The 456442-nt window shown below is 70.8% G+C and carries 408 protein-coding genes, 3 rRNA genes, 13 pseudogenes and 1 riboswitch (2 of these 425 only partly in view); of the genes and pseudogenes, 248 read left to right on the top strand and 176 right to left on the bottom strand.

Features of this window, described 5'->3' with window-relative positions; genetic code table 11:
• Positions 1–1458 carry the 3' portion of a DNA polymerase I gene (polA, locus tag D1369_RS30655; RefSeq protein WP_118082720.1) on the top strand. It extends 1272 nt beyond the left edge of the window, so the window shows 1458 of its 2730 coding nt (coding positions 1273–2730); its start codon lies off the left edge, out of view; it ends in the stop codon at positions 1456–1458.
• Between the two features lie 593 nt (positions 1459–2051).
• Positions 2052–2498, top strand: a complete 447-nt coding sequence (locus D1369_RS30660) for a hypothetical protein (RefSeq protein WP_007381321.1) — start codon at positions 2052–2054, stop codon at positions 2496–2498.
• Here D1369_RS30660 and D1369_RS30665 read toward each other — a convergent pair.
• Positions 2431–3276 (bottom strand): DUF4184 family protein, encoded by an 846-nt coding sequence (locus D1369_RS30665; protein WP_037899609.1) that lies wholly within the window; start codon positions 3274–3276, stop codon positions 2431–2433. The genes D1369_RS30660 and D1369_RS30665 overlap by 68 nt on opposite strands.
• Before the next feature lie 308 nt (positions 3277–3584).
• Between D1369_RS30665 and D1369_RS30670 the strand changes: the two genes are divergently transcribed.
• From D1369_RS30670 to D1369_RS44115, 5 genes and pseudogenes are all read left to right on the top strand, one after another.
• Entirely contained in the window at positions 3585–5324 is a 1740-nt protein-coding gene (locus tag D1369_RS30670) for a lytic murein transglycosylase (RefSeq protein WP_118082721.1), read from the top strand.
• Between the two features lie 156 nt (positions 5325–5480).
• Entirely contained in the window at positions 5481–5615 is a 135-nt protein-coding gene (locus tag D1369_RS30675) for an SPW_0924 family protein (RefSeq protein ID WP_106433589.1), read from the top strand.
• Positions 5616–5631: 16 nt separating this feature from the next.
• On the top strand, positions 5632–6627 hold the full coding sequence (locus D1369_RS30680) for a DUF3068 domain-containing protein (RefSeq protein ID WP_037899607.1): 996 nt from the start codon (positions 5632–5634) through the stop codon (positions 6625–6627).
• 51 nt (positions 6628–6678) lie between these two features.
• Entirely contained in the window at positions 6679–7569 is an 891-nt protein-coding gene (locus D1369_RS30685; protein WP_037899605.1) for a hypothetical protein, read from the top strand.
• Positions 7570–7664: 95 nt separating this feature from the next.
• Positions 7665–8276: pseudogene (locus D1369_RS44115) on the top strand (caspase family protein); the annotation flags it as partial.
• Between the two features lie 3643 nt (positions 8277–11919).
• Here the strand turns inward: D1369_RS44115 and hrpB are convergent.
• Both hrpB and D1369_RS30700 read right to left on the bottom strand, forming a co-directional pair.
• Positions 11920–14397: an ATP-dependent helicase HrpB gene (gene hrpB / locus D1369_RS30695; RefSeq protein WP_118082722.1), complete on the bottom strand. Its 2478-nt coding sequence runs from the start codon at positions 14395–14397 to the stop codon at positions 11920–11922.
• Positions 14398–14428: 31 nt separating this feature from the next.
• Positions 14429–15265: a class I SAM-dependent methyltransferase gene (locus D1369_RS30700; protein ID WP_050789687.1), complete on the bottom strand. Its 837-nt coding sequence runs from the start codon at positions 15263–15265 to the stop codon at positions 14429–14431.
• Positions 15266–15639: 374 nt separating this feature from the next.
• Between D1369_RS30700 and rpsA the strand changes: the two genes are divergently transcribed.
• The 4 genes from rpsA to D1369_RS30720 all read left to right on the top strand — a co-directional run bounded on the left by rpsA (position 15640) and on the right by D1369_RS30720 (position 19402).
• The gene (rpsA, locus tag D1369_RS30705; protein ID WP_007381311.1) at positions 15640–17151 is read left to right on the top strand and encodes a 30S ribosomal protein S1; all 1512 of its coding nucleotides are present in this window, start codon (positions 15640–15642) and stop codon (positions 17149–17151) included.
• A gap of 235 nt (positions 17152–17386) precedes the next feature.
• Positions 17387–18325 (top strand): PAC2 family protein, encoded by a 939-nt coding sequence (locus D1369_RS30710; RefSeq protein ID WP_007381310.1) that lies wholly within the window; start codon positions 17387–17389, stop codon positions 18323–18325.
• 28 nt (positions 18326–18353) lie between these two features.
• Positions 18354–18971 (top strand): dephospho-CoA kinase, encoded by a 618-nt coding sequence (gene coaE, locus D1369_RS30715; RefSeq protein WP_007381309.1) that lies wholly within the window; start codon positions 18354–18356, stop codon positions 18969–18971.
• 50 nt (positions 18972–19021) lie between these two features.
• The gene (locus D1369_RS30720; protein ID WP_007381308.1) at positions 19022–19402 is read left to right on the top strand and encodes a tetratricopeptide repeat protein; all 381 of its coding nucleotides are present in this window, start codon (positions 19022–19024) and stop codon (positions 19400–19402) included.
• A gap of 16 nt (positions 19403–19418) precedes the next feature.
• Here D1369_RS30720 and D1369_RS30725 read toward each other — a convergent pair whose 3' ends face one another.
• Positions 19419–19685 (bottom strand): DUF6343 family protein, encoded by a 267-nt coding sequence (locus tag D1369_RS30725; protein ID WP_202476968.1) that lies wholly within the window; start codon positions 19683–19685, stop codon positions 19419–19421.
• Between the two features lie 76 nt (positions 19686–19761).
• Here D1369_RS30725 and D1369_RS30730 point away from each other — a divergent pair, with 76 nt between their 5' ends.
• Together D1369_RS30730 and D1369_RS30735 are read left to right on the top strand one after the other, a co-directional pair.
• Positions 19762–20661 carry an acyltransferase domain-containing protein gene (locus D1369_RS30730; protein ID WP_007381306.1) on the top strand — a complete coding sequence of 300 codons (900 nt, stop codon included), beginning with the start codon at positions 19762–19764 and terminating at the stop codon, positions 20659–20661.
• 94 nt (positions 20662–20755) lie between these two features.
• Positions 20756–21220, top strand: a complete 465-nt coding sequence (locus D1369_RS30735; protein ID WP_202476967.1) for a DoxX family protein — start codon at positions 20756–20758, stop codon at positions 21218–21220.
• Positions 21221–21324: 104 nt separating this feature from the next.
• Here the strand turns inward: D1369_RS30735 and D1369_RS30740 are convergent, their stop codons facing one another.
• Complete coding sequence (locus D1369_RS30740; RefSeq protein WP_037899601.1) at positions 21325–22053, bottom strand: RNA-binding S4 domain-containing protein; 729 nt, start codon at positions 22051–22053, stop codon at positions 21325–21327.
• 112 nt (positions 22054–22165) lie between these two features.
• Between D1369_RS30740 and D1369_RS30745 the strand changes: the two genes are divergently transcribed.
• On the top strand, positions 22166–22897 hold the full coding sequence (locus D1369_RS30745; RefSeq protein ID WP_007381303.1) for a uracil-DNA glycosylase: 732 nt from the start codon (positions 22166–22168) through the stop codon (positions 22895–22897).
• Between the two features lie 9 nt (positions 22898–22906).
• A pseudogene (locus D1369_RS30750) lies at positions 22907–23807 on the top strand (alpha/beta fold hydrolase).
• Here the strand turns inward: D1369_RS30750 and D1369_RS30755 are convergent.
• Entirely contained in the window at positions 23804–24472 is a 669-nt protein-coding gene (locus D1369_RS30755) for a GntR family transcriptional regulator (RefSeq protein ID WP_007381302.1), read from the bottom strand. The pseudogene D1369_RS30750 and the gene D1369_RS30755 sit on opposite strands and share 4 nt — an antisense overlap.
• Before the next feature lie 174 nt (positions 24473–24646).
• Between D1369_RS30755 and D1369_RS30760 the strand changes: the two genes are divergently transcribed.
• Positions 24647–26113, top strand: a complete 1467-nt coding sequence (locus tag D1369_RS30760) for an NCS1 family nucleobase:cation symporter-1 (RefSeq protein ID WP_007381301.1) — start codon at positions 24647–24649, stop codon at positions 26111–26113.
• A gap of 5 nt (positions 26114–26118) precedes the next feature.
• On the top strand, positions 26119–26838 hold the full coding sequence (locus D1369_RS30765; protein ID WP_037899598.1) for an aspartate/glutamate racemase family protein: 720 nt from the start codon (positions 26119–26121) through the stop codon (positions 26836–26838).
• Positions 26839–26847: 9 nt separating this feature from the next.
• On the opposite strand, the gene D1369_RS30770 is transcribed toward D1369_RS30765, so the two are convergent.
• Together D1369_RS30770 and D1369_RS30775 are read right to left on the bottom strand one after the other, a co-directional pair.
• Positions 26848–27297, bottom strand: coding sequence for a GNAT family N-acetyltransferase (locus D1369_RS30770; RefSeq protein WP_037899596.1), 450 nt, complete (start codon positions 27295–27297; stop codon positions 26848–26850).
• On the bottom strand, positions 27294–27707 hold the full coding sequence (locus tag D1369_RS30775) for a Rid family hydrolase (RefSeq protein ID WP_037899594.1): 414 nt from the start codon (positions 27705–27707) through the stop codon (positions 27294–27296). The genes D1369_RS30770 and D1369_RS30775 overlap by 4 nt, the downstream gene beginning before the upstream one ends.
• A 202-nt stretch (positions 27708–27909) precedes the next feature.
• On the opposite strand from D1369_RS30775, the gene D1369_RS30780 reads away from it, so the two are divergent.
• The 4 genes from D1369_RS30780 to D1369_RS30800 all read left to right on the top strand — a co-directional run bounded on the left by D1369_RS30780 (position 27910) and on the right by D1369_RS30800 (position 32395).
• On the top strand, positions 27910–28674 hold the full coding sequence (locus D1369_RS30780) for a nucleotidyltransferase domain-containing protein (protein WP_037899593.1): 765 nt from the start codon (positions 27910–27912) through the stop codon (positions 28672–28674).
• Positions 28675–28893: 219 nt separating this feature from the next.
• The gene (locus D1369_RS30785; RefSeq protein WP_118082723.1) at positions 28894–30849 is read left to right on the top strand and encodes an FUSC family protein; all 1956 of its coding nucleotides are present in this window, start codon (positions 28894–28896) and stop codon (positions 30847–30849) included.
• 498 nt (positions 30850–31347) lie between these two features.
• Positions 31348–32037 (top strand): DUF899 domain-containing protein, encoded by a 690-nt coding sequence (locus tag D1369_RS30795; protein WP_007381296.1) that lies wholly within the window; start codon positions 31348–31350, stop codon positions 32035–32037.
• Positions 32038–32209: 172 nt separating this feature from the next.
• On the top strand, positions 32210–32395 hold the full coding sequence (locus D1369_RS30800; protein ID WP_082319552.1) for a hypothetical protein: 186 nt from the start codon (positions 32210–32212) through the stop codon (positions 32393–32395).
• A 2-nt stretch (positions 32396–32397) separates the two neighbouring features.
• Here D1369_RS30800 and D1369_RS30805 read toward each other — a convergent pair whose 3' ends face one another.
• The 3 genes from D1369_RS30805 to D1369_RS30815 form a co-directional block, all read right to left on the bottom strand.
• Entirely contained in the window at positions 32398–34341 is a 1944-nt protein-coding gene (locus D1369_RS30805; RefSeq protein WP_037899589.1) for an ABC transporter ATP-binding protein, read from the bottom strand.
• 219 nt (positions 34342–34560) lie between these two features.
• A complete protein-coding gene (locus tag D1369_RS30810; RefSeq protein ID WP_007381293.1) occupies positions 34561–35007 on the bottom strand; it encodes a hypothetical protein in 447 nt (148 codons plus the stop codon).
• Positions 34998–35660 carry an ATP-binding protein gene (locus D1369_RS30815; RefSeq protein ID WP_050789686.1) on the bottom strand — a complete coding sequence of 221 codons (663 nt, stop codon included), beginning with the start codon at positions 35658–35660 and terminating at the stop codon, positions 34998–35000. Before D1369_RS30815 ends, D1369_RS30810 begins: the two co-directional genes overlap by 10 nt.
• Before the next feature lie 281 nt (positions 35661–35941).
• Here D1369_RS30815 and D1369_RS30820 point away from each other — a divergent pair, with 281 nt between their 5' ends.
• Both D1369_RS30820 and D1369_RS30825 read left to right on the top strand, forming a co-directional pair.
• Positions 35942–36802: a helix-turn-helix transcriptional regulator gene (locus D1369_RS30820; RefSeq protein WP_007381291.1), complete on the top strand. Its 861-nt coding sequence runs from the start codon at positions 35942–35944 to the stop codon at positions 36800–36802.
• Positions 36803–37057, top strand: coding sequence for a DUF397 domain-containing protein (locus D1369_RS30825; RefSeq protein WP_007381290.1), 255 nt, complete (start codon positions 36803–36805; stop codon positions 37055–37057).
• 136 nt (positions 37058–37193) lie between these two features.
• Here D1369_RS30825 and D1369_RS30830 read toward each other — a convergent pair whose 3' ends face one another.
• Positions 37194–38684: a PLP-dependent aminotransferase family protein gene (locus D1369_RS30830; RefSeq protein WP_118082724.1), complete on the bottom strand. Its 1491-nt coding sequence runs from the start codon at positions 38682–38684 to the stop codon at positions 37194–37196.
• 46 nt (positions 38685–38730) lie between these two features.
• On the opposite strand from D1369_RS30830, the gene D1369_RS30835 reads away from it, so the two are divergent.
• A complete protein-coding gene (locus D1369_RS30835; RefSeq protein WP_007381287.1) occupies positions 38731–39210 on the top strand; it encodes a carboxymuconolactone decarboxylase family protein in 480 nt (159 codons plus the stop codon).
• Between the two features lie 66 nt (positions 39211–39276).
• On the opposite strand, the gene D1369_RS30840 is transcribed toward D1369_RS30835, so the two are convergent.
• From D1369_RS30840 to D1369_RS30850, 3 genes are all read right to left on the bottom strand, one after another.
• A complete protein-coding gene (locus D1369_RS30840; protein ID WP_007381286.1) occupies positions 39277–40764 on the bottom strand; it encodes a glutamate synthase subunit beta in 1488 nt (495 codons plus the stop codon).
• A gap of 232 nt (positions 40765–40996) precedes the next feature.
• On the bottom strand, positions 40997–41476 hold the full coding sequence (locus tag D1369_RS30845) for an anthrone oxygenase family protein (protein WP_118082725.1): 480 nt from the start codon (positions 41474–41476) through the stop codon (positions 40997–40999).
• A gap of 561 nt (positions 41477–42037) precedes the next feature.
• Entirely contained in the window at positions 42038–42745 is a 708-nt protein-coding gene (locus tag D1369_RS30850; RefSeq protein ID WP_082319378.1) for a DUF2293 domain-containing protein, read from the bottom strand.
• Positions 42746–42990: 245 nt separating this feature from the next.
• Here D1369_RS30850 and D1369_RS30855 point away from each other — a divergent pair, with 245 nt between their 5' ends.
• On the top strand, positions 42991–43623 hold the full coding sequence (locus tag D1369_RS30855; protein WP_007381283.1) for a hypothetical protein: 633 nt from the start codon (positions 42991–42993) through the stop codon (positions 43621–43623).
• 160 nt (positions 43624–43783) lie between these two features.
• The gene (locus D1369_RS30860; RefSeq protein ID WP_118082726.1) at positions 43784–44215 is read left to right on the top strand and encodes a CBS domain-containing protein; all 432 of its coding nucleotides are present in this window, start codon (positions 43784–43786) and stop codon (positions 44213–44215) included.
• 22 nt (positions 44216–44237) lie between these two features.
• Here D1369_RS30860 and D1369_RS30865 read toward each other — a convergent pair whose 3' ends face one another.
• Positions 44238–45365 carry a magnesium and cobalt transport protein CorA gene (locus tag D1369_RS30865; protein WP_037899584.1) on the bottom strand — a complete coding sequence of 376 codons (1128 nt, stop codon included), beginning with the start codon at positions 45363–45365 and terminating at the stop codon, positions 44238–44240.
• Positions 45366–45584: 219 nt separating this feature from the next.
• Between D1369_RS30865 and D1369_RS30870 the strand changes: the two genes are divergently transcribed.
• On the top strand, positions 45585–46379 hold the full coding sequence (locus tag D1369_RS30870; RefSeq protein ID WP_007381280.1) for a methyltransferase domain-containing protein: 795 nt from the start codon (positions 45585–45587) through the stop codon (positions 46377–46379).
• A 259-nt stretch (positions 46380–46638) separates the two neighbouring features.
• On the opposite strand, the gene D1369_RS30875 is transcribed toward D1369_RS30870, so the two are convergent.
• Entirely contained in the window at positions 46639–47580 is a 942-nt protein-coding gene (locus D1369_RS30875; protein ID WP_007381279.1) for a sugar kinase, read from the bottom strand.
• Positions 47577–48485: a pseudouridine-5'-phosphate glycosidase gene (locus tag D1369_RS30880; RefSeq protein WP_037899581.1), complete on the bottom strand. Its 909-nt coding sequence runs from the start codon at positions 48483–48485 to the stop codon at positions 47577–47579. Before D1369_RS30880 ends, D1369_RS30875 begins: the two co-directional genes overlap by 4 nt.
• A 99-nt stretch (positions 48486–48584) precedes the next feature.
• On the opposite strand from D1369_RS30880, the gene D1369_RS30885 reads away from it, so the two are divergent.
• The gene (locus D1369_RS30885) at positions 48585–49013 is read left to right on the top strand and encodes a VOC family protein (RefSeq protein ID WP_037903204.1); all 429 of its coding nucleotides are present in this window, start codon (positions 48585–48587) and stop codon (positions 49011–49013) included.
• Between the two features lie 209 nt (positions 49014–49222).
• Here the strand turns inward: D1369_RS30885 and D1369_RS30890 are convergent, their stop codons facing one another.
• Both D1369_RS30890 and D1369_RS30895 read right to left on the bottom strand, forming a co-directional pair.
• The gene (locus tag D1369_RS30890) at positions 49223–49777 is read right to left on the bottom strand and encodes a methylated-DNA--[protein]-cysteine S-methyltransferase (protein ID WP_007381276.1); all 555 of its coding nucleotides are present in this window, start codon (positions 49775–49777) and stop codon (positions 49223–49225) included.
• A gap of 56 nt (positions 49778–49833) precedes the next feature.
• Positions 49834–50703: a glycerophosphodiester phosphodiesterase family protein gene (locus D1369_RS30895; protein WP_007381275.1), complete on the bottom strand. Its 870-nt coding sequence runs from the start codon at positions 50701–50703 to the stop codon at positions 49834–49836.
• A 280-nt stretch (positions 50704–50983) separates the two neighbouring features.
• Here D1369_RS30895 and D1369_RS30900 point away from each other — a divergent pair, with 280 nt between their 5' ends.
• The 7 genes from D1369_RS30900 (at position 50984) to D1369_RS30930 (ending at position 60359) form a co-directional block, all read left to right on the top strand.
• Complete coding sequence (locus D1369_RS30900) at positions 50984–51853, top strand: MHYT domain-containing protein (protein ID WP_007381274.1); 870 nt, start codon at positions 50984–50986, stop codon at positions 51851–51853.
• A gap of 685 nt (positions 51854–52538) precedes the next feature.
• Positions 52539–54674 (top strand): excinuclease ABC subunit UvrB, encoded by a 2136-nt coding sequence (uvrB, locus tag D1369_RS30905; RefSeq protein ID WP_007381273.1) that lies wholly within the window; start codon positions 52539–52541, stop codon positions 54672–54674.
• Between the two features lie 133 nt (positions 54675–54807).
• Positions 54808–55386 (top strand): TerD family protein, encoded by a 579-nt coding sequence (locus D1369_RS30910; protein ID WP_007381272.1) that lies wholly within the window; start codon positions 54808–54810, stop codon positions 55384–55386.
• Between the two features lie 51 nt (positions 55387–55437).
• A complete protein-coding gene (locus D1369_RS30915; protein WP_118082727.1) occupies positions 55438–57552 on the top strand; it encodes a TerD family protein in 2115 nt (704 codons plus the stop codon).
• A gap of 226 nt (positions 57553–57778) precedes the next feature.
• Positions 57779–58780, top strand: coding sequence for a TerC family protein (locus D1369_RS30920; RefSeq protein ID WP_007381269.1), 1002 nt, complete (start codon positions 57779–57781; stop codon positions 58778–58780).
• A gap of 130 nt (positions 58781–58910) precedes the next feature.
• On the top strand, positions 58911–59213 hold the full coding sequence (locus D1369_RS30925) for a hypothetical protein (RefSeq protein WP_037899576.1): 303 nt from the start codon (positions 58911–58913) through the stop codon (positions 59211–59213).
• A 45-nt stretch (positions 59214–59258) separates the two neighbouring features.
• Positions 59259–60359, top strand: coding sequence for an ionic transporter y4hA (locus D1369_RS30930; protein ID WP_007381267.1), 1101 nt, complete (start codon positions 59259–59261; stop codon positions 60357–60359).
• On the opposite strand, the gene D1369_RS30935 is transcribed toward D1369_RS30930, so the two are convergent.
• Both D1369_RS30935 and D1369_RS30940 read right to left on the bottom strand, forming a co-directional pair.
• Positions 60349–61626: an MFS transporter gene (locus D1369_RS30935; protein WP_037899573.1), complete on the bottom strand. Its 1278-nt coding sequence runs from the start codon at positions 61624–61626 to the stop codon at positions 60349–60351. The genes D1369_RS30930 and D1369_RS30935 overlap by 11 nt on opposite strands.
• A gap of 234 nt (positions 61627–61860) precedes the next feature.
• Positions 61861–62037 (bottom strand): annotated as a pseudogene (locus D1369_RS30940) (LD-carboxypeptidase); the annotation flags it as partial.
• Between the two features lie 113 nt (positions 62038–62150).
• Between D1369_RS30940 and aroQ the strand changes: the two are divergent.
• Positions 62151–62624, top strand: coding sequence for a type II 3-dehydroquinate dehydratase (aroQ, locus tag D1369_RS30945; RefSeq protein WP_007381264.1), 474 nt, complete (start codon positions 62151–62153; stop codon positions 62622–62624).
• 96 nt (positions 62625–62720) lie between these two features.
• Here aroQ and D1369_RS30950 read toward each other — a convergent pair whose 3' ends face one another.
• The 9 genes and pseudogenes from D1369_RS30950 to D1369_RS30990 form a co-directional block, all read right to left on the bottom strand.
• On the bottom strand, positions 62721–63479 hold the full coding sequence (locus tag D1369_RS30950; RefSeq protein ID WP_007381263.1) for an amino acid ABC transporter ATP-binding protein: 759 nt from the start codon (positions 63477–63479) through the stop codon (positions 62721–62723).
• Entirely contained in the window at positions 63476–64366 is an 891-nt protein-coding gene (locus D1369_RS30955) for an amino acid ABC transporter permease (RefSeq protein ID WP_007381262.1), read from the bottom strand. The genes D1369_RS30950 and D1369_RS30955 overlap by 4 nt, the downstream gene beginning before the upstream one ends.
• A complete protein-coding gene (locus D1369_RS30960) occupies positions 64363–65247 on the bottom strand; it encodes an ABC transporter substrate-binding protein (RefSeq protein WP_037899570.1) in 885 nt (294 codons plus the stop codon). The genes D1369_RS30955 and D1369_RS30960 overlap by 4 nt, the downstream gene beginning before the upstream one ends.
• A 301-nt stretch (positions 65248–65548) precedes the next feature.
• A pseudogene (locus D1369_RS30965) lies at positions 65549–65737 on the bottom strand (MBL fold metallo-hydrolase); the annotation flags it as partial.
• A 171-nt stretch (positions 65738–65908) separates the two neighbouring features.
• The gene (locus D1369_RS30970) at positions 65909–67600 is read right to left on the bottom strand and encodes an ABC transporter family substrate-binding protein (RefSeq protein WP_158680118.1); all 1692 of its coding nucleotides are present in this window, start codon (positions 67598–67600) and stop codon (positions 65909–65911) included.
• 61 nt (positions 67601–67661) lie between these two features.
• Positions 67662–69788, bottom strand: coding sequence for an ABC transporter ATP-binding protein (locus D1369_RS30975; protein ID WP_205574537.1), 2127 nt, complete (start codon positions 69786–69788; stop codon positions 67662–67664).
• Positions 69789–69793: 5 nt separating this feature from the next.
• A complete protein-coding gene (locus D1369_RS30980) occupies positions 69794–70753 on the bottom strand; it encodes an ABC transporter permease (RefSeq protein ID WP_007381258.1) in 960 nt (319 codons plus the stop codon).
• A 55-nt stretch (positions 70754–70808) separates the two neighbouring features.
• Positions 70809–71789, bottom strand: a complete 981-nt coding sequence (locus D1369_RS30985; protein WP_007381257.1) for an ABC transporter permease — start codon at positions 71787–71789, stop codon at positions 70809–70811.
• Positions 71790–72433: 644 nt separating this feature from the next.
• A pseudogene (locus D1369_RS30990) lies at positions 72434–73213 on the bottom strand (integrase).
• A gap of 63 nt (positions 73214–73276) precedes the next feature.
• Here D1369_RS30990 and D1369_RS30995 point away from each other — a divergent pair.
• Together D1369_RS30995 and D1369_RS31000 are read left to right on the top strand one after the other, a co-directional pair.
• The gene (locus D1369_RS30995; RefSeq protein ID WP_007381253.1) at positions 73277–73531 is read left to right on the top strand and encodes a tyrosine-type recombinase/integrase; all 255 of its coding nucleotides are present in this window, start codon (positions 73277–73279) and stop codon (positions 73529–73531) included.
• Between the two features lie 40 nt (positions 73532–73571).
• Positions 73572–74558, top strand: coding sequence for an aminoglycoside phosphotransferase family protein (locus D1369_RS31000; RefSeq protein WP_037899564.1), 987 nt, complete (start codon positions 73572–73574; stop codon positions 74556–74558).
• A 662-nt stretch (positions 74559–75220) separates the two neighbouring features.
• On the opposite strand, the gene D1369_RS31005 is transcribed toward D1369_RS31000, so the two are convergent.
• Positions 75221–75871 carry an MBL fold metallo-hydrolase gene (locus D1369_RS31005; protein ID WP_007381251.1) on the bottom strand — a complete coding sequence of 217 codons (651 nt, stop codon included), beginning with the start codon at positions 75869–75871 and terminating at the stop codon, positions 75221–75223.
• A 9-nt stretch (positions 75872–75880) separates the two neighbouring features.
• Positions 75881–76567 carry a maleylpyruvate isomerase family mycothiol-dependent enzyme gene (locus D1369_RS31010; RefSeq protein ID WP_007381250.1) on the bottom strand — a complete coding sequence of 229 codons (687 nt, stop codon included), beginning with the start codon at positions 76565–76567 and terminating at the stop codon, positions 75881–75883.
• A 223-nt stretch (positions 76568–76790) separates the two neighbouring features.
• Between D1369_RS31010 and uvrA the strand changes: the two genes are divergently transcribed.
• Positions 76791–79829, top strand: a complete 3039-nt coding sequence (uvrA, locus tag D1369_RS31015; RefSeq protein ID WP_118082728.1) for an excinuclease ABC subunit UvrA — start codon at positions 76791–76793, stop codon at positions 79827–79829.
• A gap of 90 nt (positions 79830–79919) precedes the next feature.
• On the opposite strand, the gene D1369_RS31020 is transcribed toward uvrA, so the two are convergent.
• From D1369_RS31020 to D1369_RS43155, 4 genes are all read right to left on the bottom strand, one after another.
• On the bottom strand, positions 79920–80831 hold the full coding sequence (locus tag D1369_RS31020; protein ID WP_118082729.1) for a carbohydrate kinase: 912 nt from the start codon (positions 80829–80831) through the stop codon (positions 79920–79922).
• Positions 80832–80922: 91 nt separating this feature from the next.
• Positions 80923–82134 (bottom strand): LacI family DNA-binding transcriptional regulator, encoded by a 1212-nt coding sequence (locus tag D1369_RS31025; protein ID WP_007381247.1) that lies wholly within the window; start codon positions 82132–82134, stop codon positions 80923–80925.
• Between the two features lie 135 nt (positions 82135–82269).
• Positions 82270–83226 carry a hypothetical protein gene (locus tag D1369_RS31030; protein WP_007381246.1) on the bottom strand — a complete coding sequence of 319 codons (957 nt, stop codon included), beginning with the start codon at positions 83224–83226 and terminating at the stop codon, positions 82270–82272.
• A gap of 212 nt (positions 83227–83438) precedes the next feature.
• On the bottom strand, positions 83439–83714 hold the full coding sequence (locus D1369_RS43155) for a hypothetical protein (protein ID WP_007381245.1): 276 nt from the start codon (positions 83712–83714) through the stop codon (positions 83439–83441).
• On the opposite strand from D1369_RS43155, the gene uvrC reads away from it, so the two are divergent.
• From uvrC to D1369_RS31090, 12 genes are all read left to right on the top strand, one after another.
• Positions 83713–85824, top strand: coding sequence for an excinuclease ABC subunit UvrC (gene uvrC / locus D1369_RS31035; protein WP_037899559.1), 2112 nt, complete (start codon positions 83713–83715; stop codon positions 85822–85824). The two genes, D1369_RS43155 and uvrC, sit on opposite strands and share 2 nt — an antisense overlap.
• Entirely contained in the window at positions 85821–86780 is a 960-nt protein-coding gene (gene rapZ, locus D1369_RS31040) for an RNase adapter RapZ (RefSeq protein WP_007381243.1), read from the top strand. The genes uvrC and rapZ overlap by 4 nt, the downstream gene beginning before the upstream one ends.
• The gene (gene yvcK / locus D1369_RS31045; protein WP_007381242.1) at positions 86777–87844 is read left to right on the top strand and encodes a uridine diphosphate-N-acetylglucosamine-binding protein YvcK; all 1068 of its coding nucleotides are present in this window, start codon (positions 86777–86779) and stop codon (positions 87842–87844) included. The genes rapZ and yvcK overlap by 4 nt, the downstream gene beginning before the upstream one ends.
• Entirely contained in the window at positions 87835–88824 is a 990-nt protein-coding gene (whiA, locus tag D1369_RS31050; protein ID WP_007381241.1) for a DNA-binding protein WhiA, read from the top strand. Before yvcK ends, whiA begins: the two co-directional genes overlap by 10 nt.
• 145 nt (positions 88825–88969) lie before the next feature.
• Positions 88970–91921: a M14 family metallopeptidase gene (locus tag D1369_RS31055; protein ID WP_037899558.1), complete on the top strand. Its 2952-nt coding sequence runs from the start codon at positions 88970–88972 to the stop codon at positions 91919–91921.
• Positions 91922–92135: 214 nt separating this feature from the next.
• Entirely contained in the window at positions 92136–93146 is a 1011-nt protein-coding gene (gene gap / locus D1369_RS31060; RefSeq protein WP_007381239.1) for a type I glyceraldehyde-3-phosphate dehydrogenase, read from the top strand.
• A gap of 125 nt (positions 93147–93271) precedes the next feature.
• Entirely contained in the window at positions 93272–94483 is a 1212-nt protein-coding gene (locus D1369_RS31065) for a phosphoglycerate kinase (protein WP_007381238.1), read from the top strand.
• Positions 94484–94489: 6 nt separating this feature from the next.
• Entirely contained in the window at positions 94490–95266 is a 777-nt protein-coding gene (gene tpiA, locus D1369_RS31070) for a triose-phosphate isomerase (protein WP_007381237.1), read from the top strand.
• Positions 95267–95369: 103 nt separating this feature from the next.
• On the top strand, positions 95370–95600 hold the full coding sequence (secG, locus tag D1369_RS31075) for a preprotein translocase subunit SecG (protein WP_031057628.1): 231 nt from the start codon (positions 95370–95372) through the stop codon (positions 95598–95600).
• 215 nt (positions 95601–95815) lie between these two features.
• Positions 95816–96151: an RNA polymerase-binding protein RbpA gene (locus tag D1369_RS31080; protein ID WP_003957010.1), complete on the top strand. Its 336-nt coding sequence runs from the start codon at positions 95816–95818 to the stop codon at positions 96149–96151.
• A 266-nt stretch (positions 96152–96417) separates the two neighbouring features.
• Positions 96418–98073 carry a glucose-6-phosphate isomerase gene (gene pgi, locus D1369_RS31085; RefSeq protein WP_007381235.1) on the top strand — a complete coding sequence of 552 codons (1656 nt, stop codon included), beginning with the start codon at positions 96418–96420 and terminating at the stop codon, positions 98071–98073.
• A 106-nt stretch (positions 98074–98179) separates the two neighbouring features.
• A complete protein-coding gene (locus tag D1369_RS31090) occupies positions 98180–98923 on the top strand; it encodes a thioredoxin domain-containing protein (protein ID WP_007381234.1) in 744 nt (247 codons plus the stop codon).
• A gap of 38 nt (positions 98924–98961) precedes the next feature.
• Here D1369_RS31090 and pgl read toward each other — a convergent pair whose 3' ends face one another.
• The 5 genes from pgl to tkt are packed head-to-tail and all read right to left on the bottom strand — an operon-like array spanning position 98962 to position 105708.
• Positions 98962–99744 carry a 6-phosphogluconolactonase gene (gene pgl, locus D1369_RS31095; protein WP_007381233.1) on the bottom strand — a complete coding sequence of 261 codons (783 nt, stop codon included), beginning with the start codon at positions 99742–99744 and terminating at the stop codon, positions 98962–98964.
• Positions 99741–100946: a glucose-6-phosphate dehydrogenase assembly protein OpcA gene (gene opcA, locus D1369_RS31100; protein WP_007381232.1), complete on the bottom strand. Its 1206-nt coding sequence runs from the start codon at positions 100944–100946 to the stop codon at positions 99741–99743. The genes pgl and opcA overlap by 4 nt, the downstream gene beginning before the upstream one ends.
• Positions 100943–102466 (bottom strand): glucose-6-phosphate dehydrogenase, encoded by a 1524-nt coding sequence (gene zwf, locus D1369_RS31105; RefSeq protein WP_007381231.1) that lies wholly within the window; start codon positions 102464–102466, stop codon positions 100943–100945. Before zwf ends, opcA begins: the two co-directional genes overlap by 4 nt.
• A 4-nt stretch (positions 102467–102470) precedes the next feature.
• Positions 102471–103589 carry a transaldolase gene (gene tal / locus D1369_RS31110; RefSeq protein ID WP_007381230.1) on the bottom strand — a complete coding sequence of 373 codons (1119 nt, stop codon included), beginning with the start codon at positions 103587–103589 and terminating at the stop codon, positions 102471–102473.
• Between the two features lie 31 nt (positions 103590–103620).
• Positions 103621–105708, bottom strand: coding sequence for a transketolase (gene tkt / locus D1369_RS31115; RefSeq protein WP_007381229.1), 2088 nt, complete (start codon positions 105706–105708; stop codon positions 103621–103623).
• Positions 105709–106062: 354 nt separating this feature from the next.
• On the opposite strand from tkt, the gene D1369_RS31125 reads away from it, so the two are divergent.
• The 3 genes from D1369_RS31125 to D1369_RS31135 all read left to right on the top strand — a co-directional run bounded on the left by D1369_RS31125 (position 106063) and on the right by D1369_RS31135 (position 108604).
• Positions 106063–107016: a heme o synthase gene (locus tag D1369_RS31125; protein ID WP_007381228.1), complete on the top strand. Its 954-nt coding sequence runs from the start codon at positions 106063–106065 to the stop codon at positions 107014–107016.
• Positions 107017–107060: 44 nt separating this feature from the next.
• A complete protein-coding gene (locus D1369_RS31130) occupies positions 107061–107393 on the top strand; it encodes a hypothetical protein (protein ID WP_007381227.1) in 333 nt (110 codons plus the stop codon).
• 104 nt (positions 107394–107497) lie between these two features.
• Positions 107498–108604, top strand: a complete 1107-nt coding sequence (locus tag D1369_RS31135) for an amidohydrolase family protein (RefSeq protein ID WP_007381226.1) — start codon at positions 107498–107500, stop codon at positions 108602–108604.
• Positions 108605–108630: 26 nt separating this feature from the next.
• Here D1369_RS31135 and D1369_RS31140 read toward each other — a convergent pair whose 3' ends face one another.
• From D1369_RS31140 to D1369_RS31155, 4 genes are read right to left on the bottom strand one after another with little or no spacing between them, the layout of a single operon-like run.
• Positions 108631–109653 carry a COX15/CtaA family protein gene (locus tag D1369_RS31140; protein WP_037899554.1) on the bottom strand — a complete coding sequence of 341 codons (1023 nt, stop codon included), beginning with the start codon at positions 109651–109653 and terminating at the stop codon, positions 108631–108633.
• A 49-nt stretch (positions 109654–109702) separates the two neighbouring features.
• Positions 109703–110458 (bottom strand): ABC transporter permease, encoded by a 756-nt coding sequence (locus D1369_RS31145; protein WP_050789872.1) that lies wholly within the window; start codon positions 110456–110458, stop codon positions 109703–109705.
• Positions 110459–110469: 11 nt separating this feature from the next.
• Positions 110470–111393, bottom strand: coding sequence for an ABC transporter ATP-binding protein (locus D1369_RS31150; RefSeq protein WP_007381223.1), 924 nt, complete (start codon positions 111391–111393; stop codon positions 110470–110472).
• A gap of 10 nt (positions 111394–111403) precedes the next feature.
• A complete protein-coding gene (locus D1369_RS31155) occupies positions 111404–112261 on the bottom strand; it encodes an AAC(3) family N-acetyltransferase (RefSeq protein WP_007381222.1) in 858 nt (285 codons plus the stop codon).
• Between the two features lie 161 nt (positions 112262–112422).
• Between D1369_RS31155 and D1369_RS31160 the strand changes: the two genes are divergently transcribed.
• The 8 genes from D1369_RS31160 to D1369_RS31195 all read left to right on the top strand — a co-directional run bounded on the left by D1369_RS31160 (position 112423) and on the right by D1369_RS31195 (position 118998).
• Complete coding sequence (locus D1369_RS31160; RefSeq protein ID WP_007381221.1) at positions 112423–113178, top strand: metalloregulator ArsR/SmtB family transcription factor; 756 nt, start codon at positions 112423–112425, stop codon at positions 113176–113178.
• Positions 113175–114596: a Fe-S cluster assembly protein SufB gene (sufB, locus tag D1369_RS31165; protein WP_007381220.1), complete on the top strand. Its 1422-nt coding sequence runs from the start codon at positions 113175–113177 to the stop codon at positions 114594–114596. The genes D1369_RS31160 and sufB overlap by 4 nt, the downstream gene beginning before the upstream one ends.
• A 61-nt stretch (positions 114597–114657) precedes the next feature.
• On the top strand, positions 114658–115839 hold the full coding sequence (gene sufD / locus D1369_RS31170) for a Fe-S cluster assembly protein SufD (RefSeq protein WP_007381219.1): 1182 nt from the start codon (positions 114658–114660) through the stop codon (positions 115837–115839).
• Positions 115839–116156 carry a non-heme iron oxygenase ferredoxin subunit gene (locus tag D1369_RS31175; RefSeq protein WP_007381218.1) on the top strand — a complete coding sequence of 106 codons (318 nt, stop codon included), beginning with the start codon at positions 115839–115841 and terminating at the stop codon, positions 116154–116156. The genes sufD and D1369_RS31175 overlap by 1 nt, the downstream gene beginning before the upstream one ends.
• A 7-nt stretch (positions 116157–116163) precedes the next feature.
• On the top strand, positions 116164–116928 hold the full coding sequence (gene sufC, locus D1369_RS31180; protein WP_037899553.1) for a Fe-S cluster assembly ATPase SufC: 765 nt from the start codon (positions 116164–116166) through the stop codon (positions 116926–116928).
• The gene (locus D1369_RS31185) at positions 116925–118181 is read left to right on the top strand and encodes a cysteine desulfurase (RefSeq protein WP_007381216.1); all 1257 of its coding nucleotides are present in this window, start codon (positions 116925–116927) and stop codon (positions 118179–118181) included. Before sufC ends, D1369_RS31185 begins: the two co-directional genes overlap by 4 nt.
• A 17-nt stretch (positions 118182–118198) precedes the next feature.
• The gene (gene sufU / locus D1369_RS31190; protein WP_007381215.1) at positions 118199–118669 is read left to right on the top strand and encodes a Fe-S cluster assembly sulfur transfer protein SufU; all 471 of its coding nucleotides are present in this window, start codon (positions 118199–118201) and stop codon (positions 118667–118669) included.
• Positions 118666–118998, top strand: a complete 333-nt coding sequence (locus tag D1369_RS31195) for a metal-sulfur cluster assembly factor (RefSeq protein WP_007381214.1) — start codon at positions 118666–118668, stop codon at positions 118996–118998. Before sufU ends, D1369_RS31195 begins: the two co-directional genes overlap by 4 nt.
• 55 nt (positions 118999–119053) lie before the next feature.
• On the opposite strand, the gene D1369_RS43160 is transcribed toward D1369_RS31195, so the two are convergent.
• The 3 genes from D1369_RS43160 to D1369_RS31205 all read right to left on the bottom strand — a co-directional run bounded on the left by D1369_RS43160 (position 119054) and on the right by D1369_RS31205 (position 123046).
• Positions 119054–119203, bottom strand: a complete 150-nt coding sequence (locus D1369_RS43160) for a hypothetical protein (RefSeq protein WP_007381213.1) — start codon at positions 119201–119203, stop codon at positions 119054–119056.
• 140 nt (positions 119204–119343) lie between these two features.
• A complete protein-coding gene (locus tag D1369_RS31200; protein WP_158680117.1) occupies positions 119344–121890 on the bottom strand; it encodes a tetratricopeptide repeat protein in 2547 nt (848 codons plus the stop codon).
• Between the two features lie 337 nt (positions 121891–122227).
• On the bottom strand, positions 122228–123046 hold the full coding sequence (locus D1369_RS31205) for an AbfB domain-containing protein (RefSeq protein ID WP_037899551.1): 819 nt from the start codon (positions 123044–123046) through the stop codon (positions 122228–122230).
• Positions 123047–123311: 265 nt separating this feature from the next.
• Between D1369_RS31205 and D1369_RS31210 the strand changes: the two genes are divergently transcribed.
• The 7 genes from D1369_RS31210 to D1369_RS31240 all read left to right on the top strand — a co-directional run bounded on the left by D1369_RS31210 (position 123312) and on the right by D1369_RS31240 (position 128923).
• The gene (locus D1369_RS31210) at positions 123312–123632 is read left to right on the top strand and encodes a multidrug efflux SMR transporter (RefSeq protein ID WP_007381210.1); all 321 of its coding nucleotides are present in this window, start codon (positions 123312–123314) and stop codon (positions 123630–123632) included.
• Positions 123632–124180 carry a TetR family transcriptional regulator gene (locus tag D1369_RS31215; RefSeq protein WP_037899549.1) on the top strand — a complete coding sequence of 183 codons (549 nt, stop codon included), beginning with the start codon at positions 123632–123634 and terminating at the stop codon, positions 124178–124180. Before D1369_RS31210 ends, D1369_RS31215 begins: the two co-directional genes overlap by 1 nt.
• 93 nt (positions 124181–124273) lie before the next feature.
• Positions 124274–124879 carry a sigma-70 family RNA polymerase sigma factor gene (locus D1369_RS31220; protein ID WP_118082731.1) on the top strand — a complete coding sequence of 202 codons (606 nt, stop codon included), beginning with the start codon at positions 124274–124276 and terminating at the stop codon, positions 124877–124879.
• A 2-nt stretch (positions 124880–124881) separates the two neighbouring features.
• Positions 124882–125883, top strand: a complete 1002-nt coding sequence (locus D1369_RS31225) for a CU044_5270 family protein (RefSeq protein WP_118082732.1) — start codon at positions 124882–124884, stop codon at positions 125881–125883.
• A gap of 112 nt (positions 125884–125995) precedes the next feature.
• Entirely contained in the window at positions 125996–126985 is a 990-nt protein-coding gene (dapD, locus tag D1369_RS31230) for a 2,3,4,5-tetrahydropyridine-2,6-dicarboxylate N-succinyltransferase (RefSeq protein WP_007381206.1), read from the top strand.
• Positions 126986–127133: 148 nt separating this feature from the next.
• Positions 127134–127703: a SigE family RNA polymerase sigma factor gene (locus D1369_RS31235; protein ID WP_007381205.1), complete on the top strand. Its 570-nt coding sequence runs from the start codon at positions 127134–127136 to the stop codon at positions 127701–127703.
• On the top strand, positions 127700–128923 hold the full coding sequence (locus D1369_RS31240) for a WD40 repeat domain-containing protein (RefSeq protein ID WP_118082733.1): 1224 nt from the start codon (positions 127700–127702) through the stop codon (positions 128921–128923). Before D1369_RS31235 ends, D1369_RS31240 begins: the two co-directional genes overlap by 4 nt.
• Here D1369_RS31240 and dapA read toward each other — a convergent pair whose 3' ends face one another.
• Positions 128924–129817: a 4-hydroxy-tetrahydrodipicolinate synthase gene (dapA, locus tag D1369_RS31245; RefSeq protein ID WP_162951038.1), complete on the bottom strand. Its 894-nt coding sequence runs from the start codon at positions 129815–129817 to the stop codon at positions 128924–128926.
• 163 nt (positions 129818–129980) lie between these two features.
• Here dapA and D1369_RS44605 point away from each other — a divergent pair, with 163 nt between their 5' ends.
• From D1369_RS44605 to D1369_RS31260, 4 genes are read left to right on the top strand one after another with little or no spacing between them, the layout of a single operon-like run.
• Entirely contained in the window at positions 129981–130109 is a 129-nt protein-coding gene (locus tag D1369_RS44605) for a hypothetical protein (RefSeq protein ID WP_272920813.1), read from the top strand.
• Positions 130106–130801, top strand: coding sequence for a hypothetical protein (locus D1369_RS31250; RefSeq protein WP_037899543.1), 696 nt, complete (start codon positions 130106–130108; stop codon positions 130799–130801). Before D1369_RS44605 ends, D1369_RS31250 begins: the two co-directional genes overlap by 4 nt.
• 53 nt (positions 130802–130854) lie before the next feature.
• Entirely contained in the window at positions 130855–131274 is a 420-nt protein-coding gene (locus D1369_RS31255; protein ID WP_007381201.1) for a phage holin family protein, read from the top strand.
• Positions 131271–131741, top strand: coding sequence for a DUF3618 domain-containing protein (locus D1369_RS31260; protein ID WP_037899541.1), 471 nt, complete (start codon positions 131271–131273; stop codon positions 131739–131741). Before D1369_RS31255 ends, D1369_RS31260 begins: the two co-directional genes overlap by 4 nt.
• A 93-nt stretch (positions 131742–131834) precedes the next feature.
• On the opposite strand, the gene D1369_RS31265 is transcribed toward D1369_RS31260, so the two are convergent.
• Positions 131835–132812: a YihY/virulence factor BrkB family protein gene (locus tag D1369_RS31265; protein WP_037899539.1), complete on the bottom strand. Its 978-nt coding sequence runs from the start codon at positions 132810–132812 to the stop codon at positions 131835–131837.
• A gap of 113 nt (positions 132813–132925) precedes the next feature.
• Between D1369_RS31265 and D1369_RS31270 the strand changes: the two genes are divergently transcribed.
• The 3 genes from D1369_RS31270 (at position 132926) to D1369_RS31280 (ending at position 135065) form a co-directional block, all read left to right on the top strand.
• Complete coding sequence (locus tag D1369_RS31270; protein ID WP_007381198.1) at positions 132926–133627, top strand: antibiotic biosynthesis monooxygenase; 702 nt, start codon at positions 132926–132928, stop codon at positions 133625–133627.
• 81 nt (positions 133628–133708) lie between these two features.
• Positions 133709–134326: a winged helix-turn-helix domain-containing protein gene (locus D1369_RS31275; protein WP_007381197.1), complete on the top strand. Its 618-nt coding sequence runs from the start codon at positions 133709–133711 to the stop codon at positions 134324–134326.
• A gap of 4 nt (positions 134327–134330) precedes the next feature.
• Positions 134331–135065 carry a hypothetical protein gene (locus D1369_RS31280; RefSeq protein ID WP_007381196.1) on the top strand — a complete coding sequence of 245 codons (735 nt, stop codon included), beginning with the start codon at positions 134331–134333 and terminating at the stop codon, positions 135063–135065.
• An 11-nt stretch (positions 135066–135076) separates the two neighbouring features.
• Here D1369_RS31280 and D1369_RS31285 read toward each other — a convergent pair whose 3' ends face one another.
• On the bottom strand, positions 135077–136900 hold the full coding sequence (locus tag D1369_RS31285) for an endonuclease/exonuclease/phosphatase family protein (RefSeq protein ID WP_007381195.1): 1824 nt from the start codon (positions 136898–136900) through the stop codon (positions 135077–135079).
• A 339-nt stretch (positions 136901–137239) separates the two neighbouring features.
• Between D1369_RS31285 and D1369_RS31290 the strand changes: the two genes are divergently transcribed.
• From D1369_RS31290 to D1369_RS31310, 5 genes are all read left to right on the top strand, one after another.
• Positions 137240–138664: a hypothetical protein gene (locus D1369_RS31290; RefSeq protein WP_007381194.1), complete on the top strand. Its 1425-nt coding sequence runs from the start codon at positions 137240–137242 to the stop codon at positions 138662–138664.
• Positions 138665–138872: 208 nt separating this feature from the next.
• Entirely contained in the window at positions 138873–140318 is a 1446-nt protein-coding gene (locus D1369_RS31295) for an alkaline phosphatase PhoX (protein WP_007381193.1), read from the top strand.
• Positions 140319–140771: 453 nt separating this feature from the next.
• A complete protein-coding gene (locus D1369_RS31300; protein ID WP_118082735.1) occupies positions 140772–142352 on the top strand; it encodes a TROVE domain-containing protein in 1581 nt (526 codons plus the stop codon).
• An 82-nt stretch (positions 142353–142434) separates the two neighbouring features.
• On the top strand, positions 142435–143082 hold the full coding sequence (locus tag D1369_RS31305) for a GntR family transcriptional regulator (protein WP_007381192.1): 648 nt from the start codon (positions 142435–142437) through the stop codon (positions 143080–143082).
• A 30-nt stretch (positions 143083–143112) separates the two neighbouring features.
• On the top strand, positions 143113–144129 hold the full coding sequence (locus tag D1369_RS31310) for a 1-aminocyclopropane-1-carboxylate deaminase (RefSeq protein ID WP_007381191.1): 1017 nt from the start codon (positions 143113–143115) through the stop codon (positions 144127–144129).
• A gap of 32 nt (positions 144130–144161) precedes the next feature.
• Here the strand turns inward: D1369_RS31310 and D1369_RS31315 are convergent, their stop codons facing one another.
• Positions 144162–145598, bottom strand: a complete 1437-nt coding sequence (locus tag D1369_RS31315; RefSeq protein WP_118082736.1) for an MFS transporter — start codon at positions 145596–145598, stop codon at positions 144162–144164.
• Positions 145599–145749: 151 nt separating this feature from the next.
• Here D1369_RS31315 and D1369_RS31320 point away from each other — a divergent pair, with 151 nt between their 5' ends.
• Positions 145750–146316, top strand: coding sequence for a TetR/AcrR family transcriptional regulator (locus tag D1369_RS31320; RefSeq protein ID WP_037899537.1), 567 nt, complete (start codon positions 145750–145752; stop codon positions 146314–146316).
• Between the two features lie 206 nt (positions 146317–146522).
• On the opposite strand, the gene D1369_RS31325 is transcribed toward D1369_RS31320, so the two are convergent.
• From D1369_RS31325 to D1369_RS31355, 7 genes are all read right to left on the bottom strand, one after another.
• Positions 146523–147752 (bottom strand): TerD family protein, encoded by a 1230-nt coding sequence (locus D1369_RS31325; RefSeq protein ID WP_205574538.1) that lies wholly within the window; start codon positions 147750–147752, stop codon positions 146523–146525.
• 96 nt (positions 147753–147848) lie between these two features.
• Positions 147849–148838: a zinc-dependent alcohol dehydrogenase family protein gene (locus D1369_RS31330; RefSeq protein WP_118082738.1), complete on the bottom strand. Its 990-nt coding sequence runs from the start codon at positions 148836–148838 to the stop codon at positions 147849–147851.
• Entirely contained in the window at positions 148835–149692 is an 858-nt protein-coding gene (locus D1369_RS31335; RefSeq protein ID WP_007381187.1) for a carbohydrate ABC transporter permease, read from the bottom strand. Before D1369_RS31335 ends, D1369_RS31330 begins: the two co-directional genes overlap by 4 nt.
• On the bottom strand, positions 149689–150627 hold the full coding sequence (locus tag D1369_RS31340) for a sugar ABC transporter permease (RefSeq protein ID WP_007381186.1): 939 nt from the start codon (positions 150625–150627) through the stop codon (positions 149689–149691). Before D1369_RS31340 ends, D1369_RS31335 begins: the two co-directional genes overlap by 4 nt.
• Positions 150624–151997 (bottom strand): sugar ABC transporter substrate-binding protein, encoded by a 1374-nt coding sequence (locus D1369_RS31345; RefSeq protein ID WP_007381185.1) that lies wholly within the window; start codon positions 151995–151997, stop codon positions 150624–150626. The genes D1369_RS31340 and D1369_RS31345 overlap by 4 nt, the downstream gene beginning before the upstream one ends.
• A 77-nt stretch (positions 151998–152074) precedes the next feature.
• Positions 152075–152842 carry a DeoR/GlpR family DNA-binding transcription regulator gene (locus D1369_RS31350; protein ID WP_007381184.1) on the bottom strand — a complete coding sequence of 256 codons (768 nt, stop codon included), beginning with the start codon at positions 152840–152842 and terminating at the stop codon, positions 152075–152077.
• Positions 152843–153147: 305 nt separating this feature from the next.
• Positions 153148–153957 (bottom strand): NAD(P)-dependent oxidoreductase, encoded by an 810-nt coding sequence (locus D1369_RS31355; RefSeq protein ID WP_007381183.1) that lies wholly within the window; start codon positions 153955–153957, stop codon positions 153148–153150.
• 151 nt (positions 153958–154108) lie between these two features.
• On the opposite strand from D1369_RS31355, the gene D1369_RS31360 reads away from it, so the two are divergent.
• Positions 154109–155053, top strand: a complete 945-nt coding sequence (locus tag D1369_RS31360; protein ID WP_007381182.1) for a 5-dehydro-4-deoxyglucarate dehydratase — start codon at positions 154109–154111, stop codon at positions 155051–155053.
• Complete coding sequence (locus D1369_RS31365) at positions 155050–156210, top strand: hypothetical protein (protein WP_118082739.1); 1161 nt, start codon at positions 155050–155052, stop codon at positions 156208–156210. Before D1369_RS31360 ends, D1369_RS31365 begins: the two co-directional genes overlap by 4 nt.
• On the opposite strand, the gene D1369_RS31370 is transcribed toward D1369_RS31365, so the two are convergent.
• On the bottom strand, positions 156147–157349 hold the full coding sequence (locus D1369_RS31370; RefSeq protein WP_205574495.1) for an MFS transporter: 1203 nt from the start codon (positions 157347–157349) through the stop codon (positions 156147–156149). The genes D1369_RS31365 and D1369_RS31370 overlap by 64 nt on opposite strands.
• Before the next feature lie 145 nt (positions 157350–157494).
• Between D1369_RS31370 and D1369_RS31375 the strand changes: the two genes are divergently transcribed.
• From D1369_RS31375 to D1369_RS31470, 20 genes and pseudogenes are all read left to right on the top strand, one after another.
• Complete coding sequence (locus D1369_RS31375; protein WP_007381179.1) at positions 157495–158079, top strand: TIGR03086 family metal-binding protein; 585 nt, start codon at positions 157495–157497, stop codon at positions 158077–158079.
• Positions 158080–158153: 74 nt separating this feature from the next.
• Positions 158154–158909 (top strand): MBL fold metallo-hydrolase, encoded by a 756-nt coding sequence (locus D1369_RS31380; RefSeq protein WP_007381178.1) that lies wholly within the window; start codon positions 158154–158156, stop codon positions 158907–158909.
• A 146-nt stretch (positions 158910–159055) separates the two neighbouring features.
• A complete protein-coding gene (locus D1369_RS31385) occupies positions 159056–159712 on the top strand; it encodes a GntR family transcriptional regulator (RefSeq protein ID WP_007381177.1) in 657 nt (218 codons plus the stop codon).
• Positions 159709–160620 carry a dihydrodipicolinate synthase family protein gene (locus tag D1369_RS31390; RefSeq protein ID WP_007381176.1) on the top strand — a complete coding sequence of 304 codons (912 nt, stop codon included), beginning with the start codon at positions 159709–159711 and terminating at the stop codon, positions 160618–160620. Before D1369_RS31385 ends, D1369_RS31390 begins: the two co-directional genes overlap by 4 nt.
• Complete coding sequence (gene araD / locus D1369_RS31395; protein WP_007381175.1) at positions 160617–162353, top strand: L-arabinonate dehydratase; 1737 nt, start codon at positions 160617–160619, stop codon at positions 162351–162353. Before D1369_RS31390 ends, araD begins: the two co-directional genes overlap by 4 nt.
• A 129-nt stretch (positions 162354–162482) precedes the next feature.
• On the top strand, positions 162483–163418 hold the full coding sequence (locus tag D1369_RS31400; protein WP_007381174.1) for a sugar ABC transporter permease: 936 nt from the start codon (positions 162483–162485) through the stop codon (positions 163416–163418).
• A complete protein-coding gene (locus tag D1369_RS31405) occupies positions 163415–164311 on the top strand; it encodes a carbohydrate ABC transporter permease (protein WP_007381173.1) in 897 nt (298 codons plus the stop codon). The genes D1369_RS31400 and D1369_RS31405 overlap by 4 nt, the downstream gene beginning before the upstream one ends.
• A 161-nt stretch (positions 164312–164472) precedes the next feature.
• Positions 164473–164667: pseudogene (locus D1369_RS31410) on the top strand (pectate lyase); the annotation flags it as partial.
• Complete coding sequence (locus tag D1369_RS31415; RefSeq protein WP_202476960.1) at positions 164664–165854, top strand: Gfo/Idh/MocA family oxidoreductase; 1191 nt, start codon at positions 164664–164666, stop codon at positions 165852–165854. The pseudogene D1369_RS31410 and the gene D1369_RS31415, both read left to right, overlap by 4 nt.
• The gene (locus tag D1369_RS31420) at positions 165851–166696 is read left to right on the top strand and encodes a PmoA family protein (protein WP_007381171.1); all 846 of its coding nucleotides are present in this window, start codon (positions 165851–165853) and stop codon (positions 166694–166696) included. Before D1369_RS31415 ends, D1369_RS31420 begins: the two co-directional genes overlap by 4 nt.
• Positions 166693–168213 carry a glycoside hydrolase 43 family protein gene (locus D1369_RS31425; RefSeq protein WP_007381170.1) on the top strand — a complete coding sequence of 507 codons (1521 nt, stop codon included), beginning with the start codon at positions 166693–166695 and terminating at the stop codon, positions 168211–168213. Before D1369_RS31420 ends, D1369_RS31425 begins: the two co-directional genes overlap by 4 nt.
• An 87-nt stretch (positions 168214–168300) precedes the next feature.
• Positions 168301–170226 (top strand): pectinesterase family protein, encoded by a 1926-nt coding sequence (locus D1369_RS31430; protein WP_237557613.1) that lies wholly within the window; start codon positions 168301–168303, stop codon positions 170224–170226.
• A 56-nt stretch (positions 170227–170282) separates the two neighbouring features.
• A complete protein-coding gene (locus D1369_RS31435; RefSeq protein WP_118082740.1) occupies positions 170283–171626 on the top strand; it encodes a sugar ABC transporter substrate-binding protein in 1344 nt (447 codons plus the stop codon).
• Positions 171627–171717: 91 nt separating this feature from the next.
• Positions 171718–172518: a rhamnogalacturonan acetylesterase gene (locus tag D1369_RS31440; RefSeq protein WP_007381167.1), complete on the top strand. Its 801-nt coding sequence runs from the start codon at positions 171718–171720 to the stop codon at positions 172516–172518.
• Positions 172519–172549: 31 nt separating this feature from the next.
• A complete protein-coding gene (locus D1369_RS31445) occupies positions 172550–173869 on the top strand; it encodes a pectate lyase (protein WP_007381166.1) in 1320 nt (439 codons plus the stop codon).
• A 106-nt stretch (positions 173870–173975) separates the two neighbouring features.
• Entirely contained in the window at positions 173976–175106 is a 1131-nt protein-coding gene (locus D1369_RS31450; protein WP_118082741.1) for a pectinesterase family protein, read from the top strand.
• Position 175107: 1 nt separating this feature from the next.
• Complete coding sequence (locus D1369_RS31455) at positions 175108–176136, top strand: pectinesterase family protein (protein ID WP_007381164.1); 1029 nt, start codon at positions 175108–175110, stop codon at positions 176134–176136.
• Positions 176123–177280 carry an alpha/beta fold hydrolase gene (locus D1369_RS31460; RefSeq protein WP_007381163.1) on the top strand — a complete coding sequence of 386 codons (1158 nt, stop codon included), beginning with the start codon at positions 176123–176125 and terminating at the stop codon, positions 177278–177280. The genes D1369_RS31455 and D1369_RS31460 overlap by 14 nt, the downstream gene beginning before the upstream one ends.
• Positions 177281–177318: 38 nt before the next feature.
• Positions 177319–178431 carry a chondroitinase-B domain-containing protein gene (locus D1369_RS31465; RefSeq protein ID WP_037899529.1) on the top strand — a complete coding sequence of 371 codons (1113 nt, stop codon included), beginning with the start codon at positions 177319–177321 and terminating at the stop codon, positions 178429–178431.
• Between the two features lie 93 nt (positions 178432–178524).
• On the top strand, positions 178525–179322 hold the full coding sequence (locus D1369_RS31470) for an HAD family acid phosphatase (RefSeq protein ID WP_007381161.1): 798 nt from the start codon (positions 178525–178527) through the stop codon (positions 179320–179322).
• On the opposite strand, the gene D1369_RS31475 is transcribed toward D1369_RS31470, so the two are convergent.
• The 3 genes from D1369_RS31475 to D1369_RS31485 all read right to left on the bottom strand — a co-directional run bounded on the left by D1369_RS31475 (position 179319) and on the right by D1369_RS31485 (position 183411).
• Entirely contained in the window at positions 179319–181514 is a 2196-nt protein-coding gene (locus D1369_RS31475) for a family 43 glycosylhydrolase (protein ID WP_007381160.1), read from the bottom strand. The two genes, D1369_RS31470 and D1369_RS31475, sit on opposite strands and share 4 nt — an antisense overlap.
• A 479-nt stretch (positions 181515–181993) precedes the next feature.
• Positions 181994–182848 carry a hypothetical protein gene (locus tag D1369_RS31480; RefSeq protein ID WP_007381159.1) on the bottom strand — a complete coding sequence of 285 codons (855 nt, stop codon included), beginning with the start codon at positions 182846–182848 and terminating at the stop codon, positions 181994–181996.
• Positions 182845–183411 carry a SigE family RNA polymerase sigma factor gene (locus tag D1369_RS31485; RefSeq protein ID WP_007381158.1) on the bottom strand — a complete coding sequence of 189 codons (567 nt, stop codon included), beginning with the start codon at positions 183409–183411 and terminating at the stop codon, positions 182845–182847. Before D1369_RS31485 ends, D1369_RS31480 begins: the two co-directional genes overlap by 4 nt.
• Before the next feature lie 236 nt (positions 183412–183647).
• Between D1369_RS31485 and D1369_RS31490 the strand changes: the two genes are divergently transcribed.
• The gene (locus D1369_RS31490) at positions 183648–185051 is read left to right on the top strand and encodes an NCS2 family permease (RefSeq protein ID WP_007381157.1); all 1404 of its coding nucleotides are present in this window, start codon (positions 183648–183650) and stop codon (positions 185049–185051) included.
• A gap of 13 nt (positions 185052–185064) precedes the next feature.
• Here D1369_RS31490 and D1369_RS31495 read toward each other — a convergent pair whose 3' ends face one another.
• The 3 genes from D1369_RS31495 to D1369_RS31505 form a co-directional block, all read right to left on the bottom strand.
• Positions 185065–186516, bottom strand: coding sequence for a penicillin-binding transpeptidase domain-containing protein (locus D1369_RS31495; protein WP_007381156.1), 1452 nt, complete (start codon positions 186514–186516; stop codon positions 185065–185067).
• A gap of 104 nt (positions 186517–186620) precedes the next feature.
• On the bottom strand, positions 186621–187091 hold the full coding sequence (locus tag D1369_RS31500; RefSeq protein WP_007381155.1) for a GNAT family N-acetyltransferase: 471 nt from the start codon (positions 187089–187091) through the stop codon (positions 186621–186623).
• A gap of 149 nt (positions 187092–187240) precedes the next feature.
• A complete protein-coding gene (locus D1369_RS31505; RefSeq protein ID WP_007381154.1) occupies positions 187241–188014 on the bottom strand; it encodes an IclR family transcriptional regulator in 774 nt (257 codons plus the stop codon).
• 129 nt (positions 188015–188143) lie between these two features.
• Between D1369_RS31505 and D1369_RS31510 the strand changes: the two genes are divergently transcribed.
• The 4 genes from D1369_RS31510 (at position 188144) to D1369_RS31525 (ending at position 192406) form a co-directional block, all read left to right on the top strand.
• Positions 188144–189673: an aldehyde dehydrogenase (NADP(+)) gene (locus tag D1369_RS31510; protein WP_007381153.1), complete on the top strand. Its 1530-nt coding sequence runs from the start codon at positions 188144–188146 to the stop codon at positions 189671–189673.
• A 45-nt stretch (positions 189674–189718) separates the two neighbouring features.
• Positions 189719–190327 (top strand): DUF1349 domain-containing protein, encoded by a 609-nt coding sequence (locus D1369_RS31515; protein WP_007381152.1) that lies wholly within the window; start codon positions 189719–189721, stop codon positions 190325–190327.
• Between the two features lie 202 nt (positions 190328–190529).
• Positions 190530–191255: a DsbA family oxidoreductase gene (locus D1369_RS31520; RefSeq protein WP_007381151.1), complete on the top strand. Its 726-nt coding sequence runs from the start codon at positions 190530–190532 to the stop codon at positions 191253–191255.
• Between the two features lie 98 nt (positions 191256–191353).
• Positions 191354–192406, top strand: coding sequence for an aminotransferase class V-fold PLP-dependent enzyme (locus D1369_RS31525; RefSeq protein WP_118082742.1), 1053 nt, complete (start codon positions 191354–191356; stop codon positions 192404–192406).
• A gap of 175 nt (positions 192407–192581) precedes the next feature.
• On the opposite strand, the gene thpD is transcribed toward D1369_RS31525, so the two are convergent.
• The 5 genes from thpD to D1369_RS31550 form a co-directional block, all read right to left on the bottom strand.
• Positions 192582–193478: an ectoine hydroxylase gene (gene thpD / locus D1369_RS31530; protein WP_007381149.1), complete on the bottom strand. Its 897-nt coding sequence runs from the start codon at positions 193476–193478 to the stop codon at positions 192582–192584.
• Between the two features lie 4 nt (positions 193479–193482).
• Positions 193483–193887, bottom strand: a complete 405-nt coding sequence (locus tag D1369_RS31535) for an ectoine synthase (RefSeq protein WP_007381148.1) — start codon at positions 193885–193887, stop codon at positions 193483–193485.
• Positions 193888–193940: 53 nt separating this feature from the next.
• Positions 193941–195212, bottom strand: coding sequence for a diaminobutyrate--2-oxoglutarate transaminase (ectB, locus tag D1369_RS31540; protein WP_007381147.1), 1272 nt, complete (start codon positions 195210–195212; stop codon positions 193941–193943).
• Between the two features lie 29 nt (positions 195213–195241).
• A complete protein-coding gene (gene ectA / locus D1369_RS31545) occupies positions 195242–195769 on the bottom strand; it encodes a diaminobutyrate acetyltransferase (RefSeq protein WP_007381146.1) in 528 nt (175 codons plus the stop codon).
• Between the two features lie 340 nt (positions 195770–196109).
• Positions 196110–197210, bottom strand: a complete 1101-nt coding sequence (locus D1369_RS31550; RefSeq protein WP_037903194.1) for an aminotransferase class V-fold PLP-dependent enzyme — start codon at positions 197208–197210, stop codon at positions 196110–196112.
• 174 nt (positions 197211–197384) lie between these two features.
• Here D1369_RS31550 and D1369_RS31555 point away from each other — a divergent pair, with 174 nt between their 5' ends.
• Genes D1369_RS31555 through D1369_RS31570 form a run of 4 tightly spaced genes read left to right on the top strand, consistent with a single transcriptional unit; the run spans position 197385 to position 200979 of the window.
• Complete coding sequence (locus D1369_RS31555; RefSeq protein WP_007381144.1) at positions 197385–198236, top strand: transporter substrate-binding domain-containing protein; 852 nt, start codon at positions 197385–197387, stop codon at positions 198234–198236.
• Positions 198233–199066: an amino acid ABC transporter permease gene (locus tag D1369_RS31560; RefSeq protein ID WP_007381143.1), complete on the top strand. Its 834-nt coding sequence runs from the start codon at positions 198233–198235 to the stop codon at positions 199064–199066. The genes D1369_RS31555 and D1369_RS31560 overlap by 4 nt, the downstream gene beginning before the upstream one ends.
• Positions 199063–199866: an amino acid ABC transporter ATP-binding protein gene (locus tag D1369_RS31565; protein ID WP_007381142.1), complete on the top strand. Its 804-nt coding sequence runs from the start codon at positions 199063–199065 to the stop codon at positions 199864–199866. The genes D1369_RS31560 and D1369_RS31565 overlap by 4 nt, the downstream gene beginning before the upstream one ends.
• 21 nt (positions 199867–199887) lie before the next feature.
• Positions 199888–200979 (top strand): amidohydrolase family protein, encoded by a 1092-nt coding sequence (locus D1369_RS31570; RefSeq protein ID WP_007381141.1) that lies wholly within the window; start codon positions 199888–199890, stop codon positions 200977–200979.
• A 147-nt stretch (positions 200980–201126) separates the two neighbouring features.
• Here the strand turns inward: D1369_RS31570 and cobC are convergent, their stop codons facing one another.
• From cobC to cobM, 6 genes are read right to left on the bottom strand one after another with little or no spacing between them, the layout of a single operon-like run.
• Complete coding sequence (cobC, locus tag D1369_RS31575; RefSeq protein ID WP_007381140.1) at positions 201127–202203, bottom strand: Rv2231c family pyridoxal phosphate-dependent protein CobC; 1077 nt, start codon at positions 202201–202203, stop codon at positions 201127–201129.
• On the bottom strand, positions 202193–203119 hold the full coding sequence (locus D1369_RS31580) for a sirohydrochlorin chelatase (RefSeq protein ID WP_007381139.1): 927 nt from the start codon (positions 203117–203119) through the stop codon (positions 202193–202195). Before D1369_RS31580 ends, cobC begins: the two co-directional genes overlap by 11 nt.
• Complete coding sequence (locus tag D1369_RS31585) at positions 203116–203706, bottom strand: precorrin-8X methylmutase (protein WP_007381138.1); 591 nt, start codon at positions 203704–203706, stop codon at positions 203116–203118. The genes D1369_RS31580 and D1369_RS31585 overlap by 4 nt, the downstream gene beginning before the upstream one ends.
• Complete coding sequence (cobJ, locus tag D1369_RS31590) at positions 203703–205385, bottom strand: precorrin-3B C(17)-methyltransferase (protein ID WP_007381137.1); 1683 nt, start codon at positions 205383–205385, stop codon at positions 203703–203705. The genes D1369_RS31585 and cobJ overlap by 4 nt, the downstream gene beginning before the upstream one ends.
• Positions 205382–206680 carry a bifunctional cobalt-precorrin-7 (C(5))-methyltransferase/cobalt-precorrin-6B (C(15))-methyltransferase gene (locus D1369_RS31595; RefSeq protein ID WP_037899524.1) on the bottom strand — a complete coding sequence of 433 codons (1299 nt, stop codon included), beginning with the start codon at positions 206678–206680 and terminating at the stop codon, positions 205382–205384. Before D1369_RS31595 ends, cobJ begins: the two co-directional genes overlap by 4 nt.
• Complete coding sequence (gene cobM / locus D1369_RS31600; RefSeq protein ID WP_037899522.1) at positions 206677–207498, bottom strand: precorrin-4 C(11)-methyltransferase; 822 nt, start codon at positions 207496–207498, stop codon at positions 206677–206679. Before cobM ends, D1369_RS31595 begins: the two co-directional genes overlap by 4 nt.
• 106 nt (positions 207499–207604) lie before the next feature.
• Here cobM and D1369_RS31605 point away from each other — a divergent pair, with 106 nt between their 5' ends.
• The gene (locus D1369_RS31605; protein WP_007381134.1) at positions 207605–208333 is read left to right on the top strand and encodes a ZIP family metal transporter; all 729 of its coding nucleotides are present in this window, start codon (positions 207605–207607) and stop codon (positions 208331–208333) included.
• A gap of 32 nt (positions 208334–208365) precedes the next feature.
• Here the strand turns inward: D1369_RS31605 and cobI are convergent, their stop codons facing one another.
• The 10 genes from cobI to D1369_RS31655 all read right to left on the bottom strand — a co-directional run bounded on the left by cobI (position 208366) and on the right by D1369_RS31655 (position 221970).
• The gene (gene cobI, locus D1369_RS31610; protein ID WP_007381133.1) at positions 208366–209112 is read right to left on the bottom strand and encodes a precorrin-2 C(20)-methyltransferase; all 747 of its coding nucleotides are present in this window, start codon (positions 209110–209112) and stop codon (positions 208366–208368) included.
• Complete coding sequence (locus D1369_RS31615; RefSeq protein WP_037899520.1) at positions 209097–210500, bottom strand: cobyrinate a,c-diamide synthase; 1404 nt, start codon at positions 210498–210500, stop codon at positions 209097–209099. The genes cobI and D1369_RS31615 overlap by 16 nt, the downstream gene beginning before the upstream one ends.
• On the bottom strand, positions 210500–211099 hold the full coding sequence (gene cobO, locus D1369_RS31620) for a cob(I)yrinic acid a,c-diamide adenosyltransferase (protein WP_007381131.1): 600 nt from the start codon (positions 211097–211099) through the stop codon (positions 210500–210502). The genes D1369_RS31615 and cobO overlap by 1 nt, the downstream gene beginning before the upstream one ends.
• Positions 211099–213111 (bottom strand): putative cobaltochelatase, encoded by a 2013-nt coding sequence (locus D1369_RS31625; protein WP_118082743.1) that lies wholly within the window; start codon positions 213109–213111, stop codon positions 211099–211101. The genes cobO and D1369_RS31625 overlap by 1 nt, the downstream gene beginning before the upstream one ends.
• Positions 213108–216764 carry a cobaltochelatase subunit CobN gene (gene cobN, locus D1369_RS31630; protein ID WP_007381129.1) on the bottom strand — a complete coding sequence of 1219 codons (3657 nt, stop codon included), beginning with the start codon at positions 216762–216764 and terminating at the stop codon, positions 213108–213110. Before cobN ends, D1369_RS31625 begins: the two co-directional genes overlap by 4 nt.
• Positions 216761–218272: a cobyric acid synthase gene (locus D1369_RS31635; RefSeq protein WP_007381128.1), complete on the bottom strand. Its 1512-nt coding sequence runs from the start codon at positions 218270–218272 to the stop codon at positions 216761–216763. The genes cobN and D1369_RS31635 overlap by 4 nt, the downstream gene beginning before the upstream one ends.
• Entirely contained in the window at positions 218269–219210 is a 942-nt protein-coding gene (locus D1369_RS31640; RefSeq protein ID WP_007381127.1) for a cobalamin biosynthesis protein, read from the bottom strand. The genes D1369_RS31635 and D1369_RS31640 overlap by 4 nt, the downstream gene beginning before the upstream one ends.
• A gap of 97 nt (positions 219211–219307) precedes the next feature.
• A riboswitch (cobalamin riboswitch) is annotated at positions 219308–219451 on the bottom strand.
• 130 nt (positions 219452–219581) lie between these two features.
• A complete protein-coding gene (locus D1369_RS31645; RefSeq protein WP_020121372.1) occupies positions 219582–219803 on the bottom strand; it encodes a hypothetical protein in 222 nt (73 codons plus the stop codon).
• Positions 219804–219828: 25 nt separating this feature from the next.
• Positions 219829–221067, bottom strand: coding sequence for an inorganic phosphate transporter (locus tag D1369_RS31650; RefSeq protein WP_118082744.1), 1239 nt, complete (start codon positions 221065–221067; stop codon positions 219829–219831).
• A gap of 153 nt (positions 221068–221220) precedes the next feature.
• Positions 221221–221970: a lysozyme gene (locus D1369_RS31655; protein WP_037899518.1), complete on the bottom strand. Its 750-nt coding sequence runs from the start codon at positions 221968–221970 to the stop codon at positions 221221–221223.
• Between the two features lie 170 nt (positions 221971–222140).
• Here D1369_RS31655 and D1369_RS31660 point away from each other — a divergent pair, with 170 nt between their 5' ends.
• The 3 genes from D1369_RS31660 (at position 222141) to D1369_RS31670 (ending at position 225970) form a co-directional block, all read left to right on the top strand.
• Complete coding sequence (locus D1369_RS31660) at positions 222141–222848, top strand: class II aldolase/adducin family protein (protein ID WP_007381124.1); 708 nt, start codon at positions 222141–222143, stop codon at positions 222846–222848.
• Positions 222849–223239: 391 nt separating this feature from the next.
• The gene (locus tag D1369_RS31665) at positions 223240–224415 is read left to right on the top strand and encodes an alpha/beta hydrolase (protein ID WP_007381123.1); all 1176 of its coding nucleotides are present in this window, start codon (positions 223240–223242) and stop codon (positions 224413–224415) included.
• 157 nt (positions 224416–224572) lie between these two features.
• Positions 224573–225970, top strand: coding sequence for a hypothetical protein (locus D1369_RS31670; protein ID WP_205574496.1), 1398 nt, complete (start codon positions 224573–224575; stop codon positions 225968–225970).
• A gap of 1 nt (position 225971) precedes the next feature.
• Here D1369_RS31670 and D1369_RS31675 read toward each other — a convergent pair whose 3' ends face one another.
• Together D1369_RS31675 and D1369_RS31680 are read right to left on the bottom strand one after the other, a co-directional pair.
• Complete coding sequence (locus D1369_RS31675) at positions 225972–226385, bottom strand: VOC family protein (protein WP_037899515.1); 414 nt, start codon at positions 226383–226385, stop codon at positions 225972–225974.
• 94 nt (positions 226386–226479) lie between these two features.
• Positions 226480–227370 carry a neutral zinc metallopeptidase gene (locus tag D1369_RS31680; protein WP_007381120.1) on the bottom strand — a complete coding sequence of 297 codons (891 nt, stop codon included), beginning with the start codon at positions 227368–227370 and terminating at the stop codon, positions 226480–226482.
• A 198-nt stretch (positions 227371–227568) separates the two neighbouring features.
• On the opposite strand from D1369_RS31680, the gene D1369_RS31685 reads away from it, so the two are divergent.
• The 3 genes from D1369_RS31685 (at position 227569) to D1369_RS31695 (ending at position 230684) form a co-directional block, all read left to right on the top strand.
• Complete coding sequence (locus D1369_RS31685) at positions 227569–229167, top strand: ABC-F family ATP-binding cassette domain-containing protein (protein ID WP_007381119.1); 1599 nt, start codon at positions 227569–227571, stop codon at positions 229165–229167.
• A gap of 352 nt (positions 229168–229519) precedes the next feature.
• Positions 229520–229741 (top strand): helix-turn-helix domain-containing protein, encoded by a 222-nt coding sequence (locus D1369_RS31690; RefSeq protein WP_004002281.1) that lies wholly within the window; start codon positions 229520–229522, stop codon positions 229739–229741.
• Positions 229742–229871: 130 nt separating this feature from the next.
• On the top strand, positions 229872–230684 hold the full coding sequence (locus tag D1369_RS31695) for an enoyl-CoA hydratase/isomerase family protein (RefSeq protein WP_007381118.1): 813 nt from the start codon (positions 229872–229874) through the stop codon (positions 230682–230684).
• A 23-nt stretch (positions 230685–230707) separates the two neighbouring features.
• On the opposite strand, the gene D1369_RS31700 is transcribed toward D1369_RS31695, so the two are convergent.
• Positions 230708–231424 carry a nucleopolyhedrovirus P10 family protein gene (locus D1369_RS31700; protein ID WP_118082745.1) on the bottom strand — a complete coding sequence of 239 codons (717 nt, stop codon included), beginning with the start codon at positions 231422–231424 and terminating at the stop codon, positions 230708–230710.
• A gap of 85 nt (positions 231425–231509) precedes the next feature.
• On the opposite strand from D1369_RS31700, the gene D1369_RS31705 reads away from it, so the two are divergent.
• Genes D1369_RS31705 through amaP form a run of 5 tightly spaced genes read left to right on the top strand, consistent with a single transcriptional unit; the run spans position 231510 to position 233867 of the window.
• Entirely contained in the window at positions 231510–231974 is a 465-nt protein-coding gene (locus D1369_RS31705) for an Asp23/Gls24 family envelope stress response protein (RefSeq protein WP_007381116.1), read from the top strand.
• A 36-nt stretch (positions 231975–232010) separates the two neighbouring features.
• Complete coding sequence (locus tag D1369_RS31710) at positions 232011–232205, top strand: hypothetical protein (RefSeq protein ID WP_007381115.1); 195 nt, start codon at positions 232011–232013, stop codon at positions 232203–232205.
• The gene (locus tag D1369_RS31715) at positions 232202–232600 is read left to right on the top strand and encodes an Asp23/Gls24 family envelope stress response protein (protein ID WP_007381114.1); all 399 of its coding nucleotides are present in this window, start codon (positions 232202–232204) and stop codon (positions 232598–232600) included. The genes D1369_RS31710 and D1369_RS31715 overlap by 4 nt, the downstream gene beginning before the upstream one ends.
• Positions 232597–233283 carry a DUF6286 domain-containing protein gene (locus D1369_RS31720; RefSeq protein WP_007381113.1) on the top strand — a complete coding sequence of 229 codons (687 nt, stop codon included), beginning with the start codon at positions 232597–232599 and terminating at the stop codon, positions 233281–233283. The genes D1369_RS31715 and D1369_RS31720 overlap by 4 nt, the downstream gene beginning before the upstream one ends.
• Before the next feature lie 5 nt (positions 233284–233288).
• Positions 233289–233867 (top strand): alkaline shock response membrane anchor protein AmaP, encoded by a 579-nt coding sequence (gene amaP, locus D1369_RS31725; protein ID WP_037899513.1) that lies wholly within the window; start codon positions 233289–233291, stop codon positions 233865–233867.
• Positions 233868–233904: 37 nt separating this feature from the next.
• On the opposite strand, the gene D1369_RS31730 is transcribed toward amaP, so the two are convergent.
• The 3 genes from D1369_RS31730 to D1369_RS31740 all read right to left on the bottom strand — a co-directional run bounded on the left by D1369_RS31730 (position 233905) and on the right by D1369_RS31740 (position 237359).
• Positions 233905–234660, bottom strand: a complete 756-nt coding sequence (locus D1369_RS31730) for an SDR family oxidoreductase (RefSeq protein ID WP_007381111.1) — start codon at positions 234658–234660, stop codon at positions 233905–233907.
• A 5-nt stretch (positions 234661–234665) separates the two neighbouring features.
• Positions 234666–236450, bottom strand: coding sequence for a glycoside hydrolase family 15 protein (locus D1369_RS31735; protein WP_007381110.1), 1785 nt, complete (start codon positions 236448–236450; stop codon positions 234666–234668).
• A gap of 111 nt (positions 236451–236561) precedes the next feature.
• Positions 236562–237359, bottom strand: coding sequence for an SURF1 family protein (locus D1369_RS31740; RefSeq protein ID WP_037899511.1), 798 nt, complete (start codon positions 237357–237359; stop codon positions 236562–236564).
• 126 nt (positions 237360–237485) lie between these two features.
• Here D1369_RS31740 and D1369_RS31745 point away from each other — a divergent pair, with 126 nt between their 5' ends.
• Positions 237486–237734 carry a hypothetical protein gene (locus D1369_RS31745; protein WP_037899509.1) on the top strand — a complete coding sequence of 83 codons (249 nt, stop codon included), beginning with the start codon at positions 237486–237488 and terminating at the stop codon, positions 237732–237734.
• A gap of 116 nt (positions 237735–237850) precedes the next feature.
• Here the strand turns inward: D1369_RS31745 and D1369_RS31750 are convergent, their stop codons facing one another.
• Positions 237851–238834 (bottom strand): DEDDh family exonuclease, encoded by a 984-nt coding sequence (locus D1369_RS31750; protein ID WP_007381107.1) that lies wholly within the window; start codon positions 238832–238834, stop codon positions 237851–237853.
• Positions 238835–238922: 88 nt separating this feature from the next.
• Between D1369_RS31750 and D1369_RS31755 the strand changes: the two genes are divergently transcribed.
• From D1369_RS31755 to D1369_RS31770, 4 genes are all read left to right on the top strand, one after another.
• Positions 238923–239648: a VIT family protein gene (locus D1369_RS31755; RefSeq protein WP_007381106.1), complete on the top strand. Its 726-nt coding sequence runs from the start codon at positions 238923–238925 to the stop codon at positions 239646–239648.
• Between the two features lie 112 nt (positions 239649–239760).
• Positions 239761–240627 (top strand): sterol desaturase family protein, encoded by an 867-nt coding sequence (locus D1369_RS31760; protein ID WP_007381105.1) that lies wholly within the window; start codon positions 239761–239763, stop codon positions 240625–240627.
• Complete coding sequence (locus D1369_RS31765) at positions 240624–241364, top strand: lysoplasmalogenase (protein ID WP_037899507.1); 741 nt, start codon at positions 240624–240626, stop codon at positions 241362–241364. Before D1369_RS31760 ends, D1369_RS31765 begins: the two co-directional genes overlap by 4 nt.
• 35 nt (positions 241365–241399) lie before the next feature.
• The gene (locus D1369_RS31770) at positions 241400–242443 is read left to right on the top strand and encodes a zinc-dependent alcohol dehydrogenase family protein (RefSeq protein ID WP_007381103.1); all 1044 of its coding nucleotides are present in this window, start codon (positions 241400–241402) and stop codon (positions 242441–242443) included.
• Positions 242444–242459: 16 nt separating this feature from the next.
• Here D1369_RS31770 and D1369_RS31775 read toward each other — a convergent pair whose 3' ends face one another.
• The 4 genes and pseudogenes from D1369_RS31775 to D1369_RS31790 form a co-directional block, all read right to left on the bottom strand.
• Complete coding sequence (locus tag D1369_RS31775) at positions 242460–243467, bottom strand: CopD family protein (RefSeq protein ID WP_007381102.1); 1008 nt, start codon at positions 243465–243467, stop codon at positions 242460–242462.
• A 111-nt stretch (positions 243468–243578) separates the two neighbouring features.
• Positions 243579–244910, bottom strand: a complete 1332-nt coding sequence (locus D1369_RS31780; protein ID WP_037899506.1) for a CoA transferase — start codon at positions 244908–244910, stop codon at positions 243579–243581.
• 61 nt (positions 244911–244971) lie between these two features.
• Positions 244972–246537, bottom strand: coding sequence for a S8 family serine peptidase (locus D1369_RS31785; protein ID WP_037899504.1), 1566 nt, complete (start codon positions 246535–246537; stop codon positions 244972–244974).
• Positions 246538–246644: 107 nt separating this feature from the next.
• Positions 246645–246954: pseudogene (locus D1369_RS31790) on the bottom strand (S8 family serine peptidase); the annotation flags it as partial.
• A 314-nt stretch (positions 246955–247268) separates the two neighbouring features.
• On the opposite strand from D1369_RS31790, the gene D1369_RS31795 reads away from it, so the two are divergent.
• From D1369_RS31795 to moaA, 3 genes are all read left to right on the top strand, one after another.
• Positions 247269–247625 (top strand): DUF485 domain-containing protein, encoded by a 357-nt coding sequence (locus D1369_RS31795; protein ID WP_007381098.1) that lies wholly within the window; start codon positions 247269–247271, stop codon positions 247623–247625.
• The gene (locus D1369_RS31800; protein WP_007381097.1) at positions 247622–249241 is read left to right on the top strand and encodes a cation acetate symporter; all 1620 of its coding nucleotides are present in this window, start codon (positions 247622–247624) and stop codon (positions 249239–249241) included. Before D1369_RS31795 ends, D1369_RS31800 begins: the two co-directional genes overlap by 4 nt.
• A gap of 157 nt (positions 249242–249398) precedes the next feature.
• A complete protein-coding gene (gene moaA / locus D1369_RS31805) occupies positions 249399–250388 on the top strand; it encodes a GTP 3',8-cyclase MoaA (protein ID WP_118082746.1) in 990 nt (329 codons plus the stop codon).
• On the opposite strand, the gene D1369_RS31810 is transcribed toward moaA, so the two are convergent.
• Both D1369_RS31810 and D1369_RS31815 read right to left on the bottom strand, forming a co-directional pair.
• Complete coding sequence (locus D1369_RS31810) at positions 250385–250603, bottom strand: hypothetical protein (protein ID WP_037899502.1); 219 nt, start codon at positions 250601–250603, stop codon at positions 250385–250387. The genes moaA and D1369_RS31810 overlap by 4 nt on opposite strands.
• Positions 250604–250793: 190 nt before the next feature.
• Positions 250794–251192, bottom strand: a complete 399-nt coding sequence (locus D1369_RS31815) for a DUF3099 domain-containing protein (protein ID WP_037899500.1) — start codon at positions 251190–251192, stop codon at positions 250794–250796.
• Positions 251193–251449: 257 nt separating this feature from the next.
• Here D1369_RS31815 and D1369_RS31820 point away from each other — a divergent pair, with 257 nt between their 5' ends.
• On the top strand, positions 251450–251731 hold the full coding sequence (locus tag D1369_RS31820; protein ID WP_007381095.1) for a GlsB/YeaQ/YmgE family stress response membrane protein: 282 nt from the start codon (positions 251450–251452) through the stop codon (positions 251729–251731).
• A gap of 73 nt (positions 251732–251804) precedes the next feature.
• Here the strand turns inward: D1369_RS31820 and tyrS are convergent, their stop codons facing one another.
• The 3 genes from tyrS to D1369_RS31835 are packed head-to-tail and all read right to left on the bottom strand — an operon-like array spanning position 251805 to position 256045.
• Positions 251805–253073: a tyrosine--tRNA ligase gene (tyrS, locus tag D1369_RS31825; RefSeq protein WP_007381094.1), complete on the bottom strand. Its 1269-nt coding sequence runs from the start codon at positions 253071–253073 to the stop codon at positions 251805–251807.
• Positions 253074–253130: 57 nt separating this feature from the next.
• Positions 253131–254525, bottom strand: coding sequence for a metallopeptidase TldD-related protein (locus D1369_RS31830; protein ID WP_007381093.1), 1395 nt, complete (start codon positions 254523–254525; stop codon positions 253131–253133).
• Positions 254522–256045 (bottom strand): TldD/PmbA family protein, encoded by a 1524-nt coding sequence (locus D1369_RS31835; RefSeq protein WP_007381092.1) that lies wholly within the window; start codon positions 256043–256045, stop codon positions 254522–254524. The genes D1369_RS31830 and D1369_RS31835 overlap by 4 nt, the downstream gene beginning before the upstream one ends.
• A 268-nt stretch (positions 256046–256313) precedes the next feature.
• Between D1369_RS31835 and fabG the strand changes: the two genes are divergently transcribed.
• The 3 genes from fabG (at position 256314) to D1369_RS31850 (ending at position 258313) form a co-directional block, all read left to right on the top strand.
• Entirely contained in the window at positions 256314–257033 is a 720-nt protein-coding gene (gene fabG, locus D1369_RS31840) for a 3-oxoacyl-[acyl-carrier-protein] reductase (protein ID WP_007381091.1), read from the top strand.
• Positions 257034–257038: 5 nt separating this feature from the next.
• Positions 257039–257806 (top strand): enoyl-ACP reductase FabI, encoded by a 768-nt coding sequence (gene fabI, locus D1369_RS31845; protein ID WP_007381090.1) that lies wholly within the window; start codon positions 257039–257041, stop codon positions 257804–257806.
• A gap of 153 nt (positions 257807–257959) precedes the next feature.
• Positions 257960–258313 carry a hypothetical protein gene (locus D1369_RS31850; RefSeq protein ID WP_007381089.1) on the top strand — a complete coding sequence of 118 codons (354 nt, stop codon included), beginning with the start codon at positions 257960–257962 and terminating at the stop codon, positions 258311–258313.
• Here the strand turns inward: D1369_RS31850 and D1369_RS31855 are convergent.
• Positions 258288–258983 (bottom strand): FadR/GntR family transcriptional regulator, encoded by a 696-nt coding sequence (locus D1369_RS31855; protein WP_007381088.1) that lies wholly within the window; start codon positions 258981–258983, stop codon positions 258288–258290. The two genes, D1369_RS31850 and D1369_RS31855, sit on opposite strands and share 26 nt — an antisense overlap.
• 70 nt (positions 258984–259053) lie before the next feature.
• Between D1369_RS31855 and D1369_RS31860 the strand changes: the two genes are divergently transcribed.
• The 4 genes from D1369_RS31860 (at position 259054) to D1369_RS31875 (ending at position 261533) form a co-directional block, all read left to right on the top strand.
• Entirely contained in the window at positions 259054–260403 is a 1350-nt protein-coding gene (locus D1369_RS31860) for a CynX/NimT family MFS transporter (protein WP_037899498.1), read from the top strand.
• 48 nt (positions 260404–260451) lie between these two features.
• Entirely contained in the window at positions 260452–260568 is a 117-nt protein-coding gene (locus D1369_RS44610; RefSeq protein WP_086023195.1) for an SGM_5486 family transporter-associated protein, read from the top strand.
• Between the two features lie 174 nt (positions 260569–260742).
• Positions 260743–260949, top strand: a complete 207-nt coding sequence (locus tag D1369_RS31870) for a hypothetical protein (RefSeq protein WP_007381086.1) — start codon at positions 260743–260745, stop codon at positions 260947–260949.
• A 65-nt stretch (positions 260950–261014) separates the two neighbouring features.
• The gene (locus D1369_RS31875; protein ID WP_007381085.1) at positions 261015–261533 is read left to right on the top strand and encodes a histidine phosphatase family protein; all 519 of its coding nucleotides are present in this window, start codon (positions 261015–261017) and stop codon (positions 261531–261533) included.
• A 101-nt stretch (positions 261534–261634) separates the two neighbouring features.
• Here the strand turns inward: D1369_RS31875 and serB are convergent, their stop codons facing one another.
• Positions 261635–262849 (bottom strand): phosphoserine phosphatase SerB, encoded by a 1215-nt coding sequence (gene serB, locus D1369_RS31880; RefSeq protein WP_118082747.1) that lies wholly within the window; start codon positions 262847–262849, stop codon positions 261635–261637.
• Between the two features lie 1340 nt (positions 262850–264189).
• Positions 264190–265623, bottom strand: a pseudogene (locus D1369_RS43460) (streptophobe family protein); the annotation flags it as partial.
• Positions 265624–265862: 239 nt separating this feature from the next.
• Between D1369_RS43460 and D1369_RS31890 the strand changes: the two are divergent.
• Positions 265863–268487: an FHA domain-containing protein gene (locus tag D1369_RS31890; RefSeq protein WP_007381082.1), complete on the top strand. Its 2625-nt coding sequence runs from the start codon at positions 265863–265865 to the stop codon at positions 268485–268487.
• A 75-nt stretch (positions 268488–268562) separates the two neighbouring features.
• Here D1369_RS31890 and D1369_RS31895 read toward each other — a convergent pair whose 3' ends face one another.
• The 3 genes from D1369_RS31895 to D1369_RS31905 all read right to left on the bottom strand — a co-directional run bounded on the left by D1369_RS31895 (position 268563) and on the right by D1369_RS31905 (position 271389).
• The gene (locus D1369_RS31895; protein WP_007381081.1) at positions 268563–269321 is read right to left on the bottom strand and encodes a transglycosylase SLT domain-containing protein; all 759 of its coding nucleotides are present in this window, start codon (positions 269319–269321) and stop codon (positions 268563–268565) included.
• A gap of 299 nt (positions 269322–269620) precedes the next feature.
• Positions 269621–270697, bottom strand: a complete 1077-nt coding sequence (locus D1369_RS31900) for an S-adenosylmethionine:tRNA ribosyltransferase-isomerase (RefSeq protein ID WP_007381080.1) — start codon at positions 270695–270697, stop codon at positions 269621–269623.
• A complete protein-coding gene (locus tag D1369_RS31905) occupies positions 270694–271389 on the bottom strand; it encodes an SDR family NAD(P)-dependent oxidoreductase (protein WP_037903184.1) in 696 nt (231 codons plus the stop codon). Before D1369_RS31905 ends, D1369_RS31900 begins: the two co-directional genes overlap by 4 nt.
• Before the next feature lie 186 nt (positions 271390–271575).
• On the opposite strand from D1369_RS31905, the gene D1369_RS31910 reads away from it, so the two are divergent.
• The 3 genes from D1369_RS31910 to chpE all read left to right on the top strand — a co-directional run bounded on the left by D1369_RS31910 (position 271576) and on the right by chpE (position 273758).
• The gene (locus tag D1369_RS31910) at positions 271576–272721 is read left to right on the top strand and encodes a GAF domain-containing sensor histidine kinase (RefSeq protein ID WP_007381078.1); all 1146 of its coding nucleotides are present in this window, start codon (positions 271576–271578) and stop codon (positions 272719–272721) included.
• A complete protein-coding gene (locus D1369_RS31915) occupies positions 272714–273355 on the top strand; it encodes a response regulator transcription factor (protein ID WP_007381077.1) in 642 nt (213 codons plus the stop codon). Before D1369_RS31910 ends, D1369_RS31915 begins: the two co-directional genes overlap by 8 nt.
• Positions 273356–273512: 157 nt before the next feature.
• Positions 273513–273758 (top strand): chaplin ChpE, encoded by a 246-nt coding sequence (gene chpE / locus D1369_RS31920; protein WP_007381076.1) that lies wholly within the window; start codon positions 273513–273515, stop codon positions 273756–273758.
• Positions 273759–273886: 128 nt separating this feature from the next.
• On the opposite strand, the gene D1369_RS31925 is transcribed toward chpE, so the two are convergent.
• Positions 273887–274675, bottom strand: coding sequence for a hypothetical protein (locus D1369_RS31925; RefSeq protein WP_082319550.1), 789 nt, complete (start codon positions 274673–274675; stop codon positions 273887–273889).
• A 141-nt stretch (positions 274676–274816) separates the two neighbouring features.
• Between D1369_RS31925 and D1369_RS31930 the strand changes: the two genes are divergently transcribed.
• The 3 genes from D1369_RS31930 to D1369_RS31940 all read left to right on the top strand — a co-directional run bounded on the left by D1369_RS31930 (position 274817) and on the right by D1369_RS31940 (position 277208).
• Positions 274817–275614 carry an ABC transporter ATP-binding protein gene (locus D1369_RS31930; protein ID WP_007381074.1) on the top strand — a complete coding sequence of 266 codons (798 nt, stop codon included), beginning with the start codon at positions 274817–274819 and terminating at the stop codon, positions 275612–275614.
• A gap of 93 nt (positions 275615–275707) precedes the next feature.
• Entirely contained in the window at positions 275708–276139 is a 432-nt protein-coding gene (locus tag D1369_RS31935; protein WP_007381073.1) for an NfeD family protein, read from the top strand.
• A gap of 130 nt (positions 276140–276269) precedes the next feature.
• The gene (locus tag D1369_RS31940; protein WP_007381072.1) at positions 276270–277208 is read left to right on the top strand and encodes an SPFH domain-containing protein; all 939 of its coding nucleotides are present in this window, start codon (positions 276270–276272) and stop codon (positions 277206–277208) included.
• Between the two features lie 106 nt (positions 277209–277314).
• Here the strand turns inward: D1369_RS31940 and D1369_RS31945 are convergent, their stop codons facing one another.
• The 3 genes from D1369_RS31945 to D1369_RS31955 form a co-directional block, all read right to left on the bottom strand.
• The gene (locus D1369_RS31945; RefSeq protein ID WP_007381071.1) at positions 277315–277821 is read right to left on the bottom strand and encodes an HNH endonuclease; all 507 of its coding nucleotides are present in this window, start codon (positions 277819–277821) and stop codon (positions 277315–277317) included.
• Positions 277822–277973: 152 nt separating this feature from the next.
• Positions 277974–278513 (bottom strand): YbhB/YbcL family Raf kinase inhibitor-like protein, encoded by a 540-nt coding sequence (locus tag D1369_RS31950; RefSeq protein ID WP_007381070.1) that lies wholly within the window; start codon positions 278511–278513, stop codon positions 277974–277976.
• A gap of 44 nt (positions 278514–278557) precedes the next feature.
• Complete coding sequence (locus D1369_RS31955; protein WP_007381069.1) at positions 278558–279340, bottom strand: sporulation protein; 783 nt, start codon at positions 279338–279340, stop codon at positions 278558–278560.
• Between the two features lie 141 nt (positions 279341–279481).
• On the opposite strand from D1369_RS31955, the gene D1369_RS31960 reads away from it, so the two are divergent.
• The 6 genes and pseudogenes from D1369_RS31960 to D1369_RS43465 all read left to right on the top strand — a co-directional run bounded on the left by D1369_RS31960 (position 279482) and on the right by D1369_RS43465 (position 288018).
• The gene (locus tag D1369_RS31960) at positions 279482–280123 is read left to right on the top strand and encodes a DNA-3-methyladenine glycosylase (protein ID WP_007381068.1); all 642 of its coding nucleotides are present in this window, start codon (positions 279482–279484) and stop codon (positions 280121–280123) included.
• A gap of 492 nt (positions 280124–280615) precedes the next feature.
• A 16S ribosomal RNA gene (locus D1369_RS31970) occupies positions 280616–282143 on the top strand.
• A gap of 305 nt (positions 282144–282448) precedes the next feature.
• Positions 282449–285570: ribosomal RNA gene (locus tag D1369_RS31975) — 23S ribosomal RNA — on the top strand.
• Between the two features lie 106 nt (positions 285571–285676).
• Positions 285677–285793 (top strand): 5S ribosomal RNA (rrf, locus tag D1369_RS31980).
• Together the 16S, 23S and 5S rRNA genes form the textbook arrangement of a ribosomal RNA operon.
• A 122-nt stretch (positions 285794–285915) precedes the next feature.
• Positions 285916–286623 (top strand): annotated as a pseudogene (locus tag D1369_RS44120) (tetratricopeptide repeat protein); the annotation flags it as partial.
• A gap of 585 nt (positions 286624–287208) precedes the next feature.
• Positions 287209–288018, top strand: a complete 810-nt coding sequence (locus D1369_RS43465; protein WP_007381062.1) for a tetratricopeptide repeat protein — start codon at positions 287209–287211, stop codon at positions 288016–288018.
• Between the two features lie 60 nt (positions 288019–288078).
• Here D1369_RS43465 and D1369_RS31990 read toward each other — a convergent pair whose 3' ends face one another.
• The gene (locus D1369_RS31990) at positions 288079–289371 is read right to left on the bottom strand and encodes a DUF1015 domain-containing protein (RefSeq protein ID WP_007381061.1); all 1293 of its coding nucleotides are present in this window, start codon (positions 289369–289371) and stop codon (positions 288079–288081) included.
• Positions 289372–289443: 72 nt separating this feature from the next.
• Here D1369_RS31990 and D1369_RS31995 point away from each other — a divergent pair, with 72 nt between their 5' ends.
• From D1369_RS31995 to D1369_RS32010, 4 genes are all read left to right on the top strand, one after another.
• On the top strand, positions 289444–290472 hold the full coding sequence (locus D1369_RS31995; protein ID WP_007381060.1) for an HAD hydrolase-like protein: 1029 nt from the start codon (positions 289444–289446) through the stop codon (positions 290470–290472).
• Between the two features lie 78 nt (positions 290473–290550).
• Positions 290551–291594, top strand: a complete 1044-nt coding sequence (locus tag D1369_RS32000; RefSeq protein WP_007381059.1) for an iron chelate uptake ABC transporter family permease subunit — start codon at positions 290551–290553, stop codon at positions 291592–291594.
• Positions 291591–292628 (top strand): iron chelate uptake ABC transporter family permease subunit, encoded by a 1038-nt coding sequence (locus tag D1369_RS32005; RefSeq protein WP_007381058.1) that lies wholly within the window; start codon positions 291591–291593, stop codon positions 292626–292628. Before D1369_RS32000 ends, D1369_RS32005 begins: the two co-directional genes overlap by 4 nt.
• The gene (locus tag D1369_RS32010) at positions 292625–293470 is read left to right on the top strand and encodes an ABC transporter ATP-binding protein (protein WP_082319375.1); all 846 of its coding nucleotides are present in this window, start codon (positions 292625–292627) and stop codon (positions 293468–293470) included. The genes D1369_RS32005 and D1369_RS32010 overlap by 4 nt, the downstream gene beginning before the upstream one ends.
• A gap of 4 nt (positions 293471–293474) precedes the next feature.
• Here the strand turns inward: D1369_RS32010 and D1369_RS32015 are convergent, their stop codons facing one another.
• A complete protein-coding gene (locus D1369_RS32015) occupies positions 293475–293822 on the bottom strand; it encodes an SCP2 sterol-binding domain-containing protein (RefSeq protein ID WP_007381056.1) in 348 nt (115 codons plus the stop codon).
• Between the two features lie 42 nt (positions 293823–293864).
• Between D1369_RS32015 and D1369_RS32020 the strand changes: the two genes are divergently transcribed.
• The 6 genes from D1369_RS32020 (at position 293865) to D1369_RS32045 (ending at position 299854) form a co-directional block, all read left to right on the top strand.
• A complete protein-coding gene (locus D1369_RS32020) occupies positions 293865–294167 on the top strand; it encodes a hypothetical protein (protein ID WP_082319374.1) in 303 nt (100 codons plus the stop codon).
• A 7-nt stretch (positions 294168–294174) separates the two neighbouring features.
• A complete protein-coding gene (locus D1369_RS32025; RefSeq protein WP_007381054.1) occupies positions 294175–294990 on the top strand; it encodes a TlyA family rRNA (cytidine-2'-O)-methyltransferase in 816 nt (271 codons plus the stop codon).
• Positions 294987–295892: an NAD kinase gene (locus D1369_RS32030; RefSeq protein ID WP_007381053.1), complete on the top strand. Its 906-nt coding sequence runs from the start codon at positions 294987–294989 to the stop codon at positions 295890–295892. Before D1369_RS32025 ends, D1369_RS32030 begins: the two co-directional genes overlap by 4 nt.
• 161 nt (positions 295893–296053) lie before the next feature.
• On the top strand, positions 296054–297772 hold the full coding sequence (gene recN, locus D1369_RS32035) for a DNA repair protein RecN (protein ID WP_118082749.1): 1719 nt from the start codon (positions 296054–296056) through the stop codon (positions 297770–297772).
• A gap of 44 nt (positions 297773–297816) precedes the next feature.
• On the top strand, positions 297817–298542 hold the full coding sequence (locus D1369_RS32040) for a hypothetical protein (protein ID WP_118083158.1): 726 nt from the start codon (positions 297817–297819) through the stop codon (positions 298540–298542).
• 175 nt (positions 298543–298717) lie between these two features.
• Complete coding sequence (locus tag D1369_RS32045) at positions 298718–299854, top strand: glycosyltransferase family 4 protein (RefSeq protein WP_007381050.1); 1137 nt, start codon at positions 298718–298720, stop codon at positions 299852–299854.
• A gap of 18 nt (positions 299855–299872) precedes the next feature.
• Here the strand turns inward: D1369_RS32045 and D1369_RS32050 are convergent, their stop codons facing one another.
• Positions 299873–301513: a PucR family transcriptional regulator ligand-binding domain-containing protein gene (locus tag D1369_RS32050; protein ID WP_118082750.1), complete on the bottom strand. Its 1641-nt coding sequence runs from the start codon at positions 301511–301513 to the stop codon at positions 299873–299875.
• Positions 301514–301567: 54 nt separating this feature from the next.
• Here D1369_RS32050 and D1369_RS32055 point away from each other — a divergent pair.
• A pseudogene (locus tag D1369_RS32055) lies at positions 301568–302511 on the top strand (LLM class F420-dependent oxidoreductase).
• Between the two features lie 33 nt (positions 302512–302544).
• On the opposite strand, the gene D1369_RS32060 reads toward D1369_RS32055, so the two are convergent.
• A complete protein-coding gene (locus tag D1369_RS32060; RefSeq protein ID WP_037899493.1) occupies positions 302545–304347 on the bottom strand; it encodes a glycoside hydrolase family 15 protein in 1803 nt (600 codons plus the stop codon).
• Between the two features lie 469 nt (positions 304348–304816).
• On the opposite strand from D1369_RS32060, the gene D1369_RS32065 reads away from it, so the two are divergent.
• The 12 genes from D1369_RS32065 to D1369_RS32120 all read left to right on the top strand — a co-directional run bounded on the left by D1369_RS32065 (position 304817) and on the right by D1369_RS32120 (position 318699).
• On the top strand, positions 304817–306481 hold the full coding sequence (locus tag D1369_RS32065; RefSeq protein WP_007381045.1) for a CTP synthase: 1665 nt from the start codon (positions 304817–304819) through the stop codon (positions 306479–306481).
• 85 nt (positions 306482–306566) lie between these two features.
• Positions 306567–307193, top strand: coding sequence for an NUDIX hydrolase (locus D1369_RS32070; protein ID WP_007381044.1), 627 nt, complete (start codon positions 306567–306569; stop codon positions 307191–307193).
• Positions 307194–307451: 258 nt separating this feature from the next.
• Positions 307452–309515, top strand: coding sequence for a tetratricopeptide repeat protein (locus D1369_RS32075; RefSeq protein WP_007381043.1), 2064 nt, complete (start codon positions 307452–307454; stop codon positions 309513–309515).
• A gap of 144 nt (positions 309516–309659) precedes the next feature.
• On the top strand, positions 309660–310775 hold the full coding sequence (ald, locus tag D1369_RS32080) for an alanine dehydrogenase (RefSeq protein WP_007381042.1): 1116 nt from the start codon (positions 309660–309662) through the stop codon (positions 310773–310775).
• Positions 310776–311188: 413 nt separating this feature from the next.
• The gene (locus tag D1369_RS32085; protein WP_037899489.1) at positions 311189–312316 is read left to right on the top strand and encodes a ParA family protein; all 1128 of its coding nucleotides are present in this window, start codon (positions 311189–311191) and stop codon (positions 312314–312316) included.
• A complete protein-coding gene (locus D1369_RS32090) occupies positions 312301–312873 on the top strand; it encodes a hypothetical protein (protein WP_007381040.1) in 573 nt (190 codons plus the stop codon). The genes D1369_RS32085 and D1369_RS32090 overlap by 16 nt, the downstream gene beginning before the upstream one ends.
• A 402-nt stretch (positions 312874–313275) precedes the next feature.
• Positions 313276–314277, top strand: a complete 1002-nt coding sequence (locus D1369_RS32095) for a segregation/condensation protein A (RefSeq protein WP_237557828.1) — start codon at positions 313276–313278, stop codon at positions 314275–314277.
• A complete protein-coding gene (gene scpB, locus D1369_RS32100) occupies positions 314274–314918 on the top strand; it encodes an SMC-Scp complex subunit ScpB (protein WP_007381038.1) in 645 nt (214 codons plus the stop codon). The genes D1369_RS32095 and scpB overlap by 4 nt, the downstream gene beginning before the upstream one ends.
• 11 nt (positions 314919–314929) lie before the next feature.
• On the top strand, positions 314930–316072 hold the full coding sequence (locus D1369_RS32105; protein WP_118082751.1) for a pseudouridine synthase: 1143 nt from the start codon (positions 314930–314932) through the stop codon (positions 316070–316072).
• Between the two features lie 282 nt (positions 316073–316354).
• Positions 316355–316888: a TIGR03086 family metal-binding protein gene (locus D1369_RS32110; RefSeq protein WP_037899485.1), complete on the top strand. Its 534-nt coding sequence runs from the start codon at positions 316355–316357 to the stop codon at positions 316886–316888.
• 78 nt (positions 316889–316966) lie between these two features.
• On the top strand, positions 316967–317683 hold the full coding sequence (locus tag D1369_RS32115; RefSeq protein WP_037903169.1) for an NUDIX domain-containing protein: 717 nt from the start codon (positions 316967–316969) through the stop codon (positions 317681–317683).
• On the top strand, positions 317680–318699 hold the full coding sequence (locus D1369_RS32120; RefSeq protein WP_007381034.1) for an ADP-ribosylglycohydrolase family protein: 1020 nt from the start codon (positions 317680–317682) through the stop codon (positions 318697–318699). The genes D1369_RS32115 and D1369_RS32120 overlap by 4 nt, the downstream gene beginning before the upstream one ends.
• 35 nt (positions 318700–318734) lie before the next feature.
• On the opposite strand, the gene D1369_RS32125 is transcribed toward D1369_RS32120, so the two are convergent.
• The 4 genes from D1369_RS32125 to D1369_RS32140 are packed head-to-tail and all read right to left on the bottom strand — an operon-like array spanning position 318735 to position 320973.
• The gene (locus D1369_RS32125; protein ID WP_007381033.1) at positions 318735–319235 is read right to left on the bottom strand and encodes a GNAT family N-acetyltransferase; all 501 of its coding nucleotides are present in this window, start codon (positions 319233–319235) and stop codon (positions 318735–318737) included.
• A gap of 49 nt (positions 319236–319284) precedes the next feature.
• Positions 319285–319692, bottom strand: coding sequence for a Rieske (2Fe-2S) protein (locus D1369_RS32130; RefSeq protein ID WP_037899483.1), 408 nt, complete (start codon positions 319690–319692; stop codon positions 319285–319287).
• Positions 319689–320270 (bottom strand): DUF6529 family protein, encoded by a 582-nt coding sequence (locus tag D1369_RS32135; RefSeq protein ID WP_007381031.1) that lies wholly within the window; start codon positions 320268–320270, stop codon positions 319689–319691. Before D1369_RS32135 ends, D1369_RS32130 begins: the two co-directional genes overlap by 4 nt.
• 22 nt (positions 320271–320292) lie before the next feature.
• On the bottom strand, positions 320293–320973 hold the full coding sequence (locus D1369_RS32140) for a hypothetical protein (RefSeq protein ID WP_037899480.1): 681 nt from the start codon (positions 320971–320973) through the stop codon (positions 320293–320295).
• A gap of 233 nt (positions 320974–321206) precedes the next feature.
• Here D1369_RS32140 and aroH point away from each other — a divergent pair, with 233 nt between their 5' ends.
• From aroH to der, 5 genes are all read left to right on the top strand, one after another.
• Positions 321207–321569, top strand: a complete 363-nt coding sequence (gene aroH / locus D1369_RS32145; RefSeq protein ID WP_007381029.1) for a chorismate mutase — start codon at positions 321207–321209, stop codon at positions 321567–321569.
• A complete protein-coding gene (locus D1369_RS32150; protein WP_118082752.1) occupies positions 321566–322651 on the top strand; it encodes a prephenate dehydrogenase in 1086 nt (361 codons plus the stop codon). Before aroH ends, D1369_RS32150 begins: the two co-directional genes overlap by 4 nt.
• A gap of 114 nt (positions 322652–322765) precedes the next feature.
• Positions 322766–323452 carry a (d)CMP kinase gene (cmk, locus tag D1369_RS32155; RefSeq protein WP_007381027.1) on the top strand — a complete coding sequence of 229 codons (687 nt, stop codon included), beginning with the start codon at positions 322766–322768 and terminating at the stop codon, positions 323450–323452.
• Positions 323410–324126, top strand: coding sequence for a lysophospholipid acyltransferase family protein (locus D1369_RS32160; protein ID WP_007381026.1), 717 nt, complete (start codon positions 323410–323412; stop codon positions 324124–324126). Before cmk ends, D1369_RS32160 begins: the two co-directional genes overlap by 43 nt.
• A 77-nt stretch (positions 324127–324203) precedes the next feature.
• Complete coding sequence (gene der, locus D1369_RS32165) at positions 324204–325682, top strand: ribosome biogenesis GTPase Der (protein ID WP_007381025.1); 1479 nt, start codon at positions 324204–324206, stop codon at positions 325680–325682.
• Between the two features lie 51 nt (positions 325683–325733).
• Here the strand turns inward: der and D1369_RS32170 are convergent, their stop codons facing one another.
• The gene (locus D1369_RS32170) at positions 325734–326057 is read right to left on the bottom strand and encodes a hypothetical protein (RefSeq protein ID WP_007381024.1); all 324 of its coding nucleotides are present in this window, start codon (positions 326055–326057) and stop codon (positions 325734–325736) included.
• 77 nt (positions 326058–326134) lie between these two features.
• On the bottom strand, positions 326135–326917 hold the full coding sequence (locus D1369_RS32175) for a hypothetical protein (protein ID WP_007381023.1): 783 nt from the start codon (positions 326915–326917) through the stop codon (positions 326135–326137).
• Between the two features lie 518 nt (positions 326918–327435).
• On the opposite strand from D1369_RS32175, the gene D1369_RS32180 reads away from it, so the two are divergent.
• Positions 327436–328080: a transglycosylase family protein gene (locus D1369_RS32180; protein ID WP_007381022.1), complete on the top strand. Its 645-nt coding sequence runs from the start codon at positions 327436–327438 to the stop codon at positions 328078–328080.
• A gap of 36 nt (positions 328081–328116) precedes the next feature.
• On the opposite strand, the gene D1369_RS32185 is transcribed toward D1369_RS32180, so the two are convergent.
• The 3 genes from D1369_RS32185 to D1369_RS32195 are packed head-to-tail and all read right to left on the bottom strand — an operon-like array spanning position 328117 to position 331963.
• Positions 328117–328776 (bottom strand): ATP-binding cassette domain-containing protein, encoded by a 660-nt coding sequence (locus tag D1369_RS32185; protein WP_037899471.1) that lies wholly within the window; start codon positions 328774–328776, stop codon positions 328117–328119.
• Positions 328773–331487, bottom strand: coding sequence for an ATP-binding cassette domain-containing protein (locus D1369_RS32190; protein WP_037899469.1), 2715 nt, complete (start codon positions 331485–331487; stop codon positions 328773–328775). Before D1369_RS32190 ends, D1369_RS32185 begins: the two co-directional genes overlap by 4 nt.
• Entirely contained in the window at positions 331487–331963 is a 477-nt protein-coding gene (locus D1369_RS32195) for a hypothetical protein (protein WP_037899467.1), read from the bottom strand. The genes D1369_RS32190 and D1369_RS32195 overlap by 1 nt, the downstream gene beginning before the upstream one ends.
• Positions 331964–332086: 123 nt before the next feature.
• On the opposite strand from D1369_RS32195, the gene D1369_RS32200 reads away from it, so the two are divergent.
• The 3 genes from D1369_RS32200 to D1369_RS32210 are packed head-to-tail and all read left to right on the top strand — an operon-like array spanning position 332087 to position 334656.
• On the top strand, positions 332087–332635 hold the full coding sequence (locus D1369_RS32200) for a hypothetical protein (RefSeq protein WP_237557612.1): 549 nt from the start codon (positions 332087–332089) through the stop codon (positions 332633–332635).
• Positions 332604–333896, top strand: a complete 1293-nt coding sequence (locus D1369_RS32205; RefSeq protein ID WP_007381017.1) for an ABC transporter substrate-binding protein — start codon at positions 332604–332606, stop codon at positions 333894–333896. The genes D1369_RS32200 and D1369_RS32205 overlap by 32 nt, the downstream gene beginning before the upstream one ends.
• 52 nt (positions 333897–333948) lie before the next feature.
• Positions 333949–334656: a hypothetical protein gene (locus tag D1369_RS32210; RefSeq protein WP_007381016.1), complete on the top strand. Its 708-nt coding sequence runs from the start codon at positions 333949–333951 to the stop codon at positions 334654–334656.
• On the opposite strand, the gene D1369_RS32215 is transcribed toward D1369_RS32210, so the two are convergent.
• Positions 334645–335799 (bottom strand): epoxide hydrolase family protein, encoded by a 1155-nt coding sequence (locus tag D1369_RS32215; RefSeq protein WP_007381015.1) that lies wholly within the window; start codon positions 335797–335799, stop codon positions 334645–334647. The genes D1369_RS32210 and D1369_RS32215 overlap by 12 nt on opposite strands.
• Positions 335800–335861: 62 nt before the next feature.
• Between D1369_RS32215 and D1369_RS32220 the strand changes: the two genes are divergently transcribed.
• A complete protein-coding gene (locus D1369_RS32220; RefSeq protein ID WP_118083159.1) occupies positions 335862–336914 on the top strand; it encodes a YafY family protein in 1053 nt (350 codons plus the stop codon).
• Between the two features lie 43 nt (positions 336915–336957).
• On the opposite strand, the pseudogene ctaD reads toward D1369_RS32220, so the two are convergent.
• A pseudogene (gene ctaD / locus D1369_RS32225) lies at positions 336958–338484 on the bottom strand (cytochrome c oxidase subunit I); the annotation flags it as partial.
• Positions 338485–338850: 366 nt separating this feature from the next.
• On the opposite strand from ctaD, the gene D1369_RS32230 reads away from it, so the two are divergent.
• Entirely contained in the window at positions 338851–339066 is a 216-nt protein-coding gene (locus D1369_RS32230; RefSeq protein ID WP_118082753.1) for an I78 family peptidase inhibitor, read from the top strand.
• 98 nt (positions 339067–339164) lie between these two features.
• Here D1369_RS32230 and D1369_RS32235 read toward each other — a convergent pair whose 3' ends face one another.
• A complete protein-coding gene (locus D1369_RS32235) occupies positions 339165–340196 on the bottom strand; it encodes a phosphatase PAP2 family protein (RefSeq protein WP_118082754.1) in 1032 nt (343 codons plus the stop codon).
• A 238-nt stretch (positions 340197–340434) separates the two neighbouring features.
• Positions 340435–341775 carry a mannosyltransferase family protein gene (locus D1369_RS32240; protein ID WP_037899464.1) on the bottom strand — a complete coding sequence of 447 codons (1341 nt, stop codon included), beginning with the start codon at positions 341773–341775 and terminating at the stop codon, positions 340435–340437.
• A 262-nt stretch (positions 341776–342037) separates the two neighbouring features.
• Here D1369_RS32240 and D1369_RS32250 point away from each other — a divergent pair, with 262 nt between their 5' ends.
• Positions 342038–343639 (top strand): MFS transporter, encoded by a 1602-nt coding sequence (locus D1369_RS32250; protein WP_007381010.1) that lies wholly within the window; start codon positions 342038–342040, stop codon positions 343637–343639.
• 130 nt (positions 343640–343769) lie between these two features.
• Positions 343770–344942, top strand: coding sequence for an acyl-CoA dehydrogenase family protein (locus D1369_RS32255; protein ID WP_007381009.1), 1173 nt, complete (start codon positions 343770–343772; stop codon positions 344940–344942).
• A gap of 36 nt (positions 344943–344978) precedes the next feature.
• Here D1369_RS32255 and D1369_RS32260 read toward each other — a convergent pair whose 3' ends face one another.
• The gene (locus D1369_RS32260) at positions 344979–345419 is read right to left on the bottom strand and encodes a cell division protein SepF (RefSeq protein WP_007381008.1); all 441 of its coding nucleotides are present in this window, start codon (positions 345417–345419) and stop codon (positions 344979–344981) included.
• Between the two features lie 987 nt (positions 345420–346406).
• Here D1369_RS32260 and D1369_RS32265 point away from each other — a divergent pair.
• The 3 genes from D1369_RS32265 (at position 346407) to D1369_RS32275 (ending at position 350582) form a co-directional block, all read left to right on the top strand.
• Positions 346407–348164 carry an FAD/NAD(P)-binding protein gene (locus tag D1369_RS32265; protein ID WP_007381007.1) on the top strand — a complete coding sequence of 586 codons (1758 nt, stop codon included), beginning with the start codon at positions 346407–346409 and terminating at the stop codon, positions 348162–348164.
• A 90-nt stretch (positions 348165–348254) separates the two neighbouring features.
• Positions 348255–349241 carry an LLM class flavin-dependent oxidoreductase gene (locus D1369_RS32270; RefSeq protein WP_037899461.1) on the top strand — a complete coding sequence of 329 codons (987 nt, stop codon included), beginning with the start codon at positions 348255–348257 and terminating at the stop codon, positions 349239–349241.
• Positions 349242–349673: 432 nt separating this feature from the next.
• A complete protein-coding gene (locus tag D1369_RS32275) occupies positions 349674–350582 on the top strand; it encodes a S1 family peptidase (protein ID WP_007381005.1) in 909 nt (302 codons plus the stop codon).
• A 76-nt stretch (positions 350583–350658) separates the two neighbouring features.
• Here the strand turns inward: D1369_RS32275 and D1369_RS32280 are convergent, their stop codons facing one another.
• On the bottom strand, positions 350659–351543 hold the full coding sequence (locus tag D1369_RS32280) for an alpha/beta hydrolase (RefSeq protein ID WP_007381004.1): 885 nt from the start codon (positions 351541–351543) through the stop codon (positions 350659–350661).
• An 89-nt stretch (positions 351544–351632) separates the two neighbouring features.
• On the opposite strand from D1369_RS32280, the gene D1369_RS32285 reads away from it, so the two are divergent.
• The 16 genes from D1369_RS32285 (at position 351633) to D1369_RS32350 (ending at position 366851) form a co-directional block, all read left to right on the top strand.
• Positions 351633–352544: a slipin family protein gene (locus tag D1369_RS32285; RefSeq protein ID WP_037899459.1), complete on the top strand. Its 912-nt coding sequence runs from the start codon at positions 351633–351635 to the stop codon at positions 352542–352544.
• 232 nt (positions 352545–352776) lie between these two features.
• Positions 352777–353859: a S1 family peptidase gene (locus D1369_RS32290; protein WP_037899456.1), complete on the top strand. Its 1083-nt coding sequence runs from the start codon at positions 352777–352779 to the stop codon at positions 353857–353859.
• A 212-nt stretch (positions 353860–354071) separates the two neighbouring features.
• Positions 354072–354236, top strand: coding sequence for a hypothetical protein (locus tag D1369_RS43165; RefSeq protein ID WP_162951040.1), 165 nt, complete (start codon positions 354072–354074; stop codon positions 354234–354236).
• A complete protein-coding gene (locus D1369_RS32295; protein WP_037899454.1) occupies positions 354229–354636 on the top strand; it encodes a hypothetical protein in 408 nt (135 codons plus the stop codon). The genes D1369_RS43165 and D1369_RS32295 overlap by 8 nt, the downstream gene beginning before the upstream one ends.
• Before the next feature lie 98 nt (positions 354637–354734).
• A complete protein-coding gene (locus tag D1369_RS32300; RefSeq protein WP_037899451.1) occupies positions 354735–355310 on the top strand; it encodes a hypothetical protein in 576 nt (191 codons plus the stop codon).
• A 56-nt stretch (positions 355311–355366) separates the two neighbouring features.
• Complete coding sequence (locus D1369_RS32305; RefSeq protein ID WP_007380999.1) at positions 355367–355657, top strand: hypothetical protein; 291 nt, start codon at positions 355367–355369, stop codon at positions 355655–355657.
• Positions 355658–355704: 47 nt separating this feature from the next.
• Positions 355705–356079 carry a hypothetical protein gene (locus tag D1369_RS32310; protein ID WP_037899449.1) on the top strand — a complete coding sequence of 125 codons (375 nt, stop codon included), beginning with the start codon at positions 355705–355707 and terminating at the stop codon, positions 356077–356079.
• A gap of 13 nt (positions 356080–356092) precedes the next feature.
• Positions 356093–356785 (top strand): hypothetical protein, encoded by a 693-nt coding sequence (locus D1369_RS32315; protein ID WP_007380997.1) that lies wholly within the window; start codon positions 356093–356095, stop codon positions 356783–356785.
• A 30-nt stretch (positions 356786–356815) separates the two neighbouring features.
• Complete coding sequence (locus D1369_RS32320; protein WP_037899448.1) at positions 356816–358015, top strand: hypothetical protein; 1200 nt, start codon at positions 356816–356818, stop codon at positions 358013–358015.
• A complete protein-coding gene (locus tag D1369_RS32325) occupies positions 358012–358872 on the top strand; it encodes a phage tail domain-containing protein (RefSeq protein WP_007380995.1) in 861 nt (286 codons plus the stop codon). Before D1369_RS32320 ends, D1369_RS32325 begins: the two co-directional genes overlap by 4 nt.
• A 38-nt stretch (positions 358873–358910) precedes the next feature.
• Positions 358911–359996: a hypothetical protein gene (locus D1369_RS32330; protein WP_037903166.1), complete on the top strand. Its 1086-nt coding sequence runs from the start codon at positions 358911–358913 to the stop codon at positions 359994–359996.
• A gap of 24 nt (positions 359997–360020) precedes the next feature.
• The gene (locus D1369_RS32335) at positions 360021–361025 is read left to right on the top strand and encodes a hypothetical protein (protein WP_007380993.1); all 1005 of its coding nucleotides are present in this window, start codon (positions 360021–360023) and stop codon (positions 361023–361025) included.
• The gene (locus D1369_RS32340; RefSeq protein ID WP_037899445.1) at positions 361022–362149 is read left to right on the top strand and encodes a hypothetical protein; all 1128 of its coding nucleotides are present in this window, start codon (positions 361022–361024) and stop codon (positions 362147–362149) included. The genes D1369_RS32335 and D1369_RS32340 overlap by 4 nt, the downstream gene beginning before the upstream one ends.
• Positions 362150–362165: 16 nt before the next feature.
• The gene (locus tag D1369_RS43170) at positions 362166–362339 is read left to right on the top strand and encodes a hypothetical protein (protein ID WP_007380991.1); all 174 of its coding nucleotides are present in this window, start codon (positions 362166–362168) and stop codon (positions 362337–362339) included.
• 112 nt (positions 362340–362451) lie between these two features.
• A complete protein-coding gene (gene dnaE / locus D1369_RS32345) occupies positions 362452–365886 on the top strand; it encodes a DNA polymerase III subunit alpha (RefSeq protein WP_118082755.1) in 3435 nt (1144 codons plus the stop codon).
• Positions 365883–366851, top strand: coding sequence for a hypothetical protein (locus tag D1369_RS32350; protein WP_007380990.1), 969 nt, complete (start codon positions 365883–365885; stop codon positions 366849–366851). The genes dnaE and D1369_RS32350 overlap by 4 nt, the downstream gene beginning before the upstream one ends.
• Positions 366852–366962: 111 nt before the next feature.
• Here D1369_RS32350 and D1369_RS32355 read toward each other — a convergent pair whose 3' ends face one another.
• Positions 366963–367337 (bottom strand): cupin domain-containing protein, encoded by a 375-nt coding sequence (locus tag D1369_RS32355; RefSeq protein WP_007380989.1) that lies wholly within the window; start codon positions 367335–367337, stop codon positions 366963–366965.
• 96 nt (positions 367338–367433) lie between these two features.
• Between D1369_RS32355 and D1369_RS32360 the strand changes: the two genes are divergently transcribed.
• Positions 367434–367877, top strand: a complete 444-nt coding sequence (locus D1369_RS32360; protein ID WP_007380988.1) for a MarR family winged helix-turn-helix transcriptional regulator — start codon at positions 367434–367436, stop codon at positions 367875–367877.
• A gap of 171 nt (positions 367878–368048) precedes the next feature.
• Positions 368049–368912: an alpha/beta fold hydrolase gene (locus tag D1369_RS32365; RefSeq protein WP_007380987.1), complete on the top strand. Its 864-nt coding sequence runs from the start codon at positions 368049–368051 to the stop codon at positions 368910–368912.
• A gap of 56 nt (positions 368913–368968) precedes the next feature.
• Here D1369_RS32365 and D1369_RS32370 read toward each other — a convergent pair whose 3' ends face one another.
• Both D1369_RS32370 and D1369_RS44615 read right to left on the bottom strand, forming a co-directional pair.
• The gene (locus D1369_RS32370) at positions 368969–369952 is read right to left on the bottom strand and encodes a lytic polysaccharide monooxygenase (protein WP_037899443.1); all 984 of its coding nucleotides are present in this window, start codon (positions 369950–369952) and stop codon (positions 368969–368971) included.
• Positions 369953–370202: 250 nt separating this feature from the next.
• Positions 370203–370337: a hypothetical protein gene (locus D1369_RS44615; protein WP_020117828.1), complete on the bottom strand. Its 135-nt coding sequence runs from the start codon at positions 370335–370337 to the stop codon at positions 370203–370205.
• Positions 370338–370477: 140 nt separating this feature from the next.
• On the opposite strand from D1369_RS44615, the gene D1369_RS32380 reads away from it, so the two are divergent.
• Positions 370478–371086, top strand: a complete 609-nt coding sequence (locus D1369_RS32380; RefSeq protein WP_037899440.1) for a class I SAM-dependent methyltransferase — start codon at positions 370478–370480, stop codon at positions 371084–371086.
• On the opposite strand, the gene D1369_RS32385 is transcribed toward D1369_RS32380, so the two are convergent.
• Together D1369_RS32385 and D1369_RS32390 are read right to left on the bottom strand one after the other, a co-directional pair.
• Positions 371083–371580 (bottom strand): DUF402 domain-containing protein, encoded by a 498-nt coding sequence (locus D1369_RS32385; RefSeq protein ID WP_007380984.1) that lies wholly within the window; start codon positions 371578–371580, stop codon positions 371083–371085. The two genes, D1369_RS32380 and D1369_RS32385, sit on opposite strands and share 4 nt — an antisense overlap.
• A complete protein-coding gene (locus D1369_RS32390) occupies positions 371561–372490 on the bottom strand; it encodes a GNAT family N-acetyltransferase (RefSeq protein ID WP_007380983.1) in 930 nt (309 codons plus the stop codon). The genes D1369_RS32385 and D1369_RS32390 overlap by 20 nt, the downstream gene beginning before the upstream one ends.
• A gap of 71 nt (positions 372491–372561) precedes the next feature.
• Between D1369_RS32390 and D1369_RS32395 the strand changes: the two genes are divergently transcribed.
• Positions 372562–372933 carry a GntR family transcriptional regulator gene (locus tag D1369_RS32395; protein WP_007380982.1) on the top strand — a complete coding sequence of 124 codons (372 nt, stop codon included), beginning with the start codon at positions 372562–372564 and terminating at the stop codon, positions 372931–372933.
• Here the strand turns inward: D1369_RS32395 and D1369_RS32400 are convergent.
• Together D1369_RS32400 and D1369_RS32405 are read right to left on the bottom strand one after the other, a co-directional pair.
• A complete protein-coding gene (locus D1369_RS32400; protein WP_007380981.1) occupies positions 372918–373649 on the bottom strand; it encodes a DUF72 domain-containing protein in 732 nt (243 codons plus the stop codon). The two genes, D1369_RS32395 and D1369_RS32400, sit on opposite strands and share 16 nt — an antisense overlap.
• Before the next feature lie 15 nt (positions 373650–373664).
• Positions 373665–374759: a DUF5925 domain-containing protein gene (locus D1369_RS32405; protein WP_118083160.1), complete on the bottom strand. Its 1095-nt coding sequence runs from the start codon at positions 374757–374759 to the stop codon at positions 373665–373667.
• 167 nt (positions 374760–374926) lie between these two features.
• Here D1369_RS32405 and D1369_RS32410 point away from each other — a divergent pair, with 167 nt between their 5' ends.
• Positions 374927–376348 (top strand): xylan 1,4-beta-xylosidase, encoded by a 1422-nt coding sequence (locus D1369_RS32410; protein ID WP_007380980.1) that lies wholly within the window; start codon positions 374927–374929, stop codon positions 376346–376348.
• 33 nt (positions 376349–376381) lie between these two features.
• Here the strand turns inward: D1369_RS32410 and D1369_RS32415 are convergent, their stop codons facing one another.
• From D1369_RS32415 to D1369_RS32445, 7 genes are all read right to left on the bottom strand, one after another.
• The gene (locus D1369_RS32415) at positions 376382–380197 is read right to left on the bottom strand and encodes a lipopolysaccharide biosynthesis protein (protein WP_118082756.1); all 3816 of its coding nucleotides are present in this window, start codon (positions 380195–380197) and stop codon (positions 376382–376384) included.
• Positions 380190–380990 (bottom strand): polysaccharide deacetylase family protein, encoded by an 801-nt coding sequence (locus D1369_RS32420; RefSeq protein WP_007380977.1) that lies wholly within the window; start codon positions 380988–380990, stop codon positions 380190–380192. Before D1369_RS32420 ends, D1369_RS32415 begins: the two co-directional genes overlap by 8 nt.
• Positions 380983–381972: a glycosyltransferase family 2 protein gene (locus D1369_RS32425; RefSeq protein WP_007380976.1), complete on the bottom strand. Its 990-nt coding sequence runs from the start codon at positions 381970–381972 to the stop codon at positions 380983–380985. Before D1369_RS32425 ends, D1369_RS32420 begins: the two co-directional genes overlap by 8 nt.
• Positions 381969–382790 (bottom strand): glycosyltransferase family 2 protein, encoded by an 822-nt coding sequence (locus tag D1369_RS32430; RefSeq protein ID WP_007380975.1) that lies wholly within the window; start codon positions 382788–382790, stop codon positions 381969–381971. Before D1369_RS32430 ends, D1369_RS32425 begins: the two co-directional genes overlap by 4 nt.
• 361 nt (positions 382791–383151) lie before the next feature.
• On the bottom strand, positions 383152–384273 hold the full coding sequence (locus tag D1369_RS32435; protein WP_007380974.1) for a GNAT family N-acetyltransferase: 1122 nt from the start codon (positions 384271–384273) through the stop codon (positions 383152–383154).
• Between the two features lies 1 nt (position 384274).
• A complete protein-coding gene (locus D1369_RS32440) occupies positions 384275–384670 on the bottom strand; it encodes a hypothetical protein (RefSeq protein ID WP_007380973.1) in 396 nt (131 codons plus the stop codon).
• Positions 384671–384817: 147 nt separating this feature from the next.
• Positions 384818–386026, bottom strand: a complete 1209-nt coding sequence (locus D1369_RS32445) for a S8 family peptidase (protein WP_007380972.1) — start codon at positions 386024–386026, stop codon at positions 384818–384820.
• Positions 386027–386302: 276 nt separating this feature from the next.
• Between D1369_RS32445 and D1369_RS32450 the strand changes: the two genes are divergently transcribed.
• Entirely contained in the window at positions 386303–387097 is a 795-nt protein-coding gene (locus D1369_RS32450) for an SGNH/GDSL hydrolase family protein (protein ID WP_037899435.1), read from the top strand.
• Between the two features lie 7 nt (positions 387098–387104).
• On the opposite strand, the gene D1369_RS32455 is transcribed toward D1369_RS32450, so the two are convergent.
• From D1369_RS32455 to D1369_RS32470, 4 genes are all read right to left on the bottom strand, one after another.
• Complete coding sequence (locus D1369_RS32455; protein ID WP_118082757.1) at positions 387105–388682, bottom strand: serine/threonine-protein kinase; 1578 nt, start codon at positions 388680–388682, stop codon at positions 387105–387107.
• A gap of 75 nt (positions 388683–388757) precedes the next feature.
• Positions 388758–390461 carry a sulfite exporter TauE/SafE family protein gene (locus tag D1369_RS32460; RefSeq protein ID WP_118082758.1) on the bottom strand — a complete coding sequence of 568 codons (1704 nt, stop codon included), beginning with the start codon at positions 390459–390461 and terminating at the stop codon, positions 388758–388760.
• On the bottom strand, positions 390458–391912 hold the full coding sequence (locus D1369_RS32465) for a tetratricopeptide repeat protein (RefSeq protein ID WP_118082759.1): 1455 nt from the start codon (positions 391910–391912) through the stop codon (positions 390458–390460). Before D1369_RS32465 ends, D1369_RS32460 begins: the two co-directional genes overlap by 4 nt.
• A 110-nt stretch (positions 391913–392022) precedes the next feature.
• Entirely contained in the window at positions 392023–393555 is a 1533-nt protein-coding gene (locus D1369_RS32470) for a DUF4331 domain-containing protein (RefSeq protein ID WP_202476953.1), read from the bottom strand.
• Between the two features lie 206 nt (positions 393556–393761).
• On the opposite strand from D1369_RS32470, the gene D1369_RS32475 reads away from it, so the two are divergent.
• From D1369_RS32475 to D1369_RS32485, 3 genes are all read left to right on the top strand, one after another.
• The gene (locus D1369_RS32475) at positions 393762–394304 is read left to right on the top strand and encodes a sigma-70 family RNA polymerase sigma factor (RefSeq protein ID WP_007380963.1); all 543 of its coding nucleotides are present in this window, start codon (positions 393762–393764) and stop codon (positions 394302–394304) included.
• On the top strand, positions 394301–395125 hold the full coding sequence (locus D1369_RS32480) for an anti-sigma factor (protein ID WP_007380962.1): 825 nt from the start codon (positions 394301–394303) through the stop codon (positions 395123–395125). Before D1369_RS32475 ends, D1369_RS32480 begins: the two co-directional genes overlap by 4 nt.
• A 126-nt stretch (positions 395126–395251) precedes the next feature.
• Entirely contained in the window at positions 395252–395518 is a 267-nt protein-coding gene (locus D1369_RS32485) for a hypothetical protein (protein WP_037903158.1), read from the top strand.
• Between the two features lie 97 nt (positions 395519–395615).
• On the opposite strand, the gene D1369_RS32490 is transcribed toward D1369_RS32485, so the two are convergent.
• On the bottom strand, positions 395616–396398 hold the full coding sequence (locus D1369_RS32490; RefSeq protein WP_037899433.1) for an ABC transporter permease: 783 nt from the start codon (positions 396396–396398) through the stop codon (positions 395616–395618).
• Positions 396395–397333, bottom strand: coding sequence for a daunorubicin resistance protein DrrA family ABC transporter ATP-binding protein (locus D1369_RS32495; protein ID WP_037899432.1), 939 nt, complete (start codon positions 397331–397333; stop codon positions 396395–396397). The genes D1369_RS32490 and D1369_RS32495 overlap by 4 nt, the downstream gene beginning before the upstream one ends.
• 63 nt (positions 397334–397396) lie before the next feature.
• Here D1369_RS32495 and D1369_RS32500 point away from each other — a divergent pair, with 63 nt between their 5' ends.
• Positions 397397–398110: a TetR/AcrR family transcriptional regulator gene (locus D1369_RS32500; RefSeq protein WP_007380958.1), complete on the top strand. Its 714-nt coding sequence runs from the start codon at positions 397397–397399 to the stop codon at positions 398108–398110.
• Here the strand turns inward: D1369_RS32500 and D1369_RS32505 are convergent.
• Genes D1369_RS32505 through hmgA form a run of 3 tightly spaced genes read right to left on the bottom strand, consistent with a single transcriptional unit; the run spans position 398107 to position 401426 of the window.
• On the bottom strand, positions 398107–399261 hold the full coding sequence (locus D1369_RS32505) for a type ISP restriction/modification enzyme (RefSeq protein WP_037899431.1): 1155 nt from the start codon (positions 399259–399261) through the stop codon (positions 398107–398109). The two genes, D1369_RS32500 and D1369_RS32505, sit on opposite strands and share 4 nt — an antisense overlap.
• A 26-nt stretch (positions 399262–399287) precedes the next feature.
• The gene (locus D1369_RS32510; RefSeq protein WP_007380956.1) at positions 399288–400037 is read right to left on the bottom strand and encodes a GntR family transcriptional regulator; all 750 of its coding nucleotides are present in this window, start codon (positions 400035–400037) and stop codon (positions 399288–399290) included.
• A 27-nt stretch (positions 400038–400064) separates the two neighbouring features.
• A complete protein-coding gene (gene hmgA / locus D1369_RS32515) occupies positions 400065–401426 on the bottom strand; it encodes a homogentisate 1,2-dioxygenase (protein WP_007380955.1) in 1362 nt (453 codons plus the stop codon).
• A 173-nt stretch (positions 401427–401599) separates the two neighbouring features.
• Between hmgA and D1369_RS32520 the strand changes: the two genes are divergently transcribed.
• The 14 genes and pseudogenes from D1369_RS32520 to D1369_RS32585 all read left to right on the top strand — a co-directional run bounded on the left by D1369_RS32520 (position 401600) and on the right by D1369_RS32585 (position 422257).
• Positions 401600–402532 carry a hypothetical protein gene (locus tag D1369_RS32520; RefSeq protein ID WP_037899429.1) on the top strand — a complete coding sequence of 311 codons (933 nt, stop codon included), beginning with the start codon at positions 401600–401602 and terminating at the stop codon, positions 402530–402532.
• A gap of 64 nt (positions 402533–402596) precedes the next feature.
• Positions 402597–403217 (top strand): TetR/AcrR family transcriptional regulator, encoded by a 621-nt coding sequence (locus tag D1369_RS32525; protein ID WP_037899426.1) that lies wholly within the window; start codon positions 402597–402599, stop codon positions 403215–403217.
• Positions 403218–403284: 67 nt separating this feature from the next.
• Entirely contained in the window at positions 403285–404145 is an 861-nt protein-coding gene (locus D1369_RS32530; protein ID WP_007380952.1) for an alpha/beta hydrolase, read from the top strand.
• Between the two features lie 64 nt (positions 404146–404209).
• Entirely contained in the window at positions 404210–409570 is a 5361-nt protein-coding gene (locus D1369_RS32535) for a caspase family protein (RefSeq protein WP_240436111.1), read from the top strand.
• A gap of 100 nt (positions 409571–409670) precedes the next feature.
• Complete coding sequence (locus tag D1369_RS32540) at positions 409671–411908, top strand: molybdopterin oxidoreductase family protein (RefSeq protein WP_007380950.1); 2238 nt, start codon at positions 409671–409673, stop codon at positions 411906–411908.
• Between the two features lie 138 nt (positions 411909–412046).
• Entirely contained in the window at positions 412047–413468 is a 1422-nt protein-coding gene (locus tag D1369_RS32545) for a citrate:proton symporter (protein ID WP_007380949.1), read from the top strand.
• Between the two features lie 32 nt (positions 413469–413500).
• On the top strand, positions 413501–414739 hold the full coding sequence (locus tag D1369_RS32550; RefSeq protein ID WP_007380948.1) for an MFS transporter: 1239 nt from the start codon (positions 413501–413503) through the stop codon (positions 414737–414739).
• A 101-nt stretch (positions 414740–414840) separates the two neighbouring features.
• On the top strand, positions 414841–415497 hold the full coding sequence (locus tag D1369_RS32555) for a hypothetical protein (RefSeq protein ID WP_007380947.1): 657 nt from the start codon (positions 414841–414843) through the stop codon (positions 415495–415497).
• A complete protein-coding gene (locus tag D1369_RS32560) occupies positions 415484–416224 on the top strand; it encodes a class F sortase (RefSeq protein ID WP_007380946.1) in 741 nt (246 codons plus the stop codon). The genes D1369_RS32555 and D1369_RS32560 overlap by 14 nt, the downstream gene beginning before the upstream one ends.
• Before the next feature lie 203 nt (positions 416225–416427).
• Entirely contained in the window at positions 416428–417759 is a 1332-nt protein-coding gene (locus D1369_RS32565) for an ABC transporter ATP-binding protein (RefSeq protein ID WP_118082760.1), read from the top strand.
• 152 nt (positions 417760–417911) lie between these two features.
• Positions 417912–418199: pseudogene (locus tag D1369_RS32570) on the top strand (DUF3574 domain-containing protein); the annotation flags it as partial.
• Positions 418200–418320: 121 nt separating this feature from the next.
• Positions 418321–419709, top strand: a complete 1389-nt coding sequence (locus D1369_RS32575) for an aldehyde dehydrogenase family protein (protein ID WP_007380942.1) — start codon at positions 418321–418323, stop codon at positions 419707–419709.
• A gap of 11 nt (positions 419710–419720) precedes the next feature.
• The gene (locus D1369_RS32580; protein WP_118082761.1) at positions 419721–420800 is read left to right on the top strand and encodes a Zn-dependent alcohol dehydrogenase; all 1080 of its coding nucleotides are present in this window, start codon (positions 419721–419723) and stop codon (positions 420798–420800) included.
• Positions 420801–420928: 128 nt separating this feature from the next.
• Entirely contained in the window at positions 420929–422257 is a 1329-nt protein-coding gene (locus D1369_RS32585; RefSeq protein WP_007380941.1) for an MFS transporter, read from the top strand.
• Here D1369_RS32585 and D1369_RS32590 read toward each other — a convergent pair.
• The 3 genes from D1369_RS32590 to D1369_RS32600 form a co-directional block, all read right to left on the bottom strand.
• Entirely contained in the window at positions 422243–423181 is a 939-nt protein-coding gene (locus D1369_RS32590) for a DMT family transporter (RefSeq protein WP_037899420.1), read from the bottom strand. The two genes, D1369_RS32585 and D1369_RS32590, sit on opposite strands and share 15 nt — an antisense overlap.
• Before the next feature lie 79 nt (positions 423182–423260).
• Positions 423261–423986, bottom strand: a complete 726-nt coding sequence (locus D1369_RS32595; protein ID WP_007380939.1) for a winged helix-turn-helix domain-containing protein — start codon at positions 423984–423986, stop codon at positions 423261–423263.
• A 35-nt stretch (positions 423987–424021) separates the two neighbouring features.
• Positions 424022–424663, bottom strand: a complete 642-nt coding sequence (locus D1369_RS32600) for a TetR/AcrR family transcriptional regulator (protein ID WP_007380938.1) — start codon at positions 424661–424663, stop codon at positions 424022–424024.
• A gap of 76 nt (positions 424664–424739) precedes the next feature.
• Between D1369_RS32600 and D1369_RS32605 the strand changes: the two genes are divergently transcribed.
• From D1369_RS32605 to D1369_RS32615, 3 genes are all read left to right on the top strand, one after another.
• Complete coding sequence (locus D1369_RS32605) at positions 424740–425894, top strand: acyl-CoA dehydrogenase family protein (RefSeq protein WP_007380937.1); 1155 nt, start codon at positions 424740–424742, stop codon at positions 425892–425894.
• A 58-nt stretch (positions 425895–425952) separates the two neighbouring features.
• Entirely contained in the window at positions 425953–426240 is a 288-nt protein-coding gene (locus D1369_RS32610) for a YiaA/YiaB family inner membrane protein (RefSeq protein ID WP_037899417.1), read from the top strand.
• A 424-nt stretch (positions 426241–426664) separates the two neighbouring features.
• Entirely contained in the window at positions 426665–427291 is a 627-nt protein-coding gene (locus tag D1369_RS32615) for a TetR/AcrR family transcriptional regulator (protein WP_007380935.1), read from the top strand.
• Between the two features lie 4 nt (positions 427292–427295).
• Here the strand turns inward: D1369_RS32615 and D1369_RS32620 are convergent, their stop codons facing one another.
• Positions 427296–427757, bottom strand: coding sequence for a MaoC family dehydratase (locus D1369_RS32620; protein WP_007380934.1), 462 nt, complete (start codon positions 427755–427757; stop codon positions 427296–427298).
• A 107-nt stretch (positions 427758–427864) separates the two neighbouring features.
• Between D1369_RS32620 and soxR the strand changes: the two genes are divergently transcribed.
• Both soxR and D1369_RS32630 read left to right on the top strand, forming a co-directional pair.
• Positions 427865–428386 (top strand): redox-sensitive transcriptional activator SoxR, encoded by a 522-nt coding sequence (soxR, locus tag D1369_RS32625; RefSeq protein ID WP_007380933.1) that lies wholly within the window; start codon positions 427865–427867, stop codon positions 428384–428386.
• Positions 428387–428506: 120 nt separating this feature from the next.
• Positions 428507–429241: a hypothetical protein gene (locus D1369_RS32630; RefSeq protein ID WP_037899415.1), complete on the top strand. Its 735-nt coding sequence runs from the start codon at positions 428507–428509 to the stop codon at positions 429239–429241.
• Here the strand turns inward: D1369_RS32630 and D1369_RS32635 are convergent.
• The gene (locus D1369_RS32635) at positions 429187–429909 is read right to left on the bottom strand and encodes a 3-keto-5-aminohexanoate cleavage protein (protein WP_118082762.1); all 723 of its coding nucleotides are present in this window, start codon (positions 429907–429909) and stop codon (positions 429187–429189) included. The genes D1369_RS32630 and D1369_RS32635 overlap by 55 nt on opposite strands.
• A gap of 89 nt (positions 429910–429998) precedes the next feature.
• On the bottom strand, positions 429999–430601 hold the full coding sequence (locus D1369_RS32640; RefSeq protein WP_118082763.1) for a hypothetical protein: 603 nt from the start codon (positions 430599–430601) through the stop codon (positions 429999–430001).
• Between the two features lie 235 nt (positions 430602–430836).
• Between D1369_RS32640 and D1369_RS32645 the strand changes: the two genes are divergently transcribed.
• Positions 430837–433623: a penicillin acylase family protein gene (locus D1369_RS32645; RefSeq protein ID WP_007380928.1), complete on the top strand. Its 2787-nt coding sequence runs from the start codon at positions 430837–430839 to the stop codon at positions 433621–433623.
• Positions 433624–433669: 46 nt separating this feature from the next.
• Here D1369_RS32645 and D1369_RS32650 read toward each other — a convergent pair.
• Together D1369_RS32650 and D1369_RS32655 are read right to left on the bottom strand one after the other, a co-directional pair.
• Positions 433670–434984 (bottom strand): annotated as a pseudogene (locus D1369_RS32650) (serine-threonine protein kinase).
• Between the two features lie 90 nt (positions 434985–435074).
• Entirely contained in the window at positions 435075–436307 is a 1233-nt protein-coding gene (locus D1369_RS32655) for a DUF1343 domain-containing protein (RefSeq protein WP_037903156.1), read from the bottom strand.
• Positions 436308–436469: 162 nt separating this feature from the next.
• Here D1369_RS32655 and D1369_RS32660 point away from each other — a divergent pair, with 162 nt between their 5' ends.
• Genes D1369_RS32660 through D1369_RS32670 form a run of 3 tightly spaced genes read left to right on the top strand, consistent with a single transcriptional unit; the run spans position 436470 to position 439527 of the window.
• Entirely contained in the window at positions 436470–437243 is a 774-nt protein-coding gene (locus tag D1369_RS32660; RefSeq protein WP_007380926.1) for an SDR family NAD(P)-dependent oxidoreductase, read from the top strand.
• A complete protein-coding gene (locus tag D1369_RS32665; RefSeq protein ID WP_007380925.1) occupies positions 437240–438907 on the top strand; it encodes an AMP-binding protein in 1668 nt (555 codons plus the stop codon). Before D1369_RS32660 ends, D1369_RS32665 begins: the two co-directional genes overlap by 4 nt.
• Positions 438908–438933: 26 nt before the next feature.
• The gene (locus D1369_RS32670; protein WP_007380924.1) at positions 438934–439527 is read left to right on the top strand and encodes a TetR/AcrR family transcriptional regulator; all 594 of its coding nucleotides are present in this window, start codon (positions 438934–438936) and stop codon (positions 439525–439527) included.
• A 17-nt stretch (positions 439528–439544) separates the two neighbouring features.
• Here D1369_RS32670 and D1369_RS32675 read toward each other — a convergent pair whose 3' ends face one another.
• From D1369_RS32675 to D1369_RS32700, 6 genes are all read right to left on the bottom strand, one after another.
• On the bottom strand, positions 439545–440759 hold the full coding sequence (locus D1369_RS32675) for an acyl-CoA dehydrogenase family protein (protein ID WP_007380923.1): 1215 nt from the start codon (positions 440757–440759) through the stop codon (positions 439545–439547).
• Between the two features lie 5 nt (positions 440760–440764).
• Entirely contained in the window at positions 440765–441808 is a 1044-nt protein-coding gene (locus D1369_RS32680) for a phosphotransferase family protein (protein ID WP_007380922.1), read from the bottom strand.
• Between the two features lie 188 nt (positions 441809–441996).
• Entirely contained in the window at positions 441997–442293 is a 297-nt protein-coding gene (locus D1369_RS32685; protein ID WP_037899413.1) for a hypothetical protein, read from the bottom strand.
• 426 nt (positions 442294–442719) lie between these two features.
• A complete protein-coding gene (locus D1369_RS32690) occupies positions 442720–443043 on the bottom strand; it encodes a DUF202 domain-containing protein (protein ID WP_007380920.1) in 324 nt (107 codons plus the stop codon).
• On the bottom strand, positions 443040–443432 hold the full coding sequence (locus D1369_RS32695) for a DUF202 domain-containing protein (protein WP_007380919.1): 393 nt from the start codon (positions 443430–443432) through the stop codon (positions 443040–443042). The genes D1369_RS32690 and D1369_RS32695 overlap by 4 nt, the downstream gene beginning before the upstream one ends.
• A gap of 75 nt (positions 443433–443507) precedes the next feature.
• Complete coding sequence (locus D1369_RS32700; protein ID WP_007380918.1) at positions 443508–444575, bottom strand: endonuclease/exonuclease/phosphatase family protein; 1068 nt, start codon at positions 444573–444575, stop codon at positions 443508–443510.
• A 349-nt stretch (positions 444576–444924) separates the two neighbouring features.
• Here D1369_RS32700 and D1369_RS32705 point away from each other — a divergent pair, with 349 nt between their 5' ends.
• The gene (locus D1369_RS32705; RefSeq protein ID WP_037899411.1) at positions 444925–446040 is read left to right on the top strand and encodes a HAMP domain-containing sensor histidine kinase; all 1116 of its coding nucleotides are present in this window, start codon (positions 444925–444927) and stop codon (positions 446038–446040) included.
• Here the strand turns inward: D1369_RS32705 and D1369_RS32710 are convergent.
• Together D1369_RS32710 and D1369_RS32715 are read right to left on the bottom strand one after the other, a co-directional pair.
• Positions 446015–446530 (bottom strand): NUDIX domain-containing protein, encoded by a 516-nt coding sequence (locus tag D1369_RS32710; protein WP_007380916.1) that lies wholly within the window; start codon positions 446528–446530, stop codon positions 446015–446017. The two genes, D1369_RS32705 and D1369_RS32710, sit on opposite strands and share 26 nt — an antisense overlap.
• Positions 446531–447298: 768 nt before the next feature.
• Complete coding sequence (locus D1369_RS32715; protein ID WP_007380915.1) at positions 447299–448192, bottom strand: DMT family transporter; 894 nt, start codon at positions 448190–448192, stop codon at positions 447299–447301.
• Between the two features lie 516 nt (positions 448193–448708).
• On the opposite strand from D1369_RS32715, the gene D1369_RS32720 reads away from it, so the two are divergent.
• From D1369_RS32720 to D1369_RS32735, 4 genes are all read left to right on the top strand, one after another.
• Positions 448709–449659 (top strand): hypothetical protein, encoded by a 951-nt coding sequence (locus D1369_RS32720; RefSeq protein WP_007380914.1) that lies wholly within the window; start codon positions 448709–448711, stop codon positions 449657–449659.
• Between the two features lie 29 nt (positions 449660–449688).
• The gene (locus tag D1369_RS32725; RefSeq protein ID WP_037899409.1) at positions 449689–451221 is read left to right on the top strand and encodes an APC family permease; all 1533 of its coding nucleotides are present in this window, start codon (positions 449689–449691) and stop codon (positions 451219–451221) included.
• 93 nt (positions 451222–451314) lie between these two features.
• A complete protein-coding gene (locus D1369_RS32730) occupies positions 451315–452043 on the top strand; it encodes a molybdopterin-dependent oxidoreductase (protein ID WP_037899408.1) in 729 nt (242 codons plus the stop codon).
• Positions 452027–452647, top strand: coding sequence for a cytochrome b/b6 domain-containing protein (locus D1369_RS32735; RefSeq protein WP_007380911.1), 621 nt, complete (start codon positions 452027–452029; stop codon positions 452645–452647). The genes D1369_RS32730 and D1369_RS32735 overlap by 17 nt, the downstream gene beginning before the upstream one ends.
• Before the next feature lie 40 nt (positions 452648–452687).
• On the opposite strand, the gene D1369_RS32740 is transcribed toward D1369_RS32735, so the two are convergent.
• The 3 genes from D1369_RS32740 to D1369_RS32750 all read right to left on the bottom strand — a co-directional run bounded on the left by D1369_RS32740 (position 452688) and on the right by D1369_RS32750 (position 455375).
• The gene (locus D1369_RS32740) at positions 452688–453287 is read right to left on the bottom strand and encodes a YdcF family protein (protein ID WP_007380910.1); all 600 of its coding nucleotides are present in this window, start codon (positions 453285–453287) and stop codon (positions 452688–452690) included.
• Positions 453288–453400: 113 nt separating this feature from the next.
• Positions 453401–454798 carry a gluconate:H+ symporter gene (locus D1369_RS32745; protein ID WP_007380909.1) on the bottom strand — a complete coding sequence of 466 codons (1398 nt, stop codon included), beginning with the start codon at positions 454796–454798 and terminating at the stop codon, positions 453401–453403.
• A gap of 70 nt (positions 454799–454868) precedes the next feature.
• Positions 454869–455375, bottom strand: coding sequence for a gluconokinase (locus tag D1369_RS32750; protein WP_037899406.1), 507 nt, complete (start codon positions 455373–455375; stop codon positions 454869–454871).
• A 137-nt stretch (positions 455376–455512) separates the two neighbouring features.
• Between D1369_RS32750 and D1369_RS32755 the strand changes: the two genes are divergently transcribed.
• Positions 455513–456214: a FadR/GntR family transcriptional regulator gene (locus tag D1369_RS32755; protein ID WP_007380907.1), complete on the top strand. Its 702-nt coding sequence runs from the start codon at positions 455513–455515 to the stop codon at positions 456212–456214.
• Between the two features lie 17 nt (positions 456215–456231).
• Here D1369_RS32755 and D1369_RS32760 read toward each other — a convergent pair whose 3' ends face one another.
• Positions 456232–456442 carry the 3' portion of a YchJ family metal-binding protein gene (locus tag D1369_RS32760; protein WP_007380906.1) on the bottom strand. Its footprint extends 182 nt past the window's final position, so the window shows 211 of its 393 coding nt (coding positions 183–393); the start codon falls outside the window, past its right edge; the stop codon is at positions 456232–456234.

Raw genomic sequence — 456442 nt, forward strand, 5'->3', positions numbered from 1 at the left:
AGCATGGACACCGCGCTCGCCGCGTACCTCGTCAAGCCGGGGCGCCGGTCCTTCGACCTGGACGCGCTGTCGCTGGAGTACCTGGGCCGGGAGCTGGCGCCCCCGGCCGCGGCCGACGGGCAGCTCGCCTTCGGCGCGGACGACGGAGCCGAGGCCGAGGCGCTGATGGTCCAGGCGCGGGCCGTGCTGGATCTGGGCTCGGCCTTCGAGGGCCGCCTGGCCGAGGTCGGGGCCGCCGACCTGCTGCGGGACATGGAGCTGCCCACCTCCGCCCTGCTGGCGCGCATGGAGCGGCACGGCATCGCGGCCGACCGGGCCCACCTGGAAGCCATGGAGCAGATGTTCGCCGGGGCGGTCCAGCAGGCCGTGAAGGAGGCGCACGGGGCGGCCGGGCACGAGTTCAACCTCGGCTCGCCCAAGCAGCTCCAGGAAGTCCTCTTCGGTGAGCTCGGCCTGCCGAAGACGAAGAAGACGAAGACCGGCTACACGACGGACGCCGACGCGCTCGCGTGGCTGGCGACCCAGACGGACAACGAACTGCCGGTGATCATGCTCCGGCATCGTGAGCAGGCCAAGCTCCGGGTGACCGTCGAGGGCCTGATCAAGACGATCGCCGCGGACGGCCGTATCCATACGACGTTCAACCAGACGGTCGCGGCGACGGGCCGGCTGTCGTCCACGGATCCGAACCTCCAGAACATCCCGGTCCGTACGGACGAGGGGCGGGCGATCCGGCGCGGATTCGTGGTGGGGGAGGGCTTCGAGTCCCTCATGACCGCGGACTACAGCCAGATCGAGCTGCGGGTGATGGCCCACCTCTCCGAGGACGCGGGGCTCATCGAGGCGTTCACCTCGGGGGAGGACCTGCACACCACGGCAGCGTCGCAGGTCTTTGCGGTCGAGCCCGGTGCGGTCGACGCGGAGATGCGGCGCAAGATCAAGGCGATGTCGTACGGGCTGGCGTACGGGTTGTCCGCGTTCGGGCTCTCGCAGCAGCTGAACATCGAGGCGGGGGAGGCGCGGGCGTTGATGGACGCGTACTTCGAGCGGTTCGGCGGGGTGCGGGACTATCTGCGGCGGGCCGTCGACGAGGCGCGGGCCACCGGGTACACCGCGACGCTCTTCGGGCGCCGGCGGTATCTGCCCGACCTCAACAGCGACAACCGCCAGCGGCGTGAGGCGGCCGAGCGGATGGCTCTCAACGCGCCGATCCAGGGGACCGCGGCGGACATCGTCAAGATCGCGATGCTGAAGGTGGACGGGGCGCTGCGGGACGCGGGGCTCGCCTCGCGCATGCTGCTCCAGGTCCACGACGAAATCGTGCTGGAGGTTGCGCCGGGGGAGCGGGGGGTTGCGGAGGAGATTGTGCGGCGGGAGATGTCCGACGCGGTGGATCTGCGGGTGCCGTTGGGGGTGTCGGTGGGGGACGGTTCGGACTGGGAGTCCGCAGCGCACTAGCCTCCGGCGGGTGGGCGGTGTCTTGTGCGGGTTGGTGGGGGCGGGCGTTTTTGCGCAGTTCCCCGCGCCCCTGATGCCTGCGGCTGCCTGTGCGGCCTCGGTGGGGGCGGGTGTAGCGCGTGCGGTGTGGTCTGGGGTCGGGGCCGGGCTGGCGGGTATCCGTCCTCGGTCCGGCGGCTCGGTCGCTTCAGAAGGGGCCTGTAATGGACGCCGGCCGCTGCGGGCGGACACCCCCCACCCCGTCCCCTTCCCGCCGTAGGCGGCTACCGGCCCGCCGCGGCGGGGAAGGTGGCGAACGGCCCGTCCTGGCCGGGGGGTGACTGCACCCACCCAGGGGCGCGGGGAACTGCGCGATCAGCCCCCACACCCCCGCACCCGCCCCACAACCGAACCCGGCACCCTCATAGGCGCCCCGCTCAAGCCCAGCGCAGCGGAACCGCGGGGAACTGCGCGACCAGCCCCACCGGCCCGCACCCGCCCCACAACCGAACCCGGCACCCTCATAGGCGACCCGCCCAAGCCCAGCGCAGCGTTCGTCACTCGCGTGGACTCCAGCTCGCGCCCTCGTCCCGACCCCCGGCCAGGATGCCGTCATGGGTATACGCATGCTCCACCGCCGGGCGGCCCCCGGACGGACGCAGGCACCGGTGTACGCCGGCAAGGTCCCGTCCGTACGTCCCCCGGTTCCGGCCCACGCGGCCGCCGCAAGCACCGCTCGCATTCCCTTCGACCTGGCGACACTCCTGCGCAGGGCGCGAGCCAGGGCGGCGGGCCCCCGCGTTCCGGTCCGGGTGGGCAGAAGCCTGCGCCGTGCCGCCGCGGAGCTACGGCACCGCATCGGGCGCCGCGATCGGGACGCCGTAGAGCTGTGGGCCGAGCTGGCGCTCAGTTATCTCGCGCTCGCCCTCACCCTGCTGCCCCGGTCCCGTCCGATGCCCACCATGACGGTGTTCATCGCGGCCGAGGACGCGGTCAGCGAGCGAGCGGGAGACCGGTCTCTTCGCGGGCGTCGGACACCGGGGCCGGGCGCCACAGCCTGACGCCCGCGGCGTACAGCAGTACCCCGAGGACCAGGCCGGCGCCCGCGCCGAAGCAGAGGGCGGGGATCAGTTCCCAGGGCTTCGCGGTGGAGCCCCAGTAGGCCCACCACCGCGAGGCCCGCTGCAGCCCGGCCACCGTCATGCACCCGCCGATCAGAGCCACGGCCCACCCTCTGTCCCGCACCGACAGAACGGGGACACCGGACGGCTCGGCCGCCGCGGGTGCCCGGCGCAGCGCGTGCACGCAGAACACGGTGATCACCACCGCGGCCAGCGCCGAACCGCCGTACTGGAGGTACCAGTAGAGAGGGGAGCCGGCCACCTGCCGGCCCAGGGCGGGGAACAGCCGCATCCCCCACCGGTCGTGATGCGTGAACGCGTCCCACACGACATGGGTCAGCCCTCCGACGGCGGCGGAGGCGTACCAGCGCGCGGCCAGTGCCGTACGCACGCGTGCGCGTGGCGTGCCGCAGCGCAGGAGCGTCGCCGCTCTGCCCTGTCGCCTTCGCGGCAGCAGGGCCACCAGTGGTTCTCGCAGCAGCAGCCACAGGCCCACCAGCGCCCAGGCGACGAGCACGTCGATCGTGAAGACGCCCGGGAAGGAGTGCGTGACGGTGCCGAACTCCATCGCCCCGGGTACGACACTTGCCGCGTAATAGGTCATGTCGGGTGCGAAGGATCCGGCCACGAGGACGGCCGGAACCAGTCGTCCCCGGCCCGTTCCGTCGGTGCGCACCGCGGGCAGTACCGCCGCCGCATGGCTCAGGGTGAACGGCAACGGGGCTCCTCGTGGCGGGTGTTGGCCGGGCGGCGGCCCGGGTGATCGGTGCCGTCCAGTATGGGCGACGCGGGCCCGCACCGATCGAACATGGCCAACCGGTGAATATCGGGCACGAACCGGTGTCCGAGGAAAGGAAGTTGTCGTAGGGTCACACGGGTCACCGCGCTGGGGAGCTCGGGCGAACGTGCGACTCAGGAATTACCGCGTGTCGCAGGGGCAACCTCAAGGGCGGTTCGACTGTCTCAACGGGACGAGAGCGGCAGACGGAGAAGGGCGCTCGGGCGTCCACAGGAGGGGTTCACTTTATGGCGGCGCAATTCGGCAGGAGGCTGCGCAAGGGAGCGGTGACCACCGCCGTGGCCGCGGCCGCGGTCGCGGCACTGTCCGCCTCCCAGGCCCCGGGGGCCACGGTCGACGACCACGGCAGATCCAACGCCGCCGACGCCCAGCCCTCTCCCGACGCGACCGCCGATGACAGCGGCGCGACCGGCAACTCGCCGTACTACACGGACCTGCCGCCGCTGAACACCCCGAGCCCCGCGCCGACCGACGGCACCTCCACCGTCTCTCCGGTCGAGTCCGAGGCGGGCATACCCGCGACCGTCCTCGACGCCTACAAGAAGGCCGCGACCGAACTCCAGGAGTCCAAGCCCGGCTGCAATCTGCCCTGGCAGCTCCTCGCCGCCATCGGCCAGGTCGAGTCGGGCCAGGCCCGCGGCGGCCGGGTCGACGCGGACGGCACCACCACCTCCAAGATCCTCGGCCCGCAGCTCGACGGCAACGGCTTCGAGCTCATCAAGGACACCGACAACGGCGCCTACGACGGCGACACCGCCTACGACTCGGCCGTCGGGCCCATGCAGTTCATCCCGTCCACCTGGGCGTGGGCCGGCCGTGACGGCAACGGCGACGGGGTGAAGGACCCGAACAACATCTACGACGCCGCTCTCGCCACCGGTCACTACCTGTGCCGCAACGGCCGGGACCTGTCGGACAGCGGTGACCTGGACAGGGCGATCCTCAGTTACAACCCCTCGCGGCACTACGTGAACACGGTCCTTTCGTGGCTGGAGTACTACCGCAAGGGCACCCACGAGATCCCCGACGGCACCGGCACCGTCCCGGGCAACCGCAGCGACGGCGGGACCGGCGGCGGCTCGACCACCTCGCCGTCCCTGCCCTCGACTCCGAGCGCACCGCACCACCCGTCGAAGCCGAGCACGCCCGGCTCGCCGCGCCCGACCCCGCCGCCGACCACACCGCCCCCGTCGGGGACCCCCACCACTCCGCCCTCGTCCCCTCCGGCCACCCCCACCCAGACCGTGGACCACCTGGAGGACTCGGGCACCGCGAAGCTCACCGCCATGGCGGGTGACGCGTTCGCCGAGAAGATCAGCACCAAGGCCGAGAACGCCGCCGGCAAGGGCGTCGCCAAGGTCCGGATCCGGTTCACGATCGTCGGCGACACCGACGCCACCTTCACCGGCGGCGAGAAGGTCGCCACCGCGCTGACCAACAGCTCCGGCGTGGCCACCGCGCCCGCGCTCCAGGCGGGCGAGACCACCGGCGCCTTCACGGTCCGCGCCACCCTCATCGGCCGTACCGTCACCGGCCCGGACTACCCGGCCACCGTGACCCAGCGCGTCGCCGACACCCTGGTGCGCACCAGCGACACCGTGCTGACCTGCACCCCGGGCGGACAGTTCGCCGACGCGGTCCAGGTCAAGGCCACCTACAAGGACGCCGTCGCCGACAAGGTCGGCGCCACCGCCACCCTGATCAAGTCGGACGACGACGCGACCGAGAACGACAAGGGCCCCTACTTCAAGGACGCCGACGGCAAGACCGTCCGCACCCTGACGGGCCTCACCACGGACGCGGACGGCCTGCTCAAGCTGCCGCAGCTCTACGCCGACGACACCACCGGCACCTTCGTGCTCCGCATCACCACCGCGGGCGGCGCGACGCTCGACGTGACGTTGACCGTGGCGGCCGCCGCCGACACTTCGGCAAGCCCGTCGCCGAGTCCCAGCGCGAGTTCGTAGACACCGGCCCACCCTTTCGAAGGGCTTTTGAAGGGCGTCCTTTCCGCTACGGCGGACAGGGCGCCCTTCGCCGTGCGCGAGCTGTTCTCATCTCGCCCCCCCGTTGCTACGGTGCCGGACCTGACGATGTATCAGTTCCGGTGCCGGGAGGTGGACATGCGTGCCCTGATCGCCGCCGCGACCGGTCTCGCCCTCGCGTTCGCGCTGATCCTCACCATCACCGCACTCGGCACGCCGACCGGCAAGACGTCCCCGAAGCCGCTGCTGACCACGGTGCCCGCACACCCGTGACCCCCGGGAGGCCGAGATGCGCCGCAAGACCAGCCTGGTCCTGCTCGCCCTCGCCGTGTTCTTCGCGGCGCTGTCCCCGCTGCTGCGCTGGTACGCCTTCCCGCGCCTCGCCAAGATCCCCGCGAACCAGTACCAGGACATGGTCCTGGAGGCCAAGGACGCGACCCTCATCGACTACAACGACGGAATGAAGGCGAAGAAGGTCTCCAAGGTCACCATCGTGCAGACCCTCAAGGGCAACGTGGAGGCCTCGGAGAAGATCGAGAAGACGGCCGGTAAGGACGTCGTCGTCTGGGACGGGCTGTCCTACGTCGTCGGGCCGGACGGCAAGATGGTCTCCAAGATCCCCGAGCGCTACATCTTCGACGCCCACACCCAGGACCCCGTCCACGCCACCGGCGAGATGGTCGACGGCGACCCAGTGAAGCGTGCGGGCATCGAGTTCAAGTGGCCCTTCCTCACCGAGAAACGGGACTACGTCTACTTCGACGCCCAGGCCCGCACCTCGGCCCCCATCCACTACAAGGGCACCCGGAACTTCCGCGGCCTCGACGTCTACTACTTCGAGCAGACCATCCCCTGGACCAAGGTGCCCTTCCCGAAGACCATGCCGGTCCAGGGCATCACCCCCGCGGCCATCGCCAGGACCGGCACCACCCGCTGGTACACCACGGTCCGGAAGTTCTGGGTCGAACCCCTCACCGGGGCCCCCGTCTACGGCGAGGAACTCCACAAGGAGGAACTGCGCGGCGGCACCCTGCTCGGCGGCCGCGACAAGGTGACGGTCTTCGCCGGCGACGTGAAGATGCGCGAGGACTACATCAGGCACACCGTCGACCTGGTCAAGTCGAACCGCACCCTGGTCCTGCTGCTGACGTCGTACCTCCCGTGGGGATTCCTGGTCCTCGGCTTGCTTCTCCTGGCGCTCTCCCTCTACCTGGAGGCTCGCGGCCGCCGACCCGGCGACCGGAAGCCGACGAAGGACACCGAGGCGGAACCGGTCACCGCCTGAGTGTCGGAGCCAAGTTGTACGATCCTGAGCACAACCGCTCGGGGGAGGGGCATGGCCGCCATAGTCATCGTGCACGGCATCGGCAAGCAGTACCTCGGCCCCCACACCGTGCACGCCTCCGTCTCACCGGCGCTGCGCGACGGCGTCCGTCTCGCCGGCGGCCCGGCTCTCGACGACGAGGACATCGCCACCGCCTTCTACGGCCACCTGTTCCGGCCACCCGGCGGCGGCCGGGTCACCAAGGGCGAGCCGCTGCCGGATCCGCGCGACCCACCCGACCCGTACGAACGCGATCTTCTGCTCGCCTGGTGGACCGAGGCCGCACGGCTCGAACCGGAGCGTGTTCCGGCGCCACCCGATGCCCGCCCCGGCAAGGCACCCACCCCGTTCACCGTGCAGCGCGCGCTGTACGCGCTGACCCGCAGCCGGTTCCTCGCCCGTGCCGGGGACCGCTTTCTGCTCGGCGTACTGCGGCAGGTGCGCCGCTACCTCACCGAACCGGACCTGCGAGCCCGCATCCAGGAGGCCGTCGCCGCGGCCGTCGGCCCCGACACCCGGGTCCTGGTGGGCCACTCGCTCGGCTCCGTCATCGCCTACGAGGCACTTGCCGCGCAGCCCGCGACGCCGGTGCCGAGTCTGGTCACGATCGGCTCACCGCTCGGCATCCCCCAGCTCGTGTTCGACCGGCTCACCCCACCACCCGCGCAGGGTCGCGGACAGTGGCCGGCCGGCGTCGACCACTGGACCAACCTCTGTGACCGACGCGATGTCGTCGCGCTCACCAAGCGCCTGGGCCCCCTCTTCGATGCCGGCGAGCGGCGGATCCGTGACGTCCTCGTCGACAATGGCTGGCAGGCCCATGCCCTCGAACACCACCTCACCGCGGCCGAGACGGGAGCCGCTGTCACCGCCGGACTCGCTGTGCCGGGCGAGCGCCGGTGAGCGCCGGTGATCGTGGTGCCCGGCACCGAGGGGCCGACGCAGATCCGCGCCTGGCCCGTCCCCTCGGCGAACCGGCAGCGGTTCGCCGGCTCGTCGTGGTCGGCGGCACTTCCGCGTACGACCACCAGGAGCACCTGCCCGGCGTGTCCGGCGACCTCGACACCGTCTCCGAAGTCTTCCGGACCCTCGGCTATATCGAGGCGCACCGCTTCCACGACGCCGGAACCGACTCCTTCCGCCGCGGATTGTCCGACTGGGCCGCCGCCGAGGCCCGCACGGACGACGCCCTCGTCCTCTACTACACCGGCCACGGCGACCGCGACCACCACCGGCACTACGTGCTGTGCCGCGACAGCGACCCCACGCGGCTCGGCGGCACCGCCCTCGCCACCGAGGATCTCGTCCGCATCGTCACCGAGAGCGGCGTCGAGCGCCTGCTGCTCATCGTCGACACCTGCTACGCCGGACAGGGCGGCGTGGACGCGGCGCGCACCGTCGCCGACGAGCTCGGGGCCGCGCTCACCAGTACCCGCGCCGCTGATGAGGGTCGGCTCACCGCCTTCTCCGTCATCGCCGCCGCGCGCACGGGAGAAGCCGCCGAGGACGGCGCGTTCGCCCGCGCGCTGCGGTCAGCCGTGGACGACCTCACCCTCGGCGGCCACCGTCAGCGCAAGCTGTACCTCGAACAGGTCGTCGACCGCGTCAACGACGACCTCGCCGTCGACGGCCCCTTCCAGCACGCCGCCTGGGGCACCCTGCCCAGCGGTGAGGGATTCCCCTTCTTCCCCAACCCGCGCTACGCCCCCGGCATCCCGGCGGGTATCGACCTCGACGAACAGCGCACCTGGAACAGCCGCGAAGGACGCCGCCGTCGTACCGAACTCCTCAGCCACTTCGACCCCAGGGGCCGCGGCGCGGACGCCCTCGGCGGCACAGGCTCCTACTTCACCGGCCGGGTCAAGGCATGTGCCGAACTCACCGCCTGGCTGACCGCCACCGGCTCCGACGGCCGCCGGTCCGTCGTGGTGACCGGCAGCGGCGGCGTCGGCAAGTCCGCGCTGATCGGCCGCCTCGTCCTCGACGCCCGCGCGGCCGGGACCTCGCTCACCGCCATCCACGCCCGGCACAAGCTCTTGGAGGAAATCACCTCGGGCATCGCCGACGCCGCCGGCATCGCCCCGGGGGACCCGGCGACGCAGCGCCCGGATCTGCTGCTGGAGGCCCTCGCCACCCGCCGGGCCCCACTGCGCATCGCGGTGGACGCGCTCGACGAGGCGGGCACGGCCGGCAGCACCGACGCCGAGCCGGAGCGCATCGCCGCACACCTGCTGCGGCCTCTCTCCGAACTCCCGCACGTCCACATCCTGATCGGCACCCGACCCCGCGCCGTCCCCGCCCTCGGCCCCGGCTTCCACCGGCTCGACCTCGACGATCCCCAGTGGACACACGCCGGCGACGTCCGCGCGTACGCCACCCAGCTCCTGCTTGCTCCCGATGGCCCCGGCAGCACCAGCCCCTACCGGCACGAGACCGCAGACCCGGTGGCCGACGCGATCGAAGCCCGCGCCGGTGGGAACTACCTCGTAGCCCGGCTCGCGGCCCGGTCCCTCGCCCAACACCCCCGCACCCTCGACACCACCGTCCCCGGCTGGCAGGACCAACTGCCCGAACTCATCACCGAGGCACCCCGGCCGACCGGACCCGCCTTCCGCTGGGCGCTGCGGCAGCAGTTCGAGGAGCAGGAGCTGCGCGGGCGGCGACTGCTCACCGCGCTCGCCCTGGCCGAGGGCACCGGCCTGCCGGCCGGCGACGCCTGGTGCGCCATCGCCTCCGCCCTCACCGGCGACCCGGTCGGCCCGCGCGACCTGGACTGGATTCTGCGCAGCGGCGGCTCCCACATCGTGGAGGACGTGGACCCGCACGGCCGCTCCGTGTACCGCCTCTACCACGAGACATTCGCCGACGAACTGCGCGACGGCCTCCCGGCGGACCTGCTGGGGCGTATCGCCCAGGCCCTGACGCTCCTCGTCCCGCCCAAAGCCGACGGAACCGGCCCTGACTGGGCCGCTGCCGACCCCTACCTGCGCGAGCACCTGCCGAGTCATGCCTCGGTCGGCGGCGTACTGGACGATCTGGTGACGGATCCGTTGTTCCTCGTCGCCGTCGACCCGGCCGTACTGCGGCGCACCCTGCCCGGCCTGCGACAGCCGCGGGCCCGGGCCGTTCGCGACAGTTACGAGCGCATCGCGCCGCACCTCAAGGCGGAGACAGACGTCGGCGCCAGGGCGGCGCTGCTGCGGCTGACGGCCCTGGAGATGGGGGACCGGCTGCTCGCGGACGCCACCTCGGTGCGGGTCCCGGACCAGCCGTGGACGGCAGATTGGGCGTATGTACCGAGCCCGCCGTACCCGTACCGGTCACTGGGGCGGTTTCCGTCAGGGGGTTGGCCGCACGCTCTGGTCGAGTGCGACGGGCGTCGGATCCTGCTCCTCGGCGAGAAGGGGCGCATCACCTGTTGGGACACCGAGACGTGCGAGCCGCTCGGCGAACTGGAACTGCCGGAGCCGGCCGGGGAGACCTGGCGGTCGCCGGCGGACATCGAGGAGATCGCCACCTGCCCCGGCGGCTGGGCCCTTCTCAAGGGGCCAGGCGGCCCGTTGCATCGCCTTCAGGTCTGGGACGTCGCCCGGCGCCGGCCCTGGGGCACCACGGTCGGGGTGCGTGCCGAGAGCGTTGCCCTGTTGGCCGATGACGACACCCTGGTCGCCGGCGCACTGGACAGCGACGGCCACGTACGGCTCCTGGACATGCGCACCGGGCAGGAGCTGTGCCGACTGACGCCCCGGCGCGTGGGGGGCGGCCTGGTGCTGGACCAGCGTCTCGTCATGGAGCCCCGTGACGGCGTGATCACGGTCGCCGCGGTGCGTTCCGGATACACCGCGGACGAAGGGCGGGAGGTCCACCGTTGGACCGTGGACCCACGGAACGGCTGGCGGACGCTGGACAGCGTGAGCCGCTCGCTGAGCTCCGGTCATGTGCAGGACGTCCTGCTCCACGAGGGGCGCGTGGTCGTCGCCACGTCGCACGTCCGGTTCGACTCCTCCAGAACACGCACGGACGCCGTCACGGACCACGGAGCCGGGATCGAGGAGTGGACCTGCGTGTCCGACGGCCGGGTCGTGACGCACGGCGGCGAGTTCCTGTTGCCGACGGGCAACGGCCTGATCCGGATGACCGTGCACATGAACGGCGTCGAGATGGTCGATGCCGTCGGGCGCCGCACCGTACTCCTGCACGCCGACCTCCCGGGCATGCCGCGCATGGTGGCCGCGGTCACCGCGGCCGACGAAGTCCTGCTGGCCATGGGCGAGTTCCTGGACTCCGCGGTATCCCTGTGGGCCGTACCGCTCGGCGGCACCACAACCGCGGACGCCGAACCGCGGCGGTTCTCCGCTCTGTTCGGCACGCGGCTGAGCCAGGGGCGGGTGGCGGGGCGGGAAGTGGTGGCCCTCGCCGACGGCGCGGGTGTGCGCTGCCTGGACACCGCGACCGGAGACCTCGTGGCCTGGCAGGGCAAGAGACACTCCCGCACCGCCTGGGGTGCACACGGTCAGCCCGTGCTGGTCTCCGGCGTCCACGAGCCTCATCCCGGCCTGCGCCCCCTGCAGATGCTCGGCCGGCCCCGGCGGCACCTGATGCTCCGGGACGCCCCGCCGGGCGACCTCCGCTGGCTGGAGCCGGTGACCTGGCGGGACCACGCCGCCGTGCTGGGCGTCTTCGGCACGCGGGTCGCCGTCTGGACCCAGAACGGACGCCGCCTGTGCGAGGTGGCCCTGCCCGCCGAGCCGAGGACGGTCACCTGCCGCGTCGTCGCCGACCGCCTCTACGTCGCCTGTTACGTCTACGACCACGGCCTCAGCGTCGTCGAACTGCCTGACGGGAACACGGTCTTCCACCTCGCCGACAGCCCCGATGTATCGGTCACAGTCTCCGGCGCCCACAATCGGCAGCCGGGCGCCATCGCCCTCGACGAATGGAGCGGTGAACCCGTCGTCGGGTACACGAGCCTCGGTCAGGGCATCAAGGTGCACGACGTCCTCTCCGGCTCCGAGATCTGGTCGTACCACGAGAAGGTCTCGCCCTCCTCCCTGTACCTGCACCACATGGGCGGTCGCCGGGTGGTTGTCACCGTCGACTACCACAACACCCTCCGGCTCCTTGACCTCGACGCCGGCACCGAGGCCGCGCGTATCCCGGTGGACGGCAGGATCCAGGCGGTGACCCCGCTCGCCGACGAACGCGTCGCCGTCCTCACCTCGACCGGCCTCTATACCCTCCGCTTCCCGACGTTCAGCCCCGACGCAGCCGGGCTGTCGTGTGCCGGGTCGGTTCCGCCGCCGCGGGATCTTCCGGCCACGGATGCTTCGGGTACCTCCCACGCAGTTCTGCCCGCACTGCTCGGTAGCCGTCCCCCCAGAAGGAGGCGAGGTCGCCCGTGACAGCCGCCGGGCGCCCGGCGGGGGACAGGAGATGGACCAGGAGGGGCACGCCCGCGATCCGGGGTGACTCCTGCAGCCCGAACATCTCCTGCAACTTCACCGCGAGGACGGGCTGTTCGGGGGTGCCGTAGTCGATCCGGACCCGGGACCCGCTCGGTACGGCGATCCGCTCCGGCGCCAGCTCGTCCAGCCGATTGGCCTCGCCGGAGGCCCAGGGCAGAAGCCTTCGCAGCGCCTGCCCGGCGTCGATGCGCGCCAGGTCGGCCCGTCGGCGGGCGCGGCTCAGCTCGGGCTCCAGCCATTCGTCCACGCGCGCGTGGAGCGCGTCCTCGCAGACGTCGGGCCACGGGTCGCCGAGGTGGTGGCGCAGGAACGCCAGCCGCTGCCGCAGGACGTCCGCGTCGGGCGTCCACCGCAGCAGCCGTAGCCCTTCCTGGCGGAGCCCTTCGAGGAGGGCCTCGCGTACGAGGACGGGGTCGGCGTCCCTCAGCGGCCGGACCGCGAGCTCGATCGCCCCGAGCCGCTCCACCCGCCGGGCCACGACGTCCCCGTCCGCCCAGTGCACCTCCTGGCCCTCGGAGTACAGGGACGCGGCCGCCGACCGGGCGGTGTCCTCGTCGATCACGGCGGCGAGCTGCACCCGCGCGTGCCCCTTTCCGACGGGCCGGTCCGCCACGGCCACGGCGAGCCAGGGCGAGCCCCGCAGCGGCGAGCCGTCGGAGAGTTCGGCGCGGGTGCCGGAGGCCATGAGATAGGAGCCCGAGTCGGCCCTGGCGACCCGTTCGGGGAAGGCGAGCGCGGCGACGAGACCATCGTTCCCCGCGGCCGGCTCCGTGAACTCCGCGGAGGCGGAGCGCAGTCGCCGCACCTCCGACCGCCACCGTGCCGCGTAGGCGTCACCACCCCGCCGAGCGGTCCGCACGGCGGCCGCCAGGTCGTCGCCGTACTCCCGCGGCGGCTCCTCCGACAGCAGCGCGACCGCCTCGGCGCCCGCACCCGAGGTGTCCAGGAGTGCCCGGCCCAGCCGGGGATGCAGGCCCAGCCGGGCCAGCCGCGCACCCCGCGCGGTCGCCCGGCCGTCCGCGTCCACCGCCCCCACGGCCGTCAGCACGTCCCGCGCGGCCGCCATCGCCCCGCCCGGCGGCGGATCCAGCAGGGCGAGGCCGGACGCGTCCGGATCGCCCCAGCAGGCCACCTGCAGCGCGAACGCCGTCAGGTCGGCCACCTTGATCTCCGGCGACGGGAAACGCGGCAGCCGGGCGTCCTCGGCCTCCGCCCAGCACCGGTACACCGCACCCGGCGCCTCCCGCCCGGCCCGCCCCGCCCGCTGCCGCCCGGCGGCCTGCGAGGCCCGCACGGTCGCCAGCGCGCTCAGTCCGCGCGCGTGGTCGACGCGCGGCTCCCGCGCGAGCCCCGAGTCGACGACCACGCGCACCCCCGGCACGGTCAGGGACGACTCGGCCACCGCGGTCGCCAGCACCACCCGGCGCCGCTCCCCGCCCGCCAGCACCGCGTCCTGCACGGCCGCCGGCGCCCGCCCGTGCACCTGGAGCACCTCCACGCCACCGAGGCCGCCCAACTGCCCGGCCACGCGCGCGATCTCGCCCACGCCCGGCAGGAAGCACAGCACGTCCCCGTCCCGCTCGGACAGCGCGCGCCGTACGACCGACGCCACGTGCGCGAGCAGCGCGGGATCGACCCGCATGCCGTGCGGCGGGCGCACGGGACGCGCCGGCGGCGCCCACACGACCTCCACCGGATGCGAGACACCCTCCGCCTCGACGACGGGCGCGTCGCCCAGCAACCGCGCCCACCCCTGCGCGTCGGTCGTCGCGGACGCGGCCACCAGGCGCAGCTCCGGCCGCAGCGTCTGCCGCACGTCCCACAGGAAGGCCGCCGTGGTGTCCGCGTCCAGATGCCGCTCGTGGCACTCGTCGAGCACCACCACGTCCACGCCCGTCAGCTCCTGGTCGCGCTGGAGCCGCTGGAGCAGCACCCCCGTGGTGACGACCTCCACGCGCGTGTGCCGTCCGACCACCCGCTCGCCGCGCACGGAGTAGCCGACGCTCTCCCCGACCTTCTCGCCCAGCAGCCACGCCATCCGCCGGGCCGCCGCGCGGGCGGCGATACGGCGGGGTTCGGCGACGACGACCTTCCGCGCGGGTGCGCCGGAATCCAGCAGACCCGCGAGCACCAGCGGGACGAGGGTCGTCTTGCCGGTGCCGGGCGGGGCGACGAGGACGGCCGTGCCGTGGCTTTCCAGGGCGTCGCCCAGCGCGGACAGGGCGCCGCGTACGGGAAGGGCGTCGAGGGCGTCGTAACGGATCACGCCCCCAGTGTCGTACGACTGCCCAGACGCCTCAGTCGCGTTCGCACACGAAGATCGCGGTCCCGGGGATCAGATTCCCGCGCAACGGGGACCAGCCGCCCCACTCCGAGGTGTTCCAGACCGGCCACTCCGGCTCCACCAGGTCGACCAGGCGGAAGCCGCCGGCGACCACGTCACGGACCCGGTCGCCGATGGTGCGGTGGTGCTCGACGTAGACCGCGCGGCCCTCCTCGTCCTGTTCGACGTAGGGCGTGCGGTCGAAGTAGGAGGCGGAGACGGACAGGCCCTCGGGGCCGGGCTCGTCCGGGAAGGCCCAGCGGATGGGGTGCGTGACGGAGAAGACGAACCGGCCGCCCGGGCGCAGGACGCGGCGCACCTCCTTCAGGACCAGGACCGGCTCGGCGACGAAGGGCAGCGCGCCGTACGCCGAGCAGGCCAGGTCGAAGGAGCCGTCCGCGAACGGCAGCACGCCCGCGTCGGCGCACACCAGGGGGAAGGACGTACCGATGCGCAGGGCGTGCTGGAGCTGGCGGTGCGAGATGTCGAGGGCGACCGGGCGGGCACCCTGTGCGGCCAGCCAGCGCGCGCACTGGGCGGCGCCGGCGCCGATCTCCAGGACGTCCTTGCCCTTGAGGTCCTCGGGCGGGCCCAGCAGCTCGGCCTCCACCTCGTCGAGGCCCTCGGGGCACCATACGAAGCGGTCGTCGCCGAGGAACGTGCCGTGCTCGACCTGGTACTCGTCCGCGTTGCGGTCCCACCAGCCACGGTTGGCGCGGGCGCTCTCCGTGACGTCCGCGTCACGGCGGGTGGCCTGCGAGTCGGCGTCCGGGCCGGACTCCTGCGGGTGTGATGCGGGCTCTTGGATGATCGGCTCCCTCGTATTAGTCTGCGGGCTCTTCCGTCCAACCCGTCGCGACGGCCGTCATAAATGGGGCGCCGTCACGCGCGCGTGGCCTCGTGAGACAGGTTTTGTGCCGGGTATGCGGCGATCCGCCCCGGGTGTGCGCCTTCGCGCATTGACCCTGTCCGGCTGCCCCCGTATGCTACAAGTTGCGCTGCGGGCCTGCGCTCCTCAGACGTAGCAGGCTGCGCTCGCATCTGTTGTATGTCCCCTCGGTTGTCGAGGCGCCACCAGTGGTTTTGTGTGGCGCTTCCTTGGCTGTCCGGCTTCTTCAGAGCGAAACAGGCTCCCGGCGTAAGCAGTACCTACGACTCACTGTCCGTACCGGAGCCCTTTCCCACATGACGAGCAGCACCGAGACCACCTCTACCACTCCGCAGGTAGCGGTCAACGACATCGGTAACGAGGAAGCCTTCCTCGCCGCGATCGACGAGACGATCAAGTACTTCAACGACGGCGACATCGTCGACGGCGTCATCGTGAAGGTCGACCGGGACGAGGTCCTGCTCGACATCGGTTACAAGACCGAAGGCGTTATCCCGAGCCGCGAGCTCTCCATCAAGCACGACGTCGACCCCAACGAGGTCGTCGCCGTGGGCGATGAGATCGAGGCCCTTGTTCTCCAGAAGGAGGACAAGGAAGGCCGTCTGATCCTGTCCAAGAAGCGCGCTCAGTACGAGCGTGCCTGGGGCACGATCGAAAAGATCAAGGAAGAAGACGGCATCGTCACCGGTACCGTCATCGAGGTCGTCAAGGGTGGTCTCATCCTCGACATCGGCCTCCGTGGCTTCCTGCCGGCCTCCCTCGTCGAGATGCGTCGTGTTCGCGACCTCCAGCCTTACGTGGGCAAGGAGCTCGAGGCCAAGATCATCGAGCTGGACAAGAACCGCAACAACGTGGTCCTGTCCCGCCGCGCCTGGCTCGAGCAGACCCAGTCCGAGGTTCGCCAGACGTTCCTCACGACCCTCCAGAAGGGTCAGGTCCGCTCCGGTGTGGTCTCCTCGATCGTCAACTTCGGTGCCTTCGTGGACCTGGGTGGCGTCGACGGTCTGGTCCACGTCTCCGAGCTGTCCTGGAAGCACATCGACCACCCCTCCGAGGTTGTCGAGGTCGGCCAGGAAGTCACCGTCGAGGTCCTCGACGTCGACATGGACCGCGAGCGTGTCTCCCTGTCGCTGAAGGCGACCCAGGAAGACCCGTGGCAGCAGTTCGCCCGCACCCACCAGATCGGCCAGGTCGTGCCCGGCAAGGTCACGAAGCTGGTTCCGTTCGGTGCGTTCGTCCGCGTGGACGAGGGCATCGAGGGTCTGGTCCACATCTCCGAGCTGGCCGAGCGCCACGTCGAGATCCCGGAGCAGGTCGTCCAGGTCAACGACGAGATCTTCGTCAAGGTCATCGACATCGACCTCGAGCGCCGCCGCATCAGCCTCTCGCTGAAGCAGGCCAACGAGGCCTTCGGTTCCGACCCGGCCTCGGTCGAGTTCGACCCGACCCTGTACGGCATGGCCGCGTCGTACGACGACCAGGGCAACTACATCTACCCCGAGGGCTTCGACCCCGAGACCAACGACTGGCTCGAGGGCTACGAGACCCAGCGCGAGGCGTGGGAGCACCAGTACGCCGAGGCGCAGACCCGCTTCGAGCAGCACCAGCAGCAGGTCATCAAGTCCCGTGAGGCCGACGCGGCTGCTGCCGCCGAGGGCGGGGACTCCGCCGGTGCGGCTCCGGCCGCGGGTGGCGGCGGTGGCGGTGGCGGTTCGTACTCCTCCGAGGGTGCGGACACCTCCGGTGCGCTGGCTTCCGACGAGGCGCTTGCCGCGCTGCGGGAGAAGCTGGCGGGTGGGCAGAGCTGAACGCCCACTGAGCACTAGCTCTTGACTGAGGGACCGTACCTTTCGGGGTGCGGTCCCTCGGTGTTTTGTCTGTAGGCCGGTGGGGCCGGTCGCGCAGTTCCCCGCGCCCCTGGGGAGTTCAAGCCGCTCTCGGTCATGAAAAGCCGTCAAGAGATGGGCTGATCAGGGCCCAGGGTGGGAATGCCGCTGTTCCAGGGCGTGTTGTGCTGTATGAACACGAGGAGGAGCGGTCACTGTGCTTGATCCGCAGGGTTTGTACGCATGGGAGCCCAAGGGCCTCGCCGTTGTCGACATGGCTCTCGCCCAGGAGTCGGCCGGCCTGGTCATGCTCTACCACTTCGACGGATACATCGACGCGGGCGAGACCGGTGACCAGATCGTCGACCGGCTGCTCGACTCGCTGCCCCACCAGGTCGTGGCCCGTTTCGACCACGACCGGCTCGTGGACTACCGCGCCCGCCGTCCGCTGCTCACCTTCAAGCGCGACCGCTGGACGGACTACGAGGAGCCCACGATCGACGTGCGGCTCGTCCAGGACGCCACCGGAGCGCCCTTCCTGCTGCTGTCGGGCCCGGAGCCGGACGTGGAGTGGGAGCGCTTCGCCGCGGCCGTCCAGCAGATCGTGGAACGGCTCGGGGTCCGGCTGTCGGTGAACTTCCACGGCATCCCCATGGGCGTTCCGCACACCCGCCCCGTAGGCCTCACCCCGCACGGCAACCGTCACGACCTCGTCCCCGGTCACCGCAGCCCCTTCGAGGAGGCCCAGGTGCCCGGCAGCGCCGAGGCCCTGGTCGAATACCGGCTCATGGAGGCCGGTCACGACGTCCTGGGCGTCGCGGCGCACGTCCCGCACTACATCGCGCGCTCGACCTACCCGGACGCCGCCCTGACCGCCCTGGAGGCCATCACGGCCGCCACCGGCATGGTCCTGCCCGGCATCGCCCACGCGCTGCGCACCGACGCCCACCGCACCCAGACCGAGATCGAGCGCCAGATCCAGGAGGGCGACGAGGACCTCGTGGCTCTCGTCCAGGGTCTCGAGCACCAGTACGACGCGGCGGCCGGCGCGGAGACCAGGGGCAACATGCTCGCCGAGCCCGTGGAGATTCCGTCGGCGGACGAGATCGGGATGGAGTTCGAGCGCTTCCTGGCCGAACGGGAAGGCGACAACTGACGCGCGAGGAGCGTCTAGGCTTCCGGTCATGCTGAAGGTGGGCCTGACCGGCGGTATCGGCGCCGGCAAGAGTGAGGTGTCGAAGCTCCTCGTGGAGCACGGTGCCGTCCTGATCGACGCGGACCTCATCGCGCGCGAGGTGGTCGCGCCGGGCACGCCCGGTCTCGCCGCGGTCGTGGACGCCTTCGGCGCGGACGTACTCGCCGAGGACGGCAGCCTCGACCGGCCCAAGCTGGGTTCCGTCGTCTTCGCCGACCCGGAGCGGCTCGCCGTACTCAACTCGATCGTGCATCCGCTGGTGGGCGCCCGCTCCCGCGAGCTCGAAGCGGCCGCCGCCGAGGACGCCGTCGTCGTCCACGACGTCCCGCTCCTCACGGAGAACGGCCTCGCCCCGCTCTACGACCTGGTGATCGTCGTCGACGCGAGCCCCGAGACCCAGCTCGACCGGCTCGTCGGGCTGCGCGGCATGACCGAGCAGGACGCACGCGCGCGTATGGCCGCCCAGGCGACGCGCGACAAGCGCCTGGAGATCGCGGACATCGTGATCGACAACGACGTACCCCTGGATGGACTGCGCCACCGCGTGCGGGACGTATGGGGCGATCTCCTGCGGCGGGCTCGCGCGTCCAGGGCGTCCCAGGAATAGCGTCCCCCGGTCCGGGCGTTGAACCCTTCCAGTGAGGGAAGGACTGAGCCGTGCCCGAGATCAGCGGATCGACCGGACGTACTCCGGAGACGCATGTCATCGACTACCGCGCAGCCGAGCAGTTGCTCTCCGCGCGGGACCCGCGGGGCGCGGTGAAGCTGCTCGACTCCGTCATCGCCGCCCACCCCGAGAACACCGCGGCCCGGCTGCTGCGCGCGCGGGCGTTCTTCGCCGCCGCGCAACTGCGGCCCGCCGAGCTGGAGTTCACCATCGTCCTGGAGCGCGAGCCGGACAACGCCTTCGCGCACTTTGCGCTCGCCCGCACCTACGAGCGGCAGGGACGGTCCGACCAGGCCAGGCGGCACTTCCGGCTGGCGGCCGCGCTGGACCCCAACCCGGAGTTCCTGAAGGCGGCCCGGTTCGACTCCTGAGCGGCGGGCCGGCCCGCTACCTGGGCCGGCTCTCCGGCGGCCGGTAGGGCGGGATGTCGGGGCCCGGCTGGTAGTGCGGGCCCTGACGGATGTGCCGGAGGATCATCGCCGTGTCGACGGTGATCACCAGCCAGAGCACCCCGCAGGCGATGGCCCACCCGGGGCGGCCCGCCAGCGCGAACGCGGCCGTGCCGAAGACCGCCCAGACCAGCCCCCACACGCTCAGCCAGAACCGCGCCCGCAGCGCACTGCGCGCTGTCGTGGGCTCACTGCCTGTACGCATCGGGATCACCACCCCTCTCCTGCAACGTACTCTTCGGAACGAACGTTGACCAAAGGGCCGATGAGGGGGTCACCGCGTGCTTCCGGATGCCGATGAACTGGCCGAGGTGCTGGTGGAACTCGCCGTACCGCATGAGGACGTCAACGAACTCGTGCGGATGGGCCGGCGGGTCATGGACGATCCGGAGCTGCGGCGGTTCCTGGAACACTCCGTCGACGAACTCGTCCGGGACATGGGCAAGGCCGACGAGCCGGTCGTCCTTCCCGAGCTCGACTGGCCTGCCGGCGCCCTCCAACGCTGCTTCCCCGCCTACGTGTTCGTGGCGGCGCTGCCCCACACGCGCGCGTACCACCGCGAGCGCGGCATCCCGGCCGAGGTGTCCCGGCGCACCCTCGCCGACCTCGGGCGGAACATGGCCGTGCACCGCAGGCGGTACGGCAGGACGGGCGTGCAGTCACCGCGCTGGCTGACCCGGCACTCGCGGGGCGAGCTGTACCAGCTGGGGCGACTCCAGTTCGAGCGGACGCGGTACGGGCCGTGGAACAGCCGGACGCTCACGGCGGCCGGACTGGACCTCGCTCCCGGCACGCCCTGTCTGAGCCTGCACATCCCCGACTTCCTCGGGCCGCTCTCACCGGAGGCCTGTGACCGCTCGCTGGCCCTGGCCGCCGAGTTCTTCGCCCGGCACTTCGCGGAGGAGCCGTATCGTGCCGCGCTGTGTCATTCCTGGCTGCTGGACCCGCAGTTGAAGGAGTATCTGCCCGCGGACTCCAACATCGTCCGGTTCCAGGAGCGTTTCCGCACAGCCCCCGAGGACCCGGAGCCGGAGGACACCGAGCCGGTGCAGTTCGTGTTCGGGGACCCGGAGTTGTCGGTGGAGAGCCTGCCGCGGCGGACGGCGCTGGAGCGGGCCGTGGGTGATCACCTGCGGGCCGGCGGGCACTGGTACATCGGGCACGGCTGGTTTCCCCTGTAGTCCGGTTTCCCCTGGAGTCCGGCGATGAGTTCGGGGCGGGGTGGGGGTCTACCTCTCCGACAGCACCACGGACCGCTTCCCGCAGGAGACCCCGATGTCCGAGACCACCGTCCCCGCCACCCGCACCGCTGCTTCCGCCGCCGCCCCTGTCATCGCCGAGTCCTCGACCCCCCGCGGCCGCCGGGCCCGGATCGCCCTGCGCACCCTGCAGGTCGTGCTCGCCCTCTTCTACGTGATCGCCAGCGCTCTCCCCAAGCTGATCGCGCACCCCTCCGCCGCCGAGGGCTTCGACAAGATGGGCTGGGGCAGCGCGGGCATGTACACCATCGGCGTGCTCGAACTGGCCGGTGGGATCGCCCTGTTGATCCCGGTGCTGCAGTCGGTGGCGGCCGTGGCGCTGAGCGGGCTGATGGTCGGCGCCTTCGTCGTGCAGCTCACCTACTTCGACGGGGAGAACGCGGCGACTCCCCTCATCCTGATCGTCCCGCTCGCCCTGATCGCCTGGGCCAGGCGGCGGCACAATGCGGACCTGCTGCGGCTGGTGCGACGACGGGCATGATGCGACGACGGGCATGAGGAGAACGGCCTGCGGTCAGCGCGGCTTTGGCGCGCTGCCCGCAGGTGTTTTCGGTGCCGAGTGCCCGCTGCCCCTCGGGAGTTCGCTCAGCGCGAGCGTCCAGTTCGGTCCGCGTTCCCGCCCCGGTCCGAGCGGCGGGTTCTTTCCGAACGGCGTGCCTGGGCGCCCGATCCGCCCGCGCCCTCCGGGGCGTCGGATCCGTCCGGACTGCTGTCGGCTCCGCCCGGGCCGCTGGGTCCGGCGAAGCGGCCCCGGCGGTTGCCTTCCGCGAGGCCGCGCAGGCGTTCCAGTTCGCGGCGGTCGCGCTTGGTCGGGCGGCCGGCGCCGCGGTCGCGGATACCGGCGGGGGCGACGGCCACGCGGGGCGGTGGCGGGGGAGAGTTGTCGACGTAGCACTGAGCGGCCACCGGGGCGCCGACCCGCTTGCGGATCAGGCGCTTGACGATGACGACCCGCTCCCAGCCCTCCTGCCGGACCCGCACCTCGTCCCCGACGCGCAGGGAGTGGGCGGGCTTCACGCGCTCGCCGTTCACGCGCACATGCCCGCCCCGGCAGGCGGTGGCTCCCGCGGACCGGGTCTTGGCCAGGCGTACGGACCAGATCCAGCTGTCGATCCGCACGGTCTCGCCGCTCTGCGGCCCGGCGGCCTCCGCGGCGGCGACGGCGGCGGCGATCTTCGGGTCCGCCTCCTCGGAGGCCACGGCACCGGGAGCCGTGGGGGCCTGGTCGGCGACCTTCGCGCCGGGACCGTCGGCCGTCGTGGCGGCCCGGCCCGTCCCACCGGTCTCGTTGTCGTCCGTACGTTCCACAGCCATGGCTCCGACCTTAGTACCCGGGACCGCGCACCCCGGGTGGGTTTTCCGGGCGGTGCCCGTCGGTACGGCCCCGGCGACCTGCCCGTACCGTGGACCCCCGTACCGTGGACGGGTGGACGCCCTCGCCGACCTCGACCGCCGGATCTCGGGCTGCCGTGCCTGCCCGCGCTTGGTCGACTGGCGGGAGGAGGTGGCCCGGACCAAGCGGGCCGCGTTCGCCGACTGGACGTACTGGGGGCGGCCGGTGCCCGGCTTCGGGCCTGCGGACGCCCGGATGCTGATCGTCGGGCTCGCTCCGGCCGCGCACGGCGGGAACCGCACCGGGCGGATGTTCACCGGTGACCGTTCCGGGGACGTGCTGTACCAGGCGCTGTACGACATCGGGCTCGCCTCGCAGTCGACCGCCGTGACCGCGGACGACGGACTGGAGCTGCACGGCGTGCGGATCACCTCGCCCGTGCACTGCGCTCCGCCCGCCAACAAACCCACCCCCGGCGAGCGCGACACCTGCCGGCCCTGGCTGGTCCAGGAGCTGAACCTGCTGCGGCCCACGCTCCGCACCGTGGTCGTGCTCGGCGCCTTCGGCTGGCAGGCCGCGCTGCCCGCGTTCACGGCGGCCGGCTGGAGCGTGCCCCGGCCGCGGCCCGCCTTCGGACACGGGGCGCGCGTCCCGCTCGACGGCCTCGAACTCTTCGGCTGCTTCCACGTCAGCCAGCGCAACACCTTCACCGGCAAGCTCACGCCCGAGATGCTGCGGGACGTGCTGCGCACGGCGGCCGAGGCGGCGGGTCTGCGGGGCCGTACCGGTGGAAACGGGACGACGAGGCCGTCGTACGACGGTTAGGGTCGCCGGGTGCCCCTCTACCCGGAGATCGAACCGTACGACCACGGCATGCTCGACGTCGGTGACGGCAACCTCGTGTACTGGGAGACCTGCGGCAACCCGGACGGCAAGCCGGCGGTGGTGCTGCACGGCGGCCCTGGGTCCGGCTGCTCGCCGTGGGCGCGCCGGCTGTTCGACCCCGCCGCGTACCGGATCGTGCTGCTGGACCAGCGGGGTGCCGGGAGGTCGACGCCGCACGCGAGCGCGTACGACACCGACATGAGCGTCGGTGTGGGGCGTGTCGTTCGGGTCGGTGCTGGGGCTGCGGTACGCGCAGACGCATCCGGACGTGGTGACGGAGATGGTGCTGACCGGTGTCGCGACCGCCGCGAGTCCTGAAGTGGCCTTGCTCACCAGGGGACTTGGGAAGATCTTCCCGGAGGCCTTCGAGCGCTTCGTCGGGGAGCTGCCCGTCGAGGAGCGGGCCGGGAACCTCGCCGCCGCCTACAACCGGTTGCTGGAGTCGCCCGACGCCGGGGTGCGGGAGCGGGCGGCGCGGGCGTGGACCGACTGGGAGACCGCGATCGAGCCCGCGCCGCCGCGGTCGGTGCCGCGGTACGAGGACCCGGTGTTCCGCCAGGGCTTCGCCCGTACCGTCACCCACTACTGGGGCAACGACCACTTCCTGGGCGAGGGCAACGACGAGGGTGTCGTGCTGCGTGACGCGCCCCTGCTGAAGAACATCCCGGGCACCCTGGTCCAGGGCAGTCTCGACCTCGGCAACCTGCTCGGTACCGTCTGGCGGCTCCACCACGCCTGGCCGGGCAGCGAGTTGACGGTGATCGACGGCGGCGGACACAACGCCGGGGAACTGGGGGTGGCCGCGATGGTGGCGGCGACCGACACGTACGCCCGCCGCTCGCCCGCCTAGATCATCTCGCCCGTCTCCCCGAACAACTGCCGTACCGTCGACTCGTAGTTGGTCCGCACGTGCGCGAGAGCGTGCGCGCGGGCCCGTTCCGGGTCGCCCGAGGCGATCGCCTCGTACAAGTCGCGGTGTTCGACGAGGAGTTCGGGCCACTCCTCGTTCCGTCGGGTCATCCAGCGCAGCCGTCCCGCGACCGGTTCCAGGGCCTCGATCAGCAGGCTGTTGCGGGCCATCGCCACGATGCTGTCGTGCAGACGGCTGTTGACGTCCGTGATGGTCTCCGCGTCGCCCGCCTCGGTCGCGGTCGCCGCGAGGTCGAGGAGCCGCTCCACCTCGGCGAGATCCTCCGGGGTCGCCCGGGCCGCGGCGAGCCCTGCGGCGTACACCTCCAACGCCTCGCGCAGCTCGAAGAGTTCCTTGACGTCGTTCGGGGTCAGCCGTCGTACGACCGTGCGGCGGGGCGTCTCGAAGTGCACGAAGCCCTCGGCGACCAGCGCGCGGATCGCCTCGCGGACCGGCACCCGGGAGACCCCGAAGCGCTCGGCGAGCTCCCGCTCGACCAGTCGGTCGCCCGGCCGCAGTCCGCCGGCGATGATCTCCTGCCGCAGGGTGGCCAGGACGCGTTCGCGGACGGCGCCGAGGGGCTCGGTGTTCGTCGTGGAGCTCATGGAGCCATCTTCTCCGACGTCCGAGCCGTCGTTGACGCCGGAGCTGTTTTACGGAGCCTTAACAAACGCGACATCGGTCGGGACTCTTGACGGCGGGACCATGACCGCAGTTTGGTATACCAAAACTGGATGCCAGGCGGCCGCCATCCTCCTGTCCCCGTCCTTGGAGGCCCTGTGTCCCTCGCCGACCGTGCCGAAGTCACCGGCACACCAGCGTTCGTCCCCGATCCCCGGCTCACCAACGAAGACCTCGCGCCCGCGGGCAAGCGCAACTGGAAGGTCTTCGACCTCTTCGCCATGTGGATGTCGGACGTCCACAACCTCGGCAACTACACCTTCGCGGCCGGTCTGCTGGTCCTCGGCATGAACGTGTGGCAGGTCTTCACGTCCCTGCTCGTCGGCTTCGTGCTCATCTACATCGGCATGAACTGGATGGGGAGGATCGGCCAGCGCCACGGCGTGCCGTTCCCCGTGGTCAGCCGCATCAGCTTCGGTGTGTGGGGCGCCAACATCCCCGCCCTGATCCGGGCCGTGATCGCCATCATGTGGTACGGCATCCAGACCTACCTGGCCTCCGTGGCGGTCAACGTGATGCTGCTGGCCGCCTGGCCGGGCCTGGAGTCGTGGACGCACAGTTCCTTCCTCGGCCTCGACGCGCTCGGCTGGGTCTCCTTCCTCTCGCTGTGGCTGATCCAGGCGCTGATCATCAGCCAGGGCATGGAGTCGGTCCGGAAGTTCCAGGACTTCTGCGGACCGGCGATCTGGCTCGTCATGATCGCGCTGGCGGTCTGGGTGCTGGCCAAGGCCGACTGGAGCATCTCGCTCACCAGCACCCCGCACCCCGTCTCCGTCGGCGAGCAGTGGCGGCAGTGGTTCGGCGCGATCGGCCTGATCCTCGCCACCTACGGCACGCTGATGCTCAACTTCTGCGACTTCTCCCGCTTCGCGCCGGACTACAAGACCGTCCGCCGCGGCAACTTCTGGGGCCTGCCCATCAACTCCACGGCCTTCGTGGTCGTCTCCGTGATCGTCACCGCGGGCTCGCTCGAGGTCTGGGGCCAGGCCATCACCGACCCGGCCGAACTGGTCGCCAAGGTCGGCAACACCTGGGTGATGGTGCTGGGCGCGCTCACCTTCGCCATCGCCACCATGGGCGTCAACATCGTCGCCAACTTCGTCTCACCGGCGTACGACCTCGCCAACGTCTGGCCGCAGAAGATCACCTTCAGGATCGGCGGCATGATCAGCACCGTCGCCGCCCTGGTCGTGACCCCGTGGAACCTCTTCTCCAACCCCACGGTCGTCAACTACTTCCTCGGCGGCCTCGGGGCCTTCCTCGGCCCGCTGTTCGGCGTGATCATGCTCGACTACTACTGGGTCAAGAAGGGCCGCGTGGACGTCGACGAGCTGTTCAAGGCCGAGCCCGGCTCCCGCTACTACTACCGCAAGGGCGTCAACCCGAAGGCCCTGTGGGCGTTCCTGCCCGCGGCCGCCGTCGCCGGGGTCCTCGCCCTGGTGAAGACCTTCAGCGACGTGGCCCCGTACTCCTGGTTCATCGGCACGGCCCTCGCGGCCGGCCTGTACGCGCTGCTGTGCCGGAGCGAGCGAGCGGCCCCCGTCGAAGAGCCCGTGGAGGTCTGAGAAGCGTGCGGATCGTCGTCACCAACTGCAACACCACGCAGGAGATGACCGAGGAGATCGTACGAGGTGCCCGGGCCGCGGCAGGCCCGGGCACCACCGTGCTCGGACTCACCCCCGCGTGGGGCCCCGAGTCCGCGGAGGGCTGGCTCGACAGCTACCTCTCGGCGGCGGCGGTCATCGACCTGCTGCGCACGTACGAGGGCCCTTCCTACGACGCCGTCGTCATGGCCGGCTTCGGCGAGCACGGACGGGAGGGCGTCCGGGAGCTGGTGGACGTACCCGTCGTCGACATCACCGAGGCCGCCGCCCATCTGGCCTGTCTGCTCGGCCGGCGCTACGGCGTGGTGACCACGCTGGAGCGGTCCTGCGGGCAGATCGAGGACAGCCTGGAGTTGGCGGGAGTGGGGCGCAACTGTGCCGCCGTCGTCGGGACCGGACTGGGCGTTCTCGACCTGGGGGACGCCGACCGCACGGAGGCGGCCTTCCTCGCGGCCGCCGAACGGGTACGCGAGGCCGGCGCCGAGGTGCTGGTGCTGGGGTGCGCCGGGATGACCGGACTTCAGCGGACGGTGGGGGAGAAGCTGGGGCTCCCGGTGGTCGACGGGGTGGGGGCGGCGGTGAAGCTGGCGGAGTCGCTGGTGGGGCTCGGGCTGAACACCAGCCGTGCGGGCGGCTATGCGAAGCCGGTACCGAAGAGGCGGGTGTGGCCACCGCGGTCGGGCTGACCCGGGTGCTCAGGGCCGCCAGACGTACCGCACGTCCGGCTCCCGCTCCTCGTTGCCGCTGCCGTCCGTGCGCTCGGCCTCGACGAAGCCGTGGCGTTCGTAGAAGCGGTGGGCCGGCTTGTTGACCTGGAAGGTCCACAGGCTCAGCCCTCGCGGGGACCGTTCCTTGGCGAGCGCGACGAACCGGTCGCCGATGCCCCGTCCCCGCCAGTCGGGGGCGAGATACAGCTGGGAGAGCAGGTCACCGGCGAGGACCATCAGTCCGGCGACCTGGTCGTTCACCACGGCCACCCACGTCTCACTCGAGGGCACCACGACGTCCCGGAAGTAGGCGCGCACCTCGTCGTCGGACCGGGGCCGCACCACCGTCGGCAAAGCGGCGGCGAAGGAGCGCAGAAAGACGTCGGCCGTGGCGGCGGCGTCGGAGGCGGTGGCCCGGCGGATCACGACCGCGCTCACTGTGCAGCCGCCTCGGGCACCACGGCCGTCGCCGTGATCTCCACCAGCTGGCCCGTGTACCCGAGGCAGGCGACCCCGATCAGCGTCGACGCATGCGGACCGGCGCTCAGCCCGGACGCCTCGACCACCTCCCACACGGCGGACAGCACCGCGGGCTCGCTGCTCACGACATGCACATCGGTCGCGAGCACGTGCTCCAAGTCGCTGCCGACCGCGTGGAGTTGCTCCCGCAGGTTCGCGATCACCTGCTCGACCTGCCGCGCGGGATCCCCTTCGCCCACGAGGTTCCCCTTGGCGTCCAGCGGAACGGACCCGGCGAGGAACGCGAGCTTCGTGCCGGCCTCGACGACGGAGGCGTGGGAGTAGGTCGGCGGCGGGAAGAGGGTCGGGGCGGTGACGCGCTCGATCACGTGGACTCCTGTGGCGGAGGGCGGAGGGCGGAGGGCGGAGGGTGGACGGCGGACGGCGGACGGCGGACGGGGGACAACCTTTCGATCATCGGGGGCCGGAGGGCCGGACCGCACCTGAATTACAGCTCGTCACCTGTGCCCGGGCATTCGTCGGCCGCGTAATTCCGTGGAGAGGGCGCCCCGGTCTCCGTACGCTGCGCCCATGCCCCCCGCCTTCCCCGACGCCGGCTTCCTGGACGCCATCGCGGACCGTCTCGCCGCCCTCCCGACCGTCCGGGCCGTGGCGCTCGGCGGCTCCCGTGCCCAGGGCACCGCACGGCCGGACAGCGACTGGGACCTGGCGGTCTACTACCGCGGCGACTTCGACCCCGCCGACCTCCGCGCGGTCGGCTGGGAAGGCGAGGTCTCCGAGGTCGGCGGCTGGGGCGGAGGGGTCTTCAACGGGGGAGCGTGGCTGACGATCGACGGGCGGCGGGTCGACGTCCACTACCGGGATCTCGACGTGGTGGAACGGGAGTCGGCCGAGGCGGAGGAAGGACGCTTCCGGGTGGAGCCCCTGCTCTTCCACCTGGCCGGCATCCCCACCTACCTGATCGTGGCCGAACTCGCCGTCAACCAGGTCCTCAGGGGCGACCTGCCCCGCCCGACGGCCTACCCGGCGAAGCTCCGCACTTCCGCCGCCACCCGGTGGCGGGACACCGCCCACCTCACCCTGGCCTACACCGAGGCCAACCACGCCCCGGCCGACCGCCTCACCGAGACCGCCGGCGGCCTCGCCACGGCCGCCGTGCAGATGGGGCACTCGGTGCTGGCGGCGCGAGGCGAGTGGGTGACCAACGAGAAGCGGTTGCTGGAGCGGGCCGGCCTGCGGGACGTCGACCGGATCGTCGAGTCCTTGACGGCCTCACCCGGGTCGGCCGTCCGCGCGGCCGCGAAGGTGCGGGAGCTGTTCGACAGCGCGGGCTGAGCGGCCGTGGAACCGCCGTCGGTTCACCTTCCCGGGTTGCGTTCATAAAGAACGTGGCTTTTGCATGCATCGTCACACGCGGGTAACACGAGAGTCCCGGGCCCTCCAAGAACGCGCTCTATCGTGGAGACCACAGCCCAACGCCCGGCCACCGTCGCCCGAAGGCACACCCTCGCCTCTCCCGACGACAGGAGCCCCGTGTCCCGCCCCGCCGTACGGATGCACCTACCGCCCTGGCTCGCCCACGCCCTCCGTGCCCAGCGCGGGCCGATTCCCTGGAGTGCCGTGGTGCGCGGGGCCCTGTCCGCCGGGCCCCTTCTGCTGGCCGGAGTGCTCGCCGACCGCACCTCCCTCGGTGTCGTCGCCGCCATCGCCGCCATGCTGGCCGGGATCAACGACCGGCCCGGCAGCAGGCGGGTCTCCGTGAAGAGGATCGGGGTGCCCGCGCTCGCGGGCGCGGTCGGGATGATCGTCGGGACGTACGCGGGGGAGTACGTGGGGGCCGTGGCCCTCACCGTTCTGCTCACCCTCGTCGGGCTCGTCGCCGGCAGCATCAGCGCCGTCGGGCCCGTCGCCTCCGGGGCCGGTACGCAGTTGCTCGTCGCGTCTGCGATCGGGGCGGGCATGCCGCTGCCGGAGGAGGGGTGGCTGCGGGCCGTCGCCTATCTCGGCGGGGGCTGCTGGCTGCTCGCGCTGCGGCTCGCGCTGCCCACGCCCGGCGCCCTCGCCGGGGACTTCCGGTTCGACGGCGAGCGGGAGGCGGTCGCCGCGGTGTACGAGGCCGTCGCCGACCTGCTCGACGCCGTGGGCACCGAGCACGCCACCGGCCGCCGCGTCGCGCTCACCGCGGCTCTCGATCACGCACAGGACGCGCTCACCGGGCCCCGGCTGCGGCGGTACGCCAGCTCCTCCGCCGAGCGGCGGCTGCACGCGCAGTACGCGGCCGCGCTGCCGCTCGCCGAGGCGGCCACCGCGCTCGCCTGGGGGGAGGAAGCGGTGCCCGGACGGGCCTCCGCCGGGCCCCGGCGGCTCGGCGCCGCCGTACGGGAGAACACGCACACCGGGCCGTTGCCCGCGCCCAACCGGTCCGGGCCCGCGCTGCGGGCGCTCGACGACGCCCTGCTGCGGGCCGCGGAGGCGTTCGACCGCGGGCGGGGCGGGGATCTGCACACGCGCCCGCGCACCGTCCGGGACCTGCTGCGGTCCGTCTTCGGGGCCGGCGGGCGGGAGTACGGGCTGCGGGTCGCCCTCTGCTTCGGGGCCAGCGCCGCCGTGGCACAGGCGCTGCACCACTCCCACTGGTACGGGGAGCACCAGCACTGGTACTGGCTGCCCGCCACCGCCGTCTTCCTCGTCAAGCCCGACCTCGGACCGCTCGCGTCCCGGGTGCTGTGCCGGGCCGCCGGGACCGTCCTGGGCGCGCTGGTCTTCGCCGGGTTCGCGCTCGTGCTGCCGCGGCCCGAAGGGCTCATCGCGCTCGTCGCCGTCAGCGGGGCCCTCATTCCGGTGGCCACCCGGCACTTCGCCGCGCAGACCGCCGTCGTCACGGTCCTCGTGCTGGCGCTCGTGATGGTCGGCGGCGAGCCCCAGGCCTCCGCCAGCCGGATCACCGAGACCCTGCTCGCCTGCGCCATCGTGCTGATCGTCGGGCATCTGCCGATGCCGGGGCAGCGCGGCGGGGCAGTGCGGTCCCGGCTGGCCGCGGCGGGCGGGGCGGCGCAGGAGTACCTCGCGCATGTGCTGCGGGAGACCGAGCGGCCGCTGCTGCGGGAGACACCGCGGCCCGTCCCACGTGGCGCCGAGTCGGCCGTACGAGACGTCCGCACCGAGGGCACGCCCACCGAGAACACGCCCACCGAGGACACCCGCGCCCTGCGCTGGACCCTGCGCCGCGAGGCCTACCGCGCGCTCGCCGAGGCCCGTACCTCCATCACCCTCGCCGCCGCCGAACTCCCCGCGCTGGCCCGGCACTCGGAGGGCGCCGACGAGATCGTCGCCGTGCTCGAACGGATCGTCGACACGACCACCGCGTGCGCCGTCCACCTCGACGACTCCGGGCGGCTCACCCCCGAACAGGTCCACCGGCTCACCGAACTCCTCGACGAACTCGGCCGGCTCGACGAGGGGCGGGGGCGAGTGGAGATCCGGCTGCCCGAAGTGCCCCTCGCCGGTTAGGAGTCACACCCACACCGGGGCGTGGTCCGACCCGGGTGTCCCCACCCGCTTGACCGGATCCTGGTCCATCGACGCAGAACGAGCGCGTCGTCCTGCTGCCCGGGCAATCCCGTTCCCGCCTCCGCGATGCGGCGGGCCGGACGCTGACTCACCAGAATGTGGTCGATCAGTTCGGGCTGCCGCCCGCCGCCCGCCGCCTTCTCGACGCACTCGGCGACCACGGCACGACGCTGCGACCTCATCGCCTCCTGCGCAGCGCCCCTCCCGATCACGGCCATCTGCGGCCTGCGGGACTCCGCCGACGACCTGCCGTGCAGCTGATCGGCAACGCGGTCCTCGCCCGGTTCCAGCACTCCCCGACCCCCTCGACCTGGACCGCGGCCCCTCCGGCCACCTCTCCCTCGCCGACCCCACCGAAGGAATCTCCCGCACCACCGATGAGTTCCGCCCCTCCCCGCGGTCACCACCCTGAACGGACCGCTGCACAGGAGGGATCCCATGGCGCTTCCGGAGATCGTCTCGAGGGACGAATGGCGCGCGGCGCGCGAGGAGTTGCTGCTCAGAGAGAAGGCGGCCACGCGTGCGCGAGACGCCCTCAACGCCGAGCGGCGCAGACTGCCCATGGTCGAGGTGGCGGAGGAGTACCTCTTCGAGGGCGGCGACGGCAAGGCCACCCTGCTCGACCTCTTCGAGGGGCGCGGCCAGCTCGTCGTGTACCACTTCATGTTCGCGCCGGAGTGGGACGCGGGCTGCCGCAGCTGCTCCGCGTTCCTGGACCAGATCGGACACCTGGCCCATCTGAAGGCACGGGGGACGACGTTCGCGGCCGTGTCGAGAGCGCCGTATACGAAAATCCTGCCGTTCAAGGCGCGGATGGGATGGACCGTGCCCTGGTACTCCTCATACGGCGGCGACTTCAACCGCGACTTCGAGGCGACCCTGGAGATCGACGGGGAGCCGGCCGAGCGGCCGGGTATCAGCTGCTTCCTGCGCGACCGTGACCAGGTCTTCCACACCTACTCGACCTATGCGCGCGGTCTCGACGGGCTCGGCTCGACCACCAGCCTCCTCGATCTCACCGCGCTGGGCCGGCAGGAGGAGTGGGAGGAACCCAAGGGGCGCGCGTCCGCTCTGGGGGCGCCCGCAGGCAGCGTGCGCATTCGTTATCACGATGAGTACGAGGTCTGACACAAGGAGCAACGAAAGTGACCGCTAAGTAATCGAACTCTCACGCTTCGCGCTGAACTCGTGTCAACTACGTCTCAGTACGGCAACTCACCGAGGCTTTCGGGGCCCGGAAGGCGTTAACTCCTACAAGCGCTCAACGGACGAGTGCAACGCTTTCTGGAGGTGCAGGGTGGTGAACGGGCGAACAGTGCTCGAACGCTTTCCCGCTGGCGGGCCGCGTGGATCGTGGCCGGCGGAGGAGTTCGCGCAGGCGAGGCGTCTTGAGGGACTGCAGGCGGAGGTCGTCATGGACCTCGCGTCCGACACGTTCCTGGTGATCGTCCGCAGTGGTGAGGCAGCGGCCGACGCCCTCGCTTGAGGTCAGCCCGCCTCCTTGGCGGGCACCGTTGCCGTGAACTGCTCGGCCTGGAGCGAGTACAGCTCCGCGTAGACACCGCCGGAGGCGAGGAGCTCGTCGGGCGTGCCCGACTCCACGAGGCGGCCCTGTTCCAGGACGTGCACCAGATCCGCGTGGCGTACGGACGCCAGCCGGTGGGTGATCAGGATGACCGTCTGACCGGTGCCGGCCAGAGCACGGATCTTCTCGAAGACCTCCAGCTCGGCCCGGGCGTCCAGGGCGGCCGTCGGCTCGTCCACGATCAGGATGTGGCCGCGCCGGTAGGCGGCCCGGGCGATCCCGAGCCGCTGCCACTGCCCGCCCGACAGCTCGTGCCCGCCGCTGAAGTTGCGGGCCAGCAGCGTGTCCAGGCCGCGCGGCAGATCGGCCAGCACGTCCCCGGCCCCGGCCTCCGTGACCGCGCCGGACACCCGCTCGTCGGTCAGCGGCACCGAGGAGCGGCCCACCGCCACGTTGACGCGGGCGGTGAACGGCCACCGCTTGAAGTCCTGGGCGACCATCGCGACCCGCTCGGCGAGCAGCCGCCGGTCCGCGTGCGCCGCGTCCACGTCGTCCCACAGGATCCGGCCCCGGTCCGGGGCGTACAGTCCCGCGAGCAGCTTCACCAAGGTGGTCTTGCCGGAGCCGTTCTCGCCGACCAGCGCGACGATCTTGCCCAGCGGCAGGGTGAGCGTCACCTCGTCGAGCGCGGGGCGGGCCGAGTCACCCGGGTAGCCGAAGGTGACGTTCTCGAAGCGGATCTCGCGCGGATCGTCCGGGAGCGCGGTCCCGCCCGCCGGGATCGCCCACTTGGACGCCTCCTCGTAGAGCCGCTGGAGGTCGCCCACGAACAGGGCCTCCTCGTGCAGCGCGTTCATCTCGACGACCAGGGTGTTCAGGCTCTGTGAGCCGGTGCGCACCGCGATCACGGCAGTGCCGGCCACCGACAGCGCCATCGCGCCCCCCAGCAGCAGCCCGCCGAGTGTCGCGTACGTCGCCACCGTCGCCAGGCCCGTCCAGGCCGCCGCGATCAGCCCGGTGCGGGCCGCCAGCCGGGCCAGTCGGGCCTGCTCCGCCTCCGCCGTCTCCGCCATCGCGCGGTAGTGCCTGAGCAGGAACGGGCCCACCCCGTGGACCCGGATCTCGGGCGCCGACTCCGGCTCGATCAGCAGGGCGCCGAGCAGCCGGCCCGCCCGCACGTGCTGCACCCAGGTGTGGAAGGACGCGTACTGGCGGCGCGCGATCGTCAGCGCGCCCCAGCCGCTCGGGATCGTCATCGTGACCAGCAGCGGCAACAGCGCGGGGTGCAGCACGGTCAGCACGCCCGCCGCGGCGACCAGCGAGATCATCGCGTTCACCACACGGGTCGCGAACGAGATCATCCGGCGGGCCGAGGCGGCGCCGTACTGCGCGGTGTCCAGCAGCTTGTGGAAGGCGTGGTCCTCGATCGCGGCCAGCTCCACGGTGGCCGCCTGTTCCAGGTACCGCTCGGTCGCCACCCGCTCGACCTTGGGCTCAAGGCGTCCTGTGGCGTACGTGGACGCCGCCCGCAACAGCGCCCCCACGAACATGACGACGGCCATCGTCACCAGCGCGGGCACCGCACCCCGCAGCCGGTCCTCCAGCGCACCCGCGCCGATCAGCCGCCCCAGCACACTGTTGACGGCGAGCAGGCTCACGGCCTGTGTCAGCCCCCGGCAGACCTCGGCGACCAGCACGATCCGCGCGGCCTGCCGGTCGGCCTGCCAGGCCAGCCGGAGACTCCCCGACAGCAGCGACGGCAGCCGCCCCACCATGGCCCGGAACCCCAGCTCCAGGAACGCCTCGGAGTGCGAGTTCCACCCCCCGTCGTACCGCAACGGTCCCCCGAAGAGCAGCCGCTCCGACTCGGAGACACCGGGTTGCTCGGCGTCCGGCTGTTTCCCCACCGTGGACCTCCCCCGATCGCTGGACGGGGGCAACTATGGCGGGGCTGACCGGACGGGGGCAGGGCGCAGAGGGAACAACGGGCAGCGCGCGGGCGCACACCTTGGAACGCAGGGGACACCGGTTGTAGGGCAGGGGGCACCGGTCAGCTCAAGGGCGCGCGGGGAACTGCCCGACCGGCCCCCCGACCGGCCCCTACAGGCCCGCAGCCGCAAGCCGGCCTAACCGGCGGAGCTGACCGGCCGGGACCAGTTGGGTGTCGTCCCCGTCAGCCGGCACAACGCCAGGTACAGCGGTATCGGCGGCGTATAGGGCAGGGTCCCCGCGCCCCGACGCACAAGAGACGGCACCACCGGGGCGTCCGGAACAACCGCCCCGGTGGCGTACTGGGCAGGTGGGGGCCACTCGAGCGCGTAGTCGGAGTCGGCGGGAACGAGCCACCACCAGTGCGTGGCATCGGCGTACACGCACCCGACCCGCGGCAACCGGGACACCAGCTGCCGGCCCAACGACGCCGGCACCCCCACCGCGTCGCAGCCCAGCGGCACCGTCATCCCCTCCGGCACGGCCAGCTTGTACGGCGTTCCCGGTGCCCGCAGCCCACGTCCGACGCGGACCAGCGTGTCCAGGGTCAGCACCTGACCGCCGGACCCGCTCCTCACGCCCATGCGCCCGCGCCCCCCGCTCCGTGCTCGCGAGCATCCCCCTCGGGCGCCGCTCTGTGATGCTCCTCGGCCTCGTCCCCCTGGCCCGGCTCCCCGGAGGGAACCGGCTTCGGGCGGGCCCCCCAGCCCAGGTCGTTGCGCGGGCCGGTGTCCTCGCGCGGCTCGTCCGCCTTGCGCGGCAGTTCCGCCCAGACCAGCAGACCGGGGCCGTGCTCATGGGCGCCCCACGCGTGGCAGAGGGAGTCGACGAGGAGCAGTCCCCTCCCGTGCTCCTCTTCGCCGCGCTGCGGGGACGGATGGGGTTCACCCGGCGCGCAGCCCTCGTCACGTACGGCTATTCGCACGAGGTCGTCGTTGTCGTGCAGCTCGCAGACCACACGGCTGCTCGCGGTGTGCACGATGGCGTTGGTCACCAGCTCGGAGACCACCAGGGCGGCTGAGTCGCAGGTGTCCTCGCAGACCGACCAATGGGTCAGTCGCGCCCTTGTCAGGCGTCTGGCCTGCGCGGGAGAACCCGGGTGCGCGGCCAGCTCGAAACGGAACCGGCGCCGGACAGCGGCCCTGGAGAGGCCTGCTCCCGCAGCGGCACCGAGACCCTGGGGGCGGTCTTCGGCAGCGTCTGTTCCTAAGGGCGGGGACGGAATCACGCTTGCCACTATCGCCCCGTCGTGAACACTTGGCAAGTGTCACTCTGAAAAATGCAGAGTGCTGTGTGACGCGGTGGGAGGCCGTGGCACACTGCTCGCAACAGCATGTTGAGCGGCGCCAGTTGGGATCACCGTAGATCCGTACGTATCGGTATTCGTACCGACGGTCATATCCGTACAGATCTTCGATTTAGGTCTTCGAATGGCGCCGCTGGCCTGTCAGCATGCTGGTGGCCGGAACGCCCGGGCCCGACCTGTGACGCCCGTACATGACTTCGTGGAGGTGGAGCGTGAGCGAACCGCGGTCCGCGCCGACGGTGGGCCAGGTCGTCCTCGGCCGGCGCCTGCTGGACCTGCGGGAACGCGCCGGGCTCAAGCGCGAGGAAGCCGCCCGCATCCTCCGCGTCGCCCCCGCCACCGTCCGCCGCATGGAGATGGCCGAGGTCGGGCTGAAGATCCCCTACCTCCAGCTGCTGCTGAAGGCCTACGGCGTCTCCGACCAGGAGGCCGAGGACTTCGTCCAGCTCGCCGAGGACGCCAACCGGCCCGGCTGGTGGCAGCGCTTCCACGACGTGCTGCCCGGCTGGTTCTCGATGCACGTCAGCCTGGAGGGCGCGGCCGCGCTCATCCGCGAGTACGAACCGCACTTCGTGCCCGGTCTGCTCCAGACCGAGGACTACGCGCGTGGCGTCCTGCGCTCGGGCGCCATCGGCCAGACCAGCCCTGAGGACATCGAGCGCCATGTGGCCCTGCGCATGGAACGGCAGGGACTGCTCACCCGCCAGGACGCGCCCCGGCTGTGGGTGGTCATGGACGAGACCGTGCTGCGCCGCCCCGTGGGCGGCCCGGAGGTGATGCGTGCGCAGATCGACAAACTGCTCGAGGCGACGAAGCTGCCCAACGTGACCCTGCAGGTCGCCCCGTTCGCGGGCGGGCCGCACGCCGGCACGTACGGGCCCTTCGTGCTCTTCCGATTCGCCGTGCCCGAACTTCCGGACATGGTCTACAGCGAGTACCTGACCGGCGCGATCTATCTGGACGCGCGCGTCGAGGTGGCGACCCACCTCGAGGTCTTGGACCGCATGGCGGCGCAGGCCGCTACGGCACATCGCACGAAGGAGATCCTCCGGGATCTCCGCAAGGAGCTGTGAATGAACCGCATCAAGCCCCGCCTCCCCGTCTACAACGGCATGCCGGCCCGGGAGCTGGGGAGCGAAGGCTGGCACAAGCCGTGGAGCGGCGGCAACGGCGGCAACTGCCTGGAGGCGATGAAGCTCGCCGACGGCAGGATCGCCGTGCGCCAGTCCACCGACCCGGACGGACCGGCGCTGATCTACACCACCGACGAGATGACCGCGTTCATCGAGGGCGCGAAGGCGGGGGTGGCCGACTTCCTGCTCTCCTGACCTCGTTGCTTCCTTGCTGGGTAATCACTGCTGGCTAATCACTGCTGGGTAATCACTGATAGGTAGTTGCTGATGGATAGTTGCTGATGGTTGAGACCGGCAACACCAAGCACGACGCTCGCCCCTGACCCACGGTTCACGACACCCGCGTCCCACCCGGCGCCAACGCCGCACACAGTGCCTCCAGCGCCGCTCCGTACGCATGCTCGGGCGGCGTCGCGTACCCCACGACCAGACCGTCGTGGGCCGGCATGTCCGTGTCCGGGTGGCGGAACTCCGCGAGCCCGTCGAGCGCGACCCGTTGCCGGACCGCCGCCCCGACGGCGGGCCTCTCGGTGCCGGGCGGCAGCCGCAGCACCGCGTGCAGGCCCGCCGCCACCCCGCCGACCTCCACGTGCGGCGCCCGCTCGGCCAGCGCGGCGACGAGCCGGTCCCGGCGGCCGCGGTAGCGCTGTCGCATCCGCCGTACGTGACGGTCGTAGGCCCCGGAGACGATCAGGTCGGCAAGGGCCAGCTGGTCGAGCACGCTCGCCCAGGCCTCCCGCTCGCCCTTGGCCGCAAGCACGCCTCCCACGTACCGCTCGGGCAGCACCATCCACCCCAGCCGCACCGCCGGTGACAGGCTCTTGCTGACCGAGCCGATCAGGATCACCCGCTCCGGGTCCAGGCTCTGCAGGGCGCCGACGGGCCTGCGGTCGTAGCGGAACTCCCCGTCGTAGTCGTCCTCCAGCACCACCGCGCCACGCGCGCGTGCCCAGTCGACCACCGCGGTCCGGCGCTCGGCGTGCAGCGGACCGCCGGTGGGGAACTGGTGCGCGGGCGTGAGCAGTACGGCCCGCTCGCGGCTCAACCGGTCGACGCGCGCGCCGTGTTCGTCGAGGGGGAGCGGGACGGTTCGTACGCCCTCGGCCGCGAGCAGCTCCCGGTGGAAGGGCAGTCCGTACGCCTCGACGGCGAGCGGACCGCGCAGGATCTGCCCGCGTCTGCCGCCGCCTCCGTTTCCGCTGTTGAAGAGCAGTCGCAGGGCATGGGCGAACCCGGAGCAGACGACGATCCGGTTCGGCTCGGTGCGCACGCCACGGGCGCGTGCGAGGTACGTGGCGAGGGCCGCTCTCAGCTCCGGCCGTCCGGCGGGGTCGCCGGGACCGAAGACCTCGTTGGGGGCCTGGTGGAGGGCCCTGCGGTAGGAGGCGAGCCAGGCGGACCGGGGGAAGGCGGAGGCGTCCGGGGTGCCCTGGCGGAGGTCGTGCAGGGTCGGCCGGCTGCGGTGCGCGGCACGGGCGGGTGGGGGTGGTGCGGGTGAGGGCGGCGCGAGTGCTTTCGGGGGTACGGCGGGGTGGAGCGGCCGGGCCCGTTCGGCGACGCGGGTGCCGGAGCCCTGGCGGGCGGTGAGCCAGCCCTCGGCGACGAGTTCGGCGTAGGCGTCGGCCACCGTGTTGCGGGCGACGCCGAGGTCGGCGGCGAGCGAGCGGTACGGCGGCAGCCGGGTGCCCGGGGCGAGCCGCCCGCTGCGTACGGCGTCCCGCAGCGCCCCGATGAGCGCGGCCCGCCTGCTCCCCGGCCCGGAGAGCTCCAGGTGCAGGTCGGAGCCGATCCGCTCCGCGTAATTGACCCACGATTCCGCCATGGAAATGCACCCTACAGCCGGTCTTTCCGGACCGTAGATTGTTCCCATGACGACGACGAACCCGCACATGACAGGTACGGCTCGACTGAACCTCGCGAAGGCCGCCCCGAAGGTGTTCCGGGCTCTGATCGGCTTCGACACGGCGGCCCGCGAGGGCCTCGACCCCGCCCTCGTGGAGCTGATCCAGATCCGCGCCTCCCACCTCAACCACTGCGCGTACTGCCTCCACATGCACACCAACGACGCCCGCAAGGCCGGCGAGACGGAGGACCGTCTCCACATGGTTCCGGTCTGGCGCGAGGCCCGCCATTTCTTCACGGAGAGGGAACAGGCGGCCCTGGCCCTCACCGAGGCGGTGACGCTGGTGGCCGACGGGGGAGTCCCCGACACGGTCTACGCCCAGGCCGCGGCCTGCTTCGACGAGCAGGAACTGGCCCACGTACTGTCGCTGATCCTCACGATCAACACCTGGAACAGGGTGGCCCTGGCGACGGCGAAGGTGGCGGGGACGGACGAGCGGGGCTGAGCGGCCGGGGCGCTGACCGGCCGGCCGGGGGGGGGCTGAGCGGCCAGGGGTCTTCTCCGCGCCGCCCTACACCGTCATCGGACGGTCGTACGGCCCGATCGGCGCCGGCAGTTGCGAACTGCCCGTCAGATAACGGTCGACCGCCGCCGCGACCGCCCGCCCCTCCGCGATCGCCCACACGATCAACGACTGCCCCCGAGCGGCGTCCCCTGCGGCGAACACCCCCGGCACGTTCGTACCGAACCCCGCGTCCCGCGCGACCGTCCCCCGAGGCTCCATCCCCAGCCCCAACTGCTCCACCAGCCCGTCCCCCCGGTCCGGCCCGGAGAAACCGAGCGCCAGCAGTACGAGGTCGGCGGGAAGTGTCCGCTGCGTGCCCTCCACCGGCCGTCGCACCGCGTCCACCTCGACGAGGTGCAGCGACCGCACGTGACCGTCCGCGTCCCCGGTGAAGCGCAGCGTGGACGCCGCGAACAACCGTGCGTCCGCGTCGGCCGCGGGCGCCGTCCGCAGCTCACCGGCCTCCTCGTGCGCCGCCGACAACCGGTAGATCTTCGGATACGTGGGCCACGGTTCGACATCCTCGTCCCGCTCGCCCCCCGGCTGGGCGTAGATGTCCAACTGGGTCACGGAGGCGGCCCCTTCCCGCACCGCGGTCCCCAGACAGTCCGCGCCGGTGTCACCCCCGCCCACGATCACGACATGCTTGCCGGCGGCCGACATCGGGGACACCGCGAGTTCCCCCTCGCAGACCCGGTTGGCGAGCGGCAGATACTCCATGGCCTGCTGAATCCCGGCCAACTCCCGTCCCGGCACGTCCAGTTCGCGCCACGCCGTGGCCCCGGTGGCAATCACCACCGCGTCGTACCGGGTCCGCAGATCCGCCGCGCCGACATCCCGCCCGACCGCCGTGGACGTACGGAACTTCGTCCCCTCGGCGCGCATCTGCTCGATCCGCCGGTCCAGATGCCGCTTCTCCATCTTGAACTCGGGGATGCCGTACCGCATCAGCCCGCCCGGTCGGTCGTCCTTCTCGTAGACGGCGACCGTGTGCCCCGCCCGCGTCAACTGCTGTGCCGCGGCGAGCCCGGTCGGCCCCGACCCGATCACCGCGACGGTGCGCCCCGACAGCCGGTCCGGCGGCCGGGGCGGCGTGAGCCCGAGCTCCCAGGCCCGTTCCGCGACGGCCACCTCGACGTTCTTGATGGTGACCGCCGGCTGGTTGATGGCGAGCACGCACCCCGCCTCGCACGGCGCCGGACACAACCTCCCCGTGAACTCGGGGAAGTTGTTCGTCGCGTGCAGCCGGTCGGCGGCCTGCCGCCAGTCCTCCCGCGAGACCAGGTCGTTCCACTCCGGGATGAGATTGCCCAGCGGACAGGCCTCGTGGCAGAACGGGATGCCGCAGTCCATGCAGCGATCGGCCTGTTCGGTGATGATGGGCAGCAGCGCCCCGGGGACGTACACCTCGTCCCAGTCCCGGACCCGCTCCTCGACCGGCCGGCGGGGCCAGTCCTGGCGGGGGGTGGTCATGAATCCCTTGGGATCGGCCATGGCCGTCTTCCTCGCTCACGCTGGTGACGCTGACGCGTCCGACGTGGCCGTGCGTCATCGAGCGGCACTTCTGCGGAACTTCTTCCGGCCACGATACGACTCCTGGGCCACTCGCGCAGAGTGCCGGCGGGCCGCTGGGACAGCGCCCTGTCCAGGCCGGGTTCTCCGGGCTGGGGAGCGGTGTGCGCGGTGTGCTCGCGGTGCGCTCACGGTGTGTGCGCGGTGTGCGCGCTCAGGTGAGGGCCAGCACGTACGCCAGCGCCGCCGCGCCCGAGGCGATCGCGCGGACGTGGTTCCACATCGTCCACTCGCGCACGTACGTCGGCCAGTACGCCGTCGCCTCCGGGGTGCCCGGATCCAGCCTGAGCAGGGCGTCGTTGCGGGGCACGTTCGCCACCATCGTCAGCCCGAACGAACCGAACAGATACAGCGCGCTGCCCACCAGCAGTTCCACGGTCCCCTCGTCCGGCCACAGCACGAACGTCACCACCGCGATCACCGCGCACAGGACCGCGGAGCCCGCGAACACGGCCATGAACGGCGGCCGCACCGCGCTCACATTGATCGCGTTCATCGCGGCGACACCCTGCGCGGGCGGCAACGCGGCGAGCCCTCTCATCACGAACGTCGAGAACGCGCAGAACACCCCGGCCACCAGCCCGGTGCCGAGCACACCCAGCACGACCAGCACGAAGTAAGGCCCATCGATCATTCCCACACCAGCTCCCGCCGCCGACCCAGCACACCCGTCCCCACCAGTGAATCCCGCACCCACCCTCGTCACCATGGCCATCCCGCGCACCCCCATAAGCGGACGTCCATCCGCACCTGCCTCCTAGCACTCCTTCACACCGGTCGCCTGCGGCCTCTCGACCTCTGCGGGGGCTGTCTGACTGTGACGGAGGGAGGCAGGAGCGGGGGCGGAGGGGGAGGTGGCCGAGGGTCGGGCCCGGCAGTGGGGAGAGGGCTGGTGCCGGGATTCCTTCAATGGTGCGGAGGAGCCGGCGGGGGGCCAGTCCGGCGGCGCCGGGCGGCCTGCTGATCGGTGGTGCGGAGCGGCTGGGGGCCAAGGTTCCACTTCGGCGGTGTGGAGCGGGCGGGGTGCGGAACGGGCGGGGTGCTGGGGGTTCCGTTCGGCGGTGCGGAACGTCGATGCCGGCGCTTCGGTCCGGCGGCGCCGGGCGGCCTGCTGCCGGGGTCTGAGTTCGGCGGGGCCCAGTGGACGGCTGCCGGGGCTCAGCCCAGCACTGCCAAGCGGTCCGTGCCGGGAGGGTCACCCCGCCTCCTCCCGCATCACCGCCCCGGGATCCCGCCACCCCCGCAGCACCGCCTCCACCCGCCCCGAGATCCGCCGCCGCGCCTCGTGCCGTGCCACCCCGCTCATCAGCAACGTGTCGTACGGCGTGTCCACATGCCGTACGGACGCCACCACCGCCGACACCACCGCCCCCTCCGACAGGGCCCGCCCCGCCGCACTCCGCCCCACCCGCCCACTGCCCCGCACGGACGCGTGTGAGGCGATGGCCCGAGCCCGCTCGTCGGGGCACCCGGGAAACAGCCGCCGAATCTCCGCAGCGAACGCCTCCGCGAACCGCACGTCCTCCACCGCGCGCCGCCTCGCGTCCCGCACCCGACGCCGCCGTCGGGCCTCCGCGTCGGCCAGACACCGCTCCTCGGCCCGCGCCAGCCCCGCTTCCTCGACGAGGACGCCCTGCCGCTCGTACCGCCCCTTGCGCCGGTTGAACCGCACGACGACCGCCGACAGCGCGCTCTCCTCCCACGACCGACGCGTGAGCGCCGTGTCCCCGCGCGGCAGGAACACCAAGTGTCCGAGGTCGGCACAGTCGAGACACCGCGGCGCCCCGTCCTCGACGACGAGCAACGGCAGCGGCCCGCCCCGGCACTCCGCACAGTGCCGTCTCCGCAACGGCTGGACGACGAGAGGTCCACCACGGGCCGGGGGAGTCGCGAGGCCTGTCATGAGGGGTTCCTTCCCCGGCCGCCCCCACGCCTGACACGGACCACGCCTGACACGGACCCTTGACTGGCAGGGACCCGTGACTGACACGGGCACGGACCACGCTTGGCACGGACCCTTGACCGGCACGGACCCACGACTGACACGGACCGACACCTGACATGGACACGGACCGCTGAAACCGTTGTCCGATGCCGCGTCGGCCACTTGACCGTCACCCCTCGCCTCCGCTGACGCATCATGGCCACGTGCGACTCGAAGCGATCACCTGGGACCGGCTCGGCGAGCGGCTGGCCGACCGCCTCCTCGATCTGAAGCCCGCCGACGGCAGCCCCTGGCCCCGCGTCGCCCTCGACGGCGCCCCGGCGGCCCGCCCCGGTGAACTCGCCGAACGGGTGGGGGAGGCCCTTCGGATACGCGGCCGGCCTTCGCTCGTCGTCGGCACGGAGGGCTTCCTGCGCCCCGCCTCGCTCCGTCTGGAATACGGCCACCACGACCTGGAGGCCTACTACGACGGCTGGTTCGACACCGGCGCACTCTGGCGCGAGGTCTTCGGCCCCCTCGAACCCGGTGGCGACGGCCGCGTCCTGCCCGACCTGTGGGACCCGGTCTCCGACCGCGCCACCCGCAGCCCCTACGTCCACCTCCCGCCCGGCGGCGTCCTGTTGCTCCACGGCCCCCTCCTGCTGCGCCACTGGTTCCCCTTCGACCTGACCGTCCACGTCCTCCTCTCCGAGGGGGCCCTCCGCCGCCGTACCGCCGAGCCCGACCACTGGACCCTCCCCGCCTACGAGCGCTACGCCGACGAGACCGACCCGGCCGGCACGGCCGACGTCCTGGTCCGCGCCGACGACCCCCGCCACCCGGCATGGAACGGCTGACCCCGGCCGGTCCGGGGGCTGTGGCATCGCTGCCTCAGCCCGGCTGCCGTCGCCGCGGGGTTCCGGGTGCGGGCCCCCGCTGACGCGGCGAGAATGTAGGGCGCCGGGACTTGCGGTGCCGCCCGCGTCGCGCCGGCCGTCCGGCATCGGGAGGTACTCCATGACCACCGCCGGAGACATCATGCACCGGGGTGCCCAGTGGATCCCCGCCCACGAGACTCTCGACCGCGCGGCTCAGCTGATGCGGGAACTCGGCGTCGGAGCCCTGCCCATCAGCGACGAGAACGAACGGCTGTGCGGCATCCTCACCGACCGCGACATCGTCATCGGCTGTGTGGCCGTGGGCCATGACCCGGCCAAGGTCACCGCCGGTGAGCTGGCCCAGGGCACCCCCCGCTGGATCGACGCGGGCGCCGACGTGTCCGACGTCCTGCACGAGATGCAGGAGCACCGGATCCGCAGGCTCCCCGTCATCGAGAACAAGCGCCTGGTGGGCATGATCAGCGAATCAGACCTGGCCCGGCACCTGACGGACCAGCAGATCGCCGGCTGGGCCGAGAGCGTCTACGCGCGCTCCTCCACCACCCACTGACCCGTCCCGCCACCGCCCCCGGTCACAGCCAGCCGTTGCGCCGGAAGCCGCGGTACAGCACAGCACAGGCGACGGCTATCACGCTCATCACCAACGGGTAGCCGAACGTCCAGTGCAGCTCCGGCATGTGATCGAAGTTCATGCCGTACACACCGCAGACCATCGTCGGGACGGCGATCACCGCGGCCCAGGCCGTGATCTTCCGCATGTCCTCGTTCTGAGCGACCGTCACCTGCGCGAGGTGCGCCTGGAGGATCGAGTTGAGCAGTTCGTCGAACGCGGCGATCTGCTCCTTGGCACGCAGCAGATGGTCGGAGACGTCACGGAAGTACGCCTGTATCTCCGGGGCGACGACCTGGATCGGCCGGGTGGACAGCTCCTCCAGCGGGCGGCTGAGCGGGACCACCGCCCGCTTCAGCTCCAGGAGTTCACGCTTGAGCTGGTAGATACGGCCCGCGTCGACCCGCGCGCCGTTGTCCGCGAACACCGCGGTCTCGACCAGGTCGATGTCCGACTGGACGGAGTCGGTGACGTCCAGATAGCCGTCGACCACATGGTCCGCGATCGCGTGCAGCACCGCGGCCGGCCCCTTGGCGAGCTGCCCGGGGTCGGACTCCAGCTCCTCGCGCAGCGGGCCCAGCGATCCGTGGCTGCCGTGCCGCACCGTGATCACGAAGTCCTCGCCGACGAACACCATGATCTCGCCGGTGTTGACCACCTCGCTCGTCGCCGTGAGCTCTTCGTGCTCGACGTAGCAGACCGTCTTGAACACCGCGAACAGCGTCTCGCCGTAGCGCTCCACCTTCGGGCGCTGGTGGGCCTCGACCGCGTCCTCGACGGCAAGTGGGTGCAGGTCGAAGAGGTCCGCGATGCCCTCGAACTCATGGTCCGAGGGTTCGTGCAGGCCGAGCCAGACGAAACCGTCACGGTTCTTGCGCACCCGCTCCACGGTGTCGACCAGATCACCGTCGACCGGGATGCGGGCTCCCTCCTTGTACGTCACGCAGTTGACCACCGAGGTGCCCAGCGGGGAACGGGCGTGGTGGCTCAGGTCGACGCGCGGGCGCCGCCGCGTCAGCCGGGCCACCTTGCGCAGGCCGCCGACCCTGCCGAGGCTCGTGACCTTGCGCAGATTCCCTGCCATGGACATCTGGGATCTCCTCGCGTGGATCTCCGTGCGACGCGTTTCTGCGTCCTGGCACGCCAGTTTGCCAGGTCGGGGTAAGCGCTGGGCGAGCCTGTGGACAGGGGAGGTTCCGCTTGGTTCCCGCCTGTGGAAAAACTCGTGGTCCGCGTAGTCCTCGTAGTCCGTGTAGAAGGAACCGCGTCGTCCGTTTCGGACAAGCCCGGCGACTGGGATCATCGCGACATGACACGAACCGACGGGTACCTCCTCGACAACCAGCAGGCGGAGGCGGCAGAGCGCTTCGACGCCTTCGCCACCCTCTTCGACCCCACGACCTTCCGGCACATCGAAGGATTCGGCATCGGAGCCGGCTGGCGCTGCTGGGAGGTCGGCGCGGGCGGCACGTCCGTGGTGTCCTGGCTGGCGAAGAAGGTCGGCCCGACCGGAAAGGTCGTCGCGACGGACATCGACACCACGCGTCTCACCGCGGCGGCCCGCCCGCCGGTCGACGTACGTGTCCACGACGTGAGCGCCGAGGAACCCCCCGGCGAGGGCTTCGACCTGGTGCACGCCCGGCTCGTCCTGGTCCATGTGCCGGACCGGGAACGGGCCTTGCGGTCGATGATCACATCCCTGCGGCCCGGCGGACGCCTCCTGCTGGAGGACGCCGACCCCGCCCTGCAACCCCTGACCTGCCCCGACGAGTACGGCCCCGAGCAGCAGCTGGCGAACCGGCTGCGCCAGGGCTTTCGCCGGCTGCTCGCCGACCGCGGTGCCGACCTCTCCTACGGCCGCACCCTCCCGCGCCTGCTCCGCGAGGCCGGTCTGCGTCAGGTGGCCGCCGACGCGTACTTCCCGCTCGCCTCCACGGCCTGCGCCGCACTGGAGTCCGCCACGATCCGCCAGATCCGCGGCCAGTTGGTCACGGCGGGCCTCGCCACGGACGAGGACATCGACCGCCACCTCTCCAACATCGCCACCGGCACGATGGACCTGGCCACGGCCCCGCTGATCTCGGCATGGGGGCGTAAGGCGTAGCAGCGTGAGGCGCAAGGCATGGAAGGGGAGCGGAAGTCGGCGGGAGCCGGTGGCTCGATGGGAACCCGGAGAAGTGTCCCGCCACCGGCGGCCCACCGGCCGGTCGTCGGTTCGTCCCTGGCGGTCGTCCACGGTCGCCGTCGGGTCCGGCACCAACGGTCTCCCCTCCACCGGCCGGTCGTCGGTCCGGTCCCCGCCCGCCCATCCACCGGCCCGTCGTCGGTCCGGTCCCCGCGGTCGCCCGTCCACCGGCCGGCCCTCACTCCGGCCCCGGCGGCCTCCCGCCCACCCGCTCCACCGCCAGCGCGCCCGCCCGGCATCCTTCCGCCGCCGCGTCCTCGGGAGCGGCGCCGGCCAACAGGGCCGCGAGGAACGCGCCCGTGAACGCGTCACCCGCCCCGGTGGTGTCCCGAGGCGTCGCCGCTACGGCGGGCACGTGCGCGTACACGGTGCCGGATCGGGCGATCAGCGCCCCCTCCGCGCCCTGCTTGGCCACCACCAGCGGGACATGGCGGCTCAACTTGGCCGCCGCGTCCGCCACGTCGGGCAAGCCGGTGAGCAGACAGGCCTCGTCCCGGCTCGGCAGCAGGACGTCCACCCCCTCGATCAGGGAGAGAAAGCGGTCCGGTCCCACCTCCCGGAGGAAGCCCGCCGACGCCGGGTCGAGGCTCACCCGCACACCACGCGCGCGTGCCGACTCCAGGGCCACCGCCACCAGCGCCCGACTGGGCTCCGAGAACAGGAGGTAGCCCGACAGATGCAGTCGCGCCACGCCATCGAGCAACGCGTCCGACCAGTCGTCCGGGCCCAGCCGCAGTGACGCGCCGCTGTCGGTGAGGAACGTCCGCTCGGCGGCCTCACCCGCGTCCACGAGACAGATCACCGTCCCGGTCGGTACCTCCGGATCGACCACCAGTCGCGGCCGTACTCCGCACGCGGCCAGCTCCCGCTCGTGCCACGCGGCCGCGTCCGCGCCCACCCGCCCCAACAGCCGTACCTCCGCACCGCCACCACGGGCGGCGGCCCAGCAGGCCACGTTGGCCCCCGCCCCGCCCGGCACCGTACGGATCGCGGCGGCGGTGTCCGTACCGGCGGCGAGCGGCCCCCGATGCCGGGCGACGACGTCCGTGATGACGTCCCCGACCACCAGGAGGGCACCGCCCCCGACGGGCGCGGCGGTACCGAGCCCGTCCGTCGTCACGCCTCGGCCCGGGCGGCCGCGATCCGTCCCGCCAGCCGTACGTTGCCCCGCACCGCCGCCAGGTTGGCGCTCAGAGAGGCGCCGTCGGTGTGCCGCACGAGGTAGGCCAGCAGGAACGGCGTGACCCCCTGGCCGGAGACCCCCGCCTGCTCGCAGGCCTGGAGTGCCTCCGCGAGCACACGCGCGTGCAGCGCGGGATCCAGCTGCTCCTCCTCCGGCACCGGGTTGGCGACGATCAGCGCCGAGCCGGGCGCGTCGAGCGCCGCACGCGCGCGCATGACCTCCGCCACCTGCTCGGGGGAGTCCAGCCGCCACTCCACCGGACAGCCGGAGTCGGACAGATAGAAGCCGGGGAAGCGGTCCGTACCGTACCCGGCGACCGCGACCCCCAGTGTCTCCAGGCGCTGGAGCGTCGCGGGCACGTCCAGGATGGACTTCACCCCCGCGCACACCACGGTGATCGCCGTGCGCGCCAGCAGGCCGAGGTCGGCCGACTCGTCCTGGGTCGTGGTCCACTCCCGGTGCACCCCGCCGAGCCCGCCCGTCGCGAACACTTCGACCCCGGCCAAGGCCGCCAGTTGCGCCGTGGCCGAGACAGTGGTCGCCCCGCTCACCCCCGCGGCCATCGCGAGCGGCAGATCCCGGTGACCCAGCTTGCGGATCCCGTCCTCGTTCGCGACCCGTTCCACCTGCTGTTTGTCCAGGCCGACATGGGGGCGGCCGTCCAGTACGGCGATCGTCGCCGGTACCGCCCCCTCCTGCCGCAGAACGTCCTCCAGCTCCAGCGCCACCTGCAGATTGCGCGGACGCGGCAACCCGTGCGCGATGATCGTGGACTCCAGGGCCACCACGGGTCGACGCGCGTCGATCGCCTCGCGCACCTCTTCGGACACCACCAGCACCACGGGCCTGCCTCCTGTCGTTCGGTCTTCCCTCATCTCTGGCGGGCGGTGCGTCCGGTCAAACCCTTGCGGACTGTGGAGGACGACACCAGCCTGGGGTGCATGACGGACAACTCGACACGTCTCGACCATGTCGTCCTCTGGGTGCGCGACCCGGTGGCATCGGCCGACTTCTACGAGAAGACCCTGGGCATGGAACCCGTGCGGCTCACCGAGTTCGCCGCGGGGGCGGTGTCCTTCCCCTCCGTACGGCTCAACGACGAGACCATCTTCGACCTCATGCCGCTCACCCTGGCGGACGGCATGAAAATGGTGCCTGGCGCTGCCGAGAGCGCGGGACACCCCGTCAACCATGTCTGCCTGGCCCTGCCCGCAGACGATTTCGAGACACTCCGTGCCCGCCTCGAGGAAGGGTCCGTGCCCGTCTCGGACTTCTCCCGCGACTCCTTCGGCGCCCGCGGAACGGCCCGGCGCAGCTTCTACTTCCGCGACCCGGACGGGAACGTGTTCGAGGCGCGGCACTACGACTGACCGCGCGTACTCCGTTCAGTGCACGTACTTGCGGCTGGCGCCCTGGCCGAACTCGGCGTGCCGCGCCGGAGGGTCCTCCAGCCCGATGACCGTCGCGTCAGCCGCCTTGGAAAATGTGCGCACGGCGGAGTCTGCTGCCGCGTCGGCCTTCCGGCCGGCCGTCGCGCGGACCCGGCACACACCCGCTCGGGACGTGGGACGGGACCGTCTCAGAACAGCGGCTCGGGCAGCACGCCCTCCAGCGCGAGCAGCTTCCGCTTGGTCTCCAGACCGCCACCGAACCCGCCGATGCCGCCGTCGCTCTCGACGACCCGGTGGCAGGGCACGACCACCGGCAGCGGATTGGAGCCCATGGCCATGCCCACGGCCTGCGCGGCGCCCGGCTGGCCCACCCGCCCGGCGAGATCGCCGTAGCCGACGAGCTGGCCGAACCGCACGCCGGACGCCAGCTCGCGCAGCACCTGCCGGTTGAAGCCCGAGATCAGCGACCAGTCCAGGGGCAGCTCGAAGTCGTGCCGCTCGCCCGCGAAATAGGCCTCGACCTGGTGTATCGCCTCGGTCAGAAGCGGAGAACCGGGCGCCTCGACGGGCTCGGCGCCCAGCCGGGACGCGAGCCGCTCCAGCGCCTTGTCGCGGACCGCGTCGGTGGCGTGGAAGACCACGTTGACCAGACCCTCGTCGGTCGCGGCCAGCAGCAGAGGGCCGATGTCCGTGCCGACGACGGCCCACACGATCCGCTGCTCGTCCTGCCCATGGCTGTTCATGCGACCACCGTACGAGCCGCCACTGACAACACCCGGTGACCTGCGCGAACGGCCCGCTACCCGCGCAGCGCGTCCCGCACGACGTCCGGCTTGTCGGTGATGATGCCGTCGACGCCGTACCCGGCGACCCTCCGCGCGGCGTCCGCGGTGTCGACGGTCCAGGCGAAGACCTCCAGCGGCTTGTCGTGCGGGCCGGTGAAGGCATGGACCGCCGAGACGTAGGCCCTGGAGACGGAGGTGTACGCCGGGTTGATCTGATCGGCGAAGGCCGCGTACGTGGGCAGCTGCGCCACGGACGGCGTGCCGAGGAAGCCGGTCTTCACCCCGGGCCTGAGATCGTGGACGGTCCGCAGACTCGCCGCGCTGAAGCTCTGCACGATCAACCGGCTCCGGTGCCTTCCGTCGAGCCATCCCTCGTTGCCGAGGAGCTTGAGGGCCTCCCGCTCGATACCCGGGTACAACTCCGGGTTCTTGAGTTCGAGGAGCAGCTTCTGACGGTGAAGATCGACACGGCGCACGTACTGCTGCAGCGTCGGCACGCGCGCGCCCGCGTACGCGGCACCGAACCAGCTGCCCGCGTCCAGCCGTGCGATCTCGGCTGCGGTGAAGTCCTTCACCTTCCAGGGTGCCCGACCGGGGAAGACCCGCTCCACGTCCGTCGTGCGCTGGAGGCTGTCGTCGTGGAGTACGACGAGTTCGCCGTCCCTGGTGCGCTGGACGTCGTTCTCGACCCAGACGGCGCCGATCCGGGCGGCCCGGTCGATGGCGGCCAGGGTGTTCTCGGGGGCGTAGGCGGCGCCGGCCCGGTGGGCGACTACCGTGGGCGGCGTGCCGTCCTCGACGGCCCGGACGTCGGTTGCGGGAAGCAGGAGGGCGGCGGTCCCCAGGAGCGCGGTGGTCAGGGCGGTCACGGCGCGCGCGTGCATACGTACTCCTCGCGTCGAGCGATCACGTACAGCACCACTGTGACAGCACCGGGTCAACGGCGCCGGGGTACACAATGGACACATCCTGAATGGGCGTGTCCCTGGTCCGCTCACGGGTGCCGCACAACTGGGGCAAGGGCGTGTTTCTTTGCCGGAAAGTCGTTCGACCATTCCGGTGGCAGTCATACTCTCTGCCTCGACCCTGACCGTTCGTGCGGTGCCGGGGAGGGGCGCATTTCAGGGAATTCCAGGACGTAAGAGGGCGGAAGGGCAGCCGCGCATGCAAGGCACGGTCGACGGATTCAGCTACGGACTCGTCACACCGCTGGTGGCCTACCTCATGGCCTGCCTCGGCGGTGCCCTCGGCCTGCGTTGCACCACCAGATCCATGCTGGTCAGCCGGTCCTGGCGACCAGGTTGGCTGGCTCTCGGCTCGGTCGCGATCGGCTCCGGAATCTGGACCATGCACTTCGTCGCGATGATGGGGTTCAAGGTCGAGCAGACACCGATCCACTACGACAGGTTCATCACCTTCGCGAGCCTGGGCGTCGCCATCGTCATGGTGGGCATCGGGGTCTTCATCGTCGGCTACCGGGGCGCGAGCGGTACGGCCCTGATGACCGGCGGTGCCGTCACCGGCCTGGGCATCGCCTCGATGCACTACCTGGGCATGGCCGGCATGCGCCTGAACGGACAGCTGGAGTACAACACCGTCACCGTCGCCATCTCCGTGGTCATAGCCGTGGTCGCCGCCACCGCCGCCCTGTGGGCCGCCGGGCAGGTCAGGGGATTCCTGTGGAGCGTGGGCGCGAGCCTGATCATGGGCCTCGCCGTCACGGGCATGCACTACACCGGCATGGCCGCCCTCAGCGTCCACCTGCACGGCTCGTCCGCCCCCGTCGCCGGTGACTCGCCTGCCACCCTGCTCGCCCCGATGATGATCGGCCCGCTGGCCTTCCTGCTGCTCGCGGGCGTCGTCGTGATGTTCGATCCGCTGATGGTCATGGGCAAGCCCGTCTGGTCGCCCGCCGAGAACAAGCCCGGCGTCCCCGCCCGCGAACTCGTCCACCACTCGGCCGACCGCCGTCCGTCGCTCCGCGCTCACCGGAACGTGACCCACAGCGGCTCCCGCACCCCACAGAACCGCTGACCCACCGGAACCGTCGACCGCCCCCGGCCCTCCCGCCCCGCTCCGGCCCCGGGCCCGTCTCTGCCCTCCGGTGTCCCCGCCCGCCGCATGCCGCCGCCGCGGCGGTGCGCTCCCGGGGCTTGCCGCTTCCGCCCGGTCCCGGGCCGCCCGGGGGTCGTTGACCGGCCCCCTGCTCTCCCGCAGCGCCCCACGCCGGCCCCCGCCCCTCCGGTGCCCCGCCGCATGCCGCCCGCCGCGGCGGTGTCATCCCGGTGCTTGCCGCTTCCGCCCGGTCCCAGGCCGCCCGGGGGTCGTCGACCGGCCCTCCTCTCCCGCAGCGCCCCACGCCGGCCCCCGCCCCTCCGGTGCCCCGCCGCATGCCGCCCGCCGCGGCGGTGTCATCCCGGTGCTTGCCGTCTCTGCCCGGCCCCGGCCGCCCAGGGGCCGTCGACCGCCCCCTGCTCTCCCGCTGCGCCCTGCGCCGGCCGCCGGCCTGCCTCTGCCCTCCGGTGGCCCCGCCCGCCCCCTGCCACCGTCGCGGCGTCCGATCCCGCGGCTCGCCGTCTCCCCCCCGGCCCCCCGGCCCCCCGGCCCCCCGGCCGCCCCGGGGCCGCCGCACGTCCACCGTCGACGCACACGTCCTCCGCCGGCGTCCGGAACCCCTGATCGGACCGCGTTGTCAGTGGGGAGTCGTACGGTGGACTTCATGCGGCCCGTTTCCCACATCGAACGTACGGTGGCGCCTTTCGAGGTCGTCAGCTCCTACCAGCCCAGCGGCGACCAGCCGGCGGCGATCGCCGAGCTGGCCAAGCGCATCGAGGCAGGTGAGAAGGACGTCGTCCTGCTCGGCGCGACCGGCACCGGAAAGTCCGCCACCACCGCGTGGATGATCGAGAAGCTCCAGCGCCCCACCCTGGTGATGGCCCCGAACAAGACACTGGCCGCCCAGCTGGCGAACGAGTTCCGCGAGCTGCTGCCGAACAACGCCGTCGAGTACTTCGTCTCGTACTACGACTACTACCAGCCCGAGGCCTACGTCCCGCAGTCGGACACCTACATCGAGAAGGACTCCTCGATCAACGAGGAGGTCGAGCGCCTGCGCCACTCCGCGACCAACTCGCTGCTCACCCGCCGCGACGTCGTCGTGGTCGCCTCCGTCTCCTGCATCTACGGTCTCGGTACGCCCCAGGAGTACGTGGACCGCATGGTCCCCCTCAGGGTCGGCGACGAGATCGACCGCGACCAGCTCCTGCGCCGCTTCGTGGACATCCAGTACACGCGCAACGACCTGGCCTTCAGCCGGGGCACCTTCCGGGTCCGCGGCGACACCATCGAGATCTTCCCGGTCTACGAGGAACTCGCCGTCCGCATCGAGATGTTCGGCGACGAGATCGAGGCCCTCTCGACCCTCCACCCGCTCACCGGCGAGATCATCAGCGACGACGAGCACCTGTACGTCTTCCCGGCCTCCCACTACGTCGCAGGACCCGAGCGCATGGAGCGGGCCGTCAACGACATCGAGAAGGAGCTCGGGGAGCGCCTGGCCGAACTGGAGAAGCAGGGCAAGCTCCTGGAGGCCCAGCGCCTGCGGATGCGCACCACCTACGACCTGGAGATGCTCCGCCAGATCGGCTCCTGCTCCGGCGTGGAGAACTACTCGATGCACTTCGACGGCCGCCTGCCCGGCTCCCCGCCGAACACCCTGCTGGACTACTTCCCGGACGACTTCCTGCTCGTCATCGACGAGTCGCACGTGACCGTGCCGCAGATCGGCGCGATGTACGAGGGCGACGCCTCCCGCAAGCGCACCCTCGTCGACCACGGCTTCCGCCTCCCGTCGGCCCTGGACAACCGCCCCCTGAAGTGGGAGGAGTTCACCGAGCGCATCGGCCAGACCGTCTACCTGTCGGCGACGCCCGGCAAGTACGAGCTCTCGCGCGGGGACGGCGTCGTCGAGCAGATCATCCGCCCCACCGGGCTGGTCGACCCCGAGGTCGTGGTCAAGCCCACCGAGGGCCAGATCGACGACCTGGTGCACGAGATCCGTACCCGCACCGAGAAGGACGAGCGTGTCCTGGTCACCACGCTCACGAAGAAGATGGCCGAGGACCTCACCGACTACTTCCTGGAACTCGGCATCCAGGTCCGCTATCTGCACAGTGACGTCGACACCCTGCGCCGTGTGGAGCTGCTGCGCGAGCTGCGGGCCGGCGAGTACGACGTCCTCGTCGGCATCAACCTGCTGCGTGAGGGCCTCGACCTGCCCGAGGTCTCCCTGGTGGCGATCCTCGACGCCGACAAGGAGGGCTTCCTGCGCTCCGGCACCTCCCTGATCCAGACCATCGGCCGCGCGGCGCGCAATGTCTCCGGTCAGGTCCACATGTACGCCGACAAGATCACCCCGGCGATGGAGAAGGCCATCGACGAGACCAACCGCCGCCGGGAGAAGCAGGTCGCGTACAACAAGGAGCGGGGCATCGATCCCCAGCCGCTGCGCAAGAAGATCAACGACATCGTCGCGCAGATCGCCCGCGAGGACGTGGACACCGAGCAGCTGCTCGGCTCCGGCTACCGCCAGGGCAAGGACGGCAAGGCGGCCAAGGCGCCCGTGCCGGCCCTCGGCGGAAAGGCGGCGGGCACCAAGGCGGCCAGGGGCAAGGCCAAGGAGACCGTCCCGACCGACCGTCCCGCGGCCGAGCTCGCCGGGCAGATCGAGGAGATGACGGCACGCATGCGTGCCGCCGCCGCCGACCTGCAGTTCGAGATCGCGGCCCGGCTGCGCGACGAGGTCTCCGAGATGAAGAAGGAGCTCCGGCAGATGAAGGAGGCGGGCCTGGCCTGAGCGGCATCGCGCTGTGTTGCAAGACCGACACAAAGTGCGCTCCGGGGTGCGTCACGGTCAGTGGCCCTGCGTAGGGTTCTGACCACCGCGGGGGCCGCGGTAACAGGGGACAGCAGCGAGAGGGGTTCGGCGCGTGACCGTCAACATGACCAAGGGTCAGGCCATCAGTCTGCAGAAGAACGACGGGGGCAGCCTGACCGCGGTGCGCATGGGCCTCGGCTGGCAGGCCGCTCCCCGGCGCGGCCTGTTCGGCTCGCGCACACGGGAGGTCGACCTCGACGCCTCCGCCGTCCTGTTCGCGGACAAGCAGCCCGTCGACGTCGTCTTCTTCCGTCACCTGGTGAGCGACGACGGTTCGGTCAAGCACACCGGTGACAACCTGGTCGGCGGCGTCGGCCAGGGCGGGGACGACGAGTCGATCCTCGTCGACCTGTCCCGTGTCCCCGTCCACGTCGACCAGATCGTCTTCACCGTGAACTCCTTCACGGGCCAGACCTTCCAGGAAGTGCAGAACGCTTTCTGCCGCCTGGTGGACGAGACCAACGGTGACGAACTCGCCCGCTACACGCTGGCCGGCGGCGGCGCCTACACCGCCCAGATCATGGCGAAGGTGCACCGGACGGGTGCGGGCTGGACGATGACGGCCCTCGGCACCCCGGCCAACGGCCGCACCTTCCAGGACCTGATGCCGGCGATCCTGCCGCACCTGTAACCGGCCCGCCGAGCGGCACCGACCGACACCACCACACGGGGGGAGAAGGCGATGACGGCCGAGCTGGTGCGGGGGCAGAACCACCCGCTCTCCCAGGCCCGACTCGAGATCCGGATCGCGGCCGGCACGCCGGTCGTGGCCGGAGCAACGCTCGGCGACGAGCACGGCAGGGTGCACGGCGTCGAGTGGGTCGTCCACCCGGGTGCGCCCACCCTGCCGGGTCTGGAGGTCTCCCGGCAGGCGGCCGCCGACCACCGCCTCGCCGTCGATCTCGGCGCGGTGCCCGAGGTCGTCCACCGGGTCCATGTGCTGCTCGCGCTGCCGACGGCGGGCGGCCCCGTGCGCTTCGGTGCCGTCGCGGCCCCCTTCGTCGCGGTCACCGGCCTGGACGGCACCGAGCTCGTCAGCTACACCATCACCGGACTGGACGCCGAGTCGGCGGTCGTTGCGCTGGAGCTCTACCGCCGCCAGGGCGCCTGGAAGGTACGCGCCGTGGGGCAGGGCTATGCGGGCGGCCTCGCCGAACTCCTCACCGACCAGGGCCTTCCCCAGGCCGGCCGGCTCGCCCAGGACATCCATGAGGCGGTGGCCCGGGGCCTGGCCCGCGCGGTGCCGATGCCACCACCGCTCACGGCGGACGGCGACCGTCCCCGGCAGACGGCCGCACCGACGCCGGGCGCGGACCAGGGATCGTCCGCGGCCCAGGGCGCACCCGGTGCCGTACCGCCGCAGCCACCGCCGCCGAGCACCCCGCAGCCCCTGTCGCCGTACGGCACACAGTCCCTGAGCACCCCGCCGCCGATGCCCCCGAGCGGCGATCAGGGCTCCGGCACACCGGAGCCCGCCTCCCCCTACGGCACGCCGGGCACTCCGGCCGCGGACGCGCCGCAGCCCGGACACACCCCAGGTCCCGCCGACACCACAGCCCAGCCGCCCACCGTCGGCGGCCCGGTCGACTACAGCCACCCCCGACGGCAGAACACCGCCCCGCCGCCGCCCCCGCCCGCCGCGCCTCCCGCTCAGCCAGGTCAGCCCGCGCAGCCCGTTGCCGGGGACGCCACCGGCTGGTCCATGGAGGAGCGGCTCTACAACCAGGTGTGGGGCATGTTCGAGGACCTGGCCCGGTCCACGGCCGCGTACCGCAGTGCCGTCGACTTCGCCGACTCACGCATGGAGAAGGAGCTGGACGCGGCCCTCGCGGACCCGCGCAGCCGGATCGGCGCACAGGGTGACACCGCTCGGGAGGCAGCCCGCGCCAAGCACGCCCAGCTCGTCGAACAGGCCCGGGCGGCCTACGACCGGGATCTCGGCCAGCTCACGGCCGAGTCCGAGGTGGTCGAACCCGCCCTGCCGCCGGCGTACGCCCGCTGGGACAACCCCGTCTGGCACGGCTACCGGGTGCCGTTCGAGGTGCCCATGGCCGTACGCCTGGGCGATCTGTGTCTGCCCGAGTGCGCCGAGCTGCGCATCCCGATGCTGGTCCGGCTCCCGCTGGAGCGCGGTCTGTGGATCGACAGCGGGGCCGCCGGATCCCTCGACGGCTCGTTCCTCGACCCCCACGAACTGCACCGCCTCGCCATGGACACGGCCGTGGCGCTCGCGGCCCGGCTAGTCGCCGTCCACCCCGCCGGGGACTACAGCCTGCACGTCATCGACCCGGCCGGCTCGGGGGCGCAGGCGCTCGCCCCGCTCGTGTGGAGCGGCGTGCTCGCGGCCCCGCCCGCCGTCGGCGCCGCCGGTGTGGCGGACGTCCTGGCCCGCCTCACCCAGCGCGTGGACCTCGTGCAGATGGCGGTGCGCAGCGGCGCGGCCGACTCCCTTCCGCCCGGCCTCGACACCTCCGAACAGCTCCTGATCGTCAACGACTTCCCGCACGGCTTCGACGACCGGGCCGTGACCCAGCTGCGCTACCTGGCCGACGAGGGACCGTCCGTCGGCGTCCACCTGATGATGGTCGCGGACCGTGAGGACGCCTCCGGCTACGGCCCCCTCCTCGACCCCCTGTGGCGCTCGCTCATGCGGCTGACCCCGGTGCCCGACGACCACTTGGCCGACCCGTGGGTCGGGCACGCCTGGACCTATGAGCCCGCACTGGTCCCGCCCGGCAGCCAGGTGCTCGAACAGGTCCTGAACCAGGTGGCGGAGGCTCGCACCAAGTACACGTAAAGGCCCTCCGGTCAGGGATTTTGACCTTTCTTTTGCCAATCGCTTTACCTTTCCTTGGTGATTGGGTACGGTTGGTGGCACGGAGGGGAGTACTCCCTGTCGACTGCGGCGTACCCGTCAATACGGATCAGGCCTGATCCCGGGGCGTCGGCCCACCGTGGGTGGAAGAGACCTCCGGCAGCGCGACGACGCTGGTTACTTGCCGTTACGTATTGCCGGAGGAACTGTGGATGTTTCCGTGACCCTGTGGGTCCTGACGATCGTGGGCCTCGCCGCCCTCATCGCGGTCGACTTCTTCATCGGCCGCAAGCCGCACGACGTGTCGATCAAGGAAGCCGGTATCTGGACGGTCGTCTGGATCGCCCTGGCCGGCCTCTTCGGCCTCGGTCTGATGATCTTCTCCGGCGGCGAGCCCGCCGGTGAGTTCTTCGCGGGCTTCATCACCGAGAAGTCCCTGAGCGTCGACAACCTCTTCGTCTTCGTCCTGATCATGGCGAAGTTCGCGGTGCCCTCGCAGTACCAGCAGCGGGTGCTGCTCGTCGGTGTCCTCATAGCCCTGGTGCTGCGCGCGATCTTCATCGCCGCCGGTGCTGCGATCATCGCCAGCTTCGCGTGGGTGTTCTACATCTTCGGCGCCTTCCTCATCTGGACCGCCTGGAAGCTCATCCAGGAGGCCCGGGCGGACGACGAGGAAGAGGAGTTCGAGGAGAACAAGCTGCTCAAGGCCGCCGAGCGCAGGTTCGGAGTGGCCGACCGCTACCACGGCACCAAGCTGTGGATCGTGGAGAACGGCAAGCGGGTCATGACCCCGATGCTCGTCGTGATGCTCGCCATCGGCTCCACCGACGTGCTCTTCGCGCTCGACTCGATCCCCGCGATCTTCGGCCTGACCCAGGACCCGTACATCGTCTTCACGGCCAACGCGTTCGCCCTGATGGGCCTGAGGCAGCTGTACTTCCTCATCGGCGGCCTGCTGAAGAAGCTGGTCCACCTCTCCTACGGTCTGTCGATCATCCTCGGCTTCATCGGCGTCAAACTGGTCCTGCACGCCCTGCACGAGTCCGGTGTCCACGTCCCCGAGATCAGCATTCCGGTCTCGCTCGGCGTGATCTGCTCGGTCCTGATCGTCACCACGATCACCAGCCTCATGGCCTCCAGGAAGCAGGCGGCGGCCGAGGCGGCGCAGTCGAAGAGCGAAGGCGCTCCGAAGGACAGCATCGAGGCCTGACCACGGCCGACGTAGGAAGAACCACCCCCGGGAGCGGTGCACGGCGAATTGCCGGGTACCGCTCCCGGTGCTTGTTTTGTTCCAGAGCGCGTTCCCCGGTCCGGGGGCGCCGCGGCCGGCTGGAGACACCATGAAGTTCGTGCAGATCATCGGCTTCGAGACCGAGCGCCTGGACGAGATGCGGCAGTTGCTGCAGGAGGCGGAGCAGCGCAGCGCGGGCAGGACCGGCGGCCCGACCCACCGCATGCTCCTGAAGGACCGGGACAAGCCCAACCACTACCTGGCGCTGATCGAGTTCGAGTCGTTCGACGAGGCGATGCGCAACAGCGACGACCCCGAGACGAGCAAACTCGCGGAGCAGTTGGCCGCGCTGAGCGTCGGCGAGCGCGTCTACACCAACTGCGACATCCTGGATTCGGGTGAAGTCAAGTAGTCCGGGCGTAGTGCGCGGTCCGCGCACCTCTGCGACGATCGCTGCATGATCGCTCGGCTCAGGTCGCTCACCACGAGCTGGACGTCCTTCGTGCCGGTGCTCGCGGCCGTCCTGCTGGTGTTCACCTGGGGCCGCGATCTGCCCGCGGCGGTCGTCGCACTCGTGACCCTGGTGCTGGCCGGAGCTGTGCTGGCCGCCGTGCACCATGCCGAGGTGGTCGCCCACCGGGTCGGCGAACCCTTCGGCTCGCTCGTCCTCGCCGTCGCCGTCACGATCATCGAGGTGGCCCTGATCGTCACCCTGATGGCGGACGGCGGCGACAAGAGCTCGACCCTGGCCAGGGACACGGTCTTCGCGGCCGTGATGATCACCTGCAACGGCATCGTCGGCATCAGCCTCCTCGTGGCCTCCCTGCGCCACGGCACCGCGGTCTTCAACCCCGAGGGCACCGGCGCGGCCCTCGCCACGGTCGCCACCCTGGCCACGCTGAGCCTGGTGCTGCCGACGTTCACCACGAGCAAGCCGGGCCCGGAGTTCTCCACCACCCAGCTGACGTTCGCCGCGTTGTCCTCGCTGATCCTCTACGGCCTGTTCGTGGCGACCCAGACCGTACGGCACCGCGACTACTTCCTCCCGATCACCCGCCAGGGCGAGGTGATCACCGTCGACGACCACGCCCACGCGCCGACCGCCCGCGCCGCGCTGATCAGTCTGGGCCTGCTGGGCCTGGCCCTGATCGGGGTGGTCGGCCTGGCCAAGGGTGTCTCGCCGACCATCGAGTCCGGGGTGGCCAGGGCCGGCCTTCCGCATGCCGTCGTCGGTGTGATCATCGCCCTGCTGGTGCTGCTCCCCGAGACGATCGCTGCCCTGCGCTCCGCGCGCCGCGACCGCGTGCAGACCAGCCTCAACCTCGCCCTCGGCTCGGCCATGGCCAGCATCGGCCTGACCATCCCCGCGGTCGCCCTGGCGACTGTCTGGCTCTCAGGACCGCTCGTCCTCGGCCTCGGCTCCACCCACATGGTGCTGCTGGCCCTGACCGTGGCGGTGAGCTCCCTGACGGTGGTTCCCGGCCGGGCCACACCCCTCCAGGGCGGCGTCCACCTGGTGGTGTTCGCGGCCTACCTGGAGCTGGCGATCAATCCATAGCCGGCTCTGCCGCCACCACTGCCGCGGGCACCGGCCGCGTCTCCGGCAGCAACGCGAAACACCCGAGACTGAGCAGCGCGATCCCGGTCAGATACGCGCCCACGCCCCAGGGCACCCGCCCGCCGTGCTCCACCAGAGCCGTCGCCACGACCGGCGTCAGCGCGCCGCCGAGCACCCCGCCGAGGTTGTAGCCGACAGCGGCCCCCGTACAGCGCACCCGTGGCTCGTACAGCTCCGGCAGATAGGCGGCGATCACCGCGAACATCGTGATGAACGCGATCATCGCGCCCAGGAAGCCGAGGAACATCGGCAGCGGGTCCCCGGTCGCGAGCAGCGCCACCATCGGGAACATCCACAGCGCCGCCGCCGCACATCCCGCGAGACACAGCGGCCGCCGCCCGTACCGGTCCCCGAGCAGCGCCGCCACCGGTGTGAGCGAGCCCTTCACCAGTACCGCGGCCATGATGCAGGTCAGCATGACGGTACGGCTCACCCCGAGCCGCTCTGTCCCGTAGGCGAGGGACCACGTCGTCACGGCGTAGAAGATCGCGTACCCGACCGAGAGCGCCCCGGCCGTCAGCAGGACGAGCCGCCAGTGGTCGCGGGCCACCTCGGCGAGCGGCACGCGCGCGTGGTCGTCGATCTCCAGGAAACCAGGGCTCTCCGGGAGCGAGGAGCGCAGCCACAGGCCCGCCACCGCCAGCACCCCGGCCGCCCAGAACGGCACCCGCCAGCCCCATGCGGCGAACTGTGCCTCGGACAGCGTGGCCGACAGCGCCAGCACCACCCCGTTGGCGAGCAGAAAGCCCAGCGCGGGTCCCACCTGCGGGAAACTCGTCCACAGCCCGCGCCGCTCGGCGGGCGCGTGCTCCGCGGTCAGCAGTACGGCCCCGCCCCACTCCCCGCCGAGCCCCAGCCCCTGCAGGAAGCGCAGCACCAGAAGCAGCACCGGCGCGGCCACGCCGATCGTGTCGTACGTCGGCACACAGCCGACCGCGACCGTGGCGGCGCCGGTCAGCAGCAGCGAGCCCACGAGTACCGGCCGCCGTCCGTGCCGGTCACCGATGTGCCCGAACAGCACCGACCCGAGCGGCCGCGCGACGAACCCCACCCCGAACGTCCCGAAGGCGGCCAGCGTCCCCGCGACCGGCGAGAAGGTCGGAAAGAACAGCGGCCCCAGGATCAGCGCCGCGGCCGTCCCGTAGACGAAGAAGTCGTAGAACTCGATGGCCGTCCCGGCGAGCGAGGCGGCCGCGAGCCTCGGCATGGAGGGCGCCCTCACGGTGCGTACGTCTTGCATGCCGCGTCAACTACCCACGGTGATCACGAGTTACGGGGGCGCGTGAGCGCGCTCGGGCGTGATCAGTACGTGACGGTGATGCGCCGGGCAGGACCGTCGCCCCGGACGAGCCCCCATAGGGGATGACGAGTTGGGGATCGGTGTGGCCGTAGTCCACATCGAAGACGATGGTGGTGTTGGGGCATACAGGCGCATGGCCCGCAGTAGGTTCGTGTTGTCGCTCATCCCGAAGAACGGTTTCGGGTTCGCCCGGATCAACTCCCGGTCCAGGAACGGCAGCACGGTGATCTGGTCGTCGCCGCCGCTGGACGCCATGACCGCCGTCGAGCCCATCCTGCGGGTCGTCGGATACTCGACCGGCTCCAGGCCGTACTCCCTGGCTTGGGCGGATACGAGATCGTCGTCCCGCCCGGAGGGTACGGGCCGCGCCGCGCCCGGCGCACCGTGATAAACCGGGTCCGAGCAGCCCGCCTTCACCGACCGGAGGAACCGTGCCCCGCACCCTCGCCAACGCCCCGATCATGATCCTCAACGGTCCCAACCTGAACCTGCTGGGTCAGCGGCAGCCGGAGATCTACGGCAAGGACACCCTCGCCGACGTCGAGGCCCTGTGCGCGAAGGCGGCGGCCGCGCACGGTGGCACGGTGGACTTCCGGCAGTCCAACCACGAGGGCGAGCTGGTCGACTGGATCCACGAGGCGCGGCTGAACCACTGCGGGATCGTCATCAACCCCGGTGCCTACTCGCACACCTCGGTCGCGATCCTGGACGCACTCAACACCTGTGACGGGCTGCCGGTACTGGAGGTGCACATCTCCAACATCCACCGGCGCGAGTCCTTCCGGCACCACTCGTACGTCTCGCTGCGCGCGGACGGGGTCATCGCGGGCTGCGGTGTGCAGGGGTACGTGTTCGGGGTGGAGCGGGTCGCGGCGCTGGCGGGGCCGGCCCAGGCCGACGTGTAAGGACCGATGTCCTGGGCGGGCGGTCCTTACAGCTCGTACCGCGCCACACCTCGTACCGCGCCACACCGCGAACCGCGCTCACACCGCGAACCGCCCTTACAACCGTCCCGCCTCCACGATCCGCTTCAGGAAACGCTGGGTGCGCTCCTGCTGCGGGTCGCCGAAGATCTGCTCGGCGGTCCCGCGCTCGAGGACCACACCCGAGTCCAGAAAACAAACCTGGTCGGCGACCTCGCGCGCGAAGCCCATCTCGTGCGTGGCCAGCATCATGGTCATCCCGTCGGCCTTCAGGTCGCGCACGACGTTCAGGACCTCGCCCACCAGCTCGGGGTCGAGGGCCGCGGTGATCTCGTCGAGCAGCAACAGCCGGGGGCGCACGGCGAGGGCCCGCACGATCGCCACCCGCTGCTGCTGACCGCCGCTGAGCCGGTCGGGGTACTCGTCCGCCTTCCCGTCGAGCCCGAGCCGTTCCAGGAGCTCTCGGGCGTGCTCCTCGGCCTCCGCGCGGGCCACTCCGTGCACCCGGCGCGGGGCCAGCGTGATGTTCTCCAGCACCGTCATGTGCGGGAAGAGGTTGTACGCCTGGAAGACCACGCCGATACGGCGCCGTACCGCGTCCTGGTCCGCGCGCGGATCGGTGATCTCCTCGCCGTCCAGCCAGATGGCGCCGTCGTCGATCTCCTCCAGGAGGTTGGCGCAGCGCAACAGCGTCGACTTGCCGGAGCCGGAGGCCCCGATCAGGGCGGTCACGGTGTGCGGGGCGACTTCCAGGTCGACGTCCCGCAGCACGACCGAGTCGCCGAAGGTCTTGCGGACGGACTCCATCCGCAGCACCGGTGCGTCTGCGTCGCTCATGCGATTCCTCCCTGGGCCCGCCGGCGGTCCATCCGTGCCGTCACCCAGTCCGTGAAGCGGGTCATCGGAATGGTCAGCGCCACGAACACCAGGCCCGCGACGATGTACGGCGTGTAGTTGAGGCTCCGGCCGACGATGATGTCGGCGGCCCGTACGGCGTCGATCGCGCCCCCGATCGACACCAGACCGGTGTCCTTCTGGAGGGACACCAGGTCGTTCAGCAGGGGCGGCACCTGGCGGCGCACCGCCTGCGGCAGCACCACGTACCGCAGCGCCTGCCGGTTGGAGAGCCCGAGCGAACGGGCCGCCGCCCGCTGTGAGGGGTGCACGGACTCGATGCCGGCGCGGAACACCTCGGCCACGTACGCCGAGTACGTCAGCGTGAGGGCGGTCCCGCCCAGCAGCACCGGGTCGACCGTCACACCCTGGAGCCGCAGTGCCGGAACGCCCAGGACGACGATCATCAAGTTGATGATGAGCGGAAGCCCGCGGAAGAAGTCCGTGTAGGCGGCGGCCAGGAAACGCAGCGGGAAGAACACCGGACCGCGCAGCGTGCGGGCGATGGCGATCAGCATGCCGAGCACCAGCACGGCGACACCGCAGACCAGCAGCAGCCGGACGTTCAGCCACAGCCCTTCGAGGACCTTCGGGAACGCCTCGCGCGCGTACTGCCCGCTGAAGAACGTCTCCTTGGTGCGCGGCCAGCCGGGCGCGTTGATGACGACCAGGTAGAGGACGACGGTGGTGACCAGGGTGGAGACCGCGGCGATCGCCGTCGCGCGACGGCCGCGGGTGCGCTGGAGACGCTCCCGCTCGATCCGCCGCCGCGAGGGCGTGTAGGAGTCGCCCGTGTCCTCCTGGCCGGCCTCGTCCTTCGTGAGGGTCACTTGAGCACCGGTGCGTCGACGGCGTCGGACAGCCACTCCTGCTCCAGCTTGGCGAGCGTGCCGTCCTTGCGCAGGGCGTCCACGGCGCCGGTCACGCAGGAGGTGAGCGCGCTGCCCTTGTCGAGCACGAGCCCGAACTGCTCCGGCGTACCGCCCTGGTTCTCGAACTGCCCCACGATCGTGCCGTCCGTCACCTCGGCCGCGGTGATGTAGAAGGCGGTCGGCAGGTCGACGACGATGGCGTCCACCTGGCCGTTCTGGAGCGCGGACTTGGCCTGGTCGTTCTTGGCGTACGCGGCGGCCTCATGGGTCGGCTTCACCACGTCCTCGATGTAGTTCAGGCTCGTCGTGCCGACCTGGGCGCCCAGCTTGAGGCCCTTCAGGTCCGCGATGCTCGTCGCCTTGGCCGCCTTGGTGCCCTTGAGCGCGATGACTGCCTGGCGCACGTCGTAGTAGCCGGACGAGAAGTCCACGGCCTTCTTGCGCTCGGCGCTGATGGACACCTGGTTGATGTCGAAGTCGAAGGTCTTCTCCCCGGGCGCGAAGGCCTTGTTGAAGGGGACGCTCTGCCAGACGACGGCGTTCTTGTCGTAACCGAGCTGCTTCGCCACGGCGTACGCGACGGCCGACTCGAAGCCCTTGCCACTCGCGGGCTTGTCGTCCTTGAACCACGGCTCGTAGGCGGGCTCGTCGGTCGCGACGGTCAGCTTGCCGGAGGTCTTGGTGGCCAACTCGCCCTTGGCGCAGGTGGTTCCGGTCGACCCCGAGGCCTTGGCGTTCGCGTCGTCCTCCGGCTGCGGAGCACAGCCGACGGCGGTGGCGAGCAGGGCTATGGATGCCGCGGCGGCGGCGCGGCGCAGGGCGCGAGGGGCAGGGTGCATGGCGGGAGAGTGACAGTCCACTGTCCCGTTTGTCGAGGTCACGACGGCAATCGTCCGCATATTGGGAACGTGTGTTGCGTTTCTGTGAACAGTTTTCGGACAGCGGGCCGGGGCCGCCGGTCGAGGGCGGGGATGAAAGACCGGCGGCCCGTACCGCGCAGGAGCCGTCATCCTGTGCGGGGCTGCTCCCAGTTGACTGCGCAACCAAGTGCGCCGGGAGCGCGTGCGTGACACCGGCGTGTGCGAAGAGTTCACACGGGGTGCGCGCGCAGGGGTGTGTGCGGGGCGCGCGCTTCGGAGTTCACCACCCCCGGGCGTGCCACTCCGGCAACTGCGGACGCTCCGCGCCCAGCGTCGTGTCGTTCCCGTGTCCCGGGTACACCCAGGTTTCGTCCGGCAGCACGTCGAAGATCTTCGTCTCGACGTCGTGGATCAGGGCGGCGAACACCTCGGGATCCTTGCGGGTGTTGCCGACGCCTCCCGGGAACACCAAAGGTCACCGGGTAACACAACAAATGTGACCGCCAACCCTGTCCTCGGTGGAGTGCAGCTCCATCACACCCCACCGGCTGCTCGCGACCCGCCGGCTACCCGGAGCCACGGGCGTCACGCTCCCGAGGCTTCCCGGAATTCCTCGGACCCTCCGCCCACGGACACTCCCTTACCGGGTGAAGCCGATGTCCTGGTAGCGCGGGTCCGCGAAGCCGTAGGCGCCGAGGTTGACCAGGGTGCTCTTGACGGCCTTGATGTCGGGGCGCTGGTAGAGCGGGAGCAGGTTGGCCTGCTTCCAGATCAGGGTGTCGGCGACGTTGGTGTCGGTGATGGCCTGGGCCGGGTCGAGGTCGGCGGAGGCCTTCTTCATGGCGGCGTCGAGCTCGTCGCTGCCCACACCCGTGTAGTTCTGCTGGATGTCGGAGCCCACGGGCTTGGCGTAGATCGACTGGGTCGAGGAGGTCGGGAAGGGGGTCCCGATCCAGGAGAAGACAGTCAGGTCGAAGTTGCCCGGGGTGACGTACTTGTCGAAGAAGTTCTGGAGCGGCACGGACTTGATGTTCAGCTTGATGCCCACGGCCTTGAGCATCGGCTGCATCAGCTTGCCCTCGTTGGCCGAGACGCTGACCGCGGCTGGGATGACGAGGTTGAGTTCGAGCGTCTTGCCGTTCTTCTTACGGTACTCGCCGTCGAGCTTCCAGCCTGCCGCTTCCAGCGAGGCCTTGGACTTGGCCGGGTCGTACGTTCCGTACTCGCCGGCGTTGTCCTTGTAGCCCTTCTGGTTCGTGACGTAGAAGTGGTTGTTCAGCGGCGTCGGTGTCCAGCCCAGGCCCTGGAGGTCGGACTTGGCGATGGCGTCACGGCTGAGTGCCTGGGTGACGGCCTGCCGCACGGCGACGTCCTTGAGGGCGCCCTGGGTGCCGTTGATGGTGAGGTGACGGTAGTTCGGGCCTGCGGCCTCACGGATGGAGGCGCCCTTGACGGCCTTGGCCTGCTTGTAGGCGGCCGGGTCCGGGCCGATGTCGAAGAAGTCGACCTCGCCGTTGGCGAAGGCTCCGGCGGTGGCGTCGGAGTCCAGCGCGCGATAGATGATCTTGTCGAGGATCGCCTTGTCGCCCCACCAGGTGCTGTCGCGGACAACGGTCAGGGTCTTCGCGGTCTTGTCGATGCCGCCGAACTTGAAGGGGCCCGCGGTGACCGGGATCTTGCCCAGGTAACCGTTGTTGAAGCCGTCCGGGGTGCTGGTGACCGAGGCCGGGTAGAGCGGGCTGAACAGACTCTTCCAGTCGCCGAAGGAGCTGGTGAAGGTGACGATCACCTCCTGGTCGTTCTTGCCCTTGGCGACGCTCTTGATCAGGTTGTAGCCGGTACTGGAGGAGATCTTGTACTTGGTGTTCTTCCCGTTCAGGGCGGTCCACTGGGACAAGAAGTCCTTGTACGAGAGCGCTGTGCCGTCGGACCACTTGGCCTTCGGGTTGATCTCGTAGGTGACAACCTGCTTGCCGGAACTCTCGTCCACGGTGGCCGAGGTCACGTAGTCAGGGTCGGGGCTCACGACGCCGGTGGCGTCCGACTTCATGATGATCGGCATCAGGGCGCGCTCGACGTCGTAGCCGTCGGAGAGCGTGCCGTCGATCTCGTTGTAGTTGAAGTTCTCCGCGATCTCGCCCAGCGGCCAGTTGAGGGTGCCGCCCTGCTTCAGCTTGGCCCGGTCCGTCGCGGCGATGTTGTTCGCGGTGGACTTGGGGACTGAGGTCTTCTTGCTGTCGTCCTTGGTGTCGCCTCCGCCGCACGCGGTCAAGGTCAGTGCGCTGGTGGTGACCAGGGTGATCAGCGCAAGGGACGTACGGGTTCTCTTCAAGGGTGCTCTCCTCATACGGTGCAGAGTGGGACGGGGACGGTGAGAAGCAGGGGAGTTGCGCCTACAGCACGGCGGCGGCCGCCGCGTAGTGGCAGGCGGCGCTGTGGCCGGGACGGTTGTCGGTGAGGTCGTGCAGGGCCGGGTCCTCGTCGCGGCAGCGGGTGCGGGCCGCCTCGTCGAGGGCGGTGAACTTGGGGCAGCGGTTGCGGAACCGGCAGCCGCTCGGTACGTCCGCCGGGCTCGGCAGATCGCCGGTAAGCAGGATTCGCTTGCGCTGCCGCTCCTTGTGCGGGTCGGGCAGCGGCACGGCCGACAGCAGGGCCTGGGTGTAGGGGTGGGAGGGAGCTTCGAAGATCGACTCGGCGCTGCCCAGTTCGACGATCCGTCCGAGGTACATCACGGCGATCCGGTCGGCGATGTGCCGTACGACGGTCAGGTCGTGGGCGACGAAGAGATAGCTCAGCCCGAGCCGGGCCTTGAGTTCGTCCAGCAGATTGAGCACGCCGGCCTGGATGGAGACGTCCAGCGCCGAGACCGGCTCGTCGAGGATCACCAGCTTGGGTTCCAGCGCCAACGCGCGGGCGATGCTGATGCGCTGCCGTTGGCCGCCGGAGAACTCCGCCGGGAAACGTTCTGCGTGTTCGGGATCGAGTCCCACTTGGCGCAGCAGTTCGGGTACGCGGGCGGCGATCCGGTTCTTGGCCCAGCCGTGCGTCGTCAGCGGTTCGGCGATGATGTCACCGACCGGCATCCGGGCGTCCAGAGCGGCCAAGGGGTCCTGGAAGACCACTTGGAGGTCGCGGCGCAGTGCCTTGCGGTCACTGCCCTTGAGGCCCCGGATGTCCCTGCCGAACACGGTGACCGTCCCGGCCTGCCCGCTGGGCAGGTCCAGGATCTCCAGAAGGGTGGTGGTCTTGCCGCAGCCGGACTCCCCGACCAGTCCCAGGGTTTCGCCCTCGCGGATGTCGAAGCCGATGCCGTCCACCGCCCGGACGGTGCCGACCTGCCGCTTGAACACCGCGCCCTTCATCAGCGGGAAGTGCTTGACCAGGCCGTCGATCTCCAGAACCGTCGCCCGTTCCTCCCGGGGCACCTGAGCCACTGCCGTCGTCTGCGGCGGCTCCGGTACCGGGTAGATCTCGGCGGGGACAAGGGAGCCGCCCTCGGCCATTTCGTGGCTGCGGTGGCAGGCGGTGAAGTGGCTCCTGTTGTCCGCCGCGTCGGCCTCCGTCGCGAGCAGCTCCGGCTCGGCCTCGCGGCAGCGGTCCACGGCGATGGGGCAGCGTGTCTGGAAAGGGCAGCCCAGCGGCAGGTCGTGCAGCGAGGGCGGGTTGCCGTCGATGGGAGTGAGGACGTGCTGCCGGTCGTCATCGAGCCGGGGGATCGAGCCCAGCAGGCCGATGGTGTAGGGCATGCGCGGCGTGTAGTAGACCTCGTCCACCGAACCGGTCTCGACCGGTCGGCCCGCGTACATCACCTGGACCCGGTCGGCGAATCCGGCCACCACCCCGAGGTCGTGGGTGATCACGACGATGGCGGCGCCGGTGACCTCCTGAGCGGTCTTGAGGACATCCAGGATCTGCGCCTGGATGGTGACGTCCAGAGCGGTGGTCGGCTCGTCGGCGATGATTACTTTGGGGTCGTTGGCAATGGCCATCGCGATCACCGCGCGTTGCCGCATGCCGCCGGAGAACTCGTGCGGGAAGGCGTCCACCCGGCGGGCGGGGTCGGGAATGCCGACCATGTCGAGCAGTTCGATCGTGCGCTTGCGGGCCGCGGCCTTGTCCAGGTCCTGGTGGATCCGGAGGGCCTCGATTATCTGGTCGCCCACCGTGTACACGGGGGTCAGCGCGGACAGCGGGTCCTGGAAGACCATGGCGATGTCCTTGCCGCGGATCCGGGTCATCGACCGGTCGTCCAGGCCCAGCAGCTCGTTCCCGTGGAGCTTTACGGAGCCGCTCACCGCGGCCGTCTCGGGCAGCAGGCCAAGAACAGCCATGGACGACACCGACTTGCCCGATCCCGACTCACCGACGATGCCCAGTACCTCGCCCGGCCGCACCGAGAAGGAGACACCGCGCACCGCGCGGACATCACCGGCCTCGCTCGGGAAGGTGACATGCAGGTCGGTGACTTCCAGAGCGGGGGCGAGCTCCGGTTCTGCGGTCAGCTCGCGGCTGCTCAGAATGGCGGTCACGTCGTGGGTCCTTCCGGGGACTTGCGGTTCTTCCTGGCCTTGGCGCGGCTGGAGTTGGGGTCGAGGGCGTCACGCAGCCCGTCGCCGATGAAGGCGATGGACAGGCAGATCAGAACGAGGCAGCCGGCCGGGAAGTAGAACAGCCACGGAAAGGAGGGGGCGGCCGGAGTGCCGGTGGCAATCACCGTGCCGAGCGACACATCGGGCGCCTGCACACCGAAACCGAAGTACGACAGGCTGGTCTCGCCGATGATCGCGGTACCCACCTGGATGGTTCCGTCGATGATCAGCATCGAGGCCATCGACGGCAGGATGTGCCGGAAGATGATCACCGGGGCCGGTACGCCCATGTACTTCGCGGCCTTGACGAATTCACGGTCCTTCAGCGTCAGCGTCATGCTGCGTACCACCCGGCCGGTGATCATCCAGCTGAACGCAGCCAGCAGCACCACGAAGACCAGCCAGGTCGTCCCCTGGAACAGGGGCGAAAGCACCGCGATGATAAGGAAGTTGGGCATCACCAGCAGCAGGTCCACCACCCACATCAGGCCGCGGTCCGTCCAGCCGCCGAAGTAGCCCGCGCTCGCCCCGACGGCCGCTGCCACAACGGTACAGATCACGCCGGTGAGAAGACCGATGACCAGGGACTTCTGCATGCCTCTGGCGGTCAGCGCGAACAGGTCGGAGCCGGTCTGGTCGGTGCCGAACCAGTGGCTGGCCGACGGCGGCTGCTGGAAGGCGTTGAAGTCCAGGTCCGTATAGCTCCACTTGTAGAACAGCGGGGCCACATAGGCCATCAGGAACAGCAGGGCGAGCATCAGCAGTCCAAAGAGCGCTGTGCGGTTGCGCGCGAAGCGGATGGCGGTGAGTCGGGTCCGGCTTCTGCGTCGAGGGGTCGGCTGGGCTGTGACGGCGACGGGTGCTGCGGGTTGTGCGGAAGGAGTCTGGACGGCCATGGGGGCTTTCCTCTGGGCGCGGGATCGGGACGGGCTCGACGGGGGCGAGAGGAGCTCAGCTCACCCGTACGCGCGGATCGAGAGCCGCGTACAGCAGGTCGGACAACAGGCCCGCGATCAGGACGATCACGGCGGTGAACAGGCCGACGGCGGCGGTGGCGTTCACGTCATTGGTGCTGATCGAGTTGATCAGCCACTCGCCCATACCGTGCCAGCCGAAGATCTTCTCGGTGAAGGTGGCGCCGGTGAAGAGAAGGACGACGTTGTAGACGAGAAGCGGCACGACCGGCAGGACCGCGGTGCGCAGACCGTGCTTCATCAGGGCGGCCCGTCGGCTCAGACCCTTGGCGCGGGCCGTGCGCAGGAAGTCGCTGCCCAGCACGTCGAGCATTGAACTGCGCTGGTAGCGGCTGTACAGAGCTATCTGGATGATGATCAGAGTCAGGCTGGGCAGCAGCAGATGCTGAAGCCGGCTCAGGAGGATATCGCCCGTGCCGCTCAACCCGGGGTCGTACTCCCCGGTGTACTCGATGACCTTGTGTCCCGCCGCGTCGTTGAGGTCGATGGCCCAGAGCTTCAGCGTTACAGCGATCACGAAGACCGGCATGGCGAGCACGCCGAATGACGCCAGGGTCGAGATTCGGTCCGATGCCCGGTATTGCCTGATGGCTCCCCACGCGCCGACCATGACTCCGCCCACGGAGCCCAGCAGCGTCGAGATGAGCAGCAGTCGGGTGCTCACGCCGACCCGGCGGCCGAACTCGTCATTGACCTGACCGCCGGTGACGGTACGCCCGAGATCGCCGTGCGCCACGCCGTTCGCCCAGTGGCCGAAGCGGACCAGGAGGGGCTTGTCGGGGTTGAGGTTGTAGTCGTTGAGCGTGGACGTCACCGAAGCGGCCGAGGGCTTCGGGTTGCGGCCCTCGAAGTTGGCTCTCGGGTTGAGACTGATCGCCGCGAGGGCGTACGTGAGGGAGGCCGCGATGATGACCAGCGCCAGGTAGTTGACGAAACGGCGCAACATGAATCGGCCCACGTGCTCAGCTCTCTTGTGTGGCCCTCACCCAGGCGTTACGGGTTCGAGCGATGACTTCCAGACAAACTCATGAATAAATGCACAGCAGTTACGCCGGTCAGCCCCGTGCGGACTGTGCGCAGAATTTTCGTTCCTGAAACAACCCTGGAATGACCCGCCCTTGTGTTCGTACGCGTCCTGGCCCGGACTCCGCAGGCCCCAGGGGGACTTGGGGGGTTGGGAGGTTGGGTGGACTTTCGCAACTCATTTATGGCGGCGTCAATGAGCGTCGCGAGTCTTGATGAATCCGTGATCTACTTTGCGGAAATCTGACCTCAAGCGCGGGTTATCCCTCATTGACATCGGATAGCGCGCGGTAAAAAAAGGGCGGATGCGGATCCGCCGGAGGGGTATCCCTCACACCACCCTTCACCGTGCGGGTGCGATGTCCTCAAGCCCCTCCGTACGCCACAGACGTGTGGGCGGCAGTCCGCGCGGCACCAGGACGAAGCCCACCGCGACCAAGCAGGATCGCGGCGTGGACGCCAAGCGCTTGACCCGGCAGGCCCCCGGCCAGCCCTCCGAGTGGCAGGGCGCCCCAGGTGATCACCCGCTTCGAGGCGTCGACGCCGAGCACGCGCGGGACGCTGTGCCTGCCGATAACGTCATCCATGCAGGTCAAGCGGCCGTATGCTCAGGCGGGTGATTCGGTCTGGACCTGTGATCGGTTCCGGGGCGGCCCGTAGCGGAGCGGATGGGTTCCAGACCAGGGTGCGGTCCAGGAGTTCGTGACGGCAGGTCTGGATCCAGCGTTCCATGATGGAGTTCATCCGGGGGACGCGGATATTTGACGCTCGCGCCCGCGTCTTCGAGGTCCATGACAAGGCTCCTCGCCACCTGAGTGACCGAGGACGCGGTCGGGTGGGCCGTGGTACCCAGGGCGCGGATGCGCCGGGTTCCGTGCTCGATGACGGCCAGGGACTTCGCAGGCCAGGAGTCGGCCCAGGTGGTGGCCCCCAGGTCGGGGGCCGGGTCGATGCCCTCGGCTTTCAGGATCTCCCAGACCGTGGACGCCGCCACCTTGATCCCGACGGTGGCCAGTTCGCCGTGCATGCGGCGATAACCTCAGGACGGGCGCAGGGGCCGGGAGGCGCTCGCGTGACGCCGCCGTACCAGGTCGCGGTGCCGGCGCAGGACCGTGTCGACCCGCACGAGCAGACGCAGTCGGCGCAGCGACTCGCAGGGCAGGTTTGCCAGGAGGGCGGCCAGGAAAGCCCGATGCTCGGGTTCGAGCTTCACCTTGACAGCCCGAGCTGCCGCTGCACGACCGTGAGCTGATGTCGCAGGACCAGGATCTCGACGTCCTTGTCACGGTCGCTCATCGGCAGCAGCCGCAGGACCGAGAAGGCGTTCGTCACAGCCAGGTAGGCAAATCGCAGCAACACACTCGATGACATGCCGCACCCGCCGAGAGCCGCCACGGACGGTGGCCCCCGTAGGCAGTTCTCTTGGCGCACACACCACCACAGTCGAACCTGAACACGCTCAAATCAGCCCAGGAGGCGGCCGTCCACACGCTGCACCAACTGCGGCACTCCGGGCTCGGACACCTCGCGGAGAAGGGCCGTTCCGCCCCCGAGTTGCAGGCCAGGTCCCGGCACAAGCACCTGGGGACGCTGGGTCACTACGTCAAACTCGGCGAGGAGATTTCCGCCCGCGTCACCGCCGAGAATGATGAGCACAACCGCCGCCGTCGACGCTGACATCCGCCCGGCCGCGCCCGCCACGAGATCAAGGGAGCCCATGGAATTCCGGTCGATTGAGCGCGTTCCGCAGGCATTCCAGCAGTCGGTGAGCGCCGAGGACATCGGGAACGTCTGCCGACGGGCGTTCGGGGGCGCCGCCACGCCGGTGTCCGCCGTCGAGCTGGGCACGGGGATGTACAACAACGTGTACCGCGTGAACCTGGCCGGACGGGATCGGCCGGTGATCCTGCGGGTCGCGCCGGAAGAGGGCCGCCAGTTCCACAGTGAGCGCCACCTGATGCGCAACGAGTACGGCAGCGTGCCGTGGCTGGCGGTGATCGCGCCGCTGATGCCGCAGGTCCTCGCCGTGGACTGGTCGCACGAGGTGATCGGCCGGGACTGGATGATCCAGACCCACCTGGACGGCGTCCCGGCTCCGGAGCAACTGGGGACGTATCCGCGCACGGCGTGGCCGGTGTTCTTCCGGCAGATGGGCGTGATCGCCCGTTCCGTGCACGACGTGAGGGGACCGCACTTCGGGCCCGTCGGCGGCCCGGGGCACGGGACGTGGAGCGAGGCTGTGATCACGTCGCTGGAGGAGATCGCCGCCGACCTGGACGGTGCCGGCCTGGACGCGGCCGACGTACGGAAGGTCGCCGCTGTGGCCGCGCACGACCGTGCCGTGCTCGACGAGGTCACCGAACCGGGGCTGCTGACCGGGGACCTGTGGACGGTCAACGTGATGCTCGACGCCGGGGCCGCGGAGCCAACGATCACCGGGGTGCTCGACATGGACCGCACCTGGTGGGGCGACCCGGCCGCGGACTGGACGATCCGCATGGCGACGGCGAAGCAGGACGAGCGCGTGGCGTTCTGGGAGGCGTACGGGGAGCGGGACGGTTCTCCCGCCGCGGTATGGCGTTCGCTGGTCTACGAGGTCCGGCACCTTGGTGCCGTTCGACTGGAGCGCCACCGGCTGGGCAACGCCGCTGGGGTGAAGAACACCTACGACGCAGTGGCCGCCGTTCTGGCCGACCTGGGCTGACGTTCCCAGACCACTTGTGCGCCAGGTCGGTTGGAGGACTCAGGCGGTGACGGCGACTCTGCGCAGGAGGTGGCGGTGGGCAGGCGTCGGCGGGCTTCGCTTTTCAGGAGTTCGCCGGAGACGAGCACTGGTGGTTTGCCGGCACGGAGGTCACCTGGGACGAGATATTCGCTGCAGTCGACTCCTTTGAGGCCGAGAACCTCCTCGTCACCAACAACTTCGGTGACAACTACCGTGGCAGCGTCGTCGTCCAAGGGGACGCCCCGACAGCAATCTCGCCACGGCCGGAGGCAACACCCTGACCGTCAATCAGGGCGTGGATGGAGACGCGCTCGCCGCACTCGTCGCCCAGCTGCGGCAGACCGCGCCGACCCTGGAGCTCTCACAGGAAGACGTCGAGGAACTCGCCGAGGAGATCGACACCCTTGAGGGCGAAGGAACCGAACCGACCCGGGCCGCAGGATCATGCGTCGAATCGCACGCATCGTCACGCCCGCCCTGCCCGCAGCTGCACCGGCGGGTGCCGACGCAGCTGTCCAGGCGGCCATCTCGGCGGGTACGGGACTCTTCCCTGACCGTTTCGGTGCGGCGGTCGCCGGCTCCGACCGACTGCCAGAGAGGCGGCTATCCCCAAGTGCCACCAGGGCGGCGATGCCGCCGACCTACCAGCCCCGCTCGTGCCACTCGCCGAGGCGGGGCCGCTCGGTGCCGAGCGTGGTGTCGTTGCCGTGGCCCGGGTAGATCCAGGTCTCGTCCGGGAGCACGAAGACCTTCGCTTCTAGGCCCGACATCAACGACTCGAAGTCCTCGGGACGTGTTGTCCGACCAGGCCCCCCGGGGAACAGGCAGTCCCCGGTGAACACATGGGGATGCCCGTGCGGGTCGTCGTAGACGAGGGCGATCGAGCCGGGCGTGTGACCGACCAGGTGGCGCGCGGTCAGCTCGACGTGCCCCACGCGGATGACGTCGCCGTCGTCGACCGGCACGTCGGTGGGGACGGGGATGCCCTCGGCGTCGTCCCGGCCGGCGTACGTACGCGCACGCGTGGCCGCGACGACCGCTGCGAGCGCCTGCCAGTGGTCGCCGTGCTGATGGGTGGTGACGACGGACGCGATGCCGTCGTCACCGATCATGCCCAGCAGGGTGTCCGCCTCGTTGGCGGCGTCGATCAGCAGTTGCTCGTCGGTGGCCCGGCAGCGCAGCAGATAGGCGTTGTTGTTCATCGGGCCGACCGCGATCTTGGTGATCATCAGGTCCTTGAGCTCGTGCACGTCGGCGGGCCCGCCGACCGTCACCTGTCCGCTGTACGTCATGGCGGCAGCCTATAGCGGCGGCAGCGAGGGGAGAGTGCCGCCGTGGACCGTCAGCGCCGAGCCGTCGCGGCGGCCGGCGAGCCAGCCGAGCAGGTCCGCCTGGCGGCCGGTGACGACGAGCGCGGGATCCCCGTTGCCGCCCGTCGGGATCCGGCGGCCGTCGTCCTCCTCGACCACGAGGGCGGGTACGTCGGGGTGGCCCCGGAAGCGGTCCGTCAGGAAGTCGATCTCGCGCTGCGTGAACTCCTCCGGGAGGTCCTCCAGCTCGTAACCGATCCCTAGGTCCACGTGGTGCAGTTCCACCTCGGCCCATCGCCGGAACGGCACCCGGGCCGCCGCGTCGGTGACCCCGTTGCGGAGCTCGACCGTGCGCGACCAGTCGGCCGGTGCGGCCCCCGCCTCGTCGAAGCGGGCGGCACTCGCGCGGAGGTCGGCGAGCTGGACGTCGAGGGGGCGCGGGGCGTCCCGCTCGATGTCGGCGTCGCGCGCTTCCGCGGAGGCGTACATGGGCTGCCCCCGCAGAACGTTCACCAGGGCGTCGGCATTGCGGGAGAGGTGCGCGAGGACATGGCCGCGGCTCCAGCCCGGCAGCCGTGACGACTTGGTCACGGCCGCGTTGTCCATGGCGGCGGCTGCGGTCAGCAGGCGCTCGGTCGCACCACGTACAGACACCAGGTCATGAGCGTGATCAATCATGGTGCTGACCCTAGCCCCGCCACACCTTTGGGTGAAGGTGGTGAAGCAGTGCCGTAAATCGAATGCGCGTGCTATATGGTCGAGTGCGGCGTCGGGCATGCTGGAAGGCCGGGGATTGTTATGCATCCGGGAATCCGACCGGCGTTGTCAGTGGCTCCCCCTAGTCTGAGAAAGCACGGGGGCCCCGCCCCTGTCACTTCTCTCAAGAAAGGTGCGGACCGGCGTGGCCGACCGTCTCATCGTCCGTGGCGCGCGCGAGCACAACCTGAAGAACGTCTCGCTCGACCTGCCTCGCGACTCGCTCATCGTCTTCACGGGCCTGTCCGGGTCGGGCAAGTCCTCCCTGGCCTTCGACACCATCTTCGCCGAGGGCCAGCGGCGCTACGTGGAGTCGCTCTCCTCGTACGCCCGCCAGTTCCTCGGCCAGATGGACAAGCCCGACGTCGACTTCATCGAGGGCCTCTCGCCCGCGGTCTCCATCGACCAGAAGTCGACCTCGCGCAACCCGCGCTCGACGGTCGGCACCATCACCGAGGTCTACGACTACCTGCGTCTGCTCTTCGCGCGCATCGGCAAGCCGCACTGTCCGGAGTGTGGCCGTCCGATCTCGCGCCAGTCGCCGCAGGCCATCGTCGACCGGGTCCTGGAGCTGCCGGAGGGGAGCCGCTTCCAGGTGCTCTCGCCGCTGGTGCGGGAGCGCAAGGGAGAGTTCGTCGACCTCTTCGCGGACCTCCAGACCAAGGGCTACAGCCGCGCGCGGGTGGACGGCGAGACCGTCCAACTCTCCAACCCGCCCACCCTGAAGAAGCAGGAGAAGCACACCATCGAGGTGGTCATCGACCGCCTCACGGTGAAGGACTCCGCCAAGCGCCGCCTCACCGACTCCGTGGAGACCGCCCTCGGCCTGTCCGGCGGCATGGTCGTGCTCGACTTCGTCGACCTCCCCGAGGACGACCCCGAGCGCGAGCGGATGTTCTCGGAGCACCTGTACTGCCCGTACGACGACCTGTCCTTCGAGGAACTGGAGCCCCGCTCCTTCTCCTTCAACTCGCCCTTCGGCGCCTGCCCCGAGTGCACCGGCATCGGCACGCGCATGGAGGTCGACCCGGAGCTGATCGTCCCGGACGAGGACAAGTCCCTCGACGAGGGTGCCATCCACCCCTGGTCGCACGGACACACCAAGGACTACTTCGGCCGTCTGATCGGCGCCCTCGCGGACGCGCTCGGGTTCCGGACGGACATCCCCTTCGCGGGACTGCCGCAGCGCGCCAAGAAGGCCCTGCTCCACGGCCACAAGACGCAGATCGAGGTCCGCTACCGCAACCGGTACGGCCGCGAGCGGGTCTACACGACCCCGTTCGAAGGGGCCGTGCCCTTCGTCAAGCGCCGGCACAGCGAGTCCGAGAGCGACGCCAGCCGCGAGCGCTTCGAGGGCTACATGCGCGAGGTGCCCTGCCCCACCTGTGAGGGCACCCGCCTCAAGCCGCTCGTCCTCGCGGTCACCGTCATGGGCAGGTCGATCGCCGAGGTCTCCGGCATGTCCATCAGCGACTGCGCGGACTTCCTGGGCGAGCTGAAGCTCAGTGCCCGTGACAAGAAGATCGCCGAGCGCGTCCTCAAGGAGGTCAACGAGCGGCTGAAGTTCCTGGTCGACGTCGGCCTGGACTACCTCTCGCTGAACCGCGCGGCCGGCACCCTCTCCGGCGGCGAGGCCCAGCGCATCCGTCTGGCCACCCAGATCGGCTCCGGACTCGTCGGCGTCCTGTACGTCCTCGACGAGCCGTCCATCGGCCTGCACCAGCGCGACAACCACCGGCTGATCGAGACCCTGGTCCGGCTGCGCGACATGGGCAACACGCTCATCGTCGTCGAGCACGACGAGGACACCATCAAGGTCGCCGACTGGATCGTCGACATCGGCCCCGGCGCGGGCGAGCACGGCGGCAAGGTCGTGCACAGCGGCTCCCTGAAGGAGCTCCTGGTCAACGCCGAGTCGGAGACGGGCCAGTACCTGTCGGGCAAGAAGGCCATCCCGCTGCCCGACATCCGCCGCCCCCTCGACCCGTCCCGGCGGCTCACGGTGCACGGGGCCCGCGAGAACAACCTCCAGGACATCGACGTGTCCTTCCCGCTGGGCGTGTTCACCGCGGTCACCGGTGTCTCCGGCTCCGGAAAGTCGACCCTGGTCAACGACATCCTGTACACCCACCTGGCGCGCGAGCTCAACGGCGCGAGGAGTGTCCCGGGCCGGCACACGCGCGTGGACGGCGACGACCTCGTCGACAAGGTCGTGCACGTCGACCAGTCGCCCATCGGCCGCACCCCGCGATCCAACCCGGCGACCTACACCGGCGTCTTCGACCACGTCCGCAAGCTGTTCGCCGAGACCACCGAGGCGAAGGTCCGCGGCTACATGCCCGGCCGCTTCTCCTTCAACGTCAAGGGCGGCCGCTGCGAGAACTGCGCGGGCGACGGCACCATCAAGATCGAGATGAACTTCCTCCCGGACGTCTACGTCCCGTGCGAGGTCTGCCACGGCGCCCGCTACAACCGGGAGACCCTGGAGGTCCACTACAAGGGCAAGTCCATCGCCGACGTCCTGAACATGCCGATCGAGGAGGCGACGGAGTTCTTCGACGCCGTCCCCGCGATCGCCCGCCACCTCAACACCCTCAAGGACGTCGGCCTCGGCTACGTCCGGCTCGGGCAGGCCGCGACCACCCTGTCCGGCGGTGAGGCCCAGCGCGTGAAGCTCGCCAGCGAGCTCCAGAAGCGCTCCACGGGCCGTACGGTCTACGTCCTGGACGAGCCGACCACCGGTCTGCACTTCGAGGACATCAGCAAGCTGCTGAAGGTCCTGTCAGGGCTGGTCGACAAGGGCAACACCGTCATCGTCATCGAGCACAACCTCGATGTGATCAAGACGGCCGACTGGGTCGTCGACATGGGCCCCGAGGGGGGCGCGGGCGGCGGACTCGTCGTCGCCGAGGGCACCCCGGAGGACGTCGCCGGAGTCCCGGCCAGCCACACCGGCAAGTTCCTCAGGGAGATCCTCGGCGCCGACCGGATCAGCGACGGGACCTCGGTGAAGGCCCCGCGCAAGGCACCGGCCAGGAAGACGGCCGCGGCGAAGAAGACGGTCGCCGCCAAGTCCACGGCGAAGAAGACGGCGACGGCCAGGACGACGGCGACCAAGAAGGCCGCCGAAGCCACCAAGAAGGCCACGCCCGCCAAGAAGACGACCCGGGCCCGCAAGGCCTGAGTCGCCCGACGGCCGCGCGAGACCGGACACGCGAAGAAGCGGTGCCCCCGCAGGGAACTCCCTGCGGGGGCACCGCTCCTTTTGCAGCCCCTACAGCTCGCCCAGCTCCGAGGCGTACGGCGGCTGCGCCCCGGCTCGTGAGCAGGTGATCGCCGCCGCGCGTGCCGCGAACCGCAGCAGCCGGGTCCAGTCCTCGACGCCCAGGCCGGCGAGCGCCTCCGGGGCCAGCGCGTCGAGGGCGGCGAGGCCGTGCAGCAGGGCCGCGTTCACCGTGTCGCCCGCGCCGATCGTGTCCACGACGTCGACCTTCTCGCCCGGGACCGGCAGCACCGCCCCGTCCCGGGTGAACACGGTCAGCCCGTCACCGCCCTGGGTGACCACGACGGCCGAGGGCCCCGCGGCCAGCCACTCGCTCGGAGTGCCGCCCAGCCACAGCGCGTCCTCCTGGGAGAGCTTGAGCAGCGACACCGACGGCAGCCAGCTCTTGAACCGGGCCCGGTAGGCGTCCGCGTCGGGGATCAGCCCGGCCCGGATGTTCGGGTCGAGCGCGGTGAACACACCCTGCGCTGCCGCGGCCCGCAGCAGTTCCTCGTAGGCGCTGGCCCCCGGTTCCAGGACGAGCGAGCAGGTGCCGAAGGACACCGCGCGCGTGCCGGCGGGGAGTTCGGCGGGGGCGGCGAACAGGCGGTCGGCGGTGCCGTCGACGTAGAACGAGTAGGCGGCCGAGCCGGCGGTGTCGATGGTGGCGACGGCGAGTGTGGTGGGTTCCGGGCCGCGCTGCACGGCGGACACGTCCACCCCCGCATCCCGGAGCCCGTCGAGCAGGGCCTCGCCGAAGGCGTCGCGCGAGGTGCGGGAGCAGAAGGCGGTGGGGGAGCCGAGCCGGCCGAGGGCCACGGCGGTGTTGTAGGGGCCGCCGCCGAGCGCCGGCGTGAGACCCGCGAGGGCACCCCTGCCCTGCGGTACCAGATCGATCAGGGCCTCACCGGCGACGACGATCACGAAACGGGTCCTTTCTCGAACTGCGGGGCTGAAGGTGCTGGGAGGAGAGGGAGAACCGGAGGGGCCGGCCGCACTGGCAGGGCCGCTCCCGTCACCCGGAGTCCGGGCAGCCGCACGACGTGCGATGCATGAACGTGCAGTCCAGGCGCACGGTCCGGGCGGGCCGGTCCGGACGGTCGAGGCGTTCCAGGAGCACACGGACCGCCTGCGCGCCGATGTCCCTGCTGGGCTGGGCGATCGCGGTGAGCCGGGGCGAGAACAGGTCGGCCCAGGCGAAGTCGTCGAAACAGCACAGGGCGAGGTCGTCCGGCACCGAAAGGCCGCGCTCGCGCAGGGCGCGCAGGGCGCCGATGGTCATCGCGTTGTTGGCGGTCACGAGGGCGGTGGGCGGTGCGGCGAGGGAGAGCAGGGCGGCCGTGGCCCGTTCGGCTCCGGCCGACTCGGAGTCGCCGTGGACGACCAGGTGATCGTCGTAGGGGAGGCGGGCGGCGGTGAGACCCTGCCGGTACCCGGCGATCCGTTCGGCGGTGGTGCTCAGTCCGGGCAGGCCGGCCACCAGTCCGATGCGCCGGTGACCGAGTCCGGCGAGATGGGTGACCAGCTCGGCCATCGGCTGGATGTTCTCGGCGCAGACCTGGTCGAAGGGCTGCGGACTGTCCACCGTGGCGTCCACCGGGCCCTTCACCGGGCCGTCCGCAGGGGCGCCCACCGGGCCCTCCACTGGGCCGTCCACCGACGCGTCGACAGGGACGTCGACAGGGACGTCGCCCCCACCACCGACCGCACCACCCCCGGTCACCTCACCTTCCGCACCACTGCCGGCCACGTTCTCGCCGGCCACACCCCCGCTCACCCCGTCGATCACCCGGTCGAGGAACACCGTCGGGACCTGATGGCGCCCGAGGTAGGAGACGAGTTCGCGCGGGTCCGCCGAGGGCGCGACGATCATGCCGTCCACGCGCCGTTCGTGCAGCAGCTGGACGACCTTGCGCTCGTGCTCGGGGTCGTCGTGCGGATCGGCGATGAGCAGGCTGTAGCCGTGTTCCAGCGCGCCCGCCTCGACGCCCTGGAGGATCTCCGTGAAGTACGGGTTGCTGATCGCCGACACCGCGAGCCCGATGGAGCGGGTGCGGGAGGTCACCAGGGAACGGGCCAGGGTGTTGGGGGTGTAGCCGAGCTCGTCGACGGCGTCCAGCACGGCCTGGCGGGTGTGGGGCAGGACCGGCCTGGTGCCGTTGAGGACGTGCGAGACGGTCGCCACGGACACCCCCGCACTGCGTGCCACGTCGGCCATGGTCGGCATCGGGTTCCCCTCCCGGAACGGCGCTCACAGGCCACCGGAACGGCAGCCCACGGCCCGGAAGGTATCCCATTCAGCAGCCCGCGTAAACGCTTGCGCAAGCGTTTACGCGCCGTCACCGCCCTCCCGTCGCACCGTTCACTCCCAGTCCCAGCCGATCCCCACCACCCCCGACCGCACCCGTGGCTCCACCAGGTGCACCGAGTGGTGGTGGCCGGTGAGGGACAGTTCCCGACGGCCGCTGCGGGGTGCGGCGGGGGAGTGCTGGGCGAAGCGGTGGCAGCGCAGCGGCAGGGCGTTCTCGTCGAACCGGACCTGGAGCGCGTACTGCCCGCCGGGCGAGGCGAAGCCGCGGACGTACTCGCGGGACACCCCGGCCGTGCCGTCCTCGACGCAGTAACGGAACAGGAAGGTGTCACCGGCCCGCAGCCGGGCATCGAGGAGCAGCTCCGCCACGAGCACCCCGGTGTCGTGGTGCGAACGGACGCGTCCCGTACGGCAGTTCTCCAGGGCGTGCACGGTCATGAGCTCCGGCACGCACCCCGGGTCGCCGTGGTGGACGGCGATGAAGCGGTCGACGCCCTCGCGCTGGGCGCGCACGATGTGGTGCGACTCGCGGCTGCGCAGCTCACGATGCGCCCCGATGCCTATCCGCTCGTGATGGCCGAGGGTGTGCAGCCCGCCGTCAGGCGGCGCGTCCAGCTCGCCGAGGAGCTGTCCGAGGACGTCCGAGGCCGCGAGGAGGGAGCGGTAGGAGCGGGCCGCGGGCCGCTCGGCGGCCGACCGGTCGTCGTCCTCGGCGAGCAGCCGGATCAGCGACTCCTCGGGTAGCTGAAGGATCTCCTCCAGTGCCCGTACGGCCCGCAGCGACTCGGGTCGCTGCGGGCGCCGGGCGCCCTGCTGCCAGTAACTCAGGCTGGTGACACCGACCTTGACCCCGTAGCGCGACAGATGGTGCTGGACGCGCTGAAGCGGCAGCCCCCGTGCGGCGATCGCCGCACGCAGCGCGACATGGAAGGGGCCGCCTCGCAGGGCCGAGTCCAGTTCCGCGTCGGCGACGCTCACGACGTCCGCGTGCTGTGTGGCGTGCGGCATGCAGGGGCCTTTCTGTACAGGTCCGGGCGGCTGGTCGGGCCGTTCGTGAGGGTGTGTCGGGGCCGTCCGTGGCAGTGCCGGGGGAGGCTTCACATCCGTACGCCGTCGTTCCCGGCCCCGAGTTCCCCCGCATTGAAGCGTGTTGACCAAGTCCCGACAACACCTGTCGCCGAACCGCGGTGTACTCCCGTCCGGTCCGTGACCCCGCCCGCTCAGGTGGCGGAGGCCTGTCCGTCGCCGTCCAGCAGCTCCCTGATCGCCCTCGCCGACAGCGCCGACTTGGGCAGGAACCCCCGCGCCGGGCCGCCGGCGATCAGCTCCTCGAAGTCCTCTCGTGCGTGCGTGGAGATCAGGATGATGACGCAGGACACACTGCGGGCCGGTTCCACCGCCGTCGTACGGGGGACAGGGGCCAGGGCCGGACGGACCCCGGCCGTTGTCCACAGGCTCACCGGAGTGTCGGCCCTCGCCAGTAGGGTGTGAGACATGGCCGACCCCTCCAGCTACCGCCCCAAACCAGGGGAGATCCCGGACACCCCCGGGGTGTACAGGTTCCGTGACGAGCACCGCCGGGTGATCTACGTCGGAAAGGCGAAGAGCCTGCGTCAGCGCCTGGCGAACTACTTCCAGGACCTGGCGAGCCTCCACCCCCGCACCCGCACCATGGTGACCACGGCCGCGTCCGTGGAGTGGACGGTGGTGTCCACGGAGGTCGAGGCCCTGCAGCTGGAGTACTCCTGGATCAAGGAGTACGACCCCCGGTTCAACGTCAAGTACCGCGACGACAAGAGCTACCCGTACCTCGCGGTGACGATGAACGAGGAGTTCCCGCGCGTGCAGGTGATGCGCGGCCACAAGCGGAAGGGCGTCCGGTACTTCGGGCCGTACGGACACGCGTGGGCGATCCGTGACACCGTCGACCTCCTCCTGCGCGTCTTCCCCGTCCGCACCTGCTCCGCCGGCGTCTTCAAGAACGCCACCCGCACCGGCCGCCCCTGTCTCCTCGGCTACATCGGCAAGTGCTCGGCGCCCTGCGTCGACCGCGTCTCGGCCGACGAACACCGCGATCTGGCCGAGGAGTTCTGCGACTTCATGGCCGGCCGCACCGGGACCTACATCCGCCGTCTGGAGAAGCAGATGACGGACGCGGCCGAGGAGATGGAGTACGAGCGGGCGGCCCGCCTGCGCGACGACATAGGGGCCCTGAAGAAGGCCATGGAGAAGAGCGCCGTCGTGCTCGCCGACGCGACCGACGCCGACCTGATCGCGGTCGCCGAGGACGAGCTGGAGGCCGCCGTCCAGATCTTCCATGTGCGCGGCGGGCGCGTGCGCGGCCAGCGCGGCTGGGTCACCGACAAGGTCGAGGAGATCACCACCGGCGCCCTCGTCGAGCACGCCCTCCAGCAGCTCTACGGCGAGGAGAGGGGCGACTCGGTCCCCAAGGAGGTCCTCGTCCCCGCCCTTCCCGAGCCGGTCGAGCCGGTCCAGGAGTGGCTCGCCGAGCGCCGCGGGTCGGGTGTCTCCCTGCGCATCCCGCAGCGCGGCGACAAGAAGGCCCTCATGGAGACCGTGCAGCGCAACGCCCTCCAGGCGCTCGCCCTGCACAAGACCAAGCGCGCCTCCGACCTGACCACGCGCTCGCGTGCCCTGGAGGAGATCGCCGAGGCCCTCGACCTGGACAGTGCCCCGCTCCGGATCGAGTGCTACGACATCTCCCACCTCCAGGGCGACGACGTGGTCGCGTCCATGGTCGTCTTCGAGGACGGGCTCCAGCGCAAGAGCGAGTACCGCCGCTTCCAGATCAAGGGCTTCGCCGGCCAGGACGACGTCCGGTCCATGCACGAGGTGATCTCCCGCCGGTTCAAGCGGTACCTGGCCGAGAAGGAGAAGACGGGCGAGTGGGTGGACGACGCCTCCCAGACCGACCTCAAGGACGCCTCCGGCAACGACGTCCCGGCCGTCTCCGGGACCGGTCCCCAGGGCGTCCCCGAGAGCGGCCTCAAGGACGACGACGGCCGCCCCAAGAAGTTCGCCTACCCGCCCCAGCTCGTCGTCGTCGACGGCGGACAGCCCCAGGTGGCCGCCGCCAAGAAGGCCCTGGACGAGCTCGGCATCGACGACATCGCCGTCTGCGGCCTCGCCAAGCGCCTGGAGGAGGTCTGGCTGCCGGACGACGAGGACCCGGTCGTGCTGCCCCGCACCAGCGAAGGCCTGTACCTTCTCCAGCGGGTCCGTGACGAGGCCCACCGCTTCGCGATCACCTACCAGCGCACCAAGCGGGCCCAGCGTTTCCGGTCGAGCCCGCTCGACGACGTCCCCGGGCTCGGGGACACGCGCAAGCAGGCCCTGCTGAAACATTTCGGGTCCTTGAAGAAACTACGATCCGCCACCATCGACCAGATCTGCGAGGTCCCCGGCATAGGCCGCAAGACGGCCGAGACGATCGCCGTGGCCCTCGCCCAGGCGGCCCCGGCCGCGCCCGCCGTGAACACGGCGACTGGAGAGATCATGGATGAGGAGGAACCCGGCACCACGGGTTCCGGTGGGGACCCCGTGACGGCGGGTGCCCCGGACGAACGACGGGGGCAGGAGACATGAATGTGAACGAGCACGAAGAACGACAGGACCAGAGCGGAGACGACGCACAGGTGACCACGGGCGCGAGCCTCGACGCGGGCGGAGTCCCGGAGGCGGCCATCCCCGAGCTGGTGATCATCTCCGGCATGTCCGGTGCCGGCCGCTCGACCGCCGCGAAGTGTCTGGAGGACCTCGGCTGGTTCGTCGTCGACAACCTCCCGCCCGCGCTGATCCCCACCATGGTGGAGCTCGGCGCCCGCTCGCAGGGCAATGTCGCCCGGATCGCGGTGGTGGTCGACGTCCGCGGCCGGCGCTTCTTCGACAACCTCCGCGAGTCCCTCGCCGACCTGGAGGCCAAGCACGTCACGCGGCGGATCGTGTTCCTGGAGTCCTCCGACGAGGCCCTGGTGCGCCGCTTCGAGTCCGTGCGCCGCCCGCACCCCCTGCAGGGCGACGGCCGTATCGTCGACGGCATCGACGCCGAGCGCGAGCTCCTGCGCGAGCTGCGCGGCGACGCCGACCTGGTCATCGACACCTCCAGCCTCAACGTCCACGAGCTGCGCGCCAAGATGGACGCCCAGTTCGCCGGCGAGGAGGAGCCCGAGCTCCGCGCCACCGTCATGTCCTTCGGCTTCAAGTACGGCCTCCCGGTCGACGCCGACCTGGTCGCGGACATGCGCTTCCTGCCCAACCCGCACTGGGTCCCGGAGCTGCGCCCCTTCACCGGGCTCAACGAGGAGGTGTCGGCGTACATCTTCAACCAGCCCGGCGCCAAGGAGTTCCTCGACCGGTACGCCGAGCTGCTCCGGCTCGTCGCGGCCGGCTACCGCCGCGAGGGCAAGCGGTACGTGACGATCGCCATCGGCTGCACCGGAGGCAAGCACCGCTCGGTCGCCACCTCGGAGAAGCTCGCCGCGCGCCTCTCGGCCGAAGGTGTCGAGACGGTGGTCGTGCACCGGGACATGGGACGGGAATGACAGGACGTTCTTCGCGGCTGAGCAGGCTGCGCCGGACGGTGCCCGAGGGACGCGCAGGCAGGTCCGTCGAGGCCCGCGGGGCGAGACCCCGGCGGCGCGGAGCCCAGCCCAAGGTGGTGGCGCTCGGCGGCGGCATGGGCCTGTCGGCCTCGCTCACCGCCCTGCGCCGGATCACCGGCGACCTCACCGCCGTCGTCACCGTGGCCGACGACGGCGGCTCCAGCGGGCGCCTGCGCGACGAACTGGGCGTGCTGCCGCCCGGTGACCTGCGCAAGGCGCTGGCCGCGCTGTGCGGCGACGACGACTGGGGCCAGACCTGGGCCCGGGTCATCCAGCACCGCTTCCAGTCCAAGGGCGACCTGCACGAACACGCGGTCGGCAATCTGCTGATCGTCGCCCTGTGGGAGCAGCTCGGCGACCATGTCCAGGCCCTCGACCTGGTCGGCAGGCTGCTGGGCGCGCACGGGCGCGTGCTGCCCATGTCCGCCGTACCCCTGGAGCTCCAGGCCCTGGTCAAGGGGCACGATCCGAAGCGGCCCGACGACGTGGACACCGTACGGGGACAGGCGACCGTGGCCCTGACCCCGGGCGAGGTGCAGTCCGTGCACCTGGTGCCGCACGACCCGCCCGCGGTCCCCGAGGCGGTCGAGGCCGTCCGGGACGCGGACTGGGTGGTCCTCGGCCCCGGCTCCTGGTTCTCCTCGGTCATCCCGCACCTGCTGGTGCCCGAACTCCTGGACGCGCTCATCCAGACGAAGGCGCGCCGGGTACTCTCCCTGAACCTCGCACCGCAGCCGGGAGAAACCGATGGCTTCTCCCCGCAGCGTCATTTGGAGGTTTTGGGACGACACGCCCCTAAACTCGCCCTGGACGTGGTGCTGGCCGACCAGGCCGCCGTGCCCGACCGCGATTCGCTGACCGATGCCGCCAAGCGGTTCGGCGCCGCGGTCGAGCTGGCGCCGGTGGCCCGGCCCGACGGGACCCCGAGGCACGACCCGGAGCTGTTGGCCGCCGCGTACGACCGTATTTTTCGGATGCATGGAAGGATCGGCCCATGGCGATGACGGCAGCGGTGAAGGACGAGATCTCCCGGCTTCCCGTCACCCGGACCTGCTGCAGGAAGGCGGAGGTCTCCGCTGTTCTGCGGTTCGCCGGCGGCCTCCACCTGGTGAGCGGGCGCATTGTGATCGAGGCGGAGCTGGACACCGCGATGGCGGCCCGCAGACTCAAGCGGGACATCCTGGAGATCTTCGGCCACAGCTCCGAACTGATCGTGATGGCACCCGGCGGGCTGCGCCGCGGTTCGCGTTACGTCGTCCGGGTCGTCGCCGGCGGTGACCAGCTGGCCCGCCAGACCGGCCTGGTGGACGGCCGGGGCCGCCCCATCCGGGGCCTGCCCCCGCAGGTCGTCTCCGGTGCCACCTGTGACGCCGAGGCCGCCTGGCGCGGGGCCTTCCTGGCGCACGGCTCGCTCACCGAGCCCGGCCGCTCCTCCTCCCTGGAGGTGACCTGCCCGGGCCCGGAGGCCGCGCTCGCGCTGGTCGGCGCCGCCCGCCGTCTGTCGATCGCCGCCAAGGCCCGCGAGGTCCGCGGCGTGGACCGCGTGGTCGTCCGGGACGGTGACGCGATCGGCGCCCTGCTCACTCGTCTGGGTGCCCATGAGTCGGTGCTCGCCTGGGAGGAGCGCCGGATGCGCCGCGAGGTGCGGGCCACGGCGAACCGTCTCGCCAACTTCGACGACGCCAACCTGCGCCGCTCCGCCCGCGCGGCCGTCGCCGCCGGAGCGCGCGTCCAGCGGGCCCTGGAGATCCTCGCCGACGACGTGCCCGAGCACCTCGCCGCCGCCGGGCGGCTGCGCATGGAGCACAAGCAGGCCTCCCTGGAGGAGCTGGGCGCGCTCGCCGACCCGCCGCTGACCAAGGACGCCGTCGCCGGCCGTATCCGCCGACTGCTGGCCATGGCCGACAAGCGCGCCTCCGACCTCGGCATTCCGGGCACGGAGTCCAGCATCACGGAGGAGATGGCCGACAACCTGGTCGGCTGACCGCCCTTCACCACGCCGGTGCCGACGCCCACTTGGGTGTCGGCACCGGCGTTCGCGTATCCGTGAGGCACCCTTGACTGGATCATGAACTGTCATGAGCCTGGCATCTGTTCGCTGCTGTGGCGGACCACCACAAGGGGGGCTCATGAGACGAAGAGCGAGACCGATCCTCGCTGTTGGCGCACTTCTGCTCGGCGGCGCGGGCATCGCACCCGTCGCCCATGCCGCGCAGGGCGCAGGTTCTCCTGATCCGAACGAAGTCAAGGTCTTCCGCGCCGAGGTCACCAGCCGGCAGGTACCCCTGCTGCTGGCGGCCGGACAGGACGGCCACGAACTGAGCGAGCAGGTGCCCGCGAAGGGCACCGCGACCGTCGAGGTCTACCTGACCGACCAGGAGGCCCGAAAGCTCGAGAAGCAGGGCGTCGAACTCACCGAGCACACCCTGACCGCCAAGGCCGAGGCCCGCGTGGACAAGGCGGCCGAGGGCGTGTTCCGGCCGTACAGCGGAAGCGGCGGCCTCCAGCAGGAGATCCTCGCGACCGCCCGGGCCAACCCCGGCCTCACCAAGGTCGTCTCCATCGGCAAGACGGTGAACGGCAAGGACATCCTCGCGCTCAAACTGACCAAGAACGCGAAGAAGTCCAAGGACGGTGCCAAGCCCTCCGTCCTCTACATGTCCAACCAGCACGCGCGCGAGTGGATCACGCCGGAGATGACCAGGCGGTTGCTCCACTACTACGTGGACGGTTACAAGACCGACAAGCGCCTCAGGAAGATCGTCGACTCCACCGAGCTGTGGTTCGTCCTGTCGGCCAACCCCGACGGCTACGACTACACCTTCCAGAACGCCGACAACCGCCTGTGGCGCAAGAACCTGCGCGACAACAACGGCGACGGCACCATCGGTGTCGGCGACGGCGTCGACCTCAACCGCAACTTCTCCTACAAGTGGGGCTACGACAACGAGGGTTCGTCCCCCAACCCCACCAGCGAGACCTACCGCGGCCCGGCCCCGTCCTCCGAGCCCGAGACCAAGGCCCTGGACGCCTTCGAGAAGCGCATCGGCTTCACGTACGGCATCAACTACCACTCAGCCGCCGAACTCCTCCTCTACGGCGTCGGCTGGCAGGTGGCCACCGACACGCCCGACGACATCATGTACAAGGCGCTCGCCGGCACCCCGGACAACTCCGCGATACCCGGCTACCGTCCGCAGGTCTCCTCGGAGCTGTACACGACCAACGGTGAGGCGGACGGCCATGCGTCGAACGTCAACGGCCTGGCGATGTTCACCCCCGAGATGTCGACCTGCCAGACCGCCTCGGACCTCGACCTGAACGACCAGTGGAACGCGGCCGACTGCCAGTCGGTCTTCAACTTCCCGGACGACGAGAAGCTGATCCAGCAGGAGTTCGAGAAGAACATCCCCTTCGCGCTCTCCGTCGCCGAGTCCGCCGCCAGGCCCGACCAGCCGAAGTCCTCGCTCGGCCTGAAGGCAGCCGACTTCACCCCGAAGACGTTCACCACCTCCTACGCCCGCGGCGCGGACCAGGAGGTCTCCGTCGTCGTACGCAAGGCGGTGCGCGACAAGGAGCTCAAGTACCGCGTCAACGGCGGCCGTACGCAGCACGAGCCGCTCAGGGCGTGGAAGGGCGGCGAGACGTACGGCGGTGACGACAACCTCTACTTCGACGAGTACCGGGCCAAGGTCGAGGACGCCGACCCGGGCGACAAGGTCGAGGTCTGGTTCACCGGCCGGGCCAAGAGCGGGAAGCCCGCCTCCAGCTCGCACTTCACCTACACCGTGGCCCAGCGGCCGCGTGCGGACGTGCTCGTGGTCGCCGAGGAGGGCGCGACCGCCACACAGGCGCAGACGTACGTGGACGCGCTGAAGGCGGCCGGCCGCAAGGCGGTCGTCTGGAACGTCGCCACGCAGGGCGCGCCCGACGCGCTCGGGGTCCTGGACCACTTCAAGTCGGTCGTCCACTACACGGGCGCGACCGTCCCGGGCAACCCCACCCAGCTCCAGCTGCGCGCCTTCCTGAACGAGGGCGGCAAGCTGATCGAGGCGGGCGAGCGGACCGGCGGCAGCGTCGACCTGGGCGGCGGCACCCTGTCGAACGACTTCAGCCAGTACTACCTGGGCGCCTACACCCGTACGACCCTGCCGGGCGCGACGGCCTTCCAGGGCACCGGCAAGCTCTCCGGGGCCTCCGGAACCCTCGGCGCCGCCCCCGGCAACCCGCTGGACGCGGCCGGGTCCTTCAGCGTCACCTCGGACAACCTGCCCGCGACGGCCTTCCCGCAGTTCGCGAGCGCGGGAGCCGGCACCTACCCCGGCACGCCCAACCCGTACGGACCGTACGAGGGCGCCTCCATGGCGGCCGTCACGCACAGCGACTACGCCTGGAACCGCCTCACCCGCACCATCGACCTCACCCAGGTCACCGCCGCGCAGGCACCCACCCTGCGCACCCGGATGCTGTGGGACACCGAGGAGGGCTACGACCACGCCGTCCTGGAGGCGCACACCGCCGGGGCCGAGGACTGGACCACGCTCCCCGAGAAGAACGGCGCCACCAGCAACGCCGTCCCCGCCGAGTGCGAGGCCGGGTTCTTCATCGCGGCCCACCCCGCGCTCAAGCGGTATCTGACCCAGGGCACCGGTGGCTGCACGGCCTCCGGCACCAGCGGCCAGTGGAACAGCCTCACCGGATCGTCGGCGGGCTGGCAGGAGGTCTCCTTCGACCTCTCCGCGTACGCGGGCAAGAAGGTCGAGGTGTCCTTCAGCTACATCACCGACCCCGGGTCCGGCGGTCGCGGTGTGCTCCTCGACAACACCTCCGTCGTCGTCCACGGCCAGGCCGTGGAGACCGAGGGCTTCGAGACCTCGCTCGGCGCGTGGAGCGTGCCCGGGCCGCCCGCGGGCAGCCCCGCGGTCGTGACGGACTGGGGGCGCGCCGGAGAGCTGTTCAAGACCTACGGCGCGGTCACCACGGACGACACCGTGCTGCTGGGCTTCGGCCTGGAGCACGTCACGGCGGCGGCCGACCGCACGGCCCTCGTCAGAAAGGCGCTCGCCGCCATCGGTGGGTGAACCGGACGTGACTCGGTGCAGTCATTCCGGCTGACCGGAGCTTTCGGTCCGGGGCGGTCCGTACCCCTACTGGCGGGTACGGACCGCCCTGCCGTGTATGGGGCATCTCGATGTCACTCCGAAAGCCTCAGGGGGGTAGGGTCGGGGGTGGTCGGGGACATCCCATACAGCTCGCCGGAGTCGAACCCGGCGTACCAACGAGGAGATCGGTTTCGTGACGATCCGCGTAGGCATCAACGGCTTTGGCCGCATCGGTCGTAACTACTTCCGCGCGCTGCTGGAGCAGGGTGCTGACATCGAGATCGTGGCTGTCAACGACCTGGGTGACACCGCGACCACCGCTCACCTGCTCAAGTACGACACCATCCTGGGCCGCCTCAAGGCCGAGGTGTCGCACACCGCCGACACGATCACCGTCGACGGTCACACCATCAAGGTGCTGTCCGAGCGCAACCCCGCCGACATCCCGTGGGGCGACCTCGGTGTCGACATCGTCATCGAGTCGACCGGCATCTTCACGAAGAAGGCCGACGCCGAGAAGCACATCGCCGGCGGCGCCAAGAAGGTCCTCATCTCGGCTCCGGCCAAGGACGAGGACATCACCATCGTGATGGGCGTCAACCAGGACAAGTACGACGCGGCCAACCACCACGTCATCTCCAACGCCTCCTGCACCACCAACTGTGTGGCGCCGATGGCCAAGGTTCTGGACGAGAACTTCGGCATCGTCAAGGGCCTGATGACGACGGTCCACGCGTACACGAACGACCAGCGGATCCTGGACTTCCCGCACTCGGACCTGCGCCGCGCCCGCGCCGCCGCCGAGAACATCATCCCGACCACGACGGGTGCCGCGAAGGCCACCGCGCTGGTCCTCCCGCAGCTCAAGGGCAAGCTGGACGGCATCGCGATGCGCGTTCCGGTCCCGACCGGCTCGGCCACCGACCTGGTCGTGACGCTGCAGCGCGAGGTCACCAAGGACGAGGTCAACGCCGCGTTCAAGAAGGCCTCCGACGACGGCGACCTCAAGGGCTTCCTGACCTACACCGAGGACCCGATCGTCTCCTCGGACATCGTCGGCGACCCGTCGTCCTGCACCTTCGACTCCTCCCTGACCATGGTCCAGGAGGGCAACACGGTGAAGATCCTCGGCTGGTACGACAACGAGTGGGGCTACTCCAACCGCCTCGTCGACCTCACGGTCTTCGTCGGCAACCAGCTCTGATCCACAGAGCAGGCACTTTGATGTGAGAGCAGGGCTCGGGCGGCGCAGGGACGCGCCGTCCGGGCCCTGACTCACGTTCGGATCAGCTCTCGTACGATCAGAGCACCCTCACCAGGAGTTCCTTCATGAAGACGATCGACGAACTTCTCGCCGAAGGCGTGGACGGCAAGCGGGTCTTCGTCCGCGCCGACCTCAACGTGCCGCTCGCCGACGGCCGCATCACCGACGACGGCCGTATCCGCGCCGTCCTGCCCACCGTCAAGGCCCTCGCGGACGCGGGCGCCAAGGTGGTCGTGGCCTCGCACCTGGGCCGCCCCAAGGGCGCCCCGGACCCGGCCTTCTCCCTGCTCCCGGCCGCCGAGCGGCTCGCCGAACTCCTCGGCGCCCCGGTCGCGTTCGCCCAGGACACGGTCGGCCCCGCCGCCCACGACGCGGTGAACGGCCTGCAGCCCGGCCAGGTCGCCGTCATCGAGAACCTGCGCTTCAACGCCGGCGAGACCTCCAAGGACGACACCGAGCGCGGCGAGTTCGCCGACCAGCTGGCAGCTCTCGCGGACGCGTACGTCGGCGACGGCTTCGGCGCGGTGCACCGCAAGCACGCCTCGGTCTTCGACCTCCCGGCCCGGCTGCCGCACTACGCCGGCTACCTCATCGCCACCGAGGTCGGCGTCCTGAAGAAGCTCACCGACGAGGTTCAGCGGCCCTACGTGGTCGTGCTCGGCGGCGCCAAGGTCTCCGACAAGCTTGCCGTCATCGACCAGCTGCTCGGCAAGGCCGACCGCATCCTCATCGGCGGCGGCATGGCCTTCACCTTCCTCAAGGCCAAGGGCCACGAGGTCGGCGCCTCCCTCCTCCAGGAGGACCAGATCCCGGCGGTCCTGGAGTACATCGAGCGCGCCGAGAAGACCGGCGTCGAGCTGGTCCTGCCGGTCGACGCCGTGGTCGCCCCCGCGTTCCCGGACCTGAAGACCAAGGCCCCGGCCGACGCCACCACCGTCGCCGCCGACGCCATCCCGGCCGACCGGATGGGCCTGGACATCGGCCCGGCGTCCGGCAAGCTGTACGCCTCGAAGATCACCGACGCCGCCACCGTCTTCTGGAACGGCCCGATGGGCGTCTTCGAGCACCCCGAGTTCGCCGAGGGCACCAAGGCGGTCGCCCAGGCTCTCCTCGACTCCTCGGCCTTCACGGTCGTGGGCGGCGGCGACTCCGCCGCGGCCGTCCGCATCCTGGGCTTCGACGAGAACGCATTCGGCCACATCTCGACCGGTGGCGGCGCCTCCCTCGAATACCTCGAGGGCAAGACGCTCCCCGGCCTCGCCGCACTGGAGGACTGACCCCGCATGACCACTCGCACGCCGATCATGGCGGGCAACTGGAAGATGAACCTCAACCACCTTGAGGCCATCGCGCACGTCCAGAAGCTCGCCTTCGCACTCGCCGACAAGGACTACGAGGCCGTCGAGGTCGCCGTCCTGCCGCCCTTCACCGACCTGCGCTCCGTGCAGACCCTGGTCGACGGCGACAAGCTCAAGATCAAGTACGGCGCCCAGGACCTCTCGGCGCACGACTCGGGCGCCTACACCGGTGAGATCTCGGGCTCGATGCTGGCCAAGCTGAAGTGCACGTACGTGGCGATCGGCCACTCCGAGCGCCGCCAGTACCACGCCGAGACCGACGAGATCGTCAACGCCAAGGTCAAGGCCGCCTACAAGCACGGCCTCACCCCGATCCTGTGCGTCGGCGAGGAGCTGGACGTCCGCGAGGCGGGCAACCACGTCACCCACACCCTCGCCCAGGTCGAGGGCGGCCTCAAGGACCTCCCGGCCGAGCAGGCCGAGTCCGTCGTCATCGCCTACGAGCCCGTCTGGGCCATCGGCACCGGCAAGGTCTGCGGTGCCGAGGACGCCCAGGAGGTCTGCGCCGCCATCCGCGGCAAGATCGCCGAGCTGTACACCCAGGAGCTGGCCGACCAGGTCCGCATCCAGTACGGCGGCTCCGTCAAGGCCGGCAACGTCGCCGAGATCATGGCGCAGGCCGACATCGACGGCGCCCTGGTCGGCGGTGCCTCGCTGGACGCCGACGAGTTCGTCAAGATCGTGCGCTTCCGGGACCAGTAAGTAGGCCCTGGCGGCGATCCGTCGTACCCTTGCGGGGGCATGGCCCTGATGGCCGTGCCCCCGTCGTTCACCCGAATCCGAGAGAGTTGGTCCAGCCGTGGTTATGGGGTTCTCGATCGCCCTGATCATCTTCAGCGGCCTGATGATGCTGCTGGTGCTCATGCACAAGGGCAAGGGCGGCGGCCTCTCCGACATGTTCGGTGGCGGCATGCAGTCGTCCGTCGGCGGTTCCTCGGTCGCCGAGCGCAACCTCGACCGGATCACCATCGTGGTCGGTCTGCTCTGGTTCGCGTGCATCATCGTGCTCGGTCTCCTCATGAAGACGAACAGCTGAGCGGTCACGCCACACACAGCACGTCCATTCCGCACGTAAGGCCCCATGTTCGGTACGCGCACCTGAGCGCGGCCTATCATGGGGCTTGCGTCTAGGTGTGGGGGCGGTAACTCCAATCACTGGACGCGCGTTGGGCCTTACGTAGACTGAGGCGCTCGCAACGAAGCGACAACGCCGACTCGCTTCGCGGCACCATCACGCAGGGAGTTACGACCGTGGCAAGTGGCAACGCGATCCGAGGTAGCCGGGTCGGGGCGGGGCCGATGGGCGAGGCCGAGCGGGGCGAGTCCGCGCCCCGGCTGCGCATCTCCTTCTGGTGCTCCAACGGGCATGAGACGCAGCCCAGCTTCGCCAGCGACGCGCAGGTCCCCGACACCTGGGACTGTCCGCGCTGCGGCTTTCCCGCCGGACAGGACCGGGACAACCCGCCGGACCCGCCGCGCACCGAGCCGTACAAGACGCACCTCGCGTACGTACGGGAGCGGCGCAGCGACGCGGACGGCGAGGCGATCCTCGCCGAGGCGCTCGCCAAACTGCGGGGCGAGATCTAGCGTCGAGAACCGGCCGGGTACCGAGGGGTACCTGGCCGAAGCCGTTTCACGGCCGTGCGGGGTCGCCGTACCCCTCCACGGCCGGTGTCGGCCTGCCCTGCTCGCAGTCGTCTTCTCCGTGCTGTTCGCCGTCTCGCTGATACCCGTGCCCCACGCGCACGTACCTGTGGGTGCGCCGGGCGCCGACGCCGTCATGGCTCGCGCCCCGCGATGATCAACTAGGTTGGCACAGCTGGGACAGGCACGAAAGAAGGCTGAAGTCGCACATGAACGCAGACGGCCGTACCAGGCTCAACCGGACGCCCGCATGGACCGCGCTGGCCGAGCACCGCGAGGAGCTCGGCGAGGTGCGGCTCAGGGAGCTGTTCGCCGCCGATCCCGGGCGCGGCACCGGGTACACACTGCGGGTCGGTGACCTGTACGTCGACTACTCCAAGCACCTGGTCACCGACGAGACGCTGCGGCTGCTGCGTGAACTCGCCGCCGCGACCGACGTCTTCGGGCTGCGGGACGCCATGTTCCGAGGCGAGCGGATCAACACGACCGAGGACCGGGCCGTGCTGCACACCGCTCTGCGTGCCCCGCGCGACGCGGTGATCGAGGTCGACGGGGAGAACGTCGTCCCGGGCGTGCACGCGGTGCTCGACAGGATGAGCGACTTCGCGGGCCGCGTCCGTTCCGGCGAGTGGACCGGCCACACCGGCAAGCGGATCAAGAACGTCGTCAACATCGGTATCGGCGGCTCCGACCTGGGCCCCGCGATGGCGTACGAGGTGCTGCGCGGCTTCACCGACCGCGACCTCACCGTCCGTTTCGTGTCGAACGTCGACGGCGCCGACCTGCACGAGGCCGTCCGCGACCTGGACGCCGCCGAGACGCTGTTCATCATCGCCTCCAAGACCTTCACCACCATCGAGACGATCACCAACGCCACCTCGGCCCGCGCGTGGCTGCTCACCGAGCTGAAGGCCGGTCAGGAAGCCGTCGCCCGGCACTTCGTGGCCCTGTCGACCAACGCCGGAAAGGTGTCGGACTTCGGCATCGACACGGCCAACATGTTCGAGTTCTGGGACTGGGTCGGCGGCCGCTACTCCTACGACTCGGCGATCGGCCTCTCCCTGATGATCGCCATCGGGCCTGACCGCTTCCGCGAGATGCTCGACGGCTTCCACCTCGTCGACGAGCACTTCCGCACCGCCCCGGCCGAGTCCAACGTGCCTTTGCTGCTGGGCCTGTTGGGTGTCTGGTACGGCAACTTCCACGACGCGCAGTCCCATGCGGTGCTGCCGTACAGCCACTACCTGGCCAAGTTCACCGCCTACTTGCAGCAGCTGGACATGGAGTCCAACGGCAAGTCGGTGGACCGTGACGGCAACCCCGTGGAGTGGCAGACCGGACCGGTGGTGTGGGGCACGCCCGGCACCAACGGGCAGCACGCCTACCACCAGCTCATCCACCAGGGCACCAAGCTGATCCCGGCGGACTTCATCGGCTTCGCCGAGCCGGTCGCCGAGCTCTCCGACGGGCTCAAGGCCCAGCACGACCTGCTCATGGCGAACTTCTTCGCCCAGACCCAGGCACTGGCCTTCGGCAAGACGCCGGACGAGGTACGGGCGGAGGGGGTGGCCGAGGACCTGGTCCCGCACAAGACGTTCCGGGGCAACCACCCGACGACCACGATCCTCGCGAAGGCACTCACCCCGTCCGTCCTCGGCCAGCTCATCGCCCTCTACGAGCACAAGGTGTTCGTCCAGGGTGCCGTCTGGAACATCGACTCCTTCGACCAGTGGGGCGTCGAGCTCGGCAAGGTCCTCGCCAAGCGCGTCGAACCGGCGCTCACCGAGGGCGCCGAGGTACCGGGCCTGGACGCCTCGACCAAGGCGCTGGTGGCGACGTACCGGGAGCTGCGCGGGCGGCAGTAGGAGACCCTCTGCGGGAACTCCTGTGCGTTCTCTGTGCCCGTGCCCTAGGGTCGCGCTGAACCTGGGGAGACGAGAGGTACGGATGAAGCATGGGGGACGGGTCGCCGTGGCACTCACGGCGACCCTGGTGGGGGCGGTGCTCGCGGGATGCGGGCAGCGGGGCACGCCTCCCGAAGACGCTTACAGCGGTCTGGAGAGCGTTCCGGAGAAGCTCGACCCGGACGGTACGACGATCACCGTCGGGAACCCGCACGCCCCGGTGACGGTGCACCTCTACGAGGACCCGCGGTGCCCGGTCTGCGAGGAGTTCGAATCCACCGGAGCGGGCCCGGAACTGCAGGAGGCGACCGTGCGGGGCGAGGCGAGGACCGAGTACACCATGGCGTCCTTCCTGGACGCCAGGCTCGGTGGCAGCGGCTCGAAGAAGGCGGTCAACGCCCTGCGGGCGGCGCTGGCGCAGGGCAGGTTCGCGGAGTACCACCAGGTGCTCTACCGCCACCAGCCCGAGGAGGCAGAAGACGGCTTCACCGACGCCCGTCTGCTCGAACTGGCCGAGCAGGTCGAGGGGTTGCGGGGGCCGGCCTTCGACTCAGCGGTGAAGGACATGAAGTACCGGGCCTTCGTGACGGCGTCCGAGAAGGCCTACGAGAGTGCCGGTGGCAGCGAGGAACCCGGGGGCCCGGGCACACCGACCGCGGTGATCAACTACGTACGCATCCCGGCCGACTACAACGGCCTGCTCTTCGACGCGCCGCTGTTCTCGAACCTGCTCCGGCAGATTCGCAAGGCGCCGGGGGAGTGGGGAGCGTACGACTTCCCGGAGGTCACAGGGACGCCGGGCCTCTCCTGAGAGAGACCCGGCGTCGACTGCCGTGCACAGGACCGGCGTTACGACGAAGCCGGCGGATACAGCGACCGCGGCAGCTGGGAGGCGGCCGCCGAGTCCAGCAGCCACAGGGTGCGGGCCCGGCCACGGGCCCCGGCCGCCGGGGCCTGGATCTCGCCCGCTCCGGACAGGGCGATCGCCGCGGCCTGTGCCTTGTCCTCACCGGCCGCGAGGAGCCAGACCTCGCGGGCCGCGCGGATCGCGGGCAGGGTCAACGACACCCGGGTGGGCGGGGGCTTCGGGGCCCCGTGCACACCGACGACCGTGCGCTCGGTCTCCCGTACCGCGGGGAGCTCCGGGAACAGGGACGCCACGTGGGTGTCCGGGCCGACGCCCAGCATCAGGACGTCGAAGGTCGGGACCGCGCCGTGGTTCTCGGGCCCGGCCGCACGGGCCAGCTCCTCGGCGTAGGCCGCCGCCGCGGCCTCGACGTCGTCCCCGTGGGGGCCGTCCGACGCGGGCATGGCGTGCACGCGCTTCGGGTCCAGGGGTACGGCGTCGAGCAGGGCCTCGCGGGCCTGCGTGTCATTGCGTTCCGGGTCGCCCTCGGGCAGGTAGCGCTCGTCGCCCCACCACAGCTCCAGGCGGCCCCAGTCGATGGCGTCCCGGGCGGGCGCTGCGGCCAGGGCGGCCAGCAGGCCGTTGCCGTTGCGGCCACCCGTGAGGACCACCGACGCCGAGCCCCGGGAGGCCTGCGCGTCCACGATCTTGGTGATCAGACGGGCCGCGGCGGCCTGGGCCATCAGCTCCTTGTCGTGGTGCACGACCAGTTGCGGGGTGCTCACTTCGCCGCCTTCCCGTTCCCGGACAGGCCGGAGGGGACCGGCTTCAGCGATGCCGACGGCGAGCCTTGCGGCCCGTGCGCCCCGGGAGCTTGCGCAGCGCCCTCGACAGGGGCTTCGACGGCGAGCTCGGTGGAGACTGCGGACGGTCCTCCGGAGACGGGTTCTCCTTTGACGGGTTCTCCCTCTGCGCCAGAACCTTCTGCTCCGGAACCTTTGGCGTCGGCACCTTCCGTGCCGGCACCTTTGGCATCGGGACCCGGTTGCGGAAAGGGCACCGACGGGTTCAGCCGTTCCACCCCGAAGCGCAGCGCGGAGGCGTACGTGTCGTCCGGGTCCAGCCTGCGCAGCTCCTCCGCGATCAGCTCGGCCGTGTCCCGGCGCTTGAGCGCCACCGCACGGTCCGGCTGTCCCTGGATGGAGAGCGTGGCGAGCGAGCCGTCCGCACGGTCCAGCACGATCGGACCGCTGTCCGTGTGCATGCGTACCGCCGTGAGGCCGGGACCGCTCGACAGTGAACGCTTCACCGGCACGTCCAGCCGGTCCGCCAGCCACATCGCCAGCAGCTCGCAGCTCGGGTTGAACTCCTCGCCCTCCACCTCCACGGCCTCCACCTTGCAGGTGACCTGGTCGAGCGCGGCGGCCAGCATCGAACGCCACGGTGTGATGCGGGTCCAGGAGAGGTCGGTGTCGCCCGGCGTGTAGGTGTCGGCGCGCGCCGTCAGCTCGCGCACCGGCTGCTCGGAGGAGTACGTGTCGGTGACCCGCCGCTGGGCGAGCGCCCCGAGCGGGTCCCCGGCCGGGTCGAGCGGCGCGTCCACCGGCCACCAGACGACGACGGGCGCGTCCGGCAGCAGCAGCGGAAGGACCACCGACTGGGCGTGGTCGACGATCTCGCCGTACAGCCGCAGCACCACCGTCTCGCCGGTGCCCGCGTCCGCGCCCACCCGCACCTCGGCGTCGAGGCGGGACTGGGTGCGGTCACGGGGACTGCGCGACACCCGCTTGACGACCACCAGCGTGCGCGAAGGGTGCTCGCGGGACGCGTCGTTGGCGGCCTTGAGGGCGTCGTAGGCGTTCTCCTCGTCCGTGACGATGACCAGGGTGAGCACCATGCCGACGGCCGGTGTGCCGATGGCCCGGCGCGCCTTGACCAGCGCCTTGTTGATCTTGCTGGCGGTGGTGTCGGTGAGGTCTGTCTTCATGGCCGGCGCCAGCTCCGTCCCTCTCGTGCGAGCATTTCGTCGGCCTCGACCGGGCCCCAGGTACCGGAGGGGTACTGGGCGGGCTTGCCGTGCGTGTCCCAGTACTCCTCGATCGGGTCGAGGATCTTCCAGGACAGCTCGACCTCCTCCGTGCGGGGGAAGAGGTTCGAGTCGCCGAGCAGGACGTCGAGGATCAGGCGCTCGTACGCCTCGGGCGAGGACTCCGTGAACGACTCGCCGTAGGCGAAGTCCATGGACACGTCCCGGATCTCCATCGAGGTGCCCGGCACCTTGGAGCCGAAGCGGACGGTGACGCCCTCGTCGGGCTGGACGCGGATGACGATCGCGTTGGAGCCGAGCTCCTCGGTGGCCGTCGTGTCGAAGGGGGAGTGCGGCGCCCGCTGGAAGACCACCGCGATCTCGGTGACCCGGCGGCCGAGGCGCTTGCCGGTGCGCAGGTAGAACGGCACTCCGGCCCAGCGCCGGTTGTCGATCTCCACCTTGATGGCCGCGTACGTGTCGGTCTTGGACTGCGGGTCGATGCCGTCTTCCTGGAGGTAGCCGACCGCCTTCTCGCCGCCCTGCCAGCCGGCCGCGTACTGTCCGCGCACGGTGTCCCGGCCCAGGTCCTTCGGCAGCTTCACCGCGCCGAGCACCTTGGTCTTCTCCGCGGCCAGCGCGTCCGCGTCGAAGGAGGCCGGCTCCTCCATGGCCGTGAGGGCCATGAGCTGGAGCAGGTGGTTCTGGATGACGTCACGGGCGGCGCCGATGCCGTCGTAGTAGCCCGCCCGGCCGCCGATGCCGATGTCCTCGGCCATGGTGATCTGGACGTGGTCCACGAAGGACCGGTTCCAGATCGGCTCGAACATCGTGTTGGCGAAGCGCAGCGCCAGGATGTTCTGGACGGTCTCCTTGCCCAGGTAGTGGTCGATGCGGAAGACCTGGTCCGGGGCGAAGACCTCCTCGACGGTCGCGTTGAGCTCCTCGGCCGACTTGAGGTTGTGGCCGAAGGGCTTCTCGATGACCGCGCGCCGCCAGGAGCCGCTCGACTGGTCGGCCAGCCGGTGCTTCTTCAGCTGCTGGATGACCACTGGGAAGGCGGACGGCGGCACGGACAGGTAGAAGGCGAAGTTGCCGCCGGTGCCCTGGGCCTTGTCGAGTTCGTCGATGGTGTCGCGCAGCCGCTCGAACGAGTCGTCGTCGTCGAAGGTGCCCTGGACGAAGCGCATCCCCTGGATGAGCTGCTGCCAGACCTCCTCGCGGAACGGCGTTCTGGCGTGCTCCTTGACGGCGTCGTGGACGACTTCCGCGAAGTCCTCGTTCTCCCAGTCCCGCCGGGCGAAGCCGACCAGCGAGAAGCCCGGCGGCAGCAGACCCCGGTTCGCGAGGTCGTACACGGCGGGCATGAGCTTCTTTCGTGACAAATCGCCCGTGACGCCGAAGATGACCAGGCCCGACGGCCCCGCGATACGCGGGAGCCGTCGGTCGGCAGGGTCACGCAGCGGATTGCTGCTCGACAAGATCTCAGCCCTCCGAGGGGGCGAGGCGCTGAAGCTCCGCCTCGGTCGACTTGAGCAGGTCGTTCCAGGCCGCCTCGAACTTCTCGACGCCCTCGTCCTCCAGGAGCTGGACCACCTCGTCGTAGGAGATCCCGAGCTTCTCGAGCGCGTCGAGGTCGGCGCGCGCCTGCTCGTAGGTGCCCGCGACGGCGTCGCCGCGGATCTCGCCCTGCTCCTCGGTGGCGAACAGGGTCGCCTCCGGCATGGTGTTCACCGTGTTCGGCGCGACCAGTTCCTCGACGTACATGGTCTTCTTGTACGCGGGGTCCTTGACGCCGGTCGAGGCCCACAGCGGACGCTGCTTGTTCGCGCCGGCGTTCTCCAGCTTCGCCCAGCGCTCGCCCGAGAAGACCTCCTCGTACGCCTGGTAGGCCAGGCGCGCGTTGGCCACGCCGGCCTTGCCGCGGGCGGCCTTGGCCTCGTCGGTGCCGAGCGCGTCGATGCGCTTGTCGATCTCGGTGTCCACGCGGGACACGAAGAAGGACGCCACGGAGTGGATCTTCGACAGGTCCAGGCCCCGCTCCTTGGCCTTCTCCAGGCCGGCCAGGAAGGCGTCCATGACCAGGCGGTAGCGCTCCAGCGAGAAGATCAGCGTGACGTTGACGCTGATCCCGAGGCCGATGACCTCGGTGATCGCGGGGATGCCGGCCTGGGTGGCCGGGATCTTGATGAGGGTGTTGGGGCGGTCGACGAGCCAGGCGAGCTGCTTGGCCTCGGCGACGGTCGCCTTGAGGTTGTGCGCCAGGCGCGGGTCGACCTCGATCGAGACCCGGCCGTCCTGTCCGTTCGTCGCGTCGAAGACCGGGCGCAGGATGTCGGCGGCGTCGCGGACGTCCGCCGTCGTGATCATGCGGAGGGCCTCTTCGACGGACACCTTGCGGAACGCCAGGTCCGACAGCTGCTGGTCGTAACCGTCGCCCTCGGAGATCGCCTTCTGGAAGATCGAGGGGTTGGTGGTGACGCCCACGACGTGCTGCTGGTCGATCAGCTCGGCGAGGTTGCCGGACGTGATCCGCTTGCGCGACAGGTCGTCCAGCCAGATCGCCACGCCTTCCTCGGAGAGGCGCTTGAGTGCGTCTGTCATGGAATTACATCTCCTAAGTCGTATGTGAGCGTCAGCGCTGGGCGGCGGCGAGAGATTCCCGTGCCTGCGCGGCCACGTTCTCGCCGGTGAAGCCGAACTCCCGGAAGAGGACCTTGGCGTCCGCGGAAGCACCGAAGTGCTCCAGGGAAACGATGCGGCCGGCGTCCCCCACGTACTTGTGCCAGGTGAGACCGATACCCGCCTCGACCGCGACACGGGCCCTCACGGACGGGGGCAGGACGCTGTCCCGGTACCCCTGGTCCTGCTCCTCGAACCACTCCACGCACGGCATCGAGACGACACGCGTCGGCACACCGTCGGCCTGGAGCTGCTCACGCGCCTCGACGGCCACGTGCACCTCGGAACCGGTGGCGATCAGGATGACCTCCGGCTCACCGCCTTCGGCCTCGAACAGGACGTAACCGCCCTTGACCGCGCCCTCGTTGCCCTCGTACGTCGGCACGCCCTGACGGGTCAGCGCCAGGCCGTGCGGGGCGCCCTTGCCGAACTCCTTGGTCCAGCGCCGCAGGATCTCGCGCCAGGCGATCGCGGTCTCGTTGGCGTCCGCCGGGCGCACCACGTTCAGGCCGGGGATCGCGCGCAGCGAGGCCAGGTGCTCGACCGGCTGGTGGGTCGGGCCGTCCTCGCCCAGACCGATGGAGTCGTGCGTCCACACGTACGTCACCGGCAGGTGCATCAACGCCGAGAGCCGGACGGCGTTGCGCATGTAGTCGGAGAAGACGAGGAACGTACCGCCGTAGATGCGGGTGTTGCCGTGCAGCGCGATGCCGTTCATCTCCGCGGCCATGGAGTGCTCGCGGATACCGAAGTGGATCGTGCGGCCGTACGGGTCCGCCTCCGGCAGCGGGTTGTCCGCCGGGAGGAAGGAGGAGTTCTTGTCGATCGTCGTGTTGTTCGAGCCCGCGAGGTCGGCGGAGCCGCCCCACAGCTCGGGGATCACGGCGCCGAGGGCCTGGAGGACCTTGCCGGAGGCGGCACGGGTGGCGACACCCTTGCCCGGCTCGAAGACCGGGATCGCCGACTCCCAGTCCTTGGGCAGCTCACCCGCGGCGACCCGCTCGAACTCGGCCGCGCGCTCGGGGTTGTTGTTGCGCCACTCCTGGAAGGACTTCTCCCACTCGGCCTTCGCCTGACGGCCGCGCTCCAGCGCCTGCCGGGTGTGGTTGATGACCTCGTCGGAGACCTCGAACGACTGCTCGGGGTCGAAGCCGAGGACCCGCTTGGTGGCCGCGACCTCGTCGTCGCCGAGCGCCGAGCCGTGGGCGGCCTCGGTGTTCTGGGCGTTCGGGGCGGGCCAGGCGATGATCGAGCGCATCGCGATGAAGGACGGCCGGTCGGTGACCGCCTTGGCCTTCTCGATCGCCTCGAAGATCGCGACCGGGTCGAGGTCGCCGTTGGCCTGCGGCTCGACACGCTGCACGTGCCAGCCGTACGCCTCGTACCGCTTGGCGGTGTCCTCGGACACGGCCGTCTCGGTGTCGCCCTCGATCGAGATGTGGTTGTCGTCCCACAGCAGGATCAGGTTGCCGAGCTTCTGGTGGCCGGCCATCGAGGACGCCTCGGCGGAGATGCCCTCCTGGAGGCAGCCGTCACCGGCGATGGCGAAGACGAAGTGGTCGAAGGGGGAGGTGCCCTCGGGGGCCTCCGGGTCGAACAGACCGCGCTCGTAGCGGGCGGCCATCGCCATTCCGACCGCGTTGGCGACACCCTGGCCGAGCGGCCCGGTGGTGGTCTCCACGCCCTTGGTGTGGCCGTACTCCGGGTGGCCCGGGGTCTTCGAGCCCCAGGTGCGGAAGGACTTGAGGTCGTCCAGCTCCAGGCCGAAACCGGCCAGGTACAGCTGGGTGTAGAGGGTCAGGGACGAGTGGCCGGCGGACAGCACGAAGCGGTCGCGCCCGACCCAGTCGGGGTCGGCCGGGTCGTGCCGCATCACCTTCTGGAAGAGGGTGTAGGCGGCGGGAGCCAGGCTCATCGCCGTACCCGGATGGCCGTTTCCGACCTTCTGTACGGCGTCGGCGGCCAGGACGCGGGCGGTGTCGACGGCCCGCTGGTCCAACTCGGTCCACTCGAGGTCTGTGGTGGTCGGCTTGGTGCTCACCCTGGGTCAGGGCTCCTCTCCACATGTCACGCATGTCGAAATGCCGGTGCACGGGACGCCCGGCCGTTGTCGAGCCTACCCCCGCAAGTACGTGCGTTTTTTCGAGTCATTCCAGACTGCCGGGCCGCGCGGACATCCGCCTCCCGACTGGCCCGGAGCGCACTTGGCAACTGAATACGCAGCCGCTCGTCCGAGTGCTCAACCGAGTGCGGCCGAGCTCTTCCGGGGGCGTCCTCGGACACGACCCGACCCCCGCGAATGTCGGGGTATGGGCAACGTCTACAGTGGCGTGGTACGCGCGAGCCTTTACCGGGACTTCACACGGGCGAGGCTTGCTGGGATGTCTCTGTAGGGGTGTGCGTGACGGCCGTCGAATCCCGTCCAGCGGGTGTACTCGGTGCGAGCGAGAGCCCGCGTCACCGGCCGTTCGGGGCCCGGGTCAAGGGATTCGTGGCGCTGACCAAGCCGCGGATCATCGAGCTCCTGCTCATCACCACCGTTCCGGTGATGTTCCTCGCCCAGCAGGGCGTGCCGGACCTGAAGCTGGTGCTGCTCACCTGCCTCGGCGGCTATCTGTCGGCGGGCGGCGCCAACGCGCTCAACATGTACATCGACCGCGACATCGACGCGCTCATGGACCGCACCTCGCAGCGTCCCCTGGTCACCGGCATGGTGTCGCCGCGCGAGTGCCTGGCCTTCGGCATCACGCTGGCGGTCGTCTCGACGCTGCTGTTCGGCCTCACCGTCAACTGGCTGAGCGCCTGGCTCTCTCTCGGCGCGCTCCTCTTCTACGTCGTCGTCTACACGATGATCCTCAAGCGCCGCACCTCGCAGAACATCGTGTGGGGCGGCATCGCCGGCTGCCTGCCGGTCCTGATCGGCTGGTCGTCGGTCACGAACTCCATGTCCTGGGCGCCGCTCATTCTCTTCCTCGTCATGTTCTTCTGGACGCCGCCGCACTACTGGCCGCTGTCCATGAAGGTGCGCGAGGACTACGCGCGCGTGGGCGTGCCGATGCTGCCGGTGGTCGCCTCCAACAAGGTGGTCGCCAAGCAGATCGTCATCTACAGCTGGGTCATGGTCGCGGTCTCGCTGCTGCTGACGCCGCTCGGCTACACCGGCTGGTTCTACACGGCGGTCGCGCTGCTCGCGGGCGGCTTCTGGCTGTGGGAGGCGCACGGCCTGCAGAACCGGGCCAAGGCCGAGGTGACGGGCGCGAAGCTCAAGGAGATGCGGCTGTTCCACTGGTCGATCACCTATGTGTCGATCCTCTTCCTCGCGGTGGCGGTCGACCCCTTCCTGAGGTAAGGGTCACGTCGCCGTCGCCTTTACTCGTCGGTAGCATCCTGGTCATGGCAGACACGCAGCAGGTTGACGCGAAGGCCGCGCGCAAGGTCGCCCGGCTCGCCAAGCAGATCAGCGCCTTCTCCAAGAAGCACGGTGGCGCCGAGGGCCAGCTCGCCAACATCGGCGAGCGCGGCACCCGGATCGTCCTCGTGGGCGAGGACGGCGGCTGGGGCGACCTGGTGGCGCCCTCGCACGAGACGGCCCAGAAGGCCGTCGAGAAGTCCGGCATCACCGTTCACGAGGCGTTCGACGGCGAGTTCGCCGCCAAGGTCAGGACGGGGCCGTACGAGTGGAGCCGGATGGCGGGCATCCAGGTCGGCGGTCCCTCGAACGGATGAGATCGCTCGGCGCTTCGCACGGGGTGTGTGACAGCAACACCTGATGCCCGGTTCACCCGTTAGGACCTGTGAGCAGCGACACGGTCCAAGCACGGGGAGCCCGGATGATCGAAACGCCGTCCCTCGTGGACCAGTACTGCCACGGCGTACTGAGGACCGAGCTGGGTCTCGGCACCTTCGAGACCCAGCTGGCCCGCACCGAGGGCCCGCCCGCCCCGGGGACCACGCTGTTCGACACCCAGACGGGGTTCGCCGTACGACGCTGGTGCCCGCCCCTGCTCGGTCTGGAACCGCACTGTCCGCCCGCCCGCTACCTGGCCCGGCGCCGGGAACTCGGCGTACTGGAAGCGGGCCGCAGGCTGCTGCGGGGCAGCGGGATCACGACCTACCTGGTCGACACCGGACTGCCCGGCGACCTCACCGGGCCCACCGAGCTGGCCTCCGCCGCGGACGCCGAGGCCCGCGAGATCGTGCGCCTGGAACTCCTCGCCGAACAGGTCGCCGACACCTCCGGCACCGTCGAGTCCTTCCTCGCCAACCTCGCCGAGTCGGTGCACGGAGCCGCCGCGAACGCGGTCGCCTTCACCTCGGTGGCGGGCGTACGGCACGGACTCGCACTCGCGCCCGAACCGCCGGGGCCGGGAGAGGTGCGGGGCGCGGCAGGGCGGTGGCTGGCGCGCCGCCGGGTGGGCGGCGAACTGTCCGATCCCGTGCTCCTACGGCACCTGCTGTGGATCGCCGCCGCCTCGGGCCTGCCCCTCCAACTGCACGCCGGGCTCGGCGAGCCGGGCCTGCGCATCGACCGCACGGACCCCGTCCTGCTCACCGACTTCGTCCGGGCCACCGCCGGTCTCGGCACCGACCTCGTCCTGCTGCACAGCTACCCCTACCACCGGCACGCCGCCCATCTCGCCGGTGTCTTCCCGCACGTCTACGCCGACTCCGGCGCCGCCCTCGTCCGCACCGGGGCCCGCGCGGCGACCGTCCTCGCGGAGATCCTGGAACTGGCCCCCTTCGGCAAGATCGTCTTCTCCAGCGGGGCCCACAGCCTGCCCGAATTGCATGTGGTGGGCGCCCGGCTGTTCCGCGAGGCCCTGGCCCGGGTGCTCGGCGGCTGGGTCACCGAGGGGGCCTGGTCGCTGGCGGACGCGCAGCGGGTGGCGGGACTGATCGCGGCCGGGAACGCGCGCAGGGTGTACGGGCTGGAGTGACCGGTACGGGACCGGCCCGCTCGGAGCTACCTGGGTCCGGTGATCGACGAGCTGGTGGTGGCGTACGACTGCGCGGGCAGCTCGGGCGTCTCGCCCTCGGACCGCTCCCGTAGGGCCAGCAGGACGCGCAGGACGCCGATCCACACCAGGGCCGAGCCGAGCATGTGCAGGCCGACCAGGAACTCGGGCAGGTCGGTGAAGTACTGGACGTAGCCGATGACGCCCTGGGAGAGCAGGACCAGGAAGAGGTCGCGGGTGCGGTGCAGGGGGCCCTTGGGGGCGTCGACCGCCTTGAGGATGAACCACAGGGCGAAGGTCAGTGACACCACGATCCAGGCCAGGACCGCGTGCGCCTTGGCCACTGTCTCCCAGTCCAGCGGCATCCGCTCGACCTCGCTGGAGTCACCGGCGTGCGGTCCGGCGCCGGTCACGACCGTGCCGACGAGGATCAGCAGGGCGGCGGCCGCGACCATGAACCACACCAGCTGCTGCACCGGCTTGCCCACCAGTGGGCGAGGTGCCGTGTCGCCCTCGCGGGTGCGCTGCCACATCACCGCGGCGACCGTGATCAGGGCCGTCGTCGCCACGAAGTGGGCCGCGACGGTGTACGGGTTCAGACCCACGAGGACGACGATGCCGCCGAGGATCGCGTTGCTCATCACGATCCAGAACTGCGCCCAGCCCAGCCGGGTGAGGCTGCGGCGGCGGGGCTTCTCGCTGCGGGCCGCAATGATGGCCCAGCCGACGGCCGCGCACAGCACGTAGGTGAGCATCCGGTTGCCGAACTCGATGGCGCCGTGGAAACCCATGGCGCTGGTCGCGGTCAGCGAGTCGTCCGTGCACTTGGGCCAGGTCGGGCACCCGAGTCCCGACCCGGTCAGCCGCACCGCCCCGCCGGTGACCACGATGACCACCGCCATGACGAGAGCGGACAGAGCCGCCCGCTGAACCGTCCGGGGAGTCGGGGTCCAGCGTGCGGCGATGAAGGCGAGCGGGTTGCGGACGGCCGCTACGGCGTCGGCGCGGGTCAGGTTCGGCACGCGTTCCATCGTAGGGGGGCCGCTTGTGCACGCGTTCACGAGGGCCCCTCCTCCCGCACTACTCCCAGCGGAAGAAGCATCCCGCCACGGCCAGACCGGCCACCGCCCACACCGCCAGGATCCCCAGGTCGCCCCAGGGCATCCCGGCCCCGTGCTGCAGCACGTCCCGCAGGCCGTCCGACAGCGCCGTGATCGGCAGCAGGCTCAGGACGTCCTGGGCTCCGGCAGGGAACTTGGACAGCGGGACCATCACTCCGCCGGCGACCAGCAGCAGCAGGAAGACCAGGTTGGCCGCGGCCAGGGTGGCTTCCGCCTTCAGGGTGCCGGCCATGAGGAGCCCGAGGCCCGAGAAGGCCGCCGTGCCGAGGATCAGGAGCAGGAGGACGGCGAAGGGGTTGCCGTGCGGGGACCAGCCCAGCGCGAAGGCGATCACCGTCAGGAGGATCACCTGGAGGACCTCCGTCACCAGGACCGATGCCGTCTTCGCCGTCATCAGGCCCCAGCGGGGGAGCGGGGAGGAGGCCAGGCGCTTCAGGACGCCGTAGCGGCGCTCGAAGCCGGTCGCGATCGCCTGGCCCGTGAAGGCCGTCGACATGACCGCGAGGGCCAGGACGCCGGGGGTGAGGAAGTCCACCGCCTTGCCCTCGTCCGTGTCGATGATGTCCACCGAGCTGAACAGGACCAGTACGAGGGTCGGGATCACCACCGTCAGCAGGAGCTGCTCACCGTTGCGCAGGAGCATCTTCGTCTCCAGGACCGCCTGGGTCGCGATCATGCGTCCCAGGGGCGCCGCGCCCGGCTTCGGGGTGTACATGCCGGTGGCCGTCACGCGCGCAGCTCCTTGCCGGTCAGCTCCAGAAACACGTCTTCCAGGGTGTGCCGTTCCACCGAGATCTTCTCCGGCATCACGCCGTGCTGGGCGCACCAGGACGTCACCGTCGCCAGCAGTTGCGGATCGACCTTGCCCACGACCCGGTAGGAGCCGGGGGTCAGTTCGGCCGCCGAGCAGTCCGCCGGGAGCGCCTTGAGCAGGGAACCCACGTCGAGCCCGGGGCGGCCGGCGAAGCGCAGGGTGTTCTCGGCGCCGCCCCGGCACAGCTCCTCGGGGCTGCCCTGGGCGATGACCCGGCCGCCGTCGATGATCGCCACGTCGTCGGCGAGCTGCTCGGCCTCGTCCATGTAGTGCGTGGTGAGGACGACCGAGACGCCGTCCGCGCGCAGGTCACGGACCAGGTCCCAGGTCGCGCGGCGGGCCTGCGGGTCGAGGCCGGCGGTCGGCTCGTCCAGGAACACCAGTTCCGGACGCCCCACGACGGCCATGGCGAGCGCAAGGCGCTGCTGCTGGCCGCCCGACAGCCTGCGGTACGTCGTCCTGCCGCAGCTCTCCAGGCCCAGGCGCTCGATCAGCGCGTCCACGTCGAGCGGGTGCGCGTGCAGACTCGCCATGTGCCGCAGCATCTCGTCGGCCCGGGCGCCCGAGTACACGCCCCCGGACTGGAGCATCACGCCGATCCTCGGGTGCAGCTCACGGGCCTGCCGCACCGGGTCGAGGCCCAGGACCCGTACCGTGCCGGAGTCCGGCTTGCGGTATCCCTCGCAGGTCTCCACCGTCGTCGTCTTGCCGGCGCCGTTGGGCCCGAGTACGGCGGTCACGCCCGCCCGGGTCACCAGGTCGAGGCCGTCCACGGCGGTCTTCGTGCCGTACCGCTTCACCAGGGCGTGGACCTGGACCACGGGCTCACTTCGCATGGGCCCGAGTCTAGGTTCGCCGCCCGCGCCGCAGACGGGCGGGTGCAGGATCTCCACCCAGCGCGCTCTTCGGGGTGTCGTCCCGCGACCGGTGCAGCGCCAGCCAGCGCTGCGCGTACCGCACGGCGTCCGCCACCGGGAACAGCCGGACGTCGGCCGCGCCCACCCTTCCCCGTACGACGGCGGCCTGGTCGCGCTCGAAGTCGTGCCCCAGTTCGTCGAAGCGGTCCGAGGTGATCGAGACCTCCGTGACCACCTCCCACCCGTCCGGCCCCGGGCGGCCGACGTTCACCAGCGGGGTCGGGATGCGGTACTCGGCGAGATGGAAGCTCGTGCAGGTGTCGTAGCCCGCGCCGAGGAGCAGCACGCGCGCCTGGAGGGCCTCCAGGCGCGCCAGCGGGCTGTGCTCGCCGAGGCGGCAGTCGGGGGCGTGGCCGTCCACGACGTCACGCGCGCGGGGGCCGATCGCCGCGAACGAGGTCTGCGGGTGCGCGCTGCGCAGGGCGCCGGGCCAGGTGCGCACGGTCTCCGGGATCACGCCGACCCCGCGCGAGGGCGTCACGAGAGGGTCGTACGCGGGCATGCTCGCCCGGATCGTGTCCCACCACTCCTCGGGCACCGGGGGGTTGCTCCACACCGCCGGGTCCGAGAGGTCGCCGGTCTGGGTGGGGACCACGAGGGTGCCGTCCGGGCCGAGGGCGTCCAGAAGTCCCTGGACCACCGCGACCGCGCCTCCGCAGACCCAGCCCAGAGAGCTGAGCGAGGCGTGCACGAGCAGGATCTCGCCGCGTCTGACACCCAGCTCGCGCAGTTGTCCTGCGAGGGTGTCGCGAGTGACAAGTGGGCCGGTGGGAGGCGGTATCGGCATGGTTCGGGAGTGTCCCCGACGAGGCCGCCGGGCGCCACCGGTTTGATCGGTCAATGATCGTTTCCCCAGGTCAGGTTAGGGGTGCCTAAGTGATGCAGGGCACCGTCCGTCGGAGCGGACGCGGGTTGCCCGGCCCTGAGGAATTACGCAACAATGGCGTTGTGAAAAACGTCGGCGAGGCTCGGGAGACCCCCACGGGGGCCCCTCAGGAGGAGCTCGCGACCGGTGAGCGGTCCACCCGCAACCGCGTCGCGCGATCCATCCTGGACCACGGCCCGTCGACCGTCGCCGAACTGGCCGGCCGACTGGGCCTCACCCATGCGGCCGTACGACGTCATCTGGACGCCTTGGCGGCCGACGAGGTCGTGGAGGCGCGGGAGCAGCGGGTGTACGGCGCGCGGACGCGTGGCCGTCCCGCCAAGGTCTTCGCGCTGACCGACTGCGGCCGGGACGCCTTCGACCAGTCGTACGACAAGCTCGCCGCGGACGCCCTGCGCTGGATCCAGGAGCGCTTCGGCGGGGACGAGGCGGTCGTCGCCTTCGCACGCGCGAGGATCGCCGCACAGGCCGAGGGATACCGCCAGGCCGTCGAGTCCGCCGCCCCCGAGGAGCGCACCGAAGCCCTGGCCAAGGCCCTGAGCGCGGACGGGTACGCTGCTACGGCGCGGAGCGCACCGGTCGGCGAGCAGCTCTGCCAGCACCACTGCCCGGTGGCCCATGTCGCGGAGAAGTTCCCGCAGCTCTGTGAGGCGGAGACGGAGATCTTCTCCCAGCTGCTCGGAACCCACGTCCAGCGACTGGCGACCATCGCGCACGGCGACGGCGTCTGCACGACGTTCATCCCCAAGATTTCCCACAGCACTGATCACACCACTGATATCGCATCCGCAAGCACGGCCGGGAGGAACCCCGCATGACTCTCCCCACGGAGACTGCCCACCCCGAACTCGAGGGCCTGGGTAAGTACGAATACGGCTGGGCCGACTCCGACACGGCCGGCGCCTCTGCGAAGCGCGGCATCAACGAGGACGTCGTCCGCGACATCTCCGCGAAGAAGAGCGAGCCGGAGTGGATGACCAAGCTCCGTCTCAAGGGGCTGCGCCTCTTCGACAAGAAGCCCATGCCGAACTGGGGCTCGGACCTCTCCGGCATCGACTTCGACAACATCAAGTACTTCGTGCGGTCCACGGAGAAGCAGGCGGAGTCCTGGGAGGACCTGCCCGAGGACATCAAGAACACGTACGACAAGCTCGGCATCCCCGAGGCGGAGAAGCAGCGCCTCGTCGCCGGTGTCGCGGCCCAGTACGAGTCCGAGGTCGTCTACCACCAGATCCGTGAGGACCTGGAGGAGCAGGGCGTCATCTTCCTCGACACCGACACCGCTCTCAAGGAGCACCCGGAGCTCTTCAAGGAGTACTTCGGCACCGTCATCCCGGTCGGCGACAACAAGTTCGCGTCTCTGAACACCGCGGTGTGGTCGGGCGGCTCCTTCATCTACGTGCCGCCGGGCGTGCACGTGGAGATCCCGCTCCAGGCCTACTTCCGTATCAACACGGAGAACATGGGCCAGTTCGAGCGGACCCTGATCATCGTCGACGAGGGTGCCTACGTGCACTACGTCGAGGGCTGTACGGCTCCGATCTACAAGTCGGACTCGCTGCACTCCGCGGTCGTCGAGATCATCGTCAAGAAGAACGCCCGCTGCCGTTACACGACCATCCAGAACTGGTCGAACAACGTCTACAACCTGGTCACCAAGCGCGCCGTGGCGTACGAGGGCGCGACCATGGAGTGGATCGACGGCAACATCGGCTCCAAGGTGACGATGAAGTACCCGGCCGTCTACCTGATGGGCGAGCACGCCAAGGGCGAGACCCTGTCCATCGCCTTCGCGGGCGAGGGCCAGCACCAGGACGCCGGCTCCAAGATGGTCCACATGGCGCCGAACACCTCCTCCAACATCGTCTCCAAGTCGGTGGCGCGCGGCGGCGGTCGTACGTCCTACCGCGGTCTCGTCGAGATCGGCGAGGGCGCCCACGGCTCCAAGTCGAACGTGCTGTGCGACGCGCTGCTCGTCGACACCATCTCCCGCTCCGACACGTACCCGTACGTGGACGTCCGCGAGGACGACGTGTCCATGGGCCACGAGGCGACCGTCTCCAAGGTCTCCGAGGACCAGCTCTTCTACCTGATGAGCCGTGGTCTGACCGAGTTCGAGGCGATGGCCATGATCGTGCGCGGCTTCGTCGAGCCCATCGCGAAGGAGCTGCCCATGGAGTACGCCCTCGAGCTCAACCGGCTGATCGAGCTGCAGATGGAAGGCGCGGTCGGTTAAGACCGGTCTCCCCGCAAGCAGCTAGCGAAACCTGACGTAGGAAGAGAGCAGACCGACAGCCATGGCTGAGGCTCAGAACATCCCGGTGGGCAGCACGACCGCCGGCCAGATCGCGGTGGCCGCCGAGTCGACCGTCGCCACGCGCATGAGCGCGCCCCCGTCCTTCGACGTGGCGGACTTCCCGGTCCCGCACGGCCGCGAGGAGGAGTGGCGGTTCACCCCGCTGGAGCGCCTGCGCGGGCTGCACGACGGCACCGCGGTCGCCACCGGCGACGGCGTGAAGGTCGACATCGAGGCCCCCGAGGGGGTCGTGATCGAGACCGTCGGCCGCGACGACGCCCGGCTCGGCAAGGCCGGCACCCCGGTGGACCGCATCGCCGCCCAGGCGTACTCGGCGTTCGAGAAGGCCGGCGTGGTCACCGTCCCCAAGGAGACGGTGCTCACCGAGCCGATCCGTATCGCCGTGCACGGCGAGGGCGGGGTCCGCTTCGGCCACCAGGTGATCGAGCTGGGCGCCTTCGCCGAGGCCGTCGTCGTCATCGACCACACCGGTGACGCGGTGCTCGCCGCCAACGTCGACTACATCCTGGGCGACGGCGCCAAGCTGACCGTCGTCTCCGTCCAGGACTGGGACGACAAGGCCGTGCACGTGGCCCAGCACAACGCGCTGATCGGCCGGGACGCCACCTTCAAGTCGTTCGTGGTCACCTTCGGCGGCGACCTCGTCCGTCTGCACCCGCGCGTCGCCTACGCCGGCCCCGGCGGTGAGGCCGAGCTGTTCGGCCTGTACTTCACCGACGCCGGCCAGCACCAGGAGCACCGCCTCCTCGTCGACCACAACACCCCGCACTGCAAGTCGAACGTCGCCTACAAGGGCGCGCTCCAGGGCGAGGGCGCCCACGCGGTGTGGATCGGTGACGTGCTCATCGAGGCCAAGGCCGAGGGCACGGACACCTACGAGATGAACCGCAACCTCGTCCTCACCGACGGCGCGCGGGTCGACTCGGTGCCGAACCTGGAGATCGAGACCGGCGAGATCGTCGGCGCCGGTCACGCCTCGGCGACCGGCCGCTTCGACGACGAGCAGCTCTTCTACCTGATGGCCCGTGGCATCCCGGCCGACGAGGCCCGGCGCCTGGTGGTCCGTGGCTTCTTCGCCGAGCTGGTCCAGCAGATCGGTGTCGACGACATCGAGGAGCGCCTTCTCACGAAGATCGACGAGGAGCTGGAGGCCACCGTCTGATGGCCTTCCTACGCGCCTGCGGGCTGAGCGAGCTGGAGGAGAACACCCCGAAGCGGGTGGAACTCGACGGCACGCCGGTCTCGGTCGTACAGACCGAGGGAGAGGTGTTCGCCATCCACGACATCTGCTCCCACGCCAACGTCTCGCTCTCCGAGGGCGAGGTGGAGGACTGCCAGATCGAGTGCTGGCTGCACGGCTCCAGCTTCGACCTGCGCACCGGCAAACCGTCCGGCCTTCCCGCGACGCGCCCCGTCCCCGTATACCCCGTAAAGATCGAAGGGGACGATGTGCTCGTCTCCCTTTCCCAGGAGTCCTGAGGCACCCATGGCAACGCTTGAAATCCGAGACCTGCACGTCACCGTCGAGGTCGAGAACGGCACGAAGGAAATCCTCAAGGGTGTCGACCTCACCGTGAAGCAGGGCGAGACGCACGCCATCATGGGCCCCAACGGCTCCGGCAAGTCGACGCTCGCCTACTCCCTCGCGGGTCACCCGAAGTACACCATCACCGGCGGCACCGTCACCCTCGACGGTGAGGACGTCCTGGAGATGGAGGTCGACGAGCGCGCCCGCGCCGGCCTGTTCCTCGCGATGCAGTACCCGGTCGAGGTCCCGGGTGTGTCCGTGTCGAACTTCCTCCGTACCTCCGCCACCGCCATCCGCGGCGAGGCCCCCAAGCTGCGCACCTGGGTGAAGGAGGTCAAGGAGGCCATGGAGCGCCTCCACATGGACTCCTCCTTCGCCGAGCGCAACGTCAACGAGGGCTTCTCCGGCGGTGAGAAGAAGCGCCACGAGATCCTCCAGCTCGAACTGCTCAAGCCGAAGATCGCGATCCTCGACGAGACCGACTCCGGCCTCGACGTCGACGCCCTTCGCGTCGTCTCCGAGGGCGTGAACCGTGTCCGCGAGACCGGCGAGGTCGGCACCCTGCTGATCACGCACTACACGCGCATCCTGCGCTACATCAAGCCCGACTTCGTCCACGTCTTCTCCGGCGGCCGGATCGTCGAGTCCGGCGGCGCCGAGCTGGCCGACAAGCTGGAGAACGAGGGCTACGAGGCATACACGAAGGGTGGCGTATCCGCGTGACACAGCTGCCGGGCCTCCTCGACACCGAGGCGATCCGCAAGGACTTCCCGATCCTGGACCGCCTGGTCCACGACGACCGGAAGCTCGTCTACCTGGACAACGCGGCGACCTCGCAGAAGCCGCGCCAGGTACTGGACGCCCTGAGCGAGTACTACGAGCGCTACAACGCCAACGTCCACCGCGGTGTGCATGTGCTCGCCGAGGAGGCCACGGCGCTGTACGAGGGCGCGCGCGACAAGGTCGCCGAGTTCATCAACGCGCCCTCGCGCAACGAGGTGATCTTCACCAAGAACGCCTCCGAGTCGCTCAACCTCGTGGCGAACATGCTGGGCTGGGCCGACGAGCCCTACCGCGTGGACTCCGAGACCGAGATCGTCATCACGGAGATGGAGCACCACTCCAACATCGTGCCGTGGCAGCTGCTGGCGCAGCGCACGGGCGCGAAGCTGAAGTGGTTCGGGCTGACCGACGACGGCCGCCTCGACCTGTCCAACATCGACGAGATCATCACCGAGAAGACGAAGATCGTCTCCTTCGTGCTGGTCTCCAACATCCTGGGCACGGTCAACCCGGTCGAGGCGATCGTCCGCCGCGCGCAGGAAGTCGGCGCGCTGGTCTGCATCGACGCCTCCCAGGCCGCCCCGCACATGCCGGTGGACGTGCAGGCGCTCCAGGCCGACTTCGTGGCTTTCACCGGCCACAAGATGTGCGGCCCGACGGGCATCGGCGTCCTGTGGGGACGGCAGGAGCTCCTGGAGGACCTGCCCCCGTTCCTCGGCGGCGGCGAGATGATCGAGACCGTGTCGATGCACTCGTCGACGTACGCCCCGGCGCCGCACAAGTTCGAGGCGGGTACCCCCCCGGTCGCGCAGGCGGTCGGTCTGGGCGCGGCCATCGACTATCTCCAGGCGATCGGCATGGACAAGATCCTTGCCCACGAGCACGCGCTGACCGAGTACGCGGTCCAGCGCCTGACTCAGGTGCCGGACCTCAGGATCATCGGCCCGACCACGGCCGAGGACCGGGGCGCGGCGATCTCCTTCACGCTCGGTGACATCCACCCGCACGACGTGGGCCAGGTCCTCGACGAGCAGGGCATCGCGGTCCGGGTCGGCCACCACTGCGCGCGGCCGGTCTGCCTGCGGTACGGAATTCCCGCGACCACGCGAGCGTCGTTCTATCTGTACTCCACTCCCGCCGAGATCGACGCACTGATCGAAGGGCTGGAGCACGTACGGAACTTCTTCGGCTGACGGGAACGGGCTATCGCATGAAGCTGGACTCGATGTACCAGGAAGTCATCCTGGACCACTACAAGCACCCGCACGGGCGTGGTCTCAGGGATGGCGACGCCGAGGTGCACCACGTGAACCCGACGTGCGGCGACGAGATCACCCTCCGCGTGAAGTACGACGGCACGAGGATCGAGGACGTCTCCTACGAGGGCCAGGGCTGCTCGATCAGCCAGGCCAGCGCGTCCGTCCTGAACGATCTGCTGGTGGGCAAGGACCTGGCGGACGCGCGGCGGATCCAGGAGACCTTCCTGGAGCTGATGCAGTCGAAGGGCAGGATCGAGCCCGACGACGCGATGGAGGAGGTGCTGGAGGACGCGGTCGCGTTCGCCGGTGTCTCCAAGTACCCGGCCCGGGTCAAGTGCGCCCTCCTCAGCTGGATGGCATGGAAGGACGCGACGGCCCAGGCGCTGGACGCCGGAGCCGACGCCGAAAGGAAGACGGCATGAGCGAGACCGTTGAGATGAAGCCGGCCTCGGAGGAAGAGATCCGCGAGGCGCTGTACGACGTCGTCGACCCCGAGCTGGGCATCGACGTCGTCAACCTCGGCCTGATCTACGGCATCCACGTCGACGACGCGAACATCGCGACCCTCGACATGACCCTGACCTCGGCGGCCTGCCCGCTGACGGACGTCATCGAGGACCAGGCCAAGTCCGCCACGGACGGCCTCGTCAGCGAACTCCGCATCAACTGGGTGTGGATGCCGCCGTGGGGGCCGGACAAGATCACGGACGACGGGCGCGAGCAGCTTCGGGCGCTCGGGTTCAACGTCTGAGCAGCCGAGCGACCCCGTCGAGGCCCCCGGAGAAGTTCCGGGGGCCTCGCTCCGTTCAGCGGTGCAGCGCACGGACGAACGTCCGAAAGGCGCTGAGCCGCTGATTCCCGTGCAGGCCGCGGAGCGCGGCGAGGAAGGCCACGAGCAGGGAGATCACGCAGACCAGGGGGAGGAGCAGCAGGAGGAGCACCTCGGGCAGGGACACGGTGAGCCTTTCGACGGAACCGGATGTGCGGACCGGGTGATCGAATCTCCACCAGGTGCCGTCCCGCCTGTGACAACCGCGCTTGGACTACGGTCCTCGCAGGTCACGAAGGGTGGACGGGATATCCGGACCGGTCCGGTTCAGTACCGGAAATCCCGGTCGGGATCGCGGGCGTCCTGACTCCGGAACGGTTTGAACCAGTCATCGGGATGGAGGTTCGCCATGTCCATGTGCTGGTTCACGGTGTTCTCAGGGTCCTCGATCCCCTCCATCCACGGCTCGTACAGCATCAGCACGTCGTGGTCCTCGAACAGAAGGTCCTTGCAGGCGAACCAGTCGTAGTCGTCGGGTTGTTCGGGGACCCCTTCGGTGAACTCCTCGGCCAGGTCGGGGCTGTCCTCTGTGATCGCCGCAGCGTGTTCCAGCGCGAGATGCAGGGCCATCTCCTCACCCGTGCTGCGCGGACGGGGCTGATGCCCCTCCTTGATGTCCTTGGCGAGGTCATCGAAAGCCTGGATCATCTGTTGCCGCCAGACCAGGCTCTGGTTCCAGGTCTGCGCCGGCAGAACGTCGAAGCAGCCGATGGCCCAGTCCGAGGTCGTGATCGGTCGGTCCTGGAGCTCCTTCAATCCCTCGGCAGCCATGTCCGCCTCGATTTCCAAGGCCGCCTCAAGAACGCGAAGCGTGCGTGGGCTCGGCTGCCAAGGGGGCTCGTCCCACTCGTCCTCTTCGTCGAAGGGGACGTCGTACTGCCGGGCATAGGCGAGAACGGGCTTGTTGAAGTAGGCGGCGGACGCGGGGTCACCCAGCTTGGCGGCACGTCGGTAGCACTTGTGAGCCTTCCCGTACTTGCCACGCCGTTGATAGAGATTTCCGAGGACCCGCAAGGACATCAGGTCGCCACTGTCGAAGGCACGCTGATACCACTCCCTGGCGCTCCTGGCCGCCCCGTTCCACTTCCCTTCCCGTTCGGCCTCGTCGAAGAGCTTCTGCAGGGACTCACCGATCCGACGACTGCGCTCCTCGGGGTCCTCGTCCACCGGATGGATTCGACCGCGCCATTCATTGAGGAATCCGAGGGCACGCATGGCCACGCAATCCCCTGCCTCTGCGGCAATGAGGTAGAGCTTCTCCGCCTCCTCGTAATCCTCCCGTGCGAGGAACACCTGGGCCAGGTTGGTGGTGCACTCGCGGTGGCCTCTTCGTGCCCCCTCCAAATAGAGCCGTTCCGCTTCCTCGTACTCGTTTCGCTGGTAGGCGAGGAGACCGAAGCGGAAGTAGGCGTCCGGGACCTCCGCGTCGAGCGCGATGCGCCACAGCCTTTCGGCTTCCTCGTACTCGGCGCGGTCCTCATGAACATTGGCCAGCCTGGCCGCGGCGTCGGGCAACCCTGCGTCGAAGGCCCGGCGCCACCACTTTTCCGCCTTCTTCCGCTGCCCTTTGCGGTGGGACCGAACTCCCAGGTTGAGCATGCCTCGGGCGTTGCCCGCCTTTGCCAGCCGACGCCACCAGGTTTCTGCTTCTGCCTCCCTGTTCTGGTCCAGGAAGATGGAGCCGACGTACAGCATGGAGTCCACGTGACCCGTTTCGGCGGACGGCAGGAAGGCGCGCAACGCCAGATCGATCCGCTCGGCCCGGTAACAGGAGACACCCACGCCGTAGCGCTCCTGGACAGACCTCGCGTGCTCCACGGCGGCCTCGCGGACGGCATCGGGAACGGGAGGCGCGTCGGGCAACTGGGACAGAGTGTCGACCAGGTAGTCGAAGGGCCGCCACAGGTCCTGTCCGGCGGGCATCAGAAGTCGGCTCGCCCCGAGAGGGTCCTGGCAGGCCCATGCCATAGCCTCTTCCAGAGGCTCCGGCGAGAGCATGGCGCTTTCCTCGTCTGCGAGATAGCCGGAATGCAGCGAGGTGATCAGCTCGGTGGATACCGGGACGAGCCCGCAGCGGGCCAAGTCGACGGCCGTTGACACCAGGGCGTGTCCACGCGGATTTCCGCCCAGATAGCGGGCGTTGTGCCAGCGGTCCCACAGAGGTGGGCCCGCGGAGACGTATTCGGCGATGCCGTATCGCTTGTGGTGGCGCAGCGCTTCGAGGAGCCGCGGATCGGTCTGAGTCTCGGTGCGGGCGAGTTCGGCGTCGCTCCATCTGCGTCGCAGGTCGATGATGTGCGCGGCCTTGAGTACCGGGTCGCTGAGATCGATCCGGGAATAGGCGTCGTCCCCCTTCGCTGTTCCAGTCAGCTGAGGCGTGCGACGGTCGTACTCCGACAGCCGCATGGTGGCGAGGAGGACGGCTCGCAGACGGACCAGCTCACGCAGGACGACCTGATCGAGCAGGGACGGGCCCAGGTAGTGCTCAAGGTCGTCCAGCCACACCACGTACTGATGACCTCGGCGGTACAGGGCGCGGGCTTCTTCGACGCAGGCGTCCAGCGACATGCCGCGCCCGGGGATCAGCAACCGCCGGTCGGACAGCGCACGGGACATCGCTTCGAACGCCGCACGGGACTTGCCTGCGGTCGAATCCCCTCTGATCAGGACCAGACCGCCGCCGACCGTTGCCACTTCGAGGGCCGTATCGATCTCGTGGTCGGCGTCTCTTTCGACATAGGGCGGCACGGGACCGTGCTCTGCCGACTTACGTGCCTGGCGTACGCCCAGCAGGACGGGATCGGCGTCACGCACGAGGGTGTGTGAGGGGTTGGGCTGGGCCGATGATGAGGGCATGGACAGCTCTGCCGTTGTGCCTCTGTAGAGACCCTGCCATCTCTTTTGGTTCCAAGAGAGGCCGGACAGCTGACTGACGATGATGAGGAGGCTTTCCAGCGCCGTCCAACTCTGCGGCCGACTCTGCCCGGTCTGCCAGCTGCTCAGCGTCGTCCGAGTCAGGCGTATGCGCCGAGACTTCCGCGAGGCTTCGTCGATACGGTCGAGCGTGAGTCCGGAGTCAGAAATGTGGCTCCGCACTGCCGCACCGAACTCTGGGTACTTCGGTTCCCTCGCCATATGCCCCCCGACAGCTTCAGTCCAATCCTGCCACCAGCTGGAACGACGAGTCCGACAGGAACTGCGAGCTGTACTCGAAGCGTTCCAGACGGACCACGAAGTTCTTGTGGCGCAGGAAGTAGCCGGGGTAGTTCGCCGACTCCAGCATCGTCGCGCTGGTGTAGGCGGCTTCCCGGGGGCAGAACGTGGCGTCCTGCCTGAACAGCGACGAGCCGTCGTTGCGGTCGGCCCGCAGGACGAAGCTGCGGTGGCGCAGGTACTTTCCGTCATGGGTGGCGAAGGAGTAACAGGAGGCGTTCGCCAGGCCCTTGACCTGCTTGAAGGTGGCGTCCTCGCGGGACTCCGAGCCGCTGACCGGGTCCAGTCCCACATAGCCGTCGTCCACGTGCCAGAAGCGGTCGGGGAAGTTGACCGAGCGCACCGAACGGTAGGTCACGGAGGGCTTCGGCTTCGACGAACTGCCCTTCGAGGCGGTGGGCTTGGGCTTGGGCGGCTTCGGAGTCTCCGAGACCGCGACGGTGGGGCCGGTGCCCTGCTGCCGGGGGCCCCGGGGAGAGGGGGACACCGACGAGAGGCCGCTGTCGCCCTGCGGCGCGGTGGTCGTCGCGGGCTGCGAGGAGAAGGAGATCAGACCTCCCTCGTCCCGCGCGGTTTTTGACGAGTCGTCACCTTCCTTGTCGGTGGCGGCTATCGCCGCGACGCAGGCGACGATCGTGGCCACCGCCAGCGCCCCGGCGAGATAGAGACGCCTGGTGCCGGGTGTACGGGAGGTGTCCAACGTCCAGCCGTTCTCCCAGGGGCGGTCCTGGGGCGGCCGGGACTTGTCTTCGGGCATGCGCTGTTCCTCCGGCGCGGCGCGAGGCGACGTGCGGCTGCTGTGGTGACGCGGTGTGTGAAAGGTGAAACACAAGTGGTTCCGGGGGAACACTAGTGGTTGCCAGCGGTCCCGAGCAGCCCTTTGAACCGGCTGGTTTCCACATTCCGCGCTCAGCGGGCTCTCAGGCGCGCCTCGTCGGGGCGACGGGAGGGGTGTTGTGATCACCTCTGCACCCGCTTGTCCGGTACGGCCCCTCGCCCCGTCGTTATGTACGCTCGTACACATGGGATACCTGCTGCTCGCCGGAGCCATCGCCGCCGAGGTCGGAGCGACCACGGCCATGAAGTACACCGAGGGCTTCAGCCGGCTCGGGCCCTCGCTGCTGACCGTCCTCGGGTACGTCCTCTCCTTCGCGCTGCTCGCCCAGACGCTGAAGTCGGTGTCGGTCGGCACCGCCTACGCGATCTGGGCCGGAGTGGGCACCGCGGCCATCGTCACCATCGGGATGGTCTTCCTCGGTGAGGCGTTGACACCCGCCAAGGCCGCCGGGATCGCGCTGATCATCGTGGGCGTCGTGGTCCTGAACCTGGGCGGGGCACACTGATGCCCCGGCGGCACGACCCCGAGCGCCGGCAGCGGATCATCGACGCGGCCATCCGGGTGGTGGGGCGGAAGGGGCTCGCGGGGCTCAGTCACCGCAGCGCCGCCGCCGAGGCCGACGTACCGCTCGGATCGACGACGTACCACTTCAAGAGCCTCGACGAGCTGATGGTCGCCGCGCTGTGCCAGGCCAGCGAGGGCTTCGCCAAGGCGGTCGCCGCGCACGGCGCCCTGGACGACCCCGGCGGTGACCTGCCCGCCGGCCTCGCCCGCGTCCTCGGCGACTGGCTCGGCGGCGACCGCACCGGCGTCGAGCTGGAGTACGAGCTCTACCTCGCCGCTCTGCGCCGCCCCGCCCTGCGCCCCGTCGCCGCCGAATGGGCCGACGACCTCGCCGAACGCCTCGCCCACCGCACGGACCCGGTCACGGCACGGGCACTGGTCGCGCTGATGGACGGGATCTGCCTCCAGGTGCTGCTGACGGGGGCGCCGTACGACGAGGGGTATGCGCGAGAGGTTTTCGGGCGGGTGATCCCGGCGGGGCGCAGGTGAGGTGCTGAGGTTTTCGCGCAGTCCGTGAACTCTCCGCCGTCCAGCGGGCAACAGGGGGTGTCACGCACACACCGACGAACCAGGGGGAGCCTTGTGAGTGGACCACCGCCGTCCACGGCACGGACGGAGGACGACGCGGAGGTCGTCGCCCGGTCGCTGGAGCAGCCGGAGCTGTTCGCCCGGCTCTACGACCGCTACGCGCCGGACATCCACCGGTACGCCGCCCGCCGGCTCGGCGACGGCGCCGCCGACGACATCACGTCGGACACCTTCCTCGTCGCGTTCCGCATCCGCTCCCGCTACGACCTCGCCCGCCCCAACGCCCGTCCCTGGCTGTACGGCATCGCGGGCAACCTCATCGGCAAGCAGCGCCGTTCCGAGGTGCGGGCACTCAAGGCGCTGGCCCGCACCGGACAGGACCCGCTCGCCACGTCCTGGAGCGAGTCCTGGGTCGAGGACACGGACAGCAGGATCGCCGCGCAGGGGCCGCTCGCCGGCGCCCTCGCCGCGCTGTCGGCCGGAGACCGGCACGTGCTGCTGCTCGTCGCCTGGGCCGATCTCAGTTACCAGGAGGTCGCCGAGGCCCTGGACATCCCGGTCGGCACCGTGCGCTCCCGGCTCAACCGGGCGCGCCGCAAGGTTCGTACGGCGCTGGGCGCCGATCCCGCATTCGTGAGCGACGCGGCGGAGGTGGCGTAGCGATGGACGAGATGACCGAGGTACGCGGACTGCGCGCCGGGGCGCCGGTGCCCGACCGCGCGCGGCTCGCGCCGGGACGGGCACGGCTGCTGGAGGCGGCACGGGCCGGAGAACGACGGCGGGCGCCGTGGCGGCGCCGGGAGTTCGTGATCGTCGCCGTCGTGGCCGCGGTGACCGCCGTCGCCGTGACCGCGGCCCTGCTGGTGGGCGGGGGCGGCGGGCGGAAGGTGCAGCCCGCCGTCACTCCCAGGGTGTCCCTGAAGGGCGTGAGCGCGGCCGACCTCCTGCGGCGGGCCGCCGACGTGGTCGCCGCGGAGCCGGACGGTCCGGTGCCGACGGCCCAGCAGTGGATCTACACCAAGCAGGCGCAGGAGCCGTACGACGAGCAGGCGCGGCACGCCGAGGGCGCGAGGAAGCTGCTGGCGGGCCCGCAGGAGAGCTGGATCCGCTACGACGGCACCGCGATGGCCACGATGGAGCTGGACCGCACGGGCGAGAAGCTCGAACTCACCACCAGGACGATGCACCTGGAGAACGGCGGGGAGGGGGACGACCGGTCGGCGCGCGAGCTGTACCGGGTGCTGGCCGCGCTGCCCGCCGACGGCGCCGCGACCTTGGAGGTGCTGCGCGAGAAGAACGCCATCGCCGATCCCAAGGGGGTGTCCCAGGCGGAGGACGACTACACCGAGATCAGTGTCCTGCTCGGCGCCGACGTGCTGCCGTCCAAGGGGCTGGCCTCGCTCTACCGGGCGCTGGCGACCCTGCCGGGCGGGACGGTCGTCGACCACCTGGTCGAGACCGCTTCCGGGCGCCGGGTGATCGCCCTGGAACACCACGCGCGGCCCGCCGACCCCGAGAGCGGGGCGACGATGCGGGACCAGTGGCTGATCGATCCGCAGACCTACCGGATCGTCGGCATGCGCCTGGTCGTCGGCGAGAAGGTGGTCGGCGGCAACTCGCTCCTCGCGAGGGCCGTGGTCGACAAGGCGGGGGAACGCGGCTGACCCGCCCCCGGACCGGGCGGCCCGCACCACGGGGGAGTGCGGGCCGCCCACCACCCGAGACGCCCCGCGCACGGGTTCGCGTCCCGCGCCCTGCGCCGGTTAGGTTTCCCTCATGACCGACACGACTGCTCCGCGCACCACCGGCGCCATCGCCGCAGGCCTCGCCACCGTCGCCGCCGACGGCACCGTTCTCGACACCTGGTTCCCCGCTCCCGAGCTCTCCGCCGAACCCGGCCCGGCCGGCACCGAGCGGCTCTCGGCCGAGCGGGCCGTGGAACTGCTCGGCGAAGGCGCCGCCAAGGCGATCGGCCCGGACGCCCGCCGTGGCGTCGAGGTGATCGCGGTCCGCACGGTCATCGCCTCCCTCGACGACAAGCCGCTCGACACGCACGACACCTACCTGCGGCTGCACCTGCTCTCGCACCGTCTGGTCCAGCCGCACGGCCAGAGCCTGGACGGCATCTTCGGCTTCCTGCCCAACGTCGCCTGGACCTCGCTCGGCCCGGTCGCCGTCGACGACATCGAGAAGGTGCGCCTCAACGCCCGCGCCGAGGGCCTGCACCTCGCCGTGACGAGCGTGGACAAGTTCCCGCGCATGACGGACTACGTGGTCCCCAAGGGCGTCCGCATCGCCGACGCCGACCGGGTCCGCCTCGGCGCCCACCTCGCCGCGGGCACCACCGTGATGCACGAGGGCTTCGTCAACTTCAACGCGGGCACCCTCGGCACCTCGATGGTCGAGGGCCGCATCTCCGCCGGTGTCGTGGTCGGCGACGGCTCGGACATCGGCGGCGGCGCCTCCACCATGGGCACGCTCTCCGGCGGCGGCAACGTCCGGATCACCATCGGCGAGCGCTGCCTGATCGGCGCCGAGGCGGGCGTCGGCATCGCGCTCGGCGACGAGTGCGTGGTCGAGGCCGGTCTCTACGTCACCGCGGGCACCCGGGTCACCATGCCCGACGGCCAGATCGTCAAGGCCCGCGAGCTGAACGGCGCCTCGAACATCCTCTACCGCCGCAACTCGGTCACCGGCACCGTCGAGGCCCGCCCGAACAACGCGGTCTGGGGCGGCCTCAACGACGTCCTGCACAGCCACAACTGACCCGCGACCGCGTGGCGAAGTCGCCGTAGAGGAATCGCATCCTCTACGGCGACTTTTTTCGTGGCGATGGCATAGCGGCGGGCCACCGTACGCGTCACAAGGGTCGGAGGGGTGGCGCACAGGCGTCGCCGGGGAAGAGAAGGTGACGATGAATGCCGAAGGGCTGGAGAGTTTCCGGGACTTCGTGGACAGCAGGTCGTCCGCCCTGCTGAAGACCGCAGTGCTGCTGTGCGGGGGAGACCAGCACGCCGGTGAGGACCTGTTGCAGAACGCCCTGGTCAAGACGGCCGGGCGGTGGCAGAAGATCGACGAACCCGAGGCCTACGTACGGCAGGTCCTCTACCGCCAGCAGGTCAGCCGCTGGCGGCTCAAGTGGCCGCGGCGGGAGATCAGTGTCGCCGAGCCGCCCGAACCACCGGCCGGCGGCGAGCCCGGCGCCGACACCACCGCCGCGGCCGAACTGCGCCTGGTGATGCGCCAGGCCCTGTCCCGGCTCACCGCACGCCAGCGTTCCGTGCTGGTGCTGCGGTACTTCGAGGACCTGCCCGAGGTCGACGTGGCCCGGCTGCTGGGCTGTTCGGTCGGCACCGTGCGGTCCACCACGCATCGTTCGCTGGCCCGGCTGCGCCGGCTCGCTCCCGAACTGGCCGCCCTCGGCCTCGCGGAGGCGGAACGTTTCGACGCCCATGACTGCTCGCCCGTGGAGGTGCGTCCGTGAACGTCGACGACATCGTGCGCGACGCCCTGCGCGAGCAGGCCGCCGAACAGCCCCCGGCGGCAGCGGGGTTCGCCGACCGGGTGCTCGCCGTCCGGCGCCGCCGCCGTACCCGCAGGATCACGGCCGCCGCCGTGTCCGTGGTCGCCGTGGTCGCCGTCGGGGTGGCGGTGCCGCTGCTGGACTCCGGCAAGGAGGACGTACGGCCCTCGGGCGGCATCGTGACTCCGAAGAAGGTCGAGTCCCGTCCCGACCAGTCGCCGCCGCGCGACAGGATCTCCGTCGGGGGCACGACCCTGGCCGGGTACTCCGTCCCGAAGAAGGTCAAGAAGAGTGCGAACAGCGCTGCCTACGAGCGCACCTACTACCTGCTGAATCCGAAGACCGGCAGGTACGCCAAGGCCGCCGACTGGTCCTGGGTCGCCGTTGCCCCGGGTGGGAAGACCGCCGCCGTCCTAGAGCGCGATCTGCCGGCCTCGCGGATCGGCCTGCTCGACCTGACCACCGGCAAGGTCGAGCGGTGGATCGACGTCGACCACGGCGTCGGCGGGCTCACCTTCTCCCGCGACGGCCGCAAGCTGGTCGCGACGACGTACAGCGCGAACCCCGACCGGCTGATCAAGGCGCAGGGCAGCGCCGAGTGGATCCAGCCGTGGACGTCGAGCCGCACCGGCTTCTATGTCCTCGACGTGGCCTCGGGGGACGGCACCTGGACCGAGATCAAGCTCGCGGGCGACTCGGACGACCCCCTGCGTGGCACCATGCTCAACAGCCGCCAGGACTTCGCCCTCACCGACGACGGCCGCCACGTCTGGGAGGGCCGCCCCACGGAGCCCGGCTACGTGTTCTACGACCTCACCGGCAAGGAGGTCCCCGTGCCGGCGGGCTACACGTACCTGGACTGGTCCGTGGACGCGGGCAGGTCGCCCGACGGCAAGCTCGTCGCGGGCGGGTTCGCGGGCACGAAGTGGAAGACGTCCTCGTACGTCTTCGACGCCCGGACCGGCAAGAAGGCCGAGGTGCGCGGACAGCAGCTGATCGCCTGGGTGGGCAACAAGCAGCTCATCGCATGGGACATGGGCGAGAACGACAAGAACGAGCACCACAACCGGCTCGTGCTCGTCACCCTCGGCAGCGACAAGGAGATCCCGCTCACCGGCTTCCGGGAAGGCGGCACACCGGACGGCGACGGGCGCTGGGAGCCGCTCTTCGCCCAGCCCTGATCAGGCGGCCACAAGGCGTTCGTACTCCGCCAGCAGCCCGTCGGCCGCCTCCCGGCCGGCGGGCCGCAGCGGGGCGCGGACCGGGCCCGCCGGCAGACCGAGCGCGTGGAGGAGGGCCTTGGCAGTGACCGTGCCGGGCAGGCCCGCCGACATCATCGCCTCGATCAACGGCGTGGCCCGTTGTTGGAGGCGGGCGGACACGGGGGTGTCGCCCGCCTCGAACGTGTCCAGGATGGCGCGGAGTTGGGCAGGGATTACGTTGGCCACCGTGCTGACGTAGCCCGCTCCGCCGACCGCGTACAGGGCGAGGATGTGCTCGTCGCAGCCCGCGTAGTACGCCAACTCCGTGCGGTGCAGGACCTTCTGGGCGCCGAGGAGGTCGTAGGAGCAGTCCTTGACCGCGACGATCCGGGGGTGCTCGGCGAGCCGGATCATCGTCTCCGGTTCGATGCGGGTGCCGGTGCGGCCCGGGATGTCGTAGAGCATGACGGGCAGTGCCGAGGCGTCCGCGATCGCACGGAAGTGTGCCTCCAGCGCGTCCTGCGGTGGCCGGCTGTAGTAGGGGCTTACCACCAACACCCCGTCAGCGCCCGCCTTTTCGGCGCCGAGGGCCAGCTCCACGGTGTGCCGGGTGTCGAAGGTGCCCACCCCCGCCACGACCGTGGCCCGCGCGCCCACCGCCTCCCGCACCGCCCTCACGAGCGCGGACTTCTCCGCGTCCGTCGTGGTCGGCGACTCGCCCGTGGTGCCGGACAGGACGAGGCCGTCGCAGCCGTGCGAGACCAGGTGCGCGGCCAGGCGCTGGGCGCCGTCGAGATCGAGCGCGCCCTCCGCGGTGAAGGGGGTGACCATGGCACACAGGGCGCGGCCGAAGGGAGGAGGCGTGGTCGTCATGGGGGTAGTCTCGGCCCGCCGACAGTGAAGCTCCACTTAATTCTTCTACGGTATATCGGTAAGCTATGCTGCGAAGATGCTGCGAAAAGGCCCTATGTCCAAATCGGGCCCGCATGGGTCACCATGGTCAGGACGGTGCACGACCAATGGTCCTGGAGGCGTCATGAAGCTCGGCAAGGCACTCGCCACCGGAGTCGCGGAAGAGCGGCCGGAGATCCACGAGGAAGAGCTCGAACTTCCGGAGGAGATCAAAGAGCTGAAGGTGCCCGAAGAGGTTCCGGCAGCCCGATGAGACTGCGGCTTCCGGAGGAACGCCCGACGGAGCCGCCGACCGGATACAAGATCGCCCACCCGGTGCTGTCCCAGGACGGCACCCGGGCCGGGTTCACCGGTGTGTCGCTCGGCGGCGCGCTGCCGTACGGCGTCCTGGCCGACGCGTCCTGCGTCTACGGCCTGCGGCACCGGGCACCGAACCGCCGCTGCGACTGCGGCTTCCACTGCGTGCACGACCGCGCCGCGGCCGAGGCACTGCTGTGCACGGCCGAGCACCGCACGGCCGTCCTCCTCGACGTCACGGTCCTCGGCCGCTACCTCCGCTTCGAGCTCGGCTTCCGCTACGCCCGCCAGCGGGTGCACACCGCCACCGTCGGAGCGTGTGCCTGCGGCACGGTCGCGGCGGCGCTCGCCGACGCCGGCTGGGGCCGGCCAGGCTGGCGGGCCCTGGCCCCCTCCTGCGCGGGCTGCCTGCGCGGACGTACGGCCGTCTCGCTCGCCGGGTTCGCCCGGCTGGCCGGGGAGGGGCTGCGGGTGGTGGCACGGCCGGTCGCCGTACCCGCGCCAGGTGATCCCGTCCTGCCCGGCGAGCTCGGGGTGCCCGAACTCGCCGCCGAGGCGGCCCTGTTGCAGGCCCGACTCGACTGGTTCCAGAGCCAGTTGGCCCGGCTCGGACAGGGCGGCCCGGACGGCGGTCCGCAAGTGGGGTAGCCGGGGGCCGGGCCGGGTACCCGGGTGTTCCGACCGAGAGGAGGCGGAACACCGTGACCGGAACCACGGCCCCCAGGCCGGTGCACGACGAACATCACTCGGTGGGCGAACTCGTCGGACAGGCCACCGAACAGGTCTCCAGGCTGATGCGGCAGGAAGTCGCCCTCGCGAAGGAGGAGCTCGCCGAGAAGGGCCGGCGGGCCGGGAAGGGCGGCGGGCTGCTCGGTGCCGCCGGCGCCTTCGCCTACGCGGGACTGCTCGCCTTGGCCGGAACGGCCACCGCCGCACTCTCCCTGGTGCTGTCGGTGTGGGCCTCGGCACTGATCGTGACGGCTGTGCTGTTCGTGATCGCGGGAGTGCTCGCCGCTCTCGGCCGCGCCCAGCTGCGCCGTGCCACACCCCCGACGCCCGAGGAGGCACTCGGCAGCGTCAAGGCGGACGTCGAGGAGATCAAGGAAAGGGCGCACCGATGACGGACGGGACGGGTAACGAGCCCCCGATGACGGGGGCCAAGGGACCCGATGAACTGCGGCGGCAGATCGAGCGCACCCGCAGCGAACTCGGCGACACAGTGGAGGAGTTGGCAGGCAAGATGGACGTCAAGGGCCGTGCGAGGGCCCGTGCGGCAGATCTCAGGGACAAGGCGGGCGCCATGACCGTGCAGCTGCGCAGCAGCGCCGCGCAGGCCGGTCACACCGTGCACGACAAGGCCACCCACGCCGGCCACAAGGTCCAGGACCGGACGCAGCGGGCGGGCGAGATCACCCAGGGCAAGGCCGCGCAGACGAGCACCGCGCTGGAGCGGAGGGCGCAGCACAGCGTGCCCCAGCCGGTCCGGCCGCTGGTCATGGCGGCGATACGGCATCCGCGACCGGTGCTGGTCGTCGGTGCGGCCCTGGCCGCCGTCGTCGTCGTGTCGTGGCGGTACCCGAAGAAGTAGGCCGCGGCAGACCGAAGGCCCGATGTGGGCGGCACCCGGAACCACCGGGTGCCGCCCACATCCGTGCGTGCGGTCGGCCGCCGCCGGGATGCGTCACTTCCCCCGTGACACCCGCGCCCGCAACCTCGGCGGCCACTTCCGGGTGTCCCGGGGCTCCACGTACGGCTCCTCCGCCGACTCGGCCGCGCCGGAGGCGATCGCCCGCTCCCGGGCCAGCTCCGCGTCGAACTCCAGGCCCAGCAGGATCGCCAGGTTCGTCAGCCAGAGCCACACCAGGAAGACGATGGCACCGGCGAGGGTGCCGTACGTCTTGTTGTACGAACCGAAGTTGGCGGCGTAGACGGCGAACCCCGCGGAGGCGGCGACCCAGACCAGGGTGGCTACGACACTGCCCGGCGAGATCCAACGGAAGCCGCGGCCACGGACGTTGGGGGCGGCCCAGTACAGCAGCCCGATCATCACGACGACCAGGAGCAGCAGCACCGGCCACTTGGTCACGCCCCAGAGCGCGATCGCCGCGTCGCCGAACCCCACCGCCCGGCCCGCCCGTTCGGCCAGCGGACCGGTGAACACCACGATCAGCGCGCTCACCGCCAGCATCAGCATCAACGTCACGGTCAGCGCCAGCCGCAGCGGCGTCAGCTTCCACACCGGGCGCCCTTCGGGAAGGTCGTACACCGCGTTGGACGCACGGATGAAGGCGGCGACGTACCCGGAGGCGGACCACAGCGCGGCGAGCAGGCCGAGGATCGCGAGGACGCTGCCCGTGCCGCCGCTGTCGCCGAGCTGGACCACCGCGTCGCGCAGGATGTCCCGGGCCGGCCCCGGCGCGAGGTCCCCGATGTTCCCCAGGATCTTGTCCGTGGCGCGCTGCCCCACCACGCCCAGCAGGGAGACCATCACCAGCAGGGCGGGAAACAGCGACAGGACGCCGTAGTACGTCAACGCCGCCGCGCGGTCGGCGAGTTCGTCGTCCAGCAACTCCTTCGCCGTGCGCCGCAGCACCGCGCGCCAGGCTCGCGCGGGCAACTTGGAGGGGCTGTCGGGCTGGTCGTCGGCCTGCGAGTCCATGCCGAGGCGGGTCTCCCGAAACCACCGCTCGAACCGCCGACTTGACCTGAATCGTGGTTGAGGTCGGAGGGTGGTTGACGAGCCCATCGTTCAGCGATCCGAGGAGGCCTCGTATGACCCGCCGTACCGACATCCATCCCGAGCCCGCCCGAGCCGAGGTGGGCGCGTCGCTCTTCAGTACCTGGCGGGTGGGCAACCCGCTCCGGCAGCGGCAGACCGTCGACGCCATCGCCGACGCCTGGGAACGCCGGCCGTGGCCCGCCGACGGACTGCTCGGCTACCACGTCTACACCGGCCACGACACCGCCACCCTCCTGCACTACTCGCAGTGGGCCGACGAGCAGGCGTACGAGGCCTTCGCGCGGACCCAGCGGCTGGAGCGCGTCGACGAGATCGACACCGCCGTGCCTCACATCGAGCGGTTGGGGCTCGGCCGCTACCGGCACTACCGCAGCGTGACCCGGGACGGTGACCAGCGGGTTCCGGGCTGCATCGTGGTCGTCGACATCGAGTTCGAGGGCCCCGACCCCGACCGTCAGCGGGCCTGGGTGGACGCCGTCCTCGAAGCGCTGGAGAGCGAGCCGCACCCGCACCCCGGCGGTATCAGCACTCACTTCCACCTCAGCACCGACGGCACCCGTGTCCTCAACTACGCCGAGTGGGAGAGCGCCAAGGCCCACCTCGACGCGCTTGCCGCGCCGGGCGACGGGATCGGCTCGGCCTCGGACGAGTGGGAGCGCGTGCAGACCTGGCCGGGGCTGAAGAGCAGCGTGGTCAGCCGGTACGACCACGCCCTGGGCCTCGTCCCTGACTGAACCCGGGCCGCCTGATCCCGGCCTCCCACCGAAAACTCGAACCGTCTGGACAAAAAAAGTATTCGGTGAGACGGTGGACCCATGCTGGACGTCACCGTGATCGAGGACCCCGAGGCCGCAGTCGTCTCCCTGGACCCCATAAGGGCGAGGCTGCTGGCCGAGCTGGCGGCAGGGCCCGCGTCGGCCGCCATGCTGGCCGGCCAGGTCGGGCTGCCCCGGCAGAAGGTGAACTACCACCTCAAGGCCCTGGAGCGGCACGGCCTGGTCGAGCTGGCGGGGGAGCGCCGCAAGGGCAATGTCACCGAGCGGCTGATGCGGGCGACCGCGGCCTCGTACGTGATCTCGCCGCTCGCGCTGGCCGCCGTGCAGCCCGACCCCGACCGTTTCCGCGACCAGCTCTCCGCGCGCTGGCTGCTGGCGCTGGGGGCCCGCCTGGTGCGGGACGTCGGCCAACTGATCACCGGTGCGGCGAAGGCCCGCAAACGGCTGGCGACCTTCGCACTGGACGGTGAGGTGCGCTTCGCCTCCGCCGCCGAACGGGCCGCGTTCATCCAGGAGTTGGCCGCCGGCGTCACCGCCCTGATCCGCAAGTACGACGCCCCGGACACCGAGGGCGGCCGTGACCACCGGATCGTCGTGGCGGTCCATCCGACGCTCAAAGAGACCGAACCCACCCCCACCTGGACCGAGTTGGAGTAGCACGATGTCCAAGGAATTCGAGATCGCCCGCGAGTTCGAGGTCGACGCCACACCCGAGCAGGTGTGGGAGGCGATCACCACCGGAACCGGCGGTTATCTGTGGCCGATGGAGCCGCCCGAGCCCCGCGTCGGCGGCACCGGCCCCTTCGGGTCCAAGGTCGTCGCCTGGGACCCGCCGCACCGCTACACCAACCGCGTCGAGGACGTCGAGGGCATCTCCCAGCAGACCCTCAACCAGCTCGACTACACCGTCGAACCCCGTGACGAGGGCCGGCGCGCCTGGGTGCGCTACGTCCACAGCGGGATCTTCGTCGACGACTGGGACAACCAGTACGACGGCGCCGCCAGGCACACCGACTTCTATCTGCACACCCTGCGCGAGTACCTGACCCACTTCGCGCCCCGCCCGGCCGCCTTCGCGACCTTCGACGGACCCGAGGCGTCCAAGGCACCGGACGCCCTCGCCGTCGTGGGACAGGCGCTCGGTGTCGGCGAGGACGTGGCCGCGGGGACGCGCGTGACGGTCCACGGGCCCGACACCTTCGAGGCCGTCGTCGACTTCCGCAACCCCTACTTCATCGGACTGCGCACCGACCGGGGCCTCACCCGCGTCTTCGGGCGCAACCACTGGGGCCACCCGGTCGGCATCTCCCTGCACGACTTCGCGGCGGACACCGACATCAAGCAGTGCGAGACCGAGTGGCAGGCCTGGCTGAACGGGGTGTTCAACCAGGCCTGATCTCCGGGCAGTTACGGCTTGAAGCGCAGCACCTGCGGGTCGTGGTCGCTGATCTGGTCGTTGAACTCCGAGTTGATGTGCACGCTGTCGTACGCGAAGTCGCAGCCGCGCCGGATCGACGGGCTGACCAGGATCTGGTCCAGGACCTGCTGGTTGCCCTGGTAGTCGTAGGTGTAACGCTCGCTCCTGGGCAGCGACTTGATCGCCGACCACAGCTCGCCGTCGCCCTCCAGGATCTTCGCCGTGTCGGAGAACTCGAAGTCGTTGATGTCACCGAGCGCGATGACGTCCGCGTTCTTCTGGGTGTCGAGGATGTCCTTGACGAAGGCGTTGACCAGGGTCGCCTGCTGGTGGCGCTGGATCTCCGAGCTGCGCGGCACCGGTTGGGTCGCCGAGGTCAGACCGAAGTCGCCGCCCTTGGAGTTGAAGTGGTTGGCGATCACGAAGACCGTGCGGCCGCGGAAGACGAACTCGCCGGCCAGCGGCTTGCGGCTGGACTTCCAGGCCTCGTCCGTGGGCGCGATACGGCCGGGGGAGGCCGTCAGCTGCGCCTTGCCGTGGACCTTGGTGACGCCCACCGCCGTGGTGGCGTCGCCGCCCGCGCGGTCCGTGAAGGAGACCCGCTCCGGGTTGAAGAGGAACACCTGGCGGATGTTGCCGCCCGGCTCGCCGCCGTCGGTGTCGTTGGCCGGGTCGATCGAGCGCCAGTCGTACTTCGGGCCGCCCGCCGCGACGATCGCGTCGATCAGCTTGGTCACCGTCACGTCGGCGGCGGTCGTGCCGTCGTCCTTCGCGCCGTTGTTGTCCTGGATCTCCTCCAGGGACACGATGTCGGGCGACTTCAGGTTGTTCACGATCGCGGAGGCGTGCTCCTCGAAGGTGGCGTCGGTCGGGTCGAGGTTCTCGACGTTGTAGGTCGCGACCGCGAGCTCGCCGTTCTTCTGCTTCTGCGTGGTCTCCCGCGCGAGGCCGGCGCTCTTCAGGGTGCCGATCTCGCCCGCGACCAGCGTGTAGCCGCCGAACTGGTTGAAGTCCAGCGGGCCCGTGGTGGAGCCGGTGAGGACGTCACCGACGTTCGCGACGGGGAAGGCGGAGGTCGCGCCCAGCGACTGGATCTGCAGCCGGCCGGTGTTCTGCGAGTCGTAGGAGCCGTAGAGGGTGCCGCCCCGCCGGGTGGCGTTCTCGCGCGGCTTCACCGTCACCCACAGCTCGGTGTACGGGTCGGTCGCGCCCACCACGCGGACGTCCTTGACCTGGACGTTCATGCCCTCCAGGGACTCGTAGAAGTCCAGGGCGTACTTCTTGGGCTCCAGCGCCAGGCCGTTGATCGAGTTGCCCGCCGCGGAGTCGCCCGCCGGGACGTACGCGGCCGGCACCGACCTCGCGTCGATCACCGTGGCCGCCGGGACCGCGTTGCCGCTGGAGACGACCGTGACCGTCGGCTTGGTGATCTCGGTGACCGACTGGTTCCCGGACGAGGTGCCGCCCGGGACGTACTCCGAGACCGTGCCGGTGACCGTGACGGCGTCACCGACGGCGACCTTCGGAGCGGAGCTGGTGAAGACGAAGACGCCCTCACTGGTGGCCGGGTCGGCGTCCGGGTTCGGATCCTGGATCCAGAAACCCTTGGAGGAGCCGTAGGTGCGCACACCGGTGACGATTCCGGCCACATCCGTGACCTTCTGACCGGCGTACGGGGATATCCGGGTCGCGCCCTGGATGTCATGGATGCTCACGGCGGCCGCGTGCGCGGGCGACACGAGGACGACGGTGGAGGCCGCGGACAGGGCGGCGACGGTGAGCGCGGCGAGACGCGCGGACTTCTTGCTCGGCAACGGGATCCCTCCGGGGACGAACGTAGGCGCCGGGACGAGGGTGAACGTGGAACGGTGGGAGCCGCGACCTGTGGGGCGGTGGCGACGCGCGTAGAAAATACAGTGAACAGATGTCCGCCGGATTTCTACGCGCGTCAATCTCCTGCCTGGTCAGTCCAGTTGTCAAGGTTTCAGCCATGGACGGAAGCGGTCGGGGAGATGAACCGGGCGGCATGGGTGGATATCCGTCTAGGCTGAGCGGCGGAGTCGTACGGCGTCCGGATGGCCGTACGGCCCGCCGTCGTTCTTCCGCCGTACTCGGTGGTACGGCCTTCAGAGGCGCCCTAGGAGAACCAGCCGATGTCAGACAGCTCCTCCCTGCCGCCGGTGCGGCTGCACTCCGAAGCGGAGCTGGCGCGCGCCGCCCTGTCCACGCCGCTGCTCGCCCGGGCCGCCCGGCTCGCCCGCTGGGCCGGCGAGGACACACGGGTCGACGCCGGGGGCGGACTCGTCGAGGAGCAGTTGCCCGCGGCGGCCGCGCACCTCGGGCTGACCGGGGACGAGGCAGCGGCCCACGCGAGCGAGGCATGGCGGGTGGCCGTCGACACGGGGCTCGTCGAGATCGTCGACGAGGAGGAGGGCACCGTCGCCACGGGCGGGGACCTGGCCCTGCTGTCCGGATCCCCGCAGGACGTGCTCGGCGTGTGGCTGACGGCCCTGGAGACGGCGCTGGCCGACGCGAGCGTGCCGGATCTGGAGGACCTGGTCGACGCCCTGGACGAGAGCGGCGAGGTCGACTTCGCCTCCCTGGACTGGGACCCGGAGGCCGAGCAGGAGTTCCTCGACGGGGTGCTCGGCAACCTCTACCTGCTCACGGTCAACGAGGACGGTCCCGGCGACGGTCCCGTGCCGCTGCCCGCCCTCGCCGCGTCGATGATCGTGCCGAGCGACATGGGCGAGCCGACCAACGACGTCCTGGAGCAGGTGTCCGACGCGATGATGCGGCTGGACGACCAGTTCCGGATCCTGGAGCCGGTGGGGATCGTCGAGTACCAGCCCGTCGACGAGGCGCTGATGGCCGACTCCGACGAGGAGCCCGCCGCGGTCGTCGACGAGACCGACGTCTCCCGGTACGGCATGGTGCGGCTGACCCCGCTCGGCCTGTACGGACTGCGCTCGCGGCTGCTGGAGGCGGGAATCGCGGCACCGGCCGTCGGAGACCTCGCCGACAAGGGGGCGGACGCGTTGCTGGACGGGACCTCGGCGTTCCCTCCCGCTGCCGCCCAGGCCGAGACCGAGCAGTGGCTGGACCGGCGCGAACCTCTCGCGGCGGCACGGGAGTTGCTGGCGGCGGCGCGGGGGAGCGACGCGGGGGCACCCCTGCGCCGACTGCGCTGCCAGCAGGCCCTGTCGCTGGTCGGTGCGGTCGCCGAGCCCGCGTTGCGGGAGGTCCTCGACGATGCCGAGCTGGGTGGGCTGGCCCGGGTCTGGCTGGCCGAGCGCGGTTTCGCAGACGTGCCGGCGCCCTCCCAGGACCTGGTGTTCTGGCTGACCGTGGACACCATCGCCGCGCAGCTCGCCGCGGAGGGTAACTCCGAGGAGCTGCAGGGGCTGGTGGAGGGGCTGGCACAGCAGCACAGCGGGTTCTTCGCGGCGGCCTGGCGAGTCGACCACCCGGCCACCGCGGATGTGCTGGAGGCGATGGGGCGGTTGCATCCGGACAAGAAGGTGGCCAAGGAGGCCCGTAAGGCGGCGTTCAAGGCGCGGTCGCAGCAGGGGGGTTGAGGTTGTGTCGCGGGTGCGGGTGAGTGGGGGCTGGTCGCGCCGTTCCCCGCGCCCCTGAAGGTGCGCTTTCCTTGCCCTTTATTGATTCATGGAACCAGGCCCACTGAAGTCTCCTGGCGTTCAACCGGTGTTCAGCTGTGGGCGGGAGCGTAGCGCCGACCCGAGGTCCCCCACCCTCCACGGCATACCCACCGTCTCAGGAGACACCATGTCGCTCACCCGCAGGGACTTTGCCGCGAAATCCGCGATCACCGGGGCCGGTGTCGTGCTGGCGGGCACGGTCGGCGCTCTCGCCACCGCCCCCAACGCGCTCGCGGCCACCGACGTCGAGAGCGCGGACGCGCAGACCGCGGGCGTCCACGGCGGTGTCGGCTACGGCCCGCTGATCGCCGACCCCGACGGCCTGCTCGCGCTGCCCGCAGGGTTCACGTACAAGGTCATCACCTACAGCGGCAGGACCAAGCTGGAGTCCGGCGAGTTCACCCCGTCCAACCACGACGGCACGGCCACCTTCTGCGGCCCCCGCGGCGCGACCCTCCTGGTCAACAACCACGAGCTCAAGGGCCCGCGTGCCAACTGGCCCCACCCCGTGCCGCTCACCGAGGGCCTCGTCTACGACCCCGCCGCCTCCGGCGGCTGCACGGTCGTCGAGGTCCGCCACGAGCATGTCGCCGAGTGGGTCGGCATCGCCGGCACCTCCACCAACTGCGCGGGCGGCACCACCCCTTGGGGCACCTGGCTCACCGGCGAGGAGACCGAGGACAAGGCCGGCCAGAACGGCATGACCAAGGACCACGGCTACATCTTCGAGGTCGACCCCGAGGACCGTCGCGCCAACCGTGACCCCAAGCCCGTCAAGGCGTTCGGCCGGTACGCCCACGAGGCGGTCGTCATCGACCCCAAGCGCGGCCACGCCTACCTGACCGAGGACGCTTCCGGCCCCAACGGCCTGCTCTTCCGCTGGACCCCGCCGGCGGGCTTCCACCACGGCCGCGGCAAGCTGCGCACCCTCGCCGACAACGCGGGGGTCCTCCAGGCCTTCAAGTGCTTCGACTCCGGCGGCAAGTTCGTCGACGACCTCTCCCGCGCCACGAAGATCGGCACGGTGTACGGCGTCGACTGGGTCGACGTGCCCGACCGCGACGCCAAGACGGTCTCCGTCCGTAAGCAGTTCACCGACGGCCAGGTCACCCGCGCCCGCAAGCTCGAGGGCATGTGGTGGGGCGACGGCGGCGCGTACGTCGTCTCCTCGTACGCCCGTGAGGAGAGCCCCGTCCAGCACGACGGCCAGGTCTGGTTCTACGACCCCAAGCGCCGCACCCTGACCCTGAAGGTCCTCCTCGGCGTCAACCCCGACCCCTCCGTCGACGGCGCCTTCGACGGCCCCGACAACATCACCGTCTCCCCGTACGGCGGCCTCGTCATCGCCGAGGACGGCGAGGGCGTCCAGCACCTGTTCGGCGCGACGGAGAGCGGCCGCACGTACCCCATCGCCCGCAACGAGCTGAACATCGGCACCGAAGAGGAGCCGGAGTACAGCGAGTTCACCGGCGTGACGTTCTCGCCCGACGGAAAGACCCTGTACGCCAACATCCAGACCCCGGGGATCATGCTGGCGATCACGGGGCCGTGGAAGCGGCAGAAGCGCGGCTGAACTTAATTCGCTCGCCCGGCCCGCGGTACGCCTCCTAGAGTGATGAACGTCCAGGTGCGAAGGCAGGACCTACTTCCACTCATAATGGGGCGGCCGCGGGTTCGAGTCCCGCCACCGGTACAACTCGCCGGTGTAGCTCAGGGGTTAGAGCACCTAAATGTCGGTTCCGCCGATCTGAACTCTGGACACCACAACTTCACGCACCTCCCGGTGCGAGCATTCTGATCTCGGGAGGCGCAGCTCATGGTGGGTGCCCGGTGCGCAGGCGGCGGATACTTCGGGGACTGGTGGGGGGAAAGCCCTCATGCGGGTTCGAATCCCGTCATCGACCCAGGGTCGGTGTGGCGGAACGGAAGACGCGCCAGTTGATAAGCACCGCAGTCGAATCAGACCTCGGGCACCCTCCTTTTGCTGCGCCTCCCTCCGAACGACAGGAATTCGGGGGAATTCACCATGGCGCGATTCAACAAGAAGGCCGCGCGGGCCCGCCCCACTTCGCGGGTGACGTCGACAGGACGCATTCTGCGGACGTACGAGGGCGGCCGGGGGCGTGAGCGCGACGCCCGCTCCGAGCTCTTTCTGCTCGCAGTCGCCAACTTCGTCTCCCAGCAGACCTTTTACGAGTCCGGCGCGGACCGCGACGTCCGGTTCGCCGCGCTCGTACGGCAGCTCGCCCTCACCGACCCGACCTGGACCGCGGGCCTGCTCGGCTGGCTGCGCGGCGAGGGCAACCTGCGCACCGCCTCGATCGTGGGCGCCGCCGAGTACGTGAGGGCGCGTCTCGACGCCGGCGTCACCGACGGCCCCTCGAACCGGCAGGTCGTGGCCTCCGTACTCCAGCGGCCCGACGAGCCCGGCGAGTTCCTCGGGTACTGGACGGCTCAGTACGGCCGCAACATCCCCCAGCCCGTCAAGCGCGGGGTCGCCGACGCCGTACGACGGCTCTACAGCGGCAAGTCGCTGCTGAAGTACGACACCGCGTCCAAGGGCTACCGCTTCGGTGACATCCTCAACCTCGTGCACGCGGCCCCGGACCCGGACAAGCCGTGGCAGGGCGAGCTGTTCCAGTACGCCCTCGACCGGCGACACCACCCGGACACGGCCGTGCCGCCGGCGTCGAGCCGCGTCCTGACCGCGCACCGCGAGCTGATGGCGCTGCCGGCCGGGCAGCGGCGTGCCGTGGTCACGTCCGAGGGCGGGGCCGAGCGACTGGCCGCGGCAGGAATGACGTGGGAAACGCTGGCGGGTTGGCTCCAGGGGCCGATGGACAGGGCGGCCTGGGAGGCCGTGATCCCCTCCATGGGCGCGATGGCGTTGATTCGCAACCTGCGCAACTTCGACGAGGCCGGAGTCTCGGACGAGGTGGCTGCCCAGGTGGCGGCCCGGATCAGCGACCCGGCGGAGGTGGCCCGGTCGCGGCAGTTCCCCTTCCGGTACCTCGCCGCGTACCAGCACGCGCCCTCGCTGCGCTGGGCGTACCCGCTGGAGCAGGCGCTCGGCCACTCGCTGGGCAACGTGCCCGGGCTGCCCGGCCGGACCCTGGTGCTCGTCGACCGCTCGGGCTCGATGTGGGCGCGGCTGTCCGACCGCTCGCGGCTCAACCGGGCCGACGCGGCGGCGATCTTCGGCACGGCGCTCGCGCTGCGGGCGGCCGACGCGGACCTCGTCGAGTTCGGCACCACCAGCCGGCGCCTGGCCTTCGGCAAGGGCGAGTCGGTGCTGAAGATCCTCGGCCGCTTCGGCGACCTGGGCGGCACCGACACCACCTCGGCGATCCGTGCGCACTACCGGGGACAGGACCGGGTGCTGATCGTCACCGACGAGCAGTACACGTACCACCGGCACGGTGACCCGACCCAGCAGATCCCGGCCGAGGTACCGGTCTACACCTGGAACCTCGCCGGTTACCGGGCGGGCCACGGCCCCTCCGGCACCGGTAACCGCCACACCTTCGGCGGCCTCTCCGACGCGGCCTTCCGGATGGTTCCGCTGCTCGAGGCGGCCCAGGACGCCGACTGGCCCTGGGCTGCCTGAGCCCCGAGCGTGGCCCGCACTTCACGGGGGTGCGGGCCACACCCTTGCCCGTGTCCTGTACTGACATCTAACATTTCAGTTCATGGAAGCCATACGCCCGCTCGCTCGCACCCTGCTCCGCGACCGCGCCTACGCGTCCATCCGGGACGCCATCGTGGCCGGGGAGATCGAGCCAGGGGCGGTCGTGCGGGATGCCGAGCTCGCCGAGCGGCTCGGGCTGTCGCGGGCGCCTGTGCGGGAGGCCTTCGCGCGGCTCGTCGACGAGGGGCTGCTGGAGAGCAAGCCGCAGAGCTACACCCGGGTGACCCAGGTCGTCGCCGCCGACGTGCGGGACGCCGCCGCCGTGGTCGGGGCCATGCACGAACTGGTCACACGGATCGCGGTGCCCCGGCTGTTCGCCGCCGACATCGAGACCATGCGCGCGGCCAACGAACGCTTCGCGGCCGCCGTCGCCGCCGGTGACGTGGACGAGGCCCTGCGCGCCGACGACCAACTCCACGACGTCCTCGTGCGCGTCAGCGGCAACCGCGCGGCCGCCGCCACCACCGCCCGTTACACCCCGCTCATCCGCCGCCTGGAGCGCCGGCGCTTCGGCGAGGGCGGCAACTGCCGCTCGGCAGGCCTGCACGACCGGCTGATCGAGGCCTGCGCGGCCGGTGACGTGGACGAGGCGGTCCGGGTCACGGCGGAGATCTGGCGGGGACTGGCCGAACTCGCCGACAGCGACTGAGTCCCCAGCGACCCGACCCGGGAGGTCCTCATGCCCCTTGCGTCCTACGACCGCTACCCGCTCCTTTTCGGACCGTCCCCCGTCCACCGCCTGGAGCGCCTGACCGCGCACCTCGGCGGCGCCGCCCTGTGGGCCAAGCGCGAGGACTGCAACTCCGGGATCGCGTACGGCGGCAACAAGACCCGCAAGCTGGAGTACCTGGTCGCCGACGCCCTCGCGAAGGGCTGCGACACCCTCGTCTCGATCGGTGGCGTCCAGTCCAACCACACCCGTCAGGTCGCGGCCTGCGCCGCCCGGGCCGGGCTCAAGTGCGTGCTGGTCCAGGAGAGTTGGGTGGACTGGCCGGACGCCGTGTACGACAAGGTCGGCAACATCCTGATCAGCCGGCTCGCCGGTGCCGACGTACGGCTGGTCAAGGCCGGGTTCGGGATCGGGTTCAAGGAGAGCTGGGAGCAGGCGCTCAGGGATGTCGAGGAGTCGGGCGGGAAGCCGTACGCCATCCCCGCCGGCGCCTCCGACCACCCGCTCGGCGGGCTGGGTTTCGCCGCGTGGGCGTACGAAGTCGCCGATCAGGAGCGGGAGTTGGGCGTCTTCTTCGACACGGTCGTGGTCTGCTCGGTGACCGGCTCCACCCAGGCCGGCATGGTCGCCGGGTTCCGGGCGCTGGAGGAGGCGGGCGGCCGGCCTCGACGTGTCCTCGGCATCGACGCCTCCGCCAAGCCCGTCACCACCCGGGAACAGATCGCGCGGATCGCCCACCGCACCGGTCGGCTCATCGGCGTACAGGCGGAGTTGACGGAGGAGGACGTGGAGCTGGACGAGCGGTACCACGCCGGGATCTACGGCATCCCCGACGAGACCACGCTGGAGGCGATGCGCCTCGCCGCCCGCACCGAGGGGATGGTCACCGACCCCGTGTACGAGGGCAAGTCCATGGCCGGGATGATCGACCTCGTCCGGCGCGGGGAGATCGGCGCCGACTCCACGGTGCTCTACGCCCATCTTGGCGGGCAGCCGGCGCTCAACGGGTACAGCGCCCTGTTCTAGGGGAAGAGACGGTGTGTCTCGACCGCGCGGCTTCAGGCGGGCCGCTTCGACCGGTTGCCCCTGATCACCGTCCCGCACACCAGCAGCGCGGTCACGGCGATCAGGGCGCCGACGCCGAACGCGCGGGCCGCGCCGTGGACCAGGATCTCGGACGGTGACCCGGTGGCGTGCCGGGTGGCCGTGCCGTACACCGTGACCAGGACGGACAGGCCGAGGGTGCCGCCGAGCCACTGGAGGGTCTGGAGCAGCCCGGAGGCGGCGCCGGCCTCGCGGGGCTGGACGTGCGCGAGGATCGTCGCGTTGAGCGGCATGAGGCTCAGGCCGATCCCGACCCCCAGCAGGAGCAGCGGGCCGAGGAGTCCGGAGAGGTATCCGGTGCCCGCGTCGAGACGCCACAGCCACCCGGAGGCGCCGGCGACCAGGACTGTTCCGGTGAGCAACACCGGTTTGGCGCCCAGGCGTCGGAGCAGCCTGGGCACCAGACGCACGGTGCTGAACATGGCCAGGGTCATCGGCAGGAAGGCGAGGCCCGCGCGCAACGGGCTGTACTCCAGGACCTGTTGGCTGATCAGCGTGAGGAAGTAGAACGCGCCGAACATGCCGGCGGGCAGCAGCATGACCCCCGCGTACGCCCCGGCCCGGTCGCGGTCGGCGAACAGTCGCAATGGGAGGACCGGTTGCTCGGCCCGGGACTCGACCAGGGTGAAGCCGGTCAGCAGCGCGGCCGCCGTACTGAAGCCGAGCAGCGTCCGGGGATCGCTCCAGCCGGCCTCCGACACCCGGATGAACGCGTACACCAGCGAGGTCGTCCCGGCCGTGCCGGTGAGCGCGCCCGCCAGGTCGAACCGGCCCGCGTGGCGCGGGGTCTCGGCGACGAAGCGGGGCAGGGCGAGGGCCACCGCGATGCCGATCGGCACGTTGATGAGCAGGGCCCAGCGCCAGGACGCCCAGTCGGTGAGCATCCCGCCGAGCACCAGACCCACGGAGGCGCCGATGCCGGCCATGGAGGAGTAGACGCTCAACGCGTGGTGGCGGCGCGGGCCTTCGGGAAAGCCGGTGGTGATCAGGGCGAGGGTGCTGGGAGCGGTGAGGGCGGCGCCGACGCCTTGGAGCGCGCGGGCGGCCAGCAGCCACGCGCTGTCGGTGGCCAGTCCGCCGAGCAGGGAGGAGCCGGCGAAGAGAAGGACGCCGGTCATGAGCGTACGGCGACGGCCGACGAGGTCTCCGACGCGGCCGCCGAGCAGCAGCAGCCCGCCGAAGGCGAGGGTGTAGGAGTTGAGGACCCAGGACAGCCCGGTCGGTGTGAATCCGAGGTCCTGCTGGATGTCGGGGAGCGCTACGTTGACGACCGTGGAGTCGACGCCGACCATCAGGTAGGCGGTGACGACGACGAGGAGGGTCGTGCCGAGGCGGGCGGAGCGGTCCGGTGGAGCGGAGGGTGAGGCGGTGGTCGTGGCCGGGGTGGACATGGAGTTCTCCTGTTCTCGCGTCCCCCGTGAGAGACGTGCGGGCAGCACGGATCAGCCCGCGAGGACGGCTGCCCCGAGATAAGCGGGGACTGTCTCCGGTTAGTTCTCGATAAGATACGGAGACCATCTCCGGTTGGCAAGGAGTATCTGGATGACGCAGGTCAGACCCATGCGCGCGGACGCTCGGCGTAACTACGAGCGGCTGCTGAAGGTGGCCGCCGAGGCGTTCGCCGAGCATGGGGAGGGTGCGTCCCTCGACGACATCGCCAAGCGGGCGGGGGTGGGGTCCGGGACGCTCTATCGGCACTTCCCGACCCGGCAGGCCCTGCTGGAGGCGGCGTACGTGGACCGCGTCGAGGGCTTCGCACGGCGCGCCGACGAGCTCGCGCGGGAGCTGCCGCCGGGGCAGGCGCTGACGGAGTGGCTGTACGAGCTGTGTGTCGGGACGATTCAGGTGCGGGGCATGAAGACGCTGCTGGGTTCCGCCGTCACGGACGGTGGCAGCACGGTGCTCACGGCCTGCGGGACGCATGTGCGGGGAGCGGCGGAGCGGCTGGTGTCGGCGGCGCGGGCGGAAGGTTCGCTGCGCGGGGACGTCGAGCCGGTGGAGTTGCTCCGGCTGGCCCACGGGGTGGCGGGGGCGGCGGAGTTGGCCGACGGGGGCGGGGAGTCGATCCGGCGGTATCTGACGCTGCTGACGGAGGGGCTGCGGGGCTGAGGCGCCTATGGATGCCTCGTTGTGCCGTCTGACGGGCGCGGGCGCGGGCGCGGGTGCGGGTGCGGGTGCGTCGTGGCCGGTCGCGCAGTTCCCCGCGCCCCTAGGTGAGTACAGCCCGGCAAGGGTTGACTGCACCCACTCAGGGGCGCGGGGAACTGCGCGACCAGCCCCCACCGAGCCGCGGTCGAAGCACTACCCCGCGCTGCTCACAGCGCCTGCGCCGCCGGCTTCACCATTCCCCGCACCGTGCGGGACTTCACGAAGTCGCCGATCGCGGTCATCTCCCACTCGCCGGAGAACTGCTTGATCAGCTTGGCCATCATCACGCCCGTCTGCGCCTCCGCGTTGGTGAGGTCGAAGCGGACCAGTTCCTCTCCGCTCGCGGCGTCGATGAGGCGGCAGTACGCCTTGGCGACCTCCGTGAACTTCTGGCCGGAGAAGGAGTTGACCGTGAAGACGAGCCCGGTGACCTCCTGGGGGAGCCGGCCGAGGTCCACGACGATGACCTCGTCGTCACCCCCGCCCTCACCCGTGAGGTTGTCGCCGGAGTGCTTGATCGCGCCGCCGACGATGGACAGCTTGCCGAAGTAGCAGCTGTCGATGTGGTTGCGCTGCGGGCCGTAGGCGATGACCGACGCGTCGAGGTCGATGTCCTTGCCGCGGTACGCGGGCTCCCAGCCGAGACCCATCTTGACCTGGGAGAGCAGCGGGCGCCCGCCCTTGACCAGGGACACCGTCTGGTTCTTCTGGAGGCTGACCCGGCCCTTGTCGAGGTTGATCTTCCCGGCACCGGGAGCGGGCGGGGCGGGCGGGGCCGGGGGAGCGGCGGGAGCCGGCGGCGCGGCGATCCGGGGGTCCATGGCCGGGGCGGGCGGGGTCACCGGCGTCTGCACGGGGGGCGGGACCGGCGCGGCCACGGGCGTCGGGGCGGGCGTCGGTGCCGGCTCCTCCACCGTCACGCCGAAGTCCGTCGCGATGCCCGCCAGTCCGTTGGCGTACCCCTGTCCCACCGCACGGGCCTTCCAGGCGCCGTTGCGCAGATAGACCTCCACGATCACCAGTGCCGTCTCGGTGCCGAGCTGCGGCGGGGTGAAGGTGGCCAGCACGCTGTTGTCGTCCGCGTCGCGGATCGTGGCCGTCGGTTCGATGCCCTGGAAGGTCTGGCCCGCGGCGTCCGGGCTCGCGGTGACGACGATCTTCTCGATGCCGGGCGGTACGGCCGCCGTGTCGACGGTGATCGCGTCGGGGGCCGTACCGCCGCCCGAGCGGTACGTCACCCCCGGGCCGGAGGGCTGGTTGTAGAAGATGAAGTCGTCGTCGGAGCGCACCTTGCCGTCGGCGGTGAGCAGCAGGCCCGATACGTCGAGCCGCACGGGCGCGGCGACGTCCACCGTCACGCGGGCGGCGGAGAGGGGGATGTTCGAGCCGGGGGTCATAGCTGTCATGCTCCGTGAACGATCGGGCCCACTTTGCCGTTCCCTTACCCGAGGGCCAAATGGGGGGCGAGTGGGCCGCCCCCCGTTCCGCGGGGCCTACGGCACCACCACGATCTTGCGGCCCACTCCCGCCGCGAACTGGTCCAGCGCCTGCGGATACCGGTCCAGCGGCAGGCGGTCGCTGATGAAGACGTCGGGGTCCAGCACCCCCGTGGCGAACAGCTCGGCCGCCCGCTCGAAGCTGTGCAGGACCGCCATGGAGCCGGTGATGGTGATCTCCTGGTTGTAGATGCGGTAGGGGTCGATCGTCACCCGTGTCGCGTAGTCGGCCACGCCGAACTGGAGGAAGGTGCCCGCCTTGGCCACCCGGTCCAGCCCGTCCTGGATCGCCGCCGCGTTGCCCGTCGCGTCGATGACCAGGTCCCAGCCCTGCGGGCGGTCCAGCTCGTCCGGGTTCGCGGCCGAGGCCGAGACGCCGAGCTTGCGGGCCGTCTCCAGGCGGGTCGGGTTCACGTCGACCATGTCCACGCTCGCCGCGCCGGTCCGCTTGGCCAGCTCCAGCATCATCAGGCCCATCGTCCCCGAGCCGTAGATCAGCACATGGGCGCCCAGGCGGGACCGGAGGACGTCGTAACCCCGGACCGCGCAGGACAGGGGCTCCACCAGCGCCGCGTCCTGGGTGCGGACGTGTTCGGGCAGCCGTACGCAGTTGGCCACCGGTGCGACGGCGAACTGCGCCGCGCCACCCGCCGTCGTGACGCCGATCGCGGCCCAGCGTTCGCAGAGGTTGTTGTGGCCCGTACGGCAGTACCGGCACTCGTGGCAGTACAGGGACGGGTCCACGGCCACCCGGTCGCCGACCGCGAGCTCGGTGACCTGGGTGCCGACCCCGACCACCTCGCCGGCGAACTCGTGGCCCGGCACGATGGGCAGCTCGGGGGCGAACTCGCCCTGGAGGATGTGCAGGTCGGTGCCGCACAGGCCGCACGCGGCGACCTCGACCACGACCTCGCGCGGGCCGGGTGTCGGGTCCGGGACCTCGGCGACGACGGCACGGCCCACGGACTCGATGACGGCGGCCTTCATTTCACGGCTCCAAGGGACAGGCCCTGGACCAGTTTGTCCTGGGCGGCGAACCCCGCGGCGAGCACCGGCAGGGAGATGACGAGCGACGCGGCGCACACCTTGGCCAGGAAGAGGCCCTGGCTGGTGATGAAGCCGGTCAGGAAGACGGGGGCGGTCTCGGCCACCACGCCGGTGAGCACCCGCGCGAAGAGAAGTTCGTTCCAGCTGAAGATGAAGCAGATCAGGGCCGTGGCGGCGATGCCGGGCAGGGCGATCGGGGCCACCACGCGCGCGAGGGTCGTCGGCAGGCGGGCGCCGTCCACGCGCGCGGCCTCGATCACCGCGACCGGTACCTCGGCGAGGAAGGACTGCATCATCCAGACCGCGATCGGCAGGTTCATCGACGTGTAGAGGATGACCAGCAGCCAGATGTTGTCGAGCATGTCCGTGTTCTTCGCGAACAGGTAGATGGGGAGCAGGCCCGCCACCACCGGCAGCATCTTCGTCGACAGGAAGAAGAACAGGACGTCCGTCCACTTCTTGACCGGGCGGATGGACAGCGCGTACGCCGCCGGGAGGGCCAGGAGCAGGACGAAGAGGGTCGAGGCCAGTGAGGCGACCGTGGAGTTGATCAGCGCCGGCCAGGGGCTCGCGCCGCCGCCCATGCCGAAGAACTCGCGGTAGCCGTCCAGGGTGAGGGCGGCGCCGAAGGAGGGCGGGTTGGTGGCCGCGTCCGTCTCCGAGTGGAAGGACGTCAGGGCCATCCACGCGATCGGCAGGAAGAAGACGATCCCCAGCAGCCAGGCCACCAGACCAAGGCCAAGTCCCTTGCGCGGTACGGCTCCTGTGCGCTTCACGGCGATGATGTTGCTCATGACCGGCCCGCCTCCTCACGGAACAGGGACGACACCACGCGCAGGGCGAAGGTCGCGATGATGATCGAGCCGATGACGACCAGGACCCCGGCGGCCGAGGCGAGGCCGTTCTCGTGGGCCTGGTAGAAGCTCTGGTAGACGGTGTAGGGAAGGTTGGCGGTCCCGAGGCCGCCGGAGGTGATCGTGAAGACCGCGTCGAAGTTCTGGACGATGTAGATCGAGCCCAGCAGGGCGCCGAGTTCGAGATAGCGGCGCAGATGCGGGAGCGTCAGATAGCGGAAGATCTGCCAGTCGCTCGCGCCGTCCACCCGCGCGGCCTCCATCTGCTGCTGGTCGCGGCTCTGGAGGCCGGCCAGCAGGATGAGCATCATGAACGGGGTCCACTGCCAGACCAGGGAGGCCTCGACCGCGAGCAGCGGGGTGTTCGAGATCCAGTCGGGCTGTGGGCCGCCCACATAGTGCAACAACCCGTTGAGCAGACCGTATTCGGGGTTGTAGAGCACGTGTTTCCAGAGCAGTGCCGCCGCCACCGGGACCACCAGGAAGGGGGCGATCAGCAGGGTGCGGACCACGCCCCGGCCCTTGAAGCGACGGTCGAGGAGCAGGGCCAGAAGCAGTCCGAGGACCAGGCTGACCAGGACCACGGTCACCGTCAGCAGGATGGTCGTCCACACCGAGTGGCGCAGGTCCGCGTCGGTCAGGACGTCCCGGTAGTTGTCGACGCCGGTGAAGTGACGCGCCTTGGGATAGAGGGAGTTCCAGTCGAAGAACGAGATCACCACCGTGGCCACGAAGGGCAGTTGGGTGACCACGATCATGAAGATCAGGGCGGGGAGCAGCGGGGCGCGGGTGGCCCAGGCGCGCAGTCGTCCGGAGGGCTGCCGCGCGGTGCGTACAGGGGTGGTGGCCAGGGGGGCCGTGGTGGTCGCGGTCATCGTCCCTCGTACTCCTCGGAGATCTTCTCGGCGATCTGCTGGGACTTCCTCAGGGCCGAATCGACGGACTGGCGTCCGGCGATGGCCGCGCTGATCTCCTGGGAGACCCTGGTGCCGAGATCGGTGAACTCGGGGATGCCGACGAACTGGATGCCGGGCGCGGGGCGCGGCTGCACACCCGGGTCGTTCGGCCGGGCCTGCTCGATGGCCTGCTTGGTCATCTCCTGGAAGGCGGCGGCCTCCTTGACGTAGGCGGGGTTGGTGTACGTCGAGGCGCGTTTGCCGGCCGGCACGTTGGACCAGCCGATCCGGTCGCCGACCAGCTGCTCGTACTGCTTGCTGGAGGCCCAGGAGACGAACTTCCAGGCCTTGTCGGGGTTGCGGGAGGCGTCCTGGATGCCCCAGGCCCAGGTGTAGAGCCAGCCGGAGGACTTCGTCTCCTCGACGGGGGCCGGAGCGTAGCCCACCTTGCCCTTGACCGGGGAGCCCTTCGCCTCCAGGGAACCGGCCGCGGAGGTGGCGTCGTACCACATGGCGACCTTGCCCTGGGTCATGTTGTTGAGGCACTCGGCGAACCCGGACTGGGCGGCGCCGGACTCGCCGTGCTCGCGGACGAGGTCGACATAGAACTTCGTCGCCTTCTCGAAGGCGGGCGAGTCGAGCCGGGCCTTCCAGCTCTTGTCGAACCAGGTGCCGCCGAAGGTGTTCACGACCGTGGTGAGCGGGGCCATGACCTCGCCCCAGCCCGGCAGACCGCGCAGGCAGATGCCCTTCATGCCGGGCTCGGCCCCGTCGGCCTTCGCCGCCAGGTCGGCCACCTGCCGCCAGGTGGGCCGGGCCGGCATCGTCAGACCCTTCTGCTCGAAGACGTCCTTGCGGTACATCAGGAAGGACGACTCGCCGTAGAAGGGCTGGCCGTAGAGCCTGCCGTCGTCGCCGGTCAGCGACTGGCGCATCGGCGCGAGGACGTCCTTCTCGTCGTACGACGGGTCCTTGGCCACGTACGAGTTCATCTCGTGCAGCCAGCCGTTGCGGGCGTAGATCGGGATCTCGTAGTTCGACAGGGTCGCCACGTCGTACTGGCCTGCCTGGTTGGCGAAGTCCTGGCTGATCTTGTCGCGGACGTCGTTCTCGGGCAGGACGGTGAAGTTGACCTTGATCCCGGTCTCCTTGGTGAAGTGGGCCCGGGTCAGCTTCTGCAGTTCGGTCATCTGGGGGTTGTTGACCATCAGGACGTTGATGGCGTCACCGCCCGATCCCGCCCCGCCGGCTCCGACCCAGCAGCCGGAGAGCAGCGGGGCGAGCAGCGTCCCTGCGGCGGCCATGGCGAGCGTGGCTCGCGGTGGCCGTCGTCGGCTCTGGGTTCGCATGGATCGCTCCTGGACATAGGGGGATATAAGGGGCGCCGTGCGGCGCAAAAGGCCCACGGATCACGTCAGTCGGGACGTCAGACCCGGATGACCTGTGGTCCCAGCAGTGAGTACCGGTGCGCCTCGGACGAGGGCAGCAGGGTGCTCGTCACGATCGCCTCCAACGCGCCGATCTCCGCGAACCGGCAGAAGCTGACCGCGCCGAACTTGGTGTGCACACCGGCGAAGACCGTGCGGCGCGCGGCCCGGATCGCCTGCGCCTTGACCTCGCTGACCGCGGGGTCGGGGGTGGTGAGGCCGTGCTCGCGGGAGATGCCGTTGGCGCCGATGTAGGCGAGGTCGAGGACGAAGCCGGCCAGCATCTTGGTCGTCCAGTGGTCGACGGTCGCCAGGGTGCCGGGGCGGACCCGGCCGCCGAGCAGCAGGACGGAGGTGTTCTCGGCCTCGGCGAGGACGCCGGCGACCGGAAGGGACGCGGTGACCACGGTCAGCGGCCGGTCCCGGGGCAGGGCCTCGGCGATGAGCTGCGGGGTGAAGCCCTCGTCGACGAAGACCGTCTCGGCGTCCCCGAGCAGCTCGGCCGCGGCGGCCGCGACCCGGCGTTTCTCGGGCACGTGGCTGGTGGCGCGGAAGGCGAGCGTGGTCTCGAACCCCGCGCTCTCCACGGGGTAGGCGCCGCCGTGCGTACGGCGGACCAGGCCGTGGTCCTCCAGGGCGCGGAGGTCTCTTCGTACGGTTTCCTTGGCGACGCCGAGTTGGGTGGCGAGGGTGTTGACGTCGACGGAGCCGGTGGTGCGGGCGGTCCGTACGATCTCCCGCTGGCGTTCTTCCGCGGTACTGGTCATTCGGTCACCCGCCTTGCTGTGCTGTCTGCCCGTTCGGGCCGTCTGGGGGAAGTTCTACAGCGGGTGCGGGGTGGTGACCAGGTCTGTTGCGGGGGAGATCCTGTCCGTGTGTGCCCGTTCGGGCGGGCCGGGCCTGCGGGGGTGGGGTGCGCGGTCGGGTGGCGGCTGCGGGTCCGATGTGGCTGGTCGCGCAGTTCCCCGCGCCCCGGGGGGCGGCGCTTCGCGCCTGCCCCCAGAACCCGTTCTCGTGCCCGGAACGGCTGCGGGCGGGCCCGTTCGGTGCCCGCCCGTCGTTGTCAACCGTGTCAGTACGGCCAGATCGGCGGGTCCGTCACGAACTGGCCGCCCAGGTAGGCGTGCCCCTCGTTGCCCTCCTGGAGTTCGCCCTGTTCGGCTATGAGCTTCTCCGCGTACGGCTCCGAGTCGTCCTGGGGGTCGTAGCCGAGGGCGCGCGCGGTGGTCAGGTCCCACCACAGGCGGGTGTTGGCGGAGGAGCCGTAGACCACGGTGTGGCCGACCTGCTCGGCGGTCAGGGCCGCGTGGAAGAGACGGGCGCCGTCGGCCGGGCTCATCCACAGCGAGAGCATGCGCACGCTGGTGGGCTCGGGGAAGCAGGAGCCGATGCGCACGGAGACGGTCTCCAGGCCGTGCTTGTCCCAGTAGAACTGGGCGAGGTCCTCGCCGAAGGACTTGGACAGGCCGTAGAAGGTGTCCGGGCGGCGCGGGGTGTCGATCGGGATCAGCGGGTCGTCGCCCTGGGGGCGGGGGGTGTAGCCCACCGCGTGGTTGGAGGAGGCGAAGACGATGCGTCCGACGCCCTCCGCGTGCGCGGCCTCGTACAGGTGGTAGGTGCCCTCGATGTTCGCCTTGAGGATCTTCTCGAAGGGGGCTTCCAGGGAGATGCCCGCCAGGTGGACGATCGCGTCGACACCTCGCACGGCCTCGCGTACAGCTTCCTTGTCGGCGAGGTCGGCGACGATCGCGTCCGGCTCGCCCTCGACGGGGCGCAGATCGAGCAGGCGCAGGTCGTAGCCGTAGGCCGGGAGCAGATCCCGCATCAGGGTGCCGAGCCCGCCGGCGGCACCGGTGAGCAGAACGGTACGGGGAGCGGGCATCCGCAGGTCTCCTTGAATGGCCTCATGGGTACGGTATTCACATGCGTGGACAAGTTAGGGATCGTGTCTTCGCTTCGTCAAGGGTGGCGCGATGTCAGTTCATAAATATAAACTTTGATCAGTATTCTGCATGCCACTCTAGGGAGAGCCTGTGACGCCGTCCGCCGACCTCGCCCATCGACTCGGCATCCCCAGCGGGCCGCTGTTCTTCCCCGTCACCGCCTACGGCCCGGACGGATCCGTCGACCTCGCCGTGTACCGCGCGCACGTACGCCGGGGCGTGGACGCGGGGGCCGCGGCCGTGTTCGCGTGCTGCGGCACCGGGGAGTTCCACGCGCTCACGCCCGAGGAGTTCGAGCGTTGCGTCCGGGCGGCCGTCGAGGAGACGGCGGGGCGCGTCCCGGTGGTCGCGGGCACCGGATACGGCACCGCGCTCGCCGTACGGTACGCACGGCTCGCCGAGGCGGCCGGCGCCGACGGGCTGCTCGCCATGCCGCCCTACCTCGTGGTGGCCGGGCAGGAGGGGCTGCTGCGGCACTACCGCGAGGTGGCCGCCGCGACCGCGCTCCCGGTGATCGTCTACCAGCGCGACAACGCCGTCTTCGCCCCGGAGACCGTCGTCGAACTGGCCCGCAGCGAGGGGATCATCGGTCTCAAGGACGGCCTCGGCGACCTCGACCTCATGCAGCGGATCGTCAGCGCGGTGCGCACCGAGGCACCCGGCGACTTCCTGTACTTCAACGGACTGCCGACCGCCGAGCAGACCCAGCTCGCCTACCAGGCCATCGGCGTCCCCCTGTACTCGTCCGCCGTCTTCTGCTTCGCCCCCGAGATCGCCCTCGACTTCCACCGGGCACTCATCGACGGCGACCGGGCGACGGCCGACCGTCTGCTCGACGGCTTCTACCGTCCCTTCGTCGAACTGCGCGCGCGGGGCCGCGGCTACGCCGTCTCCCTCGTCAAGGCCGGTGTCCGGATGCGCGGCCTCGACGTGGGGGAGGTCCGCCCGCCGCTGCACGAGCCGGACGAGGATCATGTGAAGCAACTCGCGGAGATCATCGAGCGCGGCCACGCGCTGCTGGAGGAGGCACAGTGAAGGCGTCCACGTTCGTCTACCCCTGGGACGTCAACGGGGACCCGGAGGCCGCGGCCCGCATCGCGGGGCTCGGCGTCCAGCAGGCGACCCTCGCCTCCGCCTACCACTCCACGCGCGCCCTGACCCCCCGCCACCCGCGCCACCGCATCGTCACCGCCGAGCACGCGGCGGTGCTGTACCCGACGGACTCCCGCTGGGAAGGGCGTGCGCTGCGCCCCTACCCGGCCGGCGACTGGGCTCCCGGCGACGCCTTCGGCGAGGCGGCCGAGGCGCTGACGGGGGCGGGCCTCGAAGTGCACACCTGGGTCGTCCTCGCGCACAACTCCCGCCTGGGCGCCGAGCACCCGGACACCTCCGTCGTCAACGCCTACGGCGACCGCTACCCGTGGGCCCCGTGCATCGCACAGCCCGCCACGCGCGCGTACCTCGTCGACCTCGCCGTCGAGGCGGCAGTGCGCCCGGGCGCGGCCGGCACCGAGCTGGAGTCCCTCGGCTGGTACGGCCTCCAGCACCTGCACGCCCACGACAAGACCGGCGGGGTCCCGCTCGGCGACGCCGGGATGTACCTCATGGCGCTCTGCTTCTGCGGGACGTGCCGCGAGGGCTACGGCGACCAGGGGCTGGACGCCGACGCGCTCGCCGCCGCCGTACGGGCCGCGCTGGAGCCGCTGTGGCGGGGCGCGCCGGACGACGGGGGCTGGGCCGGGGTCGAGAAGCTGCTCGGCGCCGGGACGGCGGCGGCCACGCGCGCGTGGCGCGACGAAACCGCCCGCACGCTCCAGGAGACGGCGGTGCGGGAGGTCCGCGCGGCCGCTCCCGAGGGCTTCCAGATCCTGCTGCACGCCGACCCCGTGACGTACCACGTCGGGGCCAATCCGGGTGTCGACCCCGAGCACATCCTGTCCGTCGCGGACGGGGTCGTCGTGCCCTGCGCGGGCGGAGCGGACCTGCTCACGCCCTTCGCCCGGGCCCGCGAGGACGCGGTCGTCGCCGCCAACTTCCCCGTCGTCTCGGCGATGGGCGGCAGCCCGGGCACGCTCACCGCGGACGTGGCCCGCGCGACGGAGGCCGGGGCGAGCGAAGTCCGGCTGTATCACGCCGGGTTGGCGTCGGACGGCGACCTGGAGGCGATCCGCTCGGCGCTGGCCGGCCGCTGAAACAGCGGGACCGCCGCGGCGAGCCAGACCGCGCCGAGAACGGCCGACAGCGGCCGCTGGGCGACCAGTTCGACCAGCGCCGCGCCCGCCGCGAGGCCGAGCACGTTCGGCGTGTACACCAGGGTGTTGGCGGTGGCGACCGTACGGCCCAACAGCGCGTTCGGGGTCTCGCGCTGCACGGCGGTGAGCGCGGCGATCAGCACGCAGGGCAGACCCGCGCCGACGGCCGCGCTGCAGGCCAGGGCCAGCGGGTCGGAGGGGACCGCCCGCAGTCCGGCGGCCACGGCCGTCAGGGCGATGCCGTACGCGGCGAACCGGCGCTCGCCCAGCCGGCGCAGGGCCGGCCCGGAGACCATCCCCACCGCCACGGAACCGGCGCCCTGGACGGCGTACAGCGCACCGGCGTACGCGGGGGAGTGGCCGAGGCCGTCGATCACGGCGTACAGGAGCGCGCCGTTGAGCCCGGCGAGCAACATGGTGGTGCCGGCCGCCATGATCAGGGGACGGAGTGTGGGGTGGGCCCATAGGTGGCGGGCGCCTTCGACGAACGGGGTGCGGCGGGACGGCGCGGGTCCGTCCTTCCGGACGCGCAGAGCGCAGGAGAGCAGCGCGGCGAGCACGAACGTGGCCGCGTCCAGGAGGGCCACGGCGGGGCCGCCGTACAGGGCGTAGAGGCCCGCTCCCGCCAGCGGTGCCACCAGCTTCATGCCCTCGGTGAGCGCCGTCCGCAGCCCGTTGAAGTCGCCGAGCAGGGCCGGGGCGACGGCGCCGGCGACCAGGGCCGACTCCGCCGCGTCCTGGACCACGCCCACGGCGCCGTACACGAAAAGGACCGTGAGGATGACCGCGGCCCGCTCGGTGAGGAGGACCGGCAGCAGGGCCGCCAACAGCAGGTTGCCACCGATCAGCAGCGGCTTGCGGCGGAGGCGGTCGGCGATCGTGCCGAGCAGCGGGCCCGCCAGGGTCGGTGCCCACATCGCGAGCATGCACAGCGCCGCCAGGCCGTCCGAGCCGGTGAGGTCCTTGACCCAGACGCCGGACACCAGCCACAGGGCCGAGGTGCCGAAGCCGGAGACGAGCACTCCGGTGAGATACAGCCTCGCGTTGCGGTCGTGGAGCACCGCCCATGTCTTCGTCATGCCTGGACATCGTGGGTCTAAGGCCCCCGCGGCGGGATGGGGCAGGTTCCCTAGATGTCGAGCGATGTCGAGCGATGCCGAGCGATGAGTTTTCGCAGCGGCGACGGTCCACCCCTCACGACATCGCGAACCCCGAGGAGCACCGATGACTGTCCCGCCCCTGGACTTCGGACCGCAGACCCAGGTCATCGCCTGGCTTGCCGAAGCCGTCACCGACGACCAGCTGGGGAACGCCACCCCGTGTCCGGACTACGCGGTGCGCAACATGCTCGGCCACCTGCTCGGCCTCTCCACCGCCTTCCGCGACGCCGCCCGCAAGGACCTCGGCGCCACGACCGACACCCCGCCGACCGACTCCGTCCCGGACATCGGCCCCGGCTGGCGCGCGGAACTCCCGAAGATCCTCGACGAACTCGCCGAGGCCTGGCGCGACCCGGCCGCCTGGACCGGCATGACCCGCGCGGGCGGTGTGGACCTGCCCGCGGAGATCGCCGCCGCCGTCGCCGTGGACGAACTGGTCGTCCACGGCTGGGACCTGGCCCGCGCCACCGGACGGTCGTACGAGCCGGACCCCGCCGCGCTCCAGGCGTCCTACGACTTCCTCCAGGCCTCCGCCGAGGACCCGAGCCGGGACGCCATCTTCGGCCCGATCGTCCCGGTGCCCGAGGACGCGTCACTGCTGGACCGGGCCCTGGGCCTGAGCGGGCGGAACCCGGGCTGGACGCCGTAGACGCCGGTACGAGAGTGCCGTAGAGGCACGGAAAACGGCGGCGGGCGGCAGGCTCGGACCGTACGCTCCCGACCATGCCGCCCCTCAGCCTCACCGTCCTCGGCACCGCCTCCCCGCACCCGGCGCCGGGCCGCCCCTGCTCCGGCTATCTGCTGCGCGGCGGGGGCGCCGAGGTGTGGGTGGACGCCGGGCCCGGTACCTTCGCGGAGTTGCAGCGGCACACGGACCCCTCCCGGCTCACGGCGATCTGGATCTCCCACCTGCACGCGGACCACAGCGCGGATCTGCTGTCCGCCGTCTACGCCTTCGCGTTCGGCGGGCTCACCCCGCCCGCCCCGATCCCGGTGTACGCGCCGCCCGGCTGCGCGCACCGGCTCGCCGGGTTCTTCGGACAGTCCGACGTACGCTTCCTCGACGGCATCCTCGCCTTCCACCCCCTGTACGACGGCCACGAGGTCCGGCACTGGAACCTTCGGCTCGCCGCGCGGGCCGTGGCGCACGACACCGAGGCGTACGGACTGCGCGCCGAGTGCGCCGGACGCGTCCTCGCGTACTCCGGGGACAGCGGACCCTGCGCCGCCCTCGTCGAACTCGCCGTGGAATCCGATGTGTTCCTGTGCGAGGCGGACATCGACCGGCATCGCGAAGGCGAACAGGTCCATCTGACACCCGAGGACGCCGGCGACATCGCCCGCAAGGCCGGGGCGCGCGAGCTGATCGTCACCCACGTCGGTCCCACGCTCACCAGGGAGGCGGCGACCACACGCGCCGCCGTCGCCTTCGCCGGACGCACCAGTACGGCCTTCGAGGGCGCCACCCGGCTGGTCTGACCCTCGCTTCACCGCAACTTCAACTTCCTTTGCCGGAAGCATTGACGAAACATCGCGCCCCTCCCTACCTTCAACGCGTCGTACTTCGTACGTCATATATGAGACGCGATACGCGAGATCAGATACGCGAGATCCGAGAGGCGCGCATGACCTCTGTGCCCACGCCGATCCCCTCCCGCACGCAGTACGTGCTGGAGGAGATCAAACGCCGTATCCTCACCGGGCGCCTGACGCCTGGTCAGGCCCTGGTCGAGACGGAACTCGCCGCACAGTTCGGGGTGTCCAAGACCCCGGTGCGCGAGGCGCTCAAGACCCTGGCCGGGACCGGGCTCGTCGTGATGAGCCAGTACAAGGGCGTCACGGTGCGCATGGTGGACGCGGACATGGCGCGCGAGGTCTACGACGTCCGGCTGCTCCTCGAACCCGAGGCGCTGAAGCGGTCCGTACGGCGCGGGGCCTCCCTCGACGCCGCCCGCGATGCCCTGACCAAGGCCGACGACGCCACCGACACCGCCGAACGCTCCCTCGCCAACCGGGAGTTCCACCGCGCCCTCTACCTGCCCTGCGGCAATCCGCTGCTCGGCCGGATGCTCGACGAGGTCCGCGACCAGGCCGCCCTGGTCTCCGCGGTCGCCTGGGCGGCCTCGCCCTCCTGGGACCGGGAGGCCGGCGAGCACCGGGAGATCCTGCGGCTCGCCCTGGACGGCGACGCGGACGGAGCGGCCCGCGCCCTGCACGCCCACATCGCGTCCTTCGTGGAACGAGCGTTCCCCGGAGTGCTGGACCAGGAAGGCCAGGAATGAGCAGCGAGACCTTCGAGCCCCAGCGGGCGGCCCTGGCCGACGTGGTGGCGATCCCGGTGACCCCGTTCGCCGAGGACGGCACCGTCGACCAGGTCACCCACCGGGCCCTGCTGCGTCGGCTGCTCGACGGCGGGATCACCACCCTCACCCCCAACGGGAACACCGGCGAGTTCTACGCCCTCAGCCCCGAAGAGCGGCGCCTGGTCACGGAGTTGACCGTCGAGGAGGCCGGGGGGCGGGCCGACGTCCTCGTCGGGGTCGGCCATGACGTCCCGACCGCCGTCGCCTCCGCCCGGCACGCCCGGGAGCTCGGCGCGGGGATGGTCATGGTCCACCAGCCCGTCCACCCCTACGTCTCGCAGGGCGGCTGGATCGACTACCACCGCGCGATCGCCTCGGCCGTCCCTGAGCTCGGGGTCGTCCCGTACATCCGCAACGCCCAGCTGAGCGGGGACCGCCTCGCCGAACTCGCCGACGCCTGCCCGAACGTGATCGGCGTGAAGTACGCCGTCCCGGACGCGGCCAGGTTCGCCGCCTTCGCGAGGGACGCGGGCCTTGAACGCTTCGTGTGGGTCGCCGGGCTCGCCGAGCCCTACGCGCCCTCCTACTTCTCGGCGGGCGCCACCGGCTTCACCTCCGGGCTGGTGAACGTCGCCCCTGCCGTCTCGCTGAACATGATCGAAGCGCTTCGATCCGGTGACTACCCGGCCGCCATGAAGGTCTGGGAGCAGATCCGCCGCTTCGAGGAACTCCGCGCGGCGAACGGCTCCGCCGACAACGTCACGGTCGTCAAGGAGGCACTCGCCTCCCTCGGCCTGTGCCGCCGTGAAGTGCGTCCGCCGAGCCGCGAGCTTCCCGAGTCCGAGCGCGCCGAGGTCGCCGCGATAGCCGCCGGGTGGTCGATATGACGGACCGAGAGCGGATGCGGCCGGAGGACCTGCGGAGCCATCAGTGGTACGGCACGGAGGGCCAGTTGCGCACCTGGTCGCACAACGCCCGGATGCGTCAGCTCGGTTACGAGGCCGAGGAGTACCGGGGCCGCCCGGTGATCGCCGTCCTCAACACCTGGTCCGACATCAACCCCTGCCATGTCCATCTGCGCGAGCGCGCCGAGGCGGTCAAGCGGGGAGTGTGGCAGGCAGGCGGCTTCCCGCTGGAGTTCCCGGTCGCCACCCTCTCGGAGACCTATCAGAAGCCCACCCCGATGCTCTACCGCAACCTGCTCGCGATGGAGACGGAGGAGCTGCTGCGGTCGTATCCGATCGACGCGGCGGTGCTGCTCGGCGGCTGCGACAAGTCGACGCCGGCGCTGCTCATGGGTGCGACCTCGGCCGATGTCACCTCGCTCTTCGTGCCCGCGGGACCGATGCTGCCGGGGCACTGGCGCGGCGAGACCCTCGGGTCCGGCACCGACATGTGGAAGTACTGGGACGAGCACCGCGCCGGCAACCTGACGGACTGTGAACTGCGGGATCTCCAGGGCGGGTTGGCGCGTTCGCCGGGCCACTGCATGACCATGGGGACCGCGTCCACGATGACCGCGGCGGCGGAGACCCTCGGCATGACCCTGCCGGGCGCCTCCTCGATCCCGGCCGTCGACTCCGCGCACGAGCGGATGGCCGCGGCCTCCGGGCGGCGCGCGGTGGAGCTCGCCTGGACCGGACTCAGGCCGTCCGAGATCCTCACCCGCGAGGCCTTCGAGGACGCCGTCACCACGGTGCTCGGACTCGGCGGTTCCACCAACGCGGTCATCCACCTGATCGCGATGGCCGGCCGGGCGGGCATCAGGCTCACCCTGGACGACTTCGACCGCATCGCCCGCACGGTTCCGGTGCTGGCGAACGTACGGCCCGGCGGACAGACGTACCTCATGGAGGACTTCCACTTCGCCGGCGGCCTGCCCGCCTTCCTCTCCAGGATCACCGACCTGCTCCACCTGGACCGGCCGACCGTGAACGGCACCCTGGGCGAGCAGTTGGAGGGTGCGGTCGTCCACAACGACGACGTCATCCGCACCCGCGACAACCCGGTCGCGAGCGAGGGCGGGGTCGCCGTCCTGCGCGGCAACCTCTGCCCGGACGGCGCCGTCATCAAGCACATCTCCGCCGAACCGCACCTGCTCAAGCACACCGGGCCCGCGGTCGTCTTCGACGACTACAAGTCCATGCAACGCACCATCAACGACCCGGAGTCGAACATCACCGCGGACAGCGTGCTGGTGCTGCGCAACGCCGGGCCCAAGGGTGGGCCGGGCATGCCCGAGTACGGCATGCTCCCCATCCCCGACCACCTGCTCAAGCAGGGCGTACGCGACATGGTCCGCATCTCCGACGCCCGTATGAGCGGCACGAGCTACGGCACGTGCGTGCTGCACGTGGCACCCGAGTCGTACGTCGGCGGCCCGCTGGCCCTCGTACGGACGGGGGACAGCATCACCCTCGACGTCGAGGCGCGTTACCTCCGACTCAACGTGGACGATGAAGAGTTGGAGCGCCGACGCGCGGAGTGGACGCCACCGCCCACCCGCTACGAGCGCGGCTACGGCGCCTTGTACAACGACCAGATCACCCAGGCGAACACCGGCTGCGACTTCGAGTTCCTGGCCGGGCAGGGCAAGGTCCCAGATCCGTATGCAGGGTGACTGGTCCCACCTTTAGGGGCGCGGGGAACTGCGCAACCAGCCACAACGCACCCGCACCCGCCACGCAACAGCAAGTGCACCCATGCACAGCGAGTAAGCGCTTTCCGCACCGAGAACGGAGCCCCTGTCATGGCCCAAGCCGCAGCCGTGGCGAAACCGCCCGCGCCACCCCGGCGGCGCCGTGCCTCCGCCACGCCGCGCAGGCTGCCGTACCTGCTGATCGCGCCGGCGGCCCTGCTGATGCTGGGCTTCATCGCCTACCCGGTGATCAGCGTCTTCTACTACAGCCTCCAGAACTACAACCCCACCAAGCCATGGCGGAACGGCTACGCGGGCTTCGACAACTTCGTCCATATCTTCACCGAGGACCCGCAGTTCTGGGACACGCTGACCTTCAGCGCCAAGTGGGTCTTCGTCGAGGTCGGACTCCAGCTGCTGTTCGGCCTGGCGCTCGCGCTGATCGTCAACCAGACCTTCGTGGGGCGGGCGGTGGGCCGCGCGCTCGTCTTCTCCCCGTGGGCCGTCTCCGGCGTGCTGACCTCCGCGATCTGGGTGCTGCTCTACAACTCCCAGACCGGCGTCACCCGTTACCTCGCCGACATGGGCATCGGCTCCTACGGCACCAGCTGGCTGTCGGACACCTCCACCGTCTTCTCGGCGGCGGTCGTCGCCGACCTGTGGCGCGGTGTCCCCTTCTTCGCGATCCTCATCCTCGCCGACCTCCAGTCCGTCTCGAAGGACCTGTACGAGGCCGCCGAGGTCGACGGGGCCAGCACCATCAAGCAGTTCTGGCACATCACGCTGCCCCACCTCAAGGACGCGATCATCCTGTCCACACTGCTGCGCGCGGTGTGGGAGTTCAACAACGTCGACCTGCTCTACACCCTGACCGGCGGCGGCCCCGCGGGGGAGACGACCACCCTCCCGCTCTACATCGCCAACACCAGCGTCGACGCCCACAACTTCGGCTACGCGTCCGCCCTGACCACGGTCGCGTTCGTGATCCTGCTCTTCTGCTCGATGGTGTATCTGCGGCTGAGCAAGTTCGGAGGCGGTTCCAAGTGATCACCAAGGAGGCCACGGAGGTCGCGCCCGCGCCCGTGCACGAGAGCCCCGAACCGCCCCGGTCGGTGAAGCGCCGCCGCGCCTGGGACGAGGTCCCGCGCTGGCACATCTACCTGCCGCTGTCGATCTACCTCGTCTTCACCCTCATCCCCTTCTACTGGATCCTCCTCTTCGCGCTGCGCCCGGCCGGCTCGACCTCGCTCGTGCCCTGGCCGATCACCTTCGACCACTTCGAGAAGGTGTGGACGGAACGTGCCTTCGGCACCTACTTCGAGAACAGCGTGTACGTCGGCCTCGCCACCCTGGTGATGACGACCCTCGTCGCGCTGGCCGGCGGCTATGCCCTCGCCCGGTTCGACTTCAAGGTCAAGAACGCGTTCATGCTGGCGCTGCTGTGCTCGCAGTTCGTGCCGGGCGCGCTGCTGCTGGTGCCGTTGTTCGAGATCTTCGCCGAGCTGAAGATGATCAACTCGCTGGGCAGTGTCATCATCGCCGAGACGGTCTTCCAGCTGCCGCTGTCGATGATCCTGATCAGCAACTTCATCAAGAACGTGCCGTACTCCCTGGAGGAGGCGGCCTGGGTCGACGGCTGCAACCGGCTGACAGCCTTCAGGATCGTCGTCCTGCCCCTCCTGCGCCCCGGCCTGATCGCCGTCGGTTCCTTCGCCTTCGTGCACTCCTGGAACCACTTCCTGTTCGCCCTGATGTTCCTCAACAACCAGGACAAGCAGACGATCCCGGTCGGCCTCAACACCCTGATGAGCGCCGACAGCGTCGACCTCGGCGCACTGGCCGCCGGCGGCATCATCGCGGCGGTGCCCGTGGTGATCGTGTTCGCCTTCATCCAGAAGTGGCTGATCACGGGCTTCAGCGCGGGGGCGGTGAAGGGATGACATTCCGTCGGATCGCGGTGGGGGGCTTGGTGCTGGGCCTGGTGGGTGTCGTCGTCCGGTGCGAGGGGCGAGCCGTGGGCCGTGCCCTCCTGACGAGGAGCGACGCCAGGGTGTCCGAGACGCCGGGTGCGGCGGTCATCGACCGGGCGCGGTATCCCGCCGAAGGCGACGACCACCGCTACTCCCTCGGCGTCTCCACCGAGTCCGCGATCCACGCCGAGGACAGCGCCCTCCACACCTCCCGTCACCTCACGGCGGACGTCGGCCGGACGCCTACCCTGCACACAAAGATCGACAGCGCCGAGGCGTCCGACCGAGAGGTGGCGCGCGGCGCGGGCGCAGGGAGGATGCCATGAACACCGTGGACACCATGAACACCGACAACACCCCGGGCACCGTGGACATCGTCCTGGCGGGCGCGCGCGGGCACGGCCACTGGCACCTGGAGAACATCCGCCGACTGCAGGACAAGGGAATCGTACGACTGGCGGGGATCTGCGAGCTGACCCCGTTGACCGGCGACGAGATCCCCGAAGGCCTGGGCACACCCGAGCAGTCCGCCGACTTCGGCGCGCTCCTCGACTCCACGGGCGCCCGGATCGCGGTGATCTGCACCCCGATCCCGACGCACACGGACCTTGCGCTCCAAGCGGCACGGCGGGGCGTGCACATCCTGCTGGAGAAGCCCCCGGCGCCGTCGTACGCCGAGTTCCGCCGGATGGCCGACGGGGTCGCCGCGACCGGGGTCGCCTGCCAGATCGGCTTCCAGTCGCTGGGCTCGCACGCCGTGCCCGCGATCCGTGAGCTGGTCGAGGAGGGGGCGATCGGCGAGGTGACCGGGATCGGCGGGGCCGGTGCCTGGGCGCGCGCGGAGGCGTACTACCGGCGGGCGCCCTGGGCGGGCAAGCGGCGGATGAACGGCGTCGACGTGATCGACGGCGTGCTGACCAACCCCCTCGCGCACGCCGTCGCCACCGCGCTCGCGCTGAACGGCACCACCCGCGCCGAGCACGTCACCCGCATCGAGACCGAGCTGCAACGCGCCAACGACATCGAGTCCGACGACACCTCCTGCGTCCGCCTCACCACCGCGAACGGCATCCCGGTAGTCGTCGCCGCGACCCTGTGCGCCGAGGACCCCGACGAGCCGTACGTCGTCGTGCACGGCAGCCACGGCCGGATCACCTACTGGTACAAGCAGGACCGCGTGCTGCTCCAGCAGGCCGGCCACGGTCCCGAGGAGTACGAGTACGGCCGCACCGACCTGCTGGAGAACCTGGTCGACCACGTCACCGACGGCGACGAGCTCCTGGTCGTCCCCGAGGTGACCGGCGCCTTCATGAAGGTCGTCGAGGCGATCCGGCTGGCCCCGGACCCGGCTCCGCTCCCGGCCACGGCCTGGCGCCTGCTGCCCGACGAGGAGCGCCGGGTCGTCCCCGGCATCGACGGACTCGTCGCGGCCGCCGCCGACAACCTCGCCCTCTACTCCGAGCTGGGCGCCGACTGGGCCCGGCCACACGTCGCGAACGAGGTGAGCACATGACGACCCCCGATTCGCCGGTCCTGCGTGTCGCGGGCCGCCCGGTCAGCCGCTACGTCACCCGGCCCGAGCTGCCCGCCCGGCTCTCCCCGCGCCCCTATCTGCACCCCGTCACCACCCTGGCCGGCACGGCTGTCACCGAACTCGGCCCCGCCGACCACATCCACCACCTCGGCGTCGGTGTAGCCGTTCCCGACGTCGAGGGGTACAACTTCTGGGGCGGGCGCACCTACGTGCGCGACCAGGGCCCGACCGAGCTCGACAACCACGGTGCCCAGCGCCACCACTCCTTCCAGCTCCGGGACCCGGACGGCTTCGTGGAGGAGCTGCGCTGGGTCGCCTCGGGGGCGGAGCTGCTGCGCGAACGCCGCACGGTCGCGGCCACCGAACTGACCGGCTCCGCCTGGGCGTTGGACTTCACCTTCTCCCTCACCAACGTCACCCGGGAAGCCCTGTCGATCGGCAGCCCGGCCACCAACGGCCGCCCGGGCGCGGCCTACGGCGGCTTCTTCTGGCGGGCCCGCAAGGAACAGGACGCGCCGGACGTCTTCACCGTCGACCGCGAGGGCGAGGCCGCGATCCACGGCACCCGGGCCGACTGGGTCGCCCTCTCCGGGGCCGGCTGGACCCTCGTCTTCGCCGGCGCCACCGACCGGACCCGCCGTGACCCGTGGTTCGTGCGCGCCGACGAGTACCCGGGAGTGGGCTCCTCGCTCGCCCACGACGCGAGGCTGCCGGTCCCGGCCGGCGAGACGGTCGTACGGCGGATCGTCACCGTCGTCGCCGACGGGCGCCTGTCCCGGCTCGAAGTGGCGGCCCTGGTACGGAAGGCGGTCAGCCAGTGACACACCCGAGCCCGTCGACGACGTACACGAACCCCGTCCTGAACGCCGACTGGTCCGACCCCGATGTCGTCCGCGTCGGTGACGACTTCTACCTCACCGCCTCCAGCTTCGGCCGCGTCCCCGGCCTGCCGCTGCTGCACTCCCGCGACCTCGTCAACTGGACTTTGATCGGCCACGCCCTCGAACGCCTGCAACCGGCGGGGGAGTTCACCAGGCCCCGGCACGACTGCGGGGTCTGGGCACCGTCTCTCCGGTACCACGACGAACGGTTCTGGATCTTCTGGGGCGACCCGGACCAGGGCATCTTCCAGATCAACGCCCCTGGGATCAGGGGCCCTTGGAGCAGCCCGCACCTTCTCAAGTCCGGCAAGGGTCTGATCGACCCGTGCCCCCTGTGGGACGAGGAGAGCGGCGAGGCCTACCTGGTGCACGCCTGGGCCAAGTCCCGCTCGGGCGTCAAGAACCGCCTCACCGGGCACCGGATGGACCTCGACGGCCGCGAACTCCTCGACGAGGGCAAGGTGATCGTCGACGGCGACCGGATACCGGGCTGGTTCACTCTCGAAGGCCCCAAGCTGTACCAGCACGACGGCTGGTTCTGGATCTTCGCTCCCGCCGGGGGAGTGGAGACCGGCTGGCAGGGCGCCTTCCGCTCGCGCGGGTTCTTCGGCCCCTACGAGGAGAGGGTCGTCCTGGAGCAGCAGGACACCGACGTCAACGGCCCGCACCAGGGCGGCTGGGTGCGCACCCCGTCCGGCCAGGACTGGTTCCTGCACTTCCAGCAGAAGGGCGCCTACGGCAGGGTCGTCCACCTCCAGCCGATGCGCTGGGGCGAGGACGGCTGGCCGGTGCTCGGCCACGAGGGCGCCCCCGTCGCCGTGCACGAGAAGCCTGATCTGCCGCCGCAGCCGGAGGCCGCGCCCGCCACCGACGACGACTTCCCCGGCGGACGCTTCGGCCGCCAGTGGCAGTGGACCGCCAATCCGCGGCCCGGTTGGGCCACCCACCACTCCGGGGACGGACTACGGCTCACCTGCGTCCGCTCGGCCGACGCGCACGACCTGCGCAAACTGCCGAACGTCCTCACCCAGCGGCTGCCCGGCACGCCCTCGGCGGTCGAGGTGGAGCTGCGACTGCACAGTGCGGAACCGGGGGCGCGGGCCGGTCTCGCGGTGCTCGGGGACGCCTTCAGCTGGATCGGGCTCCAGCGGGGGGCCGACGGCACGGTGCACCTCGTACACCGGTTCGCGGAGGGCGTCGCCGAACAGGAACGGGACGCCGAGCGACCGCGACCCGCTCCCGCCGAAAAGGTACGGCTGCGGATCGAGATCGGCGCGGGCGCGCGCTGCCGCTTCTTCCACGACCTCGGCGACGGCCCGCAGCCCTCCGGACCCGTCTTCGCCGCCACCCCCTGGCGCTGGGTCGGAGCCCTGCTCGGACTGTTCGCGCTCGCGCCCGTCGGAGGAGGACACGCCGGGGCGGCAACCTTCTCGCACTTCAGGATCGACCACCTGTAACGCACCGAACCCGTACGCCTGTTGGGAGCCGCAATGACGCAGCACCTTGATAGCAAGCGCTTACAGAGACCGGCACCCGGCACGGTCATGGCCGCTGTCCTCGGCCTGGTGGCCGCGCTGAGCCTCGGGGTGATCGGGCAGGCCAAGGCCGTCGCCGCCGAGAAGGCCCCGGCCGAGCGCTGGAGCGATGCGGCCCACGGCTTCGCCTCCCTCGCCGGCGGCACCACCGGAGGGGCCGGCGGCAAGGTCGTCACCGTCACCGACCAGGCCTCGCTGGCCGCCTACGCGGCGGCCGAGGAGCCGTACGTGATACGGGTCTCGGGCGCGATCGCCATCGAACCCTTCGGCTCGGACATCGTGGTCGGCTCGAACAAGACGATCATCGGCGTCGGCGCCACCGGCGAGATCGTCCATGGCGAGCTGCATCTCAACCCCGGCACGCACAACGTGATCATCCGCAACCTGACCATTCGCGACTCGTACGTCGAGGGCGACTGGGACGGCAAGACGACCGACTTCGACGCGATCCAGATGGACACGGCCGACCACGTCTGGATCGACCACAACCGGTTCGAGCACATGGGCGACGGGCTGCTCGACATCCGCAAGGACAGCCAGTACATCACCGTCTCGTACAACCAGTTCCGCAGCCACAACAAGGCGTTCGGGATCGGCTGGACGACCAACGTCCTGACCCAGATCACCATCGACCACAACTGGTTCACCGGGACCAAGCAGCGCAACCCGTCCGCCGACAACTGCGCCTACGCCCACCTCTACAACAACTACCTCTCGGCGCAGGTCGCCGACGGGGACCCGGTGTGGACGTACGGGAACTGGTCGCGCGGCCGGACGAAGATGGTCATCGAGAGCAGCTACTACGACGGGGTGCAGCATCCCTACCAGGCGGACGCCACCGCGGAGTTGGTGCAGCGCGGCTCGATCCTGAGGAACACGACCGGGCGAACGGACGCGTGGGGTACGGCATTCGATCCCCGGTCCTTCTACGCCTACCGGCTGGACCCGGCCGCCGCCGTGCCCTCGCTGGTGTCGAAATTCTCCGGCCCGCAGCAGCGGATCGGGGTGACCCTGCACGTCCCCAGCGCCTACCCGACCGTGCAGGCCGCCGTGGACGCCGTGCCCGACCAGAACGCCCTGCCGGTGACGATCGCCGTCGCGCCGGGCACCTACCGCGCCAAGGTGTACATCCCGGCGACCAAGCCGAAGATCCTGCTCCAGGGGACTGGACAGGACCGGTCCGACACCGTCATCGTCTACGACACCCCCGCCGAGTACGGCGGTTCTACGGGCAGCGCGACGGTCCGGATCGCCGCGAACGACGTCACCGCCCGCCACCTCACCTTCAGCAACGACTTCGACGAGGGAGCGGTCGAGCTGAAGGGCGAGCAGGCCCTCGCGATGAAGACGACCGGCGACCGGATCGTCTTCGAGGACACCGCCTTCCTGGGCAACCAGGACACCCTGATGACCGACAGCCCCAAGCTGGACGTCATCAGCCGGGTCTACATCCGCGACTCGTACATCGAGGGCGATGTCGACTTCATCTACGGCCGGGCGACGACCGTGATCGAGCGGTCCGTGATCCGGGCGCTGAGCCGGGGCTCGGACTCCAACAACGGCTACATCACGGCCGCTTCGACCTGGACGGGCAACCCGTACGGGTTCCTGATCACCCGGTCGAAGGTCGTCAGCGACGCCCCGGACCGGACCTTCCACCTGGGGCGGCCGTGGCACCCGGGCGGTGAACCCGCCGCCGTGGCACAGGTGTTGATCCGCGACACCGCGCTGCCGGCCGCCGTGAAGAGCTCGCCGTGGACCGACATGAGCGGGTTCTCCTGGAAGGACGCGCGGTTCGCCGAGTACCGCAACGCCGGGCCCGGCGCGACCCCGAGCGCCGACCGGCCGCAGCTCGACGCCGCCGACGCGAGGACGTACACCGTCGCGAACTACCTCAGGGGCACGGACGGCTGGGCCCCCCACGCCTCCCACTGACCTCCCCCCACGACTTCATTTCTCCGCTGGAATCAGAAGAAGAAGAGAGCCGATCAATGAAGATCAGTATCCGCAGAAGCAGGCGCGCTGCCATCTCCGTCGCCCTCGGGTCCGTCCTGGCGCTGACCGCCACCGCCTGCGGTGACGACGGCAGCGGCGCCGGCGGTGACAAGGGCGACGAGGGCAGCGGCAAGGGCAAGATCGTCTTCTGGGACAACAACGGCGGTGTGCGCACCGACATCTGGAAGGAGATCATCGCCGACTTCCAGAAGGCGAACCCCGACATCAAGGTCGAGTACGTCGGCATCGCGTCCACCGAGTACCAGTCCAAGGTCGACACCGCCATCCAGGGCGGCGGCCTGCCGGACGTCGGCGGTGTCGGGGCGGCCATGCTCGCCGGGTTCTCCGCGCAGAAGGCGCTGGAGCCGCTGGACGACCGGCTCGCCAAGTCCTCGCTGAGCGGCAAGCTCAACGAGAACATGGTCGACTCGCTGAAGGCGGCGGGGGGCGGGGACGGGACCCTGTACTCGATCCCGACCTCCGCCAACAACGGTGTGCTCTACTACCGGACCGACCTGTTCAAGAAGGCCGGCCTCGACGAGCCGACGACCTGGGACAAGTTCTACGAGGCCGCGAGCAAGCTCACCAACTCCAAGAAGAACGAGTTCGGTTACACCATCCGTGGTGGAGCCGGGTCCATCGCCCAGGCCCTGGACGCGGCGTACGGGCAGAGCGGGATCACCTCCTTCTGGAACGGCGACAAGACCACCCTCAACGACCCGAAGAACGTGGCGGCGCTGGAGAAGTACGCGGCGCTGTACAAGAAGGACACCCCTGCGGCCGACCTCAACAACGACTTCACCAAGATGGTCGCCCAGTGGGACTCCGGCACGATCGGGATGCTCAATCACAACCTGGGGTCGTACCAGGACCATGTGAAGGCGCTCGGGGCCGGCAAGTTCCGGGGCATTCCGCAGCCGATCGGCGCCTCCGGCAAGCGGGTTCAGGTGTCCAACCCCGTCGACGGGCTCGGGGTGTTCAAGAGCTCGAAGAACAAGGACGCCGCGTGGAAGTTCATCGAGTTCGCGACCTCGCACGCGGAGAACTCGAAGTTCAACAAGGCCGCCGGGCAGGTGCCGTCGAACAACGACGCCGCGAAGGACTCGTGGATCGCCGAGGCGGAGCCTACGAAGCTGGCGGCGGCGGCGCTGACCGACGGTTCCACGAGCATCGTTCAGCTGCCGTACTACCTGCCCGACTGGAACACCATCTCCAAGGCGGACAACGAGCCCAACTTCCAGAAGGTGCTGCTGGGCGACATGAGCGCCAAGGACTTCCTGGACACCATGGCCGAGCAGCTGAACAAGGCTCAGGCGGAGTGGAAGGAACAGAACGGCTAGAGCTCGGGCGGTTGCGCTTGTGGGGAGCTGCCGGCCGGTTGTGGCTGGTCGCGCAGTTCCCCGCGCCCCTAGGTAGGAAAGGTCACGTACGTTGTCACTGACTCGTAGACAAGTCGCCGTGGCGGCGCTCGGCGCCGTGCCCGTCGCTTTCGCGGCGACCGGTACCGCTGAGGCCGCTCCGCGCAGAACACGCACGCTCTACATCGCGGGCGACTCCACCGCTGCCCAGAAATACTCCGACGCCGCTCCCGAGACCGGCTGGGGGATGGCTCTTCCCTTCTTCCTGTGTCAGGACCTGGCAGTCGCCAATCACGCGGTGAACGGGCGGAGTTCGAAGTCCTTCGTCGACGAGGGACGACTCGACACGATCCTCGGACTGATCAGGCCCGGCGACCTCCTGCTCGTCCAGTTCGCGCACAACGACGAGAAGACCGCCGATCCGACCCGCTACACCGAGCCCTGGACGACCTACCAGGACTATCTGCGCCGGTACATCGACGGCGCCCGTGCGAAGGGTGCCCGGCCGGTGCTCGCCACGCCCGTCGAGCGGCGCAAGTTCGACGCGAGCGGCAACGCCGTGCCGACCCATGGCGAATACCCGGCGGCCATGCGTGCGCTCGCCGAGGAGGCCGGCGTGACGCTGCTCGACATCCAGGCCCTGTCGCTCGCTCTGTGGCAGCGGCTCGGCGTCGAGGAGACCAAGAAGTACTTCAACTGGACCGCGACTGAGCAGGACAACACGCACTTCAATCCGCCCGGTGCCATCGCGGTGGCGCGTCTGGTCGCCGGTGAACTGCTGCGGCACCGCGTGCTGGCGCCCCGGGACGTGCGCCGGCTCGACGCCGAGATCCCGGAGTCCTGGATCACCTGGCCGTCCTCGGCCACCGCCTGACCCTCCCCGTCCACCGGAAGAGAGCCGCACCATGAACGTACAGCTATGTCATGATCATGCCATTTCCAAGCTGATGGCGGTGGCGGGCTGCGCCGCCCTCGTCCTCGCGGTCACCGGCCCCACCGCCCAGGCCAAGGGCCATGACGCCGCCCGCGAGACCCTCGCCGCCGGCGACGGCTGGGGCTCCGAGGGCACCGGCACCACCGGAGGGGCGGCCGCCGACGCCGCCCACGTCTACACCGTCACCGACTGGGCCGGCTTCAAGGCCGCCCTCGCCGCCGGTGGCAGCGCCCCGAAGATCATCAAGGTGAAGGGGACCATCGACGCCGTCTCCGAGGGCTGCGACTCCCTCGCCGCGCCCGGGTACGACTTCGACGCCTACCTCGCGAAGTACTCGCCCGAGGTCTGGGGCCTGGACACCGACCTGAGCGCCGAGCCCGACGACAGCCCCGAGGGGCTGCGCCGCGCCTCCGCCGCCCAGCAGGACCAGACCATCAAGGCGAACGTGCCCGCCAACACCACGATCGTCGGCGTCGGCAAGAACGCCGGGTTCAAGGGCGCGAGCCTGCAGATCAAGGCCGTCGACAACGTCATCGTCCGCAACCTCACCTTCGAGAGCCCCATCGACTGCTTCCCGCAGTGGGACCCGACCGACGGCGACAAGGGCAACTGGAACTCCGAGTACGACACCGCCGTCGTCTACGGCTCCACCCATGTCTGGCTGGACCACAACACCTTCACCGACGGCAGCCACCCCGACAGTGCCGCGCCGACCTACTTCGGCATGCTCTACCAGCAGCACGACGGCGAGCTGGACATCGTCCGCGGCGCGAACTACGTCACCGCCTCCTGGAACGTCTTCACCCAGCACGACAAGACGATCCTGATCGGCAACAGCGACAGCGAGTCCACGGCGGCCGGAGACCGGGGCAAGCTCAAGGTCACCTTCCACCACAACCTGTTCTCGAACCTCGTCGAGCGCGCACCCCGCGTCCGCTTCGGACAGGTCGACTCCTACAACAACCACTTCGTGGCGAACGACGACTACGCCTACAGCTTCGGCATCGGCAAGGAGTCCCACCTCGTCGCCGAGCACAACGCGTTCACCCTGCCGCAGGGGGTCAGCGCGGCCAAGGTGCTCAAGCGGTGGAACGTCTCCCCGCTCACCGCCGACGACAACTACGTCAACGGCAAGCCCACCGACCTGATCGCCGTCCACAACGCCGAGATCCCCGCCGAGACCCTGGAGTCCGGCGCGGGCTGGACGCCGACCCTGCGCACGAAGGTCGACCCGGCCAAGAAGGTGCCCGGGATCGTCGACCGCGGCGCGGGCGCGGGCCGCGTCTGCTGACACCACCCCCCTGACCGGCCGGGGCGGAATCCAGCGGCCGCCCCGGCCACCTCACCCCCCACGCGAGGAACCCCACCCCTGAGCCGCGTTTCCAAGGAGCACCCGCATGTCCTCGCACAACACCCGACTCCCCTTGTCCAGAAGGGGGTTCCTGCTCGCGAGCACCGGGGCGGCAGCCTCCCTCGCGCTCACGTCGAGCCCCGCTCGGGCCGCCGGTCACCGGCGCCCCTTCGGCCGCTTCGGCTCCCCGGCAGCCCGGCTCACCCCGCAGACCCTTTACGTCGACTCCCGGGGCCGCGGCGACCACACCACCGTGAAGGACGCCGTCGCCGCGGCCACCGGCAGCGGCTGGACCCTGGTCCTCGCCCCCGGCACCTACCGGGAGACCGTCGCCGTCGACGTCACCCGCACCGAGGCGACCTGGATCGGCGCCTCCGAGGACCCCCGGGACGTCGTGATCGTCCACGACAACGCGGCCGGCACCCCCAAGCCCGGCGGTGGCACGTACGGCACCACCGGATCCGCCACCACCACGGTCCAGGCCGACGGCTTCACCGCCCGCTGGATCACCTTCGCCAACGACTGGCTGCGCGCCGACCACCCCGACATCACCGGCACCCAGGCGGTCGCCCTCAAGGTCCAGGGCGACCGCTCCGCCTTCCACCACTGCCGCTTCCTCGGCCACCAGGACACCCTCTACACCGACTCGATCGCCCTCACCTCCTTCGCCCGCCAGTACTTCTCGCACTGCTACGCCGAGGGAGACGTCGACTTCGTCTTCGGGCGGGCCACGGCCGTCCACGAGCACTGCCACTTCCGGACCCTGAACCGGACCGACCTGGCGGCGGCGCCGTACGGCTTCGTCTTCGCGCCCTCCACGGCGGGCGCCAACCCGCGCGGCTACCTCGTGACCAGGAGCCACGTCAGCAGCGAAGCCCCCGACGCCTTCTACAAGCTGGCCCGCCCCTGGGTCCCGAGCTCCGACACCACCGCCCGGCCCTCGCTCGTGGTCCGGGACACCTGGCTGGGCCCCGGAATCGACGCCGTCGCCCCCTACACCAACATGTCGGACACCTTCCCCTGGCAGAACCAGCGCTTCGCCGAGTACCGCGACACCGGCCCCGGCGCCCGCATCACCGTCCCGGAGAACCGGCCCCAACTCACCCGCGAACAGGCCGACTCCGCCACCCGGGAGACCTACCTCGGCGACTGGCAGCCGTGGAAGGAGGCGTGCTGAGATGCGCAGACGGACCTTCATGGCCGCCGGGACGGGACTCGCCCTCGCGGCGGCCGCCCCGGCCCACGCCGGCACCCGCCGTGTCCTCCACGTCCGGCCCGGCGACTCCGTCCAGGGGGCCGTGGACGCGGTCACCGGCCCCGGCTGGACGATCGTCGTGCACCCGGGCACCTACCGCGAGGTCGTCAGCGTCCCCGCCGACAAGCCGGAGCTGACCGTGCGCGGCGCGAGCCGGGACCCGCGCGCCGCGGTCATCGTGTACGACCACGCGAACGGCACCCCGAAGCCGGACGGTTCGGGCACCTACGGCACCGCCGGCTCCGCCACCTTCACCTCCGCGGCCCCCGGCCTCACCGTCCGCGACCTCACCCTCGCCAACGACTGGCTGCGCGCCGACCACCCCGACATCACCGGCACCCAGGCGGTCGCCGCCTGCACCTACGGCGACCGGACCCACTTCGAGAACGTCCGCCTCCTGGCCCACCAGGACACCCTCTTCGTCGAGACGACCGCCCTCGCCTCCTTCGACCGGCAGTACTTCCGCCGCTGCTACATCGAGGGCGACGTGGACTTCGTCTTCGGCCGGGCCACCGCCGTGTTCGAGGAGTGCCACTTCCACACCCTCCGGCGGGACGTGAACTTCACCCCCAAGGGCATGGTCTTCGCCCCCTCCACGGCCCGCGCCAACCCGTACGGCATCCTCGCCGTCCGCTCCCGCGTCACCTCCGGCGCCGAGGACGGGGCGTACAAACTGGCCCGCCCCTGGGTGCCGTCGTACGAGACGACCGCCTGGCCGTCCCTGGTGGTGCGGAACTCCTGGATCGGGCCGGGGATCGACCCGGTCGCGCCTTACACCAACATGCGCGAGGCCTATCCCTGGCAGACCATGCGCTTCCGGGAGTACGCCAACTCCGGCCCCGGCGCGGTGATCTCGGTCCCCGACAACCGGCCCCAGCTGACCGCCGAAGAGGCCGCCGCGCACACCCGGCGGACGTATCTCGGGGACTGGAGGCCCTATGAGCGCCGGTGACCCGCTGGGGCGGCGGGCCTTCGTGGTGGGCGCCGGAGCGGCTGTGCTCGCCGGGGGAGCGGTGAGCCCCGCGGAGGCCGGGGTCGTGGACGGCCCGCTGCCCGACTTCCACCCGGCACTCAAGGCCGAGCTGAACTTCCCGCTGGCCTGGGGGACTTCGCCGGTCCGCGACTTCCGCGCCTGGCGGCGGACCGCTCGTGCCAAGGTCGAGGAGCACCTCCTCGTCGACCGCGAGGACGGGACGCCGTACGCACCCCGGTTCACCCGCCGCACCCAGGGCGACGGTTACACGCGGGAGGTGGTCACCCTCTCCCTCACCCACCACGAACGCGTCCGCGCCGCCCTGCTCACCCCGCACGGTCCCGGGCCGTTCCCCGCCGTGCTGCTGCTCCACGACCACGGGGCGAAGTTCGACATCGGCAAGGAGAAGCTGGTCCGGCCCTGGTACGACGACACCCGGCTCGCCTCCGCGCAGACCTGGGCCGACACGTACTTCAGCGGCCGGTTCGTCGGCGACGAGCTGGCCCGGCGCGGCTATGTCGTCCTGTGCGCGGACGCCCTCGGCTGGGGCGACCGCGGACCCGTCACCTACGACCAACAGCAGGCCCTGGCAAGCAACTTCTACCACCTCGGCTCCTCCCTCGCCGGGCTCATGGCCCGCGAGGACGCCCGTGCCGCCGACTTCCTCGCCGGTCTCGACCGGGTGGATGCCCGCCGTGTCGCGGCCGTCGGTTTCTCCATGGGCGCCTACCGCGCCTGGCAGACCGCCGCGTTGACCGACGCCGTCCGGGCCACGGCCGCGGTCTGCTGGATGACCGGCCTCAAGGAAATGATGGTGCCCGGCAACAACACCCTGCGCGGGCAGTCCAGTTACTACATGCTCCACCCCGGGCTTCCCCGGTTCCTCGACTTCCCCGACGTGGCGAGCATCGCCGCCCCCAGGCCGATGCTGTTCTTCAACGGCAGGCTCGACCCGCTGTTCCCCGCCGACGGCGTCCGCGTGGCGTACGACAAGCTGCGCGCCGTCTGGCACTCCCGCCACGCCGAGGAGCGGTTGCACCTGAAGACCTGGCCCGACCTCGGCCACGTCTTCGTCGACCGCATGCAGGACGAGGTCTTCAGCTGGCTCGACGCCGTCCTGTGAACCATCCCCCCACCCGCACACGAAGGGACCCGCTCACCATGTCTCGTCGTACCGCTCTCACCGTCCTGTCGGCCCTGTCCCTGGGCGTCGGCCTCGCCGTCCTCCCGACCCAGGCGCAGGCCGCGACCGTGGTCGTCAGCAACTCGACCGACCTGTCCAACGCCATCAAGAACGCCGGCGCCGGCACCGTCATCCAGGTCCGCGGCGGCACCTACTACCCGACGGCCACCCTCCAGTCCACGGCCAACGGCAGTTCCTCCGCGCCCATCACCCTCACGGCGTACGGCTCGGAGACCGTCAAGATCGACGGCTCGTCGCTGCCCGACGGCGACTGGATCTTCAAGCTGACCGCCGACTACTGGAACGTCTCCAACATCACCTTCCAGAACTCCCCGGACAGCGCGGTCGTCTGCCAGTCCTGCACCGGGACGGTCTGGAACAACATCAAGACCATCAACGGCGGCGACTCCGGCTTCACGCTCACCGGCGACGGAACCGTGAACAACACCGTCAAGAACATCGACTCCTACGGCAACTACGACGCCGCGAACCACGGCGAGAACGCCGACGGCATCGCCGTGAAGTTCGGCTCCGGCACCGGCAACCTCATCACCGGCGCCCGCCTCTACAACAACTCGGACGACGGGATCGACTTCTGGTCCTTCTCCTCGCCGGTCACCGTCGAGCACACCTGGTCCATGGGCAACGGGGTCAACCGCTGGTCCGACTCCGCCTTCGCGGGCGACGGCAACGGCTACAAGCTGGGCGGCGACGGCGAGGTCGTCGCGCACGTCATCAACAACTCCGCCGCCTGGGGAAACGCCGGCAACGGCTTCACCGAGAACTCCAACACCGGCGCCATCTCCATCAACCGCACCACCGCCTACGCCAACAGCAAGTGGGGCTACTACTTCGCCACCAGCTCCGCGAAGCTCGGCAAGAACCTCGCGGTGAGCAACGGCAGCGGCTCGGTCAGCAAGGGGTCCAAGGTGACCTCGTCCGGCAACAACTGGGACAGCGGGATCAGCACCCCCGCCTTCAAGTCGACCGACGCCTCGACGACGTACAACGCGCGCAGCTCCAGCGGCACCCTGCCCGCCACCACGTTCCTGACGACCGGCAGCACCACCATCGGCGCGACCATGAACTGACGCGGCCTCCGAAACCCCGCCTCAGGGCGCTTGACCCGTTTTTTACCGGGCGGGTCTCGCGCCCGACATGGTGACGCGCGTAGAACCTCTGTCATGCATAAGTCACTGCGTATCGCTGCCGCCACCGCCGCCTGTGCGGTCGCCGGCGCCGCCCTGTACGGCGCCGGCGCGGCCACCGCCGGCCAGTCCACGGCGAACTCCACGCACGAGCCCTACAACATCGGGCTCCTGGTCAAGGACATCGACACCTACTACGGCACCACCGCCGACGCGAACGGTGTCTACCAGGCGTCGCCCACCAGTCCGTACGCCAAGGACCTCGCGTCCCTCGACAAGGCGGCCCGGAAGTACATCGACCAGGCCGCCCGCAAGGCGCACCACAGGGGTGAGAAGCCCGCCGTGGTCTTCGACATCGACGACACGCTGCTGCTCAGCCTCGACTACGAGAAGCGCTACAACTACACGTACAACCCGACCACGTGGGCCGACTACGTGAACCGGGCCGACCGCCCGGCCGTCTTCGGCAGCCCCGAGCTCGTGCGGTACGCCGAGAAGAAGGGCGTCGAGGTCTTCTACAACTCCGGCCTCAGCGAGGCGCAGCGCTCGGCCGCGGTCGAGAACCTGAAGAAGATCGGCGCCGATGTGAACCTCGACGCCGACCACGTGTTCCTCAAGGACAAGGCGAACCCGCCGTCCTACCTGAGCGCCTGCGCCACACCGGGCACCTGGACCTGCACCACCGTGCAGTACAAGTCCGGCACCCGCGCGCACATCGAGAAGGACCTCGGGTTCGAGATCATCGCCAACTTCGGCGACCAGTACTCCGACCTGGAGGGCGGTTACGCCGACCGGACGTACAAGCTGCCGAACCCGACGTACTTCGTGAGCTAACCCCGCACCGGCCGGATCCCTTCGAGGGTCGGCACCACGGGCTTGATCGTGCCGTCCGCCGCGAACTCCAGGCGGTCGACGGTGGTTTCGCGGTGCATGCCGTCCCCGCCCGGCCTCCCCGGCCCGTTCAGGGCGAACCGGTGATAGACGATGTACCAGTCGTCGGTGCCGGGGACGTTCACCACGGAGTGGTGACCGGTGGCGAGGATGCCGTACTCGGGACGCTTGGACAGGATCGTCCCCTTCTTGGTCCACGGGCCGAGCGGGGACGGTCCCGTCGCGTAGGCGACGTGGTAGTTCTCGCTGCGGGTGTCGTCCTCGGACCACATGAAGTAGTACGTGCCGTGCCGCTTGATCACGAAGGAACCCTCGCGGAAGTCGTCCGGGGTGATGTCCTCGATCTTCGCCGGGTCGTACGAGGTCATGTCGTCGTTCAGCGGCACGACGTACCCGTGCCCGTTGCCCCAGTAGAGGTACGACGTCCCGTCGTCGGTGAAGACGGCCGGGTCGATCATCTGGCCCTGCAGCGAACCGCCCTTCGCCACCAGGGGCTTGCCGAGCGCGTCCTTGAAGGGGCCCGCGGGGGAGTCCGCCACGGCCACACCGATCTGCTGCTCGGCGCAGAAGTAGAAGTAGTACGTGCCGTTCTTCTCCGCGATCGCCGGCGCCCACGCGTACTTGTCGGCCCACGACACGTCCGCGCCGAGGTCGAGGATGACCCCGTGGTCCTTCCAGTGGACCAGGTCCTTCGACGAGTACGCCTTGAAACGGGTCCCGCCCCAGCCGTTGAAGCCGTCGGTGGTCGGGTAGATCCAGTACTCGCCGTTCAGGTAGTGCACGTCCGGGTCGGCGTTGAGGCCGGGCAGGACGGGGCTGCCGGTCCGCACCGCCTCGACCGTCCAACTCCGGCTGGTGCCGTCGGCGGCCGTCACGGTGTACGACTGCGGCCTGCGGAAGTCGCGCTGGGTACCGGACCTGGGGGCGATGCTCGCGCCCTCACCCACGGCGATCTTCGGAGCGAGGTGCGTGAGGTCGGTGTCGGTCTGCACCGGGAGCACGACCTTCGACGCGGCCTCCGTGAGGATCGCGTACCCCTTCTGCCCCTTGGCCGTCGCGTCCACCACCGAGGCGGGCGTCGACGGATACGCGGCCAGCAGCCGGTCGTACTCCTTCTGCGTCACCGGAAGCACCGTGCCGTGCCGGGGACTCGCGGGCAGCTGGTAGTTCGTGGACGGGGTCCACCTGCCCGAGTCGAGGTCGGTGGTCTCGAAGGGGACGTACCCGCGGCCGCCGTACTCGTCGATGAACAGGTACCACTTCTTCTCGGTGTTCGACTTGAACACCGTCGGCCCCTCGCCGCGGTCCATCGCCCCGCTGCCGATGCAGTCCGCGACCAGGTCGTACCTGGTGGCGGTCAGGCTCGTCGACTCCTCGCCGGTGATGAACTTGGCGCAGGGCGAGCTGGAGGCGGGGTCCCGCTCGTCCTTGGTGTAGCGGTAGTAGGTGTCCTTGTACTTCACGACCGTCGAGTCGATCACCGAGTAGCCGGGGTCGTTCCAGACCTTCGGCGCGCCGAAGGTGCGGAAGTCCTTGGTGGTCGCGTACAGCATCTTGTTGTACGTCGATCCCGTGTGCCCGGGGTCGTCGTCGGCGTACAGCTTCGACGCCCAGAAGACGACGTACTCACCGAGGCCGGCGTCCCAGTAGGCCTCCGGCGCCCAGGTGTTGCCCGCGTTGTCCGGGGCGACCTTCACCAGGCGCTGGTCGGTCCAGTGGACCAGGTCGGTGGACTCCCAGATCATGATCGACTTGCTGCCGTGCCGCTGGACGTCGTCCCAACTGCCGCTGCTGTTCCGGTACATGCGCAGGTTTGTGGCGATCAGATAGAACTTGTCGCCCTTGGGGGAGCGGATCACGAAGGGGTCCCGCAGGCCCTTCTCGCCGGCCGTCGACGTCAGCACCGGCTTGCCCTGGTTCAGCTCGCGCCAGTGCAGGGGGTCGTTGCCGCGGCTGAGTGCGTAGCGGATCTGCTCGCCGTCTGCGGTGCCCTCACCGGTGAAGTAGGCGAAGAGATAGCCGGCGTACGTGGAGTGGCTCACGGGTGGTGCTCCTGGGTGGGCGGAACCGGGCGGTGCGGTGAGAAGGGCCAGCAGTAGCGAGAGACAGGCGACGAGGAGGATACGTGGGCGCATGTCACTCCTGGGGGTGTGGGGGTGTGGGGGTTTCTGTGGGGTGCTGTGCGCGCCTTCGGAGTGTTACGAGTGGGAAACAGCACGTCAATCGGTGAGCGCGCGAGGAGAAGCAGCGAAAGTTTCGGTTGCTTTCGGCTGAGCGGCCGAACGGGGAAACGCCCCGCCTGTCGTCACAGGCGGGGCGTTCCTAGTGCCGGCCCGAGGGGGGCTCCAGCCGGCAGCTGCCGGCCGAGGGGGGCTCAGGCCGGCAGGTCTGTGAAGTTGTACGCCGTCATTCAGGCACCACCGTCATTCCGGCACTACTAGGGACGTCCATGGTGACCGAATGGTTGTTCCCCAGGGGAGAACTTGTGGTGAGGGAGCGCTTGTTGGGCTCCGTGGGAGTCGGAGTCGGGACCGTTCACCCATGGAGTTGCCGCCGACGAGGAAAAGGTTGCCGCCCCGCCGAGAACTTTTTTCGGCAAGCCTGCGGCAACGGCCTACGAGCCCCCTTCGCCCGCGGCCCCGTCGTCCTGCGCCGCGAAGCCACCCTTCACGGCGAGGTGCCCGGACCTGGCGGTCGCCGTCGCGGTGTAGCCGTCGTCCTTCGCGTCCCGGCCGCCGCGCTCATGGTTGTACTGCCCGGCGAACACCCACTCGCCCTTCGGGACCGTGCGGCCGTCCTTGAGTACCCAGGTGTAGACGAGGAACCCGTCCCGCTCGGCGACCGTCAGCGTGAAGTCGCCCTCGGGCAGCGAGCGCCAGGCCCCGGTGTCGGTGACCCCGCCGGTCTGTGCGATCCGCAGCTCGACCGTGAGCGAGGTCAGTTGCTCGGACGTCCTGACGGTGACATTGCTCTGTGCCCAGAACTGATTGCTGTGCCTGTCCATCGAGCCGTCCGACCACAGCGGGCCGTCCTCGGCGCCGGACGCCGGCACCCCGGCGGAGGCGCTCGGCGTGCCCGAGGGTGTACCGCTCGGCTTGTCGGCCCGGTGGGTGGGGGCGGTGTTCCGCGTCGGATGCGCCGACGGGGCGGGCGGACGGCTGGTCGCGTCGGGGGAGGGGGTGGGCGTACCCGTGGCAGCGACCCCCTTCTGGGCCGGCGGCTCGTCCTTCACCGCGGACGCCACCGCGTACCCGCCGAGGCCCAGCACGCAGGCGACCGCGGCCGTGGCGCTCACCACCCGCACCCAGCCGTAGAACTGTGGCCGTCTCGCCCGGTGGTCGGGGCGGCTCTGCTCCGCAATACCGCGCTCGACCCGGGCGAGGATCCGCTCGCGGTTCGGCTCGTGCGACTCGGCCGCGTCCCGCAGCCGGGCGCGCAGTGCGCCGTGCACGTCCCGCTGCATGGTCATCGGTCCCTTCCTCCGGCGTCACCGGTACGCGCCATCGTGGCACGCACCTTCTGCGGAGCGTTCTGGGGGCCCAGCAGCCGCTGCAACTCGGCCATCCCCTTGGAGGTCTGGCTCTTCACCGTACCGACCGACACCCCCAGGGCCAGCGCGGTCTCCTTCTCGGAGAGATCGAACGCGTGCCGCAGCACCACGCACGCCCGCTTGCGGAACGGCAGCCTGCGCAGCGCCTCCTGGACATCGACCGCGCCCGCCACGTCCGGGTTCTCGGCCTTCTCCTCGCGCTGGGACCAGAACAGGGCGACGCGCCGGCGCTCCCGGACCGCGCTGCGGATACGGGTGCGGGCCAGGTTGGCGACCACCCCGCGCGCGTACGCCACCGGGTGGTCGGCCGCGCGCACCCGGTCCCAGCGGTGCCACAGCGCCAGCAGCGCGTCCGCCGCCAGGTCGTCGGCGGCGTCCGGCTCGCCGGTCAGCAGATGGGCGAGGCGGGACAGTTCGGCATAGTGGCGTTCGAAGAAGGCGTGGAACTCCACGGAGGCGGCGTCGTCGACGACTGTGCCCACGGGCTCCCTCTCCTTTGTGTGTCATGTGAATGACATGTGATCATCCGGGGGTGGCCGGCCGGAGATCCGGAAGCGTAGCAGTGATCGATCAGGTGTTCCCGTACGGGTCTTCGAACAAGGTCTGACGGGGCGACCCCCGAATCCGTAACACGGGGAAAACCTGAAGCGCGTTCACCGCAGGAACAATCCAGCCAGCATCCGCACACCGATCATTCAGGCACCCAGGAGCAGCGACCATGTCCGTCGACCGGTACTTCAGGATCTCCGAGAGGGGATCCACCTTCGCCCGTGAGATACGCGGCGGCTTCGCCACGTTCTTCACGATGGCCTACATCCTTGTCCTGAATCCCATCATCCTCGGCAGCGCGAAGGACAAGTTCGGGCACCAGTTGGATGCGGTCCAGCTGACCACCGCGACGGCCCTGGTGGCCGCGGTGATGACGATCGTCATGGGTGTGGGCGGGAACCTGCCGCTCGCGCTCGCCGCCGGGCTCGGGCTCAACGCGGTCGTCGCCTTCCAGATCGCCCCGCTGATGAGCTGGGACGACGCGATGGGACTGGTCGTCCTGGAGGGCCTGCTCATCTGCGTGTTGGTGGTGACCGGCCTGCGCGAGGCCGTCATGCACGCCATTCCGCAACCGCTCAAGCAGGCGATCAGTGTCGGCATCGGGCTGTTCATCGCGTTCATCGGCTTCGTGGACGCGGGGTTCGTGAGCCGTATCCCCGACGCGGCCAACACCACTGTGCCGGTCCAGCTCGGCGGCACCGGCGCGCTCAGCGGCTGGCCGATCCTGGTCTTCTGTCTCGGGGTACTGCTGACGATCGGGCTGCTCGCGCGCAAGGTCAAGGGCGCGATCCTGATCAGCATCGTGACCATGACGGTCCTCGCGATGATCATCAACTCGATCGCCGACATCAAGTCCTGGGGGCTGACGACGCCGCAGTGGCCCGACAAGGTCGTCGACGCCCCGGACTTCGGTCTGATCGGTCACTTCAGCCTGTTCGGCTCCTTCAGCGCGCCCGGCGTCGGGATCGTCACGGTCGTCCTGCTGATCTTCACGCTGATCCTCTCCGACTTCTTCGACACGATGGGCACGGTCGTCGGCATCAGCGCGGAGGCCGGACTGCTGGACGAGGAGGGCAAGGTGCCCAACCTCGGCCGGGTCCTGCTGATCGACGGGGCGGCGGCCGTGGCCGGTGGCGCGGCGTCCGCGTCTTCCGCCACGTCGTACATCGAGTCGGCGGCGGGGGTCGGTGAGGGCTCGCGCACCGGGTTCTCGAACCTGATCACGGGCGGGCTGTTCGGCCTGGCGCTGTTCCTGACCCCGCTGCTGACCATCGTCCCGCTCCAGGCCGCCGCGCCCGCCCTGGTCGCCGTGGGCTTCCTGATGATGACGCAGGTCAAGCACATCGACTGGGACCGCTACGACATCGCGATCCCGGCGTTCCTGACCATCGCCGTGATGCCGTTCACCTACTCGATCACCAACGGCATCGGGGCCGGGTTCCTGGCGTACGTCGTGATCAAGGTCGTACTGGGCAAGGCCAAGGAGATCCACTGGCTGCTGTGGGCGGCCTCGGCGCTGTTCCTCGTGTACTTCGCGATCGACCCGATCGAGCAGGTGCTCGGCGCCAAGTAACCACCGGGAGGACTCAGTTCCTCAGGGCCGCCTCCATCATGGCCTTGGCCACGGGGGCGGCCAGACCGTTGCCGCTCACCTCCGAGCGGGCCGCGTTGGACTGCTCCACGACCACCGCCACGGCGACCTCCTTGCCGTCGGCCTTTCCGTAGGACGTGAACCAGGCGTACGGCGTCTTGCTGTTGTTCTCGCCGTGCTGGGCGGTGCCCGTCTTGCCGCCCACCGTGACGCCGTCGATCCGGGCGTTGGTGCCGGTGCCGTCCTGGATCACCGACTGCATCGCGGACTGGAGTTGTTCCGCCGTGTCCGAGCTGACGACCTGCGTCGTGGCCGCCTCGTCGTCGTAGTTCTTCAGGACGTCGCCGCCGTGGTCGGTGATGGTCGACACCATGTGCGGTGAGACCAGCTTGCCGCCGTTGGCTATGGCCGCGGAGACCATGGCCATCTGGAGCGGCGTGGCCGTGACGTCGAACTGGCCGATGCCGGTCAGCGCCGTGGACGACTTGTCCATGTCGGAGGGGTAGACGCTCTCGTAGGCTCGCACCGGGACGTCCTGCTCGGCGTTGTTGAAGCCGAACTTCTCGGCCATCGCCCGCACCTTGTCCTGGCCGAGGTCGACGGCCATCTTCGCGAAGACGGTGTTGCAGGAGTACTCGAGCGCGACCCGGATCGAGGCGTTCTCACAGGGCGCCGAGGAGTTCTCGTTGCCCAGCGGGGTCACCGTGCCCGGCAGGGTGTACGGATCCGGGCTGACGGTCTTCTCGTCCACCGAGGAGTACAGGCCGTCCTCCAGCGCGGCCGCCGCCACCACCAGCTTGAACGTCGAGCCGGGCGGCAGCGGCTGGCGCAGCGCACGGTTGGTGAGCGGCTTGTCGGAGTCCGCGGTGAGCTGCTTCCAGGCCTTGCCCGCGGTGTTGGCGTCCGTCAGCGAGGACGGGTCGTACGAGGGCGTCGACACGACCGCCAGGATCTTGCCGGTCGTCGGGTCGATCGCGACGGCCGCGCCCTTCTTGTCGCCGAGCGCGTCGTACGCGGCCTTCTGCACGGCCGGGTCGATCGTCGTGATCACATCACCGGGCTCGGCCCGCTGGTTGGTGATCGTGTCCATGACGGTCTTCAGCCGGCTGTCCGTGCCGTTGAGGAGGTCGGCGTAGATGCCCTCCAGCTGGGTCGGGGCGTAGGCCTGCGAGGCGTAACCCGTCACCGCCGCGTACAGCTTGCCGTTCGTGTACGTCCGCTTGTACGCGAGGTCGCTGTCCGTCGTCCTCGCGGAACCCGTCACGGCCTTTCCGGCCACGATGATGTTCCCGAGCGGCGAGGAGTACGTCTCGATCGCGTTCCGCCGGTTGTCGTTGTCGTCCGCGAGCGCCTGGCCCTCGTAGAACTGCACCCAGGTCGCTCGGATCAGCAGAGCGAACACCAGGAGCAGCGCGAAGACCGATGCGCGCCTGATCGTCTTGTTCATCCCACACAGAAGACGATCAGGCGGCGGCGAGTCGTTCCCATCCGTCCGCTTTTCTCATCGGACGTTCATCCGCGGCCGTTTGTACGGCCTCTGCCACGGCGCCCTCACGCGTGCAGCGTGAGCACGACCTCGTCGATCTCAGCCCCGCGCGCGTTGGCGTACCCGGACGCCTGGGCGGTCACCCGGAAACCGCACTTCTCCAGGACGCGCAGGGAGCCGGTGTTGTCGGTGGCCGCCCGGGCGTACAGGGGGCGCTCGGGCACCTGGGCGACCAGCTCCCGCAGGGCCGCGGTGGCGATGCCGCGCCCCCAGTAGGCGCGGTCGATCCAGTACGTCACCTCGCGCTCGCCCGGCTCGCCGTACACCGCCGCGCTGCCCACCACGTCCCCGTCCGCCAGGACCGTGCGGTGCACGGCGTCGGAGGCGCGGATCCGTTTCCAGTGGGCGTCGAAGGCGTCCCGGTCGGCCGGGTCCTTCGGGGTGAAGGCCGCCATGTGCAGGGCCTCGGGGTCGTTCATCTGCCGGAAGAAGACCGGCAGATCGCTGTCATGGACTTCGCGGAGAACGATCTGCATGCCTCAGAGCGTAGGGCCTGCCGGCGGTGGGGCGGTTGTTTGTCCTCGGCTTGGTGGGGGCGGGCGTTCTGCGCAGTTCCCCGCGCCCCTGAGAAGCCTGTTGCGGTCGGTGGATCGGGCGCTGCGTCCGAGGGGCCCGGGTGCCGCGCTCAGAGCCTGCGGGTCGCCAGGGTCAGTCGGTCCCGTGCGTCGAACAGGGCGTCCTTCACCATCTGTTCGTGCGCCGGGGTCAGCCGGGCCACCGGCACCGAGCAGCTGATCGCGTCCCGCGCGGGCGTGCGGTACGGGATCGCGACGCCGAAGCAGCGCAGTCCCAGTGTGTTCTCCTCGCGGTCCACGGAGAAGCCCTGCTCGCGGATCTGGTGCAGCTCCTCGATGAGCTTCTCGCGGTCGGTGATGGTGTGCTCGGTGAGCGCCGGCAGGGTCTCCGGCAGCATCTTGCGGACCTGCTCGTCGGAGTAGGTGCTCAGCAGCGCCTTGCCGAGGGAGGTGGAGTGCGCCGGGAGGCGGCGGCCGACCCGGGTGAAGGGCCGTAGGTAGTGCTGCGACTGCCGGGTGGCGAGGTAGACGACGTTCGTGCCGTCGAGGCGCGCGAGGTGGATGGTCTCGGTGGTGTCGTCGGAGAGCCGGTCCAGGGTGGGCCGGGCCGCCGCGACCACCTCGTCGCCGTCGATGTACGAGGTGCCGACGAGCAGGGCCCGCACCCCGATGCCGTACCGCGTGCCCGTCGCGTCGGTCTCCACCCAGCCCAGCTCGACCAGCGTGCGCAGCAACATGTAGAGGCTGGACTTGGGGTACCCGACGGCCTCCTGCACGGCGGCCAGGGAATGCATGCCGGGGCGCCCGGCGAAGTATTCGAGCAGTTCAACCGTCCGTACCGCGGACTTGACCTGTGACCCGCCGCCCGTCTCGCCTGCCGACATCGCCCTTGACCCCTTTGTTGGACGAGAACCAGAGTTATAGTCTCCAACAGCATATTCACCATCAGAGACAGCGTTCAGTATATCGAACGTTCCTGGTGGGTGACCCAGATACACGTGGAGGGACCCGCGGTGGCAGCAGCACCAGTCTGGAGTGTCGACCCCCGAACCGGGAAGCAGCGCGAACAGGTTGCGGTGGAGGCCACAGCCCAGGAGGTGGACGCCGCCGTCCGCGCCGCGTACGAGGCGCGCGCTTCGCTCGCCGACCGCACGGTCCGCGCGGCCTTCCTGCGCACCGCGGCCACCAAGCTCGAAGAGTCCAAGGAGCACCTCGTCGAGGCCGCGGACGCCGAGACCGCGCTCGGCCCGGTCCGGCTGACCGGCGAGCTCGCCCGCACCTGCTACCAGCTGCGGGCCTTCGCGGACATCGTCGACGAGGGCGAGTTCCTCGGCGTGGTGATCAATCACCCCGACGACACCGCGACCCCGCCGATCCCGGACCTGCGCCGCTACAAGGTGCCGCTGGGTGTCGTCGCCGTGTACTCGGCCTCGAACTTCCCCTTCGCCTTCTCGGTCGCCGGCGGCGACACCGCGAGCGCGCTGGCGGCCGGCAACCCGGTCGTCGTCAAGGCCCACCCCGACCACCCGGGCCTGTCCGAGCTGGTCGCGTCCGTGCTGCGCCGGGCCGCCGACGAGCACGGCATCCCCGCGGGCGTGCTCGGTCTCGTCCACGGCTTCGAGGCCGGCATCGAGCTGATCAAGCACCCGCTGATCGCCGCCGCGGGCTTCACCGGTTCCGTGAAGGGCGGCCGCGCCCTGTTCGACGCGGCGGCCGCGCGGCCGGTGCCGATCCCGTTCCACGGCGAGCTGGGCTCCCTGAACCCCGTCGTGATCACCGAGGAGGCCGCTGCCGAGCGCGCGGAGGCCATCGGCGCCGGGCTCGCGGGCTCCATGACCCTCGGCGTCGGCCAGTTCTGCGTGAAGCCGGGCCTGGTCCTCGTGCCGTCCGGCGCGGCGGGCGACGGCCTGGTGAAGTCCCTGACCGACGCGGTCAGCGACACCGACGCGGGCGTCCTCCTCGACCACCGCATGCGGGACAACTTCGTCGCCGGCGTCGCCGAGCGCGCGGAGCTTCCCGATGTAGAGACGCCGGTGACGCCCGGCGCGGGCGGCGAGCACACGGTCAGCGCGGGCTTCCTCACGGTGGCGGCGGAGAAACTGACCGAAGAGGGGGCGTACGACCTGCTCCTGGAGGAGTGCTTCGGCCCGGTCACCGTGGTGGCCCGCTACGACGACGACGACCAGGCGCGCGCCGTGCTGTCCCGGCTTCCGGGCAACCTCACCGCGACCGTCCACCTGTCGGAGCAGGAGGCCGCGGGCGAGGGGCGCGGCGCCGAGATCCTGGCCGAGCTGACCCCGCTGGCCGGCCGGGTCCTGGTGAACGGCTGGCCGACGGGCGTGGCCGTGGCCCCGGCCCAGCAGCACGGCGGCCCGTACCCGGCGACGACCTCCACGTCGACGTCGGTGGGCGGTACGGCGATCGAGCGCTGGCTGCGCCCGGTGGCGTACCAGAACGCGCCGGAGGCCCTGCTGCCGCCGGAGCTGAGGGACGACAACCCGCTGGGCCTGCCCCGCCGTTTCAACGGCCGTCTCGAGCGCTAGACACCCGACGCTCGCCCGCGGAGAGGGAACTGGAAAACTCTGAGGATGGACCTCGACCTTCCCCAACTCCCTTTCCCTCTCCGCACCTACGGCCCCGACGGGCACTGGAAGTACGAGGACGGCTTTCTCTCCGGCTGGGCCGGCCCCCGGCAGGACCGTTTCGTGCCGCCCACCGGAGAATCCCTCGACCCCGCCGCGGACGCGCCGAGGCTGCTCGGTGCCCCCGAGGGCGACTTCCAGCTGATAGCCCGGGTCACCGTGGGCTTCAACGGATCGTTCGACGCGGGCGTGCTGTACGTCCATGTCGGCGAGCGGGCCTGGGCCAAGCTCTGCCTGGAGAACTCGCCGACCGTGCCCACCGTCTGCACGGTCGTCACCCGGGGGCACTCCGACGACTGCAACTCCTTCACCGTGGACGGCAGTTCGGTGTGGCTGCGGGTCAGCCGCACCGGCCGCGCCTTCGCCTTCCACGCCTCCCGGGACGGCAAGCACTGGACCTTCGTCCGCCTCTTCACCCTGGGCGACGAGAAGGAGACCGGCGCGGCCCTGGTCGGCTTCATGGCCCAGTCCCCGATGGGGGAGGGGTGTGTGGTGACGTACGACCACATCGAGTTCAGGCCGGAGTGGCCGGCGGACCTGCGCGACGGCAGCTGAAGCCTCCGGCGGCGGGACCAGAAGCCCACGGGGGTGCCGGCGCCGGGGGTTCGGCGGGTGCGGCTCCGTCCTGGCTGGTCGCGCAGTTCCCCGCGCCCCTGAGGGCGCTACGCGCCCCGGGAATGGCCAGCGCTGTTTGAACGTTCAGCAAACCAGGCGGAGGATGTCTCCGCAGCCCGCCCGACCTGGAGAGAGCCGAACCATGCGCGTCGAGATCTGGAGCGACATCGCCTGCCCCTGGTGCTACGTGGGCAAGGCCCGCTTCGAGAAGGCGCTGGAGGCCTTCCCGCACCGTGACGGTGTCGAGGTGGTCCACCGGTCGTTCGAGCTGGATCCCGGGCGGGCCAAGGGCGAGGTCGAGCCCGTCCTCGCCATGCTCAGCAAGAAGTACGGCATGAGTGAGGCCCAGGCCCAGGCCGGCGAGGAGAACCTCGGGGCCCAGGCCGCCGCCGAAGGGCTCGCCTACCGGACCCGCGACCGCGACCACGGCAACACCTTCGACCTGCACCGCCTCCTCCACCTCGCCAAGGAGCACGGCAGGCAGGACGAGCTGATCCAGATCCTCTACCGGGCCAACTTCGCCGAGGAGAGGTCCCTGTTCACCGAGGGTGACGAGCGCCTCGTCGAGCTCGCCGTGGAAGCCGGCCTGGACGCCGACGCGGTCCGCAAGGTCCTCGCCGACCCCACCGCCTACGCCGACGAGGTCCGTGCCGACGAGCGCGAGGCCGCCGAGCTCGGCGCCAACGGCGTGCCCTTCTTCGTCCTGGACCGCAAGTACGGCGTCTCCGGCGCTCAGCCCGCCGAGGTCTTCACCCAGGCCCTCACCCAGGCCTGGGGCAACCGCTCCCCGCTGCGGCTGATCGACCAGGGCGACGCCGGCGCGGAGGCCTGCGGTCCCGACGGGTGCGCCGTACCCCAGCAGGGCTGACAAACACGCAGGTCGGCGCGGACCTATAAGCGTTCCTTGGCGGAACCACGTAGAAAATCGCAATGGACCGAGAGGTCTCTGGGCCCCACAGTTGAGCCATGGAGACCTTCGAGAGCCTCGTCCGCGCCGAGTTCGCCCCGAAGAACACCTTCCTCAACACCGCGAGCAGCGGCCTGCTCCCCGCCCGGACCGTCACGGCCCTCCAGGAGGCCGCGCTGATCCGCGCCGAGGGCAGGCCGCTGGATCCGCTGTTCCAGGACGTGGAGGCGGCCCGTGCCGCGTTCGCGAGGCTCGCCGGCGTCCCGGTCGCGCGCGTCGCGGCCGGCGCCTCCGTGTCCGCCCACTCCGGCCTGGTCGCCGCCTCGCTGCCGCCGGGCGCCGAAGTCCTCACCGCCGAGGACGACTTCACCTCCGTCGTGAACCCCTTCCACACCCGCGGCGACCTCAAGGTCCGCATCGTGCCGCTGGAGCGGCTCGCCGACTCCGTCCGCCCCGGCACCGCCCTCGTCGCCGTCAGCGCCGCCCAGTCCGCCGACGGCCGGATCGCCGACCTGTCCGCCCTGCGGGAAGCGGCCCGGGACCACGGAGCCCGCACCTACGTCGACTTCTCGCAGGCCGCGGGCTGGCTCCCGGTGGACGCCGGGTCGTACGACTACACCGTCTCCACCACCTTCAAGTGGCTGCTCGGCCCGCATGGCGCGGCCTTTCTCGCCGTGCCGGAGGACTTCGGCGACCTGAAGCCGGTGCTCGCCGGCTGGGTCGCGGGAGAGGTCCCGTGGGACAGCTGCTACGGCCCCGTCGCCGAACTGGCCCACTCCGCCCGGCGGTTCGACGTCAGCCCGGCCCTGTTCACCTACACGGGCACCCGCCGCTCCCTCGAACTCCTGGAGGAGCTCGGCGTGGACGCCGTGCGCGCCCACGACCTCGCCCTCGCCGACCGCTTCCGTAAGGGGCTTGCCGCTCTCGGCCACGAACCCCTGCCCGCACCCGGTTCGGCGATCGTCTCCGTGCCCGGACTCGGCGGCCGGCAGCCCGAGTTGAGCGCGGCGGGCATCGAGGTGTCCAACCGGGCCGGCAACCTGCGCGCCTCCTTCCACCTGTACAACACGGCCGCGGACGTCGACCGGCTGCTGGACGCCCTGTCTTCCTGAACCGCTGGCGCCGGTACTGTTCGCGGTCAGGGTTTCTGCCTGCTGGTTGGCGGCCGGTACGCGCCGGACACCGGGCCCGGGAAACGACGGCGACGCGGCCGCCGTACGGAACGTACTGGAGCGGGCCGCGTCGCCGTCGTGGCTGTGAGGGTCACCCCTCAGAGTCGCTGCGGGGTCACTTCACCGGCGTGAAATCCCTCGCGCCGATGAACTCCGGCCGCCGGATGGGCGCCGCGAACGGCTCCACGGCCTGGTTCTCCACGCTGTTGAACACGATGAACACGTTGCTGCGCGGGAACGGCGTGATGTTGTCGCCGGAGCCGTGCATGGCGTTGCAGTCGAACCAGGTCGCCGAACCGGCCTTGCCGGTGAACAGCTTGATGCCGTACTCCGACGCCATCGCGGTGAGAGCCTCGTCCGACGGCGTGCCCGCGTCCTGCATCTGCAGCGACTGCTTGTAGTTGTCCTTCGGGGTGGCACCCGCGCACCCGAGGAAGGTGCGGTGGGACCCCGGCATGATCATGAGGCCGCCGTTGGTGTCGTAGTTCTCGGTCAGCGCGATCGAGACGGACACCGTGCGCATGTTCGGCAAGCCGTCCTCGGCGTGCCAGGTCTCGAAGTCGGAGTGCCAGTAGAAGCCGCTGGCCCCGAAACCGGGCTTGACGTTGATCCGCGACTGGTGGACGTACACGTCCGAGCCGAGGATCTGCCGGGCCCGGCCGACGACCCGCTCGTCGCGCACCAGGTTCGCGAACACCTCGCTGATCTTGTGCACCTCGAAGACCGAGCGGATCTCCTTGGACTTCGGCTCGATGATCGAGCGCTCGTCCGCGCGGATCTCCGGATCGGTGACGAGCCGCTCCAACTCACGCTGGTAGACCGGGACTTCGGCGGGGCCGATGAGCTGGTCGACGGCGAGGAAGCCATCGCGCTCGAAGGTCTCCAGGTCGGCCGTGGCGATCGGTCCCGGCGCGCCGGGCGCCGACCAGACGACCGGGTCCTTGCGGGGGATCGACACCTCGGTGGCGCCGCGGCTGGGGTAGAGATCGGTGACGGTGGTCATGGTGGTCATGCGGTCACACCTCCTCGGGTTCGGTGAGCAGCGGGTAGACGCCGTTCTCGTCGTGGTCCTCCCGGCCGGTCACGGGCGGGTTGAACACACAGATGCAGCGGAAGTCCTCCTTGACCCGCAGTGTGTGCCGCTCGTGACCGTCCAGGAGGTACATGGTCCCCGGCGTGATCGAGTGCGTCTGCCCGCTCTCGTGGTCGGTCAGCTCGGCCTCGCCCTCGACGCAGACGACGGCCTCGATGTGGTTCGCGTACCACATCGACGTCTCCGTACCCGCGTACAGGATCGTCTCGTGCAGCGAGAAGCCGACCCGCTCCTTGGCGAGCACGATGCGTTTGCTCTCCCAGGTGCCGGACGCGGCCTTCACATGCCGGTCGGTGCCTTCGATGTCCTTGAACGAGCGGACGATCACGGTGCTGCGATGCCTCCTACGTAGACGGTGGTTCAGTCGGTGGTTCAGAGGGTTCAGACGGTTTCCCGTACGGCACGGGCGAGGATGCTCAGCCCCTCGTCCAGTTCCTCGGGGGTGATCGTGAGCGCCGGAAGCAGCTTCACGACCTCGCTCTCGGGGCCCGACGTCTCGATGAGCAGCCCGAGTTCGAAGGCCCGGTGCGCCACCCGGCCCGCGCGGTCCTTGTCGTGGAACTCCAGGCCCCACACCAGCCCGCGCCCGCGGTACTCCTTGACGTCGGCCAGGTTCTCCTCGGTGAGGGAGATGAGCCCCTGCTCGACCTGCTCGCCGCGCTGGCGGGTCTGCTTCTCCATCGCGGAACCGTCCGCCCAGTACTGCTCCAGGGCGGCGGTCGCCGTGACGAACGCCGGGTTGTTGCCGCGGAAGGTGCCGTTGTGCTCGCCCGGCTCCCAGATGTCCAGCTCCGGCTTGAACAGGCACAGGGACAGGGGAAGGCCGTAGCCGCTGATGGACTTGGACACGGTGACGATGTCCGGCGTGATGCCCGCCTCCTCGAACGAGAAGAAGGCCCCCGTCCGTCCGCAGCCCATCTGGATGTCGTCGACGATGAGCAGCATGTCCTGCCGCTCGCACAGCGCGGCGAGCGCCTGGAGCCACTCCCGGCGGGCGACGTTGATGCCGCCCTCGCCCTGCACGGTCTCCACGATCACGGCGGCCGGCTTGTTGAGACCGGAGCCCTGGTCCTCCAGGAGCCGCTCGAACCACAGGAAGTCCTCGACGGTGCCGTCGAAGTAGTTGTCGAACGGCATGGGGGTGCCGTGGACGAGCGGGATACCGGCGCCGGCCCGCTTGAAGGCGTTGCCGGTGACGGCGAGGGAGCCCAGCGACATCCCGTGGAAGGCGTTGGTGAAGGACACGATGGCCTCGCGCCCCTTGACCTTCCGGGCCAGCTTGAGCGCGGCCTCCACGGCGTTGGTGCCCGTCGGCCCCGGGAACATGACCTTGTACGGCAGGTCGCGCGGGCGCAGCACCAGGTCCTGGAAGGTCTGCAGGAAGGCGCGCTTGGCGGCGGTCGACATGTCGAGCCCGTGCGTGATGCCGTCGCGCTCCAGGTAGTCGATCAACGCCCGTTTCAGGACGGGGTTGTTGTGGCCGTAGTTCAGTGAACCGGCGCCGGCGAAGAAGTCCAGGTACGCGTGGCCGTCCTCGTCGTACAGGCGGCTGCCCTGCGCGCGGTCGAAGACGGTGGGCCAGCCGCGGCAGTAGCTGCGTACCTCGGATTCGACGGTCTCGAAGACGCTGAGGTCGGGCTGGGTGATGGTCACGACGAATCGCTCCTCGGGTGCGTGGGGGGTCAGGCGGAGGGGGTGGGGGAGGCGGTGGAGAGGGGCCCGATGCGGTAGAGGACCTCGGGGTCGTGCGGCCCGTCGGGGAACAGGCTCGTGTCGAACAGCACCTCGCGCTCCAGACGGGCGCCACGGCGTTCGGCGAACGACGTGAACAGCCGCTCGGAGGCGGTGTTGCCCGGCGTGATGGTGGTCTCGACGCTGCCCAGCCCGCGCTCGGCGGCGAGCCGCGCGGTCAGTCCGTCGAGCAGGGCGGCGGCGAGTCCGCGGCCGCGGTACGCCGAGTCCACGGCCACCTGCCAGACGAGGAGGGTGTCGGGGCGGTCCGGGCGGACGTACCCGGTCACGAAGCCGATCGCCTCTCCGCGGTCGTTCCGTGCCACCGCCGACGTGTCGGCGAAGTCGCGACACCACAGCAGATAGCTGTACGACGAGTTCAGGTCGAGGACCTCGGAGTCGCGGGCGATCCGCCACAGCGCGGCTCCGTCCGCGACCGTCGGCCGGTCGATTTGCAGGTCTGCTTGTGCGGCAGTCATGCGAATTGAATTTACCGAGGGAAATTCAAAATTGCATCGTCGGACGGGGTTACGTGCGGGCGTTTCATGTGTTATCACGCGGGCGCGCGCCGACGCGCAAGAAGTGACCGTTATGAACCATTGTGCCCAGTAAATAACGGACAAATTGATCATGGTGTGTAACGCGTCACAAGCATGTAACCCCCACGAGATCCGCCTGAATTCCCTCGCTTCGCGTTCGCAGAATCTTTGCGTTTAGGTCGAGGGAAAGCGGGCAGAAGAAGACGGGAAGCTATTCTCCGATAAACCCCGGAATTACCTTGCTAATTATGCACCCGTTAATGAAGGAGTCGGCCGAGGGCTACCGCCACGCGTCCTCCGCGGCGCGCAGCGCGCTTTCCACGTCCGCCGCGATCCCCTTCTCCCGCAGCGCCGCACCCAGCGCCGCCAGGCTCGCCCGCACCGCCCCCAGTGTCGCGTCCACCCCGTAGTGGTTGACCCGGATCATCTCCTTGGCCAGGGCGCCCCCGCCCGCGGCCAGCGGGAGCGCGGGGTCGCAGGACAGGGCCCGGGTGACGAGCTCCGAGGCCGCCACGCCGGACGGCGCACGCAGTGTCGTGGCGGCCGGAGCGGCCTCGCGGTCCTCGTGGACATAGGGCTCCAGGCCCCCGCCGAGCGCCCGCGCCCCCGCCCGGGTCGCCGCGGCGGCGGCCCGGTGCCGGCCCATCACCGCGTCCAGCCCGTCCGCCTCGATCCGCTCGACGCACGCCTCCAGTGCCAGCATCTCCAGCTGCGCCGGAGCGTGCAGCAGGGCCTTGCGGCCGCCGTCGATCCAGCGCTCCTTCCAGTCCAGGAGGGACAGGTACGACCGGCGCGGGGCCTTCGGGTTCGCCGCCATCCGGGCCCACGCCCGCTCGCTCACCGACACCGCCGAGACACCCGCGGGGCCGCCCATCGCCTTCTGCGCCCCGATCACGCACAGGTCCACACCCCACGCGTCCGGCAGCACCGGCTCGGCGCCGACGGAGGCGACCGCGTCGAGGTAGAAGAGGGCGCCCTGCCGCCGTACGACCTCTCCGATCTCCGCGACCGGGTTGGTGTTCCCCGTCGCCGCCTCCGCGTGCACCAGTGACACGAAGTCGATCGCCGGGTGCTCCTCGAACGCCGCCGCGATCTGCGCGGCCGTCACCGCCGTGTGGAACGGCACCGCGAGGTCGATCACCGTCGCGCCGCAGTCCCGCAGCCAGTCCCCGAAGGTCTGCCCGTACGGACCGGTGATGACGTTCAGCGCGGTCGTACCCGGACCGGCCGTGGAGCGGATCGCCCCCTCCAGCGGCAGCAGCGCCTCACCCTGCATGATCACGACGTCCTGCTCGGTGCGCAGCAGCCGCGCCACACGGTCCTCGATCGAGGCGAACTGTGCCGCGCCGAGCGGGGCCAGGTCCAGGAAGGGGTGCGTCACGACGGTGCTCTCTTCGCTCACTGGGGTAGACGTGACGAGCGTAACCGTTCCCCTGCAACCCCCGACGACTGGCGACTTCTTAGGCTGAACGGCCTCGCAACCATCGGTTTGGTTTGAGAGACTCAAACCTTTCCTTATAATCGGAACCCACAGTTCCCCCACAGGAGGCCTCCCGTGAACACCCTCTCCGGGCGCCGGACCCGCGTCCTGGCCGCCACCACCGCGACGGCCGGGCTCCTGCTCGTCGCCGCCTGCACCTCCAGCGACGACGGCGGCAGCGGTTCGAAGACCGCCGCGGGCGGGGTCGAACTGGTCAAGGCCGGACAGCTCACCACCTGCACCCACCTGCCCTACCCGCCCTTCCAGTCGGAGATCGACGGCAAGGTCCAGGGCTTCGACGTCTCGCTCATCGACCTGGTCGCCAAGGACCTGGGCGTGAAGCAGGAGATTCTCGACACCCCCTTCGAGAACTTCAAGACCGGCGCCTTCCTCAACTCCGGCTCGTGCGACCTGGCCGCGGCCGGCATGACCATCACCGAGGAGCGCAAGAAGAACGTCGACTTCTCGGACCCCTACTTCGACGCCACCCAGGCCCTCCTGGTCGCCAAGGGCAGCGGGATCTCCTCGCTCGCCGACGCCAAGGCGAAGAAGGTCAAGCTCGGCGCCCAGGCGCAGACCACCGGCGAGGACTACGTCAAGGGTCAGGGCTTCGACCCGGTCTCCTTCGAGTCCTCCGACGCCGTGCTCAACGGTCTGCGCTCCGGTCAGGTCAAGGCCGTCGTCATCGACTACCCGGTCGTCCAGGGCTGGCTGAAGAACAAGGCCAACGCCGACGCCTTCCAGGTCGCCGACAACATCAACACCGGTGAGCAGTACGGCTTCACGGTGAAGAAGGGCAACACCAAGCTGCTGGCCGCCGTCAACAAGGCGCTCTCGGACGCCAAGGCCGACGGCACCTACAAGAAGCTCTACGAGAAGTGGATCGGCCCGTACGACGCCTCGGCCGCGTCGCCCTCCGCCTCATGACCGCGACGGACGCACAACTCCAGCCTCGCAAAAAGGGCCTGAGCCGACGTCAGAAGCGCAGCCTGTCCCGCGGTATTCAGTACGTCGTCTTCGTGGCCGTCGTGATCGCCTTCGCGGTCTCGGCGGACTGGGGCCGGCTGAAGAACCAGTTCGCGCAGGCGGACATCGCCGACCAGATGTTCCCCGACGTCATCACGCTGGCGTTGAAGAACACTGTGCTCTACACGCTGTCCGGTTTCGTCGTCGGGCTCGTCCTCGGCATGGTCATCGCGCTGATGCGACTGTCGTCGGTGGGCCCGTACCGCTGGTTCGCCGGTGTCTACATCGAGATCTTCCGCGGTCTGCCCGCGCTGCTGATCTTCATCTTCATCGGCGTGGCCGTACCGCTCGCGTTCCCCGGCACGGAGATCATCGGCGGCACGTACGGCAAGGTCGCCCTCGCGCTCGGCCTGGTGGCGGCGGCCTACATGGCGGAGACGATCCGCGCGGGCATCCAGGCGGTGCCCAAGGGACAGATGGAGGCGGCCCGTTCCCTGGGCTTCTCCCCGGCCCGCGCGATGGTCTCGATCATCATCCCGCAGGCCTTCCGGATCATCCTCCCGCCGCTGACCAACGAACTCGTCCTGCTCTTCAAGGACTCCTCCCTGGTGCTGTTCCTCGGAGTCACCCTTGAGGAGCGCGAACTGTCCAAGTACGGCCGCGACCTGGCCAGTACGACCGCCAACTCCACGCCGATCCTCGTCGCCGGCCTGTGCTACCTGCTGGTGACGATCCCGCTCGGGTTCGTGGTCCGCCGTATGGAGGCCAAGGCCCAGGAGGCCGTGAAATGACCGTTGAGGCGAGCCGGCCGGAGATCGAAGTACGCGGTCTGCACAAGTCGTTCGGCACCAACGAGGTTCTCAAGGGCATCGACCTGGAGATCGGCCAGGGCGAGGTCGTCTGTGTGATCGGCCCCTCCGGCTCGGGCAAGTCCACGCTGCTGCGGTGCGTGAACCTCCTGGAGGAGCCGACGAAGGGACAGGTCTTCGTCGGCGGCACCGAACTCACCGACCCCGACGTGGACATCGACGCCGTACGCCGCCGTATCGGCATGGTCTTCCAGCAGTTCAACCTGTTCCCGCACCTCACGGTGACCGAGAACCTCACGCTGCCGCAGCGCAGGGTCCTCAGGCGGGACAAGGCGAAGGCCGCGAAGGTGGCCGCCGAGAACCTGGAGCGCGTGGGCCTCGCCGAGAAGGCGGACGCCTATCCCGCCTCCCTGTCCGGCGGTCAGCAGCAGCGGGTCGCGATCGCCCGGTCCCTGTCCATGGGCCCCGAGGTGATGCTCTTCGACGAGCCGACCTCGGCCCTCGACCCGGAGCTGGTGGGCGATGTGCTGGCGGTCATGCGCATGCTGGCCCAGGAGGGCATGACGATGATGGTCGTCACCCACGAGATGACCTTCGCCCGCGAGGTCGCCGACCGGGTCGTCTTCATGGACGGCGGGGTGATCGTCGAGGACGGCACCCCGGCCCAGGTCATCGGCGATCCCAGCCATGAGCGCACCCGCCACTTCCTCTCCCGGCTCCTCGACCCCGCGATGGCCCAGGTCGAGGAGGAGACCTCCGACCAGCTGGGCAAGGACGGCTAGACGGTCACTAAGGTGCGGTCCATGAACGATCGCGCGGTGCTGCACGTGAAGGGCCGGATCCTGGCCGGTCCCGAGGACGTCCGGGACGAGTTGTGGGTGGTCGACGGGCGGATCTCCTACGACCGTCCCGTCGCCGCCCGTGACGTCCGGACGGTGTCGGGCTGGGCGCTGCCGGGTCTGGTGGACGCGCACTGCCACGTGGGCCTGGGCGCGCACGGCCCGGTCGAACAGGACGTGGCCGAGAAGCAGGCGCTGGCCGACCGGGAGGCCGGCACCCTGCTGATCCGCGACGCGGGATCGCCCTCCGACACCCGCTGGGTGGACGACCGCGAGGACCTGCCGAAGATCATCAGGGCCGGCCGGCACATCGCCCGCACCCGCCGCTACATCAGGAACTACGCCTGGGAGATCGAGCCCGAGGACCTCGTCGCGTACGTCGCACAGGAGGCCCGCCGGGGTGACGGCTGGGTGAAGCTGGTCGGCGACTGGATCGACCGCGAGGTCGGCGACCTGGCCCCCAGCTGGCCGCGAGAGGCGGCCGAGGCGGCCATCGCGGAGGCCCACCGCCTCGGCGCCCGCGTCACCGCCCACTGCTTCGCCGAGAACTCCCTGAAGGACCTGGTCGAGGCGGGCATCGACTGTGTCGAACACGCGACGGGCCTCACGGACGACCTGATCCCGCTCTTCGCCGACCGAGGCGTCGCGATCGTCCCGACCCTGGTCAACATCGCGACCTTCCCCAAGCTGGCGGACGGCGGCGAGTCCAAGTTCCCCCGCTGGTCCGCCCACATGCGCCGGCTCCACGAGCGCCGCTACGACACCGTCCGCGGCGCCTACGACGCCGGTATCCCGGTCTACGTCGGCACGGACGCGGGCGGCACCCTCCCGCACGGCCTGGTGGCGGCGGAGGTCGCCGAACTCGTGACGGCCGGAATCCCCCCGCTGGACGCGCTGTCGGCGACGACCTGGGGCGCCCGGAACTGGCTGGGACGCCCCGGCCTGGAGGAGGGGGCGTCCGCGGACCTGGTGGTGTATGAGCAGGACCCGCGCACGGACGTACGGGTCCTGGCGGCCCCGCTCCAGGTCGTGCTGAACGGCCGGGTGGTGCAGTAGGGGCGCCACGATCGTGTGAACTCCCGGCGGATCGCCGTGGAACGACCCCGCTTTCGAACCCGCCTTCGCGGTCCGGGGCCCGGGCCTAGTTCTACTCGGTCCTTCCGACGGGCACCGTCGAGATCCGTTTCCCCGACGGCACCCGCCTCAGTGCTGGGCCAGCGTCACGGCCTGATCCAGTGCCTGGAGAAAGGAGTTGACCGTCGCCCGGTCCCGCACCGCGAGCCGCAGCCACTCCTCGCCGAGCCCCGGGAACGTGTCCCCGCGCCGCACCGCGAAACCCAGGTCGCGTAGATGCCGTCGTACGGCGGCCGCCTTCGGCAGACGTACGAGGACGAAGGGGCCTTCGGCCGGTTCGACCACCCGCAGGCCGTCCGGGGCGAACTCCCGCAGCCCGGCGACGAGATGGGCCCGGTCGGTGCCGACGCGGTGGGCCGCGTGGGCGGCCTCCGCCAGCGCCCGCGGCTCCAGGCACGCCACGGCCGCCGCGAGGGCCGGGGTGGACACCGGCCACAGGGGCTGGGCCCGCTCCAGGGCGGTGATCGTCTCCGGGGCGGCGAGGACGTAACCGATGCGGAGTCCGGCCAGGCCCCAGGTCTTTGTCAGGCTGCGCAGGACGACGAGTCCGGGCACGTCCGTCCGTCCGGCCAGGGCCTCGCGCTCGCCCGGCACCGCGTCCAGGAACGCCTCGTCCACCACCAACGTCCGCCCGGGACGCGCCAGTCCGGCGATCGTGGCGGCCGGGTGCAGGACGGATGTGGGGTTGGTCGGGTTGCCGACGATCACCAGGTCGGCGTCCTCGGGGACGGCCGCCGGATCGAGCCGGAAGCCGTCCTCCTCCCGCAGCAGCACCCGGTCGACCACGTGCCCGGCATCCCGCAGGGCCGCCTCCGGCTCGGTGAACTGCGGGTGGACCACCACGGCGTGACGAATCGTCAGGGCGCGGGCGAGCAGCACGAACGCCTCGGCCGCTCCCGCCGTCAGCAGCACCCGTGCCACGGGCACCTCGTGCCGGGCGGCCACCGCCGCCCGCGCCTGCCGCCCGTCGGGATAGGCGGCGAGCCCGGCCAGCGACCCGGCGATCCGCTCCCGCAGCCAGGCCGGGGGAGTGTCCGCGCGGACGTTCACGGCGAGATCCGTGAGCCGCGCACCGTCGTCCCGCACCTCGGCGTCGCCGTGGTGCCGCAGATCGTGTCCCTCGCCGTGGGTGCTGTCAGTGCGCATGGGTGTGGGCGCCGTGGTGGTGGCCGTGGTGATGGTGGTCGTCGTCGTCCGGGTGGAAGTGCGGCTGCTGCGGCAGGCCCACCTTGTCCTCGAACCCGGGCAGCGCGATGCGGTACACGCACGAGTCGCAGTTCATCCGCAGATCACCCTTGACGGCCTCCGCGTACCGCTCCATGACCAGGTCCAGCAGCTCCGGCTCCGGACCGATGACGTCCGCGGAACGCACCTCGACCTCGGGATGCGCCGCCGCCCAGTCCTCGGTCTGCTGCCGCACCCGGTCCGGCAGGATCCCGGTGAACAGGAAGTAGGGGAGTACGACGATCCTGCGCGCGCCCAGGGCCGCACAGCGGTCGAGTCCGCTCGGCACGTCGGGCGCGGCCAGCGACACGAACGCCGTCTCCACGCCCGCGTATCCGCGGCCCTCCCACAGCAGCCGGGCCGCCTTGTACACCTCGGCGTTGGCGTCGGGGTCCGTGGAGCCGCGGCCCACGAGCAGCACGGTGACGTCCGCCCGGTCCAGCGGGGTGCGGCCCCCGGTGGCGCCCAGGGCCTCGTCGAGGCGCCGCTCCAGTACGTTCAGCAGCGCCGGGTGCGGGCCCAGCGGACGCCCGTAGGTGTACGAGATCCCCGGGTGCCGTTCCTTCTCGCGGGACAGCGCGGCCGGGATGTCGCCCTTGGCGTGTCCCGCGGACACCAGCATCAGCGGCACGGCGGCGAAGCGGCGGACACCGCGCTCCACCAGCTCGGTCACCGCGTCGCCCAGCGGCGGCGGGGACAGCTCGATGAAGCCGCCCGCGACGGGCAGCTCGGGGTGGCGGGCCCCCAGCTCCCGGACGAAGTCGCGGAACGCCTCGGCTCCGGCCTCGTCCCGGGTGCCATGACCGGCGATGAGCAGGGCGGGCGGCGGGGTGGTCACGATTTCTCCTCAGAGGGGTGAGTGGGGTGGTACAGCAGGGCGTTGAGCGCGGCGGAGGCCACGGCCGACCCGCCCTTCTCGGACACGTTGCTCACGGCGGGCAGCCCGCTCTCGCGCAACGCGGCCTTGGACTCGACCGCGCCGACGAAGCCGACGGGCAGCCCGATGACGAGCGCCGGGGCCGCGTCCAGGGTCAGCAACTCCTCCAGCGCGGTGGGGGCGTTGCCGATCACCCAGATCGCGCCGGGGCCGACCTGTTCGTGGGCCAGGCGGATGGCGTGGGCCGAACGGGTCAGCCCGGGACCCGACTTGGCGTCCTTCAGCCGGCAGACCGTCTCCCGCCGGGTGATGCCCGCCGCGACCATCTCCACGTCGGTGACGACGGGCGCCCCGGCGTGCAGCGCGGCATGCGCCTTCTCCAACTCGCCCTCGTCCATGACGAGATCGGTGGCGTACGCCAGATCGGCGGCGGAGTGGATGACCCGCTCCACCACCGCCCGGGTCAGCGGCGGGAAGTGTGAGGTGTCCAGGCGGGCACGCAGCCGCCGGTAGGACTCCACCTCGATCGGGTGGACGACACGGTTCACTTGGCGCCCTCCTGCCAGCGGTAGCCGCGCGGCGTCACCATGCGCCCCGCGATGTCCCGGGTCGCCGTGTTGCCCACCGTCACCACCGTCATCATGTCGACCGTGGCCGGGTCGAGAGCGGCCAGGGTCGTCAGCCGGGCGGACTCGTCGGGCCGCGACGCGTTCCGTACGACACCGACCGGCGTGGCCGGCTCCCGGTGCTCGGCGAGGATCGCGAGCGCCTTGGGCAGCTGCCAGTCCCGGCCCCGGGAACGGGGGTTGTAGAAGGTGACCACGATGTCCGCCTCGGCCGCCGCGCGCACCCGCCGCTCGATGACCTCCCACGGGGTGTGCAGGTCGGACAGGCTGACGGACACGTGGTCGTGACCGAGCGGGGCACCGAGGATCGCGGCCGCCGCGAGCGCCGCCGTCACCCCGGGGACGCCGATCACGTCGATGTCGTCGGAGGCCTCGGCGAGCGCGGGGGAGGCCATGGCGTACACGCCGGCGTCCCCGCTGCCGATGAGCGCGACGGCCTGGCCCTTGCGGGCCTCTTCGACGGCCGTGCGCGCCCGTTCCTCCTCGGCCCCCAGGCCCGACTCCAGGACCCGGGTGCCCGGCCGCAGCAGATCGCGGATCTGGTCGACGTACTGGTCGAGCCCGACGAGCACGGAAGCACGCTGGAGCTCGGCCTTCGCGCGGGGCGTGAGCAGGTCCCGGGCGCCCGGTCCGAGTCCCACGACCGCGAGCCGGCCGCGCGCGGGACGCCGTACGACCGCACAGGTCGCCATGGCGGGTGTCGCGGCCGATTTCCGCTTGGGGACCAGGAGTTCACCGCCCCGTACGAGCGCCGCGGCCTCCGCGACCGACGGCGTGCCGACGGCGGCCAGGGGCGCGTCCGACGGGTTGGGCACCTCGACGGCGGCCAACTCCTCGGCGGAGTGGGTGACCAGGGGCACGCCCAGCCGCCCGGCCGCCGCCACGATCCCCGGCTCCTCCGCCTTGGCGTCCACGGTGGCGAGTTCGGCGACCGACTTCGGGGACAGCCCGGCCTCGCGCAACGAGCTCTCGATCAACTCCCACACCTCTTCGGCGGGCGCACCCTTGGAGGCGCCGACGCCGACCACGAGCGTGGGCGGACGCAGCACGACCTCCCGCTCGGACAGCTCGGCGAGCCGGTCCGTGACACGGATGCCGTACGGCCCCTCCGAGGCGACCGGCAGCGGCGGCAGGGGCCAGCCCGACTCGTTGTGCAGGGCGACGGCGTCCCCGTCCAGGAGCGCCCGCGACACGGCCGCCACCGCACCCTCCACCGGCAGCCCCAGGGTGTCGAGCCCCGGCAACCCCACGGCGTCGGTCGCCGTCGTCACCACGGGCTCGGCACCGAGCAACTCCCCGACCTGCCGGGCGAGTTCATTGGCGCCGCCGCCGTGGCCGCCGACCAGGGACACGGCGAACCGGCCGCCCTCGTCGACGCACACCACACCCGGGTCGGACGCCTTGTCGCCCAGCAGCGGCGCGATCAGGCGGACGACCGCCCCGGTGGCCAGGAAACACACGAGCTGCTCGCACTCCGCGAACGCCCGCCGTACGGCGTCCCCCACGGGTCCGTCGTACACGCGCGTGCGGTCCGGCCATGCCGCGGCCAGCCGGTCGCGTGCCGCCGCCCCCGCCGCGGTGGCGGAAATAAGGCCGATCACTGAGCAACTCCCTCTCGATACACGGGGTTTCTGACGCCCCACAGCAGGAAAACCGGATTGGTCGCCGCGAGCCGGGTCACGTCCCCGGGCAGCGGCGCGAGCCGGGACGACTGGAGCAGGACGCCGTCGCAGTCCAGCCCGGCGTCGGTGAGCGCCGCGCGTACGGCCGGCACCCGGTCGAGCGCGGCCATGGCGACAACGACGCTGCGCCGGGCCCGCCGCGCGCACATGGCGACGATCCCGGGCAGCTCGCGCCCGCCGCCACCGACGAACACGGCGTCGGGATCGTCCAGTTCGGCGAGCGCGTCCGGCGCGGACCCGTGGACGACCTGTACGTCGACCTCGTGCGCGGCCGCGTTGGCACGGATCCGCTCTACTCCGTCGGCGGCCTTCTCGACCGCGACGACGGCCGCACCGAGCCGCGCACACTCCACGGCCACGGACCCGGACCCGGCACCGACGTCCCAGACGAGGTCACCGAGCCGGGGCCCCAGCCGGGCGAGCGCCAGCGCCCGCACCTCGAATTTGGTGATCATTGAGTCGCGGTAGGCGAACTCGCTTTCCTCCAGGGCCCATTGGGCGGGGGCCGAGGGGGGGCCGGCAACGGTACGCACGGCACCGAGGACCCGCGACTCGTCGAGACACAGCACGACACTCACCGCCGTACCCCAGTCCCGGGCAGCGGCTTCAGAAAGGGTGACGCGCTCGATGCGTTCGTCGCGGGTACCGAGTGCAGAGGCAACGAGGAGTACACGTTGCAGGGGCGCGGGGAACCGCGCGACCGGCCCAGATGGCGCCGCACCCGCCTGACGACCTTCCTCGGCACCCCCTGCCGCGAGCGCTGCCCCCAGTGCCGCAGGCCCTGTTCCCGGCCCGGTGAGCACCGCAACTTTCGGATGAGCCCGGCACACATTCACCGCCGTCCGCAGATCCCGCCCGTGCGCGCTCACCACGACCGCGTCGTCCCACGGCAGACCCACCCGCGCGAAGGCGGTGGCGACGGAGGAGACCCCGGGCCGCACATCCAGCGCGGCGGGCCCGAACCGCTCGGCCAGTACCCGCACGATCCCGAAGAACCCGGGGTCGCCGGAGGCCAGCACGACCACCCGCCGTTCCTTCTCCAGGTACTCCGCCATGGTGTCGAGGGCGGGAGCCAGCGGCCCGAGCACGATCCGTTCCGCCGCCTCCGGCAGCCGTACGGCGTCCAGATGCCTCCGCCCGCCCACGACCAGCTCGGCCCCGGCCAGGGACTCCGCGGGCGCCGCCCCCGTCCCCGTACCCACGACCGTGATCATGTTCCGGCGCCCTTCGACGCCCGCAGCGCCCGCCGGGCCTCCGGGTCGGCCTTGCGGTACCCGTGGAAGTGGCCGGGGTGGTAGAGGTGCGACCGGGTGCCCTCGGCGCCCAGCGCGGGGCCGACCAGGAACAGCGTGTGCTTCCACAGCTTGTGTTCCTTGACGGTCTCCTCCAGCGTCTCGATCGTGCACCGCACGATCAGCTCCTCGGGCCAGGTCGCCTGGTAGGCGACCACGACCGGCGTGGAGGTCGGGTAGCCGCCCTCCAGCAGCTCCCGCACCAACTGCCCGCTGCGCGCGGCCGACAGGAAGATCGCCATGGTGGTGCCGTGCTTGGCGAACTCCCGCACCTCCTCGCCGGGCGGCATCGGCGTCTTGCCGCCGCCGAGCCGGGTGAGCACGACGGACTGCGCGACCTCGGGGATGGTCAGCTCGCGCTGCGCGAGCGCGGCCACCGCCGAGAAGGCGGAGACCCCGGGCACGACCTCGGTGGCGATGCCGATCCGCGCGCACCGGTCGAGCTGCTCCTGCGTACCACCCCACAGGGCGGGGTCGCCGGAGTGGATCCGGGCCACCGTCAGACCCTCCTCGCGGGCCCGTTCGTACACGGCGACCACGTCCTCCAGCGACATGGTCGCCGAGTCGAGGATCTCCGCGTCCTCGCGCGCGTGCTCGAGGACCTCCGCCTGCACCAGGCTCGCGGCCCAGATCACGACGTCGGCCTCGGCGATGGCGCGCGCGGCCCGGAACGTCAGCAGATCGGCGGCGCCGGGGCCGGCACCGACGAAGGTCACCTTGCCGGTGGGGGCATCGGCCATGGAAATCGGTCCTCTCATCACAAAAGGTCTTGAAAAGCTCTTACGGCTGCGGTCGGCGCGGTGGCCGGATGTGCGCGAACGGGGGTTGATCGGATACCAAGGCCCTATGGCGGTCTTCGTCGCGCTCGGCGCGTTCCTGATGACGCTGGCCGGCGGCTGGACGGCACAGCGCGTGACCGACCGCCGTCATCTGGTCCTCGGCCTGGCCGGCGGACTGATGCTCGGCGTGGTCGGCCTGGACCTGCTGCCGGAGGCGCTGCACGCGGCCGGTGACGAGGTCTTCGGCGTGCCCGCGGCCCTGCTCCTGTTCGTGGCCGGTTTCCTGCTGGCCCATCTGGTGGAACGCCTGCTGGCCGCCCGCCAGGCAGCGCACGGCGGCGAGGAGCACGACGGCCGGGTCCCCGAGGTCGGCCTGACGGCAGCGGCCGCGATGGTCGGCCACAGCGCCATGGACGGCGTGGCCATCGGCGCGGCCTTCCAGGTGGGTGGCGGCATGGGCACGGCGGTAGCACTCGCCGTGGTCGCCCACGACTTCGCGGACGGCTTCAACACCTACACGATCACGAGCCTGTACGGGAACGACCGCCGCAGAGCCCTGGGGATGCTGTTCGCGGATGCGGCGGCCCCGGTGCTGGGCGCCGCCTCGACGTCGTTCGTGACCATCCCGGAGGGCCTGCTCGGCGGCTATCTCGGCCTCTTCGGCGGCGCGCTCCTCTATCTCGCGGCGGCCGAGATCCTCCCCGAGGCCCACCACGAACACCCCGCCCGCTCGACCCTGCTGTGCACGGTCGCCGGCGTGGGCTTCATCTGGCTGGTGGTGGGGCTGGCCGGCTGACCCGGCCGCTCTGAGGGGGTTCGCCGAGGGGGTCACAACTTGCCACCCCGGGTACCGTCCCGCCGCGCGGGCGCGATCAGGGTGGAGAGATACGGCAGCGGAGCACCGTCGAGCTCGGCGGCAGGCCGGATGGACTCGGCCTCAAGGCCCAGCGCCGATCCCCATACGGCGTCCCCGAGCCGCCCGGTCTCCCTGAGTACCTCGGCCACCTCCGCGGCCTGCCGCCCGAACTTGTAGGCGACGACGGTCCCGGGCCCGTTGAGCGCGTCCTTGAGCACGGCGGAACCGGCGGTGACCGGCACGAGCGTGAGCGGCTCGGTCCCCTCGGTCAGCACGGCCCCGGAACGCGCGGCGAGATCCTGCATGGCGGTGATGCCGGGCACCGTCTCGACGACGACTCCGGGCACGAGTTCGCCGATGGTGTGGGCGAGATAGGTGAAGGTGGAATAGACGTTGGGGTCGCCGATGGTCGCGAAGGCGACCGACGTGTGCGCGGCCAGCAACTGGGCGACCCGCTCCCCGGCGGCGTCCCAGGCGGCCTCGCGCCGTCCGTGATCGCTGCGCTCGTTGAGGGCGAAGACGACCCGGACGACCTTCTCCTGCGGCACGTAGTGCAGCACGGTCGCCTCGGCCCGCCCGCGCTCTCCGGTGTCCATCACGGGCACCACGACCACGTCGGCGGCGCGCAGGGCGTTGACACCCTTGACGGTCACCAGCTCCGGATCCCCGGGCCCGACCCCGACCCCGATCAACCTGCTGCTGCTCATGACGTCCGGCACCTCTCCACGAACCGACGGGCGACACCGGGCTGCGAGGCCCAGTGCGTGTGCAGATAACTCGCGTGCACACCACGCTGTACAAACCCTTCGAGCCGCCGCCGGGGCACCCGCACACCCCAGGCCGCGGCGTCCCCCGCCCCCGGCTCCACGACGGTCCGGTGGAACTCGTGCCCCCGCATCCGCGTCCCGGCGACGGCGAGCGAACTGTCACTGACGGCGACGGCGTCGCGGTACCCGAGGGTGAGCTTCTCCTCCATCCGCGCCGAGGCGTCGAGCACCCCGCACATCGGCTGCCCGTCGAGCTCACGGCACAGATAGAGCAGCCCGGCACACTCGGCGGCGACGGGAGCGCCGGTCTCCGCGAGGGCCGACACGGCTTTCCGCAGCGGCTCGTTGGCGGACAGCTCGGCGGCGTAGACCTCGGGGAAGCCGCCCCCGATGACCAACCCGCTTGTGCCCTCGGGGAGTTGCTCGTCCCGCAGCGGATCGAAGGTCACGACGTCGGCTCCGGCGGCCAGGAGCAGTTCTGCGTGTTCCGCGTAGGAGAACGTGAACGCGGACCCACCGGCAACGGCAACCACCAGCCCGTCCGGCGTTTGAGGACGAGGCCCTTCGGGCCGATGGGGGTCTGGGGGCGCAGCCCCCAGGACCTCAGCCGCGTCCCAGGCCGCACACGGCAATGCCCCCGCACCCCGCGCCAGCGCGGCCAACGCCTCCAGATCACACCCCTGCTCCACCTGCGCGGCCATCGCCGCGACGGAGTCGACCGCATCCCCCCGCCGCTCCGCGACCGGCACCAGCCCCAGATGCCGAGAAGGCGTGTCCACCTGAGCCACCCGCCGCAGCACCCCGAACACCGGCACCCCGGCCGACTCCAACGCCTCCCGCAACAACGCCTCGTGCCGATCGGAGGCGACCTTGTTCAGGATCACGCCCCCCACCCGCACCTCGGGATCCCAGGACGCGAACCCGTGTACCAGCGCGGCAACCGAGCGGGACTGCGACGAGGCATCGACGACCAGCACCACCGGCGCCCGCAGCAGCTTCGCCACATGAGCCGTGGAGGCCAGCTCCCCTTCCCCCGCGGCCCCGTCGAACATCCCCATCACGCCCTCGACGACGGCGATGTCACACCCCTGCGCCCCGTGCAGGAACAGCGGAGCCACCAGCTCAGGACCGCACAGGTAGGCGTCGAGATTCCGCCCCACCCGCCCGCTGGCGAGCGCGTGATACCCGGGATCGATGTAGTCAGGGCCCACCTTGTGCGGAGACACGGCAAGCCCCCGTGCGGCGAACGCGGCCATCAACCCCGTGGCGACGGTGGTCTTCCCGCTGCCGGACGACGGCGCGGCGACGACCAGCCGAGGGACGGAAACGGATGAGGACATCACCACTCGATACCCCGCTGCCCCTTCTGCCCGGCGTCCATGGGGTGCTTCACCTTGGACATGTCGGTCACGAGATCGGCGAAGTCGACCAGCTTCTCGGGGGCGTTCCGCCCCGTGATGACCACGTGCTGGGTCCCGGGCCGCTCCCGCAGCACGTCGAGAACCTCGTCCGTGTCCACCCACCCCCAGTGCATCGGGTAGGCGAACTCGTCGAGCACGTACAGCTGGTACGTCTCGGCGGCGAGATCCCGCTTGACCTGCTCCCAGCCCTCCCGGGCCTTCTCCTCGTTGTCCATCTGGGCATCGCGCTGCACCCAGGACCAGCCCTCGCCCATCTTGTGCCAGTCGACCGACCCGCCCTCCCCGGACGCCCCGAGCACCCGCAGCGCGTTCTCCTCGCCGACCTTCCACTTCGCCGACTTGACGAACTGGAACACCCCGATGGGCCACCCCTGGTTCCAGGCCCGCAGAGCGAGCCCGAAGGCGGCGGTCGACTTGCCCTTCCCGACCCCGGTGTGCACGACGACCAGCGGCCGGTTCCGACGCTGGCGGGTGGTCAGTCCGTCGTCCGGCACCACACTCGGCTGTCCCTGAGGCATTACGCGGCCCTCCTCTGTACGTCCTTCACCAGTCCGGCGATCGAGTCGGCCCGCAACTCGTCCAGCGTCACCGCGGTACCGCCCAGTTCACCGGCGAGCTGCCCGGCCAGTCCGAGCCGCACGGGCCCGGATTCGCAGTCCACGACGACCGAGGCGACGCCCTCCGCGGCGAACAGTCGGGCCGCCCGCCCCGCGAGGGCGACCGGCTCGGGCCCGCCGGTGGCCCGGCCGTCCGTCACCACCACGACCAGCGCCCGCCGGGCGGGGTCCCGCAGCCGCTCCACCCGCAGCACCTCGTGCGCCCGCAGCAGCCCGGCCGCGAGCGGGGTACGCCCGCCCGTCGGCAGCGTCTCCAGCCGGGCGGCGGCCGCGTCCACCGAGGAGGTGGGCGGCAACGCGACCTCCGCCGCCGACCCCCGGAACGTCACCAGGCCCACCTTGTCCCGCCGCTGGTACGCGTCGAGGAGCAGCGACAGCACGGCCCCCTTCACCGCGCTCATCCGCTGCCGCGCCGCCATCGACCCCGAGGCGTCGACGACGAACAGCACGAGATTCCCCTCGCGCCCCTCACGCGTCGCCTGCCGCAGATCGTCACGCCGGACCACGAGACCGCGTCCCGACCGCCCCCGCGCCCGCTGATGGGGCGCGGCCGCCTGCACGGTGGCCGCCAGGTGCAGCTTGGTCAGCGCCCCTCGGGGCCGCCGCGCACCGGTCGTGCGCCCGTGCTCGGTCCGCGCCCGAGACCGCCGCCCGGCGGCGCCGTCCCCGAGACCGGGCACGCTGAGCACCTTGGTGCGGAACGGCTCGGAAGCCCGGGCGGCCGCCTGCTCCCCGGAACCGGCTCCGGACGCCTGCGGCTCACCACCGTCCCCGGCCTCCGGCTGCGCACCGGAACCCCCGTCGTCCTGCGGCCTTTCGTCCTGCGGCCCGGACGGCGGCTGCCCGCCACCCCCACCTGGCCCGTCCGGATCCGGCTCGTCATCGTCACCGGAGCCCTCGGAGCCGCTGAACTCCTCCAAGGTCTCGTCGAGCTTGTCCTCGTCGAGTCCCGGGGCGTCGAAGGGATTACGACGCCTGCGGTGCGGAAGCGCGAGCAGCGCGGCCTGCCGGACGTCCTCCGCGATCACCTCGGTCCGCCCGGCCCAGGCGGCCAGCGCGGTCGCCGTACGCGCCATCACGATGTCGGCCCGCATGCCGTCCACCTCGAACGCGGCACAGGTCGCCGCGATCTGCCGCAGCGCCCCGTCGCCCAGCCGCACCGACGGCAGCAACTCCCGGGCGCCGACGATCCGTTGCCGTACGGCGGCCTCCTCGTCGGCCCAGCGCGTCGCGAACCCGGCCGGATCGTCGTCGTACGCCAGCCTGCGCCGTACGACCTCCACCCGCTGGTCCGGCTCCCGCGAGGCCGCGACCTCGACGGTCAGGCCGAACCGGTCGAGCAACTGCGGCCGCAGCTCGCCCTCTTCGGGGTTCATGGTGCCGACCAGCAGGAACTTCGAGGCGTGCCGCACGGAGACGCCCTCGCGCTCCACGTACGACGCCCCCATCGCGGCCGCGTCGAGGAGCAGGTCGACGAGGTGGTCGTGGAGGAGGTTGACCTCGTCGACGTAGAGGATGCCCCGGTGGGCGTCGGCCAGCAGCCCCGGCTCGAAGGCCTTCACGCCCTCCGCTAGCGCCCGCTCGATGTCCAGGGCGCCGACCAGCCGGTCCTCGGAGGCGCCGACGGGGAGTTCGACCATCCGAGCGGGGCGCGCGGAGCCGTTGCCCGGCTCGTGCGGGCCATCGGGGCACTCCGCGTCCGGCCGCGCAGGGTCGCAGGAGAACCGGCAGCCGGGGACGACCGCGACCTCGGGCAGCAGCGCCGAGAGGGCGCGCACCGCCGTCGACTTGGCGGTGCCCTTCTCGCCGCGCACCAGCACCCCGCCGACCGCCGGTGAGACGGCGTTCAGCAGCAGCGCGAGCCGCAGGTCGTCCTGGCCGACGACGGCCGTGAACGGAAACGGGGTACTCACTTCTCGTCACCCTCCAAGTCGCCCTCGAGCTCCAGGTACGTGGCCCGCAGCCGCTCCAGCGTCTCCGCGTCCGGCTCGGCCCACAGCCCACGGTCGGCGGCCTCCAGGAGCCGTTCCGTGATGCCCCGCAGCGCCCAGGGGTTGGACTTCTTCATGAAGTCCCGGTTCTCCGCGTCGAAGACGTACTCCGCGCTGAGCTTCTCGTACATCCAGTCGTCGACCACGCCCGCCGTGGCGTCGTAGCCGAAGAGGTAGTCGACGGTCGCCGCCATCTCGAAGGCGCCCTTGTAGCCGTGCCGCCGCATGGCCGCCATCCAGCGCGGGTTGACCACCCGGGCCCGGAAGACCCGGTGCGTCTCCTCGCCCAGCGTCCGCGTCCTCACCTGGTCGGGCGTGGCCGAATCACCCACGTACGCCTCGGGGTTGGCACCCGTGAGGTGACGCACCATGGCGACCATGCCGCCGTGGTACTGGAAGTAGTCGTCGGCGTCGACCAGGTCGTGCTCGCGGGTGTCGACGTTCTTCGCGGCCACGTTGATCCGCTTGAACGCGGTCTCCATGTCCCCGCGCGCCGCCCGCCCGTCGAGCCCGCGCCCGTAGGCGTAGCCGCCCCACACCGCGTACACCTCGGCGAGGTCGGCGTCCGAGCGCCAGTTGCGGGCGTCGATCAGCGGCAGCAGCCCGGCGCCGTACGCCCCCGGCTTGGACCCGAAGATCCGGGCGGTCGCGCGCCGCCGGTCACCGTGCTCGACGGTGTCCTCGTCGGCGTGCGCCTTCACGAAGTTCCGGTCGGCCGGCTCGGCCAGCTCGGCCACCGTGCGCACGGCGTCGTCGATCAGCCCGACCACGTGCGGGAACGCGTCCCGGAAGAACCCGGAGATCCGGACGGTGACGTCGATGCGGGGCCGCCCGAGCTCCTCCAGGCCGATCACCTCGAAGCCGGTCACCCGCCGCGAGGCGTCGTCCCACACCGGGCGGCAGCCCAGCAGCGCCAGGATCTCGGCGATGTCGTCGCCCTGGGTGCGCATGGCCGACGTGCCCCAGACGGTCAGCCCCACGGACTTCGGGTACTCACCCGTGTCCTGGAGGTACCGCTGCACCAGCGAGTCGGCGAGCGACTGCCCGACCTCCCAACTCAGCCTGGACGGAATGGCCTTGGGGTCGACGGAGTAGAAGTTCCGGCCGGTCGGCAGGACGTTCACCAGGCCGCGGGTCGGGGAGCCGGAGGGCCCGGCCGGGACGTAACCGCCGTCCAGGGCCTTGAGGATGTGCCCGATCTCGTCGGTCGTACGGGCGAGGCGAGGCACGACCTCGGTACACGCGAACTCCAACACCGCGACGGCGTCGGCGAGTTCGGTGCCGAGGACGTCACGGACGAGACCGGGGACGGCCGCCGCGTCCCAGGACACGGCCTCCATGCCCTCCGCGACCCGCCGGCACAGCTGCTCCAACAGGTCGATGGCGTCGGCGGCCGTCCGCGCGGGGCCGTCGACGAGGTCGGACAGCTCCACCGGCACCTTCACCGGCGCCCCCGGCTCGGCGAGCAACTCCTTCTCCACCAGCCCGAAATGGGCGGCGAAGGCGGCCCGCAGTCCCGGCAGGGCGTTGGCCTGTCCGCCCCACACCTGAGAGGCGCGCAGCACGGCCAGCACCAGGTTGACCCGGGCCTCGTCGACCGGACCGCCGCCGAGGATGTGCAGCCCGTCCCGGATCTGCACGTCCTTGATCTCGCACAGGTAGCCGTCGATGTGCATGACGAACTCGTCGAACGTCTCGTCGTCCGGCTGTTCGTCGACATGCAGGTCGTGGTGGAGCTCGGCCGCCTTGACCAGCGTCCAGATCTGGGCGCGCACAGCCGGGGCCTTGGTCGGGTCCAGGTCGGAGACGAGCGCGTACTCGTCGAGCAGCTGCTCCAGCTTGGCGAGGTCGCCGTAGGTGTCGGCCCGAGCCATCGGCGGCACCAGGTGGTCCACGACCGTGGCGTGCCCGCGCCGCTTGGCCTGGGTGCCCTCACCGGGGTCGTTGACGATGAACGGGTAGATCAGCGGCAGCTCACCGAGGACGGCGTCCGGCGCGCACCCACCACTGAGCCCAAGACCCTTGCCCGGCAGCCACTCCATCGTGCCGTGCTTGCCCATGTGGACGACCGCGTCGGCGCCGAAGGAGTGGTCCAGCCACCGGTAGGCGGCCATGTAGTGGTGCGAGGGCGGCATGTCCGGGTCGTGGTAGATCGCGATCGGGTTCTCCCCGAAGCCCCGCGGCGGCTGGATCATCACGACGACGTTCCCGAACTGGAGGGAGGCCAGCACGATGTCGTCCCCGTCGACGTACAGCGAGCCCGGCGGCTCACCCCACGCGTCGACCATGGCCTGCCGCAGCTCCGGGTCCAGCTTGTCGAACCACGCCCGGTAGTCCGCGAGCGGGACCCGCGCGGGCGCGGAGGCCAGCTGGTCCTCGGTCAGCCACTCGACGTCGTGACCGCCGGCCTCGATGAGCCGGTGGATCAACTCGTCGCCGCCGGACGGGTATTCGGTGAGCGTGTACCCGGCGTCCCGGAGCGCGTCCAGCACCCGCACCGCCGAAGCAGGAGTGTCGAGACCCACCGCGTTGCCGACCCGCGAGTGCTTGGTCGGATACGCCGTGAAGACCAGCGCGAGCTTCTTCTCGGCGTTCGGCTTGTGCCGCAGCTTCGCGTGCCGTACGGCGATCCCGGCGACCCGCGCGGCCCGCTCCGGGTCGGCCACGTACACCGGGACGTCGTCGGGCCCCTGTTCCTTGAAGGAGAACGGCACGGTGATCAGCCGTCCGTCGAACTCCGGGATCGCGACCTGCATGGCCGCGTCCATGGGGGAGAGGGCAGCGTCGGACTCGTCCCAGGCCGCCCTGGACGTCGTCAGGCAGAGCCCTTGCAGCACGGGCACGTCGAGGTCGGCCAGCGCCCCGATGTCCCAGGCCTCCTCGTCCCCGCCGGCCGAGGCCTGCGAGGCGTGGGTGCCGCCGGCGGCGAGGACGGTGGCGACGAGGGCGTCGGCCCCGGCGAGGATCTCGTACAGCCCGGCGTCGGCTCCACGCAGCGAACCGCAGTACACGGGAAGGGCGTTGGCGCCCTTCGCCTCGATCGCCTCGCACAGGGTGTCCACGAAGGCGGTGTTGCCGCTCAGCTCGTGGGCCCGGTAGAAGAGAACGCCGACGGTCGGGCGGCCTTCCACGAAGGCACGGTCGCCGTGGACGCCGTACTCCGGCATCTTGCGCGGCTCGACGAACCCCTCGCCGGTCAGCAGCACGGTGTCGGACAGGAAGCGGGCCAGTTCCTCCAGGTTCTCGGGCCCGCCCTCGACGAGGTACTTCAGCGCCTCCGCGACCACACCCGCGGGCACCGACGACTCGGCCATCAACTCCGCGTCCGGCACGGTCTCGCCGCCGAGCAGCACGGTCGGGACACCGGAAGCCTTCAGCGCGGCGAGCCCGTCCTCCCAGGCCCGCTTGCCGCCGAGCAGCCGTACGACGGCGATGTCCGCGCCCTCGATCAGCGCCGGCAGCTCCTGCGCGACATCGACCCGGGTCGGGTTCCCGATCCGGTACGAGGCACCGGAAGCGGCCCGGGCCGCCAACAGGTCCGTGTCGGCGGTGGACAACAACAACACTGTGCTCATGCGGGTGCTCCCGGTGGAATGAAGGGCAGTCCTTGTGGCGCGCCGGACTCGATGAGCCGCCACAGCGCGTCCGTGTCCGCGTGCTGTTCGATCAGGTCGCCGAGCCGGTCCAGCTGCTCCTCGCGCAGCGCGGCGAACGACGTGTCGGGGGCCGGTACGAACCGGCGGCCCGCGGCGGCCGCCACCTCCCGCAGGAAGGCCCGCCGGAAGCCGTCCGACTCCAGCGAGCCGTGCCAGTGCGTGCCCCAGGTCTGGCCGACGCGACAGCCGTCCAGGAAGGGCTCACCGCCGCTGACATCGGCGACCCCGTGATGGATCTCGTACCCCTCGACCTGCTCGCCGAGGGCTTCCCCCACCGGCCGGGTGAGGGTCTTCTCGCGGGCGAACCACACCCGCACGGGGAGGACTCCGAGCCCCTCGACGTGCCCCTGCCGGCTCTCCACGTCGTCCTCGATGTGCTCGCCGAGGATCTGGAAGCCGCCGCAGACGCCGAGGACGGGCCGCCCCTCCGCGGCCCTTCTGACGAGCGCGTCCGCGAGCCCCCGCTCGCGCAGCCACTCAAGGGCCCTGACCGTGCCCCGGGTACCGGGGACGACGACGAGGTCGGCGTCGGCCAGCTCCTCGGGCCGGTCCACGAACCGCACCACGACACCCGGTTCGGCGGCCAGGGCGTCGACGTCGGTGAAGTTGGACATCAGCGGAATCGCACAGACGGCCACCCGCAGCACGTCCTCACCCACCGGAGGGCTCACCGCGGACTCCCGGACCGTCCCCCTCAGGGACACCCGCAGTCCGTCCTCCTCGTCGATGCCGAGCCCGTGCCGGAAGGGCAGCACGCCGTACGTGGACCGCCCCGTGAGCCCGTGGAGCATGTCCAGTCCCGGCTCCAGCAGCGAGACGTCCCCCCGGAACTTGTTGACGAGGAACCCGGCGACGAGCGCCTGGTCCTCGGGGCTGAGCAGCGCGACGGTCCCGAAGAACGAGGCGAAGACCCCACCGCGGTCGATGTCACCGACGACGAGCACCGGAATGCGGGCGTTGCGGGCGATCCCCATGTTGACGATGTCGGTCCGCCGCAGGTTGATCTCGGCAGGACTGCCGGCCCCCTCACAGATCACCGCGTCATACGTGCCCCGCAACTCGGCGAGACAGTCGAGCACGGTCCCGAGAAGCTTCTGCTGCCGCCCCCCGTGATACCCGCGTGCGCTCAGTTCGCCGACCGGCTTCCCCAGCAGCACGACCTGACTGCTCTGTTCGCCACCGGGCTTGAGCAGCACGGGATTCATCAGCGCGGTGGGCTCGACCCGGCAGGCCTGCGCCTGCATGGCCTGGGCCCGCCCGATCTCGGCGCCCTCGCGCGTGACGAACGAGTTGAGGGACATGTTCTGCGCCTTGAACGGCGCGACCTTCACCCCCTGCCGCACCAGCCACCGGCAGATCCCGGCGGTGACGACACTCTTGCCGGCGTCCGAGGTGGTACCGGCGACGAGAAGACCCCCGCCCCTCATGCCCTACGCCCCTTCACGAAGGCCCGCGCGGCGACACCGACGCCGAGCGCGAGCAGTGAGACGCGCCGCGAAAGCCGTACCGCGCGCTCGATGTCGTGGGTGGCGACGGCGCGCCCCTCCTGATGCAGCACCGGCCGGTGCTCGACCCGCCCCGCGTACGAGAGGGTCCCCCCGAGCCGGACACCCAGCGCCCCCGCGAACGAGGCTTCCACGGGACCGGCGTTGGGACTCGGATGCCGGTGCGCGTCCTCCCGCCAGGCCCGCACGGCACCCCGGGGACGGTCACCCGCCGTGGCGGCGAGTACGGCGGTCAGCCGCGCCCCCGGCCACCCGGCGAGGTCGTCGAGCCGGGCCGAAGCCCACCCGAAACGCCGGTACCGGGGCGACTTGTGCCCCACCATGGCGTCGAGCGTGTTCACGGCCCGGAACCCGAGCAGCCCCGGCACCCCGCCGACGGCTCCCCACACGAGCGCCCCCACGACGGCGTCGGAGGTGTTCTCGGCGACGGACTCCACGACCGCCCGGGCGATCCCGTGGGCATCGAGAGCCTGCGGATCCCGCCCGCACAGATGAGGCAGCCGGTCCCGGGCCGCGTCGACGTCCCCGGCCTCCAGCGCCCGCCCGATGACCCGGGCCTCCCGCGCGAGTGAAGTCCCGCCCACGACGGCCCAGGTGGCGGCCGCGGTGAGCGCGACGGAAGCGGTACGGGACGGACGTACGACGTGCTCCGCGACGGCTCCGAGCCCCACGGCACCGCCCACGCACACGGCGGTGTGCAGCGCGCCCCACCCGCGGTGGTCCCGCCACAGCACCCGCTCCACGGCCCCGGCGGCCCGCCCGAACGCGGCGACCGGGTGCCCACGACGTGGGTCACCGAGCAGAAGGTCACCGATCAGGCCGGCGGCGGCGCCGTACGCGAAAACGCGATCGGCACGCATCGGGTCAGCCGATCGCGGGGTCGTTCAAGTGCCTGGTACTGCTGGTCGATCGGCAGGCGAGCATCGCGTCATGTCCTCACTCAGGGTGTCCGCGCCCTGGTTCGACGAGTCCGGCGGCGAGAGTTCCTGGCTCCCGGGGGTGTCTACCCCGGTGACAGTGGCGGGACCGCGCCGGATTCGCACCGGCTTCCTCTCCTGCCGCCGTATATGGCTCCGGCAGTCCACCACGGGCCTTCGAGACCCGTCAACTTGCTGTTGACCTGCGGCGGGGGAGTGTGCAGAACCCCACACCGCCGCTCATGGAAGACGGCCGGGCGGGCACGGAACCTGCAGTTCCGTGCCCGCCCGGCCGTCGAGTGACGGGAGTGCCGTCAGGCCACGATCAGATAGATCCCGTACGCCACCGCCGCCGCGCACGCCGCGAAGCAGGCGTAGGCGCCGGTGACCGCGAGAGCGGCCGAGTCGCCCTGGGCCGTGGCCCGTTCCTGGCGGGACAGACCCATGATGCCGAGGGTGAACAGGGCCACGAGGCCCACGGTGACGACGAGGCTGACGCCGAAGACGGAGCCGAGTGCTTCCCAGTCGATCTTCATGGTGAGGCTTCCTTGGTGTGCGGGCTCAGACGGCGGCCGGCGGGGCCGCCGGTTCCGGCGTGACGGGCGGGGCCGGGATCGTGGCGGTGAGGTCCTCGGTCACCGTGCCCGTGGGCGGCGGGGTCACGGCGGCGATCGCCGTGGTCACCACGCCGGCGGGCTCGTCGCTCTCGTTGACGTTCGACGCGTCCACGACCTCGCGCCGCGAGATCTTCCAGATCACCGCGCTGGAGGCGACGAGGAAGACCGCCACGACCGCCGTACCCCAGTCGCCGAGGTTCGTGACCGACTCGGCCAGCGCGCCCACCAGGGCCGCCGCCGGGAGCGTCAGGCCCCACGCCACGAACATCCGTGTCGCCGTCGACCAGCGGACGACCCCGCCCTTGCGGCCGAGGCCCGCGCCCATCACCGAACCGGAGACGGAGTGCGTGGTGGAGAGGGAGAAGCCGAGGTGGGACGAGGCCAGGATGACCGTGGCCGCGCTGGTCTGGGCGGCGAAGCCCTGCTGCGGCTGGAGTTCGGTCAGGCCCTTGCCCATGGTGCGGATGATGCGCCAGCCGCCGAGGTAGGTGCCGAGCGCGATGGCGAGACCCGCGGAGAGGATGACCCAGGTGGGCGGGTCGGAGTCGGGGGCGACGGCACCGCCGGCGACCAGGGCGAGGGTGATGATGCCCATCGTCTTCTGCGCGTCGTTGGTGCCGTGGGCCAGCGAGACCAGTCCGGCCGAGGCGATCTGGCCGGTGCGGTAGCCCTTCGCGGCGGCCTTGCCGTCGGCCTTCTTGCCCAGCGAGTAGGAGAGCCGGGTGGCCAGCATGGCGGCTACGCCCGCGACGATCGGCGCGGCGACCGCCGGGATCAGGACCTTGGTGACGAGCGCGTCACCGTGGACCGCGCCCATGCCCGCCGAGGCGATGGTGGCGCCGATCAGACCGCCCATGAGGGCGTGCGAGGAGCTGGAGGGCAGTCCCACCAGCCAGGTCAGCAGGTTCCAGAGGATCGCGCCGACCAGGGCGGCGAAGATGACCTCGGGACGGATGCCGGTCTCGTCGACGAGACCCTTGGAGATCGTGTTGGCGACCTCCACCGAGAGGAAGGCGCCCACAAGGTTCAGCACGGCGGACATGGCCACCGCGACCTTGGGCTTGAGTGCACCGGTCGAGATGGTGGTGGCCATCGCGTTGGCGGTGTCGTGAAAACCGTTCGTGAAATCGAACGCGAGTGCGGTGACAACCACAATCGCGAGGATCAGCGAGAAGTTTTCCATTTACCCAGGCAATCGTTCGAGGTCATTGGCATGTTGAACGTAAGTAACCTGGATGAACGGAAGGTGAACTGGGGCGGGCCGCACGGTGACCGGAATCTTCGCCCTTGGCTTCGCCGAACCCCGCGACCCCCGTACGCCCCATATGCCCCACGGCTACGACCCGGCGGCGAACCTCTTCAGCTGCCGCGCCGACCCGTTGAAGAGATTCTGGTCACCCGGCAGGCTGCCGCTGTTGTCGTACTGCCAGATCGTCCAGTACGACCAGCCGCCGGGCAGCGGTCCCGCGTCCGCCGAGTGGTAGCGGGCCACCCACAGCGCGTGGTCCGCGGCGAAGGCACCGCTGCCGCCCGTGCACGTGTTCCACCAGTGGGCGGTCGTGTAGAGGACCGGCCGGCGCCCGGTGAGCCGCTTGACCTCGTCGCTGAACGACCTGATCCAGCCGACCAGGTCCGCCTTGCTCATGCCGTAGCACTTGTGCTTCTTGTCGTACGGGTTGTATTCGATGTCGAGCGCGGGCGGCAGCGTCCAGCCGTCCGCGGACCAGGCCCCGCCGTTGCGCACGAAGTACGCGGCCTGCGCGCTGCCCGACGACTTGTCCGGCAGCGCGAAGTGGTACGCCCCGCGCAGGATGCCGGCGGCGCGCGCCCCCTCGTACTGCCGGCCGAAGTGCGGATTGCGGTAGGTCGTCGACTCGGTCGCCTTGACGTAGACGAACCTCGCGCCCCCGGCCCTGGCCTTCCACCAGTCGACGTCCTTCTGGTGTGAGGACACGTCGTGCCCCCGCGGCAGGCTCGCCGAAGACGCGGGCGTCCCGGCGAGCCCCATGCCTCCCACGGCGAGCGCGGCCACGGACAGGGCCAGGGCGCGGGTTCGGTGACGGGCGGCCTTGCGATCACGGGCCATGGGTCCCCCCGGAATGGCGTCGTGCACGGCAAAGCCCAGACGCTACTGGAAGATCGTCGAATTACGGTCGATCTCCGGCCAAGGGGCACAAGAGGGGCGCACATATAAAAAACGCGCCCCTTGAAGCTCAAGCTCGCGCCCCCCGACGCCACGACTGGCAGGATCGCGGCATGGCTGAGGAACAACGGGATCCGCGAGAAGTACGGGCCGCCGAGGGCGGCACGAGAGGCGTGCGGGCCGAGGAGGCGGACGCCTGGGGCGAGTTGGTCGACACGGCCCGCCGGACGGTCACCGACGGACTGGTCGTCGGCACCTCCGGCAACGTCTCCGTGCGCATCGGGGACACGGTCCTGGTCACCCCGTCGGGCGTCCCCTACGACCGCCTCGCACCGGACGACGTGACCGGCGTCGACCTGGAGGGCCGTCAGATCCTGGGCACACTGGTGCCGACGAGCGAACTCCCCATGCATCTGGCGATCTACCGCAGCACCGACGCCCGCGCGGTCGTCCACACCCACGCGGTGCACGCCACGGCCGTCTCCACGCTCGTGCCCGAACTCCCCACGATCCACTACATGGCCGGCGCACTGGGCGGCCCCGTCCGGGTCGCCCCCTACGCCACCTACGGCACCGACGAGTTGGCGGAGAACATGCTCCAAGCCCTCGCCGACCGCTCCGCCTGCCTCCTCCAGAACCACGGCACGATCACCTACGGCAACACCCTCGCGCAGGCCTACGACCGCACGGCCCAACTGGACTGGATGTGCCACCTCTGGCTCACGGCCCGCGCGGTCCCGGACCTGACCCCGAACCTGCTGACGGAGGAACAGCTGGCGGAAGCGGGGGAGCGGTTGCGGAGGTACGGGCAGCGAGCCTGAGTGCCACGTGCTGTCGTAGGGCGGCTGCGGATCCGCTGTGGCTGGTCGCGCAGTTCCCCGCGCCCCTGGGTGGGTGCAGTCACCGGCGTCACGACGGGCCGTCAGTCGCGTACGGCGCGCAGGGGACGGGGTGGGGGGTGTCCGCCCGCAGCGGCCGGCGTCCGGCACCGAGCACAGCTGAAGCAGCCGAGCCGCCGGACCGAGGACGGATACCCCCCACCCCGGCCCCGACCCACAACACACCGCACGCGCTACACCCGCCCCCACCGAGGCCGCAGCTGCGCCGCAGGCATCCAGGGGCGCGGGGAACTGCGCACAACGCCCGCCCAAACCGAACCCGCACCGGACCCTCCCACTGGCCCCACCCCCCGTCCCCCGCGACACTGAAAGCGTGCGCACTGTCAAAGCGACGGCCGCCGCCGTCACCGCAGCCCTCACCGCCGCCGCGGCCGGCATCGTCGCCGGCCGGATCGCCAGCGACGCCGGACTGAAGGCGCCCCCGGGCCGCCCGCTGCCCGGCGAACCCCGCCTCACCGTCCACTCGACCGCGGCCGGCCGCATCGCCCTCACCCGCGACCTCGCCTCCCTCCGCCCCGGCACCTACGGCCTGGCCGCGGACGCCACCCACGCAGTCGTCGGCGACGTCCTCACCGCGGAACCGCACTCCGCCGACACCGTCGTCCGCCGCCTGGAGCGCGTCACCCACGGCACCCTGGCCCCCGGCGACAAGGTCTGGCTCACCCCGAACGTCCACGTCGGCGACCCGAGGTCGGCCCTCGGCCTCGACCACACCGACGTCGGCATCCCGGGCGAACTCGGCGTCCTGCCCGCGTGGTTCGTCCCTGGCACGAGGGACACCTGGGTCATCGCGGTCCACGGCCTCGGCACGACCCGCGAACACACCCTGAACGTCATGGAGTTCCTGCACCGCCACCGCTTCCCGGTCCTCGCCCCCGCCCTCCGCGGCGACGCCGGTGCCTCCCGCCCGCCGGACGGCTTGAACCACTTCGGCGAGACCGAGTGGCGCGACCTGGACGCGGCCATGCGCTACGCCCTCGGCAACGGCGCCCGCCAACTCGTGCTGTACGGCTGGTCCACCGGCGCCACCATGGCCTTGCGCGCCGCCGCCCACTCGGGCCTGCGCGACCGCGTCGGGGGACTCGTCCTGGACTCCCCGGTCCTCAGCTGGGAGCTGACCCTGCGCGCCCTCGCCGCGGCCCGCCACACCCCCGGCGTCCTGCTCCCGCTCGCGGTGCGTGCGGCGCAGGGCCGCACGGGCCTGCCCAGCGACCACTACGGCCTGTACGCCGACCGCACCGTCCCCTACGACGACCACGAGGACCGGACCGACGACACGGGCCCCGACCGGCCCCCGCCGCCGACCCTGATCCTGCACGGCCCGGACGACACGATCGCCCCCTGGGACCTCTCCCGCCGTCTCGCCGGCGCCCACCCCGACCGGATCGCCCTCCACACGGTCCGCCGGGCTCCCCACGCGGCCATGTGGAACGCCGACCCGAGCGCCTACGAAGAGGCACTGCGCCGTTTCCTCACGCCCCTGATGTGACCGCGGGGCGCCCCGGTCCCACAGGTTCCGTTTAAGCCCGTACTAGTGGCCTGATCTCGGCGTATGCCCGTTCGCGCGGCCCCGGTGCCGGACCTGCCCGGTGCCCGCGCCGGCATTCCGTTTGGGTTTTCGGACCGTCAACCGGAAGACTGCACCCGTGACGTCCCGTATCCCGCGCGACTCCAGGCTTCGACTCGTCCGCCCGCGACCCCTGGCCGCCGCCCCCTCAGCTGTGAACCAACGGCGCTCACGCCGCCCCGCGCCCCGCCCCCCGGAGGGCACACCGGCCCCCGCGGAACTGGCCAGAATGGCGCGCAGGGGTCTTGCCGACGCGGCCCGCGTCGCGCACTGGGCGGACGGCGCCCTGGGCCCCGGCAGGGACGGCACGGGCTCCGACGGCAACGGCACCCTCTCCGACGAGACAGCCGCCCGCGCGGCCGAGGATCTCGGCCTGACCGCGGCTCAGGTCCGCGCGGACTGGGACACCGCCCGCCTCGCCGGCCTCGTCGAGGTGCATGGCGACAGCGCCCGCCCGGGCTGGCGGCTGCGCGCCTGGGACCGCGACGACAGTGCCGTACTGCGCGGCTGGGTCGCCCTCTTCGACGCCTGGTCGCTCGCCGTCCCGGAACCCGCCGAGCGCGAGCCCGCCGCCGTCGCCGAGGTCGTGTCGGCCATGCCCCAGGTGCTCTCCTTCCTCCAGCTGTCGGCCGGCCCGGTCCCCGTCGAGCAGCTCCTGGACCTCCTGGAGCAGCGCGTCACCGAACTGCGCACCGAACGCTGCGAGATCCCCTACGGCCCGCAGCCGGAGCCCGTGGCGGAGCCCGAGGCGGCCGACGCCCCCCTGGCCCCCCTCCTCGACTGGGCCCTGCGCGCCCTCGCCTGCGTCGGCGCCCTGACCTACGGCGACGGCCAGGCCACCCTGACCCCGCTCGGCAGCTGGGCGGTGTGGGTCAAGCTGGAGCAGATCTGCGTCGCCGCGCAGAGCCCGGCCGGCAACATCGAGGTCGCCGCCGAGGAGATGCTGCGCGGCTGCGCCCAGCTGCGCCCCAACGCGGCCCGCGCCGAGTACCGCGCCTGGCTCGCCGCCCGCCCCGTGGGCAGCGCGGTCACCGAGCTGCTCGGGGCGGCCCGCGGCGACGACGCCCTGCTGCGCGGCCTCGCCTTCGAGGCGCTGCGGGTGGTCGGCGCCCCTGCCGAGCCCGACGTCCGCTCGGTGGCGGACGAGCCCACCCTGCGGCCGTACGCCCTGCTCTGGCTGGCCGAGCACGACGGGATCGACCCGGAGGACGCCCACGAGGTCCTCACCCGGGAAGAGGCCACCTGGCTGTGGGTCGACACGGCTGCCGCCGTCGCGGACCATGGCGAGGCCCCCATGCTGGTGCGGCACCTGGAGTCCGCCCTCCAGCCGACCGTCCCCCAACTGCTCGACGAGGTACGGGCCGTCGGCCACCCACGCACCGTGCAGGTCCTGGTCGCCCTCGCCGCCGCCCACCCCGACCCGGCCCTCGCCAAGGCCGTCCGCCGCGCCGCCTTCCAGGTGCACACCGGAGGGTGAGTCAGGCGCGGATCTCCGGCGCGTAGGTACCGAAGCTCCACACATTGCCCTCGGCGTCCCGGGCCATGTAGTCCCGGGAGCCGTAGTCCTGGTCCGTCGGGGGCATCAGGATCTCCGCGCCGTGCGCCACGGCGCGGCGGTGGTGCGCGTCGACGTCGTCCACCACGACGTACACCCCGGCCGGGCCCGCGTCCTTCATCACCTTGTCGTAGGCGCTGCCGGTGCCCTTGGAACCGAGCATCACCGCGCCGTTGCCCTGGACCAGCTCGGCGTGGCTCACCAGGCCGTCCTCGCCCTCGTACACCGCGAGTTCGGTGAAGCCGAAGGCCTCCGTCAGCTGTTTGATCGCCGCCGTCGCGTCCGCGTACAGCAGTGCCGGGTAGATGCTCGGACGCCCACCGCTCGTGCCTGCCATGCCGATCACTCCCTTGTGACCAGAAGTCGCGGATCCCCTCTGGCGTCCAGTCTCGCAGCGACCACCGACAACGGCCTCTCCACCGGCGCGACCCTCACCTGAAGGTGTCGCACCGCGTCATGTCGCCGGACTCGTAGCCCTGCCGGAACCAGGTCTGACGCTGCTGCGCCGACCCGTGCGTCCACGACTCCGGTGTCACCCGTCCCTGGAAGCGCTCCTGGATCCGGTCGTCGCCCACGGCCGCCGCCGCGTCCAGGCCGTCGGCGATGTCCGCGTCGGTGAGATTCGTGATGAGCGGCCGGCCCGTCGACTCGTCCTTCGTCGTGGTCGCGTGCCGTGCCCACACCCCGGCGTAGCAGTCCGCCTGGAGCTCCACCTTCACCGCGTTGCTGTCGGCGCCGGTCCGCCCGTCCTGCGACCGGTCCAGTGTGCCCGTCAGGTCCTGCACGTGGTGTCCGTACTCGTGCGCCACCACGTACGCCTGCGCGAACGGCCCGCCACTGGCCCCGAACTTCGACCGCAGCTCGTCGAAGAACCCGAGATCGAGATAGACCTGGCGGTCGCCCGGGCAGTAGAACGGCCCGACCGCCGAGGTCGCGGAGCCGCACGCGGTGCCGACCTGCTCGCTGAAGAAGAACGTGGGGGAGCGGGTGTACGTGCTGTTGCGCCGCTGGAACTCCTGGTCCCAGTAGTCCTGCACGCTGTTGACCACCGCCACGATCCGGCAGTCGTCGCGTGTGTTCGCGTCCTGCCCGGTCCGGCAGCTCCGCTCGACCTCGGTGAGTCCGGAGGCCGTGGGTGCGGGCTGTCCGCCGCCGTCGGTGAGCCCGAGCTGGTCGGGACCCACGCCGAGAAACAGTCCGAGGAGCAGGACGATCAACCCGCCGATGCCACCGCCGATGGTCGCCTTCCCGCCCGGGACGCGACTGCCGCGCACGTCCTGGACCTCGGAGGTGTCCAACCTGGCGTCGTCGTCGAACTGCATGCGGACACCTCCGGGCGGGAGACGGCGACGGGAACCGACCGGATACCCGGAGGGAGACCAACCGAACACCCGAACCCAGAAAAAGTGCTTGCACGCCCCCGTTAGACTTGGCCCATGGCCATTCTCCTCGCGCATTAGACGGCGGGAACGTCCTCAGCCGCCCACCCGTCAATCCCGAATCCGCCCTGGAGTCTGTCCGTGATCTCCGCCTCCGGTATCGAGCTGCGCGCCGGCGCCCGAGTCCTCATCGAGTCCGCCACCTTCCGAGTCGCCAAGGGCGACCGCATCGGCCTGGTCGGCCGCAACGGCGCGGGGAAGACCACGCTCACCAAGTGCCTGGCCGGCGAGGGCATCCCCGCCGCCGGCCAGATCACCCGCTCCGGCGAGGTCGGCTACCTCCCCCAGGACCCCCGCACCGGTGACCTCGACGTCCTCGCCCGCGACCGCATCCTCTCCGCGCGCGGCCTGGACGTCCTGCTGAAGAAGATGCGCGACAACGAACAGCGCATCGCCAACGGCAAGGGCGCCACCCAGGAGAAGGCACTCAGGCAGTACGAGCGCCAGGAGACGGAGTTCCTCACCAAGGGCGGGTACGCCGCCGAGGCCGAGGCCGCCACCATCGCCGCCGCGCTGAACCTCCCCGACCGGGTCCTCGGCCAGCCCCTGCACACCCTCTCCGGTGGTCAGCGCCGCCGTATCGAACTGGCCCGGATCCTCTTCTCCGACGCCGACACCCTGCTCCTCGACGAGCCGACCAACCACCTCGACGCCGACTCGATCATCTGGCTGCGCGACTACCTCAAGACCTACCGCGGCGGCTTCATCGTGATCTCCCACGACGTCGACCTGGTCGAGACGGTCGTCAACAAGGTGTTCTACCTGGACGCCAACCGCGCCCAGATCGACGTCTACAACATGGGCTGGAAGCTCTACCAGCAGCAGCGCGAGGCCGACGAGAAGCGCCGCAAGCGCGAGCGGCAGAACGCCGAGAAGAAGGCCGCCGCGCTGCACTCGCAGGCCGACAAGATGCGCGCCAAGGCCACCAAGACGGTCGCCGCGCAGAACATGGCCAAGCGCGCCGACCGGCTGCTCGCCGGACTCGACGCGGTGCGCCAGCAGGACAAGGTCGCCAAGCTGCGCTTCCCCGAGCCCGCGCCCTGCGGCAAGACCCCGCTGATGGCGGAGGGCCTGTCGAAGTCGTACGGCTCACTGGAGATCTTCACCGACGTCGACCTGGCGATCGACAAGGGCTCCCGCGTGGTCATCCTGGGCCTCAACGGCGCGGGCAAGACCACCCTGCTGCGCCTGCTCGCCGGGACCGAGCAGCCGGACACCGGCGCGGTCGTGCCCGGCCACGGCCTCAAGCTCGGCTACTACGCCCAGGAGCACGAGACCCTGGACCCGGAGCGCACGGTCCTGGAGAACATGCGCTCGGCGGCCCCCGACCTCGACCTCGTCGAGGTGCGCAAGACGCTCGGCTCGTTCCTGTTCTCCGGCGACGACGTCGACAAGCCGGCCGGAGTCCTCTCCGGCGGCGAGAAGACCCGTCTCGCGCTCGCCACCCTGGTCGTCTCCTCGGCGAACGTCCTGCTCCTCGACGAGCCCACCAACAACCTCGACCCGGCCAGCCGTGAGGAGATCCTCGGCGCGCTGCGCACCTACAAGGGCGCGGTCGTCCTGGTCACCCACGACGAGGGCGCGGTGGAGGCGCTCCAGCCGGAGCGGATCATCCTGCTGCCGGACGGCGTCGAGGACCTGTGGGGCGCGGACTACGCGGACCTCGTCGCCCTCGCCTGACCGTCGGTGCCGCTTGATCGAGTGCGTGATCAACGGCGTATGGATCATTCGGCCCACCGGTGATCCATCATCTGTGTGAGATCTCCTCGTACCGAGGTGTGTCCTACATCGATTTCACGGCCGAGTCCTTTATCGACAAGGGCTCGGCCGTCGTGCGTCTCTGACCTGGCCTTTCACAAAGGAACCCGTTCGGCGGTACGAACGCGCCCGGGTGGAATCCCGGATTCCGTATGTGGGGACCCGCTCCTGTCGTCAAAACCATGTCTCACGGACCTTGCCGAATGGGTGGCCATGAACGCCCCGAGGGGTGATCATGAGAGGACCAGAGCGCACTTCCCATGAGGAGGACCGGGTGGCCGAGACTCTGAAGAAGGGCAGCCGGGTAACCGGCGCCGCGCGCGACAAGCTCGCGGCAGACCTGAAGAAGAAGTACGACTCCGGTGCGAGCATTCGGGCGCTGGCCGAGGAAACCGGCCGCTCGTATGGCTTCGTGCACCGGATGCTCAGCGAATCGGGCGTCACGCTTCGTGGGCGTGGCGGAGCGACGCGGGGCAAGAAGGCCGCATCGTCCTGAACCGGGCGGCCCATCGGCTTCGATGGTGGCCACCCGGTCGGTCGACTGACTGACCGGGTGGTTACTGTGCAGTCACTTAGCTGTGCCGTCCTGCGGCACGGAGGATGACCGCACTCATCGGAGGCGCCCCATGGCGACGTCCAGCCAGGATGGCCAGGAACTCGTTCCCCTGCTCGACAAGGACGGCGTACGGCTCACCGTCGAGGACACCCTCGCCACGGTGACGCTGACCAACCCCGCCAAGCGCAACGCCCAGAGCCCCGCTCTGTGGCGCGCGCTCGCCGAGGCCGGCCGGCTGGTGCCGGGCTCCGTCCGGGTCGTGGTGCTGCGCGGCGAAGGCAAGTCCTTCTCCGCCGGGCTCGACCGGCAGATGTTCACGCCGGAGGGGATCGAGGGCGAGCCGTCGTTCATCGACCTCGCTCGCAGTGGTGACGCCGAACTCGACGCCGCCATCGCCCAGTTCCAGGAGGGCTTCACCTGGTGGCGGCGCAGTGACGTCGTGTCCATCGCCGCCGTGCAGGGGCATGCCATCGGGGCGGGCTTCCAGCTGGCCCTCGCCTGCGACCTGCGTGTCGTCGCCGACGACGTGCAGTTCGCCATGCGGGAGACCAGCCTGGGCCTGGTTCCCGACCTCACCGGCACCCACCCCCTGGTGGGCCTCGTCGGCTACGCCCGGGCGCTGGAGATCTGCGCCACCGGGCGCTTCGTGACGGCCGAGGAGGCGGTGAGCACCGGCCTCGCCAACGTCGCCGTCCCCCTGGACCAGCTCGACGCCGCCGTGCACGACCTGGCGGCCGCACTGCTGTCCGCCCCCCGCGACGCGGTCATCGAGACCAAGGCACTGCTGCGCGGCGCCCAGGACCGCACCTACGACGAGCAGCGCGGCGCCGAGCGCGCGGCCCAGACCCGACGCCTGCGGGACCTCGCCGGAGTCGGCGAATAGGACCTGTCCGGCCGACGGGGACCCTAGACCGTCACGGCCGTCACCAGTACGGCCACCGTCGGCCGGTCCGCCAGCACCTCTCCCACGGCGGCGCGGACCTCCCGGGCCACGTCCAGGGCCCGGCGGTCCGCGCCCGCCGCCAGTTCGACGCGGACATGGCGGAGCGGAAGCGCGCCCTCCCCGGTCTCCCGGTCCTCGATGTGCACCGGCCGCCCCAGCACCCCGGTCAGCCGGCCCACCCCGGGTACCGCCAGCGCGGCGACGGCCACGAGGGTCTCCTCGCCGGGTCCCGCCTCCGCGGCACGCGGCGGCTCGGACACCCGTACGGGGGAACGTTCGGCGTCCTCGTCCAGCAGGGCCGTCACCCGCAGGTCCACCTCGGCGAGCTCCAGCCCCAGCAGCCCGGCCGCCACCCCGGCCAGTGCCGTGCGCAGCCGCTCCGCCGCCACCGGCAGCGGCTCCTCGGGCGTGGCCTCGAACTCCGCCGTGAGCCGCAGCGGACCGGGCGGCAGCGCGCTCGGAGGCGGCGGTACGGCGGGCTCGGGCGCCTCCTGCGGACGGGCGAGCCCGAGGCGCACCGCCCCCAGCCGTACGCCCCGAAGATCCTCGGCGGCGGCCCGCAGCACCGCCCGGGCCGCCTCCTCGGAGATCCACGCGCCGTCACGCGGTCCGCCCAGGGGCAGCAGTCTGCCCAGCCCCAGCTGCCGCCGCACCGTCCGTGCCCACTGCTCCGCCGTCATTCCTCCAGCCTGCCGCATCTCCGGCGCGCGATCGCGCAACCGCGCTTACGGTGGTCGAAGGAGGACGAGCGAAAGGGGTGACGCGATGACCGACATGACGCAGAGCACCGAGGTGGAGCAGCAGGCGCAACTGCGGAAGGGCACCAAGCGCGGCGGCGGCGACCCGGCGACCCGTGGGCGCACCACCATCGCCGACGGTGTCGTGGAGAAGATCGCCGGCCTCGCGGCACGGGACGTCCTCGGCGTCCACGCCATGGGCAGCGGTCTGAGCCGCACCTTCGGGGCCGTACGGGACCGCGTGCCCGGCGGTTCGAAGTCCGCCAGCCGTGGGGTCAAGGTCGAGGTCGGCGAGGTGCAGACCGCGCTCGACCTGGAGATCGTCGTCGACTACGGCGTCTCGATCTCCGACGTGGCCAAGGCGGTGCGGGAGAACGTCATCGCGGCGGTGGAGCGGATGACCGGCCTGGAGGTCGTCGAGGTCAATGTCGCGGTGAGCGATGTGAAGCTGCCCGACGAGGAGGACGAGGAGCCGGAGTCCCGGCTGCAGTAGCCGCACACACCTTGAAGGACCGTTAGGGAGCGCACGATGAGCATGGCCGTGGTCGGCTTGATCGCCGGCATGGCGCTGGGCTTCGCAGGGTATTTCGGCGGGTTCGGCGCTTTCCTTCTCGTGGCGGCGCTGGGCGCCATCGGCTTCGTCGTCGGCCGGTTCCTGGAGGGGGACCTGGAGATCGGCGACTTCTTCCGCACCCGTGACGACCGACGCGACCGGCGGCCATGACGCCCGTGAGCAGTGAGAACGGCACGGTGGACGGACTCCGCGGGCCCCTGACCTCGACCGCCGTTCCGCCCGGTGAGCGAGGGGCGACGAGGATCGCCGACCGGGTGGTCGCCAAGGTCGCGGGACAGGCGGCCCGCGAGGCGCTCGGAAAGCTCCCCGCCGAGGCCGGGCGCCCGCACGCCACCGTCGTCGTCCACCACGAAGTGGCCCGCATCCGCATGCACCTCGAACTCGACTACCCCTGCGACATCGGCGCGCGGTGCCGAGGGGTGCGTCAGCATGTGGTCGAGCGGGTAGTCGCGTTGGTGGGCATGGAGGTGTCGGAGGTCGCCGTCCAGGTGGAGCGGCTGTATCCGGCACAGACGCACGGCGCGGCACAGGGGAGGACGCGATGAGCGAGCCCCAGGGCTCTGAAGGCACCACACAACGACTGCCGGTCATCGAGCGGGCGGCGGAAGCGGACCAGCGCGAGCAGTCCGGGTCGGCGGCCGGGTACGGACCACCGTCCGTACCGGAGGCAGAGGCGGCCGGCGGCGCACGCCGTTTCTGGTCGGCGCGCAGGGTTCCGGCCGGCATCGTCGCCCTGCTGCTCCTGCTCGTCGCGGGGATCTTCCTGTACGACATCGCGGCCGTCCGGGCCGACCGGCCGGCCATGCACTGGCGCCGCGCACTCTCCGCGCAGCTCGCCGAACGCCCCCTGGACGACATCTGGGTCCTGATCGGCGCCGGTGTCGCCGCGGCCCTGGGCCTGTGGCTGGTCGTCCTGGCCGTCACACCGGGTCTGCGCGCCCTCCTCCCGATGAGCCGCACCCACCCCGACGTCCGCGCCGGCCTGCACCGGGACGCGGCCGCCATGGTGCTGCGCGACCGGGCCATGGAGGTGTCCGGTGTCCAGTCCGCACGCGTACGGATGAGGCGGCGGAAGGCCGACATCCGCACGGTCTCCCACTTCCGTGAACTGGACGACGTACGCGCCGACCTGGACGCCACCCTCACCGAGGCGATCAGGGGACTGGGCCTGGCCCGGCCTCCCGCCCTGTCGGTGCACGTGGCGCGAACGACCGGGAAGAAGGGCTGAGGCCGATGTCCAGGACCGTCAACCGCGTACTGATCGGCCTGGTGGGCCTGGTGCTCCTTGTCGTCGGGGGCTCGGTGCTCGCCGTGGGCCTCGGCCTCGACCCGCCCTCCTGGTGGATCCACGACGGCGAGAAGGACGTCCTGCTGAGCGACGCGGAGCGCACCCGCTGGGACGGCGAGGGCTGGTGGTGGCCGACGGTGATCGCCGTACTGGCGCTCGTGGTGCTCCTGACCCTGTGGTGGCTGACGGCGGTGCTGCGCAGGCGCCGGCTCACGGAGGTACGCGTCAACACGGGCGACGGCGAGGGCGCGCTCCTGAGGGGCCGGGCCCTGGAGGGCGTACTCGAGGGCGACGCAGCCGAGTTGGACGGCGTCCACCGGGCCCACGCCCATCTGACCGGCAGTCCGGACGCTCCCGGGACCCGCGTGCGACTCCTTCTGGAACCCCACGTGGACCCGGGAACGGCCCTGCACCACCTGACGACCGGGGCGCTGGCCCACGCCCGCAATTCGGCGGGCCTCGCATCACTTCCGGCCGAGGTCCGCATGACCGGCGTCAGGCACAAGGCGGAAAGGGTCAGTTGAGCAACCCGGGGGCATGCGGCGGGCCGCCGCACGGCGGTCAGAAGCCGTGCCTCATGCCCCCGTCCACAGGCAGCATGACGCCCGTGAGATAGGACGCGGCCGGGGACAGGAAGAACGCCGCGGCCCGCCCGAACTCCTCCGGCGTCCCGTACCGTCGCAAAGGGATACGGGACTCGTTGGCGGCCCGGGTGGCCTCAGGATCCGCGGACAACGCGTCCAGTTCGCGCACGCGATCCGTGTCGATACGCGACGGCAGGAGCCCGACGACCCGAATCCCGCGCGGCCCCAGCTCGTCCGCGAGGGACTTCGCGAACCCCGCGAGACCGGGCCGCAGCCCGTTCGAGATGGTCAGCCCCGGGAGCGGCTCGTGCACCGACGCGGAGAGCACGAACCCGATGACACCCCCCGCCTCCAGCTCCGCCGCGGCCGCCCGAGCCAGCCGGACCGCCCCGAGGAACACGGACTCGAACGCGGACTGCCACTGCTCGTCCGTGTTGTCGGCGACAAAACCGGGCGCGGGCCCACCGACACTGATGAGCACCCCGTCGAAGCCGCCGAAGTGCTCACGCGCGGCGGCGATCAGCCGCTCGGGCGCCGACGGATCGGCGTTGTCGACGGCCACGCCCACGGCGTTCGGCCCCAACTCCGCGGCCGCGGCAAGCGCTCGCGTCTCCTCCCGCCCGGTCACCACGACCTTCGCCCCGTCGGCGACCAGCGAACGCGCGGCCGCGTTGCCGAGCCCACGGGTCGCTCCGGTGACGACGTACACACGGTCCTTCAGTCCAAGATCCATGGCCCCTATCCTGCCTCCTCGCCCCCGAACAGGGTGAGGGCGGTGTTCACCAGACCGATGTGGCTGAACGCCTGCGGGAAGTTGCCGAGCTGGACGCCGGCCACCGGGTCGTACTCCTCGGACAGCAGCCCCACGTCGTTGGCCAGCCCCAGCAGGCGTTCGAAGAGGTCCCGCGCCTCCTTCGTACGGCCGGTCATGTGGAGCGCGTCGGCGAGCCAGAACGAGCACACCAGGAACGTGCCCTCGCCGCCGGGCAGCCCGTCGACGGAGGTCTCCTCGACGCTGTACCGCCGTACCAGTCCGTCGTGGTCCAGCTCCGCGCGGATCGCGTCGATGGTGCCGACGACACGGGGATCGTCGGGCGGCAGGAAGCCGGTGCGCGGGATCAGCAGCAGGGACGCGTCGAGTTCGCGGGAGCCGTAGGACTGGGTGAAGGTGTTGCGTTCGGGGTCGTAGCCCTTCTCGCAGACCTCGCGGTGCACCTCGTCGCGCAGCGCGCGCCAGCCGTCCAGGTCGCCCCGCAGATCGGGGTAGGTCTCCAGGGCGCGCACGGCACGGTCGGCGGCGACCCACGCCATGACCTTCGAATGGACGAAGTGGCGGCGGCCGCCGCGCACCTCCCAGATCCCCTCGTCCGGCTGTCGCCAGGAGGACCGGAGGAAGTCCAACAGGACGCTCTGCAGGGACCACATGTGCGGGATGGCGGCCAGGCCCGCCCGCCGGGCAAGCGACAGCGAGTCCATGACCTCGCCGTACACGTCCAGCTGGAGCTGCTTCACGGCCTCGTTGCCGATGCGTACGGGCCTGGAACCGCCGAAGCCGGACAGCCACGGCAGCTCGAACTCGGGAAGCCGGCGCTCGCCCGCGACGCCGTACATGATCTGGAGGTCGGCCGGGTCGCCGGCGACCGCGCGCAGCAGCCAGTTCCGCCAGGCCTCGGCCTCCTCCAGGTAGCCGCACTGCACCAGGGCGGCCAGGGTGAGTGTGGAGTCGCGCAGCCAGCAGTAGCGGTAGTCCCAGTTGCGCACCCCGCCCATCTCCTCCGGCAGCGAGGTGGTGGCCGCGGCCACGATGCCGCCGGTCGGCCGGTAGGTGAGCGCCTTCAGGGTGATCAGGGAACGGACCACGGCGTCCCGATGCGGACCGTCGTAGCGACAGCGCGCCGCCCACGCCTGCCAGTCGGCCACGCTGCTCTCCAGCGTCTCGAAGGGGTCGGTCAGCGGGGGGCGCGGCTCGTGCGAGGGATGCCAGGTGAGGACGAACGCGACCTTCTCACCGGGCTCGACGGTGAACTCCGAGTGCGTCGCGAAGTGCTCGCCCCAGGTGCGTACCGGGGGCTCGCTGCGCAGCCATGTCGCGTCCGGTCCCGCGACGGCCACCCGCTGCCCGTCCGACCTGCGCACCCACGGCACGATCGAGCCGTACTCGAAGCGCAGCCGGAGCGTGCTGCGCACGGTGACCCGGCCGCGCAGCCCTTCCACGACACGTACCACGTCGGGCGCGACATCGCGCTGCGGCATCAGGTCGGTGACGCGCACCGCGCCCTCGTCGGTCTCCCACTCGGTGTCCAGGACGAGGGTGTCGGGGCGGTAGGCGCGCCTCGTGCACCGGTCCGCGTTCTTCGGCGCGATCCGCCAGTGGCCGTTCTCCTCGTCCCCGAGCAGTCTGGCGAAGCAGGCCGCCGAGTCGAAGCGGGGCAGGCACAGCCAGTCCACGGAGCCGTCCATGCCGACCAGGGCGGCGGTCTGTTCGTCGCCGATGAGGGCGTAGTCCTCGATACGGGGGTGCACGCTGTGCGGTTTCCCGGCTGGTCGTGCGGGCAATCAGGGGTGGGGCCGGGGGAGTGACACCGTCGAGTCCGGTTCAGCACCCACAGCTGCACCTGTTGCCGGGCCGGTGGGTCACACCGCGGCCGGTTCCGCCTCCGCAGCGGCTTCTCGCTCCGCCTTCTCCCGGCGGTCGCGGAGCTCGCGCCGTACGAGGACGACCCACCCGATCGGAACGCCGACGGAGAACAGCCACCACTGGATGGCGTAGGCGTAGTTCAGCGCGGCGTCCTCCTTGCCGGGGTTGCCGCCGATCAGTTCCGGGCTGTCACCCTTCGGCTCGGGTGCCGTCTGGGCGATGTAGCCGCCGAGCACCGTGGCGCCGAGCCGCTTCGCCTCCTGCTCGCTGTTGATCAGCATGACCTGCCGGTCCGGCAGCCCCTTGAGGTTCTTGATGCCGCTCGCCGCGGTCGTCTCGTCGGGCATCAGCCGCCCGGTGACGGTGATCTCGCCCTTCGGGGGAGCGGGGATCTTCGGGAACGCGGTCTGGCTCGGACCGTTCGCGGGGATCCAGCCCCGGTTGACCAGCAGCACCTTGCCGTCGTCGAGGACGAAGGGGGTCAGGACGTGGTAGCCGATCTCGTCGTCGGAGTTGGTGCGGCGCCGGACGACGACCTCGTCGTCGGTGTCGAAGTGCCCCTTCGCGGTCACGCGGCGGTACCGGTCGTGGGTGGTGACCGTGTGTCCGGGCGAGGTCATCCGCTCCACGGGCACCGGCTTCGCGGACAGCGCGTCGGAGACCAGCTGGTTGCGGGCGGTGCGCATCTCGTAGCGGTGCATCTGCCAGATGCCCAGCCTGATCATCGTGGGGATGAGAAGCAGGGCGACCAGCGTGAGGATCACCCACTGCCGGGACAACAGGAAGCGGTACACCCCACGACCGTACAACTCGGACCGCGGGGTGTTCCCACAGGGGTGTGCTCAGCCCCCGCCGCCGATGCCCACCCGAGGGACGCTCTCCGCTTGCGAGGGCCGACCCCGCCCCTGACGATTCGGCTTATGACACGTTGCGAAGTGTGTGGGAACGACTACGAGCTGGCATTCACCGTCGAGACCCGGGACGGGGCACGCCACGTCTTCGACTCGTTCGCTTGCGCGATCCACCGCATGGCACCCATCTGCGAGCACTGCCGGGTGCAGATCATCGGCCAGGGCGTCGAGGTGGACGGTCACTGGTTCTGCGGCGCGCACTGTGCCCGCGCGGAGGGCAAGACCGGCATCGTGGACAAGGTCGGCTCGGCTGTGTGACCGACGCGACCCTTCCTCCCGGACGGCCGTTCCTTCCCTACGGCCGTCCCCTCTGTACGGCCCATGCGCTCCGTACGGTCATTCCTTCTGTACGGTCATCCCTCCGACCTGTACGGTCATCCCTCCGACGCCGGTTCCACATCCCGGAGAAGCTGCCCGAAGGCCGCCTCGTCGACGACCGGCGTGCCGAACTGCCGGGCCTTGACCACCTTGGACGTGCCCGAGTCCGGGTCGTTGGTGACGAGCAGGCTGGTCAGCCGGGAGATGCTGGTGGCGACATGCAGCCCGGCCTCGATCGCGCGGTCCTCCAGGAGGTCGCGCTCGATCGAGGTGTCTCCGGAGAAGGCGATCCGCATGCCCTGTTTGAGTGGTTTGCCGTCCTCGTACCGCCCCGGGTTGGGGTAGGGGCACGCGGGTCGCTTGCGGGTGGGCCGCCAACTGGTGGTCCGGTAACCGCCGTAGCCCGCCGACTGCCGGGGCACCGCCCGGTCCGTCCACTCGGTCAGCGGCCGGCACTCGTGCAGCGGCAGCCGCACGCTTCGCGCGGCGGCGGCCCGCAGGCTCGGCCGGAAGGCCTCCGCGAGCACGCGCGCGTCGTCGAGGGCATGGTGGGCCCGCTGCTGCACGACGCCGAAGTGGGCCGCCAGCGACTCCAGTTTGTGGTTGGGCAGCGGCAGGCCGAGCTCCTTCGACAGGACGATCGTGCACAGCCGCTGACTGACCGGCGCCACGCGGCCCGCGCGCGCGTACTCGCGGGCGATCATCTGCCAGTCGAAGACGGCGTTGTGCGCGACGAGCACGCGGCCGTCGAGACGGGACGAGAACTCGTCGGCGATGTCCTGGAAGAGTGGGGCACCTTCGAGCGCGTCGCTCGTCAGTCCGTGGATCCACACGGGGCCCGGGTCGCGCTCCGGATTGACCAGCGTGTACCAGTGGTCCTCGACCTCGCCGCGGGCGTCAAGTCGGTAGACGGCCGCGGAGATTATCCGGTCGTCGCGGGCCAGGCCGGTGGTCTCCACGTCGACGACCGCGTATCCCTGCGGATACGCGGTCGGCCACGCTGTGGGGGAGGACGCTGCGGTCGTCTGGTCTTCGAGCATGGTTCACGAGGATACGGGCCATGACTGACAGTCCCTCACGGCGGCGTCGGTACCCGGCTCGCGACGACCTGGGTGCGATCCTCCGGGGATGACCGAAGAGGGTGTGAGTGGACCGGCGCACGGCGAGGCGCACGGCGGTGGGCTCGGCACCCGCCTCAACTGGCTGCGCGCGGCGGTCCTCGGCGCGAACGACGGCATCGTCTCCACGGCGGGCCTCGTCGTCGGCGTGGCCGGCGCGACGAGCGACCGCGCGGCGTTGCTGACGGCGGGTCTGGCGGGCCTGCTGGCCGGCTCGATGTCCATGGCGGCCGGGGAGTACGTGTCCGTGTCGACCCAGCGCGACTCCGAGATGGCCGCGCTGGCTGTGGAGAAACGGGAACTCCGCGAACAGCCCGAGGCGGAGCTGGAGGAGTTGACGCAGCTTCTGGAGGAACGGGGCCTGTCCCGCGACGTGGCCCGTGAGGCGGCGCAGCAACTCACGGAACGTGACGCACTCCGGGCGCACGCACGCGTGGAGCTCGGCATCGACCCGGACGCACTCACGAACCCCTGGCACGCGGCCTGGGCGAGCTTCCTGGCGTTCACGGCGGGGGCGTTGCTGCCGCTCCTCGCCATCGTGCTGCCACCGTCGGGGTGGCGGGTGCCGGTGACCGTGGTGTCGGTGGTGGCGGCGCTGGTACTGACGGGGTGGAGCAGCGCGCGCTTGGGGGCGGCGGCGCCCGGACGGGCGGTGCTGCGGAACGTGGGGGGTGGGTTGTTGGCGATGGGGATCACTTACGGGGTGGGGGTGTTGTTGGGGGCGGCGGGGATCTAGCCTCCGCCATCGCCCCTTGGCGGAGATCGCCAAGAAGCAAGCGCGTACCACCGGTAATACTTGTCGGTAACAACGTCTAGCCGTGCCCGACCGGCGGTTCTACGGTGCACGCATGCCGAACCTCCCCGACGTCGTGGTCTGGTCCATACCCGCCTTCGTGCTGCTCACCGTCATCGAGATCATCAGCGTCCGCATCCATCCGGACGAGGACGCGGCCGGCTACGAGGCGAAGGACACCGCCACCAGCATCGGCATGGGACTGGGCAGTCTCTTCTTCGACTTCTTCTGGAAGATCCCGATCGTCGCCGTCTACACCGCCCTGTACGAGTTCACCCCGCTCCGCGTCCCCGTCCTGTGGTGGACGGTCCCTCTGATGCTGCTAGGGCAGGACTTCTTCTACTACTGGTCCCACCGCGGCCACCACGTCATCCGCATCCTGTGGGCCTGCCATGTCGTCCACCACTCCAGCCGGAAGTTCAACCTCACCACCGCGCTGCGCCAGCCCTGGACGACCCTGACCGTCTGGCCGTTCTACGTCCCCCTCGTCGCCGCCGGCGTCCACCCGGCCGCGCTCGCGTTCTGCTCCTCCGCGAACCTCGTCTACCAGTTCTGGATCCACACCGAACGCATCGACAAGATGCCCCGTTGGTTCGAGTTCGTCTTCAACACCCCGTCCCACCACCGCGTCCACCACGCCTCCCAGGGCGGCTACCTGGACCGCAACTTCGGCGGCATCCTCATCGTCTGGGACCGGCTCTTCGGCTCGTTCGTCGCCGAGACCGAACGGCCCGTCTACGGGTTGACCAAGAACATCAACACGTTCAACCCGATCAAGGTGGCCACCCATGAGTACGTGGCGATCCTCAAGGACATCAAGAGGGCACGGAGTTGGCGCGAACGGGCCGGACGCGTCTTCAGGGGGCCGGGCTGGGCACCGGCACCGCTGCCGGAGACGGCCGAGGAAACCGTGCCCGCGTGAGAACCCCGAGCGCCCACGGCACCCGCCACGCACTCCTCACGGTCTTCGCCCTCACCGCCGCCGTCGACCTCACCTCCCTGGCCGTCGGCTCCGCTCCCGGCCACACCGTCGCCAAGCCCCTCCTGATGCCCCTCCTGGCCGCGTACTGCGTCGCGTCCGGAACGCCCCGGCTCCTGGTCGGCGCCCTCCTGTGCGGCTGGGGCGGCGACGTCCTGCTGCTGTCCGACGCCGACCCCGCCCTCCTCGCCGGCATGGCCTCCTTCGCCGCCGGCCATGTCTGTTACCTCGCGCTCTTCCAGGCGTACGGCAGCCCACGCGCGCGTGTCGGCCTCCTCGCACCCGTCTACGCCACCGCGCTCGTCGTCACCGTCGTCGCCCTGTGGCCGGACCTGCCCGCCGCACTGCGCGTGCCCGTCGCCGGCTACAGCGTGCTGCTCACGACGACGGCGTGCGCGTCGGCGGCGCGGTTCGGGGCGCTCACCGGAGCCGGCGGCGCCCTCTTCCTCCTCTCGGACACCCTCATCGCGACCGGCGTCGCCGGCTGGCCCCAGCTCCCACGGCCCGATTTCTGGATCATGCTCACGTATATGGCCGCGCAGTTCCTGCTGGCCAGTGGCACCACACGAGCCCTCGAAGCGCGCCCCGGACCGATGGCGACGTACGGTGAGGTGCGCTCGACCGAACGCGCGACCCCGCGCTCGGCCAAGCGCCCCACCACGCGCTCGACCACCCCCTGAGCGCCGCCCGACCTCGCACGAGAAGGACCCTCGCCATGCGCGCCACCACCATCCACGCCCCCTACGACATGCGCGTGGAGGACGTGCCCGAGCCCGTGGTGCAACTGCCCACCGACGCCGTGCTCCGGGTGCTGCGCGCCTGCATCTGCGGCAGCGACCTGTGGGCCTACCGCGGCGAGGCGGCGCGGCAGCCGGGGCAGCGGATCGGCCACGAGTTCCTCGGCGTCGTCGAGGAGACCGGCTCCGAGGTCGCCACCCTGAGGCGGGGAGATCTCGTCGTGGCGCCCTTCATGTGGTCCGACGGCGTCTGCGACTACTGCCGCGAGGGCCTGACCACCTCCTGCGAGCACGGCGGATTCTGGGGTTCCGTCGGCTACGACGGCGGCCAGGGCGAGGCCGTCCGCGTCCCCTTCGCCGACGGGACCCTCGTACGACTGCCCAAGGAGGCGGCCTCCGACGAGCGCCTGCTGTCCTCCCTGCTGACGCTCTCCGACGTCCTGGGCACCGGGCACCACGCGGCCCTCGGCGCCGGAGCCCGCCCGGGCGCCACGGTCGCCGTCGTCGGCGACGGAGCCGTCGGCCTGTGCGCGGTGCTCGCCGCCAAGCGGCTCGGCGCCGAACGGATCATCGCCCTGGGCCGCCACCAGGTCCGCACCGACATCGCGCGCCGCTTCGGAGCCACCGACGTGGTCGCCGAGCGCGGGGACGCGGCCGTCGAGGCCGTCCGTGAACTCACCCGAGGCCAGGGCGCACACGCCGTCGTCGAGGCCGTCGGCACCGAACAGTCCATGCGTACGGCGGTCAGCATCACCCGGGACGGCGGCGCCATCGGCTTCGTCGGCGTGCCGCACGGCAGCGGCACCGGCGTCGACCTCAGTGTCATGTTCGACCGGAACATCGCCCTGCGCGGCGGCGTCGCACCGGTCCGCGCCTACATTCCCGAGCTGCTCCCCGACGTCCTGGACGGCACCGTCGACGCCTCACCCGTCTTCGACATGACCGTCGGCCTGGAGGGCGTCCCCGACGGCTACAAGGCGATGGACGAGCGCACCGCGCTCAAGGTCCTCGTCACCAACTGACCGTCACCGGGCGGCTCTACCAGCGGATCGGCAGCGGCAGCGCCGTCAGCAGCCCCGACACCACGACCACCAGCCCCAGCGCGACGACCTCCACGCGCGCGGGCGCGCAGGCGGTCAGTGGGTCGGGGGCGCGTCGCAGCCGGGTCCGGGCCCACAGGGCGAGCGCGGCGACGACCGCCACCAGGAGCACCTTGGCGAGCAGGGTGCGTCCGTAGGCCGTGTCCGTCAGCTGTTCCAGGATCGTGCCGGGCGGCATCCGGCGCAGCGAACTCCACGCACCGGTCGCGGAGACGGCGGCGAGCAGAACGGCCGCCACGCGCGCGTAGAGCCCGAGCAGGGCCGCGCCCGGCTCCCCGGGGCCCCACCGGCGCAGCGTCCGCAGCACATGCAGCAGTCCGCCCGCCCACAGCGCCGCGCACGTCAGGTGAACCACCGTCAGCCCGGAGCCGACCAGCGGACTGTGCTCGGTGGCGGGATGCGCGCGCAGGGCCTCCGCCATCACCACGGCGGACAGGGGCCACACCTGGACGGCCGGGCGGCCCGAGCGGGCACACAGACCGGCGATCAGGAACGCGTTGACCTCCAGCAGGGCCACCTTGCCGTCCCGCGAGGCATACAGGCCGCCGACATCGATCTCGGAGAGGCTGTGGGGCACCAGATTGCCGGTCGCCACGACCGAGGCCAGGCCCAGCGCGGCGAGAAACCCGGCGGCGGCCGCGCAGGGAGCCCAGGAGCGCGGGGCGGCCGGGGGAGCACCGGGCACCGAACGGACCTGCCGGCCCACGAACAGCTCGCCCAGCGGCACACACAGCGCCGCGAACAGCACGGTCCGCAGCAGGGCCACCCCACCGGTCCCGGGCGCGGTGGCCTCCCCGGTGCCGTGCAGCGCGGCGGACGGACCGAGCAACGGTACCGCCACGGCCAGTACGGCCAGGACGAGGACGGCGACCGCCCGACCGGTGCCGGGACGCCGCGAGGGGCCGCACGCCTCGGTCGCCTCGGAGGTGGGTCTGGTCAAGGTCACCCCACGATCCTGAGCACAGCGGACAGAAGCGGGCAACTGCAGGGAAACAAGTGGTGGTACGGCATTCCACCCATACAGACGGCTCCGGTGCCCCTGCCGGTTCAGGCCCGCTCAGCACCAGCGCGCGGCATCCGTCCCCCACGGCACCGGCGGCCGGCCCCAGTCCGCCGGGCCGCCCTCGAAGGAGACCGGCGACAGCGCGTACCGCAGCCGTCCCAGCGCACTGTCCGTCTCGGACAGCCAGGGTTCCGGGCCGTCGTAGGAGTCGCTTCCGAGGTCCCCCGCGGCCATGTCGCCCCTGCCGTCCGCACCGTCCGTCAGCCACCGGGCCGTCCGCGCGAGCGCCAGCCGCACGAACCGGCTCCCGCCCTCGTACGACTGCTCGGTCAGGGCCCGCAGCACGGCCGCCGCCAGCAGATAGCCCGTCCCGTGGTCGAGGGCCTGAGCGGGCAGCGCGCCCGGCCGCTCCGCCGAGCCCTCCAGGACCGCGATCCCGGTGGCCGCCTGGACGAGGCTGTCGAAGCCCCGCCGTTCGCACCAGGGCCCGTACGCGCCCCACGCCGACAACTGCGCGACGACCACCCCGGGCCGCCGCTCCGCCAGTGCCTCGGCGGACAGCCCGAACCGGTCCAGCGCGCCCGGCCGGTACCCGGTGACGACCACGTCCGCCGCCGCGAGCAGCTCTTCGAAGGTCTGCCGGTCGGTGGCCAGGTCGAGCGTCGCCGACCGCTTCCCGAGGCCGGTGTCGGCGTGCTGGTCCGGGAGTTCGGGAAGCCGGGGTGCGTCCAGGCGCAGGACGTCCGCGCCGAGCAGGGCGAGTGTGCGGGTGGCGACCGGGCCCGCGAGTACCCGTGTCAGGTCCAGGACGCGCAGACCGGCGGCCGGCAGCAGGGGAGAGGTGTCGAGCGGCGCGAAGGTACGTACGCGTGCCGTGTCCAGTCGCCCCTGTTCGACCAGTGGCCGTTTCGCGAGGTCGGCGGCCTGCGGGTGTGCGGCCCACTCCTCGGGGGTGCGCAGGGCGACGGCGAGACCCCCGGCCGCGTACACGGCTTCCTCGACGTCCAGGGCGGACCGCTCGGCGAGCGCCGCTTTGACGGCCGCCGCGTCCTCCGGCACTCCCAGGGCGTCGAGCAGTCGTGCCCGGTGGTGCGGATAGTTCGCGTGGGTGCGGACCCAGCCGTCCGCCGTCTGCCAGAACCGGGACAGCGGTGCGAAGTTGACCGGCGCGCGACCGTTGATCAACAGGTGACGCTCGCTCAGGAAAGCGGTGGCGACCGCCCCGTCGTCCACCCGCGCCACCGGCAGCTCGGCGAGGCCGGCCCGCCGCGCCGCGAGACCGGCGGCGGCCAGGGCGCACTCGGCCACACAGTTCCGCGCCAGCTTCTGCACGGGAAGGCGCCCCTGAAGAGCGCCCTCCCGCACCACGAACTTGATTCCCGTCATGACTGCACTATGCAGTATTGACGGAATCAATATATGGACGAGCCTTGATCGTCCTGTACCGCTACTTCGTCACCGCGTCCAGGGCGTCCACCGTGCCCCAGCCGTAGAAGCCGTTGCGGTTCTTGGACCCCTCGCACACCGCGTCGACCTTGCCGTCGCCGTTGATGTCGTACGGGTCCGTGCACGGCGTGGCGTCGGCCTCCGCGTACAGCAGCGCCTTCACCAGGGCCGGCGGGGCGTACGGGTGCGTCGACCTGATCAGGGCGGCCACGGCCGCCACGTGCGGCGAGGCCATCGACGTACCGGCCATGTAGCCCCACTTGCCACCGGGCAGCGTGCCCAGGATCAGACCGCTGGTCGCGGGCGGCGCGGGCGTCTGGTACGCCGTCGAGTCACCGCCGGGCGCGGCGACGTCGATGAAGCCCAGGCCGTAGTTGGAGAACGACGACTTGATGCCCTTGGCGCCGGTCGCCGCGACCGTCACGACACCCGGCAGCTGGGTCGGTATGTCGAAGCACTCCGACGGGTCGATGACCCGGTCCGAGGGCGTGCCGTCGTTCGGCGAGACCGGGTCGGTGATCTCGTCGGCCGCGAGGTCGTAGTTCTCGTTGCCGGCCGCGGCGACGTTGACCACGCCCCGCTTCTCCGCGTACCGCGAGGCCCGGGTGACCGCGTCCACGAGGGCCTTCTGGTCCGGGTCGTCGGTGCAGTTGAAGTACCACGGGTCGGTGTAATAGCTGTTGTTGGTGACGTCGACGCCGTGCGTGGCCGCCCACATGAAGCCGCAGACCACGGCCTCGGTGTAGAAGTAGCCGTCGGTGGTCGACACCTTGATGCCCGCCACCTTCACACCGGGCGCCACGCCCGTCATGCCGACGCCGTTCTTGGCGGCCGCGATCTCACCGGCCACGTGCGTGCCGTGCGGGCTCTCCGCCGCGCTCGGCCGCCACGCCCCGTCGGTGGTGTCCGGCTTGCCCGTCACGCAGTTGACCGACGCGGCCCGGTCGAAGTTCGGCGCGAGGTCCGGGTGGGTGTCGTCCACGCCGGTGTCGATCACGGCGACCGTCACCTTGCTGCTGCCCAGCGACTTCTCGTGCGCCTTGTCCGCCTTGATGGCGGGCAGGTCCCACTGCAACGACTCCAGCGGGTCCTGGCCGGCCGCCGCGGCGCTCTGCGCGGCGGCCATCTGCGCCGAGTTGAGCGCCTTCGGTGTGCCCTCGTCGGTCGTCGACTGCGCGGGCAGCGGCGCGTTGCGCGTGTTGCCCGCCGACTCGACCCCGCGGACCTTGCGGATCGTCTTGGCGAAGTCGGGGTTCGACGAGTGGACGACGATCACGCCTATCTGGTCGTACGACGTCACGATCGTGCCGCCGGCCGAGCCGATGGCCTTTTTCACCTGGGCGGAAGGACCGTGCCCGGGGCGGACGTTGACGACGTAGCTGAGCGCCGTCCCGTCCGCGGCGGCGGAGGCGAGGGCGTCACTGACGGCACCGGGGCTGACGGCAGCGGTGCCGGACAGGTCGGTCGCGGACGCCGTGGCGCCCGGCAGGAACGCCATGGCCGTCGCGATGGCCATGCCGAGCGGGATCGCGAGTGTGCGCCGACAGCGCGGGTGGGGCCCAGTCATGATGCGAATCTCTCCAGTTCGTTCTCAGCAGAAGCGGTTCGTGCGGGTGGTGTCGTGCGCGGGGTGCGGGGTGCGGAGTCGGGCGAAGTCGCGGGGGCGGCGGGTCGCTTGACCGCGCGCAGCGCGTTGACGATGCCGAAGCCGTGGAACCCGTTGGCCCGGGTGCCGCCCTCGCACCGCGTCCTGCGTGCCGTCGCCCTCCTGGTCGTACGAGGCCGGGCAACTCGTGGCATTCGCCTGTGCCTTCAGCAGCGCCTGCAGCTGGGCCGGGCTCGCCTTGGGGTGCGTCGACTTGAGCAGCGCGGCGACGCCCGCGGCGTGCGGCGAGGCCATCGAGGTGCCCTGAAGGAAGCCGTACTGGCCGTTCGCCAGGGTCGACAGGATGCGGCCGTTCCGCGAGGGCGTGTCCGGGATCCGGCAGAGCCGGCACGGCGAGCGCCAGGCTGCGTCCGGAACGCCTGGAACGCGCCTGGGACATGGGGTCTCCACATCATCCGGAAACGAAACCGGCCCGGGACACAGGTGTCGCTCGGGCAGGTACATGACGGGTGGTGCAGGCCGAAGCTATCTCCCGAAGTCGATGGCCAGCAATGACTTCCCCAAGGTGAGTTCGGAAAGAAGCAAAGCCAGTTGAACCGCGACCAGCGCGGCGCCGTGACCTTGAACAGGGAACGCGAGGACACTCGCCCCCGATCCCCGTCACAACCGCACCCGCACCGCGAGGAGAGTCCGTGGCCACCGACGCACCGCCACCCTCGAAAGAGACGCACAAACTCCCCACCAGCGAGGAGTTCACCGAGGTGCAGGAGAGCGCTGAGTTCGGTGAACTGCGCCGCTCCTACCGCTCCTTCGCCTTTCCGCTGACCGTCGGCTTCATCGCCTGGTACCTGCTGTACGTCCTGCTGTCCAACTACGCGGGCGACTTCATGGGCACCAAGGTCGTCGGCAACATCAACGTGGCCCTCGTCCTGGGCCTCGCCCAGTTCCTCACCACGTTCCTCATCGCCTGGTGGTACGCGCGGACCGCTGCCGCCCGCTTCGACCCCAAGGCCGAGGCCATCAAGTCCCGGATGGAGGGCGGCGCATGAGCCCCGCGATCACCCTGGCGGCCGGCGAGGCCAGCGAGCACCGGCCGCTGATCATCAGCCTGTTCGCGGTCTTCGTCGTCGCGACCCTCGTCATCACGGTCTGGGCCGGCCGCCAGACCAAGGACGCGGCCGACTTCTACGCGGGCGGACGCCAGTTCACCGGTTTCCAGAACGGCCTCGCGGTCTCCGGCGACTACATGTCCGCCGCGTCCTTCCTCGGCATCGCGGGCGCCATCGCCCTCTTCGGCTACGACGGCTTCCTGTACTCCGTCGGCTTCCTGGTCGCCTGGCTCGTCGCCCTGCTCCTGGTCGCCGAACCACTGCGCAACTCCGGCCGCTACACGATGGGTGACGTCCTCGCGTACCGGATGCGCCAGCGCCCGGTGCGTACGGCAGCCGGCACCTCCACCATCGTGGTCTCGATCTTCTACCTGCTGGCCCAGATGGCGGGCGCGGGCGTCCTGGTCTCCCTGCTCCTCGGCATCACCAGCGACGCCGGCAAGATCGGCGTGGTCGCCCTCGTCGGCGTCCTGATGATCGTGTACGTGACCATCGGCGGCATGAAGGGCACCACCTGGGTCCAGATGGTCAAGGCTGTCCTGTTGATCGCGGGCGCCCTGCTGCTGACCTTCCTGGTGCTGCTGAAATTCGACTTCAACGTCTCCGACCTGCTCGGCTCCGCCGCCGACAACAGCGGCAAGGGCGCGGCCTTCCTGGAGCCGGGCCTGAAGTACGGCGCCACGGGCACCACCAAGCTGGACTTCATCTCGCTCGGTCTCGCCCTGGTCCTCGGCACCGCCGGACTGCCGCACATCCTGATCCGCTTCTACACGGTGCCCACCGCCAAGGCCGCCCGTAAGTCGGTCATCTGGGCCATCGGCCTCATCGGCGCCTTCTACCTGATGACCCTCGCCCTCGGCTTCGGTGCCGCGGCCCTCATCAAGCCGGACGAGATCATCGCCTCCAACAAGGCGGGCAACACGGCCGCGCCCCTGCTCGCACTGCATCTGGGCGGCGTCGACTCCAACTGGGGAGCGATCCTGCTGGCCACCATCTCGGCGGTCGCCTTCGCCACGATCCTCGCGGTCGTCGCCGGCCTCACCCTGGCCTCGTCGTCCTCCTTCGCGCACGACATCTACGCGAACGTCATCAAGCGCGGTCAGGCCACCGAGAAGCAGGAGATGAGCGCGGCCCGCTGGGCCACCGTCGGCATCGGCGCGGTCTCCATCCTGCTGGGCGCCCTCGCCCGTGACCTGAACGTCGCGGGTCTCGTCGCGCTCGCCTTCGCGGTCGCCGCCTCGGCGAACCTGCCGACGATCATCTACAGCCTCTTCTGGAAGCGGTTCACCACGTCCGGCGCCCTGTGGTCGATCTACGGCGGCCTCGTCACGGCGGTCGGCCTGGTGCTGTTCTCACCGGTCGTCTCCGGCAAGCCCACCTCGATGTTCCCGGACATCGACTTCCACTGGTTCCCGCTGGAGAACCCGGGCATCATCTCGATCCCGGTCGGCTTCCTGCTCGGCATCATCGGCACCTACCTCTCCAAGGAGGAGCCGGACAAGGCGAAGTACGCGGAGCTGGAGGTCCGGTCGCTGACCGGCACCGGCGCCCACTGACGCGTCCCCTGAAGCGGCCGCCTCGTAGATCCCTACGAGGCGGCCGCTCCGTACGTCGTCGGATCGGGCACTGTCGTTGTCAGTGACGTCACGTAGGCTCGCAAGTGACGGAAACCGATGGACTCGGCACTGATCCGCAACGAGGGAGGGGGCCCACGTGCTCATCGACACCTATGGCCGGCAGGCCACCGACCTGAGAGTCTCGCTGACCGACCGCTGCAATCTGCGCTGCACGTACTGCATGCCGGAAGAGGGCCTGCAGTGGCTGGCCAAGCCCGACCTGCTCACCGACGACGAGATCGTCCGCCTGATCGACATCGCCGTCACCTCCCTGGGGATCGAGGAGGTCCGCTTCACCGGGGGTGAGCCCCTGCTGCGCCCCGGTCTGGTCGGCATCGTCGAGCGCGTCGCGGCCCTGGAGCCGCGCCCCCAGATGTCCCTCACCACCAACGGCATCGGCCTCAAGCGCACCGCGAAGGCCCTGAAGGCGGCGGGCCTGGACCGGGTCAACGTCTCGCTGGACACCCTGCGCCCGGACGTCTTCAAGACCCTCACCCGCCGGGACCGCCACCAGGACGTCCTGGAGGGCCTGGACGCCGCCCGCGAGGCGGGTCTGACGCCGGTCAAGGTGAACTCCGTCCTGATGCCGGGGCTCAACGACGACGAGGCCCCCGACCTCCTCGCCTGGGCGGTGGAGCACGACTACGAACTGCGCTTCATCGAGCAGATGCCCCTGGACGCCCAGCACGGCTGGAAGCGCGACGGCATGATCACCGCCGGGGACATCCTGACCTCCCTGCGCACCCGCTTCGACCTCACCGAGGAGGGTGCGGAGAAGCGCGGATCGGCCCCCGCGGAGCGCTGGATCGTCGACGGCGGCCCGCATGTGGTCGGCGTCATTGCCTCGGTCACCCGCCCGTTCTGCGCGGCCTGCGACCGCACCCGCCTCACCGCCGACGGCCAGATACGTACCTGCCTGTTCGCCCGCGAGGAGACGGATCTCCGAGCGGCCCTGCGCTCCGACGCCGGCGACGAGGAGATCGCCCGCATCTGGCGGGAGGCGATGTGGGGCAAGAAGGCCGGCGCGGGCCTGGACGACCCGACGTTCGTCCAGCCGGACCGGCCCATGTCCGCGATCGGAGGCTAGGCCTCTTCGGGAGCCTGCCAGTCCTCGAACTTCACGACGTCCTTGAGGAAGCCCCGCACGCCGAGGAACTGGGACAGATGCTCCCGGTGCTCCTCGCAGGCCAGCCAGGTCTTCCGCCGCTCCGGCGTGTGAATCTTCGGGTTGTTCCACGCGAGCACCCACACGGCGCCGACACGGCAGCCCTTCGCGGAGCAGATCGGGGTCTCGTCACTCACGGATTTCGTCTCACAAGCGGGGGGAAAAGGCGACGCCGAGCAGCCACGGGGGGAGCTGCCCGGCGTCGGTCTGTCGCTCCGACGGGGGATGCGGAGCGCGTACGAAGTATGTCACGGGTAACCCTTGGCCCGGCACCGGAACAACATGATTGATCTGAGCTTTTCTTGAGCTTGGTGACTGGAAGACCTGTCACGTCCGCTCGCGAGGTTCGCCCCGGGTACCCGTCGCCGCGCCGCCCGCCCCGCCTTCCGGCACGGGCTCCGCGAAGTCGTCGTCGACCCGCGGCGGCATGATCATCGGCGGGGTAGGAGCCGTCACGAAGGTCGACGGCAGCGAAGGCGCGTTCTCCCGCCCCGCGTTGGCGATGACGACGGCGATATAGGGCAGAACCGCACCCAGCACCAGCGCGACGATCGCCACGTGCCGTTCGACGTTCCAGAGCGTGGCCGCGAGCACCACGGAAATCGTACGGACCGTCATCGAGATGACGTACCGGCGCTGACGTCCGCGCACGTCCTCCTGAAGGCTCGTCCGGGCTCCGGTGATCCGGAACACCTGGGCGCTGCCGCCGCCATGTTGCTTCCGCATCACATTCCACCATCCGCCCGCTTCGGACTGCTCCCGGCTCCGCGTCCGCTCCGTACCCGGTGGAGGTATCGGACCCGGACAGCCTCCACGGTACGCCGTGCCTGCGTCGCCTACGAGACCGGGGCACTCCCGCCCGGACCAACCGGGTCGCCCACGGCACGTACGGCCCTACCCGGCATGCGGCGTAGAGCGAGCGGACCGACACTGGCCGTAATGCTCACGTGGATCCGCACGTAGAGCCGTACGAGGAGGCAGCCATGGGCTGGTTGTGGGCGATCATCGTGGGATTCGTGCTGGGCCTGATCGCGAAGGCGATCATCCCCGGCAAGCAGCACAGTCCCCTCTGGCTGACCACCATCTTCGGCATGCTCGGCGCCATCGCCGGCAACGCCATGGCGCGCGGGTTCGGCGTGGAGGAGACCCCTGGCATCGACTGGAGCCGCCACGCCTTCCAGCTCATCGCCGCGATCATCATCGTCGCCGTCGGCGACATGCTCTACATGGCGACGCTGGGCAAGAGGAAGCAGCGGCGGGTCTGAGAGCCGTACGACGCCGTACGACGAAGAGGGCGCCCTCCGTCAGGAGGGGCGCCCCCGTCTGCCGTACCAAGACCTACGCGGACGTGACCTCGACCGCGGCCAGGTTCTTCTTGCCCCGGCGCAGCACCAGCCAGCGGCCGTGCAGCAGGTCCTCCTTGGCGGGAACGGCGTCCTCGGCCGCGACCTTGACGTTGTTCACGTAGGCTCCGCCCTCCTTCACCGTCCGCCGCGCGGCCGACTTGCTGGCCACGAGCCCGACCTCGGCGAACAGATCCACCACGGCACCGAGCTCGGCGACCTGGATGTGCGGCACCTCCGAGAGCGCCGCGGTCAGCGTCCGCTCGTCCAGCTCCGCCAGCTCACCCTGCCCGAAGAGCGCCCTCGAAGCGGCGATCACCGCGGCCGTCTGGTCCGCGCCGTGCACCAGCGTCGTCAGCTCCTCCGCCAGCGCCCGCTGTGCGGCCCGGGCCTGCGGCCGCTCCTCGGTCTGCTTCTCCAGTTCCTCCAGCTCCTCACGGGACCGGAAGGACAGGATGCGCATGTACGTCGAGATGTCCCGGTCGTCCACGTTCAGCCAGAACTGGTAGAACGCGTACGGCGTCGTCATCTCCGGGTCGAGCCATACGGCGCCGCCCTCGGTCTTGCCGAACTTGGTGCCGTCCGCCTTGACCATCAGCGGCGTCGCCAGACAGTGCACCGAGGCGTCGGGCTCCAGCCGGTGGATCAGGTCGAGCCCCGCCGTGAGGTTGCCCCACTGGTCGCTGCCGCCCTGCTGGAGCGTGCAGCCGTACCGCCGGTACAGCTCCAGGAAGTCCATGCCCTGGAGCAGTTGGTAGCTGAACTCCGTGTAACTGATGCCCTCCTGGGACTCCAGCCGGCGCGCGACCGAGTCCTTGGTGAGCATCTTGTTGACGCGGAAGTGCTTGCCGATGTCCCGCAGGAACTCGATGGCCGACATCCCGGCCGTCCAGTCCAGGTTGTTGACCATGACCGCGGCGTTCTCGCCCTCGAAGGACAGGAACGGCTCGATCTGCGCGCGCAGCCGGGTCACCCAGTTCGCGACCGTCTCCGGGTCGTTCAGCGTGCGCTCGGCCGTGGGGCGCGGGTCGCCGATCTGGCCGGTCGCCCCGCCCACCAGCGCCAGCGGGCGCAGGCCCGCCTGCTGGAGACGGCGCATGGTGAGGACCTGCACCAGGTGACCGACGTGCAGGCTGGCCGCGGTCGGATCGAAACCGCAATAGAACGTGACGGGACCGTCCGCGAGCGCCTTGCGCAAAGCGTCCTCGTCGGTGGACAGGGCCCACAGCCCCCGCCACTTCAGCTCGTCGACGATGTCCGTCACGGTTCTCGCGTCTCCTTGGAAAATCCTCGGGCAGCCGAACGGCTACCGGCTACGAGGTTATACGCCCTGACTGACAGAGCTCATATTGAAATCGGGCACCCGCAGCGCAGGCATCGCGGCCCTGGTGAACCAGTCGCTCCACTCCCTCGGCAGCGTCTTCTCCGTCCGCCCCGCCTCCGTCGCCCGTCCCAGCAGGCCGACCGGCGACTCGTTGAACCGGAAGTTGTTGACCTCGCCGGTCACCTCGCCGTTCTCGACGAGATACACACCGTCCCGGGTCAGCCCGGTCAGCAGCAGCGTGGCCGGGTCCACCTCGCGGATGTACCAGAGGCAGGTCAGCAGCAGCCCGCGCGTGGTGTTCGCGACCATCTCCTCCAGGGAGAGGTCCTGGCCGCCGTCCAGGATCAGGTTGCCGATCGCCGGGGCCACGGCGAGCCCGGTCAGGGCCGCGCTGTGCCGGGTGGTGGTCAGATGCGCCAGCGTGCCCTGCCGTACCCACTCGGTCGCCCCGACCGGAAGGCCGTTGTCGAACACCGACTGGTCGCCCCCGGAGGAGTGCGCGACCACGAACGGCGCGGTCTCCAGGCCCGGCTCGTTCGGGTCACTGCGCAGGGTCAGCGGCAGACCGGTGAGCGCCTCGCCGACCCGGGTACCGCCTCCGGGCTTGGAGAACACCGTCCGCCCCTCGACCGCGTCCCGGCCCGACGCCGACCACAGCTGGTAGATCAGCAGGTCCGCGACCGCGGTCGGCGGCAGCAGCGTCTCGTACCGCCCCGCGGGCAGTGGGACGCGCCGCTCGGCCCACCCCAGGCGTACGGCGAGCTCGGCGTCCAGCGCCGCCGGGTCGACGTCCTTGAAGTCCCGCGTGGAGCGACCGGCCCAGGCCGAGCGGGTCCGGTCCGGCGACTTGGCGTTGAGCTCCAGCGTGCCGTTGGGCTGGTCGTGACGCAGCCGCAGCCCCGTGGACGTGCCCAGGTACGTGGACACGAGCTCGTGGTTGGCGAAGCCGTACAGCTCGCGGCCGCCCGCACGCGCGCGTGCGAAGGACTCGCCGAGTGCCGGCGCGAAGTCGGCGAAGACCGCCGAGGAGGTCTCGACGGGCGCGTCCGTGAAGTCAGGGGACTCCGGTACGCCGGTGACCAGCGGCTGGGCGTCCTCGGCGGGCCCGGCTCCGCGGGCGGCGGCCTCGGCGGCCCGCACCAGCGGCTCCAGTTCGTCCGCGGTCACCGCGGACCGGGAGACCACTCCGGAGGCCGTGCCCTCCTTGCCGTCGACGGTCGCGATGACGGTGAGCGTGCGCCCGCGCGTGACACCGTTCGTGGTGAGCGCGTTGCCCGCCCAGCGCAGGTTGGCGGTCGACTGCTCGTCGGCGATCACGACACAGCCGTCCGCCCGCGACAGCGCGAGGGCCCGCTCGACGATCTCGTGCGGCTTGTTGGTGCGGGCGCTCATCGACCGGCCTCCTGCGTGGTGTTGAGGATGTTGACGCCCTTGAAGAGGGCCGAGGGGCAGCCGTGCGACACGGCCGCGACCTGGCCCGGCTGGGCCTTGCCGCAGTTGAAGGCGCCGCCGAGGACATAGGTCTGCGGGCCGCCCACCGCCGCCATCGAGCCCCAGAAGTCGGTGGTGGTCGCCTGGTAGGCGACGTCCCGCAGCTGCCCGGTGATCCGCCCGTTCTCGATCCTGAAGAACCGCTGGCCGGTGAACTGGAAGTTATAGCGCTGCATGTCGATCGACCACGACCGGTCCCCGACGACGTAGATCCCGCGGTCCACGCTGCCGATGAGATCCTCCGTCGACAGGCCCGCCGGGTCCGGCTGGAGCGACACGTTGGCCATGCGCTGCACCGGGACGTGCCCGGGGGAGTCGGCGTAGGCGCAGCCGTTGGACCGCTCGAACCCGGTCAGCTTCGCGATCCGCCGGTCCAGCTGGTAGCCGACAAGGGTGCCGTCCTTCACCAGGTCCCAGGACTGGCCCGCGACGCCCTCGTCGTCGTAGCCGATGGTCGCGAGGCCGTGCTCGGCGGTGCGGTCGCCGGTGACGTTCATCAACTCGGAGCCGTAGCGCAGTTTGCCGAGCTGGTCGAAGGTGGCGAAGGAGGTACCGGCGTAGGCGGCCTCGTAGCCGAGCGCGCGGTCCAGCTCGGTGGCGTGGCCGATGGACTCGTGGATGGTCAGCCAGAGGTTGGACGGGTCGACGACGAGGTCGTACAGGCCCGCCTCGACACTGGGCGCCCGCATCTTCTCGGCGAGCAGCTCCGGGATCTGCTCCAGCTCGCTCTCCCAGTCCCAGCCGGTGCCCGTGAGGTACTCCCAGCCGCGTCCGACCGGTGGCGCGATGGTCCGCATGGAGTCGAACTCGCCGCTGGACTCGTCGACCGACACCGCCGTCAGCTGCGGGTGCAGCCGGACCCGTTGCTGTGTGGTCACCGTGCCCGCGGTGTCGGCGTAGAACTTGTTCTCGTGCACGGTGAGCAGCGAGGCGTCGACGTGGTTGACCCCGTTCGCCGCCAGCAGCCGCGCGCTCCAGTCCGCGAGCAGCGCCGCCTTCTCCTCGTCGGGCACGGTGAACGGATCGATCTCGTACGACGAGATCCACGTCCTGTCGGCGTGCACGGGCTCGTCGGCGAGCTCCACCCGCTCGTCGGACCCGGCCGCGCGGATCACCTGCGCGGACAGCTTCGCCATGGCCACGGCCTGCGAGGCTACCTTGGCGGCGGCGTCCATCGTCAGATCCACACCCGACGCGAAGCCCCAGGTCCCGCCGTGCACGACCCGCACCGCGTACCCGAGGTCGGTGGTGTCCGAGGACCCGGACGGCTTGGCGTCCCGGACCCGCCAGTCCGCGCTGCGCACCCGCTCGAACCGGAAGTCCGCATGGTCGGCGCCGAGCGCACGCGCGCGTGCCAGCGCGGCGTCGGCGAGGGCACGTAGGGGAAGCGCTGTGAAGGCTTCGTCGATGGTATGAGGCACCTGGGTCTCTTCCTGTCCTGTGGTGTGAGCGTCCGGCACGAGGGCGGGCGACGGCTGCTCCGATCATGTCGCGGCGACCGGTGCGCGGACCACACGTTTGTGACCGCTGCCGACACTTTTCTGTAGGGACCCGACAGCGAGTCCCGTAAGCCACTGTCGGTGCCCGAATGTCCTCCGGCGGGAGCGGCCCGATAGGTTTTCGGTGAAGCCGCCTGCCATCCAGGGTGTTCGGGCGGGTGTGTCAGACCCCTATGGAAAGGGTGATCCGTTGAGCCGCTCGGTTCTCGTCACCGGAGGCAACCGGGGCATCGGCCTCGCCATCGCCCGCGCATTCGCCGAGGCCGGCGACAAGGTCGCCATCACATACCGCTCGGGGGAGCCGCCGGCCGCCCTGACCGAATTGGGCTGCCTGGCCGTCAAGTGCGACATCACCGACACCGAGCAGGTGGAGCAGGCCTACAAGGAGATCGAGGCCGAGCACGGCCCGGTCGAGGTGCTGATCGCCAACGCCGGCATCACCAAGGACCAGCTCCTGATGCGGATGTCCGAGGAGGACTTCACCTCGGTCGTCGACACCAACCTCACCGGCACCTTCCGCGTGGTCAAGCGCGCCAACCGCGGCATGCTGCGCGCCAAGAAGGGCCGGGTCGTCCTGATCTCCTCGGTCGTCGGCCTCTACGGCGGCCCCGGCCAGGCCAACTACGCCGCCTCCAAGGCCGCCCTGGTCGGCTTCGCCCGCTCGCTCGCCCGTGAGCTGGGCTCGCGCAGCATCACCTTCAACGTCGTCGCGCCCGGCTTCGTCGACACCGACATGACCAAGGCGCTCACCGACGAGCAGCGTGAGGGCATCGTGAAGCAGGTGCCGCTCGGTCGTTACGCGCAGCCCGAGGAGGTCGCCGCGACGGTGCGGTTCCTCGCCTCGGACGACGCCTCGTACATCACTGGAGCCGTCATTCCCGTTGACGGCGGACTGGGAATGGGTCACTGAACACCATGAGCGGAATTCTCGAGGGAAAGCGCGTCCTGATCACCGGTGTGCTGATGGAGTCCTCCATCGCGTTCCACGCCGCGAAGCTGGCCCAGGAGCAGGGCGCGGAGATCATCCTGACCGCGTTCCCGCGGCCCACGCTGACCGAGCGCATCGCCAAGAAGCTCCCCAAGCCCACCAAGGTCATCGAGCTCGACGTGACCAACGACGAGCACCTCGGCCGGCTGGCCGACCTCGTCGGCGAGGAGCTCGGCGGCCTCGACGGCGTCGTGCACTCCATCGGCTTCGCGCCGCAGGACGCGCTCGGCGGCAACTTCCTGAACACGCCGTTCGAGTCCGTGGCCACGGCCATGCACGTCTCGGCGTACTCCCTGAAGTCGCTCACCATGGCGTGCCTGCCGCTGATGCAGAACGGCGGCTCGGTCGTCGGCCTCACCTTCGACGCGCAGTACGCCTGGCCGCAGTACGACTGGATGGGCCCCGCCAAGGCCGCCCTGGAGGCCACCAGCCGCTACGTCGCCCGTGACCTGGGCAAGCAGAACATCCGCTGCAACCTCATCTCCGCGGGCCCGCTCGCCTCCATGGCCGCCAAGTCCATCCCGGGCTTCAGCGACCTGGCCGCCGTGTGGGACAACCGCTCGCCGCTGGAGTGGGACCTCAAGGACCCGGAGCCGGCTGGCAAGGGCATCGTCGCCCTGCTGAGCGACTGGTTCCCGAAGACCACGGGCGAGATCATCCACGTGGACGGCGGGCTGCACGCCATCGGAGCCTGAGCTCCCCCACCTCGTCGACGCCCCGTTCCCCCAGGGAGCGGGGCGTCCCCCGTTCGGCCTACCAGGCCGGGCGCGCACGGCCGGCAACTGGGCACCCTGGATTACGCGTTCACCTTGCGATTCCCTCCCCAGCACGGCCGAGGAGGTCCCCTTGTGCGCCTGTCCCGCAGTCTGGCCTCAGTGACCGCAGCCGTCTGTCTCGTGGGGTCCCTGTCGTACGAAGCGATGTCGCAGACCCGCGTGCAGGAGCCCGCAGCCACCGCTTCGGAGCTGTTCGGTGCCTCCTGCCGCAGCAAGGTCACCGGCTCCCGTGTGACCACCTACTGCCACAACCCCTATCCCCGCACCGACGGCGTGCGCCTGCACATCGAGTGCGACCGCTGGTGGGACCTCGACACCGACGGCGCCGAGGTCGAGGCCGGACCCGCGCAGACCGTGCGGCTGACGGGCCGGTGCTGGAAAGAGGTCCGCTCGGTGTGGGTCAGCCACCGGAAGCTGGCGCGCTGAACCGTCCCGGACGGCACACGAAGGGGTAGCCGGCCGCCTCCTCGGCGGCCGCGGCCGCGTCGCCCGCGCGGATCGCGTCGACGAGCCGGGTGTGGTCCATGTACGTCTCCGGCGTCAGCTCCTCGCCGACGTCCTCGCGCAGCCAGTCGCGCAGCACCTCGCCGAGGTCCGCGTACACCTTGGTCATCACGTCGTTGTGCGAGGCGGCCACCACGGCCAGGTGGAAGGTGGCGTCCGCCGTCACGAAGGCCTCCGCGTCGCCCGACTGCCAGGCCTCCTCGCGCCGCACCAGGAGCACGTCGAGCTGCTTGAGGTCCTTCTCGGTACGCCGCTCGGCGGCCAGCCGCGCCGCGGACGACTCCAGGGTGGAGCGCAGCTCGGCGACGTGCCGTGGGTCCGCGTCGGCGAACCTGCGGTGCATCACGCCCGCCAGCTCACTGGTCGCCACGACGTATGTTCCCGAGCCCTGGCGGATGTCGAGCAGGCCGTTGTGCGCGAGCGCGCGGACGGCCTCGCGGACGGTGTTGCGGGCGACCCCGAGCTGCTCGACCAGCTCGGGCTCCGTCGGGATCCGGGAGCCGACCGGCCACTCGCCCGAGGTGATCTGGTTGCGCAGCGCGGCGATGACCTGCTCGGACAGCGCCGAGCGGCGGGGATGGCTCAGGGGCATGGCACACCTTCGCACGGGCGGGACGGCATCGGACGACCCGGGGATGGACAACCAATCATCCTATGATTCTATGATGGGTGTCATGGCCCGTGAGGAAACCCGGACAGCGAAGTCCATGAGCACCCGCAGTTCCGCCACCCCGCCCGAGGGGGGAGGGCCCCTGGCGCCCGCCCCGCGCGCGTGGGCGGTGCGCCTGGTCGTCGTCGGCATCGTGCTGTCCGCCCTCAACCTCCGCCCCGCCATCACCAGCCTCGGCGCCCTCCTCGAAGAGGTGCGCGACGGACTCGGCATGAGCGGCAGCGTGGCCGGCCTGCTCACCTCGGTGCCCCCGCTGTGCTTCGCCGTCTTCGGCGTCATGGCCCCGCGTCTGGCCCGCCGTTTCGGCGCGGGCGCGGTGGTGTGCGCCGGCATGGTCGCCATCACGACGGGCCTGCTCATACGGCCGTACACGGGCTCCACGGCGGGCTTCCTGGCCGCCAGCGCCCTCGCCCTCATGGGCATCGCCGTCAGCAACGTCCTGATGCCGGTCATCGTCAAGCGCTGGTTCCCGGACCGGGTGGGCTCCATGACCGGCCTGTACTCGATGGCCCTGGCCCTCGGTACCTCGGCGGCGGCCGCCGTGACCGTACCGGTGACCGAGGCGCTGGGCGGCAGCTGGCAGTCCGGGCTCGCGGTGTGGGCGGGCCTGGCCGCGGCGGCCGTACTGCCGTGGATTCCGCTCGTACGGGACGGGGGGCCGGCCTCTGCGGAGTCGAAGGTGGCCCGGAGCGTACACACGCGTGTGCAGGGCGCCGGGCCCGTCCGGCACGTACACGCGCGCGTGGAGCCGCCCGCGCTGCGGATCACCCGGAGCCGGACCGCCTGGGCGCTCGCCGTCTTCTTCGGGCTCCAGGCCACCGCCGCCTACATCACCATGGGCTGGATGGCGCAGATCTTCCGGGACGCGGGCGTGCCCGCGGGCACCGCCGGGCTGCTGCTGGCCGTCACGATGGTGATGGGCGTCCCGCTGGCCTTCGTCATCCCGCGCGTGGCCACCCGGCTGCCGCACCAGGGCCCGATCGTGCTCGCGCTCGGCGTCTGCGGTCTCGCCGGATACGCGGGCCTCTACCTCGCTCCCGCCGCCGGAGCCTGGGCCTGGGCCGTCCTGCTCGGTGTCTCCAACTGCGCCTTCCCGCTGGCCCTCACCATGGTCGGGATGCGTGCCAGGACCGGCGCGGGCGTCGCCCAGCTGTCCGCGTTCGCGCAGAGCACCGGCTATCTGATCTCCATCCCGGGACCGCTCCTGGTGGGCGTGCTCTACCAGCACAGCGGCGGCTGGGGCCTGCCGATCGCGCTCATGATCGGCCTGATGATCCCGCAGATGGCGGTCGGGGTCCTCGCGGGCCGCGACCGCACGGTGGAGGAGGAGGCGGCCCGCTGAGGCCACCCTGGCAGCCTTGGTAAGAGACCGGGGTGCGAGACTGGCCGTATGCCAGTGCTCGACCCGAATCCCCAGAACGGCCAGAAGAAGATGCTGCTGGTCTTCGGCTCGTTCTTCGCCATCTTCGTCATCATCGCGATCATCGCGACGATCGCCTCGCCCTGATCCCGCTCACCAGCTCCCCGACCCTGTGGTGGGGTTAACCCCACATCCCCTAGGGGGTGAGTGTCAGGGTCAACTGGGTGGATCACCGGATGGGTTGAGGGCCGCCGGTTCCGTACCTTCGAGATGTGACCGCGAGAAGCGGATCACGGGACTCGAAGACCCGCGGAGGCACTCATGTCGGCCCCTACGCAGACCCCGCCCCACCCGGCGTCCCGGGGCGGCGTCGACATCCGGCTGCCCTGGTGGGCCCTCGCAATGCCGACGCTCGCCTTCGTGGTGCTCCTGGCCCTCATCCTCAATCCCGCCGACGCGCACGCGGCCTCCGGCGACCCCCTCGTCACCCAGTTCCTGGAGCGCGTACAGCAGCTCATAGCCCGCTGAGCACCCGCAAAGCCGCCCGTCAACTCCCTGCGCCCCATGGCCTGTTTCATGCGAAGCTGGATCCTATGAGCGTCGCAGATCCCCGCAGGATTGTCCTTTTCCGGCATGCGAAAGCCGACTGGCCCGAGGTGACCGACCACGAGCGGCCGCTCGCCGACCGGGGGCGAAAAGATGCAGCGGAAGCCGGGCGACGGCTGGTCGACTCCGCCATCCCCCTCGACCTGGCCCTCTGCTCCACCGCGACCCGGACCCGTGAGACCTGGAAGCTCGCTGTGCAGGAATTCCCGCACCGGCCGAAAACGGTCTACGAGGAGCGGATCTATGAGGCCTCTCCCGGTGAGCTGATCGCCGTGCTGAACGAGACTCCGGACGACGTGCAGAACGCCGTCCTGATCGGCCACAACCCGGGCGTGCAGGGCCTCGCCGACGTCCTCGCGGGCGCCGCCGAGGGGGACGCCCGCCAGCGGATGAGCGGCCGCGGCTTCCCGGCCGCCGCCTTCGCCGTCCTGTCGTTCAGCGGCCCCTGGAAGGCCCTGGAGCCCGGCACGGCCACCCTCGTCGACTACTGGGCGCCGTCCGACTGACGGCGACGACTGACGGCGACACGCCCTCCCACTGGCGCGAGACACGGCAGGGGCCCGGCACCACCACGGTGCCGGGCCCCTGCCGATCCGTCGTCCGGAGGTCAGTCCTCCTCGTGCGCGTCCGCCGCCTCGACCTCTTCGCGGGTGATGCCCAGCAGATACAGCACGGTGTCGAGGAAGGGCACGTTCACCGCGGTGTGCGCGGCCTCCCGCACCACCGGCTTGGCGTTGAAGGCGACGCCGAGCCCGGCCGCGTTGAGCATGTCCAGGTCATTGGCGCCGTCACCGATCGCCACCGTCTGGGACAGCGGCACCCCCGCCTCGGCGGCGAACCGGCGCAGCAGTCGCGCCTTGCCCGCGCGGTCCACGATCTCCCCGGTGACCCGGCCCGTCAGCTTCCCGTCGACGATCTCCAGGGTGTTCGCCTGGGCGAAGTCCAGCCCCAGCCGGTCCTTGAGGTCGTCGGTGACCTGGGTGAACCCGCCCGAGACGACACCGACTTGGAAGCCGAGCCGCTTCAGCGTACGGATCAGGGTCCGCGCGCCCGGCGTCAGCCGCACCTCGGAACGCACCTTGTCGACGACCGAGGCGTCCAGCCCCCCCAGCAGGGCCACGCGTGCGTGCAGCGACTGCTCGAAGTCCAGTTCGCCGCGCATCGCTGCCGCGGTCACCTCGGCGACCTCGTCCTCGCAGCCGGCGTGCGCGGCGAAGAGTTCGATCACCTCGTCCTGGATGAGCGTGGAGTCCACGTCCATGACGACGAGCCGCTGGGCCCTGCGGTGCAGACCGGCGGCCACGACGGCAACGTCCACGCCGAGCTTGCCGGCGTCCGTCACCAGGGCGGTGCGCAGGGGCTCGGTCTCCACGCCGGACACCGCGAACTCGACGGCGGTCACCGGATACTTGGCCAGCCGGAAGATACGGTCGATGTTGCCGCCCGCCTTGGCGATCTTGGCGGCGATCGCGGCGGTGGCCTCCGCGGTGAGCGGGTGCCCGAGCACGGTGACCAGGGAACGCCCCAGCCCTCGCGGCCGGTTGTCGCCGAGACCGGAGATGATCTCCGCCTGCATCTTGATCGACTCGGCCCAGCTGTGGACGGTCGCCCGCAGATCGCCCTCCAGTGCGCGGGGCGGCGCGGTCACGAGCGCGCACAGCACCATTCGGCCACGCGTGACGACCTGCTCGATGTCGACCACGTCGACGGAGTAGGCGGCGAGGGTGTCGAAGAGGCCGGCCGTGATGCCCGGCCTGTCCTTCCCGAAGATCTTGACGAGAAGGGTGGGGACGTCGGAGAACGAGGTCTGCTCAGCGCTCATGGTGCCTCCACCGTATCCGGCACCCAGTGCCTTCCGCTCCCGCGGTCCGTCTGACGGACACGGAACAGTGGGTGTCGAGCGGGTGGCGAGGTCTTTACGGGCGGGATACGGGCGGGACACAGGCGCACTGCGGGGGGGGGGGCTTTGTGCGGGGGCTTTGTGCTGGGGTGGCGTCGCCGGGGGCCCTGCATGCACGGCGTCGTCGTACGGGTGTGTGCCGGTCAGCGCCGTCCCTTCGGCTTCCCGGGGGGCGGTGGCGGCGGGGGCGGGGGAGGAGGCGGTGGTGGCGACTGCGGGCCCTCGTCCCCGGAGCGTCGGGCGCCGGGCCGCTGCCCGGGGGGTCGGCGCGGTGAACGAGGGGGCTGGTCGATCGGTCGGGCCATCGTCGGGGCGCCGTAGACGTTGTCGTTGTCGGGCGGCGGCGAACCGTCAGGCCGACGCGGTCCCGCCGTAGGCCGAGCGCTCTCCTCAGGAGGCTGCACCGTGTCTTGAGGCCGCCCACCGCTGCCCTCTCCCGAATTTGCCGGTCCCTGTTCTCCCCGACGACGGCCCGGCCGATCGCCCTCAGCCCCCGGCACTGGCCCACCGTCGCCGGCGGGCCGCGCGTCCTCGGGCCCCCGCAGCTCGTCCGGGACCCGCAGGTACGGGTTGGTGGCCGGATTGGGCGGGCGATAAGGCGCACCAGGCACGTACGGCCCGGTCTCGCCGCGAGATGTGCCGGCCTCGGCGCTCTGCGACCCCGCCTCACCATCGCGCGGCGCGGTTCCACCGCCTTGCACCCCGGCCTCGCCGCTTTGCGGCTGCGCCTCCCACCCGGGCCACCCTGCCTGACCGGGGTAGGCCCTGCCCTGATCGGCCTGCGCTCCCGCTTCACCTCGATCGACCCCTGGCCCGCCGCGGTGTGGTCCTGCCTGGGCGCCGTACGGTCCGGCTGCGCTTTTGTCGTTGGGCTGTGCTCCGCCTTGGTCGGTTCCGGGGCCGCCGCGGTGTGGCCCCGCCTGGGCGCCGTACGGTCCGGCCGCACCCCCCTCGTAGAGCGGTGACCCGCCGCGATCGGCCCCCGGTCCACTGCGATAGAGCCCGGCCTCACCGCCGTACTCCGCAGCCGCACCCTCCTCATAGGACAGCGCCCCGCCCTCGTAGGACCTCGACACGTCGTCGTACGAGCCGCCCGTCCCCTCGTACCTCCCTGGCCCGCCCCCAGAAGCCCCCGGCTCACCCCCGGCTTCCCCCCAACGCGTCCCGGCCCCTCCCGCGCCCGCACCAGCCCCGCCCCCGTAAGGAGCGCTCGCCCCACCCCCGTAAGGAGCGCCCGCCCCAGCCCCCACACCAGAACCCGCACCCAGACCCCCCGCCGAGTCACCCAGTGCCAACCCCGCCGCCCGAGACCCCGCCGCCCCCGTCGCCCTCGCCAGCAGCGCCCCCGCGGCGCCCGCCCCCGCTCCCCACAGCGCGCCGAGCAGCACCGCCATGCCGAGCTGACCCCGAAGCCGGACCCCAGCGCCGAACGCGTCGAACCCCAGCACCGACAGCGAGGCGTCCACCGACACCTCCGTCAGCCAGGCGAGCAGCGGCAAGGCCAACGCGGTCGCGATGCCCAGCCGCACCGCGCACCGGCCCGCGAAACCGAGGGCTCCCGGATCCCGTGCGCCCTCGTCACTCACCCCCACCGGCGTCCGCACAGCGGTGAGCACCCCCGCCAACAGCATCATCAGCGCCGCCCCCACCCCCAGCAGCCACACCCGCCCGTCCAGTTCCGCCAGGTGCCCCAATGTCATCGACTGGTCGGAGTCCGAGTCGAGCAGCCGGTCGAGGGGGTCCGGGAGGAAGTTCGTCAGGACGCCCGTCGCCCGGCCGTCGAAGGGGACGAACAGGCCGACAGGGATCCCCAGCCACACCCCGTTCGGCGCCCCGAGCAGCGCCGCTCCGGCGATCCGCTTGGGGTGGTCGTCGCCGATCGCCGCGTACGCCGCCGCCGAGAGCCCCGCGGCCACCGCGACCAGCAGCACCGTCACGAGGGCGGAGACGGCCGGCCGTACGACGCGGTGCACCGCCTCCCAGCCGCGCGGCAGCGGCGTACGACGGGACGCCAGCAGCGCGATCAGCAGGATCCCGGCCGACCAGCCGAGCCCGCCGAGCAGCGTCGGTGCGGTGTCCACCGTGAAGCCGACCGCGGCCTTCGCGTCGATGAGGTTGCCGATCCGGTCCGGCAGCAGGCCACCGATGTCCCCGACGTCCCCCAGCCCGGGGATGTCGAGACCGCCGCCCCCGCCCCCGCCGGGCAGCTTGTCGAGCCCCAGTGCACCCCCGTCGATCGTGATGACGTCGTGCCCCGCCCAGGCCAGCCCGCCCATCATCACCGTGAACAGGACGACCACCGAGCTCGCGCGCGCGAGGAGTTCGGACGGCGCGATCACCGCCCCGGCCCCCCGCAGGGACCGTAGGAAGAACCAGGACAAAAGCACCGCACCGACCAGGCTGACACCCAGTGGCGTGATCTCGATGGCGGTCGCCGCCTGCGCCCCCGTCAGCCCGAACGCGGACACATCACCGGAGGGAGTCACCGAACCACCCGCCGCAAGGGCCACAACAGCCGCGGTCATCGGGCCCAGCGAGGCCGCGGAATCGGCCTCCAGCAGATGCAGTCCGAGCGCGGCCGCACCCGCCATCCCGATCAACGCCCAGCTCACGGCGGCTATGGCGGACAGCAGGATGTCTCCCCACGGCAGCCGCACGCCGTGCTTCGTGGTCTCGACGCCCCTGGACGCACTCATGGCAGACCCCCCGATCCGCGGCGCGGCCGAGACCGCGCTTGTCCCCCTCGCGTGGATTACCCACTCTCCGGGTCGGTTTCAACCCCGTCAACGGAACCGGCCGAAGCGCGCGAACGTGGTGTTCTCGGGGCTCGACTTTCGGTCATGAGGGGGATCCTGAAAGAGTTCCCGACGATGTTCGACATCCCTACACTCCCTGTGACGGGGGCAATGCGGGGGACTACTCAGTGGGGCTTGGAGTGCCGGAACTCGTACTGGAAGCAAATGGACGTACCTGGACGCTCGATCCGTCCAGGTCGTACAGCCTTGGACGCGATCCGCAGGGGGACATCGTGTTCGACGACGCCAGGGTGTCCTGGCGTCACGCCACGATCAGCTGGAGCGGGCGCAGTTGGGTCCTCCAGGACCACGGCAGCACCAACGGCACGTTCGTGCGGGGCCAGCGGATCCACGAGACGGAGATCGGCCCCGGCGCGGCGGTCCACCTGGGCAACGCGAGCGACGGCCCGCTGCTGAGCCTCTCCGGCACCGCGGCCTCGGATGTACAGCCGCAGCCCAGGCAGCAGCCGTACGCCGCGCAGAGCGCGAACCCGAGCTGGGCCCAGCAGACCCCGCACCAGGCCCCACAACAGACACCACAACAGGCCCCGCACCAGGCCCCGCACCAGGCCTCATCACAGGCCGCCCCGTCCGGCTGGCCGCAACCGCAGCCCCGGCAGCAGCCGCAGCCGCAGCCGCACTCGCATCCGTACTCGCACCAGCCGCCGCAGAAGATCCCGCAGCAGCAGGGCCCCGGGGCCGACGGGGGTGTCGGCGCGGGCGCGCCGCCGGTCTACGGCGACCGCAGTCCGACCACGTTCCACCAGTTCACCATCGGCCGCATCATGCGCATCGGCCGTGCCCTGGAGAACGACCTGGTCGTCTCCGACCTCCAGGTCTCCCGCAACCACGCCGAGTTCCACTCGATGCCCGACGGCCGCATGGAGATCCGCGACCTGGGCTCCCACAACGGCACCTACGTCAATGGCCAGCCGATCCCCAAGGGCGGCTCCACGCTGCTCGGCCCGAGCGACATCGTCGGCGTCGGCCACTCCACGTTCCGGATCGTCGGCGACCGCCTGGAGGAGTTCGTCGACACCGGCGAGGTCTCCTTCTCCGCCCGCCACCTGACCGTCACGGTCGACGGCGGCAAGCAGATCCTCAAGGACGTCTCCTTCGGGGTGCCGGAGAAGTCCCTGATCGCGGTCATCGGACCGTCCGGTTCCGGCAAGTCGACGCTGCTCAAGGCACTCACCGGCTACCGGCCGGCCAACCAGGGCGACGTCCTCTACGACAACCGCAACCTCTACAAGCAGTTCGCCGAGCTGCGCCAGCGCATCGGTCTGGTCCCGCAGGACGACATCCTGCACAAGGAGCTGACCGTCAAGAAGGCCCTCAAGTACGCGGCCAAGCTCCGCTTCCCCGCCGACACCACGAGCGAGGAGCGCGAGCACCGCATAGACGAGGTGCTGCGCGAGCTGAAGCTCGACATCCACCGGGAGAAGAAGGTCACCGCCCTCTCCGGCGGCCAGCGCAAGCGCGTCTCCGTGGCCCTGGAGCTGCTGACCAAGCCGTCCCTGATCTTCCTCGACGAGCCGACCTCCGGCCTCGACCCGGGCATGGACCGCGATGTCATGCAACTGCTGCGCGGCCTCGCCGACGACGGCCGTACGGTCCTCGTCGTCACCCATTCCGTGGCCGAGCTGGCCCTGTGCGACAAGCTGCTCGTCATGGCTCCTGGTGGCGCGGTCGCCTACTTCGGGCCGCCCGAGGAGGCGCTGAACTTCTTCGGCTACGACACCTGGGCCGACGTCTTCTCCGCCTTCGAGAACTACCGCGACTACGACTGGGCCGGACGCTGGAAGGGCTCGCAGCACTACCAGATGTACGCCGCGGACATAGACGCCGTTGCCCCGCAGTCCGTACAGATGCCTCCGATGCAGGGCATGAAGCCGCCGAAGCCGCAGCGTTGGACGGGCCAGTTCGGCACACTCGTGCGCCGCTATGTCTCGGTCATCGCGTCCGACAAGGGCTTTCTGGCCCTGACGGTGATCCTGCCGCTCGTCCTCGGCTCGGTGAGCCTGCTCATCGACTTCGGCGACAACCTGCTGCCCAAGCCGATCGACCCCAGGACCAGGCTTCCCGAGCCGAACAGCACGGCCACCACCGTCCTGCTGATCCTCGCGGTCGGCGCCTGCTTCGCCGGCGCGGCCAACTCCGTCCGCGAGCTGATCAAGGAACGGGTGATCTACGAGCGGGAGCGCGCCACCGGCCTGTCCCGCTCGGCGTACCTGATGTCCAAGGTGGTCGTACTGGGCGTGATCACCATCCTGCAAGGGCTGATGGTCGGCCTCATCGGCTTCGCCAGCCGCGGACTGCCGAAGGAAGGGCTGGTCCTCGGCAACGCCACCCTCGCGGAACTCTGCCTGCCGATCATGGGGCTCGGGTTCACCTCGATGATGTTCGGGCTGATCATCTCCGCCCTCGTGAAGACGTCCGAGAAGACCATGCCGCTGCTGGTCATGTTCGCGATCGTCCAGGTCGTCTTCACCGGCTGCCTGTTCCCCCTGCACGGCACCCTCGGTGTCAACGAGCTCTCGTATCTGATGCCGTCACGCTGGGCGGTCGCCGCCGCGGGCGCCACCTTGGACTTCAACAAGGTCAACCCGCCCGTCAAACCGGGCGACACGACCGACCCGCTGTGGAACCACGCGGTCAGCACCTGGGGCCTCAACATGATCGCCCTCATCGCCATCGGCGTCGTCTGCGGATTCCTCGTCTCCCGCTTCCTGCGCCGTCACGAGCCCGAGGTCATGCGCAAGTGATCACTGCTGTACGACGGCGAAGGGCGGCACCCCGACAGGGTGCCGCCCTTGTGCGTACGAGAGGTCCGCGCGACCTCAGTACGCGCTGTTCACGTTGTCCATCGAGCCGTACCTGTGGGCCGCGTAGTTCGCGGCGGCGGTGATGTTGGCGACCGGGTCGTAGATGTTCCAGGACGTGCCCGCGACGTGGTACGCCTGGAACGTCGGCGGGATGACCTGGAGCAGCCCCTTCGAGGGGATGCCGTTGATGGCGTTGATGTCCCAGTTGTTGATCGCGTTCGGGTTGCCCGAGGACTCCCGCATGATGTTGCGGTACAGACCGTTGTAGCTGCCCGGGATGCCCTTGGACTTCATGATGTCCAGGGACTGCTTGATCCAGCCGTCCAGGTTGTTGGCGTAGCTCCGGTGTACCGCGCGCTTGAGCTTGGCGCGGTGCGCGGCCCGGCTCGCGGCCTCCTTGGCCTTGCGGGCGTGCGCGGCCTTCTTGGCGGCGGCGGCCGCGGCGGCCTTCTTCTTCGCGGCGGTCGCGGCCTTGGCCTTGGCCTTCGCCTTCGCCGCAGCCTCTGCCTTCGCCTTCGCCTCGGCGGCCTTGCCCTGCAGAGCCTTGGCGGCGAGCTGCTCGCTGACGTCCGACTGGAGGCCCTTGAGCTGCTCGGAGGAGTACTTCACGGGGGCCGAGTAGGTGGCCGCCTCGGACGTCGTGGTCTCTGCGTTGCCAGGAACCGCGCTGAAGGCGATGGCGGCGGCACCGAGCGTCGCGACTCCGGCGACGGCGATCTTGTGGCGCTTCGTCAGCGCACGACTATGACCACGGGTGAAAGGAATCTTGGGCATGCGGGATGGACCTCTTCGAATAGCGCGGAGGTCGCTCGCTGTCCGGCGTCGGACACGGGTGCTTCCGGCACAAACGCCGCGGGGGGAACCCGCGGCGCTGAGCGACGTTGGCCATTCTTAGCTGGCGCAAAACCACCCGGCAAAGGTGTGACGTACGACCCCGGATAGTGGACCGGGGGAGGGCAAAACGGGACAGACCGGAACGTCTGCCCCGCTCATGCGTGAGGGTCTTTTCTCCTATTTCGGTTAGTACGTGATCTGCGCCCTATGTGCGGCCTCACATCGAGTGCACAGCCGCCTCACCGGTAGTTGCGGCCGCAATGCTCTGCGTGAGGGCCCTCCTGTGGCAGGAGGAGATGCACGTCCCCGAACTCGTGCCACAGGTAGTTCCGGCGCAGCGCCTCCTCGTACCCGCGGTCGATCGCCGCCCGCCCCGCGACCGCCTCCAGCATCAGCAGATGTGAGGCCTCCGGCTCGTGCAGCCCGGTCAGCAGCCCGTCCACCACCCGCACCCCGCGCTCCGGGGTCACGACGAGATCCGTCCACCCCGCACGCGCGCGTACGACCCCGTCGGCCCCGGCCGCCGACTCCACGGCCCGCACGGCCGTCGTGCCGACGGCGACGACCCGGCCGTCCCCGGCCTTCGCAGCGTTGATCAGCCGCGCGGAGGCCTCCGGCACCGAGAACCGCTCGGGATACGGCGGCTCGTGCGCCTCGGCCGAGGCCACCCCCGTGTGCAGCGTGACCGGCGCGAACTGCACACCCCGGCTCACCAGCTCCGCCACCAGCCGCGCGGTGAAGGGTCGCGCGGCACTGGGCATCTCCGCGCTGCCCGCTCCGTCGGGCGACGGCAGCGCGAACACCGTCTGGTAGACGGACAACGGCTGGTCCCGCTCCGTGTAGGAGTAGCGAATGGGCCGCCCGTGCTCCCGCAGCAGTCCCAGGACCTCCCCGCCGCACACCCGGGCCCACCACAGCCGCCCGCTCACCGCCTCCTCCAGGATCAGCCGCCCGCCCCCGGGCAGCCGTACCTCCGTCCCCGCGGGCCCGCCCGCCCGCGCACGCGTGGTGCCCCTACCGTCGGGATCCCGCAGCTCCACCGCCCACCGACCGTCGTCCCCGCGTGTGGAGAAGTGCACCACCACACGCGCGTGCCGGATCCGACCGTCGACGGCCGCGGCCAGCGTGGGGGAGGTGTTCACGACGAGCAGGTCCCCGGCCCGCAGCAGCCGAGGAAGCTCCCCGAAGGCGTGGTGCGACACCTCGGTGCTCCGCGACACCAGCAGCCGTACGGCGTCCCGGTCGAGCCCGGGTCCACGCTGCTCGGCGGGCACCCGCGCCGACAACTCCTCCGGTACGTGCACAGCGAGTGTCATCGCCCCTCCAGCAGCGACGGAGCCCCGTACCGCCCGCTCACCGGCCGCTCGTCCAGCAGCCGCAGAAACGCCGGCACCACACTCGCCGGCTCCGGCCGCGGGTCCTGGTCGTCCGGTACGGCCGCCGCGTACAGGTCCGTCGCCATGTCCCCGGGATCGACGGCCCACACCCGCAGCCGCGGCTCCTCCTCGCCCAGCACCGCCGTGAGGTGGTCCAGGGCGGCCTTCGACGCCCCGTAGCCGCCCCACGTCTCATAGGCCTCGGCGACGGCGTCCGAACTGACCGCGATCACCGTGCCGGCCTCCGAGGCCCGCAACAGCGGCAGGGCCCCCTGGACCAGGCCCAGCGCGGCCACGACGTTCACCTCCAGTGCGCGGCGCAGCCCGTCCAGAGGCAGCCCCTCGAGGCGCGTCAGCGGCTCGGCGCCCAGCGCGCTCGCGTTGTTCACCAGCAGATCGACGCCACCGAGTTTCCGGGCCGCCGCCACCAGCTCGGAGCGGTGCGCCGGATCCGTGACGTCACCGGGCACCGCCGTCACCCGGGTCCCGTGCCCGGCGAGCGCGGCCGCCGTCTCCTTCAGGACCTCCGCCGTCCTCGCGTCGAGCACCAGGTCCCAGCCCCGCGCGGCCAGCGCCTCGGCGAGCGCCCGCCCCAGCCCCTTCGAGGCCCCCGTGATGATCGCTACCGGCATGACACACGTCCCCTCGTCCTCCACGCCTCCTGATCGGCGTGCCCCCAACGTAGGAACGGGGCCGACCCGGCCGCCTCGGACGCGGGCCGCAAAGCGGTGAGGCCCTTCGCCCTAGGTCGCCCGCCCTAGCCGGGAGCCGTCACAGGTCCGATCCGCGCTGTCACACCCCGCCCGTACTCTGAGGGCATGAGTCAAGGCCCCCGGTCCGGCCTCGCCGCGGTGAGTTCCGCGCTCCTGGCCATGAGCAGGCACCTGGAAGTGCGTGACGTCCTCAAGACGATCGTCGCCTCGGCCCGCGAACTGCTCGACGCGCAGTACGCCGCCCTCGGCGTCCCGGACGACCACGGCGGCTTCGCCCAGTTCGTGGTCGACGGTGTCAGCGACGAGCAGTGGAAGGCCATCGGCCCGCTCCCGCGCCAGCACGGCATCCTCGCCGCGATGCTCCACGAGGCCACACCCGAGCGCCTGGCCGATGTCCGCAAGGACCCCCGCTTCGAGGGCTGGCCGTCCGCCCACCCCGACCTGGTCGACTTCCTGGGCCTGCCGATCCGCGACGGCGACGAGGTCATCGGCGCCTTGTTCCTCGCCAACAAGAACTGCCCCAAGCCTGAAGGAAGTTGTGGCTTCACCGAGGAGGACGAGGAACTCCTCTCGATCCTCGCCCAGCACGCCGCGATCGCCCTCACCAACGCCCGCCTCTACGAACGCAGCCGCGAGCTCACGATCGCCGAGGAGCGCTCCCGCCTGGCCCACGAACTGCACGACGCGGTCAGCCAGAAGCTCTTCTCCCTGCGCCTGACCGCCCAGGCCGCAGCCGCCCTCGTCGACCGCGACCCCTCCCGCGCCAAGGGCGAACTGCACCAGGTGGCCGTGCTCGCCGCCGAGGCCGCCGACGAACTGCGCGCCGCAGTCGTCGAGTTGCGCCCCGCCGCCCTGGACGAGGACGGCCTCACCGCCACCCTGCGCACCCAGATCCACGTCCTGGACCGCGCCCACACCGCGCGCGTGACCTTCGCCGCCCGTAACTTCCGCGCACTGCCGGCCGCCCAGGAGGAGGCCATGCTCCGCGTCGCCCAGGAGGCCCTGCACAACGCGCTGCGGCACTCGGGAGCAGAGCATGTCGACGTCACCCTGGACCGGCGCGGCAGCGGAGCCGTCCTGCGCGTCACGGACGACGGCTGCGGCTTCGAACCGAAGGCGATCCGCCGCGCGGGACGCCACCTCGGCCTGGTCTCCATGCGGGACCGCACCAGCGGGGTCGGCGGCACGCTGACCGTGGAATCGGCGCCCGGCAAGGGCACCACGATCGAGATGGAGGTCCCCGGTGGCTGACGCGATCAAGGTCCTGCTCGTCGACGACCACCAGGTCGTCCGCCGGGGACTGCGCACCTTCCTCGAAGTGCAGGACGACATAGCGGTCGTGGGCGAGGCCGCCGACGGCGCCGAGGGCGTCGCGCGCGCCGAGGAACTGAAGCCCGACGTCGTCCTCATGGACGTCAAGATGCCGGGCATGGACGGCATCGACGCCCTGCGCAAACTGCGCGAACTGAACAACCCCGCGCGCGTGCTGATCGTCACCAGCTTCACCGAACAGCGCACAATGGTCCCGGCCCTGCGCGCGGGCGCCGCCGGTTACGTCTACAAGGACATCGACCCCGACGCCCTCGCCGGCGCCATCCGCTCCGTGCACGCCGGGCACATCCTGCTCCAACCCGAGGTCGCGGGCGTCCTGTTGTCCCAGGAGGAGAACAACTCCGGCCAGGGCAGAGGCGGTTCGCTCACCGAGCGGGAGCGCGAGGTGCTCGGACTGATCGCGGACGGCCGCTCCAACCGGGAGATCGCCCGCGCGCTGGTCCTCTCCGAGAAGACCGTCAAGACGCACGTCTCGAACATCCTGATGAAACTCGACCTGGCAGACCGGACACAGGCGGCACTGTGGGCGGTTCGTCACGGATTGGCCGGTTGATCCCTCGGGTGCACGGCAATACGGAGGGTTCCGCTCCGGAGTGAGATTCATACCGTCGTGGGAATGTCCCCCGAATGGCGCATCCTTCGTGGAGGCCCGCCGTTCTCCAGTGCGTGCTGCGGCGAGTGCCGCGGCAATCGCTAGGGAGGGCTTAGAAGTGAAGAACCTGAAGAAGGCAGCGGCCGTGACGATGGTGGCCGGAGGGCTGATCGCCGCCGGTGCCGGTATGGCCTCCGCCACCGACGGGGCGCACGCCGACGGCAAGGCCGTGGGCTCGCCCGGCGTCATCTCGGGCAACCTCGTCCAGGCCCCGGTGCACGTCCCGGTGAACGCGGTCGGCAACAGCGTGAACGTCATCGGCGTGCTGAACCCCGCCTTCGGCAACCTCGGTCTCAACCACTGACGTCCCTCGCCGAGCGGGCAGTGACTTCGGCCTCCCGGGTGCCTCACGCACCCGGGAGGCCGGTCCGTTTGTGCACCCATGGTGCCGGACCGCGTACTCACCGCCGCCGCAGCCCAGCCCCACGCCGGTCACCGCACCCCTCGCTCCAACTCCTCCACGTACGCGTTGTAGGCGGCCACCTGTGCCCGCCGCCCCGTCCGCTCCACCGGGCGCAAGGCCTCCCCCCGAGCCCGCATCTCGGCGGAGCTCACCGCACCCCCGTGCCCCCTCTCGTGGGCCAGCGACACCAACAACCCCACCCGCTGAGCAAGCTCCAGCACCCGCACCGCCCTGGGCGGATACCCCGGCGCCAGCACCTCCCGCCCCCGCTCGGCCCGAGCCCGGTACGCCCCGATCGCCGCCTCCGCCACCGGCCCCGAAGCGGCCACGTCCAGCCGCGACAACACCTCCGTCGCCTCCCGCAAGGCCTCCGCGAGCTCCCGCTCGGCCTCACCCAGCGAGGGAACGTCCGCCGGCGGAGCCTCCCGCACCGGCAGCACCTGCCACACCACCTCGACATGCACATCACCCGCGGGCCCGGCCTCGTACACCTCCGGCACCAGGCCCAGCGCGGCGCCGTGACAGACCACCGCCTCCTCCGCCTCCAACGCCCGCGCGTTGAACTCCGGCGGACCGCTCAACCCCAGCGGATGCCCGGGCGCGGGCAGCGCCACCCGCAGTCCCGTCACGCCGAGCGACCGCAGCCGCCCCAGCGCCAGCGTCAGACCGACGGCCGCCGGCTCACCCGGCAGCCCCTCGACCCGGTGCACGGCATCGTCACCGACGATCGCCGACACGGCGTCGTCCGGCGAGACAAGTCCGGCCAAAAGACCGTTTCCCCAAGCGGCAAGGCGTCCAGAGCGCGGTTCCGAGAACATGCCCCCCAGCCTAAGGACCGGACCACTGGACGGGAGCCGCCGACCGGTGGCGTAGATTTCATCGAGGGCTGCGCCCAAAAGCGCGCACGCGCCAGCCGAGACGCCGACACCGGTCACACTGCAAGGGGAGACAACGCGCTCATGAGCGATGTTCTGGAGCTTCAGGACGTATCCGTGGTCCGCGAGGACCGGGCTCTGGTGGACCAGGTCTCCTGGTCGGTCAAAGAGGGCGAGCGATGGGTCATCCTCGGCCCCAACGGCGCCGGCAAGACCACGCTCCTGAACCTCGCGTCCAGCTACCTCTACCCCAGCAAGGGCACCGCCACCATCCTCGGCGAGACCCTCGGCAGGCCCGGCACCGACGTCTTCGAACTGCGCCCGCGCATCGGCATGGCCGGCATCGCCATGGCCGACAAGCTCCCCAAGCGCCAGACCGTCCTGGAGACCGTGCTGACGGCGGCGTACGGCATGACCGCCGGCTGGCAGGAGGAGTACGAGGAGATCGACGAGCAGCGCGCCCGCGCCTTCCTCGACCGCCTCGGCATGAGCGACTACCTGGACCGCAAGTTCGGCACCCTCTCCGAGGGCGAGCGCAAGCGCACCCTCATCGCCCGCGCCCTCATGACCGACCCCGAGCTCCTGCTTCTCGACGAGCCCGCCGCCGGCCTCGATCTCGGCGGCCGCGAGGACCTGGTCCGCCGCCTCGGCCGGCTCGCCCGCGACCCGATCGCCCCCTCGATGCTCATGGTCACCCACCATGTCGAGGAGATCGCCCCCGGCTTCACCCACGTCCTCATGATCCGTCAGGGCAGGGTGCTCGCCGCCGGTCCCCTGGAGCTCGAACTCACCTCCCGCAACCTCTCCATGTGCTTCGGCCTCCCCCTTGTCGTCGAGCAGGTCGGCGAGCGCTGGACCGCACAGGGCCTTCCGCTGTCGTGATCACGTGAAGTCCCCGCAAAAACAAGGGTAAGAAGCCCGTCCCGCGCCATCGCGCCCTGTCCGCGGCGGTACCCCCGGACCTACCATGACCATGTGAACGACATCGACGCATGGGTGTGGTGGCTCGTCGGCGCGGCAGCGCTCGGAATCCCGCTCGTGGTGACCGCGATGCCGGAGTTCGGCATGCTCGCGGCGGGCGCCTTCGCCGCCGCGATCGCGGCCGGACTCGGCGGTGACGTCGTCGTCCAGGTGCTCGTGTTCGCCGTCGTCTCGGTGGCCCTCATCGCCGTCGTACGGCCCATCGCGACCCGGCATCGCTCCCAGCGGCCCCAACTCGCCACGGGTATCGACGCGTTGAGGGGCAAACAGGCCGTCGTCCTGGAGCGTGTCGACAGCACGGGTGGCCGGATCAAGCTCGCCGGCGAAGTCTGGTCCGCCCGCTCTCTCGACACCGGCCGTGCCTTCGAAGTAGGCCAGGAAGTGGATGTCGTGGACATCGAGGGAGCCACGGCGATCATCATGTGACCTCGCAGGATGCAACTGAACCGAACGCACCACGAGTTGTGCGACGGTCTGTCAGACTCGACCAGCAAGATCTTCAACAACCATAAGATCTTCCGAGAACGCCGAGGCAGAGAAGGGCACGGGGAGCACGATGGAACCGGTCATCATCGTCTTGATCATCCTGGTGGTGTTGGTCTTCATCGCCCTGATCAAGACGATCCAGGTCATCCCGCAGGCGAGCGCCGCGATTGTCGAGCGCTTCGGCCGCTACACGCGGACGCTCAACGCGGGACTCAACATCGTCGTCCCGTTCATAGACACCATCCGCAACCGCATCGACCTGCGTGAACAGGTCGTCCCCTTCCCGCCGCAGCCGGTGATCACCCAGGACAACCTGGTCGTCAACATCGACACGGTCATCTATTACCAGGTCACCGACGCCCGGGCGGCGACCTACGAGGTCGCCAGCTACATCCAGGCGATCGAGCAGCTCACCGTCACCACCCTCCGCAACATCATCGGCGGCATGGACCTGGAGCGGACCCTGACCTCCCGCGAGGAGATCAACGCGGCCCTGCGCGGCGTCCTCGACGAGGCCACCGGCAAGTGGGGCATCCGCGTCAACCGCGTGGAACTGAAGGCCATCGAGCCCCCGACCTCCATCCAGGACTCGATGGAGAAGCAGATGCGCGCCGACCGTGACAAGCGCGCCGCGATCCTCACCGCCGAAGGTACGCGCCAGGCCGCGATCCTCACGGCCGAGGGTGAGAAGCAGTCCCAGATCCTGCGCGCCGAGGGTGAGGCCAAGGCCGCCGCCCTCCGCGCCGAAGGCGAAGCCCAGGCCGTCCGCACGGTCTTCGAGGCGATCCACGCCGGAGACCCGGACCAGAAGCTCCTCTCCTACCAGTACCTCCAGATGCTCCCGAAGATCGCCGAGGGCGACGCCAACAAGCTCTGGATCGTCCCCAGCGAAATCGGCGACGCCCTCAAGGGCCTCTCCGGAGCGATGGGCAACTTCGGCAACTTCGGCGGCGGTTCGGGCGCAGGCAACGGCGGCTCGGAACGCCGGGAAACCCCGAAGATCGACTGACAGAGCCGTGAACACAAGGTTCCCCGCACCCACCCAGGGGCGCGGGGAACTGCGCGACAGGCCACGACGAACCGTCAGCCGCAACCCAACCGATCCCGGCAGACGACTAGGCGGCCTCTCCAGCCAGCCAATCCGGCAACGCCGAGAAGTCCTCGTGCCCCAGCGACAACAGCATCGCGTCCGCCGGAGTGGGCTCGAACGGCTCCCGCAGCAACGGCATCCCCGCCTCCGCCGGAGTCCGGTTCGCCTTGCGGTGGTTGTCCTCCGCGCAGGAGGCCACCGTGTTCAGCCAGGTGTCCTGACCACCCTGCGACCGCGGCACCACGTGGTCCACGGTCGTCGCCCGCCGCCCGCAGTACGCGCACCTGTGCCGGTCACGCACCAGAACACCCCGCCGCGACCACGGGGCTTGTCTTCGGAAGGGCACCCGCACATACCTGCACAACCTGATCACCCGGGGCGCCGGTATGTCGACCGCGGCTCCGCGCATGCGCAGTTCGGGGTGGGACTGCTCGACGACGGCCTTGTCCTGAAGCACCAGAACGACGGCTCGGTTCAACGTCACCGTCGACAGCGGCTCGAAGCTCGCGTTCAGTACCAGCGTGTCCCGCATGTCAGCCCACCTCCCATGTGCACCGTCCCACCCCCTGGCGGGCTTGGGCTTGGATCAACTCTGGCCGGGCACGCCGAGATGGACAACGCAATAAAAAAGTGCCCGCCTCTGATCAATTCCAAGACCAGAGGCGGGCAAACGCCCGATGAACGTCAGTCTTCGGCGGGCACCTCGTACTCACCGATCAACTGGGCCCGCGCGACGGTGTGGAACCGCAGGTTGAAGCCCACATAAGCAGGCGACGCATCGGCATCCGGCCCGAGCTTCTCCTGGTCCACGGCGTACACGGTGAAGACGTACCGGTGCGGCCCGTCCCCGGCCGGCGGAGCGGCCCCACCGAAGTCCTTCGACCCGTAGTCGTTCCGCGCCTGTACGGCACCCTCCGGCAGCCCCTCGAACTTGCCGCTGCCCGCACCGACCGGCAGCTCGGTCACCGAGGCCGGGATGTCGAACACGACCCAGTGCCAGAACCCGCTGCCCGTAGGCGCGTCGGGGTCGTAACAGGTCACGGCGAAGCTCTTGGTCTCCGGCGGGAAGCCCTCCCAGCGCAGCTGCGGAGAGGTGTTGCCGGCCGCGTAGACCTGAGCGTCCTTGAGCGTGCCGCCCTCCTGTACGTCCTCGCTCGTCACCGTGAACGACGGGACGGGCGGATGGAAGTCATGGGGGAGCGGACGCCGCTTGAGCTCGGTCACCTCGGTACCTCCTGATCGATTACCGGAATCAGCAGTTCCCGAGCCTAGAACCAGTTGCGCCTGCTGCCGACCTCGGACAGCCACTGGTTGAGGTAGGCGGCCCAGTCGGTGCTCTGGTAGTCGTGCAGCCCCACCTGGAAGGACCGGAACGTGTCACTGCCCTCGCTGAACAGCCCCGGCTTCTTGTCCATCTCCAGCACGACGTCCATCGCGTTGCCGTCCGCGACGAAGCTCAACTCGACCTGGTTGAGCCCGCGGTACTGCTGCGGCGGGAAGAACTCGATCTCCTGGTAGAACGGCAGCTGCTGCCGCGTCCCCCGGATGTGGCCGCGCTCCAGGTCCGCGTTCTTGAAGCGGAAGCCCAGCTGCATGAAGGCGTCCAGGATCGCCTTCTGCGCCGGCAGCGGGTGCACGTTGACGGGGTCCAGGTCACCGGAGTCCACGGCACGCGCGATCGCCAGCTCGGTCGTCACGCCGACGTTCATACCGCGCAGCGTCTGGCCGTCGATCATCGTGATCGGCGTCTCCCAGGGAATCTCCAGACCGAACGGCACCGCGTGTACCGCGTTCGCCTGAAGCGTGAAGGCACCGCCGAGCGAGACCTTCGTGAACTCGATGTCCTGCTTGTACTCCTGGTCGCCGCTCTCGACCTCGACCTTGGCCTGGAGCCCGACCGACAGCCCCTCGATCTCCTGGTCGACGGATCCACCCTGGATCCGCACCTCGCCCTGGACGACACCACCCGGGACGACGTTGACCTCGGTCAGCACCGTCTCCACCGAAGCCCCGCCGGCCCCCAGGCTCGCGAGCAGCTTCTTGAACGCCATGTCTCTCCTCTTAGAACGCGCGGATTCCTGATCCCTACAAACGCGATCCGGCCGTGGTCGGTTCCGCGCCCTCACCCTGGCAAGCGGACGAACCCTTGGCCACCCCTTGGCACACACCCGTCTGGACTACGCTCGTACGCCATGATCACGCCCCCGGACCGTACGCCACTGCCACGAGAGTTCTTCGACCGCCCCGTACTGGAAGTCGCCCCCGACCTCCTCGGCCGCACCCTCGTCCGTACGACCCCGGACGGCCCGATCGTGGTGCGCCTCACGGAGGTCGAGGCGTACGACGGTCCGAACGACCCCGGCTCCCACGCCTATCGCGGCCGCACGGCCCGCAACGACGTGATGTTCGGTCCGCCCGGGCATGTGTACGTCTACTTCACCTACGGCATGTGGTTCTGCATGAACCTGGTGTGCGGACCGGAAGGCCGGGCGAGCGCCGTCCTGCTCCGCGCCGGCGAGGTCCTCGAAGGCGCCGAGCTGGCACGCAAACGTCGACTCTCGGCCCGAAATGACAAGGAACTGGCCAAAGGGCCGGCCCGTCTGGCCACGGCCCTCGGCGTGGACCGGGCCCTGGACGGTACGGACGCCTGCGACCCGGGCGAGACCCCGCTGAGGGTGCTCACCGGCACTCCGGTCGCCTCCGACCAGGTACTCAACGGTCCGCGAACCGGAGTGGCCGGCGACGGAGGCGTCCACCCCTGGCGGTTCTGGGTCGCCAACGACCCGACAGTGAGCCCCTATCGCGCGCATGCCCCGAGGCGGCGCTCAAGTTGACTCGCTCTTGGAAGGTGCGTAACGTGGCCCGAGCCGCTTGACCCGGTTACGGCGATCGCCAGCAGCCGAGAGCGGCCAAACCACTACCTACGACATCCCCTCAGCGGGGGCGATTTCGGCGTGCCCGCACGCCCGAATTCGAACTCGCGGAACTCGATTATGAGTTGCCGAGGGAATCGGCTAACGTAGTGAATGTCGAAAGGCCCCGCCGACAGGGAATCAGGCCCGAAAGGATCTGATAGAGTCGGAAACGCAAGACCGAAGGGAAACTGCCCGGAGGAAAGCCCGAGAGGGTGAGTACAAAGGAAGCGTCCGTTCCTTGAGAACTCAACAGCGTGCCAAAAATCAACGCCAGATATGTTGATACCCCGTCTCCAGCATCTGCTGGGACGAGGTTCCTTTGAAATAAACACAGCGAGGACGCTGTGAACGACCGCCTTATTCCGGTGGTTGTTCCGCTCTCGTGTGTGTGCACCCGATTACGGGTAAACATTCACGGAGAGTTTGATCCTGGCTCAGGACGAACGCTGGCGGCGTGCTTAACACATGCAAGTCGAACGATGAACCACTTCGGTGGGGATTAGTGGCGAACGGGTGAGTAACACGTGGGCAATCTGCCCTTCACTCTGGGACAAGCCCTGGAAACGGGGTCTAATACCGGATACCACTCGCACGGGCATCTGTGCGGGTTGAAAGCTCCGGCGGTGAAGGATGAGCCCGCGGCCTATCAGCTTGTTGGTGAGGTAATGGCTCACCAAGGCGACGACGGGTAGCCGGCCTGAGAGGGCGACCGGCCACACTGGGACTGAGACACGGCCCAGACTCCTACGGGAGGCAGCAGTGGGGAATATTGCACAATGGGCGAAAGCCTGATGCAGCGACGCCGCGTGAGGGATGACGGCCTTCGGGTTGTAAACCTCTTTCAGCAGGGAAGAAGCGAAAGTGACGGTACCTGCAGAAGAAGCGCCGGCTAACTACGTGCCAGCAGCCGCGGTAATACGTAGGGCGCAAGCGTTGTCCGGAATTATTGGGCGTAAAGAGCTCGTAGGCGGCTTGTCACGTCGGGTGTGAAAGCCCGGGGCTTAACCCCGGGTCTGCATTCGATACGGGCTAGCTAGAGTGTGGTAGGGGAGATCGGAATTCCTGGTGTAGCGGTGAAATGCGCAGATATCAGGAGGAACACCGGTGGCGAAGGCGGATCTCTGGGCCATTACTGACGCTGAGGAGCGAAAGCGTGGGGAGCGAACAGGATTAGATACCCTGGTAGTCCACGCCGTAAACGGTGGGAACTAGGTGTTGGCGACATTCCACGTCGTCGGTGCCGCAGCTAACGCATTAAGTTCCCCGCCTGGGGAGTACGGCCGCAAGGCTAAAACTCAAAGGAATTGACGGGGGCCCGCACAAGCAGCGGAGCATGTGGCTTAATTCGACGCAACGCGAAGAACCTTACCAAGGCTTGACATACACCGGAAAGCATCAGAGATGGTGCCCCCCTTGTGGTCGGTGTACAGGTGGTGCATGGCTGTCGTCAGCTCGTGTCGTGAGATGTTGGGTTAAGTCCCGCAACGAGCGCAACCCTTGTCCTGTGTTGCCAGCATGCCCTTCGGGGTGATGGGGACTCACAGGAGACCGCCGGGGTCAACTCGGAGGAAGGTGGGGACGACGTCAAGTCATCATGCCCCTTATGTCTTGGGCTGCACACGTGCTACAATGGCAGGTACAATGAGCTGCGATACCGTGAGGTGGAGCGAATCTCAAAAAGCCTGTCTCAGTTCGGATTGGGGTCTGCAACTCGACCCCATGAAGTCGGAGTTGCTAGTAATCGCAGATCAGCATTGCTGCGGTGAATACGTTCCCGGGCCTTGTACACACCGCCCGTCACGTCACGAAAGTCGGTAACACCCGAAGCCGGTGGCCCAACCCCCTTGTGGGGAGGGAGCTGTCGAAGGTGGGACTGGCGATTGGGACGAAGTCGTAACAAGGTAGCCGTACCGGAAGGTGCGGCTGGATCACCTCCTTTCTAAGGAGCATCTAGGCCGCCAAGCTTGCTTGGTGGTCCAGGGCCATTACGCAGGCAAACGTTCTGCGGTGGTTGCTCATGGGTGGAACGTTGATTATTCGGCACTTTCAGTCATCTCGGGCTGCCAGTACTGCTCTTCGGAGCGTGGAAAGCTGATCACGAGTGGCGAGGGTGTCGGGCACGCTGTTGGGTGTCTGAGGGAATGAACCCCCTCTGATACCGGCCCCGGTGAAGCATCGCGTAAGTGGTGTGTGACGGGTGGCTGGTCGTTGTTTGAGAACTGCACAGTGGACGCGAGCATCTGTGGCCAAGTTTTTAAGGGCGCACGGTGGATGCCTTGGCACCAGGAACCGATGAAGGACGTGGGAGGCCACGATAGTCCCCGGGGAGTCGTCAACCAGGCTTTGATCCGGGGGTTTCCGAATGGGGAAACCCGGCAGTCGTCATGGGCTGTCACCCATACCTGAACACATAGGGTATGTGGAGGGAACGCGGGGAAGTGAAACATCTCAGTACCCGCAGGAAGAGAAAACAACCGTGATTCCGGGAGTAGTGGCGAGCGAAACCGGATGAGGCCAAACCGTATGCGTGTGAGACCCGGCAGGGGTTGCGCATGCGGGGTTGTGGGATCTCTCTTTCACAGTCTGCCGGCTGTGAGACGAGTCAGAAACCGTTGATGTAGGCGAAGGACATGCGAAAGGTCCGGCGTAGAGGGTAAGACCCCCGTAGTCGAAACATCAGCGGCTCGTTTGAGAGACACCCAAGTAGCACGGGGCCCGAGAAATCCCGTGTGAATCTGGCGGGACCACCCGCTAAGCCTAAATATTCCCTGGTGACCGATAGCGGATAGTACCGTGAGGGAATGGTGAAAAGTACCGCGGGAGCGGAGTGAAATAGTACCTGAAACCGTGTGCCTACAAGCCGTGGGAGCGTCGCGCATTGAGTTTACTCAATGCGTCGTGACTGCGTGCCTTTTGAAGAATGAGCCTGCGAGTTTGCGGTGTGTTGCGAGGTTAACCCGGGTGGGGTAGCCGTAGCGAAAGCGAGTCCTAATAGGGCGTTTGAGTAGCACGCTCAAGACCCGAAGCGGAGTGATCTAGCCATGGGCAGGTTGAAGCGGAGGTAAGACTTCGTGGAGGACCGAACCCACCAGGGTTGAAAACCTGGGGGATGACCTGTGGTTAGGGGTGAAAGGCCAATCAAACTCCGTGATAGCTGGTTCTCCCCGAAATGCATTTAGGTGCAGCGTCGTGTGTTTCTTGCCGGAGGTAGAGCACTGGATAGGCGATGGGCCCTACCGGGTTACTGACCTTAGCCAAACTCCGAATGCCGGTAAGTGAGAGCGCGGCAGTGAGACTGTGGGGGATAAGCTCCATGGTCGAGAGGGAAACAGCCCAGAGCATCGACTAAGGCCCCTAAGCGTACGCTAAGTGGGAAAGGATGTGGAGTCGCAGAGACAACCAGGAGGTTGGCTTAGAAGCAGCCACCCTTGAAAGAGTGCGTAATAGCTCACTGGTCTAGTGATTCCGCGCCGACAATGTAGCGGGGCTCAAGCGTACCGCCGAAGTCGTGTCATTGCAGCATGAGGGCCAACGCCCGCTGTGATGGGTAGGGGAGCGTCGTGTGCCGGGTGAAGCTGCAGCGGAAGCTAGTGGTGGACGGTTCACGAGTGAGAATGCAGGCATGAGTAGCGATACACACGTGGGAAACGTGTGCGCCGATTGACTAAGGGTTCCTGGGTCAAGCTGATCTGCCCAGGGTAAGTCGGGACCTAAGGCGAGGCCGACAGGCGTAGTCGATGGATAACCGGTTGATATTCCGGTACCCGCTGTGAAGCGTCAAACATCGAACCAGGCGATGCTAAGTCCGTGAAGCCGTTCCGGACCCTTCGGGGAAAGGAAAGTGGTGGAGCCGGCGAACCAGACTTGTAGTAGGTGAGTGATGGGGTGACGCAGGAAGGTAGTCCAGCCCGGGCGGTGGTTGTCCCGGGGTAAGGGTGTAGGCCGTGTGATAGGTAAATCCGTCGCACATAAGGCTGAGACCTGATGCCGAGCCGATTGTGGTGAAGTGGATGATCCTATGCTGTCGAGAAAAGCCTCTAGCGAGTTTCATGGCGGCCCGTACCCTAAACCGACTCAGGTGGTCAGGTAGAGAATACCGAGGCGTTCGGGTGAACTATGGTTAAGGAACTCGGCAAAATGCCCCCGTAACTTCGGGAGAAGGGGGGCCATCACTGGTGAGAGGACTTGCTCCTCGAGCTGGGGGTGGCCGCAGAGACCAGCGAGAAGCGACTGTTTACTAAAAACACAGGTCCGTGCGAAGCCGTAAGGCGATGTATACGGACTGACGCCTGCCCGGTGCTGGAACGTTAAGGGGACCGGTTAGTCACATTTCGGTGTGGCGAAGCTGAGAACTTAAGCGCCAGTAAACGGCGGTGGTAACTATAACCATCCTAAGGTAGCGAAATTCCTTGTCGGGTAAGTTCCGACCTGCACGAATGGCGTAACGACTTCTCGACTGTCTCAACCATAGGCCCGGTGAAATTGCACTACGAGTAAAGATGCTCGTTTCGCGCAGCAGGACGGAAAGACCCCGGGACCTTTACTACAGTTTGATATTGGTGTTCGGTTCGGCTTGTGTAGGATAGCTGGGAGACTGTGAAGCTTGGACGCCAGTTCAGGTGGAGTCGTCGTTGAAATACCAGTCTGGTCGTGCTGGATGTCTAACCTGGGTCCGTGATCCGGATCAGGGACAGTGTCTGATGGGTAGTTTAACTGGGGCGGTTGCCTCCTAAAGAGTAACGGAGGCGCCCAAAGGTTCCCTCAGCCTGGTTGGTAATCAGGTGTTGAGTGTAAGTGCACAAGGGAGCTTGACTGTGAGACCGACGGGTCGAGCAGGGACGAAAGTCGGGACTAGTGATCCGGCGGTGGCTTGTGGAAGCGCCGTCGCTCAACGGATAAAAGGTACCCCGGGGATAACAGGCTGATCTTCCCCAAGAGTCCATATCGACGGGATGGTTTGGCACCTCGATGTCGGCTCGTCGCATCCTGGGGCTGGAGTCGGTCCCAAGGGTTGGGCTGTTCGCCCATTAAAGCGGTACGCGAGCTGGGTTTAGAACGTCGTGAGACAGTTCGGTCCCTATCCGCTGTGCGCGTAGGAGTCTTGAGAAGGGCTGTCCCTAGTACGAGAGGACCGGGACGGACGAACCTCTGGTGTGCCAGTTGTCCTGCCAAGGGCATGGCTGGTTGGCTACGTTCGGGAGGGATAACCGCTGAAAGCATCTAAGCGGGAAGCCTGCTTCGAGATGAGGACTCCCACCCCCTTGAGGGGTTAAGGCTCCCAGTAGACGACTGGGTTGATAGGCCGGATCTGGAAGCCCAGTAATGGGTGGAGGTGACCGGTACTAATAGGCCGAGGGCTTGTCCTCAGTTGCTCGCGTCCACTGTGTTAGTTCTGAGACAACGAACAGTTGTCGGTTAGAGCTTGAACCACACAACAGAAAAGTGTGCTTGTTCGCTCGAAACCATTAGGGTTTCGGTGGTCATAGCGTGAGGGAAACGCCCGGTTACATTCCGAACCCGGAAGCTAAGCCTTACAGCGCCGATGGTACTGCAGGGGGGACCCTGTGGGAGAGTAGGACACCGCCGAACAATATTTGGAGGACCCCTGGTCCCAGCGTTCAGCTGGGACCAGGGGTCCTTTTGTTTTTAGAATGCTTGCAGTACCGAAGACAGGAGTCACCATGTCCACCAACTCTCCCGACGACCGACCGGAGCGCGACCAGCAACGACGGGACAGTGGTGACCGCGGCGATCGAGGCTACCGGGGGGACCGCGGCGGCTTCCGCCGCGACAACGACCGCGGTGGGAACGACCGTGGCGGCAATCGCGGTGGTGGTTACGTCCGCCGCGACGACCGTCGTGACGACAACCGCAGTGGTGGTGGTGATCGTGGTGGCTTCCGCCGTGACGATCGCGGTGGTGACAACCGTGGTGGGGACCGTGGGGCTCGTCCTCCGTTCCGTCGCGACGACCGGCCGGCTGGGCCTCGCCGGGACGACCGTGACCGTGGTTTCCGGCGTGACGATGACCGGCCTGCGTTCCGTCGTGACGACCGCGGCGAGCGTGGGGACCGCGGCGAGCGTGTAGAGCGCCGTGACGATCGTGGTGGTTTCCGCCGGGACGACAACCGGGGCAGCGGCTACGCCCCGCGCCGCGACGACCGACGTGATGACCGACGCAGCGACGACCGCAGCGACCGCGGCGGCTTCCGCCGGGACGACAACCGGGGCAGCGGCTACGCCCCGCGCCGTGACGACCGTCGCGATGACCGACGCAGCGACGACCGCGGCGACCGCGGCGGCTTCCGCCGCGATGACAACCGCAGTGGTGGTGATCGTGGTGGCTTCCGGCGAGACGATCGCGGTGGTGACAACCGTGGTGGGGACCGTGGGGCTCGTCCTCCGTTCCGTCGCGACGACCGGCCGGCTGGGCCTCGCCGGGACGACCGTGACCGTGGTTTCCGGCGTGACGATGACCGGCCTGCGTTCCGTCGTGACGACCGCGGCGAGCGTGGGGACCGCGGCGAGCGTGTAGAGCGCCGTGACGATCGTGGTGGTTTCCGCCGGGACGACAACCGGGGCAGCGGCTACGCCCCGCGCCGCGACGACCGACGTGATGACCGACGCAGCGACGACCGCAGCGACCGCGGCGGCTTCCGCCGGGACAACGACCGCCGCAGCGACGACCGTAGTGGCTTCCGTCGTGACGACAACCGCAGTGGTGGTGGCGATCGCGGTGGCTTCCGCCGCGACGACCGTGGTGACAGCCGTGGCGGGGACCGCGGTGGCTTCCGCCGTGACGACCGTGGTGACAGCCGTGGCGGGGACCGCGGTGGCTTCCGCCGTGACGACCGTGGTGGAAGCAGTGGGCCCCGTCGGGACGACCGCGGCGGACGGCCCGGTGGCTTCCGTGGGCGGGACGACCGGCGCGGTGGCGACGACCGGCGTGGCGGTGGCAGCCGTTTCCGCGACGAGCGGGACCGCGATCGTGAGCCGATCAAGCGGCTGCCGATCCCCGAGGACGTCACAGGCGAGGAGATCGACAAGGACGTACGGCAGGAGCTGCAGAGCCTGCCGAAGGGGCTCGCGGAGGATGTCGCCAAGAACCTGGTGATGGTCGCCCGGCTCATCGACGAGGACCCCGAGGGCGCCTACGGCTACTCCAAGGTGGCCCTGCGGCTGGCGTCGCGTGTCGCCGCCGTACGCGAGGCGGCCGGGTTCGCGGCGTACGCCAACCAGAAGTACAGCGAGGCGCTCGCCGAGTTCCGGGCCGCGCGGCGGATGACCGGGCACGTGGAGCTGTGGCCCGTCATGGCCGACTGCGAGCGGGGGCTCGGGCGGCCGGAGAAGGCGCTGGACATGGCCGGGGCGCCCGAGGTGCACAAGCTCGACAAGGCCGGCCAGGTGGAGATGCGGCTCGTCGCCGCCGGTGCCCGGCGTGACATGGGACAGCTGGACGCGGCCATCGTGACGCTGCAGAGCCCCGAGCTGGCCTCCAACTCGGTGCAGCCGTGGACCGCGCGACTGCGGTACGCGTACGCCGACGCGCTGCTCGCGGCCGGCCGGGAGGACGAGGCGCGCGAGTGGTTCGCCAAGGCCATCGAGTCCGACAAGGACGGCAGCACGGACGCCTCCGACCGGCTCGCCGAGCTGGACGGGGTCGAGTTCGTCGACGCCTTCGCCGAGGACGAGCTCGAGGATGAGGACGAGGCTGAGACCGAGGACGCGGGTGTCACCGAGGCCGCTGAGAAGGTCGTAGAGGACGAGGAAGTCGAGGAAGTCGAGGAAGTCGACGAGGGTGACCTCAAGGACTGACCTACGCGTCGATGAGCGATGAACAAGGGGCGGGATCCCGGGATCCCGCCCCTTTGTGCGTCATACGTCCAGTGCGCGCAGGACCAGGCCCGACGCCGGTTTCGGGCCGAACGACGTCGACTTGCGGGGCATCGTGACGCCCTGGCGGGCGAGATCACGGACGACCTCCTCGCGGACCGGGTGCATCAGGACCGCCGTACCGCCGTCGCGTTCCGCCTTCTCGACCGTGGCGGCGGTGTCGTGGATGTAGGCGATGCGGGCGGGGTCGTCCTCGGGGATGTGCCAGACATGGGCGAGGAGCGTGGCGTGCAGGACCGTGGCGTCCAGGGTGCGCCAGGCGGTGGGGTGGTCCGCGGGGATCGTGCGGGACAGGAGGTCCGGGTCCGGGCGGTCCACCAGGTGGAAGGCGCCGTCGCCGGCGAGGAGGAAGGCGTTGCCCGCGCAGGCCGCGTCGGCGAGGGTGTCCAGGGCCTCGGCCAGGGGCACGTCGAGGCGTCGTACGCGGAAGAGGCCGTCGAGGAGCGCCAGGGACCGGGACACCGGGACCTCGTGCAGGAGACGGTGGATGGCCCGGACTCGGAGGGGGTAGCGGGCCGTGTCGACGAGGAGGACCAGGCCGTGGTCCCAAGGGCTGGGGGAGGGGTGCTCCGCGCGGAGCCGGCGGTAGGTCGCCCAGCGGTGGTGGCCGTCGGCGATGAGGGCCTGGTACCGGGTCAGGTCGGACTGGATGCGGGCCACTTCGGCGGGGTCGGTGATCGACCACAGGCGGTGGCGGTAGCCGTCCTCGGTGGTGGTGGCGAGGAGGGGTGGCTGCTCGGCCGTGCGTTCGATCGCGGTCGTCGTGACGGACTCCGAGCCGTTGCCGCGGTAGGTGAGGAGCAGGGGCTCCAGGTTCGCGGAGGTGGCGCGCATGAGGGCCGCGCGGTCGGCGACGACGTGCGGCATGACGTCCTCGTGAGGCAGGACCACGCCCTCCGACGGTTCCGACAGGCGCAGGGTGCCGATGATTCCGCGCTGGAGCAGGCCGGCGCCGTCCTGTTGTTCGTAGACGTACAGGCCGGGCTCGGCGTCGGCGGCCAGGATGCCCTCGGAGAACCAGCCGCGCAGGGTGCGCGCCGCCTGTTCGTTGCGTTCGGCGGGTGTCCTCGCCTGCGGGAGGATCAGCCGGACGATGTTGTACGGGTCGTTGGACTGGAGCTGGTGCAGGCCGTCGGGGCGGACCACGACGTCGTACGGCGGTGATGTCACGGCGGCCAGGCTGCCGACCCGGTCGGGGTCGTAGCGCAGGCCTCGGAACGGGGTGAGTTCCAGGCCTCGGCGCGCTGTTGCTTCCGGGTGACCTGCTGAGTTCATCCCGGCATCGTACGGGTGTCAGTGCCATGGGGGATGATCGGGGGAAAGCCGTCGAACGAGGAGCGATGCGGAATGAGCCAGCGCGCAAGGACGAGGCCCGAGGGCAGTGGGCGGGCCCTGAGCGAGGCGTACGACACCGCGCTGCTCGACCTCGACGGGGTGGTGTACGCGGGCGGGAACGCGATCGCGCACGCCGTCGAGTCGCTCGCCACCGCGCGTGAGGGGGGTATGCACCTCGCCTACGTCACCAACAACGCGCTGCGCACGCCCGATGCCGTGGCCGAGCACCTCACCGAGCTGGGGATACCGACGGGGGCCGAGGACGTCATCACCTCCGCCCAGGCGGTGGCGCGGCTGATCAGCGAGCAGGTGCCGGCCGGGGCGCGGGTGCTCGTCATCGGTGGCGAGGGGCTGCGGGTGGCCCTGCGCGAGCGGGGACTCGAGCCCGTGGAGTCGGCGGAGGACGATCCGGCGGCTGTCGTGCAGGGCTTCGGCGGGCCGGACCTGCCCTGGGGGCGGTTCGCCGAGGCGAGTTATGCCGTCGCGCGCGGGGTGCCCTGGTTCGCGTCCAACACCGACCTGACGATTCCGAGCGGGCGCGGGATCGCGCCGGGCAACGGCGCGGCGGTGGAGGTCGTGCGGATCGCGACCGGTGCCGAGCCGCAGGTCGCGGGCAAGCCGTTGCCTCCCATGCACCGGGAGACGATCCTGCGGACCGGCGCTGAGCGGCCGTTGGTGGTCGGGGACCGGCTGGACACCGACATCGAGGGCGCGTTCAACGGCGAGGTGGACTCGCTGCTCGTGCTCACCGGCGTCACCGACGGCCCCCAGCTGCTGGCCGCGCCACCACAGCACCGGCCGACCTACGTGGACGCCGACCTGCGGGGCATGCTCACCGGGCAGCCCGAGGTCACCGAGGCGGGAGAGGGCTTCCGGTGCGGAGGCTGGACGGCGAAGGCCGGCCGGGAGCGGCTGGAACTCGACGGTGACGGCGAGGCGCTGGACGGGCTGCGGGCGCTGTGCGCGGCGGCCTGGACGGCGGCCGGTGAGGGTGTGTGCGAGCTGGACGCGGGGAAGGCGCTGGCCAGGCTGGGGCTGTGAGCACCGGTCGCGTGCGCGTCCCGGCGGGTTCGGGCCTCGGGATCGTGGCTCGTTGCCAGGGTAGGCTAACCTAACTGCGTGTTGGTCGACAGTCCTCCCGAACAGCGCGCGGAGACCGCCCCCGCGCCCCCAACCCGCCGGGCGATACGAGTCCTTGGGCTCCTGGTGTCCGTCGTGATCCTGGTGCTCGTCGCGGTGGCGAGCATCGCGGTCGGGGCGAAAGGGCTGTCCGTCGAACAGGTCTGGCACGGACTGTTCCAGGACACGGGGACCTACGGCGATGTCGTGGTGGCCGACCGGCTCTCGCGGACCGTCCTCGGGCTGCTCGCGGGCGCCGCGCTCGGCCTGTCCGGGGCGGTGCTCCAGGCGCTCACCCGCAATCCGCTGGCCGACCCCGGGCTGCTCGGCATCAACGCCGGCGCGTCCGCCGCGGTCGTCACCGCGATCACCTTCTTCGGCGTCACCTCGCTCAGCGGCTATGTGTGGTTCGCCTTTCTCGGCGCGGCCGCGGTCGGAGCCCTGGTCTGGTTCCTGGGCGGCAGCCGGGGTGCCACTCCGGTGCGGCTCGCGCTGGCCGGTACGGCGATCAGCGCGGCGCTGTACGGCTATCTCCAGGCCGTGATGATCACCGACGACCAGGCGCTCAACAAGATGCGCTTCTGGACGGTCGGTTCGCTGTCCTCGGCGAACAACTCGACCATCCTCCAGGTGCTGCCGTTCCTCGCGGCCGGCTCGCTCCTCGCCCTCGCGCTCGCCCGGCCGCTCAACGCGATGGAGATGGGCGACGACACCGCCAAGGCCCTGGGCGCGCACCTCAACCGCACCCGGGCGCTGGCCATGCTCTCCGCGACCGTGCTGTGCGGGGCCGCGACCGCCGCCTGCGGTCCGATCGTGTTCGTCGGCCTGATGGTGCCGCACATCGTGCGCTCCTTCACCGGCCCCGACCTGCGCTGGATCCTGCCGTACGCGACCATCCTGTCGCCCGTGCTGCTGCTGGGCTCCGACGTCGTCGGCCGGATCGTGGCCCGGCCCGCGGAGCTCCAGGTCGGCATCGTCACCGCGATCGTCGGCGGGCCGGTCTTCATCTTTCTCGTACGACGGCGGAGGACTGCGCAGCTGTGAGGACCAACCGTGCCGTCAGGACGCCCGGGGGGCTCTCCGTCCGACTGGACGTGCGGGCCACCGTCGTCGTCGCCCTGATCCTCCTCGCCGCGCTCACCGCGAGCGTCGTGCTGATCGGTACCGGCGACTTCCCGATCCCCGCAGGGGACGTGCTGAAGACGCTCTTCGGGCACGGCAACGCCGGGCAGGAGTTCATCGTCAACGAGCTGCGGCTGCCGCGGGTCCTCGTCGGGCTCCTGGTCGGTGCCTCGCTCGGGCTCGGGGGTGCCCTGTTCCAGGCCGTCTCCCGCAATCCGCTGGGCAGTCCCGACGTGCTCGGCCTCAGCCAGGGGGCCACGGCAGGGGCGCTCACGATGATCGTGCTGTTCTCCGGGAGCGCGAACCAGATCACCCTGGGCGCGCTGGTGGGCGGACTCGTGACCGGGCTCGCCATCTATCTGCTCGCCTGGAAGCAGGGGGTGCACGGGTACCGGCTGGTCCTGGTCGGCATCGGCGTCTCCGCGATCGTCACGGCGGTCAACGGCTATCTGCTGACCAGGTCCACGCTCACCGAGGCGGCCCAGGCGGTCGTCTGGATGACCGGCTCCCTCAGCGGCCGGGACTGGACGCAGGTCTGGCCGCTGCTGTGGCTGTGCGCCGTCCTCGTCCCGCTCGTCCTCGCCAACGCCCGCGGTCTCAGGATGATGGAGATGGGCGACGACATCTCGGGCGCGCTCGGGGTACGCGTCGAGCGCGTACGACTGCTGCTCCTGGTCGCCGCCGTCCTGCTCACGGCCGCCGCCACCGCGGCCGCCGGACCGGTCAGCTTCGTCGCGCTCACCGCGCCGCAGCTGGCCCGCCGCCTCACCCGCTCGCCCGGCCCCAACCTGCTGCCGTCCCTGTGCATGGGCGCCACCCTCCTGGTCACCGCCGACTGGGTCTCGCAGAAGGTCTTCGGCGCGGACCAGCTGCCCGTCGGCGTGGTCACCGGAGTCCTCGGCGGCGTCTACCTGCTGTGGCTCCTGGTCACCGAGCGCAGGGCGGGCCGGATATGAACACCCCAAGGAGCACAAGGAGCACCGTGAACCGCCTGTCCGCCGACACCGTCACCCTCGCCTACGACCAGCGGGTCATCGCCGAGCAGCTGTCGGTGGAGATACCCGACCGCTCCTTCACGGTGATCGTCGGCCCCAACGCGTGCGGCAAGTCCACGCTTCTGCGGGCCCTCTCGCGGATGCTCAAGCCCAGTCAGGGCAAGGTGCTGCTGGACGGGCAGACCATCCAGTCGATGCCGGCGAAGAAGGTCGCCCGCACCCTCGGCCTGCTCCCGCAGTCGTCGATCGCGCCCGACGGGATCACCGTCGCCGACCTGGTCGGCCGCGGCCGCTACCCCCACCAGGGCATCCTGCGCCAGTGGTCCACCGAGGACGAGCGGGTCGTCCAGGAGTCCATGCGGCAGACCGGGGTCGTGGAACTGGCCGAGCGGTACGTCGACGAGCTGTCCGGCGGTCAGCGGCAGCGGGTGTGGATCGCGATGGCCCTCGCCCAGCAGACCCCGCTGCTGCTCCTGGACGAGCCCACGACCTACCTCGACATCCAGCACCAGATCGACGTCCTGGACCTGTGTGCCGAGCTGCACGAGGAGCAGGGCCGCACCCTGGTCGCCGTGCTGCACGACCTCAACCACGCGGCCCGGTACGCCACGCATCTCATCGCGCTGAAGAGCGGGAAGATCATCGCCGAGGGCGCCCCGAACGACATCGTCACGGCCGAGCTGGTCGAGGAGGTCTTCGGGCTGCGCTGCCAGGTGATCGACGACCCGGAGACGGGGACTCCGCTGGTGGTGCCGGCCGCGCGCAAGGCACGCGTGCGCGTGGAAGCCGTAGAAAAGGCGTAATAGCCTACAGAAGCTTCCTGAGCTGGAGCAGATCGCGCAGGCCCGCCTCCAGCTTCACCCGGCCCGAGCCCCAGGCCTTGGCGAAGTTCAGCTCGCCGTTCACCAGCGCCACCAGGTCGTCGCCCGCCATGGTCAGCCTGATCTGGGCCTTCTCCTTCGGAGGGCCCTGGATCGTGTCCCGCACCACGATCCGGCCGCCTGCCATCCGGCCGACGAAGGTGACGTCGAGATCGGTGATACGGCAGCTCACCGAGCGGTCCATGGAGGCCGCCGTGGCGACATCCCCCTCGGCGTTGCCCATGTTGTCGGAGAGCTTCTCGAGTGCGGCGCGGCACTCCTCGATCGTGGCCATCGCGATCGACGGTACCCCAGCGGTTCGAGGTAGCGTCTGGGCATGAGCGACGCTGTTCCAGAGCCTTCACAAGAGGTCGCGGTCGACCCCGAGCACGACCCCGCCGCCCCCGCGCCTCTGAACGTGCCCCGCACCCCCACCGGCGACGCCGAGGTGGACGCCCGGCTGGAGCGGCTCGGCGACGCCGACCACCTCGCCACGGACGGACACATGGAGGTGTACGAGGATGTACACCGGGGGCTGCGCGACGCGCTCACCGCGCTCGACGCCCGCCCGGGACCTCCGGCGCCCTCACCCTCGTACGACCAGAGGGCGCCTTCACCCTCGTATGGCACTAGGAGCTGAACCGAACGTGGCAGGAGTCGCACGCCGTCGGCTGGACGCGGAGCTGGTCCGGCGGAAGCTCGCGCGTTCGCGTGAGCACGCCAGCCAGCTGATCGCGGCCGGCCGGGTCACCGTCGGCAAGACCGTCGCGACCAAGCCCGCCACCCAGGTGGAGACGGCGGCCGCGATCGTGGTGCAGAGCGACGACGGCGATCCCGACTACGTGTCGCGAGGCGGGCACAAGCTCGCGGGCGCCCTTCAGGTGTTCGTGCCGCAGGGGCTGGCCGTCGAGGGGCGGCGGGCGCTGGACGCCGGCGCCTCCACCGGCGGCTTCACCGATGTGCTGCTGCGGGCGGGGGTCGCGCACGTGGTCGCCGTCGACGTCGGCTACGGCCAACTCGCGTGGTCTCTCCAGAGCGATGAACGCGTCACCGTCAAGGACCGTACGAACGTACGCGAGTTGACGCTCGAAGCGATCGATGGGGAACCAGTGGATCTTGTCGTGGGGGATCTGTCCTTCATCCCGCTCGGACTGGTACTGCCCGCCCTGGTGCGGTGCGTGAAGCCGGACGCCGATCTGGTGATGATGGTGAAGCCGCAGTTCGAGGTGGGGAAGGAACGGCTGGGCAGCGGGGGAGTCGTACGGAGCACGCAGCTGCGGGCGGAGGCCGTGCGGGCAGTGGCCGAGAAGGCGGGGGAACTCGGGCTCGGGGTGAAGGGTGTCACGGCCAGCCCGTTGCCCGGGCCCTCGGGCAATGTCGAATACTTTCTGTGGCTGCGTGCCGGGGCGCCCGCCCTGGACCCGGCCGATGTCGACCGTGCAGTGGCGGAGGGGCCCCGTTGAGCCAGAACCGAGCTCGTACTGTTTTCCTGCTCGCCCACACCGGGCGGCCGGCGGCCATCCGCAGCGCCGAGCTCGTGGTGAAGGGGTTGCTGCGCTCCGACATCGGCGTGCGCGTCCTGGAGTACGAGGCCGCCGACCTGCCGCTGCCGCCCGAGGTGGAGCTCGTCAAGGAGGCGACTCCGCAGTGCCTCGAAGGGTGCGAGCTGCTGATCGTGCTCGGCGGTGACGGGACGCTGCTGCGCGGCGCCGAGTTCGCCCGCGCGTCCGGGGTGCCGATGCTGGGCGTCAACCTCGGCAGTGTCGGATTCCTCGCGGAGGCCGAGCGGGACGACCTCGACAAGGTCGTGGACCGGGTGGTGACCAAGGCGTACGAGGTCGAGGAGCGGATGACCGTCGACGTCGTCGTTCACCGGAACGGTGACATCGTCCACACCGACTGGGCGCTCAACGAGGCCGCCGTGCAGAAGGCCGGTGCGGAGAAGCTGCTCGAGGTCGTGCTGGAGATCGACGGGCGGCCGGTGACGGGCTTCGGGTGTGACGGGATCGTGCTGTCCACGCCCACCGGGTCCACGGCGTACGCCTTCTCGGCGGGCGGGCCCGTGGTCTGGCCCGAGGTCGAGGCGCTGCTGATGGTGCCGATCTCGGCGCACGCGCTGTTCGCGAAGCCGTTGGTGACCTCGCCGAACTCTGTGCTGGCGGTGGAGTTGCTGCCGCACATTCCGCCGGGTGTGCTGTGGTGTGACGGGCGGCGGACGTTCGAGCTGCCGCCGGGGGCGCGGGTGGAGGTTCGGCGGGGGGCTGTGCCGGTGCGGTTGGCTCGGTTGCATCATGCGTCGTTCACGGATCGGCTGGTGGCGAAGTTCGCGTTGCCCGTTTCCGGGTGGCGGGGGGCGCCGCACTAGCCATCCGTGGGGGCCGGTTGCGGAGCGTGCGCGGGTGACGGTGGTTCGTGGTTGCTCGCGCAGTTCCCCGCGCCCCCGAAGGCCTGACACTCGCCCGAGTGACAAGGGCACCTCGCACTCGCCCGCCCCGACCTCGTAAGGTCTTCACCGTGCTGGAAGAGATGCGGATACGGTCGCTCGGAGTCATCGATGACGCCGTTGTCGAGCTGTCGCCCGGGTTCACCGCTGTCACGGGTGAGACGGGCGCGGGCAAGACCATGGTGGTCACCAGCCTGGGGCTGCTGCTCGGTGGGCGGGCTGACGCGGCGCTCGTGCGGATCGGGGCCGAGAAGGCGGTCGTGGAGGGGCGCATCACCGTGTCCCCGGGCGACTCCGTCGTCGTACGGGCCGAGGAGGCCGGGGCGGAGCTCGACGACGGGGCACTGTTGATCAGCCGTACCGTTTCCGCCGAAGGGCGGTCCCGGGCGCATCTGGGCGGGCGGTCGGTGCCCGTGGGGGTGCTCGCCGAGCTCGCCGACGAACTGGTCGCCGTCCACGGGCAGACCGATCAGCAGGGGCTGCTCAAGCTGAACCGGCAGCGGCAGGCGCTCGACCGGTACGCGGGGGACGCCGTCGCCGTGCCGCTGACCAAGTACACCGAGGCCTACCGGCGGCTGCGGGCCGTCTCCGTCGAACTGGACGAGATCGTCACGCGCGCGCGTGAGCGGGCCCAGGAAGCCGACATGCTGCGGTACGGCCTCGACGAGATCGCCGGCGTGGAGCCACGGGCCGGCGAGGACGTCGAGCTGGCCGAGGAGGCGGAGCGTCTTGGCCATGCCGAGGCGCTGTCGTCCGCGGCCACGGCCGCTCATGCCGCCCTTGCCGGGAACCCCGAGGACCCCGAGGGGATCGACGCCGCGACGCTCGTGGCGGGCGCTCAGCGGGCTCTGGAGGCCGTGCGGTCGTACGACCCCGCCCTGGCCGCGCTCGCCGACCGGATCGGGGAGATCGGGATCCTGCTGGGCGATGTGGCCGGGGAGCTCGCGGGATACGCCGACGACCTGGACGCCGATCCGCTGCGCCTTTCGGCCGTCGAGGAGCGGCGGGCCGCGCTCACCGCGCTGACCCGGAAGTACGGCGAGGACGTGGCCGCCGTGATCACATGGGCCGAGCAGAGTGCCGCTCGCCTCACCGAACTGGACGGCGACGACGAGCGGATCGACGAGCTGACCGCCGAGCGGGACGCGCTCAGGGCCGAACTGGGCGGGCTGGCGCAGGCGCTGACAGATGCGCGCACCGAGGCCGCGGAGAGGTTTGCGGCGGCGGTGACGGCAGAGCTGGCCTCGCTGGCGATGCCCCACGCGCGCGTGTCCTTCGCCATCCGGCAGACCGAGGACCCGGACGGCGTGGAGGTCGGCGGGCGTGCGGTCGCCTACGGGCCCGCCGGCGTGGACGAGGTCGAGCTGCTGCTCGCCCCGCATCCGGGCGCGCCGCCACGGCCCATCGCCAAGGGCGCGTCCGGCGGCGAGCTCTCGCGCGTGATGCTGGCCGTCGAGGTCGTGTTCGCCGGGACGGACCCGGTGCCGACGTACCTCTTCGACGAGGTGGACGCCGGTGTCGGCGGCAAGGCGGCGGTCGAGATCGGGCGGCGCCTCGCGCGGCTCGCGAAGACCGCGCAGGTCGTGGTGGTGACCCACCTGCCCCAGGTCGCGGCCTTCGCGGACCGGCAGTTGCTGGTCGAGAAGACCAACGACGGGTCCGTCACGCGCTCCGGTGTGAAGGTGCTGGAGGGTGAGGACCGGGTGCGCGAGCTGTCCCGGATGCTCGCCGGACAGGAGGACTCGGAGACGGCCCGGGCACACGCGGAGGAGTTGCTGGCCACCGCCCGGGCCGACGCGTGAGGGGTACGTCCCTCGGACTCAGCGCCGCCCTGACGCGCGCCGGCATGGCCGCCCTGCGCGCCAATGCGCCGGGCGGCCGGGAGCGGTGGGAGCGGAAGAACTACGCCGGGCGGACGGTCGAGTTGTACGCCGGGCCCGCGGCCGCCCTGGCGGTGGCCCTGGGCGCGGGACGGGTACGGCCCGCCGCGGGAGTGGCCGTCGCTGTCGCCGGGCTCTGCGGGGCGTACGACGACCTAGCCGGGGACCATCGGCGGGGGTTCCGGGCCCATCTGGGCGCGCTGCGGGACGGTGAGGTCACCAGCGGGGCCGTCAAGTTGTTCGGGATCTCGGCGGCCGGGCTGGTCGCGGGCGCGCTGATGAAGGAGCGGGTCGTCGACAAGGCGCTCGCGGGCGTGGTGATCGCCGGGGCCGCGCATTTCGTCAACCTCGTGGACGTACGGCCCGGTCGGGCGGCCGGTGCGGTGGTCGCACTGGGGGCGCCGGAGATGGCGCGGTCGGAGCTGGCCGCGGTGGCCGTGGGCGCGGCGCTCGCCGTGCTGCCGGACGACCTCTCCGAGCGCGTGATGATCGGGGACGTGGGGGCGCATGCTCTGGGGGCTGCGCTGGGAGCCGCTGTCGTCGCAGGAAACGGGAGGGCGGGGCTTCTCGTGCACGCGGCCGCAGTCGTCGCCGCAGCCGTCGGTGGGGATCAGGTGAGTCGTGTGGCGGCTGCGGACCGGTGGCGCTTCTCGCGCAGGTCGGAAGAGGGGTCACGTCACTCTTGTGAGTGACCCGACGCGCCGCACACGCTCTTCTCCCGTTCTCCGCATGCACGGAACACCCGTACGTCCTGGCATCCTTGGCGGAGAACCCATCACGCGTAGGAAGCGCGCGGTACACCCCTCCGCTCGATACCTTCTGTACGTTTCCTCGTGACCGCCCGACCCGAACCAGGAGCCCGGCCACGTGACCCCCGTGAGCAGCCACTCACCGCACGGCCAGTCGCCGCTGCGCACCGTGCAGGTGCTGGGCGGAGGCAATGCCGGCAGCAGCGCGCATGTGCGCTCCCTGACCTCGGGGCTCGTCGCGCGGGGCGTGCGGGTCACGGTGTGCGCCCCCGCCGAGGCGGATCGCTCCTACGACTTCTCCGGGGCCGGTGCCGAACACGTGCACGTGCCGCGCAGCAGCGACCCGACCTCCGTGGCCGTGCTGCGGGCGGCCTGCGCGGACGCCGATCTGGTGCACGCTCACGGGCTGCACGCCTCGTTCCGCGCCGTGCTCGCGCTCAGCGGGCGACGGACCCCGCTCGTGGTCACCTGGCACGACCGGGCGTACGCCGAGGGAGCGCGGGCCCATTTCGTGCGCCTTCTGGAACGCCGGGTCGTGAAGGCGGCTTCCGTGGTGCTGGGGTCCACCTCGGTGCTCGTGGACCGGGCGCGCAGGACCGGCGCCCGGGACGCGCGGCTCGCCGCCGTCGCCCTGCCCGGGCCGCGCGGAGGCGTCGAGCCGGAGGATCCCGACCGGCTGCGGCCCAAGGTACGGGCCGAACTCGGTGCCATCGGGCGGCCGTTGCTGGTGGCGGTCGGCGCCCTGGAGCGGCACAAGGGCTACGAGACGCTGCTGGACGCCACCCGCGCGTGGCGCCTTCTCGACCCCGTGCCCCTGGTCGTCGTCGCGGGGGAGGGGCCGTTGCGGGCGGTCCTGCAGGGCCGTATCGAGGACGAAGGGCTGCCGGTTCGGCTCCTCGGGCGGCGCGACGACATCTCCGAACTGCTCACCGCCGCCGATCTCGCGCTCCTGCCCAGCCGTTGGGAGGCGCGCTCGGTGCTCGCCCAGGAGGCCTTGCACGCGCGTGTGCCGCTCGTCGCGACCGAGGTCGGCGGCATCCCCGAACTCGTCGGCGACGCGGCCGAACTCGTCCCGTACGGCGACCCGGAGGCGCTCGGCGAGGCCGTCGTACGGCTGCTCGGTGATCCCGAGCGCCGGGAGCTGCTGAAGGAGCGAGGGGTTCGGCAGGCGGCGACCTGGCCGACCGAGGACGAGACCGTGGCGCAAGTGCTCAGTGTCTACGACGAGTTGACCCAGCCCCTGCCGCTCATGTGAAAGCCCGCCCGAACCTGGCTAGGGCACGTGCCGGCGTGCCCGCAGCGCCAGGCTCAACGCCAGTACCGTCTGCGGGTCGTCGAGGTCCGTGCCCAGCAACTCGCCGATGCGGGCCAGGCGGTTGTAGAGGGTCTGCCGGTTGAGGTGGAGCTCGCGGGCCGTCTCCGCCTTGCGGCCCGCGTGCGCCAGATAGGTCTGCAGGGTCGGCAGCAGGGGCGGCTTGGAGCGGTCGTCGTGGGCGCGCAGCGGGCCGATGGCACGGTCCACGAAGGCCGCGAGGTCGGGGTGGTCGCGCAGCCGCCACAGCAGCAGGTCGATGTCGAGGCGGCGGGCGTCGTACCAGGGGCGGTCCGACAGGCCCTGCGCCGCCGTCGCCGTCTCGGCCGCGTGCCGCAGACTCGCCGAGGCCGCCGCCCAGCCGCCGGCGACTCCGACGACCACGACCGGCGGCTGGGCGCCCGGGCGTTGCATCCCGGCCCGCTCCACGCCCGCCCGCAGCGCCGCCGCGACCCGGTCCGCGACCGCCGACCGCTCCGACTCCGAGCGCAGGCCGAGCAGGACCAGCACCCGGCCCTCGACGGGTCGTACGCCCAGCAGGACCGGCACGCCGACCGAGGCCAGCTCCTCGGAGACCGCCCGGGCCAGCACCGCCCAGCCGCCGCCCGGCGCGAGAGCGTCGCCGAGCCGCATCACCACCGGCAGCAGCGGCCCGCTGCCCGGCTTGAAGCCCAGCACGCGCGCCTGTGCCGGCGCGTCCTCAGGGGTGATGCGGCCCTCGGCGAGGTCGGTCAGGAAGTCGCCGCGGCCGCGGGCCGCCAGCTCCTCCTCCTGGCGGGCCTGCATCAGGACGACGGCCAGGATGCCCGCCGCGCGTTCCGCCGCCATGCGGTGCACGGGGGCCAGCGGGGCCCGTACCGGAAGCAGGACCAGCCGCGCCCGAACCGAACCCGCACCGGGCCCGCCCCCGGGCACGTCCACGAGAGCCGAGCCGGACGGCGGGGTGTCCTTGTGCTGGCCCCGCAGCCCCTCCCAGACCTGCAGCGGGTCAGCGCCCTCGGGGCCCTCCCCGGCCGCGTACAGGAGCTGTCCGTCCGTCGTCTCCAGGAAGACCGGGTTGCCGCTGAAGTCGGCCAGGATGCCGAGGACCTGCGGGATGCCGCCGCCGCCCAGCAGGGCCTCGGTGCAGCGGCGGTGCACCTCCTCGGCCCGCTGGAGCAGCGCGTAGTGGCCGTTGACGATCTCGGTGTGGATCTCCTCGGTGACCGCCACGAAGGGCACCTCGCGGTGCAGTTGGACGAGCGGCAGGCCGGTCGCGCGGGCCGTGTCGACGAGGGCCGCGGGCAGCCGGGTGAAACGCGGGCCGAGCTCGACGACCAGGGCGGCGATCCCGCGCTCGGCCAGGGTGCGCACGAACGCGCGCTGTTCGGCCGGACGGGTGCCGAGCCCGTAGCCGGTGGTCAGCAGCAGCTCCCCGCCCTTCAGCAGGGAAGCGATGTTCGGCACCTCGCCCGCGTGCACCCAGCGCACGGTCCGGTTCAGCCGGTCCGCGCCCGCGAGGATCTCCGGGAGCCCGCTGCGCAGACCGGGCAGCTCCAGCGCGCGCCGCACGGTGATCCCGGCGCCCTGGGTGTCGAAACCGCTGTTCGTGCCGCTGTCCATGAGCCGGACGCTACCCGAGGCGTGCGCCGTGGCGCGGCGGGGTAGCGGCCGCGCATGGACTTCAGTGTGGTGGCCGTGGCACGGGAGGACGACAGTCCGGTCGAGGAGCCGCTCAGGGTGGCGGTGACCGCCGACCGGCTCGGGTACCGGGAGGTGTGGGCGGGGGAGGGCCCGACGTGGGACTCCTTCGTCCTCGCCACCGCGATCGGACGGGCCACCGAGCGGGTCGCGCTGACCGCGGGTCCGGTCCCGGTGAACGTGCGCGACCCGTACACCACGGCCCGCGGCGCCGCCTCGGTCGCGGCCCTCGTCGGCCGCCCGGTCGGGGTGGCCCTGGGCACCTCCAGCAAGCGCGTGGTCGAGGGGGTGCACGACCGGCCCCGGGCACGGCCCGCCGCCGTACTGGAGGAGCAGGCGGCAGCCGTACGACGGTTTCTGCACGCTTCTCCTGGCGAACCGGTCGTGCCCGGCAGCCCCTTCCACCGCCCGGCGGGCCCCTCACCGTCGCCGCTTTCGGGCCGCGGGCGATCGCCACGGCCGCCGCGCACGCCGACCGCATGCTGCTGGACGTGGTCTCCCCGGAGCAGGTGCGGTCGCTCCGCGCGGAGCTGGACGCGGCGGCCCGGAAGGCGGGCCGTACGCGGCCCGCGCTCGCCGCCTGGCTGCCCGCGGCCGTCGACCCCGACCCGCGCTCGCTCGCGCAGGTGCTGGGAAGCATCGCCGGATATCTGACCGTGCCGGGCTACAGCGAGGTCTTCGCCCAGGCGGGGTTCGGGGACGCGGTGGAGCTCGCCGCGAGCGGGGCGGACCGGGAGACCCTGGTGCGCGCCCTGCCCGCGGCGGCCGCGGGCACGGTCGGACTGGTCGGCGACCCGGACGCCGTACGGGCGCGGATCGACGCCTATACGGAGGCCGGGCTCGACGAGATCGCCCTGGTACCGGCCACGGCGGGGGACCCGGGCGGCGAACGCACGCTGACGGCCCTCGGGCCGGCCTGAGCCGAAGAGGTCCGGGTCACCGCACCGTGAGGATCAGCCCCCGTACGCCCCCGACGCCGTCAGACGCAGGGCCGTGTCGATGAGCGGGACGTGGCTGAAGGCCTGCGGGAAGTTGCCGACCTGGCGCTTGAGCCGCGGGTCCCACTCCTCGGCGAGCAGACCGAGGTCGTTGCGCAGGGAGAGCAGCTTCTCGAAGAGCTTGCGGGCCTCGTCCACGCGGCCGATCATCGCGAGGTCGTCCGCCATCCAGAACGAGCAGGCCAGGAAGGCCCCTTCGTCGCCGGGGAGGCCGTCGACGTTCTCGTCGCCGCTGGTGGTCGGGTAGCGCAGGATGAAGCCGTCCGACGTGGACAGCTCGCGCTGGATCGCCTCGATGGTGCCGATGACCCGCTTGTCGTCCGGCGGCAGGAAGCCCATCTGCGGGATCAGCAGCAGGGAGGCGTCCAGCTCCTTCGAGCCGTACGACTGCGTGAAGGTGTTGCGTTCCTTGTCGTAGCCCTTCTCGCACACGTCCCGGTGGATGTCGTCGCGCAGTTCGCGCCACTTCTCCAGCGGGCCGTCCGCGTCTCCGGACTCGATCAGCTTGATGGTGCGGTCCACGGCGACCCAGGCCATCACCTTGGAGTGCACGAAGTGGCGGCGCGGGCCGCGCACCTCCCAGATGCCCTCGTCCGGCTCGTCCCAGTGCTGCTCCAGGTAGCGGATCAGCTTGAGCTGGAGCAGGGAGGCGTAGTCGTTGCGGGACAGGCCCGTCATGTGGGCCAGGTGCAGGGCCTCGGTGACCTCGCCGTACACGTCGAGCTGGAGCTGGTGCGCGGCGCCGTTGCCGACCCGGACGGGTCCCGAGTTCTCGTATCCCGGCAGCCAGTCCAGCTCGGCCTCGCCCAGTTCCCGCTCGCCCGCGATGCCGTACATGATCTGCAGGTTCTCGGGGTCGCCGGCGACGGCCCGCAGGAGCCACTCGCGCCAGGCGCGGGCCTCCTCGCGGTAGCCGGTGCGCAGCAGCGAGGACAGGGTGATGGCCGCGTCGCGCAGCCAGGTGTAGCGGTAGTCCCAGTTGCGCACGCCGCCGATGTCCTCGGGCAGGGAGGTCGTGGGGGCGGCGACGATGCCGCCGGTGGGGGCGTACGTCAGCGCCTTGAGGGTGATCAGGGAGCGGATCACCGCCTCGCGGTACGGGCCGTGGTACGTACAGTGCTCGACCCACTCGCGCCAGAAGTCCTCGGTCGCCTCCAGCGACTGCTCGGGCTCCGGCAGCGGGGGCGGCTGCTTGTGCGAGGGCTCCCAGGAGATGGTGAACGCGATCCGGTCACCCGGGGCGACCGTGAAGTCCGAGTACGTCGTCAGCGCCTTGCCGTACGTCTCACAGTCGGTGTCGAACCAGACCGAGTCCGGGCCCGCCACGGCGACCGTGCGCCCCTCGTGCTTGTGGACCCACGGGACGACACGGCCGTACGAGAAACGCATCCTCAGGGCCGAACGCATGGGCACCCGGCCCGAGACGCCCTCCACGATCCGGATCAGTTGCGGGGCACCGTCACGCGGGGGCATGAAATCGGTCACCCGGACCGTGCCGCGTGAGGTGTCCCACTCGGATTCCAGGATCAGGGAGTCGCCGCGGTAGGTACGCCGGGCCGCGGTGGGGGGCTCGGCGTCCGCCGCGTGCGCGGGGCCGAGCCGCCAGAAGCCGTGTTCCTCGGTGCCCAGCAGGCCGGCGAAGATGGCATGCGAGTCGAAGCGGGGCAGGCACAGCCAGTCCACCGTGCCGTCCCGGCAGACCAGGGCTGCGGTCTGCATGTCTCCGATGAGTGCGTAGTCTTCGATGCGCCCGGCCACGTGCAACTCCAGTCGAACGGCCACGTCACCCCCTGAAGGAAAGGGGGCTGTCGCTTGGTGCGGTCAAGGGGGTCGTTGTAATGCGTCGTTGAGCGGTGAAGCAAAACAGTCCTGCTGCTGTGAGGCAAAACGACAACTGTTGCTCAACGAACTGACGAGCTCTCGTTGTTCCGGCACTTACGGGTGGGGGTGGTCCCGAGTTTCCGGCCGGGCTCGGCAGTGAGTGTCCGAGCAGGATACGACGCACGTAGATGATCTGTGTGCCGCTCCGGGCAACGCGGCTGGGCCGAACGGGTGAGCAACGGGTGAGAAGCGGGTGTGTTCGTGCGGGTCCGTGTCCGCGTGTGTGCGGAGCGTGGCCGGAAGCCATCTCCCCGAGGCGCTGATACCCTGGTAGCCCGTGGACCGGTGGGCGTCTGACCCCCGAACCGCACCTCCAGATCGCGACCACGGGAGCCCCCTCTTGGCCATGACCGCTGCTTTTCGAAACAGCACAGCCACGACGACCAAGCACATCTTCGTCACTGGGGGTGTCGCCTCCTCGCTCGGCAAGGGACTGACGGCCTCCAGCCTCGGCATGCTGCTCAAGGCGCGGGGCCTGCGCGTCGTGATGCAGAAGCTCGACCCGTACCTCAACGTCGACCCGGGCACGATGAACCCCTTCCAGCACGGTGAGGTGTTCGTCACCAACGACGGCGCCGAGACCGACCTGGACATCGGCCACTACGAGCGCTTCCTCGACCGTGACCTCGACGGTTCCGCCAACGTCACCACCGGCCAGGTCTACAACACGGTGATCGCCAAGGAACGGCGCGGTGAGTACCTGGGCGACACCGTGCAGGTCATCCCGCACATCACCAACGAGATCAAGCACCGCATCCGGCGCATGGCGACCGACGAGGTCGATGTCGTCATCACCGAGGTCGGCGGCACGGTCGGCGACATCGAGTCGCTGCCGTTCCTGGAGACGGTCCGCCAGGTCCGTCACGAGGTCGGCCGTGACAACGTCTTCGTCGTCCACATTTCCCTCCTGCCGTACATCGGCCCGTCGGGAGAGCTGAAGACGAAGCCGACCCAGCACTCGGTTGCGGCCCTCAGGAACATCGGTATCCAGCCGGACGCGATCGTGCTGCGGTCCGACCGTGAGGTTCCGACCGCCATCAAGCGCAAGATCTCGCTGATGTGCGACGTCGACGAGGCCGCCGTGGTCGCGTGCCCCGACGCCCGCTCGATCTACGACATCCCCAAGACCGTGCACAGCGAGGGCCTGGACGCCTATGTCGTCCGCAAGCTGGACCTGCCGTTCCGGGACGTGGACTGGACGACCTGGGACGACCTGCTCGACCGCGTCCACAACCCCGACCACGAGATCACCCTCGCCCTGGTGGGCAAGTACATCGACCTGCCCGACGCCTACCTCTCGGTCACCGAGGCGCTGCGCGCGGGCGGTTTCGCCAACAAGGCCCGCGTCAAGATCAAGTGGGTCACCTCCGACGACTGCAAGACCCCGGCCGGGGCCAAGGCGCAGCTCGAGGACGTCGACGGCATCTGCATCCCGGGCGGCTTCGGCGACCGCGGTGTGCTCGGCAAGGTCGGCGCGATCAAGTACGCCCGCGAGAACAGGATCCCGCTGCTCGGCCTCTGCCTCGGCCTGCAGTGCATCGTGATCGAGGCCGCGCGCAACCTCGCCGACATCCCGGACGCCAACTCCACCGAGTTCGACTCGGCCACCGGTCACCCGGTCATCTCCACCATGGCCGAGCAGCTCGACATCGTCGCCGGTGAGGGCGACATGGGCGGCACCATGCGGCTCGGCATGTACCCGGCCAAGCTCGCCGAGGGCTCCATCGTCCGTGAGGTGTACGACGGCAAGGAGTACGTCGAGGAGCGGCACCGTCACCGTTACGAGGTGAACAACGCCTACCGTGCCGAGCTCGAAAAGAAGGCGGGCATCCTGTTTTCCGGCACCTCGCCGGACGGCAAGCTCGTCGAGTACGTCGAATACCCGCGCGAGGTCCACCCGTACCTGGTCGCCACGCAGGCCCACCCCGAGCTGCGCTCGCGTCCGACCAGGCCGCACCCGCTGTTCGCCGGCCTGGTGAAGGCGGCGGTGGAGCGGCAGAGTTCCAAGTAGCACGACAGTTGTACGGTGGCCGGGGCGCACGCATTCAAAAGCGGGTGCCCCGGCTTCTTTTTATGCACGTGGGGAAGGACAGGGCATGACGATCAAGGACGCTCCCGAGGAGTGGGAGATCCGGGCGACGAAGACCCCCTTCGTGGGCAACAAGACCTCCGTGCGCACGGACGAGGTGGTCATGCCCGACGGGTCGGTGGTCGGCCGCGACTACCAGGTCCACCCGGGTTCCGTGGCGGTCCTCGCTCTCGACGACGAGGACCGGGTCCTGCTCATCCGGCAGTACCGGCACCCCGTACGGCAGAAGCTGTGGGAGATCCCGGCGGGACTGCTGGACGTGCCCGGTGAGAATCCGCTGCACGCGGCCCAGCGCGAGCTGTACGAGGAGGCGCACGTCAAGGCGGAGGACTGGCGGGTGCTGACGGATGTCTACACCTCGCCGGGGGGCTGTGACGAGGCGATCCGGATCTTCCTGGCGCGGGGGCTGTCCGAGGCCGACGGGGAGCGCTTCGAGGTCGAGCACGAGGAGATCGACCTGGAGTACGCGCGCGTGCCGGTTTCTGAGCTGGTGCGGGGAGTACTGGCGGGGGAGCTGCACAACAACTGCCTGGTGGTGGGGGTTCTGTCCTTGGTCGCGGCACGGGCCTCCGGTGAGTTGGACGGGTTGAGGCCGGCTGAGGCGGAGTGGCCGGCACGGCCGTTTGAGGCTTGAGTTTCTGCGGGGTTCGCCGTTCGGGGTGCGGTTCGTGGCGGGGTGCACGCCCGTCGTGGCTGGTCGCGCAGTTCCCCGCGCCCCTAGGTGTGCCGCAGAACCGTAGTTCCTATGATCCGTTGATCCGATCGGGGGACTCTCCGGTCCTCGCCGGTCGCGCTCTGCCAGGAACGTTGCACAGGGTGAACTAGGCTCTGAAAAGCCCGAACCGGGGTCACCGGCGGGCTTTGCGCGTGCGGTGGGACGGGAGTGTGGCCCGTGACGGATCAGGCGGTGGACGCAGGCGGCGTACGGTTGTCCGGCGAGGACCGATTCCTGGGTCGGACGCGGGAGTTGAAGGAGTTGCGCGCCGACATCGAGCGGGCGGGACTCGACACGCTCTCCGGCAGAAAGGCACCCCGCGCGCGCGTGCTGCTCATCGCGGGGCGCCCCGGGTCCGGCCGCACCGCACTCGCCGAGGAACTCGTCCGGGTGGTCGCTGACCGTTACGACGACGGGGTGCTGCGCGCCCGGCTGAGCGAGCCCGACGGCACCCCCGTTCCGGTCGGGAACGCCGCCCGGGAACTGCTCACCGCGCTCGACGTACGGGCACCTGCCGGAGCCGCCGAGGACGACCTCACCGCGGTGCTGCGCGAAGCCCTCGCCGAGCGTCGCGCGTTGGTCCTGCTCGACGACGCGGTGGCCGCGGAACAGGTGGACGCCCTGCTTCCGGATACCCCGGAGTGCCTGGTCGTGGCCGTGTCGGGAGGTCCGCTGACCGGGATCGCGGACGTTCGTCCGTGCACGCTCGGCGGGCTCGACACCAAGTCCGCCCTGGAACTGCTGTCCCGGCACACCGGGTCGGTCCGGATCACCGTCGACCCCCGGGCCGCCGAGGGGCTCGTCGAGGAGTGCCAGGGCCACCCCGCCGCGCTGATGCTGGCCGGGGGCTGGCTCGCCGCCCGGCCCAAGGCCGCCGTCTCCGATCTGGCCAAGCAGCTGCATGCGGAGAGTGACGAGGGGAGCCCGCTCAGCCGGGTCTTCAAGCTCGTCTACGCGTCCCTGCCCGCCGCGGCCGCCCGGACCCTGCGCCTGCTCTCCCTCGCCCCGGCCGGCCTCCTCGACCCGCACACCGCCTCCGCGCTCGCCGGTTGCTCGGTGAGCGGCGCCCGCTCCACCCTGGACGACTTCGTCGGACTCGGTCTGCTGCACGCCGTGGACTCACCCCTGCCGCAGTACGAGGTCCCCGGCTGTCTGCACCCCCTGCTCAAGGCCCTCGCCGACACCCGGGACCGCCCGGCCGAGCTCCAGCTGGCCCGCGCCCGCATGCTGGAGCGGACCGTACGGCTGCTCCAGTCCTCCCGCGCGATCACCGAGACCGACAGTCCCGACGCCCGCGAGAAGCTTCAGGCCATGCCGGACTCGGTGCGCTTCCCGACGCCCCGAGCCGCCGAGGACTGGCTGCGCATCCGCAGGCCGGCCCTGCTCGCCGCGGCCCGTCTCGCGGTCGCCGACGGGGAGCTGGACACCCTGGCCCGGCGCCTGATGTCGCAGCTGGTGCGCACGATGGTGGCCCACTTCGGCATGAAGGCCGCCGCCCCCGATCTCTACGGCATCCACGGCCTCGTCCTGGACGTGGCCGAGCGGCGCTCTCTGCCCCGGGAGAAGGCCGCCGCCCTGCTGAACCTCGCCGACCTGGACGCCCAGACCGGTCGCACCCGGGAGGCACTGACGCGTTACCGGGCGGCCCTGGACGCCGGACGGGAGGCGAACGACCCGTACGCGACCTGCCGTGCGATGGAATCCGTAGGCGGCGCGCATCTGGAGCTCGGGGACTACGACCGGGCCGCCGACTGGTTCGGCCGGGCCCTCGCCCAGCGTCTGGCCCGGGACGAGCGCGAGGAGGCCGCCCGGCTGTACGGCCGCATCGCCGCCGCGCACACGTACGCGGGCCACTACGGCGAAGCGGTCAGGAACTGGCGGGCCGCGCTCGCCGGACACCGTAAGGAGGGCGATGTCGCGGCCCACGCACGGGCGTTGAGCGAACTCGCCCGGGTCCAGGAGTACGCCGGACACCCCGAGGAGTCGCTGCGCACCTGCCAGGAGGCCGTGGAGTGCGCGCGGCGCGCCGAGGACGTCCGGCTGCTGGCCGCGCTCCAGCTGCGGCTCGCGGACACGCTGGACCGCCTCGGCGATCCCGCGGCCGCTCAGCTGCACCGCGGCGCCGCCGAGCGGCTGCTGGGGCAGGAGCTTTCCCAGGAAGAACCGGCCTCTCAGCAGGCAGAGGATCCGAAACATGATGCTGATGCCTGCGAAATCCGTAGTACATCCGCTGAAGATTGATGCAATGAAAGGCTAGACAGCGGGAACACCTTCATTAGACTGGCTCTGCCGCACCTTCTCCTGCGGTGTCTCCTGGTGTGCTCACGCATGCCCGGGTATGTGTTGTATTGCCCCACACACTCTGAGCCAAGGACCGTGATCCACGTGAAGGTCGGCATCCCCCGCGAGGTCAAGAACAACGAGTTCCGGGTGGCCATCACCCCCGCCGGTGTGCACGAGCTGGTGCGCCACGGCCACCAGGTCGTCATCGAGCGCGGTGCCGGCGTCGGCTCCTCCATCCCGGACGAGGAGTACGTCGCCGAGGGCGCCCGGATCCTGGACACCGCCGACGAGGTGTGGGCCACCGCCGACCTGCTGCTGAAGGTCAAGGAGCCGGTCGCCGAGGAGTACCACCGCCTCCGCAAGGACCAGACGCTCTTCACCTACCTGCACCTGGCCGCCTCCAAGGAGTGCACCGACGCGCTCATCGAGTCCGGCACCACCGCGATCGCCTACGAGACCGTCGAGCTGCCCTCCCGCGCGCTCCCGCTGCTCGCCCCGATGTCCGAGGTCGCGGGCCGGCTCGCCCCGCAGGTCGGCGCCTACCACCTGATGCGCTCGGTCGGCGGCCGCGGTGTCCTGCCCGGCGGTGTCCCCGGCACCCAGCCCGCGCGGGCCGTCGTCATCGGCGGCGGTGTCTCCGGCTGGAACGCCACGCAGATCGCCGTCGGCATGGGCTTCCACGTCACGCTGCTCGACCGCGACATCAACAAGCTGCGCGAGGCCGACAAGGTCTTCGGCACCAAGGTCCGGGCGATCATGTCCAACGCCTTCGAGCTGGAGAAGGCCGTCCTGGACGCCGACCTCGTCATCGGCGCGGTGCTCATCCCGGGCGCCAAGGCCCCGAAGCTGGTCACCAACGAGCTCGTGGCCCGGATGAAGCCCGGAAGTGTCCTTGTCGACATCGCCATCGACCAGGGCGGCTGCTTCGAGGACTCCCGGCCGACCACCCACGCCGAGCCGACCTTCCAGATCCACGACTCGGTCTTCTACTGCGTCGCCAACATGCCCGGCGCGGTGCCCAACACCTCCACCTACGCGCTCACCAACGCCACGCTGCCCTACATCGTCGAACTCGCCGACCGGGGCTGGGTGGAGGCGCTGCGCCGCGATCCCGCGCTGGCGAAGGGCCTCAACACCCATGACGGCAAGGTCGTTTACCGGGAGGTCGCGGAGGCGCACGGCCTGGAGCACACCGAGCTCGAGACGCTGCTCGGCTGAGTCCGTGACCTGGGCTGATAGCTAAGTCACCTTTTCGTAAAGGCGATACGTCAACAAGGCGCGTCAACGAGGCACATGCGGCCGGACCTTGCCCCACAAGGTCCGGCCGGATGTGTGTATGGTCACTTTGCGACTCTCGGTCAACTCGCGTCGAACGTAACCCTTGAACCGATTCGTACACCGGCGAAACCTGCCGTGCGACTGCCGTACGCCCTTGACAGCGGGATGTTTCATTGCCGACACATCCTGCCGGGTCCGGCGGATTGTGTTGCTGTGAACACCCGACACGCCATAGAGTCGCCAACCGTCGGCACGGTGCCACGCTGACCTTGTCTAGAAGTTTCCTGGTCACCAAGGAGGTAAGACGACTTGTGAATGAGTCGACATTTTCTCCCGGGGGTGGTCAACCAGGAATGCCTGCCGGGGCCCAGAGCCCCGCAGGGTTCGAGGCTGTCGGCTCCGTCGCGGTGCGCACCTTCGCAGCCCACCAGAGTCCGCAGACCGTGCGGACAGCACACCACAGCATGGATGGCCATCACGTGAACGCCATGGCCGGCGACGGAAGTGGCGCGCCCCACAACCACTTCGCCGACTACGACGAACTGCCCGAGGGGCACTTCTACGACCCCGACGCCGAGTACGAGCCGGATCCGGAGTACGCGGCCACGCTCGCGCCCGACGCGGCCCGTCAGCGCCGTGAGCGCGTGGGCCCGACCGGACGCCCGCTGCCGTACTTCCCGATCCCGGGCCCGCTGACCGACCACGGCCCCGCGAAGATCATCGCGATGTGCAACCAGAAGGGCGGCGTGGGCAAGACGACGTCGACCATCAACCTGGGTGCCGCGCTCGCGGAGTACGGCCGGCGCGTGCTGCTCGTGGACTTCGACCCGCAGGGCGCGCTGTCGGTGGGTCTCGGTGTCAACCCGATGGAGCTCGACCTCACCGTCTACAACCTGCTCATGGAGCGGGGCATGGCGGCCGACGAGGTCCTGCTGAAGACCGCGGTCCCCAACATGGATCTGCTGCCGAGCAATATCGACTTGTCGGCGGCGGAGGTCCAGCTGGTCTCCGAGGTCGCCCGTGAGTCGACATTGCAGCGTGCCCTGAAGCCGCTCATGGCCGACTACGACTACATCGTGATCGACTGTCAGCCCTCGCTCGGCCTGCTCACGGTCAACGCCCTGACGGCCGCGCACAAGGTGATAGTGCCTCTGGAGTGCGAGTTCTTCGCCCTGCGCGGTGTCGCACTGCTGACGGAGACCATCGAGAAGGTCCAGGAGCGGCTCAACCCGGAGCTGGAGCTCGACGGGATCCTCGCCACGATGTACGACTCGCGCACGGTCCACAGCCGTGAGGTCCTGGCCCGTGTGGTCGAGGCGTTCGACGACCACGTCTACCACACGGTCATCGGGCGCACGGTGCGCTTCCCGGAGACCACGGTCGCCGGTGAGCCGATCACCACGTACGCCTCCAACTCCGTCGGCGCCGCCGCCTATCGCCAGCTCGCCAGGGAGGTGCTCGCCCGGTGTCACGCCGAGTGAGTCTGCCGGGGGCCGACGAACTGTTCCGTACGACAGGGGGGATGGCGCTCCAGGCGTCCACTCCCCGGCGGGGGGCCAACGGCGAGGCCCGGGTACCGGCTCCCGCGGGGGAGCCGGACGGGGCCGAGGACGCACCGCAGTCCGTGCCCGCACAGGGCGGGGACGGCGACGGGGCCGAGCATGTGGCGGCCGACGCCGAGTCCGCGGAGGCGGGCGAGTCCCGACTCCGGGCGGCCGCCGCGGAGCGCTCCGCGCGACGTCAGGAGGCGCAGGAAGGTTCTGCCCAGGCCTCCGGCGGTGCGCAGCCGCGCGGCAAGCGCGGCCGGTCGCCCGCCCGGCGGCCCAGTGGGCGCGAGCGGCACGACGAGAAGATCACCGTGTACGTGTCGGCCGAGGAGCTCATGGATCTGGAGCACGCCCGTCTTGTGCTCCGGGGCGAGCACGGGCTGGCGGTGGACCGCGGGCGGATCGTGCGCGAGGCGGTCGCCGTGGTGCTGGCGGATCTGGAGTCCCGCGGGGACGCGAGCATTCTCGTCCGTCGGCTGCGTGGGCGCTAGCGGTAGCCTGCGGGGGCTATGACCTCGAACGACGTTCCCCCCGGCGCCGGCGCAGCTGCCGGTCGTCGGCGTGTGCTGGGGCGGGGGCCGGGCGCTCCGCGGGTCGAGCCGGGTGCGGCTCCGGTCCCGGATGAAACCGGGATCGAGATTCCGGAGCGCGGGGCTGTGCCGGTGCGGGAGCCGGAGCCCGACGCCGAGCTGGAAGCTGGGGCTTTCCCCGGGGCTGAGGCCGTTGCGGTGCCGGAGGCGGATACCTGGCCGGAGTCCGAGGCTGTGTTGGAGCCTGGGGGCGTCCGGGCGCCTGGGGCTGTTCCTGGGGTCGAGGTCGGCCCTGTGTCTGAGGGCGTCCCTGGGGCTGGGGCTGTGCCGGAGGCGGATACCGAGCCGGAGCCTGCGGCCGAGTTGGAGCCCGTGGCCGTCCGTGGGTCCGAGAGCCTTCCTGGGGCTGAGACCGTCCCGGAGCCGGTCGCGAACACCGAAACTGTGCCGGGGCCGGGGCCGGGGCCGGGGCCGGTGCCGGGACCGCAGCCGGAATCCGAGGCTGTGCCTGGGGCTGAGGTCGGTCCTGTGGCCGGGGTTCAGGGGGAACCTGCGGCCGACGGTGTCTTCAAAGTCCGTCTTGCCAACTTCGAGGGCCCCTTCGACCTCCTCCTCCAGCTGATCTCCAAGCACAAACTGGACGTCACCGAGGTCGCGCTCTCCAAGGTCACCGACGAGTTCATGACGTACATCCGGGCCATGGGGCCGGACTGGGACCTGGACGAGACGACCGAGTTCCTCGTCGTCGCCGCCACCCTCCTCGACCTCAAGGCGGCTCGGCTGCTGCCCGCCGCCCAGGTGGAGGACGAGGCCGACCTGGCGCTCCTGGAGGCCCGGGACCTGCTCTTCGCGCGGCTGCTCCAGTACCGCGCGTACAAGCAGATCGCCGACATCTTCAACCGGCGCCTCGACGAGGAGGCCCGGCGCTACCCCCGTACCGTCGGACTCGAACCGCACCACGCCGACCTGCTGCCCGAGGTCGTCATCAGCATTGGGCCCGAGGGGTTCGCGAAGCTCGCCGTGAAGGCGATGCAGCCCAAGCCCAAGCCGCAGGTGTACGTCGACCACATCCACGCGCCCCTGGTGAGCGTCCAGGAGCAGGCCGGGATCGTGGTCGCCCGGCTCCGGGAACTCGGTGAGGCCAGCTTCCGCCTGCTGGTGGAGGACGCCGACGGCACCCTGACCGTCGTGGCGCGCTTCCTGGCGCTGCTGGAGCTGTACCGGGAGAAGGCCGTGGCGCTGGACCAGGAGACCGCGCTCGGGGAGCTGGTCGTGCGGTGGACCGGCGGTGCGGGGGAGGCCGAGCCGATGGTGACCGACGAGTTCGACCGACCGCCCGAGCCGCCCAAGGAGGACAAGGCGTGAGCGAGGAGACCACCGAAGCCCCGGCGGGACCGCCGGGCGTCGCCGACCTCGATCTGAAGCCGGCCCTGGAGGCCGTCCTGATGGTCGTGGACGAGCCCGCGACCGAGGAGCACCTGTCGAAGATCCTGGAGCGGCCGAAGCGGCAGATCACCAGGGCGCTGCGCGAGCTGGCGGGGGAGTACGCCGCTCAGGGGCGCGGTTTCGAGCTGCGGCACGTCGCGAACGGCTGGCGGTTCTACACCCGGGCCGCGTACGCCCCCGCCGTGGAGCGGTTCGTCCTGGACGGTCAGCAGGCCCGGCTCACCCAGGCGGCGCTGGAGACGCTGGCGGTGGTCGCCTACCGTCAGCCGGTCAGCCGCAGCCGGGTCTCCGCGGTGCGCGGAGTGAACTGTGACGGTGTGATGCGCACCCTTCTCCAGCGGGGCCTGGTGGCGGAGGCGGGCACGGAACCCGAAACAGGTGCGATCCTGTACGTGACGACGAACTACTTCCTGGAGCGGATGGGCCTGCGCGGTCTGGACGAGCTCCCGGAACTCGCGCCCTTCCTCCCGGAGGCGGAGGCGATCGAGGCCGAGACCCAGGAAGCCGTACCGTCGTTCGATCCGGACGCCCCGGATTCCGAGGACACAGACGACAACTAGACGGAAACTTGATGCGAAGCAGCAGCGGCAGGAACAGCAGCGGAAACAACGGCGGGAGCCGTGGTGGCAACAGCGGCGGCCGCGGCGGCAGCAGCGGTGGTCGCGGCGGGAGCACCGGTGGTCGCGGTAACTACCGCGGCGCCGGCAACGACCGCGACGACAAGCAGGGCGGCCGGCCGAAGAAGCCCCGCCCCGAGGAGCGCCGCTACGACGTGGGTCCCGGCGGCACCCACGAGGGGCCGAAGTCCGGGCGCGGTGCCTCCGCGCGCGGTGGCGCCAAGGGCGGCCCCAAGCAGGGCCAGGGAACCGGACGCGGCCGTTCGGTGCCGGCGACCTCCCGTGAGTACGAGGCGCGGGCCGAGGAGCGCAACCGGGAGCGGTACGCGGGCAAGAAGGACGTGAAGCCGCCGAAGACCTTCCCGGGCGCCGAGCAGGAGGGCGAGCGGCTGCAGAAGATCCTCGCCCGCGCGGGCTACGGCTCGCGGCGGTCCTGCGAGGAGCTCATCGAGCAGGCCCGGGTCGAGGTCAACGGCGAGATCGTGCTGGAGCAGGGCAAGCGGGTCGACCCGGAGCGGGACGAGGTCAAGGTCGACGGCCTGACGGTGGCGACGCAGTCGTACCAGTTCTTCTCGCTGAACAAGCCCGCCGGCGTGGTCTCGACGATGGAGGACAACGAGGGCCGGCAGTGCCTCGGCGACTACGTCACCAACCGTGAGACGCGGCTCTTCCACGTGGGGCGGCTCGACACCGAGACCGAGGGTGTGATCCTGCTCACCAACCACGGGGAGCTGGCCCACCGGCTGACCCATCCCAGGTACGGCGTGAAGAAGGTCTACCTCGCGCACATCGTGGGCCCGATCCCGCGGGACCTGGGCAAGCAGCTCAAGGACGGCATCCAGCTGGAGGACGGGTACGCGAAGGCGGACCACTTCCGGGTCGTCGAGCAGACCGGCAAGAACTACCTCGTCGAGGTCACCCTCCACGAGGGGCGCAAGCACATCGTCCGCCGGATGCTCGCCGAGGCGGGCTTCCCGGTCGACAAGCTGGTGCGGGTCGCCTTCGGGCCCATCACCCTGGGCGACCAGAAGTCGGGCTGGCTGCGGCGGCTGTCCAACACCGAGGTCGGCATGCTGATGAAGGAAGTCGACCTGTAGTCCCTCCACGCGTGTGTGCGGCCGGTTCCGGAATCCTCCGGGGCCGGCCGATGCGTTTTCGCCCTGCCCCTGGTCTGTATCCATGACGGAGGGAGTGGGGATGGAAGCCAGGAGCGGAAACCTTGGCGGGACGTGTTCGGCAGCGCTGGAGGGCCGCGTGCGGCCTTCGCGGCCTGTCGGGCTCCCCGGGGTCCAGGAGGTGCCTGTGAGGTCGCTGACGGGCGGCTGCAGCGGTCCGGCGGGGGCATGCCTGGTGACGGCAGGCTGGGCGGAGGTGCCGTCATGAGCGCGGGGGAGTTGCTGGAGCGCTCGCTCGCCTACGCGCTGGGCAGCGTGGCGGGGGCGCAGCGCGTGGGTCTCGGCACGGGCACACCGTGCCCCGAGTGGGATCTGGGGGAGCTGCTGGAGCATCTCGACGACTCGCTGGACGCGCTGTACGAAGGGCTGAGCGGGGCGCGGATCGGGCTGCTCCCGCACGCCGACCGGGTCTGCGGCTTCCGCACCCGCGCGTGTGCCGTGCTCGGCGCCTGGGCCGCCGGGCCGCCCGAGGAGGTGCTGGTGGGTGAACGCCCGCTGGACGTGCGGGTGATGGCCGCCGTCGGCGCCGTCGAGATCGCCGTGCACGGATGGGACGTGGCCCGGTCCTGTGGTCGGCCGCGGCCCGTTCCCGAGGGCCTCGCGGTCGAACTCCTGTCCGTCGCCCGGTGCGTGGTGGGGGAGGAGGACCGGGGTGTGCGGTTCGGCGCACCGGTCGCCGCACCGTCCGGCGCACCTGCCGGGACACGGCTCCTCGCCTTCCTCGGACGGCGCTCCTAGGGCCTTGTCGAACACCCCCGCCCCCTTTATAGTCGTGATGACTATTAGTCATGCTGACCATAAAGGGGGCGAGTGCGTGTGGACTACGACAAGTACGCCCACGAACCCTTCGCCGTCACCGTCGACCTCGCCGTCCTCACCGTCGCCGAAGGCGCCCTGCACGCGCTGCTCGTGGAGCGGGGCCAGGAGCCGTACGCCGGACACTGGGCGCTGCCCGGGGGGTTCGTGCACCCGGACGAGTCCGCCGAGACGGCGGCCCGGCGCGAACTCGCCGAGGAGACCGGCCTGTCGGACCTCTCCGGGCTGCATCTGGAGCAGTTGCGGACCTACAGCGAGCCCGACCGCGACCCCCGGATGCGGGTCGTCTCCGTCGCGTTCGCCGCACTGCTGCCCGACCCTCCCGAGCCGCACGGCGGCAGCGACGCGGCCGAGGCCCGCTGGGTGCCGTACGACAAGGCGGGACCGCTCGCCTTCGACCACGACCGCATCCTGGCCGACGCCCACGAACGCGTCGGCGCCAAGCTCGAGTACACCTGCCTCGCCACCGCCTTCTGCCCGCCCGAGTTCACTCTCGGCGAGCTCCAGCAGGTGTACGAGACCGTGTGGGGCACCGCCCTGGACCGGCCCAACTTCCGCCGCAAGGTGCTCACCACGCCCGGCTTCGTCGAGGCCGTCCCCGGCGCCGCGCGGCTGACCGGCGGCCGCGGCAAACCGGCGGCGCTCTACCGCGCGGGACCGGCCGCCACCCTGCGCCCCCCTCTCCTTCGACCGTCCCCGGAAGGACGCCCCGCATGACCATGATCGTGACCAAACGCGCCGCCACCGGCACCCTCGTCGGCCTCGCCCTCGGGGACGCCCTCGGCTTCCCGACCGAGTTCAACGACGTGCGGTCGATCCTCGTCAAGTGCGGGCCGTGGCGGGAGATGGAGCTGAGCACGCCGGCCGTCGTCAGCGACGACACACAGATGACGCTGGCGGTGGGCAGGGGGCTGCGTACAGCGATGGACCGGGGGGTTCTCGGGCCCAAGCGCCTGGAGCGGCCCCTACGGGAGGAGTTCGTCGACTGGTATCAGTCGCCGGAGAACAACCGAGCGCCGGGAAACACGTGTCTGCGGGCATGCCACCTGCTCAAGAATGAGCAACTGCCCTGGCAGGACGCCAGCCAGATCAACTCCAAGGGCTGCGGCGCCAACATGCGCGTCGCCCCCGTCGGACTCGTCCCCGGACTCAGCGACGAACAGCGCGCGGGCGCCGCCCAGTTGCAGGCCGCGCTCACCCATGGCCACCCGACGGGGCTCGCCGCCTCCGATCTCACCGCACGAGCCGTACGGCTGCTCGCACTGGGCACCGCGCCGGGCGAGCTGGTGGGGCTGCTGCGGTCGTACGCGTTGGTGAACCGGGGCCAGTACCACGAGCGTTGGCTCGGCGACCTGTGGACGCGGAGCCAGGACCCGACGTCCGGGCAGTTCATCGCGCGCGGCTGGGACGAGTGCCTGGCGGTCCTCGACCGGCTCGACGACGCCGTGCGCAACGCCTCGCCGGAGGAGGACCCGTGCCTGGCCACCGGAGCGGGCTGGATCGCCGAAGAGGCCCTGGCCACCGGGCTGTTGTGCTTCCTGCAGTTCCCGGAGGAGCCGCTGACGGCCCTGCGGCGGGCCGCGTGCAGCTCCGGCGACTCCGACTCGATCGCCTGTCTGACGGGCGCCTTCGCGGGCGCCCATCTGGGAGCGGAGGCGTGGCCGGTCGAGTGGGCCGACCGGATCGAGTACGGCAGTGAACTGGTGACGCTCGGGGCGCTCTGGGACTCCTGAGGCCTCAGCCGGTGCGCCGGGCAAGCCGGCGCGGGCTACTGCCGGAGTGCCAGATCGCGCTGGTACCAGGTGCCCGGCTTGCCGCCGAGCTCTGCCGGATCGGCCGGGCCGACCGCGACGAACCCGGCCTTGACCAGCACCTTCCGGGACGCGACGTTCTCGTGGGCGGTGGCCGCCCGCAGGGTGTGCAGCCCGTACCGCTTCGTCGCCAGCTCGCACAGTTCCAGAACGGTCGCGGTCGCCGTGCCGCGGCCGGCCACGTGCCGTGCGACCCGGTAGCCGAGTACGGCGGTGCCGTCCTCGAGGTCGTACAGATTGAACCGGCCCAGAATCGAGCCGTCCTCGGCGACCAGCACGTGGAAAACGCAGATGCCGGCCTCCTGCTCGGCCAGCAGGGCGCTGAACCGGTCGGCGAACCGGTCGAAGAAGTCGTCACCGCGGTCGGGGACCGAGGCGGCGAAGTACGCGCGGTTCGCCAGCTCGAAGGCCAGGACCGCCGGGGCGTGAGCAGCACGCAACAGCTTCAGCTCGGGCACCGCCCGACTCTAACCGGACGGTGCGCCGAGGCCGCTTTCGTAAAAGGCCCTAGGCGAGCTCGATCGAGTCCCCGCTGACCCTGATCTGCTTCTCGGGCAGCGGCCTGGTGGCCGGCGGGTTGGCCACCGAGCCGTCCGCGATGTGGAACTTGCTGCCGTGGCACGGGCAGTTGATGGTGCCGCCGGAGACACTGCTCACCTGGCAGCCCTGGTGGGTGCAGATGTCCGAGAAGGCCTTGAACTCGCCCTTCTTCGGCTGGGTGACGACGACCTTCTCCTCCTTGAAGATCTTCCCGCCGCCGACCGGGATCTCGCTCGTCTTCGCCAGTTCGGTGCCGGCCTGCACCGAACTGGACCCGGAGTCGCTGTTCTCGTTGCCGTACTCGCTGCAGCCGGCGGTCAGCGTGGCCGCGCCCGTCGCGAGAAGGATCGTGCGCCGCGTCGGGCTCTGTGTCATGTCGTGACTCCGAAGGTGCGGAAGAACCAGAGGGCGGAGGTCAGCCAGAGGATCGTGAGCGCGCTGAAGACGAGCCCGCCGACGATCGGCAGCAGCCACCCGGGAAGTCGCTCCGAGCGGAGCAGCAGCATCTTGGCACTGAACACACCGAAGAAGAAGCAACCCAGGAGGGAGTGCCACAGAACGCGTGATTCGTACGACTGGAAGCCCAGCGCGTACAGACAGTGCACCGCGACCGGGACCGCGACGAGGAACGCCACTCGGCCGGACCAGCGGTGCGCGGTGGCGGACCAGCTCGGGCCCGGCAGCTTGCCGTACACCATCAGTGCCGAGACGAGCTGTACGAGCGCGAAGAAGAACGCGACCGTCGCGAGCCATGACTTCACCGCGCCGGTGCTGCTGAAGCCGGCGAGGTTGAAGGCCGTCCCCGCCGGGTCGTGGACCTTGCCGTAGGCGCCCAGGGCGACCGCCACCGCGGCGGCGACCAGGGCCGGGATCAGATAGCGGGCCGCGCCGGGGCGGCGCTCGGGTTCGGGCGAGGGCCAGCTCTGGGTGGCCGCGTTCGGGTCGACGGTCATGATCGGCTCCCTCGGGAGGAGGTCAGGGGGTTACCGGGCGGGCCGTGAGCTGCTGTCCGTCGACCGTCACCGCACCGGTCTCGGGGTCGATCCTCGGTGCCGGGGAGGGCTTGCCGTCGCGCTTGAGGATGCCGACCTGTTCGCCGTCCGGCAGCACGATCCAGCCGCCTTCGATCCTCGCGCCGGCCACGGTGCTGTTCGCCCGGTAGAGCCCGGACGACTTCTTCGTCCTGCCGATGGTGAAGGCATGGTTCCCGCTGCCGACGTGGGCCGTGCCGCGGATCTCCTTGGTCCCCTTCACCTTGCCGTCCAGGCTCGCGCCGCCCTTTCCGGTGAGCCGCAGGCTGCCGTCGTCCTTGACGTCGCCCTGGAGCCACGACTCGATGTTGTGGCCGTCGCAGACGTACGCGATCGCCTTGTCGTCGCGCACGGTGATCGCCACCGCGGAGGAGTCGTCGTCGGTACGGCCCGTGTAGACGCCCGCGGGCACGGGGGTCCGGGCCGGGGACGGGCTGGGCGGCGTGGACGTCCGCGCCGGTGGGGTGCTGGGTGACGCCTTGGTGCTGGGTGACGGCTTCACGGACGCCGACGGCTTCTCGTACGACGACGTGGACTTCTCTCCCGTGGTGGCGTTGAGCGAGAGCATGAACAGGCCGACCAGCAATCCCGCGAGCAGGGTCAGCAACGGTCCGGAACGCTTCATGAAATGGGGCCTCCCCCGAGGCGAGTTTCCTGCCATCAGAGCGGACCCGGGGTCCCGCGTCCAGAGGCGCACGGGCGTGTTCGCACCCCTGGTAGCGGAACTGGGACATTCGGGTGACATCGGAACGGTCCGGGAGGCCGTCTCAGGAGGCGGGCGCCCCGCACCCGGCCCGCACCGGCTGACTAGGCTGGTTGTACAAAGAGCCGGGTTGTACATCAGCAAGGAGCAATGCCGTGGCGGTACGAGCGGTCCGGGGCGCCGTCCAACTCGAACAGGACGAGGCCGGCCACATGGACGAGCAGGTCGGGGCGCTGCTCACCGCCATCATGGAGCGGAACGAGCTGACCGCGGACGACCTGATCAGCATCTGGTTCACGGCCACGCCCGACCTGCACAGCGACTTCCCGGCGGCCGCGGCCCGCAAGCTCGGCATCGTCGACGTACCGTTGATCTGCGCGCAGGAACTGGACATCGAGGGCGCCATGCCCCGGGTCGTCCGGGTGCTCGCGCACATCGAGTCCGACCGGCCCCGCGCCGACATCGCACACGTCTACCTCGGCGCCGCGGCCGCCCTGCGCAAGGACATCGCCCAGTGAGGACCGCACTCGTCATCGGGACCGGGCTGATCGGGACGTCCGCCGCGCTGGCGCTCGCGGGGCGGGGCGTCACCGTCCACCTCGCCGACCACGACCCCGAGCAGGCCCGCACGGCCGCCGCGCTCGGCGCGGGCACGGACGAGGCGCCGGAGGGGCCGGTGGACCTCGCGATCGTCGCCGCGCCCCCCGCGCACGTGGCCGGAGTGCTGGCCGACGCGATGCGGCGGGGAGTGGCCCGCGGGTACATCGACGTGGCCAGCGTGAAGGGCGGGCCGCGGCGGGAGCTGGAGGGCTGGGGACTCGACCTCTCCTCGTACATCGGCACGCATCCGATGTCCGGGCGGGAGAAGTCCGGGCCGCTGGCCGCCTCCGGGGACCTCTTCGAGGGGCGGCCCTGGGTGCTGACCCCCACCCGGGACACCGACACCGAGGTGCTGAACCTCGCGCTGGAACTGGTCTCGCACTGTCGCGCGGTGCCGGTGGTCATGGACGCCGACGCCCACGACCGTGCCGTGGCGCTCGTCTCGCACATGCCCCATCTGGTCTCCAGCATGGTCGCCGCGCGGCTCGAGCACGCCGAGGAGGCCGCCGTACGGCTGTGCGGCCAGGGGATCCGGGACGTGACCCGGATCGCCGCGTCCGACCCCGGGATGTGGATCGACATCCTCTCCGCGAACCCGGGTCCGGTGGCCGATCTGCTCACCGATGTCGCCGGGGATCTCGAGGAGACGGTGCGGGCGCTGCGGGCGCTGCAGTCCGCGGACGAGGCGAAGCGGGGCGAGGGCACGGCCGGGATCGAGGGCATGCTGCGGCGGGGGAACGCCGGTCAGGTGCGGGTGCCAGGGAAGCACGGGTCGGCTCCTCGGATGTACGAGGTCGTGGCCGTACTCATCGACGACCAGCCGGGGCAGCTCGCCCGGATCTTCGCGGACGCCGGGCGGGCGGGGGTCAACATCGAGGATGTGCGGATCGAGCATGCGACGGGGCAGCAGGCCGGTCTGGTGCAGCTGATGGTGGAGCCGTCGGCCGCACCCGTGCTGGCGGCCTCGTTGCGGGAGCGGGGCTGGGCCATTCGGCAGTAGGGCAGGAGTCCGGACGAGGGCGTCCGGACGAGTGACGCGCACCCAGTAACCTGGTGCGGGGCACAGTCGCGCCCCCACACCACTCGCCAGACCGCACCCGAAAGGTGTCCCCCCGTGGAAAACGGCGCCGCCCAGCCCGTGATTGTCGCCATCGACGGCCCCTCCGGCACGGGCAAGTCGAGCACCTCGAAGGCTGTCGCCGCGCAGCTGGGGCTGAGCTACCTGGACACCGGGGCCCAGTACCGTGCGATCACCTGGTGGATGGTGACCAACGGGATCGACATCGACGACCCGACCGCCATCGCCGCCGTGGCGGGCAAGGCGGAGATCGTCTCCGGCACCGACCCGGAGAACCCGACGATCACGGTGGACGGGACGGACGTGGCCGGACCGATCCGGAGCCAGGAGGTCACCTCGAAGGTCAGCGCCGTGAGCGCCGTACCCGAGGTGCGGGCCCGGATCACCGAGCTGCAGCGGTCCCTGGCCACCTCCGCCGAGAAGGGGATCGTCGTCGAGGGCCGGGACATCGGTACGACCGTGCTGCCGGACGCCGACCTCAAGGTCTTCCTCACCGCCTCGCCGGAGGCCCGCGCCGCCCGCCGCAGCGGGGAGCTCAAGAGCACCGACATACAGGCCACCCGCGAGGCCCTGATCAAGCGGGACGCGGCCGACTCCAGCCGCAAGACCTCGCCGCTCGCCAAGGCGGACGACGCGGTCGAGGTGGACACCACCGAGCTCACCCTCGCGCAGGTCATCGAGTGCGTCGTCACCCTCGTCGAGGAGAAGCGGGCCGGGAAGTGAGCACGGACTCCTCCGGCAGGGCTGCTGCCGGTACGGCTCCTTCGGAGCGGGGCGCCGAGGTCGGGCGGCGGATCGGCGTCGGGCTGATGTACGGGCTGTGGAAGCCGCGCGTGCTCGGCGCCTGGCGGATGCCCGCGACCGGGCCCGCGATCCTCGCCGTCAACCACTCCCACATCATCGACGGCCCGATGGTCATGGGCGTGTCACCCCGGCCGACGCACTTCCTGATCAAGAAGGAGGCGTTCGTCGGGCCGCTGGATCCCTTCCTGACCGCCATCGGGCAGGTCAAGGTGGACCGCTCCGGCGCCGACCGCGGGGCGATCACCCGGGCACTGGACGTCCTCAGGGCCGGCGGGGTCCTCGGTATCTTTCCGGAGGGCACCCGGGGCGAGGGCGACTTCGCCTCCCTGCGGGCCGGGCTCGCGTACTTCGCGGTGCGCAGCGGGGCACCGGTCGTGCCGGTGGCGGTTCTGGGAAGCTCCAAGAGGCCGGGACGGTTGATAAAGGGGCTGCCTCCGCTGCGCAGCCGGGTCGACGTCGTCTTCGGCGACCCCTTCGAGGCGGGCGACGGCAGCGGACGGCGGACGCGCAAGGCGCTCGACGAGGCGACCGAGCGCATCCAGAAGCAGCTCAGCGCCCACCTGGAAAACGCCAGGCGCCTGACCGGGCGCTAGGCGACACTGAGTAGTGGATCAAACCGGCGGAAAACCGGGGATCCACCGATCACCACGATGAACGAGGTACGGACTTCATGAACGACCACATCCACTCCGAGGGCTCGGGCGAGGAGCACGACCACGGGGCGCTTGGCGATGCCGAGTACGCGGAGTTCATGGAGCTCGCCGCGGAAGAGGGCTTCGACCCCGAGGACGTCGAGGGTGCCATCGAGGCGGCCGGCCACGGTCCGCTGCCCGTGCTCGCCGTCGTCGGCCGCCCGAATGTCGGCAAGTCGACTCTGGTGAACCGCATCATCGGGCGCCGTGAGGCCGTCGTCGAGGACAAGCCCGGCGTCACCCGCGACCGCGTCACCTACGAGGCCGAGTGGGCGGGGCGCCGCTTCAAGGTCGTCGACACCGGCGGCTGGGAGCAGGACGTCCTCGGCATCGACGCCTCCGTGGCCGCACAGGCCGAGTACGCCATCGAGGCCGCCGACGCCGTCGTGTTCGTCGTGGACGCCAAGGTGGGTGCCACCGACACCGACGAGGCGGTCGTACGACTGCTGCGCAAGGCCGGAAAGCCCGTGGTGCTGGCCGCCAACAAGGTGGACGGCCTGAGCGGCGAGTCCGACGCGGCGTACCTGTGGTCCCTGGGACTCGGCGAGCCGCATCCGGTCTCCGCGCTGCACGGCCGGGGGACCGGCGACATGCTGGACGCCGTCCTGGAGGCGCTGCCGGAGGCACCGCAGCAGACCTTCGGCACCGCGATCGGCGGCCCGCGCCGGATCGCCCTCATCGGCCGCCCGAACGTCGGCAAGTCCTCGCTGCTGAACAAGGTGGCCGGTGAGGAGCGGGTCGTCGTCAACGAGATGGCCGGCACCACCCGTGACCCGGTCGACGAGCTGATCGAACTCGGCGGAGTCACCTGGAAGTTCGTCGACACGGCCGGTATCCGCAAGCGGGTCCACCTCCAGCAGGGCGCCGACTACTACGCCTCGTTGCGTACCGCCGCCGCCGTCGAGAAGGCCGAGGTGGCGGTCATCCTGATCGACGGCTCCGAGTCCATCTCGGTCCAGGACCAGCGGATCGTCACGATGGCCGTCGAGGCGGGCCGCGCGATCGTCCTCGCCTACAACAAGTGGGACACCCTCGACGAGGAGCGCCGCTACTACCTGGAGCGGGAGATCGAGACCGAGCTCGGCCAGGTCGCCTGGGCGCCGCGGGTGAACGTCTCGGCGAAGACCGGCCGTCACATGGAGAAGCTGGTCCCGGCGATCGAGACGGCTCTGGCGGGCTGGGAGACGCGGGTCCCGACCGGACGCCTCAACGCCTTCCTCGGCGAGCTGGTCGCCGCCCACCCGCACCCGATCCGGGGCGGCAAGCAGCCGCGCATCCTCTTCGGCACCCAGGCGGGCACCAAGCCGCCGCGGTTCGTGCTCTTCGCCTCCGGGTTCATCGAGGCGGGCTACCGGCGCTTCATCGAGCGCCGGCTGCGCGAGGAGTTCGGGTTCGACGGCACCCCGATCCACATCTCGGTGCGGGTGCGCGAGAAGCGCGGCACGAAGAAGAAGTGACGTACGCATGAGGAAGGGCGGCCCCCGCCGGGGGCCGCCCTTCCTCATGCCTCAGTTCCCTCTGCGCGGACCGGGTGGCAGCGCCGCCGGGACGTGGTGCATCCCGGTGTGCTGCTGCCCGATGTGTCCCACCCGCTGCCACTGCGACTGCTGGCGGGCGCTGAACGCCCCCGCGCTGTAGGCGCTGTACGAGCTGCTGAACGAGCCCGAGGCGTGCGGGATGTTCCCGAACGCGGTGAAGCCCAGCTCCTCCTCGCCGCTGCGGTCGCCCGGCAGCGAGCGGAAGGCCTTGACGTACTCGGAGTAGAGCGCGTCGTAGATCGGCGTGGCCGATGGTCCGCCGGGAAACCGGCGCGGAGCGTCGTATGGGTGCACGTATGTCCAAACGACACCGGGGACCCCGGGGATGCGGTCCGGCGTGATCCTTCAGTCGGTCGTCACGTCCCCGCGCTTCACGTCCCCGCGAGAGGCATCGCGGCCGCGACCAATTTCCCGTTCGCCGCCGCCTTGTCCAGCGCGTCCCGCAGCAGGTCCTCGCGGGGCTGCCGTCCGATGGACCCCACCGGCGCGGCGAACATCAGCACCTGCTGGTGCTTGTTGGCGGCCGCCCGCCAGCTCTCCGTGACCTGGAGCGGCTGGTGCGCCTGCCACCAGGCCACCGGCTGCCCGCCGTTCGCCGACGGCTGGAGCACCGCGTGCAGCTGCCCCACCGCCAGCAGCACCGACCAGCCGTGCAGCACGGGCGGCACCGACTCGATCGCCGTCAGCGGCATGAACCCCTGCTCGATCAGCAGCGGCAGGAAGTCGTCGCCGCGTCCCGTCGCGCCCGGCCGCGCGATCGGCCCGGTCGGCTCCACGACCAGCGCCGGGTGCAACTCCCCGGCGATCAGGACGAGTCCGCTGGTCACCCCGAGCACCGCCTGCTCGGGTACGACCTTGTCCGGGTCCAGGTCGACGGTGTCGCCGGTGATGGACTTCACCGCTCCCCGGAGCTGCTCCTCGGTGACCTGGACGACCTGGGAGGGCAGGCAGGTGGCGTGGGCGAAGGCCAGGACGGCGGTCTCGTCGCCGATGAACAGGACGGTGCTGGTGCGCTCCTGTTCGGAGTCGCCCTGGGTGCGGCAGGACGTGCAGTCGTAGCCGCCGGGGGCGTTCTCTCCGGCGAGCAGCCGGTCGGCTTCTTCGTCGCCGATCTCAGCGCGTACCTCGTCGCTGACGTCGAGCATGCGCGGCACGGGTGGCTCCCTCGGATGTGGTGCCCGGGTGGGTCCCGGGCTCATGAAGAAGACAACGGGTGATCTGTGGCGGGAGTCACGCCCCAGGGCGAACGGAATCGAACCAACCACCGCGCAGGGTCACCTGGGGTGCGGAATCAGGCACTCAGTGTCAAGTAGAGGGATATCAAAGGAAGTTGGTTGCGTGAAGTGGGTCACAGGTCTCTGGGAGGACTGGTCGACAAATCAGGAAATCAACTAATGAAGTGGGTGACCGAAAATCGACGATACCCGCGGTAACGGCCAACTGGCCTGGCGCGACAAGGTGTTGGTTGCTGTCGCCTCCACAGTCTCTCTACATTCCTCCGCCGTGTGCAGCGAGCACCGCTCGGGAACGTCCGCCGACGTACGAAGCCAGCACCACGCACTACGCACCACGCCCCACTTTCCGGCGGACGGGGCAGAGCGCGACCACCCGGCCCCTGCGCCGGGGAGCGCGCGCCGTCTTGGGGACCCCGAGTCCTTGGAGAGGGAACTACATGTCCGAATGTGCTCATACCTCGCGCGACAACGTTCGTAAGACCCGAACCACCGTGGCCCTGGCCGGGGCCGCCCTGCTCGCGCCCCTCGGACTGCTGGCCGCGGCCGGCAACTCGGTGGCGGCGGACGGCGGAGTGTGGGACCGCATCGCCCAGTGCGAGAGCGGCGGGAACTGGCACATCAACACCGGGAACGGCTACTACGGAGGACTCCAGTTCTCCGCCGGCACCTGGCGCGCGTACGGCGGTACGGCCTACGCGGCCACCGCCGACCAGGCCACCAAGTCCCAGCAGATCGCGGTCGCCACCAAGGTCCAGGGCGCCCAGGGGTGGGGCGCCTGGCCGACCTGCTCGGCGCGCGCCGGAGCCTACGGCAACGCGCCCGCGGCCTCCTCCGGCCCGGCGGGCACCTCGTCCGGGACCACCAAGGCCGCTCCCGCCGAGCCGGCGAAGACCCCGACCCGTGCGGAGAACCACGCCGACCGCAGTGTCTCCCGTGGCGACTACACCGTCCGCCCCGGCGACACGCTGAGCAAGGTCGCCGCCCGGCACGGGACCACCTGGCAGAAGCTCTACGCCGTCAACAAGGCCGTCATCGGCACCGATCCCGACATGATCGTGCCCGGGCAGCGCCTCGACATCTGAGAACTGTCCGTTGACGGTTGGAGGCGTACGGGGCGGTCAGGCTCGCCCCGTACGCAGCTCCGCCGCCTCCCCGCTGAACACGACCGAGCCGCGCCGCAGTTCGTACACGATCGTCGTCCGGTCGTGCAGCGTGGGTGGGAGCCGCTGCTCGGCCACCACCACGCACGCGTCCAGCCCGGCGAGGAGTTCGTACGTGCGGGCCGCGACCGTGGGGGACATGCCCTGCGCGGGTTCGTCGACGAGAACCACGCGCGCGCGTGCCAGGAGGGCACGGGAGAGGGCGAGCATGCGCTGCTCGCCGCCGGAGAGGGTGCCGGCGCGGCGGGGGAGCAGGGGGGCGAGCTGCGGGTAGGCGTCCAGGGCCAGGTCGGCGGCGGGAGCGGCGAGTTCGAGGTTCTCGCGGACGGTGAGGGACCCGAACACCGCCTGGCGCTCGGGAACCAGACACAGACCGCGCCGGGCCCGCTCGTACGCCGGTACGCGGGTCACGTCGGTGCCGTCCCACACCACGCTGCCGTCGGTGAGCGGCACCGTTCCGGCCAGGGCGCGCAACGCCGTCGTACGGCCGGAGCCGTTGCGGCCCAGCAGGACGGTGAGGCCGGGGCCCGGGGCGGTGAGGGTGATGCCGTGCAGGGCCTCCAGCGGGCCGTAGCGCACGCGCGCGTGGCGCAGGGACACGGCGGTCTTCGCTGTCATACGGCGGTCTCCCGGGCGTCGAGCGTGTCCAGCACGTGGGCCGGGGGGCCGGAGGCGATGATGCGGCCCGCCGTCATGACGTGCACGACGTCCGCGAGGTCGGCGACCAGGTCGAGGTCGTGCTCGACGACGAGGAGGGCGGTGCCGTCCGCCGCGAGGGACCTCAGGACGCGGGCCAGGGCGGCCACCTCGGCGGTGTCCAGACCGGCGGCGGGTTCGTCGAGGAGCAGGACGCTCGGGGAGCCGGCGAGTGCTCTGGCGAGTTCCACCCGGCGCAGGGTGCCGGTGGGGAGGCCGGCGGCGGGGGCGTTCGCTCGGGGGCCGTTCAGACTGCACAGCCTCAGTGCCCGGTCCGTCGCTGCCGGGTCCGGGACGTGGCCCTGCTCCGCGCCCACCTGGATGTTCTCGGTCACCGTCAAGGTCGGGAAGACGGCGAGTTGTTGGAAGGTGCGGGCGATGCCGAGGCGGGTGCGGGCGTGGGGGGACAGGCGGGTGATGTCCCGGTCGCCGTAGCGGACTTGGCCCTGTGACGGGCGGATGGTTCCGGCTAGGCAGTGGAAGAGGGTGGACTTTCCGGCTCCGTTGGGGCCGATGATCGCGGTGATGGTGCCGGGTGGGACGGTGAGGTCGACTCCGGCTAGGGCGGTGAAGCCGTCGTAGCGGGCGTGGAGGTCGTGGGTGGTGAGGACGGCCCGGCCTTCGGCCGGGATCGTGTTCCCACCCGCACCACCCGTGCGGGTTTCGTGATCGGGTGCGGGTGGGGCGTCGTTCGTAGGTGCGGGTGCGGGTGCGGGTGCGGGTGCGGGTGCGGGTGCGGGCGCGGGTGTGGACACAGGTGTGGACGTGCGTGCACGGACGGATGTGTGCAGGCGTCGTCTCACCTCGGCTCCCAGCGAGGTCAGGACGGCCGGCCCGCTTGGCCTCAGCCGCCCCGCCACCGCGCGCACCGCCTCGTAAGGCCCCCCGGGAAAGCGGCCCACCAGCACCGCCAGCACCCCGATCAGCGCCGCCGCCACCCCGCCCCGGGCCCCCGCGTCCAGGCCGACCAGCAGAGCCGCCGCTCCCAGGGCGCCCAGCGTGCTGTCGGCGCCCAGGACGACCACCGCGGCGAACCAGAGCAGGCCGCGGACCGGGTCGTAGGCGGTGGGATCGAAGGCGCGCAGGCCCATGCCGAGCATTCCGCCGCCCAGGGCGGCCAACGCGGCGCCCGCGACGAAGGCGAGGAGTTTCAGGGCGGGGACCCGGACGCCTGCCGCCGCGGCGCCGGACTCGTGGTCGCGCAGGGCGGCCAGGGCCCGGCCCGTGCGGCCTCTGCGCAGCGCGTGGGTCGCCAGCAGGGCGACGGCGAGCAGGGCGAGCTCCAGGACGTAGTACGCGCGGTCGCCGTCGAAACCCTCGGGACGGCCCAGGGACAGGCCGGACGTGGCGTACGGCTGGGCGAAGACGAAGCGGCTCACGCCGACACCGACCGCGAAGGTCGCGAGGGCCAGTGCCAGGCCCCGGCGGCTGATCGCCGGCCAGCCGGTCAGGAGGCCCAGGGGGGCCACCAGGACCACCGCCAGCGCGAGCGCGGCCAGCTCCGGAACGCGGGGCAGGCCCGGGAAGCGGCCCGCCGCCAGCAGGGCCGTGAACAAGGCGCCCAGGCCCGCGTAGGCCGCTTGGCCGAGGGAGATCTGGCCGCCCCGGCCCGTCACGACCACCAGGGAGAGCAGCACCACGCCCAGCGCGGGGACCTGCACCGAGGTGTGCAGGTCCGAGCCCGCGAAGCCCAGTGGCAGCAGGAACAGCACCACCGCGACGATCCACGCGCCCTGAGGGGTCGGCACCCGCGCGGTGGCCGTGCGCGGGAGCGCGTCCCGGGTGCCGATGCGGGGGAGTGCCAAGGACGCGATCAGCAGGGCCACGACGAACAGGTTCGCCCCCACCGCTTGGAGCAGCGGTTCGCCCCAGCCCGACGGGTGCAGTCTCGTCAGCTGGCTCTGGGCGACTCCGACGGTCAGCGCGACCAGCACCGCCACCGGCAGGCTGCGCATCCGCGCGGCCACCGCGACCGCCACCACCTCCATGACGAGCAGGGGCAGCCCGTACGGGTCCAGGCGGACGTAAGGGGCCAGCAGGACGCCCGTCAGACCCGCCGTGAACGACCCGAACGCCCAGCCGGCCGCCGCCACCCGGTCGGCGTCGATCCCGCCGAGCACGGCCAGCCCGCGGTCGTCCACGACGGCCCGCAGCTCCCGTCCGAAGCGCGTCCAGCGGATCAGCGTGCCCACGCCCGCGGCCAGGACCAGGGCGACGGCCAGCTGCCCCCACGGGTCCGCCGACACCAGCTCCGGGGCGTCGTCCCGGGCGCCCTGGCCCCACAGCAGCGCCGCCCCGCCCACCAGCAGCACGAAGACGCCGATGGAGGCCACCAGGGTCTGGGCCGGGTCGCCGCCCAGGACGGACAGGGGCCGGAAGACGAAACGCTCCAGGAGCACGCCCAGGGCCGGTGCCAGGAGCAGCAGGGTCACCGCGGCCCCGGCCCACAGCGGCCAGCCCCACTCGACCACGCACTGCCGCAGCACGTACGCGCACACCATCGCGATCGCCCCGTGCGCGAAGTTCAGCACCCCGGTCGCGCGGTACGTCACGATCAGGCCGATTCCGGTGAGCGCGGCCGCACTGCCGACCGACAACCCGGCGAGGGTCAGGTCGTAGGTCAGCGACGACATCAGTCGGTTTCCTCGACGGGCTCGCAGATCGGGCAGGGCCCCAGCTCACCGCTCGCCAGGAGCTTGGCGTCCACCGGGACCGACTCCGCCTTCCCGGCGACCAGCGGACAGTCCGCGCGATGCCAGAGCGTGCCGCCGGGCACCATCAGCAGGTCCCCGCTGACCGCCAAGGGCGCCCCGGCCGCCGTGCCGGACTCCTCGGCCCCGGTGGGCTCAGCGGCGACCAGAAGGCCGTACAGCTCCTCCACGCGCGCGGCGGCGAGCGCGCCACGGCCGTGGGTGAGGAGCACCGCCCCGGCGACGATCAGCGCGGCGCCGGGCACCGTGCAGGAGGCGAGATAGGGCAGCTGCCGCTCGGCGTAGAGCTCGCCCGACACGCCGTACCAGCCGAGGACGCACAGCACCGCGCCCGCGGCGAGCGCGGCCCAGCCGGCCCACAGGACGGGGTGCACGGTCCGCAGTCGGGCTGTCCGCATCTCTGGCTCCCACATGTCGCATGCCTGTCCATGTAAGCCAATCGCTTGCACTATGCCTTCTTGAAGCTGACCCTGAAAGCACCGGGCGCACGTGGCCCGGACCGACACCCGGTGGTGAGCCAGATGGTTCTCGGGAGCGACCGCACGTGGGGGAACGGCAGCCGGGGGCTGATGGCGGTGGGGTTCGCCCTCGCCGTGGCCCTCACGGCGTGCAGCGACGACAGCGGCGGCGGCAGCGAGAGCCCGCCGCCGACGCCTTCCGTGGAGCGGACCACGCCTTCGGCGTCACCGTCACCGAGCGGACCCGCCGACGCGGCCGCCGCCCAGCGGGAGATCAAGACGAACTGGGAGAAGTTCTTCGACCCGAAGACCTCCACCAAGGACAAGCAGGCCGTCCTGGAGAACGGCGACGAGATGGGGCCGGTGCTCCAGGCATTCAGCGGTGACCAGCGCGGCGGACAGGTGCAGGCGAAGGTCACGAAGATCGGGTTCACCAAACCGACCGCGGCCGACGTGACGTACACCCTGATGCTGAACGGTGCCACCGCCCTGCCGGACGCCTCCGGAACGGCGGTCGAACAGGACGGCACCTGGAAGGTGTCGGTCAACACCCTGTGCGCGCTCGTGCAGTTGAGCGGCAATGCCACGGCGTCGGCTCTTCCGGGCTGCTGAGGCCGCCCTCGCGGTCCTGCTGCTCACGGTGGGCACGGCGTGCGGCAGCAGGCTGCCGGAGAGCGACTTCGAGCACCGGGAGCGGGCGAGCCCCGCCCAGGACCGCACCCCGATCCGCGTCGGCATCGTCACCAGCGCCACCAGCCCGGTCGGCGGCAGCGCCTTCACCGGCCCGCGCGACGGCGCCAAGGCGTACTTCGAGCGGCTCAACGCGCGCGGAGGTCTCGACGGCCGCCGGATCGAGGTGCGCGAGTGCGACGACGGGGGCAGCGGGGTCGGTAACAACACCTGTGTGCACCGGCTGATCGACGAGGACAAGGTGGTCGCCCTGGCGGCCACCACCGTCCTCGACTACGCGGGCGCCTCCCGCGTCTCCCACGCGCGCGTGCCCGACATCGGCGGCCAGCCCATCGGCGCCGCCTACGACACCTGGCCGCACCTCTACGGCGTCTACGGCAGCCTCGCGCCCCGTGACGGCACGACCGGCTGGGACGGGAAGCAGTACGGCGGCACCGAGGTCTACCGCTACTTCAAGCGCGAGCACGGAGCCCGTACGGCCGCCGTGGTCTCCTACAACCAGGCAGCGTCCGCCGCCTACGCCCGGCTCGTCGAGCAGGGCCTGAAGGCCGAGGGATACAAGGTCGTCACCGAGCAGGTCGACTTCGCGCTGCCCAACTTCCGTGCCGTGGCGGCCGACCTGAAGGAGCAGGGCGCCGACCTGGTCTTCGACGCCGTCGACAGCCATGGCAACGCGCAGCTGTGCGAGGCGATGGACGCGGCCGGCGTCGAGGTCACCGCCAAGGTGACCAACGTGCAGAACTGGACCTCCACCGTCCAGGACGACTACAAGGACGCCCCGCACTGCCGCAACGCCCTGTGGGCCACCGGGTCCAGCCGGAACTTCGAGGACGTCGGCAACGCGGCCGTGCGCGAGTTCAGGGAAGCCACCAAGGGCCTCAGGACGCATTCCCAGTGGCAGTTGGAGGGCTGGGCGGCCGCGAAGTGGTTCACGGCCGCCGCGCAGTCGTGTGCGCCACAAGGCATCACGCGCGCGTGTGTCGACGCCCACATGAACCGCAGCCAGGACTACACCGCGGACGGCCTGCTTCTCCCCGTCCGGTTCGAGCGGCTGGCCGAGCCGCCGAAGTCCCGCAGGACCTGTCTCTCGGTGGCCCGCTGGAAGGACGGCCGGGGCTGGGTCTCCCAGGGCGACATGGACCGCACGTGCTTCGACGTTCCGCAACTGCCGTACCAGCAGTGAGTCACCGCACGCACGCAACCAATGGGGGTGTCCGACGGTCTGACAGGGCACCATGAACCACGGGAGGACCATGCCCGCCGGGCAGGGCGTACGACTGCGCGCCGCTCTGCCCAGCACGGTCCCCCTGCCCGAGGGCCGCTGGGACGCGTACGCGTGCGTGGCCGACGACGAGCCGCTGCGCCTCGCACCCGGCGCCACCGACCTGCGCGCGCTCGCCGTCCGCGTCCCGAGCGGCTCCCGCGGCCATGTCGCCGTCCGCATCCCCTACTCCCCCACTCTCGGCTTCGCTCGAGCGGGGGGACCCCCATCCCGGCAGGGCGACCTCACCGTCCGCAGCTGGCTGCGCGCACCGCACGCCGAGGCGGGTGACCTGCGTGTCCAGGGCGCCGGACTGACCGTGCGCGGGCGGCTGTTCGGCACCGGCTTCGCCCCGGGCGCCTGTGCCGAGGTGCGCGCCCGGCACTCCCCGGGCCCCGCCCGCCGCGTCGAAGTCGCCGTGGACGAGAACCGGTTCGGCTTCTCGGTCGGGTACGCGGCACTCGGGCCCGGGGTCTGGGACCTGTGGCTGCGGCCGCACGGCGAGAGCGGGCCGCGGGTGCGGATCGCGCGGCTGCTGGACGACGTCGCCGACAAGAAGCCCGTCTTCACCTATCCACGCGCGCGGGTGGACACGGCGTACGGCCCGGTGGAGGCCGGGCCGTACTACACGCGGGACAACGACCTGTCGGTGTCCGTCACCGCGTGCCCCTCACCGCAGTGAGCCGAAGAACTCCCTGACGTCACGGGCCAGCAGCTCGGGTACCTCCAGGGCCGCGAAGTGGCCGCCGCGGTCGAACTCCGTCCAGCGGACGAGCGTGTTGGCCTGCTCGGCCCAGCGGCGGATCGCCACGTCCTCGCCGAAGTTGGCCACCGCGGTCGGCACTCCCGAGGTCTGCGTCGGGAACCAGTCCGGTACATGGCTGTTCTCGTAGTACATGCGGGCCGCGGAACCGGCGGTGCCGGTCAGCCAGTACAGCATCACGTTCGTCAGCAGGGTGTCCCGGTCGATCGCGTCCTCCGGCAGCGCGGCCGAGGAGTGCGTCCACGCCTGGAACTTCTCCATGATCCACGCCAGTTGGCCGACCGGCGAGTCGGTGAGGCCGTAGGACAGGGTCTGCGGGCGGGTCGACTGGAGGGCGTTGTAGCCGAAGCCGTCCGTGGTGAACTCGGCGATGCTCGCGAGGCTCCGCAGCTCACGGTCGGTCAGCCCCTCCCGTGCTTCCTCGTCGACCGGGCCGAGCGGGATGAAGCCGACCGAGGCGGCGTTCACATGGACACCGACCACGGACTCCGGCGCGATCCGGGCGAGCGCGGGGGAGATCAGCGCGCCCATGTCGCCGCCCTGGGCGCCGTAGCGTTCGTAGCCGAGCCTGCGCATCAGCTCCGCCCACGCGCGGGCCACCCGGTTGACGTTCCAGCCCTTGTCGCGCGTCGGACCGGAGAAGCCGAAGCCCGGGATGGACGGGATCACCAGATGGAAGTCCTCGCTCAGCGAGCCGATCACGCCGAGGAACTCCACGACCGACCCCGGCCAGCCGTGCGTCAGGACCAGCGGGAGCGCGTCCGGCCGGGCGGAGCGGACGTGCAGGAAGTGCACCTGGGCGCCGTCGATCTCGGTGACGAACTGCGGGAGCTCGTTGAGGGCGGCCTCGTGCTTGCGCCAGTCGTAGGCGCCCCGCCAGTACGCGGCGAGATCGCGCAGATACGGCAGGGAGGCGCCGTACTCCCAGCCGGCCTCCGGAAGCTCGTCCGGCCAGCGGGTGAGGTCCAGGCGGGTGTGCAGGTCGTCGAGCTGCGCCTGCGGGATGTCGATCCGGAAGGGGCGGATCTCACGGTTCTCTGCGGTCGCGCTGTTGTCTGCCATGGGTCCAAGGTAGGAAGGCTTGCGGACAGCCGCTGTCCGCAATGGCTGCCAGACTCGGCATCATGTTGGAGACCTCGGCACGACTTCTGCGCCTGCTCTCGCTGCTGCAGGCCCACCGCGAATGGTCGGGCGCCGACCTCGCGGACCGCCTCGGCGTCACCGCGCGCACCGTGCGCCGGGACGTGGACCGGCTGCGCGAGCTGGGCTACCCCGTCAACGCCAGCCCCGGCACCGGCGGCGGCTACCAGCTGGGCGCGGGCGCCGAGCTGCCCCCGCTGCTCCTGGACGACGACGAGGCCGTCGCGGTCGCCGTCGGCCTGCGCACGGCCGCGGGACAGGGCATCGAGGGCATCGGCGAGACCTCGGTACGGGCCCTGTCCAAGCTGGAGCAGGTCCTGCCGAGCCGGCTGCGCCGCCGCGTGGGCGCCCTGAACGCCTTCACCGTGCCGATGCTGCGCGGCCCGCAACCGAATGCCGTCGACCCGGGAGTGCTCACCGAGCTCGCCAACCTCTGCCGGGACGCCGAGCGGCTGCGCTTCGAGTACAGCGACCACGGCGGTGCCGCCAGCCGCCGTACCGTCGAACCGCACCGTCTGGTGTGCAGCGAGCGGCGCTGGTACCTGGTCGCCTGGGACCTGGACCGGGACGACTGGCGGACCTTCCGCGTCGACCGGATCACCCCGAAGCCGCCGCACGGGCCCCGGTTCGCGCCGCGCACCCCACCCGCCGAGGACCTCGCCGCCTACGTCTCGCGAGGCGTCTCCACGCGCGCGTACGCCTCACACGCGGTTGTGCGGCTGCTGGTGCCCAAGGAGCGGGCCGCCGAGCGGATCTCACCGAGCGCCGGGGTGCTGGAGGCGGAGGGACCCGACAGCTGCGTCCTGCGCACCGGGGCGTCGAGCCTCGACGTGATGGTGATCCACGTGATGATGACGGGCTTCGACTTCGAGGTGCTGGAGCCGGCCGAGCTGACCGAGGCGATCAGGACGGCCCACGACCGGCTTGCTCGCTCGCTTGCTCGCTCTTCGGCTCGGGCTGCGAAGTCAGCGCCGCGTACTCCGGATGGTGCAGGTCGAACGCCGGGGACTCGGAGCGGATCCGGGGCAGGGTCGTGAAGTTGTGCCGCGGCGGCGGGCAGGAGGTCGCCCACTCCAGGGAGCGGCCGAAGCCCCAGGGGTCGTCGGTCTCCACCGGCACGCCGTACTTGGCGGTCTTCCACACGTTGTAGAGGAACGGCAGCGTCGAGGCGCCGAGCAGGAACGCGCCGATCGTCGAGATGGTGTTCAGGGCCGTGAAGCCGTCGGCCGCGAGATAGTCGGCGTACCGGCGGGGCATGCCCTCGGCCCCCAGCCAGTGCTGGACCAGGAACGTGGTGTGGAAGCCGACGAACAGCGTCCAGAACTGGATCTTGCCGAGCCGCTCGTCGAGCATCTTCCCGGTGAACTTCGGCCACCAGAAGTACAGCCCGCCGAAGATCGCGAAGACGACCGTGCCGAACACGACGTAGTGGAAGTGCGCCACCACGAAGTAGCTGTCGGAGACGTGGAAGTCCAGCGGCGGCGACGCCAGGATCACCCCGGTCAGACCGCCGAACAGGAAGGTCACCAGGAAGCCGCACGCCCACAGCATCGGCGTCTCGAAGGACAGCGAGCCCTTCATCATGGTGCCGATCCAGTTGAAGAACTTCACACCCGTGGGCACGGCGATGAGGAACGTCATGAAGGCGAAGAACGGCAGCAGCACCGCGCCCGTGACGAACATGTGGTGCGCCCACACCACCACCGACAGACCGGTGATCGCCATCGTCGCGGCCACCAGTGTCAGATAGCCGAAGAGCGGCTTGCGGCTGAAGACCGGGAGGATCTCCGTGATGATCCCGAAGAACGGCAGCGCGATGATGTAGACCTCGGGATGCCCGAAGAACCAGAACAGGTGCTGCCACAGCAGTGCCCCGCCGTTGTCCGCCTCGAAGACCTGTGAGCCGAAGCGCCGGTCCGCCTCCAGGACCAGCAGCGCGGCAGCAAGGACCGGGAACGCCAGCAGGATCAGGATCGACGTGAACAGCGTGTTCCAGGTGAAGATCGGCATCCGGAACATGGTCATGCCGGGTGCGCGCATCCCGATGATCGTGGTGATGAAGTTGACCGCGCCGAGGATCGTGCCGAAGCCGGCCAGCGCGAGGCCCATGATCCACAGGTCGGGGCCGACGCCGGGGGAGTGCGCGGAGTTGTTCAGCGGTGCGTAGGCGAACCAGCCGAAGGCGGCCGGACCGGACGGCACGAGCAGCGAACCCAGCACGATCAGGCCGCCGAACAGGAAGAACCAGTACGACAGCATGTTCAGCCGCGGGAACGCCACGTCCGGGGCGCCGATCTGGAGCGGCATCAGCTCGTTGGCGAAGCCCGCGAAGCTCGGGGTCGCGAACAGCAGCAGCATGATCGTGCCGTGCATCGTGAACAACTGGTTGAACTGCTGGTTGTCCAGGATCTGCAGCCCCGGCCGGGCGAGTTCGGCCCGCATCAGCAGTGCCATGACCCCACCGATCAGGAAGAACGCGAACGACGTGATCAGGTAGAGGTGGCCGATCTTCTTGTGGTCGGTGGTGGTCAGCCAGTCCACGACCAGGCGTCCGTGCCCCCTGGTCCCCGCCGGTCGTGCCGCCGCCTGAACGGTCTGCGTTCCCATCGCTCGCCCCTTCGCTCGGCTCACGCCATGATGCTCGCGCGGGCGTGCGCGGCGACAGGGGGCGTAAGGGGGTTCTGTGTCGGAACCGTGTATTTCCTATGCGGTGTCAGCCTGCGTGGCCCTGTCCGGAATCGGTGGACAAAGGGGCCCGGGCCAGTTCTCGGACAAGCCTTCTCACGGGGCATTCGGCGAAGTCGTACGACACGCGGGAATTGCGTTCGAATACCTGCGGAAGGGCTAGGGAAACGCTCGTCCGTGTGACGCAGTGCGAGGGAAACGGGTGAGGCGAGCCTGTGACAGAAGCGTGACAGGGGGCGTGCGGGATCCGGACTTCCGCGCCCGCCGGGCAGGGCCTAGCGTGGCGGTATGGCACCCATTCCGACACCGCCCGCCGAACCCCAGGACAGCCCGGACACCTACGTCGGCCTCGACCCCTCCGCCGCCGAGCGGCTCGCGCGTGAGCGGGGCTGGTCGACGGTCCGGTCGCTGCCGCCGGGGGCGATCATCACGATGGAGTACCGCGCGGGCCGGCTGAACTTCGAGGTGAAGGACGGCCGCGTGGCGCGGGCCTGGAAGGGCTGAACCGCGTGACGCGGGCCCCGGTTCCTCGACAGGAACCGGGGCCCGCGTCATGTCCGGGGCGGTGATGCGTACCGGCCCCGCTGCTTCGAGGTGAAGGATCAGCCGCCGGACACCGGCCGGGTGACCGGGGAGGGCGTACCGCGCACGATCCGGTCCGGGTGCGGCGGGCGGCGGCTGCCGGCCGGGGTGACCGGGGTGCGCTCCGACCGGGTGGTGTGCGGGCCCGGCGCCATGTGGGCGGGCGACCTGGGGCCGCGTGCCGGGGCAAGGGCCTCGCGGGCCGCCGTCTCGTTCTGCGGGGCCGTGAGCGGCTTGAGGCGGGCGGGCGCGGGGGCCGTGACGGGGGTGACCGGGGCCGGGGCCTTCGCGCCGCCACGGGCCCGCCAGCGGTCGCGCAGGTCGAAGGCGTAGACCTCGGTGCGGGCGATCAGCGGCTCGAACCAGGGCAGCGCGAGCAGGATCAGCAGACCCGCGACCCAGCCCAGCACGACGTCGCTCAGCCAGTGCGTACCGAGGTAGACGGTGGCCATGCCGACGCCGAGCGAGGTCACCGCGGAGATCGCGGACAGCCAGCGGCGGGCTCTCGGGGTGGAGGCCAGATACGCCAGGATTCCCCAGGTCACCACGGCGTTGGCGGTGTGGCCGCTGGGAAATATATCGCCGCCCAGGCCCATCTCGTTGGAGCCGATGACGGTCGCGTAGTGCGGTCCGAGTCGTCCCATGCCGTACTTGGCGGCGCCGACCGTGATGTTCAGCAGCAGCAGCGAGGTGCCCAGCGTCAGCAGCGGGCGCACGGTGTGCTGCCGCCAGGAACGCCAGCCCAGCCAGGCCGCGACCATCACCGCGGTCGGGCCGCGCTGGCCCAGCACCACGTAGTAGTCGACGAACCAGTGGATGGACGCCCACTGCTGGTACGGCCGGAAGAACATGACCTGCCAGTCGAGGCGGACCAGCCACGAGGTGGTCACCACCAGCCACACGATCGCCAGGTAGAAAGCCAGGGCGGCGACCACGAGGACGGTCCGGTGGCGGCTCGCCCGCGGCACGCTGAGGTGGGCCGGCCGTTCCGGCTCACGGTCCAGCCTGGCGAACACCCGGTCCAGACGGGTGGGGTTTCGTTCGGTACGCACCCAATCGACGTTACAGCGAGTGAGCTCTGATCCCCGTCGAATCAGCGGCTTTGTGATGACGATGTGATGTGGGATTCCTCTCAGGCGGGGGTTTATTTTCAGGGATTCCGCAAAGGCCGGAGGCTGCGTCCCTCAATTCCTTTGATCATTCCGGGTTGCGGTTTTATGGGCCTTATGAATTCGTTCACCGAATCATGGGGCGGAATTCTCCGGGCGCTCATCGACGCTCCGGAGTCGATCATGGCGGACCGGAGCCGTTCAGCCAGAAGGCGCCGTACAGGGCGGAGGCGGTGGCGACCAGGGTCACGATCACGGCTGACCTGCGGGTCCCTGAGCGGGCGAGGGCCAGGGCGAGGGGCAGCAACAGGGGGAAAGCGGGCATCAGCAGGCGCGGTTTCGAGCCGAAGTAGCTCGACGCGCACAGGGCGAGCGCGGTGACGACGCCGGAGTACGCCAGGAGGGGGAGCGGCTGGCCCTGCCGCACGCAGACGACGTACAGCCACACCACAAGGCCGACGCCGATGATCAGCCCGACCCCGGCCAGGGCCGACGGGAACGACGTGAACTTGTCGGCGACGAATCGGGCGAAGGCGTACCCGCCGTCGAAGCCGTTGCGCCAGCCCGCCTGCACGTCGAGGTAGCCGAACGGGCCCTTGCCGGTGCGGTGACCGACCCACAGGACGTAGGCGGCGGCGCCGAGGGGCGCGAGGGCCAGGCCCAGGGCGCGGCGGACGGGATGGGTGCCGGGCAGGTGCGAGGAGCCGGCGTCGGTGCCGGGACCGCGGGTCAGGTCGGGCGCGGGGGCGTGTCCGGTGGCCTGTGCGCCGCGCTCCCCGGCCGCGCTTCGGTTCCGCACGAAAGGGCCGGCGTGAGGGGCGCTCGGGTCGCGCACGGTCGAGGCGGTTCCCTCCCCCGAGGCCGTGGCGGACCCGGAGGGGGCGCGGTCCCGTCGGTCCCGCAGCAAGGCGGCGATCCCCGCCACCCACACCGCCGCGACCACCGCCAGGCCCACCGGGCGGGTCAGGCCCGCCAGGGAGGCCAGCAGGCCCGCCGTCACCCAGCGGCCGGTCAGCACCGCGTACAGCGACCAGGCCGCCAGCGCCGTGAACAGCGACTCGCTGTACGCCATCGACTGGACGATTCCGACGGGCAGGACGGCCCACACGAGGACCGCGCAGACGCCCGCCCGGCGGCCGTACACATGGTCCGTCACCGCGAAGACGCCCCAGGCCGCGGTCAGCGAGGCGAGCAGGGCCACCACGAAGCCCGCGTCGGCGTAGGACAGCGGGGTCGTCGCGTGCAGCAGCCGCTCCAGCCAGGGCAGGAGCGGGAAGAACGCCAGGTTCGAGTGCACGTCGCCGTTCGGCAGCCGTACCTCGTAGCCGTAACCGAGTTCGGCGACCCGCGTGTACCAGAGGGCGTCCCAGCGGGCGGTCAGCAGGGTGTACGCGCTCTTGTCGCGCGCCGCGCTCCACAGGGCCAGCGTGAGCAGGCCCAGGACGCGGACGGCCGCATAGCCGAGCAGCGCCGGGGCGGCTCGGCGCAGGGCCGGTTCGGTGCGCGTTCCAAGATCGGTCACGGGTCCGATTATCGACCGGTCGCCGTACCCGTCCGTCCGACGGGGCACGGCGACAGGCGGTGAAAGTGGCGTACGCCACACGTGTTGGGTCCGAAGTCTGAGAGGTCCGCCACTGGGCGTACGTGCGAACTCGCGTACGCTGACGTGTCACCCGCCGTTCGCTGCGCGGGCCGGAGACCACCGCTCCTCTCCGGCCGAGATCATGGGGAGTCCCCACCCCATGTGCCCGCCGAACGCCAGGGAACATCTGGGAGGTACGTACATGTCCGGGACGACCACGGCCGCCGCGATGCTGCGCCGTCGGACGGCCGGGGCCGGTGCAAACCGCTGGGTCGTCCTCGTCGTCCTGTGCGTGAGCCTGCTCCTGGTCGCCCTCGACGCGACAGTGCTGCACGTGGCGGTGCCCGCCGTCACCGAGGACCTCAAGCCCGGCGCGATAGAACTGCTCTGGATCGTCGACGTCTATCCGCTCGTCTGCGCCTCGCTCCTGATCCTCTTCGGCACGCTCGGCGACCGCGTGGGCCGCAGGAGAGTCCTTCTCCTCGGTTACGGCCTGTTCGGCGTCGCCTCCGGTGTCGCCGCTTTCGCGGACACCGCCCAGGTACTGATCCTCGCGCGGGCGCTGCTCGGCGTCGGCGGCGCGATGATCATGCCCGCGACGCTGTCGATCCTGCGCCAGGTCTTCCCCGACCGGCGTGAGCGGGCGCTCGCGATCGGCATCTGGAGCGCGGTCGCGGCGGTCGGCGCCGCGGTCGGGCCGCTGCTCGGCGGCTTTCTCCTGGAGCACTTCTGGTGGGGTTCGGTCTTCCTCGTCAACATCCCGCTGATGCTGGTCAGCCTGCCGACCGGCCGACTGCTGCTGCCCGAGTCGAAGGGCAGCGGCGAAGGCCCCTGGGACGTCGTCGGCGCCCTGACCGCCGCAGCCGGGCTGTTCGCCCTCGTGCTCGGCGTGAAGCGGCTCGGTGGCGGTGAGCTCGACGCGTTCACCGCGATCCCGCTGGTCCTGGGCGCGGCACTGCTCGTCCTCTTCGTACGACGGCAGCGGCGGCGTACGCATCCCCTGGTGGATCTGCGGATGTTCGCGCGTCCCGCGTTCAGCACCTCGGTCGGCTGCATCGTCCTCGCGATGCTCGCGCTGGTGGGGCTCGAACTGATCGCGGCGCAGTACCTCCAGCTGGTCCTCGACCTGTCCCCGCTGGAGACCGGTCTACGGCTGCTGCCGCTGACCATCGCCGCGATGGCGGCGGGGCTGGCCGGGGCGCGTCTGCTGCGGCGGTTCGGGCCGCGCCTGATGGTGAGCGCCGGGTTCTGCCTGACGGCCCTGGCCGTGCTGCTGCTCACCGCCATGGGTGACGCGGACAACACGGGTCTGTTGGTGTCCGGGTTCGTGCTGCTCGGGTTCGGCCTGGAGACGACGCTCTTCGGGGCGTACGAGTCGATGCTCAGCGAGGCACCGCCGGAGCAGGCGGGCGGGGCGGCGGCGATAGGCGAGACCTCGTACCAGCTCGGGGCGGGCATCGGGATCGCGCTGCTCGGCAGCGTGATGAACGCGGCGTACACGCCCGGCCTCTCGCGCGTGCCCGGCGTCCCCGAGGGGGCGTCCAGGTCGGCGGGGCACTCCCTGGGCGAGGCCTACGAGGTGGCCGGACGCCTCGGCGGACCCGCGGGCGTGGCCCTGCGCCGGGCCGCCCGGGACTCCTTCGTGCACGGGCTGCACGTGACCTTGCTGGTGAGTGCGGGGTTGTTGCTGCTGGGCGCGGTGATGGCGCTGCGGCTGCCGCGCACGATGCAGTGCGGCGAGGCCCCGGCGGCCGTCGGGCTTCCGGCGCCCAGAGAAGTCGCGGAGTCACGCGTCTCCGCCTGACCGGCGTCTGGATGTGCGGCGGAGCACGCTGTAACGTCGGCGACGGAAGCCTTAAATTAGCGGTGCTAGTTTCCAGCGAGCCGACTTCCAGCCGCCAGCCCGCTGGAGCCCTTCTGCCGGAGGATGTGCCATGCCCCCGTTCGACCCCGCCGACCCCCTCGGTATCGACGACCTGCTGGAGCCGGAGGACCTCGCGATCCGCGCGACCGTGCGGACCTGGGCCGCCGACCGCGTCCTGCCCCACGTCGCCGACTGGTACGAGAAGGGCGAGCTGCCGGGGATCAGGGAACTCGCCCGCGAACTCGGGGAGATCGGCGCCCTCGGGATGTCGCTCAGCGGATACGGGTGCGCGGGAGCCTCCGCCGTGCAGTACGGGCTCGCCTGTCTGGAGCTGGAGGCCGCCGACTCCGGGATCCGGTCCCTCGTCTCCGTACAGGGCTCGCTCGCCATGTACGCGATCCACCGCTTCGGCAGCGAGGAGCAGAAGCAGACCTGGCTGCCGCGCATGGCCGCCGGCGAGGTGATCGGCTGCTTCGGGCTCACCGAACCCGATCACGGCTCCGACCCCGGAGCGATGCGGACGTTCGCCAAGAAGGACGGCACGGACTGGGTCCTCAACGGGCGCAAGATGTGGATCACCAACGGGTCGGTCGCCGGGGTCGCCGTCGTGTGGGCGCAGACCGACGACGGGATCCGCGGGTTCGTGGTGCCGACCGACACCGCGGGTTTCTCGGCGCCGGAGATCAAGCACAAGTGGTCGCTGCGGGCCAGCGTCACCAGCGAACTCGTCCTGGACGACGTACGACTGCCCGCCGACGCGGTGCTGCCGGAGGTCGTCGGGCTCAAGGGACCGCTCAGCTGTCTCTCGCACGCCCGGTACGGGATCGTGTGGGGTGCGATGGGAGCGGCGCGGTCGTGTTTCGAGACCGCCGTCGACTACGCGAAGACGCGGGAGCAGTTCGGGCGGCCCATCGGGGGCTTCCAGCTCACCCAGGCCAAACTCGCCGACATGGCGGTCGAACTGCACAAGGGGATTCTGCTCGCCCACCATCTGGGGCGGCGCATGGACGCCGGCCGCCTGCGTCCCGAGCAGGTCAGCTTCGGCAAGCTCAACAACGTCCGCGAGGCCATCGAGATCTGCCGTACGGCGCGGACGATCCTCGGTGCCAACGGGATCTCCCTCGAATACCCCGTGATGCGGCACGCGACGAACCTCGAGTCGGTGCTGACGTACGAGGGCACCGTCGAGATGCACCAACTGGTGCTGGGCAAGGCGTTCACCGGACTGGATGCCTTCCGGTGAACCCTGCTGGGGGCAGGGCCGGTGAGCGGCCCTGCCTCAGCTCTGGTTGAAGAAGCCGTCCGTGCGGTGCGCGGCCGGATCGCCGTTCACGATCTCCGTGTTGGCGGGGGTCAGCAGGAACACCCGGGTGGACACGCGCTCGATGGAACCGCGCAGTCCGAAGATCAGCCCGGCCGCGAAGTCGACGACGCGCTTGGCGTCACCGGCCTCCATCGCGGTGAGGTTCATGATGACGGGGACGCCCTCACGGAACAGTTCGCCGATGGCGCGGGCGTCCCGGAAGCTGTCCGGGGTCACCGTGCCGATGCGACGGCCCTTCTCCTCGGCGACGTCCGAGGCCACCTTGACCCGTGGGTCGGTGACCCAGGCATCCCCGGGCTCGGTCCCTTCGGAGTATCCGTCGTCGTCGTAGTAACGCTCGTCATCGTTGTCGTCAACGAGGCCCAGCCAGGCACTCGCCTTGCGCACCGATCCCATGGACGCCTCCTCTCGCAGCGGTCTGTCTTGCTTCTGTATCCCTATGGTCATCCATGATGCGGATCGCGCGCCAAGTGAATAGCCGCCGCGCGGGGGGTTTGTGACGGTACTGGTGCACAGCGAATACGTCGAGAGCCCAGGTACCCCAAGGGTCGTGTCCCATACGGCTGCTGACTGTGAGTGAAATATGATTCTTCACGGCGTCCGGGTGAGGGCTGGCGCGTACGGGTGAACGGCACCGCCGGGACGAATCCGCTGCTCAACGCCGTTCCGGCCACGGGGAATCGCCGTGCGCGGATTCGCCGGGCCCGCCGCCGTCGGCTTGCGGGTATCGGTTCTGACGGCGCTTCAGATCGCCGGAGATTCTTTTTCGGCCGCAGCGGCGGGCGCGGAGCCGCACACCGATACGGCGGCGCGCCCGCAAGGGTGTTTCCCTTCCGGAGGGGAGATCCGGGACTTCGTTATCGCCGAGTCCGTGGAGAAGGGGACCCGCGGTGGTCAGGGTGAAGCGGTCTGCTGGGAGCGAGGAACGCCGGGTGAGGGGGAGGGCCCGTGTGAAGGCGGAGGAGGAGAACGCGAAAGGCGCCCCGCCGGAGGCAGGGCGAGCAGTGGGTCGGCTCAACAGGAAGAGGACCACACGCGACCGAAGTCGATGTGGGAGCGCTTGACCAGCCACTGCTGTGAATGCATGTGCCCAAGTGGAACAGGCATTCGGTGGGGCGTCAACCAGCCTGAGACGTACCGCTCACAGTGTGGACAACCTTGACAGCGCGGGGAAACGGCCCCGTAGTCTCGGCGGATACGGCCCTGCTGAGGGGCTCGGCCGTATCTCTTGTGTCCGTGTGAAGGCACCCGTCCGAGTTCGACCGACTCGATGTCACGGAGCCTTCGCATGCCCTCCGACACCCTTGCCCCAGCCCCCGCCGCACTCCGACCGACAGGTGCGCCGGCGGACAGACATGACGCCCACGGCTCGGAGCGCACCCGATGAGGCGCTCGCTGGTGATCGTCGGAGCCGGGCCGCGGGGGACCGGCCTGATCGAGCGGATCGCCGCCAACGCCCCGGAGCTGTACGACGGTTCGGGCCTCGACCTGCACCTGGTGGATCCGCACGAGCCCGGCGCCGGACGCATCTGGCGCGAGGCGCAGTCACCGCTGCTGTGGATGAACTCGCACGCCGAGGACGTCACCATGTTCACCGACGAGACGGTGGACATGGCCGGACCCGTGCGCTCCGGCCCCACCCTGCACGAGTGGGCCGGCATCGACGGCCGCACCTTCGCCGACCGGCAGCTCCAGGGCGCGTACCTGCGCTGGGTGCACGAGCAGGCGGTGGCCGCGCTGCCGCCGTCCGTGTCCGTCCACCACCATCCGCGACGTGCCCTGCGGGTGAGCGGACCGCGTGCGGGACGTCAGCGGGTCTGGCTGGAGGGCCGACCGCGCCCGCTCCTCGCCGACCTGGTCGTCCTCACCCTGGGGCATCTGGACGCCGAACTCGACGACGAGCAGCGGGACCTGGCTGCGTACGCCCGCGCCCACGGCCTCGTCCACCTGCCGCCCGACTTCACCGCCGACAGCGACCTGTCCGCGCTCGCGCCCGGCGAACCGGTCCTGGTCCGCGGGTTCGGGCTCGCCTTCGTCGACCTGATGGCGCTGCTGACCGAGGGCCGGGGCGGACGCTACGAGGGGGACACCTATGTCCCGTCCGGGCGCGAGCCGGTCCTCCACGTCGGATCGCGGCGCGGGGTGCCGTACCACTCGAAGATCGGCTACGACTGGACCGGCGAGCGGCCGCCGCTGCCCCGCTTCCTGGGGCCGGCCCAGATCGACGCGCTGCTCGCCCGGCGCGGGGCCGTCGACTTCCGGCGGGACGTGTGGCCGCTGGTGGCGAAGGAGCTCGGATTCGCCCACTACCACCGGCTGTTCACCGTGCACCCGGAGCGGACCGCGATGTCCTGGACCGACTTCGAGGAGAAGTACGCGGCCGTCGACGTGGCCCTCGAACGGGAGACCCTGGTGGCCTCCGCCGTGCCCGATCCCCGTGACCGGCTCGACCTCGTCGCGCTCGACCGGCCGCTGGAGGGCCTGCGGTACGCGACGCACGAGGAGTTCCAGGAGGGGCTGCGGGCGTATGTCGAGGCCGACCTGAGCCGCCGGCACGATTCCCGGTACAGCCCCGACCTGGCCGTGTTCCTCGGACTGCTCTCCGTCTACGGGCAGCTGGTGCGGCTCGGGGACATCGGTGGCCGGTGGCACGGGTTCTTCAGCTATCTGGCTTCAGGGCCGCCCGGCCCCCGGCTGCGGCAGCTGCTCGCGCTGTCCCGGGCCGGGGTGCTCCGGTTCGTCGGGGCGGACATGGAGATCCGCGCCGAGGGCGGGGTGTTCCGGGCGTCGAGCCCCACCGTGCCGGGCCACTCGGTCGAGGCGCGGGCCCTGGTCGAGGCCCGGCTGCCCGAGCCGACCGTGCGGCGGGCCCTCGATCCGCTGCTGCGCGCGCTGCACGACGAGGGGGTCGCCGAGAGTCCGGACGGGCTGCTGCGGGTGGACCGTGCCGACGGGCGGCTCCTGGACCGGTCCGGGCGCCCGCACCCCCGGCGCTTCGCCCTCGGGCCGCACACCGACGGCCGTACACCCGGCGCCTTCACCCGGCCGCGCACCGGCGGGCCCGCGTTCCGGCAGAACGACGCGACCGCGCGGGCCGCACTGCGGTTCCTGGGCGAGCTCGCCGGCCGTGCGGTCGCCTGAGCCGCCGGTGCGAGACGGCCGCCGGTCCGCGCGGTCGTGGTTGTTCCCCGCCGCGGCGGGCCGGACTCTCCTCCGAAAGGATTCCCCCACATGGCTTCCTCGCACGGCCGGGGGCTGGTGCACCTCGCCGCCGCCCTCGACCAGCCGTCGGCGTCCGACGCGCGTCCCTACGTCGAGGCGGCGCGGCTCGCCGAGCGCGGCGGGCTCGACTTCGTGACCCTGGACGACACCCTCGCCCGGCCCGGCCTCGACCCGCTCACGGTGCTGTCCCGGGTCGCGCCCGCCACCGGCCGGATCGGCCTGGTGCCCACGGTCACGAGCACCCACCCCGAGCTCTTCCGCGTCCTGGCCGCCGTCGCGACCCTCGACCGGGTCAGCCGGGGCCGGGCCGGCTGGCGGATCGACGGCTCGACCACCGGGGCCGAGGCCCGACTCCTCGGCCGCCGACCCGCGGCACCGGCCGGTCCACTGCGCGGGGAGACGGGTGAAGTCGCCGACGTGGCCGCGAAACCGTGCGACGTGCGGGAGGACGACACCGAGATACGGGACATGCCGAACGGCGGCCCGCGACCCCCGCACGGCCACCCGGTCCGCGTGGTCGACGCCACCGACGAACCCGCCCGCAGGACCGCCGCCCGGTACGCCGACGTGGCCCTCGTCCGCGCCGCGAGCGCCGCGCAGGCAGCCGCCGTACGGGATCAACTCCGCGCCACGGCAGCTGAGTTCGGGCGCCGCCCCGACGAACTGCGGGTCCTCGCCGGTCTCCTCGTCGACCTCGGCGACGGCGAGCACGCGGCCGCGCCGGGGCACGGCGGGGGCGGACCCCGCCAGACCGCACAGGGGCCGCTGTACCGGGGCGGCCCCGTCGACCTCGCGGCACTGATCGCCACCTGGCACGGCGAGGGCGTCGTCGACGGCTTCCACCTCACCCCCGCCGAACCGCTGCGGGACCTGGAACGGCTCGTCAACGGCACAGTGGCGCTGCTCCAGCACCGCGGACTGTTCCGCACCTTCTACCCGGGCAGCACGCTCCGGGAGCACCTGGACCTCGCCGTCCCCGCCCACCGGTGCGGGTAACTCGCCAGGGGCTGTTTTCGGCGATGCGGCGAAAGGGAACGGCAGCCGCCGGTTCCGGGTTCCGTACCCGTCCGCGCCGGTGGCCGACGGCCGTACGACGGTCGGCGTCGCGGAGCGCCGCTGACGCCCTGCCACTTCGCCGACCACCGTATCTGCCGCTTTCCGCCGCCGGGGAAGGCTCTCGGCGTGGCCCTCGTGGCGGGGGAGCGGGACGGGATTCGAGGCATGGCCGTTCCCTGTGAAGCACAAAGGTCTTTCAAAGACTGACGGCCGAAAGGCGCCCTTGCGCCGACCGTCCGTTCGGCCGAATACTCCCCCTCAGCGCTTGTCAGGAGCACGGCGTGTTCGAAAACCGGACGCCCGTGCCGCTGACTGCGCCTCACGGGCCCCGACCCCACGCGGGCCCCCGACTTCCCTTGGAGGGAACGAAACGTGAGGATCAAGCGCACCAACCCCCGCAGTGGCATTACGAGACGGACCCGGCTGATCGCCGGAACCACCGGCCTCGTGGCCGCGGCCGCGATCGCGGTCCCCAGCGCGAACGCGACCGCTGCGACCCCGTTCAGCACCGCCGAACTCAAGAGCGCCAGCAGTTCGGTGCTCAAGGCCGACATCCCGGGCACCGCCTGGGCCGTCGACAGCAAGACCAACCGTGTGGTCGTCACCGTCGACAGCACGGTCTCGCAGGCGGAGATCGCCAAGATCAAGGAGCAGGCGGGCAGCAACGCCGACGCGCTCACGATCAAGCACACCCCGGGCAAGTTCAACAAGCTGATCTCCGGCGGCGACGCCATCTATGCGAGTAGCTGGCGCTGCTCCCTCGGCTTCAACGTCCGCAGCGGGAGCACCTACTACTTCCTGACCGCCGGTCACTGCACCGACGGTGCGGGCACCTGGTGGTCGAACTCGGGCCACACGACCACCCTCGGCTCGACGGCCGGGTCCAGCTTCCCGACGAACGACTACGGCCTCGTCAAGTACTCGTCGAGCTACCCGGTCTCGTCGATCTCCGGCACCGTCGGCAGCGTCGACATCACCAGCGCCGCCACCCCGTCCGTGAACACCACGGTCTACCGTCGCGGTTCCACCACCGGCATCCACAGCGGCCGGGTCACCGCGCTGAACGCGACCGTCAACTACGGTGGCGGCGACATCGTCTACGGCATGATCCAGACCACGGTCTGCGCCGAGCCCGGCGACTCCGGCGGCCCGCTCTACTCCAACAGCGGTATCGCCTACGGTCTGACCTCCGGCGGCAGCGGCAACTGCTCCTCCGGCGGCACTACCTTCTTCCAGCCGGTCACCGAGGCCCTGAGCGCCTACGGCGTCAGCGTCTTCTAGGCCCGGCAGCGGCCTGAACCGCGGCCGGTACCTGGTGAGCCCCCGTACGCATCCGCCGTACGGGGGCTCGTCGCGATCACGAGGTGGTCCGCTCCGGTGGCGCGCAGAGCCAGTCCAGTACGGCCGGCAGGGCCTCAAGCGCGCCGAAGTGGCCGGTGTCCTGCTGGAGGACGGGCCGGACCCGGGGGATGCGGTCCGCCAGCCAGGTGAAGTGGCCGACCGGGGAGAGCGTGTCCTGGGCGCCGTGCCACAGCAGCACGGGCCGGGTGACGGCCGCCGGGTCGAAGCCCCAGCCGCTGAGCAGGGCGAGGCCGTCGTCGAGCCAGCCGTACGACGATCCGCGCAGCGCCTCCCGGTAGGTGCGCAGCAGCATCTCGCCGACCGCCGGGGTGGAGACGGTCCGCCGGTCGGAGTCCGTGAGCCCGTCGCGGAGGGAGACCAGCAGTTGCGCGGGGTCGCGGCGGATGTCGGCGGCGCGGGCGTCGAGGCGCCCGGCGAAGGCGAGCGGGTCGGTGAGCGCCCGGGTGTACTCCTCGACCTGGGAGGCGGCCATACCGTCGAACCAGCGCAGGTCCCTCGCGTCCGGGGGCGCGGGGGACGCCAGTGCCGCCGCGCGCCGCACCCGGGAGGGCAGCAGCGCGGCGCAGGCCAGGGCGTGCGGGGCGCCGCCGGAGTGGCCGAGCACCGAGAAACGGCCGAGCCCGAGGGCTCCGGCCAGCTCCGCCACGTCCCGGGCGGCGTCGGCCACGCGGCGCCCCGGCAGACGGTCCGAGTCGCCGTAACCGGGGCGGTCGTAGGCGATGAACCGGATGTGCGGATGCGCGGCGACGACGTCCCGGGGGACGAGACCGAAGCGGCAGCCCGGGGTGCCGTGCAGCAGGACCACCGGACTGCCGTCCGGATCGCCGTGCTCCTCGACCGTCAGCCGGCGGCCGTCCTGTGTCCTGATGCCGTGGACCACCCGTGTCCTCCGTCTCCCCTTTGTGTACACAGCGGAGTTACCGTCGAAGTACACACCTTGAGCGCCTGGTTCGGACCCTGGGGGTCGCGATGGTCGAGGAGCTGGTGGCGGCGGGCGTGACGCTCGCGTCCGCCGGAGCGGTGTACGCGATGGCGGCCGCGCGGGTTGTCAAGCAGTACGAACGGGGCGTGGTCTTCCGTCTCGGAAAGCTTCGGCCGGACGTGCGCGGGCCGGGGTTCACGATGATCGTTCCGGGCGTCGACAAGCTCCGGAAGGTCAACATGCAGATCGTGACCATGCCGGTGCCCGGGCAGGAGGGCATCACCCGGGACAACGTCACGGTGCGGGTGGACGCCGTCGTCTACTTCAGGGTGACCTCGCCGGCCGAGGCGGTCGTCCGGGTCGAGGACTACCGGTTCGCGGTCGCGCAGATGGCGCAGACCTCGCTGCGGTCGATCATCGGCAAGAGCGAGCTGGACGATCTGCTGTCCAACCGCGAAAAGCTCAACCAGGGACTGGAGTTGATGATCGACAGCCCCGCGGTGGAGTGGGGCGTCACCATCGACCGGGTCGAGATCAAGGACGTCTCGCTCCCCGAGACCATGAAGCGGTCCATGGCCCGGCAGGCCGAGGCGGACCGGGAGCGGCGGGCGCGGGTCATCAACGCGGACGCGGAGCTCCAGGCGTCGAAGAAGCTGGCCGAGGCGGCCAAGGAGATGTCCGAGCAGCCTGCCGCGCTGCAGCTGCGGCTGCTGCAGACGGTGGTGGCGGTGGCGGCGGAGAAGAACTCGACCCTGGTGCTGCCGTTCCCCGTCGAGCTGCTGCGGTTCCTGGAGAGGGCGCAGCAGGGGGTGGCGGCGCCCGCTCCGCAACAACCGGTGCGGGAATCGGTGCAGCAACCGGTGCGGGAATCGGTGCGGGAATCGGTGCAGGAGCAACGTCCGTCTCTTGAGTCCCGGCCGGATCCTGATTCCGAGGGGTCGAATTCAGGACAGGACTAGACCTTACGGGCTGATGAGGTGTTACTCGCTCGTAGTGTTTGCAGCGTGAACGGCCTGGGCTGACCGTGAGCTGTCAAAAATGGCAGGGGCGCGCAACCGCGTTCTACGCGCGTCCGGAAGTCACCCTTGTACGCCCCCTGTGGGGTTCGGAAGAGTAAGGGCTCGTCAACCAGCCTTCCGGCCCGCGAGATCCCCACAATCTCAGGGCCGCCCCCCCACAGGAGGACCCGAGTTGAAGCACCGACGCATACCCAGGCGGCGGATCGTCGTGGCAGGTGCGGGCATCACCGCGCTGGTCGCCGCGGGAGTCACCTTGCAGACTGCGAACGCCAGCGAGACGCCGGCCTCGCCCCAGGTCAAGACCCTCTCGGCTGTCGCGGCCGGAAAGCTCGCCTCGACGCTCGGGACCGAACTCGGCGCGGACGCGGCGGGAACGTTCTACGACGCGAAGACCAAGAGCCTCGTGGTGAACGTGCTCGACGAGGACGCGGCGCGGACCGTCTCGGCGGCCGGGGCCACGGCCAGAGTCGTCTCGAACTCCCTCGCCGAGCTGAAGAGCGCGCGTACGACGCTCGTCGACGACGCGACCGTCCCGGGGACGTCCTGGGTGACCGACCCCACCACCAACAAGGTCGTCGTCACGGCCGACCGCACGGTCTCCGCCGCCGAGTGGGCCAAGCTCGCCAAGGTGGTCGACGGGCTGGGATCGGTTGCCGAACTCCAGCGCACGAAGGGGGAGTTCACGCCCTTCGTCGCCGGCGGTGACGCGATCAGCGGATCCGGTGGGCGCTGCTCCCTCGGCTTCAACGTGGTGAAGGGCGGACAGCCGTACTTCCTCACCGCCGGACACTGCACCGAGGCGATCTCGACGTGGTCGGACTCCAGTGGGAACAAGATCGGCACCAATGAGGTGTCGAGCTTCCCGGACAACGACTTCGGGCTGGTGAAGTACACGGCCTCGGTCGACCATCCCAGCGAGGTGAACCTCTACAACGGGTCCGCGCAGGCGATCACCGGGGCCGCGTCGGCGACCGTCGGCCAGTCGGTGACGCGCAGCGGGTCCACGACCCAGGTGCACTCCGGGAAGGTCACCGGTCTGGACGCGACGGTGAACTACGGCAACGGCGACATCGTGAACGGGCTGATCCAGACCGATGTGTGCGCGGAGCCGGGGGACAGCGGCGGGTCGCTGTTCTCGGGGAGCAGCGCGATCGGACTGACGTCCGGTGGCAGCGGCGACTGCACCTCCGGTGGGGAGACGTTCTTCCAGCCGGTGACGGAGGCGTTGTCGGCGACCGGGGCGTCGATCGGCTGACGGTTCGGCGGTACGTGAAGTCCCGCCCCCTGCGTGGGGGGCGGGACTTTCGCGTCTCCTGTCATCGTTATCCGTTCGAGACCGCACGTTGCTCACGCCGTGCTTGGGGCGGCCGTTACATTTGCGGTTCCTGGGGCTCAACTTCCCTTTGACCGACGGAAGTTGATCTCTCGGCAGGTGCCTTCACAGCCAAATGTTTCGGGGGAAACGCTGTGCAGAAGATCCAGCTGACCTATTGGTGGAACGGGCACGAGCCCGGTGACGTCGTGGACGTCGACGACCTGGCCGCGCGGGAACTGCTCGGTGTCATCGCGCGCCCCGCGGAGGGCGACGCGGAATCCGAAGACGCCGCGGACCCCGCAGACTCCGATGAGTGAGCCGTACGTCACCTTTCCGGACGTCGAGCAGTTGGTCGTCGATCTGCTCAAGGACCGCAGCGAGCTGGCAGGCGTCGTCGTCGATGTCGCGCCGCCCGCCGGGTTCGACGGCTCGCAGCGCGCCGTACTGGTCTCCCGGATGGGCGGTGCCTGGGCGGAGGACCCCCGGCTCGACAATCCGCTGGTCGACCTGGAGGTGTACGGCCCCTCCAAGGCGGCGGCCCACACCGTCTCCCTCGTGGCGCGTTCCCTGGTGCTCCAGCTCCGGGGCGTGCGGTACGGCGGGGCGACCGTCGTGGACGTGGTCGAGGAGGACGGGCCGCGCTGGCTGCCCGACTATCGGCACGCGAGTGCCAACCGCTATGTCTCGACCACCCGCCTGGTGGTCCGCCCGGCCTGAACGGCCGTATCACCGGCTTCGCTTCGCCGTATGACCGGCTTGGCTTCGCCGTACTCCCACAGCAGCACGTCATGTCCATCTCCCAGCAAGGAGCAGTGATGGCCGGAACGAACGCCAAGGAGATCCGGGTCGCGGGCAATGGCCGCGTGCTCATCGCCCCGCTCGCCACCGCACCGCCCGCCGACACCGCCGCGGCGTGGGGTGCCGGGTGGAAGGACCTCGGCTACACCACCACCGACGGGGTCAAGATCACCAAGAAGGACAAGCTGGACCCCGTGGACACCTGGCAGAGCGTCAGCTCGGCGAGGTTCGTCTACTCCGACCGCGACCTCAGCTTCAAGTTCCAGCTCCTCCAGCTGAACGAGGACACCCTGCCGTTCTTCTTCGGCGGCGGGCAGGTCAAGGAGACGGCGGCCGGGTCCGGCCTCTACAAATACGAGCTGGCGGCCGAGCCGAAGTTCGACGAGCGGATGCTCGGGGTGGAGTTCGTGGACGGCGACGAGGTCAAGTACCGCATGATCGTCGCCCGGGGCCAGGTGACCGAGACGGAGGAGCTCGCCCTCGTTCGTACGGCTCCCGTGAAGCTCGGGGTCACCTTCACCGCGCTGGCCACGGTGGACGGTGCCCCGCTGGCGACCTTCCTGATGAAGGACCCGAGCTTCAGCGCGGCCTGATTCCTTCGTTCGTCTCGTGTCATTCGTGCCGTCTCGCAGCAAGGAGCCCCACCGACATGGCCCCCTTCAACGTCAACGCCGCCCGTGCCCAGCGTCTCGAAGCAGTCGGGAAGAACTGGGAGTTCGAGGTGGACGGTGATGTGTTCCGGCTCCCCACCGAGTTCCCGCGCGGTATCGCCAAGCAGATCGCCGCGCTGGACGACAACGACATCGACGGGTTGCTGGCGCTGCTGCTCGGTGCGGAGCAGTTCGAGCGGTTCTGCAAGTACGACACGAGTGTGCAGGACGTCTCCGCGATCCTGGAGGCGTACGGCAACGACACCGGCATGTCGTTGGGGGAAGGCTGAGCCTCGGCGCGCTGGTCGACGAGCACGCCGAGGCTCTGGAGGCGGATCTGCTCCGCCACTACGGGGTCGACCTCCTCGACTGGCACCGGGGGCGGCTCTCCTCGCGCCGCCTTCGGGTGCTGGTCGAACACCTTCCCTCGGACTCGTCGTTCGCCCGAGCGGTCCACGGCGAACAGGCGGAGTGGACGGTCACGGACCATCTGCTGGCGGCCGTCGTCGACCATCTCGCCGTGGCCAACTGGATGTTCGCGACGGTCCACCGGGACGAGGACACGGAACCGGCGGAGTATCCGGAGCCTTTGCCACGTCCGGGAGACGGCCCGACTTCGACTGATACTCCGCTCGTCGACCTCTCGTCTGCCGGAGAGGGACGCGCCGCGAGCCCGGTCGAGATCGTGGCGTTTTTGAGTTCGCCCGGTTGAGAGGGAGTAGAACATGACCGTGCCGACTGACCCGATGTGGCCCGTCGAAATGGCGAAAAGGCTCTTCGATCAGGAACTGGGCAAGGCGAGAGAGACAATCAATGAGCTGGCACGGACTGCTGTCAAGAAAAGCTTCGAAACAGAGGCGGTGATCGCCGCAGGGCCTGCCAAGGCCGAGGCGCTCGGAGTTTTCACCGCGGTCAACGCCGCAAAGCTGGAGTTCAACCTGTGGGATCCAGGAAAAAAGATCCAGGAAGCCTACGACAATCTCCTGCGGGACCGGAAGCTGAAAAAGGAGGGAGCTGAATACAGATCGGCCGACTTGGCTCCGGAGGCCCTGCTCGGGCGGATTCGCTCCACTGAGGGGATCGTGGCCGGTCTCAAACGCCAGGTGACCGCCGCAGCGGAAACGAGGATGAGTGACATCCGGCAAGACGCCGCTCGGAGACAGCGGATTCTGGGGGTCATTCGTAGAGCCGTCGTACGCATAGCGGCACTCGAACGTCAAGCGACGAGGGCTACAGAGGGCGCAGCGAAGCGCGCGGCGGACACGAGAGCACTGCAGGCGCAGGCAAACAAGCTCCAGAACCAGGAGCGGAATCTGCGCCAGGCCTTGAGGCAGCTGAGCCTTGCCCTTAGGGGGGCGAATCCGGACATGCGCAACTTCGAGACAAAGCTGTTGGAGATCAGGCGCAGTCTCACCTGATTCCTGTCCATCCGAAGGGAGGTGCGGAGGATGAGAGCCGCACTGGTACAAGCCACCGGCGCGCTCACGCGCTTCCGGACCGCACTGACCCAGACGAGCGCGGCCGGAAGCAGACTGCGCACTGCCGCGACCGGGGCCGGCAGCTCGGTCGATCGGCTCAGGAGTTCGGCCACTCAGGCCAGTACCGCCACCGGTCGGCTGCGGACCGGGGCCACTCAGGCGAGCGCCGGGCTGAACCAGGTGCGGACCGCCGCTACCCGGGCCGCCGCCGATGTGCAGCGGGCTGGGCGGAGTGCCGCGTCCGGGGGCGGGCTGTTCTCGCGGTTCAGTCAGGGGCTGCGTACCGCCACCACCGCCCAGCGCGGGCTCAACACCGCTATGAAGGCCAATATCCTCGGCGCGATCCTCTCCCTCATCATGCCGCTCATCACCAAGCTCATCGACATGGCGATGGAGTCCAAGACCGTGCAGGCCGTCATGCAGGCGGCGTTCAAGATCATCGGGCAGGTGGTGGGGACGGTCATGAAGGGGGCGTCGGTCGCCATCAACTGGCTGATCGATGCCGGGAAGAACGTCATCAACTGGTTGAAGGCCAACTGGCCTTTGCTCGTCGCCATTCTCACCGGGCCCGTCGGCATCGCCGTGCTCGCGATCGTCAAGAACTGGGACCGGATCAAGGACGCGGTCGCGTCGGTCCGGGACTGGATCGTCGACAAGTGGAACGCCGCGGTCAACTTCCTGCGCGGAGTCCCCGGGATGATCTGGGGCTTCTTCGCCCAACTACCCGACCAGCTACGGGGTTTGGGCGGCGATCTGGTCATGGGGCTCATCAACGGCATCAAGAACTCGGCCGGTGCCCTTCTCAACACCGTCAAGAACTTCATCGTCAACACCATCCCCGGCCCCATCCGCAGCATCCTCGGCATCGCCTCCCCGTCCAAGGTGATGATGGGATTCGGCGGGGATGTCGGCGAGGGGCTCGCGCTCGGTATGGAGGGGGCCGGCAACAGGGTCGCGGGAGCTGCGGGACGGCTGGCCACCGCCACCGCGCGGAGCGTCATCGGACCCGGTTACAGCCTCGCCGGAGTCGCCGGCGGCGCGTCGACCCGGCCCCAAGGCGCCGCGGCCGGCGCCCCCGTCACCGTCAACGTCCACCCCCGCCCCGGCCAGTCCGAGTACGAGATCGGCCGGATCACCGCCCGCGAACTCGCCTGGGCGGCCAAGCGATGAGCCCGCGCCAGCTCCAGCAGCCGGTGTTCGAGGTGGACGGCTGGGCCGGGAACACCGTCGACGACGACGGCGTCGAGTGGTGGGTCACCAGCGAACAGGGCTGGGCCGCCGCCCCGCCCGTCCGGCTCACCCTGACCGACCGCCCCGAGCGGCACGGCGCGTTCGACGCCCCCTCCTACCGGGGACCTCGCGTGGTCACCCTGGAGGGCCTGGCCATCGCCCCCGAACGCGCCGTACGGGAGGAGGCCAAGGACCGGCTGGCCGCCGTACTCGCCGACGGCAGCATCCTGTCGCCGCTGGTCGTCACCGAACCGCACCGCGTCCGGCGGGCGTTGGTCCGCCTCACCGCCGAGACGAAGATCGTCGACCGCAAGTCCGGTGCCTTCGAGTTCTCCCTGACGATGACCGCGCCGGACCCGCTGCGGTACTCGTACGGCCTGAACAGCAGCACCTGTCCGCTGCCTTCCTCCAGTGGCGGAGTCTCTTTCCCGCTCTCCTTCCCGCTGGACTTCGGGTCCGGTTCCTCCGGTGGCCGGCTGCTCCTTGAGAACAAGGGCACCGTCCCGACCTGGCCGGTCTGGCGGATCAGTGGACCCTGCGTCCAGCCGGTGATCAGCAACACCGCGACCGGTGAGGAGCTCGCCTTCGAACTCACCCTCCAGGAAGGCGAGTTCCTGCTCATCGACACCGACGCGCGCTCGGTTCTGCTCCAGGGCACGGCCTCCCGCAGGGCCACCCTGCTGCCCGGTTCGGACTGGTTCCCGCTGCCGCCGGGTGCGACGCCCGTGCTCTTCCGTGCCCGTGACTACGCCCCGGCAGCCCGGCTGACGGCGGAGTGGCGGGACGCCTGGCTCTGACCCCGCCCGCCCTCAGCTACCAGAAGGAACGCACCCGCATGGCTGACTTCGAGCGTGACTCCGGATGGCTCTCCGGAAGTGTCGTGGATGCCGAGGACGCCCGGCTCGCCACCGGCGTGCTCGCTTCGGCGGCCGCGGACCCCGGCAACCCGATCGCGGCCCGCACCGGCATCAGGCCCGGCCCCGGCAGCCCGGGCAACGTCGAGGCGACCGCCACCCCCTCGCGCAACGTGACGGTGCGTCCCTTCCAGGGCGTCATCCAGGGCACCCGTACGACCGCCGCGGGCGCGTATCTGATCACGCTCGCCCAGCAGAAGACCCTCGACGTGCTCACCGCGGCCCCGGCCCACTCGTCGTACGCCCGGATCGTCCTCGTCGTGGCCCGGCAGACCGACCGGCAGTACGGCGACGAGAGCGACGGCATGCTGGTGCAGGTGGTGGCCGGAGCGCCCGCGGTGTCGCCGGTCGCGCCCACGGTCACCGGCGACCACCTGCGCCTCGCGCAGATCACGGTGCGGGCGAACGCGGGCTCCGTCACCCAGGCGGACATCAAGGACCTGCGGGTGTTCACCGTGGCCGCGGGCGGGGTGCTGCCGTTGCAGTCCCACGAGTCGCTCCCGGCCGACGGATACGCCGGACAGCGGCTCCACGACCTCGAGACCGGTCTCGACCTGGTCCGCACCGGCACGGACTGGCGTCCCGCGGTCACGGGGGCGGTGGAGTTCTTCGGGCCGGCGGACACGGGCTGGCCCAAGGCCGGCGCGACGGAGGGGACCGCCTTCCAGTTCAACCAGGTGACGGTCACTCCGGCGCCCTACCCGCGCATGCTGATGTGCACCGGCCAGGTGACCGCCCAGGCCCAGTCCGCCGACGCCAGGTTCGACCACGTGATCAAAGTGCTCGGCGAGAGCGGCAATCTGAGCATCAGTGCCTTCAGCGTCGGGCCGACGCTCGCCACCACGACCGTCGCGACGGCCCACCGTCTGGTGCCCGCCGGTACCACCCCCCTGGTGCTCGCCCAGCACGTCGTACGGGTCGCCGGCTCAGGGACGGTGAGCGTGCCCTCCAGCTGGCTCATCCCGGTCTACATCGGACTCCGGGTGCTGGCCTTCCCTGTTACCTGACCCCTCCGACCGGAAGAGGCACCCATGAGCACGCCCACCCCAGAACGCGACTCCGGCTGGATCTCCGGCGGGGTCGTCGACGCCGAGGACGCCCGCCTCGCCACCGGTGTGTTCGCCGCGCCCGGGGCGAGCCCGGTCCAGGCCCGCAGCGGCGTCCGGCCGGCCACCGGCGACCCCGGCCGGGTGCAGGCCACCGCCACCGTCTCCGGCAAGGTCACCGTCGCTCCCTTCCAGGGGGTGATCCAGGGGACCAGGGCCAGCGCGACCGGCGCCTATCTCGTCACGCTCGGCCAGCAGAAGACCCTCGACGTCCTCGGCACGAACCCCGCGGACCCCAGCAACCCGCGCAACGATCTCGTGGTGGCCCGGCAGCGCGACGCGCAGTACGGCGACGCCGGCACCGGCATGACCGTCGAACTCGTCAAGGGAACGGCCGCCGCCACCCCCACCGACCCCCAGGTGACCGGTGACTTCATCCCGCTCGCCCGGATCAGGGTCGCGAAGAACGCGTCGTCCGTCGCCGCTCCCGACATCGACGACCTGCGCCCCTGGACCTCGGCGGTCGGCGGCATCCTGCGGGTCTGGGGCGAGGGCGGCCGCCCCACGTACCCCTACGCCGGCATGTACATCCACCGGGGGGACACCAACCACCTGGAGTGGTACGACAGTTCGGGGAACTGGCGGGCGGTCAACAACGACACCGGCTGGGCCCCCCTCACCTTTCCCGCCGGCTGGACCGTGTACAACAGCGAGGCACCGGCTGTCCGCAGGGTCGGCGCGGTCGCCTACCTGCGCGGCGCGATGCGCACCGGTGTCGCCCAATCGGCCAATCCCACGGTCCTCATGAACCTCCCGGCCGCCTTCCGCCCGCTGGTACGGCATCACTGGTACGTGGTGCTCGGCGGTACCCGGACGGGCATCGAGGGCATAGTCGACACCGACGGCAACGTGAACCTCTACCCGCAGACGACCGCCCTGCCCGCCGAGCAGATCGTCTACATCAACACCACCTGGCTGGTGGGCCAGTGACCGGCCGCCCGACCCGCTACACCTACTACACCGCCGACCTCGCCACCGGCGCCATCACCGACGAACTCCCCCTGTACGACGCCACGTTCAGCACCGAGCTCAACGAAGCCGGCGAGTTCCGGGCCCGGTTGCCCCTCGGTGACCCGAGGATCACCGTCCACCGCCCCCGCGAGCTCACCGAACCGGGACGCGCCGCCCTCTACGTCGAGCGGGACGGCGTGCTCGTCTGGGGCGGGGTGATCCGGACCGTCAAGTACACCTCCGCCGACCAGCACCTGGAGATCGGGGCGGCCGGTTTCCTCTCCTATTTCGACCACCGCCGTGTCCTGCCCGCCGCCTTCGACCCGGCCGCCTCCGACCTGGGCTCCGTCAGCGTCACCTTCACCGACCGCGACCAGAGCGACATCGCCCGCGCCCTCGTCGCCGTCGCCCAGGAACACACTCACGGCGACATCGGGATACGTCCCGAGTCCGACGCCCTGTCCGGCATCACCCGCACGCTGGTCTATCCCGGCAGCGACCTCAAGAGCACCGGTGAGGCGCTGCGTGAACTGGCCAGCCTGGAGCACGGCCCCGACTTCCTCTTCGACATGGCGTACGGCAGCGACGGCCGACCCGTGCGCAGACTGCGCGTCGGCACTCCGCACCTCGGCCAGCAGGGCACCCCGCACGTGTGGGAGTACGGCGCCAACCTCATCGGCTACACCTGGCCGGCCGACGGGGCCTCCACCGCGACCCGGGTCTTCGCCCTCGGGGAGCAGGGCGAGGGCAGCCAGCTCGTCGCGGTCGCCGAGGCCCCCGGCACCGGGCGCCCGCTCACCGAGACCGAGGTCTCCTACGTCCATCTCACCGACACGGACCTGCTGCGCTCCCAGGCCCGCTCGGCCCTCGCCGCCGTCTCGGCCCCCGTCATCCTGCCCGAGCTGACCGTGCGCGCGGACCGGGAACCCGTCCTCGGCTCCTACCAGGTCGGCGACGACGCCCTCGTGGTGATCAAGGACGTGTTCTTTCCCGAGGGCGTCCGGTTCGGGGTACGGATCACCGGGATCGAGGTCACCCCGGGCAACGACGCGGGTGAGGAGCAGGTCCAGCTGACCGTCACGCCCGCCATCAGCACCCCATGAACCGGAGGAGTACCCCGTGACCAGGATCAACCGCCCCGACACCCTTCTCACCGAGCTCCGCGACATCAAACGGCGCCTGCACGCCCTGGAGACCGCACAGCGTGCGACGACCGCCGGCGCCCGGTCGGCCGCCGCGGCCGAGCCTCTTGCCGAGGAATCCGCCGAGACCGACACATCCGGGTCCGAATAGGCCGTTTCCGCAGGTGAGAGGTGACTCGAACGCTGTCGCACACATGTTCGGATTTTGGTCTATGGTGGAGGTGAGGCGATAGGGAACTGATGTTCGACAGCGGGAGGTGCGGATGCCTGGCTTCACTCATCTGCACACCGTCTCCGGGTTCTCCCTGCGCTACGGCGCCTCGCATCCGGAGCGCCTCGCCGAGCGTGCCTCCGAGCGGGGGATGGACGCCCTCGCCCTCACCGACCGCGACACCCTCGCGGGCACGGTCCGGTTCGCCAAGGCCTGTGCGAAGGCGGGGGTGCGGCCGTTGTTCGGGGCGGGGCTGGCCGTGGCGGAGGCCGAGCCCGTACGGCAGGAGCGGCGCCGTGCTCCCGTGCGCGGAGGTGCCTTCGTCGACGAGTCCGCCCCCCGGGTCACCTTCCTCGCCCGGGACGGCGCCCGCGGCTGGGCCGACCTGTGCCGGCTCGTCACGGTGGCCCACGCCGACAAGGGGGAGCGGGGCACGCCGCTGGTGCCCCGGACGGAGAACCGGGGGGACGGGCTGACCGTGCTGCTCGGGCCCGCCTCCGAGGTCGGCCGTGCCCTTGCCGCCGGCCGCCCCGACCGGGCCGCCCGGCTGCTCGTCCCCTGGCGGGAGACCTACGGCGACGCCCTGCGTCTCGAAGCCGTCTGGCACGGACGCGAGGGCACCGGACCCGGCTCGCTGCGGCTGGCCGCCCGTACCGTCGGATTCGCCGCCGAGCAGCGGATCCGGCCCGTGCTCAGCAACGCCGTACGCTACGCCGACCCCGGACTGGGGCCGGTCGCCGACGTCCTGGACTCCGCCCGCCGTCTCGTCCCCGTCGGCGCCGTCAAGGAACTGGACTCCGGTGAGGCATGGCTCAAGGACGAGGGCGCCATGCTGGCGGCCGCGGAGCGGATCGTCGAGGCCGCGGGCTTCCGGCGCGAGGCCGCGTACCGGCTGCTGGAGCAGACGCAGGCGACGGCCGCCGAGTGCCTGGTCGACCCCGAGGACGACCTCGGGATCGGCACCGTCCACTTCCCCGAAGCGCACCTCGTGGGCGCGGGCCGCCGCACCGCCCAACGGGCCCTGGCCTCACGGGCAGCGGCCGGGATGGTACTGAAGGGATACGCGGGCAGGCGTACGTACTGGGAGCGGATGCACGAGGAACTGGACATCATCGCCCACCACGGCTTCGCCTCCTACTTCCTGACGGTCGCTCAGGTCGTCGACGACGTACGGGACATGGGCATCCGGGTCGCCGCGCGAGGTTCCGGCGCCGGTTCCCTGGTCAATCACCTTCTGGGGATCGCCCACGCCGATCCCGTCGAGCACGGACTGCTGATGGAGCGGTTCCTGTCCAAGCGCAGGCTCGCCCTGCCCGACATCGACATCGACGTGGAGTCCGCGCGCCGCCTGGAGGTCTACCGGGCGATCATCGGGCGGTTCGGGACCGAGCGGGTCGCCACCGTCTCGATGCCGGAGACGTACCGGGTGCGGCACGCGATCCGGGACGTGGGGGCGGCCCTGTCCATGGACCCCGCCGACATCGACCGCATCGCCAAGTCCTTCCCGCACATCCGGGCCCGGGACGCCCGCGCGGCGCTGGAGGAACTGCCCGAACTCAAGGCGCTGTCAGGAGAGAAGCAGCGTCACGGCAGGATGTGGGAGCTGGTCGAGGCCCTCGACGCCCTTCCCCGGGGGGTCGCCATGCATCCGTGCGGGGTGCTGCTCTCCGACGCGTCCCTGCTCCGCCGTACCCCGGTCGTGCCGACCAGCGGCGAGGGGCTGCCCATGTCGCAGTTCGACAAGGAGGACGTCGAGGATCTCGGGCTGCTCAAGCTCGATGTGCTGGGCGTACGGATGCAGTCGGCGATGGCGCACGCGGTCGCGGAGGTGGAGCGGGCGACGGGGGAGCGGGTCGACCTGGACGCGGTACCGCCGGGCGACCCGGCGACGTACCAACTCATCAGGTCCACCGAGACGCTCGGGTGTTTCCAGATCGAGTCGCCGGGACAGCGGGATCTGGTGGGGCGGCTCCAGCCGGCCACCTTCCACGATCTCGTCGTCGACATCTCGCTCTTCCGGCCGGGACCGGTCGCCGCCGACATGGTGCGGCCGTTCATCGAGGCACGGCACGGGCGGGCGCCCGTCCGGTATCCGCACCCGGACCTGGAGCGGCCGCTGGAGGGGACGTACGGGGTCGTCGTCTTCCACGAGCAGATCATCGACATCGTCGACATCATGACCGGGTGCGGGCGCGGCGAGGCGGACCAGGTGCGGCGCGGGCTGTCCGACCCGGAGTCACAGGGGCGGATCCGGTTCTGGTTCGCCCAGCGCGCGGCGGCGAACGGCTATGACGCGGAAACGATTCAGCGGACCTGGGAGATCGTCGAGGCCTTCGGGTCGTACGGCTTCTGCAAGGCGCACGCGGTCGCCTTCGCCGTGCCGACGTACCAGTCGGCCTGGCTGAAGGCGCATCACCCGGCGGCCTTCTACGCCGGGCTGCTCACGCACGACCCCGGCATGTACCCGAAGCGGCTGCTGCTGGCGGACGCGCGGCGGCGCGGGGTGCCGATCCTGCCGTTGGACGTGAACGAGTCGGGGGTCGCCCATCGGATCGAACTGGTGTCTGAATATCCTTCGGTGTGGGGGCTGCGCCTGGCCCTGTCCGACGTGCACGGCATCAGCGAGGCCGAGGCCGTGCGGATCGCCGAGGGGCAGCCGTACGCCTCACTGCTGGACTTCTGGGAGCGGGGGCGGCCGAGCCGTCCGGTGGCCCAAAGGCTGGCCCAGGTCGGCGCGTTGGATGCCTTCGGTGCCAACCGACGGGACCTGCAACTGCACCTGACCGAGCTGCACCGGGGCGCACGTGCCGGTCGTGGGGGTCAACTCCCCTTGTCCGGCGGGCGGAAGACGGCCCCGGCCGGACTGCCGGACCTGTCCTCCGTGGAGAAGCTCAGCGCCGAGCTGGGCGTGCTGTCGATGGACGTCTCGCGCAATCTGATGGACGACCACCAGGAGTTCCTCCAGGAGCTGGGCGTGGTCAGCGCGCGACGGCTGCGCGAGGCACGGCACGGCGAGACCGTGCTGGTCGCGGGGGCCAAGGCGGCCACCCAGACACCGCCGATCCGGTCCGGCAAGCGGGTCATCTTCAGCACCCTGGACGACGGCACAGGCCTGGTCGACCTCGCCTTCTTCGACGACTCCCACGACGCCTGCGCGCACACCGTCTTCCACTCCTGGCTGCTGCTGGTGCGCGGGGTGGTGCAGCGACGCGGCCCGCGCAGCCTCAGCGTGGTGGGCGCGGCCGCCTGGAACCTCGCCGAACTGGTGGAACTGCGGGACGGGGAAGGCCTCGACGCGGTGGCGGCACGCCTGGCCGAGCCGGTGCCGGCAAGACCCGGCGACGAGACCGGCGATCCGACCGGCGGCAGGCGAATCCACATGCCGACGGGATACGAACTACATCCGTGGGCCGATCTGCGACCGGCGGGTCAAGAGGCATCACAGGTACGGAAGTTGTGGCACCAGAGTCCGGGGAGTGCGGGATGACCATCCTCTGCGTACGTTTCCAGCTGCCGCCGACGCGGGAGGCGGCCCTGCCCGAACTGCTCGGCCTCCTGGAGGAGTTCACGCCGGTCGTCGAAGCGCTGCCGCCGGACCGGGCACTGGCCGATCTGCGGGGCGCCGAACGCTACTTCAAGCGGGACGCCGTCGAACTGGCCTCGGTGATCCGGGTCCGCGCCCTCGCCCTGCACGGCGTCGACTGCGCGATCGGCGCCGGACCCGGGCCGATGCTGGCCCGCATGGCGCTGAAGGACGCCCGGCCCGGGGTGACCCGCTCGGTCCCCGGGGACGCGGCGGCGGACTTCCTCGCCGGCCGGCCCGTCGCCGCGCTCCCCGGCGTCGGCGCCGCGACCGCCCGCACCCTGTGCGAGTACGGCCTCGACACCCTGGGCCGGGTCGCCGCCGCACCCCTGTCCACACTCCAGCGCCTGGTCGGCGCGAAAGCGGGCCGCGAACTGCACGAGAAGGCGAACGGCGTGGACCGCGGCCGGGTGGTCCCGAACGGCGTCTCCCGGTCCCTGGCCGCCGAACGCCCCTTCACCCGCGATGAGTTGGACCCCGACCGGCACCGCCGCGCCCTGCTCTCCGCCGCCGAGGAACTGGGCTCCCGGCTGCGCGCCCTCGACAAGGTCTGCCGCACCCTGACCCTCACCGTCCGCTACGCCGACCGCACCGCGACCACCCGCAGCCGCACCCTCGGCGAACCCACCGCCCACTCGGCGGCCCTCACCAGGGCGGCCTACGGCATGTACGAGGCGCTGGGTCTCCAGCGCGCCCGGGTCCGCTCCATCGCTCTGCGCGCCGAGGGCCTCGACCCCGCCGAACACGCTTCCCACCAGCTCACCTTCGACCCCACCGACGACAAGCTCCGCCGTATCGAGGAGGCCGCGGACCGCGCCCGGGCGAGGTTCGGACCGCTGGCGGTGCTGCCGGGGGCGCTGGCGGCCTAGGCCCTGTCGTCAAATTCCCGCCTGCCCCGCGACGCCATGCACGCACTCTCCTGACGCCGCGGGGCCCGCCCTTCGGGCGGACGACGGGAATTTGACGACAGGGCCTAGAGGTCAGTTGGCCCACGGGGGAGTGATGCGGGTGCCGTCGGCCAGTTCCGCCTCCAGGCCGATGGAGGTGGTGACCCAGGTGAGGGCGGTGTGATCGGTGGGGTTCTCGACGGCGAAGGTCACCCCGGGGTTGACGATCACCGTGTCGCCGGCCGTGATCCGATGGGTGGCGTCGTCGAGGGTGACCAGGAGTTCACCGATGAGCAGATGGAAGATCTCCTCGCGGTTGACGGTGTGAGCAGGTGCCTTCGTCCCCCCGGGAATCTCGCCGCGCCAGGCGCAGAGCTCCTTGGCGCCGCTGAGCGGGGTGGCGTACGAGACGAAACGGGCGCCGTGGATCTCGTGGGTGACGGCGTCGGACGAGCGGACTACGGGCATGCGGGACCTCCGAGTCATAAATGGTCAAGCAGCTTGACTATATGGCTCCATAGTCAAGCTGCTTGACCAGTTCGTCAAGGGTGTTTCAATGCCTGGGTGCAGAACTCCGAAGCCCTCGCCCTCGCCGCCGCCCTGCTCGCCGCCGCCGGTGATCTGACCCAGCGCATCAACGACGGGGTCGTCGCCCGGGGGTTCGAGGCGCGGCCCGCCTGGGGTTTCGCGTTCACACGGCTCGCGCCGGACGGGGCCACGGTCACTGAGCTCGCCGGTCATCTCGGGGTGACCAAGCAGGCCGCGAGCCAGCTGGTCGACGAGATCGTGCGCAAGGGATACGCCGAGCGGCGGCCGCATCCCGCGGACGCGCGGGCCCGGCTCGTCGTGCTGACCGAGCGGGGGTGGGCCTGTACCCGTGCGGCGGAGGAGGCCGCCGCGGAGGCCGTGCGGGCGTGGACCGATGTACTCGGTGAGGGTGAAGTGCACGCGTTGCGCGAGCGATTGGGGCGTATCGCTCCCTATGGTCCCATCAGGCCCGCCTGGTGACGGTTCATCAGCAGGCGCAGGCGAAATGGTTAGCACTGGAAGTTTTTACTGACGCGTAACTTCACAAGTGCACTACTCGTCCGTAACTTTCGAATTGAACAGCATCCTCGTGATCCGGGTCACAGGGCGAACAGCCATCGCAACTCCCTTGAGCCGCAAGGAGATCACCCGATGCTGCCCTGGAAACGACTGCTCAGACCCCTCGCCGCCCTGCTGCTGACCGCCACGGTCGCCGTCGTCCCCGCCGCCACCGCCGCCCAGGCGGCCAACGCCCCGACCAGGGGCTGGAACGACTACTCCTGCAAGCCCTCCGCCGCCCACCCCCGCCCCGTCGTCCTCGTCCACGGCACCTTCGCGAACTCCGTCGACAACTGGCTGGCCCTCGCCCCGTATCTGGAGAGCCGCGACTACTGCGTCTTCTCCTTCGACTACGGCGAGCTCTCCGGCGTGCCCCTCTTTCACGGCCTCGGCCCCATCGACAAGTCGGCGGAGCAGTTGAAGACCTTCGTCGACAAGGTGCTCACCGCCACCGGCGCCGCCGAGACCGATCTCGTCGGTCACTCGCAGGGCGGCCTGATGCCCCGCTACTACCTCAGGTTCCTGGGCGGAGCCGCCAAGGTGAACGCCCTCGTCGGCATCGCTCCCGACAACCACGGCACCACCCTGTCCGGCCTCACCAACCTGCTGCCGTACTTCCCGGGTGTCGGGGACTTCCTCACCACCAACACCCCCGCCCTTGCTGACCAGGTCGTCGGCTCCGCCTTCCTCACCAAGCTCAACGAAGGCGGTGACACCGTCCCCGGCGTCAAGTACACGGTCCTCGCCACCAAGTACGACGAGGTCGTCACGCCGTACCGGAGTCAGTTCCTCAGCGGGTCCGGCGTCCACAACGTCCTGCTCCAGGACCTGTGTCCGCTCGACCTCTCCGAGCACGTGGCCATCGGGCTGTTCGACCGGATCGCCTTCCACGAGGTGGCCAACGCCCTCGACCCGGCCCACGCCACCGCCACCACCTGCGCGTCGGCGCTGAGCTGAGCGCCGCCGGGGCCTGTCCGGCCTGAGCCGCCGGTCAGGCCCCGGAGTTCCCTCGGTCAACGGCCTTGTTGCCCGCCGTCGTTCACCGCGCGCCGGCGCACCGAGCCGAACAGGACCGCCGCGCCGACCGCGAGCGTGGCGGCGCCGCCCATCGCGAGATACGCCGTGCCGCTGTCGCCGCCCGTCTCGGCGAGCCTCGGCGAAGTCCTCGCCGCCCGCACGTCAGGGGCCGGAAGGGTCTGCGTCCCGGCGGCCACCGGCTCCGCCGACGTGCCGGCGTCGTCGTCGCCGTGCCCGTGGTGCTCGACCGTCGACTTGTCGGTGCCGTCCTCGATCTGCTCCTCGGAGGGTGCGGAGGCGCTCGGAGCCGGTGTCGAAGCGCCCGCCGTGCCACCGAACGTCACGTCCGAGCAGGAGTAGAACGCCTCCGGGCTGTCCGAGCGCTGCCAGACGGCGTACAGGAGCTGCCTGCCCGAGCGCTCGGGAAGCGTGCCCGAGAACGTGTAGAAGCCGCCCGGGGCGACCGGGTCGGTGGCCGTCGCGACCGGGTGGGACAGATCCAGGTCGTCCCAGGCCAGAGGCTGCGCGGGGTCGTAGCCCTCCTTGGTCAGGTACACCTTGAAGGTGCCCTTGTGCGGGGCGGTCACCCGGTACTTGAAGGTGTACGACCCGCTGCTCACGCTCGTCGCCGGCCAGTCGGCGCGGGCCAGGTCGAGCCCCTTGAACTCGTCGTTGTTCGCGCTGCACAGCCTGCCGTCCGGGATCAGCGTCTGGTGCCGGCCGTTCGCGTCGCCGATGCGGATGCCGTTCCAGTCGTAGAGCGCCTGGGTGCCTCCCCCAGAGGGGGTACCCCCAGCCGCGACCGCCGCCCTGCACGCGCCCGACTTCGGACTCTCGGGACCCTCCGCGTAGCACTGCGAGACCCGGCTGACCGGGTCGCCCATCGAACCGTGCGCGGACGCGGGCGCGGCGGCCAACGCGGTCAGGGCGAACGGGGCCAGACCGGCGGCGACGGCTGCGACCTTGCGGCGTGCGGGCATGCGGGATCTCCTCGGAACCGGTACTGATGGGTGCCGGATCAAAGAAACCCTGAAATCCCCGGCCTGTGACGGCCGGTGGCGATCTTTATGGCCCTCTTAAGGGAGTGCTGAGACGGAGATCAGGTAGGTGGCGTGAGCACTGCATCGAGCGCGTGCGCTGGGACTGCCGAGGTCAGGCTGTGTGGACGGGCCGTATGACCGCGTCCACTACCGCAAGCGACTGGTCTGACACGGAGCATGCCTGCCGCCGTCAGCCGTCCGGCCACCAGGTCCGCGCGATGTCCTTGCGGACCTCGGGTCGTCCCGCGGGGCGTTCATCGGCCTCCTCGGGGAGTCGCCGGGCGTCCGTCCTCTTCAGGGGCTTCTGCACGGTGGTGCGGCGCATGGCTGCCTCCTTCAGTGCCTACCGTGTTCCGCGTTCTCACGGAGGTAGACGCTTTGGGGGAGAGTTCCTCATCGGTCGCCGGTCTGTCAGTGGCGGTTGTCACGATTCGACTGTCAGTGGCGGGTGTCACTCTTGGGCGCATGACGAAGAACAGTGACGGTGGGGGCGTGGGCGGCGTGGACTGGGACGCCGAGGCGGAGTCCTTCGACGAGGAGCCGGACCACGGGTTGCGGGACCCCGAGGTGCGCGGGGCCTGGGCCGAGCGGCTGCGGGGGTGGCTTCCGGAGAGACCGTCCGACGTCCTCGACCTCGGGTGCGGCACCGGGAGCCTGTCACTCCTCGCGGCCGAACAGGGGCACCGGGTGACCGGGGTGGATCGCTCCCCGGCCATGGTGGACCTGGCCCGCGCGAAGCTCGCCGGGCGTGACGCGGTGTTCCTCGTCGGTGACGCCGCGCATCCTCCGGTGGGGGAGCAGCGGTTCGATGTGATCCTTTGCCGACATGTGCTGTGGGCCTTGCCGGATCCTGGGCGGGTGCTGCGGCAGTGGTGGGGTCTGCTGCGGCCCGGCGGGCGGCTGGTGCTGGTGGAGGGGGTGTGGGGGGCCTTCGGGATAGCCGCGGAGACGGTGGCGGGGCTCGCGGAGCCGCTCGGGGGGCGGGTGCTCGTGGAGCGGCTCTCGGAGGAATCCGTGTTGTGGGGGAAGGACGTGGATGACGAGCGGTACGCGGTGGTGGTGCGGGGCGACTAGGAACTCGGGGGCCACTGCTGTGTGTGGGCCAGCGTGTCCAGCTCGTCCAGAGCCGTTGTCGCCGCTGACGCGGCCGCGGGGTCCCGCTCCCTCAGACCGCTCTCCTCGAACTCGTCCTCGTCCAGACGCAGCACCTCCGTGCCGTCCGCCGAGACCCACAGATCCAGGTCCAGGTCCTCGACGACCAACTCGGCGCCGTCCAGTGTCGCCGGGCGGGTGATGTCGCAGTACCAGCCCTTCAGGGTGCCGTCCGAGGAGCGGACCTCCTTGACGGCGTACCAGCGGTCCCGCCAGTAGTGCTCGGTGAAGACGTCGCCCGGCTCGAAGCGGACGAAGCCGAAGTCGCGGACGCCCTCCCCTGCCCAGGGAGCGCGGACCGTGACGCGGTTGCCGTCGTCGGTGAGGAGCCCGGCCTCGTAACGGATCTTGGTGCGGCCTGCCTTGAGCAGGACGACGTCCACCCGCCGCAGGGGCTCAGGTGAGTTCGCGGACATGACGTACCTCCGTGGCGCAGATCTCGTATCCGAACCACTTGTTGATCGCGAGCATGGGTTCGTTGTCGGCGTCGTTGCCGGTGAGGGCCTCTGTGCAGCCGGCGGCGCGGGCCCGGTGCAGAGAGGCGTTCTTGGCGAGCTTGGCGAGACCGCGGCCGCGGAAGGCGCGGGCGGTGCCGGTCATGGCGGTGGCGTAGCGGCCGGCGCCGTCGGTGTGGGCGGCGCTGAAGGCGGCCGGGCGGCCGTCGACGAGGGCGATCGTGGTCAGGGCACGGTCAAGGAGCGGGTGCTTCCAGTTCTCCTCGATCCACAGGTCGTAGTCCGTGAACTCGGTGTTCACGTCGCTCGGTTCGTCTTCCGCCGTCTCCGCGTCCAGCTCGAAGAAGGGCCGCGGGTCGTCGGCGAAGTCGGCGGCGGTGCGCAGTTCGACGCCGGGGGGAAGGGGCTGGAGCGGCGGCAGTGTGCCGTTGACCAGGTCCAGGCGCAGGAAGTGCGCGGAGCGGCTGGGCCGGTAGCCGTGCCGCTCGGCGAACACCCGGTTCTGCGGCTCGTCCAGGACCCAGGAGAACAGCTTGGCCGCCCCGTGCGCCGCCAGATGCTCCTCGGCGGTGCGGACGAGGAGGGCGCCGGCGCCGCGCCGGACACGGTCCGGGCGTACGTAGATGTTGTGGTAGCCCTGGCCCGGCTCCGGGCTGTCATGGGCGAGACCGATCTGGGCCGTGCCGATCACTTCGCCGTCCTCCTCGGCCACGAGGGAGCGGTAGTGCGCGTCCGCGGGAGTGTGCACGAGGCGGTGCAGTACACCGGCCGGGGTCCACAGCATGTACGGGAGGGCCAGATGGCGGACGTGGGCGAAGCTCTCGACGTCGGCCGGGTCCTGGGGGCGAAGGTCACGCACGATCACAGTCATGAAGGCGCACGTTACGGGGGAGGCCTGCCCGGGTGCCTCTCAATTTCCGGTGGGTGCGGGACAATCGGCTCGTGACCTTGAAGATCCACATCGATGACAGTGCACCGCCGTACGAGCAGGTGCGGGTGCAGATCTCCGAGCAGGCGCGGGCGGGGGTGCTGCCGGTCGGGTACCGGCTGCCGACCGTGCGGGGGCTCGCCGAGTCGCTCGGGCTCGCCGCGAACACCGTCGCCAAGGCGTACCGGGCGCTGGAGAGCGACGGGGTGATCGAGACGCGCGGCCGCAACGGCACGTTCGTCGCCGCGGCCGGTTCGGCGGCGGAACGGGAACTCGCGTCGGCCGCCCAGGCCTACGTGGAGCGGGCCAGGCGACTGGGGCTGACGGAGGGCGACGCCCTGGCGGCCGTACGGGACGCGCTGCGGGCGGCCTACGGTCGCGGCTGACACAGCGACGCGAACAGCTTCGCGTTCCGCACGGCGGCACCGTTCGGATCGTTGTTGAAGTACACGTAGACGTCCTCGTCCCCGGTCCAGGTGTCCCCGATCCGCTCGGCCCAGGTCTCCAGGGACCGTCTGCCGTAGTGCGGCCACGCCTGTGCCCGGCCCTCGTGGAAGCGGACGTACCCCCAGTCGGTGGTGCGCCACAGCGGGCTCACCGGGCGGGCCCGGACGTCTGCCCAGCACAGGGCCGCGCCGCGGGTCTCCAGGACCTTACGGGTCTCGGGCGTCCACCAGGACTCGTGGCGGGGTTCGACCGCGACCCGCGTCGAGGCGGGGAAGCAGGCCAGGCAGGCGTCCAGCAGTTCCGTGTCGGCGCGCAGGGTCGGGGGCAACTGGAGGAGCACCGGACCCAGTCGGTCGCCCAGCCCCTCCGCGTGGCGCATCAGGCGGTGCACCGGCTCCTCGGGATCCTTGAGCCGCTTGATGTGGGTCAGGTACCGGCTCGCCTTCACCGCCACCACGAAGTCCCCCGGCACCCGCGTGCGCCACGCCTCGAAGGTCTCCCGGCTCGGCAGCCGGTAGAAGGCGTTGTTGATCTCGACCGTCGGGAAGTGCGCCGTGTACTCCTCCAGCCAGAGCCGCACGGGGACGCCGTCGGGGTAGAGGACGCCCCGCCAGTCCTTGTACTGCCACCCCGACGTGCCGACGAACAGGGTCATACGCCCATCAAAGCACTACAGGTACAGCCCCGCGTCCGCCCCGGGCCGCGGCTCCGGCACCGCCGTCGGCGATGTCCCCCGGCGCAGGGCGTACAGCTCCGCCAGGGTCGCCCCCTCGCGGCCCACGCCCTCCTCGGTGCCGAGCCAGCCCACCGCCTCCCCGCGGGTCAGGGGGCCCACCTCGATCCGGGCCAGACAGCGGCCGGGGCGGACCACGGCGGGGTGGAGGCGCTCGAGGTCCTCGTTGGTGGTGACGCCGACCAGGACGTTGCGGCCCTGGCCCAGCAGACCGTCGGTCAGGTTCAGCAGGCGTGACAGGGCCTGGCCCGCCGTGTGCTTCGCCTCGCCGCGGATCAGCTCGTCGCAGTCCTCCAGGAGCAGCAGCCGCCAGCGGCCCTTGCCCGTCGAGTCGTCCTCGCCGATCGCGATGTCCATCAGATAGCCGACGTCGCTGAACAGCCGCTCCGGGTCCAGGACGCAGTCCACCTGGCACCAGTCCCGCCAGGAGCGGGCCAGCGTGTGCAGGGCGGAGGTCTTGCCGGTGCCCGGCGGGCCGTGCAGCAGGAGCAGACGGCCCGCGATGTCCTCCGGGGTCGTCTTCATCAGGCGGTCCATCGCGTCCGCGACCGGCGCCGTGTAGTTCTGGCGGACCTCGTCCCAGGTGCCCGCGGAGATCTGGCGGGTCGTGCGGTGCGGGCCGCGCCTGGGGGAGACGTACCAGAACCCCATCGTCACGTTCTCCGGCTGGGGTTCGGGCTCGTCCGCCGCGCCGTCGGTGGCCTGGTCCAGGACCTTCTCGGCCAGCTCGGCGTCGGTCGCCGTCACGGTGACGTCGGCGCCGCGGTTCCAGCGGGAGATCAGCAGGGTCCAGCCGTCGCCCTCGGCGAGCGTCGCGCTGCGGTCGTCGTCGCGGGCGACACGCAGCACCCGGGCGCCCGGCGGCAGGAGCGTGGCCCCGGTGCGGACCCGGTCGATGTTGGCTGCGTGGGAGTACGGCTGCTCGCCCGTCGCGAAGCGGCCGAGGAACAGCGCGTCGACGACGTCGGACGGCGAGTCGCTGTCGTCGACGTTGAGCCGGATCGGCAGAGCGTCGTGTGGGTTCGCAGACATGCGGCCCATGATCCGGCACGGGACCCCCATACGCACCCGGTTTCCGGAGTGCGCGGATCGTGTCGTCGGCGTCCGGTGTTTCCGGTCTGTCCGCTACCTCCTGTTACAAGGCTGTGCATCTCCGACATCTGCCCGCACAGGTGTGTTCGCGGATACCGTTGCCCCCGATGGGACGTCATGAGTGGTATTCGGGGGCACGGCGGTGGCGGCTCACCGCTCTGCTCGGGGTGGGCGCGGTGGCTCTGGCGCTGGTCGTGACCCTCCTCAACACGCTTCCTGGCGGCGGCGCGGGCACCGACGGCACCTCACGCAACGGCGACCGGGTCCACGGCACCCCGACGACCACACCGGACGCGGACACCCCGGACGTCGGCTGGGGCTTCACGCACACCCAGTTCAGCGCCGACGAGGGCAGCTCCGCGGCCACCGAGCGGGTCGGACAACGGATCGAGGACGCGGGCGGCCTCCCGCAGAACCAGCACATCATGGGCTGGGGCGCCGACAACCCCGAGCCGGTCAAGGGGCGTTACGACTTCGAGGACCTGGACCGGCGCGTCGACTTCATCCGCGCCTCCGGGTCCACACCGACCATCACCCTGTGCTGCGCGCCGGACTGGATGAAGGGCGGCGAGGCGGGCGTCGGCAACACCGACTGGAGCAAGGCGGCCCTGGAGACCGCGCCGGACCCCGCCCACTTCAAGGACTACGCCGCGCTCGCCGCGACCGTCGCCAAGCGGTACCCGGACGTACGCCACTTCATCGTCTGGAACGAGTTCAAGGGCTTCTGGAACGACACCAGGGCCCGCTGGGACTACGAGGGCTACACCCAGCTCTACAACCTGGTCTACAAGGCGCTGAAGAAGGTCGACCCCAAGATCATGGTGGGCGGGCCGTATCTCGTGATGGACAGCGTCGACCCGCGCTCCGAGGACGCCTCCGCGACCTTCAAGGGCGCCTGGGGCGCCATGGACCAGCGGATCCTCGACGCCTTCGACTACTGGAACAGGAACAAGGCGGGCGCCGACTTCGTGGTCGTGGACGGCTCCAGCTACACCAACGACGACGAACTGCTGCCCGACGAGTTCGCGGCCACCGACAAGTTCACCGCGGTGAGCACCTGGGTGCGGCAGCGGACCGGGAACCTGCCCCTGTGGTGGGCCGAGTACTACGTCGAGCCCGCCGACAGCCGGGACGAGCGCGAGGGCTGGTCGGAGAACCGCCGGGTCGCGGTGCAGGCCGCCGGAATGATCGCGCTGGCCAGGGGCGGCACCACGTCCGCCTTCTACTGGAACCCGGAGAACGAGAAGGGCACGGACTGCGCGGGCTGTCTCTGGACGCCGACGAACAACGGGAGCGGGGGGCAGAAGCTACCGATGTTCGACCTGCTGAGCCGGTTCAGCAAGGCCTTCGCGCCAGGGAGCACGTACGAGAACGTCTCCGTCGCCGCCGACGACGTGCCCAACGTCCGGGTCCTGGCCACCGACCGGACGGTCCTCGTGGTGAACACCCTGAACCGGCAGATCAGCGCGCGGGTCGACGGCAAGCGGTTCGACATGCAGGCCTACGAGGTCAAGTGGCTCACCCGCTGAGCCACTTGACCTCCGAAAGAACGTCCGAAGGCGTCACTTCATCGTCAGGAACCGCTGCACCAGCGCCGCCAGGAACACCGCGAGCAGCGGCAGCGCGAACCAGAAGCTGCTCTGCAGCCACCGCAGCTGCCGCACCCCCGGCCGCACCGCGACCCGCACCACCTCACGGGCCGAGAGCAGCAGGATCAGCGCCAGCGCGGCCAGCGCCCCCACCACCGACCAGGGCGTCCAGGTCACCTGCGGCCCGATCGGCCCCGGATCGGCCTTCGGCACCTTTCCGGCGGGCTGGTCCCGCAGGGCGTACATGGTCACGTCGTCGTTGGTGAGGACCCGCCTGAGTTCCTTGCGGCTGTCGAGGTTGTCGAGCAGCCGCGGCTCCCACGTCCCCGAATAGCCCACGTCCAGGCGCAGATACGTGACCTGGCTGACGTTGACCATCAGATACGAGTTCGGGCCCGCGTTCTTGAGCGCCTTGACCAGCCCGGACACCAGCACCGGGTCGGTCGGCGCGAGCGTGGGCACATAGGACACCTTCTCCATGTCCTTCGCGCCCCACGGCATCGCCGGCGTCACGTTGTTCAGCGTGTCGTTGGACAGCCACAGCAGCCGGACCGTCGGATCGTCGTGCGCGTAGACGTAGTCCATGGCGGCGACCTCGCCGGGCTGGATCCGCTCGAACGGCTCGTTGCCCCAACGGGCCACCAGGAAGCCGCCGACGAGCAGCAGACCCGCCATCAGCGCGGCCACCGGGGCGAGCGAGACCCGGTCCTTCTCGCGCTCCTTCGCGGTGACCCCGGTGCGCGGGAAGAGCGCCAGCGCGGCGAGCAGACCGGCGCCCGGCAGGGCGAACATGAAGACCCGCAAGGCCATCTCGCCGCCGTACGACTGCATGCCGAAGCCGAGGAACGGCACGAAGGTCAGGACGAGCAGCGCGGCTTCCCGGTACCTGTGCTCGCGCCGCCGCCACCAGCCGTAGCAGGCCAGCGCCATGACCCCGCCGGCCAGCAGCACACGCACGTACAGAACCAGTTTGTGGGTCGAACTGCCGCCCTCGATACGGCCGGAGACCGACGAGGAGACGTTGCCGCCGACCCCGCCCACCCCGCCGAACAGGTCGTCGAAGTGGCCCGACCAGTACGGCTCGGCCATCCAGCCGATCCAGGCGGTCACCATGACGGCGAACAGGATGGGCAGACCGCGCAGTTCGCTGCGGCCGATCAGGACGAGCACCGCCAGCACACCGAGCATCACGAACGGGGTGAGCTGGTGGGCGGGCACGCTCGCCGCGAACAGCCCGATCAACACCGCAAGCAGCACGGCCCGTTGGCGGCGGTTCGTCGGTTCGACCTCCGCTTCGCCGGGCCGCCGCTTCGTCCAGATCACGCGCGGGGCGCGGAACCAGACCAGCAGGACCGCCACGAACACCAGATACAGCAGATAGGTGAAGCCCTGCGGGGAGAAGTAGTCCTGGCCGACCCAGCCGCTGAGCACGAAGATCCAGATGCCGGTCCACTTGGCCCGCCAGCTCGCCCGCATGTGCCGTACCAGCAGGAACATCGGTACCAGGTAGGCGAGTTGGATCGCGGTGGGCCACCAGCGGATGATCTCGGTGAAGTCCGTGACCCCGCACGCCTGCCCCACGAACGCGGCCGCCGCGAAGAAGCCCGGCCAGCTCCAGCGGGCGTCCAGGTCGGGCACCGCGGAGCCGGTCCGGTCGATGTAGTCGAGGAACCCGAGGTGCTGCCAGGCCGTCGCGAACCGCGGTTCGACCTCGATCACCGCGGGCAGCGCGTGCAGCGAGAACACGGTCGCCACCAGGGTGACCAGCAGCAGCGCCTTGTGCTCGCGGCCAAGCCAGAGCAGCGAGGCGAAGACCACGACCAGGAGGGCCGCGCCCGCCAACGTGGGCAGCGGCAGGACCGAGATCAGTCCGAGCCCGCCCATCCGGTCCAGGTCGGCCTCGCCCAGGCCGAGGGCCGGCACCCAGTACAGGAGCAGCGCGAGGGACAGCAGGCAGCCGAGGAACACCCCGAGCCAGGTGGGCTGCAGCCGCTCCCGCCAGGACAGCGGCCGCGGCGGCTCCGCGGACTGCGGCGCCTCCTCGGGTACGGCGGGCTCTTCCGGGACGTCGACCTCCTTGCCCGTGTCGAAGGCCACCTCGAACGGCGCGTCCACCTCCGTCTCGGCCGGTCCCACGGAGGACTCGGAGCCCGGCTCCCGCTCTTCCACGGGCAGCCCGAGTTCGGGCGGCTTCTGCAGCGCCCACGTCGGCCGGTCGCGCGTCACGCCGTTCACGGGTGTGCCGGTGGGCGGGGTGCCGGGTCCGGGGCGTACGTCGGGACGGCGTTCCTGGTGGTCGAAGTCGACGTGGATGCCCAGCGCGAGGGTGTCCTGGTCGAGGGCCCAGCCGGGACGGCGGGCGCGGCCCGCGGCGGGTACCTCGCGCGCGCCGAGGTCGGCGAGGTCGCCGTCGGGAGCGGCGGTCGCGGGCACCTCGGGGGCCGGGGCGAGCCGGACCGTCCGGTACAGCCTGGGCGCGGCGATCGCCACGATCACCGCGAGCGAGGAGATCTCGGCGACGCCCGCTCCGGTCAGCCCCATGCGGGGCAGGAGCAGCAGCGTCAGACCGAGCACCATCGCGCACAACAGGCCCTGCAGCCAGGCGAGTCCGGAGGTGCGGCTCTGCGCGCGCAGCACCGCGAAGTACGTCTCCATGACGACCCGGAGCACCGCGCCGACGGCGAACCAGCGCAGCAGCGGGGTGGCCGCGTCGGCGTAGCCCGAGCCGAACACGCCGAGGATCCAGGGCGCCCCGAAGAACAGGATCCCGGCCACCGGCAGCATGATCCGCGCCATCCGCTTCAGCGCGGCCCGGGTGTTGGCGGCGAGCCGGCCCGGGTCGTGCGAGCCCTCGACGGTCAGGGAGGCGCCCATGTTGATGGCGAGCAGGTTGCAGGTGCCGCCGATCGTGGTGGTGATGTAGAAGTACGCGTTGTCCTGGGAGCTGACCTGGGAGGCCACGATCACCGGGACCAGATAGACCACGGCGAGCGAGAACAGCGAGCCGGTGTAGTCGCCCGCGAGGAAACGCCCGATCTCCCTGAGGGAGGGCGGCTTCGCGTGGTCCTCGGTGGCCTTCACATGGCGCGGCGCCAGGCGCCGGAACACCAGCCAGCCGAGGGGCAGCACGGAGACGGCGATCGCCGCGACCCACGACACGAAGACACCGGCCGTCGGGATCGCCACCGCGAACGCGACCAGGAGTCCCAGCTTCACCGCGGAGAACACGGTGTTGCCGACCGGCACCCACAGCGCGCTGCGCAGCCCGGTCAGCACGCCGTCCTGGAGGGTGAGCAGGTTCCAGGCGATGACGGCGGCGATGAAGCCGAGGCCGTTCACCGGCCCGTGCAGGAACCGGTACGACGGCCCCCACGCGTCCAGGGTGAGCAGGAAGACGCCCGCGGCGATCGCCACGAGCACCGAACTGCCCGCGTACGTACGGGCGATGAGGCGCCCGGTGGCCCGGCCCGCGACCGGTATGAAGCGGGCCAGCGCTCCGGTCAGGGTCACCGCGGTCAGTCCCGCGAGGAGTTTCATCGCGGCGATCGCGGCGGAGCCCTGGCCGACCGCCGACTCGGAGTAGTAGCGGGCGGCAGCCAGCCAGAAGCCGAGGCCGAGCACCGCGGAGATACCGGTGTTGAGCATCAGGGCGTAGGCGTTGCGGAACAGCTGGTTGCCGCCCCCGCCCCCGCCCCCGCCCAGTCCGGGCAGCCGGAGACGGCGCCCCGACTGCTCGGGCGCCTTGGCCGCGGTCGACTCGGGCTCGGTCGTGGTCGTCGTGTCAGACACGGGAACGGGAGACCTTCCGGCGGACCTGTCGTGCTCTTCGGACCAACGCGTACCCCTTGGTGAGGGCACGGTCCCTGGCGAAGTCCCGGGCGATCGCCCGGCCCTGGACGAGCCGCTCGAACTCCTCGGCCGTGGTGGCGCGTCGCACGGTCAGCCGAGTCAGCGCGTACGGCCCCTGGCGGCGCCGCGCGAGGGCGTTGTTCACGGCGAGAGCCTGGCCGTACCCGCTCTCGCGGGCCGCCTCGCGCACCCGGCGGCTGGAGTAGCCGAACGGGTAGGCGAGCGAGACCGGCGCGGTGCCGACCTCGTCGGTGACGATCTCCCTGGAGTGGATCAGCTCATGGCGCAGCGCGCTGTCGTCGAGCTGGTCGAGCTGCGGGTGCGTGTGGGTGTGGCCGCCGATCTCGACGTCCGCCGCGGCGAGTTCGCGGACCTGGTCCCAGTCGAGCATGGTGTCCAGGCCGCCGCCCGTGTCGTACGCGCCCCGGATCCAGCCGGTGGAGACGAACACCGTGGCCGGGTAGCCGTGCTTGGCGAGCACGGGCAGGGCGTGGCGGTGGACGCCTTCGTAGCCGTCGTCGAACGTGATCAGGACGGGCCGCGCGGGCAGTGGCCGGCCGTCGCGCCAACGGGCCGCGAGGTCCGCCGTCCTGACCGGGGTGCAGCCTGACTCGGCGACGATCTCCATCTGCCGGGCGAAGGCCTCCGGGGACACCGACAGCACGCGGGTGGCGTCGTTCGGGTCGGTGGCGACCGCGTGGTACATGAGGATCGGTACGGGCGGCTCAGCCATGTCTGTCCCCCTCAATTTTCACGACCGAGAAGCTGGCTCCTCCCCGTCGCGCCCGGACGGTGCCGACGACGTACCCGCCGGCCGCGGTGAGCACCCCGGTGACGATCGCGCCGGCCCGTCGCGCGCCCCCCGGCCGGGACAGTGCGGCGTCCCGCAGCCCGCGCACCACCCCGGCCGGCAGCACCCTCGTGGCGTACCGGCGCTCCGACTCAAGTCCCTTGTCCGCGCCCACACTTCGGGCCACCAGCGCCTTCGACAGGCCCTCCGCGTACGCGCGCGTGCGGAAGTACCCGAAGTGCTCGCGCGCCTCGGGCACCCGGTGGTGGATCACTGCCCGGTCGTCGATCAGCAGGACCGCGTCCGGTCTGGCCCGGCTCAGCCGGATGCACAGCTCCGTCTCCTCGCAGCCCAGCGGGCGCTTGTCGCCGTCCCGTCCGATGCCGGTGGCGAAGCCGCCCGCCGCGTCGAAGGCGCTGCGGCGGAAGGAGGCGTTGCCGCCCAGGACGTTGCGCACCCTGACCAGCCCGGCCGGGATGCCCTTGTAGGTGCAGCCGACCACCCAGTCGAACTCCTCGGGGAACCAGGCAGGCCGGCGCCCCGACGCCCAGATCGGTACCGTACGGCCGCCGACCGCCATGACCCGCGGGTCCGCGTATCCGGAGGCGAAGTGGCGCAGCCAGTCCCGCTCGGCGACGGCGTCGTCGTCCAGGAAGGCGATCACCTCGCCGCGCGAGGCGGCGATCCCCGTGTTGCGGCCCGCGGACAGGCCCCGGGGGCCCGCGTTGGCGAACACGCGGACCTCCTGGACTTCCTTGTACTCCTTGGTCAGCCGGTCCAGGAGCGCCGGATTGTGGTCGACGACCAGCAGCGTCTCCAGGGCCGGGTACGACTGCGTCCGCACCGAGGCGACCGCCGCGAGGATGTCCTCCCAGCGGTCCTCGGTGTACACGCAGATCACGACGGAGATGTCGGGATCGCTCAAGACACCTCTCCCCGGCGCGAGTCGAGCATCGGCGAGTGGTGGGCGCGACGGCGCAGCGCACGCCGGTTGGACCGCTCCCCGAGGATCACCCTGAGCACCCGGAACCCGTCCCGGACGGCCCGCAGATTGCTCGCGCCGTGGATGCGCAGGTACTCGTAGCTCGGGATCTCCTGCACCTTCAGCCCCGCCTTGACGACCCGGATGTTCATCAGGGTCTCCACCTCGAAGCCCGTGCAGTCGAGGTCGATCTTGTCGAGGCAGTGCCGCCAGAAGGCGTTGTAGCCGTAGCAGAGATCCGTGTAGCGGGCGCCGAACTTGCGGTTGACGATCGTGCACAGCGCCCAGTTGCCGAGCTTGCGGATGAAGGTCATGTCGTCGGTGCCGCCGCCGTTGGCGAAGCGGGACCCCTTGGCGAAGTCCGCGCCCGAGACGAGGGCGGACACATAGGAGACGATCTCGTTGCCGTCGGCCGAGCCGTCCGCGTCGATCATGACGACGATGTCACCGGTGCAGGCTTCGAACCCGGTGATCAGGGCGTCCCCCTTGCCCTTGCCGTGCTGCTTCACGACCTTGACCTCGGGCCACAGCTCGCGGGCCACCGCGACGGTGTCGTCCGTGGAGTTGCCGTCCACCAGGACCACTTCGTGGATCCAGTCGGGCAGCGTCTTGAAGACGTACGGAAGGTTCTCCGCCTCGTTCATGGCGGGTATGACCACACTCACCGGTGGCGCAATGGCCAGGTGGGTGGAGATCGGCCGGTACTGGCTGGCTGTCGGCACATCCTGGCCCGCAGTCGCCGGGCGCAGAACTGAACTCATGAGTCTGGTTCCCTCTCGTCCGGTGGACCGCCCGCCCCTGGGCGGTCCGGCTTGTTGCTCCGGTTCGAAAGGGGGGTTCTCACACACGGCAAGCCGGAAGGAATCTCCGTACCTGCCGGGTGAGCTGGCAAAGCTGGCCGACCACCGTCGTGCTGTGCTTGTTGGAGAAAACGACAGCCGGTCGCGCGGCACGACTCGGTCACCGGTGCGGTCACCGAGCACGGCACCCCCCTACCGCGCCCCGCGCCCCCGTCGCGGTCCTTGAGCCCTCCCCTAGAGCCGCTCGATGACGGGACGGTGCGGGTGTGATGTATGACGGTATTGACGATTGAACCCGTATGGCAAGACCTGGAACGAGGCCTCACGTTTTTGATGGTTTGACCGTTACAGTCCGGCCTGAGCGGATCTTGCCCACCTTCTTCAGCAATCTGTCGGCGGGTTCGAACAGCTCCGGCCGTGCCACCACGGTGTTGCGCAGTGCCCGCACCGGAACCCGGCGGACGCGGTGTCCGACCGCGACCGGGTGCCGGCGGGTCACCCACCCCTCCGACACGGTCAGTTCCCGTGTCTTCAGGGAGTCCTTGTACTCCTTCTGCCCCCGGCCCAGGTCGAGGTACGCGACGCCGTCGGCGGCGGCCGCCTCGGCCATCCGCAGATGCAGGACCAGGCCCGGGGAGTACTTTGCGTACTCCGGGTCGTACGCCGGGAACCAGCACGCGAGGACGCGCTCGGTGCGCAGCCCGAAGTGGGCGGCGACCGGCTTCCCGTCGGCGTACAGCACGGAGAGGATCCCGGCGAACGGCTCGGAGCGGGTGTGGAACAGCTGCTCCACGAGCCGGGCGATCCAGTCGTGCGAGAAGCGGTCGCTGCGGCCGGTCCTGCGGTACTGGGCGGACTTCCAGCCCATCAGGGTGCGCAGGGCGGCCGGGTCACGTTCGTCGTGGACGTAGCGCACCCCGCTCGCCGTACGGGCCAGTCTGCGCTCCTTGGCGAGGGTGGTGCGGGCGAACTTCGGGGAGCGCTCCCGCAGCCCGGCCAGATACGTCGCGTACCCCTGCTCGACGTCCATGACCGGAGAGGGGAACCTGCCGGAGGCCTCCGCCTCGAACGGCCCCTGGCCCTCCACCAGATGATCGAACTCCCAGACGGCGAGCCCGCAGGCGCGCAGCAACTCCCGGGCGTCCCAGGTGAATCCGGGCCGGTGCACCAGTCCCTGGGCGTCCGAGACGCCGAGGCCGACGGCCCGGCCGACACCGGTGGCGGTTCTCTGGAACGGCAGGAACGCGGCGGGTTCGCCCTGCTCCCGTACGACGGCGATCCGCACGCCCCGCCTGCACCGGCCCACCGCGAGCGTGAACTCGGGGGACAGGAACGGGTTCGCGAGGCCCGGCGCCCCGTGGAGATGGGCCTTGGACTGCATGGCGGTCCATGCCACCCGGTCGGCCGCACTCAGCTCGCCGGGGCGGTACACGCTGATGTCCACGTCAGAGGTCCTGACCCTTCGCCGCGCGGTGCCGTCGCATCAGCACCAGCAGGAGGATGAGGGCGCTGATCACGGCCATCGCCATGACGCCGCCGCGCGCCGACCAGCGGTGCGTGGCCAGCATGCCCTGGGCCACCAGCATGTTGAGGACGACCGAGCCGGCCAGCGAGGCCAGTGCCCGGGCGAAGGGATCGAAGCCGCGCAGGGCGGCGGCGATTCCGGCGGCGGGTGCCGTGAGCAGGAAGAAGAGCGTGAGCGGGGCGCGCATGGGTGAGTCGGAGTTGGTGAGCGCGAGCAGGGCGCCCCATCCCCCCACCGCGGTCGCGGCGCCCGCGAGCAGGGGCGTGAGGTCTCTCCCGGACGCACGCGAAGGTCTCCGGATACGTGTTGTCTGCATGGGCGACGTTTCCCCCCAGAAAGCGCCGGATGCCGGGCTTCAATGTCGCGCAGGGCCGAGGGAGCCGTCAAGACCGTCTGGTACGGACTTGGACGCGAGTGTTCCCCGGAGGCGCAAAGCACCTCCGGGGAACGGGAGTTCAGAGCACTACGGAACGATCTTGAGGAGCTTGTTGGGTGAACCGGTGCCGGGGCTGGTGACCGCGTTGGAGGTGGCGCCGCCCACCAGCGCCGTGGCGACCTGGGCCGGGGTGGCCGAGGTGTGCCCCGCGAGGTAGACCGCTGCCGCGCCCGCGACGTGCGGAGTCGCCATCGACGTACCGGAGATGGTGTTGGTCGCGGTGTCGCTGGTGTTCCAGCCCGCCGTGATGGAGGAGCCGGGGGCGAAGATGTCGAGCACCGAGCCGTAGTTGGAGTAGCTGGCCCGGGCGTCGGTGCTGGTGGTGGCGCCGACAGTGATCGCCTCGGTGACGCGGGCCGGGGAGTACGAGGAGGCGTTGGCGCTGCTGTTGCCCGCCGCTACGGCGTAGGTCACGCCGCTCGCGATGGAGTTCTTGACGGCGGTGTCCAGGGTGGTGGACGCGCCGCCGCCGAGCGAGAGGTTGGCGACCGAGGGACCGGAGTGGTTGTTGGTGACCCAGTCGATGCCCGCGATGACGCCGGCGGTGGTGCCGGAGCCGGCGTTGTCGAGCACGCGCACCGCCACGATCTTCGCCTTCTTGGCGACGCCGTAGGTGGAGCCCGCGATCGTGGTGGCCACATGGGTGCCGTGGCCGTTGCCGTCGGCGGCGGTGGTGTCGCCGTCGACCGCGTCGTAACCGTAGGAGGCGCGCCCGCTGATCTGGGTGTGGGTGATGCGGACGCCGGTGTCGATGACGTACGCCGTGACGCCGCTGCCCGCGGTGTCCGGGTAGGTGTACGTGCCGGAGAGCGGGAGCGCGGCCTGGTCGATGCGGTCCAGGCCCCACGGGGCGCTGGACTGCGTGGTGTCGGCCAGGTGGACGGTCTGGTTCTGCTCCACGGCGGCCACCGCCGGGTCCGCGGCGAGTCTCTTCGCCTCGGTCGCGGAGAGCGTGGCCGTGTAGCCGTTGAGCGCGGAACCGAAGGTCTTCCCGACCGTCCCGCCGTACTCCTTGATGAGCCCCTTGCCCTGGCTCGACGAGGACCTGAAGCCCGCGTTCTTCTTGAGCGTGACGATGTAGCTGTCCTTGACGGCTGTGGGGGAGCCGGCGGCGAGGACCTTGCCCTCGGCCGGGGCGGCCGCGGCGGGCAGGGCGGTGAGCCCGCCGACGAGGGCGGTGGTCGCCAGGGTGGTTATCGCGGCGAACCGGAACCTCTTGCTACGCAGTTGTGCCATTACGAGGGAGTCCTCCTCATGGGCGACACGCGCCTGGGTTGGGCGCGGTCCGTGGGGGGTGTGCGCGTGCTCGCGCACACAACCGGGAACGTCGCGTTCCGCTCCCGGCTGAGGTAAAGGCTGGGTCATCTACGCGGGCCGAACAAGGGAGTTGAGGAGGAGTCAACAAATCTGTCATGTCCACGAAATCAACGGCGATTTTGGCATGGACACTTCCCGTTGCTGCGTGTCGTTGCTACGACGGATACGGCAGAGATCCTGCTAAAGGGAGGTTCCATGAGACGTTCCCGATTTGCCGCGTACGTCGGCTCACTCCTCCTCGCCCTCGCCGCAGTCCTCACCGGGACAGGCACCGCCCACGCCGCTCAGGGCCCCTATGTGGCCCTGGGGGACTCGTATTCCTCGGGTGTCGGCTCGGGCAGCTACATCAGTTCGAGCGGCGACTGCAAGCGCAGCACCAAGGCCTACCCCTACCTCTGGGCGGCCGCCCACTCACCCTCGTCGTTCACGTTCGCCGCGTGCTCGGGCGCCCGTACGGGTGATGTTCTGGCGAATCAGCTGACGCCGCTCAGCTCCGCCACCGCACTCGTCTCGATCAGCATCGGAGGCAACGACGCCGGTTTCTCCGACGTCATGACGACCTGTGTGCTCCAGTCCGACAGCTCCTGCCTGTCCCGGATCAACACCGCGAAGGCGTACGTCGACTCGACGCTCCCGGGCCAACTGGACAACGTCTACTCGCAGATCAGCGGCAGGGCCCCCAACGCCCACGTGGTCGTCCTCGGCTACCCCCGCTTCTACCAGCTCGGCACCACCTGCCTCGGCCTCTCCGAGACCAAGCGGAAGGCGATCAACGACGCCGCCGACTACCTCGACACCGCGATCGCCAAGCGGGCCGCGGACCACGGCTTCGCCTGGGGCGACGTCCGCTCCGCCTTCACCGGGCACGAACTCTGCTCCGGCAGCGCCTGGCTGCACAGCCTCAACCTGCTCAACATCGGCGAGTCCTACCACCCGACCGCGGCCGGCCAGTCCGGCGGCTACCTCCCGGTCCTGAACAGCGCGGCCTGATCACCCCTCACGGGGACGCAGTGGGGGAGGCCTCGCCGGTACCGGTCGGGGTCTCCGCCACGCACGTCAACGAGAAGGGGACCGAGTTGGACGTCTTCTCGACCGGGTCGCGGACCTCCACGCTGATGGTGTCCTCGAACGTCCCGCTGTCGTCCTGCGTGGTGACGAACCGCCTGTCCTGCTGACTCTTCCCGCCACCGGCCGGGAACGTGAGCGTCTTCCAACTGCCGTTCACCGAACCGTTCTTCGACACCCAGCGGTAGGTCACCGTCGCCGGGAGCCGCCCGACCTCCAGCGTGACCGTAAAGGTGGGGGCCGCCGATCTGTCCGGCGGACAGCTGCCCGTGTAGTCGGTGTTCGAGCCCGACAGTGAGACGGCCACCGACTGCGGCGGGGGCGCGCTCGTGGTGCTCTTGCTCGGACTCGGCGAGGGGGTGTCGCTGGGCTCGTCCGTCTTGGTCTGTGCGGGTGAACTCACCGCCGGACCACTGTCCTTGGCGGTCTCCCCGCCCTTGTCGCCGTTGTCATGGTTCAGCAGCGCGTACGTCAGCCCCGCGATCGCCAGCGCGAGGGCCAGCACGCCCGCGACCAGGACGACGGTCGCGCGACGGTTGCGCTCCGGGGGCCCGGAGGCCGCGACGGGGGTGGAGGTGGGAGTGGGCGCCGGCCGGTACGGGGCCGTCGGCGGCTCCTGCGGGAAGGGCGCCGCCATGGTCGGGGCGTAAGGACCCGCCTGCACGGCATCCGCCCGGGGCGTGCCTCCCGCCCCGATGATCCGCAGCTCCTGCTCGGCCCGGTCGGCCGGCAACCGCTGCGCGGGATCCTTGCGCAGCAGCCCCTCGATCACCGGCGTGAGCGGACCGGCCCGGTACGGCGGCGGCAGCTCCTCGTCCACGATCGCGCGCAGGGTGCTCAGCGGGGTGTTCTGCCGGAAGGGGGAGTTGCCCTCGACGGCGGCGTACAGCAGCACGCCCAGCGACCACAGGTCGGACTCCGGGCCCGGGGTGCGGCCGAGCGCCCGCTCCGGGGCCAGGAACTCGGGCGAACCGATCACCTCGCCGGTCATCGTGAGCGCGGAACTGCCCTCGACCTGGGCGATGCCGAAGTCGGTGAGCACCACGCGGCCGTCGTTCGACAGCAGCACGTTGGCGGGCTTCACGTCCCGGTGCAGCACCCCGGCCTCGTGCGCGGCCCGCAGCGCGGAGAGCACCTCGGCACCGATGTGCGCGGTCCGCTGCGGGCTGAGCGGGCCCTCCGCGTCCAGGAGCTCGGCGAGCGAGATGCCCCGCACCAGCTCCATGACGATCCATGGGCGGCCGTCCTCGGTGGCCACGTCGTACACCGTCACCACATTGCGGTTGGCGACCCGCGCCGCCGCCCACGCCTCGCGTTCGAGGCGGGCGTACAGCCGCTCGACCTCGTGCGTCGCCAGGCCGTGCGGCGCGCGCACCTCCTTGACGGCGACCTCGCGGTGCAGCACCTCGTCACGGGCGCGCCACACGGTTCCCATGCCGCCCTCGCCGAGCGGGGACAGCAGGCGGTAGCGGCCCGCGATCACTCGTTCACTGCCCGGTTCTTCGGACACGGGCGTCCCCCATTCGCATCCGGGCGAAATCTCCACTCCGCGTGATGTTGCACGAGAATTCTGTACAAAAGTAGCTCAGCCGAGTGCGGATGCCGCCCCCTTGAGCACCAATCCTGCCCCGAGAGCCACCACGACGAACGCCGACATCAGGGGCGCGGTCCTGCGCACCAAGGCGGTCATCGGGCTCGCGGCCAGGCGGGGGCGCCTGTCCAGCAGCCGTGTGACTCCACTGCCCAGCCTGACGACGGCGAATCCGGCCGCGGTCAGCGTCAGGGCCAGCCCGACCCCGTACGCCACGACGAGCAGCAGTCCGAACCACGCCTGTCCCAGTGCGGCGGCCCCGACGAGCACGACGACGGCGGAGGGGCTGGGCACGAGACCGCCCGCGAAGCCGAGCAGGATCGTGCCGCGGACGGTGGGGGCGACGGCGTGGGTGTGGGTGAAGCCGCCGTGGGTGTGCTCCAGGGCGTGGGAGTGGTCGTGGGGGTGCGGGTGGTCGTGGGGGTGCGGGTGGTCGTGCCCGTGACGCTGGTCGTGGTCGTGGTCGTGGTCGTGTGTGTGGCTCGGCGCGTGGGCGTGTGTGTGCGTGGCCGCCGGTGCCGTGGCCGTCTGTGTGTGGGCGGCGACCAGGACCAGGGAGCGCTCCTCGTGCTTCCCGGTGTCATGCGAGTGGTCGTGCGTGTGTCCGAGGTCGTGCGTGTGGCCGTGTCCGTGGCCGTGCTCGTGGCCGTGTCCGTGCTGGTGCGCGCGGGTGCGCAGGGCGCGGCGCAGCAGGGTGACGCCCGCCGCGGTCACCATCAGCCCGCTCGCGATGCCCAGCCACGCGATCACCGAGGGCGCCGCCGCCGAGCCGGCCGTGACGAGGAGGCCCAGGGCGACCACGCCCAGGGTGTGGGTGACGGTCACGGATGCGGCCAGCGGCAGGACGTCCTTCATCCTGGCCCTGCCGCCGCGGGCCGCGGCCACCGCGGCCATCAGGGTCTTGCCGTGCCCCGGGGCCAGCGCGTGCATCGCGCCGAGGACGACCGCGATGAGCAGGGCCAGCGCCGCGAAGCCGACGGTGAGGTCGTGCCGGGCCACCAGGGAGTCCAGGGCGCGCGTCCAGCGGTCGGCGCCCCGGGGCAGCACGGAGGCGGCGGGGGCGGCCGGCCGCTCCTCGGAGAGGGCGGGTCCACCGGGCCGCACGCGTAGGGAGGCCGTCACGGTGTCGGCGGGAGAGGAGAGCAATTCCTTCGGATACGTGGTCAGTTCGTCCGAGGCCGACTTCGCGGGCACGTCCGATTTCGTGAGCGTCGTCCGGTCGCCGCGCGCGGTGATCTCGCGCCAGCCGGGGCCTGAGTCGGTGCCCGCGCTGTGGAAGCCGAGCGTGACGGTGGCGTCCTCGGGCAGCGGGGCGGTCAGCCGGCACTCCACGCGCAGGGTGTCGAGCCCCGCCTGACCGGGACGCACGCGCGCGTGGCTGGTCTTCACGCCGAGGGCGACCGCACGGCCGTCGACGGTGACCTTGCCGCCCTCCGCCGCCTTCCGGCAGCGCTGGGCGGCCCACTCGGTCATGCCGAGCCTGTCGATGTCCGGCTTGGCCTGGGTGGCCGGGATCTCGGCGAGGTCCTCGACGTGGTCGATGCGGAGCAGGCCGGGTGCGGCGACGAGACCGTCGTAGCGGTTGACGGTGAAGTTGCCGAGCGGGTGTGCGCTCGCGCTGCTGGAAGGGAGCAGCGCGAGCGCACAGGCCGCCGTCAGGACGGCCGTGAGGGACGCGAACAGACGGCGGGGCTTCACTTGGACGCCTCCTTGAGAGCCTTGCGGGCCTCGCGGGCGCCGAGGGGGGAGAAACCGGGGTTGAGCTTCAGGGCGGAGCCGAGATGGCTCCGGGCTTCCTTCCGGTCACCGGTGGCGAGTTCGACGATCCCGCGGTGGTAGAGGAAGGACGCGTTGCGGTAGCCGGTGGCGGTGGCCTGCCGGGCGTACGGCAGCGCCTCCTTGTCCCGGCCGTTCACGTGCAGGGCCCAGGCGAGCGCGTCCGCGGTGTGCACGGTGTGCCGGCGGGCCCACTCGGCGCGGGCGGCGCGCAGGGCGGCGGCCTTGTCGCCGTGGTCGGCGGCGGCCATCGCGGTGTCGAGGTCGGCGTTGACGCCGTTGGCCCGGGCGAGGGCCGTCCAGGCGTCCACGAGCGCGTACTGGTCGCCGGCCCTGGCCTTGTCGCCGTCAGCGCCCCGGTCCTCGTACAGCTCCCCGAGTGCGACGAGTGGTCCGGGCAGCGGATACCGGGCCACGACGGCCTCCATGCCCTTGATCGCGGCGGCCCGGTTCCCGCTCGCGGCCTGGGCGCGGGCCCTGCCCTCCAGGGCGGGGAGGTAGCTGTCGTCGGCCGCGAGGGCGCGGGCGTAGTCGGTCAGGGCCGTGTCGTAGTCGCCCTGGTTCCAGGCGAGTTGACCCAGGGCGGCGGCCACGTAGGCGATGTCGCCCGGAGTGGTCGCGGTGGACAGGGCCCGCTCCAGGACGGCGCGGGCGGTGCGGACGTCGCCGCGGAGTTCGTGGACGTAGGCGTAGCGGGTGAACACCGGGATGCCGGGCCGACGTTCGTCCGCGAGGTCGGCGGCCTTCGACGCCTCGGCGTAGCGGCCGAGTTCGACGAGGGCGTCGATCCGGGAGCAGAGGGCGCGCTCGTCGTACGGGTTCTGCTTCAGGGTCCTGTCGGCGTACGTGAGGGCGCCCTTGAAGTCGTGCCGGGCCGCGGCGAGGGCTGCGAGACCGGCGAGCCCCTGGTCGTTGTCGGGCTCCAACTCCAATGATTTCTTGAGGGCTTGCTCGGCCTGCGGGTACCGGGACGGGTCACCCTTGGTCCGTGCCTGCTCGACGTAGGCGAGTCCGAGGGTGGCCCAGCTGCCGAAGTCCCTGGGCTGGCCGCGCAGATGGGCCTGGATCGCCTTGATGCCCGCGTCGAGGTCACCGCTCGCCATGAGCCCGGGCGAGACGGCCGACGAAGAACTGGCGACGGTGGCCGTACCACCGTCCCGCAGCGCTCCGAAGGCGATCGACCCGCCTGTCAGTGCGACCGCCAACAGGGCCGCGCAACCGGCGAGTTGAGCGGCCCGCCAGCGCCGGCCGGCCGCCGAGACCCGCCGCACGGCGGCGGCCTTCTCGTCATCGGCCTGAGCAGAGGGCTCCACGGCCTCCGACGAACCGCTCTGCTCGTCCTCGGATGCGTTGTCGGTCGTAGACCCGGACATGCCCTCTCCTGATTCGTTCGTGATCGATCGTGTACTGCGGCGCGGCCCGCACCGTGGGGGATGGAGTCGTGCGGGCCGCGCCAGTAAAGAGGGGTGGCGCCTCGGTGCGCCTAGTAGGCGCGCCGCCGCATCCGGCGCCACCACATCAGCGCCGCCCCGATGAGCACGATCCCGGCCGCACCCGCACCCGCGGACCCCGCGATCAGGGACATGTTGTCCGACCCGGAGGTCCCTGCGGGGGAGAGCGCGTCCCCGAGCTGGTTACGGACGTCGTTCCCACCGGACGTGCCCTTGGCGAGCGGACCGCGAGAACCCTCCGTCGGCAGCGCCACGTACGGGAAGGACTTCTCGAAGTCCTTGTCGTTCTTGTCGACCGCGTCACCCAGGTCGTTCTTGGACCCGACCAGCTCGCCCTCGACGACCTGGAGCGAGGCGTCGATCACGTCGTCGGTGAGCCGACGGCCGTTCGGGAATCCGGCGTTGTCGCCATCAAGCACACCGAGCCGCTTCGGAGAATCGGTGGGCTTGATGGACGTGTTGAGGCGCAGTTCCTCCGCGGGGCGGACGTGGGGCGGCTGGTTCAGCCCCTTCACACCCTTGAGGAACACGTCCACGAGGTCGTTGCGAGGCTCCTTCGGGGCCGGGATCTTGTAGATCGCCTCGATGAGCTTGGGCAGTTCGGGGTTGGTCACGTTCTTCAGGAACTGCCCGTCGTAGGACGGCGAGGACGCGTTGAACTTGTCCTTGTCCTTCAGCGGGTTGACGACCTCGTTGACGAGCGGGTTGCCCAGGCGCGAGACCTGGGAGTAGTACCCCTGCGCGTTCCTGCGCTGGGTCGTCGACCAGATGCCCACGACCGGCTGGTGCGAGGACTCGGCGATCAGCTCCGTCGGGACCTGCAGGGCGATCGAGTTGACGTTGTAGCCCTTGAGCGTGTCGTTGCCGACCTCGGTGAGGTTCCCGCCGTACAGCAGGTCGAAGACGCGCAGGTCGGCGAAGAACGGGTCGTCGGCCTGGCCGGCGAAGGCCGTCGCGTCGCCGGGAAGCTTGTAGACCGCCTGGTCGCGCAGCTTCTCGTAGTTCGGCATGGACGCCTTGCCGACGTTCGACGGCGCCACCGGGATGTCGTCGGCGACCTTCGTCTTGTACTGGACCTTCCCGTACTTCAGCCGGAAGAGCTCGATGTCGTACGTCTGCGTGACGTTGAGGTCCGGGTCGTCGAGGCTGTCGACCACGCCCGTGTTGTACAGGAACGACTTCTTGTTCTTGACGTGGGTCTTGAAGGTGAAGCGGTAGAGCAGATCGCCCTGCCCGTCACCGTTGTTGTCGATGTGGAGGTCGTACTGCGCGTCCTCGGCGAACTGGTAGAAGTTCGGGCCGCCCCCGGGCTCCTCGAACGGGATCCAGTTGGCGACGATCGTCGTCGAGTCGGGCTTGTCGGGGCTGACGAACGCGTAGACGTCCGTGTTGTCGTACTGGGGGTCGCCCGAGATCAGCGGGGCCTCCCGGTGACTGGAGGCGGAGGCCGCCCCAGGTTCCAGCGTGGCCACACCGGCGGCTGCGAGCCCTCCGGCGGCCAGCGCACCACATACGAGGGTCGCGAGGCTCCTGCGTCGCGAGCCACTCCTGGAGATAGGTGTCATGCCGTCCGTCCTCAGTCCAACTTGCCTGACGCCGGTGATTCGGAGCGGTGGGCGGGGCGGATTGGTCGAATCTCAAAACTTCTTTTCTGCTGCTCGACCCGCGTTTTCGAGCTTCTGATCCGTAACCCCATCCGGAGGTGTGTTCGTTGCGAATACCTCGTGGGACGGGACAGCCCAGGTGCGGCTTTGCGGGAGGGGGCGGCGAGTTGGAAGCGGACGAGCTTCTGTTGCTCGTGGCGGGCGGGGACCAGATGGCGTTCGAGGAGCTCTACGGGCTCGTGGCCGGGCCGGTGTTCGGGCTGGTACGGCGTGTGGTGCGGGATCCGGCGCAGTCGGAGGAGGTGTCGCAGGAGGTGCTGCTGGAGACCTGGCGGTCCGCCGCGCGGTTCGACCCCCGCCGGGGCAGCGCGCTGTCCTGGATCCTCACCCTCGCGCACCGCCGTGCGGTCGACCGGGTGCGCAGCGCCCGCGCGGCCGGTGAACGCGAGCAGCGCGAGGCACACCGGGCCCACCACCCCGCCTTCGACCAGGTGACCGAGGAGGTCGAGGCGGGCCTCGAACGCGAATGGGTGCGCCGGTGCCTGGAGCGCCTGACCGAGCTCCAGCGCCAGTCCGTCACCCTCGCCTACTACGACGGCTACACGTACCGTGAAGTGGCCGAGCGGCTCTCGCTGCCGCTGGGCACGGTGAAGACGCGGATGCGTGACGGACTGACCCGCTTGCGGGAGTGCCTGGGAGGTGCGGCATGAGCCTCTTCCGCCGGGAAGATCTGCACTCCCTCGCGGCCCCGTACGCCCTTGACGCGCTGGAGCCCGCCGAACGGGCCCGCTTCGAACGGCACCTCAAGGACTGCGCCAGTTGTGCGGCGGAAGTGCGTGCCCTGTCCGAGGACGCGGTACGGCTCGCGTGGTCGGCCGCCGCTCCGCCGCCGACCGCGATGCGCGACCGGGTGCTGGCCGCCGTACGCACCATCCCGCAGGAGTCCGCCGTACGGCCGGAGCCGGCCCGCGCGCGGCCTGAGCCGGTACGGGCGCGCAAGTCGCAGCTGCCGCCGCATGTCTGGGGCGCCCAGCCGCCGCCCAGGCAGCGTCAGCGGCGACCTCTGTTCGTGCCCTTCGCGACGGCCACCGCGGCCGCGGCCCTCGTCGTCGCCTCCCTGTTCGCCGTACAGGCCGACCGGACCCAGGACGAACTGGACGCGCAGAAGGCCCAGGCCAGTGAGATCGCCCACGTTCTCCAGGCCGCGGACGCGCGGGCGACCCGGGGACAGGACGCACAGGGCCGGACGATCGGAGTGATCGCTTCCGCATCCGAGGGGCGCGCGGTCGTCACCCTGAGCGGGTACAGCGCCCCTCCGAGCGGCCGGGTGCGCCAACTGTGGCTCATGCGCCCGGGCGAGCAACCGCGCTCCCTCGGGCTCTTCGCCGCCGACACGCCCTTGGTCGCGAGCGGACTCGACAAGGCCGCTACATCACTCGCTGTGACGGTCGAACCCGACGGGGGATCACCACAGCCCACTACCCAGCCGGTTGTCCAACTCGCCCTGAAATCGGTCGGATTCGGAGAGTAATCATGGAGGGGTCGTCAACGCCCTTGCGGGGAAGGTGAATCCTGTGACGCCGATACACGTGTGCCCCAACGGGGCGATAGGGTTACCCTGCCCGGGCCGGGTGGACTCGTACGGGTGGGGAGTGACATGGAACAGATAACAGTGCGCAGGGCGAGGGTCCCTGCGATCACCTGCGGGAGCAGCGCGACCAGTTCGCGCCTCGACCGCCATCTCTCGGTGCTGTCGGGACCTGCCGTCCCGCAGCGCGAGGCGGCCGAGGCGACGTCACTGATGCGCGAGCTGACCGCGCGTGACACCACCAAGCAGCGCAGTGACAGGGGTGCGCGGGTACGCCGCGTCTCGCTGTTCGCGCCGCTGCGCCGACTGCGCCGCTCGCTGTTCGGCGGGCACTGAGCCCTGGCCGCCCGGAATCGTGCTGCGATCCTGCCCGTCATCCCCACGGCATGCAGCACGATCCAGGTGACCGAACTCCCCTCCCGACAACAGACGTTCAGTCCTCCCCGCGTGCATACCGCCGTACGGCAAGCGGTGCGAAGACCGCGATCAGCACCGCACACCACATCAGTGACCCGGCGATCGGGTGTGCGACCGGCCAGGCGGCCCCCTCCGGCACCGGGGCGTTGCCGAACAGCTCCCGCAGGGCCGTGGTCACCGCGCTGATCGGGTTCCACTCGGCGAGAGTGCGCAGCCACCCGGGCAGCCCCTCGGCCGGGATGTACGCGTTGGACAGCAGCGGCAGGACGAAGGTCGCCCCGCCCAGCTGGCCCGCGGCCTCCTCGCTACCGGTGAGCAGGCCGAGGAAGATGCCGATCCAGGTGGTCGCGAACCGGAACAGCAGCAACAGCGCGAGCGCGCCCGCCGCCCGGAGCGCGGACCCCTCGACGCGCCAGCCCACCGCCAGTCCCACCAGCAGGAACGGCACCAGGCCGGCCGCGGTGACCACCACGTCCGCCACCGACTGGCCCAGCGGCACGGCCGCCCTGCTGATCGGCAGGGTACGCAGCCGGTCGGTCACGCCCCGGTGGACGTCCTGGGCCGCCTGGAACATCCCGGTCATGATCCCGTTCGCCGCCGTCGCCACCAGCAGGCCCGGCACCAGGAAGGACCGGTACTCCTCGCCCGGCATCGCCAGCGCGCTGCCGAAGACATAGCCGAAGAACAGCAGCATGGTGATCGGCATGGTCTGGGTCAGGATCAGCAGCCCCGGGTTGTTCCGCACCCGCCGCAGCTGACGGCCCAGCATCGCGGTGCCGTCGTAGGCCAACGTGCTCATACCGCACACTCCTTGGTCAGTCGCAGGAAGACGTCGTCGAGGGTCGGCGGCCGGATGCTCGCGTCGAGCAACGGCACGCCCGCAGCGTCCAGTTCGCGCACCAGCCGGGGCAGGGTGAGCGTGGAGTCCCGGGTGACGGCGCCGACCGCGTTCCGGTCGTGGTCGAACGACGGCTGCCCGCCGGTGAGGTGGTCGAGGATCCCGGCCGCCTTCACCAGGAGGTCCGCGTCCGCGACGACGATCTCGACGTGCGCCCCGATCAGCGCCTTGAGCTGGGCCGGCGAACCCGTGTGCGCGACCCGCCCCTTGTCCACCAGGGCTATGTCGTGGGCGAGTCGGTCGGCCTCCTCCAGGTACTGCGTGGTCAGCAGCACGGTCGTGCCGTCCGCCGTCAGATCGCGCACGGCGTCCCAGATGAGGTTGCGGCTGGCCGGGTCGAGTCCGGTCGTCGGCTCGTCGAGGAACAGGATCCCGGGGCGGCGGACCATGCTCGCCGCCAGGTCGAGGCGGCGGCGCATCCCGCCCGAGTAGGTGGACACGGCCCGGTCGGCGGCCTCGGTCAGCCCGAAGCGGTCGAGCAGCTCGGCGGCCCGCTCGGCCGGCCCTCGCACCCGGTGCAGCCGGGCGAACAGCCGCAGGTTCTGCCGCCCGGTGAGATCCCCGTCGACCGACGCGTACTGACCGGTGACGGCGATGGCGCGGCGTACCGCCTCCGGTTCCCGGACGAGGTCGCGCCCGGCGACCCGCGCGGAGCCGGCGTCCGGCCGCAGCAGCGTGGTCAGCAGCCGCACGGCCGTGGTCTTGCCCGCGCCGTTGGGGCCGAGGATGCCGCAGACCGTGCCCGGGGCCACGGCGAGATCCAGGCCGCGCACGGCATGGACCTCCCCGAACCGCTTTTCCAGACCTTCACTAAGTACAGCGTACGTAGAAGTCATGGCAGGACCATAGCGCACTACGTACGCTGTACGTAACTAGGATGGTGGCCGAGGTGATGATCGATGGCGGGCCGAGCGGCCGTACCCGAAGTGATCTGGGCCCGTCCCGAGCGGACGGGGCGTGGGCCGAAGCCCGCGTTCACCAGGGCGGACATCGCGGCGGCGGCGGTGCGGCTGGCCGACGCCGGCGGGCTGGACGCGGTGTCGATGCGCCATGTCGCGGCCGAACTGGGCTGCGGGACGATGTCGCTGTACAACTACGTCCCCCGTAAAGAGGACCTGTACGAGCTGATGGTGGACGCGGTCAGCGGGGAGCACGAACTGTTCGAGCCGACCGGTGACTGGCGGGCCGACATGCTGCGCAACGCGCGCCGGACCAAGGCGCTCATGCACCGGCACCCCTGGATGGTGCGGCTGATGTCAGGGGTGTACGGCTTCAGCCCCAACGCCCTGCGCTACCTGGAGCACTGCCTCGCCTGTCTCGACCCGCTGGACGCCCCCGCCGGCACGAAGATCGAGCTGGTCGCGATGCTCAACGGGTGTGTCACGACGTACGTCTCGAACGAGCTGTCCACGGCCGAGCGGGTGCGGTCGCTGCCGTGGTCGCAGGAGCAGGAGAACGCGGTGCGGATCGCGTACCTGGGGAGCCAGGTGGCCTCGGGGGCCTATCCGCGGCTGGCGGCGTCGTTCATGGAGGACGCGGGGCCGATCGATCTGGACGCGGTGTTCGAGCGGATGCTGGAGCGGGTCCTTGACGGCTTCGCACCCAGAACCTAGAGCAGCGCGAGCTGCCCCTCCGGCCCCTCCTCGTGCCCGTCCAGGACCGACGCGGGCCTTCGGGCCGAGTCCGGGACCGGCAGCACCCCCGCCTCGCGCAGGTCGGCCGCCGTGACCTGTGAGGTCAACTCGTCCTGGAGCGGCTGGAGATCCGCGAGCAGGGCCAGCACGGTGATCAGTTCGAGCAGCTCCGACGTCCACGTCTGCGGCCAGGTCGCCGGGCGGATCGCGGACAGGGTGCCCGGCTCCGGTTCCGTCATGCGGGCCGCGAACCACTGTTCCAGCACCCGCACGCCGCCCGCCTCGAAGTCCCAGGCCTTCGGCGGCACGGGGGAGACGCGGCCCTCGTCAAGCAGCAGGGCCTCCTCGTCGCGGTCGTAGTCCAGGATCAGGGGACGGGACGGCAGAGGCGCGCGGACGTACGGGCGGCGTCCTCCGGGCAGCTTCGGGCGGTCGCCGTCACGGCGCATCAGCCACAGGGTGCGGCGGCCCGACTCGACACCGTGGGACCACAGTTCGGGGTCGTCGGTGAGCGGGACGGTGAGGTCCGGGCGGACCGCCGTCATGATCCAGGCGAGGGCGTCCAGAGGTGTCACCGGGCTGCCGAGGCGGGTGCGCAGGTGCTCCAGGAGGCCCGGGGCCAGGTTCGGTTCGGTGCCGCCCGGGCGGCGGTACAGCGGGCGGACACGGCCCGGGCGGAGCAGGGGGAGCATCGAGGTCGCGAGGAGCTGGGGGCCGCGGCCGTCCGTGGGGGTCTCCACCACGAACACCTGCTCGTCGTCCGCCACCCGCCACAGCTCGGGCCGGGCCGCGTCGATCAGCCGCTGGTCCGGGATCAGCCACTGTTCGTCGAAGGGCGCGGCCAGGACCCGTACCGGCTCCGGGCACGGGCCGGAGGCGCGCGCGAGCTTCTCGGTGCCGCCCGTCCGCCCCGGCAGCTGTCCGACCGCCGAGCGCAGGGTGCGGGAGCGGGTGGGCTCGAACAGGGCCTCCCGGTCGGGCCCCTCGGCCTTCAGCAGGGCGTCCCAGCGGGCTTTGAGGGATGTCGCGTCGGGGCCCGTCGGCCACCCTCGGCCGAGCCGCGGCGGTGCGACGGACCACGGCATGAGGTCCGCCAGCGGCGGAGCGTCGTCGTGCGTCACGCTGGGCATCGTACGACCAGTGACGGACAGTGGGTTCACGTGGCGTCCAGAGTCACCGAGAAGGAGAACCGGTCGCCCCGGTAGTGGATCACCGCCGCGTCGAGTACCCGGCCGCCCGTGTCGTAGGTGACCCCCGTGTAGTGCAGGATCGGGCTGAGCAGCGGGACTTGGAGCAGCCGGGCGGTCTCCGGGTCCGCGAGCCGCGCCTGAACCGTGTCCGTGATGCGGCCGATGTCCACCCCGACGACGTCCCGCAGCACCTTCGTCATCGGCCGGCGCGCCAAGTCCGACGGGTCGATACGGGCGGCCACTTCGGGGCGGACGTAGTTGCGGGCGTGGTTGGTCGGCTCGCCCGTCGTCTCGTCGCTGCGCAGCCGGTGGTACGACGCCACCTCGTCCAGGTCCGGGAAGTACTCGGCGAGTTCGGGCGGCACGGGCGACTTGCCGTGCTCCAGCAGTTCGGTCGTCATGCCGGACTGCTGGGCCACGATGGCGTCCACGGAACCGAGCAGCCGGACCGGGGCACCCCTTCGCGCGTCGGGCTCGATGAAGGTGCCCCGGCGGCGGTGACGGGTGATGAGCCCCTCGTCCTCCAGCTCCTTCAGCGCCTGCCGCATGGTCAGCACGCTCACGCCGTAGTGGCCCGCCAGTTGTTCCTCGGTGGGCAGGCGGAGCGGGTCCTGGAGGGAGCGGCCGAGTATCGAGGCGCGCAGGGACTGCGACACCTGGTACCAGAGCGGCAGCTTGCGGTTCAGGACGATCGAGTCCGGGGCGAAGGAGGTCACGGGCTATCCGTACCTTCCGCGGATCCGTCAGTGCAACGGGCGGAAGTGACGTTCCAGGCCCCGCCACACGTCGTCGTAGTGCGGCTGGAGGTGGTCCGCCCGGGCCGCCTGCGCGGTGAGCGTCACCGGCCAGCGCGTCTCGAACATGAACGCCAGCCCGTCGTCCACCTTCTGTGGCTTGAGCTCGGCCGCGCTCGCCCGGTCGAACGTCTCCCGGTCGGGCCCGTGTGCCGACATCATGTTGTGCAGCGAGCCGCCGCCGGGCACGAAGCCCTCCGCCTTGGCGTCGTAGGCGCCCTCGATCAGGCCCATGTACTCGCTCATCACGTTCCGGTGGAAGTACGGCGGCCGGAAGGTGTCCTCGCCGACCAGCCAGCGCGGCGCGAAGACCACGAAGTCCACTCCGGCCAGGCCCGGGGTGTCCGAGGGCGACGTCAGGACGGTGAAGATCGACGGGTCGGGGTGGTCGTACGAGATGGAGCCGATGACGTTGAAGCGGCGCAGGTCGTAGACGTACGGCACATGGTTGCCGTGCCAGGCGACCACGTCGAGCGGGGAGTGGTCGTAGGTCGCCGTCCAGAGGTTGCCGCAGAACTTGTTGACCACCTCCACCGGCCCCTCGACGTCCTCGTAGGCGGCGACGGGGGCCAGGAAGTCACGGGCGTTGGCGAGACCGTTGGCGCCGATCGGGCCGAGGTCGGGGAGCTGGAAGGGGGCACCGTAGTTCTCGCACACATAGCCTCGGGCCGTCGGGCTCTGCCCGCCATCGGACGCAGTATCCAGGAGCTCCACACGGAAGCGCACCCCACGAGGGATCAGCGCCACATGTCCCGGCTCTACATGCAGCAGCCCGAACTCGGTGCGCAGCAGCAGTCCGCCGCGCTCCGGGACGATCAGCAGCTCGCCGTCGGCGTCGCTGAAGACGCGGTCCATGGAGGCGGTGGCGTGGTAGAGGTGCACGGCCATGCCGGTGCGCTGGGTGACGTCGCCGTTGCCGCCGAGGGTCCACAGGCCGGCGAGGAAGTCGGTGCCCTCGACGGGCTCCGGCAGGGGGTTCCAGCGCAGTCGGTTCGGGTCCGGGACCCACTCGGTGAACGGGGCCGTACGGAGGTGGCCGTTGTGGGTGTGCGTGAACGCCGGGTGCGCGGCGGAGGGGCGGATCCGGTACAGCCAGGAGCGGCGGTTGTGGGCGCGGGGCTCGGTGAACGCCGTACCGCTGAGCTGTTCCGCGTACAGGCCGAGGGGGGCGCGCTGCGGGGCGTTGCGGCCCACGGGGAGGGCGCCCGGGACGGCCTCCGAGGCGTGTTCGTTGCCGAATCCGGAGAGGTGGGCCAGGCCCTCGGCGGTCTTGCGTGCGTCGCCGCGCGCGAGCGCTGCGTCCCCGTTCATGATCGCTCCCTTGCGGTCTGATTCCTATGGAACACCGTAGGATTGCGGTGTCCTCGGCGCAAGAGCATGTTCCGTGGAACCGAAGTCCCCCTCGTGACCTCCTCAGGGAGGAGGACGAGAACCAGACCCCAGGGGGATTCGCGTTGTCGGACCCGTGTTCTACGCTCCCCGGCATGTCGTGGACGCGGGGACTCCTTGCCCTGCTCGCGGTCTGTGTCCTGCTGGTGACCGGATCCGTGAGCTGTGGCGCCGATGGGGCACAGAAGAACAAGGACGGGCAGTCGGTGTCACCGGTGGGCAAGGTCCTCGACGACACCGATCACGAGGGTCGGCACTACCGCGAGGTGGACAAGGACCACGCCCCCGACGTCGGCATAGTGGTGCAGCCGGACACCGCCGACGGCTGGTCCGTGCGGCTGACCGTCGAGAACTTCACCTTCTCGCCCGCCACGACGAAGGCGAAGGCGGTCTCCGGCCGCGGTGTCGCCGTCCTCTTCGTGGACGACCGCCCCGTCACCACCCTGCGCGCCCCGTCCTGCCACCTCACGGCCGCGTACGTCCCCCAGGGCACCCACAAGGTCACCGCCCGCCTCTACGCCGACGACGGCACCGTCTGGGCCGTCGACGGCGCCCCGGTCGAAAGCACGGCGGACGTGACGGCCTCGGAACCCCAGCCGACGGGGAGCGGCGCTGCGGAGTCGGGGGCCAGGGGGAGCGTGGGCGGGGGTTCGGGGGCGCGGTTCGTCATGGGCAGGGGCGCGAGCGGGGGTGCTTCGGGGGCCCGGCTCGCTCAGAGTGCGAGCGGGGGCGGCGACGTCCCGGGATCGCAGCCGGTGGCCGCCGTCGGCGGTGGCGTCGCGCTCGCGGGGGCCGGTACGCGTGCAGGGGGCGGCGTCCCGGCCACGCAGGGCGGCCCCAGTTCGAGAGCGCGGCTCCTGACGAGTGCCGGCGGCAGTGACGCGACCGCACAGGCCGGCACCGGTGGTGGCGGCACAGCCCCGGAATCCCGGCCCGTGGTGAGCACCGGCGAGGGCGTCTCCCTCCTGCGGACCGACAGCTCGGCCTCGCAGGCGCGGCCGGCGGCAAGCGCCGGCGGTAGCCGATGAGTGCCGCAGGCCTCCCGGCCCGTACCAGGTGGCAGGGTTCACCGGACGGCGGCGGAAAGGCATCATGAACCCCGTGCCCCAAGCGACCTCGCTTCGCCGCGCCCCCGTGCAGCGGCGCAGCGCCGAACGGCTGACCAGAATCCTCGACGCCTGCGCCGACCTGCTCGACGAGGTCGGCTACGACGACCTGAGCACCCGCGCCGTCGCCCTGCGCGCCGGTGTGCCCATCGGCTCGGTCTACCGCTTCTTCGGCAACAAGCGGCAGATGGCCGACGCCCTCGCCCAGCGCAACCTGGAGCGTTTCACGGTCGGCGTCACCGAGCGTCTCAAGGAGTCGGGCGAGGAAGGGGGCTGGCGTACGGCGATGGATGTCGTCCTCGACGAGTACCTCGCCATGAAGCGCACCGCCCCCGGCTTCTCCCTCGTGGACTTCGGCAACCAGATCCCCGTCGGCGCCCGTCACGCCGAGCCCAACCACCGCGTGGCCGACCGCCTCGCCGACCTCCTCTCCGGCTACCTCTCCCGCGAACCGGACGACGACCTGCGCCGCACCTTCCTCATCGCCGTGGAGACCGCCGACACCCTGGTCCACCTGGCCTTCCGAATGGCGCCCGAGGGGGACGAGCGGATCATCCAGGAGGCCCGGGAGATGTTGCGGGCGTATCTGGCGCGTGTGTTGGACTGACGGGCGACTTTCGCGGGCCGTCCGTTGCTAAGGTGATCCGACCACGGAGCAGGCATGGGGGGACGCGATGGCTCGGGTGGTCTGCATCCACGGCATCGGCCAACAGTACACGGGGGAGCGGGAGTTGCTCGGCTCCTGGTATCCGGCGCTCACTGACGGACTGACCCGCGCGGACCGCGACCTGGCCATCTCTGAGGAGGACGTGAGCTGTGTCTTCTACGGCGACCTGTTCCGCCCGCCGGGACGCGCCCTGGCTCTTCAGGATCCGCCCCTCGACGCCTTCGACGTCGCAGAGGGCTTCGAGACCGATCTCCTCCTCGCGTTCTGGGCGGAGGCCGCCCGCACGGACGAGGGCGTCGTTCCGCCCGACGCCCGCACCCTGGTCCGCACGCCCCGGCAGGCGCAGCGGGCCCTGAACGTCCTCAGCCGCTCCCGCTTCTTCGCCGGCGTGGCCATGCGCGCCCTCGTCCTCGATCTGAAGCAAGTGCGTACCTACCTCTGTGACCGGGACGTGGCCGCGGCCATACGGCAGCGCGTAGCCGCCGCGGTCACCGAGCGCACCCGAGTGGTCGTCGGGCACTCCCTCGGCAGCGTCGTGGCCTACGAGGCGCTGTGCGCGAACCCGGACTGGCCGGTGCGCGCGCTGCTCACGCTCGGTTCGCCTCTGGGCATCCGCAACCTCGTCTACGACCGACTGCGCGTCGGCCACGACGGGAAGCCGGGCTCCTGGCCAGGGCGTGTCGAGCGGTGGACGAACATCGCCGACGAGGGCGACGTCGTCGCCCTCGTGAAGGACCTGCGGCCGCTATTCGGCCCGCGCGTCGACTGTCATCTCGTCCATAACGGCGCAAGGGCGCACGACGTGACCCGCTACCTCAACACACCGCAGGCCGGCCGGGCGGTCCTCGATGGATTCGGTTCCGACTGAGTCACCGGCGCCCGGGTCCGTCCCGGGTTCCGCCGCCGCACGCCGCTTCCTGATCGCCACTGCCGTGACCGACGTCGTCGCACACCCGGAGGCCGAGCGCGCCGAACTGGCAGACGACGTACACCGGATGAAGGAGCTGTTCCTCGGCGAGCTCGGCTACCGTACCGGCCCCGACCTCGGTCTAAATCCGACGAAGCAACAACTCACCATGGCACTCCGCGAGTTCGCGATGTCGTCCGAGCGTCGTGCCGACGACCACGTGGTTCTCTACATAGCCACACACGGACTGACGAGTGAGTCCAGCGGACGGCACTACCTCCTCCTGCACGACAGCGAGGCGCGCGATCTGCCAGGCACCGCGCTGCCCACCGAGGACCTGGTCGTCCACCTGTGGGAGGACACCGCAGTGGAGCGGCTCCTCGTGCTCATCGACGCCTGCTACGCAGAGGAGGGTACGGACCGGGCGTTGCGCGCGGCCCTGGAAGCCCGCCGGTTCCGGGAGCCGGTAACCGAGCACGGCAGTACCGGGCTCGTCCTGGTCTCCTCCTCCCGCCGCAAGGAGGAGACCTACGCGGGCGCGCTGTCGGCGGCCTTCGACCGGGCCGTGCGCCGTCACGCCACCGCCGGGCATGCACCCGCCCACATCAGCCTCGAACACGTGATGGCAGCCATCCGCTCCGACCCGGAGGTGCCGTCCGCACAGCGCCCCGTCTGGTCCCTGACTCACGCCACCGGCGACATCCCGGCCTTCCTGCCCAACCCTCGACACGTCCCGGACGCGGACGGGCTCCGACTGGAGGAGATCGACCGCATCGTCGCGCTGGGTGCCCGTGAGCGCGAAGCGCGCGAACAGGACATGCGCGGCTTCTTTTTGCCCCGTGCCCGCGGCACCGACATCCCCAGCGAGGACGTCTGGGACTTCACGGGACGGCACACGGCCCTCGGCGACCTCACCACCTGGCTCGACCCGCGAAGGGCCGCGGAGCAGCTATGCGTTGTGACGGGCGATCCCGGCTCTGGGAAGTCGTCGCTGCTGGGGCTGGTCGCCGTCCTCACCGACCCCGAGCGCGGTCCGTCCGTGCCGCGCACCGGGTTGCCTGCCCTGCTGCCGCGCCTCGGTGACGTGGATGTCCGCATCAACGCCAGCCACCTCTCCACCCGTCAGCTGCTGGAGGCCCTGTCCGCGGCAGCTGGCTGTGCCGCTGAGTCGCTGGGCGCACTCACCGCCCAGCTCCAGACCAGAACCGGCCCCCTGGTCATCCTCATCGACTCCCTCGACGAGGCCCTTACCCCGCACGAGACCGTCGACGAGCTCCTCACCCCGCTCACCGACCCCGAACGCCGTCTCCCACTGCGGCTGCTGGTCGGCGCTCGCCCCCACATTGCGGCCCGCCTGCCGACGACCGCCCCACGTATCGACCTCGACTCGGAGCGGTACGGTGACCCCGACGCGGTCCGCGCCTATGCCCGCAAGTTGCTGCGCGCTCCCGGCTCGACCCTGGCCACCGTCCCGGACAGGCTGATCGACGCGATCGGAGAAGCGGTGGCCGAGGCGGCCGGCCGCTCGTTCCTGGTGGCCCGCATCACCGCCCGTACCCTGACCCGTGAGGCACCTCCGGACGACCCGTACGACCAGCGCTGGCGCGACAAACTGCCCCGGCTGCCCGGTGAGGCCATGGAACGCGACCTGGTGCAGCGCCTGGGACACCAGGCGGGCCAGGCGCGCGACCTCCTCCTCCCGCTTGCCTACTCGCAGGGCGCCGGCCTGCCGTGGGCAGGGATCTGGCCGCGGCTGGCGACCGCGCTCACCGGCCGGGAATACTCCGACGACCACATAGTGTGGCTGCGGCAGGCGGCCGGTTCCTATGTGGTGGAGAGCGTGGAGAGCGGGGGCTCGGTCTACCGGGTCTATCACCGGGCGCTCATCGAGTACCTGAGGGAGGGCCGGGACGCCGAGGCAGTCCAACGCGCCATCACCGACGTCCTGCGCGACGTCGAGCACCCCTACGTCCGCCGCTACTTGGCCCTGCACGCCGGTGCGGGCGGCGTCCTGGACCCGCTCGTACAGCGTGCGCGTTTCGTCCTGGACTCGGAGCCCACGCAGCTCCTCGCCGCCTTGCGCCAACTGCGCACCAGGGAGGGGCGAAGGGCTGGGCAGGCGGTGCGCGACGTGGAGGAGATGCTGCGTCACCGGGACGCCGACGAGTACGAGCCGGAGGCAAGGGCACGGCTCAGGCTCGCGGCGGTGTGCCGGAGGGCGGAGGCGTTGGCCCTGTCGTGTGACGCGGGGGAGGCGCTGCCGTGGCGGGCCCGCTGGGCCACGTGGAATCCGCACGAAGGGGCACGGCGGTACGCGGGGATGACCGTCGGGATCGGCGTGGTGGTGCCCGACGAGGAAGGTGCCTGGTACCTGGACAACGCGTACTTGGAGGGGCTGCGCTGGTGGAACCTGAAGGACGGCGAGGCGCGGCGGACCGCGTCCTTCGCCGGCGGCATGTACTTCGGGACATTCGTTGCCCCGCCCCACCTGCCCGGGCACGCGGCGGTTGTCTCCTACGGCCTTAGCTTCGCGTTCCGGAACCAGGTACTGGCGTGGCGTCGCGCGCGGATCCTGCACCTGTGGAACCCCTGGAGCCCCGGCACGACCTGGCTCCTGCCGCCCCACGAGATCCTCGACGACGAACCTGGCTTCCGCGAGCCGGCTCCGCCCGCCCAGCTGGTGCTTGTCACGAGCCGTTCGAACGCGAGGCGAGCCGTTCTGCGCTTCGACGACGGCCATGTGATCGTGTACACCCTCTCCGACCACCCCGTCTACGGCGCGCTCACGCGGCGTATGCGCCGGACGCTGTCCGAACGTGACATAGAGGACTGGAGTGACCGGAGCGATCAGCTGGCCGCAACTGTCATGGCGGCCCTCGGTCCCAAGGTGACGGAGGACCGGCGGCGGATCACCGCGTGCGCGGCCCCGCTCGGCCTGGCCGACGGCACGTTGCTGTTCGGCTACGAAGACGGTGAGGTCGTCCCGTGCGCAACGGACCAGAGCGAGGCGGTGCTCGACATTGCCCGTAGAGTCACCACAGGTCACGCCGGCCCCCTCACCCACATCGACCTGGTGACCGGTCACTCTCAGGGACGCCTGCTGGTCACCGCCGGTGCGGACGGCGCGGTACGCGTCTCCTCCCTGGTCTCAGGTGAACCCGTCCGCTGCCTGTACTCCGGGAACTCGCGCGTTGTCTCGCTCGCGGTGCGCAAGGTGGGACGGCAGTGGGTCGTGGTGGTCGCCACGGCGGACGGGCAAGTGCACCGCATCGACCTCGACAGCGCTCGGCCGCTCGGGCTGCCGCTGCGCGGGGACCGCGGCCATGTCGAGGTGTCGATATTCACTCTGGGGACTGTGTCCTGCCTGTCGGTGAACGGCGGCATCCGGGGTATGCAGCTGTACGACCTCGTCACCGGCGAGCGGATCGGCGGGCAGGTGCTGAGTCATGAGGCGTCTGCCCTGTGCATGGTGGGCGACACGGTGTGTGTCGGCGGCTCGGACGGGGTCCTCAGGCTCTGGCCCACTCCGCACGCGGCCGACTCCGGTCAGCTCACCGCCCACGAGGCTCGGGTCCTCGCCCTCGGCATGGTCCGGGGCCCCGACGGGGCTCCGGCGCTGGTGAGCGTCGGCCAGGACCACGAGATCCGCTGCTGGACCGTGGACCGCCCGCGTGAGCTGTGGCGCCGCAGGATCCTGGATCCGGGCATCTGGCGGGTTCCGTTGGTGGGCTGCGCGACGACAGGGCGCACCGCCGACGGTCGGGACGTCGTGGCGAGTGCCGAGTACGGCGGCCGGGTGCGGGTCCTGCTGCTGCGGGACGGACTCCCGGTCGCCGAGCACGAGTTCACCGTGCCCGACGTGGTCACGCGGCTGGTCACCGGTCGGGTGCGCGGCCGTGATGTGGTCGTCGCCGGTACCGGCTCGGGTCGGCTCGCCTGCTGGGACATGGACGCCGGGCGGATGTACGCGCTCGGCCCGGTGCCGGAGACCGAAGTGTGGATCACGGCCCTCGCACTGGCCCCGGACGGCTCCGGCCGGGTCGCTGTCGGAGGGCTCGACGGGACGGTACGTGAGTGGTCGCTGCCGACCTGCCGACCGCACGGGCCCGCCCGCGCCGCGCACCGGCGTCAGGTCTGCGCCCTGGTCTACGCGAGCGGCCGACTGATCGGCTCCGGAGGCGATCACCGCCTGGTGTCGTACGGCGAGGGCTGGGAGCAGCCTACGCCCGTGCCCTTCGTGTCGTTCTGGGCCACTGCCGACGGTGGCGTGCTGGCGGGGGACGAGCGCGGCCAGGTATGGCGGGTGGCCCTGCGAGAGACAGGCCTTGAGGTGGCCGAGGCCGTTGACGCGGTCAGACCCGTGTCCGCGGTGACCGCGTTCACCGCGGACGGGAGGACCCTGATCGCCTCGGGCAGCGCGGACGGCTCGCTCCAGGTGCGGGACGGGGCACGAGGTGAACTGGTGCGCCGGTTGCGGCCAGTGTGTGACAGCGGTGTGCGAGAGCTGGCCGGTGTCGCCTGGAAATCGCCCGGTAGGCACTCGAGGCCGCTGCTGTTCGCACGCAGTGAGTACGGGGTCCTGGAGTACTGGGACTTCGGCACATCCGGCCGGGGCCGGGCCGCGGGGCAGCCGCTGGTCACCCCGGTGCCGCACCAAGACGAGCGAGCCGTGCTGTCGGTGCAGCCCGACGGGCGCGGCGCGCAGTCCCTGCTGTCGGTCACGCCGTACGACGGCCGTTCCACCATGGGTTGGCACGTCCGCTCCGAGGACACGTACGTCGCCGTCCACGACGTGGCCCTCGGCCCTCTGCCCGGCCGACCCTGCCGCCCCATGAACGAAGAGCTCCCGATCGGGCCCCTCCGGGCAGTGCGTTGCGCCGACACCCTCCTTGTCCTGGTGCCCGTCCTCGACAAGGTGGTGCGCGTGCTGGACGTGCGGACCGGACACTGGGCCCAACTGCCCGAGGATGACCTCGTCGGCGCGTTCGCCCTTGCCGATGCGCTCCTGTTGGTCGGCGGCGAGTGTACGAGGGTCTACGCCTGGGAGGTGCTGCGCGCCTGTTTCACACCGTCCGGCGAACGTCCGCCCCGCCTGAGGCCGGTCGACCGCCGGTGGCCGTGGCTGCGGCGCCCCGCCCTCCCGGTGCCCGCTCCCCGGCACGAGCACGACGTGGTACTCCCGTCCTACAAGGCCCGCCACACCGTCCTCCTTCCCGACCAGGAGACCTACGCCGTCGCGGCCCAGGACGAGCTGGCCGTTGCCAGGGTCCATGACGGCACCGTCCTGCGCTCCCTCACACTGCCCTCTCCGTGCACCGCTCTGGCCGCGGGCCCCGCCGGGGAGCTGATCGTAGGCACCCGCAATGGTTCGATCCTCTTCGACTGACCACCCGACGCGTTCTCGACCTCATTCCCTTCCCCTCTCCCTTTGATCCCTACCGGTCGGTATGCTCACCCGGACCGGCACCGCTGCCCCGGGAGGACCCGTGTCCCGCACCGCTCTTCGTATCTGCCCCCTGTGCGAGGCCACCTGTGGTCTGACGCTCACCGTCGAGGGGACCCGGGTCACCGGTGCCCGCGGAGACCGCGACGACGTGTTCAGCAAGGGGTTCATCTGCCCGAAGGGGGCCTCCTTCGGGGCCGTCGACGGGGACCCCGACCGGCTGCGCACGCCTCTCGTGCGACGGGACGGTGAGCTGCGCGAGGCGACCTGGGAGGAGGCCTTCGACGCGGTCGCCGCCGGCATCCGCGCGGTCGTCGACGGGCACGGGGCGAACTCCGTCGGGGTCGTCCTCGGCAACCCCAACGTCCACACCATGGCCGGCGCCCTCTACCCGCCGGTCCTGCTCGCCGGACTCGGTACCCGCAGCGTCTTCACCGCCTCCACGGTCGACCAGATGCCCAAGCACGTCTCCAGCGGTCTGCTCTTCGGCGACGCCAACGCCATCCCCGTGCCCGACCTCGACCGCACCGACCACCTGCTCCTCATCGGCGCCAACCCCCTGGAGTCCAACGGGAGTCTGTGCACCGCACCCGACTTCCCCGGCAAGCTCAAAGCGCTCAAGGCCCGCGGCGGCACCCTCACCGTCATCGACCCCCGCCGCACCCGCACCGCCAGGCTCGCCGACCGGCACATCGCCGTCCGGCCCGGCGCCGATGCGCTGCTGCTCGCGGCGATGGCGTACGTGCTCTTCGAGGAAGGGCTCGTGGACACGGGGGAGTTGACCCCGTACCTCGAAGGGGTCGCCGAACTCCGGGAAGCAGTCCGGGACTTCACCCCCGAGGCCGTCGCCGGCACCTGTGACGTCGAAGCCTCCGAGATCCGCACCCTCGCCCGTGAACTCGCCGCCGCCCCCACCGCCGCCGTATACGGCCGCATCGGCAGCTGCACGGTCCCGCACGGCACCCTGGCCAGCTGGCTCGTCGACGTGCTCAACATCCTCACCGGCAACCTCGACCGGCCCGGCGGCGCGCTCTTCCCGCAGGCGGCCACCGACCGGACACCCCGGCCCGCGGGACCCAGCCACGGGTTCGCCCTCGGGCGCTGGCACTCCCGGGTGAGCCGACACCCGGAGGCCAAGGGGGAGTTGCCGCTCTCCGCGCTCGCCGAGGAGATCGACACCGCGACCGAGGAGGGCGAGCCGATCCGGGCTCTCGTCGTCGTCGCCGCCAACCCCGTGCTGTCCGCCCCCGACGGCAACCGGCTCGACAAGGCCCTCGGCTCGCTCGACTTCATGGTCAGCGTGGACCCCTACCTGAACGAGACCTCGCGCCACGCCCACGTCGTGCTGCCGCCGCCCCCGCCCTCCCAGAGCCCGCACCACGACTTCGCCTTCAACACCCTCGCCGTGCGCAACCAGGTCCGCTACACCCGCCCCGCCGTCCCGCTGGAGCCCGGCCGGATGGCGGAGACGGAGATCCTCGCCCGGCTGATCCTCGCCGCGACCGGCATGCACGGCGCCGACCCGTCCGCCGTGGACGACCTGGTCATCGGCCAGACCCTCGGCAAGGCCGTCAAGGACGCCCACTCGCCCGTGCACGGCCGCGAGCCGAGTGAGCTCACCGCCGCCCTCGCCGGTGACACCGGCCCCGAGCGGCGGCTCGACATGATGCTGCGCCTCGGCCCCTACGGCGACGGTTTCGGCGTACGCCCGGACGGGCTGAGCCTCACCAAGCTGCTCGCACACCCGCACGGGATCGATCTCGGGCCGCTGAAGTCCCGGCTGCCGCAGCCGCTGAAGACCCGGAGCGGCAAGGTCGAGCTGCTGCCGCGGCCGATCGCGGACGACCTGCCCCGGCTGCGCGAGTCCCTGCGCCACAAGCCGGACGGGCTCGTCCTCGTCGGCCGCAGGCATCTGCGCTCCAACAACAGCTGGATGCACAACGTCCCCGCCCTCACCGGCGGCACCAACCGCTGCACCCTGCACATCCACCCCGAGGACGCCGAACGGCTCGGCCTGAAGGACGGCGGCGCGGTGCGGATCAAGGGGGCCGGGGGAGAGGTGGTCACCGAGGCCGAGGTCACCGACGGCGTGCGCCCCGGCGTGGTCAGCCTGCCGCACGGCTGGGGGCACGACCGGCCCGGGACCCGGCTCGGCCATGCCGCCAAGGACCCCGGCGTCAACGTCAACCAGCTCCTCGACGGCAGCCTGCTCGACCCGCTCTCGGGCAACGCGGTCCTCAACGGCGTACCCGTAAAACTGGCCGCGGTAGCGACGCTGTGAGCAGCGCAAAGCTGTGACCAGCAGTTTTGCGCTTATTGCTCGCATGTCAACGTCTTGTTAACGCTGCTTGACGGGACCTAACGTCATCGCACTGCCGACTCCGGTGGGAGTTCAAGGGCGAACGTTAGGTATCCACTCATGTTGACCATCCTCGGCTTCGCCATGATCGCGACCTTCCTGGTCCTGATCATGATGAAGAAGATGTCGCCGATCGCGGCGCTCGTACTGATCCCGGCCCTGTTCTGCGTCTTCGTCGGGAAGGGCGCCAAGCTCGGTGACTACGTCATCGACGGCGTCACCAGCCTCGCCCCCACCGCGGCGATGCTCATGTTCGCGATCGTCTACTTCGGTGTGATGATCGACGTCGGCCTCTTCGACCCGGTCGTGCGCGGGATCCTGAAGTTCGCGAAGGCCGACCCGATGCGGATCGTCGTCGGTACGGCGATCCTCGCCGCGATCGTCTCGCTGGACGGCGACGGCTCGACCACCTTCATGATCACCGTCTCGGCGATGTACCCGCTGTACAAGCGCCTGAAGATGAGCCTGGTCGTGATGACCGGTGTCGCGGCCATGGCCAACGGCGTGATGAACACCCTGCCCTGGGGCGGCCCGACGGCCCGCGCGGCCACCGCGCTGAAGCTCGACGCCAGCGACATCTTCGTCCCGATGATCCCGGCCCTGGCCGTCGGCCTGCTGGGCGTCTTCGTCCTCTCGTACGTCCTCGGCATGCGCGAGCGCAAGCGGCTCGGCGTGCTCACGCTGAACGAGATCCTGGTGGACGAGAAGGTCGAGGAGACCGAAACCGTCCTGGTCGGTGCGGGTTCCGGTGCCTCCGGCACGGGCAAGGCCACGGCAGCCACCGGCGGGTCCGGCTCGGGCACCGACGCCGAGGACGACGAGGCCGGCGACGCGGAGCGCTTCCAGGTCCTCGACCCGAACCGCCCCACCCTGCGCCCCAAGCTGTACTGGTTCAACGCGCTGCTCACGGCCACCCTGCTCACCTCCATGATCATGGAGTGGCTGCCGATCCCGGTGCTGTTCCTGATCGGCGCCGCGCTCGCGCTCACCGTGAACTTCCCGCACATCCCCGACCAGAAGGCCCGCCTGGCCGCCCACGCCGACAACGTCCTCAACGTCTCCGGCATGGTCTTCGCCGCCGCCGTCTTCACCGGCGTCCTCCAGGGCACCGGCATGGTCGACCACATGGCCCGCTGGATGGTGGACGTCATCCCCGAGGGCATGGGCCCGCACATGGCCCTCGTCACCGGCGTGCTGAGCCTCCCGCTCACCTACTTCATGTCCAACGACGGCTTCTACTTCGGTGTCCTCCCGGTCCTCGCCGAGGCCGGCGCGGCGCACGGCGTGACCCCGCTGGAGATGGCCCGCGCCTCCCTCGTCGGACAGCCGCTGCACATGTCGAGCCCGCTCGTCCCGGCCGTCTACGTCCTGGTCGGCATGGCCAAGGTGGAGTTCGGCGACCACACCAAGTTCGTGGTCAAGTGGGCCGCGCTCACCTGCCTGTTGATCCTCGGGGCGGGAATCCTCTTCGGAATCATCTGATCGGCTTCTTCGCGTCCACGGAGGACACGCACATGGCGCCCGGTGGGAACCGCGGCTGGCTGCTCCGCCTCGTCATCGCCTTCAGCTTCGCGCAGGGGGCGGTGTCGATGGCCCGGCCCGCCGTCTCCTACCGGGCCCTCGCGCTGGGCGCGGACGAGCGCGCGATCGGTGTCATCGCCGGTGTGTACGCGCTGCTGCCGCTGTTCGCGGCGGTCCCGCTGGGCCGCCGTACGGATCACGGGCGTTGTGCGCCGCTGCTGCCCGTCGGTGTGGTCCTGATCTCCGGTGGCTGCGCGCTCAGCGGCCTCGCCGGCTCCCTGTGGACCATGGCGGTCTGGAGCGGGGTGATGGGGCTCGGACACCTCTGCTTCGTCATCGGCGCGCAGTCCCTTGTCGCCCGCCAGTCCGCCCCGCACGAACAGGACCGCAACTTCGGCCACTTCACCATCGGCGCCTCCCTCGGCCAGCTGGTCGGCCCGGTCGCGGCGGGCGCGCTGATCGGCGGCTCCGACAGGGCGGGCACGAGTGCGATCGCACTACTCGTCTCGGGGGCCGGGGCGGCGGTCGCGTGCACGTCGCTGTGGCGCATCGAACACCGGGGCACGGCGGCCAAGTCCCGTGCCGGGCAGGGAGACCGGGTCCCTGTCGGGCGCATCCTCAGGTCCCGGGGCGTTCCCGGGGGCATCTTCGTGAGCCTGTCCGTGCTGTCCGCGACGGACATCCTCACCGCCTACCTTCCGGTGGTCGGCGAACACCGGGGCATCGCCCCCTCGGTGATCGGACTGCTGCTGAGCCTGCGCGCGGCGGCCACGATCGCCTGCCGCCTGGTGCTGACTCCGCTGCTACGGCTGCTGGGGCGGGCGTTGCTCCTGACCGTGACGTGTCTGCTGGCGGCCGTGCTGTGCGCGGGCATCGCGCTGTCGGTCCCGGTGTGGGCGCTGGCCGTCATGCTCGCGCTGCTCGGCTTCTGCCTCGGTGTGGGACAGCCGCTGTCCATGACCACGGTCGTCCAGGCCGCCCCCGACGGCGCCCGCTCCACCGCCCTCGCCCTGCGGCTGACCGGCAACCGCCTCGGCCAGGTCGCTGCACCGGCCACCGCGGGCCTGGTCGCGGGAGTGGCGGGGGTGGCCGCGCCGTTCGTGATGCTCGGGGCGCTGTTGCTGCTGTCGGCCGGGGTGGCGCTGCGGTCGCCGGGGCGGTCCGAAGGGGCCGGACCGGCCGCGGAAAAGCGGCCGAAGCGCCCGGGATTGCGCCGCACGAGCGACATCTGACGGCGCGCCGGGCGTCGATGCGGCTCACCGTCGCGCGCATGAAGGAGAGTGCTGCCGAAAGAGCGATTTGTATGGAAATCGTCTGAATCGGAGGAGCGCGCATGCCCACCCTGAAACTCCCACGTACCTTCCGCGTCCGCACGGGCGCCTCGGTCGTCCTCACCGCCCTCGCGGCGGCCGGCGCCTCGTGGGTGGCGGCGCCGACCGCATCGGCCGCAGGCGAGAACGGCGACATCAGGATCCACCACGTGGGCGTGCCATTCGGCGTCTCCAAGGACGATCCCCGGGTCTGCAAGTTCTACCTGGATGCCGTCAACTTCGACGTCCTCACCACCATCGCGTACACCATCACGCCCCAGCCTCCGCTGCCCACCGCCGCCACCGTCGCGGGCACCATCCAGCTCGCCGGGGGCGCGGGCCACACCGACCCGCTGGGCGTGGCGGACGGACAGTACAAGATCACCTGGATCGTGGCGGGCGCCCCCAAGGAGAAGGTCTTCCGCGTCAACTGCCATGACGGCAAGCGCGACGCGGAGCGCCGGCCGGGCGACCAGATCGAGGACCAGCGCGACGGCGGGGGGTGGAGCAAGAGCGACCCCGAGGGTCCGAAGGGCGGGGTGCACGCGGGTGGCGGCGGTCTCGTCGACACCGCGGCCGCCTTCGCGCCGGTGACCGCCGCGGGAGCCGTCGGTCTGGTGGCGGTCGGCGGTGTCGCGTACTTCCGGCTGAACCGCCGTCGGCCCAATGGCGCCGCGTAGGCGCCGACGCAGGCCCTGGTACCGGACCCGCGCCTACCGCCTCACCAGGACGGCCCTGCTCACGGTCGTCCTGGTGACGGTGGGGGTCCGGTGTACGGGTGACGACAAGTCGACAGCGCCGGACGGACCCGACGGTCCGGACACCGTGGCCGCCGCGGGCCCGGACGCGGAGGCGGCGGGCGAGCAGGCCCCCGCAGCCCGCCCCACACCCACCCGCACACCTCCGCCCCGCCCGCTGCCCCGGTCGCGGCCGACGACCTTCCGGATCCCGTCCCTGGGCATCGACGCCCCGGTCATGGGCCTCGGACTCACCAAGGGCCGGGAGCTGTCCACACCGCCGGTCGACAAGCCGAAGCTCGTGGGCTGGTACCGGGGCGGACCCACGCCCGGCGAGTCCGGCACGGCGATCGCCGTCGGACATCGCGACACCATGACCGGCCCCGCTGTCTTCGCCGCGCTCGCCCAGGTGAAGCCGGGCAAGGTGATCGAGGCGGGGCGCGCGGACGGCCGTACCGCCGTCTACACCGTGGACCGGGTGAAGGTCTTCGACAAGGCGGGCTTCCCCGACAAGGAGGTCTACGGCCCGGTCCGGCGCCCGGAACTGCGTGTGATCACCTGCGGTGGACTCTTCACCCGACGGACGGGCTACACCAGCAACGTCGTCGTCTTCGCCCACCTCACCCGGACCCGCGAGCCCCGGCCGCCGAAGAGCGCGACGGTGAGCTGAAGGCGTACCGACGAGGGTGACGGCGTGCTGAATCCGGGCGTCCGTCATCTCGCAGGCTGGACGGGACCGCTCGATCCCGCCCAGTCTCTTCCCCCGGCCGCATGCATTCCGTTAACTTCCGTGACTCACAGCCCCGTACGACCCGCACGGGGCCTCTCCACCGCGGAGCACCAGCGCCTGAACCAGCCCTCGGGGGCACCCTCATGACACGCGCCATATCTCTGCACCACGTGAGCAAGACCTACACCCGGGGCGTACGGGTGGTGGACCGGCTCTCGCTGGACATCGTGCCCGGCGAGTTCCTCGTCCTGCTCGGCCCCTCCGGCTGCGGAAAATCCACCGTGCTCAGGATGATCGCCGGGCTGGAGGAGATCACCGAGGGCGAGCTCAGGCTCGACGGCGAGTACGCCAACGACCTGCTCCCCGCCGAGCGGCGGATGGCGATGGTGTTCCAGAACTTCGCCCTCTACCCGAACATGACCAGCCGGGGGAACATCGGCTTCCCGCTGCGCATCGAGGCCCCCGGCGAGGACCCCCGGGCCCGCGTGGACGCCACCGCCCGCATGCTGGGCATCGAGGACCTCCTCGACCGCTACCCGGCCCAGCTCTCCGGCGGCGAACGCCAGCGCGTGGCGATGGGCCGGGCCATCGCCCGCCACCCCACCGCCTTCCTCATGGACGAGCCGCTGTCCAACCTCGACGCCAAGCTCCGCAACCACCTGCGCGCCGAAATAGCCGGACTCACCCGGGAGTTGGGCGTCACCACGGTCTACGTCACCCACGACCAGGCCGAGGCCATGTCGCTCGGCGACCGGGTGGCCGTCCTGCGCGGCGGAGTCCTCCAGCAGGTCGGCAGCCCGCGCTCGGTGTACGCGCTGCCCCGCAACGTCTTCGTCGCCGCCTTCATCGGCACCCCGCGCATCAACCTGCTGCGCGGGGTGGTCCGGGCCCCGCTGGACGGCGCGATGACCATCAGCCTCGGCAAGCAGTACCTACGGCTGCCCGAACCCCTCTCCCTGGACCACCAGTTGCTCCGCGTCCAGCAGGGCCGCGAGGTCATCGTGGGCCTGCGCTCGGAGGCGATCCGCATCGCCAGACGGACCTCCGCCCGCCCCGGCGAGATGCCGATCACCGGCCTGGTGGAGCACGTGGAGTTCCAGGGCCACGAGGTCCTCGTCCACTTCGACACCGGCTCCAGTCCCGCCCTGGTCCCCGACCTGGAGGCCCCGCGCCCGGCCACGCGCCCGCCCCGGCGCCGCCGCCGCGACGGCACGGTCCTGGACCGCCTGAGAGAGCGGGCGGTCTCCCTGCGCGCCGGTCCCGTCGTGGTGCTGGAGGACCCGCCGGACCCCGAACCCCCCGCGGTCGACCCCCGTCTGCCCGGCGACCTCGTCGTCCGCACCACCCCGGACTTCGACCTCCGCCGCGGCATGCAGGTCCCCCTCCTCGTCGACATCTCCCACCTCTTCGTCTTCGACCAGCACGGAGAACGCATCTGCCCGTCCCCGGACCACCTTCCGGACCTGGACGAGTGAGGGTCCGGGTGAGGGGGAGGGTGCGGCTCGGCGTTGGGTTCACGGCCGTCCCTCCCCGGCACGCCTTCGACCTGGTGGAGTGACCCGAGGGCACGGAAGCCGGGCCTGGCGGGAAGGTCCCGCTAGGTAGGGGCGCATCTCGCCGCCGCACCACCGCCTACGCCACCCTCGCCGAGGCCGGCTCCCCGGTGCCGGAACGCGGGGCGCCGTACGTCGGGACCCAGCCGTTCTTCGGCACCGAGCGGCCTGGCGGTGGACCGGCCATCACCGGCCAGCAGTTCAGGGCCTTCGTCGCCAAGGAGGTCACGCCCGGGTTCCCGGACGGTCTGACCGTGCAGTCCGGGCGCGGGCAGTGGCGCGACGTGAGCGGGAGGATCGAGAAGACGTTCGGGCAGGAGGCGGTGGCGCGGGTGGACGAGCGGGCCCGGGTCGACTTCTGATGGCCGTGGCCGGTCCGGTCCCCGCCGAGGTGTGGCCGGCCCGCCCTGGCGCGAAAAAACTATCGTCGCTAGTTTATGAGCCGGACGACAACACGGCACGGCCAGCCCGGGAGGACGCACCATGAAGGCGCACGACGGCATGTACATCGAGGGCGAGTGGCGCCCGGCCAGCGGCCCGGACGTGATCGAGGTCGTGAACCCGGCCGACGAGCAGGTCATCGCGCGGGTCCCGGCCGGCACCGCCGAGGACGTCGACCTCGCCGTACGGGCCGCCCGCGCCGCGCTCCCGGCCTGGGCCGCGACCGCTCCGGCCGAGCGGTCCGCCCGCCTGGCGGCCTTGAGGGACGTCCTCGCCGCCCGCAAGGACGAGATCGCCGAGACGGTCACCGCCGAGCTCGGCTCGCCGCTGAAGTTCTCGCAGAACGTCCACGCCGCCGTCCCCGTCGCGGTCGCCGCCTCCTACGCCGAGCTCGCCGCGACGCACCCCTTCGAGGAGAAGGTCGGCAACTCCACCGTCCACCAGGAGCCGATCGGCGTGGTCGCCGCGATCACGCCCTGGAACTACCCGCTCCACCAGATCGTCGCCAAGGTCGCCCCGGCCCTCGCCGCGGGCTGCACGGTCGTCCTCAAGCCCGCCGAGGACACCCCGCTGGTCGCCCAGCTCTTCGCCGAGGCGATCCACGAGGCCGGCGTACCGGCCGGTGTCTTCAACCTGGTCACCGGCCTCGGCCCGGTCGCGGGGCAGGCCCTGGTCGAGCACCCGGATGTTGACCTGGTCTCCTTCACCGGTTCCACCGCGGTCGGCCGGCAGATCGGCGCGAGTGCCGGTGCCGCGCTGAAGAAGGTCGCCCTGGAGCTCGGCGGCAAGTCCGCCAACGTCATCCTGCCGAGCGCCGACCTCGCCAAGGCGGTCAACGTCGGCGTCGCCAACGTGATGTCCAACTCCGGCCAGACGTGCAGCGCCTGGACCCGGATGCTGGTGCACACGGCCCAGTACGACGAGGCCGTCGAGCTCGCCGCCGCGGCCGCCGCGAAGTACGGCGAGCGCATCGGACCCGTCGTCAGCGCCAAGCAGCAGGCGCGGGTGCGGGGTTACATCGAGAAGGGCCTGGCGGAGGGGGCCAGGCTGGTCGCCGGAGGCCCCGAATCCCCGCGCGAGCGGGGCTACTTCGTCGCCCCGACCGTCTTCGCCGACGTCACCCCCGACATGACCGTCGCGCAGGAGGAGATCTTCGGTCCTGTCCTGTCCGTCCTGCGGTACGAGGACGAGGAGGACGCCCTGCGCATCGCCAACGGCACGGTCTACGGCCTCGCGGGCGCCGTCTGGGCCGGCGAGGAGGCGGAGGCGGTGGCCTTCGCGCGCCGGATGGACACCGGGCAGGTCGACATCAACGGCGGCCGCTTCAACCCCCTTGCCCCGTTCGGCGGTTACAAGCAGTCCGGCGTGGGCCGCGAGCTCGGCTCGCACGGTCTCGCCGAGTACCTCCAGACCAAGTCCCTCCAGTTCTGAGGAGCCTTCCCGTGGTTCGTGCCGCCGTCCTTCCCGCCGTGGGCGCTCCCCTGGAGGTCATCGACATCGACCTCCCGGAGCCCGGCCCCGGCCAGGTCCGGGTGCGTCTCGCCGCCGCCGGGGTCTGCCACTCCGACCTGTCCCTGTCCAACGGCACCATGCGCGTCCCCGTCCCGGCCGTCCTCGGCCACGAGGGCGCGGGCACGGTCGTCGCCGTGGGGGAGGGCGTCACCGGGGTGGCGCCAGGCGCTGGAGTCGTCCTCAACTGGGCTCCCTCCTGCGGCAGTTGCCACGCCTGCTCACTCGGCGAGGTCTGGCTGTGCGCCAACGCCCTGAACGGCGCCGCCGACGTCTACGCCCGCACCGCGGACGGCACCGACCTCCACCCCGGCCTGAACGTCGCCGCGTTCGCCGAGGAGACGGTCGTCTCCGAGTCCTGCCTCCTGCCCCTCCCCGACGGCATCCCGCTCACCGACGCCGCCCTGCTGGGCTGCGCGGTCCTCACCGGCTACGGCGCCGTCCACCACGCGGCACGCGTCCGGGAGGGCGAGACGGTCGCGGTGTACGGCGTCGGAGGCGTGGGCCTTGCCGCGCTCCAGGCGGCCCGGATCGCGGGCGCCTCGCGGATCGTCGCCGTCGACGTCTCCCCGGAGAAGGAGGAGTTGGCGCGCGCCGCCGGGGCCACCGACTACGTGATCGCCTCCGACACCACCGCCCGCGAGATCAGGGGCCTGACCGGCAAGCAGGGCGTCGACGTCGCCGTGGAGTGCGTGGGCCGCGCGTCGACCATCCGTACGGCCTGGGACTCCACCCGCCGCGGCGGCCGTACGACCGTCGTCGGCATCGGCGGCAAGGACCAGCAGGTCACCTTCAACGCCCTGGAGATCTTCCACTGGGGCCGTACCCTCGCGGGCTGCGTCTACGGCAACTCCAACCCCGCCGAGGACCTGCCCGTGCTCGCCGCGCACGTCCGGGCGGGCCGCCTGGACCTCGGCTCCCTGGTGACGGAACGGATCGCGCTGGACGGCATCCCGGCGGCGTTCGACAACATGCTGGCGGGCAAGGGCGGCAGGGCGCTGGTGGTGTTCTGACCGACGGTTGCCCGGAGTCCCGCCTCAGGTGCTCCGGGCAACCTTCCCGCACAACCGTTGACCCCATACCGTCCGGTCAGTATGTTCAGCCGCCAACGTCCCCACGCACCCACCGGAGTGTGCACCGCATGGACACGGCCCCTACCGCTCATCCCGCTTCCGTCAGCGCGCCGGCGTCTCCCCACCGCCGTCGCGTCGCCACCGCGGCCGCCCTCGCCTCCGCCGTCGAGTGGTACGACTACTTCGTCTTCGGCATAGCCGCCGCCCTCGTCCTCGGCGATCTGTACTTCCCCGCGGGCAGCTCGTCCGCCGGCGTCCTCGCCGCCTTCGCCACCTTCGCCGTCGGCTTCCTGGCCCGCCCGATCGGCGGCATCGTCGCCGGCCAGATCGGCGACAAGCGCGGCCGCAAGCCCATGCTGGTGCTCGCCCTCACGCTCATGGGCCTCGCCACCACCGGCATCGGCCTGCTGCCGACGTACGACACGATCGGCGTCGCGGCCCCGATCCTGCTCGTCCTCCTCCGCGTCGTACAGGGCGTCGCGGTCGGCGCGCAGTGGGGCGGCGCGATGCTGCTGGCCACCGAGTACGCCCCCGAGGGCAAGCGCGGCCTCTACGGCAGTGTCGTCCAACTCGGCGTCCCCATCGGCGTGGTGACGGCCAACACGGTCTTCCTGCTGGCCGGGGCGTTCACCACGGACACCGCTTTCGCGGCCTGGGGCTGGCGCATCCCGTTCCTCATCGGCCTGTTCGTCCTCGTGCTCGCCTGGTACATCCACGCCAAGGTCGAGGAGACCCCCGAATTCCGCCAGGCGGAGCGGGAGTTGGCCGAGCAGGAGAAGACCGAGCAGAACTCCCCGCTGCGCACGGTCCTCCGGCACCACCTCGGCACGGTCCTGCTCGCGGGCGGCTCCTTCGCCGTGAACACCGCGACCTTCTACATCCTGATCACCGGCGTCCTCGACTACACCACCCGCGAACTCGGCATGAAACGCAGTGCCGTTCTCACCGTCTCGCTCTGCATCAGCCTCACCCAGCTGGTGCTGATCCCGGCCGCAGCCGCCCTCTCCGACCGCCTCGGCCGCATCAGGATCTACGCCCTCGGCGCGGTCGGCATCGCCCTGTGGGCCGTACCGATGTTCCTGCTGATCGACACCGGGTCGCTGCTGTGGCTGGCGGTCGCCACCTTCGTCGCCGGATGCTTCCTGAGCATCATGTACGGCCCTCAAGCCGCCCTGTTCGCCGAGCTGTTCACGCCCGAGATGCGGTACACCGGCGCCTCCCTCGGCTACCAGATCGCCGCCGTGCTCGGCGGTGGGCTCGCGCCCTTCCTGATGGTGCTGCTGCTGGAGGCCACCGGGACCTCGATGGCGGTCTCCGGGTACATCATCGTGCTCTCGGTGATCGCACTGCTCTGCATCAAGGTGCTTGCGGACAGGGCGCGTTCACGTGGAGTCTGAGGTCTTCTCGGGCCGCGGCTCCGGTGCATTCACCGGGGCCGCGGCCGTCTGCCCGGCACGTGAGCGGGACACCGCCACGCCCGCCAGGCACAGCGCGCCGCCCGCGAGGGTGAGCAGCCCCGGGACCTCGCCGAGGGCCAGCCACGACATCAGGACGACCAGGGCGGGAACGGCGTAGGTGGTCGCGCCCATGCGGCTGGCGGTCGTACGGGCGAGGGCGTAGGCCCAGGTGGTGAAGGCCAGAGCGGTCGGGAACACGCCCAGGTAGACCATGTTGAGGGTCGCCGAGGCGGGGGCGTCGGCCACCTCCGACACCAGTTGGCCGGCGAACGGCAGGCAGACGACGGCGCCCACCAGACAGCCGAACGTCGTCGCCTGCAGCGGGGTCGCCGAGCCCAGGACCGGCTTCTGGGCGACGACTCCGCCGGCGTAGGCGATCGCCGCGAGCAGGCAGAGGACCACGCCGAGCACCGAGGAGCCGCCGTTGTCCGACATCGACAGGCCCACGGTGACCGCGCCCGCGAAGGACACCGCCATTCCCGCCAACAGGCGGGGCGGCATCGCGTCCTTGAGGAGACGGGCGCCGAGCAGGGCGATCAGGATCGGGCCGATGTTCACGACCAGCGCCGCGGTGCCCGCGTCCACCTGCTGTTCGCCCCAGTTCAGGACGACCATGTAGAAGCCGAACCAGAGGACGCCGGAGATCGCGATGCCGCGCCACGCGGAGCGCGGGGGGAGTCCTTCCCGGCGTATCAGGCAGATCGCGGCGAGGGCGAGGGCACCGGACAGGAGGCGGCCGAGGGCGAGCGCGCCGGGTGAGTAGGCCCCGCCCGCGCTGCGGATGGAGACGAAGGCCGAGGCCCAGAGGACGACGGTGACGGTGGCTGCGCCGGCCGCGAGGAGTTCGGTGCGGCGGAGGTTCATCATGCTCCTGAGGTTAGGGAAGGCGGAGTGCGGAAGCCCGCGGATTTCGGACGTGTGTGCGGCCGTCCGCGGGGCGTGTTCAGCGCAAGGTCGATCCGTCGATGCCCAGGAGCTCCGACAGGGCTTGTTCGCCCGTCCCCGTCACCTTCACGGCCCGCTCCGAACCGATGCGTACGCACCAGCCCTCGGCGAGGGCGTGGCGGCACAGGGCTGCCCCCGCGACCCCCGCCAGGTGCGGGCGGCGTTCCGTCCAGTCGAGGCAGCCCCGGGCCAGGGGGCGGCGGCCCTTGCGGTCGAACGGGATGCCCACGTCCTCGAACCAGGCCAGGCCCGCGTCCGTGAGGGCGAAACCCGTGTCCTGGCGCAGCAGGTGACGTGACGTCAGGGCGTCGGTCAGGGCAATGCCAAGGCGGCCCGCGAAGTGGTCGTAGCAGGTGCGGCCCCGGGCCATGGCCGAGTCGGCGCTCGACTCCCGCAGGTTGCGCGGGCGCGGGACCGCGTCCGGGTCGGGGGAGACCTGTGCCGCAAGGTCCTCCACCAGGTGGGCCACCCTCGCGTCGGCCAGCCGCACGTACCGGTGGCGGCCCTGGCGCTCCTGCGTCAGCAGACCGCCCGCGACCAGTTTGCCCAGGTGCTCGCTCAGGGTGGACGCGGCGACCCCCGCGTGGCGGGCCAGCTCGCCCGCGGTCCAGGCCCGGCCGTCGAGCAGGGCCAGGAGACAGGCGGCCCGGGTCTCGTCGGCGATCAGGGCGGCGAGCCTCGCCAGCCGGGGTGCCTGCGGGTCCTTGGTCATGCCTTCCAGCATGGGGCAGCAACGCTTCGGCGCCCACCGAAACATCGCTACCCGGCGCCTGTGACCTGCTCGTACTGCTGCGCGAGACCGTCCAGCAGAGCCCTGAGTCCGGTCTCGAAAGCCCGCTCGTCGATCTTCTCCTGCTGCTCGGCGAGCAGGTGCGCCTGGCCGAGGTGGGGATAGTCCGCGGGGTCGTACGCGCTCGCGTCGTCCACGAAGCCCCCGGCGAACGAACCGAGCGCGGAGCCCATGATGAAGTACCGCATCAGCGCGCCGATGGACGTGGCCTGCGCCGGCGGCCAGCCCGCGTCGACCATCGCGCCGTAGACCGCGTCGGCCAGGCGCAGCCCGGCGGGGCGGCGGCCGGGGCCGCGGGCCAGGACCGGGACGATGTTGGGGTGGTCGCGCAGGGCGGCGCGGTAGGAGACGGCCCAGTCGTGCAGGGCGGTCCGCCAGGCCCGGCCGTCCTCGAACATCGACAGGTCGACCTGGGCGCTCACCGAGTCGGCGACCGCCTCCAGGATCTCGTCCTTCGTCCGGAAGTGGTTGTAGAGGGACGGGCCGCTGACCCCGAGTTCCGCCGCCAGCCGGCGCGTGGACAGGGCCGCGAGGCCCTCCGCGTCCACGAGCGCGCGTGCCGTCTCGACGATCCGGTCGGTGCTGAGGAGGGGCTTGCGCGGTCGGGCCATGGCGCACATAGTAGGGCTGTGGAATGGAAACTAGCAGTGCTAATTTAATGGCGCCGCTCTCAAGTGAGGTGAACTCGTGGTCGACCTGGGGTTGAGTGAGGAGCAGGCAGCCGTCCGGCGGCTGGCGCGGGAGTTCGTGGACCGTGAGATCGCCCCCCACGTCATCGCCTGGGACCGCGCCGAGGAGGTCGACCGGTCCCTCGTCAAGAAGCTCGGCGAGGTCGGCTTCCTCGGGCTGACGATCGACGAGGAGTACGGCGGCTCGGGCGGCGACCATCTCGCGTACTGCCTGGTCACCGAGGAGCTGGGGCGCGGGGACTCGTCCGTGCGCGGGATCGTGTCCGTCTCGTTGGGGCTCGTCGCCAAGACGGTCGCCGCGTGGGGGACCGAGGAGCAGAAGCGGCACTGGCTTCCCGGGCTCACCTCCGGCGAGTACGTCGGCTGCTTCGGCCTCACCGAGCCCGGTACCGGCTCCGACGCGGGCAACCTCGCCACGCGCGCGGTGCGGGACGGCGACGACTACGTCATCGACGGCACCAAGATGTTCATCACGAACGGCACGTGGGCCGACGTGGTGCTGCTGTTCGCCCGGTCGACGGACGCTCCCGGCCACAAAGGCGTCTCCGCCTTCCTCGTACCGACGGACACCCCCGGCCTCACCCGCCGCACGATCCACGGCAAACTCGGGCTGCGCGGCCAGGCGACCGCCGAACTGGTCCTTGAGGGGGTCCGGGTGCCCGCCTCCGCGATGGTCGGCGAGGAGGGCAAGGGGTTCTCCGTCGCCATGTCCGCGCTGGCCAAGGGGCGGATGTCGGTGGCGGCGGGGTGTGTCGGCATAGCCCAGGCCGCCCTGGACGCGGCTCTCCGGTACGCGGGCGAGCGTGAGCAGTTCGGCAAGCCGATCGCCGGCCACCAGCTGGTCCAGGAGCTGATCAGCGACATCGCCGTCGACGTGGACGCGGCCCGGCTGCTGACCTGGCGGGTGGCCGACCTGATCGACCGCGGCGAGCCCTTCGCGGTCGAGTCCTCCAAGGCCAAGCTGTTCGCCTCGGAAGCGGCCGTGCGTGCCGCGAACAACGCGTTGCAGGTGTTCGGCGGGTACGGCTACATCGACGAGTACCCGGCGGGCAAACTGCTGCGCGACGCCCGGGTGATGACCCTCTACGAGGGCACGAGCCAGATCCAGAAGCTGGTGATCGGGCGGGCGTTGACGGGGGTCTCGGCGTTCTGAGTACCGTCTGAGTACCTGAGCGGATGTGGCCGTGCCACTCGTGGCAGAGACTCTGGCCATGAGTGACACACCGGTCAAGCAGCAGAACACGGGCGCCTTCTACGGCCAGGCCGTCGCCTCCTTCGCCGTGGCCATGGCCGCCACGGCCGCGGGCATCTTCCGACTGAACGCCGACGCCTGGGTGCGCGGCTTCCTCGCGATCGCCGTCCTGTACCTCGTCACATCCGCCTTCACCCTCGCCAAGGTCATCCGCGACCGCCAGGAGGCGGGCCAGATCGTCAGCCGGGTCGACCAGGCCCGCCTGGAGAAACTGCTCGCGGAGCACGACCCCTTCGAGAAGCTCTGAGCGGGTCCGCCGGGGAGGGGGTGACCTCTGGCCGGGTCCGGGCGCCCGGACCCGGTGGTCGGTGGTCACGTGCTCGATGGCGGGCGGTCGGGGGCCGGGGGCTCGGGCCGAGCGGCCGGTGTCCTGCGGCTCCTTGGGTGCCGTTCCGTCCTGCGGCCGGCGCGAGCACCGAAGGGCGGGCGCGCTGCGCCTTCTTGCGCACGGTTCCGACCCTGTGGCCGGCGCCCGCAGCAGACACTCCCTTCGGCCCAGCCTCCGGCACTCGCGGCGAACAGTTGCCCCCGGCCCCGTTCACTCCGTCCCGGCCCGCACCGAACAGCTCCCCCTCCACGCCCCCGTACGGGCGCCCCCCGAGCGGGCAGGCTAAGCGCTCGCTCAGGTTCGGCGGTATGGTGGGGGTTCTTACTGTGGAGAGGGGCGTGCGATGAGTACGGCGGAGGAGACGGCCGACGGCGAGCTGTCGGCGTGGGGTGAGGTCACGCCCGACGCGGCGCGGCGGCTGCTCGTCGCCGCGGTGGAGGCGTTCGCCGAGCGCGGCTACCACGCCACCACGACCCGGGACATCGCGGGCCGGGCCGGGATGAGCCCCGCCGCGCTCTACATCCACTACAAGACCAAGGAAGAGCTGCTCCACCGCATCAGCCGGATCGGCCACACGAAGGCGCTGGAGATCCTCCAGGTCGCCGCCCGCGGCGAGGGCACCGCGACCGAGCGGCTCGCGGACGCGGTGAGCTCCTTCGTACGCTGGCACGCGGGCGGCCGTACCACCGCCAGGGTCGTCCAGTACGAGCTGGACTCCCTCGGCCCCGACGCCCGTGCCGAAATCCTCGACCTGCGCCGCCAGTGCGACGCCGTGGTGCGCGGGATCATCGAGGACGGCGTGGCCTCCGGCGAGTTCGACGTGCTCGACGTCAAGGGCACCACGCTCGCCGTCATGTCGCTCTGCATCGACGTGGCCCGCTGGTTCAACGTCGACGGTCCCTGGACACCCGACGAGGTCGGCGCGCTCGACGCCGACCTCGTGCTGCGGATGGTGGCCGCGGCGAAGTAGCTGCTCAGAGGTAGTACCGGGACACCGACTCCGCGACGCACACCGGCTTGTCTCCGCCCTCGCGCTCCACGCTGAAGGCGACGGTGACCTGGACGCCGCCCGCCACGTCGTCGACGCCGGTGATCTGCGCGGTGGCGCGCAGCCGGGAGCCCACGGGTACCGGCGCGGGGAAACGCACCTTGTTCGTCCCGTAGTTGACGCCCATCTTCACGCCCTCCACCTTGATCAGCTGCGGTCCGAACAGCGGCAGCAGTGACAGGGTGAGATAGCCGTGCGCGATGGTGGTGCCGAAAGGCCCCGCGGCGGCCTTCTCCGGATCGACGTGGATCCACTGGTGGTCACCGGTGGCCTCCGCGAACAGGTCGATGCGCTTCTGGTCGACCTCCAGCCAGTCGGTGTACCCCAGCTGCTCGCCCACCGCCGCCTTCAGGTCGTCGGCGCCCGTGAAGATTCTCGGCTCTGCCATGTCCCGGCCTCCTTGCCGCACAATATCTAAGCGACTGCTTAGCATGGTCGGCCGGGAAGCCCCTGTCAACGGACCGCGAGGGTGAGGGCATGGGTAGGCTTCGAGGGGTGCCCCAGATTCCCGAGAAGATCCATGAACTCACGGTCGGCCAGCTCGCCGCCCGCAGCGGCGCCGCCGTCTCCGCCCTGCACTTCTACGAGTCCAAGGGCCTGATCAGCAGCCGGCGCACCACCGGCAACCAGCGCCGCTACACCCGTGACGCGCTGCGCCGGGTCGCGTTCGTGCGGGCCGCCCAACGCGTCGGCATCCCCCTGGCCACGATCCGCGACGCCCTCTCCGAACTCCCCGAGGAACGCACCCCCACCCGCGAGGACTGGGCCCACCTCTCCGAGGCCTGGCGCTCCGAACTCGACCAACGCATCCAGCAGTTGAACCGCCTCCGCGACCACCTCACCGACTGCATCGGCTGCGGCTGCCTCTCCCTGGACACCTGCGTCCTGTCCAACCCGGACGACGTCTTCGGCGACCGGCTGACCGGTTCGCGGCTGCTGGTGGAGCAGGGCGGGGCCCGGCGGAAGAACGGTCGCCGGGAACCGGAACGGCGGGAGGCGGCGGACGAGTGCTGCTGAGCCGTGCAGGAGGCCGCGGTGTCCCGGTGAAACCGCTGATGCCTCCTCCCGGTACCTGGTAGCGTCGCGATCTTCGGCCGGTGGCGACACTGCACCGGAGTCCTGACGGGTTCAACTCCCATGACCTCAACAGCCCTTGCCGCGGCCCTCGACGACATCGACAGCGTCTTCAACGGCTTCGCCAGTCCCACCGAGAGCGGCTGCGAGCGGTGTTACCTCCCCGAGGAGACGGCATACCTGCGTACGCCGTACACGCGGGTGCCCGCCGATCTGGTCCGCCGGTTCGCCTTCGAGGGTCCCGGTCACTTCGAGGATCACGCGGCGGTGATGCGCCGTCTCCTGCCGCAGACCGCGCACGCCATGGCCGACGGCAGCCTGAGGGGCATCGGCTGGTCGGAGCACGGCCTGAGCCGGGTGGACTGGTGGGCCTGGCCGCCCGAGCAGGCGGCGGCCGTCGAGGCGTTCGTGCACGCGTGGTGGGACGACACGCTCACGACGCCCGAACCGCCGTACCCCGTCCCCGACGTGTTCGAGACCTGTGCCACGATCCTGGACGACCTGACCCCGCTTCTCGACCGCTTCCGAACGCAGCCGGTCGTCGAGGCGCACGTGGTGAGTTGTACGAGGGCCTGGATGTTCGACCTGATCACCGACGACTCGCCGTTCCACTGGTGGCATCGCGGTGACGACGGCGTCCTGGTGACCGCGCTCCAGTCCTGGCTGGCGGCCCACGCGCCCGCCTGCCTCCGCGGCCAGGGCGAGCCCGACCTGGCGAAAAAGGCCGAACTCCTCGCCCTGCCCTACGACGACCGCTGGGACCACCCGAACTGGACCAGTGCCTCCGCCACCAACTGAGCGTTGGAGAGAGCAGGTTGACCCTCCGGCAGGACCAGCGTGTCCTCCAGGCCGATCCGGGTCGCGAGGCCCAGGCGGCCCGCCAGCCGCAGCACCGGCCAGGCGCCGCCGTCCTCGCCGTGCAGCAGCACAGGGCGGCCGTGCGCCGCGCCGAGCTCGGTGAGAAGCGCGCGGGCCGAGGCCTCCGCCGTCTCGGTGTCCGTCACCTCCGCGAGCACGCGCAGCACCTTCGGCCCGAGCGGAGACACCGCGAACCGGGCCGCCGCGTCCGTGCCCGACCAGATGCCCGCCTCCACACCGATCCCCAGGTCGATCAACGCGGCGGCCGTCTCCTCGGCGCCCGGCTCGTGCCAGTTCACCGAGGCGTGGTCGGGCAGCACGGTCCAGCTCCGGACACGGGCGAGGCGGGTCGTCGGGTCCGGTTCCGCCCAGGCGCCGGTGGTCACACCGACCGGGACCGACACCCGCGCACGGATCGCCTCAAGGGTCGCCGCGACCACCCGCGGCGACAGACTGTCCTGCCCACAAGGTGTCTTGGGGTGGACATGGATGTCCGTGGCGCCCGCCGCGACGGCCTCGGCCGCCGCCTGCGCCAGGGACTCGGGCGTGAGCGGCACCGCCGTACCGTCGGCGGCCCCGCGCGGGCCGTTGAGACACACCTGCACCATTCCTCGATGGTGCCAGGCGGCACCGACAGCTCACACTGTCCAACAGGGGGTGCGGCATCCCCGGCGCACCCCCGGCGCGCTCGTACGCTCTAGGCCGACATCAGCAACAGTCCGCGCCTGGCGTCCGCCAGGGCCTCGGAGGTGAGCACGGGCCGCGGCACCAGGATTCCGCAGTCCGCGCAGACCGGGCCGGTCGAGGGTTCATGGTCCAGTTCGTACTTCCAGACGAGCCGCTCCCCGTCGCACACCGGGCACACCGCGCCCGGCTCGCGCTCCAGCGCGGAGATCAGCCTACGCAGCACCTCGGCCAGTGAGTCATCGGGGTGCACCCGGGGGTCGTCGCACCATGCGACTCCGAACCCGCCCCAGGTCAGCCGGTGCCAGTCGTCCACACTGCCCGGCCTGCGCAACCCGTCGTGCTTCTCCTTCTTGCGCCGCTCGGCGAACTCGACCTCGTAGGCAAGCCAGACCGAACGGGCCTCCTCCAGTTCCTCCAGTGCGGCCACGAGCCGCGCCGGGTCGGGGGAGCGGTCCTCGGGACCGAATCCCGCCCGGGAGCACAAGTGGTCCCAGGTCGCCCTGTGCCCGTAAGGAGCGAACCGCTCAAGGCACTTGCGCAGCGAGTAGCGCCGAAGCGCCAGATCGCACCGCGGATCCCGCACCTGTCTCGCCAGACTCCGGAAACCGGCCATCGCCCTGCACCTCCGTCACACCTGCACCTGTACTTCGGTCACTTCGGCGTTGTCACCGAGCGGACTTCGCTCGGCGTTGCCGAATAGACGTATCGACAAGCGATTTGGCTCCATCCGATTTCCGATGCCCCCCATAAGCTCGAGAACCCCTGCCAAAACTTGACGCATGCTCATCTTCAATCCCGGGGATACCGGCGGTAACGTCCGGCCACACCCCCCGTCGGTTGGAGCTGCCATGCCTCGACGCGCCTCGCGCACCGCACTCGACAGACTGAGAACTCCCGGCACACTCACCGGGTTCCTGAAGTCCGCATCCATATGCGTCCTGATTGCCGGTCTTTTGTCCCCGCTCGCCCAGACCGCTTCGGCCGCCGAGGTCACAGCGGCGAACGACTACTGCGGCGGCCAGTGTTCCGACATCCTGCCGCCCGGCGAGAACGGCAACGCGACCCTCGCGCAGGTCCTCCTCAACCAGGCCTTCGGCACCCAGCCCGACCACGCCGAGGACCAGCTCGGCCCCTACGCCAACCTGGCCAAGGGGTACCCCACCCTCACCAACTCCACCATCAACACCTTCTTCAACGACGCGTCCTTCGGGGTCCCGTCCGACCAGGTCGCCTCCACCCTGAGCCCGGCCGGCCGCACCGACGTGACGATCGTCCGTGACAAGAAGACGGGCGTGCCGCACATCACCGGTACCACCCGATACGGCACCGAGTTCGGCGCGGGCTATGCGGCCGCCCAGGACCGGCTGTGGCTCATGGACGTCTTCCGGCACGTGGGCCGCGGCCAGCTGACCGCCTTCGCGGGCGGCGCCGCCTCCAACCAGGGCCTGGAGCAGCAGTTCTGGCGCAACGCGCCCTACAGCGAGGCCGACCTCCAGGCGCAGATCGACAACGCGGTCGCGGCCAACGGTGCCCGCGGCCAGCAGGCCCTCGCCGACGCCAACGCCTATCTCGCCGGCATCAACTCCTACATCGACGCCTCGGACAGCGGCCGCTACTTCCCGGGCGAGTACGTCCTGACCGGCCACAAGGACTCGGTCACCAACGCCGGCACCATCGACCACTTCAAGATCACCGACCTGGTCGCGCTGGCCTCCGTCATCGGCTCCCTGTTCGGCTCCGGGGGCGGCGGCGAGGTCAACAACGCGATCTCGCTGATGGCCGCCCAGGAGCACTACGGCGTGACGAAGGGCACCGAGGTCTGGGAGTCCTTCCGCGAGCGCAACGACCCCGAGGCCGTCCTCACCGTCCACAACGGCGAGAGCTTCCCGTACGCCAGCAAGCCCGCGAACGCGCAGGGCGAGGCGCTGCCCGACGCCGGTTCGGTGACCACCGAGCCCCTGGTCTACGACCCCACGGGCACCGGCGCCGACCAGAGCGCGAGCGCGGCCTCCGCCACGGCGACCGCGAACGCCCTCACCTCCGCCAAGCGCGGCATGTCCAACGCCCTTGTGGTGAGCGGCAAGTACACCGCCAGCGGCCACCCGGTCGCCGTCTTCGGACCGCAGACCGGCTACTTCGCCCCCCAGCTCCTCATGCTCCAGGAGATCCAGGGCCCCGGCATCAGCGCCCGCGGCGCCTCCTTCGCTGGCCTGAGCATGTACGTGGAACTCGGCCGCGGCCAGGACTACTCGTGGTCCGCCACGACCTCCGGCCAGGACATCATCGACACCTACGCCGTCGAGCTGTGCCAGGACGACTACCACTACCTCTACCACGGCACCTGCACGGCCATGGACAAGATCGAGCAGAAGAACTCCTGGGCCCCGACCACGGCCGACGGCACCGCCGCGGGGTCGTACACGATGAGGGTCTGGCGCACGAAGTACGGCCCCGTCGAGTACCGGGCGACCGTCGGCGGCAAGAAGGTGGCCTACACCACCCTGCGCTCCTCCTACCTGCACGAGGCCGACTCGATCATCGGCTTCCAGATGCTGAACGACCCGGACTACGTCAAGAGCCCACAGACCTTCCAGAGCGCGGTGCAGCACATCAACTACACCTTCAACTGGTTCTACGCCGACTCCACGCACACCGCGTACTACAACAGCGGGAACAACCCGGTGCGCGCGTCCGGCGTCGACGCCGAGTTCCCGGTGTGGGCGCAGTCGGCGTACGAGTGGAAGAACTGGAACCCGACGACGAACACCGCCGACTACACACCGGCCTCCGCGCACCCCAACTCCATCGACCAGGACTACTACATCTCCTGGAACAACAAGCAGGCCAAGGACTACACGACCGCGCCCTGGGGCGACGGGTCCGTGCACCGCGGCAACTTGCTGGAGGACCGGGTGAAGAAGCTGGTCGCCGCAGGCGGGGTCACCCGGACCTCGCTGGTGAAGGCCATGGCCGACGCGTCCCTCGCCGACCTGCGCGCGGAGGACGTCCTCCCGGACCTGCTCAAGGTGATCAACAGCTCGACGGTCACCGACTCCACGGCCGCGGCCGCGGTGAGCAAGCTCCAGGCGTGGCTGACAGCGGGCGGCAAGCGCACCGAGACCTCGGCGGGCTCGAAGAAGTACGCCGACGCCGACGCGGTCCGCATCCTGGACGCGTGGTGGCCGCTGCTGGCGAAGGGCATCTTCGAACCGGGCCTCGGCACCGGCCTGTACACCGCCATGCAGGCCAACCTGCCCGTCGACGAGTCCCCGTCGGCCGCGCACGGCCCCACCGGCGCCCACGCGGGCAGCTCCTTCCAGTACGGCTGGTGGAGCTACGTCGACAAGGACGTCCGCGCGGTGTTCGGTGAGAGCGTGCAGGGCCCGCTGGCGGACAAGTACTGCGGCGGCGGCAGCCTCAGTGCCTGCCGGGACGTCCTGATCAGCACCCTGAAGACCGCGGCCGGCAAGACCACGGCCCAGGTCTACCCCGGCGACACCCTGTGCTCGGCGGGCGACCAGTGGTGCGCCGACTCGATCGTCCAGCGCACCCTGGGCGGCATCAAGCACTACAACATCAGCTGGCAGAACCGCCCGACCTTCCAGCAGGTGGTGGAGTTCACCTCGCACCGATAGAAGTGCCAATAGAAGTACCGGCAGCTGTACGGCCGTTGGCGGCGGGTCAGTGGATACGGCCCGCCGCCAGCACCAGCCGGGCCAGCTCGCGGTGGCAGATGTCGCTGTGCGCGCCCGCGGGCGGTCCGCCGCGTCTGACGACGGCGGCCGCGTCGACGTTCACACACCCCTTCACGGGGAGCCTCGTCGCAGCCTCGGCGAGCTCCAGGAAGGCCGTACCCGGCACGGCCTGCACCCCGTCGTGCCCCATCGCACCCCACTTGGCGCCCAGCGTCCGGCCGATGTCGAAGGCCGCGACACCCCGGGCGTCACCCGCCATCCGCGAGGCCAGCGGATACAGGGTGCCCAGCGCCGAGTCATGGCGGGAGTAACAGCACACCAGCGGCCCGTCGACGCGGTTGTGCTGGCCCTGGAGCACCCCTCCCGCCCGTGCGTCGTGCGGCAGCCGGGCCGCGAACGCGTAGTGGGAGAAGGCCCCTTGGAGCAGCGTGACGGACTTGACCGTCCGCACCCCCTGGGGCAGCCCGCGCAGCGCGAACGACACCAGCCGCGCACCGAAGCTGTGTCCCACGAGGTGCACCCGCACCCCGGGCGCCGCCTGCGCGAGCTGCCCGACCACCCGGCCGAGCCCGCGCTCGCCGACCGTGCCCGCGCGCCGCTTCATCGCGTAGTACGTCCCCTGCCGCAGCAGTTCGTGCGCCCCGTCCCACGGGTTGGGAATCGTGAACTCCCGCGCCTCGCCGGGTGATTCGAGATGGGTGAGGGCCTGCGCGAACTCCTCGCACACCTCCGCCGCCGACCCGGCGAAGATTCTCCGGCTCGTCCTGCGGCACCCCCTCCGCCAGCGTGTCCGCCCCGAACAGCGCCTGCGGCCCCGGCGGCACGACCTCCACCAGCATCCGCACCAGCCGCCCGAACTCCTCCAACTCGGCTTCCTCACGCGGCTGCTGGTCCAGCAACCGGGCCAACCGGTCGATCACGGTGGCCCGGCCAGGGAAGGCCTCGAGCAGCGCGTGCCGGGTGTCCTTGTCGAGCACCGGACGCGGCGGCAGCTCGGCGGCCACCGCCCGCGGGAAGTCCGGGATCGGCTCGTCCGAGAACCGCATCGACGGCCATACGACCCCCACGTACCCGAGCCTCGCCGCCGGCGCGAGCTCCGGGAACGGCGCGAAGAAGTGGCCGCAGAGCCGGGTCGCCGCCGAGCGGTCGCTGTTCCAGCCGTGCGAGAGGACGACCAGGTCCCCGACCCCGCGGTCCACCACCTCCGCGAGCAGCCGGTCCCGTCGGCCGGGGTCCGGGTCCCCGTCCGCGTCGAACGTCAGCTCCCAGTACGGCGTCACGCTCATCGCCGGATCCGCCATCACCGACCACCTCGTCCCCCGTAGTGGTGCGTATCGTCCTGCTACCGGGCGAACTTGGCCATACTCGACGGCTCATCTGTACGCGACGGCTCAGCTGTAGAGGAGGTACTTCTTCCGAATCCTCCGGAATTCGCTCAGCTCCTCCCGCCAGCCCGCCACGACCTCGTCGGTGCTCGCGCCGGCGTCGATCATCGTGCGGACCCGGGTGGAGCCGGTGAGCTTGTCGATCCAGTTGTCCGCGCGCCAACCGAACCCGGACCAGGTCTGCTTGGCGGTCACGAGCAGGGCGATGCCGGTCCGGACGGGGTCGTACGCGGGCCTGTCGTGGACGTGGATCTGGATGCCGCCGATCGTCTTCCCCTGGAACTTGGAGAACGTGGGGGCGAAGTAGGCCTCCCTGAAGTGCACACCGGGCAGGCCGAGTTCGTTCGCGGCGGCGGCCCAGCGGCCGTCCAGGCCCTCGGCGCCGAGGAGTTCGAAGGGACGGGTGGTGCCACGGCCCTCCGAGAGGTTCGTGCCTTCGAAGAGACAGGTGCCGGAGTACACCAGGGCGGTGTCGGGGGTCGGCATGTTCGGGCTCGGCGGGACCCAGGGCAGGTCCCAGGCGCCGTAGAACTCCGAGCGCCTCCAGCCCGTCATCAGGACCGTGTCCAGGGGGGCGGGGGTGGTGAGGAACTCGCCGTTGAAGAGCCGGGCCAGTTCCGCGACGGTCATGCCGTGCGCCTGGGAGATGGGCTGCCTGCCCACGAAGGTCGCGAACTCCCTGTGCAGGACCGGTCCTTGGGCCGCGCGTCCGGTGACCGGGTTCGGGCGGTCCAGGACGACGAACCGCTTTCCGGCGAGCTGGGCCGCCTCCATGCAGTCGTACAGGGTCCAGATGTACGTGTAGAAGCGTGCGCCGACGTCCTGGATGTCGAAGACGATCGTGTCCACGGCGGAGGCGGTGAAGATGTCGGCGAGGGCCTGGCCGCTCTTCAGGTACGTGTCGTAGACGGGCAGGCCGGTCGCGGGGTCGTCGTAGCGGCCCTCGGAGCCGCCCGCTTGCGCGGTGCCCCGGAAGCCGTGTTCGGGGCCGAAGACGGCCCCTAGGTTCACTCTTTCGTCCGCGTGCATCACATCGACGATGTGGTGGACGTCTCGGGTGACGCCGGTGGGGTTGGTGACGACGCCGATTCGACGGCCGCGGAGTTGTTCGTAGCCGGTCGCAGCGAGGTTCTCGAAACCGGTTCGTCTGCGGGGGTGAGCTGCTTGGGTGGGGGGTGCGGAGGTGAGTGACGCCGTTGCCGTTGCTGCTGCCAGCAGGGTTCGTCTGGATAGGCGCATGAGGTGCACGGTATTGCTCCCGCAGGTTGTGGGGAAGCTGCGGTGCTTCGTGGCTGGTCGCGCAGTTCCCCGCGCCCCCAAGGGGCGCTCCGGTCACCCTTCCTTCCGACATACCGACCGGTTAGTCTGGGCCTGCAGTCGAGCCGTAGTCGAAGGAGACCGATGGTGGAAGCCCTGCACGATGCCGGAGTGGTCGTCACCGGAGCGGGAGGTGGCATCGGGGCTGCGCTTGCGCGGCGGTTCGCCGCTGAGGGGGCTCGGGTCGTCGTCAACGACCTGGATGCCGGGCGGGCCAAGGCGGTGGCCGAGGAGATCGGCGGGATCGCCGTCGCCGGGGACGCCTCCGACGTGGTCTCCGACGCCCGTGACGCCCTGAACGGCGTGGTCGACGTCTACTGCGCCAACGCAGGGGTCGCCTTCGGGGGCGGGAACGCCGACGAGCCGCTCGACGAGACCGGCTGGGCGACCTCCTGGGACGTCAACGTCATGGCCCATGTACGAGCCGCCCACGCGCTGCTTCCGGGGTGGCTGGAGCGGGGGAGCGGGCGGTTCGTGTCGACCGTGTCCGCCGCCGGGCTGCTGACCATGATCGGGGCCGCACCCTACGCCGTCACCAAGCACGGGGCGTACGCCTTCGCCGAGTACCTGTCGCTGACGTACCGGCACCGCGGGATCAAGGTGCACGCCATCTGTCCGCAGGGAGTGCGGACCGACATGCTCGCGGCCACCGGGACCGCGGGTGACCTGGTGCTCAAGCCGACCGCCGTCGAGCCGGAGGACGTGGCCGAGGCCCTGTTCCGGGGAATCGCGGAGGACCGGTTCCTGATCCTGCCGCATCCGGAGGTCGCCGAGTACTACCAGGCGCGGGCCGCCGGGCCCGACCGCTGGCTGGCCGGCATGAACCACCTCCAGCGCAAGTGGGAGGAGACCCGGTGAGCGAGTCCCGTTACGCCGCCAAGCCCTGGCTGGGCCTGCTCAGCGAGGCCCAGCGCGGTCCGATCGAGCCCGACGACTCCCTCGTGCACGCTCTGCGGCGGGCCGCCGCCGAGGCGCCGGAGCGGCCCTTCCTCGCCTACTTCGACGGGCGGCTCGGCTACCGCGAGGTCGACGAGCTCAGCGACTCCGTCGCCGGGCACCTCGCCGCTCGCGGTCTGGAGCGCGGGGACCGGGTGGCGATCCTGCTCCAGAACTCGCCCCTGTTCGTGCTCGCGCTGCTCGGTGCCTGGAAGGCGGGCGCGGTCGTCGTGCCCGTCAACCCCATGTACAAGTCGGGAGAGGTCGGCCATGTCCTGCGGGACGGCGAGGTGGCCGCGCTGATCTGCTCCGACCGGGCCTGGGAGACCTATCTGCGCGAGACGGCGGCCGGCTCGCCGGTGCGGATCGTGCTCACCGGCTGCGAGCTGGACTTCCAGACCCGCGGGGACGCGCGCGTGCTCACCTTCGAGCGGCTGCCGCAGGCCGACGACACCGACGACCTCGTCGCGGTCGCGCGGGCCGGGCACAAGGCGCCCGAAGGGCGGGACGTCGCACCCTCCGACATCGCGCTGATCAGCTACACCTCCGGCACCAGCGGCACGCCCAAGGGCGCCACCAACACGCACGGCAACATCATGTACAACGCCGAGCGGCAGCGGACCGGGCTCGCGCTGCCCGAGGCGCCCGTGTACTACGCCCTGGCGCCGCTGTTCCACATCACCGGCATGGTCTGCCAGCTCGGGGCGTGTCTGAACAGCGTGGGCACGCTCGTGCTGACGTACCGCTTCGAGGCGGGCGTGGTCCTGGAGGCCTTCGCCGAGCACCGGCCGCACTACACGGTCGGTCCGTCGACCGCGTTCATGGCCCTGGCCGCCCACCCGGACGTCACCCGCGAGCACTTCTCCTCGTTCGTCAACATCTCCTCGGGCGGGGCCCCGCTGCCGCCCGCCCTGGTCGAGAAGTTCCGGGCCGGGTTCGGGCCGTACATCCGCAACGGTTACGGGCTGACCGAGTGCTCCGCGCCCTGCGCGTCCGTGCCGCCGGAGCGGGAGGCGCCCGTCGACCCGGTGTCCGGGACGCTCGCCGTCGGGGTGCCGGGGCCCGACACGGTCGTACGGATCGTCGACGAGGCCGGCGTCGAGGTGCCGTTCGGAGAACAGGGCGAGATCGTCGTGCGCGGGCCGCAGGTGGTGCCCGGGTACTGGCGGCGGCCGGACGCGACCGCCGAGACCTTCCCGGACGGCGAGCTGCGCACCGGTGACATCGGGTTCATGGACCCCGAGGGCTGGCTGTACGTCGTCGACCGCAAGAAGGACATGATCAACGCGTCCGGCTTCAAGGTGTGGCCGCGCGAGGTCGAGGACGTGCTGTACACGCATCCGGCGGTGCGCGAGGCGGCCGTCGTCGGGGTGCCCGACGGGTACCGCGGGGAGACCGTCAAGGCGTACATCAGCCTCCGTCCGGGTGCCGAAACGGACCCCGATGCGCTCGCCGCGTACTGCAAGGAGAGACTGGCGGCCTACAAATACCCGCGGCAGGTGGAGATCCTGCCCGAGTTGCCGAAGACGGCCAGTGGGAAGATCCTCCGTCGGGAACTCCGTTCCCGACCGCACGACAACGATTGACCTCTCGAAAGGCAGGTGGCGGCACAGTGCCCAGGACGACGGACGGAGACGGTACGCCCGTCCCGCAGCGGCTGCTGGCCGCCGCCACCCGGCTCTTCGCCGAACAGGGCTACGACCGCACCTCGGTGCAGGAGATCGTCGAGGCGGCCGGCGTCACCAAGGGGGCGCTGTACCACTACTTCGGCTCCAAGGACGACCTCCTGCACGAGGTGTACGCGCGCGTGCTGCGCGTCCAGCAGGAACGCCTGGACGCGCTCGCGAACGCCGACGAGCCGATCGAGAAGCGACTGCGGGCGGCGGCCGCCGACGTCGTGGTCACCACGATCGAGAACCTCGACGACGCGATGATCTTCTTCCGCTCGATGCACCACCTGAGCCCGGAGAAGAACAAGCAGGTGCGGGCCGAACGGCGCAAGTACCACGAGCGCTTCCGCGCGCTCATCGAGGAGGGCCAGGAAGCGGGCGTCTTCTCGAAGGCGACCCCGGCCGACCTCGTCGTGGACTACCACTTCGGCTCGGTCCACCACCTGTCGACCTGGTACCGCCCCGACGGCCCGATGGGCCCGCAGGAGGTGGCCGACCACCTGGCCGACCTCCTCCTGCGAGCCCTGCGGCCGTAGCGCGCCTTCCTGGCCCTCTAGAGGTACTTCTTCAGCTCCCGGCGCGCGAGCGAGCGCTGGTGCACCTCGTCGGGCCCGTCCGCGATCATCAGGGTGCGGGCGCCGGCGTACAGCTCGGCCAGCGGGAAGTCCTGGCTGAGGCCGCCCGCGCCGTGCAGCTGGATGGCCCGGTCGATGATGTCGACGACCGCGCGAGGCGTGGCGATCTTGATGGACTGGATCTCGGTGTGGGCGCCCCTGTTGCCGACCGTGTCCATCAGCCAGGCCGTCTTCAGGACCAGCAGTCGCAGCTGCTCGACGGTCACGCGCGCGTCGGCGATCCAGTTGTGGACCACGCCCTGCTGGGCCAGCGCCTTGCCGAAGGCGTGGCGGGAGACGGCTCGCCTGCACATCAGCTCGATCGCCCGCTCGGCCATGCCGATCAGCCGCATGCAGTGGTGGATCCGGCCCGGGCCGAGGCGGGCCTGGGCGATGGCGAAGCCGCCGCCCTCCTCACCGATGAGGCTGGACGCCGGTACGCGCGCGCGGTCGAAGATCACCTCGGCGTGACCGCCGTGGTAGTGGTCCTCGTAGCCGAAGACCTGCATCGCGCGCCTGACCGTGACGCCGGGGGTGTCCCGGGGGACCAGGATCATGGACTGCTGGCGGCGGATGTCCGCGCCGTCCGGGTCGGTCTTGCCCATCACGATGAAGATCTTGCAGTCCGGGTTCATCGCCCCGGAGATGTACCACTTGCGGCCGGTGACGACGTACTCGTCGCCGTCCCGCTCGATGTACGTCGTGATGTTCGTGGCGTCCGAGGAGGCCACCTCCGGCTCGGTCATCGCGAACGCCGAGCGGATCTCACCGGCCAGCAACGGCTCCAGCCACTGCTTCTTCTGCTGCTCGTCGCCGAACTGGCTCAGGACCTCCATGTTGCCGGTGTCCGGCGCCGCGCAGTTCAGCGCGGTGGGCGCGAGCTGCGGGGAGCGGCCGGTGATCTCGGCGAGCGGGGCGTACTGGAGGTTGGTCAGGCCCGCGCCGTACGCGGGGTCGGGCAGGAAGAGGTTCCACAGCCCCTGCCTGCGTGCCTCGGCCTTCAACTCCTCGACCACGGCCGGGGTGTCCCACGGCGAGGCCAGCTGCGCGCGCTGCTCCTCCGCGACGGCCTCGGCGGGATAGACGTACTCGTCCATGAAGGCGAGCAGCTTGGCGCGCAACTCCTCGGTGTGCGCGTCGAACGCGAAGTCCATGCGGATCAGCCTTCCTGGATGCCGTCGTGAAGAGTGGTCAGACCGTGCTGGATGAAGACCGGGACGAGGTCGCCGATGCGGTCGAAACCGCGGCCGACGGTCTGGCCCAGGGTGTAGCGGTAGTGGATGCCCTCCAGGATCACGGCGAGCTTGAACCACGCGAACGCCGTGTACCAGGACACCGCCGAGACGTCCCGGCCCGAGCGCTCGGCGTACCGCGCGACCAGTTCGGCCGGATCCGGGTGGCCCGGGGCCTCGGCGGTCGTGGAGACCGGGGAGTCGGGCATGCCCAGCGGCAGGCTGTACATCACCAGCAGGCCCAGGTCGGTGAGCGGGTCGCCGAGGGTGGACATCTCCCAGTCGAGGATCGCCTTGATGTGGTCGTCGTCGCCCATCAGGACGTTGTCGAGCCGGTAGTCGCCGTGCACGACGGTGGCCGCGGGGGACCGGGGAAGACGCCGGCCGAGCGTCGCGTGCAGCTCGTCGATGCCGGGCAGGTCACGGTTGCGGGAGGCGTCCAGCTGCTTGCCCCAGCGGCGCAGCTGGCGGTCCAGGAAGCCCTCCGGGCGCCCGAAGTCCGCGAGCCCGACCTCCGCAGGATCCACGGCGTGCAGCTCGACGAGGGTGTCGACCAGGGACAGCACGGCGTCGCGGGTGCGCTCGGGGCCCAGGGGGGCGAGCTGGTCGGCGGTGCGGTACGGGGTGCCCTCGACGAACTCCATGACGTAGAAGGGCGATCCGGGCGCGGCCTCGTTCTCGGGGTCCTCGCACAGCAGGACGGGGTTCGGAACCGGCACGTCCGTGGGATGCAGGGCGCTGATGACCCGGTGCTCGCGCTTCATGTCGTGCGCGGTGGCCAGGACATGGCCGAGCGGGGGCCGTCGGACGACCCACTTCGTGGCGCCGTCCGACACCGCGTACGTCAGGTTCGACCGTCCGCCCTCGATCAGCCGGCCGGTCAGGGGGCCCTGCACCAGGCCGGGCCGCTCCAGGTCGAGCAGGCCGCGCAGCCGGTCGAGATCGAGGCCTGGCGGATGGTCGGGGCTCATCGGGGCTCCTTACGCGCGCGTGAACGGGGTACGGACCATCATGCCGACTGGTCGGTATGTCGTCCAGGGGGAACGGTGAACGTGATCCGGCCCACGATAGGCCGACAGCTCCCCGCGCGGATGCGGCGGGGAGCTGTCGGTGGTGCCTATCGGCTGCTTGTTGTGCTTCTTGCCGGCTCTCGCCCAGGTCAGTGGTCGTCCCAGTGGCCCTCGTGAGCGGCGTGGCGGTGACCGTCGTGCAGGTAGTCGACGTGATCGCCGTGCAGCACGCTCTCGTGTCCGCAGTCCTGGCCGTGCCGGTGGTCGTGCCCCTCGTGCGACACGTGCCCGCCCGGCTCGCACTCGTCCCAGTGCCCCTCGTGCTCGCGGTGCAGATGCCCGTCGTGCGCGTAGTCGACGTGGCCCTCGTGCGGCACCTCGGTGTGTCCGCAGTCCGAGCCGTGCGTGTGCGTGTGGGAGGCGTGCTCGTGGTGGAGGGTGGTCATGGTGCTCACCTTCGAAGCGACGGGCGATGACGTCGGACAGGCTGCCACGGGCGGGGTGCATATCGGGCGATTCGGCGCGCGTGGCGTGGGTGTGCCGGGTGGGGTGGGGTGAGGTGGGAGCTGGGCTGGGGCTGGGCGGGTGCGGGAGTGCGGGGGGACGCCGGGTGCAGGGGTGCGGGGGACGGCGGGCGTTGGGAGTGCACCGGTGCGGGGGTGCGACGTGTGCGGGAGTGCACGGTTGCGGGTGCACGGGTGCACGGGTGCACGGGTGCAGGTGTGGGGTTCACGCGTGCGTGGGCGCGGCCGGTGCGCGGTGATCGAGTGCTCGCCGCGTCGCCGGGGTGCTGCGTGGCTCGCTCTCCGGTCCCGCAGGGCCCGGGGGCGACTGCGCCTGATGCCATGTCCTCTACGGCGCCCCGGCCCCGTTCAGAACACCAGCGCCGCCCCGCACACCGCCATGGCCAGCGTGCACAGGACTGCTGTCGTGGCGGTTCGCGGGGTCAGGGTCGGCGGGGTGTCGGACGCGGACAGGGTACGGATGCGGCGGTGGGCGAGGTAGAGGAAGCCGAGCCACAGCGCGCAGCACAGGGCACAGGCGACGAGGGCGGCAGGGGACGGGCCGCCGTGCAGGGCCGTCTTCACGGCGAGTACGGCGGAGACGGTGCCCGAGAGGGTCGTACGGCGCCAGGCGAGGCGGGTGCGTTCGGGCTGAAGCCCCGGATCGCGGTCCACGACGGCGCCCTCGCTCATCCCTCCCACCCGACCAGCACCACGAAGACCATGGCCACGGCCACCACCGCGACCACCACACTCAGCAGCGCCGGGAACCGCGACACCGGCAGATCGTCGCCCCGCCGCATCGCCCGCTCGCACCGCACCCAGTGATTGACCGCCCGCAACGAGCACAGCACGCCCGCCGTGAGCAGCGCGAGCGCCAGCCCGACCCGCCACCCCCAGCGGAGATCCGGCAGGAACTGGTCCACGGCGAAGCCGCCGCCGATGAGGGCGAGCGCGGTCCGCAGCCAGGCCAGGAAGGTGCGCTCGTTGGCCAGCGAGAACCGGTAGTCGGGGGTACGGCCCTCCTGCCGGACCTCCTCGGGGGTGAACCAGAGGCGGACGTTCCGTGCAAAATCGATCACGCACACGAGCCTATCGGCCCTGTCGTCAAGGGGCGTTGCCGGTACTCAAGGGTGTGGCCGGTCCTCCCGGGGCGTTCACCAACTGATCCTCGCCGCCACCGGCAGATGGTCGCTCCCGGTGGCCGGAAGGACCCAGGAGCTCTCCGGCCGCACCCCCCTGACCAGGATCTGGTCGATCCGCGCCAGCGGGAACCCGGCCGGCCAGGTGAAGCCGAAGCCGTCCCCGGCCGCGTCCTGGGCCGAGGTCATCCACGCGCCGACTCCGGAGAACGCGCGGTCGTCCAGGGTGCCGTTCAGGTCGCCGAGCAGCACCACCCGCGCGTTCCGCTCGGCGGCGACGGCCCGGCCGATCGCCTGTACGCCCCGGTCCCGCTGGGCCGTACCGAAGCCGTCCCTGGGTGTCACCCGCACGGACGCCAGGTGGGCCACGTAGACCACCAGCGGCCCCCGGTCCGTGGTCACGGTGGTGCGCAGCGCCCGTGTCGCGGTCGTGTCGACCGGCTTGGTGTCGGCCAGCGGCCCGTAGTCCATGGCGATGTCGACCCGCCGGGTGTCCGACAGCGGCAGCCTGCTCCACAGTCCCACCGTGCCCCGCACGGCGTGGAACCGGTACGTCCCCGCCAGTTCCTTCTCGTAGGTGCCCGTGGCCTCGGGGGTGATCTCCTCCAGCGCCAGCACGTCCGCGCCGGAGGCGACCAGGTCGCCGGCGGTGGCCGCGGGGTCGGGGTTGTCGGCGCCGACGTTGTGGCTGACCAGGGTGAGGTCGCCGCCGGCGTGGGACCTGTCGCCGAGCAGTCCTCCGAAGAGGTTCAGCCACACCGTGACCGGCAGCAGCAGCGCGACCACCGCGGAGGCGGAGCGGCGCCACAGTGCCCCGGCCAGCAGCACCGGGACGAACAGACCGAACCACGGCAGGAAGGTCTCCACCAGACTGCCGAGCTGCCCGATCCGGTTCGGAACGCTTCCGTGCAGCAGCATCAGCAGGCCGAGCAGCAGCGCCGACACGGTCAGCAGCGGGCCGCGCCTCCAGAGCTCGGGGCGGGCGACGAACAGGACCGCCCGGCGGCCACCGGCTCCGGCACGTGGGGTCCTGGAGCCGATGTCCTGGCGGCGCTCGCCCTCCGCCGTCTCCACCTGCGTCATCGTGGTCCGTTCCTGCTCACTGCTGGTCACTGCTGCGTCCTCGGGTACGGGATGGGGTCGGCACACCTGCGCGGGCAGCCGTCGTCGACCGTCACGCCGTCCGGGAGGCACCGTCGGCGAGCGCGCACGTGCCGAGGGCGGGATCCGCGTCGTACCGCAAGTCAAGGGAGCGCGATGTTGTCGGGCCGTATGCGGATTTCGATACGCCGACGATATGCGTCGGTTCGTAGCATCGGGAGCATGCGTGTGCTGACTGTCGAGGACGAGCCCTGTCCGGCCCAGGCCATCCGCGACAGCCTGGGCCCCTCAGGTGACCGGACCGCCAAACGCATCGTCGGAGGAACGGACCGTGGATAGGCAACCCGGGTTGAGCGTCCGCCTCAAACTCACCCTCAGCTACGCCGGGTTCCTCATGGTCGCGGGCCTCCTGCTGCTCGGCGCGGTGTGGCTGTTCCTGCTGCGTTACGTCCCCAACCGCGCGATGCTCTACAACCCCGACGACAGCCCCACGGGCGGTGTCTTCCCCGTCCGGTCCGCCCTGCTGGAGGTCTTCGCCCCGAAGGCGGCCGCGGTGCTGGCGTTCCTGCTGGTGTTCGGCCTCGTGGGCGGGTGGATCCTCGCCGGCCGGATGCTCGCCCCGCTGACCCGCATCGCGGAGGCCACCCGCCTGGCCACCCACGGATCGCTCTCCCACCGGATCCTGCTGCCGGGGCACAAGGACGAGTTCCGCGAACTCGCCGACGCCTTCGACGCGATGCTCGCCCGGCTGGAAGCGCATGTCGCCGAGCAGCAGAGGTTCGCGGCCAACGCCTCGCACGAACTGCGCACCCCGCTGGCCATCTCGAAGGCCCTGCTCGACGTGGCCCGCGCCGACCCGCACGCCGACACCGGCGAGGTCATGGCACGCCTTCACTCCGTCAACGCCCGGGCGATCGACCTCACGGAGGCGCTGCTCCTGCTCAGCCGCGTCCACCAGCGGTCCTTCACCCGAGAACCCGTCGACCTCTCCCTCCTCGCGGAAGAGGCCACCGAGGAACTTCTGCCGCTGGCGGAGAAGCACGGCGTCACCCTCGAGACCGGCGGGGACGCCGCCCTCACCGACGGGTCCCCCGCGCTCCTGCTCCAGCTCACGACGAACCTCGTGCACAACGCGATCATCCACAACCTGCCCGAGGGGGGCACCGTGCGGGTCACGACCGGCGTCCGCCCCGGGGCGGTGGTGCTCACGGCCGAGAACACCGGCGATCGGCTCACCCCGGAGTTGGCCGCGACGCTCACCGAACCGTTCCAGCGCGGCACCGAGCGCGTGCACACCGATCACGCGGGGGTGGGGCTCGGCCTGGCCATCGTGAAGACCATCACCCACGCCCACGACGGAACGCTCGCCGTGGCCCCACGCCCTGGCGGCGGGCTGCGCGTCACGGTGGCGCTCCCGGCGGTCAGCCCATCGACCGGTACGCCCTGAGCCGCTCGTAGGCCGCCAGGCCGTCCGGGACCCACTCCCAGTCCCGCAGGCGCAGCTCCACCTCGTCCTCGGTCAGGAAGTCGTGCCAGGCGACCTCCTCGACCTGGGGGCTGACCGGGAGCTCGCAGCGGACCTCGTACACCGCGGACCACCAGGTGTTTCCGGCGCCGTCGTCGTAGAGGAACTTGAAGAGGTACTCCGGTCGGGGCAGGCCCGTCACACCCAGTTCCTCCTCGGCCTCACGCAGGGCCGCGTCGTCGTAGGACTCACCCGCGCCGACCACTCCGCCCACGAACATGTCGTAGAGGGACGGGAAGACCAGCTTGGTGGGCGTACGGCGGTGGACGAAGAGGCGCCCCTCGGCGTCCCTGGCCTGAATGAAGACACAGCGATGACGCAGGCCCTGGGCATACGCCTCACCGCGCGGCGACTGTGCGACGACGTTGTCGTGCTCGTCGACGATGTCGAGAATCTCGTCAGCAGCGCTCATGGCCCCTATCCAAGCAGGGGCGCGGGTCCATGCCGGGGGCCCATCCCTGCGGGGCCCTTACCGGTGCCGGGGTACGCACCGAGGCGGGGGGATACGCGCCTGAGCAGCCCCGCGCCCAGGCAGCAGCTCGCACCGGGACAGGAGCTGGCACCGGGGCCGGGGCCCGCAGCATCTCCACGGACCTGCGAGCCTGCACGGTTTCGCTGCGGGGGGAGGTGGCGTGTCCGTGCGGGGGCCGTACCCGTGCCGGGGTACGCCCCCGGGCGGGGATGCGTGCCTGGGCAGGGGCTCGCAGCATCCGCACGGACCTGCGACCCCGCACTGCTCTCCGCAGCCGGCGGAGGGGGCGTGTCCGTGCGGGGCCCGCCCGCAGGTGGCATCCCCTACCCATGTCGCGGGCCGCGGCGAGGGAGAGGCGCGCATCCATACAGGGAAGCGCACCCAGGCCGGGGCGTACATGCAGGCCGGGTCGTTCAGTCAAGCTGGGCGGTGTGTCCGGGCCGGGACGCAGGGTCGGGCCGGACCCGCCCTTGGACAGGAGCCGTCACCGGCGCCGGAGCGGGTGTCCGGGCCGGGGCTCGAAGCCTCGCGCCGGTCCGGAGTCGAGGAGGCTCACGCACCCATACGGTGACCCGCACTCAGGCCGAACCCCGCACCATGCCGCCGCCCGCATCAAAGCCCCGGCTCACGTCCCAGTGTCGGCCCGCCACCGTCCCGCCCTCAACCCCCCGCGTCCGCGCAGGCCCCGGCTCCCCGCAGGGACCCGGCTCAGCTCGGCTGAAGATTCCGCGTAGGTTCCGACCGGTCGGCGCCGCAGGGCATCGCGGGGTGCAGCCCCAGCAGCACGATGCCCGCGACGATGGCCGCGAGCCCCACCGCCTCCCAGGCCAGCGCGGCGGTGTCGGTGCGCAGGCGGTCGCCCAGGAAGCCCACCCCGCACACGATCCCGGCGAGCGGCTGGGCCGCGGTCAGCGCGGGCAGCGACATCCGCAGCGGGGCGGTCTCGAACGCGCTCTGCACCAGGACGAGCCCGGTGATGCCGAGGGCCAGCACGGCGTACGGCTGCCAGCCGGTCAGCAGCTCGGCGAGGCCGCCCGCGGAGAAGCGCTGGCCGCTGACCCGGGTCAGGGCGTCCTGGACGCCGTAGAGCAGACCGGCCGCCAGGGCCAGCAGGACCGGGCCGGCACTCAGGCGGGAGCGCTTGGCGTAGGTCGTGAGCAGCAGGGCGAGGCCGATCATGACGCCGATGATCAGCCAGTGGCGGAGGGGATCGGTGACCGCCGTACCACCGCGCGGCTCGCCTGCCACGATGAACGCGGTCACCCCTCCCGCCAGCAGCGCCAGCCCCGCCCAGCCCTGGCGGCCCAGCGGCTGCTTGGTCTGCTTGCGGGAGAGGGCGAGGGCGAACAGCAGGTTCGTGGCGAGCAGGGGTTCGACCAGGGAGACCTCGCCCTGACCGAGCGCGATCGCGCCCAGCACCATGCCGGCCACCATCAATCCGATGCCGCCGAGCCAGCGCGGTACCTTCACCAGGTCGAGGAGCAGCCGGGGGGAGAGGAAGTCGCTCAGCGGGGCCTGACGGGCCGCGTTCTGCTGCAGCACGAAGCCGAAGCCCAGGCAACAGGCAGCACTCACGGCGAGAATCAGAACCAGAACCGACACGCTGCGTACCTCGATCGTCCTGCCGGGCGGCGGGGTGGTAGTCGCCGACTGTAGCGTCCCAGTGTCCGGCTCGCCCCTGGGAGTACCCGGATTCGGGCCGTCGACTCGGCCGCCGAACCATTCTCGGCGACGGGGTGTCCCGTCATGGTGCGGGGCGCGAAAGGGCGGCGCCATGGCGTACGCCACAGAAGCGGGGACTTGACCCCGCCCCACCAGCACTAAATCGCCACAACTTCCTCCCAGGTGTGGACAGTTGACGCGTGTAATGCGCCTTCGACCCTTGACGCAAACCATTGGCGGAGGGTTGGCTGTCCGTGATCAGTCGATGGCGGTGCGAATCAGCACCCCGACCTGCCCGCGTCGACGGTCGGCCTGCCCGCATCCGCCCAGGCACCCCGCTTCCCTTCCGTACGCACCCGCCCCGGCATCCCGCCTTTCCGCACCGTTCCCACCTGCCCCGCCACCCCCTTCCGCCCCACCGGCCCCGAGCCATGTTCCGTGAGGAAAACCCACACGGTGTCCCCGCCCCCACCCCCCTTCGGCCGCAGTCGCAAACGCGCCTCCCAGGCCTTCGACGCGGCCCTCGACGACGCCGAACTCATCGACGTGCGCGCCGCGTTGGCGCAGGGCAGGTGGCAGGCGGTCCGGGCGCTGCTCGCCCGGACGGGTGACGAGTGGGACCGGCGGGGCCACCGGGTCACGGTGCTCGCGGCCGAGCCGTACAGCGAGGCCTGGGCCAGGGACTGGCTGGTGGCCGAGCCGGACTCCGCCGACGCCGCCGTACTGCTCGCCCTCGCCCTGGTCCAGCGCGTCCGGCGGGGCAAGGGCAAGCCCGCCGCGGCCCGCGAGGCCTGCCGGACCGCGGCCCGGCTCGCGCCCGCCGACCCCACCCCCTGGCTCGGCCTGCTCCTGCTGGAGCGCGACCTCGGGGCCGCGGACGAGGTCGCCGATGTCTTCGGCGAGATCCGGCAGCGGTACGCCGACCACCACCACGCCCACCACCTGATGGTCGCCCGGCTCGCCGAGCGCCGTGCCGAGACCGGCCCCGACCCGCTGCACGAGGTCTACGACTTCGCCAACTGGGCCGCGGAACAGGCCCCCGCCGACTCACCCCTCGCGATCCTGCCGGTCATCGCGCACGCCGAGCGCTACCGCGCCCTCGCCGCCGCCGGGCACGAGCCGCACGACCCCGCCGCCTCCGCGCACTGGACCGGGCGCCGGGCCCGGCAGGTGATGAAGGCTGCCTTCGACTGGTGGCTGGAATGGGAGCAGGAGGGCCACCCCCGCCGCCTGGTCGACCTCAACTTCCTCGCCCACGCGAAGGTCTGCGAGGGCCGCGGCGCCGAGGCCGCCGCCCTCTTCCACCGCATCGGCGAACGCCCCACCCCGGCCCCCTGGTCCTATCCGGACCGCGAGCCGTACTCCGCCTTCCGTACCGCGCGCGAGCACGCGCTCGGCACGGTGTGACACCCCCGAACCCCAGAAGGACGGTCCCCATGGCCACCGAGAGTTCCAGCAAGAGCAGACCAGAGATCAGTACGTTCAAGGGGCAGGACCGCGCGCTGCGGGCCGGCCGCCTCGGCACCGGGGGCCTGCTGCTCTCCGTCCTCGCGGCGACCGCCCCCCTCATGGTCGTCGCGGGTGTCATGCCCACTACATTCGCGGTGATGGGGATCGTCGGCCAGCCCCTCCTCTTCGTCGTCCTCGGCGTCGTCCTCGTCCTGTTCAGCGTCGGCTACGCCGAGATGAGCCGGCACGTCCACAACGCGGGCGCCTTCTACGCCTACATCTCCCGCGGCCTCGGCGGCACGGCCGGGGCGGCCGCGGCCCTCGTCGCCCTGGTCGCCTACAACGCACTCCAGGTCGGCATCTACGGCATCTTCGGCTTCGAGGTCTCCGGACTGTTCGCCACGTACGCCGACCTGTCGGTGGCCTGGTGGATACCCGCGCTGGTGGCCGCGCTGGTGGTCGGCGCGCTGGGCTGGCTGAAGATCGACGTGAACGCGCGCGTGCTCGGCGTCCTGCTGATCGTCGAGGTCGCCCTGGTCGTGATCTTCGACATCGCCGCCGTCGCCGACCCCGCGGCCCAGGGCCTGTCCCTGCACGCCTTCAACCCGGACACCCTCAGCGGCGCCGGCGTCGGCACCGCCCTGTGCTTCTGCATCGCCGCCTTCCTCGGCTTCGAGCAGGCACCCGTGTACGCCGAGGAGACCAGCCGCCCGCACATCCTGGTGCCGCGCGTGATGTTCCTGGCCGTCGGCGGCGTCGCCGTGTTCTTCGCGCTCAGCAGCTGGGCACTCACCATCGCCACCGGACCCTCGGCGATCGTCGCCGAGTCCCAGAAGCAGAGCGCCGGACTGCTCTTCGGGCTCACCGAGTCCCGCCTCGGCGGCACCTTCACGGACATCCTGCACGTCCTGTTCGTGACTGGCATGTTCGCGGCCATGCTCAGCTTCCACAACGTCGTCGCCCGCTACGCCTTCGCCATGGGCCGGGAGGGCCTGCTGCCCGCCGCCTTCGGCCGCACCAACAGCGCGAGCGGCGCGCCCGGCACCGGCTCGCTGCTCCAGACCGCCGTGTCCGTGCTGGTCGTGGCCGTCTTCGCGATCGCCGACGACAAGCCCACGGGCGACCCGACCGTGCCGGTCCTGCACCTGTTCACCTGGTTCGGGAACATCGGTTCCCTCGGGGTGATCGTGCTGATGGCGGCGGCCTCCGCCTCGGTCGTCGTCTTCTTCGTCCGGCGCGGGGCGGCGGGTGCGCAGGCCTGGCGCCTGGCGACCTCTGCCCTCGCGGGGATCGCCCTGCTGGTGATCGCCGTCTACACGGTGAAGGACTTCGACGTCCTGGTCGGCGCGGGCCCGGACTCCTCGCTCAGCTGGGTGCTGCCCGGCATCATCGGGCTGGCCGTGCTGGTGGGCCTGGCGCAGGGCCTGCTCCTGCGGGCCCGCAAGCCCGAGGCGCACGCCCGGATCGGGCTCGGAAACGAGGCGTTCCAGCTGGAGAAGGCCGCCGAGGAGGCGTCGTAGCAGCCTGAGAACGCGGTGAGAAGTGGTTACGGAAGTCTGACGAGCACCCGCGAGTCCTGGTCCCGCAGGCATCGCGGGTGTTCGAATGAGTACGTGAACTCCGAACAGCCCGAGGAGCAGCGCGGCCGGCCCATCGGCCGCCGTGTCCTCCTCGGCACCCTCGGCCTGGGCGCGCTCGGCGTGGTGTCCGCGCCCACCCTGCAACGCGGCCTGGAGGCCTTCCTCGGCAGCGCCGCCGACAAGGACCCCACCGGTCTGACGGGCCTGCTCCCCAACGGCGGCGGCTTCCGCTACTACTCCGTGACGTCCTCGGTGCCGCACAAGAACGCCGGGAACTACCAGCTCAAGATCGACGGTCTGGTCTCGCACCCGCGGACGTACACCCTGGCCGACCTGCGGGCGCTGCCCCAGACCCGGCTGGTCAAGGACGTGCAGTGCGTGACGGGCTGGCGGGTCCCGGACACGCCGTTCGAAGGCGTACGGCTCTCCGCGCTGCTGGACGCCGCCGGAGTGACCGCCAAGGCGGGCGCCGTCCGCTTCAGCTGCTTCGACGGGGCGTACACCGAGAGCCTCACCCTCGACCAGGCCCGCCGCCCGGACGTCCTGGTGGCGCTACGCATGCAGGACAAGGACATCGGCCACTCCCACGGCGGCCCGGTCCGCCTCTACGTGGCGCCGATGTACTTCTACAAGTCCGCCAAGTGGCTGTCCGGCATCACCGTCACCGAGGTCGTGGAGCCGGGCTACTGGGAGGACCGCGGCTACGACGTGGACGCCTGGGTCGGCCGATCGAACGGGCGGGACGATGAGCCTACGAATTGACGCCCCCTCGCCGACCCGTGTCCGGCGTTTCGGCCGCGGCCAGAAGTGGGTCCACCGGGCCACAGCCGCGCTGATGGGCATCTGCGTGGTGACGGCGGCCTGTCTCTACGTCCCCCAGTTCGCCGAACTCGTCGGCCGCCGTGAGCTGGTGGTCCGCGTCCACGAGTGGGCGGGCCTGGCCCTGCCGGTACCGGTCCTCGCGGGCCTGGCCTCCCGCGCCTTCCGCGCCGACCTGGGCTACCTGAACCGCTTCGGCCCGCACGACCGGATCTGGCTGCGGGCCGCGTTGCACCGCGACAAACGCCGGTCCTCCCGCCCGGCGGGCAAGTTCAACGCGGGCCAGAAGATCTACGCCTCCTGGATCGCCGGCGCGACCCTCGTGATGCTCGGCACCGGCCTGCTGATGTGGTTCACCCACCTCACCCCGATCCAGTGGCGTACCAGCGCGACCTTCGTCCACGACTGGCTGGCGCTGACCATCGGCATCGTCCTCGCGGGCCACATCGGCATGGCCCTCGGCGACCCGGAGGCCCGACGGGGGCTGCGGACGGGCTCGGTGAGCCGGGAGTGGGCGGAACGGGAGCACCCCTTGTGGCGGCCGTAGCGCCGGCTCTCGCTGAGCGACCTCACGCGACAGCCGCTCGCTACGGCGCGAGCCTGCGTTCGTCGGCCCGCAGACCGCGGAGCGTCCACAGTCCGTACAGCGCCAGCAGCGGTTTGACCACGATCCATTCGCCGGGGCGGTAGTCGTCCGCGCGCACCAGCCGCGCCGCCAGATCCGGGCGCTGCCGCCGCAGGTACGCGCGGGCCTTGAGCGCGTGAGCCGGCTGGGAGACGATTTTGACGCGGTCCGCGTTCTCGAGCAGCGGGATCACGTTCGCGATGTTCTCCCACGTCGTCGTGGAACGGTCCTCCAGGAGCACCGGGCCGTCGAAGGCGAGCACCGACTTCGCGTAGTCGGCCATCAGCCGGGCCTCCGTGGCGCCGCCGCCGGTCGTACCGCCGCTGAAGATCACGCAGGTCCCGTGCGCACCGTCGGCGGTGGCGGAGCGGATCCCGGCACGCACCCGCCATCGGTTGACCAGGTTCACCGTCGCCCCGGAATTGCGGTAGCCGAGCACCACCACGGCCGTGGAGGCGCCCTGGCTGTTCCCCACGAGTGCTCGGGACCAGCGCCGGTTCACCCACTCGCCCCAGGCCAGGGCCGCAGCCCCGGCCACCGCCAGTCCCGTCCTTCGCCGCATGCGGTGACTCTAGGGCACCTCGACGCCGGCTCCCCAGGGGCGGACCGGCAACGGCGGACGGGCGAGGCCGGAAACCGTGCCTCGCCCGTCCGGGTGCCCTCGTGGTCGTACCGCTAGAGGACCAACGACAGCAGCAGCACCAGACCGCCCCCGACCACGGAGATGATCGTCTCCATGATCGACCAGGTCTTGACGGTCTGGCCGACGTCCAGGCTGAAGTACTCCTTGACCAGCCAGAACCCGGCGTCGTTGACATGGCTGAAGAAGAGCGAGCCGGCGCCGATGGCGAGGACGAGCAGGGCCGTGTGGGCGGTCGACATGTCGGCGGCGAGCGGGGCCACCAGGCCGGCCGCGGAGACCGTGGCCACCGTCGCCGAACCCGTGGCCAGGCGGATCGCCACCGCTATCAGCCAGGCCAGCAGCAGCGCCGGTATCGACCAGTCCTCGGAGATGTCCAGGACCATCTGACCCACTCCGGAGTCGATCAGGGTCTGCTTGAAGCCGCCGCCCGCGCCGACGATCAGCAGGATGCCGGCGATCGGTGCGAGGCCCCTCTCGACGAGCGGGGTGAGGCGGTCCTTGCCGAAGCCGGCGGGGCGCAGGAGCGTGAAGATGCCCACGAGCACCGCCGCCAGCAGGGCGATCAGCGGCGAGCCCACGACGTCGAAGACGCGCTGCACGGTGTGGTCGGGGTCGTCGATCACGATGTCGACCAGAGCCTTGGAGAGCATCAGGACGACCGGGAGGAGGATCGTGGCGAGTGTGGGGCCGAAGGCGGGCCGCTTCTCCAGTTCCTCCGAGGCGCGCTGCGGGATCATCCGGTCGGGCGCGGGGACGTCCACCCAGCGGGCCGCGACCTTCGAGAACAGCGGCCCCGCGACGATCACCGTCGGTATGGCGACCAGCACGCCGAGCGCGAGGGTCACCCCGAGGTTGGCCTGCACCGCGTCGATCGCCACCAGCGGGCCGGGGTGCGGCGGCACCAGGCCGTGCATGACGGACAGACCCGCGAGGGCCGGGATGCCGATCCGCATCAGGGAGTAGTTGCCGCGCTTGGCGACCATCAGCACGACCGGGATCAGCAGCACGACGCCGACCTCGAAGAACAGCGGCAGCCCGATGACGGAGGCGATCAGGACCATCGCCCACGGCATCGAACGGCCGCCGGCCTTCGCGAGGATCGTGTCGACGATCTGGTCGGCCCCGCCCGAGTCGGCGAGCATCTTGCCGAGGATCGCGCCGAGGGCGATCAGCACGCCGACGCCGGCGACCGTGGTGCCGAGCCCGGTGGTGAAGCTGAGGATGGCCTTGTCGAGCGGCGCTCCGGCGACCGCGCCGAGCACGAGCGTGCCCAGGGTCAGCGACAGGAACGCGTGGAGCTTGAACTTGGTGATGAGCAGCACGATGACGGCGATGCCCACCAGGACGGCGATGCCCAGCTGAGCGTGACCGGCCGAGGTGATCGGCTCCGGTGCGTCCGCTGCCAGCATCTCGACGCTGAGTCTGGTCACGGGGGTCCCTTGCAGGTACGGGGATGTTCTTCGGAAAGGGTGCTCTTCGGAAAGGGTGTGGAAAGGGGTGTCACGGGAGTTCGGCGAGCGCCTTCGCGGCCCGTCCGGTGATCTCCTCCGGACTGCCGGACACGTCCACCACGACCCCGGCCTCGTCCTCCTGGAGGGGCTGGAGCGTGGCGAACTGCGAGTCGAGGAGCGCGGTGGGCATGAAGTGCCCCTGCCGGTGCGACATCCGGTCCTCGATGAGGGAGCGGTCCCCCGCCAGGTGCACGAAGACGACCCCGGGCGCCTCGCCCCGCAGCCGGTCGCGGTACGACCGCTTCAGCGCCGAGCAGCTGACCACCCCGCCGAGTCCCGCCCGCCCGTGCGCCCAGGAGCCGATGGCGTCCAGCCACGGCCACCGATCGTCGTCGGTGAGCGGGGTGCCGGCCGACATCTTGGCGATGTTGGCCGGGGGGTGGAAGTCGTCGGCCTCGGCGTACGGGACGCCGAGCCGGGCCGCGAGCAGGGGACCGATGGTGGTCTTCCCGGTGCCCGCGACGCCCATGACCACGACGACCTTCGGGGTACTCATCGCTGCCTCACTGTCCGTTGTCGCCCTCGACATCCGATGTCGACGCAACTGAAGCCGATTACGTACGACGAATTCAAGACCCTGTGATGAATAAGTCTGACTTTTTCTTGTTGTGACGTGCCCCGTACTCTGAGTGCATGAGCACATTGGGCCGGGGGCTGCACGGACGCGTACTGGAAGCCCTCGGACCCGCGATCACCGCGGGCGAGTACCCGCCGGGCAGCGTTCTGCGCACCGACGAACTCGCCCAGCGTTTCGACGTCTCACGCTCCGTGATGCGCGAGGCGGTCCGGGTCCTGGAGTCCATGCACCTGGTCGAGTCCCGCCGCCGCGTGGGCGTGACGGTCCGGCCCAAGGCCGAGTGGAACGTCTACGACCCCCAGGTCATCCGCTGGCGGCTGGCCGGCGCCGACCGTCCGCAGCAGCTGCGCTCACTGACCGTGCTGCGCTCGGCGATCGAGCCGGTGGCGGCGGGGCTCGCCGCCAAGCACGCGACCGCCGAACAGTGCGCCGAGCTCACCGAGTGCGCGCTCGGCATGGTCGCCAACTCCAAGGGCCACCGGCTGGAGGGCTACCTCCTCCACGACATCGCCTTCCACCGGGTGATCCTCAACGCTTCCGGCAACGAGATGTTCGCCCGCCTCGGTGACGTCGTCGCCGAGGTCCTCACCGGCCGCACCCGCCACGAGGTCATGTTCGAGGACCCCGACCCGGCCGCCGTCACCCTGCATGTCCGGCTCGCCGAGGCGATCCGCGCGGGCGACGCGGGCCACGCGGAGGCGCTGACCCGCGAGATCGCGGAGGGCGCCCTTCAGGAACTCGACATCCTCGCCCCGTAGTTCAGTCGGCCCGAAGTTCAGTCGAGGAACTCCCCGTCGACGTACACCCAGGCCCCGTCGACCCGCTCGAATCGGCTGCGCTCGTGCAGGGAGCCGCCCTTGAACGAGGCGCGGAACGTCACGGTCCCGGAGCCGTGGAAGGCCGAACCGTCGGTCGTGCCCAGGATCTCAAGGCCGGTCCAGCGCAGGCCCGCATCGAGGTCCAGTGAGCCGGGACGGGTCCGGGGG

Origin of the sequence: Streptomyces sp. CC0208 (genome assembly GCF_003443735.1) — a bacterium.
GTDB lineage: Bacteria > Actinomycetota > Actinomycetes > Streptomycetales > Streptomycetaceae > Streptomyces > Streptomyces sviceus.

Excerpts from the sequence above, each read along its gene's own strand:
- D1369_RS30660 (WP_007381321.1), top strand. The coding sequence starts at position 2,052 with ATGGGTATACGCATGCTCCACCGCCGGGCGGCCCCCGGACGGACGCAG.
- D1369_RS30670 (WP_118082721.1), top strand. The coding sequence starts at position 3,585 with ATGGCGGCGCAATTCGGCAGGAGGCTGCGCAAGGGAGCGGTGACCACC.
- D1369_RS30675 (WP_106433589.1), top strand. The coding sequence starts at position 5,481 with ATGCGTGCCCTGATCGCCGCCGCGACCGGTCTCGCCCTCGCGTTCGCG.
- D1369_RS30680 (WP_037899607.1), top strand. The coding sequence starts at position 5,632 with ATGCGCCGCAAGACCAGCCTGGTCCTGCTCGCCCTCGCCGTGTTCTTC.
- D1369_RS30685 (WP_037899605.1), top strand. The coding sequence starts at position 6,679 with ATGGCCGCCATAGTCATCGTGCACGGCATCGGCAAGCAGTACCTCGGC.
- rpsA (WP_007381311.1), top strand. The coding sequence starts at position 15,640 with ATGACGAGCAGCACCGAGACCACCTCTACCACTCCGCAGGTAGCGGTC.
- coaE (WP_007381309.1), top strand. The coding sequence starts at position 18,354 with ATGCTGAAGGTGGGCCTGACCGGCGGTATCGGCGCCGGCAAGAGTGAG.
- D1369_RS30725 (WP_202476968.1), bottom strand. The coding sequence starts at position 19,685 with ATGCGTACAGGCAGTGAGCCCACGACAGCGCGCAGTGCGCTGCGGGCG.
- D1369_RS30735 (WP_202476967.1), top strand. The coding sequence starts at position 20,756 with ATGTCCGAGACCACCGTCCCCGCCACCCGCACCGCTGCTTCCGCCGCC.
- D1369_RS30740 (WP_037899601.1), bottom strand. The coding sequence starts at position 22,053 with ATGGCTGTGGAACGTACGGACGACAACGAGACCGGTGGGACGGGCCGG.
- D1369_RS30755 (WP_007381302.1), bottom strand. The coding sequence starts at position 24,472 with ATGAGCTCCACGACGAACACCGAGCCCCTCGGCGCCGTCCGCGAACGC.
- D1369_RS30780 (WP_037899593.1), top strand. The coding sequence starts at position 27,910 with ATGCCCCCCGCCTTCCCCGACGCCGGCTTCCTGGACGCCATCGCGGAC.
- D1369_RS30785 (WP_118082723.1), top strand. The coding sequence starts at position 28,894 with ATGCACCTACCGCCCTGGCTCGCCCACGCCCTCCGTGCCCAGCGCGGG.
- D1369_RS30795 (WP_007381296.1), top strand. The coding sequence starts at position 31,348 with ATGGCGCTTCCGGAGATCGTCTCGAGGGACGAATGGCGCGCGGCGCGC.
- D1369_RS30810 (WP_007381293.1), bottom strand. The coding sequence starts at position 35,007 with ATGGGCGTGAGGAGCGGGTCCGGCGGTCAGGTGCTGACCCTGGACACG.
- D1369_RS30825 (WP_007381290.1), top strand. The coding sequence starts at position 36,803 with ATGAACCGCATCAAGCCCCGCCTCCCCGTCTACAACGGCATGCCGGCC.
- D1369_RS30830 (WP_118082724.1), bottom strand. The coding sequence starts at position 38,684 with ATGGCGGAATCGTGGGTCAATTACGCGGAGCGGATCGGCTCCGACCTG.
- D1369_RS30835 (WP_007381287.1), top strand. The coding sequence starts at position 38,731 with ATGACGACGACGAACCCGCACATGACAGGTACGGCTCGACTGAACCTC.
- D1369_RS30840 (WP_007381286.1), bottom strand. The coding sequence starts at position 40,764 with ATGGCCGATCCCAAGGGATTCATGACCACCCCCCGCCAGGACTGGCCC.
- D1369_RS30845 (WP_118082725.1), bottom strand. The coding sequence starts at position 41,476 with ATGATCGATGGGCCTTACTTCGTGCTGGTCGTGCTGGGTGTGCTCGGC.
- D1369_RS30850 (WP_082319378.1), bottom strand. The coding sequence starts at position 42,745 with ATGACAGGCCTCGCGACTCCCCCGGCCCGTGGTGGACCTCTCGTCGTC.
- D1369_RS30860 (WP_118082726.1), top strand. The coding sequence starts at position 43,784 with ATGACCACCGCCGGAGACATCATGCACCGGGGTGCCCAGTGGATCCCC.
- D1369_RS30865 (WP_037899584.1), bottom strand. The coding sequence starts at position 45,365 with ATGTCCATGGCAGGGAATCTGCGCAAGGTCACGAGCCTCGGCAGGGTC.
- D1369_RS30870 (WP_007381280.1), top strand. The coding sequence starts at position 45,585 with ATGACACGAACCGACGGGTACCTCCTCGACAACCAGCAGGCGGAGGCG.
- D1369_RS30885 (WP_037903204.1), top strand. The coding sequence starts at position 48,585 with ATGACGGACAACTCGACACGTCTCGACCATGTCGTCCTCTGGGTGCGC.
- D1369_RS30890 (WP_007381276.1), bottom strand. The coding sequence starts at position 49,777 with ATGAACAGCCATGGGCAGGACGAGCAGCGGATCGTGTGGGCCGTCGTC.
- D1369_RS30895 (WP_007381275.1), bottom strand. The coding sequence starts at position 50,703 with ATGCACGCGCGCGCCGTGACCGCCCTGACCACCGCGCTCCTGGGGACC.
- D1369_RS30900 (WP_007381274.1), top strand. The coding sequence starts at position 50,984 with ATGCAAGGCACGGTCGACGGATTCAGCTACGGACTCGTCACACCGCTG.
- uvrB (WP_007381273.1), top strand. The coding sequence starts at position 52,539 with ATGCGGCCCGTTTCCCACATCGAACGTACGGTGGCGCCTTTCGAGGTC.
- D1369_RS30915 (WP_118082727.1), top strand. The coding sequence starts at position 55,438 with ATGACGGCCGAGCTGGTGCGGGGGCAGAACCACCCGCTCTCCCAGGCC.
- D1369_RS30925 (WP_037899576.1), top strand. The coding sequence starts at position 58,911 with ATGAAGTTCGTGCAGATCATCGGCTTCGAGACCGAGCGCCTGGACGAG.
- D1369_RS30930 (WP_007381267.1), top strand. The coding sequence starts at position 59,259 with ATGATCGCTCGGCTCAGGTCGCTCACCACGAGCTGGACGTCCTTCGTG.
- D1369_RS30935 (WP_037899573.1), bottom strand. The coding sequence starts at position 61,626 with ATGCCGAGGCTCGCGGCCGCCTCGCTCGCCGGGACGGCCATCGAGTTC.
- D1369_RS30950 (WP_007381263.1), bottom strand. The coding sequence starts at position 63,479 with ATGAGCGACGCAGACGCACCGGTGCTGCGGATGGAGTCCGTCCGCAAG.
- D1369_RS30960 (WP_037899570.1), bottom strand. The coding sequence starts at position 65,247 with ATGCACCCTGCCCCTCGCGCCCTGCGCCGCGCCGCCGCCGCGGCATCC.
- D1369_RS30980 (WP_007381258.1), bottom strand. The coding sequence starts at position 70,753 with ATGGCCGTCCAGACTCCTTCCGCACAACCCGCAGCACCCGTCGCCGTC.
- D1369_RS31000 (WP_037899564.1), top strand. The coding sequence starts at position 73,572 with ATGGAATTCCGGTCGATTGAGCGCGTTCCGCAGGCATTCCAGCAGTCG.
- D1369_RS31005 (WP_007381251.1), bottom strand. The coding sequence starts at position 75,871 with ATGACGTACAGCGGACAGGTGACGGTCGGCGGGCCCGCCGACGTGCAC.
- D1369_RS31010 (WP_007381250.1), bottom strand. The coding sequence starts at position 76,567 with ATGATTGATCACGCTCATGACCTGGTGTCTGTACGTGGTGCGACCGAG.
- D1369_RS31025 (WP_007381247.1), bottom strand. The coding sequence starts at position 82,134 with ATGCCGACCATGGCCGACGTGGCACGCAGTGCGGGGGTGTCCGTGGCG.
- D1369_RS31030 (WP_007381246.1), bottom strand. The coding sequence starts at position 83,226 with ATGCCGCACGCCACACAGCACGCGGACGTCGTGAGCGTCGCCGACGCG.
- uvrC (WP_037899559.1), top strand. The coding sequence starts at position 83,713 with ATGGCCGACCCCTCCAGCTACCGCCCCAAACCAGGGGAGATCCCGGAC.
- D1369_RS43155 (WP_007381245.1), bottom strand. The coding sequence starts at position 83,714 with ATGTCTCACACCCTACTGGCGAGGGCCGACACTCCGGTGAGCCTGTGG.
- rapZ (WP_007381243.1), top strand. The coding sequence starts at position 85,821 with ATGAATGTGAACGAGCACGAAGAACGACAGGACCAGAGCGGAGACGAC.
- yvcK (WP_007381242.1), top strand. The coding sequence starts at position 86,777 with ATGACAGGACGTTCTTCGCGGCTGAGCAGGCTGCGCCGGACGGTGCCC.
- whiA (WP_007381241.1), top strand. The coding sequence starts at position 87,835 with ATGGCGATGACGGCAGCGGTGAAGGACGAGATCTCCCGGCTTCCCGTC.
- D1369_RS31055 (WP_037899558.1), top strand. The coding sequence starts at position 88,970 with ATGAGACGAAGAGCGAGACCGATCCTCGCTGTTGGCGCACTTCTGCTC.
- D1369_RS31065 (WP_007381238.1), top strand. The coding sequence starts at position 93,272 with ATGAAGACGATCGACGAACTTCTCGCCGAAGGCGTGGACGGCAAGCGG.
- tpiA (WP_007381237.1), top strand. The coding sequence starts at position 94,490 with ATGACCACTCGCACGCCGATCATGGCGGGCAACTGGAAGATGAACCTC.
- secG (WP_031057628.1), top strand. The coding sequence starts at position 95,370 with ATGGGGTTCTCGATCGCCCTGATCATCTTCAGCGGCCTGATGATGCTG.
- pgi (WP_007381235.1), top strand. The coding sequence starts at position 96,418 with ATGAACGCAGACGGCCGTACCAGGCTCAACCGGACGCCCGCATGGACC.
- opcA (WP_007381232.1), bottom strand. The coding sequence starts at position 100,946 with ATGAAGACAGACCTCACCGACACCACCGCCAGCAAGATCAACAAGGCG.
- tal (WP_007381230.1), bottom strand. The coding sequence starts at position 103,589 with ATGACAGACGCACTCAAGCGCCTCTCCGAGGAAGGCGTGGCGATCTGG.
- D1369_RS31130 (WP_007381227.1), top strand. The coding sequence starts at position 107,061 with ATGGCAGACACGCAGCAGGTTGACGCGAAGGCCGCGCGCAAGGTCGCC.
- D1369_RS31135 (WP_007381226.1), top strand. The coding sequence starts at position 107,498 with ATGATCGAAACGCCGTCCCTCGTGGACCAGTACTGCCACGGCGTACTG.
- D1369_RS31140 (WP_037899554.1), bottom strand. The coding sequence starts at position 109,653 with ATGGAACGCGTGCCGAACCTGACCCGCGCCGACGCCGTAGCGGCCGTC.
- D1369_RS31145 (WP_050789872.1), bottom strand. The coding sequence starts at position 110,458 with ATGTACACCCCGAAGCCGGGCGCGGCGCCCCTGGGACGCATGATCGCG.
- D1369_RS31150 (WP_007381223.1), bottom strand. The coding sequence starts at position 111,393 with ATGCGAAGTGAGCCCGTGGTCCAGGTCCACGCCCTGGTGAAGCGGTAC.
- D1369_RS31155 (WP_007381222.1), bottom strand. The coding sequence starts at position 112,261 with ATGCCGATACCGCCTCCCACCGGCCCACTTGTCACTCGCGACACCCTC.
- sufB (WP_007381220.1), top strand. The coding sequence starts at position 113,175 with ATGACTCTCCCCACGGAGACTGCCCACCCCGAACTCGAGGGCCTGGGT.
- sufD (WP_007381219.1), top strand. The coding sequence starts at position 114,658 with ATGGCTGAGGCTCAGAACATCCCGGTGGGCAGCACGACCGCCGGCCAG.
- D1369_RS31175 (WP_007381218.1), top strand. The coding sequence starts at position 115,839 with ATGGCCTTCCTACGCGCCTGCGGGCTGAGCGAGCTGGAGGAGAACACC.
- sufC (WP_037899553.1), top strand. The coding sequence starts at position 116,164 with ATGGCAACGCTTGAAATCCGAGACCTGCACGTCACCGTCGAGGTCGAG.
- sufU (WP_007381215.1), top strand. The coding sequence starts at position 118,199 with ATGAAGCTGGACTCGATGTACCAGGAAGTCATCCTGGACCACTACAAG.
- D1369_RS31195 (WP_007381214.1), top strand. The coding sequence starts at position 118,666 with ATGAGCGAGACCGTTGAGATGAAGCCGGCCTCGGAGGAAGAGATCCGC.
- D1369_RS31205 (WP_037899551.1), bottom strand. The coding sequence starts at position 123,046 with ATGCCCGAAGACAAGTCCCGGCCGCCCCAGGACCGCCCCTGGGAGAAC.
- D1369_RS31210 (WP_007381210.1), top strand. The coding sequence starts at position 123,312 with ATGGGATACCTGCTGCTCGCCGGAGCCATCGCCGCCGAGGTCGGAGCG.
- D1369_RS31215 (WP_037899549.1), top strand. The coding sequence starts at position 123,632 with ATGCCCCGGCGGCACGACCCCGAGCGCCGGCAGCGGATCATCGACGCG.
- D1369_RS31225 (WP_118082732.1), top strand. The coding sequence starts at position 124,882 with ATGGACGAGATGACCGAGGTACGCGGACTGCGCGCCGGGGCGCCGGTG.
- dapD (WP_007381206.1), top strand. The coding sequence starts at position 125,996 with ATGACCGACACGACTGCTCCGCGCACCACCGGCGCCATCGCCGCAGGC.
- D1369_RS31235 (WP_007381205.1), top strand. The coding sequence starts at position 127,134 with ATGAATGCCGAAGGGCTGGAGAGTTTCCGGGACTTCGTGGACAGCAGG.
- dapA (WP_162951038.1), bottom strand. The coding sequence starts at position 129,817 with ATGACGACCACGCCTCCTCCCTTCGGCCGCGCCCTGTGTGCCATGGTC.
- D1369_RS44605 (WP_272920813.1), top strand. The coding sequence starts at position 129,981 with ATGAAGCTCGGCAAGGCACTCGCCACCGGAGTCGCGGAAGAGCGGCCG.
- D1369_RS31250 (WP_037899543.1), top strand. The coding sequence starts at position 130,106 with ATGAGACTGCGGCTTCCGGAGGAACGCCCGACGGAGCCGCCGACCGGA.
- D1369_RS31260 (WP_037899541.1), top strand. The coding sequence starts at position 131,271 with ATGACGGACGGGACGGGTAACGAGCCCCCGATGACGGGGGCCAAGGGA.
- D1369_RS31265 (WP_037899539.1), bottom strand. The coding sequence starts at position 132,812 with ATGGACTCGCAGGCCGACGACCAGCCCGACAGCCCCTCCAAGTTGCCC.
- D1369_RS31270 (WP_007381198.1), top strand. The coding sequence starts at position 132,926 with ATGACCCGCCGTACCGACATCCATCCCGAGCCCGCCCGAGCCGAGGTG.
- D1369_RS31275 (WP_007381197.1), top strand. The coding sequence starts at position 133,709 with ATGCTGGACGTCACCGTGATCGAGGACCCCGAGGCCGCAGTCGTCTCC.
- D1369_RS31280 (WP_007381196.1), top strand. The coding sequence starts at position 134,331 with ATGTCCAAGGAATTCGAGATCGCCCGCGAGTTCGAGGTCGACGCCACA.
- D1369_RS31290 (WP_007381194.1), top strand. The coding sequence starts at position 137,240 with ATGTCAGACAGCTCCTCCCTGCCGCCGGTGCGGCTGCACTCCGAAGCG.
- D1369_RS31295 (WP_007381193.1), top strand. The coding sequence starts at position 138,873 with ATGTCGCTCACCCGCAGGGACTTTGCCGCGAAATCCGCGATCACCGGG.
- D1369_RS31300 (WP_118082735.1), top strand. The coding sequence starts at position 140,772 with ATGGCGCGATTCAACAAGAAGGCCGCGCGGGCCCGCCCCACTTCGCGG.
- D1369_RS31305 (WP_007381192.1), top strand. The coding sequence starts at position 142,435 with ATGGAAGCCATACGCCCGCTCGCTCGCACCCTGCTCCGCGACCGCGCC.
- D1369_RS31310 (WP_007381191.1), top strand. The coding sequence starts at position 143,113 with ATGCCCCTTGCGTCCTACGACCGCTACCCGCTCCTTTTCGGACCGTCC.
- D1369_RS31315 (WP_118082736.1), bottom strand. The coding sequence starts at position 145,598 with ATGTCCACCCCGGCCACGACCACCGCCTCACCCTCCGCTCCACCGGAC.
- D1369_RS31320 (WP_037899537.1), top strand. The coding sequence starts at position 145,750 with ATGACGCAGGTCAGACCCATGCGCGCGGACGCTCGGCGTAACTACGAG.
- D1369_RS31325 (WP_205574538.1), bottom strand. The coding sequence starts at position 147,752 with ATGACCCCCGGCTCGAACATCCCCCTCTCCGCCGCCCGCGTGACGGTG.
- D1369_RS31330 (WP_118082738.1), bottom strand. The coding sequence starts at position 148,838 with ATGAAGGCCGCCGTCATCGAGTCCGTGGGCCGTGCCGTCGTCGCCGAG.
- D1369_RS31335 (WP_007381187.1), bottom strand. The coding sequence starts at position 149,692 with ATGAGCAACATCATCGCCGTGAAGCGCACAGGAGCCGTACCGCGCAAG.
- D1369_RS31340 (WP_007381186.1), bottom strand. The coding sequence starts at position 150,627 with ATGACCGCGACCACCACGGCCCCCCTGGCCACCACCCCTGTACGCACC.
- D1369_RS31345 (WP_007381185.1), bottom strand. The coding sequence starts at position 151,997 with ATGCGAACCCAGAGCCGACGACGGCCACCGCGAGCCACGCTCGCCATG.
- D1369_RS31350 (WP_007381184.1), bottom strand. The coding sequence starts at position 152,842 with ATGACCAGTACCGCGGAAGAACGCCAGCGGGAGATCGTACGGACCGCC.
- D1369_RS31355 (WP_007381183.1), bottom strand. The coding sequence starts at position 153,957 with ATGCCCGCTCCCCGTACCGTTCTGCTCACCGGTGCCGCCGGCGGGCTC.
- D1369_RS31370 (WP_205574495.1), bottom strand. The coding sequence starts at position 157,349 with ATGACGAAGACATGGGCGGTGCTCCACGACCGCAACGCGAGGCTGTAT.
- D1369_RS31375 (WP_007381179.1), top strand. The coding sequence starts at position 157,495 with ATGACTGTCCCGCCCCTGGACTTCGGACCGCAGACCCAGGTCATCGCC.
- D1369_RS31380 (WP_007381178.1), top strand. The coding sequence starts at position 158,154 with ATGCCGCCCCTCAGCCTCACCGTCCTCGGCACCGCCTCCCCGCACCCG.
- D1369_RS31385 (WP_007381177.1), top strand. The coding sequence starts at position 159,056 with ATGACCTCTGTGCCCACGCCGATCCCCTCCCGCACGCAGTACGTGCTG.
- D1369_RS31390 (WP_007381176.1), top strand. The coding sequence starts at position 159,709 with ATGAGCAGCGAGACCTTCGAGCCCCAGCGGGCGGCCCTGGCCGACGTG.
- araD (WP_007381175.1), top strand. The coding sequence starts at position 160,617 with ATGACGGACCGAGAGCGGATGCGGCCGGAGGACCTGCGGAGCCATCAG.
- D1369_RS31400 (WP_007381174.1), top strand. The coding sequence starts at position 162,483 with ATGGCCCAAGCCGCAGCCGTGGCGAAACCGCCCGCGCCACCCCGGCGG.
- D1369_RS31415 (WP_202476960.1), top strand. The coding sequence starts at position 164,664 with ATGAACACCGTGGACACCATGAACACCGACAACACCCCGGGCACCGTG.
- D1369_RS31420 (WP_007381171.1), top strand. The coding sequence starts at position 165,851 with ATGACGACCCCCGATTCGCCGGTCCTGCGTGTCGCGGGCCGCCCGGTC.
- D1369_RS31430 (WP_237557613.1), top strand. The coding sequence starts at position 168,301 with ATGGCCGCTGTCCTCGGCCTGGTGGCCGCGCTGAGCCTCGGGGTGATC.
- D1369_RS31435 (WP_118082740.1), top strand. The coding sequence starts at position 170,283 with ATGAAGATCAGTATCCGCAGAAGCAGGCGCGCTGCCATCTCCGTCGCC.
- D1369_RS31445 (WP_007381166.1), top strand. The coding sequence starts at position 172,550 with ATGAACGTACAGCTATGTCATGATCATGCCATTTCCAAGCTGATGGCG.
- D1369_RS31450 (WP_118082741.1), top strand. The coding sequence starts at position 173,976 with ATGTCCTCGCACAACACCCGACTCCCCTTGTCCAGAAGGGGGTTCCTG.
- D1369_RS31455 (WP_007381164.1), top strand. The coding sequence starts at position 175,108 with ATGCGCAGACGGACCTTCATGGCCGCCGGGACGGGACTCGCCCTCGCG.
- D1369_RS31460 (WP_007381163.1), top strand. The coding sequence starts at position 176,123 with ATGAGCGCCGGTGACCCGCTGGGGCGGCGGGCCTTCGTGGTGGGCGCC.
- D1369_RS31465 (WP_037899529.1), top strand. The coding sequence starts at position 177,319 with ATGTCTCGTCGTACCGCTCTCACCGTCCTGTCGGCCCTGTCCCTGGGC.
- D1369_RS31470 (WP_007381161.1), top strand. The coding sequence starts at position 178,525 with ATGCATAAGTCACTGCGTATCGCTGCCGCCACCGCCGCCTGTGCGGTC.
- D1369_RS31475 (WP_007381160.1), bottom strand. The coding sequence starts at position 181,514 with ATGCGCCCACGTATCCTCCTCGTCGCCTGTCTCTCGCTACTGCTGGCC.
- D1369_RS31480 (WP_007381159.1), bottom strand. The coding sequence starts at position 182,848 with ATGACCATGCAGCGGGACGTGCACGGCGCACTGCGCGCCCGGCTGCGG.
- D1369_RS31490 (WP_007381157.1), top strand. The coding sequence starts at position 183,648 with ATGTCCGTCGACCGGTACTTCAGGATCTCCGAGAGGGGATCCACCTTC.
- D1369_RS31495 (WP_007381156.1), bottom strand. The coding sequence starts at position 186,516 with ATGAACAAGACGATCAGGCGCGCATCGGTCTTCGCGCTGCTCCTGGTG.
- D1369_RS31500 (WP_007381155.1), bottom strand. The coding sequence starts at position 187,091 with ATGCAGATCGTTCTCCGCGAAGTCCATGACAGCGATCTGCCGGTCTTC.
- D1369_RS31505 (WP_007381154.1), bottom strand. The coding sequence starts at position 188,014 with ATGTCGGCAGGCGAGACGGGCGGCGGGTCACAGGTCAAGTCCGCGGTA.
- D1369_RS31515 (WP_007381152.1), top strand. The coding sequence starts at position 189,719 with ATGGACCTCGACCTTCCCCAACTCCCTTTCCCTCTCCGCACCTACGGC.
- D1369_RS31520 (WP_007381151.1), top strand. The coding sequence starts at position 190,530 with ATGCGCGTCGAGATCTGGAGCGACATCGCCTGCCCCTGGTGCTACGTG.
- D1369_RS31525 (WP_118082742.1), top strand. The coding sequence starts at position 191,354 with ATGGAGACCTTCGAGAGCCTCGTCCGCGCCGAGTTCGCCCCGAAGAAC.
- thpD (WP_007381149.1), bottom strand. The coding sequence starts at position 193,478 with ATGACCACCATGACCACCGTCACCGATCTCTACCCCAGCCGCGGCGCC.
- ectA (WP_007381146.1), bottom strand. The coding sequence starts at position 195,769 with ATGACTGCCGCACAAGCAGACCTGCAAATCGACCGGCCGACGGTCGCG.
- D1369_RS31560 (WP_007381143.1), top strand. The coding sequence starts at position 198,233 with ATGACCGCGACGGACGCACAACTCCAGCCTCGCAAAAAGGGCCTGAGC.
- D1369_RS31565 (WP_007381142.1), top strand. The coding sequence starts at position 199,063 with ATGACCGTTGAGGCGAGCCGGCCGGAGATCGAAGTACGCGGTCTGCAC.
- D1369_RS31570 (WP_007381141.1), top strand. The coding sequence starts at position 199,888 with ATGAACGATCGCGCGGTGCTGCACGTGAAGGGCCGGATCCTGGCCGGT.
- cobC (WP_007381140.1), bottom strand. The coding sequence starts at position 202,203 with ATGCGCACTGACAGCACCCACGGCGAGGGACACGATCTGCGGCACCAC.
- D1369_RS31595 (WP_037899524.1), bottom strand. The coding sequence starts at position 206,680 with ATGATCACGGTCGTGGGTACGGGGACGGGGGCGGCGCCCGCGGAGTCC.
- cobM (WP_037899522.1), bottom strand. The coding sequence starts at position 207,498 with ATGGCCGATGCCCCCACCGGCAAGGTGACCTTCGTCGGTGCCGGCCCC.
- D1369_RS31605 (WP_007381134.1), top strand. The coding sequence starts at position 207,605 with ATGGCGGTCTTCGTCGCGCTCGGCGCGTTCCTGATGACGCTGGCCGGC.
- D1369_RS31615 (WP_037899520.1), bottom strand. The coding sequence starts at position 210,500 with ATGTCCTCATCCGTTTCCGTCCCTCGGCTGGTCGTCGCCGCGCCGTCG.
- cobO (WP_007381131.1), bottom strand. The coding sequence starts at position 211,099 with ATGCCTCAGGGACAGCCGAGTGTGGTGCCGGACGACGGACTGACCACC.
- cobN (WP_007381129.1), bottom strand. The coding sequence starts at position 216,764 with ATGAGCACAGTGTTGTTGTTGTCCACCGCCGACACGGACCTGTTGGCG.
- D1369_RS31635 (WP_007381128.1), bottom strand. The coding sequence starts at position 218,272 with ATGAGGGGCGGGGGTCTTCTCGTCGCCGGTACCACCTCGGACGCCGGC.
- D1369_RS31640 (WP_007381127.1), bottom strand. The coding sequence starts at position 219,210 with ATGCGTGCCGATCGCGTTTTCGCGTACGGCGCCGCCGCCGGCCTGATC.
- D1369_RS31645 (WP_020121372.1), bottom strand. The coding sequence starts at position 219,803 with ATGAAGATCGACTGGGAAGCACTCGGCTCCGTCTTCGGCGTCAGCCTC.
- D1369_RS31650 (WP_118082744.1), bottom strand. The coding sequence starts at position 221,067 with ATGGAAAACTTCTCGCTGATCCTCGCGATTGTGGTTGTCACCGCACTC.
- D1369_RS31655 (WP_037899518.1), bottom strand. The coding sequence starts at position 221,970 with ATGGCCCGTGATCGCAAGGCCGCCCGTCACCGAACCCGCGCCCTGGCC.
- D1369_RS31660 (WP_007381124.1), top strand. The coding sequence starts at position 222,141 with ATGGCTGAGGAACAACGGGATCCGCGAGAAGTACGGGCCGCCGAGGGC.
- D1369_RS31675 (WP_037899515.1), bottom strand. The coding sequence starts at position 226,385 with ATGGCAGGCACGAGCGGTGGGCGTCCGAGCATCTACCCGGCACTGCTG.
- D1369_RS31680 (WP_007381120.1), bottom strand. The coding sequence starts at position 227,370 with ATGCAGTTCGACGACGACGCCAGGTTGGACACCTCCGAGGTCCAGGAC.
- D1369_RS31695 (WP_007381118.1), top strand. The coding sequence starts at position 229,872 with ATGGCGACGTCCAGCCAGGATGGCCAGGAACTCGTTCCCCTGCTCGAC.
- D1369_RS31700 (WP_118082745.1), bottom strand. The coding sequence starts at position 231,424 with ATGACGGCGGAGCAGTGGGCACGGACGGTGCGGCGGCAGCTGGGGCTG.
- D1369_RS31705 (WP_007381116.1), top strand. The coding sequence starts at position 231,510 with ATGACCGACATGACGCAGAGCACCGAGGTGGAGCAGCAGGCGCAACTG.
- D1369_RS31710 (WP_007381115.1), top strand. The coding sequence starts at position 232,011 with ATGAGCATGGCCGTGGTCGGCTTGATCGCCGGCATGGCGCTGGGCTTC.
- D1369_RS31715 (WP_007381114.1), top strand. The coding sequence starts at position 232,202 with ATGACGCCCGTGAGCAGTGAGAACGGCACGGTGGACGGACTCCGCGGG.
- D1369_RS31720 (WP_007381113.1), top strand. The coding sequence starts at position 232,597 with ATGAGCGAGCCCCAGGGCTCTGAAGGCACCACACAACGACTGCCGGTC.
- amaP (WP_037899513.1), top strand. The coding sequence starts at position 233,289 with ATGTCCAGGACCGTCAACCGCGTACTGATCGGCCTGGTGGGCCTGGTG.
- D1369_RS31730 (WP_007381111.1), bottom strand. The coding sequence starts at position 234,660 with ATGGATCTTGGACTGAAGGACCGTGTGTACGTCGTCACCGGAGCGACC.
- D1369_RS31745 (WP_037899509.1), top strand. The coding sequence starts at position 237,486 with ATGACACGTTGCGAAGTGTGTGGGAACGACTACGAGCTGGCATTCACC.
- D1369_RS31750 (WP_007381107.1), bottom strand. The coding sequence starts at position 238,834 with ATGCTCGAAGACCAGACGACCGCAGCGTCCTCCCCCACAGCGTGGCCG.
- D1369_RS31755 (WP_007381106.1), top strand. The coding sequence starts at position 238,923 with ATGACCGAAGAGGGTGTGAGTGGACCGGCGCACGGCGAGGCGCACGGC.
- D1369_RS31760 (WP_007381105.1), top strand. The coding sequence starts at position 239,761 with ATGCCGAACCTCCCCGACGTCGTGGTCTGGTCCATACCCGCCTTCGTG.
- D1369_RS31770 (WP_007381103.1), top strand. The coding sequence starts at position 241,400 with ATGCGCGCCACCACCATCCACGCCCCCTACGACATGCGCGTGGAGGAC.
- D1369_RS31780 (WP_037899506.1), bottom strand. The coding sequence starts at position 244,910 with ATGACGGGAATCAAGTTCGTGGTGCGGGAGGGCGCTCTTCAGGGGCGC.
- D1369_RS31785 (WP_037899504.1), bottom strand. The coding sequence starts at position 246,537 with ATGACTGGGCCCCACCCGCGCTGTCGGCGCACACTCGCGATCCCGCTC.
- D1369_RS31800 (WP_007381097.1), top strand. The coding sequence starts at position 247,622 with ATGAGCCCCGCGATCACCCTGGCGGCCGGCGAGGCCAGCGAGCACCGG.
- D1369_RS31815 (WP_037899500.1), bottom strand. The coding sequence starts at position 251,192 with ATGCGGAAGCAACATGGCGGCGGCAGCGCCCAGGTGTTCCGGATCACC.
- D1369_RS31820 (WP_007381095.1), top strand. The coding sequence starts at position 251,450 with ATGGGCTGGTTGTGGGCGATCATCGTGGGATTCGTGCTGGGCCTGATC.
- D1369_RS31830 (WP_007381093.1), bottom strand. The coding sequence starts at position 254,525 with ATGAGCGCCCGCACCAACAAGCCGCACGAGATCGTCGAGCGGGCCCTC.
- fabI (WP_007381090.1), top strand. The coding sequence starts at position 257,039 with ATGAGCGGAATTCTCGAGGGAAAGCGCGTCCTGATCACCGGTGTGCTG.
- D1369_RS31855 (WP_007381088.1), bottom strand. The coding sequence starts at position 258,983 with ATGCCCCTGAGCCATCCCCGCCGCTCGGCGCTGTCCGAGCAGGTCATC.
- D1369_RS31860 (WP_037899498.1), top strand. The coding sequence starts at position 259,054 with ATGATGGGTGTCATGGCCCGTGAGGAAACCCGGACAGCGAAGTCCATG.
- D1369_RS44610 (WP_086023195.1), top strand. The coding sequence starts at position 260,452 with ATGCCAGTGCTCGACCCGAATCCCCAGAACGGCCAGAAGAAGATGCTG.
- D1369_RS31870 (WP_007381086.1), top strand. The coding sequence starts at position 260,743 with ATGTCGGCCCCTACGCAGACCCCGCCCCACCCGGCGTCCCGGGGCGGC.
- D1369_RS31875 (WP_007381085.1), top strand. The coding sequence starts at position 261,015 with ATGAGCGTCGCAGATCCCCGCAGGATTGTCCTTTTCCGGCATGCGAAA.
- serB (WP_118082747.1), bottom strand. The coding sequence starts at position 262,849 with ATGAGCGCTGAGCAGACCTCGTTCTCCGACGTCCCCACCCTTCTCGTC.
- D1369_RS31895 (WP_007381081.1), bottom strand. The coding sequence starts at position 269,321 with ATGCCCAAGATTCCTTTCACCCGTGGTCATAGTCGTGCGCTGACGAAG.
- D1369_RS31900 (WP_007381080.1), bottom strand. The coding sequence starts at position 270,697 with ATGACACTCGCTGTGCACGTACCGGAGGAGTTGTCGGCGCGGGTGCCC.
- D1369_RS31905 (WP_037903184.1), bottom strand. The coding sequence starts at position 271,389 with ATGCCGGTAGCGATCATCACGGGGGCCTCGAAGGGGCTGGGGCGGGCG.
- D1369_RS31910 (WP_007381078.1), top strand. The coding sequence starts at position 271,576 with ATGAGTCAAGGCCCCCGGTCCGGCCTCGCCGCGGTGAGTTCCGCGCTC.
- D1369_RS31925 (WP_082319550.1), bottom strand. The coding sequence starts at position 274,675 with ATGTTCTCGGAACCGCGCTCTGGACGCCTTGCCGCTTGGGGAAACGGT.
- D1369_RS31930 (WP_007381074.1), top strand. The coding sequence starts at position 274,817 with ATGAGCGATGTTCTGGAGCTTCAGGACGTATCCGTGGTCCGCGAGGAC.
- D1369_RS31940 (WP_007381072.1), top strand. The coding sequence starts at position 276,270 with ATGGAACCGGTCATCATCGTCTTGATCATCCTGGTGGTGTTGGTCTTC.
- D1369_RS31945 (WP_007381071.1), bottom strand. The coding sequence starts at position 277,821 with ATGCGGGACACGCTGGTACTGAACGCGAGCTTCGAGCCGCTGTCGACG.
- D1369_RS31955 (WP_007381069.1), bottom strand. The coding sequence starts at position 279,340 with ATGGCGTTCAAGAAGCTGCTCGCGAGCCTGGGGGCCGGCGGGGCTTCG.
- D1369_RS31960 (WP_007381068.1), top strand. The coding sequence starts at position 279,482 with ATGATCACGCCCCCGGACCGTACGCCACTGCCACGAGAGTTCTTCGAC.
- D1369_RS31990 (WP_007381061.1), bottom strand. The coding sequence starts at position 289,371 with ATGAACTCAGCAGGTCACCCGGAAGCAACAGCGCGCCGAGGCCTGGAA.
- D1369_RS31995 (WP_007381060.1), top strand. The coding sequence starts at position 289,444 with ATGAGCCAGCGCGCAAGGACGAGGCCCGAGGGCAGTGGGCGGGCCCTG.
- D1369_RS32010 (WP_082319375.1), top strand. The coding sequence starts at position 292,625 with ATGAACACCCCAAGGAGCACAAGGAGCACCGTGAACCGCCTGTCCGCC.
- D1369_RS32015 (WP_007381056.1), bottom strand. The coding sequence starts at position 293,822 with ATGGCCACGATCGAGGAGTGCCGCGCCGCACTCGAGAAGCTCTCCGAC.
- D1369_RS32020 (WP_082319374.1), top strand. The coding sequence starts at position 293,865 with ATGAGCGACGCTGTTCCAGAGCCTTCACAAGAGGTCGCGGTCGACCCC.
- recN (WP_118082749.1), top strand. The coding sequence starts at position 296,054 with ATGCGGATACGGTCGCTCGGAGTCATCGATGACGCCGTTGTCGAGCTG.
- D1369_RS32040 (WP_118083158.1), top strand. The coding sequence starts at position 297,817 with ATGGCCGCCCTGCGCGCCAATGCGCCGGGCGGCCGGGAGCGGTGGGAG.
- D1369_RS32050 (WP_118082750.1), bottom strand. The coding sequence starts at position 301,513 with ATGGACAGCGGCACGAACAGCGGTTTCGACACCCAGGGCGCCGGGATC.
- D1369_RS32065 (WP_007381045.1), top strand. The coding sequence starts at position 304,817 with ATGACCGCTGCTTTTCGAAACAGCACAGCCACGACGACCAAGCACATC.
- D1369_RS32070 (WP_007381044.1), top strand. The coding sequence starts at position 306,567 with ATGACGATCAAGGACGCTCCCGAGGAGTGGGAGATCCGGGCGACGAAG.
- D1369_RS32085 (WP_037899489.1), top strand. The coding sequence starts at position 311,189 with ATGCCTGCCGGGGCCCAGAGCCCCGCAGGGTTCGAGGCTGTCGGCTCC.
- D1369_RS32105 (WP_118082751.1), top strand. The coding sequence starts at position 314,930 with ATGCGAAGCAGCAGCGGCAGGAACAGCAGCGGAAACAACGGCGGGAGC.
- D1369_RS32110 (WP_037899485.1), top strand. The coding sequence starts at position 316,355 with ATGAGCGCGGGGGAGTTGCTGGAGCGCTCGCTCGCCTACGCGCTGGGC.
- D1369_RS32120 (WP_007381034.1), top strand. The coding sequence starts at position 317,680 with ATGACCATGATCGTGACCAAACGCGCCGCCACCGGCACCCTCGTCGGC.
- D1369_RS32130 (WP_037899483.1), bottom strand. The coding sequence starts at position 319,692 with ATGACACAGAGCCCGACGCGGCGCACGATCCTTCTCGCGACGGGCGCG.
- D1369_RS32135 (WP_007381031.1), bottom strand. The coding sequence starts at position 320,270 with ATGACCGTCGACCCGAACGCGGCCACCCAGAGCTGGCCCTCGCCCGAA.
- D1369_RS32140 (WP_037899480.1), bottom strand. The coding sequence starts at position 320,973 with ATGAAGCGTTCCGGACCGTTGCTGACCCTGCTCGCGGGATTGCTGGTC.
- der (WP_007381025.1), top strand. The coding sequence starts at position 324,204 with ATGAACGACCACATCCACTCCGAGGGCTCGGGCGAGGAGCACGACCAC.
- D1369_RS32180 (WP_007381022.1), top strand. The coding sequence starts at position 327,436 with ATGTCCGAATGTGCTCATACCTCGCGCGACAACGTTCGTAAGACCCGA.
- D1369_RS32185 (WP_037899471.1), bottom strand. The coding sequence starts at position 328,776 with ATGACAGCGAAGACCGCCGTGTCCCTGCGCCACGCGCGCGTGCGCTAC.
- D1369_RS32190 (WP_037899469.1), bottom strand. The coding sequence starts at position 331,487 with ATGTCGTCGCTGACCTACGACCTGACCCTCGCCGGGTTGTCGGTCGGC.
- D1369_RS32195 (WP_037899467.1), bottom strand. The coding sequence starts at position 331,963 with ATGCGGACAGCCCGACTGCGGACCGTGCACCCCGTCCTGTGGGCCGGC.
- D1369_RS32200 (WP_237557612.1), top strand. The coding sequence starts at position 332,087 with ATGGTTCTCGGGAGCGACCGCACGTGGGGGAACGGCAGCCGGGGGCTG.
- D1369_RS32205 (WP_007381017.1), top strand. The coding sequence starts at position 332,604 with ATGCCACGGCGTCGGCTCTTCCGGGCTGCTGAGGCCGCCCTCGCGGTC.
- D1369_RS32210 (WP_007381016.1), top strand. The coding sequence starts at position 333,949 with ATGAACCACGGGAGGACCATGCCCGCCGGGCAGGGCGTACGACTGCGC.
- D1369_RS32215 (WP_007381015.1), bottom strand. The coding sequence starts at position 335,799 with ATGGCAGACAACAGCGCGACCGCAGAGAACCGTGAGATCCGCCCCTTC.
- D1369_RS32220 (WP_118083159.1), top strand. The coding sequence starts at position 335,862 with ATGTTGGAGACCTCGGCACGACTTCTGCGCCTGCTCTCGCTGCTGCAG.
- D1369_RS32230 (WP_118082753.1), top strand. The coding sequence starts at position 338,851 with ATGGCACCCATTCCGACACCGCCCGCCGAACCCCAGGACAGCCCGGAC.
- D1369_RS32250 (WP_007381010.1), top strand. The coding sequence starts at position 342,038 with ATGTCCGGGACGACCACGGCCGCCGCGATGCTGCGCCGTCGGACGGCC.
- D1369_RS32255 (WP_007381009.1), top strand. The coding sequence starts at position 343,770 with ATGCCCCCGTTCGACCCCGCCGACCCCCTCGGTATCGACGACCTGCTG.
- D1369_RS32260 (WP_007381008.1), bottom strand. The coding sequence starts at position 345,419 with ATGGGATCGGTGCGCAAGGCGAGTGCCTGGCTGGGCCTCGTTGACGAC.
- D1369_RS32265 (WP_007381007.1), top strand. The coding sequence starts at position 346,407 with ATGAGGCGCTCGCTGGTGATCGTCGGAGCCGGGCCGCGGGGGACCGGC.
- D1369_RS32270 (WP_037899461.1), top strand. The coding sequence starts at position 348,255 with ATGGCTTCCTCGCACGGCCGGGGGCTGGTGCACCTCGCCGCCGCCCTC.
- D1369_RS32285 (WP_037899459.1), top strand. The coding sequence starts at position 351,633 with ATGGTCGAGGAGCTGGTGGCGGCGGGCGTGACGCTCGCGTCCGCCGGA.
- D1369_RS32295 (WP_037899454.1), top strand. The coding sequence starts at position 354,229 with ATGAGTGAGCCGTACGTCACCTTTCCGGACGTCGAGCAGTTGGTCGTC.
- D1369_RS32300 (WP_037899451.1), top strand. The coding sequence starts at position 354,735 with ATGGCCGGAACGAACGCCAAGGAGATCCGGGTCGCGGGCAATGGCCGC.
- D1369_RS32305 (WP_007380999.1), top strand. The coding sequence starts at position 355,367 with ATGGCCCCCTTCAACGTCAACGCCGCCCGTGCCCAGCGTCTCGAAGCA.
- D1369_RS32315 (WP_007380997.1), top strand. The coding sequence starts at position 356,093 with ATGACCGTGCCGACTGACCCGATGTGGCCCGTCGAAATGGCGAAAAGG.
- D1369_RS32320 (WP_037899448.1), top strand. The coding sequence starts at position 356,816 with ATGAGAGCCGCACTGGTACAAGCCACCGGCGCGCTCACGCGCTTCCGG.
- D1369_RS32325 (WP_007380995.1), top strand. The coding sequence starts at position 358,012 with ATGAGCCCGCGCCAGCTCCAGCAGCCGGTGTTCGAGGTGGACGGCTGG.
- D1369_RS32330 (WP_037903166.1), top strand. The coding sequence starts at position 358,911 with ATGGCTGACTTCGAGCGTGACTCCGGATGGCTCTCCGGAAGTGTCGTG.
- D1369_RS32335 (WP_007380993.1), top strand. The coding sequence starts at position 360,021 with ATGAGCACGCCCACCCCAGAACGCGACTCCGGCTGGATCTCCGGCGGG.
- dnaE (WP_118082755.1), top strand. The coding sequence starts at position 362,452 with ATGCCTGGCTTCACTCATCTGCACACCGTCTCCGGGTTCTCCCTGCGC.
- D1369_RS32350 (WP_007380990.1), top strand. The coding sequence starts at position 365,883 with ATGACCATCCTCTGCGTACGTTTCCAGCTGCCGCCGACGCGGGAGGCG.
- D1369_RS32355 (WP_007380989.1), bottom strand. The coding sequence starts at position 367,337 with ATGCCCGTAGTCCGCTCGTCCGACGCCGTCACCCACGAGATCCACGGC.
- D1369_RS32365 (WP_007380987.1), top strand. The coding sequence starts at position 368,049 with ATGCTGCCCTGGAAACGACTGCTCAGACCCCTCGCCGCCCTGCTGCTG.
- D1369_RS32370 (WP_037899443.1), bottom strand. The coding sequence starts at position 369,952 with ATGCCCGCACGCCGCAAGGTCGCAGCCGTCGCCGCCGGTCTGGCCCCG.
- D1369_RS44615 (WP_020117828.1), bottom strand. The coding sequence starts at position 370,337 with ATGCGCCGCACCACCGTGCAGAAGCCCCTGAAGAGGACGGACGCCCGG.
- D1369_RS32380 (WP_037899440.1), top strand. The coding sequence starts at position 370,478 with ATGACGAAGAACAGTGACGGTGGGGGCGTGGGCGGCGTGGACTGGGAC.
- D1369_RS32385 (WP_007380984.1), bottom strand. The coding sequence starts at position 371,580 with ATGTCCGCGAACTCACCTGAGCCCCTGCGGCGGGTGGACGTCGTCCTG.
- D1369_RS32390 (WP_007380983.1), bottom strand. The coding sequence starts at position 372,490 with ATGACTGTGATCGTGCGTGACCTTCGCCCCCAGGACCCGGCCGACGTC.
- D1369_RS32400 (WP_007380981.1), bottom strand. The coding sequence starts at position 373,649 with ATGACCCTGTTCGTCGGCACGTCGGGGTGGCAGTACAAGGACTGGCGG.
- D1369_RS32405 (WP_118083160.1), bottom strand. The coding sequence starts at position 374,759 with ATGTCTGCGAACCCACACGACGCTCTGCCGATCCGGCTCAACGTCGAC.
- D1369_RS32410 (WP_007380980.1), top strand. The coding sequence starts at position 374,927 with ATGGGACGTCATGAGTGGTATTCGGGGGCACGGCGGTGGCGGCTCACC.
- D1369_RS32420 (WP_007380977.1), bottom strand. The coding sequence starts at position 380,990 with ATGGCTGAGCCGCCCGTACCGATCCTCATGTACCACGCGGTCGCCACC.
- D1369_RS32430 (WP_007380975.1), bottom strand. The coding sequence starts at position 382,790 with ATGAGTTCAGTTCTGCGCCCGGCGACTGCGGGCCAGGATGTGCCGACA.
- D1369_RS32440 (WP_007380973.1), bottom strand. The coding sequence starts at position 384,670 with ATGCAGACAACACGTATCCGGAGACCTTCGCGTGCGTCCGGGAGAGAC.
- D1369_RS32445 (WP_007380972.1), bottom strand. The coding sequence starts at position 386,026 with ATGGCACAACTGCGTAGCAAGAGGTTCCGGTTCGCCGCGATAACCACC.
- D1369_RS32450 (WP_037899435.1), top strand. The coding sequence starts at position 386,303 with ATGAGACGTTCCCGATTTGCCGCGTACGTCGGCTCACTCCTCCTCGCC.
- D1369_RS32465 (WP_118082759.1), bottom strand. The coding sequence starts at position 391,912 with ATGTCCGGGTCTACGACCGACAACGCATCCGAGGACGAGCAGAGCGGT.
- D1369_RS32470 (WP_202476953.1), bottom strand. The coding sequence starts at position 393,555 with ATGACACCTATCTCCAGGAGTGGCTCGCGACGCAGGAGCCTCGCGACC.
- D1369_RS32480 (WP_007380962.1), top strand. The coding sequence starts at position 394,301 with ATGAGCCTCTTCCGCCGGGAAGATCTGCACTCCCTCGCGGCCCCGTAC.
- D1369_RS32485 (WP_037903158.1), top strand. The coding sequence starts at position 395,252 with ATGGAACAGATAACAGTGCGCAGGGCGAGGGTCCCTGCGATCACCTGC.
- D1369_RS32490 (WP_037899433.1), bottom strand. The coding sequence starts at position 396,398 with ATGAGCACGTTGGCCTACGACGGCACCGCGATGCTGGGCCGTCAGCTG.
- D1369_RS32495 (WP_037899432.1), bottom strand. The coding sequence starts at position 397,333 with ATGACTTCTACGTACGCTGTACTTAGTGAAGGTCTGGAAAAGCGGTTC.
- D1369_RS32500 (WP_007380958.1), top strand. The coding sequence starts at position 397,397 with ATGGCGGGCCGAGCGGCCGTACCCGAAGTGATCTGGGCCCGTCCCGAG.
- D1369_RS32505 (WP_037899431.1), bottom strand. The coding sequence starts at position 399,261 with ATGCCCAGCGTGACGCACGACGACGCTCCGCCGCTGGCGGACCTCATG.
- hmgA (WP_007380955.1), bottom strand. The coding sequence starts at position 401,426 with ATGAACGGGGACGCAGCGCTCGCGCGCGGCGACGCACGCAAGACCGCC.
- D1369_RS32520 (WP_037899429.1), top strand. The coding sequence starts at position 401,600 with ATGTCGTGGACGCGGGGACTCCTTGCCCTGCTCGCGGTCTGTGTCCTG.
- D1369_RS32525 (WP_037899426.1), top strand. The coding sequence starts at position 402,597 with ATGAACCCCGTGCCCCAAGCGACCTCGCTTCGCCGCGCCCCCGTGCAG.
- D1369_RS32530 (WP_007380952.1), top strand. The coding sequence starts at position 403,285 with ATGGCTCGGGTGGTCTGCATCCACGGCATCGGCCAACAGTACACGGGG.
- D1369_RS32545 (WP_007380949.1), top strand. The coding sequence starts at position 412,047 with ATGTTGACCATCCTCGGCTTCGCCATGATCGCGACCTTCCTGGTCCTG.
- D1369_RS32550 (WP_007380948.1), top strand. The coding sequence starts at position 413,501 with ATGGCGCCCGGTGGGAACCGCGGCTGGCTGCTCCGCCTCGTCATCGCC.
- D1369_RS32555 (WP_007380947.1), top strand. The coding sequence starts at position 414,841 with ATGCCCACCCTGAAACTCCCACGTACCTTCCGCGTCCGCACGGGCGCC.
- D1369_RS32560 (WP_007380946.1), top strand. The coding sequence starts at position 415,484 with ATGGCGCCGCGTAGGCGCCGACGCAGGCCCTGGTACCGGACCCGCGCC.
- D1369_RS32565 (WP_118082760.1), top strand. The coding sequence starts at position 416,428 with ATGACACGCGCCATATCTCTGCACCACGTGAGCAAGACCTACACCCGG.
- D1369_RS32575 (WP_007380942.1), top strand. The coding sequence starts at position 418,321 with ATGAAGGCGCACGACGGCATGTACATCGAGGGCGAGTGGCGCCCGGCC.
- D1369_RS32585 (WP_007380941.1), top strand. The coding sequence starts at position 420,929 with ATGGACACGGCCCCTACCGCTCATCCCGCTTCCGTCAGCGCGCCGGCG.
- D1369_RS32590 (WP_037899420.1), bottom strand. The coding sequence starts at position 423,181 with ATGAACCTCCGCCGCACCGAACTCCTCGCGGCCGGCGCAGCCACCGTC.
- D1369_RS32595 (WP_007380939.1), bottom strand. The coding sequence starts at position 423,986 with ATGCTGGAAGGCATGACCAAGGACCCGCAGGCACCCCGGCTGGCGAGG.
- D1369_RS32600 (WP_007380938.1), bottom strand. The coding sequence starts at position 424,663 with ATGGCCCGACCGCGCAAGCCCCTCCTCAGCACCGACCGGATCGTCGAG.
- D1369_RS32610 (WP_037899417.1), top strand. The coding sequence starts at position 425,953 with ATGAGTGACACACCGGTCAAGCAGCAGAACACGGGCGCCTTCTACGGC.
- D1369_RS32615 (WP_007380935.1), top strand. The coding sequence starts at position 426,665 with ATGAGTACGGCGGAGGAGACGGCCGACGGCGAGCTGTCGGCGTGGGGT.
- D1369_RS32620 (WP_007380934.1), bottom strand. The coding sequence starts at position 427,757 with ATGGCAGAGCCGAGAATCTTCACGGGCGCCGACGACCTGAAGGCGGCG.
- D1369_RS32630 (WP_037899415.1), top strand. The coding sequence starts at position 428,507 with ATGACCTCAACAGCCCTTGCCGCGGCCCTCGACGACATCGACAGCGTC.
- D1369_RS32635 (WP_118082762.1), bottom strand. The coding sequence starts at position 429,909 with ATGGTGCAGGTGTGTCTCAACGGCCCGCGCGGGGCCGCCGACGGTACG.
- D1369_RS32640 (WP_118082763.1), bottom strand. The coding sequence starts at position 430,601 with ATGGCCGGTTTCCGGAGTCTGGCGAGACAGGTGCGGGATCCGCGGTGC.
- D1369_RS32645 (WP_007380928.1), top strand. The coding sequence starts at position 430,837 with ATGCCTCGACGCGCCTCGCGCACCGCACTCGACAGACTGAGAACTCCC.
- D1369_RS32655 (WP_037903156.1), bottom strand. The coding sequence starts at position 436,307 with ATGCGCCTATCCAGACGAACCCTGCTGGCAGCAGCAACGGCAACGGCG.
- D1369_RS32660 (WP_007380926.1), top strand. The coding sequence starts at position 436,470 with ATGGTGGAAGCCCTGCACGATGCCGGAGTGGTCGTCACCGGAGCGGGA.
- D1369_RS32675 (WP_007380923.1), bottom strand. The coding sequence starts at position 440,759 with ATGGACTTCGCGTTCGACGCGCACACCGAGGAGTTGCGCGCCAAGCTG.
- D1369_RS32680 (WP_007380922.1), bottom strand. The coding sequence starts at position 441,808 with ATGAGCCCCGACCATCCGCCAGGCCTCGATCTCGACCGGCTGCGCGGC.
- D1369_RS32685 (WP_037899413.1), bottom strand. The coding sequence starts at position 442,293 with ATGACCACCCTCCACCACGAGCACGCCTCCCACACGCACACGCACGGC.
- D1369_RS32690 (WP_007380920.1), bottom strand. The coding sequence starts at position 443,043 with ATGAGCGAGGGCGCCGTCGTGGACCGCGATCCGGGGCTTCAGCCCGAA.
- D1369_RS32700 (WP_007380918.1), bottom strand. The coding sequence starts at position 444,575 with ATGACGCAGGTGGAGACGGCGGAGGGCGAGCGCCGCCAGGACATCGGC.
- D1369_RS32710 (WP_007380916.1), bottom strand. The coding sequence starts at position 446,530 with ATGAGCGCTGCTGACGAGATTCTCGACATCGTCGACGAGCACGACAAC.
- D1369_RS32725 (WP_037899409.1), top strand. The coding sequence starts at position 449,689 with ATGGCCACCGAGAGTTCCAGCAAGAGCAGACCAGAGATCAGTACGTTC.
- D1369_RS32735 (WP_007380911.1), top strand. The coding sequence starts at position 452,027 with ATGAGCCTACGAATTGACGCCCCCTCGCCGACCCGTGTCCGGCGTTTC.
- D1369_RS32740 (WP_007380910.1), bottom strand. The coding sequence starts at position 453,287 with ATGCGGCGAAGGACGGGACTGGCGGTGGCCGGGGCTGCGGCCCTGGCC.
- D1369_RS32750 (WP_037899406.1), bottom strand. The coding sequence starts at position 455,375 with ATGAGTACCCCGAAGGTCGTCGTGGTCATGGGCGTCGCGGGCACCGGG.
- D1369_RS32755 (WP_007380907.1), top strand. The coding sequence starts at position 455,513 with ATGAGCACATTGGGCCGGGGGCTGCACGGACGCGTACTGGAAGCCCTC.